The 358,425-nt window shown below is 68.5% G+C and carries 343 protein-coding genes, 1 tRNA gene, 1 pseudogene and 1 riboswitch; of the genes and pseudogenes, 169 read left to right on the top strand and 176 right to left on the bottom strand.

Annotation, left to right across the window (positions count from 1 at the left end; all coding sequences use genetic code 11):
• The first annotated feature begins 115 nt into the window (after positions 1-115).
• Genes urtB through ACWESM_RS12860 form a run of 5 tightly spaced genes read left to right on the top strand, consistent with a single transcriptional unit; the run spans position 116 to position 4,382 of the window.
• Positions 116-1,000: an urea ABC transporter permease subunit UrtB gene (urtB, locus tag ACWESM_RS12880; RefSeq protein ID WP_379248979.1), complete on the top strand. Its 885-nt coding sequence runs from the start codon at positions 116-118 to the stop codon at positions 998-1,000.
• Positions 997-2,136: an urea ABC transporter permease subunit UrtC gene (gene urtC / locus ACWESM_RS12875; RefSeq protein WP_356962702.1), complete on the top strand. Its 1,140-nt coding sequence runs from the start codon at positions 997-999 to the stop codon at positions 2,134-2,136. The genes urtB and urtC overlap by 4 nt, the downstream gene beginning before the upstream one ends.
• Positions 2,133-2,987 carry an urea ABC transporter ATP-binding protein UrtD gene (urtD, locus tag ACWESM_RS12870; RefSeq protein WP_355071744.1) on the top strand — a complete coding sequence of 285 codons (855 nt, stop codon included), beginning with the start codon at positions 2,133-2,135 and terminating at the stop codon, positions 2,985-2,987. The genes urtC and urtD overlap by 4 nt, the downstream gene beginning before the upstream one ends.
• Positions 2,980-3,672, top strand: a complete 693-nt coding sequence (gene urtE / locus ACWESM_RS12865; protein ID WP_355071742.1) for an urea ABC transporter ATP-binding subunit UrtE — start codon at positions 2,980-2,982, stop codon at positions 3,670-3,672. The genes urtD and urtE overlap by 8 nt, the downstream gene beginning before the upstream one ends.
• 8 nt (positions 3,673-3,680) lie before the next feature.
• Positions 3,681-4,382, top strand: coding sequence for a GntR family transcriptional regulator (locus tag ACWESM_RS12860; RefSeq protein ID WP_356962703.1), 702 nt, complete (start codon positions 3,681-3,683; stop codon positions 4,380-4,382).
• Between the two features lie 4 nt (positions 4,383-4,386).
• Here ACWESM_RS12860 and ACWESM_RS12855 read toward each other — a convergent pair whose 3' ends face one another.
• A complete protein-coding gene (locus ACWESM_RS12855; protein ID WP_364424483.1) occupies positions 4,387-5,259 on the bottom strand; it encodes an NERD domain-containing protein in 873 nt (290 codons plus the stop codon).
• 228 nt (positions 5,260-5,487) lie between these two features.
• Between ACWESM_RS12855 and ACWESM_RS12850 the strand changes: the two genes are divergently transcribed.
• Positions 5,488-6,021 carry a carboxymuconolactone decarboxylase family protein gene (locus ACWESM_RS12850; RefSeq protein WP_355072125.1) on the top strand — a complete coding sequence of 178 codons (534 nt, stop codon included), beginning with the start codon at positions 5,488-5,490 and terminating at the stop codon, positions 6,019-6,021.
• On the opposite strand, the gene ACWESM_RS12845 is transcribed toward ACWESM_RS12850, so the two are convergent.
• Entirely contained in the window at positions 6,018-6,794 is a 777-nt protein-coding gene (locus ACWESM_RS12845) for a TetR/AcrR family transcriptional regulator C-terminal domain-containing protein (RefSeq protein ID WP_355071737.1), read from the bottom strand. The genes ACWESM_RS12850 and ACWESM_RS12845 overlap by 4 nt on opposite strands.
• A 129-nt stretch (positions 6,795-6,923) precedes the next feature.
• Here ACWESM_RS12845 and ACWESM_RS12840 point away from each other — a divergent pair, with 129 nt between their 5' ends.
• Positions 6,924-7,301 (top strand): VOC family protein, encoded by a 378-nt coding sequence (locus tag ACWESM_RS12840; RefSeq protein WP_355071736.1) that lies wholly within the window; start codon positions 6,924-6,926, stop codon positions 7,299-7,301.
• Between the two features lie 26 nt (positions 7,302-7,327).
• On the opposite strand, the gene ACWESM_RS12835 is transcribed toward ACWESM_RS12840, so the two are convergent.
• Positions 7,328-8,179: an SDR family oxidoreductase gene (locus ACWESM_RS12835; protein ID WP_356963472.1), complete on the bottom strand. Its 852-nt coding sequence runs from the start codon at positions 8,177-8,179 to the stop codon at positions 7,328-7,330.
• 95 nt (positions 8,180-8,274) lie between these two features.
• Here ACWESM_RS12835 and ACWESM_RS12830 point away from each other — a divergent pair, with 95 nt between their 5' ends.
• Together ACWESM_RS12830 and ACWESM_RS12825 are read left to right on the top strand one after the other, a co-directional pair.
• The gene (locus ACWESM_RS12830; protein ID WP_356962711.1) at positions 8,275-8,673 is read left to right on the top strand and encodes a winged helix-turn-helix transcriptional regulator; all 399 of its coding nucleotides are present in this window, start codon (positions 8,275-8,277) and stop codon (positions 8,671-8,673) included.
• A gap of 36 nt (positions 8,674-8,709) precedes the next feature.
• On the top strand, positions 8,710-9,138 hold the full coding sequence (locus tag ACWESM_RS12825) for a PPOX class F420-dependent oxidoreductase (protein WP_452491776.1): 429 nt from the start codon (positions 8,710-8,712) through the stop codon (positions 9,136-9,138).
• Positions 9,139-9,515: 377 nt separating this feature from the next.
• Here the strand turns inward: ACWESM_RS12825 and ACWESM_RS12820 are convergent, their stop codons facing one another.
• The 3 genes from ACWESM_RS12820 to ACWESM_RS12810 all read right to left on the bottom strand — a co-directional run bounded on the left by ACWESM_RS12820 (position 9,516) and on the right by ACWESM_RS12810 (position 12,802).
• A complete protein-coding gene (locus ACWESM_RS12820; protein WP_364424489.1) occupies positions 9,516-10,223 on the bottom strand; it encodes a polysaccharide deacetylase family protein in 708 nt (235 codons plus the stop codon).
• 127 nt (positions 10,224-10,350) lie between these two features.
• The gene (lpdA, locus tag ACWESM_RS12815) at positions 10,351-11,754 is read right to left on the bottom strand and encodes a dihydrolipoyl dehydrogenase (protein ID WP_452491774.1); all 1,404 of its coding nucleotides are present in this window, start codon (positions 11,752-11,754) and stop codon (positions 10,351-10,353) included.
• A 73-nt stretch (positions 11,755-11,827) separates the two neighbouring features.
• Positions 11,828-12,802 (bottom strand): dipeptidase, encoded by a 975-nt coding sequence (locus ACWESM_RS12810; protein ID WP_355071725.1) that lies wholly within the window; start codon positions 12,800-12,802, stop codon positions 11,828-11,830.
• A 222-nt stretch (positions 12,803-13,024) separates the two neighbouring features.
• On the opposite strand from ACWESM_RS12810, the gene ACWESM_RS12805 reads away from it, so the two are divergent.
• A complete protein-coding gene (locus ACWESM_RS12805; RefSeq protein WP_452491772.1) occupies positions 13,025-13,567 on the top strand; it encodes an AMIN-like domain-containing (lipo)protein in 543 nt (180 codons plus the stop codon).
• A gap of 33 nt (positions 13,568-13,600) precedes the next feature.
• Entirely contained in the window at positions 13,601-15,658 is a 2,058-nt protein-coding gene (locus ACWESM_RS12800) for a prolyl oligopeptidase family serine peptidase (protein WP_452491770.1), read from the top strand.
• A 21-nt stretch (positions 15,659-15,679) separates the two neighbouring features.
• On the opposite strand, the gene ACWESM_RS12795 is transcribed toward ACWESM_RS12800, so the two are convergent.
• The 3 genes from ACWESM_RS12795 to ACWESM_RS12785 all read right to left on the bottom strand — a co-directional run bounded on the left by ACWESM_RS12795 (position 15,680) and on the right by ACWESM_RS12785 (position 18,351).
• Positions 15,680-16,537, bottom strand: a complete 858-nt coding sequence (locus ACWESM_RS12795) for an alpha/beta hydrolase family protein (protein ID WP_452491768.1) — start codon at positions 16,535-16,537, stop codon at positions 15,680-15,682.
• A gap of 48 nt (positions 16,538-16,585) precedes the next feature.
• The gene (locus ACWESM_RS12790; RefSeq protein ID WP_355071720.1) at positions 16,586-17,218 is read right to left on the bottom strand and encodes a TetR/AcrR family transcriptional regulator; all 633 of its coding nucleotides are present in this window, start codon (positions 17,216-17,218) and stop codon (positions 16,586-16,588) included.
• A 308-nt stretch (positions 17,219-17,526) separates the two neighbouring features.
• On the bottom strand, positions 17,527-18,351 hold the full coding sequence (locus tag ACWESM_RS12785; protein ID WP_452491766.1) for an HAD-IIA family hydrolase: 825 nt from the start codon (positions 18,349-18,351) through the stop codon (positions 17,527-17,529).
• Between the two features lie 54 nt (positions 18,352-18,405).
• Here ACWESM_RS12785 and ACWESM_RS12780 point away from each other — a divergent pair, with 54 nt between their 5' ends.
• Positions 18,406-19,089 (top strand): ZIP family metal transporter, encoded by a 684-nt coding sequence (locus ACWESM_RS12780; protein ID WP_355071716.1) that lies wholly within the window; start codon positions 18,406-18,408, stop codon positions 19,087-19,089.
• Positions 19,090-19,102: 13 nt separating this feature from the next.
• Here the strand turns inward: ACWESM_RS12780 and ACWESM_RS12775 are convergent, their stop codons facing one another.
• Entirely contained in the window at positions 19,103-19,423 is a 321-nt protein-coding gene (locus ACWESM_RS12775) for an ArsR/SmtB family transcription factor (RefSeq protein ID WP_355071715.1), read from the bottom strand.
• A 100-nt stretch (positions 19,424-19,523) separates the two neighbouring features.
• Between ACWESM_RS12775 and ACWESM_RS12770 the strand changes: the two genes are divergently transcribed.
• Positions 19,524-20,642 carry an MFS transporter gene (locus ACWESM_RS12770; protein ID WP_452491765.1) on the top strand — a complete coding sequence of 373 codons (1,119 nt, stop codon included), beginning with the start codon at positions 19,524-19,526 and terminating at the stop codon, positions 20,640-20,642.
• Between the two features lie 60 nt (positions 20,643-20,702).
• Here the strand turns inward: ACWESM_RS12770 and ACWESM_RS12765 are convergent, their stop codons facing one another.
• Positions 20,703-21,155 carry a MarR family winged helix-turn-helix transcriptional regulator gene (locus ACWESM_RS12765; RefSeq protein ID WP_355071711.1) on the bottom strand — a complete coding sequence of 151 codons (453 nt, stop codon included), beginning with the start codon at positions 21,153-21,155 and terminating at the stop codon, positions 20,703-20,705.
• A 122-nt stretch (positions 21,156-21,277) separates the two neighbouring features.
• Here ACWESM_RS12765 and ACWESM_RS12760 point away from each other — a divergent pair, with 122 nt between their 5' ends.
• Positions 21,278-22,276, top strand: coding sequence for an SMP-30/gluconolactonase/LRE family protein (locus tag ACWESM_RS12760; RefSeq protein ID WP_452491762.1), 999 nt, complete (start codon positions 21,278-21,280; stop codon positions 22,274-22,276).
• A gap of 75 nt (positions 22,277-22,351) precedes the next feature.
• Here ACWESM_RS12760 and groL read toward each other — a convergent pair whose 3' ends face one another.
• Together groL and ACWESM_RS12750 are read right to left on the bottom strand one after the other, a co-directional pair.
• The gene (groL, locus tag ACWESM_RS12755; protein WP_364424505.1) at positions 22,352-23,977 is read right to left on the bottom strand and encodes a chaperonin GroEL; all 1,626 of its coding nucleotides are present in this window, start codon (positions 23,975-23,977) and stop codon (positions 22,352-22,354) included.
• 212 nt (positions 23,978-24,189) lie between these two features.
• Complete coding sequence (locus ACWESM_RS12750; protein ID WP_355071706.1) at positions 24,190-24,483, bottom strand: hypothetical protein; 294 nt, start codon at positions 24,481-24,483, stop codon at positions 24,190-24,192.
• Positions 24,484-24,672: 189 nt separating this feature from the next.
• Here ACWESM_RS12750 and ACWESM_RS12745 point away from each other — a divergent pair, with 189 nt between their 5' ends.
• Together ACWESM_RS12745 and ACWESM_RS12740 are read left to right on the top strand one after the other, a co-directional pair.
• Entirely contained in the window at positions 24,673-26,730 is a 2,058-nt protein-coding gene (locus tag ACWESM_RS12745; protein WP_452491760.1) for an NAD(+) synthase, read from the top strand.
• A gap of 59 nt (positions 26,731-26,789) precedes the next feature.
• Entirely contained in the window at positions 26,790-27,464 is a 675-nt protein-coding gene (locus tag ACWESM_RS12740; RefSeq protein ID WP_452491759.1) for a suppressor of fused domain protein, read from the top strand.
• Here the strand turns inward: ACWESM_RS12740 and ACWESM_RS12735 are convergent, their stop codons facing one another.
• From ACWESM_RS12735 to ACWESM_RS12705, 7 genes are all read right to left on the bottom strand, one after another.
• A complete protein-coding gene (locus ACWESM_RS12735) occupies positions 27,465-27,701 on the bottom strand; it encodes a hypothetical protein (RefSeq protein WP_364424512.1) in 237 nt (78 codons plus the stop codon).
• 5 nt (positions 27,702-27,706) lie between these two features.
• Entirely contained in the window at positions 27,707-28,432 is a 726-nt protein-coding gene (locus ACWESM_RS12730; protein ID WP_452491757.1) for a Clp protease N-terminal domain-containing protein, read from the bottom strand.
• Between the two features lie 55 nt (positions 28,433-28,487).
• Positions 28,488-29,576, bottom strand: coding sequence for an NAD(P)/FAD-dependent oxidoreductase (locus tag ACWESM_RS12725; RefSeq protein ID WP_397279555.1), 1,089 nt, complete (start codon positions 29,574-29,576; stop codon positions 28,488-28,490).
• An 82-nt stretch (positions 29,577-29,658) separates the two neighbouring features.
• The gene (locus ACWESM_RS12720) at positions 29,659-30,588 is read right to left on the bottom strand and encodes an RNA polymerase sigma-70 factor (protein ID WP_412804888.1); all 930 of its coding nucleotides are present in this window, start codon (positions 30,586-30,588) and stop codon (positions 29,659-29,661) included.
• A gap of 135 nt (positions 30,589-30,723) precedes the next feature.
• On the bottom strand, positions 30,724-31,668 hold the full coding sequence (locus ACWESM_RS12715; protein WP_355071694.1) for a CDP-alcohol phosphatidyltransferase family protein: 945 nt from the start codon (positions 31,666-31,668) through the stop codon (positions 30,724-30,726).
• Positions 31,668-32,396 (bottom strand): phosphatidylserine decarboxylase, encoded by a 729-nt coding sequence (locus tag ACWESM_RS12710; protein WP_355071692.1) that lies wholly within the window; start codon positions 32,394-32,396, stop codon positions 31,668-31,670. Before ACWESM_RS12710 ends, ACWESM_RS12715 begins: the two co-directional genes overlap by 1 nt.
• 103 nt (positions 32,397-32,499) lie before the next feature.
• Positions 32,500-32,772 (bottom strand): GlsB/YeaQ/YmgE family stress response membrane protein, encoded by a 273-nt coding sequence (locus ACWESM_RS12705; protein WP_356962735.1) that lies wholly within the window; start codon positions 32,770-32,772, stop codon positions 32,500-32,502.
• A gap of 219 nt (positions 32,773-32,991) precedes the next feature.
• On the opposite strand from ACWESM_RS12705, the gene ACWESM_RS12700 reads away from it, so the two are divergent.
• A complete protein-coding gene (locus tag ACWESM_RS12700) occupies positions 32,992-34,020 on the top strand; it encodes a beta-ketoacyl-ACP synthase III (RefSeq protein WP_355071688.1) in 1,029 nt (342 codons plus the stop codon).
• A 64-nt stretch (positions 34,021-34,084) separates the two neighbouring features.
• Here the strand turns inward: ACWESM_RS12700 and ACWESM_RS12695 are convergent, their stop codons facing one another.
• The gene (locus ACWESM_RS12695) at positions 34,085-34,540 is read right to left on the bottom strand and encodes an SRPBCC family protein (protein ID WP_397279551.1); all 456 of its coding nucleotides are present in this window, start codon (positions 34,538-34,540) and stop codon (positions 34,085-34,087) included.
• A gap of 207 nt (positions 34,541-34,747) precedes the next feature.
• Between ACWESM_RS12695 and ACWESM_RS12690 the strand changes: the two genes are divergently transcribed.
• The 13 genes from ACWESM_RS12690 to mnhG all read left to right on the top strand — a co-directional run bounded on the left by ACWESM_RS12690 (position 34,748) and on the right by mnhG (position 48,952).
• Complete coding sequence (locus ACWESM_RS12690) at positions 34,748-34,948, top strand: hypothetical protein (RefSeq protein WP_452491754.1); 201 nt, start codon at positions 34,748-34,750, stop codon at positions 34,946-34,948.
• Between the two features lie 53 nt (positions 34,949-35,001).
• Positions 35,002-36,669 (top strand): FAD-dependent oxidoreductase, encoded by a 1,668-nt coding sequence (locus ACWESM_RS12685; RefSeq protein ID WP_379249025.1) that lies wholly within the window; start codon positions 35,002-35,004, stop codon positions 36,667-36,669.
• 14 nt (positions 36,670-36,683) lie between these two features.
• Complete coding sequence (locus tag ACWESM_RS12680) at positions 36,684-38,174, top strand: ATP-binding protein (protein ID WP_364424529.1); 1,491 nt, start codon at positions 36,684-36,686, stop codon at positions 38,172-38,174.
• Positions 38,171-38,524, top strand: coding sequence for a UBP-type zinc finger domain-containing protein (locus ACWESM_RS12675; RefSeq protein ID WP_364424531.1), 354 nt, complete (start codon positions 38,171-38,173; stop codon positions 38,522-38,524). The genes ACWESM_RS12680 and ACWESM_RS12675 overlap by 4 nt, the downstream gene beginning before the upstream one ends.
• A 73-nt stretch (positions 38,525-38,597) precedes the next feature.
• The gene (locus ACWESM_RS12670; RefSeq protein WP_355071679.1) at positions 38,598-39,038 is read left to right on the top strand and encodes a hypothetical protein; all 441 of its coding nucleotides are present in this window, start codon (positions 38,598-38,600) and stop codon (positions 39,036-39,038) included.
• A gap of 75 nt (positions 39,039-39,113) precedes the next feature.
• Positions 39,114-41,378: an AAA family ATPase gene (locus ACWESM_RS12665; protein ID WP_355071677.1), complete on the top strand. Its 2,265-nt coding sequence runs from the start codon at positions 39,114-39,116 to the stop codon at positions 41,376-41,378.
• Between the two features lie 131 nt (positions 41,379-41,509).
• A complete protein-coding gene (locus ACWESM_RS12660; RefSeq protein ID WP_364424534.1) occupies positions 41,510-42,811 on the top strand; it encodes a hypothetical protein in 1,302 nt (433 codons plus the stop codon).
• A gap of 110 nt (positions 42,812-42,921) precedes the next feature.
• Positions 42,922-45,825: a Na+/H+ antiporter subunit A gene (locus ACWESM_RS12655; protein ID WP_452491751.1), complete on the top strand. Its 2,904-nt coding sequence runs from the start codon at positions 42,922-42,924 to the stop codon at positions 45,823-45,825.
• A complete protein-coding gene (locus tag ACWESM_RS12650; protein ID WP_355071672.1) occupies positions 45,822-46,199 on the top strand; it encodes a Na(+)/H(+) antiporter subunit C in 378 nt (125 codons plus the stop codon). Before ACWESM_RS12655 ends, ACWESM_RS12650 begins: the two co-directional genes overlap by 4 nt.
• The gene (locus ACWESM_RS12645; protein ID WP_355071671.1) at positions 46,196-47,800 is read left to right on the top strand and encodes a Na+/H+ antiporter subunit D; all 1,605 of its coding nucleotides are present in this window, start codon (positions 46,196-46,198) and stop codon (positions 47,798-47,800) included. The genes ACWESM_RS12650 and ACWESM_RS12645 overlap by 4 nt, the downstream gene beginning before the upstream one ends.
• Positions 47,797-48,363, top strand: coding sequence for a Na+/H+ antiporter subunit E (locus ACWESM_RS12640; RefSeq protein WP_355071670.1), 567 nt, complete (start codon positions 47,797-47,799; stop codon positions 48,361-48,363). Before ACWESM_RS12645 ends, ACWESM_RS12640 begins: the two co-directional genes overlap by 4 nt.
• Positions 48,360-48,620, top strand: coding sequence for a monovalent cation/H+ antiporter complex subunit F (locus ACWESM_RS12635; RefSeq protein WP_356962749.1), 261 nt, complete (start codon positions 48,360-48,362; stop codon positions 48,618-48,620). The genes ACWESM_RS12640 and ACWESM_RS12635 overlap by 4 nt, the downstream gene beginning before the upstream one ends.
• Positions 48,617-48,952 (top strand): monovalent cation/H(+) antiporter subunit G, encoded by a 336-nt coding sequence (mnhG, locus tag ACWESM_RS12630; RefSeq protein WP_355071667.1) that lies wholly within the window; start codon positions 48,617-48,619, stop codon positions 48,950-48,952. Before ACWESM_RS12635 ends, mnhG begins: the two co-directional genes overlap by 4 nt.
• Before the next feature lie 14 nt (positions 48,953-48,966).
• Here mnhG and ACWESM_RS12625 read toward each other — a convergent pair whose 3' ends face one another.
• The 4 genes from ACWESM_RS12625 to ACWESM_RS12610 all read right to left on the bottom strand — a co-directional run bounded on the left by ACWESM_RS12625 (position 48,967) and on the right by ACWESM_RS12610 (position 52,665).
• Positions 48,967-50,325, bottom strand: coding sequence for a DUF5933 domain-containing protein (locus tag ACWESM_RS12625; RefSeq protein WP_452491748.1), 1,359 nt, complete (start codon positions 50,323-50,325; stop codon positions 48,967-48,969).
• Positions 50,326-50,401: 76 nt separating this feature from the next.
• Positions 50,402-51,547, bottom strand: a complete 1,146-nt coding sequence (locus ACWESM_RS12620; RefSeq protein ID WP_355071663.1) for a glutamate--cysteine ligase — start codon at positions 51,545-51,547, stop codon at positions 50,402-50,404.
• A gap of 11 nt (positions 51,548-51,558) precedes the next feature.
• Positions 51,559-52,245: a superoxide dismutase[Cu-Zn] gene (gene sodC / locus ACWESM_RS12615; protein ID WP_355071662.1), complete on the bottom strand. Its 687-nt coding sequence runs from the start codon at positions 52,243-52,245 to the stop codon at positions 51,559-51,561.
• 162 nt (positions 52,246-52,407) lie between these two features.
• Positions 52,408-52,665 carry a LytR C-terminal domain-containing protein gene (locus ACWESM_RS12610; protein ID WP_379249047.1) on the bottom strand — a complete coding sequence of 86 codons (258 nt, stop codon included), beginning with the start codon at positions 52,663-52,665 and terminating at the stop codon, positions 52,408-52,410.
• Between ACWESM_RS12610 and ACWESM_RS12605 the strand changes: the two genes are divergently transcribed.
• The gene (locus ACWESM_RS12605) at positions 52,658-52,960 is read left to right on the top strand and encodes a hypothetical protein (RefSeq protein WP_379249049.1); all 303 of its coding nucleotides are present in this window, start codon (positions 52,658-52,660) and stop codon (positions 52,958-52,960) included. The genes ACWESM_RS12610 and ACWESM_RS12605 overlap by 8 nt on opposite strands.
• Before the next feature lie 53 nt (positions 52,961-53,013).
• Here ACWESM_RS12605 and ACWESM_RS12600 read toward each other — a convergent pair whose 3' ends face one another.
• Positions 53,014-53,367: a DUF3263 domain-containing protein gene (locus ACWESM_RS12600; RefSeq protein WP_355071658.1), complete on the bottom strand. Its 354-nt coding sequence runs from the start codon at positions 53,365-53,367 to the stop codon at positions 53,014-53,016.
• A gap of 181 nt (positions 53,368-53,548) precedes the next feature.
• On the opposite strand from ACWESM_RS12600, the gene ACWESM_RS12595 reads away from it, so the two are divergent.
• The 8 genes from ACWESM_RS12595 to thiC all read left to right on the top strand — a co-directional run bounded on the left by ACWESM_RS12595 (position 53,549) and on the right by thiC (position 61,589).
• On the top strand, positions 53,549-54,139 hold the full coding sequence (locus ACWESM_RS12595; protein ID WP_355071656.1) for a peptide deformylase: 591 nt from the start codon (positions 53,549-53,551) through the stop codon (positions 54,137-54,139).
• Complete coding sequence (locus ACWESM_RS12590) at positions 54,129-55,130, top strand: N-acetylglutamate synthase, CG3035 family (RefSeq protein WP_355071654.1); 1,002 nt, start codon at positions 54,129-54,131, stop codon at positions 55,128-55,130. Before ACWESM_RS12595 ends, ACWESM_RS12590 begins: the two co-directional genes overlap by 11 nt.
• Before the next feature lie 32 nt (positions 55,131-55,162).
• Positions 55,163-55,993, top strand: a complete 831-nt coding sequence (locus tag ACWESM_RS12585) for an exodeoxyribonuclease III (RefSeq protein ID WP_452491746.1) — start codon at positions 55,163-55,165, stop codon at positions 55,991-55,993.
• A gap of 71 nt (positions 55,994-56,064) precedes the next feature.
• Positions 56,065-56,691: a TetR/AcrR family transcriptional regulator gene (locus ACWESM_RS12580; RefSeq protein WP_355072123.1), complete on the top strand. Its 627-nt coding sequence runs from the start codon at positions 56,065-56,067 to the stop codon at positions 56,689-56,691.
• Positions 56,692-56,756: 65 nt separating this feature from the next.
• Positions 56,757-57,953: a cupin domain-containing protein gene (locus ACWESM_RS12575; RefSeq protein ID WP_452491744.1), complete on the top strand. Its 1,197-nt coding sequence runs from the start codon at positions 56,757-56,759 to the stop codon at positions 57,951-57,953.
• A complete protein-coding gene (gene fahA, locus ACWESM_RS12570; RefSeq protein ID WP_355071649.1) occupies positions 57,950-59,128 on the top strand; it encodes a fumarylacetoacetase in 1,179 nt (392 codons plus the stop codon). The genes ACWESM_RS12575 and fahA overlap by 4 nt, the downstream gene beginning before the upstream one ends.
• A gap of 160 nt (positions 59,129-59,288) precedes the next feature.
• Complete coding sequence (locus ACWESM_RS12565; protein ID WP_364424552.1) at positions 59,289-59,735, top strand: hypothetical protein; 447 nt, start codon at positions 59,289-59,291, stop codon at positions 59,733-59,735.
• 201 nt (positions 59,736-59,936) lie between these two features.
• On the top strand, positions 59,937-61,589 hold the full coding sequence (thiC, locus tag ACWESM_RS12560) for a phosphomethylpyrimidine synthase ThiC (protein WP_452491742.1): 1,653 nt from the start codon (positions 59,937-59,939) through the stop codon (positions 61,587-61,589).
• Between the two features lie 322 nt (positions 61,590-61,911).
• On the opposite strand, the gene ACWESM_RS12555 is transcribed toward thiC, so the two are convergent.
• Positions 61,912-62,313 (bottom strand): VOC family protein, encoded by a 402-nt coding sequence (locus ACWESM_RS12555; protein WP_355071642.1) that lies wholly within the window; start codon positions 62,311-62,313, stop codon positions 61,912-61,914.
• Between the two features lie 57 nt (positions 62,314-62,370).
• Here ACWESM_RS12555 and ACWESM_RS12550 point away from each other — a divergent pair, with 57 nt between their 5' ends.
• Positions 62,371-62,832 (top strand): MarR family winged helix-turn-helix transcriptional regulator, encoded by a 462-nt coding sequence (locus ACWESM_RS12550; protein ID WP_397279536.1) that lies wholly within the window; start codon positions 62,371-62,373, stop codon positions 62,830-62,832.
• Positions 62,833-63,132: 300 nt separating this feature from the next.
• Here the strand turns inward: ACWESM_RS12550 and ACWESM_RS12545 are convergent, their stop codons facing one another.
• Positions 63,133-63,690 (bottom strand): TetR/AcrR family transcriptional regulator, encoded by a 558-nt coding sequence (locus ACWESM_RS12545; protein WP_379249066.1) that lies wholly within the window; start codon positions 63,688-63,690, stop codon positions 63,133-63,135.
• A gap of 39 nt (positions 63,691-63,729) precedes the next feature.
• Between ACWESM_RS12545 and ACWESM_RS12540 the strand changes: the two genes are divergently transcribed.
• Complete coding sequence (locus ACWESM_RS12540; protein WP_452491796.1) at positions 63,730-64,974, top strand: KasA/KasB family beta-ketoacyl-ACP synthase; 1,245 nt, start codon at positions 63,730-63,732, stop codon at positions 64,972-64,974.
• 149 nt (positions 64,975-65,123) lie between these two features.
• Positions 65,124-65,918 carry a thioesterase family protein gene (locus ACWESM_RS12535; protein WP_356962771.1) on the top strand — a complete coding sequence of 265 codons (795 nt, stop codon included), beginning with the start codon at positions 65,124-65,126 and terminating at the stop codon, positions 65,916-65,918.
• 37 nt (positions 65,919-65,955) lie between these two features.
• On the opposite strand, the gene ACWESM_RS12530 is transcribed toward ACWESM_RS12535, so the two are convergent.
• Together ACWESM_RS12530 and ACWESM_RS12525 are read right to left on the bottom strand one after the other, a co-directional pair.
• Positions 65,956-66,363: a VOC family protein gene (locus tag ACWESM_RS12530; RefSeq protein ID WP_355071635.1), complete on the bottom strand. Its 408-nt coding sequence runs from the start codon at positions 66,361-66,363 to the stop codon at positions 65,956-65,958.
• Between the two features lie 62 nt (positions 66,364-66,425).
• Positions 66,426-67,070 carry a TetR/AcrR family transcriptional regulator gene (locus tag ACWESM_RS12525; RefSeq protein ID WP_364424568.1) on the bottom strand — a complete coding sequence of 215 codons (645 nt, stop codon included), beginning with the start codon at positions 67,068-67,070 and terminating at the stop codon, positions 66,426-66,428.
• 86 nt (positions 67,071-67,156) lie between these two features.
• On the opposite strand from ACWESM_RS12525, the gene ACWESM_RS12520 reads away from it, so the two are divergent.
• Positions 67,157-68,239, top strand: coding sequence for an epoxide hydrolase family protein (locus tag ACWESM_RS12520; protein WP_452491739.1), 1,083 nt, complete (start codon positions 67,157-67,159; stop codon positions 68,237-68,239).
• 106 nt (positions 68,240-68,345) lie between these two features.
• A complete protein-coding gene (locus tag ACWESM_RS12515) occupies positions 68,346-68,969 on the top strand; it encodes an NAD(P)-dependent oxidoreductase (protein ID WP_452491737.1) in 624 nt (207 codons plus the stop codon).
• A gap of 45 nt (positions 68,970-69,014) precedes the next feature.
• Here ACWESM_RS12515 and ACWESM_RS12510 read toward each other — a convergent pair whose 3' ends face one another.
• On the bottom strand, positions 69,015-69,203 hold the full coding sequence (locus ACWESM_RS12510; protein WP_452491735.1) for a hypothetical protein: 189 nt from the start codon (positions 69,201-69,203) through the stop codon (positions 69,015-69,017).
• Between the two features lie 173 nt (positions 69,204-69,376).
• Here ACWESM_RS12510 and ACWESM_RS12505 point away from each other — a divergent pair, with 173 nt between their 5' ends.
• On the top strand, positions 69,377-69,589 hold the full coding sequence (locus tag ACWESM_RS12505) for a hypothetical protein (RefSeq protein WP_452491733.1): 213 nt from the start codon (positions 69,377-69,379) through the stop codon (positions 69,587-69,589).
• A 607-nt stretch (positions 69,590-70,196) separates the two neighbouring features.
• Here ACWESM_RS12505 and ACWESM_RS12500 read toward each other — a convergent pair.
• The 3 genes from ACWESM_RS12500 to ACWESM_RS12490 form a co-directional block, all read right to left on the bottom strand.
• Positions 70,197-70,412, bottom strand: a complete 216-nt coding sequence (locus tag ACWESM_RS12500; RefSeq protein ID WP_452491732.1) for a hypothetical protein — start codon at positions 70,410-70,412, stop codon at positions 70,197-70,199.
• Between the two features lie 893 nt (positions 70,413-71,305).
• Positions 71,306-71,632: a hypothetical protein gene (locus ACWESM_RS12495; protein ID WP_355071624.1), complete on the bottom strand. Its 327-nt coding sequence runs from the start codon at positions 71,630-71,632 to the stop codon at positions 71,306-71,308.
• Positions 71,633-72,384: 752 nt separating this feature from the next.
• Positions 72,385-72,720, bottom strand: coding sequence for a WXG100 family type VII secretion target (locus ACWESM_RS12490; protein WP_364424586.1), 336 nt, complete (start codon positions 72,718-72,720; stop codon positions 72,385-72,387).
• Positions 72,721-73,048: 328 nt separating this feature from the next.
• Here ACWESM_RS12490 and ACWESM_RS12485 point away from each other — a divergent pair, with 328 nt between their 5' ends.
• Complete coding sequence (locus ACWESM_RS12485) at positions 73,049-73,204, top strand: hypothetical protein (RefSeq protein WP_452491729.1); 156 nt, start codon at positions 73,049-73,051, stop codon at positions 73,202-73,204.
• Between the two features lie 44 nt (positions 73,205-73,248).
• On the opposite strand, the gene ACWESM_RS12480 is transcribed toward ACWESM_RS12485, so the two are convergent.
• A complete protein-coding gene (locus tag ACWESM_RS12480) occupies positions 73,249-74,385 on the bottom strand; it encodes a GTP-binding protein (RefSeq protein WP_452491728.1) in 1,137 nt (378 codons plus the stop codon).
• 89 nt (positions 74,386-74,474) lie between these two features.
• Here ACWESM_RS12480 and thiD point away from each other — a divergent pair, with 89 nt between their 5' ends.
• The gene (thiD, locus tag ACWESM_RS12475; protein ID WP_355071616.1) at positions 74,475-75,320 is read left to right on the top strand and encodes a bifunctional hydroxymethylpyrimidine kinase/phosphomethylpyrimidine kinase; all 846 of its coding nucleotides are present in this window, start codon (positions 74,475-74,477) and stop codon (positions 75,318-75,320) included.
• 141 nt (positions 75,321-75,461) lie between these two features.
• On the opposite strand, the gene ACWESM_RS12470 is transcribed toward thiD, so the two are convergent.
• The gene (locus ACWESM_RS12470; protein ID WP_452491727.1) at positions 75,462-76,208 is read right to left on the bottom strand and encodes a TetR/AcrR family transcriptional regulator; all 747 of its coding nucleotides are present in this window, start codon (positions 76,206-76,208) and stop codon (positions 75,462-75,464) included.
• Between the two features lie 116 nt (positions 76,209-76,324).
• On the opposite strand from ACWESM_RS12470, the gene ACWESM_RS12465 reads away from it, so the two are divergent.
• Positions 76,325-77,587, top strand: coding sequence for a bifunctional glycosyltransferase family 2/GtrA family protein (locus ACWESM_RS12465; protein ID WP_355071612.1), 1,263 nt, complete (start codon positions 76,325-76,327; stop codon positions 77,585-77,587).
• The gene (locus tag ACWESM_RS12460; protein WP_452491725.1) at positions 77,584-79,884 is read left to right on the top strand and encodes a glycosyltransferase family 39 protein; all 2,301 of its coding nucleotides are present in this window, start codon (positions 77,584-77,586) and stop codon (positions 79,882-79,884) included. Before ACWESM_RS12465 ends, ACWESM_RS12460 begins: the two co-directional genes overlap by 4 nt.
• A gap of 153 nt (positions 79,885-80,037) precedes the next feature.
• Here ACWESM_RS12460 and ACWESM_RS12455 read toward each other — a convergent pair whose 3' ends face one another.
• The gene (locus ACWESM_RS12455; protein ID WP_364424599.1) at positions 80,038-80,802 is read right to left on the bottom strand and encodes an SDR family oxidoreductase; all 765 of its coding nucleotides are present in this window, start codon (positions 80,800-80,802) and stop codon (positions 80,038-80,040) included.
• A 243-nt stretch (positions 80,803-81,045) separates the two neighbouring features.
• Here ACWESM_RS12455 and ACWESM_RS12450 point away from each other — a divergent pair, with 243 nt between their 5' ends.
• Together ACWESM_RS12450 and ACWESM_RS12445 are read left to right on the top strand one after the other, a co-directional pair.
• A complete protein-coding gene (locus tag ACWESM_RS12450) occupies positions 81,046-81,411 on the top strand; it encodes a hypothetical protein (protein ID WP_364424601.1) in 366 nt (121 codons plus the stop codon).
• Between the two features lie 318 nt (positions 81,412-81,729).
• Positions 81,730-83,070 (top strand): glycosyltransferase 87 family protein, encoded by a 1,341-nt coding sequence (locus ACWESM_RS12445; protein ID WP_397279519.1) that lies wholly within the window; start codon positions 81,730-81,732, stop codon positions 83,068-83,070.
• On the opposite strand, the gene ACWESM_RS12440 is transcribed toward ACWESM_RS12445, so the two are convergent.
• The 7 genes from ACWESM_RS12440 to ACWESM_RS12410 are packed head-to-tail and all read right to left on the bottom strand — an operon-like array spanning position 83,041 to position 92,117.
• Positions 83,041-83,655: a TetR/AcrR family transcriptional regulator gene (locus ACWESM_RS12440; protein WP_355071605.1), complete on the bottom strand. Its 615-nt coding sequence runs from the start codon at positions 83,653-83,655 to the stop codon at positions 83,041-83,043. The two genes, ACWESM_RS12445 and ACWESM_RS12440, sit on opposite strands and share 30 nt — an antisense overlap.
• Before the next feature lie 5 nt (positions 83,656-83,660).
• Positions 83,661-84,437 carry an enoyl-CoA hydratase family protein gene (locus tag ACWESM_RS12435; protein ID WP_452491722.1) on the bottom strand — a complete coding sequence of 259 codons (777 nt, stop codon included), beginning with the start codon at positions 84,435-84,437 and terminating at the stop codon, positions 83,661-83,663.
• A gap of 10 nt (positions 84,438-84,447) precedes the next feature.
• On the bottom strand, positions 84,448-85,608 hold the full coding sequence (locus ACWESM_RS12430; RefSeq protein ID WP_364424606.1) for an acyl-CoA dehydrogenase family protein: 1,161 nt from the start codon (positions 85,606-85,608) through the stop codon (positions 84,448-84,450).
• The gene (locus ACWESM_RS12425; RefSeq protein WP_452491719.1) at positions 85,608-87,650 is read right to left on the bottom strand and encodes an acetyl/propionyl/methylcrotonyl-CoA carboxylase subunit alpha; all 2,043 of its coding nucleotides are present in this window, start codon (positions 87,648-87,650) and stop codon (positions 85,608-85,610) included. Before ACWESM_RS12425 ends, ACWESM_RS12430 begins: the two co-directional genes overlap by 1 nt.
• Before the next feature lie 8 nt (positions 87,651-87,658).
• The gene (locus tag ACWESM_RS12420; protein ID WP_355071600.1) at positions 87,659-89,257 is read right to left on the bottom strand and encodes an acyl-CoA carboxylase subunit beta; all 1,599 of its coding nucleotides are present in this window, start codon (positions 89,255-89,257) and stop codon (positions 87,659-87,661) included.
• Positions 89,254-90,405, bottom strand: a complete 1,152-nt coding sequence (locus tag ACWESM_RS12415) for an acyl-CoA dehydrogenase family protein (RefSeq protein ID WP_379249118.1) — start codon at positions 90,403-90,405, stop codon at positions 89,254-89,256. Before ACWESM_RS12415 ends, ACWESM_RS12420 begins: the two co-directional genes overlap by 4 nt.
• Positions 90,402-92,117: an acyclic terpene utilization AtuA family protein gene (locus ACWESM_RS12410; RefSeq protein ID WP_452491717.1), complete on the bottom strand. Its 1,716-nt coding sequence runs from the start codon at positions 92,115-92,117 to the stop codon at positions 90,402-90,404. Before ACWESM_RS12410 ends, ACWESM_RS12415 begins: the two co-directional genes overlap by 4 nt.
• A gap of 181 nt (positions 92,118-92,298) precedes the next feature.
• Here ACWESM_RS12410 and ACWESM_RS12405 point away from each other — a divergent pair, with 181 nt between their 5' ends.
• Positions 92,299-92,457 carry a hypothetical protein gene (locus ACWESM_RS12405; RefSeq protein WP_356962800.1) on the top strand — a complete coding sequence of 53 codons (159 nt, stop codon included), beginning with the start codon at positions 92,299-92,301 and terminating at the stop codon, positions 92,455-92,457.
• Between the two features lie 21 nt (positions 92,458-92,478).
• Here ACWESM_RS12405 and ACWESM_RS12400 read toward each other — a convergent pair whose 3' ends face one another.
• From ACWESM_RS12400 to ACWESM_RS12380, 5 genes are all read right to left on the bottom strand, one after another.
• Complete coding sequence (locus ACWESM_RS12400; protein ID WP_397279509.1) at positions 92,479-93,399, bottom strand: adenylate/guanylate cyclase domain-containing protein; 921 nt, start codon at positions 93,397-93,399, stop codon at positions 92,479-92,481.
• Between the two features lie 354 nt (positions 93,400-93,753).
• Positions 93,754-94,515: an ABC transporter permease gene (locus tag ACWESM_RS12395; protein ID WP_355071593.1), complete on the bottom strand. Its 762-nt coding sequence runs from the start codon at positions 94,513-94,515 to the stop codon at positions 93,754-93,756.
• Positions 94,515-95,459 carry an ABC transporter ATP-binding protein gene (locus tag ACWESM_RS12390; RefSeq protein ID WP_364424617.1) on the bottom strand — a complete coding sequence of 315 codons (945 nt, stop codon included), beginning with the start codon at positions 95,457-95,459 and terminating at the stop codon, positions 94,515-94,517. The genes ACWESM_RS12395 and ACWESM_RS12390 overlap by 1 nt, the downstream gene beginning before the upstream one ends.
• Before the next feature lie 91 nt (positions 95,460-95,550).
• Entirely contained in the window at positions 95,551-96,888 is a 1,338-nt protein-coding gene (locus ACWESM_RS12385) for a tyrosine-type recombinase/integrase (protein WP_452491714.1), read from the bottom strand.
• Positions 96,889-96,928: 40 nt separating this feature from the next.
• The gene (locus tag ACWESM_RS12380; protein WP_452491713.1) at positions 96,929-97,495 is read right to left on the bottom strand and encodes a hypothetical protein; all 567 of its coding nucleotides are present in this window, start codon (positions 97,493-97,495) and stop codon (positions 96,929-96,931) included.
• A 108-nt stretch (positions 97,496-97,603) separates the two neighbouring features.
• On the opposite strand from ACWESM_RS12380, the gene ACWESM_RS12375 reads away from it, so the two are divergent.
• The 12 genes from ACWESM_RS12375 (at position 97,604) to ACWESM_RS12320 (ending at position 108,404) form a co-directional block, all read left to right on the top strand.
• Positions 97,604-97,795 (top strand): helix-turn-helix domain-containing protein, encoded by a 192-nt coding sequence (locus tag ACWESM_RS12375; RefSeq protein ID WP_452491711.1) that lies wholly within the window; start codon positions 97,604-97,606, stop codon positions 97,793-97,795.
• Positions 97,796-97,893: 98 nt separating this feature from the next.
• A complete protein-coding gene (locus ACWESM_RS12370; RefSeq protein WP_452491709.1) occupies positions 97,894-98,283 on the top strand; it encodes a hypothetical protein in 390 nt (129 codons plus the stop codon).
• On the top strand, positions 98,280-98,630 hold the full coding sequence (locus tag ACWESM_RS12365) for a hypothetical protein (RefSeq protein ID WP_452491707.1): 351 nt from the start codon (positions 98,280-98,282) through the stop codon (positions 98,628-98,630). The genes ACWESM_RS12370 and ACWESM_RS12365 overlap by 4 nt, the downstream gene beginning before the upstream one ends.
• Positions 98,627-98,869 (top strand): DUF6011 domain-containing protein, encoded by a 243-nt coding sequence (locus tag ACWESM_RS12360; protein WP_452491706.1) that lies wholly within the window; start codon positions 98,627-98,629, stop codon positions 98,867-98,869. Before ACWESM_RS12365 ends, ACWESM_RS12360 begins: the two co-directional genes overlap by 4 nt.
• Positions 98,866-99,594, top strand: coding sequence for a bifunctional DNA primase/polymerase (locus ACWESM_RS12355; RefSeq protein ID WP_452491704.1), 729 nt, complete (start codon positions 98,866-98,868; stop codon positions 99,592-99,594). The genes ACWESM_RS12360 and ACWESM_RS12355 overlap by 4 nt, the downstream gene beginning before the upstream one ends.
• A complete protein-coding gene (locus tag ACWESM_RS12350; RefSeq protein WP_452491702.1) occupies positions 99,591-101,240 on the top strand; it encodes a DUF3631 domain-containing protein in 1,650 nt (549 codons plus the stop codon). Before ACWESM_RS12355 ends, ACWESM_RS12350 begins: the two co-directional genes overlap by 4 nt.
• A 40-nt stretch (positions 101,241-101,280) precedes the next feature.
• The gene (locus ACWESM_RS12345) at positions 101,281-101,571 is read left to right on the top strand and encodes a hypothetical protein (protein WP_452491700.1); all 291 of its coding nucleotides are present in this window, start codon (positions 101,281-101,283) and stop codon (positions 101,569-101,571) included.
• 315 nt (positions 101,572-101,886) lie between these two features.
• On the top strand, positions 101,887-106,062 hold the full coding sequence (locus tag ACWESM_RS12340; RefSeq protein WP_452491698.1) for a hypothetical protein: 4,176 nt from the start codon (positions 101,887-101,889) through the stop codon (positions 106,060-106,062).
• A gap of 22 nt (positions 106,063-106,084) precedes the next feature.
• A complete protein-coding gene (locus tag ACWESM_RS12335) occupies positions 106,085-106,852 on the top strand; it encodes a hypothetical protein (RefSeq protein WP_452491697.1) in 768 nt (255 codons plus the stop codon).
• 354 nt (positions 106,853-107,206) lie between these two features.
• A complete protein-coding gene (locus ACWESM_RS12330; protein ID WP_452491695.1) occupies positions 107,207-107,548 on the top strand; it encodes a hypothetical protein in 342 nt (113 codons plus the stop codon).
• Positions 107,541-107,792 carry a hypothetical protein gene (locus tag ACWESM_RS12325; RefSeq protein WP_452491693.1) on the top strand — a complete coding sequence of 84 codons (252 nt, stop codon included), beginning with the start codon at positions 107,541-107,543 and terminating at the stop codon, positions 107,790-107,792. Before ACWESM_RS12330 ends, ACWESM_RS12325 begins: the two co-directional genes overlap by 8 nt.
• Before the next feature lie 180 nt (positions 107,793-107,972).
• Positions 107,973-108,404 (top strand): hypothetical protein, encoded by a 432-nt coding sequence (locus tag ACWESM_RS12320; protein WP_452491691.1) that lies wholly within the window; start codon positions 107,973-107,975, stop codon positions 108,402-108,404.
• Between the two features lie 309 nt (positions 108,405-108,713).
• Here ACWESM_RS12320 and ACWESM_RS12315 read toward each other — a convergent pair whose 3' ends face one another.
• From ACWESM_RS12315 to ACWESM_RS12305, 3 genes are read right to left on the bottom strand one after another with little or no spacing between them, the layout of a single operon-like run.
• Complete coding sequence (locus tag ACWESM_RS12315) at positions 108,714-108,968, bottom strand: hypothetical protein (RefSeq protein WP_452491689.1); 255 nt, start codon at positions 108,966-108,968, stop codon at positions 108,714-108,716.
• On the bottom strand, positions 108,955-109,152 hold the full coding sequence (locus ACWESM_RS12310; protein ID WP_452491687.1) for a hypothetical protein: 198 nt from the start codon (positions 109,150-109,152) through the stop codon (positions 108,955-108,957). Before ACWESM_RS12310 ends, ACWESM_RS12315 begins: the two co-directional genes overlap by 14 nt.
• Complete coding sequence (locus tag ACWESM_RS12305; RefSeq protein ID WP_452491685.1) at positions 109,149-109,316, bottom strand: hypothetical protein; 168 nt, start codon at positions 109,314-109,316, stop codon at positions 109,149-109,151. Before ACWESM_RS12305 ends, ACWESM_RS12310 begins: the two co-directional genes overlap by 4 nt.
• A gap of 184 nt (positions 109,317-109,500) precedes the next feature.
• On the opposite strand from ACWESM_RS12305, the gene ACWESM_RS12300 reads away from it, so the two are divergent.
• Positions 109,501-110,244 carry a helix-turn-helix transcriptional regulator gene (locus ACWESM_RS12300; protein WP_452491684.1) on the top strand — a complete coding sequence of 248 codons (744 nt, stop codon included), beginning with the start codon at positions 109,501-109,503 and terminating at the stop codon, positions 110,242-110,244.
• Positions 110,245-110,556: 312 nt separating this feature from the next.
• On the opposite strand, the gene ACWESM_RS12295 is transcribed toward ACWESM_RS12300, so the two are convergent.
• Positions 110,557-110,811 (bottom strand): hypothetical protein, encoded by a 255-nt coding sequence (locus tag ACWESM_RS12295; RefSeq protein WP_452491682.1) that lies wholly within the window; start codon positions 110,809-110,811, stop codon positions 110,557-110,559.
• A 121-nt stretch (positions 110,812-110,932) separates the two neighbouring features.
• Positions 110,933-111,625, bottom strand: coding sequence for a MerR family transcriptional regulator (locus tag ACWESM_RS12290; RefSeq protein ID WP_452491794.1), 693 nt, complete (start codon positions 111,623-111,625; stop codon positions 110,933-110,935).
• Between the two features lie 84 nt (positions 111,626-111,709).
• On the opposite strand from ACWESM_RS12290, the gene ACWESM_RS12285 reads away from it, so the two are divergent.
• Positions 111,710-112,177: a DUF6194 family protein gene (locus ACWESM_RS12285; protein WP_452491681.1), complete on the top strand. Its 468-nt coding sequence runs from the start codon at positions 111,710-111,712 to the stop codon at positions 112,175-112,177.
• Between the two features lie 272 nt (positions 112,178-112,449).
• Complete coding sequence (locus ACWESM_RS12280) at positions 112,450-113,436, top strand: aldo/keto reductase (protein ID WP_452491679.1); 987 nt, start codon at positions 112,450-112,452, stop codon at positions 113,434-113,436.
• 187 nt (positions 113,437-113,623) lie between these two features.
• On the opposite strand, the gene thiG is transcribed toward ACWESM_RS12280, so the two are convergent.
• From thiG to thiO, 3 genes are read right to left on the bottom strand one after another with little or no spacing between them, the layout of a single operon-like run.
• Positions 113,624-114,409, bottom strand: coding sequence for a thiazole synthase (gene thiG, locus ACWESM_RS12275; protein ID WP_355071586.1), 786 nt, complete (start codon positions 114,407-114,409; stop codon positions 113,624-113,626).
• The gene (thiS, locus tag ACWESM_RS12270) at positions 114,402-114,620 is read right to left on the bottom strand and encodes a sulfur carrier protein ThiS (protein WP_355071584.1); all 219 of its coding nucleotides are present in this window, start codon (positions 114,618-114,620) and stop codon (positions 114,402-114,404) included. Before thiS ends, thiG begins: the two co-directional genes overlap by 8 nt.
• The gene (gene thiO, locus ACWESM_RS12265; RefSeq protein ID WP_452491677.1) at positions 114,617-115,690 is read right to left on the bottom strand and encodes a glycine oxidase ThiO; all 1,074 of its coding nucleotides are present in this window, start codon (positions 115,688-115,690) and stop codon (positions 114,617-114,619) included. Before thiO ends, thiS begins: the two co-directional genes overlap by 4 nt.
• A 56-nt stretch (positions 115,691-115,746) precedes the next feature.
• Here thiO and thiE point away from each other — a divergent pair, with 56 nt between their 5' ends.
• The gene (thiE, locus tag ACWESM_RS12260) at positions 115,747-116,445 is read left to right on the top strand and encodes a thiamine phosphate synthase (RefSeq protein ID WP_355071580.1); all 699 of its coding nucleotides are present in this window, start codon (positions 115,747-115,749) and stop codon (positions 116,443-116,445) included.
• A gap of 9 nt (positions 116,446-116,454) precedes the next feature.
• Here the strand turns inward: thiE and ACWESM_RS12255 are convergent, their stop codons facing one another.
• Positions 116,455-117,147, bottom strand: coding sequence for an NUDIX hydrolase (locus tag ACWESM_RS12255; RefSeq protein WP_356963475.1), 693 nt, complete (start codon positions 117,145-117,147; stop codon positions 116,455-116,457).
• Between the two features lie 186 nt (positions 117,148-117,333).
• On the opposite strand from ACWESM_RS12255, the gene ACWESM_RS12250 reads away from it, so the two are divergent.
• Genes ACWESM_RS12250 through ACWESM_RS12240 form a run of 3 tightly spaced genes read left to right on the top strand, consistent with a single transcriptional unit; the run spans position 117,334 to position 122,274 of the window.
• Positions 117,334-118,698, top strand: coding sequence for a hypothetical protein (locus ACWESM_RS12250; RefSeq protein ID WP_355071578.1), 1,365 nt, complete (start codon positions 117,334-117,336; stop codon positions 118,696-118,698).
• The gene (locus ACWESM_RS12245; protein WP_397279499.1) at positions 118,695-119,678 is read left to right on the top strand and encodes a glutamate ABC transporter substrate-binding protein; all 984 of its coding nucleotides are present in this window, start codon (positions 118,695-118,697) and stop codon (positions 119,676-119,678) included. The genes ACWESM_RS12250 and ACWESM_RS12245 overlap by 4 nt, the downstream gene beginning before the upstream one ends.
• Positions 119,679-119,685: 7 nt before the next feature.
• The gene (locus tag ACWESM_RS12240; protein WP_452491675.1) at positions 119,686-122,274 is read left to right on the top strand and encodes a tetratricopeptide repeat protein; all 2,589 of its coding nucleotides are present in this window, start codon (positions 119,686-119,688) and stop codon (positions 122,272-122,274) included.
• Here the strand turns inward: ACWESM_RS12240 and ACWESM_RS12235 are convergent.
• Together ACWESM_RS12235 and pta are read right to left on the bottom strand one after the other, a co-directional pair.
• Positions 122,271-123,476: an acetate kinase gene (locus ACWESM_RS12235; RefSeq protein ID WP_452491673.1), complete on the bottom strand. Its 1,206-nt coding sequence runs from the start codon at positions 123,474-123,476 to the stop codon at positions 122,271-122,273. The two genes, ACWESM_RS12240 and ACWESM_RS12235, sit on opposite strands and share 4 nt — an antisense overlap.
• A gap of 102 nt (positions 123,477-123,578) precedes the next feature.
• Positions 123,579-125,651: a phosphate acetyltransferase gene (pta, locus tag ACWESM_RS12230; protein WP_397279495.1), complete on the bottom strand. Its 2,073-nt coding sequence runs from the start codon at positions 125,649-125,651 to the stop codon at positions 123,579-123,581.
• A 139-nt stretch (positions 125,652-125,790) separates the two neighbouring features.
• Here pta and ACWESM_RS12225 point away from each other — a divergent pair, with 139 nt between their 5' ends.
• Positions 125,791-126,297, top strand: coding sequence for a nitroreductase/quinone reductase family protein (locus tag ACWESM_RS12225; protein WP_355071569.1), 507 nt, complete (start codon positions 125,791-125,793; stop codon positions 126,295-126,297).
• 69 nt (positions 126,298-126,366) lie between these two features.
• On the opposite strand, the gene fgd is transcribed toward ACWESM_RS12225, so the two are convergent.
• Positions 126,367-127,377, bottom strand: coding sequence for a glucose-6-phosphate dehydrogenase (coenzyme-F420) (gene fgd, locus ACWESM_RS12220; protein ID WP_355071568.1), 1,011 nt, complete (start codon positions 127,375-127,377; stop codon positions 126,367-126,369).
• A gap of 220 nt (positions 127,378-127,597) precedes the next feature.
• Between fgd and ACWESM_RS12215 the strand changes: the two genes are divergently transcribed.
• A complete protein-coding gene (locus ACWESM_RS12215) occupies positions 127,598-128,356 on the top strand; it encodes an HAD-IIA family hydrolase (RefSeq protein ID WP_355072115.1) in 759 nt (252 codons plus the stop codon).
• A gap of 200 nt (positions 128,357-128,556) precedes the next feature.
• Here ACWESM_RS12215 and ACWESM_RS12210 read toward each other — a convergent pair whose 3' ends face one another.
• Together ACWESM_RS12210 and ACWESM_RS12205 are read right to left on the bottom strand one after the other, a co-directional pair.
• Complete coding sequence (locus ACWESM_RS12210) at positions 128,557-129,006, bottom strand: MarR family winged helix-turn-helix transcriptional regulator (protein ID WP_364424637.1); 450 nt, start codon at positions 129,004-129,006, stop codon at positions 128,557-128,559.
• 50 nt (positions 129,007-129,056) lie between these two features.
• Positions 129,057-129,680, bottom strand: a complete 624-nt coding sequence (locus ACWESM_RS12205; RefSeq protein ID WP_356963476.1) for a type 1 glutamine amidotransferase family protein — start codon at positions 129,678-129,680, stop codon at positions 129,057-129,059.
• An 88-nt stretch (positions 129,681-129,768) separates the two neighbouring features.
• On the opposite strand from ACWESM_RS12205, the gene ACWESM_RS12200 reads away from it, so the two are divergent.
• Complete coding sequence (locus ACWESM_RS12200; RefSeq protein WP_355071565.1) at positions 129,769-130,221, top strand: RpiB/LacA/LacB family sugar-phosphate isomerase; 453 nt, start codon at positions 129,769-129,771, stop codon at positions 130,219-130,221.
• A 95-nt stretch (positions 130,222-130,316) separates the two neighbouring features.
• Positions 130,317-131,819 carry a serine/threonine-protein kinase gene (locus ACWESM_RS12195; protein ID WP_452491669.1) on the top strand — a complete coding sequence of 501 codons (1,503 nt, stop codon included), beginning with the start codon at positions 130,317-130,319 and terminating at the stop codon, positions 131,817-131,819.
• Positions 131,820-131,830: 11 nt separating this feature from the next.
• On the opposite strand, the gene ACWESM_RS12190 is transcribed toward ACWESM_RS12195, so the two are convergent.
• The 3 genes from ACWESM_RS12190 to ACWESM_RS12180 form a co-directional block, all read right to left on the bottom strand.
• Positions 131,831-133,045 (bottom strand): O-succinylhomoserine sulfhydrylase, encoded by a 1,215-nt coding sequence (locus tag ACWESM_RS12190; protein WP_355071562.1) that lies wholly within the window; start codon positions 133,043-133,045, stop codon positions 131,831-131,833.
• Positions 133,042-133,458: a rhodanese-like domain-containing protein gene (locus ACWESM_RS12185; RefSeq protein WP_452491666.1), complete on the bottom strand. Its 417-nt coding sequence runs from the start codon at positions 133,456-133,458 to the stop codon at positions 133,042-133,044. The genes ACWESM_RS12190 and ACWESM_RS12185 overlap by 4 nt, the downstream gene beginning before the upstream one ends.
• Before the next feature lie 14 nt (positions 133,459-133,472).
• Positions 133,473-133,589: riboswitch (SAM riboswitch) on the bottom strand.
• 63 nt (positions 133,590-133,652) lie between these two features.
• The gene (locus ACWESM_RS12180) at positions 133,653-134,102 is read right to left on the bottom strand and encodes an Rv0361 family membrane protein (RefSeq protein ID WP_355071558.1); all 450 of its coding nucleotides are present in this window, start codon (positions 134,100-134,102) and stop codon (positions 133,653-133,655) included.
• Positions 134,103-134,480: 378 nt separating this feature from the next.
• Here ACWESM_RS12180 and ACWESM_RS12175 point away from each other — a divergent pair, with 378 nt between their 5' ends.
• Positions 134,481-135,944 (top strand): FAD-dependent oxidoreductase, encoded by a 1,464-nt coding sequence (locus ACWESM_RS12175; RefSeq protein WP_364424645.1) that lies wholly within the window; start codon positions 134,481-134,483, stop codon positions 135,942-135,944.
• An 84-nt stretch (positions 135,945-136,028) separates the two neighbouring features.
• Positions 136,029-136,904, top strand: a complete 876-nt coding sequence (locus ACWESM_RS12170; protein WP_364424647.1) for an amidohydrolase family protein — start codon at positions 136,029-136,031, stop codon at positions 136,902-136,904.
• A gap of 3 nt (positions 136,905-136,907) precedes the next feature.
• Here the strand turns inward: ACWESM_RS12170 and ACWESM_RS12165 are convergent, their stop codons facing one another.
• A complete protein-coding gene (locus ACWESM_RS12165; protein ID WP_355071554.1) occupies positions 136,908-137,405 on the bottom strand; it encodes a DUF456 domain-containing protein in 498 nt (165 codons plus the stop codon).
• Between the two features lie 191 nt (positions 137,406-137,596).
• On the opposite strand from ACWESM_RS12165, the gene ACWESM_RS12160 reads away from it, so the two are divergent.
• A complete protein-coding gene (locus ACWESM_RS12160; protein WP_355071553.1) occupies positions 137,597-138,694 on the top strand; it encodes a CaiB/BaiF CoA transferase family protein in 1,098 nt (365 codons plus the stop codon).
• 314 nt (positions 138,695-139,008) lie between these two features.
• Here the strand turns inward: ACWESM_RS12160 and yczR are convergent, their stop codons facing one another.
• Positions 139,009-140,514 carry a MocR-like transcription factor YczR gene (gene yczR, locus ACWESM_RS12155; RefSeq protein ID WP_355071551.1) on the bottom strand — a complete coding sequence of 502 codons (1,506 nt, stop codon included), beginning with the start codon at positions 140,512-140,514 and terminating at the stop codon, positions 139,009-139,011.
• Positions 140,515-140,556: 42 nt separating this feature from the next.
• On the opposite strand from yczR, the gene ACWESM_RS12150 reads away from it, so the two are divergent.
• Positions 140,557-140,910, top strand: coding sequence for a hypothetical protein (locus ACWESM_RS12150; protein WP_452491665.1), 354 nt, complete (start codon positions 140,557-140,559; stop codon positions 140,908-140,910).
• Positions 140,903-141,538 carry a methylated-DNA--[protein]-cysteine S-methyltransferase gene (locus ACWESM_RS12145; RefSeq protein ID WP_452491663.1) on the top strand — a complete coding sequence of 212 codons (636 nt, stop codon included), beginning with the start codon at positions 140,903-140,905 and terminating at the stop codon, positions 141,536-141,538. The genes ACWESM_RS12150 and ACWESM_RS12145 overlap by 8 nt, the downstream gene beginning before the upstream one ends.
• A 412-nt stretch (positions 141,539-141,950) precedes the next feature.
• On the opposite strand, the gene ACWESM_RS12140 is transcribed toward ACWESM_RS12145, so the two are convergent.
• From ACWESM_RS12140 to ACWESM_RS12130, 3 genes are all read right to left on the bottom strand, one after another.
• Complete coding sequence (locus tag ACWESM_RS12140; protein WP_355071546.1) at positions 141,951-142,235, bottom strand: hypothetical protein; 285 nt, start codon at positions 142,233-142,235, stop codon at positions 141,951-141,953.
• Positions 142,232-144,838, bottom strand: coding sequence for a helix-turn-helix transcriptional regulator (locus tag ACWESM_RS12135; protein WP_355071544.1), 2,607 nt, complete (start codon positions 144,836-144,838; stop codon positions 142,232-142,234). The genes ACWESM_RS12140 and ACWESM_RS12135 overlap by 4 nt, the downstream gene beginning before the upstream one ends.
• A 116-nt stretch (positions 144,839-144,954) precedes the next feature.
• A complete protein-coding gene (locus tag ACWESM_RS12130) occupies positions 144,955-146,244 on the bottom strand; it encodes an adenylosuccinate synthase (RefSeq protein ID WP_355071542.1) in 1,290 nt (429 codons plus the stop codon).
• A 283-nt stretch (positions 146,245-146,527) separates the two neighbouring features.
• On the opposite strand from ACWESM_RS12130, the gene ACWESM_RS12125 reads away from it, so the two are divergent.
• Together ACWESM_RS12125 and ACWESM_RS12120 are read left to right on the top strand one after the other, a co-directional pair.
• Positions 146,528-147,187, top strand: coding sequence for a hypothetical protein (locus tag ACWESM_RS12125; RefSeq protein ID WP_355071541.1), 660 nt, complete (start codon positions 146,528-146,530; stop codon positions 147,185-147,187).
• Positions 147,184-147,960 carry a site-2 protease family protein gene (locus ACWESM_RS12120; protein WP_452491661.1) on the top strand — a complete coding sequence of 259 codons (777 nt, stop codon included), beginning with the start codon at positions 147,184-147,186 and terminating at the stop codon, positions 147,958-147,960. Before ACWESM_RS12125 ends, ACWESM_RS12120 begins: the two co-directional genes overlap by 4 nt.
• Before the next feature lie 311 nt (positions 147,961-148,271).
• On the opposite strand, the gene ACWESM_RS12115 is transcribed toward ACWESM_RS12120, so the two are convergent.
• A complete protein-coding gene (locus ACWESM_RS12115) occupies positions 148,272-149,408 on the bottom strand; it encodes an FUSC family protein (protein WP_355072111.1) in 1,137 nt (378 codons plus the stop codon).
• A gap of 72 nt (positions 149,409-149,480) precedes the next feature.
• Positions 149,481-149,924 (bottom strand): DUF3151 domain-containing protein, encoded by a 444-nt coding sequence (locus tag ACWESM_RS12110; RefSeq protein WP_355071537.1) that lies wholly within the window; start codon positions 149,922-149,924, stop codon positions 149,481-149,483.
• A gap of 1,477 nt (positions 149,925-151,401) precedes the next feature.
• Between ACWESM_RS12110 and ACWESM_RS12105 the strand changes: the two genes are divergently transcribed.
• Together ACWESM_RS12105 and ACWESM_RS12100 are read left to right on the top strand one after the other, a co-directional pair.
• Positions 151,402-152,637, top strand: a complete 1,236-nt coding sequence (locus ACWESM_RS12105; protein WP_452491659.1) for an Rv0361 family membrane protein — start codon at positions 151,402-151,404, stop codon at positions 152,635-152,637.
• 98 nt (positions 152,638-152,735) lie between these two features.
• Complete coding sequence (locus tag ACWESM_RS12100) at positions 152,736-153,797, top strand: fused (3R)-hydroxyacyl-ACP dehydratase subunits HadA/HadB (RefSeq protein WP_356962832.1); 1,062 nt, start codon at positions 152,736-152,738, stop codon at positions 153,795-153,797.
• A 10-nt stretch (positions 153,798-153,807) separates the two neighbouring features.
• Here ACWESM_RS12100 and ACWESM_RS12095 read toward each other — a convergent pair whose 3' ends face one another.
• Positions 153,808-155,274, bottom strand: a complete 1,467-nt coding sequence (locus tag ACWESM_RS12095; protein ID WP_452491657.1) for a DUF4185 domain-containing protein — start codon at positions 155,272-155,274, stop codon at positions 153,808-153,810.
• Between the two features lie 283 nt (positions 155,275-155,557).
• Between ACWESM_RS12095 and ACWESM_RS12090 the strand changes: the two genes are divergently transcribed.
• Both ACWESM_RS12090 and ACWESM_RS12085 read left to right on the top strand, forming a co-directional pair.
• Complete coding sequence (locus ACWESM_RS12090) at positions 155,558-155,956, top strand: excalibur calcium-binding domain-containing protein (RefSeq protein ID WP_364424663.1); 399 nt, start codon at positions 155,558-155,560, stop codon at positions 155,954-155,956.
• Between the two features lie 34 nt (positions 155,957-155,990).
• Positions 155,991-156,317 carry an excalibur calcium-binding domain-containing protein gene (locus ACWESM_RS12085; protein ID WP_364424665.1) on the top strand — a complete coding sequence of 109 codons (327 nt, stop codon included), beginning with the start codon at positions 155,991-155,993 and terminating at the stop codon, positions 156,315-156,317.
• On the opposite strand, the gene ACWESM_RS12080 is transcribed toward ACWESM_RS12085, so the two are convergent.
• Together ACWESM_RS12080 and fbaA are read right to left on the bottom strand one after the other, a co-directional pair.
• Complete coding sequence (locus tag ACWESM_RS12080) at positions 156,314-157,432, bottom strand: BTAD domain-containing putative transcriptional regulator (RefSeq protein WP_355071526.1); 1,119 nt, start codon at positions 157,430-157,432, stop codon at positions 156,314-156,316. The two genes, ACWESM_RS12085 and ACWESM_RS12080, sit on opposite strands and share 4 nt — an antisense overlap.
• 31 nt (positions 157,433-157,463) lie before the next feature.
• A complete protein-coding gene (gene fbaA / locus ACWESM_RS12075; protein WP_452491654.1) occupies positions 157,464-158,498 on the bottom strand; it encodes a class II fructose-bisphosphate aldolase in 1,035 nt (344 codons plus the stop codon).
• Between the two features lie 298 nt (positions 158,499-158,796).
• On the opposite strand from fbaA, the gene ACWESM_RS12070 reads away from it, so the two are divergent.
• Together ACWESM_RS12070 and ACWESM_RS12065 are read left to right on the top strand one after the other, a co-directional pair.
• A complete protein-coding gene (locus ACWESM_RS12070) occupies positions 158,797-159,453 on the top strand; it encodes a DedA family protein (protein ID WP_355072109.1) in 657 nt (218 codons plus the stop codon).
• A 5-nt stretch (positions 159,454-159,458) separates the two neighbouring features.
• Positions 159,459-160,157 carry a DedA family protein gene (locus ACWESM_RS12065; RefSeq protein ID WP_355071523.1) on the top strand — a complete coding sequence of 233 codons (699 nt, stop codon included), beginning with the start codon at positions 159,459-159,461 and terminating at the stop codon, positions 160,155-160,157.
• A 7-nt stretch (positions 160,158-160,164) separates the two neighbouring features.
• Here ACWESM_RS12065 and ACWESM_RS12060 read toward each other — a convergent pair whose 3' ends face one another.
• The 3 genes from ACWESM_RS12060 to ACWESM_RS12050 all read right to left on the bottom strand — a co-directional run bounded on the left by ACWESM_RS12060 (position 160,165) and on the right by ACWESM_RS12050 (position 162,587).
• Positions 160,165-161,250 (bottom strand): glycoside hydrolase family 76 protein, encoded by a 1,086-nt coding sequence (locus tag ACWESM_RS12060; RefSeq protein ID WP_452491791.1) that lies wholly within the window; start codon positions 161,248-161,250, stop codon positions 160,165-160,167.
• 271 nt (positions 161,251-161,521) lie between these two features.
• Positions 161,522-162,214, bottom strand: a complete 693-nt coding sequence (locus ACWESM_RS12055; protein WP_452491652.1) for a TrmH family RNA methyltransferase — start codon at positions 162,212-162,214, stop codon at positions 161,522-161,524.
• Between the two features lie 37 nt (positions 162,215-162,251).
• Positions 162,252-162,587 (bottom strand): DUF4190 domain-containing protein, encoded by a 336-nt coding sequence (locus tag ACWESM_RS12050; RefSeq protein WP_356962841.1) that lies wholly within the window; start codon positions 162,585-162,587, stop codon positions 162,252-162,254.
• Between the two features lie 92 nt (positions 162,588-162,679).
• Between ACWESM_RS12050 and ACWESM_RS12045 the strand changes: the two genes are divergently transcribed.
• The 4 genes from ACWESM_RS12045 (at position 162,680) to ACWESM_RS12030 (ending at position 165,862) form a co-directional block, all read left to right on the top strand.
• Positions 162,680-164,050, top strand: a complete 1,371-nt coding sequence (locus ACWESM_RS12045; protein ID WP_397276319.1) for a sensor histidine kinase — start codon at positions 162,680-162,682, stop codon at positions 164,048-164,050.
• Positions 164,047-164,700 (top strand): LuxR C-terminal-related transcriptional regulator, encoded by a 654-nt coding sequence (locus tag ACWESM_RS12040; protein WP_452491651.1) that lies wholly within the window; start codon positions 164,047-164,049, stop codon positions 164,698-164,700. Before ACWESM_RS12045 ends, ACWESM_RS12040 begins: the two co-directional genes overlap by 4 nt.
• A gap of 74 nt (positions 164,701-164,774) precedes the next feature.
• The gene (locus ACWESM_RS12035) at positions 164,775-165,353 is read left to right on the top strand and encodes a Uma2 family endonuclease (RefSeq protein WP_364424675.1); all 579 of its coding nucleotides are present in this window, start codon (positions 164,775-164,777) and stop codon (positions 165,351-165,353) included.
• 62 nt (positions 165,354-165,415) lie between these two features.
• Positions 165,416-165,862: a hypothetical protein gene (locus tag ACWESM_RS12030; RefSeq protein ID WP_355071515.1), complete on the top strand. Its 447-nt coding sequence runs from the start codon at positions 165,416-165,418 to the stop codon at positions 165,860-165,862.
• Here ACWESM_RS12030 and ACWESM_RS12025 read toward each other — a convergent pair.
• The 7 genes from ACWESM_RS12025 to clpB form a co-directional block, all read right to left on the bottom strand.
• Positions 165,846-166,553, bottom strand: a complete 708-nt coding sequence (locus ACWESM_RS12025) for a lysoplasmalogenase (RefSeq protein ID WP_364424677.1) — start codon at positions 166,551-166,553, stop codon at positions 165,846-165,848. The genes ACWESM_RS12030 and ACWESM_RS12025 overlap by 17 nt on opposite strands.
• A 2-nt stretch (positions 166,554-166,555) precedes the next feature.
• Positions 166,556-167,614, bottom strand: coding sequence for a beta-ketoacyl-ACP synthase 3 (locus tag ACWESM_RS12020; RefSeq protein ID WP_364424680.1), 1,059 nt, complete (start codon positions 167,612-167,614; stop codon positions 166,556-166,558).
• Between the two features lie 49 nt (positions 167,615-167,663).
• Positions 167,664-168,212: an orotate phosphoribosyltransferase gene (gene pyrE, locus ACWESM_RS12015; RefSeq protein ID WP_355071509.1), complete on the bottom strand. Its 549-nt coding sequence runs from the start codon at positions 168,210-168,212 to the stop codon at positions 167,664-167,666.
• A 1-nt stretch (position 168,213) separates the two neighbouring features.
• Complete coding sequence (locus ACWESM_RS12010) at positions 168,214-169,017, bottom strand: SDR family NAD(P)-dependent oxidoreductase (protein ID WP_356962847.1); 804 nt, start codon at positions 169,015-169,017, stop codon at positions 168,214-168,216.
• A gap of 55 nt (positions 169,018-169,072) precedes the next feature.
• On the bottom strand, positions 169,073-170,068 hold the full coding sequence (locus ACWESM_RS12005; RefSeq protein WP_397276314.1) for a hypothetical protein: 996 nt from the start codon (positions 170,066-170,068) through the stop codon (positions 169,073-169,075).
• A gap of 80 nt (positions 170,069-170,148) precedes the next feature.
• On the bottom strand, positions 170,149-170,949 hold the full coding sequence (locus tag ACWESM_RS12000; RefSeq protein ID WP_355071506.1) for a DUF5666 domain-containing protein: 801 nt from the start codon (positions 170,947-170,949) through the stop codon (positions 170,149-170,151).
• Positions 170,950-170,998: 49 nt separating this feature from the next.
• Positions 170,999-173,554: an ATP-dependent chaperone ClpB gene (gene clpB / locus ACWESM_RS11995; protein WP_356962850.1), complete on the bottom strand. Its 2,556-nt coding sequence runs from the start codon at positions 173,552-173,554 to the stop codon at positions 170,999-171,001.
• Between the two features lie 338 nt (positions 173,555-173,892).
• On the opposite strand from clpB, the gene ACWESM_RS11990 reads away from it, so the two are divergent.
• From ACWESM_RS11990 to ACWESM_RS11975, 4 genes are all read left to right on the top strand, one after another.
• Positions 173,893-174,828 (top strand): NADP-dependent oxidoreductase, encoded by a 936-nt coding sequence (locus tag ACWESM_RS11990; protein WP_355071503.1) that lies wholly within the window; start codon positions 173,893-173,895, stop codon positions 174,826-174,828.
• 56 nt (positions 174,829-174,884) lie between these two features.
• Complete coding sequence (locus tag ACWESM_RS11985; protein ID WP_452491647.1) at positions 174,885-175,772, top strand: LLM class flavin-dependent oxidoreductase; 888 nt, start codon at positions 174,885-174,887, stop codon at positions 175,770-175,772.
• 308 nt (positions 175,773-176,080) lie between these two features.
• The gene (locus tag ACWESM_RS11980) at positions 176,081-177,238 is read left to right on the top strand and encodes an FAD-binding oxidoreductase (protein WP_039802769.1); all 1,158 of its coding nucleotides are present in this window, start codon (positions 176,081-176,083) and stop codon (positions 177,236-177,238) included.
• A gap of 28 nt (positions 177,239-177,266) precedes the next feature.
• The gene (locus ACWESM_RS11975) at positions 177,267-178,028 is read left to right on the top strand and encodes an FAD-binding oxidoreductase (protein WP_355072103.1); all 762 of its coding nucleotides are present in this window, start codon (positions 177,267-177,269) and stop codon (positions 178,026-178,028) included.
• 214 nt (positions 178,029-178,242) lie between these two features.
• On the opposite strand, the gene ACWESM_RS11970 is transcribed toward ACWESM_RS11975, so the two are convergent.
• The 6 genes from ACWESM_RS11970 to ACWESM_RS11945 all read right to left on the bottom strand — a co-directional run bounded on the left by ACWESM_RS11970 (position 178,243) and on the right by ACWESM_RS11945 (position 184,830).
• The gene (locus tag ACWESM_RS11970) at positions 178,243-179,412 is read right to left on the bottom strand and encodes an FAD-binding oxidoreductase (RefSeq protein WP_355071500.1); all 1,170 of its coding nucleotides are present in this window, start codon (positions 179,410-179,412) and stop codon (positions 178,243-178,245) included.
• Between the two features lie 531 nt (positions 179,413-179,943).
• The gene (locus ACWESM_RS11965) at positions 179,944-180,363 is read right to left on the bottom strand and encodes a heat shock protein transcriptional repressor HspR (protein WP_355071498.1); all 420 of its coding nucleotides are present in this window, start codon (positions 180,361-180,363) and stop codon (positions 179,944-179,946) included.
• The gene (gene dnaJ, locus ACWESM_RS11960) at positions 180,363-181,523 is read right to left on the bottom strand and encodes a molecular chaperone DnaJ (protein ID WP_355071496.1); all 1,161 of its coding nucleotides are present in this window, start codon (positions 181,521-181,523) and stop codon (positions 180,363-180,365) included. The genes ACWESM_RS11965 and dnaJ overlap by 1 nt, the downstream gene beginning before the upstream one ends.
• A 24-nt stretch (positions 181,524-181,547) precedes the next feature.
• Positions 181,548-182,207, bottom strand: coding sequence for a nucleotide exchange factor GrpE (grpE, locus tag ACWESM_RS11955; RefSeq protein ID WP_452491645.1), 660 nt, complete (start codon positions 182,205-182,207; stop codon positions 181,548-181,550).
• Positions 182,204-184,051, bottom strand: coding sequence for a molecular chaperone DnaK (gene dnaK / locus ACWESM_RS11950; protein ID WP_355071493.1), 1,848 nt, complete (start codon positions 184,049-184,051; stop codon positions 182,204-182,206). The genes grpE and dnaK overlap by 4 nt, the downstream gene beginning before the upstream one ends.
• A gap of 308 nt (positions 184,052-184,359) precedes the next feature.
• On the bottom strand, positions 184,360-184,830 hold the full coding sequence (locus ACWESM_RS11945; protein ID WP_355071491.1) for a MarR family winged helix-turn-helix transcriptional regulator: 471 nt from the start codon (positions 184,828-184,830) through the stop codon (positions 184,360-184,362).
• 110 nt (positions 184,831-184,940) lie between these two features.
• Here ACWESM_RS11945 and ACWESM_RS11940 point away from each other — a divergent pair, with 110 nt between their 5' ends.
• From ACWESM_RS11940 to ACWESM_RS11930, 3 genes are all read left to right on the top strand, one after another.
• Positions 184,941-186,644, top strand: a complete 1,704-nt coding sequence (locus ACWESM_RS11940) for an MFS transporter (RefSeq protein ID WP_452491643.1) — start codon at positions 184,941-184,943, stop codon at positions 186,642-186,644.
• Positions 186,645-186,649: 5 nt separating this feature from the next.
• Positions 186,650-186,946, top strand: coding sequence for a hypothetical protein (locus ACWESM_RS11935; protein WP_397276304.1), 297 nt, complete (start codon positions 186,650-186,652; stop codon positions 186,944-186,946).
• Positions 186,947-187,085: 139 nt separating this feature from the next.
• Positions 187,086-188,249 (top strand): zinc-binding dehydrogenase, encoded by a 1,164-nt coding sequence (locus ACWESM_RS11930; RefSeq protein ID WP_364424692.1) that lies wholly within the window; start codon positions 187,086-187,088, stop codon positions 188,247-188,249.
• A gap of 10 nt (positions 188,250-188,259) precedes the next feature.
• Here ACWESM_RS11930 and ACWESM_RS11925 read toward each other — a convergent pair whose 3' ends face one another.
• The 4 genes from ACWESM_RS11925 to ACWESM_RS11910 form a co-directional block, all read right to left on the bottom strand.
• Positions 188,260-188,904 carry an HhH-GDP family DNA glycosylase gene (locus ACWESM_RS11925; RefSeq protein WP_355071483.1) on the bottom strand — a complete coding sequence of 215 codons (645 nt, stop codon included), beginning with the start codon at positions 188,902-188,904 and terminating at the stop codon, positions 188,260-188,262.
• A 107-nt stretch (positions 188,905-189,011) separates the two neighbouring features.
• Entirely contained in the window at positions 189,012-190,565 is a 1,554-nt protein-coding gene (locus ACWESM_RS11920) for a dynamin family protein (RefSeq protein WP_355071482.1), read from the bottom strand.
• Positions 190,562-192,424, bottom strand: a complete 1,863-nt coding sequence (locus ACWESM_RS11915) for a dynamin family protein (protein ID WP_452491640.1) — start codon at positions 192,422-192,424, stop codon at positions 190,562-190,564. The genes ACWESM_RS11920 and ACWESM_RS11915 overlap by 4 nt, the downstream gene beginning before the upstream one ends.
• A 37-nt stretch (positions 192,425-192,461) precedes the next feature.
• Positions 192,462-196,304 carry an IniB N-terminal domain-containing protein gene (locus tag ACWESM_RS11910; protein ID WP_452491638.1) on the bottom strand — a complete coding sequence of 1,281 codons (3,843 nt, stop codon included), beginning with the start codon at positions 196,302-196,304 and terminating at the stop codon, positions 192,462-192,464.
• Between the two features lie 298 nt (positions 196,305-196,602).
• Here ACWESM_RS11910 and ACWESM_RS11905 point away from each other — a divergent pair, with 298 nt between their 5' ends.
• From ACWESM_RS11905 to ACWESM_RS11880, 6 genes are all read left to right on the top strand, one after another.
• Positions 196,603-198,390: an Hsp70 family protein gene (locus tag ACWESM_RS11905; RefSeq protein WP_364424702.1), complete on the top strand. Its 1,788-nt coding sequence runs from the start codon at positions 196,603-196,605 to the stop codon at positions 198,388-198,390.
• Positions 198,383-200,956, top strand: coding sequence for a LuxR C-terminal-related transcriptional regulator (locus ACWESM_RS11900; protein ID WP_452491636.1), 2,574 nt, complete (start codon positions 198,383-198,385; stop codon positions 200,954-200,956). Before ACWESM_RS11905 ends, ACWESM_RS11900 begins: the two co-directional genes overlap by 8 nt.
• A gap of 47 nt (positions 200,957-201,003) precedes the next feature.
• Positions 201,004-202,113, top strand: a complete 1,110-nt coding sequence (locus tag ACWESM_RS11895; protein WP_364424706.1) for a hypothetical protein — start codon at positions 201,004-201,006, stop codon at positions 202,111-202,113.
• A gap of 163 nt (positions 202,114-202,276) precedes the next feature.
• Positions 202,277-203,635: a S1 family peptidase gene (locus tag ACWESM_RS11890; RefSeq protein ID WP_355071471.1), complete on the top strand. Its 1,359-nt coding sequence runs from the start codon at positions 202,277-202,279 to the stop codon at positions 203,633-203,635.
• 112 nt (positions 203,636-203,747) lie between these two features.
• The gene (locus tag ACWESM_RS11885) at positions 203,748-205,073 is read left to right on the top strand and encodes a trypsin-like serine protease (protein ID WP_379249222.1); all 1,326 of its coding nucleotides are present in this window, start codon (positions 203,748-203,750) and stop codon (positions 205,071-205,073) included.
• A gap of 136 nt (positions 205,074-205,209) precedes the next feature.
• Positions 205,210-206,097 (top strand): NRDE family protein, encoded by an 888-nt coding sequence (locus ACWESM_RS11880; protein ID WP_364424709.1) that lies wholly within the window; start codon positions 205,210-205,212, stop codon positions 206,095-206,097.
• Between the two features lie 70 nt (positions 206,098-206,167).
• Here the strand turns inward: ACWESM_RS11880 and ACWESM_RS11875 are convergent, their stop codons facing one another.
• The gene (locus ACWESM_RS11875; protein WP_355071465.1) at positions 206,168-206,884 is read right to left on the bottom strand and encodes a hypothetical protein; all 717 of its coding nucleotides are present in this window, start codon (positions 206,882-206,884) and stop codon (positions 206,168-206,170) included.
• 460 nt (positions 206,885-207,344) lie between these two features.
• Here ACWESM_RS11875 and ACWESM_RS11870 point away from each other — a divergent pair, with 460 nt between their 5' ends.
• On the top strand, positions 207,345-210,467 hold the full coding sequence (locus ACWESM_RS11870; RefSeq protein WP_452491634.1) for a (Fe-S)-binding protein: 3,123 nt from the start codon (positions 207,345-207,347) through the stop codon (positions 210,465-210,467).
• A 162-nt stretch (positions 210,468-210,629) separates the two neighbouring features.
• On the opposite strand, the gene ACWESM_RS11865 is transcribed toward ACWESM_RS11870, so the two are convergent.
• From ACWESM_RS11865 to ACWESM_RS11855, 3 genes are all read right to left on the bottom strand, one after another.
• Complete coding sequence (locus ACWESM_RS11865; protein ID WP_364424712.1) at positions 210,630-211,778, bottom strand: acyl-CoA dehydrogenase family protein; 1,149 nt, start codon at positions 211,776-211,778, stop codon at positions 210,630-210,632.
• The gene (locus ACWESM_RS11860) at positions 211,778-213,007 is read right to left on the bottom strand and encodes an acyl-CoA dehydrogenase family protein (protein ID WP_452491632.1); all 1,230 of its coding nucleotides are present in this window, start codon (positions 213,005-213,007) and stop codon (positions 211,778-211,780) included. The genes ACWESM_RS11865 and ACWESM_RS11860 overlap by 1 nt, the downstream gene beginning before the upstream one ends.
• Positions 213,008-213,156: 149 nt before the next feature.
• Positions 213,157-213,693: a YdcF family protein gene (locus ACWESM_RS11855; protein WP_397276285.1), complete on the bottom strand. Its 537-nt coding sequence runs from the start codon at positions 213,691-213,693 to the stop codon at positions 213,157-213,159.
• Positions 213,694-213,838: 145 nt separating this feature from the next.
• Here ACWESM_RS11855 and ACWESM_RS11850 point away from each other — a divergent pair, with 145 nt between their 5' ends.
• Both ACWESM_RS11850 and ACWESM_RS11845 read left to right on the top strand, forming a co-directional pair.
• The gene (locus ACWESM_RS11850) at positions 213,839-215,161 is read left to right on the top strand and encodes a UDP-glucose dehydrogenase family protein (protein WP_452491630.1); all 1,323 of its coding nucleotides are present in this window, start codon (positions 213,839-213,841) and stop codon (positions 215,159-215,161) included.
• Between the two features lie 151 nt (positions 215,162-215,312).
• Entirely contained in the window at positions 215,313-216,620 is a 1,308-nt protein-coding gene (locus tag ACWESM_RS11845; protein ID WP_364424719.1) for an Hsp70 family protein, read from the top strand.
• Positions 216,621-216,671: 51 nt separating this feature from the next.
• On the opposite strand, the gene ACWESM_RS11840 is transcribed toward ACWESM_RS11845, so the two are convergent.
• The 3 genes from ACWESM_RS11840 to ACWESM_RS11830 form a co-directional block, all read right to left on the bottom strand.
• Positions 216,672-217,949 (bottom strand): YibE/F family protein, encoded by a 1,278-nt coding sequence (locus ACWESM_RS11840; RefSeq protein WP_355071451.1) that lies wholly within the window; start codon positions 217,947-217,949, stop codon positions 216,672-216,674.
• Positions 217,950-218,340: 391 nt separating this feature from the next.
• Complete coding sequence (locus tag ACWESM_RS11835) at positions 218,341-219,594, bottom strand: pyridoxal phosphate-dependent aminotransferase (protein ID WP_355071449.1); 1,254 nt, start codon at positions 219,592-219,594, stop codon at positions 218,341-218,343.
• 100 nt (positions 219,595-219,694) lie between these two features.
• Positions 219,695-220,702: an XRE family transcriptional regulator gene (locus ACWESM_RS11830; RefSeq protein WP_355071447.1), complete on the bottom strand. Its 1,008-nt coding sequence runs from the start codon at positions 220,700-220,702 to the stop codon at positions 219,695-219,697.
• 560 nt (positions 220,703-221,262) lie between these two features.
• On the opposite strand from ACWESM_RS11830, the gene ACWESM_RS11825 reads away from it, so the two are divergent.
• Positions 221,263-221,712, top strand: coding sequence for a hypothetical protein (locus ACWESM_RS11825; protein ID WP_063016495.1), 450 nt, complete (start codon positions 221,263-221,265; stop codon positions 221,710-221,712).
• A gap of 80 nt (positions 221,713-221,792) precedes the next feature.
• Here the strand turns inward: ACWESM_RS11825 and dcd are convergent, their stop codons facing one another.
• Positions 221,793-222,392, bottom strand: coding sequence for a dCTP deaminase (gene dcd, locus ACWESM_RS11820; RefSeq protein ID WP_355071445.1), 600 nt, complete (start codon positions 222,390-222,392; stop codon positions 221,793-221,795).
• A gap of 112 nt (positions 222,393-222,504) precedes the next feature.
• Here dcd and ACWESM_RS11815 point away from each other — a divergent pair, with 112 nt between their 5' ends.
• From ACWESM_RS11815 to ACWESM_RS11785, 7 genes are all read left to right on the top strand, one after another.
• Entirely contained in the window at positions 222,505-223,278 is a 774-nt protein-coding gene (locus ACWESM_RS11815) for an SDR family NAD(P)-dependent oxidoreductase (RefSeq protein ID WP_397276280.1), read from the top strand.
• 80 nt (positions 223,279-223,358) lie between these two features.
• The gene (locus ACWESM_RS11810; protein ID WP_452491627.1) at positions 223,359-224,072 is read left to right on the top strand and encodes a phosphatase PAP2 family protein; all 714 of its coding nucleotides are present in this window, start codon (positions 223,359-223,361) and stop codon (positions 224,070-224,072) included.
• Between the two features lie 111 nt (positions 224,073-224,183).
• Positions 224,184-224,471 (top strand): WXG100 family type VII secretion target, encoded by a 288-nt coding sequence (locus tag ACWESM_RS11805; protein WP_452491625.1) that lies wholly within the window; start codon positions 224,184-224,186, stop codon positions 224,469-224,471.
• Positions 224,468-224,773, top strand: a complete 306-nt coding sequence (locus ACWESM_RS11800) for a WXG100 family type VII secretion target (protein ID WP_452491624.1) — start codon at positions 224,468-224,470, stop codon at positions 224,771-224,773. Before ACWESM_RS11805 ends, ACWESM_RS11800 begins: the two co-directional genes overlap by 4 nt.
• Entirely contained in the window at positions 224,770-226,059 is a 1,290-nt protein-coding gene (locus ACWESM_RS11795) for a hypothetical protein (protein ID WP_452491622.1), read from the top strand. The genes ACWESM_RS11800 and ACWESM_RS11795 overlap by 4 nt, the downstream gene beginning before the upstream one ends.
• A gap of 8 nt (positions 226,060-226,067) precedes the next feature.
• Positions 226,068-226,529: a hypothetical protein gene (locus tag ACWESM_RS11790; RefSeq protein WP_356962901.1), complete on the top strand. Its 462-nt coding sequence runs from the start codon at positions 226,068-226,070 to the stop codon at positions 226,527-226,529.
• Between the two features lie 141 nt (positions 226,530-226,670).
• Positions 226,671-226,744, top strand: a tRNA-Gly gene (locus ACWESM_RS11785).
• A gap of 476 nt (positions 226,745-227,220) precedes the next feature.
• Here the strand turns inward: ACWESM_RS11785 and ACWESM_RS11780 are convergent.
• The 9 genes from ACWESM_RS11780 to ACWESM_RS11740 form a co-directional block, all read right to left on the bottom strand.
• Entirely contained in the window at positions 227,221-228,033 is an 813-nt protein-coding gene (locus tag ACWESM_RS11780) for a class I SAM-dependent methyltransferase (protein ID WP_364424729.1), read from the bottom strand.
• Positions 228,034-228,043: 10 nt separating this feature from the next.
• Positions 228,044-228,505 (bottom strand): GbsR/MarR family transcriptional regulator, encoded by a 462-nt coding sequence (locus tag ACWESM_RS11775; RefSeq protein ID WP_355071433.1) that lies wholly within the window; start codon positions 228,503-228,505, stop codon positions 228,044-228,046.
• A gap of 31 nt (positions 228,506-228,536) precedes the next feature.
• The gene (locus ACWESM_RS11770; protein WP_452491620.1) at positions 228,537-229,478 is read right to left on the bottom strand and encodes an alpha/beta hydrolase; all 942 of its coding nucleotides are present in this window, start codon (positions 229,476-229,478) and stop codon (positions 228,537-228,539) included.
• Between the two features lie 146 nt (positions 229,479-229,624).
• Positions 229,625-230,734 (bottom strand): methyltransferase, encoded by a 1,110-nt coding sequence (locus ACWESM_RS11765; RefSeq protein ID WP_452491618.1) that lies wholly within the window; start codon positions 230,732-230,734, stop codon positions 229,625-229,627.
• A 360-nt stretch (positions 230,735-231,094) separates the two neighbouring features.
• Entirely contained in the window at positions 231,095-231,610 is a 516-nt protein-coding gene (locus tag ACWESM_RS11760) for a flavin reductase family protein (RefSeq protein WP_452491617.1), read from the bottom strand.
• The gene (locus ACWESM_RS11755) at positions 231,603-232,118 is read right to left on the bottom strand and encodes an NADPH-dependent FMN reductase (protein WP_355071426.1); all 516 of its coding nucleotides are present in this window, start codon (positions 232,116-232,118) and stop codon (positions 231,603-231,605) included. The genes ACWESM_RS11760 and ACWESM_RS11755 overlap by 8 nt, the downstream gene beginning before the upstream one ends.
• A gap of 11 nt (positions 232,119-232,129) precedes the next feature.
• Positions 232,130-233,347 carry an SfnB family sulfur acquisition oxidoreductase gene (locus ACWESM_RS11750; RefSeq protein WP_452491615.1) on the bottom strand — a complete coding sequence of 406 codons (1,218 nt, stop codon included), beginning with the start codon at positions 233,345-233,347 and terminating at the stop codon, positions 232,130-232,132.
• Positions 233,347-234,462: a dimethylsulfone monooxygenase SfnG gene (gene sfnG / locus ACWESM_RS11745; RefSeq protein ID WP_355071422.1), complete on the bottom strand. Its 1,116-nt coding sequence runs from the start codon at positions 234,460-234,462 to the stop codon at positions 233,347-233,349. The genes ACWESM_RS11750 and sfnG overlap by 1 nt, the downstream gene beginning before the upstream one ends.
• Before the next feature lie 127 nt (positions 234,463-234,589).
• Complete coding sequence (locus ACWESM_RS11740) at positions 234,590-235,981, bottom strand: styrene monooxygenase/indole monooxygenase family protein (RefSeq protein WP_452491613.1); 1,392 nt, start codon at positions 235,979-235,981, stop codon at positions 234,590-234,592.
• A 98-nt stretch (positions 235,982-236,079) separates the two neighbouring features.
• Here ACWESM_RS11740 and ACWESM_RS11735 point away from each other — a divergent pair, with 98 nt between their 5' ends.
• The gene (locus ACWESM_RS11735; protein ID WP_412805032.1) at positions 236,080-236,562 is read left to right on the top strand and encodes a GAF domain-containing protein; all 483 of its coding nucleotides are present in this window, start codon (positions 236,080-236,082) and stop codon (positions 236,560-236,562) included.
• Between the two features lie 346 nt (positions 236,563-236,908).
• Here ACWESM_RS11735 and ACWESM_RS11730 read toward each other — a convergent pair whose 3' ends face one another.
• A complete protein-coding gene (locus ACWESM_RS11730) occupies positions 236,909-238,342 on the bottom strand; it encodes an LLM class flavin-dependent oxidoreductase (protein WP_452491611.1) in 1,434 nt (477 codons plus the stop codon).
• Entirely contained in the window at positions 238,339-239,562 is a 1,224-nt protein-coding gene (locus tag ACWESM_RS11725; protein ID WP_452491609.1) for an acyl-CoA dehydrogenase family protein, read from the bottom strand. The genes ACWESM_RS11730 and ACWESM_RS11725 overlap by 4 nt, the downstream gene beginning before the upstream one ends.
• A gap of 223 nt (positions 239,563-239,785) precedes the next feature.
• Between ACWESM_RS11725 and ACWESM_RS11720 the strand changes: the two genes are divergently transcribed.
• Positions 239,786-240,088, top strand: coding sequence for a DUF1905 domain-containing protein (locus ACWESM_RS11720; protein ID WP_364424742.1), 303 nt, complete (start codon positions 239,786-239,788; stop codon positions 240,086-240,088).
• Positions 240,089-240,110: 22 nt separating this feature from the next.
• Here ACWESM_RS11720 and ACWESM_RS11715 read toward each other — a convergent pair whose 3' ends face one another.
• The 6 genes from ACWESM_RS11715 to ACWESM_RS11690 all read right to left on the bottom strand — a co-directional run bounded on the left by ACWESM_RS11715 (position 240,111) and on the right by ACWESM_RS11690 (position 243,272).
• On the bottom strand, positions 240,111-240,710 hold the full coding sequence (locus tag ACWESM_RS11715; RefSeq protein ID WP_364424744.1) for a hypothetical protein: 600 nt from the start codon (positions 240,708-240,710) through the stop codon (positions 240,111-240,113).
• Positions 240,711-240,854: 144 nt separating this feature from the next.
• Entirely contained in the window at positions 240,855-241,184 is a 330-nt protein-coding gene (locus ACWESM_RS11710) for a hypothetical protein (protein WP_245562771.1), read from the bottom strand.
• A gap of 111 nt (positions 241,185-241,295) precedes the next feature.
• On the bottom strand, positions 241,296-241,592 hold the full coding sequence (locus ACWESM_RS11705) for a hypothetical protein (RefSeq protein ID WP_355071396.1): 297 nt from the start codon (positions 241,590-241,592) through the stop codon (positions 241,296-241,298).
• Positions 241,579-241,803 (bottom strand): hypothetical protein, encoded by a 225-nt coding sequence (locus ACWESM_RS11700; protein WP_063016531.1) that lies wholly within the window; start codon positions 241,801-241,803, stop codon positions 241,579-241,581. The genes ACWESM_RS11705 and ACWESM_RS11700 overlap by 14 nt, the downstream gene beginning before the upstream one ends.
• A gap of 153 nt (positions 241,804-241,956) precedes the next feature.
• On the bottom strand, positions 241,957-242,841 hold the full coding sequence (locus ACWESM_RS11695) for an RNA polymerase sigma-70 factor (RefSeq protein ID WP_452491608.1): 885 nt from the start codon (positions 242,839-242,841) through the stop codon (positions 241,957-241,959).
• A 47-nt stretch (positions 242,842-242,888) separates the two neighbouring features.
• On the bottom strand, positions 242,889-243,272 hold the full coding sequence (locus ACWESM_RS11690) for a DoxX family protein (protein ID WP_355071393.1): 384 nt from the start codon (positions 243,270-243,272) through the stop codon (positions 242,889-242,891).
• Between the two features lie 202 nt (positions 243,273-243,474).
• Between ACWESM_RS11690 and ACWESM_RS11685 the strand changes: the two genes are divergently transcribed.
• On the top strand, positions 243,475-244,266 hold the full coding sequence (locus ACWESM_RS11685) for an alpha/beta fold hydrolase (RefSeq protein ID WP_356962942.1): 792 nt from the start codon (positions 243,475-243,477) through the stop codon (positions 244,264-244,266).
• A gap of 12 nt (positions 244,267-244,278) precedes the next feature.
• Here ACWESM_RS11685 and ACWESM_RS11680 read toward each other — a convergent pair whose 3' ends face one another.
• From ACWESM_RS11680 to ACWESM_RS11670, 3 genes are read right to left on the bottom strand one after another with little or no spacing between them, the layout of a single operon-like run.
• A complete protein-coding gene (locus tag ACWESM_RS11680) occupies positions 244,279-244,875 on the bottom strand; it encodes a TetR/AcrR family transcriptional regulator (protein ID WP_397276249.1) in 597 nt (198 codons plus the stop codon).
• A 50-nt stretch (positions 244,876-244,925) separates the two neighbouring features.
• Positions 244,926-245,690, bottom strand: coding sequence for a crotonase/enoyl-CoA hydratase family protein (locus tag ACWESM_RS11675; protein WP_355071387.1), 765 nt, complete (start codon positions 245,688-245,690; stop codon positions 244,926-244,928).
• Positions 245,687-247,216, bottom strand: coding sequence for a thiolase C-terminal domain-containing protein (locus tag ACWESM_RS11670; protein WP_452491605.1), 1,530 nt, complete (start codon positions 247,214-247,216; stop codon positions 245,687-245,689). Before ACWESM_RS11670 ends, ACWESM_RS11675 begins: the two co-directional genes overlap by 4 nt.
• A gap of 117 nt (positions 247,217-247,333) precedes the next feature.
• Between ACWESM_RS11670 and ACWESM_RS11665 the strand changes: the two genes are divergently transcribed.
• The 4 genes from ACWESM_RS11665 to ACWESM_RS11650 all read left to right on the top strand — a co-directional run bounded on the left by ACWESM_RS11665 (position 247,334) and on the right by ACWESM_RS11650 (position 251,400).
• Positions 247,334-248,089 (top strand): crotonase/enoyl-CoA hydratase family protein, encoded by a 756-nt coding sequence (locus ACWESM_RS11665; protein ID WP_452491604.1) that lies wholly within the window; start codon positions 247,334-247,336, stop codon positions 248,087-248,089.
• Positions 248,090-248,265: 176 nt separating this feature from the next.
• Positions 248,266-249,372 (top strand): DUF4185 domain-containing protein, encoded by a 1,107-nt coding sequence (locus ACWESM_RS11660; RefSeq protein WP_364424755.1) that lies wholly within the window; start codon positions 248,266-248,268, stop codon positions 249,370-249,372.
• A gap of 95 nt (positions 249,373-249,467) precedes the next feature.
• Positions 249,468-250,676, top strand: a complete 1,209-nt coding sequence (locus tag ACWESM_RS11655; RefSeq protein WP_364424757.1) for an erythromycin esterase family protein — start codon at positions 249,468-249,470, stop codon at positions 250,674-250,676.
• A gap of 49 nt (positions 250,677-250,725) precedes the next feature.
• Positions 250,726-251,400 (top strand): class I SAM-dependent methyltransferase, encoded by a 675-nt coding sequence (locus ACWESM_RS11650; RefSeq protein ID WP_355071379.1) that lies wholly within the window; start codon positions 250,726-250,728, stop codon positions 251,398-251,400.
• A gap of 3 nt (positions 251,401-251,403) precedes the next feature.
• Here the strand turns inward: ACWESM_RS11650 and ACWESM_RS11645 are convergent, their stop codons facing one another.
• Complete coding sequence (locus ACWESM_RS11645) at positions 251,404-251,994, bottom strand: alpha/beta hydrolase family protein (protein ID WP_355071377.1); 591 nt, start codon at positions 251,992-251,994, stop codon at positions 251,404-251,406.
• A 350-nt stretch (positions 251,995-252,344) separates the two neighbouring features.
• Here ACWESM_RS11645 and ACWESM_RS11640 point away from each other — a divergent pair, with 350 nt between their 5' ends.
• The 3 genes from ACWESM_RS11640 to ACWESM_RS11630 all read left to right on the top strand — a co-directional run bounded on the left by ACWESM_RS11640 (position 252,345) and on the right by ACWESM_RS11630 (position 256,280).
• Positions 252,345-254,180: an acyl-CoA dehydrogenase gene (locus ACWESM_RS11640; protein WP_355071375.1), complete on the top strand. Its 1,836-nt coding sequence runs from the start codon at positions 252,345-252,347 to the stop codon at positions 254,178-254,180.
• Between the two features lie 193 nt (positions 254,181-254,373).
• A complete protein-coding gene (locus tag ACWESM_RS11635; RefSeq protein ID WP_452491600.1) occupies positions 254,374-255,108 on the top strand; it encodes a helix-turn-helix domain-containing protein in 735 nt (244 codons plus the stop codon).
• A gap of 86 nt (positions 255,109-255,194) precedes the next feature.
• Positions 255,195-256,280 (top strand): DUF4185 domain-containing protein, encoded by a 1,086-nt coding sequence (locus ACWESM_RS11630; protein WP_356962956.1) that lies wholly within the window; start codon positions 255,195-255,197, stop codon positions 256,278-256,280.
• A gap of 69 nt (positions 256,281-256,349) precedes the next feature.
• On the opposite strand, the gene ACWESM_RS11625 is transcribed toward ACWESM_RS11630, so the two are convergent.
• A complete protein-coding gene (locus tag ACWESM_RS11625) occupies positions 256,350-258,338 on the bottom strand; it encodes a VanW family protein (protein ID WP_452491598.1) in 1,989 nt (662 codons plus the stop codon).
• Between the two features lie 221 nt (positions 258,339-258,559).
• Here ACWESM_RS11625 and gnd point away from each other — a divergent pair, with 221 nt between their 5' ends.
• Positions 258,560-259,588: a phosphogluconate dehydrogenase (NAD(+)-dependent, decarboxylating) gene (gene gnd, locus ACWESM_RS11620; RefSeq protein WP_355071369.1), complete on the top strand. Its 1,029-nt coding sequence runs from the start codon at positions 258,560-258,562 to the stop codon at positions 259,586-259,588.
• A 55-nt stretch (positions 259,589-259,643) separates the two neighbouring features.
• On the opposite strand, the gene ACWESM_RS11615 is transcribed toward gnd, so the two are convergent.
• On the bottom strand, positions 259,644-260,966 hold the full coding sequence (locus ACWESM_RS11615; protein ID WP_355071367.1) for an acetyl-CoA C-acetyltransferase: 1,323 nt from the start codon (positions 260,964-260,966) through the stop codon (positions 259,644-259,646).
• A 212-nt stretch (positions 260,967-261,178) separates the two neighbouring features.
• Here ACWESM_RS11615 and ACWESM_RS11610 point away from each other — a divergent pair, with 212 nt between their 5' ends.
• Both ACWESM_RS11610 and ACWESM_RS11605 read left to right on the top strand, forming a co-directional pair.
• Positions 261,179-262,537: a 3-oxoacyl-ACP reductase gene (locus ACWESM_RS11610; RefSeq protein WP_355071365.1), complete on the top strand. Its 1,359-nt coding sequence runs from the start codon at positions 261,179-261,181 to the stop codon at positions 262,535-262,537.
• Positions 262,534-263,424 carry a MaoC family dehydratase gene (locus tag ACWESM_RS11605; RefSeq protein ID WP_355071364.1) on the top strand — a complete coding sequence of 297 codons (891 nt, stop codon included), beginning with the start codon at positions 262,534-262,536 and terminating at the stop codon, positions 263,422-263,424. Before ACWESM_RS11610 ends, ACWESM_RS11605 begins: the two co-directional genes overlap by 4 nt.
• A 115-nt stretch (positions 263,425-263,539) precedes the next feature.
• On the opposite strand, the gene ACWESM_RS11600 is transcribed toward ACWESM_RS11605, so the two are convergent.
• The 3 genes from ACWESM_RS11600 to ACWESM_RS11590 all read right to left on the bottom strand — a co-directional run bounded on the left by ACWESM_RS11600 (position 263,540) and on the right by ACWESM_RS11590 (position 266,754).
• On the bottom strand, positions 263,540-264,772 hold the full coding sequence (locus ACWESM_RS11600) for a DUF5685 family protein (protein ID WP_452491790.1): 1,233 nt from the start codon (positions 264,770-264,772) through the stop codon (positions 263,540-263,542).
• Between the two features lie 119 nt (positions 264,773-264,891).
• Positions 264,892-265,491 carry a TetR/AcrR family transcriptional regulator gene (locus tag ACWESM_RS11595; RefSeq protein WP_040870930.1) on the bottom strand — a complete coding sequence of 200 codons (600 nt, stop codon included), beginning with the start codon at positions 265,489-265,491 and terminating at the stop codon, positions 264,892-264,894.
• 99 nt (positions 265,492-265,590) lie between these two features.
• Positions 265,591-266,754: a glycoside hydrolase family 3 N-terminal domain-containing protein gene (locus ACWESM_RS11590; RefSeq protein WP_355071361.1), complete on the bottom strand. Its 1,164-nt coding sequence runs from the start codon at positions 266,752-266,754 to the stop codon at positions 265,591-265,593.
• Between the two features lie 174 nt (positions 266,755-266,928).
• On the opposite strand from ACWESM_RS11590, the gene ACWESM_RS11585 reads away from it, so the two are divergent.
• The 5 genes from ACWESM_RS11585 to ACWESM_RS11565 all read left to right on the top strand — a co-directional run bounded on the left by ACWESM_RS11585 (position 266,929) and on the right by ACWESM_RS11565 (position 273,933).
• Positions 266,929-267,402: a universal stress protein gene (locus tag ACWESM_RS11585; RefSeq protein WP_364424870.1), complete on the top strand. Its 474-nt coding sequence runs from the start codon at positions 266,929-266,931 to the stop codon at positions 267,400-267,402.
• Positions 267,403-267,537: 135 nt separating this feature from the next.
• Positions 267,538-268,632 carry an isochorismate synthase MenF gene (locus ACWESM_RS11580; protein WP_397276239.1) on the top strand — a complete coding sequence of 365 codons (1,095 nt, stop codon included), beginning with the start codon at positions 267,538-267,540 and terminating at the stop codon, positions 268,630-268,632.
• Between the two features lie 149 nt (positions 268,633-268,781).
• Positions 268,782-268,952: a DUF2613 domain-containing protein gene (locus tag ACWESM_RS11575; protein WP_083880942.1), complete on the top strand. Its 171-nt coding sequence runs from the start codon at positions 268,782-268,784 to the stop codon at positions 268,950-268,952.
• Entirely contained in the window at positions 268,933-273,315 is a 4,383-nt protein-coding gene (locus ACWESM_RS11570) for an alpha-(1->3)-arabinofuranosyltransferase (protein ID WP_452491595.1), read from the top strand. Before ACWESM_RS11575 ends, ACWESM_RS11570 begins: the two co-directional genes overlap by 20 nt.
• A gap of 117 nt (positions 273,316-273,432) precedes the next feature.
• The gene (locus tag ACWESM_RS11565) at positions 273,433-273,933 is read left to right on the top strand and encodes a DinB family protein (RefSeq protein ID WP_397276235.1); all 501 of its coding nucleotides are present in this window, start codon (positions 273,433-273,435) and stop codon (positions 273,931-273,933) included.
• A gap of 20 nt (positions 273,934-273,953) precedes the next feature.
• On the opposite strand, the gene ACWESM_RS11560 is transcribed toward ACWESM_RS11565, so the two are convergent.
• Complete coding sequence (locus ACWESM_RS11560; RefSeq protein ID WP_355071358.1) at positions 273,954-275,138, bottom strand: acyltransferase family protein; 1,185 nt, start codon at positions 275,136-275,138, stop codon at positions 273,954-273,956.
• Positions 275,139-275,342: 204 nt separating this feature from the next.
• On the opposite strand from ACWESM_RS11560, the gene ACWESM_RS11555 reads away from it, so the two are divergent.
• Positions 275,343-276,503 (top strand): DUF3068 domain-containing protein, encoded by a 1,161-nt coding sequence (locus ACWESM_RS11555; RefSeq protein WP_355071356.1) that lies wholly within the window; start codon positions 275,343-275,345, stop codon positions 276,501-276,503.
• Positions 276,504-276,566: 63 nt separating this feature from the next.
• Here ACWESM_RS11555 and ACWESM_RS11550 read toward each other — a convergent pair whose 3' ends face one another.
• Entirely contained in the window at positions 276,567-277,802 is a 1,236-nt protein-coding gene (locus ACWESM_RS11550; RefSeq protein ID WP_355071355.1) for a polysaccharide biosynthesis protein, read from the bottom strand.
• 316 nt (positions 277,803-278,118) lie between these two features.
• Here ACWESM_RS11550 and ACWESM_RS11545 point away from each other — a divergent pair, with 316 nt between their 5' ends.
• Positions 278,119-280,356 (top strand): hypothetical protein, encoded by a 2,238-nt coding sequence (locus tag ACWESM_RS11545; protein ID WP_452491593.1) that lies wholly within the window; start codon positions 278,119-278,121, stop codon positions 280,354-280,356.
• Positions 280,357-280,365: 9 nt separating this feature from the next.
• On the opposite strand, the gene ACWESM_RS11540 is transcribed toward ACWESM_RS11545, so the two are convergent.
• Positions 280,366-281,538: a glycosyltransferase family 4 protein gene (locus ACWESM_RS11540; protein ID WP_364424766.1), complete on the bottom strand. Its 1,173-nt coding sequence runs from the start codon at positions 281,536-281,538 to the stop codon at positions 280,366-280,368.
• Between the two features lie 115 nt (positions 281,539-281,653).
• Between ACWESM_RS11540 and ACWESM_RS11535 the strand changes: the two genes are divergently transcribed.
• The gene (locus ACWESM_RS11535; protein WP_355071349.1) at positions 281,654-282,439 is read left to right on the top strand and encodes a class I SAM-dependent methyltransferase; all 786 of its coding nucleotides are present in this window, start codon (positions 281,654-281,656) and stop codon (positions 282,437-282,439) included.
• Here ACWESM_RS11535 and ACWESM_RS11530 read toward each other — a convergent pair.
• Complete coding sequence (locus ACWESM_RS11530) at positions 282,436-282,747, bottom strand: hypothetical protein (protein WP_355071348.1); 312 nt, start codon at positions 282,745-282,747, stop codon at positions 282,436-282,438. The genes ACWESM_RS11535 and ACWESM_RS11530 overlap by 4 nt on opposite strands.
• Positions 282,748-282,956: 209 nt before the next feature.
• On the opposite strand from ACWESM_RS11530, the gene ACWESM_RS11525 reads away from it, so the two are divergent.
• Complete coding sequence (locus tag ACWESM_RS11525; RefSeq protein ID WP_355071346.1) at positions 282,957-284,402, top strand: aldehyde dehydrogenase; 1,446 nt, start codon at positions 282,957-282,959, stop codon at positions 284,400-284,402.
• Here the strand turns inward: ACWESM_RS11525 and ACWESM_RS11520 are convergent, their stop codons facing one another.
• Positions 284,403-284,606 carry a hypothetical protein gene (locus ACWESM_RS11520; protein WP_356962979.1) on the bottom strand — a complete coding sequence of 68 codons (204 nt, stop codon included), beginning with the start codon at positions 284,604-284,606 and terminating at the stop codon, positions 284,403-284,405. It lies immediately after the preceding gene.
• A 344-nt stretch (positions 284,607-284,950) separates the two neighbouring features.
• On the bottom strand, positions 284,951-285,907 hold the full coding sequence (locus ACWESM_RS11515) for a GlxA family transcriptional regulator (RefSeq protein WP_452491788.1): 957 nt from the start codon (positions 285,905-285,907) through the stop codon (positions 284,951-284,953).
• Between the two features lie 103 nt (positions 285,908-286,010).
• Between ACWESM_RS11515 and ACWESM_RS11510 the strand changes: the two genes are divergently transcribed.
• Both ACWESM_RS11510 and ACWESM_RS11505 read left to right on the top strand, forming a co-directional pair.
• Positions 286,011-286,763, top strand: a complete 753-nt coding sequence (locus ACWESM_RS11510; RefSeq protein ID WP_356962981.1) for an HD domain-containing protein — start codon at positions 286,011-286,013, stop codon at positions 286,761-286,763.
• A gap of 39 nt (positions 286,764-286,802) precedes the next feature.
• Complete coding sequence (locus tag ACWESM_RS11505) at positions 286,803-287,567, top strand: hypothetical protein (protein ID WP_355071340.1); 765 nt, start codon at positions 286,803-286,805, stop codon at positions 287,565-287,567.
• A gap of 252 nt (positions 287,568-287,819) precedes the next feature.
• Here the strand turns inward: ACWESM_RS11505 and ACWESM_RS11500 are convergent, their stop codons facing one another.
• The 4 genes from ACWESM_RS11500 to ACWESM_RS11485 form a co-directional block, all read right to left on the bottom strand.
• Positions 287,820-289,652, bottom strand: coding sequence for a phosphoenolpyruvate carboxykinase (GTP) (locus ACWESM_RS11500; protein ID WP_355071338.1), 1,833 nt, complete (start codon positions 289,650-289,652; stop codon positions 287,820-287,822).
• Between the two features lie 218 nt (positions 289,653-289,870).
• On the bottom strand, positions 289,871-291,400 hold the full coding sequence (locus ACWESM_RS11495) for a hypothetical protein (protein WP_397276225.1): 1,530 nt from the start codon (positions 291,398-291,400) through the stop codon (positions 289,871-289,873).
• A 37-nt stretch (positions 291,401-291,437) separates the two neighbouring features.
• Positions 291,438-292,571 (bottom strand): hypothetical protein, encoded by a 1,134-nt coding sequence (locus ACWESM_RS11490; RefSeq protein WP_355071335.1) that lies wholly within the window; start codon positions 292,569-292,571, stop codon positions 291,438-291,440.
• A 69-nt stretch (positions 292,572-292,640) separates the two neighbouring features.
• Positions 292,641-293,423, bottom strand: coding sequence for an SDR family oxidoreductase (locus tag ACWESM_RS11485; RefSeq protein WP_355071333.1), 783 nt, complete (start codon positions 293,421-293,423; stop codon positions 292,641-292,643).
• Between the two features lie 151 nt (positions 293,424-293,574).
• On the opposite strand from ACWESM_RS11485, the gene ACWESM_RS11480 reads away from it, so the two are divergent.
• From ACWESM_RS11480 to ACWESM_RS11465, 4 genes are read left to right on the top strand one after another with little or no spacing between them, the layout of a single operon-like run.
• A complete protein-coding gene (locus tag ACWESM_RS11480) occupies positions 293,575-294,921 on the top strand; it encodes a lipase family protein (protein WP_356962987.1) in 1,347 nt (448 codons plus the stop codon).
• A gap of 59 nt (positions 294,922-294,980) precedes the next feature.
• On the top strand, positions 294,981-295,793 hold the full coding sequence (gene trmB, locus ACWESM_RS11475) for a tRNA (guanosine(46)-N7)-methyltransferase TrmB (protein ID WP_356962988.1): 813 nt from the start codon (positions 294,981-294,983) through the stop codon (positions 295,791-295,793).
• A complete protein-coding gene (locus ACWESM_RS11470) occupies positions 295,790-296,518 on the top strand; it encodes an NYN domain-containing protein (RefSeq protein ID WP_195044044.1) in 729 nt (242 codons plus the stop codon). The genes trmB and ACWESM_RS11470 overlap by 4 nt, the downstream gene beginning before the upstream one ends.
• Complete coding sequence (locus tag ACWESM_RS11465) at positions 296,518-299,532, top strand: MMPL family transporter (RefSeq protein WP_452491588.1); 3,015 nt, start codon at positions 296,518-296,520, stop codon at positions 299,530-299,532. Before ACWESM_RS11470 ends, ACWESM_RS11465 begins: the two co-directional genes overlap by 1 nt.
• A gap of 631 nt (positions 299,533-300,163) precedes the next feature.
• On the opposite strand, the gene ACWESM_RS11460 is transcribed toward ACWESM_RS11465, so the two are convergent.
• Together ACWESM_RS11460 and ACWESM_RS11455 are read right to left on the bottom strand one after the other, a co-directional pair.
• Positions 300,164-302,380 carry a DUF2339 domain-containing protein gene (locus tag ACWESM_RS11460; RefSeq protein ID WP_452491586.1) on the bottom strand — a complete coding sequence of 739 codons (2,217 nt, stop codon included), beginning with the start codon at positions 302,378-302,380 and terminating at the stop codon, positions 300,164-300,166.
• Between the two features lie 125 nt (positions 302,381-302,505).
• Complete coding sequence (locus ACWESM_RS11455) at positions 302,506-302,973, bottom strand: hypothetical protein (RefSeq protein WP_355071326.1); 468 nt, start codon at positions 302,971-302,973, stop codon at positions 302,506-302,508.
• 357 nt (positions 302,974-303,330) lie between these two features.
• Here ACWESM_RS11455 and ACWESM_RS11450 point away from each other — a divergent pair, with 357 nt between their 5' ends.
• Positions 303,331-304,521, top strand: coding sequence for a helix-turn-helix domain-containing protein (locus ACWESM_RS11450; protein ID WP_355071325.1), 1,191 nt, complete (start codon positions 303,331-303,333; stop codon positions 304,519-304,521).
• Here ACWESM_RS11450 and ACWESM_RS11445 read toward each other — a convergent pair.
• The gene (locus tag ACWESM_RS11445; protein WP_355072089.1) at positions 304,518-304,886 is read right to left on the bottom strand and encodes a MerR family transcriptional regulator; all 369 of its coding nucleotides are present in this window, start codon (positions 304,884-304,886) and stop codon (positions 304,518-304,520) included. The genes ACWESM_RS11450 and ACWESM_RS11445 overlap by 4 nt on opposite strands.
• Positions 304,887-304,950: 64 nt before the next feature.
• Between ACWESM_RS11445 and ACWESM_RS11440 the strand changes: the two genes are divergently transcribed.
• Complete coding sequence (locus ACWESM_RS11440) at positions 304,951-306,063, top strand: alkene reductase (protein WP_452491584.1); 1,113 nt, start codon at positions 304,951-304,953, stop codon at positions 306,061-306,063.
• Positions 306,064-306,071: 8 nt separating this feature from the next.
• Here ACWESM_RS11440 and ACWESM_RS11435 read toward each other — a convergent pair whose 3' ends face one another.
• From ACWESM_RS11435 to ACWESM_RS11420, 4 genes are all read right to left on the bottom strand, one after another.
• Complete coding sequence (locus ACWESM_RS11435) at positions 306,072-306,707, bottom strand: DUF1707 SHOCT-like domain-containing protein (RefSeq protein WP_356963483.1); 636 nt, start codon at positions 306,705-306,707, stop codon at positions 306,072-306,074.
• 119 nt (positions 306,708-306,826) lie between these two features.
• Entirely contained in the window at positions 306,827-307,492 is a 666-nt protein-coding gene (locus ACWESM_RS11430; RefSeq protein ID WP_355071323.1) for a response regulator transcription factor, read from the bottom strand.
• A gap of 39 nt (positions 307,493-307,531) precedes the next feature.
• Positions 307,532-308,725, bottom strand: a complete 1,194-nt coding sequence (gene macS, locus ACWESM_RS11425) for a MacS family sensor histidine kinase (RefSeq protein WP_356962996.1) — start codon at positions 308,723-308,725, stop codon at positions 307,532-307,534.
• Positions 308,685-309,974, bottom strand: a complete 1,290-nt coding sequence (locus ACWESM_RS11420) for an AI-2E family transporter (protein ID WP_397276210.1) — start codon at positions 309,972-309,974, stop codon at positions 308,685-308,687. The genes macS and ACWESM_RS11420 overlap by 41 nt, the downstream gene beginning before the upstream one ends.
• 267 nt (positions 309,975-310,241) lie before the next feature.
• Between ACWESM_RS11420 and ACWESM_RS11415 the strand changes: the two genes are divergently transcribed.
• The 3 genes from ACWESM_RS11415 to ACWESM_RS11405 are packed head-to-tail and all read left to right on the top strand — an operon-like array spanning position 310,242 to position 313,261.
• Positions 310,242-311,762 (top strand): adenylate/guanylate cyclase domain-containing protein, encoded by a 1,521-nt coding sequence (locus ACWESM_RS11415; protein ID WP_355072083.1) that lies wholly within the window; start codon positions 310,242-310,244, stop codon positions 311,760-311,762.
• 4 nt (positions 311,763-311,766) lie between these two features.
• Entirely contained in the window at positions 311,767-312,855 is a 1,089-nt protein-coding gene (locus tag ACWESM_RS11410) for a lysylphosphatidylglycerol synthase transmembrane domain-containing protein (RefSeq protein ID WP_355071319.1), read from the top strand.
• A gap of 37 nt (positions 312,856-312,892) precedes the next feature.
• Positions 312,893-313,261 carry a DUF3054 domain-containing protein gene (locus tag ACWESM_RS11405; protein WP_355071317.1) on the top strand — a complete coding sequence of 123 codons (369 nt, stop codon included), beginning with the start codon at positions 312,893-312,895 and terminating at the stop codon, positions 313,259-313,261.
• On the opposite strand, the gene ACWESM_RS11400 is transcribed toward ACWESM_RS11405, so the two are convergent.
• Positions 313,262-314,899 (bottom strand): NTF2-like N-terminal transpeptidase domain-containing protein, encoded by a 1,638-nt coding sequence (locus ACWESM_RS11400; protein WP_452491580.1) that lies wholly within the window; start codon positions 314,897-314,899, stop codon positions 313,262-313,264.
• Positions 314,900-315,317: 418 nt separating this feature from the next.
• Between ACWESM_RS11400 and ACWESM_RS11395 the strand changes: the two genes are divergently transcribed.
• Together ACWESM_RS11395 and aroQ are read left to right on the top strand one after the other, a co-directional pair.
• Positions 315,318-315,917: a hypothetical protein gene (locus ACWESM_RS11395; RefSeq protein ID WP_355071314.1), complete on the top strand. Its 600-nt coding sequence runs from the start codon at positions 315,318-315,320 to the stop codon at positions 315,915-315,917.
• Between the two features lie 50 nt (positions 315,918-315,967).
• Positions 315,968-316,423: a type II 3-dehydroquinate dehydratase gene (gene aroQ, locus ACWESM_RS11390; protein ID WP_355071312.1), complete on the top strand. Its 456-nt coding sequence runs from the start codon at positions 315,968-315,970 to the stop codon at positions 316,421-316,423.
• Between the two features lie 2 nt (positions 316,424-316,425).
• Here aroQ and ACWESM_RS11385 read toward each other — a convergent pair whose 3' ends face one another.
• The 3 genes and pseudogenes from ACWESM_RS11385 to ACWESM_RS11375 all read right to left on the bottom strand — a co-directional run bounded on the left by ACWESM_RS11385 (position 316,426) and on the right by ACWESM_RS11375 (position 318,780).
• Positions 316,426-316,872: a nitroreductase family deazaflavin-dependent oxidoreductase gene (locus ACWESM_RS11385; RefSeq protein ID WP_355071310.1), complete on the bottom strand. Its 447-nt coding sequence runs from the start codon at positions 316,870-316,872 to the stop codon at positions 316,426-316,428.
• 99 nt (positions 316,873-316,971) lie between these two features.
• Positions 316,972-317,760, bottom strand: coding sequence for an ArsR/SmtB family transcription factor (locus tag ACWESM_RS11380; protein ID WP_452491577.1), 789 nt, complete (start codon positions 317,758-317,760; stop codon positions 316,972-316,974).
• 142 nt (positions 317,761-317,902) lie between these two features.
• Positions 317,903-318,780: pseudogene (locus ACWESM_RS11375) on the bottom strand (NAD(P)-dependent oxidoreductase).
• Between the two features lie 144 nt (positions 318,781-318,924).
• Here ACWESM_RS11375 and ACWESM_RS11370 point away from each other — a divergent pair.
• Positions 318,925-319,275: a winged helix-turn-helix transcriptional regulator gene (locus ACWESM_RS11370; protein WP_379249368.1), complete on the top strand. Its 351-nt coding sequence runs from the start codon at positions 318,925-318,927 to the stop codon at positions 319,273-319,275.
• Here the strand turns inward: ACWESM_RS11370 and ACWESM_RS11365 are convergent.
• Complete coding sequence (locus ACWESM_RS11365) at positions 319,272-320,390, bottom strand: glycerate kinase (RefSeq protein WP_452491575.1); 1,119 nt, start codon at positions 320,388-320,390, stop codon at positions 319,272-319,274. The genes ACWESM_RS11370 and ACWESM_RS11365 overlap by 4 nt on opposite strands.
• 347 nt (positions 320,391-320,737) lie before the next feature.
• On the bottom strand, positions 320,738-322,327 hold the full coding sequence (locus ACWESM_RS11360) for an alpha/beta hydrolase (protein WP_364424775.1): 1,590 nt from the start codon (positions 322,325-322,327) through the stop codon (positions 320,738-320,740).
• A gap of 159 nt (positions 322,328-322,486) precedes the next feature.
• Here ACWESM_RS11360 and ACWESM_RS11355 point away from each other — a divergent pair, with 159 nt between their 5' ends.
• A complete protein-coding gene (locus tag ACWESM_RS11355; protein ID WP_355071301.1) occupies positions 322,487-322,798 on the top strand; it encodes a GNAT family N-acetyltransferase in 312 nt (103 codons plus the stop codon).
• On the opposite strand, the gene ACWESM_RS11350 is transcribed toward ACWESM_RS11355, so the two are convergent.
• Positions 322,792-323,553 carry a lysophospholipid acyltransferase family protein gene (locus tag ACWESM_RS11350; protein WP_364424776.1) on the bottom strand — a complete coding sequence of 254 codons (762 nt, stop codon included), beginning with the start codon at positions 323,551-323,553 and terminating at the stop codon, positions 322,792-322,794. The two genes, ACWESM_RS11355 and ACWESM_RS11350, sit on opposite strands and share 7 nt — an antisense overlap.
• Before the next feature lie 137 nt (positions 323,554-323,690).
• On the opposite strand from ACWESM_RS11350, the gene ACWESM_RS11345 reads away from it, so the two are divergent.
• From ACWESM_RS11345 to ACWESM_RS11335, 3 genes are all read left to right on the top strand, one after another.
• The gene (locus ACWESM_RS11345; protein ID WP_039803016.1) at positions 323,691-324,335 is read left to right on the top strand and encodes a YqgE/AlgH family protein; all 645 of its coding nucleotides are present in this window, start codon (positions 323,691-323,693) and stop codon (positions 324,333-324,335) included.
• A 132-nt stretch (positions 324,336-324,467) separates the two neighbouring features.
• Complete coding sequence (locus ACWESM_RS11340) at positions 324,468-325,004, top strand: sigma-70 family RNA polymerase sigma factor (RefSeq protein ID WP_355071297.1); 537 nt, start codon at positions 324,468-324,470, stop codon at positions 325,002-325,004.
• Entirely contained in the window at positions 325,001-325,735 is a 735-nt protein-coding gene (locus ACWESM_RS11335; protein WP_364424777.1) for an anti-sigma factor family protein, read from the top strand. The genes ACWESM_RS11340 and ACWESM_RS11335 overlap by 4 nt, the downstream gene beginning before the upstream one ends.
• Positions 325,736-325,794: 59 nt before the next feature.
• Here the strand turns inward: ACWESM_RS11335 and ACWESM_RS11330 are convergent, their stop codons facing one another.
• The 3 genes from ACWESM_RS11330 to ACWESM_RS11320 all read right to left on the bottom strand — a co-directional run bounded on the left by ACWESM_RS11330 (position 325,795) and on the right by ACWESM_RS11320 (position 328,164).
• Positions 325,795-326,562, bottom strand: coding sequence for an ABC transporter permease (locus tag ACWESM_RS11330; protein ID WP_364424778.1), 768 nt, complete (start codon positions 326,560-326,562; stop codon positions 325,795-325,797).
• Positions 326,559-327,530 (bottom strand): ATP-binding cassette domain-containing protein, encoded by a 972-nt coding sequence (locus ACWESM_RS11325; RefSeq protein ID WP_452491573.1) that lies wholly within the window; start codon positions 327,528-327,530, stop codon positions 326,559-326,561. The genes ACWESM_RS11330 and ACWESM_RS11325 overlap by 4 nt, the downstream gene beginning before the upstream one ends.
• 103 nt (positions 327,531-327,633) lie before the next feature.
• Positions 327,634-328,164 carry an EXLDI protein gene (locus tag ACWESM_RS11320; RefSeq protein ID WP_355071290.1) on the bottom strand — a complete coding sequence of 177 codons (531 nt, stop codon included), beginning with the start codon at positions 328,162-328,164 and terminating at the stop codon, positions 327,634-327,636.
• Positions 328,165-328,301: 137 nt separating this feature from the next.
• On the opposite strand from ACWESM_RS11320, the gene ACWESM_RS11315 reads away from it, so the two are divergent.
• From ACWESM_RS11315 to ACWESM_RS11300, 4 genes are read left to right on the top strand one after another with little or no spacing between them, the layout of a single operon-like run.
• Positions 328,302-329,990, top strand: a complete 1,689-nt coding sequence (locus ACWESM_RS11315) for a thiamine pyrophosphate-binding protein (RefSeq protein ID WP_452491571.1) — start codon at positions 328,302-328,304, stop codon at positions 329,988-329,990.
• A gap of 47 nt (positions 329,991-330,037) precedes the next feature.
• Positions 330,038-330,697, top strand: coding sequence for an SRPBCC family protein (locus ACWESM_RS11310; protein ID WP_355071286.1), 660 nt, complete (start codon positions 330,038-330,040; stop codon positions 330,695-330,697).
• Between the two features lie 7 nt (positions 330,698-330,704).
• A complete protein-coding gene (locus ACWESM_RS11305; protein ID WP_452491568.1) occupies positions 330,705-331,739 on the top strand; it encodes a 3-oxoacyl-ACP synthase III family protein in 1,035 nt (344 codons plus the stop codon).
• Complete coding sequence (locus ACWESM_RS11300) at positions 331,736-332,791, top strand: aminotransferase class I/II-fold pyridoxal phosphate-dependent enzyme (RefSeq protein WP_452491566.1); 1,056 nt, start codon at positions 331,736-331,738, stop codon at positions 332,789-332,791. The genes ACWESM_RS11305 and ACWESM_RS11300 overlap by 4 nt, the downstream gene beginning before the upstream one ends.
• 70 nt (positions 332,792-332,861) lie before the next feature.
• Here the strand turns inward: ACWESM_RS11300 and ACWESM_RS11295 are convergent, their stop codons facing one another.
• Entirely contained in the window at positions 332,862-333,509 is a 648-nt protein-coding gene (locus ACWESM_RS11295) for a hypothetical protein (protein ID WP_452491564.1), read from the bottom strand.
• Positions 333,510-333,731: 222 nt separating this feature from the next.
• Here ACWESM_RS11295 and ACWESM_RS11290 point away from each other — a divergent pair, with 222 nt between their 5' ends.
• Entirely contained in the window at positions 333,732-334,112 is a 381-nt protein-coding gene (locus tag ACWESM_RS11290) for a cupin domain-containing protein (protein WP_355071280.1), read from the top strand.
• 6 nt (positions 334,113-334,118) lie between these two features.
• Here the strand turns inward: ACWESM_RS11290 and ACWESM_RS11285 are convergent, their stop codons facing one another.
• The gene (locus ACWESM_RS11285; RefSeq protein WP_379249384.1) at positions 334,119-334,526 is read right to left on the bottom strand and encodes an SdpI family protein; all 408 of its coding nucleotides are present in this window, start codon (positions 334,524-334,526) and stop codon (positions 334,119-334,121) included.
• Between the two features lie 164 nt (positions 334,527-334,690).
• Between ACWESM_RS11285 and leuS the strand changes: the two genes are divergently transcribed.
• Positions 334,691-337,537 carry a leucine--tRNA ligase gene (gene leuS / locus ACWESM_RS11280; protein WP_364424782.1) on the top strand — a complete coding sequence of 949 codons (2,847 nt, stop codon included), beginning with the start codon at positions 334,691-334,693 and terminating at the stop codon, positions 337,535-337,537.
• A gap of 7 nt (positions 337,538-337,544) precedes the next feature.
• Here the strand turns inward: leuS and ACWESM_RS11275 are convergent, their stop codons facing one another.
• Both ACWESM_RS11275 and ACWESM_RS11270 read right to left on the bottom strand, forming a co-directional pair.
• Positions 337,545-338,318 carry a polysaccharide deacetylase family protein gene (locus ACWESM_RS11275; RefSeq protein ID WP_452491785.1) on the bottom strand — a complete coding sequence of 258 codons (774 nt, stop codon included), beginning with the start codon at positions 338,316-338,318 and terminating at the stop codon, positions 337,545-337,547.
• Positions 338,319-338,712: 394 nt separating this feature from the next.
• A complete protein-coding gene (locus ACWESM_RS11270) occupies positions 338,713-339,402 on the bottom strand; it encodes an SDR family oxidoreductase (RefSeq protein WP_452491562.1) in 690 nt (229 codons plus the stop codon).
• A gap of 228 nt (positions 339,403-339,630) precedes the next feature.
• Here ACWESM_RS11270 and ggh point away from each other — a divergent pair, with 228 nt between their 5' ends.
• The gene (ggh, locus tag ACWESM_RS11265; RefSeq protein WP_355071273.1) at positions 339,631-340,968 is read left to right on the top strand and encodes a glucosylglycerate hydrolase; all 1,338 of its coding nucleotides are present in this window, start codon (positions 339,631-339,633) and stop codon (positions 340,966-340,968) included.
• Positions 340,969-341,041: 73 nt separating this feature from the next.
• A complete protein-coding gene (locus ACWESM_RS11260; protein WP_452491560.1) occupies positions 341,042-341,779 on the top strand; it encodes a glycoside hydrolase family 25 protein in 738 nt (245 codons plus the stop codon).
• Between the two features lie 103 nt (positions 341,780-341,882).
• Here the strand turns inward: ACWESM_RS11260 and ACWESM_RS11255 are convergent, their stop codons facing one another.
• The 3 genes from ACWESM_RS11255 to ACWESM_RS11245 form a co-directional block, all read right to left on the bottom strand.
• The gene (locus ACWESM_RS11255; RefSeq protein WP_452491558.1) at positions 341,883-343,949 is read right to left on the bottom strand and encodes a PhoX family protein; all 2,067 of its coding nucleotides are present in this window, start codon (positions 343,947-343,949) and stop codon (positions 341,883-341,885) included.
• 203 nt (positions 343,950-344,152) lie between these two features.
• Positions 344,153-344,953: a hypothetical protein gene (locus ACWESM_RS11250; protein WP_452491557.1), complete on the bottom strand. Its 801-nt coding sequence runs from the start codon at positions 344,951-344,953 to the stop codon at positions 344,153-344,155.
• A gap of 93 nt (positions 344,954-345,046) precedes the next feature.
• On the bottom strand, positions 345,047-345,571 hold the full coding sequence (locus tag ACWESM_RS11245) for a lipoprotein LpqH (protein ID WP_397075207.1): 525 nt from the start codon (positions 345,569-345,571) through the stop codon (positions 345,047-345,049).
• A 332-nt stretch (positions 345,572-345,903) separates the two neighbouring features.
• On the opposite strand from ACWESM_RS11245, the gene ACWESM_RS11240 reads away from it, so the two are divergent.
• Positions 345,904-346,950: a fused (3R)-hydroxyacyl-ACP dehydratase subunits HadA/HadB gene (locus ACWESM_RS11240; RefSeq protein ID WP_452491556.1), complete on the top strand. Its 1,047-nt coding sequence runs from the start codon at positions 345,904-345,906 to the stop codon at positions 346,948-346,950.
• A 178-nt stretch (positions 346,951-347,128) separates the two neighbouring features.
• On the opposite strand, the gene ACWESM_RS11235 is transcribed toward ACWESM_RS11240, so the two are convergent.
• On the bottom strand, positions 347,129-347,332 hold the full coding sequence (locus tag ACWESM_RS11235; protein WP_280412159.1) for a DUF397 domain-containing protein: 204 nt from the start codon (positions 347,330-347,332) through the stop codon (positions 347,129-347,131).
• The gene (locus tag ACWESM_RS11230; RefSeq protein ID WP_452491555.1) at positions 347,329-348,213 is read right to left on the bottom strand and encodes a helix-turn-helix domain-containing protein; all 885 of its coding nucleotides are present in this window, start codon (positions 348,211-348,213) and stop codon (positions 347,329-347,331) included. Before ACWESM_RS11230 ends, ACWESM_RS11235 begins: the two co-directional genes overlap by 4 nt.
• 293 nt (positions 348,214-348,506) lie before the next feature.
• On the opposite strand from ACWESM_RS11230, the gene ACWESM_RS11225 reads away from it, so the two are divergent.
• The 3 genes from ACWESM_RS11225 (at position 348,507) to ACWESM_RS11215 (ending at position 349,827) form a co-directional block, all read left to right on the top strand.
• Positions 348,507-348,953, top strand: coding sequence for a DNA-directed RNA polymerase subunit beta (locus ACWESM_RS11225; protein ID WP_452491554.1), 447 nt, complete (start codon positions 348,507-348,509; stop codon positions 348,951-348,953).
• Positions 348,943-349,179 (top strand): hypothetical protein, encoded by a 237-nt coding sequence (locus ACWESM_RS11220; protein WP_397276179.1) that lies wholly within the window; start codon positions 348,943-348,945, stop codon positions 349,177-349,179. The genes ACWESM_RS11225 and ACWESM_RS11220 overlap by 11 nt, the downstream gene beginning before the upstream one ends.
• A gap of 99 nt (positions 349,180-349,278) precedes the next feature.
• On the top strand, positions 349,279-349,827 hold the full coding sequence (locus tag ACWESM_RS11215; RefSeq protein WP_397276177.1) for a hypothetical protein: 549 nt from the start codon (positions 349,279-349,281) through the stop codon (positions 349,825-349,827).
• Between the two features lie 126 nt (positions 349,828-349,953).
• Here ACWESM_RS11215 and ACWESM_RS11210 read toward each other — a convergent pair whose 3' ends face one another.
• A complete protein-coding gene (locus ACWESM_RS11210) occupies positions 349,954-350,412 on the bottom strand; it encodes a hypothetical protein (protein ID WP_364424793.1) in 459 nt (152 codons plus the stop codon).
• 15 nt (positions 350,413-350,427) lie between these two features.
• Positions 350,428-350,748 (bottom strand): helix-turn-helix domain-containing protein, encoded by a 321-nt coding sequence (locus tag ACWESM_RS11205; RefSeq protein ID WP_364424794.1) that lies wholly within the window; start codon positions 350,746-350,748, stop codon positions 350,428-350,430.
• Between the two features lie 342 nt (positions 350,749-351,090).
• Between ACWESM_RS11205 and ACWESM_RS11200 the strand changes: the two genes are divergently transcribed.
• Positions 351,091-351,750 (top strand): GAP family protein, encoded by a 660-nt coding sequence (locus tag ACWESM_RS11200; protein ID WP_364424795.1) that lies wholly within the window; start codon positions 351,091-351,093, stop codon positions 351,748-351,750.
• Between the two features lie 18 nt (positions 351,751-351,768).
• Here ACWESM_RS11200 and ACWESM_RS11195 read toward each other — a convergent pair whose 3' ends face one another.
• The 8 genes from ACWESM_RS11195 to ACWESM_RS11160 all read right to left on the bottom strand — a co-directional run bounded on the left by ACWESM_RS11195 (position 351,769) and on the right by ACWESM_RS11160 (position 358,392).
• The gene (locus tag ACWESM_RS11195; protein ID WP_364424796.1) at positions 351,769-352,260 is read right to left on the bottom strand and encodes a hypothetical protein; all 492 of its coding nucleotides are present in this window, start codon (positions 352,258-352,260) and stop codon (positions 351,769-351,771) included.
• Positions 352,261-352,377: 117 nt separating this feature from the next.
• Positions 352,378-353,079, bottom strand: coding sequence for a hypothetical protein (locus tag ACWESM_RS11190; RefSeq protein WP_364424797.1), 702 nt, complete (start codon positions 353,077-353,079; stop codon positions 352,378-352,380).
• Between the two features lie 370 nt (positions 353,080-353,449).
• Positions 353,450-354,517, bottom strand: coding sequence for an IS110 family transposase (locus ACWESM_RS11185; protein WP_452491551.1), 1,068 nt, complete (start codon positions 354,515-354,517; stop codon positions 353,450-353,452).
• 446 nt (positions 354,518-354,963) lie between these two features.
• Complete coding sequence (locus ACWESM_RS11180; RefSeq protein ID WP_452491550.1) at positions 354,964-355,767, bottom strand: MerR family transcriptional regulator; 804 nt, start codon at positions 355,765-355,767, stop codon at positions 354,964-354,966.
• Positions 355,760-356,203: a VOC family protein gene (locus ACWESM_RS11175; RefSeq protein ID WP_452491548.1), complete on the bottom strand. Its 444-nt coding sequence runs from the start codon at positions 356,201-356,203 to the stop codon at positions 355,760-355,762. Before ACWESM_RS11175 ends, ACWESM_RS11180 begins: the two co-directional genes overlap by 8 nt.
• Positions 356,204-356,708: 505 nt before the next feature.
• Positions 356,709-357,098, bottom strand: a complete 390-nt coding sequence (locus ACWESM_RS11170) for a hypothetical protein (RefSeq protein WP_452491546.1) — start codon at positions 357,096-357,098, stop codon at positions 356,709-356,711.
• 30 nt (positions 357,099-357,128) lie between these two features.
• The gene (locus tag ACWESM_RS11165; RefSeq protein WP_452491545.1) at positions 357,129-358,046 is read right to left on the bottom strand and encodes a hypothetical protein; all 918 of its coding nucleotides are present in this window, start codon (positions 358,044-358,046) and stop codon (positions 357,129-357,131) included.
• A complete protein-coding gene (locus ACWESM_RS11160) occupies positions 358,036-358,392 on the bottom strand; it encodes a hypothetical protein (protein WP_397276159.1) in 357 nt (118 codons plus the stop codon). Before ACWESM_RS11160 ends, ACWESM_RS11165 begins: the two co-directional genes overlap by 11 nt.
• Positions 358,393-358,425 lie beyond the last annotated feature (33 nt).

Below are 358,425 nucleotides of genomic sequence, written 5' to 3'. Positions count from 1 at the left end.
CGGCCGCCGCGCACGCGACGAAGGAGCAAGCGGCGGTCGCGCAAACGCGAGCCACAAGGGGGCCGCGAACACGCCGCGACGAAGTCGCGGCAAATCCAACACAGGAGCCTTCCCCATGGATGTTGTGATCGGACAGCTCTTCACCGGGCTGAGTCTGGGATCCATTCTTTTGCTCGCCGCACTCGGTCTCTCGCTGACGTTCGGTCAGATGGGCGTGATCAACATGGCGCACGGCGAGTTCATCATGGCTGGTTGTTACACCACTTATGTTGTGCAAAAAGTGATCTCGTCGGCGGGCGTCTCGCTCGTCGTCTCCTTGCTGATCGGTTTCCTCGTCGGCGGACTGTTGGGCGCCGCGTTGGAGATGGGCCTGATCCGCTGGATGTACGACCGGCCGCTGGACACCCTGCTGGTCACCTTCGGTGTCGGGCTGGTGCTGCAACAATTGGCCCGCGACATCTTCGGCGCACCCGCCAAGAACGTGATCGCGCCGGAATGGCTCAGCGGCGGCGTCACGATCCTGGGCGCGGTGGTGCCGAAGACGAGAATCTTCATCCTGGTCCTCGCGGTGGTCGCGGTGACCGCGCTGGCCGCGGTGCTCAAGACGACGCCGCTGGGCCGCCGTATCCGAGCGGTGGTGCAGAATCGCGGCCTGGCCGAAACCTCCGGCGTATCCAGTCGTTTCACGGATATCAGCACGTTCTTCATCGGCTCGGGCCTGGCGGGCGTGGCCGGTGTGGCGCTGACGCTGATCGGCTCGACCAGCCCGACCATCGGCCAGAGTTACCTGATCGACGCGTTCCTCGTGGTGGTCATCGGCGGGCTCGGTCAGATCAAAGGCACGGTGATCGCGGCGTTCGCGCTCGGGCTGCTCAATTCCTACATCGAATACTCGACCACCGCGTCCATCGCGAAGGTCATCGTCTTCGTCGTCATCGTGATCTTCCTGCAGGTCCGCCCGCAGGGTCTGTTCACCGTCCGGACAAGGAGCCTGGCATGACCACGCTGATACAACGGTGGCGCGCGCACTCCTCGCTCGGCGCGCTGGCCGGATTCGCCGTCGCCGCCGTTCTGTTGTTCGCGGTCGCGCCCGCCCTGCTCAGCGATTTCCGGCTCAACCTGCTTGCGAAGTTCCTGTGCTTCGCGATCGTCGCGGTCGGCATCGGATTGGCTTGGGGCCGAGGCGGAATGCTCACCCTGGGACAAGGTGTGTTCTTCGGCATCGGCGCCTACATCATGGCTATGCACCTGCAGATGGCCGACGCCGCCCGGCTGGGCAACGACGTGCCGGAGTTCATGGAGATCGCGGGCATTCGCGAATTGCCTTCGTTCTGGAAGCCGTTCGCGTCGGCTCCGGTTGCGCTGATCGGCATCCTCGTGCTGCCCGCTCTGATCGCCGCGGTGCTGGGCTACGGCGTCTTCAAGCGCCGCGTGAAGGGCGCCTACTTCGCCATCCTCAGCCAGGCGCTGGCCGCCGCGCTGGCCATCCTGCTGACCGGTCAGCAGAGCATCGGCGGGTTCACCGGCCTGTCGGATTTCCGCGCGTTCTTCGGGTTCAAGCTGTCCGACCCGGTCAACCGGCGCATGCTGTTCTTCTTCGCCGCGGCCGCGCTGCTGGTGGTGGTCGCGCTGGTGCGGCAGTTGATGCACAGCCGCTACGGCGAGTTGCTCGTCGCGGTGCGCGATCAGGAGGAACGGGTACGTTTCCTGGGCTACGATCCGGCGAACGTCAAGATCGTCGCCTACGTGGTCGCCGCGTTCTTCGCGGGCATCGCAGGCGCCCTGTTCACCCCGATCGTCGGCATCATCTCCCCCGCCGACATCGGCGTCGTCCCGTCCATCGCGTTCCTCATCGGCGTCGCGATCGGCGGCCGGACCACGCTGCTCGGGCCGGTGCTCGGCGCGATCGGCGTGGCGTGGGCGCAGACGGCGCTGTCGGAGGAGTTCCCCTCGGGGTGGACGTATCTGCAAGGCGTGCTGTTCATCGTGGTGGTCGGTTTCGTTCCGGCGGGTCTGGCCGGATTGTGGCCGATGCTGAAAGGCCTGCTGGACAGCAGGCGTTCCGCGCCCGCACCCGCGACGGTGGTGGTCGAGGCGCTGCCGGAATCCGCGACGGAGAAGGTGGAATCGCGATGACCGAGACGACGCACGAACCGAAGCTCGGCGGCAATGCCGGAATGTCCAGCGAGTACCTCGAGATCCGCGGTCTCTCGGTGAGTTTCGACGGTTTCAAGGCCGTCACCGACGTCGATCTGACGGTGTTGCAGGGCGATCTGCGCTTCCTCATCGGACCCAACGGGGCGGGCAAGACGACGCTCATCGACGCGATCACCGGACTGGTCCCGGCGACCGGCTCCGCGCAGAAGACCGGCGTGGAATTGCTCGGCCAGAAGGTACACCGGATCGCCCGGCTCGGTGTCGGAAGAACGTTCCAGACCGCGAGCGTGTTCGAGCAGCTCAGCGTGCTGCAGAACCTCGACATCGCCGCGGGCGCCGGCCGTTCGGCGCTCACCATGCTGCGCCGCCGCAAGACGGTGCTGCCCGCGATCGAGGAGGCGCTGGAGACCACCGGCCTTGCCGACCTGCGCGACAAACCCGCAGGGGTGCTCGCACACGGGCAGAAGCAATGGCTGGAGATCGGCATGCTTCTGGTGCAGAACGCGTCGGTGCTGCTGTTGGACGAACCGGTGGCCGGGATGAGCGCCGAGGAGCGCGAGGAAACCGGCAATCTGTTACGCCGCATCGGCGGCGACCGGGTGGTCGTCGTGGTCGAGCACGACATGGATTTCATGCGCGCCTTCGCCACCTCGGTCACCGTCCTGGCCGGCGGCAAGGTGCTCAGCGAGGGAACCGTCGAACAGGTGCAGGCGGACCCGAAAGTCCAGGAGGTCTACCTCGGCACCGCAGCGGCCGTCGGGACCGAGCTGGAGGACGCGTCGATCGCGCCGAGCCCGGAGTCACCCCAGAAAGGGGACAGTGATGCTTGAACTCACCGATATCCACTCCGGTTACGGCCGCACCGAGGTGATCCACGGCGTCTCGGTGACCGTCCCGGACGACAGCGTGGTCGCCATCATGGGGCACAACGGCGCGGGGAAGACCACGTTGCTGCGCACCGCCGTCGGGCTGATCGGCACGAAGTCGGGCCGGATCGAGTTCGACGGGGAGACCATCACCAAACTGTCGCCGTCGCGCCGGGTGCGCCGCGGGATCGCGTATGTGCCGCAGGGACAGCAAAGTTTCCCGCAACTGACCACGGCGGAGAATCTGCAAGTGGTCGCCGACGGCCGCAAACGGGGCAAGGCGTTGATCGATGAATCGCTGGACCTGTTTCCCGCGCTGCGCGAGCTGCTCACCCGGAAGGCGGGCCTGCTGTCCGGTGGCCAGCGCCAGCAACTCGCCATCGCGCGGGCGCTGATCACCGAGCCGAAGCTGCTCATCCTGGACGAGCCGACCGAGGGTATCCAGCCGTCGGTGGTCGCCGAGATCGAGCGCACCATCATCGATCTCACCCGGCGCGGCGGGCTGAGCGTGCTGCTGGTCGAACAGCACATCGGCTTCGCATTGCAGGCGGCGCAGCGCTACTACGTGTTGCGATCGGGCCGGGTGACCTCCACGGGCGCGGGTGGGGCGGGCGCCGAGCGCGAAGTCCGCTCGGCGATGGCGATCTGAGCGCCGCCGTGGCCCGCGACAGGGGCCGGATTCCGTTGCGCGAGCAGGTGTACGACTCGTTGCGCCGGGATCTGGCCACCGGAGCCATCGTGCCGACCGAACGGCTCGGCGAAGAACGCCTCGCCGAGGCGTACGGCGTGTCGCGCACGCCGGTGCGCGAGGCGCTGGCGCGACTGCAAGCGGACGGACTGGTCGAGCGGCTCGCCGACGGCCTCTACCCGTACCGTCCCCGGCTCGACGAACTCGATCACCTCTACGAGTTGCGGCTCGTACTGGAAGCCAGGGGCATGCAACGCGTGGCCCCGCCCGGCGAGGCGCCCACGCACGATCTGGATCTCGTGCGCACGGAACTCGACACTTGGCGCGCACTGCGCGACGCCCCACCCGAACCGGGCCCCGCGCTGGTGGCCGCCGACGAACACTTCCACACCACCCTGCTCACAGCCGCGGGCAACGCCGCGCTCGCCGACGCGCTCACCGCCGTGCACGTCCGGGTGCGTCCGGTGCGCACGCTGGACATGCCGACTCCGGAACGCATCGCCACGATGACCGCCGAGCACATCGCGATCGCCGAACACCTGGTGTCCGGGGCGGTGGACGCGGCGCTGGCGACGCTCACCGCCCATATCGACACCTCGCGAACGCATGTGCTGGCCCGAGCGCAGTACGCCATGCGCCTGACCAAACTGGGCCGTGCCGTGCGGGATTGACCGTTCAGCAGTGCTGCTGGAAGGGGTAGCACTGGGTGGGCCGGTACGCCGGCGGCGACGGCGTCGGACTCGTCGTGCCGGTCGCCGGGATCGGCTGGGCCGAGTCGTGCGCCAACGCGGTGGCGATCACGCCGAGCACGAACAGGACCCCGACAACGGCGATCACGATGACGGACCAGCCCGCATAGGCCTGGCTTTTCGTCGCGACGCCCGCCGTCGGCTCGACTCGCGGCTTCGGTGTGCGCGGGATGGTGGTGACCGGTTCCGGCGCGTTCTCCTCGAAGCCCGCCTCGAGGAGCTCCGCGCGGGACGGCGCGATTTCCGCCAGGCCGAGCGCGCCGCACGCGCCGATCACCCGGTCCGCGGTCCAGTCGCGCGGTCCCGCGGAGAAACCCTCCAGGTAGATGCGTAGTTCGGTCGCGTCGGTGACATTCCCGACGACCACGTCCAACCCCGGACGCAGATTCGTGCGCGCCGGGCGCACCACGGCGCCGCGGAAGGGGACGAGCACGACGGCGCCGCTGATGTGTCCCGGGTCCTGCAACGCGCGCTGGAGCATGTGCTTGACCGCGTAGATGCCGTGTTCCACGCGCTCGGCGGGGCTTCCGTTCTCCGGGTCGTCCAGCTCCACCGGCGCGTCGCTGATCGTCCACGGCCCTTCGGCCGGTGTGCTCAGGATGCCGCTCTGCCTGCGCTGGAACCCGTGCACCTCCAGCACGGTCAACCCGCGCGGGGTCCACACCACCGCGTCGACACGCCGGTTGTCCGGCTCGAGATCTATCACGGCGAGGCCGGTCGTCGGATACGACCTCAGGCACGCGACGAATTCCCGCTCAGCGCCGGACAGCTCCGCTCCCGGCCTGATCCTCACCAGCATCTTTTCCCCTGACGACCTGTTGTCCACACCTGACGCCGCGGAAACGCGCTGCGGCCGCGGCGACCCGCACCGGTACTGATGATGACGGGGTACCCCGCTGAAAACCACTGGAAAGCAAAAGAATGGTGGCGCGCCGGACGGGATACTGCCAAGTAGGCTCTCATCTCGGTCGGCACCGACGCCGGCCGCACAGACCACGCGGAGGTGGCAACCGGCATGGTTTCAGCGCTGCAACCACGCATCTCGCCCGGACGGCTCCGGGAACTCGGGGCGCTCAATTGGGTTGTCTGGCAGGTGCTCTCCCGCGCCGCGGGCACCCACGACGCCCATTTGTTCAGCACGCTGGGCCGCACCCGCGGCCTGTTCCGCGGTTGGCTGCACTTCTCGGGCAAGCTCATGCCAGGCGGGCGGCTGCCCCGCCACGAGTCCGAGCTGGTCATCATCCGGGTCGCACATCTGCGCGGGTGCGAGTACGAGATGGACCATCACATCCGGCTCGGCCGGCGCGCCGGGGTGACGAGCGAAATCCTGGAGCGGCTGCGCAAAGGCCCCGAGGCGGCGGAGTGGTCGGACAAGCACCGCGCGCTGCTGGCCGCCGTGGATCAGCTGGTGGAGACCCGTGACCTCGACGACGACACCTGGGCCGAGCTGGCGAAGCACTACGACGAGCGCAGTCTGATCGAGATCGTCCTGCTGATCAACCAATACGACGGGCTGGCCGCCACGATCACCGCCCTGCGCATCCAACGCGACGGCCTCTAGTCGGACCGGCCCTCGATACGGCGGGCCAGACCGTCCAGCACCAGCGTCAACCCGAACTCGTAGGCATGGTCGGCGCTGTAGGCGGCGTCGTGCGCCTGGCCCGCGGCTGTCCCGACGCGCGCGGCGAGCGGGTACCGCCGCGCGTCGAAGACCTGCGCCAGCACCGGAGCGGCCCGCTCCCACCACTGACCGTCGGACATGGCGCTGTCGGCCGCCGCCCGCGCGCTGTCGATGGCGATGCGGGCGACGGACGTGACGAAGCCGAGCACGAAGGTCAGAGCGGCGTCCATCGCCAGGTCGTCGAGGCCGAGGTCCGCGAAGGCCTCCAGCTCGTGGTCGTATTTCGCGGCGAGGCCCGGCCCGAGCGGTGGCCGGGTGGTCGGCAGATACGCCACCCACGGATGACGGGCCAGCAGGGCGCGGTTCTCGGCGGCGATCCGGGCGACCCGCTCGCGCCAGGGCAGACCGGTGAGGTCGGCGCGCTCCATCCGCGCGTACACCGTGTCCAGCATCAGGTCGATCAGTTCGGATTTGCCCGGCACATAGGTGTAGGTAGCCATGGGAGTCAGGCCGAGCCGGTTGGCGACCGCACGCATCGTGACCGCTGCGATTCCCTCCACGTCGGCGATCTCGATCGCGGCGGCGACGACCGCATCGACGCTGCTGCGCTGTTTCGGCCCCCGGCCGGTGCCCGGCTCCGACGGAATCCGCCACAGCAATTCCAGCGTGCGCACCGGGTCACCGGCGCCGCTGCGCTCCTTCGGCTGTCTCATCGCTCGCCTCCTCAACCGCCTCGCTTCCCCGATGGTATCGATGTGACGCACCTCATAATGCGCAGTGTCCATCAACTCCGTACAAAGTACAGTGTACTTAGTACGGAGTTTTTCCGCCGAGGAGGGCCCATGCACATCACCGCTTCCGCCATCTCGCTCAACGTTCCCGACCCGGCCGCCTCGGCGCGGTTCCTCATCGAGCACCTCGGCTTCGAGGAGAAGATGTCGGCCGACGGGTTCGTCTCGCTGGACCGCGACGACGCCGGACTGAACGTCATCTACCTGCGCACCGGACTGGCGAGCTTCAAACCGCGGAGCGCGGCGGGCAGCGCGGGCGAAGGCCTGCTCGTCGTCTTCGTCGTCGACGACATCGATGCCGAATACGCCCGGCTGCGAGCCGAGGGCGTGCCGATCGTGACGCCCATCGAAACCGAGGAGTGGGGCGAGCGGTACTTCCAGATGAGCGATCCGAACGGGATCATCATCCAATTGGTGCAGTGGGTCTGAGTTGTGTCCGAGCGGCTCGGATGATGTCAGGCGAGCGCAGCGCGGAAGACGTCGACGGCGGGAGTCGCCGGGCGACCGAGCAGTCGCGCCAGGTCGCCGGAGCGGACGTCGAGGATGCCTTGTGCGATACCGGCGTCGGCGTCGGCGAGTGCCTCGGCGAACTGGGCGGGCAATCCCGCCCCGGTCAAACCAGCCGCATAGTCGGCCTGCGGAAGGTTCTCGTAGCGCACCGGCTTGCCCGATGCCTCCGAGATCGCCTCGGCCAGTTCGGCATAGGTGAGCCGTTCGTCGCCGCCGAGTTCGTATACCCGGCCCGCGTGGCCGTCGGTGGTCAGCACCCGGGCGGCGGCTTCGGCGTAGTCTGCCCGCGCCGCGCCCGCCACGCGACCTTCACCCGCCGCGCCGTGCAGCACGCCGGACTCCACCGCGTGCGCCAGACCGCCCAGGTAGTTCTCCCAGTACCACCCGTTGCGCAGCACTGTGTGTGGCACAGCCGATTCGGCGAGCACCGCTTCGGTGCCCTTGTGTTCCTGCGCGAGAATGAGCGGATTGTCGGTCGCGCCGGGAATGCTGGTGTAGGCGAGCAATTCCACACCGGCCCGCTCAGCGGCGCGAATGACGTTGGTGTGCTGCGCCACGCGCGCGCCGAACTCGTTACCGGAGACCAGCAGCACCCGGTCGACACCCGCGAGCGCCCGGTCCAGCGCGGCCGCGTCGTCGTAGTCGGCCTGCCGGACGTCCACGCCACGTTCGGCCAGGTCGGCCACCTTCGCCGGGTCGCGCACGATCGCCACGACCGGTGTCGATCCCACCTTCAACAGCGCGTCCACTACGAGCCGGCCCAGCTGTCCGCTGGCCCCGGTCACCGCGACGGTCATGACTACCTCCAAGATCGCATCTTCGAATAGCACTAACTATTCGTAAGCACTATGCACCTTGTAGACACTGCCGTCAAGTTGGGTACTATCGAAGTATGTCCACCCAGCGCATTGCCTCGGCGGACGCCGACGATCCCACGCTGGAAGCCGACGTCTTCGCCCGGAACTGCACGTCGCGGCCGGTCCTGCAGAACGTCGCCAGTCGTTGGGGCACGCTGGCGCTGGTCGCGCTGCGCGAGGGGCCGTACCGGTTCAGCGCCTTGCGGCGGCGGGTCGACGGCGTCAGCGAGCGCATGCTGTCGCAGACCCTGCAGGCCCTGGAACGCGACGGCATGGTGCACCGCGAGGTGCAGGAAACCATTCCGCCCCGGGTCGAATACACCCTCACCGACCTGGGTGTCGAGGTGGCCGACCGCTTGGAGGCGCTCATCCGGGTACTGGAAACCAACATGCCGCGCGTGCGCGAGGCGCAGGCCGCCTACCACCGCGACTGACGGGAAGAGACCAGCGTCACCACGGGTTACACGGGCATGGAACTCGCCGCCGCAGTCGATTTCGCCCGCGACCACCGCAGGTCCGTGCTCACCACGATTCGCCGCAACGGACGACCGCAACTGTCCAACGTGCTGCACGTCGTCGGCGCGGATGGCCGCATTCGCATCTCCATCACCGCCGACCGGGCGAAGTACTACAACCTCGTCCGAGAGCCGTGGGCGGCGCTGCACGTGACCCGCGACGATTTCTTCGCGTATGCCGTCCTCGAAGGCACGGTCGAACTCACCCCCGTCGCCGCCGAGCCAGACGACCCCACCGTCGACGCACTCGTCGACTACTACCGCACCGCCACCGGCGAGCACCCCGACTGGGACGAATACCGCGACGCGATGGTCACCGACCGCCGCGCCTTGGTGTTGTTCACCCCGACTCACGCCTACGGCATGCTCCCGGCCGCCGGGTAGCCGAACGAATCCTGCGCCACGAACACCGACGCTCCGGCGCATCGCCTCCGTCGGCGCCTGCGGCCGCGCGGGCATAGCCCACTTGCCCCGCACAAGGCGAAGCAGGGCGGCCCGTCCGGCTACCCGAGCCGGGCCGAGAGCGCCCACGACTGGGTGGCGAGACAGACACCGGATCGGCGCGTGGGCGCGCGTAGCAGTAGCGGATACGCCGTACCCCGCCCCACCTCGCGGCGGCTGATGTGCGCCGCCGACCGGACCTCGCCGCGCCGCCGACCGGCTCGGCTCCGCGGTCGGCGCTGGCTGCGAAATCCGCCGTCGCCCGGCAGCCCCGCGCATCGACCGCCGTCGACGACGGCCAGTGCGCCGGGCCGGTCGGATCAGCGGGACATGAGATCGGACACCGTGACGAATTGGTATCCCGCGGCACGCAATTCGGTGACGATGCGCGGGATGGCGGCGATCGAGGGCTCCGCGTTGCCGTGCATGACATGCAGCAGAACGATCGACCCGGGGCGGACCTTGCCGAGCGTCTCGGCGACGATGTCGTCCGCGGTAACGCCGGCCCGGCCGGAATCGGGCTCGACGTCCCAGGTCACGGTGACGCGGTTGTGCTCGGCGAGATAATGCGGCAGCTCCCACAACTTCTTGCCGTAAGGCGGACGGAAGGTGATCGGGCCCACGTAACCCGTCTGCATGATCTCGGTGTCCGTGCGCTCCACTTCGTCGCGGACCGTGCCGGGCGTCACGAAGACCATCCGCCGATGCGAATAGGTGTGATTGCCGATCTCGTGGCCCGCCGCGGCGATCGCCCGGCCGTACTCCGGGTGTTCGGCGAGATCACGCCCGTTCAGGTAGAAGGTCGCCGGAACCTGCGCGTCGGCGAGGACTTTCAGCACCTCGGGCGCGCGATCGGACGGCCCGTCGTCCAAGGTCAGCGCGACTACCCGCGCGTCGGTGTCCACCCGGCTGACCACGTGACCGGCCAACTGGAAGGTGCGCGCCTTCATCAGGTAGAAGGTGCCCGTCCCCAGCAGCACCACCACGACGAGCACCGGCACACTTCCGATCAGCCACCTGCGAAACATGCACGCTGTATAGCAGAACGCTCGCACCGATGCCGACCACCGACGGCCCTACCGGCGCGGAAACCTTTGCCGGATAGCGAAAAAGGGCGTGCGATCATCGACCGCACGCCCTTTCGACGCGAAGGGATCAGAAGTTGATCATGTGGCCGGCCAAGCCGTGGAAGGCTTCCTGGAGGGCCTCGCTGAGCGTCGGGTGAGTGTGGACGTTGCGGGTCAGCTCGTTGACCGTCAGGTCCCACTTCTGCGCGAGGGTGAGTTCGGGCAGCAGTTCGGAGACGTCCGGGCCGATGAGGTGCCCGCCGATCAGCTCGCCGTACTTGGCGTCGGCGACGAGCTTGACGAAACCGGTCGGGTCGCCGAGGCCGTGGGCCTTGCCGTTCGCGGTGAACGGGAAGGTCGCGACCTTCACGTCGTAGCCCTCGTCACGGGCCTGCTGCTCGGTCAGGCCGAAGCTGGCGACCTGCGGCTGGCAGAAGGTGGCGCGCGGCATCATCCGGTAGTCGCCGAGGGGAACGGTCTCCGCGCCCGCGATGGTCTCGGCCGCGACCACGCCTTGGGCCTCCGCGACGTGCGCGAGCTGCAGTTTCCCGGTGACGTCGCCGATCGCGTAGATGTGCGGCACGTTGGTGCGCATGTAGTCGTCGATCCCGATCGCGCCCCGGTCGGTGACCACGACGCCCGTGGTCTCCAGGCCGTAGCCGTCGACGCGCGGGGCGAAGCCGACGGCCTGCAGCACCTTGTCCACGGTGACGGTCTCGATCGACCCGGTCTTGTTGTCCTTGATCGCGACGGTGACCTTGGCGCCGTCGTCCTCGATGGACTGCACGGCCGCACCGGTGGTGATGGTGATGCCGAGCTTCTTGTACTGCTTGGTGATCTCCTTGGAGACGTCCGCGTCCTCGTTCGGCAGCGCGCGATCGAGGAACTCCACGATGCGCACGTCGACGCCGTAGTTCTTCAGGACGTAGCCGAACTCCATGCCGATCGCGCCGGCGCCGACGATGAGGATCGAGCCGGGCAGGTCACGGGTGAGGATCTGCTCCTCGTAGGTGACCACGTTGGCGCTGAGCTGAGTGCCGGGCAGCAGCTTGGTGACGGTACCCGCCGCGATGATCGCGTTGTCGAAGGTGATCGACTCGGTGCCGCCCTTGGTGAGCTCGACCGAGAGCGAGTTCGGGCCGGTGAAGGTGCCCTTGCCGTCGAACTCGTCGATCTTGTTCTTCTTCATCAGGAAGTGGACGCCCTTGACCCGGCCGTCGGCGACCTTGCGGCTGCGGTCGAAGGCGACCGCGAAGTCGAAGTTCACCTCACCGGAGATGCCGAAGGTCTTCGCCTCCTTGGTGAAGATGTGGGCGAGCTCGGCGTTGCGCAGCAGCGCCTTGGACGGGATGCAGCCGACGTTGAGGCACACACCACCCCAGTATTTCTGCTCGACGATCGCTGTTCGCAGGCCGAGTTGAGCGGCGCGGATAGCGGCGACGTATCCGCCGGGACCAGCGCCGAGAACGACGACATCGTAGTGGGAAGTCACGACCCGAGCCTAACTCCGCAGCGGGTAGTTCACCCACCCATCCCCCACCACAGTGAGGCGTGGGCCACACCCGTCAGCTACGCCAGACCTGACGGGCGACGCGGCGGAAGTTTTCACCGAAGATCGCGGCTCGGTCGGCGGAGGTGAAGCCACGCTGGGAGAGGGCCGCGTCGAGGGTGGGGACTTCGGAGGGGCCGAGGAGGTCTTCGGGCGGAGTCCAGTGGAGGGGCCCCCATTGGGTGTACGCCTCGGAGAAGGCCTCGGGGTTCTGCTGTAGTTCGGCGTTGAAGTCGTCGGCGTCGAAGGAGTAGTCCGAACCTATGCCGATGTGTTCGATCCCGACGAGCTCGACGCCGTACTCGATGTGGCGGGCCATCGCCGCGATCCGCTCGGCGCGCTCGTGGGGCGCGTTGCGGCCGAGGAAGATGCCGACGCCGTTGATGCCGATGACACCGCCGGTCGCGGCGCAGGCGCGCGCTTGGTCGTCGGTGATGTTGCGCGGGTGGTCCCACAGCGCGGCGAAATTGGAGTGGCTGTAGATCATCGGGACAACGCTCAGCTCGGCCAGCTCCAGCCCGGTGCGCCGGGAACAGTGCGAACCGTCGGCGAACATGCCGACTTCGTTCAACGCGTGAACGAGATCGCGCCCGTAACCGGTCAGCCCGGTGTCCTCGGTGTCCAGGCAGCCGCAGCCCGCGGCGTTGGCGTGGTTGTAGGCGGGCAGCAACGACCGCACGCCGAGGTCGTAGAAGCGAGCGACGTTGTCCAGGTCGCCGCCGAGCGGCCCGGCGTCCTCCAGATCGAAGGCCAGCGCGATGGTGTCCGCGGCCCCGATGTCCGCCACGGTCTCGACGAGGCGGAACCGACCGTCCGCCATGGCATCCCGGCGGAATCGATCCAGCAGCGCCATGGAGTCCGCGGTCGATTGCCGGGAGTAGCCGACGTTCACCGACAGATACGATCCGGCCGGGTAGCGCGCGAGGTCGCCGATGCGCGCGGCGGGCGACAGCGGCAGACAGCAGTGCTGTTCCCAGAGAAAGGGGGGCAACCTCGAACCTCCTGGTCGGATCCAGCCTCGGAGCAGCGATCCTACTGTTGGCGCCGAGCGAGCACAGGCGCGCAGCGAACGCCGGGCCGCCGAGCCGCCGTGCCGTGACCGAGTTGCCGCGACCGCCAACACTTTTCGTCCTCACCCACCGGTAACGAGGCATCCACCTGGACCGATGCATGTTATACATCAATCCCTCCTGTGCCCGAAGGCGGTGCGACCATGCGTCGCTTGCTTCTCCTGTTCGTCTCCTTCGTGACCCTCGCCGGTCTTTTCGTCGCCCCCGCCCCGGCTTCCGCCGCCCCGGCGTGCGCCTCCGGCTGGGGTTCGATACCCAAGGTGAGCCGAGCTCGGACGCTCACGCCGCTGACCGGGATCCGCGCCGGACGGCACGACTGCTTCGACCGCTTGGTACTCGACATCGCCGGTCCGGTGACCGGTTATCACGTCGGCTACGTCGAGCGAGTGGTCACGGACGGCTCCGGCGCACCCGTCGCGCTGCGCGGCGGCGCGTTCCTGAGCATCGCCGTCTACGCCCCGGCCTACGACGACGCGTTCAACCCCACCTACACCCCCGCGAATCGGGCCGAACTCGCCGACGTGCGGGACTACCGGACCTTCCGCCAGGTGGCCTGGGCCGGTTCCTTCGAAGGTCAGACCAACGTCGGATTGGGCACGCGCGCGCGATTGCCGTTCCAGGTGTCCACCCTGGCCGGGCCGGGCAGCGGATCGCGCATCGTGATCGATGTAGCGCACTCCTGGTGACCCCGCGCCGCGCGGCTCGGCAACAATGTGGGGATGAGCGGCGTTGAGCGGAATGTGACCGATCCCTACCTCTGGCTGGAAGAAGTGACCGGCGAGCGCGCTCTGGACTGGGCTCGCGCGCACAACACGGTCGTGCGCGCCCGGTTCGCCGACTCCGATCGCTTCCGCGACCTGGAGCGACGCATCCTCGACATGCTCGACACCGACACCAAGATCGCCTACCCATCCCGCCGCGGGCCCTGGCTCTACAACTTCTGGCGGGATGCCCAGCATCCGCGCGGCCTCTGGCGGCGCACCACGTTCGCCGAGTACGCCGAGGACGCGCCGGACTGGGACGTGCTGATCGACCTGGACGCGGTGGCCGCCGACGAGGACGAGAACTGGGTGTGGGGCGGCGCGGCGGTGCTGCGCCCGGAACAGTCCCGCGCGCTGATCAGCCTGTCGCGCGGCGGCGCGGACGCGAAGGTCGTCCGCGAGTTCGACATGGAGCGCAGGGTGTTCCTCGATCCGGCCGATGGCGGGTTCTTCCTGCCCGAGGCCAAGTCGGAGATCCGCTGGATCGACATCGACTCGGTGTACGTGGGCACCGACTTCGGCCCTGGCACACTGACCGATTCGGGATATCCGCGCATCGCGAAACGCTGGCGGCGCGGTACCGCGCTGGAGGAGGCGACCACCGTCTTCGAGGGCGAGAGCGGCGATGTCGCGGTCTCGGCGGGTTACGACCGCACGCCGGGTTACGAACGGCACTACGTCGGCCGCGCCACCGACTTCTTCAACGAAGAGGTCTACCTGTTGGAGGACGACGGCGCCCTGCGGCACCTCGACATCCCCACCGACGCGAGTGAGTCCTGGTACAAGGACTGGCTGCTGGTGCGGCTGAAGTCGCCGTGGGAGGTCGGCGGCACGAGCTATCCCGCGGGCGCGCTGCTGGCCATCGACTTCGAGAAGTTCCTCTCCGGCGCACGGGAATTCGAGGTGATCTTCACCCCGGACGCGCACACCTCGCTGCACGGCTACGGCTGGACCGAGAACCACCTGCTGCTGGTCACGCTCGAGGACGTGCAGACCAAGCTCTACGTGCTGACGCCGGGATCCGACGGCTGGCGCCGCGAGCCGCTTGCCGATACCCCGCCGATGGCCACCACCAGCGTCCTGAATCTCGACCCGCTGGAGAGCGGCGACGAGTTCATGCTCAACACCAGCGGCTTCACCACCCCGGCGACGCTGCTGGCCAGTGCCGTCGGTGGGCGCACCGAGCGGCTCAAACAGGAACCCGGATTCTTCGACGCCGACGGGGTGGAGACCGAGCAGTTCTTCGCCACATCCGACGACGGCACGCCGGTGCCGTACTTCGTGATCCGCCATCGTGACCGGAAGGCCGCGCCGGGGCCGACGGTGATGTCCGGCTACGGCGGTTTCGAAGTGTCCCGAACCCCCGCATACAGCGGCGCGTCCGGCATGGGCTGGTTGGAGCGCGGCGGGACGTGGGTGATGACGAACATCCGTGGCGGCGGCGAGTACGGACCGCAGTGGCACACCTCGGTGCAGAAAGCGAACCGGCACAAGGTGTACGAGGACTTCTCCTCGATCGCGAAAGACCTCGTCGCGCGCGGCATCACCACCGCGGACCAGCTCGGCGCGGTGGGCGGCAGCAACGGCGGACTGCTCATGGGTGTGATGCTGACCCGCTACCCCGAATTGTTCGGCGCCATCGTCTGCCAGGTGCCGCTGCTGGATATGAAGCGCTACCACCTGCTGCTCGCGGGCGCTTCGTGGATGGCCGAGTACGGTGACCCGGACAAACCGGAGGAATGGGAGTACATCGGCAAGTACTCGCCCTACCAGAACGCGCACGCCGACCGCGCCTATCCGCCGATCCTGCTCACTACCTCGACCAGGGACGACCGGGTGCACCCCGGCCATGCCCGCAAGATGGCCGCCCTGCTCGAGGAGCAGGGCCACGAGTTCTGGTACCACGAGAACATCGAAGGCGGCCACGGCGGCGCGGCCGACAACAAGCAGTCGGCCTTCCAGGCGGCGCTGATCTACGAGTTCTTCACCCAGATGCTGATCGAACGACGCGGCTGACGGATCGACGCGGAGCAACGCTCAGCGGTCGCGCAACCACTTCTCGATCTGGTCGACGGTGCTGGTGTACTGCCGGATCCAGCCGTTGTGGCCCAGTGGTTCCGGCTGGCGCCAGCGCGTCACCTCCGCGTTGGGCAGTTTCTCCAGCAGGTGCTCGGCGGAGCTGGGCGGGGTGAGGTCGTCGCCGGTGATCGTGATGGACAGCACCGGGAGTTTCAGCCGCGCGATGCGCTCCTCGTAGTCGATGTCCGCGCCGACCGGAACGAACCGGCCGGTGCGCGCCAGCCGGGCCCAGTCGGAGATCAGCACCTTGGACTGGCGGCCGAAACCCATCGAGACACGGTCACCGGGCCAGAAGCCGGCCAGGTTGGCCGTCAGCGAGATCGCCGCGGTGCCGACCAGCATGCCCGGACCCGAAAGTCCCCGATAGCCACGGTAATAGGGGGTGCCGGAGGCGACCAGGATCAGCCCGCCGAGCCTGCCACGGACGCGCGCGGCGTACATGACGCCGAGCTGGCCGCCCATGCTGTGACCGAGCAGGTACGGCGTGCTGTCCGGGAACTGCTCGCGGACCACCTCGAAGATCGCCGGGAAGTCCACCGAGACCAGTTCGTGGTAGCCGAAGGTGCTGGCGGAGCTCGGCTTCGGCCTGCTGTCGCCGTTGCCGCGCAGCTCGCCGATGGCCACGTCGAACCCGCGCGCGGCCAGTCCCGAGGCGAACAGTTCGTAGTAGCCCCCCGGAACGCCGAGCCCGGGCACGATCACCAGCACCGGTCGCGGCGTGTCCGGACCCACCGCGTGCCGGTGCGGCCCCCCGGCGGGGATCAACCGCACCGGGACCGCTGTGCCGTCCGGCATCTGGATCGGAACTGTTTGCATCCCCGCACGTTACCGCGCTCATCGCGCCCGATCCCGCAGGCCGGGACGCTATGCGCGGACCGCGCCGATGATCACCCTGCTGAGCACCCGGATCACGTCGTCGAGCGGCGGGCGCGGCTCCGCGCCGCTCCACGAGTCGACCACATAGTTGACACCGCCGATGATGGCGAGCATCCGCATTTCGTAGTCGCCCGCGGGTATCTCACCGTGCAGGGCGGCGTCTTCGGCAGCGCCGGCCAGCAGCGAACCCCACTCCCGGCGCACCGCGAGACGGAACTTTTCCACCTTCGGGCCCGCGCCGACCACTTCCACCAGGGCGACGCGTGCCTTGCGCGGATCGGAACCGATGGATTCGACGTAGGCGCGAACCGCGGCGTCGATGACGTCCAGGGCCTTCGCGCCGGACTTCGCGTCCAACGCTTTCTTCACGGCGTCCCGCGACTCCCGGTCGATCTGCTCGTACAGCTCTAGGAGCAGGGACTCGCGCCCGGTGAACTCCTCGTAGAACTGTCGCGAGGAGAGTCCGGCGTCCTTGCATATGGCGCCGACCGAACTGTTGGCGTAGCCGTCCCGCGCGAAGACCGTCAGGCCTGACTCCAGAAAACGCGCACGCCGCTGACGTTGCCGGTCCTCCACGGGTTGCCCGGCATACATTCGACCCGTATTCGCATCCTGTGACATTGGGGCAGACAATACAGAAGGGCCCGAACTCATCGTCACGGATCGGGCCCTTCGTTACAACCCTCGACCAATCTACGGTTAGCCGAAAGTTGGCTGAGCAGTTGCTACCTCATCAAATGGTCGCCGGACAGAAGCCCGGCGACCATAGTAGCTTGCGCACAAGCACTCTTTTCCACGGATCGAGCATTCGGCAACTCCGATCTGGGCCGTAGGAGATTTCTTGTCACTGGCTATTTGCCGGAACAGACGATACCTAGCAGCGTCGCGCTTGCGGGCAATTTTAGAGGGAAACTGTAGAATTTTTTGTTTCATTCCGATTCGTCGGTTACGGCGAGTTCGCCGGCTCCCACCGAACCGCCCAGCAATTCCGGCAGATCGACCACGGAATCGATGACGTGATCCGGCGCGCGGTCGGCCGACGCCAGCACGCCCGGCCGGAATTTGCCGGTGCGCACCAGCACGCCGGTCAACCCGACGTCCTGCGCCGCAAGCACATCCGAGTACAGATCGTCACCGATCATCACGACCTCCGCCGGCTCGAGGCGCATCAGCCCCGCGGCGGTCCGGAAACCGGGGGCCGCGGGCTTGCCCACCACCTCGATGCGGGCATTGCCCGCCGCCTCCAAGCCGGGCAGATACGCCCCCGCGTCGATACGCAATCCGTCCGCGGTCGCCCAGGTCAGTCCGCTGTGCATGGCGACGACGGGCACGCGGTCCAGCATCAGTTCCGCCACTCGACTCAGTGCGGCATGGGTGAATTCCGCTCCCGCGCCGCCGATCACGACCACGTCCGGATGTTCCTCGTCGAGCCGGAGACCGGCGAGGTCGGCATCGATGTCGCCGTGGTTGAGCACCCAGACGGCGGCGCCGGGGTAGCGCCCGCGCACGAACTCGGCGGTGAGTCTTGCGGCGGTGACGATCTCGGCGGGTTCGACCTCGATACCCGCGCCGCACAGGCGTTCCGCGATCTCGGCGCAGGTACGCGAAGTGGTGTTGGTCAGAAACGCCCGGCGCAGTCCGCTCTCCCGGATCCGGCGCACCGCTGCGGCGGCGCCCGCGATCTCCCGCCAGGAGGTCACCAGGACGCCGTCGATGTCGTAGAGCACGCCTCGGATCCGGACGCGGTCAGGCATGGTTTCAGCGTACGACCGACCCGATGGCCCGGCATGCCGACTTAGGGTGTTCCCATGATGAAGGCGCTGCTCTACGGACTCGGCACGGCCGTGCCGCTGGTCTTGGGCGCTGCCATCGGGTCGCGGTGGCAACTGCCCAAGGCGGTGCTCGCCTCCCTGATGGCCTTCGGCGCGGGCACGATGATCGCGGCGGTGTCCACCGAGCTGTTCGAGCCCGCCTTTCGCCAGAACGCGACGATCGCCGCGATCGCGCTGCTCGCGGGCGCGGGGGTCTACGTGGTAGCCGATCACCTCATCGAGAACAAGCTCGGTCCCCGCGCGCTCGGCTGGGCGCTGATGCTGGGCGCGGTGCTGGACGGCGTCCCGGAGAACACGGCGCTCGGCGTCACACTGACCGGTGGCGGCGGACTGGTGCTGCTGGTGGCAGTGGCCGTGGGCAACGTGCCCGAGGCGATCAGCGGAGCCGCGCTGATGCGCGACCAGCACGGCGTGGCGCGGCACCGCGCCCTCTGGCTGTGGACGGCGACCGGCGCGGTGCTCGTACTGGTCACGATGCTCGGAAACGCGTTGTCGGACAACTTGTCCGAGACCCACATCGGCGCGGTGCAAGCGTTCGCCGGCGGTGCCACGATCGCGGTACTGGCCGACTCACTGATGCCGGAGGCCTACCGAGAAGGCGGCTGGTGGGTCGGAATGGCCACGGCGGCCGGGTTTCTCGTGGCTTTCATCTTGCGCTGACCGGCGGCGGTCGTCAGCGCCGCGCGCCGCTGATGACCGCGTCCAGCAGGCCGGGGAAGCGCTGATTCAAATCTTCGCGCCGTAGCGCGACCAGCCGATTGCGGCCGGAGACGAACGTCATCGTGACGCCCGCGTCCCGCAGCACCTTCCAGTGGTGCGAGGCGGTGGCCGCCGTGATCTCCACATCGAACTCTCGGACATTGCAGCTCAACGGTTCCCGTTCCCCGGCGAGCGCGCGCACCAGTTCCAGGCGCACCGGGTCGGCGAGCGCGCTCAGCACGCGGACCAGATCGATGTCGGCGGTACTCGGCTGCGGCAGCGTACGCATCTCCATTCCCCGATCATTTGACAACAATCGAATTGTATCTCACGCTCATCCTATGATGTTTCGACAACCATCAAATAATCTCTACCGGTCGCTCCTCCCGCTCGCCGTGGGCACTTTCGTGCTCGGCACCGACGGCTTCGTACTCAGCGGCCTGCTTCCGCTGATCGCCGCCGATCTGCACGTCTCCGTGTCCACCGCCGGGCAGCTGACCACGATCTTCGCCTGGACCTACGCCATCGCCGCACCGCTGATCGCGGCGGCGACCGGGTCCTGGGATCGCCGCGTGCTGCTCGGTGGCGGCGCCGCGCTCTTCGTGGTCGGCATGATCGGGCAGGCCGCCGGGGAGAGCTTCGGCGTCATGGCCGCGGCGCGCGTCGTCGCGGCCATCGGGGCGGCGGCCTTCCAGGCCAACGCGTACGCCGTCGCCGGCGTCGTCGCCGATGAAGCCCATCGGGGGCGGGCACTGGCGATCGTGACGGCGGGCATCACGCTGTCCAGCGTCGCGGGCGTGCCGATCGGCATCTTCGCCGAGCGCTGGATCGGCTGGCGCGGCGTGCTGTGGGGCATCGCGCTCGGCGGAGCCATCGCCGCGCTGCTGGTATTGCTACTGCCACGGGTGACCCTGCCGAGCGCGGGACTGCGCGCCCGGATCGGCGTGCTGACCCGTCCGCCGGTGCTGCGGGTGCTGATCGTGACGACAACGCAGATCACCGCCGTCTACACCACCATCGTCTACCTGCCCGTGGTGGTCGCGGCATCGGTGCCGCAGAACATGCTCGCCTGGCTGTTGCTGGCCATGGGCATCGGCCAGGTGATCGGCAACGCGCAGGCCGGGCGGGCGGTCGACCGCTACGGCCCGCAGCGCACGCTGACGGTGGGACTCGCGGGCGCGCTGGTCGGCCTCGCACTGCTCGGCGTGGCCGTCCATGCCGCGTGGGCGGTGTTCGTGGCGCTCGCCATCACCGGACTGTTCGGTTCGGCGATCCTGGTTCCGCAACAGCATCGCCTGTTCGGCATCGCCCATGACGCGCCCACCGTCGCCCTCGGCCTGAACGGATCGGCCATCTACCTCGGCGCGGGAATCGGGTCGATCATCGGTGCGACCGTGCTGAATTCCTCCGGCAGCCAGTGGCTCCCGTGGACCTCCACGCTCATCGCATGCCTCGCCCTCGCCCTCGCGCTCCAGAAGACCCAATCCCCCACCAGGGCTCCAGTTCCGGCATGAGCTACCCGTCGCCGGGATCGGGCGGGGCACTCGCCATACCGCGTGCCCCGCTACCGGCGACTAAGCGGCAGGGCCGGGGCGGATCGAGTCCAATCGGTCGGCACAGCGAGTCAGCAAGTCCTGCAAGGAGGCTCGCTCGGCGTCGGTGAATTCTTCGGCCAAGGCGCGTTCGACTCGGACGGCGCGGGCGTCCGCGTCGCGCATGACCGCCGCGCCCTTCTCGGTCAACGTGGTCTCCAGGACGTTCTTGTGCCACGGGTGCGGGGTGCGCTCGATGAGCCCGCGGTCCTGCAGATTGCCCAGCACGGTGTTCATCGAGGGCGGGGTGACGCCGCAGAGCCGGGCCAGGGCGGCGGCGGAGATACCGGGATTCTCGGCGAGGAACAGCAGCGCGGCGTATTGGGGCACGGTGACGCCCGCCGGTTTCAACGCGGCGTTCTTGGCCGTGTTGAGGGACTGCTCGGCCCGTTTGAGGTACGAGCCGATCCGTTCGGCGGCGGGCATCGACGTCATAAGCGCATGGTATCCGCACGTCTTCTTGTTTCAGTCTTGACTGATATTAGAGTTCTAACTTAGATTCGAGCAAGATGCTTGATGTGAGCACATTTGCATGCATGATCTCTAAGAGGTAATCGATGCCCCACGCACTACCCCTCCGCCTGCTGTCGAGCCTGGCCGCAGCCAGCGCCTGCCTCCCGCTCGTCGCCTGCGGCACCAGCGACGAACCGAACACTGCCGTCCACACCGCCTACGAACTGCCGGGCGACCGGGCCTACCCCGAGGGCATCGCGGTGGACGCGCGGACGGGAGACAGCTACGTCGGCTCCTACACCACCGGCGCCGTCTATCGCGCGACGCAAAACGCGCACCGAGCCGAGATCTTCCTCCCCGAAGGCGCGAACAACCACAAGACCGCCAACGGCTTGAAAGTCGACGCGGCCGGACGGCTGTGGGTGACCGACTCGACAACCGGCGTCGCGGTGTACGACATCGCGACCCGCGCGCTGCTCGCCGACTTCACCGTGCCCGGAAGCGAGCCCCGCTTCGTGAACGATCTCGCCATCACCCCGGACGGCACGGCGTATCTGACCGACAGCACACGCGCGCTCGTCTATCGCGTGACACCCGATCAACTGGCCGCCGCCAGAGCGCAGGGTGGGCGAGCCGAACTGACCCCACGGTTCGACCTGCACTCCGCGCTGCCGCCGATCGAGCCGGGCGGCTTCAGCCTCAACGGCATCGTCGCCGATCCGGCAGGCCGCTATCTGCTCACGGTCGACATGCCGCGCGGCGACTTGTACCGCATCGCGTTGACTCCGGACCCGAATCCGATCCGCAAGGTGGCCTTGCGCGGTGGCGATCTGCGTCAGGGCGACGGACTGGAACTGCGCGACGACACCCTGTGGGCCGCGCACAACACGACCAACACCATCAGCCGCTGGACCCTCTCCGACGACGGCGCCACGGCCACGCTCGCGCAGCAACGCACCGACGAAGCCCTGTCCATCCCCACCACCCTGGCCCGCGCCGGTGACCGGATCCTGATCGTCTCCTCCCAATTCGACAAGGGCGGCCCGATGGGCCCCGGCACCCCGAAGACGCCTTTCACCGTCGTCACTCTCGACGGAATCTGACCCGGAACGCCGGAAGCCGGCCCACCTCGCGGTGGACCGGCTTCCGGTTCGAAATGTGTTGCCGGGTGGCCGGACTCAGAAGTCCATGCCGCCCATGCCACCGGTCGGGTCGCCGGCGGGAGCGGCGGCCTTCTCCGGCTTGTCGGCGACAACGGCCTCCGTGGTCAGGAACAGAGCCGCGATCGAGGCCGCGTTCTGCAGCGCCGAACGGGTGACCTTGACCGGGTCGGCGACACCGGCGGCCAGCAGGTCCTCGTACTCGCCCGAGTCGGCGTTCAGGCCGTGACCCGCGGGCAGGTTGGCGACCTTCTCGGCGACCACGCCGGGCTCGAGGCCCGCGTTGAACGCGATCTGCTTCAGCGGAGCCGACAGCGCGACCTTCACGATGTTCGCGCCGGTGGCCTCGTCACCGGCGAGCTTCAGCTCCTCCAGCGCCGGAGCCGACTGCAGCAGGGCCACGCCACCACCGGCGACGATGCCCTCCTCCACGGCAGCCTTCGCGTTGCGGACGGCGTCCTCGATGCGGTGCTTGCGCTCCTTGAGCTCCACCTCGGTGGCCGCGCCCGCCTTGATCACCGCGACACCGCCGGCCAGCTTGGCCAGACGCTCCTGCAGCTTCTCCCGGTCGTAGTCCGAGTCGGAGTTCTCGATCTCGGTACGGATCTGCGCGACCCGGCCCTTGATCGCCTCCGCGTCGCCCGCGCCCTCGACGATGGTGGTCTCGTCCTTGGTGACGACGACCTTGCGCGCCTGGCCGAGCAGCTCGACGCCGGCGTTCTCCAGCGACAGGCCGACCTCTTCGCTGATGACCTCGCCACCGGTCAGGATGGCGATATCGGCCAGCTGAGCCTTGCGGCGGTCACCGAAGCCGGGAGCCTTCACGGCGACCGACTTGAAGGTGCCGCGGATCTTGTTGACCACCAGGGTGGACAGGGCCTCGCCCTCGACGTCCTCGGCGATGATCAGCAGCGGCTTGCCCGCCTGGATGACCTTCTCCAGCAGCGGCAGCAGGTCCTTGACGGTGGAGACCTTCGAGCCGACCAGCAGGATGTACGGGTCCTCGAGGACCGCTTCCTGACGCTCCGGGTCGGTGACGAAGTAGCCGGAGATGTAGCCCTTGTCGAAGCGCATGCCCTCGGTGAGCTCCAGCTGGAGACCGAAGGTGTTGCTCTCCTCGACGGTGATGACGCCTTCCTTGCCGACCTTGTCCATGGCCTCGGCGATCAGCTCACCGATGGACGCGTCGCCTGCCGAGATACCGGCGGTGGCGGCGATCTGCTCCTTGGTCTCGACCTCCTTGGCGGTGTCGAGCAGCTTGGCGGTGACGGCCTCGACGGCCTTCTCGATGCCGCGCTTCAGGCCCAGCGGGTTCGCGCCGGCCGCGACGTTGCGCAGGCCCTCGCGCACCAGCGCCTGGGCGAGCACGGTCGCGGTGGTGGTGCCGTCGCCCGCGACGTCGTCGGTCTTCTTGGCGACTTCCTTGACCAGCTCGGCGCCGATCTTCTCGTACGGGTCCTCCAGCTCGATCTCCTTGGCGATGGACACACCATCGTTGGTGATCGTGGGGGCGCCCCACTTCTTCTCCAGGACAACGTTGCGACCCTTGGGGCCCAGCGTCACCTTGACCGCGTCGGCGAGGCTGTTCAGACCCCGCTCGAGGCCGCGGCGGGCCTCTTCGTCATACGCAATTGTCTTGGCCATGGCGTTGTTGAGATCCTCCATGTGTATGGCTGACACACAGGACGACCGCCGGTTGGGTCGCCCCAGTTACGCTGGCCAGGTTCGGTGCCCGCGACGGACGACCGAGGGTGTCTAGGGAACCCGGTCTCACCGTCCCGACCTGGCACTCACAGGTCGAGAGTGCCAAAAGCATTTTTAGCACTCAGGGGTGCCGAGTGCAAGGTCCGCGCGGGCTAGGGGCGGTCGTCGACACGGAGCACCAGCGCGACGAACGCGTCGGTACGGCGTTCCTCCGGGGTGCGGGGCTCGCCGTCCTCGACGGTGACGAGCTCGGCGTCGTGCAGCAGCAACTCCGCCTCCACCCGCATGATCGCGCGAATGAACGGCGGGGCGACGTCGGGCGGCAGGTCGCCGTTCACCACGTAGCTGCCGTCCGGTTGGGACTCGGTGGACACATACGAAAGCGCGCGCAGCAGATCTGCGCGCCGTTCCCCCGCTATTAGGTCGGAATCCGTTTCATCCGCCATTGCTATAGCTTAGCCGCCAGTGGTTCACATCTTCGGCCGGACGATTCGCGCCGCCCGGCGCCGACGATGAAAGCGCAGGTCACACCACCCCTCCTGGGGACAGGGTGAACCAGGCACCGCGCCGAGGCGGCCGGGGCGGCGTAGATTCCGGGTGGACCATGATCAACCTCAGCCCGGAAGGGGACGCGGGTGGACGACCTGCCGTTCGATTCGCTCTACCGGCACGGCTTCGCCCGGGTGGCGGTCGCGGTACCCCGGATCCGGGTGGCCGACCCCGCCTACAACGTGGAACAGACCGTCGAGCTGGCCACGCAAGCCGCGGCGGCCGGGGCGGTGCTCACGGTGTTCCCCGAGCTGGGCCTCTCCTCCTACACCGCCGACGACCTGTTCCACCAGGACGCGCTGGACGCGGCGGTGGAGGCGGCGCTCGCCAGGGTGGTCGCGGCGAGTACGGACATCGACACGGTGCTCGTGGTGGGCGCGCCGCTGCGGGTGCACCACCGGTTGTTCAACTGCGCGATCGTGATCTGCCGGGGCATCGTGCTCGGCGTGGCGCCGAAGAGCTACCTGCCGAACTATCGGGAGTTCTACGAGAAGCGTCAGTTCGCGGCGGCGCGGGAGGCGCTGGAGGATCACGTCACCGTCGCCGGGCACCGGGCGCCGTTCGGATCCGACCTGTTGTTCCGCGCGAGCAATCTGGACGACTTCGTCTTCCACCTGGAGATCTGTGAGGACGGCTGGGTTCCGTTGCCGCCCAGCGGCTTCGCCGCGCTGGCCGGGGCGACCGTGCTGATCAACCTGTCCGCGAGCAACATCGTGATCGGCAAGGCGGACTACCGGCGGTCGCTGTGCACCTCGCATTCGGCGCGCTATCTCGCGGCATACCTGTACTCCGCCGCGGGGACCGGCGAGTCGACCACCGACCTCGCCTGGGACGGCCAGGCACTGATCTGCGAGAACGGCGACCTGCTCGCGGAGGGCGAGCGGTTCTCCGATCATCCCCAGCTGGTCACCGCCGACCTGGACCTGCGCCGCCTCGCCGCGGACCGGATGCGCACCACCAGCTTCGCCGACAACGTGCACGACCACCGCGACCGGCTGACCTCGCTGCGGCACATCGACGTGCGGCTGCCCGTCCCCGAGGCCCCGGTGGCGCTGGAGCGCGAGCTCGCGCGCTTCCCCTACGTCCCCGCCGACCCCGCCTTGCGCAACGAGCGCTGCGCCGAGGTGCACCACATCCAGGTTGAGGGCTTGAGCACGCGATTGCGCGCCACCGGCACGCAGCGCGTGGTGATCGGGGTCTCCGGCGGCTTGGACTCCACGCAGGCGCTGATCGTGGCGGCCAAGACGATGGACCGGCTCGGCCTGCCCCGGGAGAACGTGCTCGCCTACACCATGCCCGGCTTCGCGACCAGCACCAGGACCAGGACCGACGCGCACCGCCTGATGGCCGCCCTCGGCGTCACGGCGCGCGAGATCGACATCACCCCATCGGCGACGCAGATGCTGCGCGACCTCGGCCATCCGGCCGCCGACGGCGCGCCGGTGTACGACATCACCTACGAGAACGTGCAGGCGGGCGAGCGGACCTCGCACCTGTTCCGGCTGGCCAATATGCACGGCGCGCTGGTGGTCGGCACCGGCGACCTCAGCGAACTCGCGCTGGGCTGGTGCACGTTCGGCGTCGGCGACCACATGGCGCACTACAGCGTGAACGCGTCGGTGCCCAAGACGCTGATCAAGTACCTGATCGCCTGGGCGGTGGACACCGAGCAGTTCGGCGCCGAAGCGAACGAGGTGCTCTCGTCGATCCTGCGCACCGAGATCTCGCCGGAGCTGATTCCGCACGAGGACTCCTCCGCGCCGGCCCAGAGTTCCGAGGCGACCGTCGGCCCGTACGAATTGCAGGACTTCCACCTCTATTACCTGTTGCGCTTCGGCTACCTGCCCAGCCGTATCGCCTACCTGGCCTGGCACGCCTGGTCCGATCCGGCGACCGGCCGCTGGCCCGATCTGGTCCCCGCCGACCAGCGCAACGCCTACGACCTCGCCACCGTCAAGCACTGGCTGGGCGAGTTCCTGCGCCGCTTCGTGCAGACCAGCCAGTTCAAGCGCTCGACGCTGCCGAACGCGCCGAAGGTCGGCTCCGGCGGCTCGCTCTCGCCGCGCGGCGACTGGCGCGCGCCGAGCGACGCGTCCGCGGCTGCCTGGCTGGACGAGCTCGCCCGCAACGTGCCGGATGCCTGACCGGCGCGGTGTCCGACGCCCCGGATAGGGCCCGACGCACCCCTGCCTATGGTGGCTGCGTGAGTGAGAGATCCGGCTGGGATGCCATCGACGGTGCGTTGCGGCCGCTGTACGGCGACATCGAACCCTTCCATTGGGCCTCCGACCACCCGTGGTCGCTGGGCGGGTCCGACCCTCTCGACGGGATCAGCGCCTACTCACGCACCGATCCGATGCCGCACTGGCACTACGTCAGTTATGGGATGACCGAGCTGTACGAGAAGGAGTGGGACAACCCGGCGGAGTCCGGCTGGGGCTTCGAGTTCACCTTCCGCTTGGCGCGCGGGCCCGAGGACACCGAGCCGCCCGTGTGGCCGACGAACTTCATGCAGAACCTCGCCCACTACGTCTTCCAGTCCGGCAAGTGGTTCGAACCGGGGCACACCATCAAGACGAACGGGCCGATCGCGGCCGGCCACGCGGACTGCACCAATCACGCGGTCTGCTTCACGACGGACCCGGAACTGGGCGCCATCGACAGCCCGCACGGCCGCGTGTTGTTCCTGCAGATCGTCGGGTTGACCATGCGGGAATACCGCGCGGCGCAAGGCGGGCGCGCCCTCGCACTGCTCGCCGAGCTGGAACCGCGACTACCCCTGTTCGTCACCGACATCCATCGCGAACCGTTGGTTCCCGAGCCGAAACCGCAAGCCCTCTGGCCCCGATGGGGCGGCGGCCTGGCCGGACGAGGGTGATCACGCCGCCTGCGTCGCGCGGTGTGCGATCGGAACGGCCGGGCGTGGTCCGCGGATACCGGCTCCCCGCGTGCGCAGCGCCCTGCGATGGCGCGCCCGCGCGGCGTGCGCGCACCGCAATCCGTTGACGACGTTGCGAATCTCGTGCGCGGCAACCGATCGCCGGGCCACGCCGATCACCAGCAAGAGCACCGCGAGGGCGAGCGCGGTCCGCGCACGGAACTTCCCGTCGCCCATCGGAATCAGGACTTCTCGGTCTTGATAACCGCGAGCAGCTCGCCCAGATGCGCTTCGGCGCTCGCCTTGTCGACGCCGAGATCACTGAGCAGACCGGCGCCGTTCTCCTGTTCCAGCAGCGCCAGCAGCATGTGCTCGGTGCCGATGTAGTTGTGCCCCAGCCGAAGCGCCTCACGGAAGGTGAGTTCCAGGACCTTCTTGGCCTCCGCGCCGAACGGGATCAGCGCGGGGACGTCCCCCTCGGCCTGCGGCAACGACGCGGAAGCGGCGGCGGAGATCACGTCGACGGACACGCCCTGGTGGACGAGTTCGTGCACCGCGAGACCTTGGGGTTCGGTGAGCAACCCCAGCACCATGTGCCCGAGGGCAATCTCCCGATTGCCCGCGGTACGCGCGGCCTCCTGCGCCGCCATCACGACCGCCCGCGCTCGCGGGGTGAAACGGGCGAAGCCCGCGTTCGGGTCCATGGCCGCCGCGGCGGCCGGATCGGGCACCTTGGGCACGAACCGCTTCTGCGCGGCCTGCTTGGTGACGCCCATGCTTGCGCCGATATCGGTCCACGAGGCGCCGGAGCGCCTGGCCTGGTCCACGAAGTGGCCGATCAGGTGGTCGGCCACTTCACCCAGGTGATTCGCCACGACGACGGCATCGGACAGCTGTTCGAGCACATTGTCGGGACGGGCTTTCTTGATGCCGTCGATCAGGTCGTCGAGGCGGAATTGTTCGGTCATGCGTCAACCATAAGTTGACGATGCCTTACCGTCAACCGTTAGTTGACGATGCGACTCACGGGCGCGCAGACCAGGCCGCGCCGCGCACGATGCGTTCCTTCACCCACGCGGCCGTGCGCCCGGTCAGCACCGTCCTGGCCGGTGCGTCGTCGGCGCGCACCGCTTGGACGACCCCGTCGCCGCGACCCAGGCTGAGGCACTGGAGCACATAGCGGAACCGCAGCTCCTTCGGCTCACGACCACGCATCAGGGCGATGGCGGCGTCCGCCGCGTGCTTGCCGGTCGGCAGCGCGGTGGCACACGCCATGCGCAGTTCGCGTCCGCCCGGCCCCGCGACCACGGCGGCGTCACCTGCGGCGAAAACGTCCGGGTGCGACACCGAACGCAAGGTCGCGTCGGTGAGCACCCGACCGTCGGAATTCACCGCCAGACCGGAGCGGGCGGCGAGGTCGGGCACCCGGAAACCGGTGGTCCACACCGTCGCGGCGGCCGCAACCAGTGAGCCGTCGGCCAAGCGCGGCCCCTCGGCTGTCACCTCGATCACCTTGGCGCCGGACCGGATCTCGACTCCGAGTCGCTCCAGCGTCCGCGTGATGTGCGCCTGCGCCCGCGCCGACAGCCAGGCGCCCGGCTCCTCCGACCCGAGCAGCATCACCCGGGACTCCGGATGCGATTCGGCCAGTTCCGCCGCCAGCTCGATGCCGGTGGCTCCGGCGCCGACGATCGCCACCGGTCCGCCCGCCACGGCCAGACCGCGCACGTCTTCCTGCGTGGCGACCGAAAAGGCGTGTTCGGCGACGCCGGGGACGCTCGCGAGATCGGCGACGCTACCGAGGGCGTAGATCAAAGTGTCGTAATCGAGTGCGGGCGCAGTGTCGAGCACCACCCGACGCGCGACCGTATCGATCTCCGTCGCCAGGGCTTGCACGAAGGCGATGCCCTTGCTTTCCAGCGATTCCCGCAGATCCCATGCCGCGATCCGCTGCCCGGCCGCCTGCTGATGCAGCCGTACCCGCTCGACGAAGAACGCGTGCGCGTCCACCACGGTGATCCGAGCGTCCCGCGCCGTGCGAGCGAGCCTGCGGGCCGCCGCCAATCCCGCGTACCCCGCGCCGAGAACGACGATCCGATGCTGTCCGGTCATTGCTGAGGCTCCTTTCGATCGGCCATCAACACTCAGACCGGACAGGGCCCCGATCCCTGACAGACCGGTGCCGTGAAGCGCGTCACAGCGGACGGCGAAGCCGGTCCGGCATTGTGTCCACCGCGCCCGCCGACCCGCTCGCCCCGGCGAAATAGGCGAGCTTGTCCGGATTCACGATCAACCGCAGCGCGGTGACCGCGCCGTCGGCCACGTCCACCGCGACCACGAGCAGTGGCGCACCGTTCACCCGTGCGACCGCGGCGGGCGCGCCGTTGACCTCCTCCACGACCAGCCGCATGCCGGGCACCTCCCAGCGCATGAGCCCGACGAGGTACCGCGCCACCTGCGCCGCACCTCGCACGGGACGGCGCGCCGCGTTCACCTTGCCGCCGCCGTCGGCCGTCGCGCTCACGTCGGCGGCGAGCATCTGCTCCAGCGACGCGACGTCGCCGTCGCGCGCCGCCTTCAGGAACCGCTCGACCAACTCGCGGGCATGGTCGGGCGTGATACCGAAGCGGGGGCGGTCCTCTCGTACCCGCAGGCCCGCCCTGCGGAAGATCTGCTGCGAGTTCGTCTCGGTGATATCGAGCATGTCGGCGATCTCGCGGTGCGCGTATCCGAACGCCTCGCGCAAGACAAAGACCGCGCGTTCGAGCGGGGTCAGCCGCTCCAGCGCGGTCAGCAGCGCGAGCGAGACCTGTTCGCGCTCCTCGACGGTCTCCAGCGGTCCGAGCTCGCCTCGCGCGGTCGGCACCGGTTCGGGCAGCCACGGCCCGACGTAGCTCTCCCGCCGGGCCCGCGCCGAAACGAGCCAGGTGCGGCACAGATTCACCAGCGCCGTGGTCAGCCAGGCCTCGGCGGAGCGGATACCGCCGCGGTCGGCGCCGTCCCAGCGCAGATAGGTCTCCTGCACCGCGTCCTCGGCCTCACCTGCCGAGCCGAGCATCCGATAGGCGAGCGCGAACAAGCGCGGTCGATGCCCCTCGAATTCCCGCAAACCGTCCGGCTCCATACGCACCTTCCTCCACCCGCCCGACGGACATGACCGTACCGCTCCCAGCGCAGCGCGCGGAGGTGCCGATGCGCCGATCCGGCGACACGGCGCATTGGCACGGCGAAGTGGAAGCGGCCGCTCCGGAAGCCGCCGCTAGAGCTCCGCGCGCGGCGGCCCATCACCGTTCTGGCGTTGCTTCGCCCCAGGTCGGCGCAGCCGCAGCCGGGCCGAGCCGCGGATCGCCGGACGCGGGATGGTCGGACGCGGAATCGCCGGACGACGGATGCCTGGCAGCCGCCGGTCCGCCCGTCGTTGCGCACGCCGCTCGGCGGGTTTGTGCGTCCAGGTCTCCGGACGCGCGGCCACCCAGCGCTGGGAATGCCAGGCGAACGGGATGTGGCCCAGATACAACGCGACCAGCACCAGCAGCAGCACGATCGGATACGTGACCAGCGCCGCGGCGGCGAGCGCGACCAGCACCAGCAGCCCGGCCGCGGCCTGCGGCGCCACCGACACCGATTTCATGGCCAGCGTCGGGATGGTGCTGACGCACAGCGCGGCCGAGAACACCGTCCACGCCGCGACCTCGTAGAAGCCGACCCACCAGCCGTCGCCGAACTGCACGAACAGGGCCACCGGCACCATCGCGATGAGCGCGCCCGCCGGAGCGGGCACACCGACGAAGTACTCCCGCGACCAATCCGGCCGGGTGTCGTCGTCCATCAGTGTGTTGAACCGGGCCAGGCGCAGCACGATGCTGACGGCGAACAGCAGCGCGACGATCCAGCCGACGCTGTTGCTGCTGAGCAGGGTCACGTACAGCACCAACGCGGGGGCGACGCCGAAGGAGATGGCATCCGACAACGAGTCCAGCTCGGCGCCCATCTTCGTGGTTGCGTCGAGCATTCTGGCCAGCCTGCCGTCGAGGGTGTCCAGCACGGCCGCCGCGCCGATCATGGCCAGCGCGATACCGAGTTTGCCGTCGAGGCCGAACTTCACCGCCGACAGACCGGCGCACAGCGCCAGGATGGTGACGATGCTCGGCAGCAGGCGGACGGACCGCCGCCTGCGCCGCTGGGTGGATACCGCCGCTTCCATCACGCGTCAGCGGATGTGCCGAGCACGGCGAGCACTGTCTCGCCGCCGATGGTGCGCTGGCCGGGCTGCACGAGCAGTTCGGTGCCCGCCGGGAAGTAGGTGTCGACCCGCGAGCCGAAGCGGATCAGGCCGTAGGTGTCGGCGATGGTCAGCACGTCGCCGACCTGGGCGTCGCAGACGATCCGGCGCGCGAGCAGCCCGGCGATCTGCACCACGACGACCTGGTCGCCCTCCGGCGTCTGGAGCACCATGCTGTTGCGCTCGTTCACCGAGCTCGCCTCGGGCAGGTCGGCGGAGCGGAATTGGCCGGGCTGATGCAGCACGGTGCGCACGACGCCGGAGACCGGTGTGCGCTGCACGTGGACGTCCAGCACGGACAGGAAGATGCTCACCCGCGGCAGCGGCGCGTCGCCGAGACCCAGCTCGGCGGGGGGAGCGGCCGTGTCGACCAAGGCGATCTCGCCATCCGCCGGGGCGACCACGACGCCCGGCCGGTTCGGCGGCACGCGACGCGGGTGACGGAAGAAGGTCGCACAGGCCGCGGCGGCGAAGAGTCCGGTGCGCCGCACCCATTTGCGCTTGCCGCCGACCACGGCGACCGCCAAGGGTGCGGCGACGAACGGAAGCCCGGCGGGATGCAACGGAGGGATCGCGTTGCGGACCAGATCGACGACGTGGCCGACTCCGGTGCGTTCAGGCGTGCCGGGCGGGGTGGGACGGCGGGCCACAGGCTCCTCTTTCGTGCTCGATGCAGACGGTTTGCGCCGTATCGACGATAGGACCGGCGCAAGCGTTCACACCTTACGGGAAAGGAGCCTGTGGCACGCGGGGTCAGGACCTGACTCGGGCACCGGTGACCAGTCGAACCAGGAACAACAGGATGACGGCACCGCCCAGACAGGTGAAGAAGCTGAACCAAAGGCCGCCACCCTCGACGTCGACTCCGAGCAGCTTCAGCAGGAACCCACCGAGCAGACCGCCGACCACCCCGACGACAATATTGAGCAAGATGCCCTGTTGGGCGTCCGTCTTCATGAACTTGCTCGCGATCCATCCGGCAAGACCGCCGATGATGATCCATCCGATAATCCCGAGACCGAGCATGGTGTCCTCGCATTCAGTTGGGCCACGCCTCGTGCAGCAGTGGCGTGCTTCGACGTGATACCCACCGATTGTCGGAATACGCGCGGCAGATGAGCGACTTTCAAGCTAATATGAGGAAGCCTCATGTCTGTTCGCCAATGGACAGTGGCTGATGAGGGACCGATTTCGATGCTTCGGGGCACCCCCGGCGGCGTCGCCGCAGGTACATAGGAGACGCAGATGGCTGCTCGAATCGCCCAGACCACCGGCGCTGAGCACACGGCGATCCTCGGGCTCGGCGTTTACCGCCCTGCTCGAGTGGTCACCAACGACGAGGTGGCCGGCCCGATCAACTCCAGCGACGAGTGGATCAGGACCAGGTCGGGAATCAGAACCCGCCGGTTCGCCGACGAGTCGGAGACGATCCAGAGCATGAGCGTCGCGGCCGCGCGCGGCGCGCTGGAATCCTCCGGTATCGCGGTCGACCAAGTCGATTGCGTGATCGTTGCTACATCCACCCACCTGTTGCTGACGCCGGCCGCCGCCCCGCGCATCGCCACCGAACTCGGCATGAACGGCTCCGCCGCCTTCGACGTCTCGGCCGGGTGCGCGGGCTTTTGCCACTCGATCGCGCTGGCGTCGGATCTGGTCCGGGCGGGCACCGCTTCGCACGTCCTCGTGATCGGCGTGGAGAAGCTGACGAACACGGTCAACCCGAAGGACCGTTCCACCGCCTTCCTCTTCGCCGACGGCGCGGGCGCGGTGATCGTCGGCCCCTCCGACGAGCCGGGCATCGGCCCCACCGTATGGGGCTCGGACGGCACCCAGCACCACGCCATCCGGCAGGACAAGGACTGGATGGAGTTCTTCCACGAGATCGACGAGAAGGGCCTGGACGCGGTGCGGCCCTATCTGGCCATGGAGGGCACCGCGGTGTTCCGGTGGGCCGCGCACTCGCTGGAGAAGGTGTGCCGCGACGCCATCGACCGCGCGGGCCTGTCTCCCGAGGACCTGGACGCGATGATCCCGCACCAGGCCAACGGCCGGATCATCGAGATCATGGCCAGGGTGCTGAAGCTGCCCGAGCACTGCGCGCTCGCCAACGACATCGAGGAGGCGGGCAACACCTCGGCCGCCTCGATCCCGCTGGCCATGGAGGCGTTGTTGCGCAAGGGTGAGTCGAAGCCGGGCGATACGGCGCTGCTCATCGCGTTCGGCGCGGGCCTGTCCTACGCCGCTCAGGTCGTGAACCTGCCGAACTGGAAGTAACCCGCTCCCACTCGCCGCGGCCGGGTCACGACATCTCGTGCACCGGCCGCGGCGAGCACCGCGCTCAGGCGCCGGCTTCGACCGCCGCCTTGACCTTGCCCAGCGTCTCGTTCATGCCGCGCACCAACGCCTCCTCGAACGGGATCTCGCCGCCGAGCGCGGCCTCGATCGCCTTACGGGAGAACCAGGTGGTGCCGTTGGGCACATCCCGCCGCTCGATCAGCCGCGTGCCGGACTCGGTCGGCTCCAAGGTGTAGCTCCACACCGTCCGGTTCTCGGTGACCCGGAACGCGAACGCCTTGTTCGGCTCGAACCGCACGATGCGTGAGGTGGTCGGCCAGAACTTCTTGCCGTCGCGATTGAGATTGAGCGTCCAGGTGCCCGCCTTGAGCGAGCCGAGCGCCACCATCCGCACGCACTGCGGACTGAACTCCCGCATCCGCTTCAGATCGGAGATCACCGCCCACACCTGCTCCGGGGGCGCGGAGATGTCGATGCTGGCTTCGAGATTTTTCGGCAACGCTGCCTCCGGGATACGAGCGACGGACCGACGACCATCCGTCCGAACGCGATGTGACGAGTCGCGCACATTTTAAACGCGCCGACAGTTGCGTCACATTTTCGCTACTCGCGCACCGGCCGGTGTAATGATCGGCGCACAATAACGGATACATGAAGCACAGACACCGCCTCCAACATTTCGGCGTCCAACGTGAGGTGATCGGCCGTGAAACTGCGCTCCCTGCTCCATCGTCGTCCGGCGGACCCGGTTCCGCTGCTTCCCGCCATCCAGCCGGAGGACGGGCGAAAAGCGCACGGGGCGTCGGTATTTCCGCCACGTAGTGTTCGCGGGGCCGCGCAGGAAGAACGTCTGGAGCGTCTGCTCACCCCGCGTGAGCTCGATCTCGTCTTGCACCATCGCCTCTGAGCCCTCGGCGAACGCCGACGACAGACCGCGCCGCGAGGCTCCATACTCGACAGGTGACTTCACCCGCTGCCACGAAACCGGCCATCCTGAGCGTCGACGACGACCCGGGCGTCTCCCGGGCGGTCGTCCGCGACCTGCGCCGCCGCTACGGCGCCGATTACCGGATTCTGCGCGCGGAATCGGGTCCGCAAGCCCTGGACGCGCTGCGTGAGATGAAGCTGCGCGGGCAGCCGGTCGCCGTGTTGATCGCCGACTATCGGATGCCGGGCATGGACGGCATCGAATTCCTCGAGCAGGCGATGGACCTGCACCCCTACGCGCGCCGCGTGCTGCTGACCGCCTACGCCGACACCAATGCCGCGATCGACGCGATCAACGTCATCGACCTCGACCACTATCTGCTCAAACCGTGGGACCCGCCGGAGGAGAAGCTCTATCCCGTGCTCGACGGGCTGCTCGACGCCTGGCGCAGCAGCGAGCATCGGCCCGTCACCGAGACCAAGGTGGTCGGCAATCGCTGGTCGCCGCGGTCGTCGCAGGTGCGGGAATTCCTCGCCCGCAACCAGCTCCCCTACCGGTGGTACCTGGCCGACGAGCCCGAGGGCGCGCGCCTGCTGGAAGCGGCGGGCGCCGACCCGGAGCGCTGTCCGGTGGTGATCACTTCCGCGGGCGACGCGCTCGTGCAGCCCACCGACAGCGAACTGGCCCAGAACGTCGGCCTGACCGTCGACCCGGCGGGCGAGTTCTACGACCTGATCGTGGTGGGCGGCGGTCCCGCCGGTCTCGGTGCGGCGGTCTACGGCGCGTCCGAGGGTCTGCGCACCGTGCTCGTCGAGCGGACCGCCACCGGCGGCCAAGCGGGGCAGAGTTCGCGCATCGAGAACTACCTCGGCTTCCCCGACGGCTTGTCCGGGGCGCAACTGGCCGACCGGGCCCGGCGACAGGCGGCGAAATTCGGCGCCGAAGTGATCACCACGCGCGAGGTGGTGGGGCTGGAGGTGAACGGGTCCGCGCGCACCGTGCGGTTCGCCGACGGCGGCAGACTGTGCGCGCACACCGTGATCATCGCGACCGGCGTCGACTACCGCCGCCACCCGGCGCCGGGCGTCGACGACTTCACCGGGCGCGGCGTCTACTACGGATCGGCGATGACCGAAGCGTCCGAGTGCGCCGATCACGAGGTCTACATCGTCGGCGGGGCGAACTCCGCCGGTCAGGCCGCGGTGTTCCTGTCCCGCAACGCGCGCACCGTGCACCTGGTGGTCCGGGCCGATTCGCTGGAACAGTCCATGTCGCACTACCTCATCCAGCAGATCGCGCAGATCGCGAACATCGAGGTGCACACCAACACCGAGGTGATCGCCGCCGACGGTGACGATCACCTCCAGCAGATCGTGCTGCGCAACAACAAGTCGGGCGCCGAGGAGAAGGCCGACGCGGAGCGGCTGTTCCTGTTCATCGGCGCGGCGCCGCAGACCGATTGGCTCGACGGCGTCGTCATCCGTGACGACGCAGGTTACGTGCTCGCCGGGCCCGACCTGATGGTCGAGAGCGCGCGCCCCGCGGGCTGGGAGCTATCCCGGCCACCGCATCACCTCGAAACCAGCGTGCCCGGCGTGTTCGTGGCGGGCGACGTGCACGCCGAGTCGGCCAAGCGCGTCGCCTCCGCCGTCGGCGAGGGCGCCATGGCCGTCATGCTCGTGCACCGCTATCTCGCGTAACCAGGAGGCCGCAGATGACTTCGAACCAGACCGCGGACCGCAGCAGCAGGTCGGTGTGCGACCCCGCCGAGCTGCGCACCCTGTTCCTGTTCGAGAAGCTGAACGACGAGCAGCTGGAATGGCTGTGCGCCGACGGCCGGATCGAGACGATCGAACCCGGTGTCGTCTTCCGCGAAGGCGAACCGGCCACCTGTTTCTACGTGTTGATGGATGGCGAGCTGATCCTCACCAAGCAGTCCGGCGGCGCGGAGATCGAATTGGTGCGCACCGAGCATCACGGCGCCTACGCGGGCGCTTGGATGTCCTACATCGGCGACAAGGTCGACCAGACCTACAGCGGGACGATGCAGGTGACGCGGCCGGCGCGGTTCTTCGTGCTGGACGCCGAGATCTTCGCCAGGATGATGCACGAGTGGTTCCCGATGGCCGTGCACCTGCTCGAAGGGGTGTTCTTCGGCAACCGCAACACCAACGCGCGCATCGGTGAGCGCGAACGACTGCTCGCGCTGGGTTCGCTGTCGGCCGGCCTCACCCACGAGCTCAACAACCCGGCCGCCGCCGCGGTGCGCGCCACCGCGGGCCTGCGCGAGCGGGTCGCGGGCATGCGGCACAAGCTCGCCATGATGGCGGAGGGCAAGTTCGATCCGTCATCCTTGGGTTCCTTGGTGCGCCTGCAGGAGGAGGCCGCCGCCCAGGTCGCGAAGGCTCCGGAGCTGACGCCGATGGAAGCCGCCGATCGCGAGGACGTGCTCGGCGAATGGCTGGAGGACCACGGGATCGCCGACGGCTGGAACCTCGCGCCGAACTTCGTGCAGGCCGGGTTCGACACCGACTGGCTGGAGCGGGTGGCCGCCACCCTGGACGGCTCGCCGGAGCAGGTGTTCCAAGGGGCCATCCGCTGGCTGAACTACACCATCGAGACCGAGCTGCTGATGAACGAGATCGCCGACTCGACGACGCGCATCTCCGCGCTGGTGGGCGCCGCGAAGCAGTACTCGCAGATGGACCGCGCCCCGTTCCAGGTGGTCGACATCCACGAGCTGCTGGACAGCACCTTGGTGATGCTCAGCCGCAAGATCGGCGACGGCGTGCACGTGGTCAAGGAGTACGACCGGACGCTGCCGGAAGTGCCGTGCTACGCGGCCGAACTCAACCAAGTGTGGACCAATCTCATCGACAACGCGGTGTACGCGATGAACGGTGAGGGCACGCTGACCATTCGCACCAGGAAAGAGAACGACTGCGCGGTCGTGGAGATCGGCGACACCGGGCCTGGCATCGCGCCGGAGGCCCGCAACCGGATCTTCGAGCCGTTCTTCACCACCAAGCCGATGGGCGAGGGCACCGGACTGGGGCTGGACATCTCGTTCCGCATCGTGGTCAAGAAACACAACGGCGACATCAGGGTGGACTCGGAGCCGGGCGACACCAGGTTCACCGTCTGGCTGCCGCTGCACCGCCCAGAACAGGATCGAGCCGGAATCGACACGGAAGGGCAGTCATGACCGAGCAGCTCGCGGGCATCGATCCCGCGGTACCGCCCAGTGGGCCGGGTTGCGCGGAGTGCGAGCAGCACTCCGGCTGGTGGGTGCATCTGCGCCGGTGCGCCCAGTGCGGGCATATCGGCTGCTGTGACACCTCCCCCGCGCAGCACGCCACCGCGCACGCGAAGAGCACCGGTCACCCGTTCATCCAGAGCTTCGAGCCGGGTGAGGACTGGTACTACAACTTCGAAACCGAAGAGATGTTCAGCGGCGGACCGGAATTGGCGCCACCGCACAGTCATCCCGCCGATCAGGGCGTCCCCGGCCCGCGCGAGCGGGTTCCCGCGGATTGGCAGGCACACATCCACTGATGCCGCCGGAACCGGTACGCTGCTGCCGACGCCGGGGCCTCCGGCGCCACGATCCACCCGGGAAAGCATCGGTATGAAACGAACTTCCGCCATCGTCCTGATCGCCGGGACGGTGGGTTTCCTGCTGGCAGGCTGCGGCGGAGGGGACGAGTCCACCGACGCGAACGGATTGCGCCAGGGCTCCGTGACCGCGACCGCGGCCGCCTCGGCCGCCCGCACGACGACCGCTCCCGGCACCGCGACGCCGAGCGGCCCGGCGGATACGGACGCCCCCGCCACGACGAAGCAGCGCGACCCGGCGCTCGGTCCGGCGTCGAGCACCACCTGCGGTGAGTTCCGCAAGCTCGACACCGACGAAGAGAAGGTCCTGATCGAGCAGATCCTGGCGGAGAACCCGGGCGGCCCGTTCGACGGCAGCCCGAACGTCGCGCTCGGCACGGCCAAACTGGTGTGCCTGGCGCCGAGCGTCGCCGACAAGTCGGTCGCGACCGCCGCGGGACTCGTCAAGAAATAGCCGAAAGCGTCGTCGTCCACCATTCCCGGACGGCGGACCGTGACCGAACGCGGGGCCGCGCGGCAGAATGGCACAGTGGCAGAACTGGCACTCACCGCCCGTCTGAACCCTTCGGCCGCCGATGCCCGGCGCGGGGTGGTCCGGCTGCATCCGGAGGCGCTGACCGCGCTGGGGTTGCGGGAATGGGACGGGATCATGCTGGTCGGCTCCCGGCGCACGGCCGCGGTGGTCGGCGTCGCGCGCCAGGGCACACCCGCCGGGGTAGCCCTGCTCGATGACGTCACGCTGTCCAACGCCGGGCTGCGCGAGGATGCGACGGTGGTGGTCTCCCCCGCGACCGTCTACGGCGCGAGGCAGATCACGGTGAGCGGTTCGGTGCACGCCACCCGCACGATCCCGGCCGCGACACTGCGGCAGGCGCTGCTGGGGAAGGTCGTCACCGTCGGTGACGCCGTCTCCCTGCTGCCGCGCGATCTCGGCCCCGACATCAGCTCCACGGCGGCCACCCAGGCACTGTCGCGCACCTTCGGCATCGCCTGGACCACGGAATTGCTCACCGTCACCGGCACCGATCCGCGCGGACCGGTGAGCGTGCAACCGAATACCGCGGTGAGCTGGGGCGCGGGCGCGGTCGCCGCGCGGGACGCCGCCGATCTGGCCTGGGCCGGAACCCCGATCCCGGTGGGCGAGGCCTCGCGGGCCGCCACCGAAGCCGCCGCGTTCGACACGGCCGCGGGTAACAACGGCGCCGCGATGGTCCGGGCCACGGCGGCCGTCGACATGCAGAGCGTCTCGGTCGAAGTCCTGGCGGGCGGGCGCAGCCAGGCCGCGAAGCTCGAGGAGTGGCTCAGCCTGGCGTTGGACGAGCCCGAGCTGTTGCGCACGCTGGGCGCACGACCTCATCTCGGCGTGCTGATCACCGGCCCGGCCGGCGTCGGCAAAGCCACGCTGGCACGTGCGGTCGCGGGATCGCGGCGACTGGTGGAGCTGGACGGCCCCAGCATCGGCGCGGCCGAGAGCGGTGCGCGACTGCGCGAGGTCGCCGAGGCGGTGGCCGATATCGGCTGCGGCAGGGGCGGCGTCCTGCTGATCACCGACATCGACGCGCTGCTGCCCGCCGACCCCGAACCCGTCGCCACACTCATCCTCGACCAGCTGCGCGCCGCGATCGCGGGTCCCTGCGTCGCGTTCCTGGCGACCACCGCGCACCCGGCAGGCGTCGACCAGCGCCTGCGCGCCCCCGACCTGTGCGATCGCGAACTCGCGCTGCCGCTGCCCACCGCGGGCGTGCGCAAGGCGCTGCTGGAGTACCTGCTGCGCCGAGTGCCGACCGCGGAGCTGGAACTCGACGAGATCGCCTCGCGCACACCCGGATTCGTGGTGTCCGATCTGGCGGCGCTGTGCCGGGAGGCGGCGTTGCGCGCGGCGTCGCGGGCCAGAGAGCACGGCGAGCCGCAACTCACCCAATCCGACCTGCTCGGCGCGCTCGAGGTCATCCGGCCGCTGTCACGCTCGGGCATGGAGGAACTCGCCATCGGCAGCCTGAGCCTCGATGACGTCGGCGATATGGCGGAAACCAAGCAGGCGCTCACCGAGGCGGTGCTGTGGCCGCTGAAGCACCCGGACTCCTTCGCCCGCCTCGGCATCGAGCCGCCGCGCGGGGTGCTGCTCTACGGCCCGCCCGGCTGCGGCAAGACCTTCCTGGTGCGCGCGCTGGCCGGTACCGGTCAGCTCAGCGTGCACGCGGTCAAGGGCGCCGAACTGCTGGACCGGTGGGTCGGCTCGTCGGAGCGCGCGGTGCGCGAATTGTTCCAGCGGGCGCGGGATTCCGCACCCTCGCTGATCTTCCTCGATGAGGTGGACGCGCTGGCCCCGCGCCGCGGCCAGAGCGCCGACGCGGGCGTGGGCGATCGGGTGGTCGCGGCACTGCTCACCGAACTCGACGGCGTGGAGCCGCTGCGCGACGTGGTGGTGCTGGGCGCGACCAACCGGCCGGAGCTGATCGATCCGGCGCTGCTGCGCCCGGGCAGGCTCGAACGGCTGGTGTTCGTGCCGCCGCCGGATGCCGCCGCCCGCCGGGAGATCCTGCGCACCGCGGGCCGCGCGGTGCCGCTGGCCGACGATGTCGACCTCGACGCGCTCGCGGAGGAACTGGACGGCTACTCCGCCGCCGACTGCGCCGCGCTGCTGCGCGAGTCCGCGCTCGCGGCGATGCGCCGGGACGTACACGCGGCCGACGTCACCGCCGCCGATGTGCTGGCCGCCAAGACGGTGGTGCGGCCCTCGCTGGATCCGTCGCAGATCGACACACTGCGCCGCTACGCCGACAGCCGCGGGTAGGTCGCGGGCGACCCGCTTCGGACAATCTCCGGCAAACCGGCTCTTGTTGCCTTTTTCGCACCGGAGACATTTTCGGGCGAATCGTCGGCAATCACAAGATCACGTCGCCACCACGGGTATGTTCGACAACCGTGCGCAGGGTCGGCGACATTGTCGACGCGACCACGGCCTTCACCGGAGCCGCGGTCGCGGGCGTGACGCTGTTCCTGCCGGTCACCGTCAACACACAGGGGCAAGCCACGTCGTACCGGATCGCCGGGCTGCTCAACAGCGTGCCGCGCAGCGCGGCACTGGGCGTGATCGTCGCCGTGGCGGTCGCCGTGCTGGTCGCCACCACCTCGCGACCGCTGACCGGGTGGGCGACGGCCACTGCCGCCGCGCTGGCGCAGCTGATCAACCACTTCACCGGACGCCACGTGGCCACGGCCGAGATACTGACCACGCAGAACTACATCGACTCGATCTGCGCCGCCGTGCTGCTCGGCGGGCTCGGCGCGGTGGTGCTGCGCAGACCCTTGCCCGCCGCGGCGTTCGCGGTGGGCGGCGTCGGCTTCTTCGGCTTCGGCGATCTCGCCGGCCTGCTGAACATCAACGCGGATCCGTACGCGGTCCTGGAGACCCCGACGCGCTGGATGATCGGCGTGAGCTTGATCCTGCTGATGATCAGCACCTTGCACAACTGGAAGCGAACCGAGGACGCGAAGGAGCCGCACATGGCGATCGCGCTGCCGGTGACGCCGATCCTCGCCGCCATGGTGCTCGCGCTGGTGGTCCTGGCCGGCACCGAATGGCTGGGCAGGCAGTACAGCAAACTGCCGGGGGAGAGTCACGCGGTCGAGATCGTCATCGTCGTCGCGGCGACGATCGTCAGCGCGACCGCGGCCGCCATGCTGCTGCCCGGCCGCGACGGCACCGGCGTGTACCTGGCCGTGAGCCTGACCGCGGCGGTCGACGCGGTCGGCTACGCGGTGCGGCCCGGCTGGACCGCGCCGGTGCTCATCGCGCTGACCGCGGCCGGACTCGTCATCGGCGCCCGGATGCCATCGACCGCCCTCGCCATCCTGCTGCTGCTGGGCATCACGGTCTTCGCCCTCGTCACCTCGACGTCCGCGAGCACCGTCGCGTTCGCCGTGATCAGCGGGGTCATCGCGTTGACGGCGGGATACTGCTGCGGCACCGCGCGGCCGCACTACGCGCCCAGCGGCGTACTCGCGCTCAGCGCGCTGTATCTGCCGTCGGCGGTCTCGGTGATGCCTGACCGCGTCAAGGACTGGCGCGAGGACGTGGCGGCGCACGACGCGACCCCGGGCGGCACCGCGCTCGCCATCGTCATCGGCAGCGCCGTCGGGCTCGTCATGCTGCGTAAATTACGGCCACGCAGCAGGCCGCAAACAAATGGGCAACCAGAGAGCGAATCATTAGCGGACATATAGCTTCGGTTCGGGCGGATGACGGACACCATACTCAGCCCTTCCACGGAAAAAGCACGCTTTCCGTAGGCTTGTGCCGGACACCCCGCCGCCCCTACCCGACGGAGTGAAGTTTGCTCGCAATCCTGCTCGCTCATGCCGCGGCCGCCCTGCTGGCTCCGCTGTGGGTGCGGGCACTGGGGCGCAACGCATTCTTTCTACTGGCTGTGGTCCCGCTCGGCGGCTTCGCCTGGGTGATCGCGAATTGGTCCGAGCCGCAGCGAGTTCGGCTGACCTGGGCGCCGAGCATCGCCCTGAACATCGATCTGCGCTTCGACACCCTCGCGGCGGTATTGTGCGCGCTCGTACTGGGCATCGGGGCGCTGGTGCTGATCTACTGCGCCCGGTACTTCGAGGACGACGAGCCGCGGCTCGGGGTGTTCGCCGCCGAGCTGGTCGCGTTCGCCGGCGCCATGTTCGGGCTGGTCACCAGCGACAACATGCTCCTGCTCTATGTGTTCTGGGAAGCGACAACGGTGCTGTCGTTCTTGCTGATCGGTCACAACGCCGAGCAGGCGGCCAGCCGAAGGGCCGCGATCCAGGCGCTGCTGGTGACCGGAGCGGGCGGACTGGCGATGCTGACGGGCATCGTCGTGCTCGGCACCGTGAACGGCAGCTATCTGCTGTCGGATCTCCTTTCCGGGACCAACCCGAGCGGGACCGCGGTGAATGTCGCGGTGGCCCTGATCCTGGTGGGCGCGCTCACCAAATCCGCTGTGGTGCCCTTGCATTTCTGGCTGCCCGGCGCGATGGCCGCACCCACCCCGGTGAGCGCGTACTTGCATGCCGCGGCGATGGTGAAAGCCGGCGTGTACCTGATCGCGCGCCTGGCACCGGCGTTCGCGCAGAACCCCGTGTGGCATCCGCTGGTGCTGACCCTCGGCCTCGCCTCGATGCTGCTGGCCGGGCTGCGCTCGCTCCAGGTGGTGGATCTGAAACTGGTGCTGGCCTTCGGCACGGTGAGCCAGCTGGGATTCCTGATCGTGCTGGTCGGCATCGGCACACCCGATGCCGCGCTGGCCGGAGTCGCGCTGGTCGTCGCGCACGCGCTGTTCAAGGCGTGCCTGTTCCTGGTGGTCGGGATCATCGACCACGGTGCGGGCACGCGCGATCTGCGCCGCTTGTCCGGGCTCGGCCGTCGGGCTCCCGTGCTGTGCGCCACCGCGGTCCTGGCCGCGCTCAGCATGGCGGGCATACCGCCGCTGCTCGGCTTCGTCGGCAAAGAAAGCGCGCTGAACGCCGTACTGGACGCGGACGTGCTCACCGCGCCCGTACGCGGCGCGGTGTTCACCGGAGTGGTGCTCGGGTCGATGCTGACCGTCGGCTACAGCATCAGGTTCGTCTGGGGCGCTTTCGCGGACAAGGACCGCGAGCCGGAACCCGCGGCAGGCGCCACGCCCGTCGCACACCACCCGAGCGAAGTACCCGTCGCCGAAGATCAGCCGGAAGCCGAGCGTCGTCTCCGCTGGCATCCGCCGGGTGCTCTGTTCCTCGCGGCACCGGTGATCCTCGCCGTCGCGAGCCTCGCGGCCGGTCTCGCCCCGTCCTGGCTCGACGCACGATTGCGCCCCTACGCCGAAACGCTGGCCGCCGTTCCGTTTTCGCATCTGGCGCTGTGGCACGGTTTCGATGCCGCGCTCGCGTCGACACTGTTGATCGTCGCGGTCGGCGTCGTGTTGTGGCGGCTGCGCGGCCGCTTCGCCGAATCGGCGCACCCGCGCCTCGGCAACGCCGACCGCGCCTACGACGCCACGCTGCGCGCGATGGACACCCTCTCGCTGCGGATGACCGGCGCGGTGCAGCGCGGGTCGCTGCCGCTGAGCCAAGCCGCGATCCTGGTCACGCTCATCGTCCTGCCGACCGTCCTGCTCGCCCTCGGCACCCGCACCGGAGTCACGCTGCGGTTGTGGGACTCGCCGCTGCAAGCGGCCATCGGCGCGATCATGGCGGTGAGCGCGCTCGCCGCGACGGTGCTGCGCAACCGGCTCGCGAGCGTGCTGGTCGTCGGGGTGACCGGATACGGCAGCGGCGTGATCTTCGCGCTGCACGGCGCGCCCGACCTCGCGCTGACCCAATTCCTGGTGGAGACGCTCACGCTGGTCATCTTCGTGCTGGTGCTGCGCGCTTTCCCCGCGACGATCGAGCCGAGCCGGACGGCCGCGTTCAAGCTGCGCAGAGCGGTCCTGGCCGTCGGGACCGGGACGGTGGTCGCGGTCCTGGCCGGGTTCGCCGTGGCGGCCCGCACCGCCGAACCCATCTGGCTCAGAATTCCCGATGCCGCCTACGAATTCGGCGGGGGGAAGAACGCCGTCAACGTCCTGCTCGTCGACCTGCGGGCGTGGGACACCCTCGGTGAGATCTCGGTGCTCGTCGTCGCCGCGACCGGGGTGGCCTCTTTGGTGTTCCGCAGCAGGCGCTTCGGCAGCGCGCCGCGCGCGACGGACTCCCCCGACTACGATCCGGAGCTGGTCAGCTGGCTGCCCGCGGGCCGATTGGTGGCCCGGGCCCAACGCTCGATGGTCCTGCAGATCACCACGCGGCTGGTGTTCCCGACCATCATGGTGCTGTCGGTCTACTTCTTCTTCTCCGGCCACAACGCGCCCGGCGGCGGGTTCGCGGGCGGGCTCACCGCTGGGCTCGCGCTGACCCTGCGGTACCTCGCGGGCGGCCGCTACGAATTGGGTGAGGCACTGCCCGTCGACGCGGGCCACATCCTCGGCGCCGGCCTCACCTTGGCCGCGGGCACTGCCGTCTCGTCGCTGCTGCTCGGCGCGCCGCCGCTGTCCTCGGCGATCATCGAGGTTTCGCTGCCAGTGATCGGGCACGTCAAGGTGGTCACCGCGCTGCTGTTCGATCTCGGCGTCTACCTCATCGTGGTCGGCCTGGTGCTGGACGTGCTGCGCAGTCTCGGCGCGCGCCTGGACAGCGAGCTGGCCGACGCCGAGACCCCCTCGGCGAACGGAGGTTCCGCGACGTGACCGCGAATCTGACCCTGCTGGTGGTGATCGGCATCCTCGTCGCGTGCGGGGTATACCTGCTCCTGGAACGCGCCGTGTCGAAGATGCTGCTCGGGCTGATCCTGTTCGGCAACGCGGTGAACCTGCTGATCCTCACCGCGGGCGGCGGTCGCGGCAAACCGCCCATCCGCGGCACGGCCGACACCGAGGAGATGGCCGACCCGCTCGCCCAGGCGATGGTGCTCACCGCCATCGTGATCACCATGGGCATCGCGGCATTCGTGCTCGCCCTCGCCTACCGCGCCTACATGCTCACCACCAGCGACGACGTCGCCAACGACCAAGAGGACGTGGATGTCGCCCGGCGTCGTATCGGAGAGGACCCGGAGACGTGAGCCTTTCACCCGGCCTGCTGCCGGTCCTCACCCCGCTGCCGGTGCTCGTCCCCCTGCTCGGCGCTGCGGCCACGCTGGTGTTCGGGCGCAGGCCGCGCATCCAGAGCGCGGTCAGCGTCGGGGCGCTCACCGCTGTCGTGGTGATCTGCGGGTTGCTGCTGTTCCTGGTCGACCGGGACGGCACCACCGCGTTGCAGGTGGGCGACTGGGCAGCGCCGATCGGCATCACCCTGGTGGTGGACCGGCTGTCGGCGGCGATGCTGCTGGTCTCGTCCATCGTGCTGCTGTCGGTCAACCTCTACGGCGCGGGTCAGAACATCCGCGACGGCGACGAGCGGCAGCCCACCTCGATCTACCGGCCCACGTATCTGGTGCTCACCGCCGGTGTTTCGGCCGCGTTCCTCGCCGGTGACCTGTTCAACCTCTTCGTCGGCTTCGAGATCCTGCTCGCGGCGTCGTTCGTGCTACTCACCGTGGGCGCGACCACCGAACGCATCCGCGCGGGCGTGGCCTACGTGATGGTCTCGTCGGTCTCGTCGCTGATCTTCCTCGCCGGCATCGGGCTCACCTACGCGGCCACCGGAACGCTGAACCTCGCCCAGCTCGCGGTCCGGTTCGGCGCCGTGCCGGAGGGCACGCGCACGGCGATCTTCGCAGTGCTTCTGGTGGCGTTCGGTATCAAGGCGGCCGTCTTCCCGCTGTCGAACTGGCTGCCCGACTCCTATCCGACCGCCCCGGCGCCGGTCACCGCCGTGTTCGCCGGTCTGCTCACCAAAGTCGGCGTGTACGCGATCATCCGGACCCACTCGCTGTTGTTCCCCGACGGCGGCTTCGACTCGGTGCTGCTGGTGGCGGGCCTGCTCACCATGCTCATCGGCATCCTCGGCGCTATCGCGCAGAGCGACATCCGCCGTTTGCTGTCGTTCACGCTGGTCAGTCACATCGGCTACATGGTGTTCGGCGTCGGCCTCGCCAACGCGGCCGGGCTGTCGGGCGCGGTGTTCTACGTGGCGCACCACATTCTGGTGCAGACCACGCTGTTCCTGGTGGCGGGACTGATCGAGCGGCAAGCCGGATCCACCTCGCTGCGCAGGCTGGGCGGGCTCGCCGCGGCCAGCCCCCTGCTGGCCGTGCTGTTCCTCGTCCCGGCGCTGAATCTCGGTGGGATACCGCCGTTCTCCGGGTTCATCGGCAAGGTCGCGCTGTTGCGGGCCGGCGCCGAACGCGGCAGCGTGCTGGCCTGGGTGCTGGTCGGCGGCGCCGTGCTCACCAGCCTGCTCACGCTTTACACCGTCGCCAGGGTATGGAGCAAAGCGTTCTGGCGGCCCCGCGAGGACGCGCCGGAGGGCCATCTCACCGCGGCCAGGCCGCCGACGCTGATCGAGGAAGCGACCGACGTGCACTACGACGAGCGCACCGATCCCGGCCGCATGCCGCCGCTGATGGTGCTGTCCACCGCGGCCCTGGTGACGGTGGGGCTGTGCCTGACGGTGCTGGCCGGGCCGATCCTCATGATCGCCGACCGCGCCGCGGTGGACCTGCGCGATCCCGGCGTGTACATCGGTGCGGTGCTGGGCGAATCGCCGGGAAGCCCACGATGAGCGCCGAGCGGGGCCCGGTGCGCGACACGACCGTCCGCGTCGGCATCCTCGTATGGCTCACCGTGGTCTGGCTCGCCCTGTGGGGCGATCTGAGCATCGCGAATGTACTGGGCGGGCTGGCGGTCGCCGCGCTGATCATGGTGGCACTGCCGCTGCCGCGCGTGCCGGTGTCCGGGCGGCTGAACCCGTTTCCCCTGCCCGAGCTGATCGTGGCGAGCGCGTATTACGCGCTGGAGTCGAGTCTTCAGGTCGCCTGGCTCGCGATCCGCCCCAAGCAGACCCCGGTGTCCGGCGTGTTGCGCGTGTACTCCGGCACGAGATCGGATCTGGTGCTGGTGCTGTGGGCCGACCTGCTCAACCTGATCCCCGGCACCATGGTGCTGGAGATCGACCGCAGGCGCTGCGTCGTCTACGTGCACGTTCTCGATGTCGGCAGCGATGCGGCGGTGGACAAGTTCTTCCGGACCACCCGGCGGCTGGAACGCCTGCTGATCGAAACGTTCGAACGCCCGACCGGATGGCCGTACTCCCGGCCGCCCTCTCCCCCGGAGGTGACATCGTGACCGTCGTCGCCGTCCTCGCCGCCGTCATCCTGACCGCGGCGGCACTGATCACCACGTATCGCGTCGTCATGGGGCCGAGCACGCTGGACCGGGTGGTCGGCATCGACTCGCTGATCGCCATCGCCGCCTCCGGGCTGGCCGTCTGGGCGGCCTACAGCGCCGACACCACCGTGGTGCCCGCGATCGTCGCGCTGGCGCTGGTCGGGTTCCTCGGCTCGGCCGCGGTGTCCCGATTCCGAGTGCGGGACGACACATGAACCTCTGGCACGTGCTCGCGGGCACCCTGATCCTGTTCGGCTCGACGCTGGCGCTCACGGCGGCGATCGGGATCGTGCGCTTTCCCGACACGCTGACCCGGATGCACGCCGCCACCAAGCCACAGGTCATCGGGCTGATCCTGGTGCTGGCGGGCGCCGCGATCCAGCTGGGCGGACACGGCAACGTCTGGGCGCTGGTGCTGGTCGGGCTGTTCACCCTGCTGACCGCCCCGGTGATCGCCCACCTGATCGGCCGCACCGCCTACCGCGAGCAGCGCCACCGCGACGGCCTGTTGCGCGTCAACGAGATGCGCGACGACGACGTCGATTAGCCGCGTGACCGGCCTCAGCGCGCGACGGGCTCGACCTCGCGGACGGCCTGCTCCGGCTGCCGCGCGGTCGCGAACCACGTCGCGTGGAACGCCGCGGCCAGTCCGGCCAGCAGTCCCAGCACGACCGTGCCCGCGAGCACCGGATACTCGGCCATCGGCACGGCGAGGTACCGGTAGGACAGCAGCAGCGTGGCCAGCACGACCGCGCCTGCGCCGACCAACCGGATCCGGAACCATCCCCAGCCGCGCTCCGGTGCGCGCAGCGCCGATTCGACGGTGAGGCACAGCACCGCGCCCGCGACCAGGTCGACGCCGTAGTGGTAGCCGAAACCGAGGGTGGCGGTGAGGGTGGCCAGCAGCCAGAACGCGCCGCCCCAGCGCAGCCAGCCCGGAGCGGGCTCGCCGTCGCCGTCGCGGCGGGTGTGCAGGAACACCGACAGCGCCCAGGCGGTGTGCATCGAGGGCATGCAGTTGCGTGGAACCGCCGCGTCGAACGGCAGCGGCAGCGGGTTGCGATCGATCGGCGGCACCACCCCCGGCCAGTAGTTGCCCAATTGCAGCCCCTCGCCGTCCGGGCCGTACGCGAACATCGGACCGACCACCGGGAAGAGGACGTACACCAAGGGACCGATCAAGCCGAGCACCAGGAAGGTGCGCACCAGGTAATGCGATGGCCACCGGCCCGACGACACCACTCGGCGCAGCTGCCACACGGCCACGACGATCGCCGCCACGGGCAGCTCGATGTAGACCCAGTGCAGCACCGCGTAGACCACCGGCCCCAGCGTGTCCACCGCCCGCCCGAGCACCCACGACGGATCGCCCAGCGCATGGTCGGCCAGGATCACGTATTCGTCGAGCACCGTCGGTCTGCCGATCACGGTGACGTGCAACCAGACATCGCCGACTTTGGTGGCCAGGACGAGCAGCGCGCCGAGCGCGGCGGCGTGCAGCGCGTCCCGCCGTTCGGTTCCGGACCAGCGCAGCCAGGCCACCAGCGCCAAGCCGGTCAGCACGATCACAGAGCCGTTCCCGATCGCGAACGGCTCTCCCGCCAGCAAGCGGACACCGGCCCACGCCACATCGATGGCAGCCGCGACACCCACCGCGACCAGCCTGCGACGGGCCGAAATGCCCACCAGCGCAAGGACCAGTCCGGCCCACGGCACCGACATCGATTTCGGTGTGCCGATGTAGTCCCGCCCCAAGCTCTCCAGGGGGCCTTCGAATCCCTGCCAGATGGCTACGCCCTGCAACACGATCAGCAGGACCGGCACCGCGGCCACCGCCGCGACGACCCGGATCCGAGTCCGCGGTACGCGACGGCGCGAGACCGCGCTTCCTGCTCTGGAACCCGGGTATTCGACAAGCATCCGACCATAGTAAACGTGGGGTGAACGTCATCCCCCTGGCCAGCTGAACAGCAACCGACCTATACGCGGCCGATCGCTACTGTTTCAGCTCCTCGACCAGCGCGTCCACCACCGCGACCAGATCTCCCTGCGACGCTGCGGCAACCCGGCGCTGCCGCTGGTAGGAGGCTCCCCGCTTGGGGATCTCGGCGACCAGGGCGAGTTCGTCCGCGCAGCCCAGCCGCGCCGCCGTCGGCTCCAGCCGGTTCAGCAGATCCGCCAGGTCGTCGGTGACCAACCGCTCGTTGCTGTCGGCGTCGGTGATGATGATCGCATCCAGCCCGTAACGTGCGGCGCGCCACTTGTTCTCCTGCACGTGCCACGGCGGCAGGGTGGGCAGTTCCTCGCCGTTCTCGACGCGGCGGTCGAGGTCGACGATGAGGCAATGGATGAGCGCGGCCATCGCGGCGAGCTCGGCGCGCGTGGAGATCCCGTCGCACACCCGGACCTCGATGGTGCCCCACTTCGGCGCCGGGCGGATGTCCCAGTGCATGCCCCCGAGCTGCGTGAAGACACCGGTCTTGATCTGATCGTGCACGAAATGCTCGAACTGGGTCCAGTTCTCGAACTGGAACGGCAGGCCCGCGGTCGGCAACTGCTGGAACATGAGCGTCCGGTTGCTCGCGTAGCCGGTGTCCGATCCCGACCACATCGGCGAGCCCGCCGACAGCGCGAGCAGATGCGGATACGACAGCAGCAACGAGTTGAGGATCGGAAAAACCTTGTCGCGGTGGGAGACTCCGACGTGCACGTGCACGCCCCAGATCATCATCTGGCGACCCCACCACTGGGTGCGCTCGATCAGCTCGTCGTAGTGCTCCGATCGGGTCAGCTGCTGGGCCGACCATTGCGCGAACGGATGGGTGCCTGCGCAGAACAAGTCGACACCGAGCTGCTCGGCCGCACGGCGCACCGTGTTCATCGTGCCGGTGAGGTCCTCCACCGCCGCGCCGACGGTCTCGTGCACCCCGGTGACGAGTTCGACGGTGTTGCGCAGCAATTCCTTGGTGACCTGGGGTGTGCCGTCGTGGGCACGGAGCTCACCGAGTGAATCGAATACCGCCGCGGCGGTATTCGACAGGTCGCGGGTCACCTTGTCGACCAAGGCGATCTCCCATTCGACCCCGATGGTGGGCCGGGGCGAACCATCGAAGGGAACGTGTTCGATTCCTGCCCCGGCCATATGCCACCGCGCTATTGGATCACGCCACAAGCGACACGGCCGCCCGCGTCGCCCGTCGCTAGGGTCGTCTCATCGGGACCCGCGACGCCATCGGCACGGGAGTAACGGTTGGGAATGTTGCCGAAGTTGTCGGCGTCGGCGTGGATGATGAGGGCCTTGCCCTTCACGTCGTCCAGCGTCACCGCGTCGGTGGTGGTGATCAGCTTGGCGACGCCGTCGCCGCGCACCTCGAGCGAGGTCAGATCGCCGCTGGCCGGATGCGCGTTGGCGCTGCCGACCTGCAGGTGACCACCGGCGGACAGGAAGTCGCCCGCCGGGCCGCCGGTCGGCGCGACGGAGTTCGGCTCGCACTTGCCGACCTGGTGCACGTGCAGGCCGTGGAAGCCGGGGCGCAGGCCGTGCGCCTCGACGGTGAGCTGCAGGTGGTTGCCGTCCTTGGCGAAGTTCGCGGTGCCGACCGAGGCGCCCGAGGGGTCCTTCAGCTGCACGTTCACGCCCTGCTCGGCGTTCGGCGAGCCACCGTGCTCGGTGCTCGACTGCCCGGCCGGAGCGGGCGACCCGCTCCACACCGGCGGGGTCGTTCCCTGGACGTCACTCGACTCCTGGCTGTTCGAGCATGCGGCGAGGCCGAAGACCGCGACCGCGAGCACCGGGGTCACAGTCCGCCAGGACGGGCGTCGAGTTGTGGACGGGGCCATCGGGGAACTCCTTTACGAGTACCGAGTTTACGAGTAAGGGCGGGTGGACACGTTCGTTACCGGACAAGATGATGCCACGCCGTCCCGCCGTGCTCCCGACAGGGCGGCGCGCCCTCACGCGTGTTCGCTGGTCCGGGCGTGCGGCCAGCGGCCACATATGGGTCAGTTACCCGTGACGATCACCGTTACACCCGGCGCGGTATCCCCGATCGCACTCGACTTCGGTGCCACCGACGCGCCGAGCTGGTCCGCGATGGCCTGCGCGGCCTCCTTGTCGCCGGACGAATCGCCGTAGTACACCGTGGTTTTGGCGATGTTCGAGCCCGGGTAGTTGCCCGTTTCCGCGATCGTCCAGCCGCTCGCCTCCAGCTGGCCTGCCGTTTTCGCCGCGAGTCCGGCCACCATGCTGTTGTTGAGCACGCGCACCGGGACCGAACGCGCCGCCGTGGTGGTGGTCGACGCGGCGGCACTGGTCGGCGTCACGGTCGCCACCGCGGTGGACGAGGTCGGCGCCTTGGGCGCGGTGGTGCTCGCCGGGACCTGCGGCGCGGCGCTCGCGCTCGAGGTCGGCGATGCGCTGGTCCCCGAGGCGTCGGTGTCGGCGTCGGAACTCGACAGCGACATCGCCCCGAGACCGGCGAAGACGATGGCCAACGCGATCAGCACCATCGCCAGGGCACGCAACGGTGGCCCACCGGAGGTGGGGTTCGGGTAGCTCACTTTCGCGAGCCTAGTCGCACGGGACGGGTCCGGGTCCGCATCGCCGGGTCAGACCTGGAATCCGAGCCGCCGCGCCGCGCGCGCCTTCTGCCTGCTCGCTCGCAGCCTGCGCAGCCGCTTGACCAGCATCGGGTCGGCCGCCAGCGCCTCCTGCCGATCGACCACCGCGTTCAGCACCTGGTAGTACCGGGTCGGCGACATGGCGAACAGCTCGCGGATCGCCTCTTCCTTGGCTCCGGCGTACTTCCACCACTGCCGCTCGAAGGCCAGGATGTCGAGTTCGCGACGGCTCAGTCCGGCACCGTCGGCCTGTTCGGCCGAAGCGTGCTCCGTCGTGCCATCTTCGCTCGCGGAAGGGCCGTTGTGGGTCGCGGAAAGATTCCGTGCCGCTGCGCCGTCCATCTCGCTCCTCGCCGAGTGACCACCAGACGAAAATGGTGCTTGTACGTCGCGGAACATTCAACCACGCGGGCGAGGAATCGCCGGGCCCGCAGCGCGGCGTGTTCCCTACCGGCCGGTAGTCACGGTCTCCACTTCGGCACCCGGGAAGCTGTGACGTGGCGCCCACGGCAATAATTGGCCCATGGCAATCCTCCCGATCGTGATCGTCGGCGACCCGGTTCTGCACAACCCGACCGAGCGGGTCACTCGATCGCCGGAGGAATTGGCTCCGCTCATCGCGGACATGTACGAAACGCTCGACGCCGCGCACGGCGTCGGGCTCGCCGCCAACCAGGTCGGCGTTCCGCTTCGCCTGTTCGTCTACGACTGCCCCGACCTCGGTGCGGACGGCACCGCGACCCGACGACGCGGGGTGGTGGTCAATCCGGTGCTGGAGACCTCGGAGATCCCGGAGACCATGCCCGACCCGGACGACGACGAGGAAGGCTGTCTGTCGGTGCCCGGGGAGCAGTTCCCCACCGGTCGCGCCGAATGGGCGAAGGTGACCGGCACCGACGAGAACGGCGAGCCGGTGGAGGTGGAGGGCAAGGGCTTCTTCGCCCGCATGCTCCAGCACGAGGTCGGGCATCTGGACGGGTTCCTCTACGTGGACGTGCTGATCGGACGGAACGCGCGGGCCGCCAAGAAGGCGATCAAACGCAACGGCTGGGGCACACCGGGTCTGAGCTGGCTGCCCGGCACCGACCCCGACCCGTTCGGGCATGACGACTGACCCCGCCGCCGGCCTGCCCGATATCCCGCTCGGCCGCCGCGTGGTGCTGCGCTATCAGCTGCCCGCGGGTTATCCACAACCGCTGACCGACGTGATCGGCGAACTCGTCTCCCTGGACCCGCCGACCGTGCGCGGCGCGGGCGGCGAGCTCGTCTCGGTGGCGCCGGAGCGCGTCGTCGCGCTGAAAGCCGTCGGGCCGAGGCCGATTCGCATCAGAGAGATCCGCGCGCTGGAGGCCGCGGCCGCCTATGGCTGGCCGGGCGTCGAACACGCGTGGATCGACGGCTGGCTGGCGCGCGCGGGCAACGGATACACCGGGCGCGCGAATTCCGCTGTGCCGCTGGGCAGCTCCGAGGGACCCGCCACCGTGTCGGCGGATACGCTGCACCGGATCGGCGAGTGGTACACCGCGCAGGGCCTGCCTGTGCAGCTCGCGCTGCCCGATCGGCTGGCCCCGGTGCCGCCCGGCTGGCACAGCTGGCGAGAGACGGCCATGCTGGCTCTCGATATCGACAATTTCGTGCTGCCCCAAGGCCCTTCGATGGTGCGGATCGCGCCCGCTCCCGACGCCGACTGGCTGGAGACGCACCGCTACGACGGCGAGGAACCCGGCGCGCGGACGATTCCCGCGCCCGATCCCGAGGTGCTGACCGCGGTCCTGAACGGTGAACTCGGCTTCGCCTCGCTCGGCCTGCCGCGTCCCATCGCGATCGGCCGCGGCGCACTCACCACCGCCCCGGACGGACGCCGCTGGATCGGCCTCACCTGCGTGGCCGTGGCCGCCGCACACCGCAGGCACGGGCTCGGCTCGCTGGTCTGCGCCGAACTGATCCGCTGGGGCCGCGACCGCGGCGCGACGCACGCCTATCTCCAGGTGGAAGCCACCAACGAGCCGGCCCGCGCGATGTACCGCGAACTGGGCTTCATCGAACACCACACCTATCGCTACGCCGCGCCGGAACCGCTCGCCGGGCCCGGCGGCCTGCGGTAGAACAGACCTGTCACCCCCGAAGGAAGGCCGCAGTGCGTCTCGCCACCTGGAATGTCAACTCCATTCGCTCCCGGCTCGACCGCGTCGCGGACTGGCTCGACCGCCAGGACATCGACGTGCTGGCCATCCAGGAGACCAAGTGCCGCGACGACCAGTTCCCGTTCGAGCGCTTCGACGAACTGGGCTACGAAGTCGCCCACCTGGGGATCAACCAGTGGAATGGGGTGGCGATCGTCTCCCGCGTCGGTCTCTCCGACGTCGAGCTCGCCTTTCCCGGCCAGCCCGGCTTCGACAAGGACGCGGGTGAGTCGCTGATCAGCACGCCGGTCGTCGAGTCCCGCGCGATCGGGGCGACCTGTGGCGGCGTGCGGGTGTGGAGCCTGTACGTGCCCAACGGCCGTATGCTGGGCGACCCGCACTACGCCTACAAACTGGAATGGCTTGCCGCGCTGCGTGACAACGGCGCGCGCTGGCTGGCCGACAACCCGCAGGCCAAGATCGCGCTGGTGGGCGACTGGAACATCGCGCCGACCGACGACGATGTGTGGTCCGTGGAGTACTTCGCCGAGAAGACGCACACGTCGCAGCCGGAGCGCGATGCCTTCCAGGCCGTCGTGGACGCCGGATTCGCGGATGTCATGCGTCCGTTCGCGCCAGGACCGGGCGTCTACACCTACTGGGACTACACCCAGCTGCGCTTCCCGCGAAAAGAGGGGATGCGCATCGATTTCATCCTCGCCTCTCCCGCGCTCGCCGCCACCGTATCGGACGCGACGGTCGATCGTGAGGCGCGAAAGGGCAAGGGCGCCAGCGACCACGCCCCGGTGATCGCCGAGTTCGCCGACGAACCCGGGCGCTCGTGACCCGCCCGGCGCAGCCGCCTTTCCCCCGCCGCAGCAGCGGTAACCGGGCCACCGGCGGCAGGCTGGGCGGTATGGGCGCCGACCCGGCCGTGCGGCAACGGCAGCGCGCACAGCATCTCGGCCCGGAGCGCCGCCGTCCGCAGGTGCTCGACACCGCGCTCGCCATCGCCGTGGAGAACGGCATCGCCGCGGTCACCATGGCCGCCATCGCGGAGCGGATGAAGGTGACCAGGCCGGTGGTCTACGCCTGCTTCGCCGATCGCGTCGAGCTGATCGAGGCGCTGATTCAGCGCGAGGAGGGCTACCTGGTCAGCGGCGTGCTCGAGGTGATGAAGCCACGGGACGTCGACGCCGACGAAACCGTGTTCGTCCAGGGATTCCGCGCCCTGCTGACGAAGGCCGCGAGCCGGCCGGACGCCTGGCGGCTGGTCTACGGCAATCCCGACCCCGCCGTCGCGAATTCCTTCGGGCGCGGGCGCGCGCTCGTCATCGAGCGCTGTACCAAACTCCTGCGCCCGACGCTGCGCGCCTGGGGCACGGCGGACGCCGAGCACAAGTTGCCGGTGCTGGTGGAGCAGTGGGTGTCCGCGGGCGAGGCCGCCGTACGCGCGCTGCTCGCGGACCAGGACGGCTGGACACCGGCGGATCTCGGCGCGTTCGTCGGGGCCGCGGTCTACCGAGCCATGCGAAACGCCTGATCGGGGATTCGGCCGCACTACGATGGTGATCAACTACCCGACCACCGGCTGGCGGAGGAACGGTCATGGCGTTCTATCGGCAAGTGGGTGCGGTACCGCCGAAGCGGCACACCCAGCATCGTGACGAGCAGGGGCGGCTCTACTACGAGGAGCTGATGGGCGAGGAGGGCTTCTCCGGCGACTCCTCCCTGCTCTATCACCGTGGCCTGCCGCCGGCACTGGTCGATTCGACGGTCTGGGAGCTGCCCGATCAGCGGACCACGCCGAACCATCCGCTGCGTCATCGCCATCTGCGCCTGCACACGCTGTTCCCCGGCGACACCCCGGCGGAGACCGATCCGGTGACCGGGCGCCGCTTGCTGCTGGGCAACGCGGACGTGCGCATCTCCTATGTGGTCGCGAAAGGCGGTTCGCCGCTGTACCGCAACGCGATCGGCGACGAGCTGGTCTATGTGGAGTCGGGCGCGGCGGTGGTGGAGACCGTGTTCGGCACGCTGCCCGCACGGCAGGGCGATCAGGTGCTCATCCCGCGTGCCACCACACACCGCTGGCGGCCCACCGGCCCGGAACCTTTGCGGGCGTACGCGATCGAAGCGACAGGTCACATCACGCCGCCCAAGCGCTATCTGTCGAAGTTCGGCCAGCTGCTCGAAAACGCCCCGTATTGCGAGCGCGACCTGCACGGACCCACCGAGACCATCAGTGCGACCGGCACCGAAGTGGAAGTGCTGGTCAAGCACCGCCCCGGCGGCCAGGTCGTCGGCACGCGGATGGTCTACGCCGCGCACCCGTTCGACGTGGTCGGCTGGGACGGCTGCCTGTATCCGTTCACCTTCAATATCGCCGACTTCGAACCGATCACCGGCCGTATCCATCAGCCGCCGCCGGTCCATCAGGCGTTCGAAGGCGGCAACTTCGTCGTCTGCAATTTCGTTCCGCGCAAAGTGGACTACCACCCGCTGTCGATCCCGGTGCCGTACTACCACTCCAACGTCGATTCCGACGAGGTCATGTTCTATTGCGGCGGCAATTACGAAGCGCGCAAAGGCTCCGGAATCACGCAAGGCTCGGTGTCGGTGCACCCCGGCGGTTACGCACACGGTCCACAGCCCGGCGCGTACGAGAACAGCATCGGCATCGAGTACTTCGACGAGCTGGCCGTCATGGTGGACACCTTTCGCCCGCTGGAGCTCGGCGAAGGCGCGCTGGCCTGCGAGGACCCGACCTATGCGTGGAGCTGGTCGGGGCGGGGCCCCGCGTGAGGACCGAGGTGGAGGTAGCGCCGGAGTCGCTGTTCGGTCCGGACAACCTGCCCTACGGGGTGTTCGCGCCGACCGGAGAAGGCCCCCGCGTGGGGGTGCGGCTCGGCGAACATGTCATCGATTTGGCTGTGCTGCTCGATGATTCGGTTTTCGCCGAACCGAGCCTGAACGCCTTCCTTGCGCAGGGCCCCGTGCGCTGGCGGACGGTGCGCGACCGGATTCGTGCGGCGGTCGACGGCGAACTGGACCACGCCGCGGTGCATCGGCTGTCCGACGTGGTGTTGCGGCTGCCCGTGCGTGTCGGCGATTACGTGGACTTCTACGCCAGCATCGACCACGCGACGAACCTCGGCCGCCTGTTCCGGCCGGACGGCGACCCGCTGCTGCCGAATTGGCGCCATCTGCCGGTCGGTTATCACGGGCGGGCGGGCACCGTGGTGGTGTCCGGCACCGATGTGGCACGCCCCTGTGGGCAGCGCGGAACAGACTCCGGCGCACCGGATTTCGGCCCGTCGCGGCGGCTGGACATCGAAGCCGAGCTCGGATTCGTGATCGGCGTCGGATCGCGGCTCGGCGTACCGGTGGAGATCGATGAGTTCGCCGACCGGGTCTTCGGCGTCGCGCTGGTCAACGATTGGTCCGCCCGCGACATCCAGGCCTGGGAGTACCAGCCGCTCGGCCCGTTCCTCGGCAAGTCGTTCGCGACCTCGATATCGCCGTGGATCACGCCGCTGGCTGCCTTGGAGTCGGCGCGGATACCGCTGCCCGAGCAGTCACCCGCGCCCCTGCCTTACCTGCTCGGCACCGAGCACTGGGGCCTGGACATCGAACTCACCGTGACGTGGAACGGACAACCGGTCACTTACCCGCCCTACTCCCGGATGTACTGGTCACCGGCGCAGATGCTGGCTCATCTCACCGCGAACGGCGCGTCGACGCGTACCGGGGACCTGTACGCCTCTGGCACCATCTCCGGTCCCGAACCCGGCCAGCGCGGATCGTTCATCGAGGTGTCCTGGGGCGGCAGCAGGCCGGTATCGGTCAACGATCAGCAACGCACTTTCCTCGAGGACGGCGACGCGGTGACGATCACGGCATCGGCCCCGGGCCCGGGTTCGGCCAGGATCGGATTGGGCGAGGTCACCGGCCGGATCCTGCCAGCACACCCGCGCTGAACACGTTCGGTCTCGTCCCACCGCATACCGGGTTCGACGACAGCCGCGCTTGAGAACGGCGTTCTCCGGGTACGCCGCTACCCGAGCGCCTCGATCTCCGCTGCCCGGCCGGACCGCGGAGTTCACGGCCGCACCCATCCTCCGGACAAGGAGCGAGGTCATGACCGATCGCCCGGCCGCTCAACACCGTCGCCCCGATGGCGTCGACGACGGCACCGTCGCCGCCACCGGCAAACTCTCGGAGGCCCTGGAGATCGTCGAACGCGCCCGCGGCCACCTGTACTCCTTCCACCAACTGACCGGCGGGGCCGATCTGGCGCTCGACATAGCGGTGGAGCTGTTCCGCGCGGCGGGTCACGCGCACATCGCCGATCGGATCTCCGCCGAGTTGATCGGTCGCAACGTGTTGGCCGGACGCTGGACATTCCAGATCATCGAGGAATACGACGACAATTACTACGACCTGTTCCGCGACATCGAGCGCGCCGCCCGCGACGAACTGCTCGACGGCCGCCGCCACATCTACGAGGCCGAGATGAAAGAAGCTCGCCGCACCCACGGCGCGCCGGGACATTCGGCCACCCCGCAGCCAGCGGAAGACGCCTGATCCCAATGCCGCTGCCTGCGTCTTCACTCGATCCGCCGAATCGCCGGGCAGACGCTCGGCGGGTCCGGGTATGGTCGGGCGGGAAAATTTCACAAACCAACGGGGGCTCGCACCAGCGGGCTGAGAGGACGGCTAGCCGAGAGGCGTCAGGGCCGTCGACCGTATGAACCTGACCGGGTAATGCCGGCGTAGGGAGGAAAAATGGCACGCGCCGCTGCGTCCGACGGCGGATCCGCACCCGTCGACAGCGTCACCACCGGCCCCATCGAGGGCAGCGTCAAACACTATCTCGAGGTCGATGACCTGCGCATTCCGGTGCGCCGGATCAATCTGACCAATGGCGAGCACTTCGACGTCTACGACACGTCGGGCCCGTACACCGACGAGTCGGCGACGATCGATCTCGAAGGCGGTCTACCGAAACTGCGCGACACGTGGAACAGACCCGAGGGGAAGGGCCCGCGTACCCAGCTCGCCTGGGCCCGCGAGGGCATCGTCACGCCGGAGATGCGTTTCATCGCCGCACGGGAAGGCGTCTCGCCGGAATCGGTGCGCGAGGAGGTCGCCGCGGGCCGCGCGGTGATCCCGGCCAACCACAAGCATCCGGAGCTCGAGCCGACCATCATCGGCAAGAAGTTCCTGGTCAAGATCAATGCGAACATCGGCAACTCGGCCGTGTCCTCCTCGATCGCGGAGGAGGTGGAGAAGATGGTGTGGGCCACCCGCTGGGGCGCGGACACCATCATGGACCTGTCCACCGGCAAGAACATCCACGAGACCCGCGAGTGGATTCTGCGCAACTCCCCCGTCCCGGTCGGCACCGTGCCGATCTACCAGGCGCTGGAGAAGGTGAACGGCGACCCGACCGCGCTGACCTGGGAAATCTACCGGGACACCGTGATCGAGCAGTGCGAACAGGGCGTCGACTACATGACCGTCCACGCGGGCGTGCTGCTGCGCTACGTTCCGCTGACCGCCAAGCGGGTGACCGGCATCGTCTCGCGCGGCGGATCCATCATGGCGGCCTGGTGCCTCGCGCATCACCAGGAATCGTTCCTCTACACGCACTTCGCGGAGCTCTGCGAGATCCTGGCCCGCTACGACGTCACGTTCTCCCTCGGTGACGGCCTGCGGCCCGGCTCCATCGCCGACGCCAACGACGAGGCGCAGTTCGCGGAACTGCGCACCCTTGGCGAACTGACCAAGATCGCGAAATCCCATGGCGTGCAGGTGATGATCGAGGGTCCGGGGCACGTGCCCATGCACAAGATCGTGGAGAACGTGCGGCTCGAGGAGGAGCTGTGCGAGGAGGCCCCGTTCTACACCCTCGGCCCGCTCGCCACCGACATCGCCCCCGCCTACGACCACATCACCTCCGCGATCGGCGCCGCCATCATCGCGCAGGCGGGCACCGCCATGCTCTGCTACGTCACGCCGAAGGAACACCTCGGCCTGCCCAACCGCGACGACGTGAAGGTCGGCGTGATCACCTACAAGATCGCCGCACACGCCGCCGACCTGGCCAAGGGCCATCCGCACGCACAGCAGCGCGACGACGCGCTGTCCCAGGCCCGCTTCGAATTCCGCTGGCGCGACCAGTTCGCGCTGTCCCTCGATCCGGACACCGCGCGCGAATACCACGACGAGACCCTGCCCGCCGAACCCGCCAAGACCGCACACTTCTGCTCCATGTGCGGCCCCAAGTTCTGCTCGATGCGGATCTCCGCGGACGTGCGCGAATACGCCGAGCGCCAGGGCTTGAACGACGCGGAGGCACTGCAGGCGGGCATGGCGGAGAAGTCCGCCGAGTTCGCCAGCCACGGCAACGCCGTCTATTTGCCCGTGGTCTCGTAGTCACCGCCCCGCCCGCCGCATCTCCACGATGCGGCGGGCGACGTCTGCGAACCCGACGTCGCCCTTGCACTTATAAGTGCAAGGGCCTACGAACGTCTTGTACTCCCGCACGCTCCGGGATTGGCTCGCACTGCTCTATCTCCCTGAACGACTGAAGGCGGCTGGAGCGCCCGCTTTCGCAGAGCGCGTCCGAAAGCATCTGCTGACACTTGATATCAACGCTCTTCTGCGCGAACCGGACTTGTAAAGTACAACGCCTGATACTCCGGTAGGCACCGGTTGGCGTACGGGTGCGGCATGGAATCGTCGAACTACCTGGCGGTCAATAGGACTGGAGTTCGATGAGCGTGCCCTCCGGGTCGCGCAGGTGGGCGGTGCGCAGTCCGGGGCCCCACTGCGGGCGGTCGGTTGGGCCCGCGACAACGGTCGCGCCGTGGTCGGCGCACAGCTTCGCGCCCGCGTCGACGTCGGGCACTCGGCAGACGAACATCACCGTGTCCTGCGACGGTGCGGCAGGCAGCGTAGACGTGCCGATGACCTCCGCCATCGCGGCGCGATCGAAGAGCACTAGTACGCCTTGGTCCGCCACGTCCCAGTTCGCGTATGGACCGGCGGCGGTTCCCTTGACGAGGGTCGCCCCGATCAGCTCGGGTAGCACCGCCGCGTAGAACCCGAAGCATTCGGCGAAGCGGGTGACGAGGAGTCTCGGATGTAGCGCGTCCACGGTGATCTCCGATTAGTTGGTGCTGACCTATGTTAGGTTCGCTTCTACAATAGGCCCATGGGTACCGGACGCGCACTCCCACCGAGCCTGCTCGGCCTCGACATCTACCTCCTGTCGCGGGTCGGCAAGGCCGCGCGCACCGGGTTCGCCGACCGCCTCGCCGCTCGCGGCCTGCGCCTGTGGCACATGGCGATTCTCGCGGCGCTCGCCGATTTCGGCCCGCACGCGCAGCGGGACTTGGCCGAGCGCCTGGCCATCCACCCCAGCGACGTGGCCAAGATCGTCGACGAACTCGAAGCCGCCGGTAGGGTGGAACGGGCGCGGGACGAGCGCGACCGTCGCCGCATCACCGTGCGCCTCACCCGGACCGGACGTACCGCGTTGCGTTCCCTCGATCGCGAAGCCGGTCGGGTCGGCGACGAGATCCTCGCCCCGCTCGACCCTGCGGAACGAGAGCAGCTGCATGCGATGCTCGAACGCCTCTTCGCGCATGCGTACCCGGAGTCCCGGCCCGAGTGATCGCCTCCGCGCGAGACCATCCGGGCACTACGATTGCCCCGCCCTCGTCGCAGAGCGAGTCGCACATGTGGGGCCACGGCCGTGCCGAGCAGCAGCGCCGCAAGCGTGGATACCCACGATTCCGCCTGTCCCGAGGTCACGGTCCAGCAGCGGCCGATCCGTTCGACTCACGATCGCCCCCGCCGTCACGGAACATTCAGCGCAGCCCGACGAACCGCAACAGCGTCGCTACCGGATTCCGCCGTCACCGGCCGCACCACCGCCCGGACGCCGCTCACTGCCGATGCGCCGACAAACTGTTCAGAGCACCGTCTGTTCGATCAGGCGGCGGGCCGCGCGATCGGTGCGCTCGACCTCGCCGGTGATCAGCCGGTCTTGCAGAATTCCGCGCAGACCCGAAATCAGCAGTGTGGCGACAATTTCCGGGTCATCAATGGAATCGATGACGCGCAGCCCGTCGGCCAGCGCCGAGACGAAGATCGCGATGGCCGAGTTGGCGTAATCGGCATACGGACTGCGCGGCGCACAGGCCGCGCCGAGCACCTGAAGCATCACCCTGACGCTGGTGCGGCCGCCGCCCGAGGCGTTCGCGGTCCAGAAATCCCACAGCCGGTCGCGCAGTTCCGCAGCGTCACCGATGTCGGCGAACATCGCCGCGATGTCGGGGCGCTGCGTCGCCAGCGCTTGGACCAGCAATTCCTCCTTGGTCGTGAAGTAGTAGATCAGCATGCGGGAGCTGGTGCCGAGTTCGGCGGCCAGCGGGCGCAGCGACAGGTCCGCGAGACCGTGATCGGCGATGTAGCGCACGACGGCGGCGAGCAGTTCGGCGCGTTTGGCGTGGTCGAGGGGGCGGGCCATGGGTTGACTGTAGCGATCGGTACAGGTATTCATGACATCGTGACTGTAACAATCGCTTCAGAAACTCGGAATTCGGTCGTGGTCACCGGATACGCGGCGACCACGTCGCTGGCCGACGACATGGATACGACCTGGTCCGGTTTGCTGGCGGGGCACAGCGGGATCGGCGCGTTGGATGACGATTTCGTGGCCGAGTACGACCTGCCGGTCCGCATCGGCGGCAAGTTGAAGTCACAGCCCAGCGGGGAACTGTCCCGGGTCGAACAGCGCAGGCATTCCTACGTCGAACAGATGGCGCTGGTGCTCGGCCGCCGGGTCTGGCGCGCGGCGGGCGCGCCCGAGGTGGACGGCGACCGCTTGGCGGTGGCGATCGGCACCGGGCTCGGCGGTGGTGACGCGCTGATCTCCGCGGTCGACGCGATGCGAGCGGGCGGCTACCGCAAGGTGTCGCCGATGTCGGTGCCGATGGTGATGCCGAACGGTCCCGCCGCCACCGTCGGGCTCGAAATCGGTGCCAAAGCCGGAGTTTTCGCTCCGGTCTCGGCATGTTCGTCGGGTTCGGAGGCGATCGCGCACGCCTGGCGGCTGATCACCACCGGCGAGGCGGACGTAGTGGTGGCGGGCGGGGTCGAAGGACACATCGACGCCGTGCCCATCGCGAGCTTCGCCATGATGCGCGCCATGAGCACCCGCAACGACGAACCGGAACGCGCGTCCCGCCCGTTCGACCGGGACCGCGACGGGTTCGTCTTCGGCGAGGCGGGCGCGCTGCTGGTGCTCGAATCGGAGCGGCACGCACGCGCGCGCGGCGCGACCGTGCACGGGCGGGTGCTCGGCGCGGGCATCACCTCCGACGCCTATCACATCGTCGCCTCCGAGCCGGAAGGGCTCGGCGCTGCCCGCGCGATGCGCAAGGCCATCGAAACCGCGGGACTGCGGGCTTCGGATATCCAGCATGTGAACGCCCACGCCACGTCGACCTCCATCGGCGACGCCTCGGAAGCCAACGCGATCACCTCCGTCGCGCCCGACGCCTCGGTCTACGCTCCGAAATCCGCGCTGGGTCACTCGATCGGGGCGGTCGGCGCGTTGGAATCGCTCGTCACCATGCTCACCCTGCGGGATCAGGTCGTCCCGCCGACGTTGAACCTCGACAACCTCGATCCGGAGATCGATCTCGACGTCGTCGCGGGCGCGCCACGGACTCAACACATCGATTTCGCACTGAACAACTCGTTCGGTTTCGGCGGGCACAACGTCGCGCTCGCGTTCGGCCGGGTCTGATCCCGAGCCCGTTCCAGGGCGGGTTACCGTCGTTGTGCAAGCGACCGATCGGCCCGAAGGATGGACAGCGACGTGAGCGAGCGTCAGCGAAGCAACCGAGGACACCGCGCGCGGGCGCGCACTGAGCCGAGCGCGGGCGAGGCACGGTCATGACTGACGCCTTCTACCTACCCGATCCCGATCGGCCGGACCGATTCATCTCGACCGAGTTCACCCGTGGCCCCTGGTCGCCGGACGCCCAGCACGCCGGTCCACCGTCGGCGCTGCTCGGACACGTGATCGAGCGGTGCGAGCCACGGCCCGGGTTCCAGGTCGGCCGGGTCGCCGTCGAGATCCTCGGCCCGGTGCCGTTGGAACCGCTCACCGCGCAGGCGCGCGTCGCGCGTCCCGGTCGCAGCGTCGAACTCATCGAGGCGACACTGTCGACCGAGCGCGGGCCGGTGATGCGGGCGAATGCCTGGCGATTCAAGCTGGCCGAACCGGAATTGCCGCTGCCGGAACGCTTCTTGCCGACGGGCTCGCGCCCCGGCCCGGAGCACGCGGACGCGCCCGAGCCGTTCCCGTCCACCCAGCCGATCGGGTTCCACACGGCCATCGATTACCGCTTCGTCAGCGGATCCTTCTCCGAACCAGGCCCGGCGATCTGCTGGATCAGGATCAAGCACCCGATCGTCGCGGGCACCGATCCGAGCCCGCTAGAGCGCACCCTCGCGGCCGCGGATTCCGGCAACGGCGTGAGCGCGGTCCTGGACTGGTCGAAGTACCTCTTCATCAACACCGACCTGACGGTCACCCTGTACCGCCAGCCGGCGGGCGAATGGGTCTGCCTCGACGCCGTCACCTACCCCCAACCCCATGGCATAGGTATGGCGGAATCAGCGCTCTACGACGAAAAGGGTCCCTTGGGCCGCAGCACGCAAACCCTCTTCCTCGGCAACCGATAACCGAGGCAGACCCACACGGCGTTCGTCACCGACGCGTTCACGGACGGGTCGAGATCTGTTGGACGGCCCAGCCGTTGCCGTCCGGGTCGGTGAAGAAGAAGAATCCGACGTTGTCCAAGGGGTCGGGCATGGGGGTCGGGTTTTCGCCGAGGACTTGGATTTCGGTGAGCTCGACGCCGCGGGAAGTCAGTTCCTCATGGGCTTTGCGCAGGTCGTTGACTACCAACTGGAGGCCTTGTTGGGATCCGGGGCGCATGTCCGGCACCGCGCCCTTGCCGATCACGATCGAGCAGCCCGAGCCGGGCGGGGTGAGCTGCACTATGCGCACCTCCTCGGCGATCTTCGTGTCGTGGTCGACGGCGAAGCCCAGTTGCTCCGCGTAGAACCGCTTGGCTCGGTCGATGTCCGACACGGGCACGATCACGACCTCGAGTGTCCAGTTCACGGCACTTCCTTTCGGCGGACTGCGGTATTCCTACCAGTGCGGACCGGTTCACTCCGGGAAATTCATCGCCGTGCCCACCGCCAGGAGAACTCGTCCGGCGCGGGCGGTGGGCCGGGGAGCTCGCCGTCGGAGCTCAGTCCGGCGACGAGCATCGCGAGCACGCGGCGGCGCAACTGGACCGTGCGCTCGGGGTCGGGCACCGCGACCGCCGCGCAGGATTCCAGGATCAGGCCGAGGTCCTGCGGAGTGACGTCGAGACGCAACTTGCCGGTGGCGTGGGCGCGGCGCACGAGCTCCTCGGTGGCCTCGCCGGAGCGCAGGACGTCGGGGAGGATCGATTCGTCGGGGGTGAACGTGCCCGCGAGGTGCACGGCGAGGGAATGCACGTCCGCGTCCACCACGCGCTCCAAGAAGCCGACGAGTCCGCGCCATCCGTCCGAATCCTCCAGCGCCGCTTCGGCCTCCTCGTTGTATCGGCGCAGACCGTCATGGCAGAGCGTGCGCAGCAGCACTTCCTTGCTCGGATAGCGGCGGTAGAGCGCGCTGATCCCGACGCCCGCGCGTTCGGCGACGGCGGAGATCGGGGCCGTCGCGTCGGCGAGGAAGACCACGCGGGCGGCCTCCAGGATCAAGCCGTCGTTGCGGGCCGCCTGCGCCTTGCGGCCGGGCAGACCCTTCTGAGCTGGGGCGTCGGATGTTCTCGGCATGAATTCAGCGTAGCACTTGAAACGGAATGATCCGTTCTGTTACGGTTGAAACAGAACAGAGCATTCCGTTTCACTAGGAGCAGGACATGACCGCGATCACCCCCTTCCGCATCGACATCGCCCAGGCCGAGCTGGACGACCTGCGCGACCGGCTCGCACGTACCCGGTGGGCTCAGCAGATCCCAGGCTCGGGCGACACCTACGGGGTGAGCGTCGAGCGCGTCCGCCACCTGGTCGATTACTGGCGCGACGGGTTCGACTGGCGCGCGGTCGAGAACGCGCTGAACGCCTACCCGCAGTTCACCACCGAGATCGACGGTCAGAACATCCATTTCCTGCACGTGAAATCCGTACAGGAGGACGCGTTCCCGCTGATCCTCACGCACGGCTGGCCCGGCACTTTCGTCGAGTTCGTCGGCGTCATCGAGCCGCTCACCACGGCCGGATTCGATCTGGTGATCCCTTCGGTACCGGGATACGGCTTCTCCGGCCCCACCACCGAGGCGGGCTGGAACGACGCTCGCATCGCCCGCGCCTGGGCCGAGTTGATGCGGCGGCTCGGCTACGCCCGCTACGGCGCGGTGGGCAACGACGGCGGATCGCAGATCTCGCCGGAACTCGGGCGGGTGGCTCCGGAGAACGTCGTCGGCGTGCACGTCGCGCAGGTGTACTCGTTCCCGTCCGGCGACCCGGCCGAACTGGCCGATCTCGACGAGGACGAGCAGCGGTCGCTGGCCACCCTGGACTGGTTCGTGAAGAACAAGATGGGCTTCAACGTGCTGCAATCCCAGCAGCCGCAGACGCTGGCGCACGCGATCACGGATTCGCCCGCCGGATTGGTCGGCTGGAACGGCCAACTGCTCGGCCCGGATCTGGACGACGACTTCGTGCTGACCAATATCGCGATCCACTGGCTCACCGGCACCGCGGGCTCGGCGATCCGGCACTACTTCGAGAAGGACAAGGCCGAGCACCCCACCGCGCCGACCACGGTTCCGCTCGCGCTGTGCGGCTCCTCCGGCGATTTCCACGGCATCCGGCGCTTCGCCGAGCGCGATCACAACATCGTCTCGTGGCGCACGCACGATGTGTTCACCCATTACCTGCACCATGTGGCGCCCGCGCTCATGACGGAGGAGATCACGGAGTTCTTCGCGAAGCTGCGCTGAGACAGTCGCTTATGGCATCGAGAGTCGCGGCCATGGTTCGTCTCGATTCCCGCTGATGTACTGGATTCATCAACAGCACAACAGCTTTCGAACAAGGAGAGAAACCATGCGAATCGCGGTCTTCGGAGCCACCGGTACCGTCGGGCGTCTCGTCGTCGAGCGGGCGCTGCGGGAGGGCCACGAGGTGACGGCCTTCACCCGCAGCGCCGCGAGCGTCACGCAGCGGCACGAGCGGCTGCGCGTCATGGAAGGCGATGTGCTGGACACCGATTCGGTGCAACGCGCGGTGGAGGGACAGGAGGCGGTGCTGATCTCGCTCGGCAACGGCCGCAAGGGCGTGGTCCGGGCGGGCGGCACCAAAGCGATCATCGACGCGATGCGGCGCACGGGCGTGAAACGGCTGATCTGCCAGACGACGCTCGGCGTGGGCGACAGCAAGGGCAACCTGAACTTCCTGTGGAAGTACGTGATGTTCGGCTTGCTGCTGCGCCCGGCCTATGCCGACCACGTCGAGCAGGAGGAGTACGTCCTGGCCAGCGACCTGGACTGGACGATCGTGCGGCCGAGCGCGTTCACCGACGGACCGGCCACCGGCGGCTACCGGCGCGGGTTCCGGGCGGACGAGCCCGGACTCACCCTGAAAATCTCCCGCGCCGACATCGCCGACTTCATGATCGAGCAACTGACCGACACCACCTACCTTCGCCAGGCACCCGGAATCTCGAACTGAGCACGTCATCCGGCGACGCCGAGGCGGCCTGGAGCGACACAGCCATCAGGCGTGCTCGTGCAGTTCACCCCACACCGGGAAGGGATCGGGATACTCGGCCCAAGCGCCCGGGCCCGCGGCGAACTCCGCGTCGGTGAGCAGGGCTTCGTCCAACAACGCGCGCACCCTCGCGCAATCCAGCTTCACCCCGATGAACACGATCTCCTGCCGCGTCCGCGCCGCCTGCACCGACACGCCAACTGGACATGAGCCCATCCACCTCCGCCGAGGCGGAGCGAAGTCCGCTGATGAGGTTGGTGGCGGTCTGCTGCACGTAGAGCGCCCGGCATCGGACACTTCGTCCGGGACCACGGCGAAATGCGTCGCGCGGTGGCGGTGTCGGTCTCGCCCCGCACCGGCGGCTGGCCGTGCGCACCGTCGACGCCGCCATCCGCGCCGTCGACGCCGCCATCCGCGCCGTCGGCGCCGACGCCGGCCTCGACATCTTCCCCGGCACGCTGCGCGCCACCGCCGAACAACGCATGCTGCGGGAAGGCCTCTCACCCGCGGTCGTCGCCGCCCGCCTCGGGCAGCAAGCACCCGACCGCGACCTGCTCGGCGGCGCCGCGGCGCCCGCGTAACCGCCTCGCGCTCACCGGCAGTGAGCAGCTCGACCTGTTCGGCGACATCGCCATGTAGCTCCTAAGCCGCGGGGCCAGGCAAACATGGTCCAGATCACTCAGAATCTCGAGCAGTGGTGGAACCGTTTCCCGGCCGTGCCGTCCAAACTTATTGACGGACAACGACTCCGGGTTCTTCTAGTCGGGGCTGGGATTCGACGGCCGTCGCCATATCAGGACAGATCGCCGTCCGGTGGAGGGGTTTCCGCTGGATGAGGGTCGAGAGCAGACGGGGGATTACATGACAAGCACACGACTGGCATCGACGATCGCTTTCGCGGTGGCTGTGCCGTTCACCGCCGGTTTCGCGGACACCGCGGTAGCGGCTGCCGCGCCCACGGCCTACCAGCTGCCCGCCATGACCGCCGCCACGCAGGTTCAACCGATCACGGAGGGGCTTCGCCGGGGCAGCGCAAACCGAAGAAGGTCACGGTGCGCTGCGACAAGGTCAAGAACGGCACGCCGGCCAACGGGCACTCCGAAGAGAAGATCGAGGGAACCGGCCGGGCCTACAACCGCAAAGACGCCGAGAAGCTCGCCGAGCAAGACGTCGTGGTCAAGGCGCATTTTAGGCTTCTCGATCGGCCTCTTTTGCCAAGATCGAGCAGGCCAACACCGACGTCTCGGCCCTCGCAGCCGCGTCGGCGCCTGCGTCTCCGATATCCCAGCTGACCGGGAGCGCCCAAGCCGACCCGAACAAGACGACCACGCCCGCGGCGACTTCACCCACATCGACACCGATGTCGACGGACACGAAAGCCGCCGACGCCAGCAAATCGAACAACGGCGCATCTAACACGGGCGACTCCAACACAGGCGCCGCAGCGCAGACCTCCGACAAAGGCAAGCCCGGGGAATGGCGGCCCGGTGATATCAGCGACCTGATCAAAGCGGTCGGCAGTATCACCGGCACCATCCCGAACCTGATCGAGAGCGGCGGGGAGTTCCTCAAGGACGCCGGCGAGCTGGTCAAAGACGGAGGCGAAGCCGTCGCCGAGGTCACCGACTCGGTCACCAAACTCGTCACCACCGTCGATCAAGTCACCCACCACACCAGCGCCATCTCGGACCAACCCGCCACGAACGATCCCGCAGGCAAAACCGGCGCAGCAACTGCCTCCCCCGACAAGAACACAGCAGCCCCCGCCTCGACACCATCGGACGGGACCGCCACTGCCGCACCAACCACCCCGACACAACCCACGCCGCGGACTGGAACCCCGAACAACAACCACCACCGCCAGCCCATCGGTCGCGCACACCACCAACACCCCGGCTCCGACCAGCGGTCAACCGATGTTCGCCACCAGCCTTCCAACAGCCACCACGCGCCGCAATCCCAGCAGCGAACGCACACGCCCCGCCTGGACCCTGGACCTCCCGAACCCAGCCCTACAGGAGCAGCAGCAACCACCACTCCTCGCAGGCGTCAGTGCCAATGGGGAACCACGCGAACGCTAGGGTGTTTTACAAGCCCTCTTCCACCTCGCCGTTCGCCACGAAAGCTCAAATCCGCCCGAAATTCGGCGAGTCCTACGGGAACCCCTATTCGGCACGATCACCACATATTTCGGATCTTGGCCCGAGTTGTTCCGGCATCGTGAACATCGTTTCGCGGAGCGGATCAGCGGTTCTTCAACGTCCTCACGGTCAAAAAATTACCGCCTTGCTCAATGTTCATGATTGGGTCCAAGTGAGTTTTGGCGAGGGGCCTGACAGGCTACACACCGCGACCATTCGAGTGTTGTCGATTGCTGCGGATCGGACCACGAAGTCGCGGTGGGTGATTTCCATACCAGGGTAGGTGACGTTGTCGATAGTGAGCGCAGCCTCGACGGCGATTGCTTTTGCTGATATTTGGTCGAGGTAGTCCAATCCGGCGTCGGGGGCAAATCTGCTCAACGCACGCGCGGCGAAATCCGCCACCGTGTCGCTGTCGTCGATGAGGTAGGTTTCGACGAATACAGATGACAGGCTGCTGCGGATGGTAACTGACCGCGGCATCTGATTTCGTCCGTATATGCTTATTGAGAAGGGCTCGGGCCTCGCCGGTAGGGCGATGGGTACCCCCAATTGTGCTGCTGCGTGTTGTGGGCTTTGCGGGCCGGAACGACGCGAGGGCGGGTTGGGTGATATGTACATAGGTCCGCTGAATTCCGGCATGTCAAATACTTCCTTCGTGTTGTTTCTGCCGTGTCGAGCATCCACGATAGGCCTGACTCACGTTTCGGTAAAGGCGAGCCGCCGCAGCCCCAGCGAAATGTGGACAGGCAACGTGGTCGGCCGTCGATCAGGGAAATGGTCGCGTCACGTTCAAATTTCAGTTCGTTTCAAGTATGGGGCCAATCACCGGGGGTGTGATGAAGTTCGGCTGGCAGAATCTGCACAATGGCCTGAGTGGCAGCCATACGTTTGATCACGCCGTACCGGTGTTTGCCCCCGATACCACATGGAAGGACTCATTTACCGATACGACCGGCTCCGGTGAAGTAATGGGATCTCTGACCGGCACGATGTATCTCGGAAAGACTGATTGCGAAACGCCCGCTGTCACGGGATCGTTCAAAGTCGGGTAAGGAGCCAGTCCAGTGCCCCATTCACTTTCAGAGTATGAATGGGGCACTGAGGCCCGTACAACCCCCTTGAGGGACCGGCGTAAGGGGGTCCCGGTAGTAATCGCGCGAAAAACAACACCAATCCGCCGATACGCGCCGTCACTGCGTGCAGATGCGCCAGATCCACGCCGAACGCGGCCGTCACGGCAGATCCAGCGAAGACGTGGCCGCGGTGGTGGCCCCCACTCGGGGGGTCTCGACCTCGGCCACGTTCGCGACCGAGACACCCAGTAGTTCGCCCATGCCGTCCAGCGCCTCGAGGATGCGTATCGCGCCCTGGCGGGTCTCCCCCCATGCCGCGGAGTAGGCGTCGGCGGCCGGGCCGCGCCACGTCGCCATCAGACCGGCTACTTCGGTGTCGGCCGAGCGGATTCCGTCGATAAGCGTTTGCGCGGCTTGCTGGATGTAGCGGCCCGCGTCGGACACTTCGGTCGGGACCATCGCGAAATCTGTTCCGGCGCTGGCTGTGTCGGTCATGCAATCCCCTGTCTGCGCAATGTGTCATGCGTTCTCGCATCTGTGATCTTGCAGGGTTGGACGCAGCGCCTACCGTTTCGGTTCCAATCGAGCCGATCTCGAAACCACTACTCGCCGCGAGCAAATTTCGGGCGTACTTCCGCCGGGCGGCATCGATCACAGGATCGATCCGGCCGGGCCGGGCGTAAGGGTGCCGCGCATGGCCTCTCCCTACAGCGACGCCGGTCTACCGGCTGAGCACGGCCTGGACCGGAGTGCGCCCGACCCAGCGCGGCCAGCGCCACGATTGTGAACGCCAGCGCGGCGGGCGCTGCGGGAGGGCTACGACGTGGACGGACCGGCCACCGGTGGCTACCGGCGCGGGTTCCGGGCGGGCGAGCCCGGACTCACCCTGAAAATCTCCCGCGCCGCCATCGCCGACTTCATGATCGAGCAACTGACCGACACGACCTACCTGCACCAGGCGCCCGGTATCTCGAATTGAGCGCGTGATGCGGCGGCACAGAGACGTGTGGGTCGACGCAGCGCTCACATGTGCTCGTGCAGTTCATCCCAGGCCGGGAGAGGATCTGGATACTCGGCCCAAGCGCCAGGGCCCGCGGCGAACTCCGCGTCGGTGAGCAGGGCTTCGTCCAACAACGCGCGCACCTTCGCGCAATCCAGCTTCACCCCGATGAACACGATCTCCTGCCCTGGCGGCACCTCCAGCGACGACCACCAGGCGGCGGGTTCGAACACCAGGTTCGGTCCCGCTTGCGACCACACGGCGGCCAGCGTCGAGCGGCTCGCGATCCAGCAGAATCCTTTGCTGCGCAACAGGCCGCGCAACCGCTCCAGCGCATCGGCCAGACGCAGCGGATGGAACGGCCGGTCGGCGGTGTAGGTGAGGCTGCGGATGCCGTACTCCTCGGTCTCCGGCGTGTGGCCGCCTGCGAGTTCCTCCGCCCACCCCTCGGCCGCCGCGGCGACCAGCGGGTTGTAGCGGCCGGTGTCGAGCACCTCGCGCAGGTCGACCACACCGTTGATGGTCCGCAGCACGTGAGCGCGCGGATTGAGCCTGCGCACCGTGGCCTCCACCGCGCCCACCGCCGCGGCGCCGACCAGGTCGGTCTTGTTGACCAGCACGACGTCGGCGAACTCGACCTGATCCACCAGGAGGTCGGCGATGGTGCGCGCGTCGCCCTCCCCCGCTTCCAGATTCCGCTCGGCCAGCGCTTGGCCGCGCGCCACTTCCGCGAGGAAGGTCGAGGCATCGACCACGGTCACCATGGTGTCCAGCCGGGCGATGTCGCCGAGCCGGAACCCGTCCTCGAACTCCCAGTCGAAGGTCGCGGCCACAGGCATCGGCTCGGAGATGCCGGTGGACTCGATCACCAGCTGATCGAACCGTCCTTCCCGCGCGAGCCGGGCCACCGCCTCGATCAGGTCCTCGCGCAGGGTGCAGCAGATGCAGCCGTTGGTCAGTTCGACCAGCTTCTCTTCGGTGCGGTCGAGGTGGCCTTGGCCCGCGACCAGCGCGGCGTCGATGTTCACCTCACTCATGTCGTTGACGATGACCGCGACCCGGCGGCCCTCCCGGTTGGCGAGGATGTGGTTGAGCAGCGTCGTCTTGCCCGCACCGAGGAAGCCGGACAGCACGGTGACGGGAAGCAGGTCGGAGTCCATGAAGTTAATGATAACGATTTTCATTTTATGTCTACGGGCGGGTCCGGTTGCCCGTAGCGGGAGAACGACGTCGCCGTAGGGTTTGGGTCGTGAAATTGCTGCCATTGCCCGCCGAGGGGCAGACCCCCGTCCGGGCGCTCACCATTGCCGGTACCGATTCCGGCGGAGGCGCCGGAATCCAAGCCGATACCCGCACCATGGCGCTGTGCGGCGTGCACGCCCTGGTCGCGGTCGCGGCGGTCACCGTGCAGAACACGGTGGGCGTCAGCGGTTTCCACGAGATTCCGCCGCAGGTCGTGGCCGCTCAGGTGCGCTCGGTCGCCGGGGACATCGGCGTCGGCGCCGCGAAGACCGGCATGCTGGCCTCGACCGCGATCATCGAGGCGGTCGCGGAGGTGTGCCGGGAGGTCGGCATCGGCCGCGATGGCGAGATTCCGCTGGTCGTCGATCCGGTGGCGGCCTCGATGCACGGCGACCCACTGCTGCACGCCGAAGCGCTGGACGCGCTGCGCAACACCCTGATTCCGCTCGCGACCGTGGTGACGCCGAACCTGGACGAGGTCCGCCTGCTCACGGGCATCGAGGTAGCGGACGACGATTCGGCGCGGCGCGCGGCCGAGGCGCTGCACAAGCTGGGACCGCGGTGGGCGATCGTCAAGGGCGGGCACCTGCGTTCCTCCGAATACAGCGCCGACCTGCTGTTCGACGGCGAGCAATTCCTCGAATTCACCGCGCCGCGCATCGCGACCGGCAATGACCACGGCGGCGGCGACACGCTGGCCGCCGCGATCGCCTGTGCGCTCGCCCACGGCTATCCGGTGCCCGAAGCGGTCGAGTTCGCCAAGGAGTGGACCTACCGCTGCTTGGCCGCGTCCTACGATCTCGGCGCTGGCCATGGGCCGGTGTCCCCGCTGTGGCGGTTGCACCGGAGCTGATCGGCGCCATTTCTTGTCGGTGGGCGCTGCGATACTGAAGACGTCGCCGACACGGATGGCTTCAACGGCGAGGCGATCGGAACAATGACGTTCGGCGTGGACGCGGCACGACCTCGGCGCCCGGCCCGGGGGGCGCTCCGGTCACAACGTGGAAAAGGCGAGGTGCAGCGGACGATCGGCCGCGATGGCGATGCCGTGCAGCCGAGCGCTCGCCGCCACCAGCGCGAAGATGGTCTCGCTCAGATAGTCGGCGAACTGCTCGGCCGTCATGGCGGGCGGCTCCAGCCGGTTCACTCCCAGCCACCAATCGGTGGCCGAGGCCACCGCGCCGAAGATCGAATAGATCACCAGCTGCACGTTTTCGACCCGCACCGACTCGTCGTCCACGACGCCTGCGAACAGCTCGGCGGCGCGCCGGGCGGACTGCCTGGCCGATTGCAGCGCGCGATCGGCGTCGTCGGACCGTTGCGTGAAGTGGCTGTGCAGCATGAACCGAAAGACGTTCGGCTGCCGCGACACCACCAGCACGTATTCGGACGCGGCGCGGCGCACCAGGTCACCGGCCGAGTCGCCGGTGAGGTCGAAGCTGGTCATGACCTGTTCCCAGAGCACGTCGCGGACCCGGTCCACGATCGCGTTGTAGAGGTCGGTCTTGTCCTCGAAATGGCGATACAGCTTCGGCTTGGCCGCGCCCGCCTCTTTGGCGATGTCGCCCATGCTGACGGCGGGGCCGAATTTGTCGAGGGCGCGGAACGCCGCGTCCACGAACTCCTCGCGCACCTTTCTGCGATGCTCGCGCCAGCGCTCGGTGCGGGCGTCCACGCGTTTCGGCGGCTGGTCGTCTTCCGTCCGGCCGCGCAGCATCACGAATCCGGATGCTACCTGCACCGAGCAGCCCCGATAACCGGGCGTCCGCCGGGCATCCACCCGGCGATCCCGAGCTACCAGGAACCTCACAGCTGAGGCCCAGCCCGGTGGCAGTGTGGCCGTCGAGTCTGGTTCGCATGACCGAGACTTCCACCGTCGCGGCGACGGAACGGACCGAGACCACGGGCGCGCCCGTGCTGGACGTGGTGATACCCGTCTACAACGAAGAGACCGACCTCGGCGTGTGCGTGCGCAGACTGCACGCCCACCTGCGCGAGGGGTTCCCGTTCCCGGCGCGCATCACGGTCGCCGACAACGCGAGCACCGACGCCACGCTCCAGGTCGCCCAGCTGCTCGCGGAGGAACTGGACGATGTGCGCGTCGTCCATCTGTCCGCCAAGGGTCGCGGTCGGGCGCTGCGCGCGGTGTGGGAACACTCGGACGCGCAGGTGGTCGCCTACATGGACGTCGACCTGTCCACCGACCTGAACGCCTTGCTCCCGCTGGTCGCGCCGCTGATCACCGGGCATTCCGACCTGGCCATCGGCACCCGTCTCGACGCCGCGTCCCGCGTGGTACGCGGACCCAAGCGCGAGATCATCTCGCGCTGCTACAACCTGCTGCTGAAGGCCTCGCTGCGCGCGCACTTCTCCGACGCGCAGTGCGGCTTCAAGGCGATGCGCACCGAGGTGGCGCGCCGCCTGCTACCGCTGGTGCACGACGGGGAATGGTTCTTCGACACCGAATTGCTGGTGCTCGCCGAGCGGGCAGGTCTGCGGATTCACGAGGTCCCGGTGGACTGGATCGATGACCCGGACAGCCGCGTCGACATCATCGACACCGCCCGCAAGGACCTGCTCGGCATCTGGCGGCTTGGTCGGGCGCTGGCGACCGGCGCGCTGCCGCTGGAGGAACTGCGCCGCTCGGTGGGCCGGGAACCGCTGGTGCCCGGGGTGCCGCTCGGCATGGTGGGTCAGCTGGTGCGGTTCGCGATCGTCGGTGTGTTGAGCACGCTGGCCTACCTGCTGCTCTACGTGGCGCTGCAACCATTGACCGGCGCGCAAGTGGCGAACTTCGCCGCCCTGCTGATCACGGCGGTGGGCAACACGGCGGCCAACCGGGCCTTCACCTTCGGCGTGCGCGGCTCGAACGGGGCCGTGTCGCACCAGTTCCAGGGTTTGGTGATCTTCGGTATCGGGCTGGCGCTCACCAGCGGTTCGTTGTTCGCGCTGCATCGGTGGGCGCCGGACTCCTCGGTGCATCTGGAACTGTTCGTGCTGGTGGTGGCCAATCTGGTGGCGACGCTGCTGCGGTTCGTCGGGCTGCGCTGGGTGTTCCGCGACAGCGGAGGCGATCGTGCGTCGAACGCATCGGGGCTCGCCGCGGAGGTTCGTCGATGACGGCGACTCCGACCGCGCAACCGGTCGCGGCCGAACCGCGGCCTCGGACCAGAAGGAACTGGGAGTTTCCGGCGCTGGCGGCGCTGCTGCTCGGCACGGCGGTGGCCTATCTGTGCAACCTGAGCGCCAACGGGTGGGCGAATTCGTTCTATTCCGCCGCGGTGCAGGCGGGCTCGGTGTCGTGGAAGGCGTTCTTCTTCGGGTCCTCCGACGCGGCCAACTCGATCACCGTGGACAAGCCACCCGCCTCGCTGTGGTTGATGGAGCTTTCGGTGCGGGCTTTCGGCCTGAACAGCTGGAGCATCCTGGTGCCGGAGGTGCTGCTCGGCGTGGCCAGCGTGGCACTGCTGTGGGCGACGGTGCGCAGGTCGTTCGGGCCCGCGGCCGGATTGCTCGCCGGGTTGGCGCTGGCGGTGACGCCGGTCGCGGCGTTGATGTTCCGCTTCAACAATCCCGAAGCGCTCTTGGTGTTCTTGATGATCGCCGCCGCTTGGGCGATGACCCGGGCGGTGGAGGACGGCCGCTGGCGGTGGCTGGTGCTGACCGGCGCGCTGATCGGATTCGGCTTCCTCACCAAGCAATTGCAGGTGCTGCTGGTGGTTCCGGCGCTCGCGCTGACCTATCTGCTCGCGGGCCCGCCGAAACTCGGCAAGCGCATCCTGCAACTTTTCGCGGCCGGGGCCGCAATGGTGGTGGCCGCGGGCTGGTGGCTGCTCGCGGTGGAGTTGTGGCCCGCCTCGTCCCGTCCGTGGATCGGCGGCTCGCACGAGAACTCCATCCTGGAACTCACCCTCGGCTACAACGGGCTCGGCCGGCTCAACGGCAACGAGCGCGGCAGTGTCGTACCGGGCGGCGGTGAGCTGCCGCGGGGCGGCAACGGCATGTGGGGGGAAACCGGCATCACGCGGATGTTCGAGCCGGCACAGGGCGGTCAGATCGCGTGGTTGATCCCCGCCGCGCTGGTCGCGCTGGTCGTCGGAATCCTCCTGCGCGGCAAAGCGGCTCGCACCGACCGGCAGCGCGCTTCGCTCGTCCTCTGGGGCGGATGGCTGCTGGCGACCGGGCTGGTGTTCAGCTTCATGGCCGGGATCTTCCACCAGTACTACACCGTCGCCCTGGCTCCGGCCATCGCCGCGCTGGTCGGCGCGGGCGCGGTCCTGGCGTGGCGGGGGCGGCATCGGCCGTGGGTGCGGCTTGCGTCGGCACTCGCGGTGGGTCTCACCACGGCGACCGCCTGGATGCTGTTGTCGCGCAGTCCGGAATGGCAGTCGTGGCTGCGCTGGACGGTGCTGGCCGTCGGCGTGCTCGCGACACTCGCCGTGCTCGTTCCCGCGCCGCGCAAGCCGGCCGTCGTGTCGGCGCTGGCGGTCGCGTTCACTTTCCTGGCCGGGCCCGTGGCCTATGCCGTCGATACCATCGCGACGCCACACGCCGGTTCGATTCCTTCGGCGGGGCCGAACGTCGCGATGCGCGGGCGGCCACCGTGGGGCGAAGGCATGCCCGGCATGGGTCGCCGCATGCAGAACGGAATGAGCACGGGCCGCGACGGCGCCGCGCAAGCCCCGGGTGACACACCGCCGGACGGAGGTTCGCCGGGTCCGCAGGGCACGGACGGCCGAATTCCACAGCCGGGCAGCCGACTTCCGGGTTCTGAACCGCAGGGCAACGCACCCGGCGGCCGGACACCGAGCGGCGGACGCCAGGGCACCACGCCCAACGGGCAGGCCCCCGGCGGCGCGGGTACGCCGCCGGGCTTCCCGCCCGACGGGCAAGCTCCTGACGGCGCGGGTACACCGCCGGGTTTCCCGCCCGGCACCGCGCCGCAAGGCACCGCGCCCGGCGGGCAGACACCGGACGGCACGGTGTTCCCGCAAGGAACGGGCGGTATGCCCGGAGACGGCGGTCCTGGTCCCAATGGCGGCGGTGGGATGGGCGGCCTGCTCGGGGCGAGCGAACCGAGCGCGCAGATCGTGTCCCTGCTCGAGCAGAACGGCGGCGACTACACCTGGGTGGCCGCGGCCATCGGCTCGAACAGCGCCGCGGGCTTGCAGTTGGCCACCGAACTTCCGGTGATGCCGATCGGCGGCTTCAACGGCAGTGACCCCTCGCCGACGCTGGAGCAGTTCCAGCAGTACGTCGCCGAAGGGAAGATCCACTACTTCGTCGGCGGCGGCCGTGGCGGGCCCGGTTCATCCAGCTCCTCCCCCAGTGCGCAGATCACGCAGTGGGTCGAGGAGAACTTCACCGCCATCCAGGTGGACGGGGTCGCCTTGTACGACCTGACCGCCACCCACTGAAACCACGCGATGCTGCCCTGTCGCCCTGCATCCCTCGGGGCCGCATCGCCTTCCGGTGTTCAGCGCATTCCCCTGCACTCGCTGAACACCGCATCCGCACCGGCGTCATACCTCGGCGCCGGTGCGGACCGCGTTTTCGATGCCTCCGGGTGGCTACCGGACGGACTCGATCCACTCGGCGAACGTCGGGCCTGCGAGCTTGGCGTGCGGGCCGGGGAGAAGTCCACCGTTTTCGTACACCTCACGATCGGGATTGTCCTGGTCGCTCACCTCGACGACGTGTGCGGGCGCGCCGCGGCGGGCGGCAAGCAGGGTTGCGGCACCGGCCATCGTTTCCGGTTGCGGGCCCGCGATTTCCGGGAAAGGAGCCGCGGTGATCTCGGGAGCGAGCGCGAGGTGGACGAGTTCCTCGGCGACGGTACGCGCGGCGACCAACTGGGTGCGCATCTCGGCCACGTAGGCGGTGTCCCCCTGGGTGCCCCACCCCATCATCAGCTCGACCAGTTCGTGGAACTGCGCCGCACGCAGGATCTGCACCGGCAGCGGCCCTTCCAGCAGCGCTCGCTCGTGGGCCAGCTTGGCCGCGTTGTATCCGGCGGTGGTGCCGTCGATGCCGATGATCGACGCCACCACCAGACGCTCGACCCCTGCCTTCTGTCCCGCTTCGTGCAGATTGCGCGCGGTCGCGGTGAAGAAGGCCGTCGCCACCTCCCGGTCCGGGGACGGCGTGCTGGAAACGTCGATCACGACGCGCACACCATCCAGCGCATCGACCAGGCCCCGCCCGGTCTCGATGTCGACACCGTCGGCCCGGGAGAAGGCGACCACGTCGTGCCCCTGCTCGTTCAGCACATCCACCACGTGCCTGCCCAGCCGCCCGGTCGCGCCCGCTACCGCGATCTTCGTGCCCTTCGTCATGGTCCTCACTCCTTGTGTCGCTGCGTCGTTTCGCGTTCACAGGAAGGACGACGCGACGCCGGCGAGTGTGACATCGACGCGAAGGCGCTCGGAGTTGGCACCGGCGCAGGCTATTCGAGCGTCAGGTCTTGGCACACCGCAAAACTCCAGCGATGATGATCGGATGCGTGACAGCGCACGTTCCGGAGCGGGAACCCGGAGCGCATCAGGTCACGTGTCCACCGCGAACATTCAGGGAAACAGTTGAACGCTTTCACGAAGCTGGCCGTGACGGTGGTCAGCGCACTGGTCGCAACCGCGCTCACCGTCGGATTCGCCGCTACCGCGTCGGCCGCGCCCGTCGACCGCACCGAACCGATCGCCGCGGCGACCGTCGAGGCCCCGCAGGTGACCTACATCAAGGCGTGCCTGCCGCCCGGCGACACGATCGAACTGCGCACGGGAATCGGCGCGGCGATCGGCGCCGCCATCGGCGCGCTGGTCGGCCTGCCCGTCTTCTTCGTCGGCGCGATCCCCGGCGCGATCATCGTCGGCCTGATCGGCGCCGCCATCGGGGCCTCCTCCTATGCCATCGATTCCGGGCGCCTCGAGCAGCAAGGACTGTGCTGATCGGGCACAGCGCACGAGTGCGCCGACTTCGGTAGAGCCCTAAGCGAATTCGTTGAAGATGAGGGGCGCGAGTTGTCTGTCGCGCCCCTACCGATCCACGCGATCACATGCACCGGGACATCGGGACCCGGTAAGCGGCGCTTCCCACACAGGGAGGCCAAAAGTGACACATGTTACATTTCCTAATGGTAATACTACTTTGGTAGTAGCCGTATCGTTAGACGAGCTCACGGTTTCAGCGTTGCCCTCGGGACCGCGCCGATCATGTTGTCCGGCAACGGTTCCGCCGATCGATCGTCATCTGATGAAGGAAAGTTCATGGCAACTGTCGCACCGGCGACAACTGTCGTTGTCGCGCAGGCGACGGAACTATCGACCGCGCGTAGCCGACCGCCACGAGCCGCGCTCGCCCTGGGCGCGGCCATCGTGTTCACCGCGATCTCCCTGGCGGCCTGGCTGCTGTTCTTGCGGCCGAACTGGGAAATGTACTGGCACCAAATAGATCTGCAGGTCTACATGTGGGGCGGCAAGGCCGCCGCCCTGCACCCGGATCAGTTGTACGCCGCCCGCGGCCCGATGTTCCTGCCGTTTCTCTATCCCGTCTTCGCCGCGTGGATCTGCGCCGAATTGGCGCGGTTCCCGATCAACTACATCGGCACCGGCATGGTGGTCACGACGCTGATCTCCCTGTATGTCAGCGTGTGGTGCACCGCTGTACTGATGCGGTATCGGCGTGGGCTCGGCATGCTGGCGATGACGCTTGCCGTGGGCAGCGCCGCGCTCTGGCTCGAGCCGGTGCAGCAGACCTTCCGCTTCGGGCAGATCAGCATGATCCTGATGGCGATGGTCCTTGGCGACCTCGCCATGCCGAAACACCGCCGGAGTCGCGGCATCCTCATCGGTATCGCCACCGGCATCAAACTGACGCCCGCGGTGTTCGTCGTCTATCTGGTGATCACCCGCCAATTCAAGGCCGCCGCCGTCGCGATGGGCGCGTTCGCGGCCACGGTCGCGGTCGGTCTCTGGTATCGGCCGACCGAGGCGATCCAGTTCTGGACCTCGACCGTGGCGTCGCAGAACCGGATCGGCTTCGCATACGTGCAGAATCAGTCGCTCAACGGTGTGCTCGGCCGCCTGCAATGGACCACGTGGGACAGCCACGTGGTGTGGCTCTTCGGCGCCGGCGGGCTCGGGCTGGCCGGGTTGGCCGCGGCGCGAATCGCCTACCAGCGGGGAGACGAGATGCTCGGCGCCCTGCTCGCCGCCGGTGTGACGCTGCTGTGCTCACCGATCTCCTGGACCCACTACTGGGTGTGGGCGGTGCCCGCGCTCGTCTGGGCCGTGCACGCACTGTCCCGCCGATCGTGGACAGCCGGCATCACCGTGCCCGGCGCGATCGCGTTGTTCGCCTTCGCGTGGCCGATGCAAGTCGACTCGATCGGAACATGGGATCAGACGCTGCCGCTGCTTCCGCAAGGCCTGATCTGGTTCGTACCCCAGACCAACGGCCGGGAATTCCACTGGACTGTCATGCAATTCCTGGTCGGCAACTCCTACGCTCTGCTCACTCTCGCCGCCATGGTCGCCGCGATAGTCCTGCTGCTGAGTGCGCCGATCGCGGACTCCCGATCAGCGAGGAGCGTGCAAAGCGGCGTGTAGCGTGGCCGCCCATTGCTCGACTATGCGCTTGCGGCGGGCCGAGTCGTCGGTGAGGACGTCGGCCAACCCCAGGCCGCGGGCCATGTCCAAGGTCGCCTGCACCAGGTGATGGGTGACCGGATCGGAGTCGTCCACGCCGAGAGCCTCGATCGCGCGACGATGCGACGCGCGGCCGAAGCGGGCTTCCAGCGGGACGATGCGTTCGCGCAGCACCGGGTCGGCGGCGGCGTGCGTCCACACCTGCAACGCGGCTTTGAACAGCGGACTGGTGTACGACTCGACCAGCCCCGCCACCACCGCCTCCGTACGGCCGACGCCGTCGCCCAGCTCCCCCAGCGACGATGCCTCTTGCACCGCCTGCCCGCTGCGCGTGTCGAACATGAACTCCAGCGCGGCGGTGATCAGATCCTCCCTGGTGGGAAAGTGATGCTGCGCCGCGCCACGCGACACCCCGGCCCGTTCGGCGACGACCGCGACCGTCGCGGCCGCCCAGCCCATCTCGGCCAGACAGTCGATGGTCGCCTCGAGCAGGCGCTGCCGGGTGGCTCGGCTGCGGTCCTGCTTGGGTTCGTGGGGTGTCGCCATGGTCGTTATTCTGCCCAGCTCGGCGGGCGGCGCTGCAAAAAGGCCAGCATGCCCTCGTGCACTTCGGGGGTGCCGAAGAAGCTCGCCGAATGCCGCGCGAGCTCCTCGGCGGAGGCGTCGAACTCCGCGAGGATGCCCGCGTTGACCAACCGCTTGGCCTCGGCCAGCCCCTGCGGGGAGCCCTTGCGCACTTCCCCGCACAGCCGCGCCACCTCGGCGGCCGGGTCGTCGGCGGTTACCGTGACCAGGCCGATCTGCTCGGCGACGGCGGCGTCGAACTTCTCGCCGGTGAGGTAGTACCGGCTGGCCGCGCGCGGATCGAGCCTGGGCAGCAGGGTCAGCGAGATCATGAACGGCGCCAGCCCGATCCGCACCTCGGTGAGCGCGAAACTGCTGCCCGGCCCGGCCACGACGATGTCGCAACCGGCCACGATGCCCATGCCGCCCGCCCGCACGTTGCCGTCGATCCGCGCGATCACCGGCTTCGGGATCTCCACCAGCCTGCGCAGCACGCCGATCATGACCCGGGTGCGCTCGTCGGCGGCCACGGCCGGATCGGCGTCGCTCGCCTCGCTCAGATCGGCGCCCGCGCAGAACGTGTTGCCGGTGTGCGCGAGCACGACGACGCGCACCTTCTCGTCGTCGGCGGCGTCGTCGAGTCCGCGCAGCAGCTCGGCGACCAGCTTGGACGACAGCGCGTTGCGGTTGTGCGGCGAGTCGAAGGTGAGCGTCGCCACGCCGCCGCTCACCTCGTAGCGGACGAACGGAGCCGTCTCGGTCATGCGCGTCCTCTCAGTACGACTTCGGCAGGCCCAGCGAGTACTGGGCGACGAAGTTCAAGACCATTTCCCGGCTCACCGGCGCGATGCGGCCGATGCGAGCGGCGGCGAGCATGGCGGCCAGTCCGACGTCCTTGGTCAGGCCGGAGCCGCCGTGGGTCTGGACGGCCTGGTCGAGCGCCTTGATGCTGGCTTCCGCCGCCGCGTATTTCGCCATGTTGGCGGCCTCGGCGGCGCCCATCTCGTCGCCCGCGTCGTAGAGGGTCGCGGCCTTCTGCATCATCAGCTTCGCCAGCTCCACTTCGACCTTCACCTGCGCCAGCGGATGCGAGATGCCCTGGTGCGCACCGATCGGCGTCTTCCACACCGTGCGCTCCTTGGCGTATTCCACCGCGCGTTCGATGGCGTAGCGACCCATGCCGACGGCCATCGCGGCGCCCATGATCCGCTCCGGGTTCAGGCCCGCGAACAACTGCATCAACGCCGCGTCCTCCTTGCCGACCAGCGCGGTGGACGGCAGCCGGACGTCGTCGAGGAACAGGTTGTACTGGTGATCGGGCTCGATGATGTCCATCTCCTGCGCCGTCTTGGTGAAGCCTTCGGCGTCGGTCGGCACGATGAACAGGGCGGGCTTGAGCTTGCCGGTCTTGTGGTCGGAGGTGCGGGCCACGATCAGCACGGCCTCGGCCTGGTCAACGCCGGAGATGAAAATCTTGCGGCCGTTGAGAATCCAGTCGTCACCGTCGCGGCGCGCGGTGGTGGTGATCTGGTGGGAGTTGGAGCCCGCGTCCGGCTCGGTGATGCCGAACACCATCTTTCCGGAGCCGTCGGCGAGTTTGGGCAGCCATTCCCGCTTCTGCTCGTCGGTGCCGTACTTGGTGATGATGGTGCCGCAGATGGCCGGGGACACCACCATCAGCAGCAGGCCCGCGCCCTGCGCGGACAGCTCCTCCATCACCAGCGACAGCTCGTACATGCCCGCGCCGCCGCCACCGTATTCCTCCGGCAGGTTCACGCCGAGGAACCCGAGTTTGCCCGCCTCCTGCCACAATTCGTCCAGCGGCTCGCTCTTGCGCGCCTTCGGCAGCACGTAGTCGCGGTAGTTGTACTTCGTGGCCAGCGCGGCGACGGCGGCCCGCAGCGCCTTCTGCTCGTCGGTTTCGATGAACGTCATCAGCTCTCCTGAGTTTCTACGGGTTCGACGACCGCGAGCACGGCGCCGACGTCGACCTGCTGGCCGACGGTGACGTTGACGGCGCTGAGCACGCCCGCGGCGGGCGCGGCGATGGTGTGCTCCATCTTCATCGCCTCCAGCCACAGGATCGGCTGACCCTGTTCGACGTGGTTGCCGACCTCCGCGCCGAGCCGGATCACGCTGCCCGGCATGGGCGCGAGCAGAGAACCGGTGGCCACCTGGTCGGCCGGATCGCTGAAACGCGGCAGCCTGCGCAGAGCCACCGGGCCGAGCGGCGAGTCGACGTAGACCTGGTCGCCGTAGCGGGCGATCTCGAACTGCCTGCGCACCGGGCCGCGCTCACCCGGAACCGACAGCACGACGCGATCGGGAGCCGACTCGACGAGAGCGAGACCGTCGTGACCGTCCACGGTGACGGCGGTCCGGCCGAACCGGTAACCCACCTCGTGCGTTCCGGTAGCGCGGCTTTCGTAGGACTTGCGCTGTGACTGCGAGGGGAGATTGCGCCACCCGCTGGGCAGCCCGCCGCCCACCCGCGCGCTGCCCCGGTTGGCGGCGGCGTCGGCGAGCGCGGCGGCCACGATGGACAGCGCCTCGTCGGACTCCGACGCCAGCGGCGCGGCCAGGGCGGCCAGCCCATGCGTCGTGAAGAACGCGGTGTCGGTGTCACCCGCCAGGAACGCCGGATGACGCAGCACGCGCACCAGCAGGTCGCGGTTGGTGACCAGGCCGTGGATCTTCGCGCGGCGCAGCGCAGAAGCCAGCAATCGTGCTGCCTCGCCGCGCGTTTCGGCGTAGGAGATGACCTTGGCCAACATCGGGTCGTAGTGCACGCCGACCACCGAGCCGTCCACCACGCCTGTGTCGAGCCGCACGCCCGGGCGGTCCAGCAGGTCGAACTCGATGAGCACCGACGGGATATCGATCCGGTGCACGGTGCCGCTCTGCGGCTGCCAGTCGTGCGCCGGATCTTCGGCGTAGAGCCGGACCTCGATCGAATGCCCGTGCATGGCAGGCGGTTCTGCGGGCAACACGCCGCCCGCGGCGACGTCCAGTTGCAGGCGCACCAGATCCAGCCCGGTGGTGCACTCGGTGACCGGATGCTCCACTTGCAGGCGGGTGTTCATCTCCAGGAAGAAGAACTCGCCCTGCTCGTCGGCGAGGAACTCGACGGTGCCCGCGCCGGTGTAGCCGATCGCGCCCGCCGCCAGCCGCGCCGCCTCGAACAGCCGCGCCCGCATGCCCTCGGTGCGCTCCACCAGCGGCGACGGAGCCTCCTCGATCACCTTCTGGTGGCGGCGCTGGATCGAGCACTCACGCTCGCCGACCGCCCAGATGGTGCCGTGCGTGTCAGCCATCACCTGGACTTCGATGTGCCTGCCGGTCTCGAGGTAGCGCTCGCAGAAGACCGTCGGATCGCCGAAGGCGGATTCCGCCTCGCGCCGGGCGGCCTCGATCTGCGAAGTCAGGTCGGCCAGCTCGCGAACCACGCGCATGCCGCGCCCGCCGCCACCGGCGGACGCCTTGATCAGCACCGGCAGGTGCGCCTCGGTGACCTCGGCCGGGTCCAGTTCGGCGAGCACCGGCACGCCCGCGGCGTCCATCATCTTCTTCGCGGCGACCTTCGAGCCCATCTGCTCGATCGCCTCGACAGGCGGCCCGATCCAGACCAGCCCGGCGTCGAGCACGGCCTTGGCGAATTCGGCGTTCTCGGAGAGGAATCCGTATCCAGGATGGATGGCATCGGCGCCAGCGGCGACCGCGGCCTCGATGATCAGCTCACCGCGCAGATAGGTCTCCGCGGGCGTGTTGCCGGGCAGGCGCACCGCGGCGTCCGCCTCGGTGACATGCGGCGCGGCGGCATCCGCGTCGGAGTACACCGCGACGGTGCCGAGACCCATCCTGCGGCAGGTCGCGAAGACCCGGCGGGCGATTTCGCCACGGTTGGCGACAAGGACATTCGTGAGCCCACCCGTCACCCGGCCGCCGCCCTTCATCGAATCGCTCTGCGATGCAGTCATCGTCGGCCTCACATTCGGAAGACGCCGAAGCCGTCGGCGCCTTTGATCGGGGCGTTGTGAATGGCCGACAGGGACATTCCCAACACGGTGCGGGTGTCGCGCGGGTCGATGACGCCGTCGTCGTAGAGCCGCCCGGACATGAACATCGCCAGCGATTCGGCCTCGATCTGCGCCTCCACCATGGCGCGCATCCCGGCGTCGGCCTCCTCGTCGAACGGCAGGCCCTTCGCCTCGGCGGCGGCCCGGCCGACGATCGAGATGACGCCCGCCAGCTGCGCACCGCCCATGACGGCGGATTTCGCACTGGGCCAGGCGAAAACGAAGCGCGGGTCATAGGCCCGGCCGCACATGCCGTAGTGGCCCGCGCCGTAGGACGCGCCCATCAGCACCGAGATGTGCGGCACCTTCGAATTGGAGACCGCGTTGATCATCATCGCGCCGTGCTTGATGATGCCCTTCTGCTCGTACTCCTTGCCGACCATGTAGCCGGTGGTGTTGTGCAGGAACAGCAGCGGGGTGTTCGACTTGTTGGCCAGCTGGATGAACTGGGTGGCCTTCTGCGATTCCTCGGAGAACAGCACACCGCGCGCGTTGGCCAGGATGCCGACCGGGTAACCGTGCAGCTCGGCCCATCCGGTGACCAGGCTGCTGCCGTAGAGCGGCTTGAACTCGTCGAAATCCGAGCCGTCCACGATGCGGGCGATCACCTCGCGCGGATCGAACGGGATCTTCAGATCCGACGGCACGATGCCGAGCAGATCCTCCGGGTCGTAGAGCGGTTCGATCACCTCGGCGCGCGGGGCGGGCCCCTGCTTGCGCCAGTTCAGCCGCTTGACGATGGAGCGGCCGATGCGGATCGCGTCCTGCTCGTCCACGGCGTAGTAATCCGCCAGGCCGGAGATCCGCGCGTGCATGTCCGCGCCGCCGAGGGATTCGTCGTCGGATTCCTCACCGGTCGCCATCTTGACCAGGGGCGGACCGCCGAGGAACACCTTCGAGCGCTCCTTGATCATCACCACGTGATCGGACATACCGGGGATGTACGCGCCGCCCGCGGTGGAGTTGCCGAACACCAGCGCGATGGTCGGGATGCCCGCCGCCGACGCCTGGGTGAGGTCGCGGAACATCCGGCCGCCGGGGACGAAGACCTCCTTCTGCGTCGGCAGGTCCGCGCCGCCGGATTCCACCAGCGAGATCACCGGCAGCCGGTTCTCCCGCACGATGTCGTTGATCCGCAACGTCTTGCGCAGCGTCCACGGGTTCGAGGTGCCGCCGCGCACGGTCGGATCGGGCGCGACGATCATGCACTCGACACCCTCCACGATGCCGATGCCCGCGATGGTGCTGCCGCCGACGTGGAATTCGCTGCCCCAGCCCGCCAGCGGGCACAACTCCAGGAACGGCGAGTCCTCGTCGACGAGCAGTTCGATGCGCTCGCGCGCGGTCAGCTTGCCGCGCTTGCGATGCCGCGCCAGCTTGTCCGGCCCACCGCCCGCGATGGCCTTGGCGAACTCCGCGTCGACCTCGGCGAGCTTGGCCGTCATCGCCTCCGCGGCCGCCTCGTACTCGGGCGCGGCGGTGTCCAAGGTGCTGCGCAGAATGGTCATGACTGGTACCCCAATCGCTTCGCCGCCAGTCCGGTCAGTATTTCGGTAGTGCCGCCGCCGATCCCGAGGATGCGCATATCCCGATACTGGCGCTCGATCTCGGATTCGCGCATGTAACCGAGGCCGCCGAACAACTGGACGGCCTGGTTGGCCACCCACTCGCCCGCTTCCACCGCGGTGTTCTTCGCGAAACACACCTCGGCGATCAGGTCGGTCTCGCCTTCGGCGCTGCGCTGCACCACATCCCGGGTGTAGACGCGGGCCACATCGATCCGACGCGCCATCTCGGTGACCGTGTTCTGCACCGCCTGCCTGCTGATCAGCGGGCGGCCGAAGGTCTCGCGATTGCGCACCCACTCCAGCGTCAGTTCCAGGCAACGCTGCGCGCTGGAATACGCCTGCACCGCCAGCCCGACGCGCTCGCTGACGAACGCGCCCGCGATCTGGTAGAAGCCGGAGTTCTCCGGGCCGACCAGGTTCTCCACCGGCACCCGGACGTCGACGTAGGACAGTTCGGCGGTGTCGGAGGCCAGCCAGCCCATCTTGTCCAGCTTGCGGCTGACCGTGAAGCCCGGCGTGTCCTTGTCGACGATGAGCAGCGAGATGCCGCCGGAGCCCGGCCCGCCGGTGCGCACCGCGGTGACCACGAAGTCGGCGCGGACGCCGGAGGTGATGTAGGTCTTGGCGCCGTTGACGATGTAGTGGTCGCCGTCGCGGCGCGCGGTGGTGGTGAGGTGCCCGACGTCGGAGCCGCCGCCGGGCTCGGTGATCGCGAGCGATCCGATCCTCTCGCCCGCCAGCGTCGGCTTCACCCAGCGCTCGATCTGGTCGGCGTTGCCCGAGGCGATGATGTGCGGCACGGAGATGCCGCAGGTGAACAAGGAGGCGAACAACCCGCCGGACGCACCGGCCTGGTGCATCTCCTCGCAGACGATCATCGCGTCAACGCCGTCGCCGCCGGAACCACCCGCGGATTCCGGGAACTGCACGCCGAGCAGGCCGAGCGCGCCCGCCTTCTTGTGCAGCTCGCGCGGGATCTCACCGGCGCGCTCCCAGCCGTCCAGGTACGGCAGGATCTCGCGTTCCACGAATCCGCGCACCGTGGATCGCAATTCGCGTCGTTCCGGCGTTTCCCAGAGTTTCGTCATGTCAGCAGCTCCACTGGAATGTCGAGGTGACGAGACCGCAGCCATTCGCCGAGTCCCTTGGCCTGCGGGTCGAAGCGGGCCTGATAGGCCACGCCCTGGCCGAGCAGGCCTTCGATGATGAAGTTCAGCGCCCGCAGATTGGGCAGCACATGCCGGGTGACGGTCAGCGAAGCCGCTTCCGGGAGTAGTTCTTTGATGCGCTCCACGGTGAGCGTGTGCACCAGCCAGCGCCATTGCTCGTCGGTGCGCACCCACACACCGATATTCGCGTCACCGCCTTTGTCACCGCTGCGTGCCAGCGCGACGGTTCCCAGCGGCGCGCGGCGCGTTTCCCCGGCGGGCAGCGGTTCCGGAGCGGGCGGCTCGTCGACGGCGGCGAGTTCGGCCGTCTCCGTCGCCGGGGCGATCTCGACGCGGGCGCCGTCGGGCAGCACCGCCGTGTGCGGCACTTCGGCGGCGTCCACGAACCCGGGCGTGAACACGCCGTAAGGAGAACCGTTGCCCGGCAAGGTGGTGAAGCTGCACCCCGGATAGCTGGCCAGCGCCAGCTCCACCGCGACGTTGGAGAACGCGCGCCCGACCTTGTTCGGGTCCGGATCGCGCACCACGCAGCGCAGCAGTGCGCTGGCCTGCTCCTCGGTGTCGGCGTCCGGGCGGTCCAGGCGGGCCAAGGTCCAGGTCAGCTCGGACGGTCGGCTCGGCAGCCAGGACTCCAGTTGCCGTTGCGCCAGTTCCGCTTTCGCTTCGATGTCCAGACCGGTGAGCACGAATTCCATCTCGTTGCGGAAGCCACCGATGGTGTTCAGCGAGACCTTGAGCCGGGGCGGCGGGGCCTCACCGGTGACGCCGCTGATCCGCACCCGGTCCGGGCCGTCCTGGTCGAGCCGGATGGTGTCCAGGCGGGAGGTGACGTCGGGCCCGGCGTAGCGCGCCCCCTGGATCTCGTACATGAGCTGGGCCTCGACCGTGTCGACGGTGACCGCGCCGCCGGTGACCGCGTGTTTGGTGATGACGCTGCCGCCGTCGGCGCGGATCTCCGCGATCGGGAAACCCGGCCTGCCCAGATCGGCGAGCTCGGTGAAGAAGGCGTAGTTGCCGCCGGTGGCCTGGGTGCCGCACTCGATGACGTGCCCGGCCACCACCGCGCCGGCCAGGCGGTCGTAATCCGTTCGGCCCCAGCCGAAGTGCGCGGCGGCGGGCCCGACGATCACCGAAGCGTCGGTGACCCGGCCGGTGACCACGATGTCCGCGCCCGCGTTCAGGCATTCGACGATGCCCCACGCGCCGAGGTAGGCGTTGGCGGTCAGCGGCGCGCCGAAGCCGAGGTCACCGGCGCGCGCGAGGAGGTCGTCGCCCTCGACGTGCGCGATCCTGGCGTCCAGTCCGAGGTCGGCGGCAACCTTGCGCAGACGCTGCGCCAGACCGGCCGGGTTCAGGCCGCCCGCGTTCGCCACGATGCGCACGTTGCGTTCGAGCGCCAGCCCGAGGCAGTCCTCGATCTGCTTGACGAAGGTCTTGGCGTAGCCGAGGTCCGGGTCCTTCATCCGGTCCCGGCCGAGAATCAGCATGGTGAGTTCGGCGAGATAGTCGCCGGTGAGGACGTCGAGCTGTCCGCCTTCCAGCATCTCACGCATGGCGCCGAGCCGGTCGCCGTAGAAGCCGGAACAGTTGCCGATCCGGAGCACGTCCGGGTCGGCGGCCAGCATACTCATCAGCGGGAATGCCTCCTGTACGGCGAACCGTCAGGATGAGCCGCATGCCGCACCCGTGAAGTCCGCGTTCCGCGACCAGCATCACACCGGGGCCAGAAAAAAGCAAGCATGCGTGCTTGTTAATTGTCGCCCCGCCGCCCCGGCCACCGGGAGACCGAGCGGGCTGGAGCAAGATGGCACCGTGTCCAGCGACGTCACCGTGATCGTTCTGTTCGCCCTGGCGGGCTTCCTGCTCGGCGGCGTTTACACCACCTGGAGGACGGCCCGGCCGCTGTCCATCGCGCTCGCCGTCTGCGCCGCCCTCGCGGCGGGCGGCGCGCTGGCCTGGTGGCTCGGATAGATCGAGCGGAGAGGCAGCCGCTCAGCCCCTCGACAACCGGAAGATTCGCAGGTCCTCAGGGACACCGTTGAGTGGCGCCGCGAAGAAGCTGCGGCGATACGGCTTGGCCGCCAAGCCCAGCTCCGCCAGCGTCTCCGGCCGCAGCCCCTGGAGCGTGGCCTCCGACAGCATGGTGTTGCCGTTGCCGCCCGCCTCCATGACCCGGGCCGCGATGGTGACGTCCACCCCGAGCCAGTCGCCCCCGATCTCACGCGGGGAACCGGTGTGCAAACCGATCCGCATCTGCGGGGTATAGCCGCGCACCTGCACGTCGGCCAGGTTGCGCTTGGCGGTCACGGCGGCGCGCACCGCCCGGTCGGCCGAGGGGAACACCGCCATGACCCCGTCGCCCATGCGCTTGACCACGTGGCCGCCCCGCTCGGCGATCGGCGGCTCGATGGCCTTGGCCACCTTGCGCAGCAGTTCCAGGGTGGCCTCGTCACCGGCCGACAGCGACCAGCGCGAGAAGGCCACCAGATCGGTGAACATGACAGTTACTTCTTGGCTACCTTTACCGCGTCCCATCCGCTCCAGGGCGGCCTGCCAGACCTGCAAGGCGCCGAAGCCGATCTCCCGCGCGGCGCTCGGTGCGTCGCCGACCAGTTTGTCCGCCGCGCGCGCGACCGCTCGCGCCCCGCCGGGCCCGGAAACCGACAGCGGGTCGCCGAAAGCGGGATCACCCGGCAGCTGCTGCCGCGCCTTGCGCAGCACGCCGATCAGGTCCGCCCGCTGATTCGCCGCGTTCACCAGCGCGGATATCTGGGCACGCCGTAACCCGCCGGAACGGCGGGGAGCATCGCCCGGATCGGACGGCTCCAACGGAATGACCACCTCGGGCGGTACCCCTCCCTCGGCCTCCGGCCCCGACCCCGGCTCGGCGCCGCCGGAAGGTGTTTCATGCACGCCCCGAGGGTATCTCAGCCGATCCGACGTCGGCAGGTTACCGATCATCACCATGTGCCACCTCCGCTGCGAACCTCAGCGAGCACACCGTCGGGCCCGGCATTGGATAACGAGCTGGTTGCCGCACCGAGGCTACTCGGGCGAGAAGGAGTCTCGGAACCGGCAAGGGGCATAGTTTCCTCGATGTTCACACGCACGATCGGCCCGGCGCGAGGGTTCGCACCGGGCCGATCAGGGCACCGTCCGCCGGGCAGTGACGGGCGGTGGGGGGAGCGCCGGACCTCCCGACAAGGTCGGCGCACCGTCAACCCGAGTGGCGAGGGAAGGCGACTCGGGTCGTCAAGGGAGCTCGTCTCAAGCGTCGCGCTGGTTCACCACGACCAGCGACGCGCCGAAGACGATCGCGACGAAGACGGTGAAGTACAGCAGGCTGCCCCAGGGTCCCCAGTGCCAGTTGGCCGTGGACGGGGAGGCGCTCATGAAATGGTTCGCGTTCGCGAACGGCAGGAACGGGGTGACATTGCGTCCGAAGCTGCCGAACGCACCGAGCAGCCCCTCGATGAGCAGCGGCCACAGCACGATCAGCGAGATCGCGGCGGCGGATTGCCGCACCAGCACGCCGACGCCGACCGCGAGGACGACGCACAGGAACGCGTAGATCGGGATGGAGTAGACCTCGCGCCAGTCGGCCGCGCTGGACAGCGTGAGCGCCGCACCCGCGTCCGGCCCGCTGATCGCTTTCGCCACCACGTAGGCGACGAACGCCAAGGCGATGGTCAGCAGCGCGCCGTACACGCTGACCAGCCCGGCCTTGGTCAGGATGACCTTGGCCCGGTGCGGCGTCGCCTGGAACGTCGTCCGGATGATGCCGAAGCGGTATTCGCTGGTCACGGTCAGGGTGGCCATGATCATCAGGACCATCACGCCGAAACCGCTGATCCCGGCCACCGCGGTGGAGACCGTCAGGTCGATCGCGCCTTCCGTGCCGTAGGACGCGCGCGCCACCGAGGCGAGCAAGGCGGCCATGCCCAGCGCGAGGGCGACGACGATCGCCGAGCACCACCAGGGCGACCTGGTCGAGGTGAGCTTGATTCGTTCCGCTGCCAGCACGCCCATCAGAGCGCACCTCCCATCACCTGATCGAAGCCTTCGCCGTGGTACTCCACCGCGCCGCCGGTCATCCGCATGAACGCCTCTTCCAGCGACGCGCGCTGCGGGGCCAGCTCGAACAGCGTGATGCTGTTCTCGCCCGCGAGCTTGCCCACCGCGTCACTGGAGACGCCCGCCACCATGAGCGCGGGGCCGTCGGCACTCGCGCCGTCCTCCCTGACGGTCATGCCGTTGGAGGTGAGCACGCTGCGCAGCTGGTCGAGCTGCGGGCTGCGCACCCGGACCGTCTGCTCCGAGGCGCGTTCGATGAACTCCTGGGTGGTGGAATCCGAGATCAGCTTGCCGCGCCCGATCACAACCAGGTGCTCGGCGGTCTGCGCCATCTCCGACAGCAGATGACTGGAGACCAGCACCGTGCGGCCCTCGGCGGCCAGCCGCTGCATGAAGCGGCGGATCCACAGGATGCCCTCCGGATCGAGGCCGTTCACCGGTTCGTCGAACAGCAGCACCTCCGGGTCGCCCAGCAGCGCGCCGGCCAGGCCGAGCCGCTGCGACATGCCGAGCGAGAAGCCGCCCGCCGACTTGCCCGCAACCTCGGACAGGCCGACCAGCCGCAGCACCTCCTCCACCCGGGACTTGGCGATGTCGTTGGAGGCGGCCATCCACTCCAGATGAGCCCGCGCCGACCGGTTCGGATGCACCCACTTGGCGTCCAGCAGCGCCCCGACGGTGCGCAGCGGATGGTCCAGCTCGTGGTACGGCCTGCCTTTGATCAAGGCGGTGCCCGCGGTGGGCTTGTCCAAGCCGAGGATCATGCGCATGGTGGTCGATTTACCCGCGCCGTTCGGTCCGAGGAACCCCGTTACCTGCCCGGGGCGAACGGTGAAGGTCAGATCCTGCACCGCTACGGTCTGCCCGTAGTGCTTGGTGAGGCCTTTCAGCTCGATCATGCCGCCCAGCATTCCGCAAATCGCGGGCGCGCGCGTCGGTAATTAGTGCCGAGTTGGATCATCCTCGAGGATGACGCGACCTGAGCCGCGATCATGCTACGAACTGGGCTTTTTCCCGCTCGTAGGCGCTGTGCATGTCACAAGATGTCACAAGCGGTCCGAAAACCTGTTCCCATGCAGCAGCCGCGGACTGCCGGAACTCCTCGTCCGCGTCGATATAGACACCCGTGACCGGTGAGGCGACCGAGCCTTGCGCCTCGTGTCCGAGCCATGCACCGACGTGGTGCGGTCCGATGCCCGGCTGAAGCGCGAGCTGCGTCCCGCACGTCTTCCGCGCCTTGTGCAACGTCAGGTACAGAACGGGGAGACTCTTCACCAGCGCAGACCACCGCTCGTATGGATATCCGCCGGACACCGCCTGTCCGGTGCGCTCGTTGACCACAACGTGGGTAGGTGGACCGCCGTCGACACCCCACCGTCGACCGGAGGCAAGGTGCCGCTCCCGCTGCCACCGCAGCACCAGCTTCAGCGCCGCGATAGCGGTCGGCGGCAGGGGGAGTTCACGCTCGGACGCCTCCGACTTCACTGTGTCGACGCGCGTCCCGGGCTCGTCCTTGGGGCGTTTCTTCGCGCTGATCCTGTTGCTCTTGCGCTGCTCGATCACCCAGCACCGACCCGCCTCGAAGTCGATGCGATCCCACCGGAGTCCGCCGATCTCGCCCTTGCGCAAGCCCAGGAACGCCAGCACACACAGAATGAACAGGTTCAGGCTGCGGGCAATGGCCCCTGCCAGAATCGTTGACACCTCGTCGACCTCGCCGATGAGGAACGTCTCCCGTGTCGGCGCCGAAGCGGCGGGCACCGATGCCGAGCGCTTCTTGAATCGAGGAACCAGGGCCGCGTGATTCGCCTCGAGGAACCCCTCGTCGCGTAGGCCCTGCAACACCGATTCGAGGCGCGACAGCATCTTGTTGACCAGGGTCGCGCTCCATGCCTTCCGCCTGTTCCCGGCCGGGCTGAGGTAGGGGAACGTGCCCGCGTGAAGCTGATGCGCGAGCTGGGCTATCTGCGTCTTGTGCAGCCTCCGGACGGGCAGGGTGCCGTGGGCATCCTTCACTGGTTGGAGCAGATCGAGGTAGATGGTCACCGTGTCGATGTCCGCCGACTGGACTTCCGCCCACTCGTCGATTGCCTCGGCGACGGTGAACCGCGCGGGCCGCCCGGTGAGGCTGCCGCGGGCCGATTTCAGCGAGTGTTTCGCGTCGTACTCGATGGCCGCGGACTCGTCGTAGAACGTCACCACGTCCCATAGCGGCTTGTTCGTGTGCGGGTCAATGCCCGCGCGGCCACGGAACACCCATCGTTCAGGTGCGCGTGGTCCGGCCGGTTTGTAGGTGATGCTGGACGGGAGTTTTTTCTTGCGCCCCAAAGTGATTCACCATCCTGCGGTCCGTGTCTTAAATCCTGATCTAGTCACCGTCATGTACAGGCCACCCATTGGCCCGAAACTGCTCTCGCATCTCGTCGAGCCGGTTTTTCGCTGCGCGCATAGCCTCAAGAGCTTCCGGGGCAAACTGCGCATCTACAGCTTGTCGCGCGGTGCTGGTCACGGCTTCTTTCAGGCGTTCGTACTCGCGCGCTGCGGATATCCGGCTGTTCGTGCTCTTCTCGGTAAGGGGTACGTCCGCAATGTCTCGAGCAGTTATTTCCCCCGAAAACCATTGCGCCGCAGTAACGCTCGTAGTTCCGAACCCGGGCCACACTTCGACCTCCCCATCTGGCAACTCTGGGTAGATCAATTGGACCGGCGGCACTCCGAGCGTCGCTGCGAGGACAATCAGCTCGGCGAGCGTCACCGTCTTCTTCCGGCCGAGCTCCAAGTCACTGATCTGCGCTTTCGTCAGCGCGTAGCCGTACCGGGCCGAGCGATCGGCGAGCTTCGCTGCCGATGCCTTCGGCGTCTCGGCCTCCCGGAGGGCCTTCACGGACTGGCCCACCCGCAGGGCAAGGGCGGCATCCCATGTAGATGTCGTCATGGATACGACATTACTCGTCTGTCTTGCGTTGTCCATACGAGTTCGTGCACACTCGTAGCTACGACGACGAACATGCAGAGTTTGTCGTACTAGATACGAAGGAATGAGATGGAGCAGACCGCCCAGCTTCACCCAGTCCCGGCCGCCTGCAAACGGCTCGGCATCGGTCGGAGCCTGCTGTACGAACTCATGGATTCGGGGGATCTGCGCTCGGTGAAGATCGGCCGGCGCCGCCTTGTCCCGGAGTCCGCCCTCGCCGAGTTCATCGATCGGCTGGCCCAGGGCTCGGACGCCGCCTGATGTCGAACAGTCCCCGAAACGATGAGGGCCCGGAAGCGGCGGTGGGCGCCGCTATCCGGACCGAAACACCGACCCTTCACCACAAAGGAAGTGCATCGATGAATATACCGTTCCCCGGCCCGTCCGTGGCAGCTGCCGTCGGCATGGGCCACGTCGCCGAACAGGACCGCGAGCTCGGCCAGTTCGCGCGATCGGTCAACCACAAGGTCAAGCGAGCCATCGCCGAGTCCGGCCTGTCCATCCCGACCGTCAGCACGCTGACCGAGATCGCGGAGGACCGACTCCGCGTCTGCTTGGACGGCAAAAAGCCGTGGCTGATCGAGGAGGTCGGACTCATCGGCATCCATCTCGGCGTCAGCGTCCTGAGCTTGCTGATCGGCCCCACCTTCGCCGAGGAGGTCGAACTCGCGCTCAGCGAGGTGGAACCTGCGGAGCTTCCCGAGCAGCGGCTCGACGGCGACTGCTCCGCGCGGGAGGTGCAGGCATGACCCCGACACCGGATCGCTTCCTGATCGTCGGCGACGACGGATTGCCGCGCAGCGTCGTCGACCTCGCCGACATGCAGGCGCACTCGACCCGGCTCATGTACCAGATGGCCGCCGTCGCAAGCGATAACGACGCACTCGACCGCATCGGCACCGAATGGGCGGAAGCCCTGGATCCCGATTTCTTCGGCTACGTCGCCGCGGGCGCGCTGTCGCTGATGGTGCGCAACGTCCTGGACCCGCTGTTGCAGGTGCTCGACACGCTCTCACCGTCGCTCGGTGCCGACCTACGGGCGAAGTTGGTCGAGAGCCGCGACCACGCCGAGCGGACTCTCGGAGGTGGCCGTTGAGCGACCACGAAATGACCCAAGGCGCGACCGGTTCGGTCGCGCCTTCGGGCGTGCACACGGAGTTGTACGAGGACAAGGCGGACGCGGCGGTTCTCGCCGCTGCCCGTGAGCGCGGATTCCGGCTCGCGGTCCGCTGCAACCGGTGCGGGCAATGGGTTGTCGCCGCGGAATCCGTTGCGTGGCACCTGGGCCCGGTTTGCCGCCGCAAGCTCGCGATCGAGAAGGGGGAAGCCGCGTGACCGTGGAAGCTCTCCCCCTGGAATACGCGCTGGCCTACGCCCGCGCGGGGTTGTCGGTGCTGCCGCTGGCCCCGCGCGGGAAGCTCCCCGCCTGCGCGCACGGCAAGGACGACGCCACCACCGACCCGGAGGTAATCCGGGCGTGGTGGCACCAGAACCCGCGCTACAACGTCGGCATCCGCCCCTCCGACACCACAGTGGTGCTCGACATCGACCCGCGATCAGGCGGAACCCTCGAACAGCTGGGAGAGGTCCCGGAGACGTGGACCGCCCACACCGGCGGGGGCGGCTGGCACTTGTGGTTCCGATACCAGGGCCGCTGCCGGGGCAAGCTCGCCGACGCTACGGGAATCGACATCAAGGGCAACGCCGGATATCTAGTAGTCGCGCCGAGCATGCACCCGTCGGGGCGGCGGTACGAGTGGGCAAACAAAGCCCGTATCGCGCCGCTGCCTGATCACCTGGTGGAGCGGGTGGCCTATCCGGTGCGCCAGCAGTACCGGGCCCGGCCGTCCAGCGACCGGAACGAAGGACTCATTCGCACCGTGGCCACGGCTGCCCCGGGGAACCGGAACCAGGCGCTGTTCTGGGCCGCGTGCCGCGCATTCGAGCAGGGCGCCGACCCGGGCCTGATGGACCTGCTACGCGCCGCGGCCGCCACGGCGGGGCTCAGCGCCCCCGAGATCGAGCGGACCTTGATGTCCGCAGAACGGAGACGTGCATGAGCAACGGACTCGACTTCTCACATGCGACTGAAGGCTTCCCCGGCCCGGATCTCCCTGAACCGCCCGCCCACTGCCCGGCGCACCACCGGATCCAGGGTGGCTGTCCCGACTGCCGTGCTCTCTACGACCAGCAGGTTGCTCGACAGCGCAACCGCGGAATCGATACTCCGAAACCGGTCTCCGGTGAATCCGGCGCAAGTGGCGAAACTGGAGACACGAAGCCGCCGGTTTCTCCGGCTCCGCCAGATTCTCCGGTTTCTCCAAAGCGGGGCAGGGAACCGATTCCTGCGGTGATCGACGGTGCCGCACTGCTCGACGACGTGCGAGCCGCGTTCCGGAAGTTCTGCGTCTTCCCCTCGGCGCACGCGGAGGTAGCCGTTGTGTTGTGGACTGTCACCACGCATTTGACGCCCTGCTTCGAATACGCGCCGCGCCTGGTTGCCCGGTCACCGGAGAAGCGCTCCGGTAAATCGCGCCTGCTCGAGGTCTGCGATCCCTTGGTGTATGAGCCGTTGCGGGCGGTGAATGCGACTGTCGCCTACATCTTCCGGTCGCTGGATGCCGATCCACCGCCCACCTTGCTGTTCGATGAAGTCGACACAATTTTCGGGTCCAAGAAAGTCGCCGAGCAGAACGAGGACCTGCGAGGACTGCTCAATGCAGGGTTTCAGCGGGGCCTGCCATTCGGGCGAACGGTGGGACCTAATCACCTGCCGATGACGTTCGAGACATTCGCGATGGCAGCACTCGCGGGCATCGGCCGGATGCCCGACACCATCGAAGACCGAGCCGTCGTCGTGGTGATGCGTCGTCGGAAGCCATCGGAGACTGTGGCACCGTATCGGACCCGCCGCGATCGCCCGCCGCTGGAAAAACTGCGCATGCGTATCGCGGAATGGGCCGCGGGCGTGAGCGAATCCCTCCTTGGATACGAGCCGGAGAACCTCGGCGTTGAGGACCGTGCCGCTGATGTCTGGGAGCCGCTGGTTTCGGTGGCGGATATGGCGGGGGGCGAATGGCCCCGAATGGCGCGGCGAGCGGCGAAGGTGATGGTCGAAGAAGCCGGGGCCGATGACGAAGCATCGTCGTCGAACGTCCAGCTGCTCGCCGACATCAGGTCCGTGTTCGCGGAGATGCACGTGTCGTTTCTGAAGTCAGCTGTGCTGTGCGACCAGCTTCACCAGATCGAAGAGTCGCCATGGAAGCAGTTCGAACTGACCCCCTCGAAGCTCGGCCACCGCCTGCGCGAGTACGGGATCAAAACCGGCCACAACACGGCGAAGACCGAGCGCGGATACCGGGTCGAAGACTTCCGCGACGCGTTCGAACGCTACCTGTCCGGCCCTATGGCGTCCGAAGGCGTCCAATCCCGTCCAAATGGCTCTGACCAGCAGGAACGGCGGGACGCCTTGAACTCTCCGGACGCCTTGAAGGCGTCCGGGATTTCTAAGGTGTCCAACGGAAATCGCAGGTCAGACACCATGGGGACGCCATTGGACGCCTTCGGACGGCCTACCGCCGAGAACTGTGCCGAATGTGGGTTCGATGGCGTCCCCGAAGGGGAGACGATGCACCACGACTGCAAGCGGAAGTTCGCCTTGCAGCAGCAGCGCGACGGGGGGTGGTCGACGGATGCACCTAGATGATCGTGAAGCTCGCGTAGCGTTCTCCTGGCTGGACTACGCGATGGTCCGCCGCAACCTTGCCCGCGAACCGATCCCGCCCGCCCTCGCCCAACTCATGCACCGCCTCGAGGCGGAGATCCGCGACACGACACCGCGCGAGACCTCCGACATGATCGGAGTGCGCGCAGCCTCCCGAATCCTCTGTTGTGCCGAACGTCACGTGCGCCGCCTCGCCCCGGAAATTGGCGGCACCGTGATATCCGGGCGCTGGGTATTCGACCGAGAAAAGGTCGAAGAATTCGCGCGCACCCCACGTGTCCGCCGATACCGGAAATGTCCGCGAACGGACTGAATTCTGTATGAAAATGTGCCGCATCGATACCGTCGGAATTGCCCACCTTGGCAGCAGGGAGTTTCGGGTTAGGTCGGCGGGTAGACGGTTCACAGGGAGATTGAGGTCGATCATTTCCCTGTGAACCGTTCCCGCAATAGATGCGGGACGGTGAATCGGAATGCACGGAGATCCACGGGACTATCTGATAGACGGCTGTGTCGCATTCTTGCGCGAACTGTCCGAACCCGAATTCGAACTGATCCTTCTGCGTGCACGCCCCCCGGAACCAGACCCTGACGACGGCACTGTTGCGCCGATCGGACGGCGCGCCGCATGACCGCGCCCGGCAACGCCGTGGAACTAGCCGTGGCCTACGTGTCCGTGGTCCCGGAAACTTCGAAGATCGCCCGGGGCATCAAGGACGCCATTCGCGGCGGCCAGTTGTACGCGAATCGCAACCCGATCAACATCAAGGCCAACGTCGATGTCTCCCACATCGGTGGGGTAGAGATCCCCGCCCTGGTGGACACGACGCGGTTCGACGCTGGGATCCGTGACGCGCTGCGCGAGGCGCAAACCTACGCCACCGCGCACCCGATCGACATCCGTGCGAACGTCGACGTCTCCCACGTCGGCAACGTCGCGGTCGATGTGGTCCCGGACTTCGGCGACTTCGGCGACCGCATGTCGGTGGGGTTGGCGATCGCGCAGGCCAGCCACAACTGGACGGTCAACGTGGGAGTGGATGTCGACGGCGCCGGCGCGCTCGCGCAAATGTCGTCGGTCCACGCTGCCCTGCAAGGGATGGCGTCCCCGATCCATCAAGAGGTCAACGTCGATGTCGACCGCCGCGGCGGAGCGGCGACGGTGGGGTCTCTCGTGTCCGGTCTGGGGTCGGTCGGTGCGGCCGCCGGAGGACTGTCCGCCGTAGCGGCTGGTATCGCCGCGATCGGTGGCGCCGCGGGTGCCGCTGTGGGTGCGGTTGGGACGCTCGGTGTCGGGTTGGCCAGCATGGGGCCCGCGGCGGCCGCTGGTATCGCGACCGTCGCCGTCGGTATGCAAGGCGTAGGGGATGCGTTCAAAGCACTGTCCGCCGCGGAGGACGCCGCGGGCAGCGACATGGCTGCGCAGGCGAAAGCCGTGTCCGCGGCCAACGATCAGCTCGAGTCCGCGATCGAAGGTGTCGCCACCGCGCAACGCTCGCAAGCCGACGCGGTGAAGGACGCGAAGGATGCGCACCAGGACATCGCCCGCGCCTACAAGGACGCCGCCGACGAGCTCGAGGACTACCAGTTCAAGCTGAAGGACGCCGCCCTGTCGGAGCAGGAGGCGGCGCTCGCGGTCCGGGAAGCCCGCGACGAGTTGGCGAAGGCCAAACCCGAGGACCGGGAGAAGGCGGCGCTTCGGTTGCAGCGCGCCGAACTGCGCTACCAGGAAGCCGTCGAGAAGAACAAAGACACCCAGGAGCAGGCGAACGACGCATTCCAGAAGGGTGTCGAGGGCTCGGACAAGGTGGTCGCCGCCAAGGACAAGGCAGCGAAGGCTGATGAGCGGGTCGCTGAAGCGGACCGTGCGGTGGAGAAGGCGCACGCTCAGGTCGCGAAGGCACAGCAGGCGGTAACGGATGCGATGAACTCCGGTTCCTCCGCCCAGGACAAAGCCGCGCAAGCGTTGGCGAAGCTGTCGCCCGCGGCGCAAGCGGCCGTTCTCGCCACCCGCGACCTCGCGCCCATGTGGAAGGACCTCAAGAACGCCACCCAGGACGCGCTGTTCGCCGACGCCGCCCAGGGCATCACCGAGCTCGCGACCGCAGCCATGCCCACGTTGAAAGCGGGCATGGTCGACGTCGCCGCCAGCATGAACGGGCTGACCAAGCAGTTCGCGGCGTTCTGGGCCGCACCGGAGAACCTCGCCGGTGTACAGGCAGCGTTCGCTGGTGCCTCCAACTTCATCGACGGACTCGGCCCCGGCCTACAGCAAGCCACCCAAGGGTTCCTGTCCCTCGGGCAGGCATTCGAACCGGTCGCCAACCAAGTCGGTGCCCAGCTCGGCGGAATGCTCGGGCAGATCGGGCAGGCGTTCACGACCACGTTCCAGAACGGGGAACTGACGCAGCTCATCTCAACGTTCGGTGACACCCTCCAAGGGCTGGGTGAAGGTCTGAACCCGTTGATCCAGGGCCTGATCCAGATGGGCAACATCGTCGGCCCCACCCTGGGGCCGCTGTTCAAGACCCTGGGGGAGTCCCTGGGCGCGCTCGGCCCCTCCCTCGGACAGCTGGGGGCGACGTTCTCCACCACGCTGACCGCGCTACTGCCGGACCTGTCGAAGTTCATCGACGCACTCGCCAAAGGCCTCGAACCCGTCCTACCCGTGATCGGTGACCTACTTCAGTCGATGATGACCGCGCTCACCCCGCTCATCGGACCACTGTCGCAGATCGCTCAAGTCGTGGGAACCGCCCTCTCCCAAGCGATTACAGCGCTCGCCCCATCCATCGGGCCGATCGGTGACGCGTTCGCGTCCCTGTTCACCGCCATATCGCCGATCCTGCCCGTCCTCGCCGAGATCGCCTCGGGGATCCTGCAAGCGTTGGCGCCCGCGCTGACAACGGTCTTCGATGCGCTCGCACCGGTGATCAAACAGTGGGGCGACCTGCTGGTGCCAGCGTTCAAACAGTTGCAGCCGATCCTCGCCGACGTCGCCACGACACTCGGCAACGCGCTCGCCGACGCCCTGGTGCAGATCTCCCCCTACATCCCCGACATGGCGAAGGCGTTCACCGATCTGGTGATGGCGTTCACCCCGCTGTTGCCGGAACTGGCTCGGCTCGTCGCCGACCTTCTGCCGCCGATGCTGGACCTGTTCGTCTCGATACTGCCGCAGGTCATCGACTTGACCAAGGCGTTTACCTGGTTGGCGAACAACGTCATCGTCCCGATCCTGATCCCCGCGATCAGGGGAATGTCGGAGTACCTGACCGACCAGTTGGAAAGCGTCTCGAAGGCCATCACCACCGCCCGCGACTTCTGGGGCGGAGCACTGGACAAGATGGGCAGCTTCTTCCGTGGTCTCGGCGACACCGTCGCGCAGATCTGGGACGGGATCGTCCGCAGCGTCGCCATCGGCGTGCGCTCGATTGGTGAGATCCTCCAGAAGGCAGGCGATTCCCCGATCCCGTTCCCCGGCCGCGGCAAAGCCGCCGAATACGGCAGCTCCCTCACCGAGTGGGCTAACGCGCACATGGCCGCTGGCGGCCTACTGAGTGGACCAGGTACCGGTACCAGCGATTCTATGCTGGTCGCTGCCTCCACCGGGGAGTACATCGTCAACGCCAGCGCCACGGCCGCGAACCTGCCCCTGCTCGAGGCGATCAACGCCGGATGGATCCCCACCGCGGAATTCCTGCACGGCATGATCCCCGGCTTCCGCGAAGGCGGCCTCGTACCGGGTAAGGCATTCGCCCAGAGCATGGACTCCGCCACCTACCTCATGGGCGGCTACAACCGGCAGCAAATCGACTGTTCCGGCATCGTCTCCGCTGTCGTCAACGACGCCCTCGGCCTGGACCCGTTCTCGCCGCGCATGTCCACCGTCAACGAAGGCCAATGGCTCGCGGCCAAGGGCGCGAAACCCGGACTCGGCCCGGCCGGTTCGATCAACATCGGCTGGTTCGACCACGGTGGCGGCGCGAACGGGCACACCGCCCTCACCCTCGGCGACGGAACCAACGTCGAATCCAACAGCAGCGACGGTGTCGTCATCGGCGGCCCCGTCGGCGCCACCCACAAGATGTTCGACAAGCACATGCACATCCCGCCGGAACTGCTGCGCGGCGGCGACCTCGGCACCTCTGGGGGTAGCGGCGCCACCAAGGGCGGCCGCCCCGGCAAGCTCGGCGGCTCCGCAGGCACTGGCGGGACCGGGACCGGCAGCGGCGCAACCGGTGCGGGTGCTGACGCGTCGGGCACCGACGCCGCGGGAGCTACCCCGGTGCTGGTCACCAACTGGCCCCCGCAGCTGTCCGTGGGCGGGCCCGCCACCACCGGCCTGGCGCCCGATGAACTGTCGACGGCAACCTACGGTCCAGCCGCGACCGCACCCACCACCACACCGAGCACGGTGGCACCGAACGCAGGCGCCGACAGCAAGCACCCCCTTGCAGGTCTGCCGATCCCCGGCGTCGGCAAGCTGTTCGACGGACCCGCACCCTGGTACCTCGCCCCCACCCCGGAGCAGGCACTCGCCAACCTCGGCAGCCAAGCCGCCGGCCTCGCCCAGCGCACCGGCAGCGACTTCCAAAGCCTCATCCAGAACAACTGGAAAGAGATGCTCGACACCGGCCTCGCCGTAGCAGGAATGGGCATGTCTGGTGGCCTCGGCGGCGGAATGCCACCCATGACCGTCATCAACAACGGCATGGACCCCCACAGCGCCGCGGCCGCAGTAGAACGCGTCGTCCGCCGACGCACCCTCGCAACCCAACGATCCGGCGGCTTCGGCCGGTAACCCCCTAGAAAGGAACCCCCGCATGTCCATGATGATCGACCCCGAAGACCGCGAGTTCATGCACGAGCTTCGCGACCTCGTCCGCAGCGAAGTCACCAAGTTCAACAAGGACACCCGCTACAGCGCCGACGGACGCCGCAACCTCATCGCCGCAACATGGCTCGCAGCCCGCAAAGCCAGCGAGGAAGCGTACGAGAAGTTCGCCGCCGACGCCCGCGTCCGCCACCGCGAGATCGAACGCAAACTCTTCGGCCCCGGCAGCAAAGACCACGCCGCAATCATGTCCTGGCGCGACGCCTGCGACCGCGCCGACCAGATCAACGGCCAAGACAACTGCCAGCGCATGTTCGAACGCGCCTGCATCGCCGAAGACACCATGCTCGCCAAAGCCATCATGCAACGCGCTGTCCGCCACGGCTGGAACGACGTCATCGACAGCGCAAGCAAGCACATGCCCGGCCAAGCCGACCTCGTACAGGACTGGCTGTCCACCCCCAGCGACGAAGCACTCGACAAGCTCAAGAGCCTCGTCTACCGAGTGCCACGCCCCGACGAACTGGGCAGCGCAAGCGACGAGCAGGTGAAGCTGTGGGCATCCCAAGCCCCCGGCGAACTCCCACCCGAGCAGCGCAACCAGACCAGCCTCGGCCTCGCCGTGTTCAACCTCGACGGACCCGGAAGCAACGGACCCGACCACGCCGCAGCCGCACGCGACGAAGCCACAGCGAACGCACAGGCAGCCAACGACGCGTTCGTCCGCGCAGCCCACGCCGGTGCAACCGTCGCCTGACCCGCTCGAGGCATACGGACCAGGCGCGTACACGCGACACAGGACGCGCCTGGTACCGGCCCCGCGCACCGCCCTGTGCTGTATCCTCAGACCAGGCAGTCAGCGGGGTAATCCATACCCGCGCAAGCCGATTCAGGGCCGCCACGGACCAGTCAGACCCCCTGGGGGAGGACTCCGGATGGCGGCCAGCCCGCCCCCCCTTGGCATAGACGCTCCGGCTGGCTGCACTGCACCCGGAATCATCGCCCCAGGTCAGGGGCATTCCCCGTTCCCCAGCCTGTCCAGCCGATCCCCGAGCCTCGGCGTATCCGCTGGTCAGAGACGGTTATTCGTTACATCAGGAGGTGAGAGCGTATGCCGCGCATGAAGCCGTCCACCGCGCTGCGTAAGCGGATGGATGCGGCCCTGGGGCCCGGTATGGACTGGACAGAGCAGGAGCTCGAGCTGTTGACCCTCGCCGGCCGGGCCGCGGACCGCGTCGAGATCGTGCAAGCCCAGTTCGACCGCGAACTGTCCCGCGACGAACCGCGACCCATGCACGTGGTTCGCCTCTCGGCGGAGCTGCGTGCACTGGAGCGAGCGCAGGCCGATCTGGTCGCGCGGTTGAACCCCGTCGGTGAGGGCCCGGCGAAGTCCGAGCGGCATGTCCGGGCAGCGCTGGTGCGTTGGGATCGGGAGAGGGCACGTCATGGCTAGGAAGCGACCCGAACCGTTCGGGCTGCCACCGGTACCCGCCGAAGCGCTGGCGCTGGCGAACGCGGACGGCCGGTTCCACCGCGGTGGTTACGTGGAAGACGAACCGCGACACACGCTGATGATGGCGGAGTGGCGGCGCTGGTGCGAGCTGCGTCGAGCGTGGGCGGAACAGGTAGGTATCCCGCGGGGCCGCGCGGTAGCGCAGTGGCGATCAGCGGTCGCCGAAGCCAAGCGGCAACGGTGAAGCCCATGTACGCTTTGAGTCTGCGATCAGCCAGCGCGAAAGCCCTGGTAGAGCCCGGTTATTCGTTACACCGGGGTTTGGGGGCGGGACTCCCTCGCGGGCCATTCGCCCCCCTCGCCATAGGCAAACCCTCCCCCCGAACACCCCCCTCCCCCCTCCACTGAGATCAGGTGATTGCTGATGGCTGCCGAACCTCTGCGGGTCGTCGCTGATGGTGAGCGCGTCCCGGAACCTCTTGGCCTGCTCGAGGCTGTGAAGTCGGGCGATGTGCTGGCGATCATGAAGGCGCAACGGCAGATCATCGCGGAGTCGCTGGTGTCTGCTCAGGAGAACACGCGCCCGCAGTACAGCAACGAGCTGAACAAGCTGAACAAGTTGATTGCTGAGGAGGAGGAGCGGCGGGGGATCGAGTCGGGTGGGATGGCTGGCCATGTTCCGGCGGAGTTGCGTGATCCTGCGGTGTGGGCGTCGCGGGAGGAGTGGATGCAGGCGCGGGAGGAGTGGATTGAGGCGGGGAATCGGTGGCCTGGTGGTGAGGTGGCGGAGTTCGCCGGGGTGTTGGAGGTGTTGCGGGCTGCTCCGGATGAGCCGTTCGATTGGGGCGCGATCTGACGGTGGCGACCGTTACAAATGTTGTGCCCGTTGGAACCGAGGGACATCCAGTCCCCCGGATGCTTGGAGGGTCCTCTTACGGCGAAACCGGGGTACTCGTTGTCGAGTACCCCGGTTTTCTAGCTCCCCGCGACCCGGCTTCCGTCACGTGACGTAACCAGGACGTCAGCTTACCTCCGCGCGCAAGTGTCTAGCGCAGGTAGCGGTTGATCTGGCTGCCGTCGCGGCCGTTGTCGTCGCGATCGACGGCTTCGTTCCAGTTGTCGCTGGAGGCGCCGTCGGGTCCCGGCTGCTGTACTTCCACCATGGTTACACCTCCTCTCTCGGTTGTCGGGGCAGGAAGTCTCGGTAGCGCGGATCGGAGATGACGCGCCGTCCCGGCTTGGTGATCCGCCATGTCCGCGTGCCGGGGAAGTGGCGCGCCCAACCGAGGTAGGACAGCGATTGCAGGGTCGCCTGCGTGGCGTCCCTGGAGAGGCCGACGAGCAGGGCGAGCTGCCGAACGGTGAGCGATTGACGGGCGAGGGCGGCAAGCACCTTGGCTTGGGGTTCACTCAGCGCCATCGGCCTGACCGGTACTCCCGTCCGCCGCGCTGCGCTCCCGGAGGTACCGCTGCGCGGACAGCTTCCGCGGGCACGGCGGTTCACAGCTCGCGTGGATCTTCAGCAGGCCGCGCGCGTGCCGCTCGTCGACGGGCATGTTGCTGTCGGTGCAGTGGTCCTGCACCCAGGAGTGCCGTGTCGTCACCGCTCGCCCTCGTGCTCGATGCGGTCCATGACCTCACGGAACGGCACCCGCTCGTCGGGGTCGCCGCCGAGCTCGAGTAGCCACGGGAGCACCCAGAACAGCAGGATGAGTAAGCCGCCTACAGCGGCCAAGACGATCAGGGTGACGGCGAGGTCCGTTGGCATTCCGGTTGCCCCCTTCGGTGTGGTGTGGTTGGCAGGCGCCCGACGCCGGGGATTCGGGGGTTCACCCGACGCCGGGGCCACTTTCAGAGTCAGCCGACGGGCCTTGACGCCGCGATGACGGAACCGGCGTCAATGCGCCTCTATTCAGGGCGACATTTAGGCGTCAGAGGGCTACCGTGGCGACATGGCTTCGGCACCGAACACGGCTCTCCGCGCGGCCCGGAACGCGCGTCTGATGAGCCAAGACGATCTCGCGCGGGCACTCCGGGAGGCAGGGTGCGCCAGCGCTACGAAACGCCTTGTGCAGCGGTGGGAGTCAGGGCTCACCGCCAACCCGCGACCGTCGCACGCGCGGGCCCTGGAGAAGGTCATGCGCCTACCGATCGAGTCACTCGGTTTCGGTGCGGTGATGGCCGGCCGGGACCTGTCCGGCGGCGAGGACGGAACCGAGGTCGACTCCGCCATCGGGGAGGTGGCGACGGCACAGTTCGCCACCGCGCGACGACCGAGGACACCGGGCAACTACTCCGGCATCTGGCTGTCGCGGTATGAGTACTACTCGTCCGGCCGGGACGCGACGTTCACCGCGGTGCACCACGTCGTCGTGCTGCAACACGACAACCGCCTGACCGTGCGCAGTCTGCCGAACTCGGCGCAGTCGTCCCTGGAGATGGACCTCACGGTGGACGGGCATGTCGCGACGGGCACATGGAGCGAGCACACCGCCCAGGACGGTTACTACCGCGGCGCGTACTACCACGGGGCGATTCAACTGCTGATCGAGTTGACCGGTGCGCGGATGGCGGGGAAGTGGGTCGGGTTCGGCAAGAGCTTCGAGATCAACTCCGGCCCGTGGGAACTGGTGTTGCAGGACTCCTCGACGTCCAAGGCGGCTATCGACGCGTACGACCGTCCGCCGGAGGTCTGATCATATTGTCGACGCCGACAAAATGACTGGTCAGCCAGGTTGCCGACGCCGACAACCTGGTCCCTACGTCGCTCCGCGCCCAACTGGAGAAAGTGCGGAAATTCCGCACTTTCTAGGTCATAGCGATGTGGGCACCGCAGCGGGGGGGATCCGAGCATGTCACTAACTTGTCACAATCCCGGACGTACGGGCATGTCCGGGAGAGTCCGCCAAGGTCCATAACCCCAGTTCACCGGACGTCCCCGTACGGACTCGCACCCACCTGGACGCCCTTTCGTCATCCTCGAGGATGAGGACAGGAAACAGGATCCCTTAAGGGTCGAGGCCGAAGTCGCAACGGCCGAGTAGTTCGGCGGCGACGCGCAGCAGCGGAGCGATGTAACCGGGGATCGCACTCGGATCGCGCAGCGCCGCCGATGTTCGAACGAAGGTGAGAAGTTCGGCCCCGACCAAGATCCAAGGCGGCACCGTTCGAGCGATGTGCGCGGCGATCAACGGCGGACCCACCAGCGCCCTCGCGTAGCCCGGATCTCCTGCGGCAATCCGGTACTGCGAGTCGAACAGCACGTGCCGGTGGCCGTCGGCTTGTCGCCGAACATCGCGCGGCCGAGTTGCGTAAGCGGGCCCCGAGGGAGCACCTCGATCGGCGGATACATCCGGTCGAGCAGAACCACAGGATCACAGGCGTTTACACCGCGAGGGCGAACACGGCGGCGAGCGCGGCGGCCGCGTCGAGCAGGGCGCGGGAGCGAGCCGTGATGCTCGCGTCCCGGGCCGCCAGCGCCGCCTCGACGTCCTCGGATCGGTGGCCACGCGGCAGGTCGGGCATCAAGGTCTTGAGCGTGTCGACGCGGTATCCGGCCCTGCGGAGCTGATGAACGATGCGGGCATCCCGAACTTGGGCGGGAGAGTACTGCCGCGTGCGCTGCGTGGTCGCGCGATCCGGGACGACGAGTCCCTCCGCGTCCCAATGCCGCAGTGTCGACGGGCGCACGCCCAGCGCGGCGGCGAGTTCGGCAACGCTCATCGCATCGGAAGGGCGCACGTCGGCGATCGGCTCGGCGGAGATCACCTCCGCCGCCCGCTTGGCGAGTGCCAGATCGGTGCGTTCCCGGTCCAGCCGGGCATGTGCCGCGTCGAGCAGGGCCAGTACCTGAGGTGGCGGTCCCTCGTGGACGGCGCGAACGATGCGCTTGGCCTCGACGGGGCCGACGCCCGCCGCCAGCGCTCGATAGGCGAGTGCGGAACGCACATGCACCTCGCCGTACCTGCGGTAGCCGGTCGCAGTGCGTACCGCCGTCGGCAGCACACCGTCGCGTTCGAGGTTGCGGATCTGCTGCACGGAGTACCCGGCCCGCAGCGCCACATCGGCCGTGCGCATCGTGGAGTTGCGACTTGTCACGCTATTTGCCATGCGTCTCCTGCTCGAAGTCTCCACATGCACCTTAATGAAACGCTGGAATACGTGACCATCGACGACATCATCGGCTTCGTCTCCGCCCTCGACGGAGTCCTCACCCTCAGCCCCGGCCCTGGCGACGGCTCACCGGAGATCAGCTGGGGCGATACTTTCTTCTACTACTCACCGGACGGCGTGATACCCAAGGCGACCCAGCCCTTCGCGACGATCGTGACGAAGAACTATCCCGGCGACGAAAGTTCGGACTTGGACCGCCCAGATGCGTTCCGCGTCAACATCGCCGCCGGAAAAGAAGCCTTCACCCACTGGACCGGCCACACTCCCCGCGAACGATCCGCCCCCGACAATCCGAGCACAACCGATACGGTGATCCCCCACCCGGTCTACGCATCCGCCGCCTGGCTGGCAGTCATCAACCCCGGCCCCCGAACCACCGCCCCCACCCGCACCCTCCTCCGCACCGCCTACGACCTCGCCCGCTCCCGCCACGAACGCCGCCCAGCTCGGTCCTAGCGGACCGCGAGTGGCACATGGTTGCGGTAAAGCGCGAGAGAACTCTCCACCATGTGCCACTCGCGGCAATCGTTACGGGCGTTCAGCTATCCGGTCGCTCGACCGGAACAGGACAACATAACCGATCTTGTCCTATGCGAGAGGTGCTGCGGCACACAAATTTTCATCGATCAGGATCCTATGCGCGGAATCCGGGCCGTTCGCTGTTGACATGGAGCGCGCTCCAGCACCTAGCGTCGGGGCCGATGAATTCGAGTGCAGGAGGTAGCAGGATGGACGACATTTCGAGTCGGCAGCTCGGTGGGCTGACGGTTTCCGCGCAGGGCCTGGGGTGCATGGGTATGAGTCACGGCTACGGCGCCGCGGACGACGAGCAGTCGATCGCGACGCTGCACCATGCCCTCGACCTGGGGGTCACCTTGTTGGACACCGCCGACTTCTACGGCGCGGGGCACAACGAGGAGCTGATCGGGCGGGCCGTCGCAGGGCGGCGAGACGAGGTGGTGCTCGCCACGAAATTCGGCTTCGCCAACCGCTTGGGCGAGCCCACGCACATCCGCGGCGACGCGGCCTACGTGCGGCAGGCATGCGAGGCATCGCTGCACAGGCTGGGCGTCGACCACATCGACCTCTACTACCTGCACCGGGTGGACCCGCAGGTGCCGATCGAGGAGACCGTCGGCGCGATGGCCGAACTGGTACAGGCCGGGAAGGTCCGGCACCTCGGGCTGTCGGAGGCGGGCGCGGACACCATTCGGCGCGCGCACGCGGTGCATCCGATCGCCGCGTTGCAGAGCGAGTGGTCGTTGTGGACGCGTGATCTGGAGGCGGAGATCCTCTCGGTCTGCCGTGAACTCGGCATCGGCCTGGTCCCCTTCTCGCCGCTCGGGCGCGGATTCCTGACCGGACGGTACAACTCGGTGGAAGGCCTGGCGGACAACGACGTGCGGCGCAGCCAGCCTCGCTTCGCCGACGGCAACCTCGAACGGAACCTGGCGATCGTCGCCGGGCTGAACGAGCTGGCCGCGGCGAAAGGTGTCACCGCGGGCCAGCTCGCGTTGGCCTGGGTGCAGCACCGGGGCGAGGACGTGGTGCCGATTCCCGGCACCAGGCGGCAACGGTACCTGGAGGAGAACCTCGCAGCGCTGACCATCGAACTGTCCGCCGACGACCTCGCCGCCATCGAGGCCGCCGCCCCGCCGGAGCAAGTGGCGGGCGACCGCTACGACGCGACGAACCTCACCTTCGTCAACGGCTGAGGCCCGAACCCAGCGCGCCCGGACTCGCCCCACCGAGTGATGGCAGGCACCTGCTAGACCCGCTTCCGTCAACGGCTGGATCCGGGGGCGACTGGGCCGCCATCGTTCGCCGACGGAGTGAGGGCCGAGCACGCGATTCCGAAAGCCGTCATCGACGTCCCGAGCCTCTGGACTCGAGCCCGACGCCTCACAGCCCCGGGGACGATGCCTGGGCCCAGAAGCGCTTCGGGATGCGCCCGGCCAAGCGCGCGGTGTATCCGGCGCGCACCGCGTCCGCCATCGCCGCGGCCATCAACTCGGGGCGCTTCGCCCTGGTGACGGCGGTGGCCAGCAACACCGCGGAGCAGCCGAGTTCCATGGCGAGGGCGGCGTCGCTCGCGGTGCCGATGCCCGCATCCAGGATGACCGGCACCTTCGCGTCGGCGACGATCATCTCGATGTTGTGCGGGTTGCCGATGCCGAGGCCGGTGCCGATGGGCGCGCCCAGCGGCATCACCGCCACGCAACCCGTCTCCTCCAGACGGCGAGCCAGGACCGGGTCGTCGTTGGTGTAGGGCAACACGACGAAGCCGTCGTCGACGAGTTGTTCCGCGGCGGTGAGCAGTTCGACGGGGTCCGGCAGCAGGGTGCGCTCGTCGGCGACCACCTCGAGTTTCACCCAGTTGGTGTCAAGCGCCTCACGCGCCAGCTGCGCGGTGAGCACCGCCTCGGCCGCGGTGCGACAGCCCGCCGTGTTCGGCAGCGGCGCGATGTCCAGACGTTTCAGCAGGTCGAGCACACCAGTGCCGCCCGCGGCGTCGATGCGCCGCATGGCCACGGTGGTCAACTCGGTGCCGGAGGCGATCAGCGCTTCCTCCAGCACGGCGAGGTTCTCCGCGCCGCCGGTGCCCATGATCAGGCGGGAACCGAACTCCCGGTCCGCGATCCGCAGCGGGGCGTCGGCCCGCGCGGATGCCGTCGCAGCCTCAGCCACCTTGAACCGCCGTCAGCACCTCGATCTGCCAGCCGCGCCCGACCGGTTCGTCCCAGCGCGACTTGGGGAACACGGCTCCGTCCACCGCGAGCGCGACACCCCGGCACGGCAGTCCGAGGCGCTCCAGCAACTCGCGCACGGTGAGCGGCTCGGCGAACTCGTGCTCGTCGCCGTTCACCGTGACACCGATGGGGACGGATGACAGCGTCATCGAATTCCTCCTACAGTCGTCGAAAAGCGTTGCGGGTCGGCTACTTCCGCTTCGGGCAGCATTGCCCCGCCGAGCAGGCTCGCCACCGCGTCCACCGTGAGCGGCAGGGTCAGCATGCCGTTGCGGCCGTGCCCGGTGGCCGCGACGATGCGGTCGGTGAGCCGGCCGATCAGCGGCAGGTTGTCCGGGCTGCCCGGCCGGGAACCGGCGCTCGCTTCGGCGAGTTCGTATTCGCCGATGCCGGGGAAGACCGCCTCCGCGTCGGCGATCAGGTCGCGGACGCCGGCGACGGTGACCGCGGTGTCGAAACCCGCCTCGTACTGCGTGGCGCCGACGACGATTCCGTCGGCGCGCGGCACCAGGTAGACCGCGCGCCCGTGCACTCTGGCTCGGATCACCCGGCGCGGCGCGGGCGCGACGCCGGGCCGTTGCCGCAGGCGCAGGATCTCGCCCTTCACCGGGCGAACCGGCAGCTCCGGCCACAATGCCGCCGACGCGGCTCCCGCGGCGAGCACGACTTGGTCGTGCGGAAGTTCCGTCAGCGAGTCTACGGACTCGGCGCGCACCACGACGCCGGCCGCTTCGGCGGCTCGCCGCAGCGCGGCGACCAGCTTGCGGTTGTCGATCGCGGGTTCGGCGGGTGCGAGCAGCGCGGCGCGCACCGTCCTGGCCAGGCCGGGTTCCCGCTCACGCACTCCAGCGCGGTCCAGCAGGCGCAGCTCGTGCCCGCGTCCGCCGACCCAATCGGCCACCGTGCGCAGGTCGGCCACGTCGGCCGCGTCCAGCGCGACGGTCATGGTCTCGTCCGCCACGAAAACCGAGACGCCGGTCGCGTCCGCCAGCCGGGCGGCGAATTCCGGCCAGCGGGCCAGCGACGCTGCGCCGAATTCGAGCACCCGATCCTCGCCGGGCCAGCCTTCCGACAGCGGTGCGAGCATGCCCCCGGCCACCCAGGAGGCCCCGGTGGCGACAGCCGGATCGAACAGGGTGGCCGACCAACCGGCCTCGGCGGCCCGCCAGGCCACGGCGAGCCCCACGGCGCCGCCACCGACGACGGCCAGAGTCCGCATCCGATCCACCTGCCTCCTGTTTCGCATCCCACGGTAGCGCGGCTACGGTCGAAGGCGTGCAACCCTCCCACCCCAATCGACCCGCCTCGCCGCGGGAGCGTCTGACGAACGCGCGGCTGTACCTGTGCACCGACGCTCGCCGGGAGAAGGGCGATCTGGCCAAGTTCGCCGAGGCCGCGTTCGCAGGCGGAGTCGACATCATCCAGCTCAGGGACAAAGGATCACCGGGCGAGGCCGAGTTCGGCCCGCTGGAGGCCAGGGCCGAGCTCGGCGCGCTGGCCGAACTGAAGGCCGCCGCGCGCAGGCACGGCGGGCTGGTCGCGGTGAACGACCGCGCCGACATCGCCCTCGCCGCCACCGCCGACGTGCTGCACCTCGGCCAAGGCGACCTGCCGCCCTGGTACGCGCGCCGAATCCTCGGGCCCGACGTGGTGATCGGACGATCCACGCACAATCGCGCGCAGGCCGGGCTCGCCGCGATCGATGAGCACATCGATTACTTCTGCACCGGCCCCATCTGGGCGACCCCGACCAAACCCGGCAGGCAGGCGGCGGGCCCCGAACTGGTTCGCTCCACCGCGGACGCCCATCCCACCCGGCCCTGGTTCGCGATCGGCGGGATCAACGCCGAGAACCTGGCGCAGGTGCTGGAAGCCGGGGCGAAGCGGGTCGTCGTGGTGCGCGCGATCACCGAGGCACGCGATCCGGAAGCCGCGGCGCGTGAGCTGAAAACGGCGCTACTGGCGAACGCGTGAGCGCCGCGGTCAGGAAAGCACCTGTCCGCGGGTGAACGAAAGCGCGGTCTCCACCGCCGTGTTCCCGTTCGACGCGGGCTCCGCGGCCTGCACGCCCGGCTCGTCGACGATCCTGGCGTAGTCGCCCGGACCGGCCGGATCCGAATGCAGCCAAACGAAACCGAGGTCGGCGAGGTCGAGCGTGCGCGGCAGGGCGGCGGCGACGGCTCGATCGTCGCCGAGTTCGGCGAGCAGCACCCGCGCCGGTGCGGCGCGCAGAGTGGGCCAGGACGCGGCGAAACCGGGATGCAGCGGGCGGGCGTCGACGTCGTCCTCGGGAACCCAGGCCAATTCGGTGCTCTCGCGGTTGCCGGTGGTCGGCAGCGTCATCACCGCGTCGGCGACGACCGTGGTGTAGGTCCAGCCGCTCAGGGCCGACGCTGTCACCCGCTCGCCGCGCACCCGGACGTCGGCCGGGTCGATGCCCGCCTCTTCCCACGCCTCGCGGACCGCCGCGTGCACGGGCGTCTCGTGACTGTCCCGCGCGCCGCCGGGCAACGCCCAGGTCCCGCCTTGATGACTCCACGGCGCGCGGTGTTGCAGCAGCACCGCCGAACCGCCATCGGCCAGCGGAGCGCGCAGCAGCAGTCCGGCGGCGCCGAAGCGCCCCCAGTGCCGCAATCCGTCCGGGCCACGCGACCAACCGTCACCGTCACCACGCATGTCGTACCCATCCTCGTCCAGCCGCGGGCAGCGCCTCACCGCCGTCTCCTCCCAATCGGGGGTGTTTCACACGCCGCGGCGCCCGTACGACCACAATAAACTCCGCACCAACACGCACGGATCGATCGGATATCCGGTCCAGCCGTCGAGAAATCCGCGTACGCGGCCCAAACTGGGGAGGTGGACATGGCTAGCTCCGAGCCGACGACGGCCGAACTCCGGCCGTCGTCCGCGCCCGAGCCCGCCGGTCGGGACGATCCGGGCGGCCTGAGCGTCGCGGTGGTGCGCGAACGTCTCGACCTGACCAATCTGCGTTCGTTCGCCAATTCCTCACCGGGACGGCTGATCGCGCTCGGGCTGCTGCTCATCGGGTTGTGCCTGGCCGCGGGCTCGATGACCGCCGCGACGGTCGGTGACCGACAGCAGGGCCTGGATGTGTTGCTGCGCGACACCGAACCGGACGCGCATTCCGCGCTCCGGCTCTACACTTCGCTGTCGATCGCCGACGCAGCGGCGAGCACCGCCTTCATCTCCGGCGGGCTGGAGCCGCAGGCGGTGCGGGATCGCTACACGCAGGCACTGGGCGAAGCGTCGGCGGAATTGGTCACCCAATCCGACGCGGCGGCCGATCCGGATGCGCGGCTGCGCACCGGCATAGTCACCGGCCTGCCGGTGTACTCCGGTCTGGTGGAAACCGCACGGACGAACAATCGCAGCGGATATCCGGTCGGCGCCGCGTATTTGAGCGAGGCCTCCAACCAGATGCAGACGACGCTGCTACCTATGGCCGAGGAACTGCACAATCATCGCTCGGCGGCGGTGACCGCCGCGCAGCGCAACCACGTGCGCCCGCCGTGGTCCGCGATCGGCCTGCTGCTGCTCACCCTCGGCGTGCTGGTCTGGGTCCAGCGCGATCTGGCGCGACGCTGGCGGCGGGTGCTCAACCCGGGACTGGTGCTCGCGTCGGCGGCCATGCTGATCCTGCTCGCGTGGACGGTGATCGCGGGCTCGGTGTCGGCGGCGGCGATGATCAGCGCTCGCGACGACGGCGCGGTGCCCTCCTCCCGGTTGACCGAGAGCCGCATCCTGGTGCAGCAGGCCCGCGCCGCGGAGACCTTGAAATTGGTGCGCCGCGACGCGACCGGCGACTACGACCGCACCTACGACGCGGACATCGAACGGCTGGCCGATCTGATCGGCAAGTATCCCGGCTCCGCGCCCGCGGCGAACGAGATGCGCAATGCCGTGCCTGCCCTGGCGCGCTGGCGAGTGGCGCACCAGCGCATGAACGACGCGCTGGCGAAGGGCGATTTCAACAGCGCGGCCGTGGTGGCGACCGGACCCGGCTCGGCGGACGTCACCGTGCAGGTGGAGGCGCTGGACCGTTCGCTGGAGCAAGGCATCGCCGCCACCAGGGACACGCTGCGCGACAGGATCTCCCATGCGGCCCGCACCCTGGACTTCCTCGGCGCGGGCGCGATGGTGCTCGGCATACTGGCGGCAGGCTATGTCGGACTGGGCATCTGGCCCCGGCTTCGGGAGTACCGATGAGATCCGCGCGCGGCATTCTGGTGGCCACCCTCGTCGTAGTGACGCTGGCGAGCGGCTGTGCGAGCGATTCCGGCGCGCCGGTGTCGGGCAAGACGCCGAAGTACACCGATCCCCCGTTGCCTGCCAAGGCCGTTCCGGTGCTCACCGATTCGCCGGTCCCGCCGTCGCCGGGCACGTCGCGGTGCGGAGACCCGACCGCGAGCCTGCGTCCGACCGGAGCGGGCGCTGCCGCGCGCGGCGCGGCGATCGACGCGATCCGGGCGCGCGGCAGGCTGCTCGTCGGATTGGACACCGGCAGCAATCTGTTCAGCTACCGTGACCCGATCTCCGGCGCCATCGTCGGTTTCGACGCCGACATCGCCAGGGAAGTGGCCCGCGATCTGCTCGGCAGCCCGGATCTGATCGAGTTCCGCAGCCTCGGCTCCGCCGAGCGGGAGACGGCGTTGCAGAACCGCACCGTCGACCTGGTCGCCAAGACCATGACGATCAACTGCGAGCGCCGCGAGAAGGTCACGTTCTCCACCGTCTATCTGCGCGCCAACCAGCGGGTGCTCGCGGTGAAGAACTCCGGGATCCGCAGCCTGGCCGATCTGGCGGGCCGGCGGGTTTGCATCGTCTCGGGCACCACGTCGCTGGAGCACATGCGCCGCGACCAGCCCGCCGCGACCATCCTCACCGTGCCGAGCTGGGCCGACTGTCTGGTCGTGCTGCAACAGCGCCAGGTCGACGCGGTGAGCACCGACGACGCCGTGCTCGCAGGCCTGGCCGCGCAGGACCCGTACACCGAGCTGGTCGGCGGCAGCATCAGCGAGGAGCCGTACGGCATCGGCATCACCAAGGGCAACGACGACCTGGTCCGCTTCGTCAACGGCACACTGGAACGCATCCGCAACGACGGCACCTGGGTCGGGCTTTACCAGAAATATCTCACCGTTCTCGGCCCCGTACCCGCTCCACCCGCCCCTACGTATCAGGACTGACGGGTCGATGAGCACACGGCAGGTCCCCGAGCCCGACCCGGACGAGAACGCCGCGGTAGGGCCCGGCCCGGCCGCTGTGTTCGAGGGTGGATCCAGCGCGGCCGGGCGGCAGCAGAACGCGGCGGCGGCGAAACCGTCGCGTGGAGACCACGCGGACCCGCGACAACTGGGGGCACACGCCACGGGAACGGGGCGGCGCGCGGGTGTGGGCGAGCTGGACACGGAACGCGAACCATTGCCCGCGGATGCGGAACAGTCGGCGGAAGAGGCGGATTCGGACGCGACCCGATTGAACCGCCCGGAAACGGCATCGAGCACGGCCGCGTGGCTACGCGACCCCGCCGAAAGGCAAGAGACACCGGAACCGGGCGGAACCCAGGGCACGGCGGCGTACGCGGCGACATCGGATCAGACGCGACGCACGGATTCCGAACCCGCGTCGGCTCCGCAGCGCACCTCCGGACGCAGCGTGCGCACCGCGCGCACCCGGCCTGCGGTGCGGCGGCTCGGCGCCGGGCTGGTGCCTATCCCGACGGTGACGCCCGCGGATCCCCGCGACGCCGTGCTCACCAACGCGGTCGTCTCCGAAGGCAGGCGATTCTGCTGGCGCTGCGGCAAACCGGTCGGCCGGGCGACGGCGACCCGGCCCGCGACCACGGCGGGCACCTGCGCGACCTGCGAGGCGCCCTTCGACTTCCGTCCTACGCTGTACCCGGGCGACATGGTGGCGGGACAGTACGAGATCCAGGGCTGCATCGCGCACGGCGGACTCGGCTGGATCTATCTGGCGATCGATCGCAATGTCAGCGACCGCTGGGTCGTGCTGAAGGGCCTGCTGCACGCCGGTGACGCCGAAGCGCAGGCGGTCGCCATGGCCGAACGCCAATTCCTCGCCGAGGTGGCGCACCCCAGCATCGTCAAGATCTACAACTTCGTCGAGCACACCGGCGCGGACGGCACACCCGTCGGCTACATCGTCATGGAGTACGTCGGCGGCCGGTCGCTGCGCGACATCCTCGACTCCTACGAACGCCCGAAGCGCATGCCGGTCACCGAGGCGATCGCCTACCTGCTCGAGATCCTGCCCGCGCTGGACTACCTGCACTCGACCGGCCTGACCTACAACGACCTCAAGCCCGACAACGTGATGGTCACCGACGACCAGGTCAAACTGATCGATCTCGGGGCCGTCGCCACCATCGAAGCGTACGGAAACCTTTACGGCACCAGAGGGTTCCAGGCGCCGGAGATCGCGCGTACGGGCCCGACCGTCGCCTCCGACGTCTACACCGTGGGGCGCACGCTGGCCGTGCTCACCTTGAACATGCCTTCGGAGCACGGACGGTACCTCGACGGCCTGCCCGACCCCGCCGACCAGCCGGTGCTGGCTCGCTACCAGTGTTTCCATCGTCTGCTGCTGTGCGCCACCGACCCGGACCCGCAACGCCGCTTTCCCTCCGCCCGTGCGATGTCCGCCCAGATGTCGGGCGTGCTGCGGGAGATCCTCGCGCTGGAGACCGAGACCGAACACCCGCAGTTGTCCACCGTCTTCACGCCGCCGCGGTCCAGTTTCGGCACCGAGGAATTGATCAGTCAAACCGACGCCTACACCGACGGCCGCCCCCGCAGCAGCCTGCTCGACGCCCCCGATGTGGTGGCGGCGTTGCCGATTCCGCTGCTGGATCCGGCCGACCCGGCCGCGCCCCTGCTCTCGGCAGCCGTGCATCCCGAGCCCGCCCACGCGCTGGAGGCGCTGCGGCACGCACGTGAGCGAGCCGAAGCCGATCCCGGCAACGCCCCGGAGACGCTCGAGCTGGAACTCACCCTCGCCGAGGCGCGCGTGCGGCTCGATCTGCGCGAGTCCGCCACGGTGCTTGACTTGCTGGCGCGGCTGCCCGAACGGGAGTGGCGGGTGAGCTGGTTTCGGGGCATGGCCGAATTGCTCGACCGGGAGTACGAGCGCGCCTTCACCGACTTCGACGAGGTCTTCCGGGTGCTCCCCGGCGAACTCGCCCCCCAGCTGGCGCTCGCCGCAACGGCCGAACTCGTACTCCAGCATTGGGATTCGCCGGATCCCGAACAGTGGCGCAGCTATGCCGAGCAGGCTTACGAGACCGTCTGGCGCACCGACCGCACCGTGGTGAGCGCCGCCTTCGGGCTGGCCAGGCAGCTGGCGGCGGACGAGCGGGTGGCCGAGGCCGTGCAGGCGCTGGACGCCGTGCCCGCCGCGTCACGGCATTTCACCACCGCGCGGATGACGGCGGTGCTGCTGATGCTCACCGCCGCGCCGATAGCCGATCTCGACGAGGCCACCCTGCACATCTCGGCGTCTCGGATGCTGAGCCTGCCCGCGGGCGAGAGTCGCGCGGTGCAGATGCGGGTGCTGGTGCTCGGCGCGGCCCTCGCGTGGCTCCAGGCGGGCAACACGCCGAAGCGTCCCGATGCCACACTGTTCGGCGCGCCGTTCACCGAACGCGAACTCCGCGCGGGCGCCGAGACGGGCCTGCGCTCGCTGGCTCGTGGAGCGCCCAACCGCAGGCATCGCTACGCGCTCGTCGACCTGGCCAACCTCATTCGCGCGAAGACCTGGATCTAGCCGTCGACCACGTGCCGCGCGGCGCGGGCGATGGCCAGTTCCTCGTTGGTCGGCACCACGAGCACCGCGACCGGTGCGCCGGGCGGGGAGATACGCCGCGCGGCACGGTTTTCCGCGGTGTTGGCCGCGGGATCCACCTCGATGCCGAACGCGCCGAGACCGGCCAGGGCGTCGGCCCGCACCTGTGGGCTGTTCTCGCCGACTCCTCCGGTGAAGGTGATCGCGTCGACGCCGCCCAGGTCGATCAGGTACGCGCCGAGGTAGCGCCGCAGCCGATGGATGTACACGTCGTAGGCCAGCCGCGCGGCCTCGTCCCCGCCGTCGATGAGACGGCGCAGTTCGCGGAAGTCGTTCACGCCGGACAGGCCCTTGATCCCGGAATCCCGGTTGAGCAGCGTGTCGATCGCATCGATGTCCAGGTGCGCCGACCGCGCCAGATGCGCCACGATGCCGGGATCGAGATCACCGGACCTGGTGCCCATCACCAGGCCTTCCAGCGGCGTGAGGCCCATGCTGGTATCGATCGGACGACCGCCACGGATGGCCGACGCCGACGCGCCGTTGCCGAGGTGGAAGACGATCTGGTTCAGCTCGGCGGGGTCACGCCCGAGGAAGTCGGCCGCGCAGCCGGACACGTATTCGTGCGAGGTACCGTGGAAGCCGTACTTCCGAATGCCATGCGCGGCCGCCACTTTGGCGTCGATGGCGTAGGTCTTCGCGGCGGCGGGCAAGCCGTGGAAGAAAGCCGTGTCGAACACCGCGACCTGCGCCACGCCCGGCAACAGCGCCCGCGCGCTCTCGATCCCGGCGACGTTGGCCGGATTGTGCAGCGGCGCCAGCGCGGCTAGTTCGCTGATCGCGGCCACCACGTCGTCGTCGATCAGGGTGGGCCGGTAGAACACCTCGCCGCCGTGCACCACCCGGTGCCCGACCGCCCGCACGCCTTCGCGTACCAAGTCGTGGCCCGTCGCGGCGAACGTGTCGAAGATCAGTCGCAGCCCGGCGGCGTGGTCGGCGATCCGCTCGCGGCGCTCGGTGGTCGAGCCGTCGGCGCGATGCTCGATCCCACCTTCGTCCTCGCCGATCCGCTCGACCACGCCCGAGGCCGCGACCACGCCCGAATCCGGGTCCACCAGCTGGTATTTGATGGACGAGGAGCCGGAATTGATCACCAGCACCATGCCCTCGGCCGTCTTGCTCATCACGCCTCCCGTGTCCCGCGGTCGCGTCGCACTCGCTCGGCAACCACGATCACCACGCGCTTGTTCCGCGACGCGCCCGCGCCGCGACGGCGAACGCACCCATCAGCTGTCCTGCGCCTGGATGGCGGTGATCGCCACGGTGTTGACGATGTCGGCCACCAGCGCGCCGCGCGACAGGTCGTTGACCGGCTTGCGCAGACCTTGCAGCACCGGGCCGATCGCGATCGCGCCCGCGCTGCGCTGCACCGCCTTGTAGGTGTTGTTGCCGGTATTGAGGTCGGGAAACACGAACACCGTGGCGCGCCCGGCGACTTCCGAATCGGGCAGCTTGGCGTCGGCGACGGTCGGTTCGATCGCGGCGTCGTATTGGATCGGCCCCTCCACCGGCAACTTCGGTGCGCGCTCGCGCGCCAGCTTCGTCGCGACGCGCACCTTGTCCACGTCCGCCCCGCTACCGGATTCGCCGGTGGAGTACGACAGCATCGCGACCCGGGGCTCGATGCCGAAGCGGTCGGCGGTCGCCGCGGACGAGATCGCGATATCGGCCAGCTGCTCCGCGGTCGGATCCGGCACGACCGCGCAATCGCCGTACGCGAGCACCCGGTCGGCCAGGCACATCAGGAACACGCTGGAGACGGTGGAGACGCCTTCCACCGTTTTGATGATCTCCAGCGACGGGCGGATGGTGTGCGCCGTGGTGTGCGCCGCGCCGGAGACCATGCCGTCGGCGATCCCCTTGTACACCATCATGGTGCCGAAATACGAGATGTCGGCGACGGTTTCGCGGGCGCGCTCCAGCGTGATGCCCTTGTGTTTGCGCAGTTCGGCGTATTCGGCGGCGAACTCGTCCAGGTAGCCGGAGTTGCGTGGGTCGAGCACCTGCGCGGCGGAGATGTCCACCCCGAGTTCGGCGGCGCGGGCGCGCACCGCCGTCTCGTCGCCGAGGATGACCAGATCGGCGATCTTGCGCTGCAACACCCGTCCGGCCGCGCGCAGGATACGGTCGTCGTCGCCCTCCGGCAGCACGATGCGTTTGCGATCGGCTCGCGCGCGCTCGATGAGCTGGTATTCGAACATCTGCGGCGTGACCACCGGACTGTGCGGAACGTCGATGCGCCGCAACAGCTCCGCGGCGTCCACGTGTTCCTCCATCAGAGCCAGAGCGGTGTTCACCTTGCGTGGGTTGCCCGCGGACATGCGGCCCCGGCTGCGGTACGCGGCGCCCGCCGTGTCGTAGGTGCCGAGCTCGGTGGTGAGGATCGGCAACTTGGGTTTCAGGCCGGTCATGAGCCGCGCCACCGCGGGATGCGGCAGCAGGCCGCCGTTCATGATGATGCCCGACAGCGACGGAAAGCCCTCGGCCTCGTGCGCGTTCACGACGCTCAGCAGTACGTCGGACCGATCGCCCGGCGCGATCACCACCACGCCCTCGGTCAGCCGTTCCAGGATGTGCTCGGCGGTCATGCCGCCGACCATGACCTTCAGCGCCTCGCGGTGCAGCAATTCCGGGTCACCGCTGTACATCTCGCCGTCGATGGCGGCGCACAGCTCGGCCATGGTGGGGGCGATCAGCAAGGGGACCTCGGGCAGTGTCCAGGACGGGACGTCGAACCCGCCGAGCGCCGCGCTCACCTCGTCCAGCCGATGCGGGTCGCAGCGATTGGCGATGATGGCGACCAGCTGCGCGTGCTCGTGCGCCAGCTCCGACGCGCACAGTTCGGCCAGCTGCTTCACCTCGTCCGGAGTGCGCCCGGCGCCGCGGACCACCAGTAACACGGGTGCGCCCAGATTGACCGCGATCCTGGCGTTGAAGCGCAACTCGCTGGGGCTGGCCACGTCGGTGTAGTCGCTGCCGACCACCACCACCGCGTCGCACGCTTTGGCGACCTCGTGGAAGCGCAGCACGATCTCGCTGATCGCCGCGTCCGGATCGGCGTGCACCTGCTCGTAGGTGGTGCCGATCGCCTGCGCGTAGTCGATGTCCGCCGTGCTGTGCTCGAGCAGCAGTTCGAGGATGTAGTCGGGTTCGGTGGTCGAGCGTGTGATCGGCCGGAACACCCCGACCCGCGCGGTCGTCGCGCACAGCGTCTGCAGTACCCCGAGGGCCACCGTCGACTTACCGGTGTCGCCTTCGGGAGAGGCGATGTACACGGCGGATGGAGCGTTGTCGGCCATGTCCCAGAGCTTAGTGAACCAGCGGCAACCGGAACCCGCCGCGCGACGATCGTCACCCACCGGGGCCTGCTCGGCGAGGTTCGATACGTGCTGGCGCGAAGCCGCCGAAGCCGATATCCCGGGCCGCTATAGTCCGGGCATGGCTGAGCAATTTCCGGACCGGCAGTGGGGTTCGCGGACCAACCTATTCGCTCGCGCGGCAAGCAGATTCGCGGCCACCAAGCCCGGCTCCCGACTCGTCCGGGCCCTCACGCCACTGGACCGGGCGGTCCTGGAGCGCACCCATGCCAAGTACACCGTGCTCGGCCCGATCGGCGCGCCGGTCATCCTGCTGACGACGATCGGACGCAAGTCCGGCCAACCGCGCACCCAGCCGTTGTTGTACGTGCACGACGGCGACACGCTCTACGTGATCGGCAGCAACTTCGGCCAGGCGCACCACCCGGCCTGGACCACGAACCTCCTGGCCCACCCCACCGCGACGGTGGCGATCGCGGGCGAACGCATCCGGGTAACCGCCACCCCCGTCGAGACTCCCGACAAAGACGCGATCTTCCAACGCTTCGTCGACATCACCGGCGCCTACGCCGCCTACCGCTCCCGCACCACCCGCGACCTGCGCATCTTCGCCCTCCGCCGGGCGTGACTTCGCGAGTGGCACACCAGTGCGGCATCGGCCGAGAAGACGTATCCGTGGTGTGCCACTCGTGGACGGTCAGGCCAGAGCGCGGAGGCGGGGGGCCAGGTCGCGCTGGAAGAGGTCGAGGAAGCGGCGCTGGTCGTGGCCGGGGGCGTGGAAGACCAGGTGGTTGAGGCCCGCGTCGATGTAGGGCTTGATCTGGGCGACAGCCTCGTCGGGGTCGCTGGCGACGATCCAGCGCTTGGCGATCTGCTCGATGGGCAGCGCGTCGGCGGCGGCCTCCATCTCGATCGGGTCGGTGATGCTGTGCTTCTGCTCCGGGGTGAGCGACAGCGGAGCCCAGAACCGGGTGTTCTCCCTGGCCAGTTCCGGATCGGTGTCGTAGGAGAGCTTGATCTCGATCATCCGATCGATGTCGTCGACGCTGCGGCCGGTCTTCGCCGCGCCCTCCGCGACGGCGGGCATCAACTTCTCGGTGTAGAGGTCCATCCCCTTGCCCGAGGTGCAGATGAAGCCATCGCCCGCGCGTCCGGCGTACCGCGCGACCAGGGGGCCGCCCGCGGCGACGTAGATCGGGACACCGCCCTTGGGCACGTCGTAGATGGAGGCGCCGACGGTCTTGTAGTACTCGCCGTCGAAGTCGACGCGGTCGCCGGTCCACAGGGCGCGCATCAGGTCGACCGCCTCGCGCAGGCGCGCGAAACGCTCCTTGAACTCCGGCCATTCGCCGGTGTAGCCGGTGGCGATCTCGTTGAGCGCCTCACCGGTGCCGACACCGAGCATCACGCGATCGGGGTACAGGCAACTCATGGTGGCGAATGCCTGCGCGATCACCGCTGGGTTGTAGCGGAACGTCGGGGTGAGCACCGACGTGCCGAGCTGGATGCGCTGGGTGCGCTCACCGACCGCGGCCAGCCAGGCCAGCGAGAAGGGCGCGTGTCCGCCCTTGTGCCGCCAGGGCTGGAAATGGTCGCTCACGGTGGCGCTGTCCAAGCCGTGTTGCTCGGCCAGCACCGCGATCTCGACGAGTTCACGGGGACCGAACTGCTCCGCCGATGCCTTGTATCCGAGCTTGAGTCCGCTCATCTGCACGCTCCTCGCGTTTCGTTTCGCCGCCATCGCGATCCGTCATCGACAGTAGTCAACGCTGCCGCCCTCCGCGCCGACGGCCCGACGCGGATGATCTTCACAGCGGAGAACACCGCGGCGGGGGCGAAATGTTTCTGCGGTGGCGGCCGCGGGGCGGTAGCGGATAATGGCCCGCGTGAGCGCAGACGACGAGCCGATCCTGTCCTACTTGACCGATATGGACGGCGTGCTGGTGCACGAGGACCATCTGATTCCGGGCGCCGACAAGTTCCTCGCCGAACTGCGCGCCAACGAGACACCGTTCCTGGTGTTGACGAACAATTCGATCCGCACGCCGCGCGATCTGCAGGCGCGACTGCGGCACACCGGGCTCGACATCCCGGAAGAAGCGATCTGGACCTCCGCGCTGGCCACCGCCACCTTCCTGAACGAACAGCGCCCCAACGGCACCGCTTACGTGGTGGGCGAATCCGGCCTCACCACCGCACTGCACGAGATCGGCTACGTGCTGACCGACAGCGACCCGGACTACGTCGTCCTCGGCGAGACCCGCACGTACTCTTTCGAGGCCATCACCACCGCGATCCGGCTGGTCGAGCGAGGCGCCCGTTTCATCGCGACCAACCCCGACCCGACCGGCCCGTCCCGCGATGGCTCGCTGCCCGCGACCGGCTCGGTGGCCGCGCTGATCACGCGCGCCACCGGACGCGACCCGTACTACGTCGGCAAGCCGAACCCGCTGATGATGCGCTCCGCGCTGCGCCGCATCGGCGCACATTCTCAGTCGACGGTGATGATCGGCGACCGGATGGACACCGACGTGATCTCCGGCCTGGAAGCGGGCATGCGCACGATCCTGGTCACCTCGGGCATCTCCACCCGCGCGTCCTTCGAGGCCTACCCCTACCGCCCCACGATGGTGGTGGACTCCGTCGCCGACCTGATCGGGAAGACCGAGTCCCCGTTCGCCGACTGAGCGACACGTCCGGACCTGCGACGAACCACGCCGCCGCTGCCGCCTCCTCGGTCTCGGAAGCCCGCCGGGGACCAGGAACTCGGCGATCCGACAACAGCCGCTGCCCAGAGGCTCGGCGCGCGAAAAGCTTTCCGCGACCCGCACTTCCGCCTACGACGACGTACGCTGCGGTCGAACGCGATCGTCGTTGGTTGGCGCGGCTAGGCGCCGTCCGTGGTGATCGCGTCGATCGCGGCGGACAGCGTGGTGAGCACCTCGACGGTGCGCGCGAGCTGATCGCGGCCGAGTTCGTTTACGAGCCGTTCGGCCAGCACTTTGTGTTGCGGGTTGATGCGGTGCACCGCGGCCCGGCCCGCGTCGGTGACCGCGACGAGTTTCGCGCGCCGGTGGGCGGGATTGGGCTGGTATTCGGCGAGCCCTTTATCCACGAGCAGATCCGCGATGCGCTGGACGCTCTGGCGGGTGATGCCCATCTCGCGGGCGATGCCCGCGACGGGTAGCGGCGCACGCAGCACCGCACCGAGCACTTGCCACCAAGCGGCGGTCAGGCCCGCCGGTCGCGCCAGTTCCTCGGCCACGCCGAGGAACTGACCGTTCAAACGGAACGACGTGATCGCCGCCGCGGCGAACAATTCCTGTTCTGGGGTCATGCGTCGCCTCCCGATGCCGGCGATCCGGTCGGATCACCGACGATTCTCGCTCACGCGTGCTGCGCGTCGTATTCCGCCAGCACCGCCCATCCGGCCGGATCGGAGTGCGCGTACAACGCGTACCAGCCATCCAGCACGTGCGGCTCGTACACGCCGAGCCTGCCGAGCACCTCGCGCGCGAACTCGAACGGCGCGCTCGCCCCGGCGGTGATGACGTCACCGTCGGTGACGGCCGGTTCGTCGACGTAGTGGTGCGCACCCGAATACCCGCTGTAGCGAAGGTATTCGGCGACGTTGCTGGTGTGCTCGCGAGTGTCGAGCAGACCCGCCTTGGCCAAGCCGAATGTCGCACCGCACATCGCGGCGACCGGAACACCGGCGTCCACGAACTCGCGTGCCTTGTGCGCGAACGGATCCAAGTGCGGCCCCTCCCAGGTGTCCGCGCCCGGCAGGATCAACATCGCGCTGTCCGCGGGGGTCAGCTCGGCGAGCACGACATCCGGCACGATGCGCATGCCGCCCATCGTCGTGATCGGCTCCACGGTCAGGCCGACCGTCTTCACCTGCCAGGTTCCCGGTTCCCGGTGCCAGCTCGGCTTGTTGATGTGCGCGGTCGCCGCGCCCACCTCCCAGTCGGCGAGTGTGTCGTAAACGGCCATGTGCACGGTCTTCATCACGACAGTATGCTGTCATATTTGACAGCATACTGTCAATGCGAACGATCGTCCGCACTGCCCGCGAACCGGCAACTACGCTGAACGCATGCGAATTTCGGTGGCGGCGGACGAGCGGGTCGGAGTGGCCGCGGAACTGGTCGACGAACTGGGCAAGCGCGGCCACCAACTCGTGTTGCACGGCGCGCTGTCCGACGAGGAACGCGACGACTGGGCCTGGGCCAGCGAAGCGGCCGCCCGCGATGTCGCCTCCGGCCACGCCGACCAAGCCGTCGTCTGCTGCTGGACCGGCACGGGCGCCTCGATCGCGGCCAACAAGGTCGCAGGTGTCCGCGCCGCACTCTGCGCGGACGCCTCGACCGCGGCGGGCGCCCGCACCTGGAACGACGCCAACGTCCTTGCCCTGAGCCTGCGTTCGACCTCCAGCGCCGAGCTACGGGAGATCCTCGACTCCTGGTTCACCACCGAACCGAGCTCGTCCCCGGACGACCGGGCCAACATCGCCCATCTCACCGACATCGAGCGCACCGCCGATGCCTGACGAAGCCTTCTCCGCGTAACGTGCGGCGTCGACAGCACGAAAGCGGACGCCCTCCCGCCCGCGATGGCGACGAAACCCGGCGATACGGTCGAGGCATGTCCGTGCAGAGCGCCGGTGGCACGTTCGGGAACTACTCGCTCGAACGCTTGCTGGGTCGTGGCGGCATGGGTGAGGTGTGGTTGGCACACGACCTTGAGGGCCGCGCCGTGGCGCTCAAGGTGCTGTCCGCGGCGTATACCGCGGATTCGCTCTATCGGCAGCGCTTCGAGCGGGAGGCGCGGTTGGGCGCTCGGGCGCGCGACCCGCACATCGTGCCCATCCACGCGTTCGGCGAGGTCGACGGCCATCTGTTCTTGGAGATGGCCTACATCGATGGCGTCGACTTGGGCACCCGGCTGCGATCGGGCGCGCTGCCGCCGGATCGGGCCGTCGACGTCATCGCCCAGGCCGCCGAGGCGCTGGACGCCGCGCACGCGGCCGGACTCGTGCACCGCGATGTGAAGCCGGGCAACATCCTTCTGCACACCAGCGGTTTCGTATATCTGATCGATTTCGGTATCGCCCGCGCCGCCGACGGCACCGCGCTCACCGCCACCGGGCTGGTGGTCGGCACGCTGGGGTACATGGCGCCGGAGCGATTCACCGGCACGGTCGATGCCAGGTCGGATGTCTATTCGCTGGCCTGCGTGCTCTACGAGACCCTCACCGGACAACCGCCCTACGGCGCGGGCGATCCGGCACAACAGATGCGGGCGCATCTGATGGCCGAGCCGCCGCGCGCCTCGCGGGCAGCCCACGGCGTCCCGGCCGCACTCGACGACGTCATCGCCCGGGGAATGGCCAAAGAGCCGGACGCACGCTATGGCAGCGCGGGGGAACTCGCCGCGGCGGCGTCGGCCGCTCTGGCCCGGTCCACGGTTGGGCGACCAGTCCCGCCTCTCCCGGCACCGGCCGCCCGCCCGCGAACTCGCGTCATGACCGCCGCCACTGCGGCGCAGCCGACGCCCGAGGTACGTTCACCCGCTCCGACCGGGCAGCTCCATCGTCGGCGAAAGCGCCGATGGATACCCGTCGCCGCAGGGGCGGCGCTCGTCGCCGCGGCGGCGTTGTGGCTGCTGGTAGGCGGCATCGGGTCCGCGCCCGTCGCGGGTCCGACGACCCGCGAAACCGCTACGCCGACCGATACTCCGCTGCCCCCGACCGGCGGACAACCCGCGAATCCGGGTACTGCCGTGCGCGACGGAAACTTCGCTTTCACCGTGACCGATGTGGGCTCCGGCGGCGGTTCCCGAACCATCGTCACGCTGACGGTCACCAACGTGTCCGACCGCGACCAAGTCCTCGACATCACCGGTCAACGGCTGGTCACCACCGCGGGCCGCTCCGTCGCACCCGACGCGGCGGCCACCGCCGGACTCAACCCGCCCGGCGACGATTTCGCACGCATCGCGCCCGGCCGCGCCGGCACGATCCGGCTGGCCTTCGACCTGCCGGGCAAGAACAAGAACGGCAAGAAGAACGACAAGAAAGACGACGTTCCGAGCCACTTGATCCTGCACGGTGCACCGTCTTCACCCGGCGTCACCATGCCGATGTGACCGATCCCTGCTCAGGCGAGGGCTTGGTCGAGATCCTGAAGCAGGTCTTCCACGTCCTCCAGGCCCACCGAGATGCGGACGACGCCGTCGGACAAACCGATGGTGGCCCGGCCTTCGGGGCCCATGGCGCGGTGTGTCGTGGTCGCGGGGTGGGTGATCAGGGACTTGGCGTCACCGAGGTTGTTGGAGATGTCGACGATGCGCAACCGGTTCAGGACTTCGAACGCGCGCTTCTTCGCCTCGTTCTCGGGTGCGTTCAGCTCGAAGGTGACCACGGTGCCGCCGCCGCTCATCTGGCCCGTGGCCAGCGCGTACTGCGGATGCGAATCCAGGAACGGGTATCGCACCCAGCTGACGGCCGGGTTGCTCTCCAGGAAGCGGGCGATCCGCAGCGCGGACTCCGTCGAATGGCGCACCCGCAGCGGCATCGTCTCCAAGCCTTTGAGCAGCGTCCACGCGTTGAACGGGCTCAGCGCGGGGCCGGTGTGGCGCATCAGCGTCTTCACCGGGCCGTCGATGTAGTCCGTGGCGCCGAGGATGGCGCCGCCCAGCACGCGGCCTTGCCCATCGATGTGCTTGGTGCCGGAGTAGACCACCACGTCGGCGCCGAGTTCGAAGCCGCGTTGCAGCAGCGGAGTGGCGAACACGTTGTCCAGCACGACCTTCGCGCCTGCCGCGTGCGCCAGCTCGCTCACCCGCCGCACGTCGACCAACGTCTGCATCGGATTGGCGGGCGTCTCGAAGAAGACCGCCTGAGTGGGCACGGACAGCGCCTGTTCCCACTGGTCCAGATCCTCGCCGTCGACGAAGACGGTCTCCACGCCCCAGCGCGGCAGTATCTCGTTGCACACCACGAAGCACGAGCCGAACAGGCTGCGCGCGGCGACGAGCCGGTCGCCGGCGCCCAGCAGCGCGCCCAGCGCGGTGAACACCGCGGCCATGCCGCTCGCGGTCGCGAAGCACGCCTCGGCGCCGTCGAGCAGGCGCATCCGCTCCTCGAACATGGCCACCGTCGGGTTGCCGTAGCGGGAGTAGACGAAATGTTCGACCTCGCCGGTGAACGCGGCCTCGGCGGCCTCCGCGCTCTCGTAGACGAAGCCGGAGGTGAGGTAGAGCGCCTCGGCGGTCTCCTCGAAACCGGAGCGCCGCAGCCCGCCGCGCACGCCGAGCGTCGCGGGGCCGACGCTCTCGGGCAACGGCTTGTCGAACGCGCCGCCGGTGATCACGACTGCCGCCAGGGCAGTCCGAGGGCACGCCAGCCGGAGCCGCCGCGATGCCCGAATTCGTCGAGCGGGCCTTCGAAGCCCTCCAGCACGTTGTAGGAGGTGCGGTAGCCCGCCGAGGTGGCGGCGATCGCCGCGCCCACCGAACGCTGACCGGAGCGACAGAGGAAGACGACAGGAGCCTCGGGATCATGGCCGTCGAGCGCTTGCTTCAGCTGCTCGACGAACGTCTCGTTGCGCGCCCCCGTGGAATCGACCCACTCGATCAGCACGGTCGGCCGTTCGATCGGGCTCGTGTCGGGGACTCCGACGAATCTCCATTCCGCTTCCGTCCGCACGTCCACCAGGACGGCTTCCGGATTGTCCCGCAGCAACTCCCAAGCCTGCTGAGCGGTGATGTCACCGGCATAACTCATGTGCACCTCCTGCGAATCCGCACTTGCCGCGCCCGGGACCAGGGCGCCGCCAGGTCGTCACCCGGAGCACCCCACCGCGGAGGAGGGTTGCCGACCAGCAATGCCGGGGCTTGACACTGGTTCTCATGACCTTCGACTGAGATTGCACCGACCCGGGTCACCGTGTCAAACGGTGACGCACCCTGCGCGAACGCTCAGGTGCATACCAGCCACTTGTCGCCGGATCTGGCGAGAATCCAGGTCGTCGTCTTCTCCTGCCCGTCCACCTTCGTGGTGACGGTCGCCTTGCCCCGGTCGCCGTCCACCATGGGCGGGTCGATTTTCGTGATCTCGACGGGCTTTCCGGCGCCGTCCTGGCCCGCCAGCGGTGAGTGGGCGGCGTCGAAGCCCTGGCACGCGGTGCCGGGCGGCGGCACGGCGTCGCTGCGGTTGGCACCGTCGACGAAGTTTCGGACGGCCGCCGTGATGCGGTCGGCGTCTGTGACATTTTTCTCAGCGGGCGACAGCACACCGCCGAGCACGATCGCGATCAGCACGATCGCCGCGACCACCGCGGCGGCGACGAACGGGACCACCGAGCGTTTATCGGTCTGATCGACCCGGATGATCTCGTCCTCGCCCGCGGTCGGCTGCTGTTCGGTCATGGCTCGATGATCCCTGGTCGGCGCCGGTATCGAGCGCTCGACCCCGGGCAATACACCGGCGCGGCGCCGACCAGGGGCGAGCGGCGGCGATAGACCGCGCGCGAGCGGGTAAGCGGCAATCGTGGCTGTCGATGGCATCCGTCGAGTTCACGCACCGACGCGGGGCGGCGTCGGCCATCCCGATAGAATCGCGGGACGGCGGCCTGCTGTCATAGCGAATCGGCAGCTCTACGCCGCGGCGAACGGAGCACCGTGCAGCCACGAGCCGGCGACGCCGGCGTCCGCACCGGACGGGTGCGACCGAGCCGGTGCGTCAACTTAGCCTAAGCTAAGCCCGACGTCATTAATTGTTTCGACCATAAAGGTGCGCGTAAAGAGATGACCGAACAGAGTGCAGTAGAGGATGGCGGTGTCCGCGAGCCCTCCGTGGTGACGCAGGCTTCCTCCTCCGGGCCTGACGCGCACACCGCGAAGACCCGCCCGCTCCGCATCGCGATCGTGGGCGCCGGACCGGCCGGGATCTACGCCGCCGACGCCTTGATGAAGTCCGATGCCGAGGTGTCGATCGACCTCTACGAGCGCATGCCCGCGCCGTTCGGCCTGATCCGCTACGGCGTCGCGCCCGATCACCCCCGCATCAAGGGCATCATCACGGCCCTGCACAAGGTCCTCGACAAGCCGCAGGTGCGCCTGCTCGGCAACATCGACTACGGCACCGACATCACCCTCGACGACCTGCGGGCCTTCTACGACGCGGTGATCTTCTCCACCGGCGCCAACGCCGACCGCGCCCTGCCGATCCCCGGCATCGACCTCGACGGCTCCTACGGCGCCGCCGACTTCGTCTCCTGGTACGACGGCCACCCCGACGTCCCCCGCACCTGGCCGCTGGAGGCGGAGAAGGTCGCCGTCCTCGGCGTCGGCAACGTCGCCCTCGACGTCGCCCGCGTGCTGGCCAAGACCGGCGACGAACTGCTGCCGACCGAGATCCCGCCGAACGTCTACAAGGGCCTGGTGGCCAACAAGGCCGTCGAGGTGCACGTCTTCGGCCGCCGCGGTCCCGCGCAGGCCAAGTTCACCCCGCTGGAACTGCGCGAGCTCGACCATTCGCCCACGATCGAGGTCATCGTCGACCCCGAGGACATCGACTACGACGAAGGCTCCGAAGCCGCGCGCCGTCACTCCAAGCAGGTCGACATGGTCGCCAACACGCTCGAGCAGTGGGCCATCCGCGACGCGGGCGACCGGCCGCACAAGCTGTTCCTGCACTTCTTCGAATCCCCCGCCGAGATTCTCGGCGAGAACGGCAAGGTCGTCGGCCTGCGCACCGAGCGCACCGAGCTCGACGGCACCGGCAACGTCAAGGGCACCGGCGTGTTCAAGGACTGGGACGTGCAGGCGGTGTACCGCGCCGTCGGCTACTTGTCGCAGAACCTGACCAACCTGCCGTTCGACGACCAGGCCGGCACCGTGCCGAACGAAGCGGGCCGCGTGCTCATCGACGAGAACGCCGACGGCGCCGCGCGCTACCTGCCCGCGACCTACGTCACCGGCTGGATCAAGCGCGGCCCGGTCGGCCTGATCGGCCACACCAAGGGCGACGCCAACGAGACCATCGCCTGCCTGCTGGACGACGCTCCCGGCTTCACCCCGGCCGAGCGGCCCGACCCCGAGGCCGTCATCGAGTTCCTCGAAGGCAAGGGCATCCCGTTCACCACCTGGGCCGGTTGGTACCGCCTCGACGCGCACGAACGCTCCCTCGGTGAGCCGGAGGGCCGCGAGCGCGTCAAGGTCGTCGAACGCGAGGACATGCTGCGCGCCAGCGAACCCCACAAGGTCTGATCACCCCGCAGTGACCCCCTCCGCCGCCATCGCGACACCCCTGCTGTGGCAGCGGAAAATCCGACCCTGAGGCATTCTGTACAAGTGTTCGATGCCCACCTGCACATTTTCGACCCGCGGTTTCCGCTGGCCGAGAACGAGGGCTACCTGCCCGACCCATTCACCATCGCCGATTACCGGAAGCGCATGGCGCGCTACGACGTCACCGGCGGCGCCGTGGTCAGCGGGTCGTTCCAGGGCACGGACCAGACCTACCTGAAGGCCGCCCTCGCCGAACTCGGCGAGGGCTGGGTCGGCGTCACCCGGCTCGATCTCGACGCCTCCGACGAGGAGATCCTCGAACTGGACCGGATCGGTGTGCGCGCACTGCGTTTCAACCTCAAGCGCGCGGCCACCGACATCGCCGGAATGACGTTGCAGGCGCTGCGCGCGTACGAGCTGGCCGGCTGGCACGTCGAGGTCTACATCGACGGCACGATGCTGGCCTCGTTGCAACCGGTCATCTCCAAGCTGCCCGCGCTGTCGGTCGACCATCTGGGCATGTCCGCCGAAGGGCTGCCCTTCCTGCTGGACCTGGTCGACCGCGGAGCCAAGGTCAAGGCGACCGGTTTCGGCCGGGTCGCGATGAACGTCGCCGACACGCTGCGCCGCGTGCACGCGGTGAATCCGGAAGCCCTCATGTTCGGCACCGATCTGCCCGGTACCCGAGCCGGACGTCCGTTCCGGGACTCGGACGTGGATCTGCTCTGCGACGTGGTGGGCACCGACATGTACGCGGTGCTGGAGGACAACGCGCGCGCGTTCTATCGGCTCCCGGCCCGCGAGCGCGTCGTCCGCGAGGAGCCGGCCCCCACGCTGCCGCTGTACCGGCCCGAACCGCCGACCCTCCGGCTGCGCCGCGACGAACTCCCGGGAAGCCGCGCGGGCGACACGATCCCGTTCCCCGCCATCGATAGGTAGCGCTCAGACGGCGAACACACCGGCGAGCCACACACCGGTGGCAAGCAACGCGCCGAAGAGTTCGATCAGGATGGACAGTCCGACGCCCTTCAACGCGTGCACGGTCGCCTGCCACGCCTGCCGGTTGACGCGCAGCCGCTGGAGTTCCCAAAGATAAACGCCGAGAACGAAGCCCACGAACAGGCCGATCACCGGAATCACGAAGAAGCCGATGACGCCGAGTATCGCGCCGAGCAGGACCGCGCGGTTGGACACTCCCGCGTCCTTCATCCTGCGCCCCGGCCAGGTGTATTTGACGACGCCGGAGAGCACCAGCAGCACCGTGCTGATCGCGAAAACCGTCCAGGCCGTGGCGCCCCCGGTGAGAAAGGCCCAGACGGCGATGGCCGCGAAGATCAGGATGACGCCCGGCAGGATCGGCACGACGATGCCGACCAGACCGACCAGAATCGCGAGACCGGCGAGAAGGTTGTACCACCCCTGATCAGACAGCGCTTGCACACGTGCAGCCTAGGACCGGGCGACCGAACGGGCGACTCGTCGTCGAACCCGTCGTCCATCCGTCGTCCGGGTATGCCCCCGGCTCCGGCCCCGGCGTTATTGTCATACTGTCAATACAACCCTCCCGGCCGTGTTCGGGAGGACGCGCCGGACCGCCGGTGCGCTGGATCAACGACGAACCGAGGTAGGGCGTGAGCACTCCATCCACCGCCAAGCAGGGCCCGCTCGCGGGCATCAAGGTCATCGAGCTGGCCGGGATCGGTCCCGGTCCGCACGCCGCGCTGCTGCTCGCCGATCTGGGCGCCGACGTGGTGCGGGTGCAGCGTGCGGGCCAGCTGCCGGGCGGGTTCGACCGTCCGCAGCTGCGCGGCCGGACGATCGTCGAGGCCAACCTCAAGGACCCCGCCGACATCGAGAAGGTTCTCGGCCTCGTCGAGAAGGCGGACGTGCTGATCGAAGGCTTCCGCCCCGGCGTCACCGAGCGGCTCGGCATCGGCCCGGACGACGCGCTCGCCCGCAACCCGCGCCTGGTCTACGGACGGATGACCGGCTGGGGTCAGGAAGGCCCGCTGGCCGATCGCGCCGGACACGACATCAACTACATCTCCATCACCGGCGTCCTGCACGCCATCGGCCGCAAGGGCGAACGCCCGGTCCCGCCGCTGAACATGGTTGGCGATTTCGGCGGCGGCTCGATGTTCCTGGTGTTCGGCATCCTCGCCGCGCTGGTCGAGCGGCAGCAGTCCGGCAAGGGCCAGGTGATCGACGCGGCCATGGTCGATGGCGCCCTTGCCCTTTCGCACATGATCTGGGGCATGCGCGGCGCGGGCGCCTGGTCCGATGAGCGTGGCGTGAACCTGCTCGACACCGGAATGTCGTTCTACGACACCTACGAAACCTCCGACGGCAAGTACATGGCGGTCGGTGCGATCGAACCGCAGTTCTACGCCCAGTTGCTCGCCGGACTGGAGATCGAGGCGGACGGCCTGCCCTTCCAGCTCGACCCCGCCGGTCAGGAAACGCTGAAAAAGCTTTTCGCCGAGCGTTTCCGGACCAAGACCCGGGACGAATGGGCCGAGATCTTCGTCGGCACCGACGCGTGCGTCTCTCCCGTGCTGACATTCGACGAGGCGACGCGAAACGAGCACATCGCGGCCCGCGGCTCGCTGCTGGAGCTCGACGACATCACCCAGCACGCCCCCGCGCCGCGATTCTCCCGCACTCCGAACGGGATTCCGACCCCGCCGCCCACCACCGCCACCCCGATCGAGACGGTCTGGGCCGACTGAGCGCCGAGCGGGGTGGCATGGCGCCACTCCGCTTCGCGGCTGATAATTGAAACTTTTAACATACCAACCGGTTCGACAGTTCGGCACCGGGCCTGCCATACTGTCCGCGAGCAGGTGGCTTTCGAGAATCGCGAACCTCGTCCGGTCCGCTCCTTGACCGCTGCTCGAGCTGGAGGCCTCCGCGCCGTGCGAGCTTCTGCACACCGCCCGAGCACGACGAGGGCCAGCCCCGAGGGGTGGCCGGCCGATCGTGCTCGGCGGTGCTCGGAGGGGACATACCGCCTGCGGAGGCTCTCCCCAGCGACGAAATCGCTTCAGTAGCAGGTCAACGGCGTCAACGGGTCGGCGGCGCGTGGCGTGAGCGCCATATAGGCGGACGCGATGGCCTTGACCGCCAAACGCAATTCGGGTTCCTGGTGGGTGAACGGCAGCCGCAGGAACCGTTCGAACGCGCCTTGCACGCCGAATCGTGGCCCGGCGGCGAGTAATACGCCATGGTTGGGAGCCGTGGCCGCCAGCGCCGTGGAAACCGAGGTCGGCAGCTGTGCCCACACCGACATGCCGCCCGCGCCGACGGTGACGCGCCAGTCCGGCAGTTCCTCGGCGAGCGCGTCGAGCAGCGCGGCACGCTGCGAACGCAACTGGTCCCGGCGACGGTCGAGGATCACCTCCGCGTGCTCGAGCAGGTGCACGGTGGCCAACTGGTCCATGACGGGGGTGCCGAGGTCGACCGTGGAGCGGATGCCGAGCAGCTTGGTGATCAGCGCCTGGTTGGTCCGGATCCAGCCGACGCGCAGACCGCCCCAGAACGATTTCGAGGCCGACCCGATGGTCACGATCTCGGATCCTCTGGCGAAAGCGGCGACCGGCGGCGGCGGGTTGTCCGCACCGAGCCCGAGATCCGCCATGGACTCGTCGATCACGATGGTCATCCTGGTGTCCCTGGCGATGGCGGTCAGTTCGGCGCGGCCGTCGGCGTCGAGCAGCAGGCCGGTCGGGTTGTTGTAGTCCGGCACCAGATAGGCCAGGCTGGCCGCGGTCTGCCGCGCGGCACTGCGGACGCCGTCGAGATCCCAGCCGCCCGCCGGGTCCTCCGGGCGCAGCGGCACCGGCACCGGCCTGGCGCCGACGTCGCGGATCGCCTCGATGGCGTTCGGGTAGGTCGGGTGGTCGATGAGCACGCGGGCCGCGGGCGCGGTGAGCACGTTCAGCAGCAGGCGCAGGCCGTGCTGAGCGCCGAGGGTGACCAGGATCTGATCGGGCTCGGTCGGCAGCCCGCGCGCGGTGTAGCGGCGGGCGATCGCCTCACGGAGTGCCAGCACACCGACCGGGTCCATGCCGTGCGTGCCGAGGTAGGCGGGAATGCCCTCCAGGGCAGCCGAATACGCGTCCTGCATCTCCAGCGGGGCGGCCATGGCGGCATAGGTCATGTCGACGGTGGGCAGTTCGGGCGAGCCCATCATGGCCAGGATGCTCCGCGCCGGCTTGACGCCGTCGTGCTGCACGTCGCGGGGCAGGGCCACCGTGCTGCGCGAGCCCTGGCGGCTGATCAGGTAGCCGTGCTCGCGCAACAGCGCGTAGGTGGAGGTGATGGTGGTGCGACTGACCCCGAGGGTGCCGGCGAGATCCCGTTCGCTGGGCAAGGCGACACCCAGCGGCGCGCGCCCGTCGTGGATCAGCAGCCGGATTCCTTCGGCGAGCGCCAAGTAGGCCGGGCGGGTGGAGCGCCGCCCGGCCGAATCCGGATCGCCGTCGTGCGCGTGCCGCCAATGGCCCAGATCGCGAGCCAGGCTGCCCGCGCCGATCACTCTTGTCGCCATACGGTCCAGTATCGGCCGATTGGATATTTATTGGCAAGGCCAGTGGCGCGCACCCTGACGGACATGATGCTCGCCACCCTGCTCCTGACCGCCTTGCTCGGCTGCCTGATCTACCGATTCGCGCCGGAACGCGACACGCGCACCTTTCGCCTCGAACGCTTCCACCCCGCGACACCGATGTCGGACCAGCCCCTCTCGTACTACGACCACCAGCGCCGATACTCCGATCTCGCGGCGATCTACGGCCGTGGCGACGTGCCGGACCCGGACCTGCCCAGTGGCACGAACCAGCCGGGAGCGGGTCGAGGTCACGGCTCATCGAAGGCCAGTTCCGGAAAACTGGCCTTCTCATTGCGAACTTGTCGGTCCCGCGGTGCAGACTTGGCTCATGAGTGACGCCACTCGCCTCGCCACCGATCGTCCGGCGACCGAGGCCGCCGAGCCCGTGGCCTCCGGCCCTCCCGCACCGGACCACCCGATCGTGGCGACGCTGTTCGACACCGCGATCGGCTGCTGCGCGATCGCCTGGAGCGAGCGCGGCGTGATCCGATTCCAACTCCCCGAGGCGAGCCCGGCGGCCACCCGCGCGCGCATCACGCGCGGTCGCGCGGGGCACCCGGGCGAGCAGATCCACGAACAGGCGCCCACCGAGGTCGTGGCCGAGGCCATCGCGGGCATCCGCGCCCACCTCGCGGGCGAACTGGACGACCTGCGCTGGATCGCCGTGGATACCAGCGGAATTCCGGAGTTCCACCGCGCCGTCTACGCCGTCACGCGCGCCATCGACCCGGGCCACACCCTCAGCTACGGCCAGGTCGCCGACCGCGTAGGCGCGCCCGGCGCCGCCCAGGCGGTCGGACAGGCATTGGGCCGCAACCCGATTCCCTTGATCATCCCTTGCCACCGCGTACTGGCCGCCGACCATGCTTTGCACGGCTTCTCCGCCCCCGGCGGCATCGACACCAAGCAGCGCCTGCTGAGCATCGAGCGCACACCTGGATTCGGCGAGCCCACCTTGTTCTGAACGACCATCACCGACCAGTGCGTCCTGTTCTCGGAGTCATGGATACGGCCCGTCCGATGAATTCGTGTACTTCGCTTCATCCCTCTGAGCGAGACATCGGCAGCACCCGCCGATCCAGAGCGAAAGCGCCACCACCCCCTCCACCGCACACGACTGGGCTGTGATGCGCGATTTCATGCGCGGCGAGACGCTGCGGCCCGAGGACTGGTCCGGCGTTCCCACTCTGGTGACCGCAGGCGGCAAATCCGACGCACTGCGCCGGAAGGGAGCCCGCGCCATCGCCGCGATACTTCCCGACGCCGTTTTCCGGGAGATTCTCCGGCTCAGCCATAATCCGAACATTGGGTTGCTCGCCCCGTCGCCGGTTCGTTCCGCACCGGCGCCGATCAGCCCGCCGGCTACTACGCGCGGCTCAGCGCAAGGGATGCGCGCGGAAGAATTCGCACGCGTCCCCGGTGATGTAGCCGTCCTCGCAGCCGAAGTACGTCTGGATGCAGGCGTTCGTCGAGCAGCCGAGTTCGATCAATTTCTGCCTGATCCGGGCGTTGCGCTCCTGCGTCGTCTCGGTCTTCGTCGCCACTGTCGCCGAGGGACGCGCGGAACTGGTGACCGGTTGCGGCTGTCCGTCCGAGCACCCGGCGGCCAAGACCAGACCCGCCGCCGTGGCAGCGATCACCGCGGCCGCTCGCAGCGTCATTTTCCGCTCCCGGACTCTCCGCGCATCAGCGCGCCCAGGGACTCGCGATCGGTGACGTCCATCTTGATGCAGGCCCGGTAGAGATGGCCTTCGACGGTGCGCACCGAGACGGTGAGCCGGTCGGCGATCTGCCGGTTGGACAGGCCCGCGGCGACGAGGTTGGCGATCTCCCGTTCCCGCGCGGTCAAGGGCAAGGGTTGTGCGGCCTGCCGCAGCGCGGGGGTGCTCGCTCCGCCGCAGGCGGCGGCGAGCCGGTTGGCGGTGGCGGCGGACTCCAGCAACTTGCGCCGATCCCCGGCTCGCTCGTGGGCCGAGGCGGCCTGCGCCGCGGCGTCGGCGGCCGACAACAGCGCGCCGATGCGCTCGAATTCGGCGGCGACCGAGTCCAGCCCGGGTCCGTCGTGGTCGGCGAGCGCCACCGCGTGCCGAGCCTGCGCCTGTACCAGCCGTCCTTCCACTCGCTCGGCCAGTTCCGCCAGTCGTCCGGAGACGGAATGGTCGCCGAAGCGGGCCGCGGTGTGCAGCGCCATGGCCTCGATGGCGTGCTGATGCGAGCGTGCGGCCGCGTCGGCGGCGCCCACCGCGATGCGGATGGCAGGCGTGACGGTTCCTTCGGCGGCGGCCAGCCAAGCGCGCGCCACTTCCAGCTGCGGTTCGTACACGGCACTGTGCCTGCCGCCCCGTGCGGTGGCGTGCGCGATCGACTCGGAGGCGTCGCCGGCCCGCCCGAGCGCCGAATACGCCTCCGCCAGACGGATTCGCGCGGGGAACATCCACGCGGCCGCGCCCTCCGCGGCCAATGCGGCCAGCGCCTGTTCCAGATTCTCGATGCCGTCCAGGAACCGGCCCTGCGCCACATCGACGGTCCCTTGCAGGATCTTCGACATGCCCCAGGCCAGATACTGGCCCGGCGAGGAGTAGCCGACGAATGCCCCGGCGCAGCGCCGAGCGGCCTCCAGATCGCCGGCGAAGGTCAGGGCGAGCACCTCGGCGTGCGTGGACATGAAGCGGTTGAGCCCGTCGATGTGCGCTTCCACCTCGTGCCCACGGGCCGCGTACTGCCTGGCCGCTTCCCCCTTGCCCATCAACGCCGACGCCAGGCCGCCGCCGAACGACGCCCACCACACCGCCCACGGCGGTGCGCCGTCGGCGGACATCACCGTCTCCGCCTCGGCGATCGCGTCGTCGACCCGGTTCTCGTTGACCAGACTCGCCGACGCCAGGCCGGTGAAGATGGCCGCGATCTTCGGATGCCGCACCTTCGCGCGCACCAGCTTCAGCACCTCGTCGGCGCGATCGGCATCGCCCATGGCCCACAACAGGTTCGCCACCCTGGTGCTGCCCCAGCGCGCCAGCTGCACCTCGTCGAGTTGGTCGGGGTCGAAGCTGGCGAGGGTGCGCTCGGCCTCGATCCGGTGCCCCTGCCACAGCAGGGCGCGCGCCAGCAGGTCGGCGGCCTCCACGCCGCCGCGCCGCTCCACCGCTGCGCGGGCGAAGCGCTCGCCCAGCGGCAGATTCGCCAATCCGATCGCGTCGGCCGCCGCCGCCTCGAACAATTCCAGATCCGCGGATTTATCACTGTCCAGCGCCAATTCGGCCAGGCGGATGCGGTCGGCGGCGGAGTTTATCCGGCGGTCCTTCAGCGACGAATACAACCTGCCGCGCAAACGCCGCGCCGAGGCGATGCCGAGCCTGCGGCGGATCACCTCACCGAACAGCGGGTGGTTGTAGCGCACGATCAGATCTTGGGAATTCTCCACCACCCGGATCACCCCGCGCGTTTCGGCGGCTTCCACCGCGTCCTCGCCCGCCAATTCGGCGAGGACGTCGAGATCGATCGGTTCGCAGAAAGTCAGCAGTTCCAGCACCCGCAGCACCGGCTCGGGCAACTGCTCGACGCGGTCCTCCAGCAGCGCGGCCAGCTCCGAGGTCACCGCCGCGCGCCCACGCAGTTGCCACACGCCGTTGACCTGACGCAGCGTGCCCGCCTCCAGCGCACCCTCCACCAAATGCCGCAGGAACAACGCGTTTCCGGCGGAGGACTCCCACATCAGATTGGCGGTGAACCCCTCGAGTTGCCCACCGAGCATCGATTCCACCAGTTCGACGCTCTGGCGCTGGGTGAACGGGCGCAGGTCGATGCGCGTCAGATGGCCGTCTTTCCACAACGAGGTGACCGCGTCCGGCACCGGGACTCCGCTGCGCACGGTGACGACGATGTGCGCGGCTTTGTCGATGGCCAGTTGCAGCAACAGCGTGGCGGAGAGCTGATCCAGCAGATGCGCGTCGTCGACCCCGATCACCGTGTCCCCGTCGGCGAGCAACGCCTCGCGCGCCGCCGACATGAACGTGACCGGATCGTGCGCCGTATAGACGCCGACCATATGTGCGAACACCCCCAGCGGAATGCTGCGCGCCGACTCGGTGCCCGCCACCCAGCGGACATTGCCGCCGATCGCGGAGGTGGCATGCCGGGCCAGGGTGGTCTTGCCCACCCCCGCGTCACCGGTCAGTACCACGCCGACGTGCCCCGGACCGGTCAGCGCCGCACGGATCGCCTCGAATTCGCTCTCGCGCTCGATCATCGGCCAGTTCCGAGCCATGCTCTAACTGTAGTTCTTCACCGATCATGATCGAAGCCGAGCGAGCACGATAGATGTGGCGAATTTCTGGTGATCTTGCCGAATTTCCGCTGGCCCACGCGGAATTCGAACAGGTTCTAGTCGAGTACGTCGTGCCGGACGATGGTCTGATCCCGGCCGGGACCCACGCCGATGCAAGAAATCCTGGCGCCGGACAGCTCCTCCAAACGCAACACGTACGCCTGGGCGTTGGCGGGCAGCTCCTCGAAGGTGCGCGCGCCGGAAATATCCTCCCACCAACCGGGCATTTGCTCGAAAATCGGCTTCGCGTGATGGAATTCGGTCTGCGTGGTCGGCATCTGCTCGACTCGCTCGCCGTCGATCTCATAGGCGACGCAGATCGGCACCGTCTCGAGACTGGATAGAACGTCCAGTTTGGTGAGGAAGTAGTCGGTGATGCCGTTGACCCGGGTGGCGTAGCGCGCGATCACCGCGTCGAACCAGCCGCAGCGGCGGGCGCGCCCGGTGGTGACACCGACCTCGCCGCCGGTCTTGGCCAGGTAGGCGCCGAACTCGTCGAACAGCTCGGTCGGGAACGGTCCGGAACCGACCCGGGTGGTGTAGGACTTCAGGATGCCGAGCACCGTGTTGATCTTGTTCGGTCCGATGCCCGCGCCGACCGCCGCGCCGCCCGAGGTCGGGTTCGACGACGTGACGTACGGGTAGGTGCCGTGGTCGACGTCGAGCAGGGTGCCCTGCGAACCCTCCAGCAGCACCGTCTCACCACGCTCGAGCGCGAGGTTCAGCTTCAGCCTGGTGTCGGCGATCCGGTGCTTGAAACTGTCCGCCTGGGTCAGCACCTCGTCCACCACCTGCTGCGGATCCAGCGCGCGGCGGTTGTAGATCTTGACAAGCACCTGGTTCTTGAACTCGAGCGCCGCCTCGACCTTCTGGGTGAGGATCTTCTCGTCCAGCACGTCCGCGACGCGCACGCCGACGCGCGCCACCTTGTCCTGGTAGCACGGCCCGATCCCGCGGCCGGTGGTGCCGATCTTCTTGTTGCCGAGGAAACGTTCGGTGACCTTATCGATGGCCACGTGGTACGGCATGATCAAGTGCGCGTCGGCCGAGAGCAGCAGCCCGGAGGTGTCGACGCCCCGCTGCTCCAGCCCCGCCAGCTCGTCCAGCAGCACGCCGGGATCCACGACGACACCATTGCCGATGACATTCGTCACGCCCGGGGTCAGGATGCCGGAGGGGATCAGGTGCAGGGCGAAGTTGTCGCCGTTGGGCAGCACCACGGTGTGACCCGCGTTGTTGCCGCCCTGATACCGGACCACCCAGTTCACCCGACCACCGAGCAGATCGGTTGCTTTGCCCTTCCCCTCGTCGCCCCACTGGGCGCCGATCAGGACGATTGCCGGCATGGTCGTGTCTCCTACGGTTCGACAGGCAACACTGGTGTGTTGCAGCTACCTGCCGTACTGAGGCGGTGGCCGGAAGCACAGTCTAGCCGACCCGTCCCCGGCGGCATCGCAGCGCATCTCGTCGTAGGCTCGACAACCGTGTGGTCGCGGCCGGGCAGGGCTAAGGTTGCACGGCACGCCGAGCGGCAGCGCGGCGGGCACGGGCGAGCCGCGGCTCGGGTTCGCCCGCCAATGGCGAGGGGCCCGACGGTGTCGGCTCGAACCGAGGAGGGTGTACGGCAGCTTGAGTACCCATGTTCTCCGCTGCGACGGCGCCCCCGTACCCATCGCGCTCGCGGCGCTGCCGACCACCCAGACGGCCGCCATCCCCGATCCCGCCGTGATCGACGAGTTGCTTCCCGTGCTGGCCGCCGACAGCCTGCCGCGCCTGATCGTGCTGGGTGAGGACGCCGCGCTGGCCGCGGTGCTCACCCATCTGATGCGCACCGAGCGCCTGCACGTGGAGATCGGGTACGTGCCGGTCGAGAAGACCTACGCCGCACGCGCCTACCAGACCGGCACCGGCAACGCCGCCGCCAAGCGCGCCATCGGAGGCAGCGCCGTCGAGACGCCACTGGTTCGCGACGACACCGGCAAGGTGCTCGCGGGCCGGGCGGTGATCACCGGCATCGGCGGCGAGCGGCTCGAGGGTGAGGCTTATGTCGACGACACCCTGCTGTTCTCCGGTGACGTGACGGCCATGCTCGTCTCGCCGTGCCTCGAACCGCCCGGGGTGCGGGCGGCCGTGCGGCGAAGGTTCCGCAAACGGCGCTGGGTCGAGGGGCGAGCGGCGCAGCTCGGCACGCCAGGCGCCATCGTGACCAGGGACGGCGTCCGCACCGATCGCCCGGTGCCGCGCTCGAGTTTCTACCGCCATCACGAACCCTGGCTGCTGGTGCGATGAGTTTCCCGACCAACCGCAGAGCGCGTGCGGTCCGGCCGAGCCCGGTGTTCCTGCTCGTGGTGGTCGTGACCGCGGTCGGCGGCGCGCTGGCCTGGGACGCCCCGCTGGACTCCACCAGAGCCAAGGCCGGTGTGTTCGTCCTCGTGGTCTTCGGTTGGGTGGTCTCGCTGTGCCTGCACGAGTTCGCGCACGCGTACTCGGCGTGGCGCGCGGGTGATCGCGAAGTGGAGTTGCGCGGCTATCTGACGCTCAACCCACTGAAGTACAGCCATCCGCTGCTGTCGATCGTGTTGCCGATGGTGTTCATCGCGCTCGGCGGGATCGGCTTGCCCGGCGGCGCGGTCTACGTGCACACGCACAATGTCGCGCCGCGCACGCAGCGGATCATCAGCGGCGCGGGGCCCGCCGTGAACGCGTTGTGCGCGGTGTTGCTGCTGGCGACCGTCCGGATCTGGGGCAGCTCGGCCACTCATCCCGCGTTCTGGTTCGGCGTCAGTTTCCTTGCCTTCCTGCAGATCACGGCGACTCTGCTGAATCTGATCCCGCTGCCGGGACTGGACGGCTACGGCGTCGTCGAGCCGTCACTGAGCTACCAGACCCGGCGCTCGCTCGACCAGTTCAAGCCGTTCGGCATGTTGATCCTGTTCGCGCTGCTGTTCACGCCCGCGATCAATCAGGTGTTCTTCGACGCGGTGTACGCGCTGTTCGAACTGTCCGGTGTTCCGTCGAATTGGTCGCGCTACGGCGGCTACCTGACTCGGTTCTGGACCTGATCTCCGGCGACTCGCCGTACACGTGGGCGCGGGACCGCCCGGTCGGGTTGCCGGGCGGTCCCGCTTCTTCGCCGCTTCCGATCCGCCCCCCTTCCGGCTGCCACACCCCTTGGCCGGAAGGTCCTTTCGTCCACGTGCGAAGTGGTCGACCGCGATACCCCGCGACTCGCGGTCACATCGCAAAACTACGGCGGGATGACGCGCGGAACCCGAGTAGCGGACTACCCGAAGATCGAACTTCGGGCGCGCCGCACCGGAATCGGACCACGGTGGCAGGCAAGAATGTCCGAATACCGCTGAGTAGTAGGGCTTCAGACCTCGGGCCGCACGTAGGGGTTCTTGACCGTCGGCGGCAGCAGGGCAATCGCCGAGATACGTTGCACGCCGCACACCTGCATCAGGTCTACCAGCGTCGAACGTACCTGCGCGAAGACGACGTGCGCCGAAAGGCCCGCGCCGGTTACCAGTTCCGGGCGCGCGCCCTTCGCGACCGAGCGCAGTACGCGGGCCGCCTCGGCGCGGTCGGGTTGGTCGCCGGGGTCGGCCAGCATCATCCGGCGCACCACGTCGACGGCCTGGCCCAGGCGCTCCACCTCGTCGATCAAACCGGGGTGGAGGATTTCGTCGTCGCGCACCAGAGTCAGCGAGCGCCGCAACAAGACTCGGGTGTTGCGGATGGCGTTGTCCAGCGGATCCGCCGTGGCCCTGATGCGTTCGAGCCGGGGACGGGAGTTCCAGTACAACGGCGAGATCCGGCTGATCTCGCGGCCGCCTTCCAGGGTGGCGCGCAAGGAGTCGATCTGCGGCTGAGTGGCGCGCATCGCGGTGAGCGCGCGGTGCACCTTCTCCGGATCCTGTTCGAGCAGTCCGTCGGCGCATTCGGTGATCGATCTGCCCATCACGGCGAGGATGTCCCCGGCGAGCGTCCGCGCCCTGCGCACTGGATGCAGGGGGATCGCGGCGACCACCACCACGCCGACCAGTCCGCCGACCAAGGCGTCGATCATGCGGGAGAGACCGCCGCCCGCCGAGGGCGGCAGCAACGTGGCGACCAGCACGGCGGAGCCCGCCGCCTGCACGGTGATGACCGGACCGCCGTCCAGGAACACCGCCGCGGCCATGGCGACCGCGACCACCAGCGCGATCTGCCAAATGCCGGTGCCCGCGTGGGAGATGAACAGATCGCCGATGCCGATGCCGACCGCGACCCCGACCACCAGTTCCACCGAGCGACGCAGCCGCGCGCCGAAGGAGATGCCCATCGACACCACGGCGGCCGTCGGCGCGAAGAACGGCAGCGCGTGGCCGATGACGTGATGCGCGAGGAACCAGGCCAGCGCGGCGCCGACCGAACACTGGATGATCGGCAGCGCCGACCGGCGCAGCCGCGCCCACGAGGTGCGTAGCCTCGCCATGCCGCTCGCGCGGGCCACGCCGAACCGGGACATCGGGTCGAACGCACCCGTCACCCGGCCGCTACCTACCATCGAATCGCTACGCGGTGCTCCGATCACTACGACTCAGTCGAGGCCCAGCTCCGCGGCCGCCTGAGGGTCGCAGTCTTCCAGCAAGTCGAGGCAGCGAGCGTACTCGTCGGTCTCGCCGATCACCTTGGCGGCGCGGGCCAGCGCGCCGACGCTGCGCAGGAAGCCGCGATTGGGTTCGTGGCTCCACGGCACGGGACCGAAGCCCTTCCAGCCGTTGCGGCGCAGTAGATCGAGGCCGCGGTGGTAGCCGGTGCGGGCGAACGCGTACGCGGCCACGATGTCGTGGTTGACCGCCTCGTCCTGGGCTTCGCCACGAGACAGCGCCGCCTCGGCGAGGTGCGCCCAGGCGATCGAGGCGGCCGGGTGCTCGGCCGCCACCCGCACCGGATCGGCGCCGTCGAGGAGCGCGTCCTCGGCGTCGGAGAGTTCTGGTAGCAATACCGGTTGCGGTCCGAGCAGGTCACCGAACGAGGTCATGCGGTTCATTGTGCACCGCACGACGGTTTGCTCGACAGGCGACCGCCTCGCCTCCTCGTCACGGCGTAGGCCGAACACGGAGGTCAGGTGACGGGCCGGCATTCGTTCGGCTCGACGTGGGCTGATGCCGGACCTCGCCGGGCCGCGCCCATTAGGCTGGCCGTCGAGTTCAAACAGTTCCGCTTAGCGAGGGGTGTGCGTGTCCGACCCGAACGACGAGAAGAGCACGGCGCGAGACAGCGCCGGACCCGCCGACGCCGCCGGGGCCGACGCACGCCCCGAGGCCGCCACCGAACGTATCCCCGCCTCGGGCAAAAGCGGTTCCGCTTCGTCGGCTGCCCCCACCGAGCGCATCGCCAAGGCGCAGCGACCGGGTGCGACGCCGTCCGGCGGCGCCGCAGCAGCCGCCTCGGATGCTGCCGCGGCGAGATCGAAGGCCGGCGCGGGCGCCAGTAGTCCAGCCCCTGGCGGCCAACCGAAACAGGCTCCCGGTGGCGGTCCGGTCCCCGGGAAGGACGCGAACACGGCCAAGGCGGGCACGAAACCGGCCAACGGTCCAGCGAGCGGTACGAACTCACCGGCTACGAATCCATCGGCTTCCAATGCGAGCGGCTCCGCACCCGCGGGTCCCGCGCCACAGGTTTCGACGCAGTCCGGAGCGTCCGGCGGTCCGAAGACCCCCGGCAACCAGGCGAATGCCACCAACCGGCCCGCAGCCGCGAGCCCCCGAGCGGCCGGGACCCCGGCTGGGTCCAACGCGACCAGTGGGACCAGCGCCGAACGCACACCTGCCGCCGGTCCCTCGAGCGCGGCGAAGGCCGCTGGGGCGGCGTCAGCAGGCGGTACCGGTAAGCCGAACCCCCCTGCTTCTGCCGCGCCGTCCCCGGCGGGGCAACCAGCCGCGAAACCACCTGCGGGGCAAGTCGCAGCCAGCCGTAACACACCGCCGCCCTCCGGCCCGGCCGCATCGAACGCACCCGGCGCCAAAGGCACAGCCCCTTCCGGTCCAGCGAACACCCCGGCAGGGAAACTCGGCGGCGCAGCAGCACCCAATGGCCCGGCCGCATCGAACCCGCCCGGCACCAAAGGCACAGCGCCTTCTGGACCGGCGAACACCCCAGGGAAACTCGGCAGCACACCAACGCCCTCCGCCCCGGCCGCATCGAACACGCCCAGCACCAAAGGCACAGCCCCTTCCGGACCGGCGAACACCCCAGGGAAACTCGGCAGCACACCAACGCCCTCCGCCCCGGCCGCATCGAACACGCCCGGCACCAGAGACACAGCTCGTCCCGGACCGGCGAACAGCCCGGCAGGGAAGGTGGGCGGCGCACCGGCACCCTCCGGGCCAGGCACATCCAGCTCACGCCCAGCATCGGGCACCGATGCGGAAACGGCCGCGCCCGAGCGCGAGTCCGCGCCGGAGACCGGCGGTAGCGCCTCGAAGCCTGGTTCCGCTCCGGACCAGTCGCGCACCGTGGTGATCAAACGGGATCAGCTTCCGTCCGGTGCGGCCCCCGCGAGTGGGTCCGCTTCGAAAGACGCACCGGCGCAGCCGGATCGACCAGCGACGGACAAGGCACCCGCCTCCGGCGCGAAGGCAGGACCGGCGGCCGCCTCGAAGAACGCGGCGACGGCCGAGACGACCCCGGGTACGCCGCCCGAGACCGCCGGTGCCTCTACTCCGCCCGGTGGCAAGCCTGAGGCCGAGACCGCCGCGATCCCGGGGGGCGGCGAATCCGCGACCGTCGTGATACGCAAGCCGTCGGCCGGACCGGCTCCCGCGCCGGAGCGGACCGGCGAATCCACCCCGGCCGAGGCGCAGAACCCGCCCGGTTCGGATGACGTGACGATGGCGATGCCGGTGGTCGGCCTGGACGACGCGAAGACCGTCGCGTTGCCCATCCAGCGCCCCGGCGACGGCGGCAGGCCGGGCACCGATCGCGTGGTCACTCCACCGGCGGGTCCGGTACCGGTCACCAAGCCGCCGAGCACGCCGCGTCCGGCTCCCGGTCCCAAACAGCCCGGCCCGCACGGCCCTGCCGCGCCGCCGCAGCACGGACCCGGCGTCGAGGACACCCGCCCGTCGCCGCAGCGTCCCGGCGGCAGACCGCGACAGGTGGCGACCGCGCCGTCCCCCGCGGACGTCCAGCAGACCGTGCCCGCGCAGTCGATGGGGGGTCCGCGTGCGCCGCAGACCCGGCCCGTCGCGCCGCCGCAACGGATCCCCCCTGCTTCGCAGGCCGCCGGTGCGACCGCCACCGGTCCCACTCGGCCCGATCGACGGCTGATCGTGCTCGGCGCGGCGGCCGTGGCGGTGATCGCGCTCATCGCGGTGATCGTGTCGCTTGTCACGATGTCCGGCGACGACTCCCCCGAGGCTCAGGTGCGCAGCGCCATCACCAGCTACACCGACGCGCTGAAGAGCGGCGATCTGGACGCGCTCCGCTCCACCACCTGCGGTCCGCTGCACGACTTCTATCAGGGCATTCCGAGCGACCAGTTCGCCGGCGTGCACAAGTTGTCGATGGAACGCAAGAACATCCCGGTGGTGGACAGCATCGACGCCATCCGCATCACCGACGCCACCGCCATCGCCCAGGCCACGGTGTACACCGAGGCCGACCCGGCGAAGCGGTCCGCACGCACCTTCGACCTGCAGCGCACCGACGACGGATGGAAGGTCTGCGATCCGCCCTCCAGCAGCCAGTAACCACCTGGCAGCGTGATAGCCGCCACGCATCGATGCCGGTCACACACGTCACACTCACCTGGTCAATGGTCCGGTCCGGCAGTAGCATGGCCGGGATCATGAGCAGGGAGCAGACGATGGCGCGGCCGGATATCGATGTCGTCCCGGTGACGCCGATCGGACAGCGATTCCGGGTGCGTGACCACTACGAGGTCGGCCGGGAGAAGGTCCGGGAATTCGCCCGCGCGGTACAGAACCACCACGCGGCGCACCAGCACGAAGCCGACGCACGCGCGCTCGGGTATCCCGGGCTCATCGCGCCGCCGACCTTCGCCTCGGTGATCGGGATGACCGGGACCAGGGCGCTGCTCGACACGGTGCTCACCGAGTACGACCTCTCCCAGTTCCTGCAGACCGATCAGGTCTTCGAGATCTACCGGCCGATCCTGGCCGGCGACCGGATGCGCAGCGAGATCGTCATCGAATCGATCCGCCAGTTCGGCGACAACGACTTCATCTTGGTGCGCTTCACGCTGAGCAACCAGCACGGCGAGGTCGCCATCGTCGGGTCGACCACGATCGTCGCGCGCCGCGGAGCCGAGGTCGACGACACGCTCGACGACATCGTCGAGAACGTCATGATGCACGGGCGCCCGGTCGAATCCCGGAGTACCGACCCCGCGCACAACGATGTGCTGGTGTCGCTCGGCGTCAGCCCGTTGGTGGAGCCGGTCGAGCACGAGTCCACGCCCGTGCACACGCTGCCCGCCTTCGACGAGCTTGCTCCTGGCGATCAGCTACCCGACCGTGCGTTCCAGCTGACCCGCGGCGACCTGGCGAACTACGCGGGCGTGTCCGGCGACGCCAATCCGATCCACTTCAGCGACCACGCCGCACAGCTGGCCGGGCTGCCGACGGTGGTCGCGCACGGCATGCTGACCATGGGCTTGGCGGGTGACTATCTCACCTCGTGGCTGGGCGATCCCACCGCGATCCAGAAGTTCAGCGTGCGCTTCTCCGGCTTCGTTCCGGTCGCCGCCGACGCGGCGGGCACGGTGGAGTTCACCGGCCGGATCAAGTCGCTGGACGCCGCCGCGCGCACCGCGACCATCCTGCTCGGCGGCTCGTCCGAGGGTCGCAAGCTGTTCGGTCGCGCGCTGGCCGAGGTCCGGCTCCGCTGACCCGAGCGGCTCACTCGCCGACGACCGAGTGCATCAGGTACACGTTGTAGTCACTCCAGGTCGACATGGTGAAGTAGAGATCCCTACCCGAAGACCACGGGTGGATGAAGCCTCCGTACAGCTCCGGATAGCTCAGCGCCGACACCGTCGGCGTGCTCTCCGACCACACGCCCTGCGGTGTGTCCGCCTCGCGTACGACCAGCGCCGCCTTCGTCGTGTCCAGATAGCTCATCTGCCAGACCTCGCGGGCGGCGTCGTAGCGGACCGACAGTTCACCGACAGGACCGTCCACGATCGGCGTGGCCGAGCCGAAGCCACCGACGGGGGTCCAGGCGCCATCCCGCCAATACTGGTAGGCGGTGGTGTTGAGCAGCTGGTCCTCGGGCACCCGAGCCAAGCCCACCGCGCCCAGGCGGGTGTTGGGCGTGCCGAACATGTAGACGTAACCCCCGTGCGGCACCATCGCGCTCACCTGGAAATTCGCCAGCCCGAAGATGTTGTCCCAGCGCGCGTGCGGGTCCTTCGTCCAGGTCTGGCCGTGATCGTCGGAGTAGGCGATGCCGCCGTAGTTGGTGAAGAAGGTGCCGGGCAGGCTGTTCCAGGTCCGAATGGACATGTAGCTCAGATACTGTCGCTCGCCCAGCGCGAAACCCGAGGTGGGAATGGTGGTGACCTCGACATTGTCGAGTTTGCGGCTGGAGAGCACCTCGGCCGCGTGGCAGCGGTCGTCGGTCACCATGCGGTCGAAGGTCACCCCGTCGGCGAGATCCCGGTCGGTGCTGAAGGCGAGGACGTTGCTGCGCCAATCCAGCCCCATGCCACCCGGCGGATGGAAGCCGCGCCCGACGGTGTCGCCGAACGCGGTCGCGATCTCGCCCGGTGCGCTCTCCCACATGATGCCGAGGTCGGTGCCGTCCACCTGCCAGCGTTTGTCGGTGCGGTTCACCGAGTTCGCGCCGGTCAGCTTCGCCACCTCGCGAGCTGGGCCGAGCCGCGGCGCGGGGCGAGCCGGTGACTGCGCCGCGGGCTCGATCGGCGGCCGCACCGGCGCGGGTGGTGGGGGCACCTGACCGGGGTCCGGGCCGGGGCCGGGGATCGCGAAGTGGAACGGTTTGGGATTGAGCAGGATTTCGGGGATCCCGAGCTGTCCGGCGAGACTCGGTGGCGCGCCGGGCAGATCGGTGAGATCCGGGCACGGATTCGCGCAGGGATCCGGCGGGAGCTCCATCCGCGTTCGCTTCGGCGCGGATTCCGGCAGCTGTGGCGGGAGCACGGTGATCACCGGATAGGGAATCGGCACCTCCAGCGTTTTCGGCACCAAAGGCTCGTGGGTCGCCACCGGGTCGGTCGCGCACGGACCCACTCCCGCGAGAGGGCTCGCCGCTTCGGGCGCGGCGGCGGCAGGCCCGTCGGCGTAGACGAGCATTCCCGCGCCGACCACGATCGCACCGACCGCGGCGAGCATTCGCATCGCCATAGCAAACCCCTCGAAATCCATTGCGGACACGAATCTTGCGAAGACGAACCAGCGGAACGACCCTACCCCGTTCGCCTTTCGAAGGCTGTCAGAACGACACGCCCAATAAATAGGACAAAATTGCTTCATTTGCAAGGTGAAACGCCCCGGATTTGCTAGCGTCCATTTCGCGACGACTCCAGTCGGGGAGAGTGGCCGCACGGAGCAGACTCCGCGCCATAGTTCGAAACCTTTGCCGCCGTGCATGTTCCATCATGCCCGGCCTTGACCAAGAACGGATCACATGAAGAACCCACTCCTGCGCGCCGTGCTCGGCATCGGCTCCGCCGGTGTGCTCGCCACCGCCGTTGTCACCCTCGGCTCGCCCGTCGCGGCGGCAGATCCACTCACCGACCTGCTCTGCGGTTCCGGATCCGCACAGTTCTGCCCACCGCAGGCGGCACCGCCGCAAACTCCGCCGCAGCCGAGCAATCCGCCGGCCCCGAGCAATCCGCCGGCCCCGAACAATCCACCGGCCCCGAACAATCCGCCGCCGAACAACCTGCCACCGCAAGCGCCCCCGGGTCCCTACTACAAGAACTGCACGGAGGTCCGCAACGCCGGTAAGGCCCCGCTGCGGCGTGGACAGCCGGGTTACGCCCCCCACCTGGACCGGGACAACGACGGAATCGCTTGCGAGTGAGGCGCGCCGGACGATCCGGGAGCAGGATGGAGACGTGACCAAGTCAGTTCTCCGCGTCGCACCCGTGATCGGGGCGGCGCTGCTGGCGGCCGGAGCGTGCGCGCTCGTGCCGTCGGCGGCGTCCGCCGTCCCGCCCCCGGCCGTCGCGATCGCCGGACCGCACGACGACCATCCGATCCCGCACAACCGATCCGGGCCGAAGGGGGACAGCGAGCGACCCGAAGAACCCGCCGAGCGGTCGCCGAAGATCTACACCGACTGCGACCAGGTGCGCGCCGAGGGCGCCGGGCCGCTGTACCGCGGGCAGCCCGGCTTCAACGCCCAGCTGGACCGGGACGGCGACGGGATCGCCTGCGACTAGTGCAGCGCCTGGAAGGTCAGGATCGTCGCGCCGATCCGGATCAGGTCGCCGTCGGCGAGCAGCACGCCGCTGTCGATCGCGTCGTCGTTGACGTAGACGCCGTTGGCCGAATGCAGATCCTTGATGAGCAGACCGGAGCGACTCGGCATGATGTGCGCGTGATAGCGGCTGGCCCGCGGGTCCTCCAGCACCAAGTCGTTGTCGGTCATCCGCCCGATACGCAGGCCGCCCTGCGCGATCGCCACCACGCGACCGTCCGGCATCCGCAGCTGACCGCTGCGCACCGCACGCGGCACCTCGGTGACCGTCTCGGTCATCGCCGCGGCCAGGCGCTCGACCTGCCGGAGTTCGACCGTGCTCAGCGGCTCCTGCCGCAGCACGCGCTGCTCCAGGTCGATCAGCGCCGGCCCCGGGTCGATGCCGAGCTCGTCGGCGAGCACGCCGCGCACCTTCCGGCACGCCTCCAGCGCGTCCGCCTGCCGTCCGGACAGATACAGCGCGGTGATCAACTGGCCCCACAGCGGTTCACGCAACGGGTGCTCGTTGGTCATCGCCACCAGCTCGCCGATCACCGAGGACGCTCGCCCGCAAGCGATCTCGGCGTCGATCCGGGCCGCCGCGGCCAGTAACCGCTCCTCGTCCATGGCGGTGGCGAACCCGTCGGCGAACTGCAATCCGGCCAGATCGGCCAGCGCCCGGCCGCTCCACTCGCGCAGCGCGGAGCCGAACAGCTGCGCCGCCCCGGCGTGATCACCCGCCTCGGCGGCACGGGCGCCCGCCTCCCGCGCCGCTTCGAAACGTCCCAGATCGCACGCGGTCTCGTCGATCTCCAACCGATAGCCCGACGACTCGGTGCGCAGCACCGTCGCCGGGTCCACCCCGGAATTACGCAGCGCCTTGCGGATGTTGGAGACGAAGACCTGCAGGCTGGCGGCATAGGCGTCGGGCGGTTCCTCGTTCCACACCAGATCGGCGAGCGCGGCCGACGACACCGCGCGCCGCCGATTCACCGTGAGCGCGGCGAGCAGAGCTCGCGGTTTGGGCCCGCCGACGGCCACCGGTTCACCACCGACGAGCAGCCGCACGGGCCCGAGCACGCGCACATCCAAACTCATGTGCACCAAGCCCCTGACGGGTGTATCAGGGTCAGGCGCTGATCGAGCGTCCGGCCGAGTGCAGGTCGTTGCACGCCTCCACCACACGCGCCGACATCGACGCCTCGGCCTTCTTCAGGTAGCTGCGCGGGTCGTAGGCCTTCTTGTTGCCCACTTCGCCGTCGATCTTCAGCACGCCGTCGTAGTTGGCGAACATGTGCCCGGCGACCGGCCGGGTGAACGCGTACTGGGTGTCGGTGTCGACGTTCATCTTCACCACGCCGAAGCGCAGCGAGTCCTCGATCTCGGACTTCAGCGAGCCGGAACCGCCGTGGAAGACGAAGTCGAACGGCTGCGCGTCGGCGCCGAGGCCGAGCTTGGCCGCCGCGACGCGCTGGCCCTCGGCGAGCACCTCGGGCTTGAGCACCACGTTGCCCGGCTTGTACACGCCGTGCACGTTGCCGAAGGTGGCCGCGAGCAGATACTTGCCGTTCTCGCCCGCGCCAAGGGCGTCGATCGTCTTCTGGAAGTCCTCCGGCGAGGTGTAGAGCTTCTCGTTGATCTCGGCCTCGACGCCGTCCTCCTCACCGCCGACGACACCGATCTCGACCTCGAGAATGATGTTCGCGGCGTGGGTGGCCTTCAACAGCTCCTTGGCGATCTCGAGGTTCTCGTCGATCGGAATCGCGGAACCGTCCCACATGTGCGACTGGAACAGCGGGTTCTGGCCGGCGTTGACCCGCTCCTGGGAGATCGCCAGCAGTGGACGGACGAAAGTGCCCAGTTTGTCCTTCGGGCAGTGGTCGGTGTGCAGCGCGATGGTCACGTCGTACCTGGCCGCGACCACGTGCGCGAACTCGGCCAGCGCCACCGCGCCCGTGACCATGTCCTTCACACCCTGGCCGGAGCCGAATTCCGCGCCGCCGGTGGAGAACTGGATGATGCCGTCGCTGCCCGCGTCCGCGAAACCCTTGATGGCCGCGTTGATCGTCTCCGACGACGTGCAGTTGATGGCCGGGAATGCGAAGGAATTGGCTTTGGCCCGACCGAGCATCTCGGCGTAGACCTCCGGAGTCGCGATGGGCACTGTAAGACCTCCGTGTTGTGCGGCAAAGACCTATTTTGTCAGCCTTCACCCTAAGGCAGCGGTGTTTCGCCTGGTATGCAGGGAGGGAGTGCGCAGTTGACCCGCCGGTAATTTTGCGCACAGCACGAGCTTTTTCAGGTGGAGCCGGTACTGTGGGGCCGGTAATTTGCGCTGGCAGCTTCCGACGCGGTGGCAAGCGATGCAGGCCAGCCGTATCGGGACAGGAGGCCACGTGATTCTGCAGGCAGCGACAGAATCGGTGACGAGTAACCTCGCGTTGACCGAGTTGCTCGATCCGATGCACCTGCTCACGGAGACGTGGCTGAAGGACGCGGTGCTGCCGGCCATCCTGGTCATCGTCTTCATCGAGACCGGCTTGCTGTTCCCGATCCTGCCCGGCGACTCGCTGCTGTTCACCGGCGGCCTGCTCGCCGCGCAGCCGAATCCGCCGGTGTCGATCTGGGTGCTGGTGCCCGCCGTCGTCCTGGTCGCGTTCGCGGGAGACCAGTGCGCGTATTGGATCGGCCGGGCGATCGGGCCCGCGCTGTTCCACAAAGAGGACACCCGTTTCTTCAAGAAGCACTACGTGACGCAAACGCACGAGTTCTTCGAAAAGCACGGGCCGAAGACGATCATCCTGGCCCGCTTCGTGCCGATCGTGCGCACCTTCATGCCGGTGCTGGCAGGTGTCTCCAAGATGGACTACCGCAAGTTCGTCGCGTTCGACATCGTCGGCGCGCTGCTGTGGGGCGGCGGTGTCACGGTGCTCGGCTACTTCCTGGGCAACGTCGCGTTCATCCGGGACCACGTCGAGGCGATCTTCTTGCTCATCGTCTTCGTGTCGATCCTGCCCGGCATCAGCGCGGTGGCGAAGAAGCTGCTCGGCCGCAATGCGCAGGCGCAAGAGCAGGCCGAGGCGAAGCTGCCCGCCTCGACCAGCGAGTCCACCCGCTGAAGCCGGTGACGACGGAATCGTCGCCCCTAGCCGTGGGCAGTTTCGATCCGCTACTGTCGGCGGGCCCCGCGCTCGTCTGGACGGTGGTGCTGACCTTCGTTTTCCTCGAGTGCGCGGTGATCCTCGGGCTGTTCTTGCCCGGTGACTCGATGCTGATCACCGCGGGCATCGTGATGGCGTCGCACGCCTCGGGTGAAACGCACGTCTGGGCGCTGTCGGTGGGCGCGATGGTCGCGGCCATCGCGGGCAATCAGGTCGGCTACGTCATCGGGCACCGCACCGGACGACACCTGGTGGCCAGGAAGAACGGCAGATACATCAACGTCCGCAACCTGCAACGCGTCGCGGAGCTGCTGCATCGGCACGGCTTCGTCGCGGTGCTGATCGCCCGGTGGATCCCGTGGGTGCGCACCCTGTGCCCCTCGGTAGCAGGCGCCGCGCGGATGGACCACCGTAAGTTCACAGTCGCCAGCACGATCGGCGCGATCGTCTGGGCGCCGGTGCTGTTGCTCATCGGGTACTACGCGGGCAGCTTCCTGCAGCGCGTGCAATGGCTGATGCCGATCGTGATCGGCACGCTGGTGGTGGGCCTGATCATCGGGACGGCGCTCGGCGTGCGGCACTACCGGCAGGAGATGTCGCAACCCGCCGAGGACTTCGCGCTGGAAACGGCTCCGAGCGCCGTGCTGGAGCCCGAGGGCTGATACTCGGTCACAGCCCAGCGGCGCTGACCTGGTAGGCCGCCTCCATGAGCAGCCAGCCGGACAACTGCACCGACATGTCGCGTCCCGGCACTTTCGACGAGGTGACCGAGCCGCCGGAGGTGAGGTAACCAGCTCCCGCGCTGCCGCCGGGCAGTCGCGCGGGCTTGCTCCAGTCGTGCCCGAACAGTGGCTCGCCCTCGACTTGCAGCCGGTTCGCCCACGCCGCCTCGGCGGACGCGGTGACGATAGCGGCGGCCGCGCGGCGGTCGGCGATTTGCTGGGCGTCCTCGCCCGGCAGCATCACCGCGACCAGCGCCAGGTATCGGGCCAGGATGCCGTTGAACAGGCCGCCGTCGCCGCCGCCACCACCGTCGACCACACCGTCGGTGGTCATGTGTTCCTCGACGGCCGCGAGCAGCCGGGACACGCGTTCGGTATGCCTGGGTTCGCCGGTCTGCACGGCGAGCTCGGTCTCCAGGCCGAGCGCCACACCCTGGCAGTAGCTGAACACGGGACGCTCGATCTCGCCGGAGGGTAGGTGAATGCCATCCAGGATCAACCCGGTCTCCGGATCGCGCAGGGTCGCGTCCAGCCAGTCGGACATCTCCTGAGCGCGTTGGACGCGCCCGAGGCGCAACAGCGCGATCGCGGCAGGACCGTTCGCGGGCGCGTTGAAGTAGTCCGAGCCGATGCGCCAGGGCAGGCCGCCGCCGACCTGCGGCTGCCAGCCGTCGTACAGCTGCTTCTCCAGCGCGACCAGCGCACTGCGCACGTCGGTGCCCTGGGTGCGCTCGGCGCGTTCCAGCGCGATGGCGAGCCAGGCCATGTCGTCGTAGTAACGGTTGGTCCAGCCGGTGATGTTGCGGATGCGGTGTGAGCGCGCCAGCGCGGCGATTCGCCTGCGGCGCAGCGGAGTCGGCGCCCGATTCGCGGCGTCGGTCGCGCACTCGATCAGATGCGCCTGCCACCAGTAGTGCCACGCGCCGAAGATTCGCTCCCGCTTGGTCGCCGGCCAGCCGACCACACCGAGTTCGGTGCCAGGGAGCGCCCACAGCGCGCGCAGATGCCGGGAGATGATCGACGATTCGGCCATATCGGCCCGTTCGGACCACAGCGTCGCCGGCGCGACGGCCTCCCGGCCCGCCGGTGCCCGGCCGGTCGGCGGACGCGGTGCCGCGGAGCCCGTCTCGGCGTGCTCCACGCTCGGCACCTCGATATCGTCGCTCCGCGAGGTCATGGGTCAATGGTGCCAGGCCAGAACGCATTTATGCGCCCGATTTGTTACGAAAGCGATGTGGAATCGTGCCGGTGGGCTTCCGGGGGCGAAGATCGCCAGCTCAGACGATCGTGCGCGGGTCCGGCGCTCACCATGCGGTCGCCGGATCGGCGTGTTGCCGGATCCAGGCGTGCATGGCGATCCCGGCGGCCACGCCCGCGTTGATGCTGCGGGTCGAGCCGAACTGCGCGATCGACACCGTCATCACGGCGGCCTGCTTGGCATGGTCGGTGACACCGGGGCCTTCCTGGCCGAACAGCAGTAGGCACGCGCGCGGCAGCGTGACCGTCTCCAGCGGCACCGAACCCGGCACATTGTCGACGGCGACCACGGTCAGGCCCGCGCGCTCACTGAACGCCAGCAGTTCGCCGATGTCGGCGTGGTGGCGGATGTGCTGGTAGCGATCGGTCACCATGGCGCCCCGGCGATTCCAGCGCCGACGCCCGACGATGTGCACGGCCGCGGCGGCGAAGGCGTTCGCCGTGCGGACCACCGTGCCGATGTTCGCGTCGTGCCCGAAATTCTCGATCGCGACGTGGAACGGGTGCCTACGCCGGTCGATATCGGCCACGATGGCCTCGCGGCTCCAGTAGCGGTAGGCGTCGACCACGTTGCGGCGGTCGCCACCGACCAGCAGTTCGGGATCGAGGCGCGGATCATCCGGCGGCGGCTCGGCGTGCTCGCTCGCCCACGGACCGACGCCGTTGGGGTGCTCGCCCCACTCGGTCGGGCCGGGTAGATCCTGCTCCGCCGCGTCCGGCGCTGGGTGACTCACCTTCATGATGCTAATTCCGGGCACCGCGCCCGCGACGCGTGGCTCAGTAGCCGGACGAGCTTCCCGCGAACACGCCGACCAGGGCGAGCACCAACATCAACAGCAGGAACAGCAGGCTCACGCACAGCAGCCCGGTCGCGATGATGCCGCAGATGTATCCCGCGTTGACATTCCCCCGGCCACCGATGGTTCCACCGGACGCGTCGATCTCGTTGAGCGCCCGCTTGCCCATCACCCACGCGAAAGGTCCGATGAACTGACACAGCACGAGACTCAGGATGCCCAGGATCAAGATCGTGGTGGATTGCGGGTGGTCCGGTGCTCCGTAGGCCCCATAGGCTGGATAGCCGTACGGCGGCGGCTGCGGCGGGTAGCTCATCAGCAGGATCGTAGTAGGTGTGGCTGCCTACACCACTTTTTCGGCGGTCGGCTCCATCGACCCCCGGAATCGCCGCGACCACCATGGATTCCATGACCGAGACACACACCGAACCGACCCTCGTGCTCGACGCGCCGGCCAGTGCGCCGGAACCGGAAGAGCATGTCCTTCGATCGGTCCTGCTCGCACCCGTGCGCGCCCGGTTCTGGAAGGAACTCGTCTACGTTCTCACCGTTTTCGTGCTTGGCTGCCTGGCCGTCGCCTACCTGTTCCTCGGCTTCGGCGGCGGGCTGTATCTCGCGATCACCGTCATCGGCCTGCCGGTGCTGGCAGGCGTGCTGCTCGGCGGACGGCTGTGGGGCCGGATCTACCGCGCCCTGGCCAAAGATCTGCTCGGCATCGTCGTCGCGCCGCCCCCGCCGTTCGCACCCGCGTCCGGCCTGATCGGATTCTTCCGCAGCGCCTTCACCGATCGGGCGGCATGGCGAGCGGCATTGTTCCTGCTCGCGCAGGCGGTGCTCGGCGTCGCGGTGGGTTACCTGGTGCTCGTCGCGGTGGCGATGACCATGTTCACCGCGCTTTCCCCGATCCCATGGGCACTGATCCGCCCGACGAATGTCGACGAGAACGGTGTCGAGCACCAGTCGATGGTCCAGTTCGGCGGTCTCTACCTCGACAGCTGGCCGAAAGTGCTGGCGTTCGCACTGGTGGGAGCGCTCGGCTGCCTGGCGCTGCCCTGGCTGCTGCGCGGCGTCTGCTGGTTGCACGGGCTGTTGACGATCGCGCTGCTCGGCGCGACGACCCGCGATCGCCGAGTGACCGAGTTGCAGGAGAGCAGGCGCACCGCCGTCGAGGACTCCGCGGCCACGCTGCGCAGACTGGAACGCGACCTGCACGACGGTACTCAGGCCAGACTGGTCACCATCGCGATGGCGCTGGGCCGTGCGGAGGATCGGCTGGCCGCGGGCGGCGATCCCAGCGACCTCATCGCCGAGGCGCGCGCGGGTTCCAAGGAGGCGCTGACCGAACTGCGCGAACTGGTGCGCGGAATCCACCCGCCCGCATTGGAATTGGGGCTCGGACCGGCGCTGGAGACGCTGGCGGCGCGCTGCTCGGTGCCGGTGCAGCTGCGGGTGCATCTGCCCGAACGGCCCACTCCGGCCATCGAAGCGATCGCGTATTTCTCGGTGGCCGAATTGCTGACGAACGTGGTGCGGCACGCGCGGGCCACCAGCGCGTGGGTCTCGGCGCTGCCGGGTGACGGGCGGACGATCGCGGTAACAGTGCGGGACAACGGTATCGGCGGCGTGATGACGCCCGTCGACGGCGCGCTCGGCGCGGGCAGCGGGTTGTCCGGCCTCGCGGCGCGGGCCCGCACCGTGGACGGGACGCTGACCGTGCACAGCCCGGCCGGTGGGCCGACGGTGGTGACGATTCTGCTGCCGCTGGCGGGGTCACGATGAGTGACGGACTACGCCTCGTGATCGCCGAGGACAGCGCCATCCTGCGCGACGGGCTCGCCGGGCTGCTGACCGAACGCGGCCACGAGGTGGTCGCCATGGTCGGCGACGCGACCACTCTCGCCGACGTGGTCGGCACACATAACCCCGATGTCGTCGTGGTGGACGTGCGGATGCCGCCCAGCTACACCGACGAGGGGCTTCTGGCCGCCATCGAATTGCGCCGCAAATACCCGATGACCGGCGTACTGGTGTTCTCCCAGTGGGTCGAGACCCGCTATGCCACGGAATTGCTGGCCGGTGGCGCGAGCGGCGTGGGCTACCTGCTCAAGGACCGGGTCGCCGACGTCCGTGACTTCGTGGACGCGCTGCACCGCGTGGCCACCGGAGGGACCGCGCTCGACCCGGAGGTGGTGAGTCAATTGATGGGCGCCTCACGTCAGCAGGATGTGCTGGCCCGCCTCACCCCGCGGGAACGCGAGGTGCTCGAGCTGATGGCCCAAGGCCTGTCCAACAGCGCCATCGCCGCCGCCCTGACCGTCACCGAGCGGGCGGTGGAAAAGCACATCGGCAATATCTTCCTCAAGCTCGACCTACCGCCCTCCGACACTCACCACCGCCGCGTCCTGGCGGTATTGCGACTCAAGGGCTGACGACGCTGTGGTTTGTCGGCACGTTATGCCAGACTGGCCCCAACGCGGTATCCGTGCGGGGAGGGGAGGAAGCGATGACCGTCGACGTGAACTGGCCTGATCATCTGCTGACCCTGGAGGACTGGATTGCGCTGCCGGAGGACAGCAGCCGAAATTACGAGCTTGTCGAGGGGGTTCTGGTCGTGTCACCGAGGCCGGTCTTGCGCCATCAATTCGCGGTCTGGCAACTCGCGGCGCAAATCCACCCTCAACTACCGAAAGAGCTTGCTGCGGTAGGCGAGGCGGAGTTGGTAGTCGATCCGGTGCAACCCCCTACGGTGCGCGTGCCGGACGTCTTGGTCATCCGCCGCAAAGCGCTCACGGACGATCTCGCACGCGTTCATCCCGAGGATGTGAAACTCGCCGTCGAAATACTGTCGGCCGGTTCCCGGCGAACCGATCGTGTCACCAAGTTCTTCGAGTACGCCGACGTCGGCATCGAGCACTATTGGCTCATCGACCTCGACGAGCCGGCCAGCCTCAGCGCCTACCGACTGATCGACAGCGACTACGAACTCGTCGCCGAGCGATCGGGCTCGGTAACAGTCGAGCTGGCCGGAACTCCGGTCACGATCGACCTTATCGCCCTGTCCAGCGATTATCCGGGCGAATAGCGCCGCACCGCCGAAGGCGCCGGGCCTATCCTGGAGGTCTGGCACTCGGGGTGGAGGCTGGTATGGATCACGAGCGGATACTGCGCACGGTGCTCGGGGTGACCGCCGGGTATCTGATCCTGCTGGCGCTGTGGTTGGGGTGGGTGGTGCATCGGACGCCGCCGGGGACGGTGCCGTATCAGATCGTGGCGTTGGTCGGGTTGTTCGGTTCGTGCGTCGGCATCGGGATGATGCTCGCCGGACGGCCGTCCAAGGCGGATCGCCGCTTGTGGCGGCACGGGCTGGAAGGCTGGGCGACCGTCGAGGGCGTGCACCCACTCGAGCGCACCGACCATTACACGGAGCTCACCGAGCTGGATCTGGAACTGACCGTACCGGGCTCCGAGAGTTACCGCGGCACTGTGGTTTTCGACGCCACCCCGGCCGACAAACCCCGGCTCGCGGTCGGCGAGATCCTCTCCATCCGCGTCGACCCGGCGAACCGGGATCGCATCATTCTGGTGCTGTGAGCACCGGCTTCACGTGCGCTTTCGGATCGGCGAGCAGGTACTGCGCGGCCGCATAGGTCGCCAGGATCACGCCTTCGGCCACCCGCCGGGTCCGCTCGCCGCGCGCGAACAACCGCCGCAGCACGATCAGCCCGTCCGAGACGGTGAACAGCAGCGCTCCGACGCCGAGGCGGCTGCGCGGATCGGTACCGGGAATGTTCACTCCCGCAACGTTTTTCGTGGCGGGCGCCAGCGCAGGGTCCGACGCGAGCACGGCCGCGGTACCCAAGGTGACGCCGTACGCGGTCAGCGGCGCGGCCACCGAAGGGGCCTTCTTCCGCAGCAACCCGGCCGCACCCAGCCAGGCGGCCACCCGGGGTACGGCCACCCCGACGGCGGGCCTGCCACCCATCCGCCACCACAGCGTGGAGTATCCGGCCTGCATCACCGCGAACGACGAGGCGCCCGCGATCAGCCTGCGATCGTCGTCCGGATCGATGAGCAGGATGTCGCCGACCGTGGCCGCGCCCAGCGACCCGATCAGCACCGTGCGCTCGGTGGACGGCAGCTCTCGGCCTTCGGTGGCCACGTCCGCCGCGAGCAGCGGCATCAGCAGCGGCTTCGCGATCCACTGCGCCTTCTCCCGCCCGGTGACGGCGCCGAAGACGGTGAGCGCCGCCGCCGCGAGATATCCGGCTCGGAACGGCCGCATGGTCAGAAGCTCGGCTCGGTGGGCGCGGGCGGCAGCGTGACGACTTGTCCCGCGTAACTCAGCCCCGCGCCGAAGCCGAGCAGCAACGCCGTCTGCCCGCCCTTGGCCTTGCCGGTGACCAGCATTTCCTCGATCGCGAGCGGAATGGACGCGGCGGAGGTGTTTCCGGTGTTCTCGATGTCGTTGGCCATCGGGATCTCGTCGGCCAGCCCGAGATTCTTCTTCATCAGCTCGTTGATCCGGGCATTGGCCTGATGCGGGACGAAGACCTCGATGTCCTCCTTGGCCACGCCGGAGACCTCGAGCGCGGTGGACAGCGCGCGCGGCAGGGTGACCGCGGCCCAGCGGAAGACGCGGGGGCCCTCCATCCGCAGCGACATCCGGCCGACCGGATCCACCGCCGGGTCGAGCCCCTGCATGGCCTGAGCGCGCTGCATGTACTCGAGGAAATCGATGTCCTGCATGATCGCTGCGGCGTTCTCGCCGTCGCTGCCCCACACAGTCGGCGAGATGCCGTTCTCGTCGCTCGGGCCGACCACGACCGCGCCCGCGCCGTCACCGAAGATCATCGCGGTGCCGCGGTCGGTGGGGTCGAGTCCGACGGTCATCGTCTCGGCGCCGATGAGCAGGACGTACTCGGCGGAACCGGATCGGATCATGTCGGCGGCCACGCCGAGGCCGTATCCGAAGCCGCCGCAGCCGGAGGTCAGGTCGAAAGCGGGGACGCCGTTCATGCCGATGTCATAGGCCACCTGCGGCGCGCCGTGCGGGGTGAGGGTCAGCCAGCTGGAGGTGGCCAGGATCACGGCGCCGATCTTCGACCGGTCGACGCCGCTGTTGACGATCGCGCGCTCGCCCGCCGCCGCCGCGATCGACCGGAGCGTCTCGTCACCGCTGATCCAGCGCCGGTTGCGGACGCCGGTGCGCTCGAAGATCCACTCGTCGGTGGAATCCAGGACCTCGCAGACCTCCGCGTTGCTGACCAGGCGTTCGGGTCGGTAAGCGCCGATTCCGAGCATCGCGACGTTCTCGCGGCTCCTGTTGACTGCAATGCTCACCACTGGAGACTCACACGACCCTTCACCTTCGAAGACTTACACCTCGTCCAGGCTATCCCAGGGCGAGATCCTTCAAGCCGAGGATCGACCGGTACTCCAGACCTTCCGCGGCAATCACCTGGTCGGCGCCGGTTTCCCGGTCGACGACGGTGGCGACGCCGACCACGGTAGCGCCCGCAGCGCGCAACGCGCGCACCGCGGTCAGGGGCGAATTGCCGGTCGTCGTGGTGTCCTCCACGACCAGCACCCGCTTGCCCACGACATCGGGGCCTTCGATCTGGCGCTGCATGCCGTGCGACTTCGCGGCCTTGCGCACCACGAAGGCGTCGATCGGGCGGCCGGGCGCGTGCAGCACGGCCAGCGCCACCGGGTCCGCGCCCATGGTCAGGCCGCCGACGGCGTCGAAGTCCCAGTCCGCGACGAGTTCGCGCAGCAGCTTGCCGATCAGCGGGCCCGCGCCGTGGTGCAGCGTCGCGCGGCGCAGGTCGACGTAGTAGTCGGCCTCTTTGCCCGAGGACAGGGTCACCCGGCCGTGCACGACGGCGAGCTCGCGTACCAGCGCGGCCAGCCGGTCCCTGTCGTTGGTAATCACGTCGATCATGTCAAGTCCTTCCGCGTGCGTTGAACAGCCCGCGATTGAGCCGGGCCCCCAGGGTTCGCGGGATCATTCCGGCGACGGTGGTGAGCGCTTTGTACTGCACACCGGGCACGCTGAGCACCCGGCCCTTCTCCAGATCACGCAGTGAGCCGGCGACTACCTGGTCGACGCTCAGCCACAACGCTTTCGGCAGCGAGGACATCTCGATGCCTGCTCGCTGGTGGAATTCCGTGCGGACGAATCCCGGGCACAGGGCTTGGACCCGGACTCCGGTCCCGGCCAATCCGCCTGCCAACCCTTCCGTGAAGGATACGACGTATGCCTTGGACGCCGAGTACGTCGACCCTCGTCCGGGAATCAGGCCTGCCACGCTGGCCACGTTGACGACGCAGCCGTTGGCCGCCGCGATCATCGGCGGCAGCGCGGCCCTGGTGAGCCGCACCACGGAGGTGACGTTGACGTCCAGTTGCGCCTGCAACTGCTCGGGCGGCAATGTCCAGAACTCCCCTGACCGCGCGAAACCGGCGTTGTTCACCAGGAATTCGACGCCGTCGGCCAGCCGCGCCGCGACCCGCTCGCGATCCTCGGCCCCGGCCAGGTCGGCGACGAGCAGCTCCGAGCGGGTACCGAAGCGGTGTTCCATCTCGGTCGCGAGGGCGGTGAGGCGCTGCTCGTCCCTGGCGGCCAGCACCAAGTCGTAGCCGAGGGAGGCCAGCCGGGTCGCGTAACCGCGGCCGATACCCGAGGTCGGTCCGGTGATCAAAGCCACCGGGCGGGTGGCGCCGGGCAGCCGGGGATGCTCGGTCATGACGGCGCGATCGATGGCAGTCGCTCGGGTCCGACCGCGGTGGGCGCGCGGCCGGTCACTTCGGCACGGGTCCCTGGTAGGGGCGGAAGCCGGGATGGAACGGTCCACCGGGCGGGTCGGCGGGCCGCTGCCGCGACTCGGAGTCGGCCCGGCCCTCGGCGCGCTCGTCGCGTTCCTCATGTGACCGAGGCCCGTCGTCCTCGCGCACGCGGGCGCGGGTGTTCGGCACGACGGCCAGCGACGGGCGGCGCGCCGGTTCCGATCCCCGCTCCTCGGCTCGCTCGCCGGCGTGGGAGTCGTCATCGGACCGCTCGTCGCCTTCGGCCTCCGGGCGCGCACGGTCGCCCGCGTCGTCCTCGGGGCCCCGGACGTTCTCGCCCCGCTGACGCTCGCGAGGCCGGGAGCGGCCCGGCTCGGGTCCGCCGTCGTCGAAGTGCGGCTCGCTGACCGGTGGCAGCACGTGCAGCAGGCCGGACAGGCGCAGCACCGCGTCGATCGCGCCTTCCCAGTCCTTCGGGGTGGTGCCGACCAGCAGCATGCCCAGCGTCCAGTTGCCCTCGCTCCAGAGCATCTGTACGGAGTCCGGAAGATTCTCGATGAACGCGACCATGCGCTGATCGACCGCGTGCCTGGCGATTTCGGGATTGGTCGCGAACACCACGCGATCACCGATGGCGCCGAGCAGTTCCAGATCGTGGTCCTTGGGCGGCGCGGCCGTCTTCAGCCGCATGTCCACGTCGATGTCCGAACCGATCTGGCGGCGGACCGCGACCAGCGTCGCGGAGTCCTCCAAGTCGAACAGCACGAACTTCTCGCCCTTGCGGATGCCGGAGACCACGTCGACCGCGGAGAGATAGCCCAGTTTGGTCAGCGCGCCCCGCCGCCACGTGGACGGCAGCGCGGGTTCCACGGACACATAGGTATAGCCCTGCGACTTCGCCCACACCTGTCGCGCGTGACCGGTCCGCTGACGCTGGAGCCGATCGAAATACAGCAGCACGATCGCACCCACGAGCGCGATCGCCGCCAACCCGAACCACATTGCCGTCATCGACGCCTAGCCTAATGGTCCCGGCCGGACATGGTCCGTCATTACCCCCGGCGCTTCGCGCGGGCCGCGCCCGGCGCGGCTCATCGTCCGCCGCCGGGCAGCGAGGTACCGATGATGACCTTCGCCTGGATCGATCCGTCCGCGGCCTTGTCGCCCTGGATCAGCACCAGCTCACCGGTGGCGAGATCGGATACTTTCGTGCCCGACAAGGCGATCACCTGCGTCTTGGCGTCCGTGCGCACCGTGATGGTGTTGCCCATCACCGAACTCACCGTCAGGGTGCCCCCGTCGTTCGCGGTGATGGTGCCCATGGTCGCGCCGAGCCCGTCGGCATCGCCGAGGCCGGGCACGCTGGGCAACCCGCTCGGTGGGGTCGGCTGGGCGTTCCTGGTTCCCGGCGCCGGTCTCGTGGTGACGCGCGTCGTCGGTGCCGCCGCGGTGTCGGCCGAGCCGGAATCGCTTGCGCCCAGCAGCACGCCCGAGACCACCCCGATCGCACCGATGAGCAACACGACGCCGATGCCGAGGGCGATCCACAGACCGGTGTTGCGGCGCGGCGGCTGCGGTGGTGGTCCCTGCGGCACTCCCCCGGCAGGCGGCATCGCGCCGCCGGGCGGCCCCGCCGCACCCGGAGCGGTGTCCGGATAGGCGGCCCACTGGGAGTCGTAGGACGGGAACGCGCGCGTCGCGTTCGTCGGGGGTGGGCCCCAGGATCCGTACTGCTCCGTCGGGGGATATTCCGACGGAGCGCCGGCGCCGTACGCGTCGGGATACGCCGTGGTGTGCGCCGGGCCCCCGTAGCCGGACTTGCCCGGCGGACCCAGGTGCTCGGTCGGTGCATCCTCCGGCCGCTGTCCCCAGGGATCGTTCGGGTTGGTCATGGCTTCCAGGGTAAGCGGCCCCGCACGCGCGGGGCCGCTTGCTCACTCATCACCTTCCGACGATCAGACCGTCCCCGTCGGGGCTGACGGCCACCTTGACGCTGTCGCCGTCGGTGACCTCGCCCGCCAGCAACTCCTTGGCGAGGGAGTCGCCGATGGCCTGCTGGATCAGCCTGCGCAACGGACGAGCGCCATAGGAGGGGTCGTAACCGCGCACGGCGAGCCAGAACCGAGCCGAATCGCTGACCTCCAGCTTCAGCCTGCGTTGCGCCAGGCGCTTCTGCAGCTGATCGAGCTGTATGTCGACGATCTGCTCCAACTGCTCCTCGTCGAGCGCGTGGAACATGACCACGTCGTCGAGGCGGTTGAGGAACTCCGGCTTGAAGGCCGAACGCACCGCGTTCATGACGAACTCCTGGTCACCACCCGCACCCAGGTTCGAGGTGAGGATGAGGATGGTGTTGCGGAAGTCCACCGTGCGGCCTTGGCCGTCGGTGAGCCTGCCCTCGTCGAGTACCTGGAGCAGGATGTCGAACACGTCCGGGTGCGCCTTCTCGATCTCGTCGAACAGCACCACCGTGTAGGGCCTGCGCCGCACCGCCTCGGTGAGCTGACCGCCCTGGTCGTAACCGACGTAGCCGGGCGGGGCGCCGACCAGCCGGGCCACCGAGTGCTTCTCGCTGTACTCGCTCATGTCGATGCGGACCATGGCGCGCTCGTCGTCGAACAGGAAGTCCGCCAACGCTTTCGCCAGCTCCGTCTTGCCGACGCCGGTCGGGCCGACGAACATGAACGAGCCGGTGGGGCGATTCGGATCGGCGACACCCGCGCGCGCCCGGCGCACCGCGTCGGACACCGCCTGCACCGCCTCGGTCTGACCGACCACGCGGCGACCCAGCTCCTCCTCCATGCGCAGCAGCTTCTGGGTCTCGCCTTCCAGCATCCGGCCCACCGGAATGCCGGTCCACGAGGACACCACCTCGGCGATGTCGTCCGGGCCGACTTCTTCCTTGAGCATCACCTCGCCGTCGCCCGCGGTGGCCGAGGACTGCTCGGCCTGAGCGAGCTGCTTCTCCAGCGCGGGGATCCGGCCGTAGCGCAGTTCGGCCGCCTTGCCCAGATCACCGTCGCGCTCGGCGCGTTCGGATTCGCCGCGCAGCGCTTCCAGTTGCTCCTTGAGCGTGCGCACCTGGTCGATCGCGCTCTTCTCGTTCTGCCAACGGGTGGTCAGCTGATTGAGCTTCTCCCGGTCGTCGGCGAGTTCGGCGCGCAGCTTCTCCAGCCGCTGCTTGGAGGCCTCGTCGGTCTCCTTGGCGAGGGCGACCTCCTCGATCTCCAGGCGGCGCACCGCGCGCTCCACCTCGTCGATCTCCACCGGGCGGGAGTCGATCTCCATGCGCAACCGCGAGGCCGACTCGTCTACCAGGTCGATCGCCTTGTCCGGGAGGAACCGGGAGGTGATGTAGCGGTCCGACAGCGTAGCCGCGGCGACCAGCGCGGAGTCGGTGATGCGCACACCGTGGTGCACCTCGTAGCGATCCTTGATGCCGCGCAGGATGCCGATGGTGTCCTCCACCGACGGCTCGCCGACCAGCACCTGCTGGAAGCGCCGCTCCAGGGCGGCGTCCTTCTCGATGTGCTGGCGGTATTCCTCCAGCGTGGTCGCGCCGACCAGGCGCAGCTCGCCGCGGGCCAGCATCGGCTTGATCATGTTGCCCGCGTCCATCGCCGATTCACCGGTGGCGCCCGCGCCGACGATGGTGTGCAGCTCGTCGATGAACGTGATGATCTGGCCCGCGCTGTTCTTGATGTCCTCGAGCACGGCCTTGAGCCGCTCCTCGAACTCGCCGCGGTACTTCGCGCCCGCGACCATCGCGCCGAGGTCGAGCGCCACGACGGACTTGCCGCGCAGCGACTCCGGGACGTCGCCCGCCACGATGCGCTGGGCGAGCCCCTCGACGATGGCCGTCTTGCCGACACCCGGCTCGCCGATCAGCACCGGGTTGTTCTTGGTGCGACGGCTCAAAACCTGCACCACCCGGCGGATCTCGGTGTCCCGGCCGATGACCGGGTCGAGTTTGCCGTTGCGGGCGGCGTCGGTGAGGTCGGTGGAGTACTTCTCCAGCGCCTGGTAGCTGCCCTCCGGATCGGGGCTGGTCACCCGGGCGCTGCCACGCACCGCGGTGAACGCCGCACGCAGCGCGTCGGCGGTGGCGCCGTACTTGGTGAGCAGCATCGTCACGTCGGAGTCGCCTTGGGCGAGACCGACCATCACGTGCTCGGTGGAGACGTATTCGTCACCGAGTTCGGTGGCCAGGCGCTGCGCCGCGGTGATCGCGGCGAGCGCCTCGCGGCCCAGCTGCGGTGTGGTGGTGGCGCCGGTCGCCTGCGGCAGCCGGTCCACGATGGCCTGTGCCTCGTTGCGCACGACCGCCGGATCCGTTCCGACGGCCTTCAGCAAGGGCGCGGCGATGCCGTCGGTCTGGTCCAGCAACGCCACCAGCAAGTGCGCCGGACGAATCTCCGGGTTGCCCGCGGCGGAGGCCGCCTGCAGGGCGGCGGTCAGTGCGGCCTGGGTCTTGGTGGTGGGATTGAACGAGTCCACGAGTCACCTTCCTACTAGTCGAGTCGATTCGTACGGCGCCGAGCGTGTTCGCCCGGCCGAAGCCGTCGCTTCGTCCCGCTCCGCCTTCGGCTCGGCGCCGTTCCTACCCGTCCAACGTCCGAAAGGTTGAGTCTGTTCCGCTCAAGTTTCGAATTCTTCGCCACGCCGCTCCGATGCCGCCGGATCGTGTCGAACGCTACGCCCCGGCATCGGCGAAAGCGACGCCCCGCGACACCGCCGATGCGATGATTCCGCACGTCGGCGACCTTCGGATGCCTACGATGACCTCGGCCGTCAGTTGTTGCAGCACTCTTCACCCCGACTCGAGGAGCGAATGGATGCGCGCGATCGTGGTACGGAAGTTCGGAGCGACGCCGGAACTGGCCGAGATGCCGATGCCCGAGCCGGGCCCCGGATCCGTGCGGGTCCAACTCCAGGCGGCCGGGGTGAATCCCTTCGACCGAAAGGTGGCCTCCGGCCTCCTGGAAGGCAAACTGCCGCACGACTTTCCGCTGATCCTCGGAGTCGACGGGGCGGGCACGGTCGCCACGATCGGCGCGGGCGTCAGCCGGTTCGCCATCGGCGACCGGGTGGTCGGCAAGTTCCTCACACCGCCGGTGGGCCACGGCAGTTTCGCCGAGTACGCGGTGCTCCCTGAGGGCGGCACGCTGGTGCCGATCCCGCCGGGCGTGACCACCGTCGCCGCCGCCGCGCTGCCGACGGCCGGGGTGACCGCGCAGGACCTCGTGGACGCCACCCACATCCACCCGGGCCAGACCGTGCTGATCGTGGGCGCGACCGGCGGCGTCGGCTCCTTCTTGGTGCAGCTGGCCAATATCGCCGGCGCGCACGTCATCGCCACGGCACGCGGCGACTCCGCCGATCAGATGACCCGCTTGGGCGCGGCCGAGACGGTGGACTACACCGCGGGACCGGTGCGCGACCAGGTCGCCGCCGCGCATCCGGACGGCATCGACGTGCTGTTCGATCTGGTGAGCCCGCCCGAGGCGCTGGCGGAGCTGACCACGCTGGTCCGCGACGGCGGCACCGTCTACTCCACCACCTTCGCGGCCGACGAGGACGCGCTGCGCGCACGGTCGCTGAAAGGGGGCAACATCGAATCCAAGGGGAAAGCGCCGGAGCTGGCCCGGCTGATCCAGCGCGTCGCCGCCGGTGACGTGGTCGTGCCGATCGACGCGACCGTCCCGCTCGCGGAGGGACCGGCGGTCATCGGAGCGCCCGGCGCACGCGGCAAGACCGTGCTCGCCATCTGAGCGACACCGGCCCGCCACGCCGGGGTCGGGCGTCCCGCGAGACCACCAGGAGGTGTGTGACGAGCACTCGACCGCCCCAATTCGGTCTGTTCCTGATCCCGGAGGCCGACGACTTCCGCAGGCTCGCCGAGCTGAGCGTGTACGCCGACGTGTCCGGGCTCGACCTGATCGGGATCCAGGACCATCCCTACCAGCGCCGTTTCCTGGACACCTGGACGCTGATCACCGCTCTCGTCGCGCGCACCGAGCGGATCACCTTCTTCCCCGACGTGGCGAACCTGCCGCTGCGCAACCCCGCGTTGCTCGCGAAGGCGGTGGCCTCGCTCGACATCATCAGCGACGGCCGGATCCAGCTCGGTCTCGGCGCCGGCGCGTTCTGGGACGCCGTCGCCGGGATGGGCGGACCGCGCCGAACCGGCGGCGAGGCGGTACGCGCCCTGGCCGAGGCGATCGCGGTGATCCGCGCCTTGTGGAGCGACGAGCGTTCGGTCCGGGTGCCCGGCGCCTTCTACTCCCTGGCGGGCGCGCATCCAGGCCCCCGGCCGCGGCACGAGCCCGGCATCTGGCTCGGTGCGCGCGGGCCGCGCATGCTCGAGCTCACCGGACGCGCCGCCGACGGCTGGGTGCCGTCCGCCGCGTGGGCGCCGCCGGAGTTCCTCGCCGAAGCGGGCGAGCGGATCGATGCCGCCGCCGCGGCGGCGGACCGGGATCCGCTGACGGTGCGGCGGGTGCTGAACGTATCGGGCACCATCACCGCGGACGGGGCCGATCGCGGCTTCCTGGAGGGCCCGCCCCAGCGCTGGGTCGACGACCTGCTCGCCCTGCACCGTGACCAGCGGATCGACGGTTTCGTCTTCTGGCCGACCGAGGGGGAACCGGTCGAGCAGATCCGTCGTTATACCGAGCAGGTCGTGCCTGCGGTGCGTACCGGCGCCGGAACCTGACCGGCCGGAAACGGCATCCTCCGGTCCCGCATCGACGCGGAAATCCGGCCCGGCCCGCCCACGACGGCGGTACCCGACGGGTCAGCGGCATCCGCCGTTTGCCCACCGATTACCGTTTGCCCGGGTCGCACGGCACCAACGGGCGCAGCCGGACGTAGTCCGTCTCCAGCACGGGCGTGGCCGCAGCGAAGGCGAAGGTTCGCTTTATACCCACACGACCACGGCATTTTCGGGGATACTTGTCGGCGGGAGACCGCCGGTAACGGGTATGTCCCCGGGCAGAACTGAGGGAAAGGAAGCTCCACGTCGTGGATGCGCGTTCGGCTGCGCTGGTCCGCGCCAATTTTCGTTCGGTGATCGAGTCGCCGAATGGACCCGAGCGGTTGGTCAGTGCGTTCTACGGACATTTGTTCGCCGAGAACCCACGGTTGCGCGAATTGTTCCCACCCGCCATGGAGATGCAGGCCAAACGGATCGCCACGGCCATCCAGTACGTCCTCGATCACCTGGAGGACTGGGACCGCGCGCAGAAGTTCCTGGAGCAACTCGCTCGCGACCATCGCAAGTACGGCGTGGAGGCCGCGCACTACGACATAGCGGGCCGTGCGCTGCTGGCGGCGTTCCGCGTCTACAACGGCGCGGCGTGGAATCGGAGCCTGGAGGAGGGCTGGCGCGACATCACCATCCTGATCTCCGCGTCCATGGCCATCGGCGCCAACTCCGACAAGTCGCAGCCGGTGTGGGAGGCCACCGTGGTCGGCCATCGCCGCGTGCTGGAGGACCTGGCCATCGTGCGCCTGCAGTCCGATGGGCCGGTGCCCTACCAGGCCGGGCAGTACGTGCCGGTCACCATTCCGCAGCGGCCCAAGATGTGGCGCTATTTCTCTCCCGCCATCCCGTCCAACCCGTACGGCGAGATCGAGTTCCACGTGCGCAAGATCCGCGGCGGCTGGGTGAGCCCCGCGATCGTCAACGAGACCAGGGTCGGCGACCGATGGCGGATCGCGGGCCCGCTCGGCGGACTGCACGTCGACCGGGACAGCGGCCGCGACGTGCTCATGATCGGCGCGGGCACCGGCATCGCCCCGCTGCGCGCCCAGCTGATCGAAATGGGCCAGCGCGGCATCAACCCGCGAGTGCACTTCTTCATCGGCGGCCGCTATCCCTGCGACCTGTACGACGTGGAGAACATGTGGCAGCTCTCGCAGAGCAACCCGTGGCTGACCATCGTTCCGGTGTGCGAGCAGAAGACCAACCCGTGGTGGTACCCGCATCCGCCGCAGGACGCACCGTACGGCATGCACCGGCGCCTGATCGGTAACCTTGGCGCCGTGGTCGCGAGCTTCGGCGCGTGGGAAGACCGGCAGATCCAGATCGCCGGCTCGGCCCGGATGATCGCGGACACCCGGCGCGCGCTCATCGCGGTCGGCACGCCGGAGCAGAACATCAGCTGCGACCCTGTGTAAGAAGGAGGCCCCGTTGGGGGATCCGAGCATGCTCGGCAATGGTCATCAGGCGCCGGAGTGGACTTCGACCGTGGTCGGCCATCATCGCCTGCGACACGATCTCGCGGTGATCCGCCTGATCGGAGAGTTCGTGCCGTTCGCCGCCGGACAGTCGGTCGAAGTCCGGGTGCCGCAGCATCCCGGCGTGCGCCGCAGGCTGTCGCCCGCGCTGCCGCCGTCCCTGGACGGCAAACTGGAGTTCCACGTGCGCACGGTGCCCGGCGGCTGGTGCAGCGCCGCGATCGTCGCCGACACCCAGCCGGGCGACGAGTGGCGGATCGGCGCTCCGGCAGGCGGGTTCTGGGTCGACCCCGACGGCGACGAGGTGGTGATGATCGCGGGCGGTACGGGATTGGCGCCCATGCGCGCTCAGATCCTCGAGCTGGCGCGCAAGCCGTCGCCGCCGCCCACCTACCTCTTCGTCGGGGGGCGTTCCCCCCGCGACCTGTACGCCTCGGACATGCTCTACCTGCTGGCCGCCGAATTGCCTTGGCTCACGGTGATTCCGGTGGTGGAGAACCCGGAGGATCCGAGCTGGGTCGACGACTGGTACGAGCAGTCCCGCGTCGACATCGGCTTCGCACCCGACGACCTGCTCTACGGCACCCTCGCCGAAGTCCTCGGCTCCCACGGCGCTTTCCTCGAACACCAAGTACTCGTCTGCGGCTCCCCGGCCATGGTCCAAACCACGGTCGACCGCCTCCTCGAAACCGGAACTCCGCCGGAGCGAATCCAGTTCGAGGGGCTCTGACCGATCAGCAGATCGATCAGCAGCCGTAGTATTGCCACCATCGGATATCCCGAGGCTGCAACAACGGCGAGCCCCTGGGAGCGCGGTCATCACCTGACGCCCGGCGCACCGCAACCACGTCTTTCGAGCGAAGCGAGACCGAGCATCCGCCGTTCGCGCCGAAGGCGCGGCCGAACAACACAGCCCGCGAACACCCGGCGCCGCAGGCGCCGGACTAATACAACGGGTCGTGGCGGATGTTCTTCGCCAGGGTTCCGGCTGCCATGAGTCGGAACTTGGTGGTCTGCACCATCGAGGGTGAGCCGACGATCTGCACGTCGCGGTCGGACCATGCGCCGAAACTGGCGACGACCTTGCCGATCTGGCCGGTGACGCGGGGTTCCAGGCCCGGCCAGGTGGTGCGCGGCTCCTCCGGTTCCGGGTACCACCAGGGGTTTTCGTCGTGCTCGCTCACCGGCGTGACCGTGAGCCAGCGGTTGGCCATCGCCAGCTTGCTCAGGGTCTCCAGGTCGTAGAGGTCGCAGGGGTGGTGGCCGCCGACGAACAGATGCACCTTCGGATTGGTCCGCCGCATCGCCATCGACATCAGCTGCGCGCGCAGCGGCGCGATTCCGGTGCCGCAGCCGACCATCAGCATCTTGCGTTTGGCGTTGCGCGGAACGCCGAGGCCGCCGAGTGGCGAGCCGAGCAGCCATTGGTCGCCGACGACAGTCTGGCCGACGATGGCCGAGCTGACCCAGCCGCCGAGCACGCTGCGGACGTGGAACTCGATCTCACCGTTGGCATTCGCGGGCACGGCGGGCGAGAGATAGCGCCACATGCGCGGCCGCGACGGAACCTGCACGCTCAAGTACTGGCCCGCGGCATAGCGCATCGGCTGATCCAGTTGCAGCCGGACGACGACCAGGTTGCGCAGCACCTCGCGGCGCTCGATCACCGTGCCGGTCCACACCGACGGCGTGGTCTCCTTCTCCGCCGCGCCGATCATGGTGTCGGAGATGATCTGCAGGCCCTCGTCCCAGGCGCGGTCCACCTCGTCGGTCCACATCTCGGTGCCCGCGAACACTTTCACGGCGTTCTTCAGCGCGGTGGCGACGGCGGCGTAGTGCGCGGGCTGCACGCCGTACTTGCGGTGGTCCCTGCCGAGCTGGGCCAGGAAGGGCAGCAGCTTGTCGGGCTCCTCCAACCGGTCCAGTGCATAGGAGATCGCCTTGACCAGCCGGTCGCGCTGGGAGTCCATCGCGGCGGGAAAGAAATCGCGGACGTGCGGGTAGTCGGTGAACAAGATCGCGTAGAACGATCTCGCCAGTTTCTCCGGCCCCCCATCCTCCGCAGCAACCGCCTTGAACGTAGTTCTGATCAAAGCGACAGTGCGTGAATCCATTGGTCTCACAACCCCATTTCGCACTCGTTCACGAACCATGCCGGCGAGTGAGGTGCTGCGGGGCCACTCGACAGCAGCCGATGGCAAGGAGTGTAGGCGAGGTTTGCCAGCAACGGAATCTTTCGAAGGAACATACCGCGCTCAATTTCGTCGAAACGAGGATGCCCAGGGCGACACGCCAGAGAAACCGACTGCAAGACCGGGGATTCGGGACAAAATCAGTCGTGTGCATACCGAATTGGTAAGGCCCTCTTGTGGAATTACGTCCCGATTGGTCTGTTCTAGCGACTTCAGGGCAACATGGCGTCCATCCGAGGTGGATCGAATCGGGTAGGCCGAACCGGTTACGTAAACTGATCTATGGTGAAAATGTCCAGTTGATTCGACAACGAAATAGATGGTGCCGCACCACTTCCGCCGAACATGTTCTGGTTTATCTTCAGCAAATCTTTGTGACAATGCCCGCGCACGACGACGGCCCCGGCGCCGGATCGCGATGTGCGACCGAGGCCGGGGCCGTCGTCGTGCCGGTTATCGTCTGCGCTGACCGTCCTCACGACGATGCCGCGGCTGCCAGACGACCAGCGCGGTACTGCGCTGCTGCGGAGCGAGATCCGGACGGTACGCCGCCCGCGTCCGCTCCAGCTCGGCCGACAGTTCCGCGACCTGCTGGCGCAGTTCCTCCACCTGATTGGTCAGTTCGATGATGCGCTTGATGCCCGCCAGGTTGACGCCCTCGTCCTGGGACAGCCGCTGCACCTCGCGCAGCAGCTCCACGTCCCGGGCCGAGTAGCGCCGACCACCGCCCGAAGTACGTTGCGGCGTGACCAGTCCCAGACGGTCATACGTGCGCAGCGTCTGCGCGTGCATGCCGGCCAGCTGGGCCGCGACCGAGATCATGAAGAACTCGGCCCGCGACCCGCCGGACGCGTTCTTCGGTTCGGAGGACATCACGCACCTGCCCATCCCGCACGTGGGTCGAAGCCGCCGGCCCGTTCCGCCTCCTGGTAGCGCTTCAGCGCCTCGACGGCGTCGTTGTCCAGCTTCTGCGGAATCGCGACCTTCACCGTCACCAGTAGGTCGCCCGCGCCGCCGCCGCGCTTGGGCACGCCACGGCCGCGCACCCGCAAGGTGCGGCCGTCGGCGGTACCCGGAGGCACCTTGACGCCGACCCGGCCGTCCAGAGTGGGCACCGAAACCGTTGTACCGAGGACCAATTCACTGTAACTGACCGGCAGAACCAGGGTCAGGTCGTCGCCGTTGCGGCCGAAGACCTTGTCCTGGCTGACGTGGACGGTGACATACAGGTCGCCCGAGGGCGCCCCGCGCAGCCCCGCCTCGCCCTGACCGGCCAGCCGGATCCGTTGACCGTCACCGACTCCGGGAGGAATCCGCACCGTGATGGTGCGCGTGCGGTTCTGGATGCCGCTGCCCTGGCAGTCGAGGCACGGGTCGTCGATGATCGACCCGCTGCCCCGGCACTCGTCGCACGGCTCGCTGAAGCCGAACGCGCCCTGGTTGCGGCTGACGATGCCGGTCCCGTTGCAGATCGGGCAGACTCGCGGACTCGTGCCCGGTTTGGCGCCGCTGCCGTGACACGTCGTGCACGGCGAGGGGCTGGTCATCCGCAGCGGGACCGTGACGCCCTGGGCCGCTTCCCGGAAACCGAGCGTCGTCTCGGTCTCCACGTCGGCCCCGCGCCTGGGGCGGCTCGACGACCGCGTGCCGCCCCGGTTGAACAGACCGCCGAGCAGGTCGCCGAGGCCACCGTCGGCGGCACCGGCGGCGCCGCCGAAGATGTCCCCGAGGTTGAACTCCTGCGAGAAGCCACCACCGGTACCGCCGCCGAAGCCACCGCGACCGTAGCCGCCACCCGCGAAGAGCTTGCGGGTGTCGTCGTACTCCTTGCGCTTGGCCGGATCCGACAGCACGGCGTGCGCCTCGCTGACGGCCTTGAACCGCTCCTCGGCTTTGGTGTCACCGGGGTTGGCGTCCGGATGCAAGTCCCTGGCGAGCTTGCGATAGGCCTTCTTGATCTCGTCCTGCGAGGCGCCGGAGGAAATACCCAGCTCCTTGTAGAAGTCCTTTTCGATCCACTCCCGTTGGCTCACCGAGCATCTCCTCCTCTCGCGTCCTTATTGATCGTTCGCGCCGGCATCAACATCCGATGCCTCTTCAGTAGGTTGAACAGCCTTTTCCGTCAGATCGGCTACGCCGTCGGTTACCCCGACGAGCGCGTGCCGAAGCACCCTATCGCCGAAGCGATAGCCTTTGCGCATCACAATGCCGATCACCGGGTCGTGGCCGGAGCCCTCGTGCTGTACGGCCTCGTGCAGGGTCGGGTCGAAAGGCTCGCCCTCCGAACCGAACTCCTCTAGACCCTGCTTGAGCAGCGCGGCCGACAACTTGTCGGCCACCGACCGCAGCGGACCCGATTCCAGGTCGCCGTGCGCCCGCGCGCGGTCGAGATCGTCGAGCACACCGAGCAACTCGGTGACCACCGACGCCTTGGCGTTGTCGATGACGGCCTTGCGGTCGCGCTCGACCCGGCGCCGGTAGTTGGCGTACTCGGCGGTCAGCCGCTGCAGGTCGGCGGTGCGCTCGGCGAGCTCGCCGCTGATGGTGTCGGCGAGGGCGTCGTCGTTGTCGATGTCCACGCCCTCGTCCACCTGCGGGGCCTGCGCGGCCGCGGCGCCGTTGTCCGCGGCCTGCTGCCTGACGTCACCGGTCTCCGGATCGATCTTCCGGTTGTCGACGAAGGTGATCGGCTCCTTCTCGAAGTTGTCCTCGGTCACTTCTTCTCCGTGTCGACCGGCTCGTCCACGACCTCGGCGTCCACGACCTGGTCATCCGACGCGGCGCTGGTCGCGCCGTCGCCCTGTGCGGCGGCGTCCGCGGCGGAGGCCTCGTAGATGGCCTGGCCGAGCGCCTGCGACTCGGTGGCCAGCTTCTCGACGGCCGCCTTGACCGCGGCGATGTCGGTGCCCTTCAGAGCCTCGTTCGCCTCGGCGATGGCCGCCTCGACCTTGGTCTTGACGTCCGCGGGGACCTTGTCCTCGTTCTCCTTGATGAACTTCTCGGTCTGGTGGACCAGCGACTCGGCCTGGTTGCGGGTCTCCGCCTCCTCGCGACGCGCCTTGTCCTCGGCCGCGTGGGCCTCGGCGTCCTTGACCATCCGATCGATCTCCTCCTTGGACAAGCCGGAGCCGTCCTGGATCTTGATCGTGTTCTCCTTGCCGGTGCCCTTGTCCTTCGCGGTGACGTGCACGATGCCGTTGGCGTCGATGTCGAAGGTGACCTCGATCTGCGGCACGCCGCGCGGGGCGGGCGGGATGCCGGTCAGCTCGAAGGAGCCGAGCAGCTTGTTGTGCGAGGCGATCTCGCGCTCACCCTGGAACACCTGGATCTGCACCGACGGCTGGTTGTCGTCGGCCGTGGTGAAGGTCTCCGAGCGCTTGGTCGGGATGGTGGTGTTGCGCTCGATGAGCTTGGTCATCACGCCGCCCTTGGTCTCGATGCCCAGCGACAGCGGGGTCACGTCGAGCAGCAGGACGTCCTTGACCTCACCCTTGAGCACACCGGCCTGCAGGGCGGCGCCGACGGCGACGACCTCGTCCGGGTTCACGCCCTTGTTGGGCTCCTTGCCACCGGTCAGCTCGCGCACCAGGTCGGTGACGGCCGGCATACGGGTGGAACCGCCGACGAGCACCACGTGGTCGATGTCGGACACCTTGATGCCCGCGTCCTTGATCACGGACTGGAACGGCGCGCGGGTGCGGTCGAGCAGGTCCGAGGTGATCTTCTGGAACTCGGCGCGAGTCAGCTGCTCGTCGAGGAACAGCGGGTTCTTCTCCGCGTCGACGGTGATGTAGGGCAGGTTGATCGAGGTGCTCTGCGAGGAGCTCAGCTCGATCTTGGCCTTCTCGGCGGCCTCACGCAGCCGCTGCATGGCCATCTTGTCCTTGGTGAGGTCGATGCCCGAGCTGGCCTTGAACTTGTCGACCAGCCACTGCACGACCCGCTCGTCCCAGTCGTCACCACCGAGGTGGTTGTCGCCGGAGGTGGCGCGGACCTCGACGACGCCCTCGCCGATTTCCAGCAGCGAGACGTCGAAGGTGCCGCCACCGAGGTCGAAGACCAGGATGGTCTGTTCCTTGTCGCCCTTGTCCAGGCCGTAGGCGAGCGCCGCGGCGGTGGGCTCGTTGACGATGCGCAGGACGTTCAGGCCCGCGATCTGGCCTGCTTCCTTCGTGGCCTGCCGCTGGGCGTCCTCGAAGTAGGCGGGCACGGTGATGACCGCGTCGGTGATCTCCTCACCGAGGTAGGACTCCGCGTCGCGCTTGAGCTTCATCAGCACGCGCGCGCTGATCTCCTGCGGCGTGTACTTCTTGTCGTCGATGTCCACCGACCAGTCGGTGCCGATGTGCCGCTTGACGGAGCGAATGGTGCGGTCGACGTTGGTGACGGCCTGGTTCTTCGCCGGCTGGCCGACCAGTACCTCGCCGTTCTTCGCGAACGCGACGATCGACGGGGTGGTGCGCGATCCTTCCGAGTTGGCGACGACGACCGGTTCACCGCCTTCGAGAACGGCGACGACCGAGTTCGTGGTCCCGAGGTCGATTCCGACCGCACGAGCCATAGTGGTTCCTCCTAATTGACGTACCGATATGTGTAGGTGCCGGGCGAAACCGCCCTCGGCGTCCGCTGCGGGACGCCGCGAGACCTCGCCCCTAGCACCTCACGGAGCACGGCCCCAGCAACACTGAGCGTGGTCGGCTCAATCCTGCCTCGCAGGAGTCTCGGAGTCAACCGAAACTTGAGTCGTACACACTCAATCTTGTCGACAGGCTCAACGGGCGACTCGCGCGTTTAATTCCCGGACAGCGACGCACATGCGTGACCTGCCACACACTTCCGGCGCGGCGAGGAAGCCATGGAGGGCAGGAATCAGCGGGAGAGTCCGGGATGAATGCCCGGTTCCAGCCCGTTCGTCGCCGCGAGCCGCTGCAACAGCCGCAACAAGGTGGCGCGGTCGGCCGCCTCGAATTCGCGCAGCAGGTCGGACTCGAGTCCGTCGACGACACGTTGAGCCCGGGCCAGCAGATCATGCGCGGCGGGCAGCAGGTAGACGGCATGCGCCCGGCGGTCGGCCGGATGCTTGCGGCGCTCGACCAGGCCGCGCTTCTCCAGCTCGTCGACCAACCCGACCATCACGTTGCGATGGATGCCCAACGTCTCGCACAGCTGCTGCTGCGACTGGCCGTCGTGCTCGCGCAGCACGCGCAACGTGCCGAAATGCCTGGGACCGATGCCGAGCGGGGCCAACCCGTCACTGAAGCGGTACGCGGTGTGGAACCCGAGCTGCCCGAGGAGAAAGGCGACGTGGTCGGACAGCGGCGTCGGATCGGCTTCGGGCACGCCCCGATCATAGCATTAACGCACCTTTCATGATTGCCATATTGATTGATAATCACTCGAGGTGCATAGTTTGGGAGTCGGTACTTCCCTCCCATCCGAAAGAGGCCCTCATGGAACCCGACCCCACTACTCGTCCCCCTACCGATTCCCGCCGCTGGATCGCGTTCGCGGTCGTGCTCGCCGCGGGATTCATGGACTTGCTCGACGTCACGATCGTCAATGTCGCCGTGCCGAGCATCCAGGCCGATCTGCACGCCGCGTACTCGCAGATCGAATGGATCGTCGCGGCCTACGTGCTCGCCTTCGCCGCCGTGCTGATCACCGGCGGCAGGCTCGGCGACATCTTCGGCCGCAAACGGATCTTCCTGATCGGCATGGCCGGCTTCACGCTCGCCTCGGCGGCCTGCGGCCTGAGCACCGATCCGGCCATGTTGATCGCCGCACGCTTCGTGCAGGGCGCGATGGCCGGGCTCATGGTGCCGCAGATCCTGGCGATCATCCGCGTCACCTTCGCCGACCACGAGCGCGGGCGGGCCATCGCGCTCTACAGCGGCGTCGGCGGGTCCGCCTCCGCGGTCGGTCTCTCGCTCGGCGGCCTGCTGGTGCAGTGGGACCTGTTCGACCTGGTGTGGCGGCCGATCTTCCTGGTCAACGTCCCGGTGGGCATTCTCGCGCTCGGCGCGGCCGCGGCGGTGATGAAGGAGTCCCGCTCGCCCGCCGCGCCGCGCTTGGACGTGGTCGGCATGATCCTGGCCATCGGCGCGGTGCTCCTGCTCGTCTACCCGCTGGCCGAGGGGCGCAGACTCGACTGGCCCGCTTGGACATTCGTCATGATGGCCGCCTCCGCCGCGACCTTCGCGGTGTTCGTCGCGTATGAGCGGTACCGGGCGCGGACGGTCGGCTCACCCCTGGTCGACTTGACGCTGTTCCGGTCCCGGCCGTTCGCGATCGGGCTGGGCAGCTGGCTGCTGTTCTGGATCGGACTCGGCGGGTTCTTCCTGGTGTGGACGCTGTTCATGCAGGCGGGACTGGGCTGGACGCCGATGCGAGCCGGGCTGACCGCCGTGTTCTTCGCGGTCGGCGCGGGGATCGGCGCCGGAGTCTCGGTGAGCGTGCTCGCGCCGCGGTTCGGCAGGCGGGTGCTGATCGTCGGCGGCCTGGTCAACGCCGCGGGCTTCGGCCTCTACGGCTGGCTGGCCACGCACTACGGCGCGGAGATCGCCTCGTGGCAGATGGTCTTCCCGCTGATCGTCACCGGTGCCGGATTCGGCATGGTGGTCGCGCCGACCATCGACTTACTGCTCGGCCAGGTGCCCGCGCGGGAAGCGGGCTCGGCGTCCGGTCTGCTCAATACCGGGCAGCAACTCGGCACGGCTCTGGGCGTCGCGCTCGTGGGCGTGGTGTTCTTCACCCAGCTCGACCACAATTCGGCACGCGGGGTCGACACGGTCGCGCCGGAGGTTCGCGCCGAACTCGCCGCGGTAGGCGTGCCCGAGCAGGCGCGGGACGAGATCCTCGCGAACTTCCGCGCCTGCGTGCTGGATCGATCCGCGCAGGTCGATCCGACCGTGGTGCCGGATAGCTGCCGGGCCGGCGCGGAGCGGGGCTCCAGCGGCGTCGGTCAGGTGCTCACGACGGCGGGCATGCGGGCGAACGCGGTGAACTTCGCGAATACTTTCGAGCGCACCCTCTGGTACGGCATCGGCGTCCTGGCGCTGGTCTGCCTGGGCTTCCTCGCGCTGCCGCGCAGTGCCAGACTCGAACACCACGAGATCGATATCGATGCGACGGACCCGCAACCGGTAGGGGTGTGAGCGAGATGGACCTTCTGATCATCGGCCGCAGCGGGAACACCGTGGACGCCGCCGTCGAGCGGGTTCGGGCCGCCGGGTTCTCCGCGCGCGGTGTCACCACCGACGACGAGGCGCTCGCGGCACTCGACACCGGAGAGTTCGCCCATCTGCTGATCGGCGGCGGGGTGGAGAAGAGGTCGCGGCCCGCGCTGAAGGAGGTTGCCGGACGGCACGGTGTCGCCGTGCACGAAGCTCGTCGCCATGGCCGCGACGTCGCCGACTACCTCGAGCAGGAGGTGTACCCGCGGCTGCGCGGCGCTTGACGAAAGCCGCAACCGAAAGCGCCTCGGCCCGTTGAGTCTACGGCCGAGGCAGCCACAGGGGGCGCCCTGCCGCAGTAGTGTGGCGGCGGGGCGCCCCGGCCGAGGCGCCCACCGTGCGCCGTCGATCCGAGGAGTCGTCATGAGGGCCGCCGTCGTCACCGCCGCCGAATTCGAGGTCACGGAACTGCCCACGCCCCGGCCCGGTGCGGGTCAACTGCTGATCGACGTGTCACGCTGCGGTATCTGCGGCTCGGACCTGCATGCCCGCACCCACGCCGACGAACTGGCCGACCTGGCCGTGGCCACGGGCTACGAGCACTTCATGCGTTCGGATCAGAGCGTGGTGCTCGGCCACGAATTCAGCGGCACGGTGGTCGATTACGGGCCGGACTGCCGGAAGAGGTGGAAGACGGGAACGCCGGTGGTATCGCTGCCGATCGTCCGGCACGGCAGGCAACCCCACTTGGTGGGACTGTCGACGGCGGCGCCCGGCGGCTACGCCGAACAGGTGGTGGTCCAGGAATCGATGACCATGCCGGTGCCCAACGGCTTGTCCGCCGAACACGCCGCGTTGACCGAGCCCATGGCCGTGGCCTGGCACGCCGTGCGCCGGGGCCGGGTGGGCAAGGGACAGACCGCGTTCGTCATCGGCTGTGGGCCGATCGGGCTCGCGGTGATCAGCATGCTGAAAGCCGCGGGCGTGCGCACCGTGGTGGCCAGCGACTTCTCGCCGCGCCGACGAGAACTGGCGACGGCGTGCGGCGCCGACGTCGTGGTCGACCCGGCGACCGAATCGCCCTGGACGGCCGCCCCGAAGAAGGGGCGGATCAACGGCGTCACCGACATCCTCGGACTCGGATTCGACGCCATGGATCGCCTGCGGCGGGTACCGAACCTGCCGTGGTGGTATGTCTTCCGGCTGGCTCACACGTTGAACGCGGGACCGGCCGGTCCGGTCATCTTCGAATGTGTCGGCGTACCGGGAATCATCGACCAGATCCTCACGGCCGCGCCGCCCCTCTCGCGTGTGGTGGTGGTCGGGGTCTGTATGGAGACCGACCGCTTCCATCCCGCCATGGCGATCAACAAGGAGATCGAACTGCGGTTCGTCCTCGGCTACGACCCCGGCGAGTTCCGCGACACCTTGCACATGCTCGCCGAGGGAAAGGTCGACCCGAGCCCCTTGATCACCGGGACCGTCGGTCTGGACGGCGTCGCGGACGCCTTCACCGCCCTCGGCAACCCGGAGCGGCACGCGAAGATCCTGATCGACCCGCGCGGTGCGGGCACCGCGCTGATCTGAGCGCGCTCGGTCAGGGCGCGGCGGCGAGAACCTCGTCGGCGATCTTCTCGTCCAGTGTCACCCGCACCAGGGCCGCGGCGAGATCCGCGGTGTGGTGGTTCGGCGCAAGGCGGGCCAGCCGGTCGGGATCTTCCGGCAACTGGACCCGCTTGGCGCCGCGCAGGGCTCGCTCGTCGAAATGGGGCTGGACCCAGGGCCAGGTGTCCTGGACCTCGCGTAGGAAGATGTCGGCGCCGGTGGGGCCGATGCCGTCGAACTCCTGGAGCAGTTCGGCCGCGCGCCGCGGGTCGTTGTCCGCCTTCTTCGCCAGCTCGCGCAGATCACCGTGGTAGCGGTCGAGCACGCGCGTGGCGTTGTGGCCCAGCCTCGTCGCGGTGCTCTCGTCGTAGCGGCGATAGTTTCCCCGCCCCAGCGCGTCGACCAGCTCCTGCCAGTCGGCGTCCGCCACCCGGTGCGGCGTCCGATAGCCGCTGCCGATCAGCTCCCGGGTGGCCCCGATCGCGATCTCGGCGGAGATGCGGGCACTGAGCAGCTGGGAAAGCATGAGCAGCTGGAACAGTGCGGCCGGTTTGTCGTCGAGCGTGATACCCGCTTCCTCGGCATATCCCGTGCCCGCACGGACGAGCAATTCGTGTACGACGTCCTCTTGGCTCATCGTTACCTCCTCTCGCTACCAGGGCGCATACCCGGGCCCACGTCGACTACACCGCCCTACATGGCGTGGATACGACGTCCCCGCAGGTCACCGCGCCGCCGGGGCGATCATTCCGGCAGCACGCTCAGGGTGCCCTCCGCGCTGCGAGCGGCGGTCAGGCAGGCCGTGGCGGTGAACTGGTCGGCGAGCGGGTGACGTGCCCGCGCGCGCCATTTCCGGACCGCGGCCATCGCTTGGGCCCGCTGCGCGGGGAGCGGTGCGTCGATCGGGAGGCCGAGGCGCAGATGGGGTGCGATCCCGGAGCCGCCGATGAGGCGGTGCAGTTCGGCGAGATCGTCCGCGGGCAGCGCCAGCTCGTCGGTGCGCAGGCGGCCGAGCAGGCGCAGCTCGGCGAAACCGTGCACATCCGCGAGCAGGGTGCGCACCCTGGGCAGCAGGCGATCGGCCGGGGTGCCTCGATAGGCGGTCAGCACCCGGGCCAGCGCGGTCAGCGCGGAATGCGCTTTGAGCTGATCGGCGCGCTGACCGAACTGCACGTCGAGCACCGAGCGCAGTTCGTCCACGCCGCTGCGGCTGGTCAATTCGGCGGCCAGCGTGGCCGAATCGCGCACGCCGAGCCGGATCAGCGTGACCGCCATCCGGATGCCGAACAACCCGAACCGCTCGGCCAGCTGCGCGCGCAGTTCCGGCGGCACCGGAAGCGGCACGTCGGCGCGCGCGAAACGGTCCGCCGAGAGCAACGCGGCGCTCAGTTCGTCGACCGGGACCCGCGCCAGCGCCTCGAAAGCCGCGAACTCCTGCTGACGCAGCGTCGCCGCGGCGAACGCGAGCAGCCCGGCGACCGGGATCACCGCCTGGCACAGACCCGTCCGTTCCAATTCCCCGGCGAAACGCGTGGCGACGTCACGCGCCGAGTGCAGCGCATCGATCCGGCCCGCCCCGATCTCGTCGGCCCGCGAGACCACGCCGACGATGCCGAGCGGGCCGGGCGCCCCCGGTCCACCGTTGGCCACGGCGGTTCCGGCGCCCACGCGCTCGAGAAACTGCACGTCTGTCGCGTCCAGCCGGCGCAGCAGGTAGACCACCGCGTCGGCGCCCGGGATGGCGACGCTCTGCTCGGACCGCTCGTCGTCCGCGCCGGGCGTCAGCAGACGCGCGGTGCGCCGCGACACCTCGCGCGACAGCGACGACGTGCCGGGGGTGTCGATGATCGTGGTGTGCGCGAGCGTCGCGGCGGGCCACTCGACTTCGAGATGATCGACCTCGCGCGGAGCCGGGGCGTTCCAGTTGAGCCGCTCCAGGTCGAAGGTCAGCCCGTGCGTCCCGCTGCCACGGCGGACCACGACATGCGCGCGGGCCCCGTCGGGGGCGTACGCCGTCACGCTGGGTGTGGAGCCGTACCGATACCAGGTGACGACCCTGGTGCACTCGGTCGCGTCGGTCGGGGCGATGTCCTGTCCGACAAGCGAATTCAGCAGTGTGGACTTGCCCGCCTTGATCGAACCGGCGAGCGCCACCCGCAGCGGCTGATCCAATCGGCGGGCGCAGTCGGCCAGCAGGGCACGAGGCCGCGGCTCGCCCGCGAGCGCCGCTTGCGCCGCCCCGACCAGCCGATGCGCCTCGGCGACGATTCCCGGCACCGGGCCACCATCACGTCTCACGGGGTTACCGTACCGGCGGGTCCCATCGGTAGTGCGTTCTGCATGGCATCGGCGTATCGGCGCAGTTCGGCGACCACGCGCAGCTGCTGTTCCAGTTGCGCACCGCGTTCGGCGCGGCGGGTGGCGACCATGGACGCCGCTTCCTGCGCGGCCCGCAGCGACTCATCGATCGAGCGCAGGCTGCGTTCGGCGACGCCGGCGTAGTGGTCGCGCAACGCGCGGTGGATCCGGTGCAGTCGATCCTTCGACTCCTTACCCGCCTGGAACGCCACATCGTCGACGAACCGGCGCACCGCCGCCTTCGCCTCGTTGCGCCGCTTGGCCAGCCTGGCCTGCTTGTCGTCCCGGAAAGCCTTGCCGCCCACGATCAAACCGGCGCCGATCGAGATCGGGTTGAGCATGGCGAGCCCGGCGAAGGTGGTGGCCAGCCCGACCATGAGCACGCCGCCGTAGGAGCCGCGCATGCCGACGAGCAGTTTGCTGCCGAGACCGATGTCGGGTTCCAGATCGGCGAGCGTGCCGGTGATGGCACGGCCGGTGTCGGCGCCTGCGCCGGGGCGCACGTCCGGCAGGTCGACGGCGCCGAGTTCGGAGAAGTGCTCGGCGACGCGCTCGGCGAGTTGAATCGCTCGCGCGTGGGTCCACAGCAGATTGTCGCCGAGCGCGGTATCGACGGTGCCGGTGAGGTGTTCGGCGATACGGTCCCAGTGCCTGCCCGGATCGTGCTCGTCGATCCATTCCTCGGTGCTGCGCGCGAGATTGCGCAGACGGTCGCGCAGGTCGTGGTCGACGTCTCCGGCGAGGTCGGTGATGCCGTCGGCGAGCGTCTGCTGCCAGGCGGCGGTCCTGCGGTGCAGTTCCTCCGCCGCGGAACGGGCGGATTGCAGCTCGCGCACCGCCGCCGCGCCCTGGGCGGGATCGCGGACCGCGACCAGCTCACTGCCCAGAGCCAGCGCGAGATGCTCTGCCGCGGAGCGGATGTCGCGGGCCACGGCGGTGCGGGTGGCGAGCTGATCGCGCGCAACCACCTGGTCGCGCAGGAAGGTGTACAGCACGCCGAAGCCGGATTCGACGCCCAGCTGCGCGTCCTGCAACCGCATCGCGTGACTGCGCAGCAGTGACGACACCGGGATCATCGGCACGTCGAGGCCGGCCCGCGTGAGATGGCCCAGATCGGCCTCGTGCACCTGGCGCCAGTGCGGGTACAGGTCGGTCTTGGTGAGCAGCAGCGCCACCGTCGGGCACAGTTCCCGCACCTGCCGCAGGAACGCCAGCTCGGGCTCGGTGAGTTCGGTCGACGCGTCCGACAGCACCAGGACCGCGTCCGCGGCGGGCACCAGTCCGAGCACGCCCGCCGCGTGAGCGTTGCCGTGCCCGCCGACGCCGGGAGTATCGATCAGCACGATGCCATCGGCCAACAACGCGTTGGGGATCTGGACCTCGAGCCGCACGATCCGACGTCCCTGCGCGAGCGGGGCGCGCTGATCGATCGCACCGATCTCGGCGATCGGCACCGTCACCCTGGTCTCCGCGCCGCTGGAGTCGCCGTGCGCCGCGAGGACCAGCTCCGCGCGCGGCTCCGGACCGTGCGCGAGCAGCATCGGCACCGCGGTTGTGGCGTCGTCGCCCACCGGGCAGATGTCCAGGTTCAGCAGCGCGTTGACGAAACGGCTCTTGCCCTGGTCCAGCTGCCCGGCGACGACGATGCGCCGCCGCGGGTCGCGGACCCGGTCGGCCGCCACTTCGAGGCGGCCGACCAGATCGTTGCGGCCCGCGGCACGGGCCGCCGCGATGGTTTCACCGAGTACCGACAGCAGCGGTACCGCCGGTGGAGTGGCGTTCGGCGCGGGTGTCCCCATCGCGGTATGGACCTCTTTCCGTATTACCGGGCAACTGTCAGTGCAGGAATGTATCGCCACCCAGCTCGGCGCCCGCCGAACCGCTCAACTCCGTGCCCGCATGGGTGTCGCCGAACAGGCCTGCGTCGGCATGGCCGCCCGCGGTGCTGTCCAAGCCCGAACCGAAGGCGCTCGACACATCCAGCGAGGACCAGGTGTGCGCGGTCGAGCCGACGCTGCCGCCGAGACCCGCGCCCGTGTCAACGGCACCGTGCGCCGCGCCGCCGGCGGAGCCCGCCAGTCCGGCGCCCGCGTCCGCCGCGCCGCTCACGGTCGAGTGCGCCGCACCGCTGAGGCCGCCCGTCGCGTCGAGACCCGTGGAGAGACCGGAAGCCGCGTGCGAACCGGCGCCGATACCGCTGTCCAGACTCGAACCGAGATGCGCTCCCGCGCTGGACGCGCCTTCCAGACCACTCGACAGACCCGCACCCGCGCTGCCCGCAGCGCCGAGACCGGTCGACAAGCCGGTCTCCAAGCCCGAACCAGCCGCACCCTCGATCCCCGTGGAGAGACCGGAAGCCGCGTGCGAACCGGCGCCGATACCGCTGTCCAGACTCGAACCGAGATGCGCTCCCGCGCTGGACGCGCCTTCCAGACCACTCGACAGACCCGCACCCGCGCTGCCCGCAGCGCCGAGACCGGTCGACAAGCCGGTCTCCAAGCCCGAACCAGCCGCACCCTCGAACCCGGTGGAAAGTCCGGAGCCGAGTCCCGCACCGGCTTCAGCGGCCGTGCCCAGTCCGGCCGACAAACCCGAAGCGAGTCCGGCACCAGCGTGAGTTCCCGCATCGAGCCCAGCCGAAAGCCCCGAAGCGAGTCCGGTACCCGCCTGAGCTCCCGCATCGAGCCCAGCCGAAAGCCCCGAACCCAGCCCCGCACCTGCCTGCGCACCGCCGTCGATGGCACCGGTCAGCCCGGCTCCAAGGCCGGTACCGGCGTGTGCCCCACCGCCCACGCCGGTGGACAGGGCCCCATCGAGGCCGGTGGACAAGCCCGTCTCCAGGCCGCTCGCCCCGTGGACTCCGGCGTCGAGCGCCCCGCCCAGACCGGTCCCGAGGCCCGCACCGGCCTGCCCGCCGGTGTGCAGGGAGCTGTCCAGTCCGCCGCCGAGCTCCGCTCCGGTGTTCACGGCCGCGCCGAGACCCGTCGCGAGTCCGGTCTCCAGGCCCGCCGTCGCCTGCGTTCCGAGGCTTCCGGCACCACCGATGGCGGAGGAGAAGTTGCTTCCGAGTCCGGCGGCCAGGTTGCCGGAACCCTGCGCGGCGGTGTCGATTCCGCCGGTGAGCCCGGTCGTCGCCTGCCCGGTGGCATCGAGCGCGCCTCCAAGCCCGGTCTCCAGACCCGACCCGATCTGCGCACCCGCGTCGGCCGCCCCGTGCAACCCGGTGGACACCCCGGCGCCGAGACCGGCACCCGCCTGCGCACCGCTGCCGAGAGCCGCGTCCAAACCGGTGGTCACCCCACCGGCTCCGTTCACCGCGCCCTCCAGACCCGCACCCGCGGCGCCCCCGAGATTCGCACCAAGACCGTTCGACGCATCGACAGCACCGTTCAGACCCGCACCAAGACCCGTCGCGGCGCCAGCGGAACCATCCACAGCGCCTCCAAGATTCGCGCCCAAGCCGGTCGTCGCATCAACAGCACCGCCAAGATTCGCACCAAGCCCCGTGGCGGCACCCGCAGCACCCTCCAGACCCGCACCGACACCAGCGGTCAAATCCGTAGCAGCGCCGGCGGAACCACCCACAGCACCGCCGAGACCCGCACCAAGCCCCGTGGCGGCACCCGCAGCACCCTCCAGACCCGCACCGACACCAGCGGTCAAATCCGTAGCGGCACCAACTGAACCACCCACAGCACCTCCCAGGCTCCCACCCAAGCCGGTCGTCGCATCGACAGCGCCGCCGAGACCCGCACCGACGCCCGCGGTCAAGTCCGTAGCAGCGCCGGCGGAACCATCCACAGCGCCTCCGAGGTTCGCGCCGAAGCCGGTTGTCGCGTCGAGAGCGCCCTCGAGACCCGCATCGAGATCCGTGGCGGCACCCGCAGCGCCCTCCAGACCCGCACCGAGCCCCGTCGTGGCATCGACCGCACCCCCAATGCCCGCACTGAGACCAGTCGTCGTATCAACGGCCCCTTCGAGGCCTGTACCCACGCCGGTACCGAGATCCGCCACCCCGCCGATCGCGCTCTCGAGGCCTGCGGTCAGATCGGTCGCCGCACCCGCAGCTCCGCCGATGCCCGCCCCCAGACCCGTGCTGACATCAGCCACACCACCCAAGCCCGCGCCGAGACCGGTCGTCGCATCGACAGCACCGTTCAGCCCAGCGCCCAGGCCTGCACCCGCCTCTGCGCCGGCACCCAGCGCCGCATCCACACCCGTAGCCAAGCCACCCGCCGCATCGACAGCTCCCCCCACACCCGCACCGAGACCGGTCGTCGCATCAACGGCACCCTCCAGGCCCGCGCCGACACCGGCACCGAGCCCCGTGGTCAGATCAGTTGCTGCACCCGCAGCTCCCTCGAGACCTGCGGCGACATCAGCCGCACCACCGACGGCGCCACCCAAGCCCGCGCCGAGACCGGTCGTCGCATCGACAGCTCCCCCGACATCCGCACCGAGCCCCGCGGTTACGTCGGTCGCCGCGCCCAGACCACCCTCCAGGCCCGCGCCCACACCGGTGGTGAGGTCCACCGCACCACCGACCGCGCTGTCCAGACCCGCGCCGAGGGCGGTCGTCGCGTCGACAGCCCCCCCAAGACCGGCACCCAGGCCCGAGGTCACATCGGTCGCCGCGCCCAGACCACCTTCCAGGCCCGCGTTCAATCCCGCGGAGATGTCCGTGGCACCCTGCACAGCGCCTTCCAGACCGGCGCCGACACCCGTCGTGATGTCCGCCGCGCCACCGATGGCGGTTTCCAGGCCCCCGCCGAGCCCGGTCGTCGCGTCGACAGCACCCCCGATACCCGCACCGAGATCAGCTCCCGTCTGCACACTGCCGCCGATACCCCCGGTCACGCCGGTTGCCGCGTCCACCGCGCCTTGCAGCCCCGCGCCTAGTCCGGCACCCAGGTCCGCTGCCCCGTTCACCGCGCCTTCCAGCCCGGCGCCCAGTCCCGCTGCCCCGTTCACCGCGCCTTCCAGCCCGGCGCCCAAGCCCACCGCCGCGTCCGCCGCGCCTTCCAGGCCCGCGCCGAGGCCGGCGCCCGCGTCTATGCCGGTGGAGAGGCCGGTCTCCAGTCCGGCGGCGATGTCGCCCAGCCCTTGGGCGTCGGCGTTCAGGTCGAGGCCCGCGCCGATACCGCTGATCACCTGAGCGCCCGCGCCGAGCAGGCCGCCCACGGCGGCGGACAGGTCGGCGCCCGCGTTCACCACGGTCTCGAGGCCCGCCGCCAGCCCCGCGCCCAGACCTGCGCCGAGCTCCAGGCCGGTTTCGATCGCGGTGTTCAGTCCGGCACCCACGTCCACGCCGGTACCGACACCGAGGTCGACGTCGAGCCCGCCACCCGCACCGGCACCGGCACCCAGATCCACGCCGAGATCGGTGCCGAGGTCGACTCCGGCATCCGCCACCGCCGCCGCGCCCACGGTGCTCGCCGCACCGATCGCGGCGGCCGTGCCGGTCTGCGCGCCCGCGGCCACGATGGACTGCAACTGGGAACCGCCGGTGACCAGAGCCGACTCGGCGACCATCGGGGCGCAGAGGGCGATGTCCTCCGGCGTCACCGCGCTCAGGCCTGCGGCGGCCAGCGCCTGGGTCGGGTTGGCGCAGTAGGCGACCGCGGCCTCTTGGTTCCGCAGCAGACCGAGGATGAACTCCAGAATCGCGTTGGGTGTCATGAGAATCTTCTCCTGAGTCCCGGCGGACCTCGCTGATCCGCAGTCGTTGGAATGCAAATCACGCTAGGAGCGCATCGCGTTACGCCGAAACGGGGCGGACCCCTACGACCGGCCGGGGCCGCCGGATAGGGGTGGGAGCGGAATTAGGGGAATTTCCCTAAACGTCCCCCTAACGAAGTAACGGCGGATGGCCAGCAACCGACAGAACGGTTGCGTCGGCAACCACAACGCCCAGCGCACGATCTCGGACATGCAGCAGCGACACCGGAACAGACAGCTTCTCGAACGGGGTTCTCGAATGACACAGCGCCTGGCGCTCGGCATCACTGTCGGAGCGTCGAATTCGGTCGCCGTGGCGGCAACGGAGGATGGCGACGACGGCCTCGGCCGGTCCGGCGGCGGCTACCTACGCTCGCATCCGAGCGTGCTGCGGCTGTCGCCGGACATGGCGCCCATGCTCGGCGCGGGCGCCGGCTCCACCGGCCGCCATTCCAGCGACGTTCTGCTGGAGGGTTTCCTCGCCAGGGTCGGCGACCCGGTCGGCATCCTCGCCGAGGACGGCTCATCTTATTCCGCCCCCGACCTGGTGGCGACCTCGATCGGCTGCCTGGTCGACGAGATCGCCGCCGAGAGCGGCCCGAGCGGCGTTCAGGCGACGGTCGCCTGCCACCCGGCCTGGTGGTCGCGGCACACCGTCGACGTCCAGCGCGACGCCCTCGAGCGGGCCGGACTCGGCGAGGTGACGCTGGTGCCGGAGCCCACCGCCGCGATCCGCTGGCTCGACGCCGCGCACGGCAGGGCCGACGACGGGGCGGTGATCGTCTTCGATCTCGGCGCGACCGGCTCGACCGTCTCGGTGGTCCGTACCGGCGAGCACGCAAGCCTGCTCGGCACACCGTTGCGCAGCACCGACGTCGCCGGCGCGGAATTCGATCTGCTGACCATGCGCTATGTCCTGGCTAATGCGGTGCTCGCCGCGGATTTCGATCCGTTCGATCCAATGGTGGAACGCGGATTATCGGCATTGCGCGAGCACTGCAGGAAAGCGAAAGAAGAGCTTTCCATAAATACCGCGACCGTTGTTCCGGTGCGTGTGGACCCCGCGGATCCGCAGGGCAGCACCGTGCGTCTGGTGCGCGGTGAACTGGAAGACCTGCTGCGCGGACCGCTGCTGAGTGCGATGGACCTGATACGCGACGCCGTGCACCGCGCCGGGCTCGATATCGGCGACGTCGGCCGCGTCCTGCTCACCGGAGGAGGAGGCGCCATACCGTTGGTCGCCGAACTCGTCTCCTCCGAGTTCGGATTGCCGGTCGTGGCGGCCCCGGATCCCGAGCACACCACGGCACGCGGCGCGGCGCTGCTGGCCGCCGACCTGCTCGCCGCCGAGACCGACCAACTCCCCATGGTCGATCCGGTGGTCGAGGACGAGACCGTGCCGCAGCCCCGAGCGCTGCCCTCGGCGGGACTGGCGGCGCTGCCCGAGGAGCCGCCTGCGCGCAGGCGCGCACTGATCAGCAGGCAGCGCATCGCGGTGGTAGCCGGTATCGCGGCCGCCATCGGCCTGCTGGCGACCGGCACGCTCGCGATCGGCACCAGCATCCAGTCCGGCCAGGACAACCCCGCCTCGACCGAGCAGTCCGGCACCGGCGCCGTCCAGGTCGCCGCGACGACGGGCGCGCAGACGGGCACGGAATCCGCATCTTCCGGTGTCGCCGCCACGGACTCGGCGAGCGCCACCGGCCGACCGCGGGCAAGGAACGAAGCGCCGCAGGCCGGTTCGCCTTCGTCCGCAGCTCAGGGCACGACCGCGGCCGTGGTGAAGAGCGAACAGAATCCCGATCAACCTGCCCCCGCGCCCGCCGTGGACTCCCCGGCGCAGCAACCCGCGCCGCAGCCGCAATCCCAACAGCCGTCTCCTGCTCCCGCGCCCGCACCGGCGCCGACCATCCCACCCGCGCCGACCCAGCAACAGCCCCGGCCTACACCGCCGACCGCCCCGAGCCTGCCGACCGGCGGGCTGGGCGACACCCTCGGCACGGTGCTGCGCGCTCCCGGAGAGATCCTGGGAGGCTCCGGTGGCTGATACCGCCTTCGACACCCTCCCCTGCGCCCGCGACATCTTCCGCGATCTGGATTCCGCCGACGACCAACCGGTGGTCTACCTGATCCGCGGCCGGTCCCAGACCGGCAAGTCGACGCTGCTCGCGGAGATCCGGGCTCGTCTGCGCGCCCGCGGCGTCCCGTTGCAGGACGACATCGCCGCGCTCCAGCACGCGCATGCGCGCAACGGCGCGCACCCCGTGCACCACACGACGAGCACCGCGGGCGTGACGACCGACATAGCCCGCCCCGCGCTGATCATCGACAATGCCCACACGCTTGGCCGACTCGATCTCGAATACCTCTGCGCCGCAGTGGAATCCGGGCATCGAACGATGGTGATCGCCGCGCAGCCGCGCCCGCACGACCCGCGGCTGCGGATGCTCGCCGACGCCGTCGCCCGGCGTGGTCGCGTGGTCGACCTGCGCCCACTGGGCGTCGCGGACATGGCGCCGTTCGCCCGAGAACTGGGCATGATGGTGCCGCGTCAGGTCGCGCAGCACATTCATGTGCAGACCGCGGGTATCCGCGGCGGCGTGGTGGCCGCGCTGACAGCCGCCTGCTCGGCGCGTCTGGACGCGAGCATCACCGCCGTCGACACGGCCGTCGCCGCGTGGGCGCGCGGGTTGCTGGACAACCTCGCGCCCGACCTGCTGGAGACCCTGGTTGTCGCCACGACGGGCACCGGCCTGGATTCCAGCGAGCTCACCGAGGTGCTCGACGTGGAGCAGGCCGTCGCGCAGGATCTCATCGACCGAGCCAGGGCCAGCGCCCTGGTGACCGACGCCGACCTGCTGTTGGAACCCGCCGTTGCCCCACTGCGCACGCTGCTCGGCGACCGCAGGTTCGTCGCGGTCGAGCGCCGGTTGCTCGGCGCCCGGCTGGAGGCGGGCCTGCTGCGCGACCGCACCGCCTTGCAATTGGCCGAGTCCGGCGTCCGCGATCCGCGGCTCGCCTCTTTCCTCGTCGACGCCGCCGAGCAAGCCGGTCGCGACGCGGTTCGCTATTACGCCGCGGCGGCGGCCGCGGGTGCGGAACTGGATCTGATCGCGCTGCGCTGGGCCGAGGCGGCCGCCAGGACCGGCGACGGTGAGACCGCCATGCGCCTGGCCGAGCCGATGCTGGCGCGGTCGGGCAGCACGGGCGCGGACCTCGCCACGGCGGTGCGGATCTGCGCGGCGGTGCTCACCCGCCGCGGCCTGGTCGGTCGCGCGGCGCAGCTGTACACCTGGCTCGGGGGGCACCGGGTCGGCCCGGACTGGGCCGTCGGCGCCACGGTGTTGTGCCTGGCGGGCGACGTGACAGGCGCGCGGGAGATGTCCTCCTCGGCGACGAAGTGGCCGCCTACCGAAGCGGGCGCGCACGCGCGGCTGATCGCGACCGCGCTCGCGGACACCATCGAACCGGGCAACAACACCGCCGCCGCGGTATCGGCGCTGGTCCAGGCCGCCCATGCGGACGCGGGCGTGGACCGCTTCCTGCCTTGCACGGCGGCCTCCATCGCCACGCTGCTCTCGCTCGGCACCGGCGAGCCCCGCCGCGCCCAGGACGCGTTGCGGCGAGCCACGGCGAGCGGCCTGCGCTGCCATCAACTCGACGTGCTCGCGGCTTGGACGGCGATGCTCGGCGGCGACGAGCGCGCCGCCGCGGCCACCGTGGCCGCGCTCGACCACGATCGGCTCGACGTCCGCGACCGCCTGCTCGCGCACGGCGTCGCGGTCGGTCTCGCCCGGCGCAGCGGCGACCACACCGCGCTGGCCCGTGCGTGGCAGGCGGCGTATCCGTTGTTCGACGACGTGCAGACCGACCTGCTGGCGCTGCTGCCGATCGGCGAACTATGGCTGGCCGCCATCCGGATGCGCGACGAACGACGGATCGCGCCCCTGGTGGACGCCGCGCTGGCGCTGCTGCGTCGCTTGGACGATCCGCCCGCGTGGTCCAACGCCTTCCACTGGTACGGCGTGCAGGCCGCGATCGCCCACGAGAGCCCCGAGGAGCTGCTGCCGCACGCGCGCGCGTTGAAAGCCGCGGCCGAGGCGGGTGACCGGCACGCCGCCGTACTCGCCGACGCGGGCCGTACCTGGGTGCTGGTGCTGCGCGGCCAGGTGGTCAGCGCGCCGGTCCACGCGGCGGTCGCCGCCCTCACCGAAATCGGCATGACCTGGGACGGCGCCCGGCTGGCCAGCGAGGCGGCGCTCGCGGCGCCCGACTCGGCGACGGCCACCGCGCTGCTCAAACTGGCCCGCACGGTTCGCGCCGACGCCCGTCCGCAGGAGCCGCAGGCTCGGCAGGCGACCCCGGCCGCGCACAACGGCGACACCCCGCCGCCCGTGCCGCCGCAGGCCGCGATTCTCAGCGAACGGGAACGCGAAGTGGCCGAGCTGGTTCTGCTCGGGCTCACCTATCGGGAGATCGGTGCGCGCCTGTACATTTCGGCGAAGACGGTCGAGCACCACGTCGCGCGCATCCGACGCCGGGTCGGTGCCCGTTCCCGTTCGGAGTTATTGTCGATGCTCCGCGCCATGGGACACGGTTCGCTTCTGGTGTGACCGGGTGCGGTTCCGTCAGCGGGAACGCCGAAGCGAGGTAGGTGAGGATGGCCACTGGGGTTGGCCTGCGCGTCGCCGACGACGAGTGCACGGCGGTCATCGTCACCGACGGTGACGAGCAGCCGGAGTACATCGTCCGGGAGTCGGTACTGCACATGTCCGAGGACGGTGACGCCGAATTGGGCGGTCCCCCGCCCACGGAGGAGTCCCACTCGATCAGCGGCTTCGTGGCCGCCGTCGGCGACCCGGCGGGTATCCCCGTCGACGACGGTGAGGCGTACCGCGCCGAAGACCTCGTCGCGACCGCCCTGTTCTGCCTGATCAACCTGGCCGCCGAACATCTCAGCGGAGCGGCCGAGTTCTACGCGACGCATCCGGCGGACTGGCCCGCCGAGCAGGTGCGTTCGCTGCGTGACGCGCTGGACTACCTCGGTCTGCGCTCGGTGCTGCTGGTCAGCGAGGGTGAATTGCCCAGCGCCCAAACCGGAGCCGACGGAAGATCGTTCGCCCACGACGCGGCCAGAGGGGCGCTGGCGGCGGTGCTCGCCACTCCGGCAGGGGCCACCCCGCCGGACCCGTCCACCGCGGAGAACTCGACGGTGGACACCATCGTCATCCCGGCCGTGCCCGCCGCCGACGCGCAGCCGCAGGCGTACTCGGCGGCCATGCCGATCGCCGAGCCGATCGCGGCCACCGAAACGAAGCAGGTCGAGCAACAACCACAGCCGGCGGTTCCAGCGCGGCAACCGAAACGCACGCCGCTGGTGATCGCGGGCGCCGCGGCGATCGGCCTGGTGCTCGGCGGCATCGTGGTGGCCATGCTGCTGCGCGACGGCAGCGAGACGCCGGTGCCGCCGCTGCCCGACGCCAAGTCCGAGCCGACGTCGGTGCTCCCGGCCCCGCCGCCGGTCGTGACCACCACGGCGACCACCACCACCGAGACGTCCGAGCCACCGGTGGTGACCGAGACCACGACGCCGGAACCGACCACGCCGACGCCGGAACCGACCACCACGACGCCGCCCACCACCACGCCGACCACCACCCCCACTCGGACTTCGACGACGCGGACCATCACGCCCACGACCAATCCGTTCGGTCAGCAGCTGCCGCAGATCCCGACCATCCCCGGAATGGGAATACCGGGTAGTCGGTGATTAGTAGCGTCCTTCTCGGGTTTGTGGCTTAGAGTGTTGCGCTGACCGGGTTGTCGGATGATTTTCCACACACCGGTCGATTGCTGGACGAAGACTGTGTGCCAACGGATTCTGCCCGTGGCCACGGATTTAGCTGGCACGTGCGTGCCGACGAAGGGACTTCATGCGCAAGTTGGTGGCGCGTCGCGCCGCGGTCAAAGCTGTCGCCATCGCATCGACCGTTCTCCTGACTCCCTTGTTCGGCACGACCACCGCCTCGGCGGTACCCGAAGCACCGGCGCAGCTGGCCGCGGACAATCTCCCTCCGGAACTCGTGCAGGCCATCGCGCGGGATCTGAAGATGACCCCGACGGAATACCTGGACCGCGCCGCGCGCGCCCAGCAGCTGCGTGACTACGCGCGCGGATTCCGTTCGGAGCGGCCGGATTCCTACGCGGGCGCCTGGATCGGCGCCGACGGCAAGCCCGTCATGGCGGTCACCTCGCTGGACGCCGCCAAGATCGCCGCGGCCGACGGATACCAGACCCGGCTGGCCCCCGTGTCGGCGGACAGCCTGGAAGGCTCGCTGGTGCAGCTCAACCAGTGGATCACCGGCCTGCCGCGCGAGATCTCGCAGGCGATCAACTCCGTGGCCATCGACTTCCTGAACAGTCAGCTGGTGCTCAGCGTCGCCAACACGCCCGCGGGTCACATGCTCAACCTGCCGACGCTCCTGGCCAACATCAAGGTCATCCTGTCGCCGAACAGCGGCGGACCGGTCGAGCGCAGGCCGATGGGCGGCGACACCTACATCAGTGCACCCGGTTCGCTCCAGGACTCATCGCTGCGCGCCGTCGACGTGTGCTCGTTCGGGTTCAACAGCGTCGACGCCTCCGGCAACGCGCTGAACATCAGTGCGGGCCACTGTGATCCGAACCTGGGCAAGGGCAACCAGGAGGCGGGCGTCTACCTGCCGAACGTCCGGGACATCCCGGCCAGCCCCGAACTGGGCACCTTCGTGCGCGCCTCGCTGGGCGGACAGTCCGCGCTGGACTACTCGGTGATCAAGCTGAACGAGCGCGCGGTGCGGGCGGGCATGGACCAGCCCTCGGTGCGCGGCGCCAACGGCACGACGCTGGCGATCACCGGCACCGCCGACCCGATCACCGGCGCCCCGGTCTGCAAGTCCGGTCAGTCGTCCACGTTCACCTGCGGCTTCGTCGTCGCCGACCGGGTGGAGACCCAGCTCTACACCGCCGAGGGAGAGAGCAAGACCGTGCGCGGCTTCGCCAGCTCGGCCTGCACGCTCGGCGGCGACAGCGGCGGCGCGATCGTGTCCGGCACGCTGGCGCTCGGCATCACCAGTGGCTCCAACGCCGCGGACGCGCCGAACTGCAACGAGGCCAACGTCGCGCTCGCGCAGTACGGCGGCACCGCGTCCCTCGGCATCCCGATCCGGGCGATCCTGGCCGACATCGACGCCTCCTCCGGCGGCGGAATCGGCAGCGGAATCAGCGTGCGCACCCGGCCGAACGCGAGCTGAGCGCGCACCCGCGTGGTGTGGCGATCGGCATACTCCCGGTCGGAGGGCTATGAGCGAGTCGGGAACCACAAGATGAGTAGGCATCCCGCGTCAAACCCCATATAGTCTGCTCATGCTCCTGCCACGTATAGGACCTCCCCGATCGACTGCGCGACAGACCGTAATCCGAAAGACAGTGATCGCCGCCTCGGCGGCGATACTGCTGTTCGGGCCCACGGCGGCAGTAGCGACGGCTCAACCCGACCATGCTCCCGGTCTGCCCGCCGAGCTGGTCGCCGCGGTGACCCGCGATTTGAAGATCTCGCCCGACGAGTACCTGCACCGCGCGGAGCTGGCGCAGCAGGTCGCCGCGTTCGCCACCACCGCCCAGCGGCAGTACCCGGCCGTGTTCGGCGGCTCCTGGCTGGATGACGCGGGCAAGGCGGTCGTGGCGCTGGCGCAGGGCCCCGGCGCCGACGAGGCGAAGAAGGCCGCGGAGTCGGCCGGTTTCGAGGTCCGTAACGTCGCCAAGAGCGAAGCGGCCCTGCGTGGCGAGAAGAGCGCGTTCGAGCGCTGGCTGGAGGGCCAGCCGGAGTCGGTGCGGTCGCTGGTGCGCGGCGCGGTGGTGGACACCGTGAACAACGCGATCGCGGTCCGCGTGGACCAGGTGGGTCTGCCGATGCCGAACTTCATCGACCCGGCGCGCGTCATCGTGATGGCCCCGCCGGTGGCGGGCGAGCAGGGCACTCTCCAGGCCGGTGACATCGCGGGCGACGCGCGCGGCGCGCTCGCGGGCGGCGACGGCTACGCCTCGGTCGCCGGACGCAGCTCGCTGCGCTGCTCGCTCGGCTTCAACGGCACCGACCGCAACGGCAACACGGTGAACATCACCGCGGGCCACTGCAATCCGGACATCCCGTCCGCGGGCAGCGGCAACGCCGCGGGCGTCTACGAGATGAACGGCGACCGCCTCGGCGCGCAGCTCGGCGTCTTCCAGAAGTCGGTGCTCGGCGAGCAGGACTACTCGATCATCCGGATCAACGACCAGGCCAAGGACCGCTTCGCCAACAACGGCGTTCGTGCGCCCGGCGCGGCTCCGATTCCGGTCGACGGCGTGGCGACCCCGGTGGTCGGCGCTCCGGTGTGCAAGTCCGGTGCGCGCACTGGCTTCAGCTGCGGCGTGGTCAACGCCGTCGACCAGACCGTGCAGGTCGGCGACCGGGAGCTCACCCAGAGCTTCTCGGCCAACATCTGCGCGCTGCCCGGCGACAGCGGCGGCCCGATCGTGACCGGCCGGTTGGCGCTCGGCATCTCCAGCGCGTCGTCGGTGGCCGACTACCCGATCTGCGAGATCCCGAACCTGATCGGCGCGCTCACCGGTAACGTGCCGCAGCTGTTCGCGCAGCCGGTGCACGTGGTGCTCTCCGACAACCCGGGACTGCGCGTACGCACCAACTGACCGCGGGAACGCGCGAAAGGCCGGCAGCGTCGAGCTGTCGGCCTTTCGCCGTCTCCGGGGCTTTCCACTGCCCTTACGCGGCCCGCAGGGGGAAACGCCGCATGGCATGCGGTAGCGGTCCGGCATCCTGGACCGCATGTGTTTGGTGTTGATCGGCTGGCGCGCGCACCCGGAATACCGGTTGATCGTGGCCGCCAACCGGGACGAGTTCTATACCCGGCCGACCGAGTCCATGCGTTGGTGGCCGGAAGCGCCCGGTCTGCTCGCCGGACGCGACACCGGGGCGATCGGCCGGGCGGAGGGCGAACCGCCCGGCACCTGGCTCGGCCTGAGCACCCATCCGCACGCCGACAATCGCTTCGCGGCCGTCACGAACGTGCGAAATCCCGCCGATCAACGTCTCGATGCCCGTTCCCGTGGCGCGCTGCTGATGGATTTTCTGCGCGGCGCGTCCGACCGCGGTCCGGCGGGCGAGTTCCCCGGGCCGGAGAAGTACGTGCTCGACGTCGCCGCGGGACCCGACGACTACAACGGCTACAACTTGGTGGTCTCCGACCTGCGCACGCTGTGGTGGCACTCCAATCGCAGCGCCGCGGAACCGCGCGAACTCGCCGCGGGCTTCCACGGGCTCTCCAACGGCACATTCGTCACGTCGGCTGGTCCGAGCCTGGCGGAAACCGATCTGATCGCTCCACAGCCCATCTGGCCCAAGATCCGGGCGGGTGTGCGCGGACTGCGCGAGGTCGTGCGCACCGAGCCCGGTGCGGTGGACCGCTACTTCGAAGTGCTGGCCGACCGCACCGAAGCCGCCGACGACGAACTTCCGCGCACCGGCGTCCCGTATGAGATGGAGCGGGCGCTGTCGGCCAGGTTCGTCGCGCACACCGTGCACGGGACAAGGGCGAGCACGGTGCTGGTCGTCCGCGAGGACGGGACGTTCGAAATGGTGGAGCGCTCGTTCGGCACGCTGGGCGAGGAACTGGGCGAGAACGTCGTCCGCGGCCTGCTGGATCTGACCGGGTAAACGACCGGCGGCCCGCCCCCCGAAGGAGAGCGGGCCGCCGAGAATCTGACGAGCGGGTGAGACCGAGGGCTTACTTCGGCTCGCTCGGCTTGTCCGCCCACTTGGTGGTGCCTTCCGGCGCCTGCAGCGTGTTGATCAGATCGATACCCGCGACAGCGAGCATCGGTCCGCCGACCGCAACGGTGCCGAGGATGCCGCCGATGCCCGCGCCCGCGATCGCGGCCGGGATGCAGCCGACGCCGAGGAACGGCAGGCCGAGGATGCAGCCGATCACCGCACCGCCGATGACGCCGACGGCGGTGCCGAGGAAGCCACCGACGGCGGTCGCGATGCCGAACTGGCTGGCGAACTCGTTCTGCGCGCGCTGGTTCTCGATCGGCGAGGCGATCGGCTGCGCCACGACGTTGACCGCGTTGGCCGGCTTGTCCTTGGGAACGGTGACACCCTGCTCAGGCGTCAGCTCGAGCACCGTGTTGTCTTCCTTCACGATCGGCTTCACCGGGACGACGGTGTCGGCGACCTTGAAGGCGATCGGCAGTGTGAGGACTGCGTTGCCCTGCGAATCCTTGATCCGGTAGACGTCGTCTTCCTTGACGTCCTCGGACGACTTGGCCAGCTCGAATGTTCCCCCCTTGAGCGTCGTCACGACGGTCTTCTCCACCAGCTTGACCGAGTACCGGATCGGGTCGGGCGTAGCAGCGGCCGGCTCGGCATGGGCGGTCCCCAGTCCGATGGTCATCGCACCGATGACCATCGCGGCCGCCGCGGTGGTTCTGCGGAGTTTCAATTCAGTTTCCAATCCATCATCAGGTCGTGCGTTACCGCTGGTCTTCAGCACGCGAGAGCTCTGTACAGCAAATCCGGGTGGTCGGCTCCGGATCCTCCCCGAGCGGTGTGAAGACGGTCGTGGCAATCAGAACGTCGTGAGCCTAATAGAACGCCGCGTTTTAAGCGAGATCCCTTATCAGGCATGGGGACTAAGCCAATCCTTACCGACTGGACGGAATGCTTCGCCGTTTACGGTGGTGGTCGACCACTCGCCAGCGTGATCTGGGCAATTTACTGTGACATTCATCACAGGTAAATAGAGGGTCAAGCCCCAGCATATGGGGCTATAGCCCAAAAGCCCGATCGTACGATGGACATGGTTGTTACTGGCGGGTAACTTGCTGCCGGTTAGGATACGAGCCAACCGAGGCGGTAGCAGAACCAGCCGCGCTCGTTGTGCCTCTAAAGAAAGGTCGCACATGAATGCCCTGACAGTGACGCTGGGCACGATTGGGGCGGCGCTCAGCCTCCTGTGTTGGGCGTCGTTCATCGGCGGCGTCCGCAATATCGCGCGCGCCATCATGATCGGACAGCCCGCGCCGGACCGTTGGCGGCCCTTCTTTCCGCGCTTCAAGCAGATGCTCGTGGAGTTCATCGCGCACACGCGGATGAACAAATTCCGCACCGTCGGCTGGGCGCACTGGCTGGTGATGATCGGCTTCATCGGTGGAGCCATGCTGTGGTTCGAGGCCTACGGGCAGACGTTCGACCCCGCGTTCCACTGGCCGATCATCGGCAACCTGGCGATCTACCACCTGTGGGACGAGATCCTGGGTATCGGCACCGTGGTCGGCATCCTCACGCTGATCATCCTGCGGCAGCTCAACCACCCGCGTCTGCCGGAGCGCCTTTCCCGGTTCAGCGGTTCCAAGTTCGGCCCGGCCTACGTCATCGAGGCGATCGTGCTGCTCGAGGGCCTCGGCATGATCTTCGTGAAGGCGGGCAAGATCGCCGCCTACGGCCACTCCGACCCGGCCACCGACTTCTTCACCATGCAGGTGGCGAAGCTGCTGCCCGCGAACACCACGATGGTGGCGCTGTTCGCTTTCGTGAAGCTGATGTCCGGCATGGCGTTCCTGTACTACGTCGGCCGCAACGTCACCTGGGGCGTGGCCTGGCACCGGTTCTCCGCGTTCTTCAACATCTACTTCAAGCGTGAGGACGACGGCGGCGTCGCGCTGGGCGCGGCCAAGCCGATGATGTCGAAGGGCAAGCCGGTCGACATGGAGACCGCCGACCCCGACACCGACACCTTCGGCGCGGGCCGGATCGAGGACTTCTCCTGGAAGGGCTGGCTGGACTTCACCACCTGCACCGAGTGCGGTCGCTGCCAGTCGCAGTGCCCCGCCTGGAACACCGGCAAGCCGCTGTCGCCGAAGCTGCTGATCATGTCGCTGCGCGACCACGGGTACGCCAAGGCCCCCTACCTGCTGGCCGGTGGCCGCAAGGACATGGGTGGCGACGAGGTCGGGCTGGTCGACGCCGAGGGCAACCCGAACGAAGCGAAGCTCGCCAAGATCTCGGAGGCCGCCAAGGCCGAGGCCGAGCGGCCGCTGGTCGGCGGCGAGGACGTGGGCGGCATCATCGATCCCGAGGTGCTGTGGAGCTGCACCACCTGCGGCGCGTGCGTCGAGCAGTGCCCGGTGGACATCGAGCACGTCGACCACATCATCGACATGCGCCGCTATCAGGTGCTGATCGAGTCCGAGTTCCCGTCCGAGCTCGCGGGCCTGTTCAAGAACCTGGAGAACAAGGGCAACCCCTGGGGCCAGAACGCCAAGGACCGGCTCAACTGGATCAACGAGCTCGATTTCCAGATCCCGGTCTTCGGCCAGGACGCCGACAGCTTCGACGGCTACGAGTACCTGTTCTGGGTCGGCTGCGCGGGCGCCTACGAGGACCGCGCCAAGAAGACCACCAAGGCGGTCGCCGAACTGCTGGCCACCGCGGGCGTGAAATTCATGGTGCTCGGCGCGGAGGAGACCTGCACCGGCGACTCCGCTCGCCGCGCGGGTAACGAGTTCCTGTTCCAGCAGCTGGCCCAGCAGAACATCGAGCTGCTGAACTCGGTGTTCGAGGGCGTCGAGGATCGCAAGAAGAAGATCGTCGTCACCTGTGCGCACTGCTTCAACGCGCTGAACAACGAGTACCCGCAGGTCGGGGGCAACTACGAGGTCGTGCACCACACGCAGCTGCTCAACCGCCTGGTGCGGCAGAAGCAGCTGGTCCCGGTGGCCTCGGTGTCGCAGAACGTCACCTACCACGACCCTTGCTACCTGGGTCGGCACAACAAGATCTACAACGCGCCGCGTGAGCTGATGGCCGCGTCCGGCTCCAACCTGGTCGAGATGCCCCGGCACGGCGAGCGATCCATGTGCTGTGGCGCCGGTGGCGCCCGGATGTGGATGGAGGAGCAGCTCGGCAAGCGCGTCAACATCGACCGCGTGGACGAGGCGCTGACCACCTCGCCCGCGAAGATCGCGACCGGCTGCCCGTTCTGCCGCGTGATGCTGACCGACGGCGTCACCGCGCGCCAGGAGAAGGGTGAGGGCGAAGGCGTCGAGGTGGTGGACGTCGCCCAACTGATGCTGGACGCCATCGAGCGCGTCGAGCCCGCGGTGCTGACCGAGAACCTGACCGTCATCCAGGAGCCGAAGGCGCCCGAGGTGGAGCCCGAACCGGAGCCGGAGCCCGAACCCGCCCCCGCCGCCGAAGCTCCCGCCAAGGCCGCGCCGACCGGCGGCGGTCTGGCCATGAAGGGCCCGGCGAAAGCGCCCGGTGGCGGCGGTCTCGCCATGAAGGGCCCGGCCAAGGCACCCGGTGGCGGACTCGGCATGAAGGGTGCGGCCAAGGCGCCCGGCGCCAAGGCCCCCGCCGCGGAAACGGCGGAGGCCGAGGCCACGTCGGCGCCTGCCGCTCCGGTCAAGGGTCTTGCCATGAAGGGCCCCGCGAAGGCGCCCGGTGGTCTGGGGATGAAGGGCGGAGCCAAGGCACCCGGCGCCAAGGCCGCTGGGGCGCCCGCCGCCGAAGGCCCGGCCGAGGCCTCCGCGACCGAAGCCCCCGCGGCCAAGCCGGCCAAGGGATTGGGCATGAAGGGCGGCGCGAAGGCGCCCGGTGGTGGTCTCACCATGAAGGGCGCGGCCAAGGCTCCCGGCGCGAAGGCCCCGGCAGCCGAGGCAACGGCCGTCGAGACGGCTACGGAACCGGCCGAAGCCACGACCGCAGCCGCGCCGACCGAGACCAAGCCCACGGTGCCCGCCAAGGGTCTGGCCATGAAGTCGGGCTTCAAGCGGCCCGGCCCCAAGGCCCCGGGCAAGGCAACCCCGGCACCGGCCCCGAAGGATGCGGCTCCCACCGAGCCGGCTCCGGTGGAGCAGGCCCCCGCCGCGGAAGCCCCTGCGGCAAAGCCCGAACCCGCCGCCGAACCGGAGCAGACCAACGGTGCGAGCGGCAACGGCGCACCCGAAGTCGCGCCGCCCAGCGCCAAGCCCGGCGGTCTCGGCTTCAAGGCCGGTGCGAAAGCGCCGGGCCGCAAGAGCTGAGCCCACAACAACTCCATACCGACATCGGCCGGGTCCGGGAACGGACCCGGCCGAGTCATATCAGGAGCAGGTAGGCGCTAGGAGCAAGCCACAGCGGTGAAACGGCCCAGAACCCGCCCGACCGGTCCGGCCGGGGTTGCGGGTCCCGGCCGGAGACTCGAACTACGGCCTGGTCAGTGCCGCGTAGCGAGCGAGATGTTCGTCGGTAGAGCCGAATTCGTGCTCGATCACGGTGAGGCGCTTGAAGTAGTGGCCGATGGCCAGCTCTTCGGTCATGCCCATCGCGCCGTGCAGTTGCACGGCGTTCTGCCCGATGAACCGCGCCGCCCTGGCGACGGTGACCTTCGCCGCCGAGACGGCGCGGGCCCGGTCGCCTGCGGAGGCGCGCAGGGAATGGACGACCAGGTGGACCGCCGCGATGGCCTGCTCGAGTTCGATGTACATGTCGACCATGCGATGTTGCAGCACCTGGAAGCTGCCGATCGGCTGGCCGAACTGCTCGCGCTGCTTGGCGTAGTCGATGGTGTCGGCGAGCACTTTGCGCATGCAGCCGACCGCCTCGGCGCAGATCGCCGCGGTCGCTTCCGCGATGGTCGGCTCGATGACCGTCCAGCCGTCGGACTCCGTGCCGAGCAGCGCGTCGGAGGGCAGACGCAAGCCGGTGAACACGAGATCGGCGGCGGTCCGGTCGTCGATGGTGCGGTAGGCGTGCACCTCGACTCCGGCGGGCGGAGCGCTCGCGTCGAATTCGAGCCGGAACAGCGAGATACCGGCCTCGTCGCGCCGTTCGCCGGATGTGCGCGCGGTGATCACCAGGTCGGTGGCCAGCGGTGCGCTGGTCACCACGGTCTTCGCGCCGTCGAGCACCCAGGTGTCGCCGTCGCGGCGGGCGGTGGTCGACACGTCGTGCAAAGCGTGTCCTGATGACGGTTCCAGCGCGGCGAACGCGATGCGCGCGTCACCGGACACGATCCGGCGCAGCACGGCGTCGGCCTGCTCGCCACCGGAACGCTCGAGCAGACCGGCGCCGAGCACGACCGTGTCCACGAACGGCTCGACCACCAGTGCACGGCCGAGTTCCTCGGCGATCACCATGAGTTCGACGGGGCCGCCGCCGGTGCCGTCCACCCGCTCGGGCAGGGTCGCGCCGAGGATGCCGAGTTCGTCGGCGAATCCGCGCCAGATCGCGGGCTGCCAGCCCGTCTCCGATTTCGCCGCCGCGCGGCTCTTCTCCAGGTCGTAGCGGGCGCCGAGATATCCGGCGATCGCGGAGCGGAGCATTTCCTGCTCGTCGGTAAGCGTGAAGTCCATCAGAGTCCCAATGCTGCTTTGGCGAGGATGTTTCGCTGAATCTCGTTGCTGCCCGCGTAGATCGAGCCCGCTCGGTCGTTGAAGTACTTCAGCGGCGCGACGGCCTGCCAGTCCGCGCCGCTGCGGTAGCCGTCGGCGGGTGGCGTGAACTGGGCGATCGGGCCACCCGGCTTGGTGGCGTGCGGCTGGTAGACGCGACCGCGCGGGCCCGCGGCCTCCAGCGCCAGCTCGGTGAGCTTCTGGCTGAGTTCGGTGCCGAGGATCTTCAGGATGGAGGACGCCGGGCCCGGGTTCTTCCCCTGGGCCATCGCGGAAATCGTGCGGTATTCCAGGATTTCGAGCACCTCGGTGCGGATCCGCAAATCCGCCAGCTTCGCCGCGAACGCGCGGTCGTCGATCAGCGGGTTGCCGTCCGGGCCGGGCTGCCGCGCCGCTTCGGCGGCGATGTCCTGGGCCATGACCTGCAGCCACGGCGCGGCCGCTCCGCCCCGCTCGTGCACCAGCAGGTACTTCGCGACGGTCCACCCGTCATCGATCCGGCCGAGCACATTGGTCTTCGGCACTCGCACGTTGTCGAAGAAGACCTGGTTCTGCACCTGCTCGCCCGAGGTCATCACCAGCGGCCGGATCTCGATGCCCGGCGCGGTCATGTCGATCAGCAGGAACGTGATGCCCTGTTGTTTCTTACCCGTGCGCGAGGTGCGCACGAGGCAGAAGATCCAGTTCGCCTCGGTGGCGTGGGTGGTCCAGATCTTGCTGCCGGTGCATACGAAGTCCTCGCCGTCGTCGACGGCGGCCATGGCCAGCGCGGCCAGGTCCGATCCGGCCTCGGGCTCGGAGTAGCCCTGGCAGAAGAAGACCTCGCCGGTGAGGATGCGCGGCAGATAGAACGCCTTCTGTTCCGGGGTGCCGAACGCGATGATGGCCGGGGCCACCATCCTGATGCCCATCGGCGACAGCGCGGGTGCGCCGGCCAGCGCCGATTCCCGCTGGAAGATGTAGTGCTGGGTCAGGCTCCAGTCGCATCCGCCGTGTTCCACCGGCCAGGCGGGCGCCGCCCAGCCGCGCTCGTGCAGGATGCGCTGCCATTCCGTGCTCGCCTCGTGGTCGGGATACACGCTCGTCGCCAAGCGCCCGGCCCGCCGCAACTCCGGCGTCAGCTTCGCGTCGAGGAATCCGCGCACCTCCTCCCGAAACGCCAGATCCTCCGCTGACCAGTCGTAATCCATCTGCCCTCCCGGAGGGTGTGCACCGTTGCTTCCCTGGCGACCATCCCGCCACCACGCGACAGAATGTACGGCTGCCTGTTTCACCGAGTCAAACTGAAGTCATATGCCAGCACATCCTCCACCTGGTGCGACCGGCACTCCCGAGTGCTTCAGCAGTCCTCGAAGAAGGCCTTTAGGTAGCCCACCGATTGGTAGACGTAGTCGTAGGCCCAGCGGGGGATGGAGAGGGCGGGTTCGGGGTCGATGAAGAGGAGTTCTCCGTCCCAGCACCCTTGCAAGACGTAGCGGGCTCGAGAGACATGGGGGGTGAAGGTGACGACGATGACCCGGTGCCAATTGTGGGCGCGGGCGAGGCGGGCGAGTTCGCGGCCCTCGCCGCGGGTGGTGCGGGGAGACGGGTCGAAGCACTGCACCTCGAAGCTGTAGCCGCCGTGACAGATGCGGTTCAGCATGGCGCTGTTCTCATAGGGATTGGAGAACACCACCCGTGGCGCGAATCCCTCACGCGCCAAGCGCAGGCCCAGCTGTTCGCGTCCGTCGTGCGCACCGCCGAGCACGAGAACGGCGTCCGCCCGCGCGGGCGGGTCGATCCGCGGACGCACGTAGACCGGCCACAGCGCCACCGCGGCGACCACTACCACCAGACCGGCACAGAGCCCGGTCCAGGCCAACCGACGACGTCGCACAGGCCGATGCTAGCCGGGTGCCGCGCGAGCATCACGCCAGGTCACGGCGTCCGGATCAGCGATGTCGCCGCATGTACACCTGCTGTTGCCCGGACCCTTGCCTCGCTGACGTGGCGTGGCCATCGGCGGGGCTTACCAATCGATCATGCGATGCACAGTCTTCGGAACCGGGTATCTCGGGGCCACGCACGCGGCGTGCATGGCCGAACTCGGGCACGACGTCATCGGAGTGGACGTGGACCCGGGCAAGGTCGCGAAGCTGTCCGACGGAGTGGTGCCGTTCTACGAACCGGGCCTGGAGGATGTGCTTCGTCGCAACCTCGATGCGGGCCGACTGCGGTTCACCACCTCCTACGCCGAGGCGGCCGCACACGCCGATGTGCATTTCCTCGGTGTGGGCACGCCGCAGAAGAAGGGTGAGTACGCCGCCGACTTGAAATACGTGCACGCGGTGGTGGATACCCTCGCCCCGCTACTGGAACGTCCCTCGGTGATCATCGGCAAGTCGACGGTTCCGGTCGGCACGGCGGACGCGCTGGGAGCCCGCGCTCGCGCGCTGAGTTCCACCGACGTCGAGGTGGCGTGGAATCCGGAATTCCTCCGAGAAGGCTTCGCGGTCAAGGACACCCTGCGGCCGGACCGATTGGTCCTCGGAGTCGACCGGGAGCGCGCCGCCGCCGGGTGGGTCGAGGATCTGGTGCGCGAGATCTACGCCGACCTCATCGCCGCCGAGGTCCCGTTCCTGCTCACCGACCTGGCCACAGCGGAATTGGTGAAGGTCTCGGCGAACGCCTTTCTGGCGACGAAGATCTCGTTCATCAACGCGGTGTCGGAGGTCTGCGAAGCGACCGGCGCCGACGTGACCATGCTGGCCGACGCCCTCGGCTACGACGCGCGCATCGGCCGTCGATTCCTCAACGCCGGCCTGGGTTTCGGCGGCGGATGTCTGCCGAAGGACATCCGGGCGTTCATGGCCCGCTCCGGCGAACTCGGCGCCGACCACGCCGTCGCCTTCCTGCGCGAGGTGGACAACATCAATATGCGCCGCCGGACCAAGGTGGTCGACATGGCCGCCCGCGCCTGCGGCGGCTCACTGCTCGGGGCCAACGTGGCGGTACTCGGCGCGGCGTTCAAACCGGAATCCGACGACGTCCGCGACTCGCCCGCGTTGAACGTGGCGGGCATGATCCAGCTGCACGGCGCCGTGGTGACCGTCTACGATCCCAAGGCGCTGGAGAATTCGCGCCGGGTGTTCCCCACCCTGAACTACGCGACCTCGGTCACCGAGGCGTGCGAACGCGCCGACGTGGTGCTCGTGCTCACCGAGTGGGACGAATTCACCGCGCTGCGCCCGCAAGACCTGGACCGGGTGGTGCGTGCCCGCTCGATCATCGACGGCCGGAACTGTCTCAATCGTGCCACCTGGAGAGCAGCCGGATGGGTGTACGCGGGACTCGGTACACCGTAGAGTTGCGGAGCGAGGCGGGCTACTGCCAGACAGACGACCAGTCCTGCCTTAAGCACAGCTGATCGCCGACGGTAGGGTCCGTCCAGCGGGTCTCCGCCGACGGACGGCGCAGGCTCGCATGTCGTGAAGTGTGAAACGAGATGGGCAGCTGATGAGTTCGGTACTGGGAGTTTCGGTGGGGGCCGGCGCTGTCCGTATGGCGCGACCACACGCCGGAAACCCCCACGGGCATGTCTCCCCGCATTCCTTCGATCTGCAGACCATTCCGGTCGTCGACCAAAGCATGGAAGAGTTGGCGGCAGAGGCCATCGGAGTCACCCTGGAGGCCACGCCGGGTATCGGCGCCACCGCCATCGCCTACCGCAGTGAGCAGCACGCCCGCGCCATTCGCGCCGCCATGGCGCGTCAGCAGCTGACCAATTACGAACTCGTGCCCGAGATCGCGGCCGCACTCGAGTTCGCCCAGGCCACCGGCGATATCCGGGGCATCTCCTCGCTGGTCGTCTACGACCTGGGCAGTTCGGGCCTGACGGTAAGCGTGGTCGACACGCAGACCCGTGAGGTCCGGCACAGCGAGCGCACCAGCGACATCAGCGGCGACTATCTCGACTCGTTGATCCGGGAGCAGCAGATCGCCTCGGGGCGGATCGCGCACCCGCCGAACGCCGCGGGCCTGGCCGCGCTGGACGCGCTGTGCCGCGAGGCCAAAGAGCAGCTCACCACCAACACCGCGGTGGCGTTGCCGAGCGAGCAGGGTTTGGTGCTGCTCGCGCAGGAGAACTTCGAATCGCTGATCATGCTGGCCATCGAGTCGTCGGCGCGCATGGCACGCGACGTGATCGTGCGCTCGGACCGCCCGGTGCACGGCGTGCTCGCCATCGGCGGTTGCGCCCGGATCCCGTTGGTGGCCAAGGTGCTCGAACGCTGGATGGGCGTGCCCGTCATCGTGCCGGACAGCCCGGAGACCGTGATGGCTCGCGGCGCCGCGCTGCTGGCCAGACCGGTCCGTAAGGAAACGCCAACGGCGGGCGCCACGCTGGACGACGAGCTGTCACCCGCATGGTTGTCGGCTCCGACCCAGCGCGGCAAACGTGAGATCAGCGGTGCGGTGCTGACCGTCAGCGCGCTGGCCGTGGTCGCCGCGATCGGGCTCGGCCTCGGTTACGGACCGCAGGTGCTGGAACGGGATTCACACACCAGCGAAGGATCACCGTCGCTGTCGCCCACCACCACACCGCGCACGACCAGCTTGGACCCGCAGATCGCGGTCGCGCCGGGCACCACGGAATCGCCCGCGCACGAGTCGCTCGCCGCGCCGCCGCCGAACCGGAGGCAGACCACCAGCGAGGCGCCGCCGACACCCGGCCCGAACACCATCGTCGTGCCGGGCCTTCCGCCGATCGTGGTTCCCACGATCCCGCCGGAGGTCTTCCCCTTCCCTCCGCCGCCGCAGCGCTGAGCCGGGCGGCCGCGCCGCACAACTCCTGACGAGACGGGAAACGGGGGGAGTTCAGACCCTCGCGTGCCGTGCGCGACGCGGGCGCGGCGCGGGGGTTGGTTCCTTGGTCGTGAACGGGCGGGCCAGCAGCACAGCGATGCCGGTGGTCAACGGCACCGAGAGCGCCAGCGCGATACCGCCGACCGCCGAGCGCGCGATCTCGATGGCAACGGCGTCACCGGTCAGCACGTCGCGGATGGACCGCCCCGCCACGCTGAACAGCAGCAACAGCGGCAGCGCCCCACCGGCGTAGGCGAGCACCAGCGTGTAGACGGTACTGGCGATGTGGTCGCGCCCCACGCGCATGGCGGCGGCGAAAACCTCGCGCCGGGAGGCCGACCGGTCGATGGCGGCCAGCTCGAACGCGGCGGACGCCTGGGTGATGGTGACGTCGTTGAGCACACCGAGCGAACCGATGATGAATCCGGCCAGCAGCAATCCGGTGATACTGACGTGCTCGATGTAGGTCGCGACGTTCGTGTTCTGCTCTTCGGAAAGGCCGGTTAGATGGGTCATCTCGATGGTGAGCCAGGACAACGCGGCGGCGAGCAGCATCGAGGTCAGCGTGCCGAGCAGCGCCGAACTGGTGCGCAGGTTCACCCCGTGCGCCAGATACAGCACCGCGTACAGGATCAGGGCGCCCGCGACCAAGGCGACCGGGATCGCCGGTTTGCCGTCCAGCAGGGCGGGCAGCAGGAACAGCACCAGGACGGCGAAGGCGAACACCAGGCCCAGCAGCGCGCGGACGCCACGCCAGCGCGCCACCGCGATGATCACCACGACGAAAGCCACCACGATCAGCGTGAGCGGCAGCCCGCGCGAGTAGTCCTCGAACGAGTACAGCGGCGTCCCGCTGGGATCGGTCTGGCGGACCAGCCGCAGTTCGTCACCGGCGTGCAGGTCGGGTTGCCCTGGGCCCGGTGCGATTTCCAGCAGCGTGCGGTTGCCCTTGTGCGGTCCGGATTCGATCGAGATCAGGCTGCGCTGGCAGGTGTAGGCGTTGTTGCGCGGCGGTTCGGGCTTGTCGACGAAGACCTTGCCCAGTGAAGAGCTGCCGCACGGCCCGATGTCCTGCAGCACTACGGTGCCCGCCTCGGTCTGTACCGCGCCGCCGCCCGCGTTCTGCATCGGCAGCGGGATATCGATGTGCTGCTTGCTCGGCCACAGCGCGATCGCGCCGATGACCACGACGATCCCGATGGCGGTGAGCAGCCCGATGACCACGCGCGCCGCGGTCGCGCCGATCGCGATCGGTCCCGAATGATCGTGGTGATGGTGGTGGTCGCTCACCGCGCTCCTCTGTCCGATGTGTTTGCGCCCGGAGCGAGCCTAAAGGATTTCATTTTCAAGACCGTCGCGGCGGTTACCTAACACAGCGGAGACGCGGTTGATGTGAACCGATCACGGGAAAAAAGGAGTTAGAGGGGGGCGGCGGAGAGCAGGGGGATGTCTCCGCCGCCCGCAGGGCAGGCGGCCCAGGGGGGTAGGCGGCCTAACCCGAGGTCGGATATGCCCAGGGGGGGTAGGCAATCCGACCGGGCACTCTGAGTGCCGAGGACCACTGTACACAAAAGTACTTCTTTTGCGCTAGCTAGTCGCCAAATCCGACGGGTATCCGTACATCGAGTTTGTTTCCAGGCCAGAAGCGGGGCGATTATATTGTCCAGCTCCGGGCTTCCCGCTACTGGCGATAGCTGGACAGGAAGTTGCCGAAGCGTTCGATCGCGACCGCGAGATCGCGGGCCCAGGGCAGTGTGACGATCCGCAGGTGGTCGTGGCGCGGCCAGTTGAAGCCGGTGCCCTGCACCATCAGGATCTTCTCCTGCAGCAGCAGATCCAGGATCAGCTTGGAGTCGTCGTGGATCTCGTACACATTCGGATCCAGCTTCGGGAACGCGTAGAGCGCGCCCTTCGGCTTCACGCACGACACGCCGGGGATCATGTTCAACCGCTCCCAGGCGACGTCGCGCTGTTCGAGCAGCCGCCCGCCGGGCAGGATCAGGTCCTCGATGCTCTGATGACCGCCGAGCGCGACCTGAATCGCGTGCTGCGCGGGCACGTTCGGACACAACCGCGAGGAGGCGAGCAGGTCGATGCCCTCCAGGAACCCGGCCGCGTGCTCCTTCGGGCCCGTGATCGCCAACCAACCCGACCGGTAACCCGCGACCCGGTAGGCCTTGGACAGCCCGTTGAAGGTCAGGCACAGCAGGTCGGGCGCCACGGTGGCCAGCGAGATGTGCTTGGCGTCGTCGTAGAGGATCTTGTCGTAGATCTCGTCGGCGAGCAGCAACAGCTGATGCTTGCGAGCCAGGTCGGCGATCTGCTGGAGCACTTCGGCGGAGTACACCGCGCCGGTGGGGTTGTTCGGGTTGATCACCAGCAGCGCTTTGGTCTTGTCGGTGATCTTCGATTCGATGTCGGCGATATCGGGCTGCCAGCCGTTGGCCTCGTCACACAGGTAGTGCACCGGCGTGCCGCCCGCCAGGCTGGTCATGGCGGTCCACAGCGGGTAGTCCGGCGCCGGGATCAGCACCTCGTCGCCGTTGTCCAGCAGGGCCTGCATGGTGATGGTGATCAGCTCGGATACGCCGTTGCCGAGGTAGACGCCGTCCACGTCCAGCTCGGGGAAGCCGGGCACGAGTTCGTAGCGGGTCACGATCGCGCGCCGCGCGGAGAGGATGCCTTTGGATTCGGAGTAGCCCTGGGCATACGGCAGCGCCGCGATGATGTCGCGCATGATCACGTCGGGCGCCTCGAACCCGAACGGGGCGGGGTTGCCGATATTCAGTTTGAGGATGCGGTGGCCCTCGGCCTCCAGCCGTGCCGCGTGCGCGTGTACCGGTCCACGGATCTCGTAGACGACGTTCTGCAGCTTCGTGGACTGCTCCAGAACACGCGGGGGATGGTGCGGATGCTGAGGACTCACCCGTCCCATGGTGCCATCCGTCGCAACTGGATAAACCGCCTGTCCGAGCTCTCCACGGGCCGCCACGCCCACGACGGCGGCCGCGGCCCCGCCGGGTGTGACGCGTCACTCAATGGGCCGCGCCGGGCGGGATCCCCTTGGCCGCCGTCGACCCGCAGAATTCCTCGATCCGCTCGTCCAGCCTGCGCGCCTCGACCGAGTCGCGGAAAGCCGGAGCCGCGATCCGCCTGCGCACACCGGTCAACCGCTCCTCGAGCTGCGCGATGCGCTTGGCCTCGTCGAGGCCGAGCACCGGCTGCAGCGCCTCGGCCGCGCCGTCCAGGCTGCCGTTGATCAGGTGGGCAGCCGCGCAGTCGACCCTGGCAAGCGCCTCCGCGCCATAGGAACGCTGTTCGGACGGGCCGTTCGAATAGAGTTCGATGGCCCGCTGGGTGGCGCCGAGCGCGGGCTCCGCCTGACCGAGGTGGATGTAGGTGGCGCCAGCGTAGTAGTTGGCCTTGGCCTCGTTGAACCCGAAGACGCCGCCCACCTCGTCGTGCAGCGTGTCGGTCGCGGCGATCTCGCGCGCGTCGTCGGCTGCCCGCACGCAGCGATCGGTGTCGGCGGCGCTGCCAAGCGCCGACCAGATGCGCGCCTCGATATTGAGCAGTCGCACCTGCGCGGTCGCGGATTCCGCGAACTCCTGCCCGCTCTGGGCGAGCTGGACCGCCCGGCGCGGCCGCTGCGACCAGTACTCGATCAGCGCGTGCATGCCGCGGGTCCAGGCCCGAAGCCCGTTGTGCCCGCACAACTCCGCGTAGGCCCATGCGGCCCGGACCTGCTCGCCCGCCGCGTCGTAGTAGCCGAGATCGGTGCTGGCGTTGGCGAGCAGGCCCGAGAGGGTGCCCGCCAAAAGATACAGATGACCGGTATCGGCGGGCCGCTGATGGCCTTCCAGCAACCGATACACCCGGCGCCGCACCCGCACCATTTCCACCATCATCGGCACCGGCGGAATGCGCACGTAGTCGTTCGCGATGCGCACGACATCCGCGTCGAGCTGGTCTAAAGTGCTCGCACCGACATTGGTGCTCTCGGCCTTGCCGGCGTGCTCGCTGGCCTCGTGGGCAGCCGCCATGATCAGATCCCTCTCCGAAATCGCCGCCAACGCAGCACCTCTCATCGCACCGGCGTCTATGAGAGCCAAAAGGTCCGCGTCGCTCGAATAATGAACGCGCGCCGAGGCGTCGGCACGCGCATCGAATCCCGGCGGGACGGTTCGATCGATCGCGGGCTTATCGATCAATGCCGCGAACCGCGCCCGCACCACATCGTCGGACCTGGCCAGTGAGGTATCCAGAGCGGCTTGGTTGATCGGTCGTGGATGAACCCGGACGCCCCCGGCTTCCCACTTCGACACCAAGCGTTCGTGCACACCCAAATGGGCGGCGAATTCCCTGATGCTCATCCGCTTGGCATCGCGAAGGGCACGGGCCTCTTTGCCTGACCAATGCGTGACCACGGTGTCATCCCTTCCGAACGAACTCCTTCCAGAGTACGAGCGGTTTGTGAGCGCGGCCACAGGTGAAATACGGCCCGTATCAAAGGCAGCGGAAGGGCAGCGCAAGGCGGGTGAGCGGGCGATGCCGAATCGCGCGGCGGGCCGGGACCATTGAGTCGGAAGGCAAGGAGTTCGCCGTGAATGTCGAGAAACTCAGGACCGTGGACGATTGGGTGGCGTTCTATCGGCACGAGTTCGGACTGCCGGTCACCGAGCGGGGCGGTTTCGCCATGCTGCCGATCACCGGACGCGTTTGCGTCGTCCACCTGCCGACCGCGCGTGCCGAGAAGGTGCGCGCCGCACTGGAACAGCAGGGAACGAGGGGTCCCATGTTGGCCAGGCAGATCCGATGGAGTTTCCTCGCCGAGCCCGACAGCCGACCGGGACCGCAGGTGCTCGAGGTGCTCAATCGGCTGGATATCGGCCTGCCCGCCGTCGGCAGCGCCGTGATGTTGCCGACCGGCCTCGGCCGCTGGACCCGGGAAGGGTGCTTCTGGGTCAGCCCGCCGAGCCGCGGTGACACGCTCCCACCGCTGTCCGTCATCCTCACAACGGCGCTCGCGGTGGGAGCGGGCGGCGGGGACTGATCACCTCCGCGGTCGGTTCCCCGCCGCCGTCCGCCGGGTCCGCTTCTCCCCCACAGTCGACGAAGCGGACTCGGCCCCGGTCAGCGGGCTTCGGCGGCGTCGATCGCGGCGGCCGGAATCGGGAAGTTCAGATAGGACCGCGACGGAGTCGGTCCGCGCTGGCCCTGGTACTTCGAGCCCGCCACGGCACTGCCGTACGGGTGCTCGGCCGGACTGGTCAGCCTGAGCAGGCACAGCTGACCGATCTTCATGCCGGGCCACAGCGTGATCGGCAGATTCGCCACGTTGGACAGCTCCAGCGTGATGTGCCCGCTGAACCCGGGATCGATGAAGCCGGCGGTCGAGTGGGTCAGCAGACCCAATCGGCCCAGACTGGACTTGCCCTCCAAGCGTCCGGCCAGATCATCCGGCAGCGTGCACACCTCGAGGGTGGAGCCGAGCACGAATTCGCCGGGATGCAGCACGAACGGCTCGCCCTCGCCCGGCTCGACCAGGCTGGTGAGTTCGTCCTGCCGCTGCGCCGGATCGATGTGGGTGTAGCGGGTGTTGTTGAACACCCGGAACATCCGGTCCAGGCGCACGTCGATGCTCGACGGCTGGATCAGGTTCTCCAGCAGCGGCTCGACGCCGAGACGCCCAGCGGCGATCTCCGCGCGGATGTCACGATCGGAAAGCAGCACGCGACGAGCGTAGCGCCTGCTCGACGGGGCTCCTCAGCCGCACAGTGATATGGAGAGAACGATATCCTCGCATTCATTCGGGCGGCGTCGCCCGCGATCGAAGGGATGAACCATGTCCGAGGGCTCGCTGTTCGACCTGACCGGCCACGTCGCCGTCGTCACCGGAGGCAACTCCGGCATCGGTCTCGGATTCGCCCGGGGTCTCGCGCGGGCCGGGGCCGATGTCTGCGTCGTCGGCCGCAACGCCGAACGCAACGAGGCGGCCGCCGCCGAATTGCGCTCGTTCGGCGGGCGGGTGCTCGCCCTGAGCTGCGACGTCGGCGAGGAACAGCAAGTGATCGACACCATCGGCCGCGCGGCCGCGCAACTCGGCCGCATCGACTCCTGCTTCGTGAACGCCGGAGTCAGCCAGGGATTCATTCCGTTCGTGGATACCGATCTCACGGAATTCCGCCGGGTCACCTCGCTCAATCTCGACGCCGCGTTCGTGACGCTGCGTGAAGCGGCGAAAGCAATGCTCGCCCAGGGCGAGGGTGGCAGTCTGGTCGCCACCGCGAGTTTGGCCGCCCACCAGGGCGTTCCGCGCGGGCAGTCCTATGCGGCCAGCAAGGCGGGGTTGATCGCCATGGTCAACTCGATCGCGGTGGAGCTGGCCAAGCACGGCATCCGTGCGAACTCCGTGCTGCCCGGCTGGGTCGAGACGCCGATGACCGAAGGGGCCTTCGCGTGGGACCGTTTCCGCGAACGCGTCCACCCGAGGATCCCGGTCCGCCGCTGGGGCCTGCCGAGCGATTTCGAATCCGTCGCCGTCTACCTCGCCAGCCCCACCAGCGCGTACCACACCGGCGACACTCTGCTGATCGACGGCGGCTACAGCAAGTTCTGACGCGCTTCGGCCGCGGCGGTGTCATGCCAGCTGGAAAGGAGCCGGTTACCTTCGAGCGTCGGAGGTGGCAACGTGGAGGAGTGACCTCCCCTCGCATTAGCGGCATCATCGGGGTGCTCACCGCGTTGCTGGTGGTGTGCGCCGCGGCTCTCACGGCGGGCGTGGTCGGGAATCACGGTCCCGGCGGGTTCGATCGCGGCGTCACCGATTGGGCCGTCACGCACCGCAACGGCACGCTGACACCGGTCGCGGTGACGGTCAGCGTGCTGGGCGGCACGCTCGCCATGACCGCTCTGGCTACCGCCACCTGCCTGGTCCTGTCCTGGCGGCGGCGCTGGACGGCGGCAGCGCTCGTCGCGATCACCGGGCTCGGCGGCGGGCTGCTCGTACGCGGCGGCAAGCGACTCACCGACCGGGACCGCCCACCCGTCGAGGAACACCTGATCAGCGTGTCCAACCAGGCGTATCCGTCCGGGCACAGCATGGGCTCGTTCGTCGTGGTCGGCATCGTCCTTGCGGTCGCGCTCCCCGCCATACACGGTTCCACCCTGCGCCTCTGCGCCGCGACCGCCGCCGTCCTCTTCGTGACCGCGGTCGGCCTGTCCCGTATCTACCTCGGCGTCCACTGGGCCACCGACGTCCTCGGCGGCTGGTGCTTCGGGGCGCTTTGGCTCATCCTCTGCTTGACCGTGTACCGGTACTCGGTACCCACCGACCGGGACGAGGGCCGGAAACCACCTACCGAGAAGGCAGTCGGCCGTCGTCCCCACCCGGCGAGTGGGACTCTTTCTTAGCTGGCCCGACGGGCTTGGTCAGCGTGTGGACGTCCGAGACGGAGTGCCGTTATGGTCGTGTGCATGGGAGTTAGCGGGGGGCCTAACGGATCTGGCCGCAATCTGTCAGTCGTGCCTGATGACGTGCAGGCGATCGGCCAGTACGTCTACAACATCGCCGACACCATGAAGCAGGCACTCGATTCCGCTGCCGGCGAGGTCGACAACCTGCTCACTTCCGATTGGACCGGCGACGCGGCCGACGAGTTCTCCGCCGGGTGGACAGAAACCCGCGACGGCGGAACAAGACTCATGCAAGCGTTGACTTCTCTCGCCGAGAAGCTGGGCGTCACTGCCGACAACTACAAGAGCACCGACACCGGCAACGCATCCGGTCTCTCCAGCCTGGACCTGCCATGAGCTCTCAATTCAGCGTCGACCTCGCACGACTCGATCAGATCGTGTCGCGCCTCAACGGCCTGGCCGGGTTCTTGCACGATCACCTCGACGAACTCGACCACAAGGTCACCGCCTTGCAGAGCGGCAGTTGGGAATCTGCCGCGGCCAGCGCCTACGCCGACGCGCACGCGCAATGGCTCGCGGCCGCCCGCGAATTCGCCGAAGGCGTCGCCACCGTGAGCGATGCCGCGCAGAAAGCGCACGGACGCTATACCCGCGCCATCGAGGCCAACCGCCGCATACTGCGGTCGGGGCAGGCATGATCGTCGACTGGCAGACCTACTACGACGCCGCCAAGAAATGCCATGACCTCGCCGACGACCTCCGCAAAGCCGACAAGCCGGTCCACGATGCGATCAAAGGCCAATGCGCAGGGATGGCCGGCGACGCCCCCGGCTGCAAACAGTGGGGTGAGGCGTACGACAAAGCCGCCCAGCAGACCATGCAGGCCTGCTCGAGCCTGGCCAACGCCCTCACCAACTACGGCGCGGTGCTGTATGCCAACGGCTACAACTACGCCATCGCCAACAAGAGCAACCCCGCCCCGCCCCGCATCCACGCCCAGGAAGTCGGCGAGTACAAGGTCAGCATCCCATCCTCGGTGGCCGACAATGGAGTCGGCTTCACCGACCACGGCGGCCTGAAGGAATTCTTGGACAAACTCGTCGCCAAAGTCCTCTCCGCCTTCGGCAAACTCCCCAATGGCGACCACACCAAACTCGACAAAGCACACACCACCTGGAACACCTTCGCCAACCACGACACCATCACCGGCGCGTCCGCCCGTATATCCGCCATTTCGGCACTGTTCGACGGCATGGACGACGCCACCAACCGGCAACTGCTCCAAGACCATTTCACGACCCTGAAAACCAGTGCCGACACCGTCAGCACCGCCGCGAAGAAAATGGCCGCACCCGTTGGCGACTACAAGAACGCGACCATCGCCCTCGGTAACGACAACGCCAAAGCGATCAACGCGCTGGAACTGTCCATCAGCTTGATCGCGATAACCGCCGGTGTCGCTTTCCTGTTCAGCCTCGGCTCCTCCGCCGTCGCCGCAGCCGCCGCCATCGACGCCGACGTGGTCGCCACGATCAACGCGATCCAAACCTCCTATCGCGCCAGCCAAATGGTCCGAGTCATCGGTCTCACCAGTCTCGCCGCAGGGGCTGTCGGCACCATCGACGCCTTCCACGCTCTACCCGCCGTCGACCTCGACAAAGCCATCACCAACCTCGCCGCCATCATCGGCATGACGTCGACCATCGATGACGATCACGCCGGTGATTCCGATGAACCGGACTTTCGCCACAGCGAATACACTCAAGCCGAGATAGAAGAATTCATCAACGGACATACCGGCGACGGGAATCCGACGATGGACCGACCGACTCCCCAGCAAGTTCATGACGCCCTGACAAAAGGCACACCGGAACCGATGGGTGACGGACGCACATCGGAGCAGGCCGAGCAATTTGTATACAAGGGAGTCAAGGTTGTCGTGAACTACGAAATGCCATGGAAATCCACCGCCTGGAAACTGTGAGGAAACGAATGTCGAACCCCGAGGATCGCGCGCATCGTCATTTCACCGAGGACGAGATCGTCGACATCAGGAGTCACCCGATCACACTGAAATCGGGAGAGGAACGCGATGCGATCCGCTTGGCGGATTCATGGGAAGCCCACGTCGAGAAGATCGATCGCGACAGAAGCCTGCCCTGGTCGGACCGCACCGTCTGGAACGAATACGATCTCAACGCCGCTTATACTGTCCGGGATTACCTGGAAAGTGCCATTAATCAATTGCCGACAATACTCGCTGCTAAGGTGAATAACTACGTCTCCGATGCCGACGACAGATTCACGTCTATCACTGTCGAGGACTCAGGAAAGCGCATGGCGGCAGTCGCGAATATCGACACAACCGGACGTGGGTGGTGGTGGTTCCGCATACCCGACTCCGGTCCGATCGTTGAAGACCTTGCTCGCTGGAGCCGATTCGAGAGCGAATAGCCGGCGATGCCGGGCGCCCAGCCGCCTGCTGAAGGCTATCCATTACAGCCCGATCAGCTGCGCCCAGTGCGAACCCCAGATCAAGGGAGTTGACCTACATAGTGCCTGGTCTGATAGAGTCGCGGACGCGCACTGCGCAGTGCCGATGTAGTTCAATGGTAGAACTTCTGCTTCCCAAGCAGACAGCGCGGGTTCGATTCCCGTCATCGGCTCCACCGAAGGCCCTGCATCCGCACCCCGCCGATCCAGGGCCTTTCTGCTACCCGACCAACCGCCCCGCAGCGCACGTCATCGAGTGGCCCATGGTCGAGGCGAATCGCGAGTAGCCCCCTCCGTCATGTGCCACTCGACGAAGTGCCGGGCGGTTACCGCCGCTGGGGGTGGTGTGGGTTACAGGCAGTAGTGGGCGCCGCTGGACAGGGCGTGCACGAGGCAGGCCAGAGACTGGGCGTCGCTCGAGCCCGAGGAGACGCCGACAGGAGTCGCCTGAGTGCCGACGGGAGCCGGTTGCGGGCTCGGGATGGGCTTCGGAGGTAATCCGCTGGATGTAACCGTGGCGTTCGCCCAACCTGCACCTGCTGCAAGAGAGATTGCAACGGCGGCGATGACTTTCAACGTCGTGCGGACCACCACATCACCGGCCTCTACGGTGGTGGTTGAGGATGGGGTGACGGCGCGATGCCTCGAGACACTAGAAGGCGTATCGGAGTATTCGGTTGGCTTGCCGAGACAGTCCTGAGCTGAGGGCTATGGCGCGGGTTACCGCGCGTAACGGTTGTGGGAAGAGGTCGACTTCGCCGGCGCGGGTGAGAAGTTGTTCTTCGATCAGTGTCAGGCGGGCGCCCCAGGTTTCGGGTTCGTGGGCGTCGTCGAATCCTTGGGCGGCGCTGATGCCGAGGGCTTTGATCGACGGGTGGTATTTCATGGCCCAGGCGGCGAAACGGGTGTAGCCGTTGAGGGCGAGTTCACCGGTCGGGAAGTGTGTGGTCGCCTCGCGGATCAGGGTGTGGAACGTGTCGCCGGGCAGGAAGGGCAGCAGGCCCTCGGCGACGATCATGGCTGGTCGATCGGCGGGCAGCTGCTGAGTCCAGCCCGGCTGGGTGAGATCGACGCCCAGCGGATGGGGGCTGTGCGGAAGCAACTGTCGGCGCAGTTCGATGACTTCAGGGTAATCGACGTCGTACCAGTCGACATCGGCGGGTGGATCGCATCGGAGCATGCGGGTGTCCAGGCCGCAGCCGAGATCGAGTACCACCGCATTTCGGTGCATGGCGATGAACGCGCGTACCGCGTCGTCGAGTTTTTTCGCGCGTAGCGCCGTTCCGCAGATGAGGCTGGGTTTCAGCTCGAGTTCGGTGAAGTCGTAGTCGATCCGGTCGGCCAGCTCGGCCTGGTGGGTGTCGCCCAGGATCGGGGTGCGGGTGGTCGCGTCCAGTGCTCGGGCTTGCAGGGTGAGGAGCAGGGTTTCCTGAATCGGGTCCAGGTCGGGTCGGATTCGGAGCACGATCGGTCCTTCAGGTGGTGGTGTCCGTGTGTCGGGCGGCGATGTCGCGCAGCCAGGTCAATGCCTGCTGAGCGGCCCGGATGCGTTCGGTGAGAGCGGGATCGGTGCCGCCGACCAAGGAGAGTCCGTCCTCGGCGATGTCGCCGAAGGCGCCCAGGCCGGCGATTTTGCGATGGATGACCTTCTCCCAGGCGTCGTCCTCGATGCGGTAGTAGGCGGTGCGGTCACCGGGGATCCGCACCTTGCGGACGAGGCCGATGGTGGTCAGCAGGCGCATGTTGGAGGTCAGCGAGGCGCGGCTGGCGTGGATCGCCTCGGCGATCTGGCCGGCGGATTGCTCCGGCGGATCGCAGATCATCAGTAGGCCGAGGATTCGCCCGGTGATGGGGGGCAGTGCCCATTCCTCGACGCAGAAGGTAGCGACTCGCTCCACCCACTCCAGCGTGGCGTGCTGTCGATCCGGTTCCGGCATGCTGTGTCCTCCTGCGCTGTACTCGGCTCGATTACTGTGGCATAGCGGTCACCGACTCCCGGGTCGGCTCCGGGGTGGGAGCGACGAGGCGGGTCCGGCGCAGGTGCCGGTCGAACCACTCGACGGCCAGAGCCATGGCCTCCTCCAGCCCGGGACCGGTGTAGAGACCGAGCACGTCGTAAGGCAGGATCTCGAGTCGTTTCGGCTCGCCGGCCTTGGCGAAGGCGCTCTGTGCCTCCTCGAGCATGTGGTACGGGTCCCAGCCGCCGTTGGCGATCATCAGCAGCGGGGTCGGCGCCAGGCGATGAATGAGGTCCTCCGGCACAAAGGTCAGCAGATGTTCGGCGGAGTCGAGGGTCTTCTCGTTCCGGTAGTTCGGGAACATCTCGGCGGCGAGATCCGGTGCGCTCTCGACGTTTTCCCCCCGCAGCGTCAGGTGCGGCACCCGAGCACTGTCGTGGCCGACATATCGGCGCTGCCAGTCCTCGTCCAACCGGTCCCGCAGCGCGGCTACGCCCTCCCTGCCGAGCAGCCGCTCCAGATATCGCCATCCGTTCCACACGCTCGGGCTCTGCACCACAACACATTTCACGCGCCGGTCCAATACCGCGGCCTGCGTCGCCACCGAGCCCCCGATGCTGACACCCCAGAGTCCGATCCGATTCGGGTCCGCCTCCGGGCGGGTTTGCAGATACGACACCGCGCTACGAAAATCTTCCGTCTGTCGCTGCGGGTAGTCCTGGCCGCGAGGTTGCCCCGCGCTGGCCCCGACCGTGCGATAGTCGATCGCCAGTACCGCGAACCCCGCCCGCACGAAATACGGTGCGAACACTCGCAACGCCTCTTTCACCATCACCCCTGAGTGCCCCAGCACCAGACCGGGGACTGGACCGTCCGCCGCGGGCAAATACAGATCCCCAGCACACTCGGTGCCAAGGCTGTTGAACGTCACTTGCTCGATATGGAGATCCATCAAAGCTCCCGTCGTTGCTAGTTATTTCAGTCTTCACTGAAACGACTAGCAATGTCAACATAGTCCCCGAAACCCGTTGCCGATGCGACCAATACGCCGTGGACTCGGTCCCGGATGACGGGGGTAACCACTCCGTGATCTGCCACTCAACGAGGTGCCAGGCGGTAGAGGGAAGTCGTTTCGCGGGTGCGGGCGTGGTGGAGTGGAGAGATGGGGTTGTGGGCTCGGTGGTGGGTGGGGCGGGTCGTCAGTTGGGCGGTGATGTGGAGGCCTGCGGTTGTGATGCGGTCGAGGAGTTCGTCGTGGGGACGCAGGCCTAAGTGTTCGGGGAGGTCGGAGAGGATCAGCCAGCCTTCGCCGCCGGGGCGCAAGTGGGCACGGAGGCCGGAGAGGAAGGTGTACAGCATGGACGAGTTCTCGTCGTATACGCCGCTTTCCAGGGTCGAGGTAGGTGCGCCGGGGAGCCATGGGGGATTGCACACCACCAGGTCGGCCTCGCCGTCCGGGAAGAGAGCCGGGCCTTGCACGGCGACGGATGAGAGGCCCAGTCGGTCGAGGTTGGCTCGGGCGCAGGTCAGCGCACGGGAACTCTTGTCGGTGGCTGTGATTCGAGTGCAACCGCGGCGGGCCAGAACGGCGGCGAGCACGCCGGTGCCCGTGCCGAGATCGAAGGCTGTCTCGGTCCGCGCGGGTAGCGGCGCGGCTGCGACGAGGTCGATGTACTCGCCCCGGACCGGGGAGAACACACCGTAGTGCGGATGAATGCGGTCGCCGAGCGCGGGCACGTACACACCCTTCTCTCGCCACTGCGCCGCCCCCAGCACGCCGAGCAACTCGGTGAGCGCGACCACCGTACGCCCCCGCGCCGCACCGTACGCTTCGGTGCAGGCGCGCCGCACATCGGGAGCGCGACGCAACGCCAGCGAATAGTCGTCTTCCAGCAGCACGAGCAACTTGCCGAGCACTTCCGCGCGCCGCCGACGAGACGCGCGATACCGGCGGAACGCCTCGGCCGGATCGTCGCCCAGCGAAACCTTCCGCTCGACCCGCCGACCCATCGCCCGCAGCAACTGCCGCGCATTGTGGAAATCACCGCGCCACAGCAGGCCGGTCCCCGCTCGCGCCATTCGGCAAGCCGCTTCGGCAGTCGTCCAGTCGTTCACCACCACGAGGGAATCGGGTGGCGGCGCGCCATTCTCGGAATGCCAACGGGCGCTCGGGCAGGTGTTGTCCTCGGTCCAGGAAACGGTGGACACCGCGTACTCCTCGTGTACGAACGTGCAAAGGGCACGAAGAGCACCTCGACGCGGAGACGCGAAATTGCCTGTGCTGCTATCGCACAGGGGCTATCAGGTCGCCTGTTTACGCCCGCGCCGAAGTGCGCGGGAAATCACCGAGAACCATCCCGAGCGACATAGCCGGACCTTTCCGTAGGAGACGCCTGAGTCTCCCACAGCGCCGCCGGTACAGCCCAACCATGGGCCGTGAGAGGTCGTCCGGTCGCTTCGACCGGCAACTTGCGTCACGCAGTTTGATGTCAGGTCTTGCAAGGACGCCGTCGCGTCCCCTGCACGACCGGACGGACCCCGCCGCGTTCTGGCGAGTGAACCAGCCCCTCAGGCCGCCCCGTTCGCCGATTCCGCGTGCAGTCGGCGGAACTTGCTGCCGTGGAAAACGAGCGGGTCCACGTCGGTGCGGGTGGCGATGCGGTGGATGCGGAGGATGACCACCGCGTGGTCGCCTGCCGGGACGTGCGCTTCCTGGACGCCCTCGATCCAGGCGGACGCGCCATCGATGAACACGGCGTTGCCGGAACCGCGGTGCAGCTGGATATCGCGGAAGCGGTCGCCGTCGCGGGTGCCGAGCGAGCGGGCGGCGGCCTGCTGGTCGGTGCCGAGCAGGCTGAGGCCGAGGTGGCTCGCGGCGGCGAGCTTGGGCCAGGTGGCCGACGAGTTCTGCACGCAGAACGAGACCAGGGGCGGATCGAGCGAGACGGGCACGAACGTGCTCACCGCCAGACCGTGCGGGGTTCCGTCGATTTCGGCGCACACGGCGACGACGCCGCTGGGGAAGTTGGCGAACGCGCGACGCAGACCGGCTCCGTCGGCGGGGAATTCGAACAGGTCATGCATGATTCGCAGCTTTCGAGCTGTGGGCCAGTGCCTGGGCGACCGAACGCCACCGACCACTGTACCGGTCGATGACGCCGTCCTCGGCGAATGTGCGATCGGACAGGTAGAGCCCGGGCAACGCGGCGGTGGCCCCGATTTCGACGAGCACGGGCTTGAGCAGCAGGTCGGGCGCGAGAGCGTGGGCGGGTCCCGCGCCGAGCATCACCGGGACCGCGAGCACGCCTTCCAGGCCGGTCCCGCCCTCGAACTGTTCGAGGAACAGCTTGAGCAGACCGGTGTAGGTCGCCTTGAAGGTGGGGCTGGCGAAGACGACGAGCTCCGAGCCCGCCACGGTGCGCACCGCCTCGGCTACGGCCGGGTCACCCCAGCTGAGCAGCGCGGGACCGAACTCGACCAGGTCGATCACGGTGGGCTCCACCTCAGGTCGCAGCCCCCTCGCGACCAGGGTGGCCGCGGTGAGCGTGCGTGAGGCGGGTTTCGGATTTCCGACGACGACAGTGACTGCCATTTCGTCTCCTTTCAGATCACACCGTGGAGCGGTGGCGCGGCGTCGTGCAGCAGGGCCCTGCCGATGTGCTGGTATTTCCAGCGCACCGGATCGTGCAGGGTGTGCGTGCGCGCGTTGCGCCAGAAGTGGTGCAGATTGAGATCCGCCGCCGCGCTGCGCGTTCCGCCGACCTCGAACAGTGCGGCGGACACGTCGTTGGCGGCGCGGTCGGCGAGTATCTTGGCGGTCGCTACGGCCAGCGACGACTGGGCGATGTTCGCGGCGCTCGGATCGATCCGGATAGCCGCGTCCAATGCCCATCCGGCCGACGAGAGCGTCGCCTCGGCGGCGGTCACCGCGACGGACAATTCACCGAAGCGCTGGATCAACAGCGGGTCGTCCACCGCGTTCGCCACCCCCGCCTCGAACCACGGACGACTCTTCGTGCGCACGAATTCCGTTGCCGCGGTGAGGGCGCCTCGGGCGATGCCGGTGTCGATGGCGGCGTGCAGCAACTGGGCGAACGCGCCATAGCCGGTGGGTGCCCGCACCGCGCCGGAGCGGGGAATCACCTGGTCGCGATCGACGAGCACTTCGTCGAAGGACACCGTTCCACTGCCGGTGGTGCGCTGCCCTATCCCGTTCCAGTCGTCCACGACGCGTACACCGGGAGTGTTCGCGGGCAGGTAGACGATGTACTCACCGGCCTCGAGACCGCTGCGGCCTTCCGGATCGTCCAGCCGGGTCAGCACCGCGAACAGGTCGGCGAACAGCGATCCGGTGCAGTAGTACTTCACGCCGTCCACCCGGAATCGGTCACCGGCCGGCCGCAGCGTGGTGGCGATGTCGGCGACGGTCGTACCGCCGCGCTCGGACTGCGCGTTGGCGATGCGCCCGCCGTCGAGCACCCGCCCGAAGTACCGCTCCTGCTGCTGGACCGTACCCGCGAGCCGGAGCAGGTTCACATACACGAAGTGGCTGTGCGGGATCTGCGCGATGTTGGGGTCGGCCGTGGCGAGAATCCGCGTCACTTCCGCGACCGCGCTCGGCGGCAGATCCGCGCCGCCGTGCGCGGCGGGCACGGTGATCGCGAGCAGACCGCTGGCCGCCAGCCGATCGACCTCCGCGTACGGCAGCGCGCGCTCCCGGTCGCGTTCGGCGGCTCCCGGCGCGAAGTCCGCCGCGAGCCGCTGTGCGACCGCGAACGCTTGTGCCGCCGACAGGATGCGATCGGCGGCGACCGCGGTCATCAGTTCACCGCCGCGACGGGCCGCTGCGCGGCTTCCAGCTCACGCACCAGCGGGAGCACCTTCGCGCCGAAGTACTCGATCTCCTCCTGGAAGTGCAGGAAGCCGCCGAGAATCAGGTCGACGCCGAGCTGCTTGTAGGCCACGATCCGCTCGGCCACCTGCTCCGGCGTGCCGATCAGCTGGGTGCGGAAACCGTCGTTGTACTGCACCAGGTCCTCGAACGTGGAATCGGCCCACATGCCCTTGCGGTCCTTGGTGGACGCGCCCGCCTGCTGCACCGCGTCGCGGAAGCCTTCCACCGCGGGCTTGTTCGCCTTCTCGACAATCTCGCGCAGGGTGTCGCGAGCTTCCCGCTCGGTATCACGGGCGATGATGAAGCCGTTGAGCCCGAATCTCACCTCGCGGTCGTGGGCGCGGGCGACGGCGCGCAGGTCGTCGAGTTGTTCGGTGACGCCGTCGAAGTCCTTGCCGTTGGAGAAGTACCAGTCGGCGTAGCGGCCGCCGTTGCGCCGTGCGGCGGTCGAGTTGCCGCCCTGGAAGAGTTCGGGATTCGGCCGCTCCGGGGTGTTCAGCGGCTTCGGCTTCAGGGTGAAGTCCCGGATGCGGTAGAAGTCGCCGCCGTAGTTCACGTTGTCCTCGGTCCAGATCTTGCGGATCACCTCGAGGAATTCGGCGCTGCGCCGGTAGCGCTCGTCGTGCTCGAGCCACGGCTCGCCGAGCGCGGTGAATTCACCGGCGAACCAGCCGGACACGACGTTGATGGCGAACCGGCCATTCGACAGGTGGTCGGCGGTGGCGCCGAACTTGGCCAGTACCGCCGGATGCCACAGCCCGGGATGCACGGCCGCGATGACCTTCAGCCGCTCGGTCGCGCCGAGCAGCGCGAGACTGAACGAGGTCGATTCGTGCTGGTACTCCGCGCCGTAGGAGGCGGTGTAGCGCACCTGGGACAGCGCGTAATCGAAGCCGTTGTTCTCGGCGGTCTGCGCCAGCTTCTTGTTGTACTCGAAATCCCAGCTGGTGCGCTGTTCGATATCGCTGGTGACCAGTCCCCCGCTGACGTTGGGCACCCAGTAGGCGAACCGGATCTGCTCGGCGATCTGCTCCGTGGTCATAGCTGCTCCATGGTTATCGGGGGTAGCCGTCGGATCGGAGGCCGGACGCCACGCATGCGTCCGGCGCTCCTTCCACTCCAGCACCGGCCCCCGGTCGGGACGAGGTTTTGAATCTGCGCGATTCGGATCAGGCGTCGGCGAGCGCGGGCGAGTAGCTCGACCTGGCGAACTTGCCCGCGGGCGCGAACCGGCCCAGTAGTGCGGCGGCGTCCTCGCCGGTGACCCGCGTGATGAACTCGTTGACCGCTTCCGGCGAGTCGACCGGCAGGAACGGCTGCGGCCGGTGCAGCAGGCCGACCAGCGCCGAAGCGAACGCCGGGTCGACGGCCGCCGCGGCGAAGAACGCGTTGCCGACCTCGGCCAGTTCGGGATCGCTGAGGAACAGCCTGGTCACCTTGTTCGCCGCATCTGCGCGCGCGGCGAGGAACGCGGCGTACTGCCGCGCGATCCACGCCTCGTCGAACGGTCCTTCGTGCACGGCGGCCGCCGCGACCAGACGCTGCGCCTGGATCAGGCCGCTCTGCGCGCCCTGCCCGGCGATCGGATCGTAGGCGATGGCGGTGTCACCCAGCGCGGCGACCACGTGGCCCCCCGCGGTGCGCCCGACCCCCGACCGCACGACCGGGCGCACCGCGCCCTTCAGCCACGAGTGCGGATCCTCGGGAATGGTCCTGGTGGCCAGCACCTCCGGCAGGTCCCACTCGATGTAGTCGCGGTAGAGGTCCTGCACGATCCGGTGCGCCGACTCGGCGGAGTCGGCCCCAGCGAACCGCTTCTCCCAGTCACTGCCGGGCCGCGCCCAGCCGAGGAAGGCCCAGCTCGGCCCCGCGTCCTTGTGCAGGTACGGGCCCCACCAGCCCTCGCCCTGGTCGGCGAGGATGGAGAAGCCGCTGTGCGCGCCGCCCGCCACGCTGCGATGTGCGAAAACATCTTCTTCGTGGCCGATCCCGGTGACGACGACGGTGAGCAAGGACCGCTGCGGCGCGTCGTAGGGCGTGCGCTGCGCGTCGACGGGGAACAGGTCCGACAGCCCGCCGCGGCCGGTCGCGACCAGGGTGAGGTCGTTGGCGGCGGCGATACCGTCGAGCGTCTCCGGCGTCACTTGCTCGACCGCGAACCGGCCGCCGCGCTCCAGGAACGCGGTGAGCCGCTCGTCGGCCTTGAGCCGGGTGTCCACCGCCACGCCGACGTATCCGTCGAAATGGCCGTCGAATTGGATCAATTCGGGACGATCGGGGCCCGGTCCGGCGATGCGTACGCTCAAGCCGGTGTGCCGGGGCGCCCGCCCGGTGTAGCTGTCCAATCCGAGCGCGGCCTCGGCCTGCTGGGTCTCACCGAATTCCAGCGCGGTGCCGGTGGCGGGCACGTCGTCGCGTAAGGCGCGCTGATCGCGTTCACTGTAAAGGGTGACGTCGAAACCGGCGTCGAGAAGTCCTAGCGCCGCAGTGACGCCGGTCTGTCCGGCACCGATTACCGCGGCCGAACGAGTGGAACGGGATACGGGTTGCTGCGAAGTCATGCAGGGATGATGCGATGGACGCGCGGTGCGGGCAGAGTGTTGCGATCACCGAGAATCAATAAGCAGACAGCGAATTCGCAGCGCGTACCATTCGGGCCATGTCGTTTGTCGTCGCCGACCTGACCGGAGACCGCACCGAGCAGTACCGCCAGCTCGTCGCCCAAGCCGAAGCGCTGGTCGCGGGCGAGACCGACCGCATCGCCAACGCCGCCAATCTCGCCGCATTGGTATTCCACGCCCTACCCGATGTGAATTGGGTGGGTTTCTATTTCTACGACGGTCGGGAACTGGTGGTCGGCCCGTTCCAGGGCAAACCCGCGTGTGTGCGCATCGCGCTGGGAAAAGGCGTCTGTGGCACGGCGGCGCAAACCAGAACCACTCAGCTCGTGCCCGACGTGCACGCATTCGAGGGGCACATCGCGTGCGACGCCGATACGCGTTCGGAAATTGTCGTACCGCTGGTCCGCGACGATGCGCTGATCGGGGTATTCGACCTCGACAGTCCGCGGCCTGGGCGGTTCGACGAAGTCGACCGCGCAGGGTTGGAATCCATAGCCGAAATCTTCTTGACCGCAAACTGATTGCCTTCAATCGCAACGTATGCGACTCGTCGTCGACAGGCGGGTGCCTCGGTCCTACTTTCGGTCGAATCTGGGATACACCCAGACCAATTGCGGCAGCAGCTGCCCCTCCGCCGCACTCACTGCGACGAAACAGCCGTCGGCCGGCTGCGCAGCGCGCATTGTGCAGCCGTGGGCAGAAGCGCCGGGCCATTCGACATTTGCATGCGCTTCTCGGTCCGGAAGTGATATGTCCGAGCAGCCGCCGGACCGCCTGGCGTTGGCGGACGACGGCACCACGTAGATCCACAGTAGGCCCAGTCGACCGCCGCCATCGGAACTGTGTGGCGTGACGCCGTCCCGGAAATCAGGTGCTCGCCTCGACCGTCGCCCCAGGACGCGAGACCGTATCCGGCAGAGCCGTCGATCCCGCACCGCCCACGCGGTAGCTCGCGCCGCGATGTTCCGTGGGCAATCGATCACCCGCGCCGAACAGTGCGTTGCGTAGCGTGCCCGGCGTGTATTCCGGTGTGTACGCGCCTCTGGCGGTCAGTACCGGGACGACGTGCCGGACGATGTCTTCGAACGTTCCCGGTGTGATCGCGTAGGCCAGGTTGAAGCCGTCCAGGTCGGTTTCGGCGGCCCATTCCTGGAGCAGGTCGGCGACCGTCTCCCCGGAACCGACGAAGACCGGGCCCATGCCGCCGATGCCGGCCCACTTGCCGATGTCGCGGACGGTCCATTCCCGCCCGTCGTCGTCGAATTCCTGGAACGCCGCCACCGCCGACTGGATCGCGTTGCTTTCGACTTGGCCGATCGGGTCGTCGAGGTCGTAGCGGGACAGATCGATGCCCATCCAGCCGGACATGAACACCAAGCCGCCCTCGACACTGGCGTAGGACAGGTACTCCTCGTGCTTGCGCCGCGCCGCCTCGTCGGTCGCGTCGGTGATGATCGTCGCGAGCGCGTAGATGCGCGCGGCGTCACGGGCGCGGCCTGCCGCCGCCAGCGCGTCCCTGATCCGGGAAACCGTCTGCGCGAGCACTCGTTTCGACGGACCGGCGATGAAGATGGCCTCGGCGTTCTCGGCCGCGAAACGCACCCCGCGCGGAGACGCGCCCGCCTGGTAGATCACCGGCGTGCGTTGCGGCGACGGCTCCGACAGGTGGATGCCCGGCACGGTGTAGTGCGTGCCGCGATGACCGATGTGGTGCACCTTGGCCGGGTCCACGTAGACGCCCGCGGTCGCGTCGCGGACCACCGCGTCGTCCTCCCACGAGCCTTCCCACAGCTTGTACAGCACCTCGAGGTATTCATCGGCCTGGTTGTAGCGCTCGTCGTGGTCGAGCTGGTCGGCCGCGCCGAAATTGCGTGCGGCCGAGGGCAGGTAGCCGGTCACCACATTCCAGCCCAGCCTGCCGTTGGTGAGATGGTCGAGCGTGGACAGCCGCCGCGCGAACGGGTACGGGTGCTCGAATCCGGTGCCGGTGGTGATGCCGAACCCGAGATGCTCGGTCACCGCCGCCATGGCGGAGACCAGCAGCAGCGGGTCGGCAACCGGGATCTGCGCGCCTTGGCGCAGCGCGGCGATGTCGTCGCCGCCGTAGACGTCGTAGGTGCCCAGGACGTCGGCGATGAAGATGCCGTCGAAGCGGCCTCTCTCCAGCAGCTTCGCCAACTCCGTCCAGTAACCCAGCTCCTTGTAGCGGTGCGATTGGTCGTCGGGATGCCGCCACAGCCCCGGGGACTGGTGGGCGACGCAGTTCATGTCGAATGCGTTGAACCGGATCCGGCGGGTCACTGCGCGGCTCCTCCGGCCGGTGTACGCTCGCCCGCGCTCCAGGCGAACGGCAGATCGGCGCCGTTGAGCAGGTGATCGCCGATCGCCCGCGCCTTCTGGATCGCCGGGTTGTGCACCGAGATGGTGCGGGCGTTACGCCAGTGCCGATCCAGCCGCAGCTGTTCGGAAACGACCGATGCGCCACCCACTTCGAACAGCAGCGATGTGGCGGGCAGCACCAGATCGATGACGGCGAGCTGGGCCCGGGCCGCCGCGAGTTCGGCGGCCACCACCGCGTTCTCGTCCTTCGCGCCGCCCGCCAGCACGTGGTCGAGCACGTCGGCGACGGCGAGCACACTGGCCTCGGCGGCGAACGCGGCCGCCGACAGCCGCCCGATCACCTGTTGCACCAGCGGATCGTGCCGCGGCAGGTCGGCGGCGGAGTGTGTGTAGCCGCGGGTACGCGCCGCGACCCAGTCTCGGATATCGCGCTCGGCGCGCTTGGCGATGCCCGCCAGCACCGCGAGCTGGACCAGTTGCAGGTAGGAGGTCGCGTAGGTCGGTCCGGGCGCGCCGTAGCCGGGGCCGAGGATCCGGTCTTCGCTTACCGCCACATCGGTGAATTCCGTTGTTCCACTGGCCGTCAGCCGCTGGCCGAAGCCGTCCCAGTCGTCGTGCTGACGCACTCCCTCGGCGTTCGCGTCCACCAGCACCCCGACGCGCTCACCGTTCCGGTCGGCGGCGGCCAGAATGTAGTCCGCGTACAGCGATCCCGTGCTGTAGTACTTGACACCATTGAGCAGCCAGCGCCCGCCGTCCTCGGTCAGCGTGGTGCGGTAGCGGTCCACCGCGCCGACACCTGGTTCGGTGATCGCGTTGCCCACCAGCGTGCCTTCGGCCACCGCGCGCAGCCACCGCTCCCGCTCGGGCCCTTGCTCCGCAAGGAGTTGATCCTCGACGAACGAGAAGTGCACCCGCAGCGCTTGCGGCAGATTCGATTCCGCGGCGGCGAGTTCGATGAGCAAGCGGAACAGCTGCCGGACGGTGACGCCGTAGCCGCCGAACTCGACCGGAACGCGCAGCGCGCCGAATTTCGCCGCGCGCAGCAGTCCTACCTCGTGATGAGGAAGCGTGCGATCGATTTCTCGCGTCACGGCGCCCTGGGCGATCCGGTCGAAGATCGGGCCGAAGATCGCATCCAGTTCGGAATCGGTAGTGGATTTCGCCTCGGTGGTCGTCATCAGCCCACCATCGCGCACCCCGCGCGGTCGCTCACGGGTTGCGCGCAGCGCGATCGAAATGCTCGCCGAAGCGGGGAGATCGACCGCTCAGGTGCGCGAGGTCCCAGCCAGGTCGGCTTGTCCGCGTGCGTTGGTCAGCGCGGTGACGACGCAGGTGCCGAGTCACATGCGCTGTCGCGGGCGACGCGGTGCCGCTGTCGGTGCCCGCCGCTACAGTCGCGACGTGGCTGGTTCGCGGTACTCGTTCACGGCGGAAGTGTGGGAACACCAGGGGAATGCCGCTTGGCATTTCGTGTCGCTGCCCGAAGACTTGGCCGATGAGATCGAGGAGCGGTACGCCCATCGTTCCGGCGGATTCGGCGCCGTGCGGGTGCATGTGGTCGTCGGCGGCTCCCGGTGGTCCACTTCGCTGTTTCCGGACAAGTCGCGTGCGACCTACGTCTTGCCGATGAAGAAAGCGGTGCGGGTCGCCGAGGGGCTCGAAGCCGGATCGGCCGCGCGAATCGAGCTCACTGTCGCGCTGTGATCAGCGAAGCTCCGACGGCCGCTCAGTATTCGGCCGGACGCCCCGCGAACCATCCCGCGGCGACCTTGCGCCTGCTCGCACTTCGCTTGACCGCCACCACCACGATCACGAGCACACCGAGCACCACGCCACCGAAACCGAGGGCGAGCGCACCGAACAGTGTGCCGACGAACGACGAGCCGAGACCCTGTCCGATGGCGACCGTCACCTCGGAACTACCCGCCGTGGTCACGCGATAGGCGCCCGGCTTCGCGGCCTCGAACGAGAACCCGGCCCGTCCCTCGTGGCTGCCGAAGGAATACGTGATGATCGCGTCGTACTTCTGCAACTCCAGGTGCTTGCCGTCCGGATCGAGCACCCGAAGGTTGACCGTGCCGGAGGGGCCCCGGGACGATGCCCCGGCGTACTCGAAGTACACGGTGTAGCCGCCGGACTCCGCCAAGTTCACCATGCCGGAGCCGGGCACCTTGACCCGCTGGAAGTCGTCGATCCGGCCCGAGGTCTGCAGGAAGCCGAGAGCGCCGAGGACGATCCCGCCGATGACGCCGAGGCCGATCAGCGCGCCACCCAGCGCGAACCAGCGACCGGATGGGCTGATCGGTTGCGCGGTAGGCGATCCCACCGGACTCGGCGATGTCGGAAAAGGCGGCTGTGACACGGTCGAACCCTCGGCTTCTGGTCGACACCCGCGTCGACGTAGCGACAGCGTACGGTCTGATCAACCGCCTCGCTACGCGAATCGTCGACCGCCCCTGCGGGCCGGAACTCAGCGCGTCTGAGCCGCCGACATGCACTCGCTCGCTATGCGACCGCTGGCAGCGCGCGCCTTGTCCGCGTCCTCTTTGCTCATCCCCAGCGTTTCCTGGTTGGGAGACTTGGTGTCGTACTCGTCGCTGATCATGATCCGCAGTCCGGCCTGCGAAATGCCCTGGTCGACGAACACTTTCGCCGCGCATTCGGCCAGTTGCTTGTTCTTGAGGCCCTTGTCCTGCAACGACTTGGCGAGATCGGCCTGCGTCACCGTGGGCGCCGCCGTGTCCTTGTCGCTGCCGCATGCCGCGAGCACCGGCAGCGCGATCAGCGCCGCGGCGATCATGCAGATCCGCACCTGACTCCTCTTCCTCGACTGACCACTGTCGGTGGCGTGGCCACCATAATGCCGTCCGGCCTTCAGCGGTAGTCGTGCGCGGTCTTTGCCCAGGAGGCCTCAGAGGTCCATGGCCGCGCGCAACGCGGTGTCGAGCCGTTCCAGCGTGTCGGTGTCCACCACGTCCACCCGCTCGGCCAGCCAACCGCGGAAGATGCGCCCGATGTTCCCGGCATGCACCCAGCCGTGTTCCTCCACCGGAACCGCGAGGATGTCCTGCGGATCGTCCTCGAGCACCTCGGCCGCGATCAACCAGGGGCGCGGCGATTCGTTGATGCCGTCACTGCTGATGAGCACGACCGTTCGGCGGCGCGGCGAACCATGCGGGTTGTAGATCCACAGTTCACCCCGACGCACGCATCGCCTCCTCGGCGGCCGCCAGTTCGGCCGCGTCCGCGGCGGCCTCGGCGGTCACATCCGACACCGGACCGACCCCGGTGCGCACGGCCTCCCGTCGCGCGGCCTTCGAAATCCAAGCCGACGGCGACATTCCCGCGCGGGCGGCCGCCTGCTCGGCATACGACCAAGCGGCTTCGTCCAGCGAAAGGGTGACCTTACGCGTTGCCATACCAATTATCCTACCGATATTGCCGGGTCCGGCACCAGCCCTCGGCGACGACCGCGTCAGCGCGATCTGGGCGATTCCCAGCGCGCCACCGGAAGCGACCCGCACTGCTCGCTGCCGGTGAGCGCGTGGCGGCCGCCACGGCGCTGCCGATATTCAGCGCAACGCGAGCGGCGTCTCGGACTCGACGCGGGTCAGCTTTTCCGGGTTGCCGACGAAGTAGAGGCCGGTGATGTGGTCGTCCTCGATGTGGAAGGCCATGATGCCGTCGAGCACGCCGTCCAGGCGCAGCGCCAGTGCCGGGTGTCCGTTGATCAGAATGGTTTCGCAGCTGAGCTCGGCCTGGACCCTGCCGGTGCCGCCGGTGATGTAGCGGGCGACCTTCTCCGCACCGATGATGGGGTGCAGCGCGGCTCGCTTGATACCGCCGCCGTCGCTCATGAGGACGACATGCGGCGCGAGGACGTCGAGCAGGCCTTGTGGATCCCCTGATTCGAGCGCGCGCCCGAACGCCTCCACCGACGCGCGGGTCTGGCTGGGCGATACCACCGAACGCGGGCGGCGGGCCTCGACGTGGCGGCGGGCGCGGTGCGCGATCTGGCGGACGGTCGGCGGGTTCTTGCCGACCGCGGCCGCGATCTCCTCGTAGCCGAGGTCGAAGACCTCGCGCAACACGAAGACAGCACGTTCGGTGGGCGAGAGCGTCTCGAGGACGAGCATCATCGCCATCGAGATGTTCTCGGCGAGTTCGACATGCTCGGCGACGTCGGGTGCGGTGAGCATCGGCTCGGGCAGCCAGGGGCCGACGTATGCCTCTCTGCGGCGCTTCATCGTGCGTAGCCGGTTGAGCGACTGCCGGGTAGTGATCCGGACCAAATAGGCACGTTCGTCGTCCACCTGTTCGGTGTCGGCTTTCACCCAGCGCAGCCAGGTCTCCTGCAGCACGTCCTCGGTGTCGGCGGACGAGCCGAGCATCTCGTAGGCGACGGTGAACAACAGGTCGCGGTGGGCGACGAAAGCCTCGGTCGCGTGGTCGCTCATCTTCTCGACCCTTCTCCTCGGTGGTTGGCTGCGTTCGATCCGGGCCGTCAGCTCGTGAAAGGTTCGAGGGCGAACCGGCCCCACGCGATGAACACCGCGACCGCGAGATATACCGAGTTCAGCACGACGAACTTGGACTGCCCGAGCCGGCCGTGGGTGATCATCGCGCCGACCATGAGCCCGACCCAGCAGACCGCCGTGACCGGCACCAGCACCGGCGCGATGTCGAGCACGGCGGGCAGGATCAGACCGGCCGCCGCCAGGATCTGCAGGAGGCCCAGACCTTTGACGAAGCCGTCGCCGGCCGTCGCGGTCCATTCCCCGCCGGGTGACGCGGCGAGCTTCTCTCGCGGAACGAACGCCTTGGTGATGCCGCCGAAGAGGGCGAGCGCGGCCAACAATGCCGTAGCGATCCACAGTGCGATGTTCATCGGAAACTCCTCCGTCTCTAATACCTCGGCATTCAGACACCGCGCGAGCGGGCACCGTGACATTCGGTGAGCTGAATCACACAGCGGGGGTGGCGCATCGATCCCGCACAGTCGGAGATCGACGCGCCCGGCGACTATGACCTTGGGTGAACCGCCTGCGCGATACCAACTGATGACAGGTGACTGCTGTTAGGGTTGGCGCATGACGACGTTGCACCATCACCGCGTCGGCGCGGGCGAGCCGCTCGTGCTGGTACATGGGGTCGGGAGCCGGTGGCAGGTGTGGGAGCCGATCATCGACACACTGGCCGCGTCGTACGAAGTGATCGCCGTCGACCTGCCCGGCTTCGGCGGTTCGACGCACCCGCTCGCGCACAACACGGTGCCCAACCTCACCGACGCGCTCGCCGAATTCCTCGCCGCGCAGGGGATCGAACAACCGCATCTCGCGGGGAACTCGATGGGCGGGCTGATCACACTGGAATTGGGCGCTCGCGGGCTGGCTCGCTCGGTGACCGCCTACTCCCCGATCGGCTTCTGGGACACCGCCGGTCGCGTGTGGTGTCAGCAGTCGCTGGGCAAGTCACGGGCGTTGGCGCGCAAACTGCGGCCCGCCCTGCCGTCCGTCCTCGGCACCGCCGCGGGCCGGACCGTCTTCCTCTCCCTGGTCTTCGGCAAACCCTGGGCGCTGGATGCGAAGGTGGCGCTGGACACGGCCATCGGCGCTGCGGACGCGGCCGGATTCGACGAGGCGATCGCCTCGTTCACCGATGTCCGGCTGCCCGAAATCGACTCCCTCGCCGACATTCCGGTGACCATCGCATGGGGCAGCCGCGACATCCTGCTCACCTACGCGACCCAGAGCCGCAAGGCGCGCAGCGTGCTACCGGACGCCGAGCACGTCACGCTGCACGGCAGCGGGCACACGCCGTTCTTCGACGACCCGGCCGGATGCGCCCAGGTGCTGCTCGAGACGGTCACCCGCCAGCGCTAGACGCCCGTCCGTTCAGCCCGCGGGCGGGTCGAGCAACGTGTCAGCGGATGCCGTGCCGAGCAAGACGCGCACGGCATTACCCCACCGGTGCTGAAGAACCCGCTTGCGGGACACGTCCCCGGTGAGCAGCACCCGCAGGGCCGAGCCGGTCATGATCTCGATGGTGAACTCGGTGATCGTAGGCACCCGGGGATCGTCGGGGAACTCGCGCCGGAAGCTGTCGCGAATGCTGGTGTGCATCAGTTCGAACAAGCGGACCTCGAGCGGCAGGAAGGCCGCCCGCAGTTCCGGGTCGGTTCGCGCGCCCACCCACATCTCCAGCGCCGCCCAGAACGACGGGCCGCTGAACATCCGCATGGTCAGCTCGACGGCCGTCTCCAGCCGGTCCGCGTCGTCCGGGATCGCTTCGAACTCGCTTGTCAGCTGGTCGAAACGGCGTCGCGCCACATGCTCGACGGCGCCGGCGAGCAGATCGGCCCTGGTGGGGAAATGATGCTGCAACGTTCCCCGCGGCACACCCGCCCGCTTCTGCACCTCGAGCGTGGTCGTGCCCGCGTAACCGACCTCGACCAGGCTCTCCACCGCCGCGTCCAGCAGCCGCGTGCGCATGCGCTCCCTGCGCTGCGCCTGCGGCTGCCGGACGTGTCCGGGCCCGCCCGTCAGCGACCCTGCCACTGGGGCTCGCGCTTCTGCGCGAACGCCAGCGCGCCTTCGGCGGCGTCCTTGGAAATCAATGCGGGCAGCGCGATTTCGCCCTGCTTCGCGAATCCCTCCGCGACCGGCCAATCCGGCGACTCGTCGATGATGCGCTTGCTCGCGGCCACCGCGAGTGGTGCGGCGGCGACGATCTCGGCCGCGAATTCGAGCGCCACCGACAGCGCCGCACCCGGCTCGGTGACCCGGTTGACCAGGCCGAGCTGGTAGAGCCGCTCGGCGCCGATCCGGCCTCCGGTGAGCGCGAGTTCGGCGGCGGTGCTGCGCGGCAGCCGCTGGGTCAGGCGCAGCACGCCACCGCCCGCCGCCACCAGACCGCGCTTGACCTCGGGAATGCCGAACTGCGCGTCGCGCGCGGCGACGATGAGGTCGCCCGCGAGCGCCAGCTCGAAACCACCGGCCAGCGCGAAACCCTCGACGGCGGAGATCATCGGTTTCGCCGGGGGTTTCGCCGTGATGCCGAGCGGGCCACGGCGCTGCGTCATCGGCATCTCGCCTTTCGACGCGGCCACGAGATCCATTCCGGCGCTGAAGGTTCCGCCCGCACCGGTGAGCACGAGCACGCGCGCGGCGGAATCGGCTTCGAACTCGTCGACAGCGGCCTCGATGGCCTGCGCGGTGGCCAGGTTGATCGCGTTGCGCGCCTCGGGACGGTTGACCGTGAGCACGGTGATCGCGTCGCGCCGCTCGATCAGGACCGAGTCGTTCATCGGGCGCTCCTCTCGGTGAGCAGGGTGAACGTGTCCGCGGCGATCTCGGCGTCCGCGCCGAGCGGGTCGCCCGCGGTGAACGCCGCGAGGGTGTCGGCATCCGACGCCCGGACCAGTATGCGGGTCCCCGCCGGTGTCAGTGCGCTCACCACAACGGCTTCCGGCTCGTCGGCACGGTCCGGCGCGGGACCCTTGCGGTAGGCGACGGTGTACGCCTCGACCGTAGCCGGACCGGTGTACCCGGGCGCGGGTTCCCGCCGCGCCGCAGGCACCTCAGCCTCGATGGCACGGAACAGCCGCTCGGGCGGCTTCGCCGAGTACACCCCGACGCCGTGCTTGGTGCTGTACCAACCGAGCGCCGTCGCCAAGCCGTATGCGCCGGGGTCCGCGCGGAGAATGCCGGACAGCGTCGCGATCGAATGCGTCGTGTAGTTGTTGCCCGGGCCGCCCGCGAAGGTGAGACCACCGGTGACCGACAGTGGCCGGGCCGGATCGTCGATCGGCAGGCCGAGTTCCTCGGCCGCGATCTGCACCGCCACCGGGAAGCAGGAGTACAGGTCGACGTGGGCGACATCGTCTATCGCGATTCCCGCGGCGCCGAGCGCCGCCGTCCCCGCCGCGGCGATCGCGGGCGATCGAGACATGTCCGCTCGTTCGGAGACGAACCATTCGTCGGTCGCGGTGGCGCCGGCATGCGGGAACACCCATCGGTCCCGCGGCACACCGGCGGCCTCGGCCGCCGCCGCGCTGCACAGGATGAGCCCGGCGCCCAGGTCCACGGTCAGGTTGGCGATCAGCAGCTTCGGATACGGCGTCGACACCATCCGGTTGGCGGGCGCCGGCGTCGCCAGGTCGGCGGCAGCCTGCGCGGCGGGCTGCCACGCGTACGGATTGCGTGCCGCGACCTCCGACAGCCGCGACCACAGTCCGCCGATCCGCTCGCGGTGCGCGGCTTCGCTCGACCCCAGCCTGCGGCGCAGGGCCGTCTCCATGAGCGCGTAGAAGTACACCGGGCCCCACAGCCCCGCGGCGGTTTCCATGTCCGAGTTCGGTCCACGATCGGAGCCGATGATCTCGTCCGGGGTTACGTCGTCCGGCTGTTCCGGCCAGTCCACCGCCGCGCCGGAGCGGGCGGCCGTGTTCCCGGAGTACACCGCTTCGGCTCCGGTGAGCAGGGCGACCTCCGAGCGGCCGTCGGCGATGGCCTGCGCGACGGCGTTGAGCAGCCGCTGCGGCGCGTCACCGCCGAAACGCACCGACTGCACGGTCCTCCTCGGGCTGACGCCCAGTTCAGCCGCGACGAGCGCGCCCAGGTCACCGTAGGGGCGGCTGACCGGGGCGACGGCGGCGATCACATCGGCCGCACGCAGCAATCGGTCGCCGACGCCGCTATCGGCGCCCGCGCGGCGCAAGGATTCGGCGGCGAGTTCGACCGGGCCGGGCAGGCCCGGCTCACCCGGTCGGTGTACGACCTGCCCGGCGCCGACGAGCACCGGCGTCCTCGGGTCCATTCCGGCTGGCAGCATGCGACCTCCGCTCCATAACCGTCAACGTTGACGGTAACTCGAGTCCGATTAGAACAGAGCCCTGGCACCACGGCAACAGTGCGCGCCAGACAACTGACTCACAAGTAAGATCCGAGCATGGGCACCAACATCGCAGTGCGGTTCGACGACCACCGGGCGTACGTAACGCTGGACCGGCCGGACAAGCACAACGGCCTGACCATCGACATGCTCCGCGAGCTGGTTGCCAGCGCGAAGCTGGTGGCCCACCGCAGCGATGTGCGTGCGGTCATTCTGTCCGGAAACGGACCCAGCTTCAGCAGCGGGCTGGATATCTCCGCGGCAATCAGCGATCCATTGGCAATCGTTCGGAATTTCGTGCCGCTACCCTGGCGCGGCACCAATGCCTTCCAGGAGGCGTGCTGGGCTTGGCGCCGCCTGCCGGTGCCGGTGATAGCCGCCGTGCACGGGCGCTGCTACGGCGGCGGGCTCCAGCTCGCGCTCGCCGCCGACGTCCGCTTCGCCACCCCCGACGCGGAGTTCTCCGTCATGGAAGCCGAACACGGGCTGATCCCGGATATGACCGGCGCTGCAACACTATCCAGGCTGATCGGCATCGACAAAGCCCTCTTGCTCACGATGACCGCGGACGTAGTGGACGCGGACTACGCCGCGCGGATCGGCTTGGTCACCGAGCTGACGCCGGACCCCGTGGTGGAGGCGGAGAAACTCGCCGACCGCCTTGCGACGCGGTCGCCGCACGCGGTCGCCGCCGCCAAACGACTCTTCGAGAAGTCGTGGCAAGCATCCACCCGGCGAACCCTGGCCGTCGAGCGCGCGACCCAACTTCCTTTGATTCTCCGCAAGGCGCGCAGCCGCCCTACCAAGAATTAGCTACAAATTCGCTAGTCTGCTGGAGAACCCTCCCCGCGACTGGTTCCGCTGCTACCATTTGCACGATTTGCCAGCCAGTCGACTAGTGGTGCGCGGCACACTGCGAAGGGTCTGTGTATCGCGGGACGTCCGTGTTTCGCACCGCTCTCGGGAAGAAACCGGAGGGCTCACAGATCGTGATCAAGACCGCATCCTTCCTGCTCTCGGCGCTGGCGGGCGCCTCGGCCCTGTTCTTCACGGCGACCACCCCCGCCATCGCGAACCCGAACGCCATCAATCCGATCCCGGTGCTCAACGGCACGACCGGATTGCCGAATCTGCTCGGCCGCACCAAGGCGGTCTTCCAGGTGACCGGTATGGCCAGCCCGAACAACACTCAGACCTACAACGTCCTCGGCACCGATCTCGGCATCATGTGGGACAACGGGCGCGGCGAAATGCTCACGGCGTTCGGCGACACCGCAGGCGTCGGTTTCCCGAATCTGCTCGCGGGCAGCATGTGGGCCTGGCGCAGCAATATCCTGCTGCGCAGCCACACCACCGATCCGGCCGAGGGCGTCTATTTCGACAGCGTGGTGCGCGACGTGTTCGGGCAGGCGCGCGATCTGATCGCCAGCCCGAAGATCCCGTTCCTGGAGATCAGCCGCATCCCGACCGCGGGCATCGCCGTCGACGGCGTGCAGTACATGAGCCTGATGTCCGTGCGGACCTGGGACGACGTCGGCCAGTGGAGCACCAACTTCTCCGGTCTCGCCGTCTCCGGGGACAACGGCGAGACATGGGCCGAACTGCCGGAAACACGGCGGAACAACGAGGGCGGAGACGCCAACTTCCAGATGAACGCCTTCCTCGCCGACGGCGGGTACATCTACGAATACGGCACGCGGTCCGGACGCAATCACACCGCGCACGTCGCCCGCGTGCGCGCGCATGACATCGGAAATCTCGCCGAATACGAATACTGGGACGGCCACGCCTGGCGGAAGAACGACGTGAACGCCGCCGCGCCCATCATGTTCGGCGTCGGCGAACTGTCGGTGATGTACAACGCCTATCTGGGGCAATACATTTCGCTGACCACCGATCGATTCAATTCCGTGGTGATGCGGCGCGCTCCCGATCCGGTCGGACCGTGGAGCGATCCCGAAGTACTGATCGACACCCGCGAATTGCCCACCGCCTACGCGCCTTCCATCTTTCCGTACCAGACCGGGCGCGATCTGTACTTCCTCACGACCGTGCACAGCCAGTACAACGTCCTGCTGATGCGCACGACGTTGTAACCGGGAACCCGGCGATCCGACGCGGCGCTTGACCTCAACGAAGGTTCATGTACGAGGCTGCACCGCGTTGGATCGTTCACGTTTCCGGAGGCACCATGCTCAGCACCACCGTCGACATCCGCGCCTGGTTGCGCGACAACGCCATCGCGATCGACAGCACCGATCCGGACTCGCCCGGTACGGAACTCGACGGCCTGATCGCGCGGCTCGCCACCGCCACGGTGGTCGGGCTCGGCGAGTCGACGCGGTTCTCCCGCCAGACCTTCGGTGTGCGCGAGCGGCTGCTGCGCGGGCTCGTCGAACGGCACGGCTTCCGCGCACTGGCCATCCAGGACAGCGCGCGTTCCGGCGAACGGTGGGACCGGTTCGTCACCGCGGGCGCGGGCGACCCCGAATCGGTGCTCGCCGGCGCCTGGCGTCCGTGGCGTACCGAGGAATCGGTGGCCACGCTGCGCTGGATCCGCGCGTACAACCTGGCGCATCCGGACGACCCGGTGCGGATCTTCGGCGTCGAACCGCCCCGTGCCGAACCGAGCGACTACGACGCGGTACTCGACTACGTGCGCCGCGCGGCTCCCGACCGGCTCGCCGCGATCGAGGCGCATCTCGCGCCGATCCGCACCGCGCATCAAGTCGACGAACATGTCCAGCGCCATCAAGGCACCCACCCCGGCCGCCCGTTCGCCGAGCACGCCGAAGACGCCCTCGAGCTGCTCACGACATTGCCGGATACCGGCGAGCGCGCCTCGGCGCTCACCCACGCCCGCATGATCCGCGACTTCCACCGGCAGAGCGTCGCGAGCCAAGGGTTCGCCAGGGACGAACGGCCGTCGGCCGAGACGGTGCTGGAATGGCAGCGCTCGACTGGCGCGAAGATCGTCTACTGGGACGGCCTCGCGCACACCACCAGCCTTCCGATCGTCTTCGGTACGGCCGAATTCCGCGGCACCGGAAGTCATTTGCGCACTGAGCTGGGCGAACGATACGTGTCCGTCGGCATCGGCTTCCATCACGGCGACCTCGGCGCGGCCGTGGCGCCCAATCCGCAACCGGACCTGGTGGACGCCGCGCTGGGCGAAGTCGAGCTGCCCGCCTACTACGTCGACCTGCACGCCGCCGCGCCGGAACCGGTCCATGATTGGCTGATCGGCCCGGCGAAACTGCGCACCATCAGCGGCGTCTACGACCCGGCCGCCGACGCCACGGCCAATATCCGGCTTTCGTCGCTCGCCGATGCGTTCGACGTGCTGATCCACGTACGCGAGACCACGCCGGTGCACTGGCTCTCGCAGGTATCGGACTGACTCGGGCAACCCCACGAAGCGCGGGTGGCCCGATCAATAGACTCGAAATATGGATGCGGCCGACTGGGACGAGCGCTACGCGCAAACGGAATTGGTCTGGGGCGCACCGCCGAACAACACCGTGGTGGAGCACGTCTACGGGTTGGAACGCCGTGCGCCCCTCCAAGCCGCCACACCCGAGGGCGATGCGCCGGAGTTCCCGCGCGCTCTCGATCTGGCGTGCGGCGAGGGCCGCAACGCCCTGTGGCTCGCCACGCACGGCTGGCAGGTGCACGCCGTCGACTACTCACAAGTCGGCATCGACAAAGGCCGCACGGTGGCGTCGCGGCTGTCCCGCTCGGTCCGCAATCGCATCACCTGGCAGTGCGCCGATGTCACCGATCTGGACGAAGCGGGGATCACCGGACCGTTCGAGCTGGTCTTGATGGTCTTCCTGCACCTGCCCGCCGAGCAGCGCCGCGCGTTGGTGCGCACGGCGGCCGGGCTGCTGGCTCCGGAAGGCACCCTGCTCGTACTCGGCCACGACACCACCAACATCACCGACGGCTGCGGCGGGCCGCAGGACCCGGCCATCCTGTTCACCCCTGACGACATCGTCGCCGACCTCGGCCCGCTCGCGGCGGCGAGCGAGGTGCGCGTCCGCATCGCCGACCGCGTCTACCGGCCCACCGAAACGGGCGACGCCATCGACGCGCTGGTCATCGCCACCCGACCGGCCGAATAGGACTCAGGACCAGCGCTCCAGCCACGGAGTCACGGTCTCGGCGATCAGGTCGAAGCCCGCACGGAAGGCGTGCGGCTGTCCCGGGATGACGCGCACTTCGGCGGCGTCGGCGGGGTCGGGAATGCCGAACGGGTCGTTCGCCCCGTTGACGACGACCACCTCGATGTCTCCCGGCGCGAGCAGTTCATCCCGGCGCGAGTTCTCCGGCTTGCCCGGCGGATGCAGCGGGAACGAGAGCGCGAGAACGCCACGGACCCGTGCCGCGACGGCGGTACGACAAGCCACCCGCGCCCCGTTGCTGCGCCCACCCTGGATCACCGGGATGCGCTTGCGCCCGCGCAGCCGCGCGACGATCTCCAGCCAGGCCTCGTCCTGCTTGACCGCCGAACCCGGCGCCCGCCGCCCAGCCACCCGATACGGCTGCACCACCCGCGCGACCCCACCCCCAAGCCGCAACGCGACGTCACGCACCGCGAGCAGGTCCTTCGCCTCCACCCCTCCCCCCGCACCATGCGTGAGCAGCAGCAGAAACGCGGGCCTGCGCGGCTGTTCGAGCTCGACCTCAGCCGGCCCCGCACTCGTCTCGATCAGCATTGTGCTCATTCTGCCGCGCCGGGCCCCCGAAGCCGCACCGTCGCTCCCCGCGTGATCGACCTGCGACTATCGGAGCAAGCGGCGGCCGTCGCCCACCCCGACCACGTCTTTCGAGCGAAGCGAGACCGAGCCTGTTCCGTTCGCGGCGCAGTCGCGGCCATCAAACACTGTAAAACGCGTCACATTGCCTGCTCAGCTCTTTGCGCAATCATTACCGGCCGGTAATATGTCTCATAAGTTACCCGCGAGTAGCATGCGGAAAACCGGCACGACTACCCGGTGGAGCGAACAACGGGCGGGAACGGCAACCATACCGACCGCACCAACTCAACGGAGAGTGAGTACTGACAATGGGTCACTACAAGAGCAACGTCCGCGACCTGGAGTTCAACCTCTTCGAGGTTCTCGGCCTCGGGTCGATCCTGGACAGTGGCGCCTACGGCGATCTCGACACCGACACGGTGAAGGAGATGCTCAACGAGGTGCGCCGCCTGGCCGAGGGTCCGCTCGGTGAGTCGTTCGCCGACGCCGACCGTAACCCCCCGGTCTTCGACCCCGAGAACCACACGGTCACGCTGCCGGAGTCGTTCAAGAAGAGCTACCGCACCCTGCAGGACGGCGGCTGGGACAAGCTCGGCATCGCCGAGGAGCTCGGCGGCCTGCCGATCCCGCGCGCCGCGTACTGGGCGATCGCCGAACTGATCCTGGGCGCGCAGCCCGCCGCCTTCATGTACGCCGCGGGCCCCGGCTTCGCGAACATCTTCTACAACAACGCCACCGACGAGCAGAAGAAGTGGGCGGAGATCGCCGCCGAGCAGGGTTGGGGCGCCACGATGGTGCTGACCGAGCCCGACGCCGGTTCCGACGTCGGCGCCGGTCGCACCAAGGCGATCAAGCAGGAAGACGGCACCTGGCACATCGAGGGCGTGAAGCGGTTCATCACCTCCGCCGACTCCGACGACCTGTTCCCGAACATCATGCACCTGGTGCTGGCCCGCCCCGAGGGCGCGGGACCGGGCACCAAGGGCCTGTCGCTGTTCTTCGTACCGAAGTTCCACTTCGACCACGAGACCGGTGAGCTGGGCGAGCGCAACGGTGTGTTCGTCACCAACGTCGAGCACAAGATGGGCCTGAAGGTCTCGGCCACCTGTGAGGTCACCTTCGGCGGTCACGGCATCCCGGCCAAGGGCTGGCTGGTCGGCGAGGTGCACAACGGCATCGCGCAGATGTTCGACGTCATCGAGCACGCTCGCATGATGGTGGGCACCAAGGCCATCGCGACCCTGTCGACCGGTTACCTGAACGCGCGGGACTACGCCAAGGAGCGGGTCCAGGGCGCCGACCTGACCAAGATGACCGACAAGGCCGCGCCGCGCGTGACCATCACCCACCACCCGGATGTCCGTCGCTCGCTGGCCACCCAGAAGGCGTACGCCGAGGGCCTGCGCGCGGTGTACCTGTACACCGCCGCTCACCAGAACGCCGATGTCGCCCAGCACGTTTCCGGTGCGGACGCCGACCTGGCCGCGCGGGTCAACGACCTGCTGCTGCCGATCGTCAAGGGCGTCGGCTCGGAGCGGGCCTACCAGTACCTGACCGAGTCGCTGCAGACCCTGGGCGGTTCGGGCTTCCTGCAGGACTACCCGATCGAGCAGTACATCCGCGACGCGAAGATCGACTCGCTCTACGAGGGCACCACCGCGATCCAGGCGCAGGACTTCTTCTTCCGCAAGATCGCTCGTGACCGCGGCGTCGCGCTGGCCCACGTGGCCGGTCAGGTGCAGAAGTTCATCGACGCCGAGGCGGGCAACGGCCGCCTGAAGGGCGAGCGCAAGCTGCTGGCCACCGCGCTGGAGGACGTGCAGGCCATGGCCGCCACGCTCACCGGCCACCTGATGGGCGCCCAGGAGCAGCCGAGCGAGCTGTACAAGGTCGGCCTCGGTTCGGTGCGCTTCCTGCTCTCGGTCGGTGACCTGCTCATCGGCTGGCAGCTGCTGCGTCAGGCCGAGGTCGCCATCGCGGCCCTCGACAACGGCGCGACCGGCGCCGACGCGGCGTTCTACAACGGCAAGATCGCGGTCGCGCAGTTCTTCGCCCGCAACGTCCTGCCGGAGCTGACCGCCACCCGCGCGGTGCTGTCCAACCTGGACAACGACATCATGGAGCTGGACGAAGCCGCGTTCTGACCTTCGTTCCACCGCAACGGCACAACGGCCCGGAGATCCGCTCCGGGCCGTTGTCGTCTACATTTGTCGATTCGTGACGTTCGATCACCGCTCGACGCCGATTCTCTCCGGTAGATTGCGTGCTCCCGGGGAGCGACAAGAGCCTCCCGCTTCCCACAGTTCGGCACGAGAATTGTCGGCAGAGGTGCCCGAGGTGACGCGCAACGCAACTGGCATCGGCGCCTATCTGCGCGAACGACGCCTCGCCGCGGGGCTGACGCCCGCCCATCTCGCCGAGCGGGCCGAGCTCACCGAAGCGGTGCTCGACCAGATCGAGACAGGCGCGGTGGCGCCGAATCAGCCACTGCTGCAACAGCTGTTCGACGCGCTGGAGGTGCCGATCTGGTACCGCAAACATATCGTCGTGCTGTCCCTGCCGAATTTCTTCACGGGCGCCTACGGACCCGGCCCCGACGTGCCCACTCCGGACGACCAGGCCGACCTGCACAGCTTCCCCGACCCGGCCTGCTACCAGCGGATGCCGACGCAGGACCTGGTGGCAGCCAATTCCGCCTACGAACGCGCCTTTCCAGGTGCCCTCCCCCGAGGAAACGTGCTGGAGTGGATGTTCCTCGACGCGGCGGCCCGCCGGGTGATGGTGGACTGGGCCGTGGAAGCGCACCTGCTCGTCGACGCCTTCCGTATCCTGTCTCCGCTCGCGCCGCGCGAGCGCGTCGAGGAGATCGCCGAACGTTGCCGCCGCTCCCCTGATTGGGATCGCATGTGGACCACCGAAGTGCGTCCCGCCGACCTCCCCCGCCGCCGATTGCAGGTGCGCGATCCAGCCTCGAGACGGGTCCGATCGATGAGCATGCGGGTCTACAGCCCAGAACTACCCGAGCGCCCGTGGTGGCTTTACCGGCTGGTGACGATCGGCCGAACGCGCTGAGTCCACCCACCGATGTAGGCGACATCGCGGCGGCGAACGGGCAGAATGACCGAGCAGACTGCGTCCCAGAGGAAGGGAATTGCCGGATGACTCGATCGCTGTCCGCACTCACCGGGGCCGGCGCGCTGGCCGCGGTCTTGGCGCTGGTCGCCGCCACGCCCGCCGGAGCCGACCCGAACAACGTCATTCCGATTCCGGCGATCAACGGCATTCACGGCCTGCCGGACCTGCCCGGGCCTGCCAGAGCGGTGTTCCAGGTGACCGGCATGGACAGCCCGAATCGGACCCAGAACGTCAACGTGCTCGGCACGGATCTCGGCATCATGTGGGACGACGGCAACGGCCGCATGATCACCGCCTTCGGCGACAGCGCGGGCATCGGGATCCCGAATCTCCTCGCGGGCAGCATCTGGGCCTGGACCAGCAATGTGCTGTTCCGCAGCTCCAGGCACGATCCGGCCGACGGCATCATCTTCGACGACGTGGTGCCGAATCCCATACCCAGCCCCAAGATTCCCGGCATCGAGATCAGCCTGATTCCCACCGCGGGCATCTCGGTGGGCGGCGTGCAGTACATGAGCTTGATGTCGGTGCGCGAATGGGGTGACCACGGGAAGTGGAACACCAACTTCTCCACCCTGGCCGCCTCCGGTGACGGCGGCACCACGTGGGCCCAGCTCACCCACACGCGTCGCGCGAACGTCGACGGCCACGAGAACTTCCAGCAGAACGCCTTCTTGAAGGCGAATGGCTACGTCTACCGCTACGGCACCCCGGCAGGGCGCAACAATCCCGGATTCGTCTCTCGCGCGAAGGAATCCGATATCGCGAATATCGACGCCTACGAATACTGGGACGGCAGAGAGTGGAAACCCACCGACGCCAAGACGGCGGCTCCGATCGTCGGCGGCGTCGCGGAACTCTCGGTGATGTGGAACGACTATCTGGGCCAGTACGTCATGTTGACCACCGATCCGGCCAACAGCGTCGTCCTGCGCACCGCACCGGCTCCGGAAGGGCCGTGGAGCGAACCGCGCGTGCTCATCGACGCCCGCGCGCTTCCCACCGCGTACGCGCCGATGATCTATCCGTATCAAACCGGCCGCGACCTCTACTTCGTGGTCACCCAGCACACCCAGTACAACGTGTTGCTGATGCGAACTCCGTTGTGAAGACGACGAATCCGCCCCTCCGGTGCGTGGCGGGGCGGATTCGGGAACCGCGTGCTCGGGGCTATTCCCTCACTCGCACTTGACGATCGGAATCGGGTCGTACTTCACCGTGCGGGTCTTTCGAGACACTTCGCGGCCGGTTTTGTGGTCGGTGATGACGCGGGTGTCGGAGATGGTGAAGCCGGGGCCACCTTCGGAGGCGATGCAGTCCTTGCCCTTGGGCAAGGTGACCGTGTTGGGTTCGGTCGGTTTGGTCTTCTCGCCGGTGATGGACTCGACGTCGACCGTCTTCGTGCCCCACAGTCGCACGGTGATCTCGGTGGCGGTCGCCGAGGTTTCGATGTAGATGCCGGTCTGGGTGTTGTTGCGGAATTTCAGGTCGATCACGCCGTCGAAGACGGTGGCCTCGCGGGCGGCGGGGTAGCGGGAGATGTAGTAGCTGTGCTCGGTGTGACCCGCGTCCTCGAGACCCGCGAAATACGCCGCGTTGTAGAGCGTGGTGGCGAACTGGCTGATGCCGCCGCCGACGGCGGTGCTGGGACGACCGTGGTCGATGATGCCGGACTCGACGTATCCCTCCGCCGTGCCGCGCGGACCGGTGAAGTCGTTGAGCGAGAACGTGTCTCCCGGCTTCACGATCGCGCCGTCGACCTTCTTTGCCACGGTGCGGATGTTGACCCCGGAGGGGCCGCTGAAACCGCCGGTGGTGAACGATCCGACGGGTTCGACCACGCCGAGCCCCTGTGCGGCCTCGGTGGTCAGCTTCGGTTCGACCCGTTCGTAGACCACCTGCGCGGTCCGCTCGCCCGGCGCGGTCAGCAACGCGGTGAGCTGTTCGAAGGTCTTGGGCCAGTTGATCTTGTCGCCGATCACGGCGGGGACGACGGACGCCTTGCCACCCGCCACCGCGAACGTCGCGTCTTTCGGTTCGATCTCCGTGGTGGCCAGTTGCGGCCCGAGTAGACCGGTTGCGGCGTCCTGATTCACCGACGCGGCGAGACCGCCTTGCCCGTCCGGCGCGAAGGCCAGCACGGACGCGATCTGCTCCGGATCGAGCCTGCCCGAGGCGCCCTTGCCCGCGAACGCGATCGGCGAGCGCACCGCGGGCTGGGCGATCTCGCGCAGGGCCTTGTCCACGGCCTCCGGACGCACCTGCAGCGGCGCGGGGACGACGGGAAGGTCCACTGTGGCGCCGGCGACCCACTGCTCGGCCAATTCCGTACGCGCGGCGGCGACATCGAGCACCCGGCCCGGAACCGGAGGCACCGCGACGGGTTCGGCATTGCGGAAGGTGATGGTGCCCTCCACCGACGGCCGGTCGTGCACCCGCAGTTCGGTGAGTTGGCGATCCAGGGCCGGTTCGTCGACGGCACTGACGATCGACACTTCGCGGGTGGTGAAGAAGGAGGCGAGCCGGGTGAACGGGTTGAGCGGCTGGGAGCCGATCCGCGACCAGGTGGCGTCCCAGTCGACGGCCAGTCCGGCGGCGCTCGGCACGATGCGGGTCTGCACGTCGCCGATGCGCAGCGGCAGTTCGCGGCCCGCCCTGGGATCCAGTTCGGCGCGCAGCTTCGCATCGGCCGCGGCTTTGTCCATGCCGCCGATGTCGACACCGGCGACGACGGTGCCACGCGCGACCTCGCCCGAGGACATCACCCAGTCCACCACGTAGCCGAGACCGGCGACCGCCAGCACCGCGCCCACCGCGATACCCACCCGGCGCACGACGGCGCTGTCCAGGCGTTTCGACGGCGGGGGCGAGATCGGGCGACGCGCGGGCGCACGGCGGGGTGCGGGTGGCGGGGGCCGCCTCCGGGTAGTTTGCAGAGGCTGGGTGAGCTGTTCGTCGCCGGTCCAAGCGACCGACCGGTCCGCCGCCTGGGGCCGCTCCGCCCCGAGAAGCTGGCGCCATCCGACTTCGCCACCAGCCTGTGGGCCGCGTCCTCCGGTGCTCGGCTGGCTCGTCACGAACCGTCCTCCCCGTTCGATTGAATTGTGGACCCGCACCGCTGCGCGTCCCTGCCAACGATAGTGGTCCACACCGACAGTGCTCGCCACAGCTCGGGCATAGCGCACATTCCGCGCGAAGAACCGGGTACACCACACAAAGAGGCCCGCGCAGTTGCCGGGTCGGGGGTCAGGCAACTGCGCGGTGCCGATCTGTTTATCGGGCTGTAGCGGGCGGCGTTACACCCGCGAACCGAACCGTGATCGATCCCACGCGGAAGAATCGAGACGACCCCGCCGCAAGACTTGGCTACACGAGGGAGATGGATGGCATGCAGCTGGGAATGATCGGCCTCGGCCGGATGGGCGCAAACATCGTGCGCCGCATCGTCGGGGACGGACACACCGCCGTCGGATACGAACGTCGCTCCGCGCACATCGACGAACTGCGCGCCGAGCTCGGGGACGGCTTCCGGGGCAGCACCGACCTCACCGAGTTCGTCGGCATGCTGGAGACGCCGCGCGTGGTGTGGGTGATGATCCCCGCCGGGGCCACCGGTGCGGTGATCGAGCAGGTCGCCGAGCTGCTCGAACCGGGCGACATCGTCATCGACGGCGGCAACAGCCGCTACCACGAGGACCTCGTGCGCGCCGAGCGCTTGCGGCCCAAGGGCATCCACTACGTGGACATCGGCACTTCGGGCGGGGTTTTCGGGCGGACTCGCGGCTTCTGCCTGATGATCGGCGGCGAATCCGAGCCGGTGAAGCACCTGGACCCACTGCTGAAATCCATCGCGCCGGGCCTCGGGGCGGCGGAGCGGACGCCGGGACGCGGCGGCGAGCCGTCCACGGCCGAGCTGGGTTATCTGCACTGCGGACCGGTAGGGGCGGGCCACTTCGTGAAAATGGTGCACAACGGCATCGAGTACGGGGCGATGGCCGCCTACGCCGAAGGGCTGAACGTCCTGCGCCGGGCCAACTACGGCGCCGAGCACACGGGCGAGTTCTCCGCGGAGGAGACGCCCCTGGAACATCCCGAGTACTACCGGTACGACCTGGACATCCCCGAGATCACCGAGGTGTGGCGGCGGGGGTCGGTGGTCGCGTCCTGGCTGCTGGACCTCACCGCGGCCGCGCTGCACGCGGACCCGAGCCTGGATTCCTACAGCGGCCGGGTATCCGATTCCGGCGAGGGTCGCTGGACGGTCGATGCCGCCATCGACACCGGCGTGCCCGTCCCTGTGCTGGCTTCGGCTTTGTTCGCGCGATTCTCCTCGCGGGGCGAAGCGGTGTACGCGGACAAAGTGCTCTCGGCGATGCGTAAAGCGTTCGGCGGGCACCTCGAGCTGCCCGGCGAGTAGGGCGCAGGTGGTCCGACCGGAATTCCGGTCGGACCACCTCGCGGTGTGCGATCGGTCAGCGCTCGAGGATCGCCACGACGCCCTGGCCACCCGCGGCGCAGATGGAGATCAGCGCGCGGCCGGAGCCCTTCTCGGCCAGCTGCTTCGCGGTGGCGGCGACGATACGGCCGCCGGTCGCGGCGAACGGGTGACCCGCGGCCAGCGACGATCCGTTGACGTTCAGCTTGCTGCGATCGATCGAGCCCAGCGCGCCGTCGAGGCCGAGGCGCTCCTTGCAGTAGGCGTCGGACTCCCACGCGGTCAGGGTGGCCAGCACCACCGAGGCGAACGCCTCGTGGATCTCGTAGTAGTCGAAGTCCTGCAGGGTCAGGCCGTTGCGGGCGAGCAGGCGCGGCACCGCGTAGGTCGGGGCCATCAGCAGGCCGTCGGGACCGTGGATGTAGTCGACCGCGGCGACCTCGCTGTCCACCAGGTGCGCCAGTACGGGCAGCTTGCGCTCGGCGGCCCACTCCTCGCTGGACAGCAGCACCGCGGAGGCGCCGTCGGTGAGCGGGGTGGAGTTGCCCGCGGTCATGGTCGCGTCACCGGCTTTGACGCCGAAGACCGGCTTCAGCGTCGCCAGCTTCTCGATCGAGGAATTCGGCCGCAGGTTGTCGTCGCGGGTCAGGCCGAGGAACGGCGTGATCAGGTCATCGAAGAAACCGCGGTCGTAGGCGGCCGCCATGTTCTTGTGCGACAGATAGGCCAGCTCGTCCTGCGCCTCGCGCGGGATGCCGAATTCCTTGGCGGTGATGGCGGCGTGCTCGCCCATGGACAGCCCGGTGCGCGGCTCGGCGTTGCGCGGGATCTCGATGCCGAGCATGCTCGGGCGCAGCTGGCCGACCAGCTTGAGGCGGTCTTTGTTGGTCTTGGCGCGGTTGGCGTCGAGCATCCACTCGCGCATGCCCTCGCTGACGCCGATCGGGGCGTCGGAGGTGGTATCGGTACCGCCGCCGACGCCTGCTTCGATCCGGCCCGCGGCGATCGCGTCGCCGACGGTGACGATCGCCTGCAGGCCGGTGCCGCAGGCCAGCTGCAGGTCGTGCGCCGGGGTGTAGGGGCTGAGCTTGCTGCCGAGCACGCTCTCCCGGATCAGGCCGTGCTCGCCGACCCGCTTGAGCACGGCGCCGCCGACGACCATGCCGAGTCGCTCGCCCTGCAGGCCGAAACGGCTGACCAGCCCGTCCAGCGCGGCGGTGAACATGTCCTGGTTGGAGGCGTGCGCGTACGCCTTGTCGGAGCGAGCGAACGGAATCCGGTTGCCACCGACGATCGCGACCGGGCGGGTGGTCCTACCGGTCTTGGCGGCACTCTTCGCCGAACGGGCTTTGCTAGTCACTCGAGTCTCCAAGGTCTCGTGGATGGGTGTCCCGGCGGCCCGGTGGAGCACGGATATCTCCGCGCTGCTCGGCGCCCCGTCGCGGTTGTTTACATTAAACTTACTCTGGAGTAAGTTTAATGTCGACACATACCCCCGCAAAAGTGCGCCAGCAGACCACGCCGGGGCGATACCCCAGACCCGAGAGCCAGAACTCAGAAAAGGTAGGAATAGTGGCAGCCAGCAAGAGCAAGGGTGCTCCCAACCTCTATGGATCGTTCGTACACTCCGCGCCTGGCGCGTTCCTGGCCGGCAAGCTCGGCCTTCCGAAGCCGGAGAAGCTGCGCCGCTACGTCAAAGGCGAGCCGCCGCTGTCCGGGCCGGTGCTGATCGGCGGCAAGGGCCGCGTCGCCGAGCCGGTGCGCGCCCTGCTGTCGGACTACACCTTCGCCGATGCGCTGAGCCAGGGCACCAAGTACGGCGCCCTGGTATTCGACGCCACCGGCGTCGGCACCATCGAGGACCTCTCGCAACTGTTCGAGTTCTTCCAGCCCGCCCTGCGCAGCCTCACCTCCTCCGGACGCATCGTGGTCATCGGCACCACTCCCGAGCTGGCTTCCGGCATCGACGAGCAGATCGCGCAGCGCGCACTGGAGGGCTTCACCCGCTCGGTGGCCAAGGAACTGCTGCGCGGCTCGACCGCCCAGCTGGTCTATTTGCACCCGGAGGCGTCCGCGGCGGCGACCGGCCTGGAGTCGACCCTGCGCTTCCTGCTCTCGGCCAAGTCGGCGTTCGTCGACGGCCAGGTCATCCGGGTCGGCAAGGACGACGCGAGCGCGCCCGCCGACTGGGACCGCCCGCTGGACGGCAAGGTCGCGGTGGTGACCGGCGCCGCGCGCGGCATCGGCGCCACCATCGCCGAGGTGTTCGCCCGCGACGGGGCCCAGGTGATCGTGGCCGACATCCCGGCGGCGGGCGAGGCGCTGTCGCAGACCGCGAACAAGGTGGGCGGCACCGCGCTCGCGCTCGACGTCACCGCGCCCGACGCGGCGGAGAAGCTGGCCGAGTTCGCCACCGAACGTTTCGGCGGCATCGATATCGTCGTGCACAACGCGGGCATCACCCGGGACAAGCTGCTGGCGAACATGGACGAGGGCCGCTGGAACGCGGTCATCAACGTCAACCTGGCCGCTCCGCACCGGATCACCGAGGGGCTGGTGGCCAAGGGCGCGCTGAAGGAGGGCGGTCGCGTGATCGACGTGTCCTCGATCGCGGGCATCGCGGGTAACCGCGGGCAGACCAACTACGGCGCGTCCAAGGCGGGCGTCATCGGCATGGTGAACGCGGAGGCGCCGAAGCTGGCGGAGAAGAACATCACCATCAACGCCGTCGCGCCGGGTTTCATCGAGACCGCGATGACCGCCGCCATCCCGCTGGCCACCAGGGAAGCGGGCCGGCTGATGAGTTCGCTGCTGCAGGGCGGCCAGACCGTCGACGTCGCCGAGACCATCGCCTACTTCGCGAGCCCGGCGTCGAGCGCGGTGACCGGCAACGTCGTGCGGGTCTGCGGACAGAGCCTGATCGGAGCATGATGGCCCAGGCTCCGGCAGGCAAGGAGAAGACCCAGGTGATCGCCCTCACCGAACCGCCGAAGAACAACCGCCTGTTCGTCAAGGCGGCGCTCGGCGCGGTGCCGCTGCTGTCGGCGCGCAAGCCGACGCTGCCGGACCGGGCCGTCCGGCTCGACGGGCTGCGGGTGGACCCGGATCATCTGGCCGCCTACTGCCGCGCGACCGGGCTGCGGTTCGGCGACGCGCTGCCGCTGACCTACCCGTTCATCCTCACCTTCCCGCTGGCGATGCAACTGGTGGTGGCGCGGGACTTCCCGTTCGTGGCGGTGGGCGCGGTGCACGCGCAGAACGTCATCGAGCGCACCCGCGAGATCTCGGTGAGCGAGCCGCTGGACATCCGCACCCACATCGAGAACCTGCGCGAGCACCCGAAGGGCCTGCTCGTGGACGCGATCAGCGATGTGAAGGTGGGCCGGGAGCAGGTGTGGCACCAGGTCACCACGTTCCTGCACCAGCAGCGCACCTCGCTGTCGGGCGGGCCGAAACCGGAGCCCAAACCGGAGGAGGTTCCGCCGCCGCCGCTGCGCACCCTGCGGGTGGATCAGAAGACGATCACCCGGTACGCGGCCGCGTCCGGTGACCACAATCCGATCCACACTTCGGCATTGGGCGCCAAGGCGTTCGGCTTCTCGCGATCGATCGCCCACGGCATGTGGTCGGCGGCGACGATTCTCGGGGCGGTCGAGGGACGCATTCCGGAGCAGACCACGTACTCGGTCAAGTTCGGCAAGCCGATCCTGCTGCCCTCCGCCGTCAACCTGTATGCCGATCAGGTCGAAGGCGGTTGGGATCTGGCGCTGCTCCACCCGAAGAAGGGGTACCCGCACCTGACGGCGACCCTGCGCTGAACGTTCCGCGAAGCCGCATCCCGATTCCCACGAATCAGGATGCGGCTTCGCGCTTTTCAGCGAGGTCGGCCGTGCCTTTCGCACGGGAGCGGCCGGCTCGCCGCTCCAGCACGGATCAGCAGTCGCAACCGCAGTCGCAGCAATTGCAATCCCCGCAATCGCAACAACTGCAATCACACCCGCCGCAATCTCCGCAATCTCCGCAGTCGCAGTTCTTGATCCACGCGTCCTTGCGTTCGCCCGTACACGGTTGCGTGTGGTCGGCGCAGCACGCGTAGCCGGTGCAGTAAGCGCTCAGGATGAGCGCGAGAGATTCACCGATGCCAGGGCGGCGGGTCGGCGGGCGGTGGCGGGTTCCGTGCGCGTGGGCGCGGATGTCGGCCCCTTCGGGCGACACCGAGCAAGTGTGGGCGGCGAACGCGCCGAGCCCGCCGCCGAGCCGCCGCAGCACCGCGGTCAGCGGGTCGAGCAGCATCCAGCGTACGGTGGGAACCCGGCTGAGTTCGGCCGCCGCGACGGCCGCGCGCAGGCGCGAATTCGACTGCCGCATCAGGTCGTAGGCCTCGGGCAGGCTGGTTCCAGTAGCCGCGAGAGGGTTGAAGCGGTCGTGGGCGGCGTCATCGTCATAGTCGGTTACGGCGTCGGCTAGATGCGCGATCCGGCCGAACTGCCATCCCGCCTCCCGCAGCGCGTCGACGTTGTCCGTGCGGTCGGCCAAGACAGCTGTGTGGGCGAAGAACTCCGACGCGCACAGCTGAGTGGGTGCGGTCAACCGGTCGATCGGGTCGGCCGACGGCGACATCGCGGAACGCCAATGCGAGGAATGGGCAAGGGATTCCGGCGCGAAACCAGCCCCGCCCACGGCGACCAGCTCCTTCGCCTCCTGCTCCAAACGCACCTGCGCGGCGAGCGCCGCGACGAGCGGTTCGACGTCCAGACCGATCCGGTCCGCGCCCGCGCGAGCCTCGCGGTGCCATCGCGTCGCGGCTTTCGCCAGCGGCCCGCGCGCGAGCGCGACCACCTCACCGTCGTCCACGTGATCGCGAATCTTGGCCGCAGCCAACAACAACGACGCGGTGGTGGCGAGCTGGACGCCGGGCGCGCCCGCGGCGACCACCGACGCGCGGCGCATTCCGCGCAGCGGGCACGGCGCCGCGGTGGTGCGTGCCGCCGGTCCGGACTGGGCCTCGGTGAGCATGCTCAGCACCAGCGCGTCCTTGTTGGTGGTGGCGCGGGCGAGCTGACCGTGCCCGTCGCGCAAGCCGAGACACAAACCGCACAGATGCGCCCGCCATTCGGCCGCATCGATTCCATACTTCTGAGCGCCGTGCGCACACGGCCTGAGCAACCCGAACAATTCCGCCCCGTTTCTCCCCGGCTCTTCGGACGAGCCGGTCCGCGCTGTGCGAACTCACGCACTTTGGCAGGGGGGCGGCGCGGAAGCAACCGATCCGGGCGATGGGCGGGCTACTCGGTTTTCTTCCGGCCGGCGAGACCGCGCCAGGCCAGATCGTCGAGCAGGTCGACGGCCTCGGCGACCTCGATCCGGCCGCTGGCCAGCCGGTCGGCGATGGCCTCGCCCGCGCCGATCACGGCGACCGCGACGACGTCGAAGTTCGTCCCCGGCTCGGCGTGCTTGGCGCTGGACTCCAGCAGTTTTGCGGTCAGCTCGATGACGCGTTCGCGCGCGTTCTCGATCTCCGAGGCGAACGCCTGCTGGCCGATGGCCTGCCGGTAGAGCACTTGCCAGGAGCGCCGGTTGCGGTCGACGAAGCCGAGGAAGCCCTCCAGCGCGGTGCGCACCTGCTCGTGCGGCGTGAGCAGCGGGTTGCCCGCGGGCGCGACGGATTCGATGAACCGCAGCCCCTCGCGCTGGATGCAGGCGCGGAACAGTTCGTCCTTGGAGCCGTAGTACAGATACAGCATCGGCTTCGAGATCTTCGCCTCGGCGGCGATCGCGTCCATCGACGTGTCGTGGAAGCCTTTACGCGAGAAGACCTCCACGGCGGCGTCGAGCATCTGCTGCTCGCGTACCGCCCGCGGAAGCCGCTTCGTACCGCCCGCCATCCACACTCCTACCACAGGTGAATCTCATATATTACTCCAAGGTAAGTTCCGGCGGTCCGATTTGCTCACCAGTCGCCCGACCCGACCGTGCGGCGCGCCTCAGCAGCGCGGCAACGCACCTTTGTACGCGGCCAACCGCAACACCGAAGCATCCACCTGGGCCATCGGCAGTCGCCCACTCGAAACCGCCTGCTCCAGCCGGTCGAGCACCTGGGGCACCGCGTCGGTGGTGATCCACAAGGCGCTGTCCGCGCCGGCGACCAATGCGGCCTCGACGGCGTCCTCGATCGACATCCGGCTGGTGATCGCGGCCATGCCACCGAGATCGTCGGTGAAGATCGGTCCCTGGAACGGCGCGGCTCCGTAGCCGGTGCCCTCGCGCAGCAAACGCATCGCTTCCGGGCTGATGCTGGCCGGGACGTTGGGTGTGGTCAATCCGGGCACGTCGAGGTGACCGACCATGACGGCCGCGCCCGAGCCGATCAGGTTGCGGAACGGCACCAGGTCCGTGTTCTGCATCTGGTCCAGCGGCGGGGTGCGCACCGCGCCGGTGTGCGAGTCGCCCGAACCGGATCCGTGACCGGGGAAGTGCTTCATCACCGTGCCGACGCCGACCTCGCGCATGGCGCGGATGTAGGCGTCCGCGTAGCGGGTGACCACGTCCGGGTCGTCGGAGAAGGAGCGGTCGCCGATGACGGAGTCGTCCGGCTGGGAACTGACGTCGACGTCGGGAGCGAAATCCACCGTCACACCGAGATTCTTCAGCGCGCGACCCCTGGTCAGCGTCGCACTATAAAACTCATCGGGGCTCATGGTCTGCGCCGTCTGCCGCGCCGAGGGCGCCGCGCCGATCAGGTCGCGCACCCGCGAGACCCGGCCGCCCTCCTCATCGATGGTCACTATCAGCGGCACCTTGGCAGCCTGCTTCACCTGCTCGATCTGGCCGGAGGCGAGCAGCGCCTGGTCGGTCCAGCCGCCCACGAAGATGCCGCCGATCTGCTCGTTTCGCACCACGTTCGTGGCGTCGGCCGCACCGGTGACGCCGACCGTCAGCAACTGGGCGAGCTTCTGGCGGGTGGTGAATTGCGCGAGGTATCCCGCGTTGCAGTCCGGCGGCGCCGAGCTGGTGACGGGGACCGCGGCGGTGGTCGCGTCCGTGGTGGTGGTTGTGCTCGATGGGGCCGACTCGGTGGAGCCACCGTTCGAGCAGGCGGTCGCGACCGCGGCGAGTACGGCGAGGACGAGCAGAGGCGTCTTCCGCATAGAGGTCAACCGTACTCGCCGCGACGTGCGCGACCGCAGTCGCTACGTCCCTACCGAGCAGGCAACTCGGGTGCGGCCGCGAACCCGCAGGTAGACCCCCGAAAACAAGCGCTCGACGCGGGCCTCCAGGGGTAATCTCGAGGTGTCGCCGTGCGTCCTTTCCAGGAGGTCATCGTGCCCTGCGATCTGATGCTCATCGCCTACGACGGCTCCGAGAACGCCAAGCGCGCTGTCGAATACGCCGGGCGATTCCTCACCGCCGACCGGGCCATCGTGCTCACCGCCTGGGAGCCCATGGTGCGGCAAGCGGCTCGCCTGTCCGGGCTGTCGGGAGTGATGCAACCGGAATGGGTGCCGGACGACGAGATCGAGGACATCGCCTACGTCGACGCGCGCGCCATCAACGCCGAGGGCGTGCGGCTGGCCGAACTGGTGGGTCTCAACGCCGAGGCGCGCACCGCCGAATGCGCCACCACCATCTGGAACGCCATCGTCGACTGCGCCGACGAACTGGACGTCGACATCATCGTGGCAGGCACCCGTGGCGCCACCGGCATCCGCGCGCTGCTGCACAGCAGCGTCGCGGACGCCGTCCTCAAGCATTGTCACCGCCCGGTCCTGCTCGTCCCGCCCGGCAAGAACTCGTGATCGCACTCGCGTGAGATATGGATCGCTCCACCGCTGTGTGGCGCGGCGACGGGGTTACGCGTACCTCCGCCTTCGCTCCGGCCATGCGCGGGCTGAGGACGGACCACGTCCGACCGCACCCACTAGGTTGGGGGCATGGATGGGTTCCTGCTTGCCCGGGCCGACGGGGTTGTTCGTGGTCACGGGACCCGGGTCTGCTTCGACGACGCGCGACGAGCGCGGGCGGCGCTGCTGGACGGCAGTGCGCGGCTGGTCGTCGGCGCGCTGCCCTTCGATCCACGGGAGCCTGCCGCGCTGAGCGTGCCGGAGCGCGCCGTGCACACCGCTGGTCCATGGCGGCCCGCCGCGTTGCCCGAGCTGCCGCCGGTGCGCGTGGTGACCGAGGTCCCGAGCCCGGCCGAACATGTGGCGCGGGTGACCAAGTTGGTCGAGCAGCTCAACGATCCCGCACAACCGCTGCGCAAGGTGGTCGCGGCGCGGTCGGTGCTGGCCGAGGCGCAGTCCGCGCTCGACCCGGAAGTCGTCGCGGGACACCTGCTGACCCGGCATCCGCACGCGAACGTCTTCGCGGTCGATCTCACCCCCGCCGGACGCCCCGGTGCGACGCTGGTCGGCGCGACGCCCGAAGTGCTGATCGCCCGGCAGGGCGACACGGTGACGCTGCGCCCACTGGCGGGCACCGCGCCACGGCGAGCCGATCCGGAAGCCGACGCCGCTCAGGCCGGGGAACTGCTGGCGAGCACCAAGAATCGGGACGAGCACGCCTTCGTGATCGACTGGATCCGCGAGCGGCTCGCGCCGATCTGCGCCGAGCTGTCGATTCCGGAGAGCCCGGAACTGATCAGCACCCATGAGGTGTGGCATCTGGCGACACCCGTCACCGGGCGGCTGCGCGACAGCACGATCACGGCATTGGACCTGGCGCTGCTGCTGCACCCAACGCCCGCGGTCTGCGGCACCCCCACCGACCTGGCGCTGGACACCATCACGCACCTCGAGGACGACCGCGGCTTCTACGGCGGCGCCGTCGGCTGGTGCGACGCCGACGGCGACGGCGTCTGGGTGGTCGCGATCCGCTGCGCGGAACTCTCGGCCGACGGTCGCGCGGTGCGGGCGTACGCGGGCGGCGGCATCGTCGCGGCCTCCGACCCGCAGGCGGAACTCGACGAGACCACCGCGAAACTGCGCACCCTGCTCGGCGCGCTGCACTGCGCTCTCCCCGCCCGCTGACGCGGCCGCTTTCCGGGCAGTCCGTCGGGCGCTCCAGCGTCGGCCAGGGCGCGTTCAGCGGAGATTCGGCGGCCTGAACGCATACAAATACCGGACGCCCTGCTAGGTTGGCCGGGAACGTGCCTGCATCGACGTATTGGAGTACCGCGATGAAGTTTGCTGTCCCGGGTGTTGCGAGTGCCGTCGCGGGCGCCGTGCTGGGCGTGCTCAGCGTCTTCCTCATCACCATGGCGGTCCAGCAGAACTCGCGGCCGGAGATCGATCGCAGCGGCGACAAGGACTCCTCGCTGCTGAACAACGTTGAGTACGGCAGCCGCTGACCCGCTGACCTCCGCTTCACCCGCCGACTCGCTCGGATCGTCCGCGGCGCCGGGGCAGCACAGCACCGCGCCGCTGGGCAGACGTTGGTTCGCCGCGACCGTCGTCGTGGCGTTCCTGCTGACCTTCGTGCAGGCGCCCGGACTCACGGTCGCCGACACGAAATACGACCTGGCGCAGAATCCGCTCGGCTTCCTGGAACGCGCGAGCCATCTGTGGAGCAGCCAGGCGCCGATGGGTCAGGTGCAGAACCAGGCCTATGGCTACTTCTTCCCGCACGGCGCGTTCTTCTCGCTCGGCCACCTGCTGGGCGTGCCCGCCTGGGTGACGCAGCGGATCTGGTGGGCGCTGCTGCTGCTCGCCGGATTCTGGGGGATCGTGCGCCTGTGCGAGGCGCTCGGCATCGGCACGCGCGGCTCACGCGTCGTCGCCGCGCTCGCCTTCGCGTTGTCGCCGCGAGTGCTGACCACCGTCGGGTCGATCTCCTCGGAGACGCTGCCGATGATGCTGGCGCCGTGGGTGCTGCTCGCGCCCGCCGCGCTCGGCGTCGCCGGGCGCGAGCGGCGGCGGGGCGGGGCCGAGTCCGCCGCGGGCAGTGCGCTGGCGCTGGCTCTGATGGGCTCGGTCAACGCGGTCGCGACCGTGGCCGCCTTTTTGCCTGCGCTGCTGTGGTGGGCGGCTGCTTCGCCTGTGACCGGCCGTGGACGGACTGCGTCCGACGGCGCCCGAGCGGGCTTCTCTCGCTACAACCAGCGTTGGTGGCGCTTCACCGCCGCCTGGATCCCGCTGCTGGTGCTGGCCACCTTCTGGTGGGCGGTGCCGTTGCTGCTGCTCGGCAAGGTGAGTCCGCCGTTCCTGGACTACATCGAGTCCTCGGGCGTGACCACGCAGTGGGCCTCGCTCGGCGAGGTGCTGCGCGGCACCGACAGCTGGACGCCGTTCGTCTCGCCGGAACGCATCGCGGGCGCGGTGCTGGTCACCCAGCCCGCGGCGGTGCTGGCCACCGGGCTGGTCGCGGCGGCGGGCATGGCGGGGCTGGCCCTGCGGTCCATGCCGTATCGCGGCAGGCTCGTCCTGATCCTGTGTGTCGGGCTGGTCGGCATCAGCGCCGGGTTCGTCGGTGAACTGAGCGGACCGTTCGCGGAGTCGGTGCGCGTCTTCCTGGACTCCGGCGGCGCCCCGCTGCGCAACGTGCACAAGCTGGAGCCGTTGATCCGCATCCCGCTCGTGCTGGGGCTGGCGCAGCTGCTCGCCCGGGTTCCGCTGCCCGCCTCGGTACCGGTGAAGTCTTGGCGGAGCGCTTTCGCGCACCCGGAGCGGGACCGCGCGGTCGCGATCGCGGCGCTGATCCTCACCGCGCTGGCCCTGTCCACCTCGCTGGCCTGGACCGGCAAACTCGCCCCGCGCGGCGCCTACGACCGGGTACCCGCGTACTGGCAGCAGACCGCGGACTGGCTCGAGCACAACGCCGCCGATACGCGCGCCCTGGTGGTGCCCGGCGCGCCCTTCGGCAGTCAGGTCTGGGGACTCACGCGCGACGAACCACTGCAAGCGCTGGCCCGAACGCCGTGGGCGATCCGCGACGCGGTGCCGCTGAACCCGCCCGGCACCATCCGCGCGATGGATTCGGTGCAGCGGCTCATCGCCGACGGCAGGCCATCGGCCGGACTGGCCGCGACGCTGAGCGCCCAAGGGATCGGCGTCGTCGTCCTGCGCAACGACCTCGATCCGGAGACCTCCCGCTCGACCCGGCCGGTGCTGGCCCATCAGGCGCTCGACGGGTCGCCCGGGCTGCACAAGGTGGCCGAGTTCGGCAACCCCATCGAATCGGTGGTGATCGCCGACGACCTGGTGGCCGACGGTGACCTGCGCCCGCCGTACCCGGCGATCGAGATCTACCGGGTGGACGCGCCGGGCCACGGGACACCCGCGGAAGTGCGTAGCGGCACCGGCGCGCCCGAGGCTTTCCCCGGCGCGTACACCGTCCCGCTCGGAGACGTCCCGGTCATCCAGGGCGGCCCCGAAGTGCTCGAGCGGATGCGCCGCGATCCCGGCCTCGCCCGGACACCCGCCTTGCTCGCCGCCGACGCGACCGAGGCCGGGTTGCCGCTCGGCCCGGTGACGGTCACGGATACGCCGATGGATCGCGAAGCCGATTTCGGCCGGGTGGACAACCACAACTCCGCGTTGCGCGCACCCGACGACGCGCGCCGCACCTTCAACCTGGTCCCCGACTATCCGGTGCCAGGCACCGAATTGGTGCGCGGCGAGTGGTCGGGCGCCACTGTCACCGCGTCGAGCTCGGCCGCCGACGCCACCCAGCTCGGCGGCGCGGCCCCGGGAAGTTCCACCGCGGCCGTCGTCGACGGCGATCCGTCCACCGCATGGATCAGCAACGGCACCGAGCACGCCCTCGGCCAATGGCTCCGGCTCGATCTCGACCACCCGATCAAGGCCGGGCAACTGAACCTGACCACCAGTTCGGCCGCCATCGGCGACCCGGTCAAATGGATCGAGGTGCGCACCGCGAACGGCACCGTTTCGGTGCGGGTGCCCGAACCCGGTGCGCCGGTCTCGGTTTCGCTCCCCGCAGGCCGCACCGAGTGGCTGAAGATCACCGCGATTCGCACCGAGAACGGTTCCTCGGGAGGGCAATTCGGGATCAGCGAACTCACGCTGGACGATTACTCGACGCGCAACGCGCCCGTCCGCGTCGACATCAGGCATCGCACCGTGGTGCCGTCGGCTCCCGCGGGCGCACCGGTGCGGGGATGGGATCTCGGTCAGGAATTCCCCGGCCGCAGTGCCTGTTTCGACGCGCCCGACCGGGTACGTTGCAGTAAAGGTCTCGCCTTGGCCCCGGAGGAACCGGGGGCGTTTCAGCGCACGCTGACCGTCCCGGAACCGATGTCGGTCGCCCCGGAACTGACCGTCCGAACCCGGCAAGGTCCGGCACTGGAGGCGCTGCTCACCGACCACGCCAGGCCGGTGGCCCGGGGCAAGGCCGACGTCGGCGACCTGCGCGGGGCCGCATTCGCCGCGACCGACGGCGATCCGCGCACGAGCTGGACCGCACCGGAGGACTCGGTCCGCGAGCCGACCGCAGGCAGGCCGACGCTCACCCTCGAGTTGCCCGAGCCCACGCTGGTGACCGGCCTCGAACTGACTCCCTCGCTCGGCGGTCTGCCCGCCGCGCCCACCTCGGTGACGGTCAACCTCGGCGACGGCCCGCAGGTGCGCGAGCTGGACGACGACGGCCGGGGCGCGCCGACGCGGATCTCCCTGCATCCCACGGTGACCGACCGCATCGAGTTGAGCATGCGGACCTGGCAGCCGGTGCTGGACAAGACCGCGCTGGGTTTCGTCCAGACCCAGCCGCCCGGACTGGCCGAGGTGACGGTCATCGGACCGGACTACCCGGAGGCCGCCGCGCTGGACCGCGAGATCACCGTGCCGTGCGCACTCGGCCCGACGATCGACGCGGGCGGCCGGACGCTGCGCACCACGGTCACCGCCACCGTCGGCGAATTGCGGTCCGGTGCGCCGGTTCCAGCCCGGGTGTGTACGGATGAAGCGGACACACCGGAGCTCGCGTTGCCGCAAGGCCGGGCCGACGTGGCGGTCGGTCCGACCGACCTCTTCTTCGTGGATCGCCTGCGCCTGAACCGAACCGGGGCGGAAGCCGCCGCCGCACCGCCGACGAACGCGGGTGACCGCCTGCTCGTGCTGCCGCTGAGCACCAATGTCGGATGGCGCGCGACCAGCGCGGACGGGCGCGTGCTCGAACCCGTGGTGGTCGATGGCTGGCAGCAAGCCTGGCTGCTGCCTGCCGATGCCACCGGCCCGGTGACGATCACCTTCCCGGTCGACCGGTGGTATCGCCTCGCCATCTTCGGCGGATTGCTGCTGCTCCTTCCGCTCGCGGTGCTGGCCGTTCCCCGCCGCGCGCGGCCTGCCGCGGGTATGCCTACCGACCAGGCGAATTCGAGCACCGAAGTGCCCGGCACCTGGGGCCGTCGCTGGATGGGCGCGATCGGGCTCACCGGCGCGGCCACCGTGATCGCAGGTCCGGTGGGTGGTGCCGCCACGGTGATCGCCTTGGCCGCAACGCGTTTCACGCGATTTGTCACACCGCGCGCGCTCGTCGTCGTCGCGGGCATGGGCACCATGCTGTCCGCTGCCGCGCTGTCCACGGGCCCGTGGCGTTCGCCCGACCGTTATATGGGCGGCTCCGTGCTGGTGCAGCTGCCCGCGGTGCTCGCGATCATCGCGGTGGGCATCGCGGCGCTGCCTCGGCCGAAACACGCCGATCGGCCCGGCGCGATCCGGCCGGACGAAACCGATCCGCCGACCGGAGAGCACTGACCCGCGGCCCGCGCGCCGGCCGGCGACCTCGGCCCGCGCGAACGCGCGGCGGCGCCGCTGGACAAGACGCCCATTCGCCGTGCGCCGCAACGGCACCCGTTGCTAACGTGACCACGCGTGAACACCTGTGCCGAATGCGGTTTCGTCTACGACTTGGCTTCGGCGGCCGACGTGCCGTCGCTGGCGCGGGAGCACGCCGTGGAATACGCCGACCTGCTCGGCGCCGACAGCGTCAAGTTGCGCGAGCGCGGCAAGCCCGATGTGTGGTCGCCGCTGGAGTACGCCTGCCATGTCCGGGATGTGCTGCTGGCCCAGCGCGAACGCGTGCTGGCCGCTCGCCGTTCGGACAACCCGCCCATCACCGCGATGGGCCGGGACGAACGAGTCGAGCACGACGGCTACGCCCAGCAGAACCCCGCCGACGTGGCCCGCCAGATCCGTGACGCCGCCCTGCTGTTCGCCAACGTGCTGGAGCGACTCGGCGACGACGATTGGGAACGCACCCTCGGCTTCCCCTACCCCGAACCCGCGGATCGCTCCCTGCGCTGGCTGGCGGTGCACACCCTGCACGAGCTGCGCCACCACCTGATGGACATCCACCGGCAACTCGACGGCTGACTTCGAGCGGGACCCGCCGATCAGGGCGCGGGCTCGGGTTCGGAGCTCCGTCGCACCCGGTCCCGGCGGCGAGCCCAGCGCCGCACCGGCTCCTCCACCAGCGCATAGCTGGCCGCGGCGACCGGAAGGGTGATGGCGACCGTGAGAACAAGGACGTAACCGAAGTCGCCCTGGAAGGGCAGGATGCCGAACACCGGGAAGACGATCGACAGCACCGCGAGGTGCCAGATGAAGATGCCGTAGGACCAGCGTCCGAGCGTCGCGGCCACCGGCGACTCCAGCCAGCGATGCCCGCGCGCGTCCGGGTCCCGCAGCACCAGCGGCGCGAGCAGCGCGAAGCCGATGATCGCGCCCAGCCCCATCTTCACCGCGTACTGCCATGGTTCGGCCCGGGTCAGACCCGCCGGACCGGCCAGATCGGTAGCCGCGAGCAGGAAGGCCACCGCCGCGACGGCCCACATCAGGGGCTGATTCCCGCCGAATTTCCACCAGCGTGATAGCCGAACGCTATGTTCGGCGAGCTCCGCGAGGAGCATGCCCGCGGCGAACCAGGGCAGATATCCGGGCAGCCAGTTGTCCGCGTGGATCGCGTCGGGTGTCGGGACCGGAATGAAATTCCAGCCGAGACTGATGAGGGCGACGGCGACCAGCACCGGCACCCGCCACCGCGCCGCCGGTCCGCGCAGGCGCACCAGCGCGAACGCCAGCAACGGCAGCACCAGATAGAAGGCCACCTCCACCGAGAGGCTCCACATCTGCGTGAGGCCGTCGGTGAGCGTCAGCGGCACGAATACCTGCAACAGCGCCAGGTTCGACACCCAGACCCGAAGGCCCGCGGTTCCGGCGGCGCTTGGCAGCAGCACCAGGACCGCGCACACCACCACCCAGTACGCGGGCAGGATGCGGGCGGCACGATGCCGCAGGTAGTAGCCCACGGGCGGAGCGGTGTCGAGTCCGCGCGCCGCCGCCGCGTGCGGACGCCAGAGCAGGAAGCCGGACAGTGCGAAGAACACCGCCACCGCCATGTCGAACCGGCCCCACACCCGTCCGACGACCGGCGTGCCCGCTGCGCCGGTCTGGAAGGCGACATGGGTCAGCAGCACACCGAGCGCGGCCATACCGCGCATGCCTTCCAAGGCAGGCACGAACGCGCGGGGGCGCACCCGTTCGGTCGCGGGCGCGGTGCTGGGCAGGGTTGCGGTCATCGGGCTCCAGTCTGCCTCGGCAGGTCCACAGTTGATAACCCGACGTTTCAGATTTCGCGCTAGACTCGGGCGATTTCTCGGCCGTTTCCGGCCTCGACGCCGCATGGTACGACATCGGACTGTTAGTGTCGGGGCTCACGAGTGCCGCGGCGTGCCCGCAGTACTCGCCGGAGCGACCTGTGTTCTACGACGAGGAGAGTTTGCATGGCACTGAGTGCCGGTACCAGAAGGACGGTGGCCTGCCTGCTCGTGGGTCTCGGCGCGTTGCTGATCGTCGCCGCAATCATGATCCCGACCTACACCGTCGACAAACTGGCGAAAACTCCCCTCGACTTGGAGATCACCACTATCGCGACGAACCAGCAGAATGAGGACAGCCTGGTACTCGACTCCAAGTCGCTGACCGCTCCGGAAGGCTCGGCGAAGGTCGACACCAACGTCCCGCTGGTCTCGCAGCGCTTCCTCACCGTCGAGGACCCGGCCGACGCCCACCAGATGACGGTGCAGGCGGGCCAGACGCTGCGGCGCATCGACAAGCAGGGCGACACCGGCCTGCTCACCGCGACCGTCGACCGGGTGACCATCGACCGGGTGACCGGTGAGCCCGTCAGCACCCAGCCGAACGGTTCGATCGCGGTGACCGCGAACCTGGAGGGCCAGAGCATCGCGGAGCCGGTGCAGCACACCGGTCTGCAGTACCGATTCCCGATCGGCACCGAGAAGAAGACCTACCCGTACTTCGATCTCAACGTTCGCAAGACCTTCGACGCGAACTTCATCGAAGAGACCGAGATCAACAACACGAAGGTCTACCACTTCCAGATGTCGGTGCCCGCCACCAGCCTCTGGGACGTCGTGCAGGCGCCGACCAACCGGCTGAGCCTGCCCGCCGCCAAGTGGGGCGTCGAGGGCGGCGATGCCCCGGTGACCATGACCCGCTACTACACCAACACCCGTGACCTGTGGGTGGAGCCGCAGACCGGCACGGTCGTCAAGGGCGGCGAGGCGCTGCACCTCTACTACTCGCGCACCGCGGACAAGCCGGAGGTCACCGCGCTGAAGTCGCACCTGGTGTTCGACGAGAACACGATCGAGTCGCAGCTCTCGGTGGCCAAGGAGAACATCGACAAGCTGTCGCTGTACGGCCGGATCCTGCCGATCATCCTGGGCGTCCTCGGTGTGATCGCGCTGATCGTCGGTGTGGTTCTCGGCATTCGCGGCGGCTCGGCTCCGACGCCCGCGCGGGCGGGCGGGGCCCCGTTCCAGCGTCCGGGCGGTTCGGCTCCGACCAGCCCGGCCCCGCGCGTCAACCGCGGCGCCGACGACGCGCCGACCGAACAGATTCGGATCGATAAGCAGCCCTGACCGGCTGAGCGTTCCTGAATTCGGCTCCCCCGCCCTCCGGCGGGGGAGCCGAATTCGTTTCGGTCAGCCGACCGGGCGCAGCGGTTCGGGGCGCGCCGTGTGGTCGGCCGCGCGCAGGACCATGACGGCGACCACGACGGTGGTGGTGGCCGCGACCGATACCGCCGTGGTGATCAGCGCCGGAATCGAGCGGGCCAGCGACAGCATCAGGGTGACTTCGACAACCAGGCCCAGCCAGGTGACCAGTGCGAGGGAAGTGCGGTCGACGGCGATGGCCGAGAGCACCGCGCCTTGCAGCACGGCCAGCAGCGCGCCGTGCAACGCGAACAACCACAGCAGGCCCTGGATCGGGGCGTAGTCCTCACCCGCGAGCAGCGGGGCGAGCGGCGCGGCCAGCGCGGCCCCGAGCACGGCGACGAGACCGATGCCGCTGAGCACCGCCAGCGCGGCCCGGATCGCGCTCGCCGAGTGCGTCGGCTGCGCCATTCGCGGATAGAGCACGACACCGACCGCCTGCGGCAGCCAGAAGGCGATCTTCGTGGCGATGGTGCCGAGGGCGTAACGGCTGGCGTCCACGTCGTCGAGCACGATCCGGACCACGATCAGGTCCGCCGACGAGAGAGCCATCATCGCCGCCTGCACTTGGGCGGCCCGCAGGACCGGCAGCACTCCGGGCGCGGAGACCTCGCCGGGTTCGTTTCGGGCGCGCTCGGACGGCGCACCTGCGACGATCCTGGCCAGCACTGCCGCCGTCGCGATGCCGCATGCGGCGGCCCACAGCGCGATCGTCGCGCCGCCGCCCAGCGCGAGGATTATCAGCGCGGGCGCGACCCGGGCGACCCCGGCGGCGCCGAGCACGACTCCCAGCGCTCGAAACCGCTTGCTGCCCTGCAGCACGCCCTGCTCGCCGGACAACAGCACCAGCGCGGGCGCCGCGCCAAGTGCCGCCGCGGTGGCGGCCACTCCGGCATGCAACGTGACGGCGACCAGCGGCACCAGCACCGCGGCCACCAGGGCGACGATCACCGCGCAGCGCCACTGCAGCCCGCGCAGCGCCGCCGTTCCCGCGCCGCGAACGAGTTCCCTGGCCACCACGTTCTGCAACGCCAGCGCGGGCACCGCGCACAGCAGCTGGACGGCGAGCAGACTCGCGAACTCGCTGTACCCGGTGACGCCCAGCCACCGCCCGGCCAGCAGTTGCAGCAGATACCCGGCGACGTTCGCGGTCATCGCACCGGCCGTCACCCACGTCAGATCCGCCACCACAGGAAACCGACGGACAGCAGACACGCCGCCCATCGTCCCACTCGCACGGACCACCGCCCGTCGCGCCCCGCCGGACCATGGGACAGGCAATGCGCTCGCCGGCGTCCCGACAGTTTTCGGCCTCGACAGACTCGCGACCACACAGCACCCACCCTGGTCCTCGTCATCCTCGCGGCAGCACATCACCCCAGATCAGACGGTGCGCCCGCCAGCTGATACCGGAGTACGGCCGGCTGCGACGGCGCTGGTACACAGCACCCCCGCGGTCCCCCCGGATTCAGCCGTGACATTTCCGCGCCGACGCCGCTGGATCGGCGGCGGTGGTGGCCGGGACGTACAGTGCTCAGGCGTGAGCGGGAGCAGTCGGACTCGAGCGGTGGTCGCGGCATACAGCGCGGCCGGTGCGCTGCTCGTCGCCGGGCCGTTGCTCGCGCCGGGGTATCTGTTGTTGCGGGACGCGGTGAGCACGCCGCGCAACTATCCGACCGACGCGGCGCTCGGCCTCGGCGACGCCGCGCCACGGGCGGTGCCACAGGACGCTCTGCTCGCGGCGCTGACGTCGTTCGCGGACGGCGGGCTGGTGGTCAAGGCGATTCTGCTCGTCGCACTGTGGGCCGCGGCGTACGGAGCGGCGACGCTCGCGCGTGAATTGCTGCGCGCGTCGCTCGGCCCGCAACTGGTCGCCGCGACGGTCGCGTTGTGGAATCCGTACGTGGCCGAGCGGCTGCTCCAGGGACACTGGAGCCTGCTCGCTGGCTATGCGGCGTTGCCGTGGACAGCGCTGGCCGCTTACCGCCTTCGAGGTACGGCCACTGCGAAGCGACGCCGACGGATCCCTTCGAACACACCCGCCTCGGCCGACACCACCGAGTCCACCCCGCACGGCGAACCGCTGGGCACCCCGGACACAATCGATCACCCCAGCGAAGCGCCTGCTGACATCACCGGTAACGGCCCGCGTTCCGAAACAGCTGTCCCAGGGGAAGCGCCGGCGACTACGCACCACGTGTCCGATCGTGCGAGCGGAGTCGCACCGACCGAGGCCCGTGAGCACACCGGGTCGACCGGCCGAGCCGAACCACCACTGGCTACGCGCCACTCACCCGGACACCCCGGCGGGGTAGCCGCAGCCGAGCCCCACTGGCAACCAGCCGCGCCCGGCTCCTCCCATCGTTCCGACGACACTGCTCCGGCCGATTCAGCCGGACATCCGCGCAACTCCGTACCAACCGGCACGGCGGGCGAAGGCGGGCCGAATCGGCTCAGCGTCACAGCGGCGCCGCGCGCGACCGTCCGAACGGCATCCACCTGGGCGGCCCTGGCCGGATCGCTCGCAGCGGCCGGACTCACTCCGACCGGAGCGCTGCTGGCGGGCGTGACCGCTTTCGCCCTGGTCCATCGACGTCAACTCGCCGCGACGTTCGTCCTCTGGCTGGCCGCCTCCGCGCCATGGCTGGCCGCGACCGCGCTGTCCGGCGCGGGCGCGGAGCCATCCGATCCCGCGGGTATCGCGGCCTTCGCCGCGCGGGCCGAACCCGGTCTGGGCACGCTCGGGAGCCTGGCCGGTCTCGGCGGGATCTGGAACGCCGAGGCGGTACCGGACTCGCGCACCACACCGCTGGCGGCGATCGGCACGCTGGTACTGCTGGCGATAGTCGTGCTGGGCGTGCGCTCCGTCGCCACCGGCGGCCCCGATCCCGACAACCGCCACGTCCGCCGGGCATTGCTGCTGCTCGCCGTGATCGCGATCCTATTCCCCGCGCTCGGCGCGACCACGTGGGGCATGCACGCACTGGAATGGCTGGTCGCCCACGTTCCCGGCGCGGGTCTGCTGCGCGACACCCAGAAGTACGCGGCCTTGGCCATGCCCGCTTTCGCGTTGTGCGCGGCGGCGGGGTGCGTGGTGACGGCTCGGCGTCTTTCCCGCGCGGACGCGACGACCGCCCGGCCCGCGACGGCGTCTCCGGCCACGACGGCAACGGTCACAGCGGTATTCGTGGCGCTTCTGGTGTTGCCGCTCTACGACCTCGCCTGGGGCGTCGGTGGAGCCGTCCGGCCCGTGCACTATCCCGCCGGCTGGCAGCAGGTCGCCGCAAGGATGGACGGTCCGGGCGACGTCGCGGTGCTGCCGGGCGGAATGTTCCGCAAGTTCCGCTACAGCGGCGCGGCTCCCGTGCTCGACCCCGCCCCGCGCATGCTGCCCAACGACGTCTTGCAGACGGGCGAACTCCCGGTGCGCGGACGCACCGTCTCCGGTGAAGGCGCCCGCGCACGAGAAGTGGAGAACCTGCTGCTCCACGGCGGCGCGCCCGCGGACCTCGCCCGCCTCGGCGTTGGCTGGATCCTCGTCGAACGGACCACCCCTGGACCGGTCGGCGCATCGGCGTCGACTCTCGCCCAGGTCGAACAGGTCTACGAGGACGCGGACCTGGCGCTGTATCGCGTGCCCGGTGTCGTCGAGCGCGGTACCTCGACGACCACACAACGCTCCGTCGCCGCCACGGCCCACCTGCTCTGGGTCGCGGTGCTCGTCGCAGGCACACTGACCGCTCTCGGCGCACGATTCCGCTCGCGATCACGGAACTGACGCACGATTTCAGTCCGCTGTCCGCGGCGCGATCAACCCGCTCGTGTGCTCGCCGCGGGCGGCCGCCGCCAATACTTCGTAGACTCCGTTTCCGGTTTGCTCCCAAGAGAATTCGCGCGCGCGGGCGCGGGCCTTCTCCCCCATGACCGTGCGCGCGCCGGGATCGTCCAGCAGGTCGCCGACGGCGTCGGCCAACTGGGCTACGTCGTCGACCAGGATTCCGGTGGCGCCGTCCACGATGGAATCGGTGAGCCCGCGCGAGCTGCGATAGCCGACCGTCGGAACACCGTGCTGTGCCGCCTCGATCACCGCGAGCCCCCACCCCTCCTTCCGGGAAGGCAGCACATGCACCCAGGCGCGCGCGAGGAGTTCGTGCTTGCGGCGCTCGTCCACGTGCCCATGGAAGGTGACGGCGTCGGCGATACCGAGTTCGCGGGCGTTGTCCCGCAAGTTGTCCGCCCACCAGCCGCCGCCGATCACGTCGAGGCGCAGACCTGGGATGCGGTCGCGCAGCCGGGCCACGGCCGCGAGCGCGTCCTCGATCTGCTTGTGCGGCACCAGCCGGGACAGCACCACGACAGTTGGTGTGGGAGTGCGGGTTTCCGCGGCGCCGGTGGGTGCGTCCACTGGAACAGGTTCGGCCCCATTGCGAACCACCGCGATTCGGGAGCGGTCCACACCGAGGGTGGCCAGCTCTTCCGCCGACGGCAGGGAAACGGTCAGATATTGATTGCGGCGGTGTACGCGGGGCGACAGCCACGACTCGATCCACCAGCCGACGCGGCCGACCAGCCGGCCCGCGACCGGCCACTGCTCCCGGTGACCGTGGTGCACCAGCACCACCGACGGGGCCGCGGTGACGGCGGTGGCGAAGAACGGTATGCCGTTCTGGGTGTCGATCACCGCGTCCGGCCGCACGCCGCGCAACGGGCCGAGACCGATCCTGCCCAGCAGGAGCGCGGCCAGCGCTCGCGGGTACACCGTGTAGCGTCCGCCCGCCCTGCTGATGGTGATGCCGTCCACGTGTTCGCGCCGCGGCGCCCCCGGATAGCGGGCGGTACGGAGGGTGACTCGAACCCCGCGTGCCGCGAGCTGCGCGCCGACCTGCTCGAGGTACCGCTCGCTGCCGCCGCCCTGTGGGTGCCCGGTGTCGCGCCAGCAGAGCAGGAGGACTTCGCGCACGGTGGAGCTTCTCTCGGTCAGTAGGTCCCGGTGGGAATGTCGGACGTCGCGCTACACCCTATCCCGAGCACCCGCCCGAGCAGGCCGGCATCCGGGTTGTGCGAGACTCGGCGCCGTGCTCAAAGCCGCGAAGACGCCGACACGCAGGAGTTCGCCTCGGTTCGCCCGCCGGGCGACCCTGCGCCGGTCGCTGCGACTGCTCGGCAGTTTCCGGTTCGAGCAGACCGACCCGGCCCTGTTCTACGGAGGTCTGGCCGCCGACAGCGCGGCGCTGATCGCCGACTTCTACGCCGATCTCACCGGCCGGTCGCTGGACGGGGCGACGATACTCGACGTCGGCGGCGGTCCGGGTTACTTCGCGGACGAGTTCGCCCGTACGGGGGCTCGCTACATTCCGGTGGAGCCCGATCCGACGGAGATGCACGCCGCGGGCCTTTCCGTGGCGGGCGCGGTCCGCGGGTCCGGGATGGCGCTGCCGTTCCGCGACGACGCGATCGACATCTGTTTCTCGTCGAACGTCGCCGAACATGTCTCGAAGCCGTGGGTGATGGCCGACGAGATGGTGCGGGTGACCAGGCCGGGCGGGCTGATGGTGCTCTCCTACACGGTGTGGCACGGCCCGTTCGGCGGCCACGAGACCGGGCCGTGGCACTACCTCGGTGGCGAGTACGCCGCCCGGCGGTATCGGCGCAAGCACGGGCGCGAACCCAAGAACAGGTTCGGCACGTCGCTGTTCGCGGTGCGGGCCGCTGACGGATTGCGCTGGGCGGCACGTACTCCGGCGGAGGTGCACACGGTCTTCCCGCGCTACCACCCCCGCTGGGCGTGGTGGTTGATCCGGGTGCCGATGGTGCGTGAGTTACTTGTGAGCAATCTGGTCGTGGTGGCAACCAAAAGTTAGCCGAAGTACGGCTCCAGCCATCCGCGGCGCCAGTGCCGCTTCCCACAGGGAGCGTGCACGGGCTCGCTCCACGGCGATTCGCGCATCGCCAACCCGACGGTCTCGAGCGTGGTGAGCCCGACCAGGTCGGCCAGCATCCCTACGGCGGCGACCGCCTCCGCGGCCTGCATAGCCGCCGTCGCCTGCTCGATTGTCAGGGTGCGTCCGGGTAGGAACGAGACCACCCACCCGCCGCTGCCGACACTCTTAGCCTGATGCTCGGTTTGATCACTGGTCATCAGCGACCGGCCGATCACTTGCACCGCCATGACTCGGACTCCCCAGTTTGCGGTAACGATTCGGTAATGGAGCGAGCTGATATGTCGATACAGCATCCCCCTTCCAGCAACAGAACGCAATAGTGCGTTCTGCGAAAAGCGAACCGAGAGGTCGGGATTCACACTGGCCAGGGCGCCGCCGGGCCGCAAAACTGGAACAGGTTACAGACAATGCGGAGGCAAAACTGTAACGTGTTCTCATGCACTACGACAGCTTGTTCATCGGCGGCCGCTGGACCGCGCCAGCCACCGCCGAGCGCATCCAGGTCATCTCGCCGGCCACGGTCGAGCCGGTGGGCAGCGTCCCCGCGGTGAGCCGGGCGGATGTCGACGCCGCGGTCGCCGCGGCCAGGCACGCCTTCGATCACGGACCGTGGCCCGCCACGCCCCCGAAGGAGCGAGCCGAGGTACTCACCCGCGCCGCCCGGCTGATCGAACAGCGTTCCGCCGATCTGCTCGCCGCGCTGACCGCCGAGGTCGGCGCGCCGCAAATGATCGCGATGACGCTGAACCAGCTGCCCGCGGTCGCCGCACTGGACGCCTACGCGGCCCTGGCGGAGTCCTTCCCGTGGTCGGAGACCCGGGTGGGCGGATTCGGCACCACTCGGGTCACCCGCGAGCCGCGCGGTGTCGTCGCGGCGGTGACCGCGTGGAACGTCCCTCTGTTCCTCGCGGTCAACAAGCTCGCGCCCGCCCTGCTGGCCGGTTGCACCATCGTGCTCAAGCCCGCCCCGCTGACTCCGCTCACGGCGAACCTGGTCGCCGACATCTTCACCGAGGCGGGCCTGCCCGAAGGCGTGCTCTCGGTGCTGCCCGCCGAGCCCGACGCGGCCGAGTACCTCGTCTCACACCCCGGCGTGGACAAGGTGACCTTCACCGGAAGCACCGCGGTCGGCCGCAAGATCGGCGCCATCGCCACCGGTCAGCTCAAGAGCGTCTCGCTCGAACTCGGCGGCAAGTCGGCGGCGATCCTGCTGCCCGACATGGACGTCGCGGCCAATATCCCGGTGCTCGCGTTCTCCGGCCTGATGAACAGCGGGCAGGGCTGTGTCGCGCAGACCCGCATCCTCGCCCCGCGCAGCCGGTACGACGAGATTCTCGACGCGCTGGTCGAACACGTGAAGACGATGAAGGTGGGCGACCCGAACGACCCGAGCGTGCAGCTGGGTCCGCTGATCTCCGAACGCCAGCGCGATCGGGTCGAGGGCTACATCGCCAAGGGCAAGGCCGAGGGAGCGCGACTCGTGCTCGGCGGCGGTCGCCCGGAGGGGCTGGACCGGGGCTGGTTCGTCGAGCCGACGATCTTCGCCGACGTGGACAACAAGTCGACCATCGCCCAAGAGGAGATCTTCGGACCGGTGCTTTCGGTCATCCCGTACGAGACCGAGGACGAGGCCGTGGCCATCGCCAACGACTCGGTCTACGGTCTCGCGGGCTCGGTGTGGACGACCGATATCGAACACGGCGCCGAGATCGCGGCGCGGGTGCGCACCGGCACCTACGCGATCAATTGGTACGCGTTCGATCCGAGTTCGCCGTTCGGCGGTTACAAAGCCTCCGGACTCGGCCGCGAGAACGGCCCGGAGGGTCTCGATTCGTTCTGCGAGCAGAAGTCGCTGCTCATGCCGCTCGGCTGGACCGGCTGATCACTCCGGTGGCATGACCACACGCAGCAGCGGAGCACGGTTGCCGTAACGCCGGGGTGGTGCGTCGACGATCTCGACGCGCCACCCGGGCGGCAGCACCGCGCGCAGCCGTCCCGCGGCCCGGCGCAGCGGGGTACTCACGGTCTCGAACTCGAATTCGGCCACCATCGGGGCAACCGACATCGTCATCTCCGGATCGGCCATGCTCCATCCACCTCTCGCGTCGATCTCGCCGTGCGCCGCGGCATCGCGGGTCCGATATCGGTAGGGAAGTCGTTCAGTCGATCAGTTAACCGCCAGTAATCCGACTGGGTGATGCGGAAGGAAGAACACGCCAAGCATAGGTTACGAATACACGAAATCTCTCGACAAGATCATTACCCCCTTTCCCATCCGGCTAAACCGATCGGTCCGTGGGAATTTCGCGAACTAGAGTGTGACGCGGGACACCGATCCGACCGCCCGACTCCCGAGCGCCGAGGTCGGCACAACCGAATCATCTCCCCCGCAAGGTTATTCGCCGTACCAGGCACTTCACCCCGGTGCGTTCACCGGCCCAGCGACCGGCGATACGCGGCCGGTGTCGCGCCCGTCGCCGCACGCAGGTGCGCCCGGAGCGCGGTGACGCTGCCGAACCCGGCCTTTACCGCGACGACTTCCACTGGCAAACGCGTGGTTTCCAGAAGCTCGCGCGCCCGTGCGGTGCGCTGGGCATCCAGCCACCGCCGCGGCGTGGTGCCGACTTGCGCCTTGAAACGACGGATGAAGGTCCGCTCGCTCATCAGCGCGTGCGCGGCCAGCGCCGAAACGTCCACCGCCGCAGCTGGTTCCGCCACCGCCCAGGCCATCGTCGCGGCGAGACCGCCATCGGTACGCGCGGCGGGTGCGTCCGGAATGTATTGCGCCTGACCGCCTTCCCGGTGCGGCGCGGTGACGTTCCACCTGGCCAGCTCCGCCGCCGCGTGCGCGCCCAGCTCGCGGCGGACGATGTGCAGGCACAGATCGAGACCCGCCGACAGCCCGGCCGACGTCAGCACGTCACCGTCATCGACGTAGAGGGCCGTCGGGTCCAAACGCACCGCCGGATACAGTTCGGCGAACTCGTCGCAATAGGCCCAGTGCGTAGTCACGCGTCGTCCGGCCAGCACCCCGGCCTCGGCCAGGACGAACGCGCCGACGCAGATGCTCACCATGGTCGCGCCCCGCGCGGCCGCGCCGCGTAATGCGACGAGCGCCTCCCGTGGGGTGGGCAGGGTCGGGATACCGATGCCGGGCACGACGACGACATCGGCTTCCGCCAACGCCTCCAGCCCGTGCTCCACGCGCAATTCGAAGCCGTTGGGTGTCCACACCGGACCGGGACGCACCCCACAGGTCCGCATCTCGAACCCGGACGGCTCGCCGGTCTTGCCCGGCCCGTGCCGGAACGCCTGAACAGCACAGGCCAGGTCGAAGGCCATCACCCCGTCCAGCGCGAGCGCCACGACTTGCTTCATCGTCCCCAGTTTGGCACGAATCCGAGCAATACTGTCATTTCCGCCACTCGCCGCGGATCCGGACACACGCTTGACTTCAGTGCACACCGAGTTCCGACCAGAAGGAGGAATCGTGGCCGCACCGACGGGCCTCGACTGGGCATGGGCCACCCGCACCGGGGGCGCTCTGTCGAAAGAGCAACGCCGCGCGTTGGCCGTCGCGACCGCACGCACGCTGCCCGCCATGGCGCCCAACCGGCTCCGGCTGGCACTGGGCAGGCGGGGACGCGGGCGGCTGGAGTTCGCCGGCCTGCGGTTACCCGACTCCCAGCTCGCCGTCGCGGCGGAGACCGAGGCGCGGGAGTCGCTGTCGCCGCACGTGCTGAACCATTCGCTGCGGACCTACTACTTCGGACGGGTCCTGGCCGATCTCGACGGCGCCGCCTACGACGACGAGCTCGTCTACGTCTCCTGTCTACTGCATGACCTGCAACTCGAACATCCCACGCCCGGACGGTGTTTCGCCGTGGTCGGCGGCGAACGGGCGGCCGCCGTCGCACTGGGCGCGGGCGCGCCGCCGGAACGGGCCGAAGCGATCGGCGCGGCCATCGCCGCCCACATCACGCCCGGGGTCGCCGACGATCTCGGCGACCCCGGCGGCTTCGTCTCCGCAGGAGCCTCGGTGGACGTACTCGGGACGCGACTGGCGGAACTGGACCGCGAGTGGGTCGCCGAACTGCTGCGGCGGCACCCGCGACTGGAGTTCGCACGGCATGTCGTCGCCGCCTTCCGAGCGGAAGCGAAGGCGATGCCGAAAGGCCGGATTCATTGGCTCAACAGGGCGGGTTTCCTGGCCATGATCCGGATGTCACCGTTCGCCGAATAACCAAGCCGCCCCGTCAGACCGATCGGTATGCTCAACGTTATGAACGGTGTCACCGGCATCGCAAGCGCACGGCACAAGCTTGCTCGCGCGGGACACCACATCAATGACCTCGAACGCATGATCTCGGAATACCAGAACGCGAACCAGGTCGAAGTCCGAGTCGACCTTTCCCCGAGCCTGGAATACGAGAACGAGATCGATTGCCAGGTGGCCGCGGTGAGCGTATCCGAGGTGCCCGACGAGTGGGGACTGATCACCGGTGACGCGCTCACCAACTCGAGGGCCGCCCTCGACCACGCCGTCTACCCGCACGCGGAGCATTTCCCGATCTTGCTGAGCAGCACGGACAGCAGGGGTGAGGAGATATGCGTTCAGGAGATATTCGACGCCACGACCACAGCGATAATTCTCCGCCATCAGCCATATAACGATCCGCAGCCGACACATCACCCACTCGGACTTCTCCGCGAACTCGTCGACCGTGACGCGCACCGCCGAGTGCTCGTCACCAACTCGTTCAGGACCGAGCTTATTTTCGCACCATCGGATGACTACGAAGTCGTGGATATTCCAGGACTGGCAGTCCACGAACTCGTGCCGGGAGCTGTTTTCAAACATTTCCGTTTGAAGCTTCGCCCTGGGTTCACACAATCTCAGCTCACATACAACAACCGACTCGTGGCGACTGTCGTAGTCAATGTTCCGGATACCGATGACGATGTGCCGCTCGTCGCCTGCATGAGATCGATTCACACACGAGTGTCGGAAATTTTGGATCAGCTCGAAGCCCTCGGGATTCTATAACCGACACGGTGTCGCCGTTTCCGGCAGCCATGATCCGCGATCTCCGCGCGGTAGAGCGACGACCACGCTGGACGACAAGCCATGGTTCGTGGAGTGCGGACCGCGCGGAGTGGTCCGGCGAGCTCCACGGCCGACCGCGATGCTCGAAGGGTGCTTCCGGACCGCGCTGAGCACGGAAACGTTTGTCTCGCAGAACAAATCGCCCGCACCATCTGCCGGATGGTGCGGGCGAATGCTACTTTGGGTGGAGTGTCAGCCCAGACGCTGCTTGAGCGCCTCGAACTCGTCACGCACGCCGGAAGGCAGCTTGTCGCCGACGAACTCGAACCACTCTTCGATCAGCGGGATCTCCTTGCGCCACTCGTCGGCGTTCACGACGAGCGCCTCGTCGACGTCCTTGGGGTCGACATCCAGTCCCTCCAGGTCGAGCTGCGCGGCGGTCGGCACGTTGCCGATCGCGGTCGCCTCGGCGTGGGCGGAACCCTCGATACGGCCGATGATCCACTCCAGCACGCGGGAGTTCTCACCGAAGCCCGGCCACAGGAAGCGGCCGTCGCCGCCGCGGCGGAACCAGTTCACGTAGAAGATCTTCGGCAGCTTGCCCGCGTCGGCGTTCTTGCCGACGTTGATCCAATGGCCCAGGTAGTCCCCGACGTGGTAGCCGAGGAACGGCAACATGGCCATCGGGTCGCGGCGGACGGTGCCGACCTTGCCCTCGGCGGCCGCGGTCTGCTCGGAGGACAGCGTCGCGCCCATGAACACACCGTGCTGCCAGTCGAAGGACTCGGTGACCAGCGGGACGGTGGTCTTGCGGCGGCCGCCGAACAGGATCGCCGAGATCGGCACGCCCTGCGGGTCGTCCCACTCGGGCGCCAGGATCGGGCACTGCGCCATCGGCGTGCAGTAGCGGGAGTTCGGGTGCGCGGCCAGCGTCTCGGTCTCGCGCTGGTACCAGTCGTTGCCCTTCCAGTCGATCAGGTGATCGGGCTCGCCTTCCAGGCCCTCCCACCACACATCGCCGTCATCGGTCAGGGCGACGTTGGTGTAGACGGTGTTGCCCGCCTCCACGGTCGCCATGGCGTTCGGGTTGGAGCTGCGGTTGGTGCCCGGCGCGACGCCGAAGAAGCCGAACTCGGGGTTCACCGCGTAGAGACGGCCGTCCTTGCCGAAGCGCATCCAGGCGATGTCGTCGCCCAAGGTCTCCGCGCGCCAGCCCGGCACCGTCGGCTGGATCATCGCGAGGTTGGTCTTGCCACAGGCGCTGGGGAACGCGGCGGCGATGTAGTAGGCCTTGTTCTCCGGGGAGATCAGCTTCAGGATCAGCATGTGCTCGGCCAGCCAGCCCTCGTCGTGGGCCATCGCCGAGGCGATCCGCAGCGAGTAGCACTTCTTGCCGAGCAGCGCGTTGCCGCCGTAGCCGGAGCCGTAGCTCCAGATCTCCCGATCCTCGGGGAAGTGGGTGATGTACTTGGTGTCGTTGCACGGCCACGGCACGTCGGCCTGGCCGTCGGCCAGCGGCGCGCCCACGGAGTGCAGCGCCTTCACGAACGGGCGGTCGGCGCCCAGCTTCTCCAGGGCGGCGGCGCCCATGCGGGTCATCACGCGCATCGACACGACGACGTACTCGGAGTCGGTGATCTCGACGCCCAGCTTCGGGTCCTCGGCGCCCAGCGGGCCCATGCAGAACGGCACCACGTACATGGTGCGGCCCTTCATCGACCCGCGGTACAGCTCGGTCATCGTGGCGCGCATCTCGGTCGGGTCGACCCAGTTGTTGGTCGGGCCCGCGTCGGCCTCGGTCTTCGAACAGATGTAGGTGCGCGACTCCACCCGGGCCACGTCGGAGGGATCGGAGAGGGCGAGGAAGGAGTTCGGCTTCTTCTTCTCGTCCAGCCGCTTGAACGTCCCCGCCGCGACGAGCTGCTCGGTGAGCCGCTCCCATTCCTCGTCGGAGCCGTCTGCCCACACCACTCGATCCGGCTGGGTGAGTTCGGCGACTTCTTGTACCCAGGCGAGTAGTTCGCTGTGCTCGGTCGGCGCCTTGCCGTCGGATCCACGAAGACCAGGAATGGTCGCTGACGTCATGAAAACTCTCCTGAGATGGGCGGCTGTTCGATGCTCCGCCGCCTGGCCCTAGGCCCATGACCAGCGCGAATGCACCGAGCGCCACCGTTGGCGGGAAGGCGCCCGCTCCGACCGGTCGAACGCGCACCCCAGGAGGGCGGCAGATCAGGACTTAGCGGACGCCCAAGTTCCTGAATAGAGGTTAACGCGATGTGACGGCCGGTACGGTATCGGGTTCCTCACTGTGTACCCAATTGGTCGTTCGTTTCAACAGGCGCGATCCAGCGATCGAGGATCCGGACGTCGCGCTCGCATGCGGCGAGCTGCCCCGGCTGCTCGGCCGCCATCCGGCGCAATTCGGCCTCCAGCCGGGCCACCCTGCGATCCGTCTCGACCATTCGCGCGGTGCTTGCCTGGACCACGTGATCGGCCAAAGTGGTCTCCGCTTCCACGAGTGCGGTCACCACGCGCTGCTCGAGCTGCGCTTTTACGTTGACCAACGCGTCGGCGACCCATTGCCGAATGTGCGCTCGATCGGCCAGCTGGCGCCGTGCTCGGACCACCCACGCCGCCGCACCGCCGCCGAGCAGCAACGTTACCGGCACGCTCGCGACGTCGAGGGCCGATACCAGGGAGAACGGAGCAACCAGCAAGCGACCCAGACCGACACCGGCCGACGCGCCGAGCGCGATCATAAGGTGATCTTCGACACCCCGATGGCGTGGCTCGGGATCCGGGCCGACCCGAGGGGCCTGGTCGCGCCGCCGCGTAGGCGAACCCCGATCCGTGCTCTCGATCCGGGCGCTCAGTTCGGCGATGCGCTGGTCGATGACGTGGTCGAGGGCGCCGGTCAGTTCGGTGACGGACTGCTGCAGCCGAGTGGGGTAGCCGCCGAGCTCGGCGGGCCGCAGCCGGTCCAGCTCGGCGCGCACGGCGGTGTGCAGCGCCCGGATGCTCGCGCCGATCTCGGTCATCAGGTCCACCCGGGCCAGGTGCAGCTGCCCGCGCAGGGTGGACATCGCGGTGGCGCGCCCCCCGTCGCGACCGGCCAACAGAAGGGCGCGCTCCTCGCGCAGCCGGGCCGCTTCGACGCCGGAGCGCAGCACCGCCACCTGTTCGGCCACCCGTCGACGCGTGTCGGCGAGGACCCGGCCGGTCACCGCACCCGGCCGGTCACCGCCTGCGGCGGCTGCCGCGGTGAGCCGCGCGTGCAATGCGCCGACACCGGAGCGATCGAGCAGTCCGGCGTCGCCCGCGGCGCGTGCGGCGGCCGCGAGCCGCGCCGAGACCGGCACGATGTCCAGATCGCCCGCGCCCGACGCGGCGAGCAACTCCAGGTCGCGCTCCCGCACGGCGTGCCAGTCCCGGTGGGCGTGGACGCCGTTCATGGCGAGCAGCAGGCGGGCGCCGTCCGCGCGCAACCGATCGACCACCCCGAGCGTGTCCGCGCCGATGATGGTGCCCGCGTCGAGCAGGATCAACGCCACCGCGGGCGGGGCGGACTCCGATACGGCGTCGGCGCGGGGTTCCGACAGCGTGAGGCGCGGTTCGAACCGGGCCAACTCGGTGCGCAACAAGGTCGTGTTGACGTCGGCGGGGCCGATCACCGTGACCGCACGAGCGCCACCGGAGTCGTGCACCGCGCGCAGCAGCGCCATACCTTGCGGATTCCATCGCTCCACCACGGCCGCGAGCTCGGGGACGAGCGCGGCGGGGCGCTCGGCTTCGCCGTCGGCGGAGTCGCCCGCCGTGTGAGAAGGCGGATCCACCGCGGCAGCCGCACCAGGCGACGCCGATTCCGGCGGCTCAGAGACCGGCACTGCTCATCCGTTCCCATAGTCGGACGTACCCGTTGTGCACCCGCAACGCGGCGCGGCGGGCGGCCGGGGGCATATCGCTGGTGACGACCGCGTGCCAGCGCGTGGCGCGGGCAAGCGCATCGTCGGCGTCGGAAGGAGCGGGCGCGGAATACCCTGCGGCGAGATGGGCCACTTCGGGCCCCGCCAGGCCCGCGCAGAGTCCGAGCCAGACGGCGTCGTCGCTGTACAGATAGGACTCCAGGAGGTCGCGCGCCCGGCCGCCCTCCTCCGGGACCGCGCGGGCGGCGAGCCGGGCCAGCTCGTCGAGCAGCTCGCCGCCGCGCAGCGCGGACACTTGTTCGTAGCGGCGGTGCAGCAACTGGTGGAGCGCGTCGATGCCGCTGGCCGCGTGCAAGATCTGCAGCAGCGCCTGCGGAGCGAGATCCGGATCGTGCCGTAGGGCCGTGCACGCGCAGGCCACGCCGTACAGATCCCAGCGGCGCAGCAGTTCCTCGCGCTCGGCGGCATCCGGCCCCGGTGCGACGAACAGGTCCGGCGCGAGGAGCAACGCGGGGTCGGCTTCGGTGGCGAGTTTGCGCAGCAGGTCCAGCTCCGCGCCGGTCAGCGCGCCCGCTCTGGTGCGCATCGCGAGCGAGGCGACCACCGGAACCACCGGAAGCCGCAGCTGACTGCCGTACTGCTGGGCCGAGGCCACGGCATCGCCCCAGCGAGAGCCGATCGCGTCGGCTTTGTTCAGCACCGCGATCGTGCGCTGCGGCGGCAGCGTGGCCAGCACCCTCCGATCGGCCGGCGTCGGCGCGGCCGACAGCACGTAGACGACGATGTCGGCGTCGAGGTCGGGGTCGGGCGCATCCGGCCGGTCCACCGGATCGGTCTCCACCGCAGACATGAGCGCGAGCGCGTGCAGCACCGTTGTCCGCCCCGCGTGCGCGCGCCCGGTCACCTGGATGCGCGGCGGCTTGCGCCACGCGCTGACGGCCGCCGCCGCGGCGTACCCGATCTGCGGATCCCGCCCGGTGCCGAAGCGCAGCTCGGCGAGCAGCTTGTCGAGCTGATCGTGCGCGGACGTCGGCACGCCACGCTCCCGCAGCGGCCCATCGGAATCAGTGGCTGTCGGCATGCTGCACCCACCCCCTTTTACGGTGCGCAATTGTGTCAGAAGTCGGCTCGCCGGGCAGGTTCGACGGGCTCAGCTGCCACTGAAGTATTTGTTGGCGGTGCGCACCATCCAGTTCGGCGCGTATTTCCCCACCGTCGCGAGCACCTTCGCCTGCGCGCCGATCTCGTAGTGCACCTTCGGCAGCCGGGCGCGCTTGCGGGTGGCCTCCCAGATCCCGGCCGCGACGTCGTCGGCGGTCAGTCGTACGCCCAGCGATTTCGTCGTCCCGGTCGTCACGCCGTCCACCATGGCCGTGGCCACGAACAGCGGCCAGATCGCGAGCACGCGGATGTCGTGGCGCTCCCATTCCAGGTCGAGCGCCTCGGTGAAGCTCTTGACGGCGGACTTGGTCGCACCGTAGCTCGCGAGTTCGGCCTGGCCGTAGATCGCCGAAGCCGAGCACAGGTTGACCACCTGCGCGCCCGGCGTGTCGCGCAGGTAGCGGAACGCACTGTGTGTCCCGGTGAGCACGCCCACCACGTTGACCTCCACGATCGCCCGATGGGCGGCGATGTCGATCTCTTCGAACGGCCCCGCGCGCAGGATCCCGGCGTTGTTGACCAGGATGTCCAGTCGTCCCGTCGCGGCGTGGAACTCCGCGAGCCGCTCCGCCCACTGCGTGGCGTTCGTCACATCGAGCACTCCTGTGTTAACTACGCCACCCTTGGCTGTGATATCACCGGAAAGCCTGGTCAGCCCGACTTCATCGATGTCGTAAGCCCCGACTTGGTATCCCTGCGCAGCGAAAAGCAAGGCCGTGGCCCGCCCGATGCCCGCCGCCGCGCCGGTGATGAATACTGTCGGTCTGCTCATGCCGGGGAGTCTAGTGCCGGGAATGCCGTGTATCGCGGGGTTCCCAGACGCCCGGTCGGTCACTTACCCTGCAGAAGTGGTCGGCACCATAACCGGTGCGCAGCTTGAACTTTCGCATGCGGCAACCGACCTCGAAGATGAGGAGGTTGCGATGACCGCGAATGTCATCGGCGCTGTCGACCGGGAGCCCGCCTGTCCCGCGGACCGCAAGCCCTTGCTGCCCAGCACGGACCCGTTCCATCGACCGCCGAAAGGGTTCGCGGCCAAGGCGCCGGGCACCATTCTGCGCAGCAGGAAGATCGAAGTGGCGCTGTTCGGAATTGTCCCGCAACAGGTCTCGGCCTGGCAGTTACTCTACCGCAGCTGTGATCTGCACGGGGCACCGGAAGCGGCGATCACCACCGTCCTGCTTCCGATCGGCGCGGAACCGGACCAGGATCGCCCGCTGCTGGCCTTCCAGACCGCGATGGACGCGGTGACCGAGAAATGCTCGCCGTCCTACGCGCTGCGTCACGGCTCGCGGGCGCTCGGTTCGATCACCCAGTTCGAATGGCTCCTGGTCGCGAACGCGCTGCGGCGCGGCTGGGCCGTGAGCATCGCCGACCACGAGGGACCGCACGGTAACTTCGGCGCGCCGCGCGAGCCCGGCTACCGCGCGCTCGACGGCATCCGCGCTGCCCTGCGCTTCGACCCCCTCGGGCTCGGCCCGGAAACCCGCGTCGCGGTGTGGGGCTACTCCGGCGGCGGCATGGCCAGCTCGTGGACGGTCGAGATGGCGCCGACCTACGCCCCCGAACTCGACATCGTCGGCGCGGTGCTCGGCGCCCCGGTCGGCGACCCGCGCCAGGTCTTCGACCGGCTCAACGGCACGCCCTTCGCGGGTCTGCCCGCCATCGTCATCGCCGCCCTGCGCAGGCTGTATCCCGCGTTGAGCTCGCTGATCGACAACGAGCTCAGCCCGGACGGCCACCGGTTCGTCGTCCGCGCCGAGAACGCGACGCCGGTCGGCGCGATCCTCGGGCTGGCGGGCAAGAAGGTGGACGACTTCCTCGACCGCCCGCTCGCCGAGGTGCTCGACACCCCGGAGCTGCGGGCGATGTTCGACGATCTTCGGCTCGGCAATACGACGCCGGCCTGCCCGCTGCTGGTGGTGCAACCCATCCACGACCAGGTCATCCACATCGAGGGCATCGACGGCCAGGTGGCCCGCTACCGTCGCGGCGGCGCCGCGGTGACCTACGTTCGCGACCGGCTCAGCGAGCACTTCTCGCTGCTGCCGCTGTCCACGCCGATCAGCCTGGACTGGCTGGCAGACCGGTTCGCCGGGCAACCGGTGAGCGACGCGGGCGACAGCACTGTCTGGTCGGTCGCCGCCTCACCCTCGGGCGTGCGCGGACTGCTGGAGATGGCGGTGACCGCGGCCAAGGTCGCGCTCGGAAGACCGCTGCGTCAGCAACGGCCGACCGAGCCGAGGATCGCGCCCGCGCGCGCCGCCTGACCTCCTGCTCAGCGGCCCGTGCACAACCGCTTGCCGCACTGATCGCCGGATGCTGGACAATGGACGCCGTGAACGACGCCGCGAACCATACTGCCGAGTCAGTTCCGGGCCCGCCGTCCACAGCTTCGGCTCCGGCCGAGGGCGGGCCCAGGCACAAGACCGGCTCCCGCCTGTACCCACGAGTCACCAGCTTCCGGTCGCGCAGGGGCGCGCTGACCGCCACCCAGCAGCAATCCTGGGACCGGATGTGGCCCTCGATCGGCCGCGAGGTCGCCGACGAGCCGCTGGACGCCGCCGCCTGGTTCGGTCGCGACGCTCCGCTGGTCATCGAGATCGGCTGTGGCACGGGCACCGCGACGGCCGTCATGGCGCAGGCAGAACCGCACCTGAACCTGATCGGCATCGAGGTGTATCAGCCCGGCCTGGCGCAGTTGGTGCAGCGCATCGAGCGCGAAGGGATCGAGAACATCCGCCTGCTGCGCGGCGACGCGGTCGACGTACTGGAAAACATGATTGCCGAGGAGTCGCTGACCGGCGTCCGGGTGTTCTTCCCCGACCCGTGGCCGAAGGCGCGCCATCACAAGCGGCGGCTGCTGCAACCCGCGACGGTCGCGCTGATCGCCAACCGCCTGAAGCCGGGCGGTGTGCTGCACGTCGCCACCGACCACGCGGGCTATGCCGAGCACATCCACGCGGTCGGCATGGCGGAGCCCCTGCTCTCGGGTCTCAACGAGGCGACGGGCGGTGTCAGCGCGGAGCATCGCGCCACCGCGCCGATCGGTTTCGAGCGGCCCGTCACGAAATTCGAGGGCAAGGCACATCGCGCCGGTAGCGCCATCACGGAGCTCATATGGGGGAAGATCGACCGATGAGCGTCAGTGAAATGGCCCACGAAGTGGTCGATGTTGCCGGGGAGGTGCACGGCGGCGGAGCGGAAGGTCTGGGCAGCTCGGGGCCGGACGTGCGCCGCGTCCTGTTGGTGTGGGACGCCCCGAACCTCGACATGGGCCTCGGCGCCATTCTGGGCGGTCGTCCGACCGCCGCCTACCGCCCGCGGTTCGACGCGCTCGGCCGCTGGCTGCTGGCCCGGACCGCGGAACTGTCGGTGGGCGCGGTGCATCGGGTGGAACCCGAGGCCACCGTTTTCACCAACATCGCGCCCGGCACCGCCGACGTCGTGCGGCCCTGGGTGGAGGCGCTGCGCAACGTCGGCTACGCGGTCTTCGCCAAACCGAAGATCGACGAGGACTCCGACGTCGACGCCGACATGCTGGCGCACATCGCCTTACGCAGCCGCGGCGCGGGCTTGGCGGGCATCATGGTCGCCTCCGCCGACGGCCAGGCGTTCCGCGAACCGCTGGAGGCGCTCGCCGCCAAAGGAGTGCCGGTTCAGGTGCTCGGCTTCCGCGAGCACGCGAGTTGGGCCGTCACATCCGATACTCTCGAATTCATCGACCTCGAGGACATTCCGGGCGTGTTCCGTGAACCGCTGCCCCGGGTGAGCCTCGACTCGCTGCCCGACGAGGGTGCCTGGCTGCAGCCGTTCCGGCCGCTGTCGGCACTGCTCACCTCTCGCCCCGCCCAAGGAGTCGCTTAGTGTTCACACGCTGGGGCGATCTGGTATACCGGCTGCGATTCGCCGTCATCGGCGTGGTCGTGGCCGGTCTTCTGGCTCTCGGTGGCTACGGCCTCGGGTTGGAGGACCACCTCAGCTCCAGCGGGTGGGATGATCCGACCTCGGAGTCGGCGCGCGCGGCGAGGATCAAAGACGGTGCCTTCGCACGGGATCACAAATCCGACGTCATCGTGTTGTACACGGCGCCGGACGGCAAGACCATCGACGATCCGGAATTCAGCGGCAAGATCCTCGAGAATCTGGGAAGTCTACCCCGCGAGCATCCCGACGAGATCACCCAGATCAACGGTGTCTACTGGCGGAACAGCGCGAACATTCCAGTCCAGGCCTCCGTTTTCGGCTCCAAGGACAAGAAGTACGCCTTCGCCTCCATCGCCATCAAGGGCGACAACGACACCGAGATGGTGCGCAACTACCGGAAGGTGAAGAACGTTTTCTTCATCCCCGGAGTGGATGTGCAGGTGACGGGTCTGCAGGCCGTGGCGGGCACGCTGAACGACACCATGGCCGACGACCAGAAGCGCATGGAGATCCTCGCCATCCCGGCGGTGGCCGTCCTGCTGTTCTTCGTCTTCGGCGGCATCGTCGCCGCCGGATTGCCGCTGATCGTCGGTGGTCTCACCGTGATCGGCGCATGGGGCATCGTGCGGTTCATCACCGAGTTCACCGAGGTGAATTCGTTCGTCTCGCCGGTCGTCTCGATGATCGGCTTGGGCCTGGCCATCGACTACGGCTTGTTCATAGTGAGTCGTTTCCGCGAGGAACTCGCCGAGGGATACGACACCAGGACCGCCGTCCGCCGAACGGTGATGACCTCGGGCCGCACCGTGGTGTTCTCCGCCACGATGATCGTCGCCAGCCTCGGCGGCATGCTGCTGTTTCCGCAGGGCTTCCTGAAGTCGGTGGCCTACGGCGCCATCGCGACGGTCACACTCGCGGCGCTGACCTCGATCACCGTGTTGCCCGCCATGCTGTCGGTGCTGGGCAAGCGGGTCGACCTGCTCGGCCTCAAGCGGTTCCGCCAGACCAAGACCGCCGATGAGGTGGAGAACGGTATCTGGGGGCGCTCCACCCGCTGGGTGATGAAGCATCCGCTCAAGATCGCGATCCCGCTCTGCATCCTCTTGCTGCTGCTGATCATCCCGGTCAAGAATCTGAGCTTCGGTGGTATCAACGAGCGGTATCTGCCGCCGGACAATCCGACCCGCTTGGCGCAGAAAGAGTTCGACACGATCTTTCCGCTGCGCAAATCGGATCCGATCGAACTGGTTTTCGTAGTCGACGATCCCAGCCTCGCTCCCCAGGTAGCCAAGGTGGTGAAGGAGGCGAGCAAAGCGCCCGGGCTGGCCGGCGAATTCGCTTATCCGCCCAGCACGGCTCCCAACGACAAGACCATCTACAACACGTCCGTCACGCTGACCAATTCGCAGGACGCCGATCCGACCATCGATTACCTCCGCTCGCTGCCATTGCCCGACGGCGTCACCATGCTCGTGGGCGGTCAGCCGACGATCCAGAAGGACAGCATCAACGCGCTGCTGGGCCGGATGCCTTTGATGATCGCGCTCGTCTTGTTCGTGACGACGCTGCTGATGTTCCTGACCTTCGGCTCGCTGGTGCTGCCGATCAAGGCCGCGCTGATGAGCGCCCTCGGTCTCGGATCCACGCTCGGCATCCTCACCTGGATCTTCATCGACGGCCACGGCGCGGGACTGTTGAATTTCACTCCGCAGCCGATCATGTCGCCCGTGCTGGTGCTGATCATCGCGATCATCTACGGCCTGTCGACCGACTACGAAGTCTTCCTGATGTCGCGCATGGTCGAGGCGCGCGCCCAAGGCGCGAGCACCACCGAGGCGGTGCGGATCGGTACCGCGCAGACCGGCCGGATCATCACCGCGGCCGCGCTGATCCTGCTCGTCGTCACGGGTGCGTTCGCCTTCTCCGACCTGGTGATGATGCAGTACATCGCCTACGGCATGATCGCCGCGCTGTTCATCGACGCGACCGTGCTGCGCATGCTGCTCGTCCCGGCCACCATGAAGCTCCTTGGCGACGACTGCTGGTGGGCGCCTGCCTGGATGAAGAAGGTGCAGGAGAAGGTCGGGCTCGGTGAGCCGATCCTCGATGACGAGCGCGTCGGCGGTAGCGATGTCGTCGACCTGGTGAAGACCACGCCGATCACCGATCCGGTGACCATGCAGATCCCCGCCGTCACCGCCGCCAACAAGGTGCCGCGCAGGCGCAAGCCGCGCACGGTCGCCGAGATCGAGGCCGAGGCGCCGACCAGGCGGCTGGACCGGGTACCGCCGTCGCCCGCACCGCAGCCGACCCCCGCGCCGCCGCCGCTCGATCCGGCCAGGCCACGCACGGAACCACCACGGAATCCCACACCCCCGCAGGGTGAACCGATTCGCCCGCGGCGGATTTCGCAGGTTCCGAACGATCCTCGCTCGCCCGGCCAAGCGGAGCAACGGCCGCCTGCACCGCCCGTGCACCCGCCGCGACCGGCGCCGCCCACCGGCCTGCCGCAGGACCCGAACGCATCGCACGCCGGTGTGCCGTCGGTGACCCTGCCCGAGCACAGCCCGCGACCCGCCGTCTCACCGATCACGCCACCCGCCCCGCGCCCGACCCACGCACCGGAACCACGCCCGCTGTCGGGCATCTCGCAGGAACACACCGTCGATCTCGCACAACAGCGCCCCGACGCGCCCGGTCCGCCGCACCACCTGCCGCCCGATGCTCCGGCCGCTTCCGACGTCCCCGCGCACCGCGCACCCGAACCCGAGGCCCCCGCGGAGCCGTACAACGGACCGGACACCACCAACCGCAGCAGCATCGAGAGCTGGATGGCCGAACTGCGCTCCTCCCGCCGCCACATCGGCCGGGCCCCCGAGGAGGGCAGGCACCACGGCGGCGACGGCCGCACGGTGAGCGTGAACGAACTGCTGCGCCGCCGCGACCGCGAGTGAGCGTGGAAGACTCGAGTCATCCCAAACAGTAAGGTGTCCGCGCTTTTTCATACCTGAGAACCGGCGGTCTGCGGTGAGCCGCGGACCGCCGGCCGCATAGCGTCTTGCTATCCGGTCAGGAGAATCACATAGACCTTGCCATCCGGACCTCGGCAATCGTATTCCGAATTCGGGTTCCCGTGGTTAGTTATCCACACCGTACATTCATATGTGTCAACGAGAGGACCTTTAACGGGAATTCCCGGCCGTTCCGCAGATGCCACACCAGCGGCTCCTCCCAGTAATGATGCAGCGACTGCGACTAGAAGAGAAAACTTCGCGAACAATTGAATCCCTCCGCACTATATGTGTAGAGCTGCGACCAGCGACCTCTTAGACACCACGCCGCACGCACGATTGACCAGGCGATGTTCCGACCCGACGGATGCCGAGTGCATGGCCTTACGCATCCTCCTGGGCTAGCGATCTACACTCCCCCTTTCGAGTCCTTCTCCGTCGCTATGTAGGACGCGACACATCGACGATCGGTTCCATCATTTTTGAAAAACTTCAAAACAATAGGTTCACCAGGTCGGAACCCGAACCGGGTCGGACGGATACCGCCGCTGAGTCGCCGACCGCGCCTCAGCTGTCACCGCTCCATCCCCGCGTCGGCGAAGGCGCGCGCATAGCGGGTACCTGCCAATAGCAGCAGAATGCCGACTACGAGGAAGGCGACGACGCGGACCAAGCCGTCCAAGGTGGCCAGGTCGAAGAGGAACAGTTTGGCCAGTGCGGCTGCCGTGACCAGTAAACCGGAACCCAAGGCGAGTTTGGCGACCGCGGGTGCTTCGGCGAGTGCGCGAAGTCCGAACAGGAGGGCGCTGGTCGCGGCTGCCATCCAGAGGATGGTCGCGGCGCTGTGGCCGAGGAGGAACCCGTTCGGCGTTCCGGTCGCGACGCCGAGGGAGACCGTCGTCGTGGTCACCGCGTAGAGTCCGGCGACGCTCGCGGCGATCCATGGCCACGCGCTGCCCGCGGCAGGTCCGGGCAACCGCCGCGCGCACCACATCGCCACCGCGATCACCGCGAGGGCCAGCGTCGCGCCGAGCACGGTCGCCACGCCGAGGTTCGCCTCCGAAAGATGTCGCGAGGCAAGCACTTCCGGGCTCGCGACATTCAGCAGCGCCAAGCCGCCGAGCACCGCGAACGCCGCGCCGAGGCCCGCCGCCGGGCGGGACGTCCGCTGGCCCGCGACGCCGAGGAAGACCAACGCCACCAGCAGCAGAGCCGTGGGCAAGGTCCGCGTCTCGGTAACGCCGACACATGCCTCGAGCGCAGCGATCGAGCCCGCGACGGCGGCCACGAGGGCCGTGTGCCCCGGGATCCGTACCAACTCGTTCACTTTCGGCGCCATGCTCACCGCGGCGACGAGCAGGAGCACCGCGGCGGCGATCGACGCTACCGACACCGCGATGTGCCGTTCGGAATACATCCCCGGGGCGAGCAGCATCGGCACGAGCGCTGCCGCCATCGTCAGCGAGGCGGTGAGATCGGCGGGCCGGTGCCGGACGACGACGATCGTCCCGGTGATTCCGACCAACGCGACCGCCACCGCGGCCACGAGCACCCAGGTGCGCTCTCCAGCGGCGGGAGTTCCGAGAACCGCACCCGCGACGAACGCGAACGTCGCCAGTACGGCAGGCAATGTGCGCGCCACGTGCAGATATGGCCAGTTCCGCGTCAATTGCACCGGCACGCAGACCAATTGCAACACGATCAGGAACGCGAGCAGTACCACCCGCGTGGTCACCACCGGAGACAGCGCCGCCGCGGCGAGCACCACCAGGACCGCGAGTGGCTGCGAGCGCCACCGCATCGCCAAACCGACGCCCGCGGTGGCGACACCGAAAGCGACGGCGAGCCCGAGTACCGGATGCAGCCAGTGGTAGATGGCGGTCACCGCGACGACATCGAGATAGGCGCCCGCGATGCCGGTGGCCGCCAGTGCGATACCGCCGACCCGCCCTCCGGTCCGCTGGAAGACTCGTACTCCCGCAGCCAACAGCCCAGCCGAGAAAACCGCTCCCGCAATGACTCTCGGCACCGGCCCGAAGAATCCCGCCTGGGCAGCCAGAACTAGGAGCATCGCGACGCCGATCAACGTCACCGCGACACCCGCCAGCGCCAAGAGCCGGCTGATCACCCCGTCACGTTGCCACCACGGCGTATGCGGCACCGGTGGCCCCGCGCGCGGTGGGACAGGCGGGCAAGGCGGCACCGCCCCTGGCATCGGTCCCCGCGCGTTGGGCGGCCACGGAGCGCCACCCCACGCACCGCCGGGCGGTGGGGCGAAACGCGGAACGTATGCGGGCTGCGGAGGGGGAACCGGCACACCGGCCGCCGACGATTGTCCCGGCCAGGGCGGCGTAATCGGCGGTATCGCACCGGACGCCGCGTACCCCGCTCCCGCGAACTCGCCGCTGGCAAGGGGATCGGCCGCACGCGACGACGACCCAGCGAACCCACCGCTGACAGACCCTCCGATTCCACTCGACGACCCCGCGACCGGGCGTGCGGGCGCACCGGGTTCCGAGGCATCGCCGAACGCCTGTCCGCCGGTCTCGCCGTATACCGACGGTTGCGCAATCGAATCGCGCGCCTCGCCGGACGCTGCCCCGCGCGGTACCTCGTTCCCGGGCACACCCGGCGTGTCGGATGAGGCCGGACGCACCGGGACACCCGCATCCGCGACGACCTGCTCATGTAGCACACGCAGATCCCGGCCGAGCACGCCCAACTGCGTCCCCAGCGTCGTGAACTCGCCGGAGAGACGCGCGAGCAACGCCGGATCGATGGAGGTAGTCATGACTTCATGCTGGTCACCGCGACGCGCGCGAGCATGAGTAGTTACCCCTGGTAGACAGGCGGGTTCTACCCGCCCGACCGGCCCTCACCCGGGGCAGTCGGATGAGGACCGGTCGCGCCAAGTGGTCAGTAGGTGCGCAACCCGACGACCTCGTGCACGGCCTCGATCACCGCGGTGCGCGGCGGCATGCGCAGGACGCCCGGCGCCGGTTCGCCCGCCCAGTGCCAGCCCAGTGCCGAGTCGGAGCTGGGGAGCAGGATGATGCGACCGCCGGGGACCACGGTGACCCCGTGACCGGCGAGACAGCGCCGGACCGCGACCTCGACCGGCCGAGCGGGGCTCGGGGGCGTGACGAGAAAGGTCCATGTGCGCTCGCCCGGATCGGCGATGACGGGTGCGGTGTGGTTGCGGTCCAATTGGACGAGCACCTTGCGACCCAGTTCCGGCGGCATGACGATCGCGCCCATGATGGAGCCGGTGGTTATCGTCGGGCGTCCGGCCAGCAACTGAACCGGAAGCCCGTAGGTATGCCGCAGCAGATGCGCGACTTCCTGGGGGTCGTGACAGCCCTCGAACATCGCTTTACTCCGCATCGCAGTAGCCGAATTCGGTCGAAACGAGAGGCTTTCGGGGTAGCAACCCGCGCTGGTCGCGCATCCGTGTTCCGGCGTTCGCGGGCAGAGCGCTGACCTGGCGTAGCGGTCGAATCGCGCGGTGGCGCGCCGGTCGCGTGGTCTGTGCACCAGGCCGCCACGCGCGATCGGCGCGCCCGGCCTGCAAGGTGTTCTTCGGCATGGTTTTCATTGCCGCCGCCCTTTGCATTCAAAGTTGCAGAAAGGCAACGGTATTCCAACCAGCAGCGAACGAGTCGTACGCAATGTCCCACTTCGGTAGTCCCAGATAACATAGCGTCGTACTCTGAAACCCAGATTTAACAAAAGGACTTGGGTATGGACGAATCGTCGATCGGAGTTCGGATCCGCCAGTTCCGCGGGAAGGCGCTCACGCAGCGCCAGCTCGCCGATCAGGCGGGTGTCAGCGTGGATCTGGTGCGCAAACTCGAGCAGGGTGGCCGCCAAACCGCCTCCATCGCCAGCTTGCAGAAGATCGCGCGCGCCTTGGACGTGGATATCGCCGATCTGATCGGCAAGCGCCAAGGCGTGCCGTCCACCAATCCGGACGCGGGCATCGTGGCCATCCGCCGCGCGCTGACGCCGGTAGACGACCTGCTCGGCGAGACAAGGGAAGAGGAGGCGGTCAGCCTCGACGACGGCCGGCGCTCGGTCGAATACGCTTGGGGCGCTTACTGGTCGGGCCGCTACGAGCTGCTGACCTCGATCCTTCCGCCGGGATTGACCCAGCTGCGCGCCACCGTGCACGCCGCGCGCAACGGTTCGGTCGCACCCGCCAACGAGTTGCTGGCCCGGATGTACTGGGTAACCGGATGCACGCTGGTGCATCTCGGCCAGACCGATCCGGCGTTCCTGGCCATCCGGCAGGCGCTCGCCGCCGCCGAGCTGGGCAACGATCCCCTACTGCTGGCCACCATCCGCGGTTCGGTGGCCTGGCAGTTGCTGGTGCAGGGCCGCTACGACGAGTCGCGCGGCGTGGCGCTGAACGCGGCCGCGACCCTGGAGCCCTCCGGCGACGTCACGCCAACGCATCTGTCCGCCTACGGCTCGCTGGTGTTGCAGGGCGCGACCGCGGCGGGCCGGGCCCAGGACGTGCACGACGCCTTGTCCCTGGTGGAAGCGGCGAGCGAGGTGGCCCTGCGGATCGGCACGGACCGGCAGGACTACGAGACCTATTTCGGCCCTTCCCAGGTCGTCATGCAGACGGTCGATGTCAACATCTCCTCCGAGCGCTACCCGGAGGCGCTGGCCGCGGCCAAGGACATGCCGGTCAACGGCAGTCTCCCGCAGGCATCCCGGGCGCGGCACCTCGCCGACACGGCGGTCGCGCTGACCCGCACCGGCCGGCACCAGCGCGCGCTGGACGCCTTGCTGACCGCGGAACGGGTGGGCGGCGCGGACTGGCTGAAATACCAGTCGCTGCCGCGCCACATCGTGTCCGAACTGCTCGACCACGACCGCAAGGTGCCGCTGCGCGCGTTCGCCCGCCGGATCGGGGTCAACACCTAGCCCGCCGGTCGTTCCCCGGCTCGTTCGATCACCTCGTCCAGCACCTCGCGCGAGCGCAGGAGATCATTGATGGTGCGGGTGATCCGTTCGCGCTCGGTGTGCAGCTCGTCGACCAGCGCGGGCGTGGCGTACTCGTTGGGACCGCCGTCCGCATCGCGCATGCAGGGCAGGATTCGCGCGATCTTCTTGCTGGTGAGTCCCGCCGCGAGCAACTCTTGGATGTGGATGACCCGGTCCACCGCGCGCTCCGGATAGTCGCGGTGACCGCCGCTCGTGCGGTCGGAGGCCAGCATGCCCTGCTCCTCGTAATAGCGCAGCGACCGTTCGCTCACGCCGGTGCGCTCGGCGAGTTCCCCGATTCGCATCCTCACCTGGCCTTTCGCCTTCGGGCTTGAATCTCACATTGATGTCAAGTTTTACCGTACCAACATGACGAACGCAGCGGCTTCCGATCTCTTCCAGCCCACGACCCTCGGCTCCCTCGCGCTGCCGCACCGCCTGGTGATGGCGCCGATGACCCGTAACCGCGCCGCGGCCGACGGCACGCCGTCCCAGATCATGGCGACCTACTACGCACAGCGCGCGAGCGCCGGCCTGATCATCGCCGAGGCGACCACGCCGAACCGGGTGGGTCAGACCTACGCCGACATTCCCGGCATCTACACCGACGCGCATGTGGCAGGCTGGCGAGCGGTGACCGGCGCCGTCGCGGCGGCGGGCGGGCGAATGTTCCTGCAACTCCAGCACGGCGGCCGGGTCGGCCATCCGGACAACAGCGGGCTGCACCCGGTCGCGCCCTCGCCGGTTCCGTTGCCCGAGCCCATCCACACTCCTAGCGGCGCGCAGGATGCCGTCGTCCCGCTGGAGATGACCACCGCCGATATCGAGGCCACCATCGCCGATTTCGCGTCCGCGGCGGAAAACGCGATCGCGGCGGGATTCGCCGGAGTCGAGGTGCACAGCGCGAACGGCTACCTGCTGCACCAATTCCTGGCGCAGAACACCAACCAGCGCACCGACTCCTACGGCGGGTCGGTGGCCAACCGCATCCGATTCACCGTGGCGGTGGCCGAGGCGGTCGCCGACGCGATCGGCGCCGAGCGCGTCGGCGTGCGGATCTCCCCCGGAGTGTCCGTCAACGGCATCGATGAGGGCGACACCGAGGACATCTACCCCGCACTCGTCTCGGCGCTGGCCGGCAAGGGCCTCGCCTACCTGCACTACGTCTTCGCCGACTCCGAACAGCCCCTGTTCCAACGGGTTCGGGCGCTGTGGCCGGGGGCCCTCATCGCCAACCCGAATCTGGGCTGGGGCGTCCCGCTGCCCGAGGACGGCGGCCGGGAAGCCGCGCAGCGCCTGCTCGCAGGCGGTGCGGACGCGATCTCGCTGGGCCGTTCCTTCCTGGCCAACCCCGATCTGGTCGAGCGGCTGCGCACCGGCGCACCACTCAACCCGGTGCGCGACGCGCATCTGATGTACGTGGGCGGCGCGGAAGGCTACACCGACTACCCCACGCTCGACCTGACTCCCACGGCGGGCTGACCAGCCGCTCAGCGCCCCATCAACCGGCGCCACTGCGCCATGAACGGATGCTTCGCGGTGACCGAGCCGAATCGGATCTTGCCGTGCACCACCAGGTGCAGGGCGCCCAGCGGCGGCCCGGTGCGGACCTTGTTGTTCACGCTGGAACCGATCAGCTCCAGCCCGTTCAGGTCGACGGTGGCCTCCGCGGGCACGATCAGATTGATCGAACCGGCGAAGTCGTCGACCCGCAGCTCGACCACCTGGGTCGACATGATCGCCTCGGTGAAGTCCAAGGTGACCCCGGACAGCCAGTTGTTCAGATACAGGGTGGGCGGCACCTGCCACGGGCCGCGGCGGCTCACCCCGGACAACCGCGAACGGATTACGTTGCTCGCGCCGTTCGAGCCGGACGCCTGCCTGGTGAAGGCGGGCGAGGAGTTCACGAACGTCGACGGCGGCGCGGCTGGCTGCCCCACCAGGCGGACGCCGGGCAGATCGATGAGGACGGCGTTCAATTCGCCGCGGGTCTTGGCGGCCAGCGCGGTGTCCATCCGCTCGGTGAACTCACCGAGCGAGAGCATGCCGAGGCCGACCGCGCGCTGTAGCAGCTGACCGACGTGTTCCCGCTCGGCGTCCGACACGCGCAGTTCCCGGTCGCCCACCGCGCCGCCGGAGCCGACCGCATTCGATACCGATTCGGGCCCACCCATGCGATCGAGGTTACCCAGCGGACGGCCACGACCGCATCAGGGCGATCCCTGATTCGAGAGCACCTTCCGGGCTACTCGAGCCCCTGTTCGATGGCGTACCGAGTCAATTCGACCCGGTTCGCCAGCTGGAGTTTGCGTAACGTCGCCTGCACATGGTTCTCCACGGTGCGGTGACTCAATCCCAGCCGCGTCGCGATCTGCTTGGCGGACAGCCCTTTCGCCACCATCCGCAGCACCTCGGTCTCGCGCTCGGTCAGCGCGGGCCGGTGCGGCTCGTCGGGACGCACGGGCGTGGTCGCCATCCGCCGGTACTCGCCGAGCACGAGTCCGGCCAGCCCCGGTGTGAACACCGCTTGACCGGCCGCGGTGGCGCGCACCGCGTCGATGAGCTCGGCCGCCGACGCGCTCTTGACCAGGTAACCCGAGGCGCCCGCCTTGATGGCGTCGAGCACGTCGTCACGCTCGGCTGATGCCGAGAGCACCAGCACCCGGCTCTGCGGCGACACCCGCAGCACCTCGGCCGTCGCCTGTGCCCCGTTGCCGTCGGCCAGCTGCATGTCCATCAGCACCACGTCCGGCCGCACCGCCCCGGCGCGCCTGCTCGCCGCGGCGACACCGTCGGCCGTGGCCGTCACCCGGAATCCGGCTTCGGAGAGATCGCGGGAGACACCGTCCCGCCACATCGGGTGGTCGTCCACCACCATCACCGAAATGGACCCGGCCGTCTGGTCCGCCATCAGCGCCTCCGCTCATGCCCGCGCCTCGCCGACGCTCGCTCATCTGGGCACCCGGAATTCCCATTCGGTGCCGAATCCGACCCCGCCATCGATCTCGGTGAGCAGGTCCGCACTGCCGCCGAGTGCCGCGATCCGCCCCACGATGGACCGGGAAACTCCCATGCGCCCTTCGGCTTCCGCCTCGGCCAGCCTTCCTGGCGGGATGCCTACGCCGTCGTCGCGCACGCTGATCACCACTTCGTCGCCGGTGTCCTCCAGCAACACATATGCTCTCGCATCCGGCCCGGCGTGCAGCTCCACATTGGACAACGCCGTGGCCACGGCAGAGGTGATCTCGTTCGCCATCCAGCGGCCGACCCGCACCGGATCGCCGGGCGTGGACACCGACACCGTCGGCGTGGACTGCGCGGTCAGCAGTGGCCGCAGGTCGACCTCGGCTCCGCCCGCGTCCCGGTGATCGGCCTGCTCGGTGATCAGCACGCGCAGCGCCACCTCCTGTTCACCGGCGCGCAGGGCCAATTCCTCCGTGGGTCCGCCGATTTCGCTGCCTCGGCGCTTGATGTAGCTGAGCACCTGCAACACGCCGTCGTGCACCTCGCGCGACAGCCGTTCGCGCTCCTCGGCCGCCGCGGTCAGGCGCACGGCCTGCTCCAGCTGGTCCTGGGCGCGGCGCGCGGTGTTGGCGGCCAAGCCGAGTGCGAGACCCACCGAGACGAGCACCGGCACCGTCGCGTCCGCCCACACGTCCTCACCCCACTGATCGCGCACCGTCAGCGACACCGCGGCGATCAAGGCTCCGGACAGCACGCCCGCGAACGGTCCGCGCAGGATCGCCGCGCCGATGACGGCGTTGGTGGCCCACAGCGTGGTGGGCAGCGTCTGGTGCCCGTGATACCAGTCGTAGTCGGCGACCAGGCGGGTCGCGGCCATCAGCCCGATCACGACCACGTGATCGCCGATCACCACCCAAGTGCGCAGCCGCGCCACCTCGGGGAAATGCCACTGCGACAGCATGATCGCCGAAGCGCCCGACCACACCGCCATCAACGCGATGAGCACCCAGCTCAACCGCTGGTTCGTGTAGTACGGCACCGAAGCGATCTGCTGGCCGACCGCGTACAGCAGCGTGACCAGCCGCAACGCCTGCGCGGCCCGCCACAGCGGTGTGGTCGCCACGTCGGCCGAGCGCAGCTCAGCCCTTCGTCGTGCCGTCGCCGGCTTGCGCGCCGTCATCGGACTCCGCCTTCCGCTGCGCCGACTCCGTGGCCTGCTTCTTGGTCGCCTCGATCAGCGTCGCGGCCACGTCGAACCGGCCGGGCTCGGGCCGATCCGGTTCGGCCGAATACAGCCCGTGATGGTCCTCGCCGGTCTGCAGCTCCCCGTACAGTTCCTCGGGGCCTTCCAGCAACGACCGGATCGCCGTGTTCATCACGGCCACGAACGGCACCGCCAGCAGACCGCCCGCGATCCCGCCGATCACCACGCCCGCCGTGATCGCCAGCACCACGGCCAGCGGGTGGATACTGACCGCCCGCCCCAGCAGCAGCGGTTGCAGCACATGGCCCTCGAGCTGCATCACGGCGATGATGATGCCGAGCACGATCAGGGCGGTGACCAGCCCTTTGGTCACCAGCGCGATGAACACCGCGATGAATCCGGCCAGGAACGCGCCGATGATCGGGATGAACGCGCCGATGAACACCAGCGAGGCCAGCGGCAACGCCAAAGGCACACCGAGAATGGCCAGACCGGCGCCGATGCCGATGGCGTCCACCGCTGCGACCACGACCGTCGCGCGGACGAACCCGACCAGCGTGCCGAACCCGAGCCGCCCGGCGGTGCGGACCCGCTCGCGATGGTCGGTGGGCACGATCCTGGTGACGAACTCCCAGATCTGATCGCCGCCGTAGAGGAAGAAGATCAGGATGAACAGCGTCAGGAAGGTGCCGGTCAGCAATTCGCCGATCACAGTGGCGGTGGTGAGCGCCCCGCTGGTCAGACTGTCCTGATTGGACTGGATCGCCTTGACGATGGCGTCGCCCACGTTGCGGATCTGCTCGTTGCTCAGATGCAGCCTGCCGTTGATCAGCCAGTCCTGGATCTGGTGGATGCTGTCGGTGAACTTGTTCGACAGCTGCGGCACACCGGCGACGAACTGTTCCACGACGAAGGTCATGATGCCCGCGACCACGCCGATCGACCCGACCAGCGCGACGAAGACACCCACCGAGCGCGGCACGCCCAATCGCTGCATCCAGTCCACCAGCGGCGCGAGCAACGCCGCCGCGAGCAGCGCGATGGCCAGCGGGATGACCACGGTCGCCAATTTCTGCACGATCGCCGTGACCGCGAGCCCCAGCGCGAACAGCACCAGCAGCCGCCAGCCCCACTCCGCCGATACCCGGACGATCGGGTGCACCGTCTCCGCCGCGGGCCGCGACAGCGTGATTTTCCGCTCTGGACTTGGCTTCGGGTCGGTCACCTCCGTGAGCCTAACGGGTGCTGTCGGACGTAGTCCGTCTTCAGCTCGCGCATGGCCGGAGCGAAGGCGGAGGTACGCCTAACGGGTGCTGTCGGACGTAGTCCGTCCTTCGCCCGCGCATGGCCGGAGCGAAGGCGGAGGTACGCCTGATCGGCCCGGCCGTAGCCTGTCGGCCTTCACCGGCGGTCAGCGCCGCGGACAGGCCGACGGGACCGGAACGCTAGATTGGACCCCGTGTCGGCGCCTCTGGAAGCGGTCAAACAGACCATGCGAACGCGCTGGCCGCTGTACCTGACATCGATGCTGCTGGCGAACGCTTTCGGCGCGGTTCTGGTGTGGGCCTTCATCCAGTACGGACTACCCGTCCCCGAGGGCGAGCCAACCGGTGCCAGGAGCACCGGCCTGCTGATTCCGGCCGTCGTCTTCGTGGCGGGCGGCCTGCTCAGCATGGCCGCGTCCGCGCTGATGCTGCGCCCGGTGATGCGCTGGCAGATGCGCGGCGGACCGCCGAGCCGCCAGGAGCAGATGGCCGCGCTGCACGCACCGCTGCGCCAGGCGATCCTGCACCTCGCGCTGTGGCTGATCGGCGGAGCCGTGCTGGCCGCGCTGATCATCAGGGACACTCCCGCGCTGGCGGGCGCGGTCATCGTCACCGAGTGCATGGCCGCGACCATCGTGTTCGGCTTCACCTACATGCTGGGTGAGCGCATCCTGCGCCCGGTGGCGGCCCAAGCTCTGACCGAGGGCACCTTCGACCACACCCTCACCCCCGGCGTCGGCACCAGGATGGGGATGACCTGGGGTATGGGCACCTTCGCCCCCACCATCGCCATCGTGCTGTTGTGCGTGACCCAGATCTCCTCGGACGTGAAGTTCTCCGCCCAGTCGCTGGCCATCTCCATCCTGCTGCTGTGCGGCGTGGTGATCATGCAGGCGCTCGCGCTGTCCATGCTCACCGGTTCGAGCATCTCCGACCCGGTGCGCCAGCTCAGCCAGGCCATCGACCGGGTCCAGGCCGGGGCGCGGGACGTGCAGGTCGAGGTCTTCGACGGCAGTGAGATCGGCCTGTTGCAGGTCGGCTTCAACCGGATGATGGAGGAGGCGGCCAAGCGCCGTCAGCTGCAGGAACTGTTCGGTCAGCACGTCGGCGAAGAGGTGGCGCAGCGGGCGCTGGACTACGGCACCGAACTCGGCGGCGAGACCCGGTTCGTCGCGGTGCTGTTCGTCGACATGGTCGGGTCCACCGCCACCGCGGCAGAGCGGCCGCCCACCGAGGTGGTGAGCCTGCTCAACGAGTTCTTCCGCATCGTGGTCGATGTGATCGACCGCCACCACGGCTTCGTCAACAAATTCGTCGGCGACGCGGCGCTGGCCATCTTCGGCGCGCCGCTGGACCGCCCGGACGCGCCGACCGCCGCGCTCGCCGCCGCGCGCGAATTGCGCGAGACCCTGCGGGAAGTTCCCGGCCTGGACATCGGCATCGGTGTTTCGGCGGGACTGGCCGTCGCGGGGAACATCGGCGCGGCCAACCGCTTCGAATACACGGTGATCGGGGATCCGGTCAACGAGGCATCCCGGCTCACCGAGCTGGCCAAAGAACGTCCCGGCCGGACGCTGGCCTCGGGCAGCGCGCTGTATTTCGCCGAGGAGAGCGAGCAGGACCAGTGGGAAACCGGCGACGAGGTACAGCTGCGCGGCAGACGCAGGAAAACGCTTTTGGCCTGGCCACGAGAACGGGCCGACGCGCCCGACGATACCGATGTCGAAACGGCGCGTTCGTTAGGCTGACCGCGTGACGGCCGACGGGGAACGAGCAGACGATCCTGCGCCGCCGCCCACGGCGGGTTCCCGCCGTGGCAGATTCCGCTGGTTGAAATGGGTGCTCGGCGCCGCTCTGCTGGCCCTGCTGATCGCCGAGGGCGTGTACCTCTGGCCGCGGCTCCACGAGTCCTGGCGCAAGCTCACCGAGATCCACTGGGGTTGGCTGGCGGCCGCTATCTGGCTGCAGGCGCTGTCGATGAGTGGATTCGGCCGGGTGCAGAAGCAGTTGCTCAACGCGGGTGGCGTCGCGGTGAGTCAGCGGAAGTCCGTCGCCGTGGTCTACGGTGCGACGGCGATGTCGGTGACCCTGCCGGCGGGCCAGGTGTTCTCCACCACGTTCACCTACCGGCAGACCAGACGCTGGGGCGCCAGTCCGGTCGTCGCCTCCTGGCAGCTGGTGTTCTCGGGCGTGGTGGCCGCGGTGGGGCTGGCGCTGCTCGGCGTCGGCGGCACGCTGCTGGCGGGCGGGCAGATCGGCCCGCTGAAGCTGATCCTCTCGCTGGCCGCCGTCGTCGCGCTGGTGTGGGCGGGCAATCATGTCTCACGCAATCCCGGTTCGCTCGACGCGTTGCTGCGCAACCTGCTGGCGCTGGTCAACCGGCTGCGCAAACGCCCGCCCGAGCACGGCGCCGCCAAGATCGAGGACATGCTCGGTCAGTTGGAGTCGGTCGAGCTCGGCAAGCGCGACGGCGTCTTGGTCACGCTCTGGGCGCTGGTGCATCGTTTCGCCGACGTGGCCTGCCTGGGCGCGGCCTGTTACGCGGTCGGCGCCGATCCGCGCATCGCCGGTCTGCTGCTCGCGTTCGCCGTGGGCAAGGCTGTCGGGTCCATTCCGTTCGCGCCGGGCGGCATCGTCTACGTCGACGCGACGCTGATCTACGGCCTCACCGCCGCCGCGGGTCTGTCCGCCGCGCAGGCGGTAGCCGCGGCGTTCGTCTATCGGATGGTGAGCTTCATCCTGGTGGCTATCGCAGGGTGGATCGTGTTCCTGTTCCTGTTCCGTAGGCCGCAGGCCGACGACGCGGAGTTCGAGAAGGAGTTCGAGCAGCGGCGGCTGTGACGGAAGCCGCGTCCTGGCTGCCGTTACGCTGGCCCGCGTGAGGAAACTGGTGCCCTTCGTGGTCGATGCGCTGCTCGTCGTCGTCTTCTGCGCGATCGGCAGGCGCAGCCACGACGAAGCGGTGCTCGCCGGGCTGCTGCGCACCGTGTGGCCGTTCGCGACGGGATTGGTCGTCGGCTGGCTGGTCGTGGCGCTCCGGTGGCGCGCCGCCGCGGGCGACGCGCGCTTCGACATCACCCCGCTGTGGCCCGCCGGAGTCGTGATCTGGACGTGCACCTTGGTCGGGGGCATGCTGCTGCGCGTGGTCAGCGGTCAGGGCACAGCGGTCAGCTTCGTGCTGGTCGCCGGTGTGGTGCTCGCGGTGTTCCTGCTCGGCTGGCGCGCGGTGTACAAAGCCGTGCGGTGATCACGGCTCCGGAGTCGCCAGCGCCTGCAACATTCTGGCCGCCATCCGCGCGGTCGCGTCCTTGCTGTCCACGTCGTTGATGTGGATCGCGAAGACCAGATCGCCCATCGACCCGATCAGCCACCCGTCCGGACCCGCGGTCGCGGCGAACGCGGCGACGTCGCGGTAGCGGCGCACGCTCGCCAGTTCCGGGGCGTTCGTGGCGTCGCGCAGCATGCCGCGCAGCCGGTCGGCGGTCTGCGGCGGCAGCGGGTCGAGCCGGGCGTCGGTGGCGCTCGGGCGTCCGGCCTCGATCATCGGCGGCGGCACGGCCCCGCGCGCGATCGCGGCCGCGGCGATGGCCATGCCGTACGGGCTGGCCAGGACAGCGTCCGAACCACCGCCTTGGAGCACCTGCTCGGCGCTGCGCCCCGCGATGGCCAGACGACCGGTCACCTCGTCGAGGCCGGGCACCTTGAAGTCGATGCCGACGCCGAGCGCGGTCGCCGCCTCGGCCGCGTCCTGCACCGAGACATCTTGCGGCGCCTTGTTCTTCGCCGACGCCGCGACGGCGCGGAACAGGTCCATGTTGCTGCCCACCGGATACAGTCCGGTGAACGCCACCGAGCCGTGCTCACTGGCCTGGCTGTTCTGCGCGACCGCCACCACCGCCCCCGTGGACGGCTGGATCGCCACGATCGAGGCCTGCGTGGGCACGCTGACCACCGCGTCCTCGGCGGCACGTTGCAAGCGCTGGTCCATCGTGCCCGCGATGTCCGGTCCCGGCGGACCCTGCTGACCGGCGAGTTGCGTGATGAACCGCCCATCCTGCTCGAACAGCTGCACGCCCCAACCGGAATGCGCTTCCTGACTCTCCTGCTGCACCTTGCGCAGCGCGTCCAGCATCGGCGACCAGACCCGGCGGTCGGCGGAGATCAGCCGTGGCTGCTTCTCCATCACCACGCCGGGTATCGGCGCCATCCGCGGCTCCAGGATCGCGAAGTCCCCCTCGCGCAAGTTCACCGCGATGATCGGCTTGCCCTGCGAGGTGGCCAGCTGCTGCATCAGCGCAGGCCCGGTGATCAGCGGCGCGACCGGCTCGATGGCCTTGGCCAGCGCGTCGGTCGAAGCGACCGGGTCGGGCATCTTGGCGGGATCGAGCTTGACGACGTTGATGGTCTGCTCGGTCATCAGCGGTTCACCGGCGATGTCGTTGACCCGTGGCGCCGGCGTCGGATAGGTGCGCACCAGCCGCACCGTCCGGTTGTGCGCCAGCTGCGGCATCACGACCGCGGGCTCCCAGGAGATCCGCCAGCCGATGGCGAGCTTGCGCACGTTGCCCTCGAGACTGTAATTCCAGGTCTTGCGCTCGCCGAAGCTCCACTCGACGTCCATGCTGAAGATCGCCGACTGCGCGTCCAGGCCGATGAACTGGGTCTTGCGGTAGTCGACCTTGGCGCCGTGCAACCCCTCGAACATTTGCTTCAGAGTTGCTGTGGCCGCGATGGGGTACGACGTCAGGTCTGCCGCCTTGGTGTAGTCCTGATCGTCGAGCAGGTCCGTGAAGCGCTCTACGACCGCTTCCGCTTCATTCTGCTTCTCGTGTATCCCGCACGACCCGATCCCGAGCGCGAGCGCCGCCACCCCCATGAGTGCCATTGCGCCGCGAACACGAAAGCGGCGGGATCCCCACACGTCCATGTCGCCCACTCTTCACTCTTGTCACTCCAGTAACAAGACCACCGTACCCGAAAAAGACCAGACCGCGATGCCTCCGTAGCGCGGACGTTACCCATGCTCAGCATCCCAATTCTGCCCCGGGATGACGCATCTCGGGGGGCCTTTCATGATCATCGTCCAGCCGGTTGGCGGCAACCGGCGCCGCTACCGTACCGGCCTTCTCGAAAAGTCGCGCGGTTACTACCCGACTCGACGTTTCGTATCAATAAATACCCCGACGGGTCCGGAGCGAAGCAACCGGACCCTTGTTCGCACTGAGCGCAACTCCCCCGCGTGGTTTGCGACGTAATCTTGTAATCACTGAAAGCAACGCACCACAGTAAGTAGGTGACCCGCCATGAGAAACGCACACCGCGGCCGGGGTTTCGGTCGAACGGGCGGTTGGCAGCAAGCCGACCTGCCGGACCCGTCGGACGTACCGGATTGGTTCGCCGGAAGATTGCCAAATGACTGGTTCACCGGTCCGCCGGTGATCGAGATCGACCGGGACGAGATCGTCGTCATCGGTGAGCTGCCGATTCCGCAGCCGGAGAAGAAGCCGGACGCCGACGATTCCGAAGCCTCGACCGAAGACGTTCCCCGCGCGACCAAGGAGGGAGCGGTCGCCCGGTTCCGCGAGTCCACCCGGCCCGCCCGGATGCAGATCGCGAACGAAGCGCAGCACCGCTACCGGCGCAATGTGGCCTGGGGCGTCTCGGTGGACGGGGAACGGATTCTGTTCACCCACCTGGCCGTGCCCGTGATGACCCGGTTGCGTCAGCCGGAACGCAAGGTGCTCGACACCTTGGTCGACGCCGGCGTCGCCCGTTCCCGCGCCGACGCGCTCGCCTGGACGGTGAAACTGGCGGGCAAGCACGCGGAGACGTGGCTAGAGGAATTGCGCGAAGCCATGCGCAAGGTCGACGACCTGCGTTCGGAAGGCCCGCAGGGGCTGTAGCCGGTCGGGCCCGGTCGGGCGGCGCGGTGTGACGCGGTATCTTGCCGTGCATGGCTGTGACGGCGGACGCGACACCGGGCCCGATCCTGGTTCTCAACGGCCCGAACCTCAACATGCTCGGCACCAGGCAGCCGGAGGTGTACGGGTCGGCGACGCTGGAGGACGTCGTGGAGTTGTGCGAACGGACCGCGGCGAAGTTCGACCGGAAGATCGTCGCCTTCCAGTCCAACTCCGAAGGCGCGCTGATCGATCGCATCCACCAGGCGCGCGGCGCCGAGTCGGGCATCGTGATCAACCCCGGCGGCCTCACCCACACCTCGGTGGCGCTCCGCGACGCGCTGGTGATCCCGGAACTCCCGATCGTCGAGGTGCATATCAGCAATGTGCACGCACGCGAGGAGTTCCGGCACCACTCCTACATCTCTCCGATCGCGACCGCCGTGGTCGCGGGAATGGGCATCCAGGGTTACGCCGCCGCCATCGAATTCCTGGCCCGCTCGCGCTGAGCTCACTTCAGCTGGAAGACCGGGAACCCCGGCGCGATGGCGGCGAGTTCCTCATCGGTGGCGTCCTTGGTCACGCCCTCGAAGAACTTGCCGACCTCCCAGCCCCACTTCCGCAGGTAGAGGCGCAGCAGGGGCACCTTGTCGGCATCGGGCACCTCGGTGGCGGTGAACACCTCGACCTTGCGGCCGAGCCGCAACTCGCCCCCGCCCGCCACGCGCAGGTTGCGCACCCACTGCGTGTGCCCGCGCGGCGCGACGAGGAAGCGCTCGCCGTCCTCGCGCACCATCAGGTTCACCATCGTCGTGCGCCATTCCCCGCTCTTGCGCCCGCGCACCGCGAGCAGCCGCGACCCCATCACGCTGATGCCCAGCTTGGGCAGCAGGTTGGCGATCCGGTTGAAGACCGCGTCGAATCCGGCGGGGCCGACGTAGCGGGTGTTGAGGTCCATGACTACTCCCTGTTGTGAGCACTGCTCTCTATAGAGAGAAGTGTTCCACGAAGGGCACGGCAAGTCAAGAGCACTGCTCTCTTCGTGCTTCCGAAGGGCCTATGGGGCCGGGAGGGGTTCGCCGGTTTCCAGGAGGGTTTTGAGGTTGGAGAGGATGCTGGGCCAGCCGGTGGTGATTCCTTCGAGGACTCGGCTGTTCGGTTCGAAGCCGTCGTGGATGACGGTCAGCTTGACGGTCTCGCCCCGAGGCTCTAGTTCGAACGTCACTTTCGAGCGGGGCTCACGGGACCAGGCAGCGACGTCGTCGGGGTTCATGTCGAACGTCTCGGCGAAGGCCGGGTCGAAGGTGTGCCAGGTGTAGGACAAGCGGCGGTACCGTTCGGCCTCCAGCACCACTTGTTCGGGATCCTTGCTGCTCCAGTTCTGTTGGCGCCAAGTCATTTCCGATCCGGGACGCCAGTCCGTGTCGAAGCTCGCGCCCCAGTAGCGGTTGGTGAACGCCGGATCGGTCAGCGCTTGCCAGAGCTTTTCGGCGGTGGTCTTGATGTAGGTCGTGTAGACGAATGCGTTGTCGCCCATGGGTTGTTCCTCCAGTGCTCTCTTCAGGTCGGCGAGCGCGTTCACGCGCTCGCGGTCGTACCGGTCGATCCAGCGTTCGGCGATGGCGTTGATGGGCTCGGCATTGAGGTAGTGCAGTTTTTCCCGGCCACTGCGCCGGGTCGTGATGAGGTTGGCCGCCTCCAGCACCGCGAGATGCTTGCTCACCGACTGGCGGGCCATCGCCAGCCCCGCGCACAACTCCCGCAGTGTCTGACCGTTGCGGGCATTCAGGCTGTCCAGCAGCCGCCGCCTGCTCGGGTCGGCCAGCGCCCGAAACACCTCGTCCATCGCCCACCTTTCCAACATGCAGCCTTGCGGCTGCCTATTTACACCATAGGCAACCACAAGGCTGCATATCAACCCCTGGGAAGCAGAAGACCCCGTCGGGTCCTCGCGTCGACAGTGCGAGGACCCGGCCGACTCCGCGACGTCAGGCGGGGTCGCGCAGCAGGGCGTAGGTGGAAATGGGGTTTCGGCCCGCTCGCTGGCGGCGATGGCCTTGCGCCACAGCCCCTGGGCGGTGTGCGAGAGGACGGCGTCGACGCCGATTTCCTCGCTCGCGTCGATAACGTGCTGCGCGCCCGCGTCCATCATCTTCAGACTGGCCAATGACGCCCAGCCGCCGTTCTTGTTGGCGACCGAGTGCTCCTCCATGAAGTAGGGGAAGGCGGCGGCCGAGCGGATCGCGAACGGGACGAACGCGGCGACATCGTGACCGGACCGATCGATCATCGCCGTGGCCTGGTCGAAGGCGAGCAACCAGGGATGGAAGATGGTCAGCAGCCCCTGGTAGAAGATCTGGGCCAGGCCGTCGTCCGCGCCGAGGTACTCCTGCGGGCTCAAGGGGCGCAGCAGCTCGGCGTGGGCGTCGAACACCGCACGCGGGCCGCTGTAGAAGATGTAGGACGCCGGATGCGCGATGTTGTCCCCCGCCGACATGACGCCGCCGGAGAGGAACTGCGCGCCGTGCGAGCGGACCCACGCCGCACCCTTTCGCGCCTGCTCCGGCGAGTCGGAGGACAGGTTCGCGATCACCTTGCCGTCGAGGTGGCCGGTCGCCGGACCGAGCACGTCGTACATCGCCGCGTAGTGGGTCAGGCTGAGCACGGTGACCTCGTTGGCATCGAGGGCGGCGGCGACGGTCGCGGCGCGCTTCGCGCCGATTTCGACCATGGCGTCGACTTTCTCGGGGCTGCGGTTCCACACCGTCACCTCGACGCCCGCGGCCAGGAAGGCCCGGACCATCGCCTGCCCCATCGGCCCGAGGCCGACGACGGAGACAGCGCGGGCGGTGGTCTGTTCGGACATGATGTGTCCCTTCGGTTCTCGTCGGTTACTTGCGTCGGCGCCGGAATTCATCGTCGTTCCCGCAGGTAGAGTCGGGAAGACCGAACGTGGAGGTGCGGTTGCTTACCTCGAGGTTCGAAACGAGGTCAGAGGAGCGCGGTGGGCATGAGCAGTGACGCGGATCACGAAGTGTGCGGCATGACGGTCGCGATCGATGTCGTGGGCGGCAAGTGGAAGATGCACCTGATGTGGGTCCTCGGCATCGGCCCCCAGCGCTTCGGCCAGATCCGCAAGCTGCTCGACGGAGTCAGTGAGAAGGTGCTCGCCGAGAACCTGCGTCAGCTCGAGGCCAGCGGTGTGGTGCACCGCGAGGTCTATCCCGAGGTCCCGCCCCGGGTGGAGTACTCGCTCACGCCGCTCGGCGAGGAGTTGGCCGCGGCACTGCGCCCGCTCGAGGAATGGGGCGAACGGCACAAGCACCAACTGGCCGCGAGCACGCTGGCGTCGGCGAGCTAATCCAGCCGGTCGGCGGCGATCCGCGCGCCGACGCGTCGGAGCAGCGACGCCGCCTCGGCCATCGACCGTTCCGGGTCGGGCTCCAGAGCGGCGAGCGCGTAGCAGTCCGCGAAGCCCGCGGCCCGGATCTCGTCGGGCGTGAGCAGCGTGCGGCCCGCCACGGCTATCACCGGGACGTCGGCCTTACGCGCGGCCGCGCACACGCCGACCGGCGCTTTGCCGTGCAAGCTCTGCCGATCGAGCGATCCCTCACCGGTCACCACGAGGGTGGCGGTAGCGAGCAGGGCGGGGAAATCGAGCAGTTCGAGCACGACCTCGATGCCGCTGCGGACCCGCGCGCCCAGCACGGCGAGCGCGCCGAAACCGGTACCGCCCGCCGCGCCCGCGCCGGGCAGCCGCGCGAATTCCGGGCCGACGAGTTGCGCCCAAGTGCCGAGAGCGGATTCGAGGACATCGACCTCGGCGGGCCCTGCGCCCTTCTGCGGCCCGTACACCGCCGCCGCGCCGGTGGGCCCGAGTAGCGGATTGTCGACGTCGCAAGCCAGCGTGAACGTCGTTTCCGCGACGCCGGGGTGCAAGCCGGAACGGTCGAGACGCGCGGCACGGGTGAGGACCGCTCCGCCGCGCGGCAATTCCCGTGCGTCGGCATCGAGCACGCGGACGCCGAGCGCCTGCACCATGCCCGCGCCGCCGTCGGTGGAGGCGCTGCCACCGAGACCGAGCACGATATCGGTCGCGCCGTGCTCCATGGCATGCGCCAGCACGACGCCGAGCCCGTATGTGCTCGCGCCCAACGGGTCCAGTCGACGCTCGGGCAAAATCGACAGTCCGACCACGGATGCCAGTTCGACGACCGCGGTCGCACCGTGCCGGGCATAGGATGTGCGACGCGGAACCCCCGTCGGCCCCGGAGCGGTCACCTCCACCCGCGCCCAACCAGCCGCGACGAACGCCTCGACCGTGCCGTCACCGCCGTCTGCGACCGGCAGCTGCCGGATCTCGGTCTCCGGGGCGCTGCTCCGCAAACCGTCAGCCAGCGCCGCCGCCACCTCGGGCGCGGCGAGCGACCCCTTGAACTTGTCCGGAGCGAGGATGACTCGCGCAGCGGGTGTCATCCCCACATTCTCGGACGCGACCGGGCCGGTCGCACCACGACACATCCGCCACAGCCGTCGTCTTCGCCGACCTCGGACAAGCGTGGACTCCGCACACGAAAGCGGTGAACAGTGTCCTGACCGGCGGATATCGCTGAACTGCGCGACGTGAAATCGCACCGGCGTCGACGGGCAAGGAACATCCGGACCTGCACGCCGGTCGCCGCACTCCGACCGACCCCGCGGGCCGGATCGACAGCGGGCGAGGACAACGTCGGCCCGATCGAGATGACGAGTTGCTTTTGCGCCGCAGTCCCAGCTCGCGATGTCGGACAGCGGTCACGAACCACTTTCGTGGGGTCGGACTTTCAGCGTGTGGGCAGCGGAGCCTCGTCGGCCCGTGTGATGCCGACCTTTCCGGTGCGCAAGTAGGTGAGCACGGCCTCGTCCACCGCCGGATTGCCGCGACCGAACGTGCCGTGGTCGCCGCCGTCCACGACGACCAGCGCGCCGCCCAGCGCCGTGGCCATGGCCGGGCCGCCTTCGTACTTGGTCAGCGCGTCGTGGCGGCTCTGCAGTACCAGGGGCGGGGCGCGCAGCCCGGCGCCCGTGATCGGCACCGGTTTCGTCACGGGTTTCCAGGAACCACAGGCCATCCCCGAGCGCACCAGGTCGGCGCGCGCGTCCATGGCGTTGCCGCCGGAGGCGATGGTGCCTGCCGCCGCGCCGAGCAGTTCCGGCCTGCCTGCCACGGCGTTCTCGTTGCAGGTGATCGCACTGAACACGAACCGCCCGGTGGGGTCGGTCGAAGTCGCGCCCTCGATGGCCCGCAACCGCTGCACGTTCGCCGGGTCGGCAGCGGCGTCGGCCATCGCGCGGGCGAAGGTGGGCCAGAAGGTGCGGGTATAGGTGGCCACGGTGGTGGCGCCGAGCAACGGAACCTGCGCGGATACGCCGCCGCTCACCAAGGTGCGCAACAGATTCTGCAGTTTGCCGAGTTGCTCTACGCCGCCGGTGTAGCCGTCCCGGGCGATCTCCGCCAACGGCTCCGGCAGCACGCCGGGCAGGTCGGCGATGCTCGCTGGCGGCGGTGTCAGGTTGGCGTACCAACCGCCGCCCTGGCCTGCCGCCAACCGGACCCAGGTGCGGTAGACCTGCAACGCCGTGTCGCCGAGGTGGTATTCGCCGTCGTGGTCGGCGATCCAGGCGAACAGATCGTCCAGGCGCTGTTTGCCCGCGACCTGCTGCTGGGCGAACTCCTCGGTCCACACCCAGTCCGGATTGACGTTGGAGTCCAGGATCATCCGGTCCACGTGGTCGCCGAACAGTGCCGCGTACACCGCGCCGAGGTAGGTGCCGTAGGACGTGCCGAGGTAGTCGATCCGTTCGAAGCCGAGCGCGGAACGCACGGCGTCGAGGTCGCGCGCGGTGCTCTCGGTGGTAATGGTGTCCAGGTAGCCGGGCTGCGCCGCGTCACAGGCTTTCTTGATCTCGTCGCGGTTGCCGCCGCCGAGCGAGACCTGCTGCCCCTCCCCGTTCTTCGCGCTCGTGCCGCATTGCAGCGGTGTCGCCCAACGCAGTCCGCGCGGCTGGACGGCGATCCGGTCGTAATGCTCGGCCAGCGCGGCGGGGAACACGTCCAACCGGCGCGCCCAATAGTCCAGCGCATCCGCGCCCGGCCCACCGGGATTGGCGAACAGCACACCTTCCCGCTCGCCGGTAGCCGCGATGCGGCTGACCGTCAGCTCGATCTTCGCGCCATCCGGGTCGGCGTAGTTCATCGGCACGCTCACGACGGCGCACTGCACGCCCCGATCGGCGGGCACGGAACCCTCGGGGCACTTGCCGAACGCGACACCCGGCGCGGCGTCCGCCACGCCCGCGACGATCGATCCACCGAGCAGGCCCACGGCGACGACGGCGGCCGCGACCCGCGAAACGCGCGGTGTCCTCAACATATTCCGGTACCTCCCCGAGCCTGCCCGCTCGCGCGCGACGACGGACCCGACCAAGAGCATTCTGCGCAGGCCCGCCCGGACAGACAAGTCGGTGGCGGGATTCCGCCCCGCCGCGTGCGTGATTTACCGGGACACCGGCGCACAGAGTAGCGTCGAGCCATGTCGACCGAGGTCAGCAACAACACCGCACTGGAACGTTTCGAGATCTACGTCGACGGTGCGATCGCCGGCTACGCCGAATACCAGGACACGGCCTCCGAGCGCGCGTTCGTGCACACCGAGATCTATCCGCGCTACGAGGGGCAGGGCTATGCGCGGCTGTTGATCGAGACCGCGCTCGACAGCACCCGCGACGACAAGCTCGGCGCGCTGCCCATGTGCCGGGCGGTCCACCATTTCATCGAGACCCGCCCCGAATACCTGGTGATGGTGCCGCACTGGGCGCGCGACCGGCTGAACCTGCCTCAGTAGGCCGCGACAGCGCCGTCGAGCGCCTGTTGCAGATCGGTGCGCACCAGCCGGGCGATGTCGCCGGGCCGGGGCGGCAAATCGAGCACCGGGACATTGAAGTAGAAGCTGGCTCCCTTGGCCTCCTCTTTCGTCGGCTGCACCGCCGGGTCCGTGCGCGGACCGTAGCTCAGCGCCATCGACACCAGCACGGGCTCGGCGCCGAGTTTCATCGCCCGGAAGGCGATGTGCCCGATGCCGCTGCCAACCGCCTGCACGCGGGAGGGGTCCACGTCGTTGCAGGTGCCCTCGGGGAACACCGCGATGCCGTCGCCACGGGCCATCCGCTCCGCGCAGACGTCCATCATGAGTTGTCCCGCGGCGTTCACCGCGCGAATGCCGTGATCCTTGCCGCGGAACACCGGGATGCCGCCCATCATGTCGATCTTGCGCCGCTGATCGGGGTCGGCGAACAGTTCGTCCTTGGCCAGCACGCGCACCCGGCCGATCACCCGGCGTAGTCCGCTGCGCCACGCGGCCGCCGCCACGGTGTACGGATCGCTCTCGGAAAGGTGGTTGATCGCGATCAGCAGCGGCCTGTTCTGCCTGATCACCGTGCGGAGCGCTTCGCGCGCGCCCTCGGCGTAGGTGACGCGCGGATGGTAGCGGCGGGCGAGAATGGCGTACGCACCCCATGCCTTCAGACGGTTCTGACGGTGCTCGCGATAGAAGTCGTACACGGCGTCGTTGTTCTCGAGGCGCACCTCGGGCAGTTCCATGACGTGGACTCTACGATGTGGCGGCGGTGGCGCAACGTGACGTCCGGCGCCCGGTCCGCGACCCGTTCGGCAAATCCGGAACACACAAGTGGGCCGCAGAAGGCGCATTGTGGGCGAACAGCTGCGATGATGTCGGAGTGGCACGCGCAGAAGACCCGGACGATCGGAAGACTCGCGGCGGGCACGGCGACCGCAGGCGACGCGATTTCCGGCACGGTGAGCAGGTGGTTCGTGCCGGGACGCTGCTGGTGTCGGCCACCGAACTGGTCGAGCCGACCTTCCGGCGCACCGTCGTCTACATCATCGAGCACAACGAGGCGGGCAGTCTCGGTGTCGTGCTGAACCGCCCGAGCGACACGGCCGTGCACGAGGTGCTGCCGCGCTGGACCGACGCGGTCGCGGCCCCACGCACGCTGTTCATCGGCGGCCCGGTGAAACGGGACGCCGCGCTGTGCCTGGGCACGGTCCGGGTGGGCGCCCGGATCGATGGTGTCCCCGGGCTGCGCCGCATCGACGGACGCGTCGTGCTGGTCGACCTGGACGCCGACCCCGAGCGGGTCGGCCCACTGGTCGAGGGCATCCGGATCTTCGCGGGTTACGCCGGCTGGACCTTCGGGCAGCTGGAGGGCGAGTTGGAGAACGACGACTGGATCGTGGTATCGGCCCTGCCATCCGATCCGATCAGCACCGGCCGCCCCGACCTGTGGGCGCACGTGCTGCGCCGCCAGCCGCTCCCGCTGTCCCTGCTCGCGACACACCCGATTGAACTCGAACGCAACTGAGCACGTGTACTCCTCGAAAGGATCGAAGGAGACACGGCATGAGACACGACAACTGAACCGGCGAAAGCATGGGTGACGCATCGGGTGCGCCCACCGACCGGCCCCGCAACTCGAGCGGAGAGGTATCCAGTTGTGCGCAAGAAACGTGGCGAGACGGGACAGCCCGACGATCAATCCGAATTGATGCGGGCTCTCTATCGCGAACACGCCACCCCGTTGTGGCGGTACACGCTCGGCCTGGTTCGGGACCCGGGACGGGCAGAGGACATCGTGCAGGAAACGTTGCTGCGAGCATGGCAACGCCCGAACGTCTTGGATCAGTCCACCACGTCGGCGCGGGCGTGGTTGTTCACCGTGGCGCGCAATCTCGCCGTGGATGAGCACCGCAGCGCCCGCAGCAGGCGCGAATTCCGCACCGACAACCCGCCCGAGCGGGCGACCCCGGACCAGTCCGACCGCGCGCTGGACGGCTGGCTGGTCGCCGACGCGCTCGGCAGGCTCAGCGCCGATCATCGCGAGGTGATCGTGCGGGCCTACTACCGGGGACTGTCGACCCACCAGATCGCCGAGGAACTCGACGTCCCCGCGGGCACGGTGAAGTCCCGGATGCACTACGGCATGCGCGCATTGCGCCTGGCATTACAGGAGATGGGGGTGACAAACCAGTGACAGATATCACCGACGATTTCAGCACGTGGGACGCCCCGTACGTGCTCGGGTCCCTGACCCGCCACGAGCGTTTGCAGTACGAGAGCCATCTCTCGAGCTGCCCCGACTGTCGGGCGTCCGTGGCCGAGCTGGCGGGCTTGCCCGGCATGCTCGCCCTCGTGGATGCCGACATCGCGACGACGATGATCGAGCCGCCCGCGCACGCCGCGCCGGAACCACCGCCGCCGCCGATGCCCGAGTTCCCGCCGCCATCGCGGTTGGCCGACGCGGCCGAGCGGCGGCGCCGCCGCAGCGGGTGGGCATCGGTCGGCATCGCGCTGGCCTCGGCCGCGGCCGCGGTGGCGATCGCGGTTCCGATCGCGGTCACGGTGTCCGGAACGCACAACGCGCCGGGGCCGGGCACCAGCGAGCAGGCGTTCGCCGAACGTCAGATGACGCCGGTCGAGCCGACTCCGGTCTCGGCGAGCTTCAAGCTCATCCCGGCGGGTGACCAGACGCGACTCGTGATGACCTGCAGCTATCCCCCCGGCGAGCCATTGCCCTACAACCCGAATCTCGTGCTGTACGCCACCCGGATCAACGGTCTGCAGCAGCAGCTCGGCCAGTGGCCCGCGAGCCCCGGCACCGAGCTGACCATCGATCAGACCATCGAGGGCCCGCCCGACCAGATCCGCTCGGTCGACATCCGCGCGGCGAATACCGGAAAGGTTCTGCTCACCGGCACGGTCTGAGCGACGAGCGATCCCCCGCCAGGCGCTGCCCGCGGGGGATCTCTGCGTCGGCGACCGGTTCAGCGCGTCTGCCGCCGGAAGATCGAGGACGACCACAGGTACCCGGCCGCCGCGAGCCCGACGCACCAGGCGAGCGAGATGATCCCGTTGGCGCCGATCTCGGTACCCATCAGCAGGCCGCGGATGGTCTCGGTGAACGGCGTGAAGGGCTGGTATTCGGCGAACTGACGCAACCCGGCGGGCATGGTGTCGGTGGCGACCAGGCCGCTGCCGAGGAACGGCAGCATCACCAGCGGAAAGGGCGAGTTGCTGGCGCTCTCAGGGGTCGGCGCGAGCAGGCCGAGCGCCACCGACAGCCAGGTGAGCGCGAACATCACCGACGCGAGCAGCGCGAACACGGCGAGCCACTCGACCGGGTTCGCGTTCGGGCGGAAGCCGATGAGCAGTGCGACGCCCGCCATCGCGGCGATGCCGATCAACGCCTGGATCAGCGCGCCGACCACGTGACCGGTCAGCATGGCCGACTGCGCGATGTCCATGGTGCGGAACCGGTTCACGATGCCCTTGGTCGTGTCGGTGGCGACCGCCACCGCGACCGAGACCGTCATGTACGCCGGAATCATCAGCAGCATGCCCGGCGCGAGATAGTCGATGTAGTTTCCGCCGGACGACTTCTCCAGCGCGCCACCGAAGACGAAGTTGAACACCAGCAACAGCACCGTCGGCATCACGATGACGCCGAAGGTCATGCTCGGATAGCGCTTGGCACGCACGAGATTGCGCCGCAGCATGGTCGCCGAGTCGGCGAGGGCGTAGGACATGCTCATCGCACGGGTTCCTTTTCGGTCGTGGGGTGGCCGGTGAGGGTGAGGAAGACGTCGTCGAGGTTGGGGGTGTGCACGGCGAGGCCCTCGACCTCGATTCGCTCGTCGTCGAGCCGGTCCAGCACGGCGCGCAGGGATTTCACGCCGCCGTCGCTGGGCACCGCGAGGGTGAGGTCCTCGTCGTCGTCCGGCGGCGGGGCCACGGCGCCGAGCGCGTCGGCCGCCGTGGTCAAGGCGGCTCGATCGGCGAATTCCAGACGGATGTGGCCGCCCGGCACCAGCCGCTTCAACTCCGCCGCGGTGCCTTCGGCGACGAGCTTGCCCCGGTCGAGCACCGCGATGCGGTCGGCGAGCTGGTCGGCCTCCTCCAGATACTGGGTGGTGAGGAAGACCGTGACGCGGTAATCGTCGACCAGCCCGCGGATGATGTCCCAGATCGCGCGCCTGCTGCGTGGATCGAGCCCGGTGGTCGGCTCGTCGAGGAAGATGATGCGCGGATCGCCGACCAGCGTCATGGCCAGATCGAGGCGCCTGGTCATGCCGCCGGAATAGGTGGACGCCGTCTTGTCCGCCGCGTCGACCAAGTCGAAGCGCTCCAGCAGATCCGCCGCCAGCCTGCGGTTGTCCCGCCGGGACAGATGATGCAGATCGCCCATCAGCAGCAGGTTCTCCCGGCCGGTGAGCAGTTCGTCGACCGCCGAGAACTGCCCGGTCACGCCGATCTGCGCGCGCACCTGCTTGCGCTCGGCGGTGAGATCATGGCCGCCCACCCGGATTTCGCCCGCGTCGGGAGGGATCAGTGTGGTCAGGATCCGCACGGTGGTGGTCTTGCCCGCGCCGTTCGGCCCGAGCAGCGAGAAGACCGTTCCCTCCGGGACGGTGAGGTCTATCCCGTCGAGCACGACTTGCTCGCCGAACGATTTCCGCAGGCCGCGCACCGAGACGGCGGGCACGCGATGGCCGTTCACCATGGTCTTTCCTTTCTGACATTCATTTCACTATGCGCATATGGGCATGTGTTATCCACGCCGCTCCCCTTTTGGGGCGCGGCGTCAGTCGATTCGGTTGCGGCGGTTAGATATCCAGGTCCTCGATCTTCGGCCCTTCGGCCACGTCGACCACCCGCCGGTAGAGCTTGTCGGGCAGTCGGTCCTTCAACTCGTCGAGGGAATCCACCACGACGAAGATGAAGTCACCCCAGTCCTGCTGCCCGACGCCGAGCAAACGCCGCCAGCTTTTCGGGTCTCGCCAGTCCTTGAGCCAATTCGTGCCCGCCTCGGCGGGATACTCGTCCCAGTTCGAATACTGGGCGTGCATCACGAATTTGCCCTTGCGGCTGCGATACACCTGGACGTGCTCGATGCGCGTATCGTTCACCTCGTGCCACTCCCCTAGCAGGGTCCCGGAGAAGCGGACCTGTCGCACACCATCGCGACCGACCTTGAGCACGATCTCGTCATAGCCCTCCAGCCGCCCCTCCTCGAGTTCGATGAACCGGCGCAGCGCCGTGACCACCGCCCCCGAGAGGTTGCCGCCGACCAACTCCTGCGCGCGCTGGAAGAGCGGGAGGTCGTCATCGGCCACGTAGATCGTCTTGTTGGGCATGTCCCAACTATACGTAGATGTATACGTACACGCAAGGTTGGTCGGCACATCTTCTGCTCCGCCGTTGAACCGTTCGGCGACCAGGTCCGTATCACTCGTGTACGCAGTCGAAATTTCGTCAGCGGAAGGGAGTGCGGATGCGGACTCGAGTCGTGGACCATCTGGTGCAAGCGGTTTCGGCGTTGGGCGTGCGCCACATCTTCGGAGTGGACGGCGCCAATATCGAGGACCTGTACGACGCGATCTTCGATGCGCCGGACCACGTCACCGGCGTGGTCGCGAAACACGAGTTCTCCGCGGCGACCATGGCCGACGGATATGCCCGTGGCACAAACGGATTGGGCGTGGTCGCGGCGACCTCCGGCGGCGGCGCGATGAATCTCGTCGCCGGGCTCGCCGAATCGTTCGCGTCGCGGGTACCGGTACTCGCCCTGGTCGGGCAGCCCCCGACCGCGCTGGAGGGCAACGGCGCCTTCCAGGACACCAGCGGACGCGCGGGCGCCATCGATGCGGTCCGTCTGTTCGGCGCGGTCAGCACCTATTGCGCACGGGTGGAAACCGCTGCCGACCTGGCGGATCGGCTGGATAGAGCGGTGCAGGCCGCCCGCCGGGGCGGCCCGGCGGTGCTGCTGCTGCCCAAAGACGTGCAGCAGGCCGACGCGGGCCCTATCGCGCCGCTCTGTCCCGCCGCCAGGACACATCGGTCCGACCGGGCCGGACTCGCTCGTGTTCGCGCCGCGCTCGCCACGGCCCGGCACACCGGGAAGATCGTGATCATCGCGGGCGATCAGGTCGCGCGCGACGACGCGCGCGACGAGCTTGCCCGCCTCGCCACCGCCTTGGATGCCGCGGTGGGCGTCGCGCCGGACGCGAAGGACGTCTACGACAACGCCGATCCCGCCTTCTGCGGCGTCGCGGGCACCATGGGGCACCCGGAACTGGCGGCGGCCATCCGGTCCTCGGCCCTGTGCTTGCTGGTCGGCACCCGATTGCCGGTCACCACCCGCGCCGGCTCGGAGGCCGCGCTCGCCGAGCGAACGGTCGCGAGCATCGGCGTGGCGCCACCGTATCTGCCCGCCATCCATGCGACCAGTACCGATCTGTCGCGAACACTCGCCGAGCTCGCCGACGAATTGGACGACGGCAGTACCGGATCCGAACGCGTGCACGCGACGCAACCGCTGACTTCGCTGCGGGTGCCCGACTCCTCGGGCCCCGGTCTGCGGTACCGGGATGTGGTCGAGGCGATCGATGCCGCATTGCCGGAGGGCACCGACGTGTTCGCCGACGCGGGCAACACCGGCGCGTCGGTCGTGCACCACCTCAGGGTGCCGCGGGACGGGCGGTTCGTGGTCGCCCTCGGGATGGGCGGAATGGGTTACGCCTTCGGGGCGGGCATCGGGTCCGCGTTCGCGCGGCATGCGCGGACCGACGGTGTCCGGCGGACGGTGGTCATCGCGGGTGACGGCTCGTTCTACATGCACGGCATGGAGTTGCACACCGCGATCGAGCACGCCCTTCCGGTCACCTTCGTCGTGTTGAACAACAACGCGCACGCCATGTGCGTGACCAGGGAGCAGCTGTATTACCAGGACCGGTACAGCTTCAACCGATTCCGCCCGGCCGACCTCGGCGCGGGCATCGCCGCGATGTTCCCCGGTCTGCCCGCGTTCTCGGTGCGCACCGTCGGCGAGCTCGCCGCCACACTGCGTCGCTGCCTGGAAACCGAAGGACCGTCGTTCCTTTCGATCGAATGCGATCCCGACGAGATTCCTCCGTTCCTGCCCTTCATTAACGCCGTGGAGCAATCCCGCGATCTTCGATGAACCCCACGCGGCGGCGCCCGCCGACGCCTACCCGAAGGAGTATCACCGTGACCACCAGTTCCCTCCCCGCCCTCAGCGATATCCCGGAACAGGCCGTGCCCGGCGTGCTCCGCATCGAGAACTCCGACAAAGACGCGACCACGCCGATCATCATGGACATGCTGCGGTCGGTGTATCCGCACGAGCAGATCTTCGGCGAATACTGTCCGGTGCAGGCGTACATCGACGCGCCGCCGCGCGAGGTCTACGAATACCTCGCCGACACCAGGTCGCTGGAGGAGTGGACCTACAGCCTGCGCGGGTTCGTGGAGACCGACGAACCCGGACTCTGGCTGGCCTATGACCGGCTGGGCTCGGAGACCGAGATCTTCACCCGCACCGTCGCCAACCCCGACGCCATGACCGTCGACTACCACTGTGCCTGGGACCAGGGACAACACCTGTGGATGATCTACCTGCTGCGCGTGGTCGACGCGCAATTGGTGTTCCACAAGCCGGGTTCGGTGGTGTTGTGGGTCAACTGCAAGCACCCCTTCTACGACGACAACCCGTACCCGGAGTCCGCTCCCCCGAACCGGCCGGTGTGGGTCGGCGACTTCTGGGAGATGTTCTCGGCGGGGCATCAGCTGGAGATGGACAACCTCAAAGCCATCTGCGAGTACCGGGCCGCGCACGGCCTGCCGATCAAGCCCGACTGGATGAAGTGAGGCTCGAGTGACCACCACGCAACAACATCTCCCTGAGGTCAGTCTCGTCGACGTGGCCTCGTACCTACCGGGCGAGCCGGTCGGCACCGAGTACTTCACCCAGTTCTCGCGCTCGGACCGGATGGCGAAGAACGTCATGTTCCGCTCGCCCAAGGGCCGCCACCACGTCGCGCGCGACGAGACCGCGGTGGACATGGTCGAGCGCGCCGTCGCACCGCTGATCGAACGCAACGGCGCCGACGCGATCGCCGAGGTCGACGTCTTGATCACGCACACCCAACTGCCGGACAATCCGGTGCTCGGCTCCGGGCCCGAGGTGGCGCGACGGCTCGGCATCCGTCCCTCGTACGTCTACGACGTGCACAACGGCGGGTGTGCGGCGTTCGTGCACATGATGGCGATGGCCCGGATGATCCTGCAGACCACGCCCGCCCGCACCGCGCTGATCGCGGCCACCCAGAACTGCGCGGGACCGGTGTTCACCCAGACCGATATCCGCAAGCTGGCGCAGGCTCCGGTGCCCGGTGACGGCTGCGGTGTCGGACTGCTCCGCAAGGACGACAGCGCGCCGATTCTCGACATCGAATGCCGGACCTATCCCGAATTCGCCGGCGACATGGACTTCTCCACCAACGGCGAGCGCAAGTACTGGGAGCCGGGCGAGGGCCAGGGCTGCGTCAGCTTCACCGAGTCCAAGATCACCAAGGTGTTCGCCAGGGGCAATCGGCTCGTTCCGGAAGTCGCCCTGGCGGTGTGCGACCGGATCGGCGTGCGGGGACGCGACGTCGACACGTTCGTCACCAACCAGCCGAACCGGCTGTTCCTGCGCAACTGGCACGACGCGCTGGAGCTCCCGCCGCACCGTCACCCCGACACCTTCGATTCCTGCGGAAACCTGTTCGCCGCTGGCATCCCGGTGACCCTGGACGTGGAGAACCGGGCGGGACGGCTGCCCAACGGATCGCTGGTCCTGATGTCGGCGTTCGCGCACGCGGGCGACTTCGCGGGCGCGGCCGCCGTCCGCTGGGGAGCCGCGCGATGAGCGTGCGCGTCGTCGACGGCACCCGGCCGTCGCACCGGTACCGGACGCACCGGGTGCCACCCCGCTTCGACCTCGCTCTGAGCGAGAATCCGTTCCCGCCGCTGCCTTCGGTGTTGCGAGCCGTGCACATGACACTGGCTCAGGCCAATCGATACCCGGAGTTCCTGCCGCGCCGCCTGCCGACGCTGATCGCCCAGCACCTCGGTGTAGGGGCGGACCAAGTGGTGGTCGGGTCGGGGGCGACCGGCGTGGCACTGCAGATCTTGCAGACCCTGACCACGCCGGGAGACGAGATCGTCTACAGCGCACCGACGTTCGACGGGTATCCGATCATGGCCGAGATGGCCGGCGTCACCGCGGTGCCGGTGCCGCTGGATTCGGCGGGGAACCAGGATCTGCGGGCGATGCGGCGGGCAGTCGACCGTCGCACCGCGCTGATCGTGGTGTGCCGTCCGCACAATCCCACCGGAACGGTCATCCCGGCCGACGAGCTGAAGGCATTCCTGTCCGACGTTCCCAGCCGGGTCCCGGTCGTTCTGGACGAGGCGTACGTCGAATTCCTCGGCGCCACCGCATACGTCGACCCACGGGCGCTGATCGCGAAGCATCCCAACCTTGTTGTGCTACGTACCTTTTCGAAAGCGTACGGCTTGGCCGGGCTGCGTATCGGCTACGCCTTCGGCCGGGCCGAGTTGATCGCGCGAATCGGCACACTGCAATTGCCCTTCGGGATGAGCGCGGCGGCGGTGGCCGCGGTCGCCGCCTCGTACGCCGCCGCACCCGAACTCGCCGCGCGCACCCTGCGCATCGCCGAAAGGCGCGACGCACTCCGCAGCGCACTACTGGCTCATGGATTCGCGATACCGGAAAGCCACGCGAACTTCCTGTACGTACCCGGTCCTGGTGCGAACACGGCGCTGCGGCGCGCGGGCATAGCCGCGAAGTCCTACGCCGACGGCAGCGCACGCATCGCCGTCGGCGACCCGGCGTCCGACGACGCGGTACTCCAGGCCCTCACCGCAGAGGGCACCCTTCGCGAAAGGTTTGTTTGAGTTCACCGCTGCCGTCGGCCCGTGTGCGGCGCTGCTGTATCAGTCGTCGTAGTTCGGGGGGACGGACGATTCATCCGAACAGGGCCTGGCGTTGCCAAAACCGCCGTTCGACGGATTCGAGGTAGGTGGAGGGATCAGCCTCGGGTGAGGTCTCCTCGAGTTCGCCGTCGTCGGCGACGTAGTAGATCGCGTTGGTGCGCCGGCCCCCGATTGCGGGCGTGTACACCATCCAGCCGACGCTGAAGCGCTCGGCCGCCAGCCGTCCCGGTGAGGTGCTATCGGTGCCGGAATCGCGGGTGAGTATGTGCTTGCGCACCTGCGCGAGGGCGTGCGCCTGCGGCATGGGTTCAACGGCGCATTCGGGATTGTTCGTGGTCGCGGCCGCCGCGGATGGTGCGGGGTGGAGATCCTCGGTGTACCCGGGACCGACGGGCGTCGACTGCGAGTCGGCGGCGGCCGCGCGTGCGCCCCGCGTGTCGTTCCGCTCTTCAGCGGCGGCATCCACCGCCGCCGCCAGGCTCGGCCGGGTATGCATGACCCTCGGGTCTTCCACCGTGGCACGACCGGTGGCGGCCGAGATGCCCGTAGCACCGCTGTCGCTGGATGACGATTCCGGCTGCGCCGACCCGAAGGGGTAGGACACGACTGGAGTCTTCTTCAGAACGACAACTTGGTGTTCGCCCGATGACGTGTACAGCCACTGCTGCGATTCACTCATGCTTACGGGATCCCTTCGGTGATGCCGGCAGCACCTGCGGAGCCCTCACCATAGGCCGGTGACGGCACGCGGTTGTGCCCACTGCTGACAACGCCTCAGGGCGGCCGAGCAACCGCACGGATCGCACTGACCGTGCTTTTTCGCGGCACTGCGCGTCTGCGCACCGGTGCCCGCGCGAGTGCTATCGGAACTCCGCGGAGGAGGGGATGGTTCGATCGAAGCGTGTGGTCCGATTTCGAGGTGAACGCGGCGCCCGCTCATGGGACGGCCAGTAGGGTCCTGTTCCGGTTCGCTCTGGGACGGTGGGCGGTCGTGCTGCGCCAGACGCTCATCGAGCCGGGTGGCAGCAGCGGGTGGCACTACCACGACGGGACATTGTTCGTGCTGGTCGCGCGGGGGACGCTGGATCATCCCGGTGCGGACTGCGCGCCGGTCACCTACCGGCGCCCGCGGATCTTCCGGGAACCGAGCGGGCCGCGCTACCCGCACGTGGCGCGCAATCTCGGAACGGTGCCGGTATTGCTGTGTGTGCTCTACTTCACGCCGGTCGACAGTCCGTTGTCGCGCAGCGTCCCGCCGCCGGAGTGCGCCGACGCGGGGTGAGCGGCCTCAGCTCGCGGGCTGGCAGGCGTCGCGGAGCGAGCAGGCGCCACAGGAGTTGCCGCAACCACCGGTCTGCGGCGGCGGGGCGATGGCTTCGGCCGCCTGCGCGGCGGCGTTCGCACCGGCGCCGAGGGTGAACAGGGCGACGACGGCAGCGCAGGCCGCGACGGCCAGCGCGACGAAGCCGCCCGCGACCAGCCCGACGAGACCACCGGCGAACAGCAGCGCCCCGGCCGCGATCGAGGTGGGAGCGGCGACCCGGTTGGCGACGCGGAACGTCTCGTCCGTGGACAGCGCGGCCTCGGTGTGGACACCGAAGAAACGATTCCGGGGCAACCGGCCGGTCAGCCCGAGTGCTCCGGTTGTGACGGCCACGACAGCCAGCACGAACAGGACGAGAGCGACGACGAACACCCATGCAGGCTAGCGCATCGTTGCCCCGCGCCCGCCGACGGGCGCCTCGTCCGGCGAACCCGGCCGCAACCGCAGGCCAGCCCGATTTTCGGTCCTGCCGATGCGACGTTCTACCCTGATAGACGAAGTTTGTCGGGGATCGGCGACCACAAGAAGGCAGGACCGTGCAAGACACACGTGCAACCGAAAGCGATGTACCTGAGCACCGGTACAACGCGGAGCTTGCCGGCCGCATCGAGAGCCGGTGGCAGCGGACGTGGGACGAGCGCGGAACCTTCCACGCGCCGAACCCGGTGGGACCGCTGGCCGGTCCGACACCGGCCGACAAGCTGTTCATCCAGGACATGTTCCCGTACCCGTCGGGCGCGGGCCTGCACGTCGGGCATCCGCTCGGCTACATCGCCACGGACGTCTTCGCCCGCTACCACCGCATGCACGGGCGCAACGTGCTGCACGCCCTCGGCTACGACGCGTTCGGCCTGCCCGCCGAGCAGTACGCGGTACAGACCGGCGCGCACCCGCGCGACACCACCGAGTCGAACATCGCCACCATGCAGCGTCAGCTGGACCGCCTCGGGCTCGGCCACGACCGGCGTCGCTCGTTCGCGACCACCGATCCGGAGTACTACCGCTGGACACAGTGGATCTTCCTGCGGATCTACAACGCTTGGTACGACACGGAGCTGAACCGGGCCCGCCCGATCGCCGAGCTGGCGGCCGAGTTCGCGTCCGGCGCACGGGCCGTGCCGGAGGGCAAGTCCTGGGACACGATGCCGCCCGCCGAGCGCGGCGCGCTGCTGGATTCGTATCGCCTGGTGTACCAGACCGATTCGATGGTCAACTGGTGCCCTGGCCTGGGTACCGTGCTGGCGAACGAGGAGGTCACCGCCGACGGTCGCAGCGAGCGCGGCAACTTCCCGGTGTTCCGTAAGCACTTGCGGCAGTGGATGATGCGCATCACCGCCTATTCCGATCGCCTGGTCGACGACCTGGACCGGCTGGACTGGCCGGAGAACGTCAAGGCCATGCAGCGCAACTGGATCGGACGATCCCGGGGCGCGCAGGTGAAGTTCGACGCCGACGGCGAGCAGATCGAGGTCTTCACCACCCGCCCCGACACCTTGTTCGGCGCCACCTATGTGGTGCTCGCGCCGGAACACGAGCTGGTCGACAAGCTGACCGCCGCCGCGTGGCCTGCGGGCACCGACCCCAGGTGGACCAACGAGGGCGCCGCCACACCGGCCGAAGCCGTGGCGGCCTACCGCAAGTCGATCGCGGCCAAGTCGGATTTGGAGCGTCAGGAGAACAAGGAGAAGACCGGCGTCTTCCTTGGCAATCACGCGATCAACCCGGCCAACGGCGCGGCCGTGCCGATCTTCATCGCCGACTACGTGCTCAGCGGCTACGGCACCGGCGCCATCATGGCCGTTCCCGGGCACGACCACCGCGACTGGGAATTCGCGTCCGTCCTCGGGCTGCCGATCATCGAGGTGATCAGCGGCGGCGACCTGGAGCAGGGCGCCCACGCGGGCGAAGGCGCGCTGGTGAACTCCGATTACCTCGACGGCCTGTCCGTCGAGGAGGCCAAAGCGGCGATGATCGCCCGGCTCGAGGCCGACGGACACGGCAAGGGCACCATCCAATACAAGCTGCGCGACTGGTTGTTCGCGCGCCAGCGCTATTGGGGCGAGCCGTTCCCGATCGTGTACGACGAGCAGGGCGCACCCCACGCGCTGCCGGAATCCATGCTGCCGGTGGTGCTGCCGGAGCTGGACGATTTCGCCCCGGTGACCTTCGATCCGGACGACGCGAACTCCGAACCCTCCCCGCCGCTGGCCAAGGCCACCGACTGGGTGGAAGTCGAACTGGATCTCGGCGACGGGCTGAAGCGCTACCGCCGCGACACCAATGTCATGCCGCAGTGGGCGGGCAGTTCCTGGTACGAGATCCGCTACGCCGACCCGACGAACACCGAGACGTTCTGCGCCAAGGAGAACGAGGCGTACTGGCTGGGCCCGCGCGCCGACGTCGGCGGGCCGAACGACCCGGGCGGCGTCGACCTGTACGTCGGCGGCGTCGAGCACGCGGTTCTGCACCTGCTGTACGCCCGCTTCTGGCAGAAGGTGCTGTTCGATCTGGGTGACGTGTCCGCGAGCGAGCCGTACCGGCGGCTGTTCAACCAGGGCTACATCCAGGCGCACGCCTACACCGACGAGCGCGGCGCGTACGTGCCCGCCGCCGAGGTGGTCGAGCGCGACGGCAAGTTCTTCTGGACCGACCCCACCGGCGCCGAGATCGAGGTGCGCCAGGAGTACGGCAAGATCGGCAAGTCACTGAAGAACGCCATCTCCCCGGACGAGATGTGCGATCTGTACGGCGCGGACACCTTCCGCTTCTACGAGATGGCGATGGGTCCGCTGGACACCTCGCGCCCGTGGGCGACCAAGGACGTCGTCGGCGCGCACCGGTTCCTGCAGCGCGCCTGGCGTCTGGTGGTGAACGAGGAGACCGGCGCGGTGCGGGTCACCGACGCCGCCGCGAGCGAGGAGACGTTGCGCCTGCTGCACAAGACGATCGCGGGCGTGGACGAGGATTTCGCCGCGCTGCGCGACAACACGGCGGGCGCCAAGCTGATCGAGCTGACCAACCACCTGACCAAGAGCTACCCGGACGGCGCGCCGCGCTCGGTGGTGGAGCCGCTGGTGCTGATGCTGGCGCCGCTGGCCCCGCACATCGCCGAGGAGCTGTGGGACCGCCTGGGTCACACCGCCTCGCTGGCGCACGGCCCGTTCCCGGTCGCCGATCCGGCGCTGCTGGTCGAGGAGTCGGTGGAGTACCCGATCCAGGTGAACGGCAAGGTGCGCAGCCGGATTCAGGTGGCGGCCGACGCGGACAACGCGGCGATCGAGGCGGCGGCGCTGGCCGACGAGAAGATCGACGCGCTGCTCAACGGGAAGGCGCCGCGCAAGCTGATCGTGGTGCCGGGGCGCCTGGTGAACATCGTCGCCTGACGGCGGGTCAGCGCGGCGGGAGCAGCACGTCGTCGAGCGTGACCATGGACAGGTTGCGCTCCTTGATGATGTCGACCAGCTGTCCGTAGCAGTGGGTGACGGCGGGTGCGTTGGCGTGCCCGATGACGATCGTCTGCGACTGGAAATACCGCCGCGCGCATTCGATCAGATACTCCTCGGTGATCACACCGGAATCGGACAGTGAGCCGTACCACATGGTGGGCACGGTGTAGCCGAGGTCGGCGGCCACCCGGTCGACCGTGGCGTTGTGCCTGCCGAACGGCGGGCGGAAGTACGGGGTGCCGTCCACCCCGAAGTTCTGGCGCAGGTAGGTCTTCGCCCGCTCCAGCTGCCCGGCAACGGCCGACGCGGACAGCTTGGTCAGATCCGGGTGATCCCAGGTGTGGTTGCCGAGCTGGATCTGCCCGGATTCGACCAAGGGCCGCAAGGCGTCCCGGTGGATCGCCCACGAGTCGTAGTAGGCGGTCACGAAGAAGGTGAACCGCGCGCCGGTGTCCTTGGCGAATCGGATGTAGGCGCCGACGACCTCGGGACTGGCTCCGTCGTCCACGGTGAGCGCCATGCTGCTGCCCGGCCCCGGCAGCGCGGTGATCGTGCCCGCCGGGATCGGCGTCTTCGGTCCGCCGGGCGGAGGCGGCAACAACGGCGGTGCGGGCGGCCGGGGCACGCCGCCCGCGGAACCGCTGTCGATCGGGTCGCCCTCGGCCACCGCGCATCCGGTCAGCGCGACCGCCGCGCCCGCTGTCAGCAACGCCAGCATGCGACGTCTGTCCACAACCTGATCCCTCTTGCTCGCTCGAACCTCCCCGCGACGAACCCTCGGGGATGGGGCCGGACGCTAACGAGCGAACTTGACGGGAACCTGAACCCGCGTGGTCTGTTGAGCAAATCACAGGGACGAGAGCACGGCGGTGAGCTACAGCGCGTCATCAGGTCGGTGGCCACCCGTCTCCCCGTCGATCAGCAGGTCGATCGCACGGGCGACAAGCCGATCGGCGACGTGCGTGCGACAGTCGCGAGGGGAACGCGTGGGCCGAGACAGCGCCGTCGGACCCGTACGGGATCAGTACCGACGGAACACGCCATCGGCGATGTGCGCGCCGACAGCCGAGCGAGCGCTTCGGCCGAAAGAGCGCCGCCGGGTGACTCCGGGATCAGTACGGCCGGAGCACGACCTCGGTGGGGTGCGCGTCGCGCGGGGTGTCGATGGCGGAACGCACCGTGTACGCCACGGTCTCGGGGGCGAGGAAGTCCTCGGCCCGGTACTCGCGCCCCTCGCCCGCGATGATCGCCCGCTGCATATCGGTGTCGATTCGGCCCGGATGGATCGAGGTCACCCGCAGCTCCGGCTCCTCCTGGCGCAGCGCGTCGCCGAAGGCGCGCAGGCCGAATTTGCTCGCCGCGTAGGAGGCCCAGCCCGCATTGGCGCGCAGCCCCGCGCCCGAGTTGATCAGCACCACGTGACCCTGGCCCGCCCGCAGCGCGGGCAGCAGCAGCCGGGTGAGTTCGGCGACCGCGATAACGTTGGCTTCCAACGTGTTTCGCCACTGTTCGACGGTGGATTCCGCGATCGTGCCGAGATCGGCGATGCCCGCGTTGTGCACCAGCACGTTCAGGCTCCGGATCGGCTCGACCGCCGCGGCGACGGCGGCGTAGTCGGTCAACTCGACCGGCCAGCCCCGCGCGTCGGGCAACTCCGTCAGGATGCCGCGCAGCGATTCCGCCGACCGGGCGCCGAGCAGCAGGTCGTGGGTCGGCGCGAGCTCCCTGGCGATCGCGGCGCCGAGGCCGCGACTGGCGCCGGTGATCAACGCGGTCCGTTTCGTGGTCGCGGCGGAAGTCATGGGCCCCACCGTAACCGGCTGGGTGAAGAAGGCGTAAAAACCCGTAGCACTGGACGAACGACTAGCGATGCAGGCTGGTTCGGGGCGAGAATCTCGAGCAGCGAATCACGGACGGGGCATGCGAAAGTGAGAACCGCCGAACACGAAGCGGCCACAGGCCGATCTGATGGAGACGAAACGAACACCGCTGAGCGGGCATATCTGCGGGTGACATCGCAGAATAGGGGGATGGCACATCCGGGCTTCACCCCCACTCAGCTCGCGGCCCGCGCTGCCTACCTGCTGCGCGGCAACGACCTGGGCACGATGACCAGCGCGGCGCCCCGGTTGTACCCGCACATGTGGAGCTGGGACGCGGCGTTCGTCGCGGTCGGGCTCGCGCCGCTGAGCGTGGAGCGGGCCGTGGTCGAGCTGGACACCCTGCTGTCCGCGCAGTGGAAGAACGGCATGATCCCGCACATCGTCTTCGCAAACGGCGTGGACGGTTACTTCCCCGGCCCGGCCCGCTGGGAGTGCCGCAAGCTGGCGGCCAACGCGCCCGACGGCCCGGACACCTCGGGGATCACCCAGCCGCCCGTGCACGCCATCGCGGTGCAGCGGATCCTGGATCATTCCCGTAGGCACGGCCGCAGCACCAGGTCCGTGGCCGAGGAGTTCCTCAACCGGCGCTGGCCGGATCTGGTGCGCTGGCACCGCTGGCTGGCGCATGCCCGCGACCCCAAGGAGACCGGCCGCATCACGCTGTATCACGGCTGGGAGTCCGGGATGGACAACTCGCCGCGCTGGGATCGCGCCTACGAGCACGTGGTCCCCGGCGATCTGCCGCCCTATCGCCGTGAGGACGTGCTGGTGGTCTCCGATCCGACCCAGCGCCCCACCGACCGCGAGTACGACCGCTATCTGTGGCTGGTCGAGCAGATGCGCCGAGCGGGTTATGACGACTATCAGCTCGCCTCGACCATGAGCTTCGCCGTCGAGGACGTGTTCGTCACCGGAATCTTCGCGCTGGCCTGCGAGGTGCTGGCCAATATCGGCGAGGAGTACAAGCAACCCCACGCCGACGTGCGCGATCTCTACGCGTGGGCCGACCGGTTCCGCGCGGGCGTCGTCGCGACGGCCGACGCCCGCACCGGCGCGGCCCGCGATTTCGACGTGCGGTTGCAGCGGTGGATCAACACCGAGACGCTCTCGATGTTCGCGCCGCTGCTGTGCGGCGGCCTCCCCCGCGACACCGAGCGTGCTCTGCTGCGCCTGTTCGAGGGCCCGCGCTTCTGCGGCCATCCGGATCTGCGTTACGCGCTGCCGCCATCGACCTCGCCGGTGTCCAAGGACTTCCGTTCCCGCGAGTATTGGCGCGGGCCGGTGTGGCCGGTGATGAGCTGGCTGTTCTCCTGGGTCTTCGCTCGGCGCGGCTGGGCCGAGCGGTCGTTCATGCTGCGCGCCGAGGGCTTGCGCCAGGCCAGCGACGGCAGCTTCGCCGAGTACTACGAGCCGTTCACCGGCGAACCGCTCGGCAGCATGCAGCAGTCGTGGACGGCGGCGTCTGTACTGGATTGGATGGGGTGAAAGCTCAGAACAGTTCTGACACCCCAGTGGTCACACTGGTAACGGCCAGAGCGAATGGCTATCGTCCTGCGGCATGGACATCTGGAGGTCGACCACTCGCCGCGGCGCGGCGCTGTCACTGATCACGCTGTCCGGCATTCTCGTCGCCACGCTACCCGCGACCGCCGCGCCGACCGGTCCGGACGTCTCCTCGTGGCAGCACACCGACGCGACCGTGATCGACTGGTTCGCGGTCAAACGCTCCGGCCACGACTTCGCCATGGTCAAGGCCACCGAGGGGCTCAGCTACGTCAACCCGTACTTCGTGCCCGACAGCCTGCTGATGCGCGCGGCCGGAATGGCTCGGGGCACCTACCACTACGCCCGGCCCAACCTGCCCCCCGAACCGCAGGCCGCGCTCTACGCGGCGGTGGCGCTGGGACAGAACGGGCCGCTCGATCTGCCGCCGGTGCTGGATCTGGAGAACACCGGCGGTCTCGGCCCCGCGGCGTTGATCGACTGGACCCGCCGCTATCTGAACACCGTGGAAATGCTCACCGGCCGCGTCCCGATCGTCTACACCTACCCCAACTTCTGGCGTACCGCGATGGCCGACACCGACGAGTTCGCCGAGTACCCGCTGTGGATCGCCGACTACCGGGGCAACCCCCAACCCGAGGTCCCCGGCGGCTGGTCCACCTGGACGTTCTGGCAGACCACCGACAGCGGCACCATTCCGGGCATCGCGGGCCGCGTCGACCTCAACGTCTACAGCGGCGCCCAGGGCAGTTTCGCCGGTTACGCCAACATGAGCGGCACCGGCAGCGGGTAGGAGCGGAGCCGCTACCCGCCCAGTCGAGTAGCGGCTCCACTCGCGGGAAAGCCGCGGAGGGTGGCCGTGGTTGCAGGGGGCCGGGGGTGCCGCGGCTGTGGTATCAGACCCCGATGCGGCCGCCGGCCTTCTTCCAGACCGCCACCACCGAGGGGCGGGGCTGGGCCGTACCACCGTCGGGCCAGTGCGACAACGGGTTCTCCGGAGTGGCGTCGTCGGCCTCGCCGGGATGCTGCACACACACCATGACCCGCGCCTCGCTGACCACCGGACCGCAGGTCTCCGCACCGCGCGGGACGGTGAGGAATTGCTTGGTCCGGCCGCGATTCGGGCCGTCGAGCACCACGGAGAACAATCCGTCGTTCGACTTCAACGCGTTGCCGTCGGTGGCGATCCACAAGTTGCCGTACGGGTCGAAGGCCAGGTTGTCCGGGCAGGAGATCGGGCTGACCTTGGACTTGTCGTACCCGGCGAAGTAGGTGTCGGCCGCCGCGGGATCGCCGCAGACCAGCAGCAGCGACCAGGTGAACGTCGTGCCGGTGTGGTTGTCGTCGATCTCCAGGATCTGGCCGTTCTTGTTCAGCTTGCGCGGGTTCGCCTCGTCCGGACCCTGCTTGCCGTCCGCGCCGCGGTTGTCGTTGTTGGTCAGCGCCACATACACCTTGCCGGTGTAGGGGTTGGCCTCGAAGTCCTCCGGGCGGTCCATCTTGGTCGCGCCCACCTTGTCGGCGGCCAGGCGGGTGAAGACCGCCACCTCTTCCGCGCTCATGCCCTCGACCAGCGACTTGCCCTTGCCGTCCGCGCCGGTCTCCAGCAGCGGGATCCACTGGCCGGTGCCGGTGAAGCCCTTGTCGGACGGATTGGCGCCGGTGCCGTCGATCTTGTCCGCGTGATCGCCCGCGAGCTTGGCGACATACAGCGTGCCCGCGTCCAGGATGGTCAGATTCTGCCGCATGCTCGCCGCGCCGGTGCCCGGCTGGATCTTGCGCGAGGACACGAACTTGTACATGTAGTCGAACTTCTCGTCGTCACCGGTGTAGGAGACGACGTCGCCGTTCTTGGTGACGTAGATGGTGGCGGCCTCGTGCTTCACCCGGCCCATCGCGGTGTGCTTGATCGGCGTCGAGTTCGGATCCCACGGGTCCACCTCGATGACGTACCCGAATCGGTTGGCCTCGTTGGGTTCCTGCGCCAGATCGAAACGCTTGTCCGCGCGCTCCCACAGGTTGGTGGTCTTGCCCGCGGCGAAACCGTAGCGCTTCAGCCGCGCAGCGGCGGCCGACTCGGTCACCTTGTCCGCGTTGGCGAAGTAGCCGTGGAAGTTCTCCTCGCCGGACAGCACGGTGCCCCACGGCGTCAGGCCGCCCGAACAGTTGGCGAAGGTGCCGAGCACCTTGGTGCCGGTCGGATCGGCCGAAGTCTTCACGAAGTCGCTGCCCGCGGCCGGACCGGTGAGCTTGAACTCGGTGCTCGCGGTGATCCTGCGGTTGTACTTGCCGAAAGCGGGAACGAGCTTGCCGGAACCGGCTTCGCCTTTCACCTCGACTACGGTCAAGCCGTGCGCGGCCATGGTGACCGCGATCTGCTCGTCGGTCGGCGCGTCCTTGTTGTAGCCGCGGAACATGTGCGGGCTGGTGGTGTACTCGTGATTGACCACCAGTAGGTAGCTGTTGGCTTGGCCCTCGATCGGCAGCAGGGCGGCGAAGTCGTTGTTGTAGCCGAACTGCTCGGCCTGCGCGGCGGCGGTCTGCTTGTCGAAGTCGAAGGCGGGCGCGTCCGGGAACAGCGGGTCGCCCCAGCGGATCACGACGGACTGCTCGTAGCCGTCCGGGATCACCACGGCGTCTTCCTTGTTCGGCGCGACGGCGGCGAAGTCGGTGCCGGTTCCGGGCGGGCCCGCGGGCGAGGTGGAGCCCACTGTGGTCGGCTCGCTGTCGTCGCCGCAGGCCGCGAGGACGCTGCCCGCACCCACCGCGAGCACGGCGGCCGCACCGCCCTTGATCAGTCCGCGCCGGTTCATGGAGCTGACGATGTCACCGAAGTAGGCGCCCGAGGAGGTGTTCGGCGCCTCGTGGAAGCACGCGTTCGCGCACTTGTACTCACATGTCACGGCAGCGCGCGACGACTGTCCGTCGTGCTTCACGAAAAGGGCGAGTGGCTGAAGACTCACGGTGACTCCTGGGTTTGGCCGATGGCCGCACGGTAAACCATCCGGACAATCCGGAAGGGACGGCAAAGTGAACAACCGCCCAATTAGGTAACCCTCAAATTGCCGGGCCGCCAGAGCTGGGAACAAACGAGTGCCGCGCCGATTCGATGATCTCGAATCGACGCGGCATCGGTGTCGAAAGGCGGCTTCGCCCGGCTCACCCATCAGGCGTTCACCGGAAGGGCGATGACGACCTCGCTTTCGTTCTCGGGAAGGTAGTGCGCCCGCAGTACCCGGCCCACCTGCACGTGGCCGACGCTGGCCGGTGCGAGGAACTTCGTCACCCGGGTCGCGAAGCTCGAGCCATCGGGCCGGGTGACGACCAGTCCGAGTTCGACCTCGGAGTGACCATCGCGGATATTGCCGGTGACCGACAGCGACTGCACCACCGCCTGGGTGGCGATGCCGCGCTCGGCGATGTCGAGCTTGTGCCGCGTGGTCATGCCCTTGCGGATCAGGGACTCGTTCATCGCGTGCTGCGCGGCGGCCGCGTCGCCGGACAGGTCGACCTCGACCTTGTCGGTCCGGCCGGGCAGGTAACGCACGGGCAGCACCACCCCGGCGCGCAGCAGGGCCAGTTCGGTGAGCGGCACGATCATCTTCGCGGAGGAATGGAAGATCTTGCCGTCCGAGCCTTCCACGCTGAACTCGACGTGGACCTGCGGCTGGTCGTTGACGGTCACGCCGGTCTGCCGCACCGATCGGACGGTGCCGAGGCCGGTGAGCCCGTCGCGGAACTCCGCGCTGTTGCGTCCGGTCAGCGCGCTCAGGATGCCTTCGCCGGTGAACGCGAACACGATGGGGATCAGGGTGAGCGCGATGATCGGCAGCGCCATTTCGACGCCGAGCCAACCCATTCCGGCGGGCTCCCATTCGCTGGTGGGGACGTAGGTGACGGCGTGGTAGACGTAGTAGCCGATCGCGGCGGCGCCGAGGGCGAGGGCGGTCGAACGGATCTTCTTCATGGCGCTTCCTTTGTGAGAGTCGAGATTTCACCGCGCCCCGTCATCCCGGTAGGTCGCCAGGATGACGGGGGCGGATCGGAGGGCATGCGGCGATCAGGCGCCGACGATGGACGAGCAGGCGAAGGTGATGTCGAACTTCGACGTCTTCGGCCCGGCCAGTGGGTTGGTCAAGTCGGGGGCGCCCACGCCCTCGCCGGTGACCTTGAAGGTGTTGCCGTCCTTGACGACCTTGGCGGAGCCGCCCGGCATGCCGTTGCCGAAGCCGACCGCGTAGGGCAGACCGTTGTCGCCGCCCTTGCTGCCCGCGATCGCGACCGCCTGCACGGTGTTCGCGTCGGTGATGGTCGCGCTCACCGAGAGGTTGCCGTAGGCGGAGTTCGCGATGTCGGTCAGCGCGAGCGCCAGGGTGCCGCCCTGCTTGGCGCAGGTGGTGTCGAACTTCGCGTCGAAGGCCTTGCCGTCGACCGAAGCGACCGACTTGCCCGCCGGGGCCGCAGGCTGCGCCGAGGAGGGCGCGGCGGGCGAGCTGCCCTTGCTGTCACCGCATCCGGTGAGCACGCCGACTGCGGCGGCAGCGGCGATGGCGGCGGCGGCGATGCGGAGCGAAGTGGTGTTCATGGTCTGTGTCCTTGTCGTTCGAGGGGCGGCGCCCCTGGTTCGGTTCCTCCGGCCTCCTGTCGGGCCGTTGAGAAAAAGGTAGGAACGATTCGCGCCCTACCGATCCCAGGTTTTCGGCGTTTACGCAGGTAGAGGACGTGCGACTACCCGCTGCTGATCACGAAGCGACGTGGAGTCACGCACGAAACACTTCGGAGTACCGACGGTCGGCATCCTCGACTTGCCCTGTCGGACCTAGCCGTGCGTCGTGAAAGAGTGGTGTCCATTCGATGCAGTCGGGTTCTGCGATTACCCGATTGGGCGGCTGGTAGGAATCTGAAGCGAGGAGCGGCTTGGTGGAAGCGACATTCGATGTGGCCGGGCAGGTGGGGCATCACTATCGCGTCGATGACTATTACGAGGTGGGTCGGGAGAAGATCCGCGAGTACGCGCGAGCCGTGCAGGACTTCCATCCCGCGCACTGGAGCGAGGACGCTGCCGACGAGCTCGGGTACGCGGGCCTGGTCGCGCCGACCACATTCATCTCGATCGCCGCGATGCTCGCCAACCGCAAGCTTTTCGAGAGTGTCATCACCGGCTACGACGTGTTCGTGCAAACCGATCAGGTCTTCGAGATGCACCACCCGGTGGTGGCCGGTGACCGGCTGATCAGCGATGTCGAGCTCGCTTCGGTGCGCCGCATAGCGGGCAAGGATCTGCTCACCGTCAAGAACACCTTCACCGACCAGACAGGCCGGGTTGTGCAGGTCATGCACACGACCGTCGTCGGCATCACCGGCGAGGACGTCGACGCGGGCATCAGCGGGGCGATCGAGCGCGTGGTCATGCACGGTATCGATGTGCCCTCCCGAACCGCCACCGCAGGCCACGCAGCGGCGGACAGGCAGACGGTGACACATCCGGCTTCGGAGCCCCGCCCACACCAATCCACGACCGTCCGGACGCGAGTTCCGCGCACCGGCATCCGCTTCGAGGACATCTCGGTCGGTGACGAGCTTCCCGCACGGATCGCGCGGCTGACGCGGGGCGACCTGGTGAACTACGCCGGCGTCGCTGGAGACGCCAACCCGATCCACTGGCACGACGACATCGCGGCGCTAGCGGGCCTTCCGGACGTGATCGCGCACGGCATGCTCACGATGGGTCTGGGGGCAGGCTTCGTTACCGACTGGCTCGGTGACCCAGGCGCGATGACCAGGTACGCGGTCCGGCTCTCGAACTACACGATCGTGGAAGCCGCCTCCGCCGGAAGTGTCGAGTTCACCGGGCGCGTGAAGTCGCTAGACCCCGACACCAGGACCGCCGTCATCGTCATCGTCGCCAAATCCGCAGGGCGCAAGATCTTCGGCCTCGCCACTGCGGATGTCCGCCTCGCATAGTCGCCAGCACGCAAACTTCGACGCCAGGCCACGCACGGCTGAACCGACCGCATGCCCTTCCAGATCCTCAGCCACCTAACAGCGCGAAACGCGCCATAAAGCGCCGCGTATCACAACGAAAACGGTCCGGCCCCAGTCCATTCGAGGACAGGGGCCGGGCCGCGGTGGTTGCTTACTGCTAGGGGCGCTTGAACTCGCCGTCGTTCACGCCAGCGGTGAATGCGTCCCATTCGCCGGGGGTGAACACCAGCGCCGGGCCGGTCGGGTTCTTCGAGTCGCGGACGCCGACCATGCCGCCTTCGAGGTGGGCGACCTCGACACAATCCTTCGTCCCGCTACGGGTGCTCTTGAACCACACCGCGCCGGATAGATCAACGTTCACCGTTCATACTCCTTCGCAACCTGGAGGACGAGATTTCGGCTCGCAGCCCGGTCCAGTGCCAAGCGGTCCAGCTCGGCAGTGACTTGACGGTACTGCCGCACCTCGTCGGTTTTCTCAAGGTACAGGTCGCCGATGAAGCCTTGGAGGTAGACCACCGGGGGCATGGTGAGATCTGCGGTGGAGTGCCGGGGGAACTCGAGGAGGACGAAAGAACCGATCAAGAGCGCGCGGTAGATGCCGGTCGATGTCGGCACGACCCGTATCGCAATGTTCGCCGACTGTCCGACATCGGCGAGATGCTGAAGCTGTGCAGTCATGACCGAGGCGCTTCCCGCAGTGCGGCGAAGGGCGGACTCGTCAACGAACACATCCATGGCTACTGGGTTCTTCTTGGCAGTGAGCCGCGATCGACGCTTCCGTCCGACCTCCAAGTGCCGCTCAACGTCTTCCACCGGCATGTTCGGGTACTCGGCCCAGATGATCGCTCGCCGGTAGTCGTCGGTTTGCAGCAGGCCGGGCAAGACAGTGCTCTGGTACGACGTAATCCGGTTGGCGGCATCTTCTAGACCTACGAACAGGTTGAAGTCTTTCGGGATCGTGTCCTCGGCAAATGCCTGCCACCAGCCTTTTGCGCCCTTGGTTTCCTTGACCAGCTCTAGGACGACCTGCGTCTCCTTCTCGGTGGCGTTGTAGAGCTGACACAGTCGCTCGATCAGGACCGGGTTGAAGCGCACCGGTTGACCGGTCTCCATCTTCCAGATCGTTGATCGGGCGGAGGCGATCGCGGTAGCTGCGGCATCTCTTGTGATATCAGCGCGCTCGCGCAGCGTCTCCAGCTGCATGCCCAGGATACGCCGGGCGATTGTGGAATCTGTTGCCATCTCGACCTTCCGGAGTGTGTTGCAACTCGAACAAGGATGCGTCAACAACTAAAACGGCAACAGATTTTTGCGAACGTTTGCGTTGAAATCGTCGCGGCGAGGGGGTTTTGGGTGTCTCCTGATCGTGCGCCCGGCGGCGTGAGCAAGCGACGGCGATCTTCCGCTCACGCTTCCGACGCCGGTGCACCGCCCAGCACGGGGGCCGGGGCCGGGCGCACCTACCCGCCTTCTACGTGAGTTGAGGTCTACCGATGGATGAAGGAGCGTTCGGGGACACACCAGTGTCCCGCTGCATGTTCTACCGAAGGAGTTGCGGTTTCAACGCCGTGATCGACCCACCGGAACTCGGCCGGATCGTGATGCGCGCCGGATCGGTGTGGGCGGTGACGATGCCGAGCAGGTTGGGCCGAGCGGTGAAAGCGCACATGCAGAGCAGAGGCGTCGCGCTCGGACCTATTGTCGGACACCAGCGTTCGGGTCGCTGGACGTTCCTCATCAGTCCCGACATCGAAGACGACGACGTCAAACTGTTCGCCGAGATGTTCCGCAGGGACGTGAGCATCGCGCGAGAGGGAGCCGTTATCGCACTCCCCTCCCCTAGCCCGAACGGCTCCATCCGGCAATGGATTGTCCCGGCTCGGAACGCCTTCCTACCGTCCGGCCTTGCTGTCGTCGATGCCGTGCGGGCATGGTCCGACGCGGGGTCGCAGACTGCTACGGCTCCGCGCTATGGCCGGTAACACGATGATGCCCGCGCTCATCGCCTTCGGCGTCGTCTCGTGGCTCGCGATCTGCTTCTTCGTGAGCACGGCGATCCTGGAGTACCGCGTCACCTGCGCCGAAAAGCTTTATCTGGAACTGGCCGCGAGCCGACCGCTCCCATCCGACGCCGATATCCAGCACATGTGTGACCTCACCGAGCCGCGCCGCGATCCGTGGGTGCGCGCGGAGCTGATTCCGGCGTAACGGCTGGCCCTCCATCTGAAGCGTGGCGGCCATACGCACATAACTCCGAAATTCCGTCGCGGCTCCGTGCCGCCGTTTCGCGGGAGGTGTTCGAACACAATGGCAGCCAACGGCGATGCCGAGGCCGACCCGAGCGGACCGTGCTACGACACCAACGTCCTCGCCCGGACGCTTTCGTGGTTGGACCACAACAACCCGCACTGGCCGATGCAAAGCTACGAGGCCGCGCGCACGGCCTACCACCATCACCAAGACTGCCCACCCATGACCTGCGCCACCTACATAGCGGCGCTGTACAAACTGAGGAAATCGGAGGGTCCAGGGGGCGCGCTCCTCGGTACTTCCGAAGATCATCGTCGGCGAGTGATCATGCAAGCCGCCCACGCGGACTCTTCCGTGCGGCGCAAGCACCAACCGGCCCTCGACCACACCCGAGAGCAAGTGTCGCCGCACCCGGAGCAGCCGGACGTGCGCCTGGCGGTGGTGATCGACGGTCACCGCCTGGACTTCGCCGCCTGCCTCACATCCGCACTATGGTTCCTCCAGGAGCAGCACCGACGACAGTTCGTCGACTCCGTCGAGGTGCTTCCCGGCGACACGACCGGCCTACGGCGGTTACCGAACGAACGCCTCTACGACGGACCATGAACGCTCAACGCCAACAGGAAGAGGTCCCGCGAGTGGCGCACGGTGGAGGGGCTTCTCGGGCTTTGCCGCGACCATGTGCCACTCGTGATCTTCCCACCATGCGAACCACATACGTCCGAGGCGGAATCAGCGAGGGGTGACGATGACCTGGTAGGGATCGTCGTAGAGAACATGGCCTGGGTCATCCGATTCCAGACGAGTCCATGCGACGCCGTGGGCGTCCAGTATCGCGAGGTAGCCGCCCACACGGGCGATGAACCGAGTGGCTGAGGACTTGAACCATGCTTCTGCCCGAGGGTGGTGGGTTCGGTCGTAGGGCGAGAGATCGAGTTGCCCGGGATCGATGAGATGTTCCTGATACCAACTATTTTCACGTCGCCGGAACGCCTCCTGCTCGACGGTGAGGAATCCTGACCACGCCAAACCGTTGACCAGGGCGAAAACGCCCGGATAGCGGCCGTGCCGGTTCGGCGACGCCGCTTGGTATCGAACGAATGATGCCTCGGCATCGCCGGTGTCGGAAGCGCACTGCACGAGTTCAGACCAGAACGGGTACTCGACAGAAGCTGGCCGTAAGGTCACCACCGGACAAGGCCGCAGTTATTGCAAAGCCAAAGTGTCGCCGTTACCGAATTCAGCTACCACACGCAGCTTTCCCCCGAGCGCACGAACATAGGCTGCCAGTGTGCCGAGCTCGGTATGTGACATGTCGCCCCGCTCGATATTGGACACCCGCGCCTGCGTAACACCCATCGCCTCGGCGATCTCACTCTGTGTGCGCGCCTGAGCCTTACGGACCTGCGCCAGCCGATAAGCTCGCTGCGCCCCTTCGATCTCTAGCTTTGCCTCGGCGACATGCGCCGGATCGATGAGTCCCTGCGCATGCACGTCATTTTTCACGTCCTTCCAACTACGTGCCATCGTCCTCACTGTCCTTCGTGTCGAGCCATCGTTGATAACGCTTTTCGGCTAGCGGAATGTTGTCGATATACCATTGTTTCCACACGATTATATCCCCAGCGTTATACAACTTCTACGTTATTTCCTACTGCGGCCCGACCTTGGAACTACCGGGCCGACTGCGTGGCGGGAGCACCGGCACCGACCTTCTGGCGGTCGAAATAGGCGGGTCATCTGTCCTCCTCCCTCCGGGGTGATATCGCCACAGCGGAGCCTGGCCCAGGGGCACAGGGTGGTTACGAAGGCCGCCGACAAAGGTCCGCATCCCCTGAACGGCGCGGTGGCTGCTCTAGGGTTCGGAAGATGGGCGCTGTCCTGGGTGATCTGTTGCCGCTCGCGGTAGGGGTCGCGATCTCACCGATTCCGATCATCGCGGCGATCTTGATGATTCTGTCGGCCCACGCGGGCGGAGCCGGTCGCGGGTTCGCGCTCGGCTGGGTCGTGGGCATCCTCGCGGCGACAACGCTTGTGGCGCTGCTGTCCGGGTCGCTGGGTGGTTCGGCTGATCGGCAACCCTCGACGGCGGGCGCATGGGTCAAGATCGTGCTCGGGATACTGCTCCTGGCGCTGGCCGTGGCACAGTGGCGGTCGCGCACCGACACCGAGGTACCCGGGTGGATGCGCGCGGTCGACCGACTCACCGTCGCCAGGGCCACCGGGCTGGGGATCTTGTTGTCGGCCGTGAACCCGAAGAATCTGCTGCTGTGCCTGTCGGCAGGCGTGATCATCGGCTCCAGCAACACCAGCGTCGGCGGCCAGATCGTCGCCGTCGCCGTCTTCACTCTGCTCGCCGCCTCCAGCGTGCTAGCCGTGATTCTCGGCTACATCCTCGCCGCCGACCGGCTACGCAACCCGCTCGAACGCCTGCGCAATCGGCTCCAGGCCAACAGCCACCTGGTGTTGGCCATCGTGCTGCTCATCATGGGCACCGTCGTCTTCGGCAAAGGTCTGCGCGGCCTCTGACAACCTCGTGTTTCGCGATCAGGTCCCGGTGTTTGCCCAGGCCAGGCGAATGGTGTGAATTTGTTCAGGGGTGGGGTCGCCAGGTAGGTCGGCACAATATTGGGCAGCGATCAGCGTGCGGCGCAGCTTGGCGAGCATGTCGGGATAGCTGGGATGGTGTTTGGTGGTGTACCAGCGCGCCCGGCCGCGGTGCTCGGCGACGACGCCCGGTGAATGCCCGGCGAGGTGATACCAGAGGATCACCAGGGTCTGCGTGAGCATCCCGAAAGGGACGGTGCGCTCCACCGCGAGCCGGGTGCGGTTGCGGGCCTCGTCGGCGCCGGTGACATGCTTCGCGTCGAAGAATGCGACCTCCACGGACCACCTCATCGAGTACCGCTCGATGAGTTCGGCTGCCGCGGTGGTGGTGTCGGTGGTCAGCAGCGCCAGACCGGATCGGCGAGGTTCGCGCACGACCAGCACCCGCACCGGCTGGGATCGGAACGCGCCGACAAGGTCACCGGCTGTCACACGTCAGCTGCCATTCCGGTCGCTCAGACCTACCTGACTATCCTGAACCATAGTGCTCGGTAATGCCGAGCACGGTTACACCGCAGCCGTGGAAGTGAACGTTCGGCGTGTAATTGGTTATTGCATCATCTGGATGTGTGGGTGCTCATGTGACACCGGGCAGATTCGGATGATCTGGTCGTTGACGTCGGAGACGCAGATCTGGGTCGGCGTGCTCGGCCCGCCTTGGTAAGCGCCCCATGAGATGTTGGCGGCTTGGTCCTCATACGGAATCCAGTGGTGGATGTCGGATCGCCACTCGCGGCTGGCGATCGTCAGTAGCGGCTCGGTCGGGGTGCCGCAGGTGGGGCAAGGATTCGGATAGGGATCTTGCATGCCCCATCTGATAAAGCCGCCGATCTTCCATCCGGGTGCGATACACAAGAAGTTGTAAGGGTGATCGTCGTCTTCGAGACCGCCGAACTCGACTCCGGGAATCTGGGCCATGGTCCACTGGTCCACTCGTTGCCGAAGCTCCCCCTCGAGCTCCCCTGAGTGCGGGTATTCGATCACTTGTTCCGGATCGATCATGCACGAATCGGGCACCAGGTCTTCCTCGTACTCCGCGGGTTCCGGAGGATCCATCAGAACGTCGGTGATCGCCGCTGCCAACCGCCAGAACAGTGCGGTCTTGGGCATACCATCGTCGTCGTGCTCGAAGGGGCACCACAACACTTGCAGCAGGTCCGCCCCCTCGGGCGGAGACAAACCGGGCACGTCACGGACGTACAACTGCGCGACCGGCACCATCGCAATCGAACCGTCGGAATCCGGTTCCAAATCGTGGTCCTCAGCGTGGCAGTACGGCCATGGCTCGCTCGCCGGCCACAACAGTGGCCCCCCGATCGAACTGTCGTGCGCCGATGGTGTTCCCGGACGGGGGTGCAACCGAGTCGCGGTGCGGGCCAGTGGCGCCAGCTCAGGAAAGACGGCCACGAGATCGACCGGACGTGGCGGCGTAGTGCGAGTCATACAACAACCTCTGGAGGAACGCGGAAACGTTCGATTTCGATGATGGATGGGACCGGCGCGGTCTCGTCCCGAGGCTAGGGGTCCGGGCCTCGATCAACTTCCCATCATTGGGTATCCGCCAGTGCATGGCCTCGGGGGCATGACATCTCGACATGAACTGACATGGCTCCCCTTTATGTCAAGAGGCAGTTGGGAGTTCGCCGTTAGACTGTATGGCGGTAGGTCCGGGCCGCCGCTGATCGGCGAGCATCCGCTGGTAGACGACGTTGGACAGACGCCGTTTGAGTGCCCGCATCGCCTCCATGGAGGTCTTCCCGGCGGCCTTCTTGCTGTCATAATAGCCCCTGCCTGCCGTCGGGTGACGCAGTTGGACCACGGCCATGGTGTGCAGGACGTGGTTGATCTTGCGGTTGCCGGCTCGGGAGAGCCGGTGTCGTTGCTGCTGGCCGGAGGAGGCATCCAAGGGTGCGGTGCCGTTCCAGGAAGCGAACCGGTCCCGGGACACGAAACGGTGGACGTTGTCGGTGTCGGCGAGAAGCCGTGCCGCACCGCAGGGTCCGATGCCGTTCAGATCCATCAGAGTCGACCCGCGTGCGAGAACCAGTTGCTTGAGTTCTTTGTCCGCAGCTTTTGTTTTCCGGTCGACGACCTCGAGATCGTCGATCAGCTCGTTCACCAGCCGTAAACGAACCCGGGCCGCGGCATCGCCGGGTTCAACGGTCTCGGCCAGGGCGCGGGCCTGCATGGCCGACAGAAACCTCTTGGCACCTCCGGGCACCAGTTCCAGCAGCAGCCGGTGAATACGGTTCAACAGTTCGGTGCGGGCACGGCCGAGCTCGTCACGACGATCGACCAGCAGACCCAACGCGACCAGCTCCGGATCCGCCTCTACCCGGCGCAGATTCGGCGACCGCAACGCCGCCAACGCGACCGAATGCGCGTCGACCGGGTCGGTTTTACGGCCGTTGCCGGTGGCGAACACCCGCACCTGCGCCGACAGTTTCGCGGGCACGTCGATGACGGTTTCCCCGTCGGCCACGAGCCGGTGCGCCACATGCCGTCCGACACCGTTGCAACCCTCGATCGCCCATACCCGTTGCGGGAATCGTTGTGCGGCGACGAGCATTTCACTGTATCCGGCGGTGTCGGTGCCGTAACGCCCGGTCGCGAGGATCTTCGCGTCGGAGTCGATGATTTCGATGGTGGCCGAGCGTTTGTGCGGGTCAATGCCGATGATGACCGACATCGGTATCCTTCCAGATCGACGGATCGGTATCCGTGCAGGAAGGCACCGCTACTTCGAGCCTGGGCAGACCCCTTTCCAGCCACGCCCGCACGGTAACTCGATGGGACGCAAGCCATTAGCGAGCCACACCGACGACGCTGGTGGTCAGCCGCTTAGAGAGCCTCCCACCGGGTACCTGGGACTGATCCTGGCCGGGATCGAGCCCTACCACCAGTCTTAAGTAGCCGCTTACAGATCGGGTTCTCCTGGTCGTGGCGGGGTGGTCAGCGCTGGAGTGCGGGACTGTAAAGACTCTTTACACGCTGTCCGGCGGGGTTGGCCGCGCGCCCGTAGTCGGTAGCCGAGAACATCGCCGTACGCGTCGAACACTCGTTTGCCCAAAACTGCGAAAGTGAAGTGACAACCCGTGCGATCGTTCATCCGTTTCGGATGACTCCGCCCCCGCTCTACTCCCAGTTCGCGGTGTCCGGGTCGATGTCGTGGGCGCGCGCGCTGGCGTCGATGATTCGACGGAACCACGTGGCAAGGCCTGCGCGGATGCCGTCGTAGTGGGCGGCGAATCCCGGGTCAGCCTCGTACCTGCGGCCGAGACAGACCTGCATCTGCCTGGTGAGTGGAAAGTACGAAGCGAAGACTTCGCGGTGCCGCTCGACGAGCTGATTCGCTTCTGGGCTCCCCGGTGTGACCCCGGCTTCCATCGCATCCCCGAGGGCACGGTCGAGATCGGCCATGGCGTCGGCGATGGCCTGCCATTCCTCCGGACCGCGAGAGGCTGCGCGTTCGGCGTACTGCTGCCATTGCGTCGTGTCTCCGTAGCGCTGACGGGCTTGGGCGGGCCAGTCCGGCTGCCACTGGGGGCCGAAGATCGCGGCCTGCTGCTCCACGGTCAGCAGCAGGCCGCGCTCGTGGGCGTCGATCATCCGATCCAGTCCGGCGCCGAGTTGCTGGAGCCGGTCGATCCGTTCGGCGATCTGGATGCGCTGCGCGCGCAATGCGCCGGGCACGTCTGCGGCCGAATCGTCCAAGATGGCCCGGATCCTGTCCAGGCCGAGACCGAGCTCACGGTAGACGACGATGCGGTGCAGGCGTTCCAGATCACCTGCGGCGTAGAGCCGATATCCGGCGACGGTGCGCAGCGACGGGCGCGCCAGACCGATCTCATCCCAGTGGTGCAGCGCGCGGACCGTCACGCCCAGACGCGTCGAGACCTGACCGACAGTCAGGCCATCGGCGTCAGTGGCATCAGGCATGCTCAACATTGTCGCCGCGACCGACACCCGGTGGGGTGATCCCGACGGCCTCGAGATTCCGCGCCTCCTGGCTGGCCGGATCGAAGGGCTTCGCCGCGGTGAAAACGATCCGCGCGTTCTCGGGGGTGATCACCTTCACGTCACGGGTGTTCCACGGGGTATCCCGTGGACCGTCGACCGAGTTCGGGCGCAACGCACGACAGTTCTCAACAAGGGAATCGACCTGGCTGAGCACGCACGCGAAACTGAAGCTCACCGCCGGCGCCTGCTCCGGAACGCTCCCCGCCGGGACGAGGAGTACGTCCTGAAAGGCCCACCGGCGCAGATGCACAACTCTGCCGGGAATGCTGAACAGCTCGAAGAACCCGAGCCCACGAATCCAGAAATCCACCGACGCCGCCAAATCGCTCGTGGGGATAGTCACGAACGCGGGCATTCCATAAATGCCACGAAACGGCTCCGGCGGGACCGCGTCCGGGCCGGGATCGGGCACGGGACTGATCTCGAACGCGTTGTAGTAATCACTCATGCACCCCACCTTCCGGCCTCACGCTGCGTGAGGGTCAAGCCGCAGGGCAGAGACATCGCGCTCGAGCTGGGGGCATGGTGGCCTTGTCCTTCGTCAGCCCATGCGGCGGTAGGGCCGAGACTCCGACTGCGGATGAATGGATAGTGCAGGTGTCAGCCGGGCGCCCCACCGGGTACGGGGTCCGGCTGTCGAATTACACAGTCGTCGAAGCCGCCGCTGTCGGGAGCGTCGAGTTCACCGGGCGCGTCGAGTCGCTCGGCCCCGAGACCAGGACCGCTGTCGTCGTCATCGTCGCGAAGTCCCAGGACGCGAGATCTTCGGCCTGGCCACGACGGATGTGCGTCTCGCGTAGACGACACAGGCTTACGCCGATCGCCGACCGAGAGACTGCACGAGGGGCCATGAGGCTCAGTTATCCGGGTGCGTAGAGTTCGGGCTCGAACAACGCTTTGGCGCCAGCACGGGTGTAGAGCTTCCGCTGCAAGGAACGCAGGATCGTGATCGCTTCGGCGTCGCGTATTCCGTTGACGATTTGGAATTCGACACCCGCACCGAATAAGTCGCTGCCGAAAGCCAGTTCGCTCAGAAACAGCACTCTGGCCGTCTCGACCTCGGTCAACATGGTTCCGTCGCGGACAGCACGCCGGAGCCTGGCGGTTTCGTCATCAAACCGATCACGATCGGCGAACCCCAGTGCGCGCACTGGGATCGGCGCGTTCGCCGAGACTCCCACCCAACTGGCAAGAGCCCCGTCCACGAAATCGCGTTCCGCGTGGGTCAGGCTCGACATATCGAATTCCAACAGTATTTCTCCTCGAGTTGTGGTCGCTAACTACCGGTCACCGCCAGGTTTTCCAGGAGGCGTCCCTCCGGTTCCGCCGGGGAGCCTGTCAGGGGCGAGTGACGGATCCGTGGCCTGGTTGGTGAGGCGGATGAACTCACCTAATGGGTCCTTCGGCCGGTACACGGTGCCGTGGTCAGTAGTGCTGGGATCGACGATGACGATGAACCCGTCGTAGCTCATCATCACAGGATTGCCGACTTTGTCCTTGCCCAGACGCTCCATTTGTGGGCCCTGGATGATTTGATAGACCTTCTCTGCGAGCTCGTCCTGCGTCATTCCCTTGAAGTCCTCGCGGTGCTTCGTCCAAGCGTGACCGTAGGCGATCTCCTGAGCCATCCTCATGCCCGGATCTTTGCTCCACCCGCCCGGTGGTTGTACCAGCCCGTCATTGGCGGCCTGAAACAGGATGTCTGTCGACTCGAGTAGCTGAAGTTTCTCGTTGGCATCGGCAATCTTCGCGCCCCATTGGGCGTCCGCTGTCGTCAGAGCCGACACCAGGCCGTTCAGTCGTGACAGCTGCGTGCCCGCTTCCGAACTCCAGTCAGTGATCCCGGTAATGCTCCAGTCGTCGGCAACGGTGACCGGAGCGACGACGTAGTGCTCGAAAATGGTCTTGATCTCCGACAGCGGGTACTGCATGTCGCGGGCAGCGCCTGCGCAGGCAGTACCGAGGTCGTAGAACGCCGTGGCGATCGTACGCATCTGGGTCTGCTCACGGTCGGCCTTGTCCTCGGCCGCGTGGCGGGCTTGTCCCCGCCATGCGAGGTCGTGGATCACGGTGTGCATCGAGTTGGAGGTCTTCAGGACCATGTCCGCGATCTGGTTGGACCTGTCCGCGATGCCAGCCAGCGCCGAAACGTCCCAGCTCAGGACCTCCCCCGGTGTAGGTGTCGCTTTAGTTGCCATCGTGGGAATCAGTCGGGATCAGATCGGTCACCGCAGCCAGTTGGGCGGCGGCTGCCATATCGTCGTCGCGGTAGGTACTCGCCGCATGTTCGAGAAGCTCTGAGAATCGAATAAATCTGGCTTTCAACGTCTCTCGCGCTCGAGATCCCAACGATGTCGTCTGCCCTAGGCTATGTCCGACTGCGGATCCATCCAACTTCCCGTCGACCTGATCGGCGCCCAAGGACGCAACTTCATCCATCTGTGCCGGCAACACAGCCAATGCTTGCGCCGCCGTCCGTAGGCTCTCCGGATTGACGTCGAACACAAGATCCCCCGCTTCAACTCGATCCTCGTCCGGCTCCACCCACCCTAGTTCACCGTGTCAGCTAGTCATCGC

The sequence above is a fragment of the Nocardia sp. NPDC003999 genome, assembly GCF_053604885.1.
This window is presented reverse-complemented; position numbering and strand designations above follow the sequence as displayed.

Excerpts from the sequence above, each read along its gene's own strand:
- ACWESM_RS11555 (WP_355071356.1), top strand. The coding sequence starts at position 275,343 with ATGGCACTGAGTGCCGGTACCAGAAGGACGGTGGCCTGCCTGCTCGTG.
- ACWESM_RS12415 (WP_379249118.1), bottom strand. The coding sequence starts at position 90,405 with ATGACGAAACTCTGGGAAACGCCGGAACGACGCGAATTGCGATCCACG.
- ACWESM_RS11870 (WP_452491634.1), top strand. The coding sequence starts at position 207,345 with ATGAATGCCCTGACAGTGACGCTGGGCACGATTGGGGCGGCGCTCAGC.
- ACWESM_RS12680 (WP_364424529.1), top strand. The coding sequence starts at position 36,684 with ATGACTTCGAACCAGACCGCGGACCGCAGCAGCAGGTCGGTGTGCGAC.
- ACWESM_RS12245 (WP_397279499.1), top strand. The coding sequence starts at position 118,695 with ATGAGATCCGCGCGCGGCATTCTGGTGGCCACCCTCGTCGTAGTGACG.
- ACWESM_RS11385 (WP_355071310.1), bottom strand. The coding sequence starts at position 316,872 with ATGGACCTCAACACCCGCTACGTCGGCCCCGCCGGATTCGACGCGGTC.
- ACWESM_RS11940 (WP_452491643.1), top strand. The coding sequence starts at position 184,941 with ATGGAACCCGACCCCACTACTCGTCCCCCTACCGATTCCCGCCGCTGG.
- sodC (WP_355071662.1), bottom strand. The coding sequence starts at position 52,245 with ATGGCCCCGTCCACAACTCGACGCCCGTCCTGGCGGACTGTGACCCCG.
- ACWESM_RS12700 (WP_355071688.1), top strand. The coding sequence starts at position 32,992 with ATGGCTGCTCGAATCGCCCAGACCACCGGCGCTGAGCACACGGCGATC.
- ACWESM_RS11560 (WP_355071358.1), bottom strand. The coding sequence starts at position 275,138 with ATGACCGCAACCCTGCCCAGCACCGCGCCCGCGACCGAACGGGTGCGC.
- ACWESM_RS12175 (WP_364424645.1), top strand. The coding sequence starts at position 134,481 with ATGACCGAACAGAGTGCAGTAGAGGATGGCGGTGTCCGCGAGCCCTCC.
- ACWESM_RS11395 (WP_355071314.1), top strand. The coding sequence starts at position 315,318 with ATGAGAAACGCACACCGCGGCCGGGGTTTCGGTCGAACGGGCGGTTGG.
- ACWESM_RS11415 (WP_355072083.1), top strand. The coding sequence starts at position 310,242 with ATGCGAACGCGCTGGCCGCTGTACCTGACATCGATGCTGCTGGCGAAC.
- ACWESM_RS12670 (WP_355071679.1), top strand. The coding sequence starts at position 38,598 with ATGAAACGAACTTCCGCCATCGTCCTGATCGCCGGGACGGTGGGTTTC.
- ACWESM_RS11755 (WP_355071426.1), bottom strand. The coding sequence starts at position 232,118 with ATGGCAGTCACTGTCGTCGTCGGAAATCCGAAACCCGCCTCACGCACG.
- ACWESM_RS11835 (WP_355071449.1), bottom strand. The coding sequence starts at position 219,594 with ATGGGACGGGTGAGTCCTCAGCATCCGCACCATCCCCCGCGTGTTCTG.
- ACWESM_RS12640 (WP_355071670.1), top strand. The coding sequence starts at position 47,797 with ATGAGCGCCGAGCGGGGCCCGGTGCGCGACACGACCGTCCGCGTCGGC.
- ACWESM_RS11225 (WP_452491554.1), top strand. The coding sequence starts at position 348,507 with ATGTTCTACCGAAGGAGTTGCGGTTTCAACGCCGTGATCGACCCACCG.
- ACWESM_RS11490 (WP_355071335.1), bottom strand. The coding sequence starts at position 292,571 with ATGCCGACAGCCACTGATTCCGATGGGCCGCTGCGGGAGCGTGGCGTG.
- ACWESM_RS11845 (WP_364424719.1), top strand. The coding sequence starts at position 215,313 with ATGAGTTCGGTACTGGGAGTTTCGGTGGGGGCCGGCGCTGTCCGTATG.
- ACWESM_RS11380 (WP_452491577.1), bottom strand. The coding sequence starts at position 317,760 with ATGGACGAGGTGTTTCGGGCGCTGGCCGACCCGAGCAGGCGGCGGCTG.
- ACWESM_RS12115 (WP_355072111.1), bottom strand. The coding sequence starts at position 149,408 with ATGTCCCGGTTCGGCGTGGCCCGCGCGAGCGGCATGGCGAGGCTACGC.
- ACWESM_RS12620 (WP_355071663.1), bottom strand. The coding sequence starts at position 51,547 with ATGGCCGGGGCAGGAATCGAACACGTTCCCTTCGATGGTTCGCCCCGG.
- ACWESM_RS12805 (WP_452491772.1), top strand. The coding sequence starts at position 13,025 with ATGCGTCGCTTGCTTCTCCTGTTCGTCTCCTTCGTGACCCTCGCCGGT.
- ACWESM_RS11230 (WP_452491555.1), bottom strand. The coding sequence starts at position 348,213 with ATGGCAACAGATTCCACAATCGCCCGGCGTATCCTGGGCATGCAGCTG.
- ACWESM_RS11355 (WP_355071301.1), top strand. The coding sequence starts at position 322,487 with ATGTCGACCGAGGTCAGCAACAACACCGCACTGGAACGTTTCGAGATC.
- ACWESM_RS12840 (WP_355071736.1), top strand. The coding sequence starts at position 6,924 with ATGCACATCACCGCTTCCGCCATCTCGCTCAACGTTCCCGACCCGGCC.
- ACWESM_RS12790 (WP_355071720.1), bottom strand. The coding sequence starts at position 17,218 with ATGTCACAGGATGCGAATACGGGTCGAATGTATGCCGGGCAACCCGTG.
- ACWESM_RS12580 (WP_355072123.1), top strand. The coding sequence starts at position 56,065 with ATGGGCGCCGACCCGGCCGTGCGGCAACGGCAGCGCGCACAGCATCTC.
- ACWESM_RS11445 (WP_355072089.1), bottom strand. The coding sequence starts at position 304,886 with ATGCGAATCGGGGAACTCGCCGAGCGCACCGGCGTGAGCGAACGGTCG.
- ACWESM_RS12250 (WP_355071578.1), top strand. The coding sequence starts at position 117,334 with ATGGCTAGCTCCGAGCCGACGACGGCCGAACTCCGGCCGTCGTCCGCG.
- ACWESM_RS12130 (WP_355071542.1), bottom strand. The coding sequence starts at position 146,244 with ATGCCGGCAATCGTCCTGATCGGCGCCCAGTGGGGCGACGAGGGGAAG.
- ACWESM_RS12030 (WP_355071515.1), top strand. The coding sequence starts at position 165,416 with ATGGATCACGAGCGGATACTGCGCACGGTGCTCGGGGTGACCGCCGGG.
- ACWESM_RS11970 (WP_355071500.1), bottom strand. The coding sequence starts at position 179,412 with ATGGATTCACGCACTGTCGCTTTGATCAGAACTACGTTCAAGGCGGTT.
- ACWESM_RS12315 (WP_452491689.1), bottom strand. The coding sequence starts at position 108,968 with ATGGCGCTGAGTGAACCCCAAGCCAAGGTGCTTGCCGCCCTCGCCCGT.
- ACWESM_RS12080 (WP_355071526.1), bottom strand. The coding sequence starts at position 157,432 with ATGAGTTTGGATGTGCGCGTGCTCGGGCCCGTGCGGCTGCTCGTCGGT.
- ACWESM_RS12830 (WP_356962711.1), top strand. The coding sequence starts at position 8,275 with ATGTCCACCCAGCGCATTGCCTCGGCGGACGCCGACGATCCCACGCTG.
- ACWESM_RS11180 (WP_452491550.1), bottom strand. The coding sequence starts at position 355,767 with ATGCCTGATGCCACTGACGCCGATGGCCTGACTGTCGGTCAGGTCTCG.
- ACWESM_RS11200 (WP_364424795.1), top strand. The coding sequence starts at position 351,091 with ATGGGCGCTGTCCTGGGTGATCTGTTGCCGCTCGCGGTAGGGGTCGCG.
- ACWESM_RS12375 (WP_452491711.1), top strand. The coding sequence starts at position 97,604 with ATGGAGCAGACCGCCCAGCTTCACCCAGTCCCGGCCGCCTGCAAACGG.
- yczR (WP_355071551.1), bottom strand. The coding sequence starts at position 140,514 with ATGGCGACAAGAGTGATCGGCGCGGGCAGCCTGGCTCGCGATCTGGGC.
- ACWESM_RS11865 (WP_364424712.1), bottom strand. The coding sequence starts at position 211,778 with ATGGACTTCACGCTTACCGACGAGCAGGAAATGCTCCGCTCCGCGATC.
- ACWESM_RS11450 (WP_355071325.1), top strand. The coding sequence starts at position 303,331 with ATGGACGAATCGTCGATCGGAGTTCGGATCCGCCAGTTCCGCGGGAAG.
- ACWESM_RS11775 (WP_355071433.1), bottom strand. The coding sequence starts at position 228,505 with ATGCCGGAACCGGATCGACAGCACGCCACGCTGGAGTGGGTGGAGCGA.
- ACWESM_RS12005 (WP_397276314.1), bottom strand. The coding sequence starts at position 170,068 with ATGACGGCAATGTGGTTCGGGTTGGCGGCGATCGCGCTCGTGGGTGCG.
- ACWESM_RS11700 (WP_063016531.1), bottom strand. The coding sequence starts at position 241,803 with ATGGCAACGCGTAAGGTCACCCTTTCGCTGGACGAAGCCGCTTGGTCG.
- ACWESM_RS11930 (WP_364424692.1), top strand. The coding sequence starts at position 187,086 with ATGAGGGCCGCCGTCGTCACCGCCGCCGAATTCGAGGTCACGGAACTG.
- ACWESM_RS11205 (WP_364424794.1), bottom strand. The coding sequence starts at position 350,748 with ATGGCACGTAGTTGGAAGGACGTGAAAAATGACGTGCATGCGCAGGGA.
- ACWESM_RS12330 (WP_452491695.1), top strand. The coding sequence starts at position 107,207 with ATGCCGCGCATGAAGCCGTCCACCGCGCTGCGTAAGCGGATGGATGCG.
- ACWESM_RS12775 (WP_355071715.1), bottom strand. The coding sequence starts at position 19,423 with ATGGAGATGCGTACGCTGCCGCAGCCGAGTACCGCCGACATCGATCTG.
- ACWESM_RS11260 (WP_452491560.1), top strand. The coding sequence starts at position 341,042 with ATGGACATCTGGAGGTCGACCACTCGCCGCGGCGCGGCGCTGTCACTG.
- ACWESM_RS11735 (WP_412805032.1), top strand. The coding sequence starts at position 236,080 with ATGTCGTTTGTCGTCGCCGACCTGACCGGAGACCGCACCGAGCAGTAC.
- ACWESM_RS11850 (WP_452491630.1), top strand. The coding sequence starts at position 213,839 with ATGCGATGCACAGTCTTCGGAACCGGGTATCTCGGGGCCACGCACGCG.
- ACWESM_RS12735 (WP_364424512.1), bottom strand. The coding sequence starts at position 27,701 with ATGGGCGACGGGAAGTTCCGTGCGCGGACCGCGCTCGCCCTCGCGGTG.
- ACWESM_RS11935 (WP_397276304.1), top strand. The coding sequence starts at position 186,650 with ATGGACCTTCTGATCATCGGCCGCAGCGGGAACACCGTGGACGCCGCC.
- ACWESM_RS12215 (WP_355072115.1), top strand. The coding sequence starts at position 127,598 with ATGGACGGCGTGCTGGTGCACGAGGACCATCTGATTCCGGGCGCCGAC.
- ACWESM_RS12050 (WP_356962841.1), bottom strand. The coding sequence starts at position 162,587 with ATGAGCTACCCGCCGCAGCCGCCGCCGTACGGCTATCCAGCCTATGGG.
- ACWESM_RS11975 (WP_355072103.1), top strand. The coding sequence starts at position 177,267 with ATGCTCGGCAATGGTCATCAGGCGCCGGAGTGGACTTCGACCGTGGTC.
- ACWESM_RS11470 (WP_195044044.1), top strand. The coding sequence starts at position 295,790 with ATGAGCGTCAGTGAAATGGCCCACGAAGTGGTCGATGTTGCCGGGGAG.
- dnaK (WP_355071493.1), bottom strand. The coding sequence starts at position 184,051 with ATGGCTCGTGCGGTCGGAATCGACCTCGGGACCACGAACTCGGTCGTC.
- ACWESM_RS11580 (WP_397276239.1), top strand. The coding sequence starts at position 267,538 with ATGGATGGGTTCCTGCTTGCCCGGGCCGACGGGGTTGTTCGTGGTCAC.
- ACWESM_RS12460 (WP_452491725.1), top strand. The coding sequence starts at position 77,584 with ATGACGGCGACTCCGACCGCGCAACCGGTCGCGGCCGAACCGCGGCCT.
- ACWESM_RS12515 (WP_452491737.1), top strand. The coding sequence starts at position 68,346 with ATGCGAATCGCGGTCTTCGGAGCCACCGGTACCGTCGGGCGTCTCGTC.
- ACWESM_RS12345 (WP_452491700.1), top strand. The coding sequence starts at position 101,281 with ATGGTCCGCCGCAACCTTGCCCGCGAACCGATCCCGCCCGCCCTCGCC.
- thiS (WP_355071584.1), bottom strand. The coding sequence starts at position 114,620 with ATGACGCTGTCATCCGTCCCCATCGGTGTCACGGTGAACGGCGACGAG.
- ACWESM_RS12600 (WP_355071658.1), bottom strand. The coding sequence starts at position 53,367 with ATGGACGGCGCAGCGGCACGGAATCTTTCCGCGACCCACAACGGCCCT.
- ACWESM_RS12340 (WP_452491698.1), top strand. The coding sequence starts at position 101,887 with ATGACCGCGCCCGGCAACGCCGTGGAACTAGCCGTGGCCTACGTGTCC.
- ACWESM_RS12705 (WP_356962735.1), bottom strand. The coding sequence starts at position 32,772 with ATGCTCGGTCTCGGGATTATCGGATGGATCATCATCGGCGGTCTTGCC.
- ACWESM_RS12395 (WP_355071593.1), bottom strand. The coding sequence starts at position 94,515 with ATGGGCGTGCTGGCAGCGGAACGAATCAAGCTCACCTCGACCAGGTCG.
- ACWESM_RS11795 (WP_452491622.1), top strand. The coding sequence starts at position 224,770 with ATGATCGTCGACTGGCAGACCTACTACGACGCCGCCAAGAAATGCCAT.
- ACWESM_RS11590 (WP_355071361.1), bottom strand. The coding sequence starts at position 266,754 with ATGCGGAAGACGCCTCTGCTCGTCCTCGCCGTACTCGCCGCGGTCGCG.
- ACWESM_RS11915 (WP_452491640.1), bottom strand. The coding sequence starts at position 192,424 with ATGGGGACACCCGCGCCGAACGCCACTCCACCGGCGGTACCGCTGCTG.
- ACWESM_RS11365 (WP_452491575.1), bottom strand. The coding sequence starts at position 320,390 with ATGACACCCGCTGCGCGAGTCATCCTCGCTCCGGACAAGTTCAAGGGG.
- ACWESM_RS12675 (WP_364424531.1), top strand. The coding sequence starts at position 38,171 with ATGACCGAGCAGCTCGCGGGCATCGATCCCGCGGTACCGCCCAGTGGG.
- ACWESM_RS12495 (WP_355071624.1), bottom strand. The coding sequence starts at position 71,632 with ATGCCGCGGTCAGTTACCATCCGCAGCAGCCTGTCATCTGTATTCGTC.
- mnhG (WP_355071667.1), top strand. The coding sequence starts at position 48,617 with ATGAACCTCTGGCACGTGCTCGCGGGCACCCTGATCCTGTTCGGCTCG.
- ACWESM_RS12785 (WP_452491766.1), bottom strand. The coding sequence starts at position 18,351 with ATGCCTGACCGCGTCCGGATCCGAGGCGTGCTCTACGACATCGACGGC.
- ACWESM_RS11895 (WP_364424706.1), top strand. The coding sequence starts at position 201,004 with ATGGCCACTGGGGTTGGCCTGCGCGTCGCCGACGACGAGTGCACGGCG.
- urtC (WP_356962702.1), top strand. The coding sequence starts at position 997 with ATGACCACGCTGATACAACGGTGGCGCGCGCACTCCTCGCTCGGCGCG.
- ACWESM_RS12320 (WP_452491691.1), top strand. The coding sequence starts at position 107,973 with ATGGCTGCCGAACCTCTGCGGGTCGTCGCTGATGGTGAGCGCGTCCCG.
- ACWESM_RS12535 (WP_356962771.1), top strand. The coding sequence starts at position 65,124 with ATGACTGACGCCTTCTACCTACCCGATCCCGATCGGCCGGACCGATTC.
- ACWESM_RS12550 (WP_397279536.1), top strand. The coding sequence starts at position 62,371 with ATGGGTACCGGACGCGCACTCCCACCGAGCCTGCTCGGCCTCGACATC.
- ACWESM_RS11880 (WP_364424709.1), top strand. The coding sequence starts at position 205,210 with ATGTGTTTGGTGTTGATCGGCTGGCGCGCGCACCCGGAATACCGGTTG.
- trmB (WP_356962988.1), top strand. The coding sequence starts at position 294,981 with ATGGACGCCGTGAACGACGCCGCGAACCATACTGCCGAGTCAGTTCCG.
- ACWESM_RS11250 (WP_452491557.1), bottom strand. The coding sequence starts at position 344,953 with ATGAAGAAGATCCGTTCGACCGCCCTCGCCCTCGGCGCCGCCGCGATC.
- ACWESM_RS11455 (WP_355071326.1), bottom strand. The coding sequence starts at position 302,973 with ATGCGGAGTAAAGCGATGTTCGAGGGCTGTCACGACCCCCAGGAAGTC.
- urtD (WP_355071744.1), top strand. The coding sequence starts at position 2,133 with ATGACCGAGACGACGCACGAACCGAAGCTCGGCGGCAATGCCGGAATG.
- ACWESM_RS11220 (WP_397276179.1), top strand. The coding sequence starts at position 348,943 with ATGGCCGGTAACACGATGATGCCCGCGCTCATCGCCTTCGGCGTCGTC.
- ACWESM_RS12290 (WP_452491794.1), bottom strand. The coding sequence starts at position 111,625 with ATGCGCACGGCCGATGTGGCGCTGCGGGCCGGGTACTCCGTGCAGCAG.
- ACWESM_RS12240 (WP_452491675.1), top strand. The coding sequence starts at position 119,686 with ATGAGCACACGGCAGGTCCCCGAGCCCGACCCGGACGAGAACGCCGCG.
- ACWESM_RS11885 (WP_379249222.1), top strand. The coding sequence starts at position 203,748 with ATGCTCCTGCCACGTATAGGACCTCCCCGATCGACTGCGCGACAGACC.
- ACWESM_RS12070 (WP_355072109.1), top strand. The coding sequence starts at position 158,797 with ATGCACCTGCTCACGGAGACGTGGCTGAAGGACGCGGTGCTGCCGGCC.
- ACWESM_RS12280 (WP_452491679.1), top strand. The coding sequence starts at position 112,450 with ATGGACGACATTTCGAGTCGGCAGCTCGGTGGGCTGACGGTTTCCGCG.
- ACWESM_RS11185 (WP_452491551.1), bottom strand. The coding sequence starts at position 354,517 with ATGTCGGTCATCATCGGCATTGACCCGCACAAACGCTCGGCCACCATC.
- ACWESM_RS12200 (WP_355071565.1), top strand. The coding sequence starts at position 129,769 with ATGCGAATTTCGGTGGCGGCGGACGAGCGGGTCGGAGTGGCCGCGGAA.
- ACWESM_RS12425 (WP_452491719.1), bottom strand. The coding sequence starts at position 87,650 with ATGACTGCATCGCAGAGCGATTCGATGAAGGGCGGCGGCCGGGTGACG.
- ACWESM_RS11650 (WP_355071379.1), top strand. The coding sequence starts at position 250,726 with ATGGATGCGGCCGACTGGGACGAGCGCTACGCGCAAACGGAATTGGTC.
- ACWESM_RS12760 (WP_452491762.1), top strand. The coding sequence starts at position 21,278 with ATGCCCCACGCACTACCCCTCCGCCTGCTGTCGAGCCTGGCCGCAGCC.
- ACWESM_RS12300 (WP_452491684.1), top strand. The coding sequence starts at position 109,501 with ATGGCTTCGGCACCGAACACGGCTCTCCGCGCGGCCCGGAACGCGCGT.
- ACWESM_RS12350 (WP_452491702.1), top strand. The coding sequence starts at position 99,591 with ATGAGCAACGGACTCGACTTCTCACATGCGACTGAAGGCTTCCCCGGC.
- ACWESM_RS12420 (WP_355071600.1), bottom strand. The coding sequence starts at position 89,257 with ATGACCATTCTGCGCAGCACCTTGGACACCGCCGCGCCCGAGTACGAG.
- ACWESM_RS11910 (WP_452491638.1), bottom strand. The coding sequence starts at position 196,304 with ATGACACCCAACGCGATTCTGGAGTTCATCCTCGGTCTGCTGCGGAAC.
- ACWESM_RS12040 (WP_452491651.1), top strand. The coding sequence starts at position 164,047 with ATGAGTGACGGACTACGCCTCGTGATCGCCGAGGACAGCGCCATCCTG.
- ACWESM_RS12565 (WP_364424552.1), top strand. The coding sequence starts at position 59,289 with ATGACCGATCGCCCGGCCGCTCAACACCGTCGCCCCGATGGCGTCGAC.
- ACWESM_RS12195 (WP_452491669.1), top strand. The coding sequence starts at position 130,317 with ATGTCCGTGCAGAGCGCCGGTGGCACGTTCGGGAACTACTCGCTCGAA.
- ACWESM_RS12625 (WP_452491748.1), bottom strand. The coding sequence starts at position 50,325 with ATGCTTGTCGAATACCCGGGTTCCAGAGCAGGAAGCGCGGTCTCGCGC.
- ACWESM_RS12335 (WP_452491697.1), top strand. The coding sequence starts at position 106,085 with ATGTCCATGATGATCGACCCCGAAGACCGCGAGTTCATGCACGAGCTT.
- ACWESM_RS12525 (WP_364424568.1), bottom strand. The coding sequence starts at position 67,070 with ATGCCGAGAACATCCGACGCCCCAGCTCAGAAGGGTCTGCCCGGCCGC.
- ACWESM_RS11575 (WP_083880942.1), top strand. The coding sequence starts at position 268,782 with ATGAAGTTTGCTGTCCCGGGTGTTGCGAGTGCCGTCGCGGGCGCCGTG.
- ACWESM_RS11890 (WP_355071471.1), top strand. The coding sequence starts at position 202,277 with ATGCGCAAGTTGGTGGCGCGTCGCGCCGCGGTCAAAGCTGTCGCCATC.
- ACWESM_RS12120 (WP_452491661.1), top strand. The coding sequence starts at position 147,184 with ATGAGTTTCCCGACCAACCGCAGAGCGCGTGCGGTCCGGCCGAGCCCG.
- ACWESM_RS11320 (WP_355071290.1), bottom strand. The coding sequence starts at position 328,164 with ATGCCCAACAAGACGATCTACGTGGCCGATGACGACCTCCCGCTCTTC.
- ACWESM_RS11710 (WP_245562771.1), bottom strand. The coding sequence starts at position 241,184 with ATGATCGCCGCGGCGCTGATCGCGCTGCCGGTGCTCGCGGCATGCGGC.
- ACWESM_RS11270 (WP_452491562.1), bottom strand. The coding sequence starts at position 339,402 with ATGACTTCCGCCGCGACCACGAAACGGACCGCGTTGATCACCGGCGCC.
- ACWESM_RS11440 (WP_452491584.1), top strand. The coding sequence starts at position 304,951 with ATGACGAACGCAGCGGCTTCCGATCTCTTCCAGCCCACGACCCTCGGC.
- ACWESM_RS12135 (WP_355071544.1), bottom strand. The coding sequence starts at position 144,838 with ATGGCTCGGAACTGGCCGATGATCGAGCGCGAGAGCGAATTCGAGGCG.
- ACWESM_RS11460 (WP_452491586.1), bottom strand. The coding sequence starts at position 302,380 with ATGACTACCTCCATCGATCCGGCGTTGCTCGCGCGTCTCTCCGGCGAG.
- ACWESM_RS11430 (WP_355071323.1), bottom strand. The coding sequence starts at position 307,492 with ATGGCGGACCAGACGGCCGGGTCCATTTCGGTGATGGTGGTGGACGAC.
- ACWESM_RS11740 (WP_452491613.1), bottom strand. The coding sequence starts at position 235,981 with ATGACTTCGCAGCAACCCGTATCCCGTTCCACTCGTTCGGCCGCGGTA.
- ACWESM_RS11165 (WP_452491545.1), bottom strand. The coding sequence starts at position 358,046 with ATGGCAACTAAAGCGACACCTACACCGGGGGAGGTCCTGAGCTGGGAC.
- ACWESM_RS11965 (WP_355071498.1), bottom strand. The coding sequence starts at position 180,363 with ATGTCCTCCGAACCGAAGAACGCGTCCGGCGGGTCGCGGGCCGAGTTC.
- urtB (WP_379248979.1), top strand. The coding sequence starts at position 116 with ATGGATGTTGTGATCGGACAGCTCTTCACCGGGCTGAGTCTGGGATCC.
- ggh (WP_355071273.1), top strand. The coding sequence starts at position 339,631 with ATGGCACATCCGGGCTTCACCCCCACTCAGCTCGCGGCCCGCGCTGCC.
- thiO (WP_452491677.1), bottom strand. The coding sequence starts at position 115,690 with ATGCGGACTCTGGCCGTCGTCGGTGGCGGCGCCGTGGGGCTCGCCGTG.
- ACWESM_RS11990 (WP_355071503.1), top strand. The coding sequence starts at position 173,893 with ATGCGCGCGATCGTGGTACGGAAGTTCGGAGCGACGCCGGAACTGGCC.
- ACWESM_RS11530 (WP_355071348.1), bottom strand. The coding sequence starts at position 282,747 with ATGGCGGTGCAAGTGATCGGCCGGTCGCTGATGACCAGTGATCAAACC.
- ACWESM_RS12800 (WP_452491770.1), top strand. The coding sequence starts at position 13,601 with ATGAGCGGCGTTGAGCGGAATGTGACCGATCCCTACCTCTGGCTGGAA.
- ACWESM_RS11685 (WP_356962942.1), top strand. The coding sequence starts at position 243,475 with ATGACGACGTTGCACCATCACCGCGTCGGCGCGGGCGAGCCGCTCGTG.
- ACWESM_RS11245 (WP_397075207.1), bottom strand. The coding sequence starts at position 345,571 with ATGAACACCACTTCGCTCCGCATCGCCGCCGCCGCCATCGCCGCTGCC.
- ACWESM_RS11675 (WP_355071387.1), bottom strand. The coding sequence starts at position 245,690 with ATGAACGACTCGGTCCTGATCGAGCGGCGCGACGCGATCACCGTGCTC.
- ACWESM_RS11500 (WP_355071338.1), bottom strand. The coding sequence starts at position 289,652 with ATGACGTCAGCGACCATTCCTGGTCTTCGTGGATCCGACGGCAAGGCG.
- ACWESM_RS11400 (WP_452491580.1), bottom strand. The coding sequence starts at position 314,899 with ATGGCACTCATGGGGGTGGCGGCGCTCGCGCTCGGGATCGGGTCGTGC.
- pyrE (WP_355071509.1), bottom strand. The coding sequence starts at position 168,212 with ATGATCGACGTGATTACCAACGACAGGGACCGGCTGGCCGCGCTGGTA.
- ACWESM_RS11770 (WP_452491620.1), bottom strand. The coding sequence starts at position 229,478 with ATGGATCTCCATATCGAGCAAGTGACGTTCAACAGCCTTGGCACCGAG.
- ACWESM_RS12780 (WP_355071716.1), top strand. The coding sequence starts at position 18,406 with ATGATGAAGGCGCTGCTCTACGGACTCGGCACGGCCGTGCCGCTGGTC.
- groL (WP_364424505.1), bottom strand. The coding sequence starts at position 23,977 with ATGGCCAAGACAATTGCGTATGACGAAGAGGCCCGCCGCGGCCTCGAG.
- ACWESM_RS11175 (WP_452491548.1), bottom strand. The coding sequence starts at position 356,203 with ATGCCCGCGTTCGTGACTATCCCCACGAGCGATTTGGCGGCGTCGGTG.
- ACWESM_RS11670 (WP_452491605.1), bottom strand. The coding sequence starts at position 247,216 with ATGCTGCCAGCCGGAATGGACCCGAGGACGCCGGTGCTCGTCGGCGCC.
- ACWESM_RS11295 (WP_452491564.1), bottom strand. The coding sequence starts at position 333,509 with ATGAGTGAATCGCAGCAGTGGCTGTACACGTCATCGGGCGAACACCAA.
- thiC (WP_452491742.1), top strand. The coding sequence starts at position 59,937 with ATGGCACGCGCCGCTGCGTCCGACGGCGGATCCGCACCCGTCGACAGC.
- ACWESM_RS11215 (WP_397276177.1), top strand. The coding sequence starts at position 349,279 with ATGGCAGCCAACGGCGATGCCGAGGCCGACCCGAGCGGACCGTGCTAC.
- ACWESM_RS12325 (WP_452491693.1), top strand. The coding sequence starts at position 107,541 with ATGGCTAGGAAGCGACCCGAACCGTTCGGGCTGCCACCGGTACCCGCC.
- fgd (WP_355071568.1), bottom strand. The coding sequence starts at position 127,377 with ATGAGCGGACTCAAGCTCGGATACAAGGCATCGGCGGAGCAGTTCGGT.
- ACWESM_RS12180 (WP_355071558.1), bottom strand. The coding sequence starts at position 134,102 with ATGACCGAACAGCAGCCGACCGCGGGCGAGGACGAGATCATCCGGGTC.
- ACWESM_RS12060 (WP_452491791.1), bottom strand. The coding sequence starts at position 161,250 with ATGGCCGAATCGTCGATCATCTCCCGGCATCTGCGCGCGCTGTGGGCG.
- ACWESM_RS12365 (WP_452491707.1), top strand. The coding sequence starts at position 98,280 with ATGACCCCGACACCGGATCGCTTCCTGATCGTCGGCGACGACGGATTG.
- ACWESM_RS12730 (WP_452491757.1), bottom strand. The coding sequence starts at position 28,432 with ATGACCGAACAATTCCGCCTCGACGACCTGATCGACGGCATCAAGAAA.
- ACWESM_RS11480 (WP_356962987.1), top strand. The coding sequence starts at position 293,575 with ATGACCGCGAATGTCATCGGCGCTGTCGACCGGGAGCCCGCCTGTCCC.
- ACWESM_RS12210 (WP_364424637.1), bottom strand. The coding sequence starts at position 129,006 with ATGACCCCAGAACAGGAATTGTTCGCCGCGGCGGCGATCACGTCGTTC.
- ACWESM_RS12235 (WP_452491673.1), bottom strand. The coding sequence starts at position 123,476 with ATGAGCAAGACGGCCGAGGGCATGGTGCTGGTGATCAATTCCGGCTCC.
- ACWESM_RS12820 (WP_364424489.1), bottom strand. The coding sequence starts at position 10,223 with ATGTTTCGCAGGTGGCTGATCGGAAGTGTGCCGGTGCTCGTCGTGGTG.
- ACWESM_RS11725 (WP_452491609.1), bottom strand. The coding sequence starts at position 239,562 with ATGACGACCACCGAGGCGAAATCCACTACCGATTCCGAACTGGATGCG.
- ACWESM_RS12025 (WP_364424677.1), bottom strand. The coding sequence starts at position 166,553 with ATGCGGCCGTTCCGAGCCGGATATCTCGCGGCGGCGGCGCTCACCGTC.
- ACWESM_RS12445 (WP_397279519.1), top strand. The coding sequence starts at position 81,730 with ATGGCAACTGTCGCACCGGCGACAACTGTCGTTGTCGCGCAGGCGACG.
- ACWESM_RS12100 (WP_356962832.1), top strand. The coding sequence starts at position 152,736 with ATGAGCAGGGAGCAGACGATGGCGCGGCCGGATATCGATGTCGTCCCG.
- ACWESM_RS12090 (WP_364424663.1), top strand. The coding sequence starts at position 155,558 with ATGAAGAACCCACTCCTGCGCGCCGTGCTCGGCATCGGCTCCGCCGGT.
- ACWESM_RS12825 (WP_452491776.1), top strand. The coding sequence starts at position 8,710 with ATGGAACTCGCCGCCGCAGTCGATTTCGCCCGCGACCACCGCAGGTCC.
- ACWESM_RS11760 (WP_452491617.1), bottom strand. The coding sequence starts at position 231,610 with ATGCATGACCTGTTCGAATTCCCCGCCGACGGAGCCGGTCTGCGTCGC.
- ACWESM_RS12255 (WP_356963475.1), bottom strand. The coding sequence starts at position 117,147 with ATGCGTGGTGACGGTGACGGTTGGTCGCGTGGCCCGGACGGATTGCGG.
- ACWESM_RS11485 (WP_355071333.1), bottom strand. The coding sequence starts at position 293,423 with ATGAGCAGACCGACAGTATTCATCACCGGCGCGGCGGCGGGCATCGGG.
- ACWESM_RS12045 (WP_397276319.1), top strand. The coding sequence starts at position 162,680 with ATGACCGAGACACACACCGAACCGACCCTCGTGCTCGACGCGCCGGCC.
- ACWESM_RS12595 (WP_355071656.1), top strand. The coding sequence starts at position 53,549 with ATGGCAATCCTCCCGATCGTGATCGTCGGCGACCCGGTTCTGCACAAC.
- ACWESM_RS12455 (WP_364424599.1), bottom strand. The coding sequence starts at position 80,802 with ATGACGAAGGGCACGAAGATCGCGGTAGCGGGCGCGACCGGGCGGCTG.
- ACWESM_RS12795 (WP_452491768.1), bottom strand. The coding sequence starts at position 16,537 with ATGCAAACAGTTCCGATCCAGATGCCGGACGGCACAGCGGTCCCGGTG.
- ACWESM_RS11525 (WP_355071346.1), top strand. The coding sequence starts at position 282,957 with ATGCACTACGACAGCTTGTTCATCGGCGGCCGCTGGACCGCGCCAGCC.
- ACWESM_RS11605 (WP_355071364.1), top strand. The coding sequence starts at position 262,534 with ATGATGGCCCAGGCTCCGGCAGGCAAGGAGAAGACCCAGGTGATCGCC.
- ACWESM_RS12590 (WP_355071654.1), top strand. The coding sequence starts at position 54,129 with ATGACGACTGACCCCGCCGCCGGCCTGCCCGATATCCCGCTCGGCCGC.
- ACWESM_RS12715 (WP_355071694.1), bottom strand. The coding sequence starts at position 31,668 with ATGGAAGCGGCGGTATCCACCCAGCGGCGCAGGCGGCGGTCCGTCCGC.
- ACWESM_RS12480 (WP_452491728.1), bottom strand. The coding sequence starts at position 74,385 with ATGGACTCCGACCTGCTTCCCGTCACCGTGCTGTCCGGCTTCCTCGGT.
- ACWESM_RS12110 (WP_355071537.1), bottom strand. The coding sequence starts at position 149,924 with ATGACCTCGTTCGGTGACCTGCTCGGACCGCAACCGGTATTGCTACCA.
- ACWESM_RS11815 (WP_397276280.1), top strand. The coding sequence starts at position 222,505 with ATGTCCGAGGGCTCGCTGTTCGACCTGACCGGCCACGTCGCCGTCGTC.
- ACWESM_RS12095 (WP_452491657.1), bottom strand. The coding sequence starts at position 155,274 with ATGGCGATGCGAATGCTCGCCGCGGTCGGTGCGATCGTGGTCGGCGCG.
- ACWESM_RS12370 (WP_452491709.1), top strand. The coding sequence starts at position 97,894 with ATGAATATACCGTTCCCCGGCCCGTCCGTGGCAGCTGCCGTCGGCATG.
- pta (WP_397279495.1), bottom strand. The coding sequence starts at position 125,651 with ATGGCCGACAACGCTCCATCCGCCGTGTACATCGCCTCTCCCGAAGGC.
- ACWESM_RS11905 (WP_364424702.1), top strand. The coding sequence starts at position 196,603 with ATGACACAGCGCCTGGCGCTCGGCATCACTGTCGGAGCGTCGAATTCG.
- ACWESM_RS12205 (WP_356963476.1), bottom strand. The coding sequence starts at position 129,680 with ATGAAGACCGTGCACATGGCCGTTTACGACACACTCGCCGACTGGGAG.
- ACWESM_RS12465 (WP_355071612.1), top strand. The coding sequence starts at position 76,325 with ATGACCGAGACTTCCACCGTCGCGGCGACGGAACGGACCGAGACCACG.
- ACWESM_RS11680 (WP_397276249.1), bottom strand. The coding sequence starts at position 244,875 with ATGCGCACGCGGCTGCTGGACGCGGCGGTGGAGAGCCTGGTCGAGGTC.
- ACWESM_RS11695 (WP_452491608.1), bottom strand. The coding sequence starts at position 242,841 with ATGAGCGACCACGCGACCGAGGCTTTCGTCGCCCACCGCGACCTGTTG.
- ACWESM_RS11800 (WP_452491624.1), top strand. The coding sequence starts at position 224,468 with ATGAGCTCTCAATTCAGCGTCGACCTCGCACGACTCGATCAGATCGTG.
- sfnG (WP_355071422.1), bottom strand. The coding sequence starts at position 234,462 with ATGACCACGGAGCAGATCGCCGAGCAGATCCGGTTCGCCTACTGGGTG.
- ACWESM_RS11925 (WP_355071483.1), bottom strand. The coding sequence starts at position 188,904 with ATGAGCCAAGAGGACGTCGTACACGAATTGCTCGTCCGTGCGGGCACG.
- ACWESM_RS11330 (WP_364424778.1), bottom strand. The coding sequence starts at position 326,562 with ATGAGCATGTCCTACGCCCTCGCCGACTCGGCGACCATGCTGCGGCGC.
- ACWESM_RS11630 (WP_356962956.1), top strand. The coding sequence starts at position 255,195 with ATGACTCGATCGCTGTCCGCACTCACCGGGGCCGGCGCGCTGGCCGCG.
- ACWESM_RS11640 (WP_355071375.1), top strand. The coding sequence starts at position 252,345 with ATGGGTCACTACAAGAGCAACGTCCGCGACCTGGAGTTCAACCTCTTC.
- ACWESM_RS11550 (WP_355071355.1), bottom strand. The coding sequence starts at position 277,802 with ATGGGCGGCGTGTCTGCTGTCCGTCGGTTTCCTGTGGTGGCGGATCTG.
- macS (WP_356962996.1), bottom strand. The coding sequence starts at position 308,725 with ATGACGGCGCGCAAGCCGGCGACGGCACGACGAAGGGCTGAGCTGCGC.
- ACWESM_RS11350 (WP_364424776.1), bottom strand. The coding sequence starts at position 323,553 with ATGGAACTGCCCGAGGTGCGCCTCGAGAACAACGACGCCGTGTACGAC.
- ACWESM_RS12225 (WP_355071569.1), top strand. The coding sequence starts at position 125,791 with ATGGCTGAGCAATTTCCGGACCGGCAGTGGGGTTCGCGGACCAACCTA.
- aroQ (WP_355071312.1), top strand. The coding sequence starts at position 315,968 with ATGGCTGTGACGGCGGACGCGACACCGGGCCCGATCCTGGTTCTCAAC.
- ACWESM_RS12490 (WP_364424586.1), bottom strand. The coding sequence starts at position 72,720 with ATGACCGACACAGCCAGCGCCGGAACAGATTTCGCGATGGTCCCGACC.
- ACWESM_RS12545 (WP_379249066.1), bottom strand. The coding sequence starts at position 63,690 with ATGGCCCGCCCCCTCGACCACGCCAAACGCGCCGAACTGCTCGCCGCC.
- ACWESM_RS11645 (WP_355071377.1), bottom strand. The coding sequence starts at position 251,994 with ATGCTGATCGAGACGAGTGCGGGGCCGGCTGAGGTCGAGCTCGAACAG.
- ACWESM_RS12835 (WP_356963472.1), bottom strand. The coding sequence starts at position 8,179 with ATGACCGTCGCGGTGACCGGGGCCAGCGGACAGCTGGGCCGGCTCGTA.
- ACWESM_RS12035 (WP_364424675.1), top strand. The coding sequence starts at position 164,775 with ATGACCGTCGACGTGAACTGGCCTGATCATCTGCTGACCCTGGAGGAC.
- ACWESM_RS12145 (WP_452491663.1), top strand. The coding sequence starts at position 140,903 with ATGAGTGACGCCACTCGCCTCGCCACCGATCGTCCGGCGACCGAGGCC.
- ACWESM_RS12185 (WP_452491666.1), bottom strand. The coding sequence starts at position 133,458 with ATGAGTTATGCCGGTGACATCACCGCTCAGCAGGCTTGGGAGTTGCTG.
- ACWESM_RS11690 (WP_355071393.1), bottom strand. The coding sequence starts at position 243,272 with ATGAACATCGCACTGTGGATCGCTACGGCATTGTTGGCCGCGCTCGCC.
- ACWESM_RS11665 (WP_452491604.1), top strand. The coding sequence starts at position 247,334 with ATGGGCACCAACATCGCAGTGCGGTTCGACGACCACCGGGCGTACGTA.
- ACWESM_RS12055 (WP_452491652.1), bottom strand. The coding sequence starts at position 162,214 with ATGAAGGTGAGTCACCCAGCGCCGGACGCGGCGGAGCAGGATCTACCC.
- ACWESM_RS12380 (WP_452491713.1), bottom strand. The coding sequence starts at position 97,495 with ATGACGACATCTACATGGGATGCCGCCCTTGCCCTGCGGGTGGGCCAG.
- ACWESM_RS11315 (WP_452491571.1), top strand. The coding sequence starts at position 328,302 with ATGCGGACTCGAGTCGTGGACCATCTGGTGCAAGCGGTTTCGGCGTTG.
- ACWESM_RS12575 (WP_452491744.1), top strand. The coding sequence starts at position 56,757 with ATGGCGTTCTATCGGCAAGTGGGTGCGGTACCGCCGAAGCGGCACACC.
- ACWESM_RS12410 (WP_452491717.1), bottom strand. The coding sequence starts at position 92,117 with ATGAGTATGCTGGCCGCCGACCCGGACGTGCTCCGGATCGGCAACTGT.
- ACWESM_RS12750 (WP_355071706.1), bottom strand. The coding sequence starts at position 24,483 with ATGGCGGATGAAACGGATTCCGACCTAATAGCGGGGGAACGGCGCGCA.
- ACWESM_RS11830 (WP_355071447.1), bottom strand. The coding sequence starts at position 220,702 with ATGGCGGCTGCCCACGAGGCCAGCGAGCACGCCGGCAAGGCCGAGAGC.
- ACWESM_RS12440 (WP_355071605.1), bottom strand. The coding sequence starts at position 83,655 with ATGGCGACACCCCACGAACCCAAGCAGGACCGCAGCCGAGCCACCCGG.
- ACWESM_RS12720 (WP_412804888.1), bottom strand. The coding sequence starts at position 30,588 with ATGGAGCCGGACGGTTTGCGGGAATTCGAGGGGCATCGACCGCGCTTG.
- ACWESM_RS11360 (WP_364424775.1), bottom strand. The coding sequence starts at position 322,327 with ATGTTGAGGACACCGCGCGTTTCGCGGGTCGCGGCCGCCGTCGTCGCC.
- ACWESM_RS11655 (WP_364424757.1), top strand. The coding sequence starts at position 249,468 with ATGCTCAGCACCACCGTCGACATCCGCGCCTGGTTGCGCGACAACGCC.
- gnd (WP_355071369.1), top strand. The coding sequence starts at position 258,560 with ATGCAGCTGGGAATGATCGGCCTCGGCCGGATGGGCGCAAACATCGTG.
- ACWESM_RS11300 (WP_452491566.1), top strand. The coding sequence starts at position 331,736 with ATGAGCGTGCGCGTCGTCGACGGCACCCGGCCGTCGCACCGGTACCGG.
- ACWESM_RS11750 (WP_452491615.1), bottom strand. The coding sequence starts at position 233,347 with ATGACCGCGGTCGCCGCCGATCGCATCCTGTCGGCGGCACAAGCGTTC.
- ACWESM_RS11325 (WP_452491573.1), bottom strand. The coding sequence starts at position 327,530 with ATGGTGAACGGCCATCGCGTGCCCGCCGTCTCGGTGCGCGGCCTGCGG.
- ACWESM_RS11790 (WP_356962901.1), top strand. The coding sequence starts at position 226,068 with ATGTCGAACCCCGAGGATCGCGCGCATCGTCATTTCACCGAGGACGAG.
- ACWESM_RS12305 (WP_452491685.1), bottom strand. The coding sequence starts at position 109,316 with ATGCCAACGGACCTCGCCGTCACCCTGATCGTCTTGGCCGCTGTAGGC.
- ACWESM_RS11275 (WP_452491785.1), bottom strand. The coding sequence starts at position 338,318 with ATGCTGGCGTTGCTGACAGCGGGCGCGGCGGTCGCGCTGACCGGATGC.
- ACWESM_RS12765 (WP_355071711.1), bottom strand. The coding sequence starts at position 21,155 with ATGACGTCGATGCCCGCCGCCGAACGGATCGGCTCGTACCTCAAACGG.
- ACWESM_RS12140 (WP_355071546.1), bottom strand. The coding sequence starts at position 142,235 with ATGACGCTGCGAGCGGCCGCGGTGATCGCTGCCACGGCGGCGGGTCTG.
- ACWESM_RS11370 (WP_379249368.1), top strand. The coding sequence starts at position 318,925 with ATGAGCAGTGACGCGGATCACGAAGTGTGCGGCATGACGGTCGCGATC.
- ACWESM_RS11860 (WP_452491632.1), bottom strand. The coding sequence starts at position 213,007 with ATGGATTACGACTGGTCAGCGGAGGATCTGGCGTTTCGGGAGGAGGTG.
- ACWESM_RS11505 (WP_355071340.1), top strand. The coding sequence starts at position 286,803 with ATGAACGGTGTCACCGGCATCGCAAGCGCACGGCACAAGCTTGCTCGC.
- ACWESM_RS12845 (WP_355071737.1), bottom strand. The coding sequence starts at position 6,794 with ATGAGACAGCCGAAGGAGCGCAGCGGCGCCGGTGACCCGGTGCGCACG.
- ACWESM_RS12435 (WP_452491722.1), bottom strand. The coding sequence starts at position 84,437 with ATGACCGAGACGGCTCCGTTCGTCCGCTACGAGGTGAGCGGCGGCGTG.
- ACWESM_RS12430 (WP_364424606.1), bottom strand. The coding sequence starts at position 85,608 with ATGACGTTCATCGAAACCGACGAGCAGAAGGCGCTGCGGGCCGCCGTC.
- ACWESM_RS11595 (WP_040870930.1), bottom strand. The coding sequence starts at position 265,491 with ATGGCGGGCGGTACGAAGCGGCTTCCGCGGGCGGTACGCGAGCAGCAG.
- ACWESM_RS11520 (WP_356962979.1), bottom strand. The coding sequence starts at position 284,606 with ATGGCCGATCCGGAGATGACGATGTCGGTTGCCCCGATGGTGGCCGAA.
- ACWESM_RS12855 (WP_364424483.1), bottom strand. The coding sequence starts at position 5,259 with ATGCTGGTGAGGATCAGGCCGGGAGCGGAGCTGTCCGGCGCTGAGCGG.
- ACWESM_RS12520 (WP_452491739.1), top strand. The coding sequence starts at position 67,157 with ATGACCGCGATCACCCCCTTCCGCATCGACATCGCCCAGGCCGAGCTG.
- ACWESM_RS12000 (WP_355071506.1), bottom strand. The coding sequence starts at position 170,949 with ATGACCAACCCGAACGATCCCTGGGGACAGCGGCCGGAGGATGCACCG.
- urtE (WP_355071742.1), top strand. The coding sequence starts at position 2,980 with ATGCTTGAACTCACCGATATCCACTCCGGTTACGGCCGCACCGAGGTG.
- ACWESM_RS12010 (WP_356962847.1), bottom strand. The coding sequence starts at position 169,017 with ATGACCGAGCATCCCCGGCTGCCCGGCGCCACCCGCCCGGTGGCTTTG.
- ACWESM_RS12725 (WP_397279555.1), bottom strand. The coding sequence starts at position 29,576 with ATGACCGGACAGCATCGGATCGTCGTTCTCGGCGCGGGGTACGCGGGA.
- ACWESM_RS12390 (WP_364424617.1), bottom strand. The coding sequence starts at position 95,459 with ATGATCGAGCTGAAAGGCCTCACCAAGCACTACGGGCAGACCGTAGCG.